This window comes from Rhodococcus rhodnii NBRC 100604 (assembly GCF_001894925.1).
GTDB classification, from domain to species: domain Bacteria; phylum Actinomycetota; class Actinomycetes; order Mycobacteriales; family Mycobacteriaceae; genus Rhodococcus_F; species Rhodococcus_F rhodnii.
In genome coordinates, this window is record NZ_BCXD01000001.1 from 1 (window position 1) to 379,261 (window position 379,261).

Consider the following 379,261-nt stretch of genomic DNA (forward strand, 5'->3'; position numbering starts at 1 on the left):
GTTAGCGAGCCATGTACTCATCAGGGCCTGTTCGGCGTAGCCGCCGGTGTCGGCCCAGCCGAACACCGCATCACCGACCTCGGCCTCGGCGCCGTCGCCCACGGCCGTGACGACGCCGGCGACCTCCGAGCCCGGGACATGGGGAAGGGCGAGCGGCATGATCTGCTCCATCGCTCCCGAGCGCAGCTTGCCGTCGACGGCGTTGACGCCCGCCACTGCGACGAGAACCCGGACCTGGCCGGGCCCGGGTTCGGGCCGCGGCAGCGCGACCGGGGCCAGCACCTCCGGACCGCCGAAGGTCGCGAACTGCACCGCTCGCATGGTCTGCGTACTCGTCCGTGTGCTCATCGTGTCTCGCTCTCTCACATTCGTGTCGTCTCGCTCCACGATGCGCTCGCAGCCTGGGCGCCGGACCTGCTCGCTCCGACGGAACCCACCTGATCGTTCGATCGGGTTCCTCCGCGTCGCCACTGCGTACCCTGAACGGGTGACGCACGGCGAGGCGACGAGCAGGGACACGCCGGATCTGCCGGCCGTGCTGTCGCGTGTGCTGAGCGCACCGCGAGCGCACACCGCCCGCGCACTCTCGCGAGAACTGCACCCGCTCGTGCCCCACACCGCTCTCGTCGTGCTCACGGGCGACTGCGCGCGAGCGCCCGTGCAGAGCGTGGGGCCGGCGTCGTGGACAGCGGGACTCACGCCGCTGGGCGCCCGCGATCTGCTCGCGTCCGGGTCGGCCGCGACGCCCGACGGACGGGAGGCGATCACGTTCCACTCCGCGGAGGGCGCCGGACTGATCCTGTTGCGCGAGAACGGTGCGCCACCGATCGCACCGCGGTCCCGTGATGCCGCCGCGCTCGTCTGGGACATCGTTGCCGTCGCCCTCGCGGATCGGGCGACCGGCGACCGCGCGGACTGGGCGAGCAGCAATCGTGAAGCGGCGTCGGCGCGTTCGGCGGCGCTCGACGGCGCGGGCGAATCACATGCGACGACGCTGACCGCGCTACTCGCGACGTTGCGCTCGACTCGGCTCGACGACGCACGCGCTCGTCGTGACGCGATCGGCCTCGCCTCGGACGCACTGCTCGCCGTTCGCCGCGGAACCGAGCTGGAGCGAGACCTCACGGGCAGTTCGGCGAAGGCTGCGTTCGCCGAACTCCGTAGTCGCGCAATCCGTCTGCTGGAACACCGCGAGATCACCCTCGACTGGCAGGAGCCGGCGGACGACGACGCATGGGGCAAGGACATCGCGCAGGTGGCGGTGACGGTCTCGCGGGCGGCGCTGGTCGCCGCCGTCGAGAACTCGCAGCCGACGCGCGTGCAACTCTCGTGGGTGACGGCATCCGGCCGGCTTCGCATCGAGGTTCGCTCCGACTCGGCCACCCCGATCGCCGCCGACGATCCCGCACTGATCCTCGTCGAGAACCTCGCGGGCGCGGTCGGCGGGGCCGTGACGGCGGCACACGACGCGATGTGGGGTGCGACGATCACCGTCGAACTGTCCACCGGACCGGGCCGCGGCGGCGCACAGGACGATCTGCTCGCCGCCCTCTCACGCCGCGAGTACGAGATCCTCGCCGCCGTCGCCGCAGGAATGAGCAACCGGCAGATCGCGGACGACCTGTCGATCAGCGAGCACACCGTGAAGTTCCACGTGCACAACGTCCTCGGCAAACTCGGCGTCGCCAATCGCGCTCACGCCGCGGCGATCGCCCACGACGCCGGTCTCAGCCGCGCTCGTCCCGGATGAGAGCCCGCCGAGCCGACGGCCCCGTACCGCGCGCTAGCTCCCCCAGACCACTGAATCCCAGATCGGCGCAAGCCAGTCCGGCATCGCGTAGAAGACATCCATGACGAAAGACGTCACCACTGCCGTGAGGACCACAACCGCAACCATCTGACGAACCTCCCATTTCGTGTCGGATATGCGTTCTGATCATCGGCCTTCGAACGAGGTCGTTACGCGCACCAACGACACCGAGTTTCTGCGGACTTGTCCTCGGGTAGAGAGCTTTCCGAGCATCTCGCCACGGCTGCGATAGCGGATCACCTTCGTACGAGCCACTTGTCCCAGCCGACGACGAGCGCGGCGACCGAATGTAGAACCGTGGCGGGATCGGATCCCGAACGGCCGCTCAGATCTCGGTGAATCTGACATCACGGTCGGTGGCGTCCGGAAATCGGAACCGCAGCAGGCGCCGCGCCTCGGCCGCCACGCGGTCGCGGTCACGCACGCGCATCCGCCCGAAGACGCCGACCGTCGCCACGGCACGCGCCTTCGTCGCGCTCTCGACATTCACGACGCCGGCTACTCTTCCGCCCACGAGGACGGTGGCGGGAACCGTCCCGTTGCGGCTCATCAGGTATCGGCGCGTCTGGGGGTCGATCAGCCGCGTGCGATCCCGGTGCGAGAGGATCAGATTGTCGAACGGCGCCAGAATCCGTACGGGCGCCGCGACGTCCTCCCCAGGCCTCGGCGCATCCGGAAGATCGAACACCTCACCACCGGACTCCGTCCGGAGCACCACCAGATCGTCGCGCATGCGCTCGAACACCTCGCGCAGCCCGGTGAGACCGCACCACGCCTGCATGTCGGCGGGACTCGCCGGGCCGAACGCCGCGAGGTAGCGCCGCACGGCGATCTCCGCGGCAGGCCGCGAGTGGACGTCGACGCCGGTCCAGTCGCGGAGTTCGCAATACGTCAGACCGCCCGGCCGACCCCACAATCCGCGCGGCGGAGTCTGCACCAGCGGCAGCGCAGCGCGAACTCCGTACAGGAGGTCCACCGGGTCGCGATCCGGGAATCGCTCGGCGAGACCGTCTTTCAACGACGACGCGGCGACGGGGCCGTCGGAGAGGAGTTCACGTGCCACGGCGGCGAGTTGCTGCTTCCCTATCCCGGCCAGTCCCGCCGCGTGCGGTCCGCTGCCTCCCGACGCCTCGGCGTCGTAGAGGGAGCCGACGAAGCCCCGGAAGAATGCTGCGTCGGCGACCGTCATCGCGAACACGGTGCCGCGCAGCGAGGCGATGCGCACGACGTCGCGTGCGGCGATCGCCTCCGACAGCGTGGCCGGATCGAACCGCCGGATCCGCGTCCACAACGCCCAGTACGGCGGTATCGGGGCTTGCGCCTGCAGTCCGGCGAGCCGCTCGACGACCTCGGCCAGCGGGGCGTCGGTACGGTCGAGCAGGAACTGCCGGGCGAGCGTGGCGCGCCCGAGCGCTCGGGTCGAGAGCTGCGCCGTCACAACCCCACGTTACGCCCTGTGTGATTGTCGAAGACCGACACCTTGGCGGGATCGAACCACAACTCGATCGGCTTCCCCTGCCGGACGGCGGATTCGGTCGACAGCCGAGCGATCAGCTGCGGCCCACCGATCGAGGACTCCGAATCCGCGGCGAGCTCTTCGAGTTCCGCCGACGACACCTCGGCGCCCTCGAGCGTGAAGTACGCGTACTTGTCCGAACCCATCGATTCGAGGACGTCGACCTCGGCCGTGAACACGGTGCCCGTACCCCGGACGGAATCGGTGAGGAGTGCGGCATCCTCGAAGTGCTCGGGACGGATACCGACGACGACCTCCTGCGCGGACTCGTTGCGCGCGATCGTCGCCCGCCGCTCCTCCGACAGCCGCATCGCTCCGAGCGCCGTGTCGATCCCGTCCGCGGTGAGCCGGCCGGGCACGAAGTTCATCGCGGGAGACCCGATGAACCCCGCGACGAAGATGTTGACGGGCCGGTCGTAGAGCTCCTGCGGTTCGCCGACCTGCTGGATGAGACCGGTCCGCATCACGACGACGCGGTCGCCGAGCGTCATCGCCTCGGTCTGATCGTGCGTCACGTACACCGTGGTGGTGCCGAGCCGCTGCTGCAGTTGTGCTATCTCCGTGCGCATCTGGACGCGGAGCTTCGCGTCGAGATTCGACAGCGGCTCGTCCATGAGGAACGCCTTCGGGCTGCGCACGATCGCACGGCCCATCGCGACGCGCTGCCGCTGACCGCCCGACAGGTTCGCGGGCTTGCGGTCGAGATAGCTGGTGACGTCGAGTATCTTCGCTGCGTCGTCCACCTTCTTGTCGATCTCGGCCTTCGACATCTTGGCGAGCGTGAGCGGGAAGGCGATGTTCTCGCGCACCGTCATGTGCGGATACAGCGCATACGACTGGAAGACCATCGCGATGTCGCGGTCCTTCGGTGCCACTTCGTTGACACGCTTGCCGTCGATCCGCAACTCCCCCGACGAGATGTCCTCGAGTCCCGCGATCATGTTGAGCGTCGTGGACTTTCCGCAACCGGACGGCCCGACGAGGATGACGAACTCGCCGTCGCCGATCGTGAGGTCGAACTCGTGCACGGCGTTGGCGCCGTCGGCGAAGACCTTGCTCACGTGATCGAGAACTATTTCGGCCATCGACTCATCCCTTCACAGCGCCGGACGTCAGACCGGCAACGATTCGACGTTGGAAGATCAGAACGAACACGATGATCGGGATCGTGATGACCATCGCGGCGGCGGCGATCGATCCCGTCGGTTCCTCGAACTGCGACGCGCCCGTGAAGTTCGAGATCGCGGCAGGTGCCGTGATCGACGCCTCCGTCGAGGTCAGCGAGATCGCGAACAGCAGATCGTTCCAGCAGAAGATGAAGGCCTGCCCCGGTGTGGCGCCGTCCATCTGGGCGGCCTTCTCGAGTTCCCACGGGATCTCGCGGAAGAACGCCGACAGCGTGTAGATCGCAAGGGGCAGCGAGAACGTGATGTACGGCAGGATCAGACCCGCCCACGTGTCGAAGAGCCCGAGCCGGCGCTCGATCTCGAACAAGGGGCTCACGAGCGAGATCTGCGGGAACATCGCGATCAGCAACGCGACACCGACCAGAATCTTCTTGCCCGGGAACGTGAGTCGCGCGATCGCTTACGCCGCCATCGTGCCGATCACGACGGCGATCGCGGTCGAGATGAGACCGATGCCGATCGAATTGCGCAGTGCGCTCGTGAACGCACCGGTGTCGAAGATCCCGCGGTAGTTGTCGAGCGTCCACGACTGCGGGATGAACCTGCCGTCCTGGATCGTTCCCGCCGGCTTGAACGACAGACTCGCGATCCACAGCACCGGAACGAGTGCATAGAGCAGGACCGCGATGTTCGCGACAGACCAGCCGACCCTCGTACTTCCCGTGACCGCCATGATCATCGTCCCTTCGGGTCGGAGCCGGGTGCCGCGGTACCGAAGATCTTGACGAACACGAACGCGATGATCGCCACGCACAGGAAGATCAACACGCTGATCGCCGAGCCGATACCGAGGTTGAACGCCTTGAACAGGTTGTTGTAACCGAGGATCGAGAGGGATCCGGTGCCGTTGGCGCCACGCGTGAGGATGTAGATGTTGTCGAAGATCCGGAACGCGTCGAGGGTGCGGAACAGCAGTGCGACGAGGATCGCGGGCTTCATGAGCGGGACGATGATCTTGATCAGCCGCGTCCAGGCGCCGGCGCCGTCCATCGCCGCCGCCTTGAGCAGATCCTCCGGCACCAGCGCGAGTCCCGCGAGCAGCAGCAGCGCCATGAACGGCGTCGTCTTCCACACCTCGGCGAGGATGATGATCGCGAGCGACGGAATCTGTTCCGTCAGCGGAGCACTGCCGTCGGGAAGCAGGTTGGCGAGATAGCCGGTGCCCGGCGTCCACGCGTAGTACCAGCTGTACGCGGCGGCGACGGTGACGATGCCGTACGGGATGAGCACCACGGTGCGGATCAGGCCGCGCCCGAACAGGGTTCGCTGCATCACGAGGGCGATCGCGAGACCGAGGACGAACTCGATCGCGACGGACACGACGGTGATGATCGCCGTGACCGTGAACGCCTGCCACCAGAACGAGTCGGTGAGCACCGACGTGTAGTTGCCGAGCCCGATGAACCGCCGCTCGTCCGGGAACCGGAGGTCGTAGCGCTGCAGGCTGAGCCAGAAGGCGTACGCGACGGGATAGGCCGTCACGGCGAGCATGATGATCGCGGCGGGCGCGACGAGCCACAGCCCGAGTCTCCGTTCGGCCTTGTCCCGTTCGGACCGGCCGCGCTCGGCCTTGCCGCCCCCGCCCGAGCGGTGCCTGGCCGGGGCGGGACGCGGCGACGACGCGGTGTCGGTCATGGGATCAGCCCCTCCGAGTTGACGGCCTTGCGCACCTGCTCGGCGAGCTCGTCGACCTCGGTCGCCGGGTCGATCCGGTCCACCGGATTGAGCGACGCCGTGATGAGCGTCGAAATGCTCTGATAGGCGGGCGATACGGGACGGACCGCGGCATTGTCGAGCGACGCGCGCACCTCGCGCCACGCGGGATACGACTCCTGGAACGCCGGATCGTCGTAGAGCGACTCGAGCGTCGGCGGCACACCGCCCGCGACGGCGTTGTTGCGCTGGTTGTCCTCGTTGCGCAGGCACGCGATGGCCTCGAACGCCAGATCCGGGTGCTGGCTCGTCTGTGCGACGGCGATGTTGAAGCCGCCGATCGTGACCTTCGCCGGCTGTCCCGGGACGACCTCCGGATAGGGGGCCGGCAGGAAGTTCTGCTCGCCGTTCACCGTGAGGACGGTGTTGCCCGTGTTCTGCGACGTCACCCGGCCCTGGTCGTCGACGAAGGGCAGCGCCCCCGCCTCGGCGTTCTCGATGATGCCGGGGAGGACGAACGGCCAGTTCACCTCGAAGGCCGAGTTGCCGGCCTCCATACCGAGCCGCACCGCCGCCTCGTCGTTGTTGTTGAGCGACGGATCGGCGCCCCGTGCCGTCGCGACGCGCTTCATGATGTCGAGGGCGCGCTCCGCTGCGTCGCCGTCGGCGAGCGTCACCGTCGTGCCGTCGTCGGCGACGACGGACCCGCCCGCACTCGCGAGCAGCGTGTTGAACCACACCATCAGACCCTCGTACTGCCGGCCCGTCGCGCCGATCCAGCTCGGACGCCCCTCGTCCGCGAGTCCCTCGGCGATGTCGATCATCTGGTCCCACGTCTGCGGCGGCTGCCCGTCCGGCATGAGATCTTTGCGATACCAGAGCAATTGGGTGTTGGTGTTCAGCGGCGCGGCGTACAGGCGGTCGTTCCACGTCGCGGATTCGAGCGGCCCGGCCAGCGTCCCGTCGGACACCTGCGCGGCGAGATCGTCCGGAAGCGGCAGGGCCCAGCCCGCTTCCGCGAACTCCGCCGTCCACACGACGTCGAGCGTCATGATGTCGAGGGTGCGGTCGTCGCCGGTGAGCCGGCGTGCGAGCTGCAACCGCTGATCGTCGGCGCCTTTGGGGAGCGTGCGCTGCTCGATGCGGTAACGCCCGTTCGCCGCCTCGGTGCAGACCTGCGCCGACTCCGCGTACTGCTCCGCGCCGTCGGCAGCGGTGTAGAAGCTGAGAACCGTTCCGCCCGAGTCGCTACCGCACGCCGTCGCGAGCGAGACCGTGAGCACGGCGGCTGCGGACGCGGCGATCCCCGCCGATCGCCGCCGTCTGCGAGTGGCCTTCTCTTCCCCGGAACCCGCTCCCCCCGAGCGCGCTCCCCCCGAGCGCGCTGTCCCCGGGCGCGCTGTCCCCGGGCGCGCTGTCCCCGGGCGATGGTGCCTCGACGCTTCGCTGCCCACGGCCGCCTCCTCGAGCGGCTCTCACGCCTCACATCGGCCTGCGTCGACCGGCGGAGTCACCTCCACCACAGGCCTCGCGAGCACCGCTGCTCGATGTCCTCGGGCCGGCGGCCTCCGGACTGTCCTGTCGTTCCGACGGGATTCGCCGCACGACTTCGTGCAAACGTGCCCGACAGGATGCAACTTATCCGACACTCCGCATTCACGAAGCGAATCGGGACAATCCGAAAGAGCGGGTCAGATCGCGAGCTTGGCGAGCATGTCGCGGGCGCGCTCGGCCGACTTCGGGTTGCAGAGCACGTCGTATCGTCCGGCGACGAGCTGCATCGAGGACGCGAAGTCGCGCGTGCCCTTCGTCGCGGCGTACGGAACCGACGTCGAGATCACGCCGAAGATGATGCCGCCGACGACACCGATCAGCAGCGGTGCGATCCACCCGCCCGTCACGATGCCGAGCAGCAGACCGATGAACACACCGAGCCACGCGCCGGAGACGACGCCGCCGCCAATGACTTTCGCCCAGTTGAGACGGCCGAGGACACGCTCGACCTGCATGAGGTTCACGCCGACGATCGTGACGTCCTGAACCGGAAACTCCTGGTCCGACAGGTAGTCGACCGCGCGCTGCGCCTCGGCGTAGGTGGGGTACGAGCCGATGGGCCACCCGGTGGGCGGCTCCGGCAATGCACCCTGGCGCGGGCCTGCACCCAATGGATTCGTCATGTCCGCTGCTCTCCTCGTGTACCGGTTCGCGTGGTCGCCGCATACTGCCGCACGCGGTTTCCGCATCGTCCCGCGCGGTCCCCGTGTACGTCCCATTGTGCCCGTTTCGCCGGGCCGACGTGCCGAGGCCCACACGGCGACGGTGCGCGCGTCGCCGGATGCGCCGCGAGACGCTCTAGCCTTTCCTCATGGCATCAGCGAACAAGGTCTACATCGCGCGGCTCGCGGGGATGGTCGTGCTCGGACCCGACGGCGAGTCGATCGGCCGGGTCCGTGATGTCGTCCTCACCGCACGCGTCGGGCGCAGTCAGCCCCGCGTGCTCGGCATGGTGGTCCAATTGCTCACGCGTAAACGCATATTCGTCCCGATTCTCCGCGTGACGGCGATCGAGCCGGCCTCCGTCACGCTCAACACCGGCAACGTCAGCCTCCGGCGCTTCGATCAGCGTTCCGGCGAAGTGCTCGCGCTCGGCGAGCTTCTCGACTCCCACGTCCGTGTCGACGACCCGGAGCTGCCCGACCTCGCGAACACCGACGTGGTCGTCGTGGATCTCGGCATCGAGCAGACCCGCACCCGCGACTGGGTCGTCACGAAGGTCGCCGTCCGGACGCCACGCGGGCGGCTCGGCCGGCGCGGCGCCGTCCACGTCGTCGACTGGCCTCATGTCCAGGGACTCACCCGCCACGACCTCGCCCGCCCCGACCAGGGCGTCGCGGCACTGCTCGACCAGTACGAGGGGATGCGCGCGGCCGACGTCGCCAACGCGATGCGCGAACTCCCCGACAAGCGCCGACGCGAACTCGCCGACGCGCTCGACGACGAACGCCTCGCGGACGTCGTGCAGGAGCTGCCCGCCGACGACCAGACGGACCTGCTGCTCGGCCTCGGTTCCGACCGCGCGGCCGACGTCCTCGAGGCGATGGACCCCGACGACGCCGCCGACGTCCTCGGCGACCTCCCGGGCAGCCAGGCCGAATCGCTGCTCCAGCTGATGGATCCGCAGGAATCCGAGCCCGTGCGCCGGCTGCTGGAGCACTCGCCCGACACCGCGGGCGGTCTCATGACGCCCGAGCCGGTCGTCCTCACCGCCGCGACGACCGTCGCCGAGGCGCTCGCCCGGGTGCGCGACCCCGATCTCACCCCCGCCCTCGCGAGCATGGTGTTCGTCGTGCGCCCGCCCACCGCGACACCGACCGGCCGCTACCTCGGATGCGTCCATCTCCAGGTGCTGCTGCGCGAGCCACCCGCCGACCTCGTAGGCGGACTCCTCGACGCCGACCTGCCGAGGCTGTACCCCGACGACTCGCTCACCGCGGTCACGCGATACTTCGCGACGTACAACCTCGTGTGCGGGCCCGTCGTGGACGAGGAGGACCATCTGCTCGGTGCCGTCACGGTCGACGACGTACTCGACCACCTGCTGCCCGAGGACTGGCGTGAAGAGGAGCCGAGCGAATGAGCGACCGAAGTGCAGCGAGCAGCAAGCGCCTCGAGACCCCGCGCTCGGGCGGCCGATTCCACATCACGTACGACGTCGAGGCCGTCGGCCGCGTCAGCGAGTCGATCGCGCGCTTCCTCGGCACCGGCCGCTATCTCGCGATCCAGACGATCATCGTCATCGTGTGGATCCTGCTCAACCTCTTCGCGGTCGGGCTGCGGTGGGATCCCTATCCCTTCATCCTGCTCAACCTCGCGTTCTCGACGCAGGCCGCGTACGCCGCGCCACTGATTCTGCTCGCGCAGAACCGGCAGGAGAACCGCGACCGCGTCTCACTCGAGGAGGACCGCAAGCGCGCGGCCCAGACGAAGGCCGACACCGAGTTCCTCGCCCGGGAACTCGCGGCGCTGCGGCTCGCGGTCGGCGAGGTCGCGACGCGCGACTACCTCCGCCGCGAACTGGACGAGATCAAGACACTCATCGCCGAACGCGACGAGGAAGCCACCTCCGACCGCCGCTGACCAGCAATTTCGCTGCGAGTATCACGCTCCGGACTCGGCTGCGGCGGTTTCGGCCCGCAGCAGCGTCACGCCTGGGTAACGTGAGTCACACGGCGAGTGAGCCGGGTCCCACGGTGCAGGTTCGACGGGGGGTGATCGAGTGCGGGTTCGCGGAGTCGTCACGGCCGCGATCCTCGCGGTGGCGACGTGCGCCGCCGCGGCCGCGTCCGGGGTCGTGGCCCCGATCGAGCCCGGTCCCGCGAGAGCCGTCGCGGAGCCCGCGCGCACCGCGTCCGCGGTGGTCCTCGTACCGGAACCGCGCACTGCGCGCAAGCAACGGCCCGCACCACCCATCGCCCCGCCCGTCGTTCCGATAGCCCCGCTTCCCGGCGGCACCGAGGTCTCGCCGCTCGGCGCCTTCCCGCTCGGCGGCACGACGCCCCTCGTCCTCGGTACGCTCGGCATCCCGGAGATCGTCCTCAACGCGTATCGCGCGGCGGAACTGCAACTGATGGCCGAACAGCCCGGCTGCGGCGTGTCGTGGAATCTGCTCGCGGGAATCGGGCGGATCGAGTCCGGCCACGCGCGCGGCGGTCGCATCGACTCGATCGGCACGACCGTCTCCCCCATCCTCGGCCCGACGCTCGACGGCACGCTCGCCGGAAACGCCGTCATCCGCGACACCGACGGTGGCGCGATCGACGGCGACCCGCACCACGATCGCGCGGTCGGTGCGATGCAGTTCATCCCGTCCACGTGGGCGAGCTGGGCGTCCGACGGCAACGCGGACGGCGTCGCCGACCCGAACAACGTCTTCGACGCCGCGCTCGCGTCGGCGCGCTACCTGTGCTCGGGCGGCGTCGACATGCGGCAGCGCGACCAGCTCCACCGCGCCGTCCTGCGCTACAACAATTCGAGTGCCTACGTCGCCGACGTGCTGCTGTGGTCGGACTCGTACGCACGCGGGACGATCGCACCGCAGGACGCCGCACCCGTCCCCGCGCCCGTCGATCCCCGAGTCTCGACGCTCGCCGCGGCGCCTGCCCCCGAGAACGGCACGGCGGCCCCGGACGAGCCCGGCCGGCCGAACGATCCGGCACGGCCGGACGATCCGGGCGCTCCGTCCGCGCCGGGCGCCCCCGAGCAACCCGTAACGCCGGCCACGCCGGATCACGGCCCGGCGCCCTTCCCGCCGCCCGGTACGACGCTCGCCCCCGGCCTCCCCGAGGTCCCGTGCCTGCTGTTCTGCGACGGCGCCGCGGCCCCCGCGCCCGTTCGCTGACCCGCCAGTCCACCCCGCCGGACGAAATCCGGCACGCCCGTACGACGCCGCGCCGCCACGCCGATAACGGACGCGACACGGCGAGACCTTCCTACGGATTCCTCCGGAAGAACAGCAGGTGAACGCCGTCCCTTCGGTAACGGATCCGCATGAGCCGCCCGATCCAGTCACGGCCAGGTAACGGAAATGTATCGGCTGATGTAGCCTCGACGCCGGCACGCAACCGATTGCCCCGTGCACCGTGGGGCAGCAGGGAGGACACGTTGGGTCGGCACAACCGCAAGTCGGGCTCGCCCGTGCGACGGAACTCGGTCGTCGCACTCGCCGGACTCGTACCACTCGGAGTCGTCGGCGCGGCAGCGACGACGGCGGCGTCCGCAGCCCACGCGGATCGCGCCGACCACGCGGACGAATCGACTCGGGCCCTGCCCGACGCGACGGCCGGCGCGAGCCCCGTCGCCTTCGACCTCACGGCCCTCGGCGCCGCGGCGTCCATCGACGTCTCGCCCGCCGTCCTCACCGAACAGGCACCGCCACCGCCGCCCGAACCCGCGCCCGTCCAGCAGACTCCCCCGATCGCGACCGACGTCTCTGCCGGCGGCATCCCGCCGATCCTGCTCGACGCGTACCAGAACGCGGAGCGGATCCTCGCCGAGACGCAGCCCGGCTGCAACATGTACTGGACGCTCATCGCCGGCATCGGCCGCGTCGAGTCGACCCATGCGAACCACGGCAAGGTCGACGAGCACGGCACCATGATCGAGCCCGTCATCGGACTCCGGCTCGACGGCTCGCTGCCCGGCAGCGCCGTCATCCACGACACCGACGGCGGCGCACTCGACGGCGATCCCCTCTACGACCGCGCCGTCGGCCCCACCCAGTTCCTGCCGCAGACCTGGCAGGCGTACGCGATGGACGGCAACGGCGACGGCGACGCCGACCCGCAGAACGTCTACGACTCCGCCGTGACCACCGGCAACTACCTGTGCGACGGCGGACTCGACATGCGCGACCCGATCCAGGCCGCCAAGGCCGTCCACCGCTACAACAACTCGGCCGCGTACGTCGCCAACGTCATGGCGTGGTCGACGGGCTACGCCACGGGAATCGTCCCGACCGAATCCAGCCTTCCCCGCATCCACTGACCTCCCCCACGAGGCCCGATGAGACGCCTGTGACATTCGATCCCTACGATTGACGGTATGGCAGTCTTCAGCGAATCCGACGTCCGCAGCGCGCTCTCGCGCGTCGAGGACCCGGAGATCCGCAAGCCCATCACCGAACTCGGGATGGTCAAGAGCGTCGAGATCGGCGACGACAGCAGCGTCGACGTCGGCATCTACCTGACGACTGCGGGTTGCCCGCTGCGGACCGAGATCACCGAGCGCGTCACCAAGGCGGTCGCGGACGTCGCCGGCGTCGGCACCGTCCGCGTCGAACTCGACGTGATGAACGACGAACAGCGCACCGAACTGCGCAAGAGCCTGCGCAGCGACTCCGCCGAGCCGGTCATCCCGTTCGCGCAGCCCGGCTCGCTCACCCGCGTCTACGCCGTCGCCTCCGGCAAGGGCGGCGTGGGCAAGTCGTCCGTCACCGTGAACCTCGCGGCGGCCCTCGCCGATCGCGGCCTCACGGTCGGCGTCCTCGACGCCGACATCTACGGCCACTCCGTTCCCCGCATGCTCGGCACCGACGCCAAGCCCACGCAGGTCGAGCGCATGATCATGCCGCCGATGGCGCACGACGTGAAGATGATCTCGATCGCGCAGTTCACGCAGGGCAACACGCCCGTCGTGTGGCGCGGCCCGATGCTGCACCGTGCGCTGCAGCAGTTCCTCGCCGACGTCTTCTGGGGCGACCTCGACGTCCTGCTGCTCGATCTCCCGCCGGGAACGGGCGACGTCGCGATCTCGGTCGCGCAGCTCATCCCGAACGCCGAGATCCTCGTCGTCACCACTCCCCAGCAGGCTGCGGCCGAGGTCGCCGAACGCGCCGGCGCGATCGCCCTGCAGACCCGGCAGCGCATCGTCGGCGTCGTCGAGAACATGTCGTGGATGGAGATGCCCGACGGCTCGCGGATGGACGTCTTCGGCTCCGGTGGCGGTCAGGCCGTCGCCGACCGACTCTCGCGCGCCGTCGGCGCCGACGTCCCGCTGCTCGGCCAGATCCCGCTCGAGCAGGCCGTCCGCGAAGGTGGCGACGCCGGAATGCCGATCGTCCTCGGCGATCCGGATGCTCCCGCCGCGAAGGCGCTGCGGGCCGTCGCCGACCGGCTCGCCGTCCGCAAGCGCGGCCTGGCCGGCATGTCGCTGGGGATCGACACCACCCGCAACTTCTAGAACACACCGCCCAACGGGCGGTATCCGGAGCATCGGCCGAGTGGCCTGCCCGGATACCGCCCGTTCGGCGTGAGAAGGACGATCAGGTGGCGTCGGTGTCGATCGGCGGACGCTCGTCGGGGCGCCGCTCTTGCGTCGCACCCGGTTCCGCGGACGTGGGCTTCGTGTCGTTCGCGTCGAACTTGCCCGTGAACAGCGAATCGTCGCCGTCGAGAAGATGCTTCGTGATCGCGGCCCGCGGCGTCATGCCCCGCAGCCGGTTGAGCTCGCTCAACGGCTTGCGGAACTCCTCGAAGTCGGAGCCCATCTCGTCCTTGAGCTGCTGGGTCGCGCCCGTCGCGTAGTCGCGGGCCTGACGGACCGCGCCCGTCACCCACCGCACCGCGCCCGGCAGTCGTTCGGGACCGAGGATCACGAGGGCAGCGATGAGTATCACCATCAACTCGCCCCAACCGACATTGCCGAACACGCCGTCAGCTTAGCGGCCGCCCCCATCGGGTTGCCACGCGAGCGTGGCGACTCACAGCGATCGCACGTGGCACGGCCCCCGTGGCGTCAGTCCGAGACCGGAGTGACGTCGAGATCCACCGTCCTCCCGTCGCGCACGATCTGCACTGGGACGCTCTCGCCGATCGCGGTCGCGTTGACGGCGACGACGAGTTCGTCCGCGCTCGCGACCGACCGGTCGCCGACCCGCACGATCACGTCACCCTCGACGATCCCTGCACGGCCCGCCGGGCCGTCGGCGCGGACGTTCGCCACCTCGGCGCCACTCGTCGCCTCGTTGACGACGGTGCGGGCGTTGAGCCCGAAATCCGGATGGTGCATCGCGCCGTCACGGATGAGGGTCTGCGCGACGGTCGTGACGTCGTCGATCGGAATCGCGAAACCGAGGCCGACCGATCCGCCGCTGTCGCTGAGCATCGCGGTGTTGATGCCGATGACGCGTCCCTCCGCGTCGACGAGCGCACCGCCGGAGTTGCCGTGGTTGATCGCCGCATCGGTCTGGATCGCGTCGATGACGGCATTCGTGTCGGTGCCCTGCCCCGACAGTCGCACCGGACGCTGCATCGCACTGACGATGCCCGCGGTGATCGTCTCGGACAGCCCGAGCGGCGACCCCACGGCCACGACGTCGTCGCCCACGCTCACGTCGGCCTCCGAACCGAGCCGTGCGACGGTGAGATTGTCGGCAGCGACGCGCAGCACCGCGAGATCGGTCTTGATGTCGCGGCCGACGATCTCGGCACGGGTCTTGCTGCCGTCCGAGAAGATGACCTGGATCGTCGCGTCGGGGCGCTCCGCAGCAGCGGAGATCACATGATTGTTGGTGACGACGTAACCGGCGCCGTCGATCACGACACCCGAACCGGTGCTCCCCTGATCGCCGAGAGCGACCTGAATCGACACGACGGACGGCAGGACGGCGTCCGCGACCCGGCCCACCTGCGTCGCGCCGAGATTCTCGCCGGCCCGCTCCTGGGCAAGGGTGACCCGCTGACTGGTCAACGCGCCACGATCGGCCGTCGCCGCGACGGCGACGAGACCGCCGGCGAGCCCGACGAGCAGCGCGAATCCGCCGAGAGCCGCGAGCGCCCGCGGCGCAACGGCACCGCCGAACAGGACCTCGCGCGCACTCAGCTTGCGGCCCGGCCGCGCATCGGGCTCGGGCGCGCGTGCCGCGGGGGCGCCGAGCGTCGCCGGAGCGTCGGGGTCACGCCACGGATCCGCCGGTGCCGCAGCCGCGGGAGCAGCCTCGGAGCCGGAGCGATCGGGATCGCGCTGCAGGGTCTCGGTGGCGTCGGCCGGCCGGCCGAACGCTTCCGCGAGGATCGGATCGGGCGGGCGCACCGCGATGTCTGGAGACGTCCGCTCGCGATCGGCTTCGTCCGAGAACGACCCCGCGACGCCGTCGGGACGGCCGAACATCTTCGCGGAGGTCGCATCGATGCGGGGCCGGTGGATCGGCCGGGGCGCGAGGCGGGGTGCGTCGGCACTCCCCGGATCGCCGGCACCACCCGGATCGCTGTCGTTCGAGTCGGTCACCCCACCGCCGTTCGAGTCGGTCACCCCACCGCCGTTCGAGTCGGTCACCCTCCGTGCGTCCCCTCTGCTCGCGTGCACGTGTGTCGCCTGTCGAGTATCCCCGATATCCCGAGCATCCCCGACACGACGAGTATCTCCGAACGTGGGGGCCGGGTGTCAGTGCCGACGACGGCGACCCCACCTGCGGGTGCGATCGGGTCGCAGGGCGCCGAGCGACAGCGGATCGTGCGGCCCGTCACCGTCGCCGTCACGCCGAGGCGGGCCGAATCCGCTGGCGGAGGCCGAGGGCGCGTCAGGACGCGTGGACGGGTCGCCGGACGGTATGCGGGAGAGTGCACCGAGCAGGGTGGGCGGCATCGTCATCTCGCCACTGCCCCGCAGCGCACGACGTGCCTGTTGCTGGGAATCGACCTCGGCCGCGCACTGCGCACACATCGCGAGATGACGGGACGCGCGCAGATACGCCGTCATGCGCAGCTCGCCGTCGACGTACGCCGCGATCGCCTCGCTCGCCAGATGCTCCGTGGAGCCGAACTCGCGAGGTACGGGCCCCAGCGTCATCGGTCCTCCTGTACGACTCGTTCCGTGCGGGTTCACTCGGGGCCGCACCGGATCCGGGCCGATCAGTGTGCGCCGACCTGGTCCGATGCGAACTTGCCGCGTGAAGCCAGATGGTCCCGGATGGCCTGCCTGCCGCGGTGGATGCGGCTGCGGACCGTCCCGAGCTTCACTCCCAGTGTGGCACCGATTTCCTCGTACGACAGGCCCTCGATGTCACAGAGCACCACCGCGGCACGGAACTCGGGGGCCAGAGAATCCAGCGCTGCCTGCAGATCCGCGTCGAGCCGGGCGTCGTGAAAAATCTGCTCCGGTCCGGGCCCGTCGCCCGGGACGCGCTCGTAGTCCTCCGGCAGCGCCTCCATGCGGATGCGGTTGCGGCGGCGGACCATGTCGAGGAAGAGATTGGTGGTGATGCGATGCAGCCAGCCCTCGAAGGTGCCCGGCTGGTAGTGCGACAACGAGCGGAACACCCGGATGAAGGTGTCCTGCGTCAGATCCTCGGCATCCTGCGCATTGCCCGACAGGCGGTAGGCGAGCCGGTACACCCGGTCGCCGTGCTCACGGACCAGTTCGTCCCACGACGGCATCGCGGAGCGCTCTCCGGTGGCGTCGAACACAGCCGTGCCGGACAGCTCGTCCGGCGACTCCGCTGCCGCGCCGGCACCGTCGTTCGCTGTGTCGGCCCCGTCGCTCGCCGTGTCGACTCCGTCGCTCACGGAGACGTCGGCACCGGCGTTCACGGGAACGTCGGTGTCGAACGGGACGGAACGTGATGTCGAAATGGGATCCTCCTACCCGAGGGTCGCTGTCCGGGGGCCGCACGGGGCGGCACGTCCTCGCAGTGGACAACAGCTCGGCGGGCTCGCTTGTTCCGTACGAGATGCGACCACTGCACGGATCACTCTCGCGTACGGCCGTGTGTGGGCCGTGTGAACAAGCTGAACCCTTCCTGAGAAAACCGGTCGCGCCTCGCGGCGTCACCGCCACCACGGGGATAGCCTCGTCCACGTGCACACAAACGCCGAACGGCTCCTCGATCACGCCGAGGCCACCGTCCGTGAAGACGACGCGCTCGCGGCAGCCCGTGACCGTGCCGTCGAGGTGGGCGCCGACCCGGTCTCGCCCGCCGTCGGCGCCGCGCTGTCCGTCTTCGCGCGGATGCTCGACGCGAAGTCCGTCGTGGAGGTCGGGACGGGCGCCGGAGTCAGCAGCATGTGGCTGCTGCGCGGCATGCGCGAGGACGGCGTCCTCACCACCATCGACGCCGAGCCCGAGCATCAGCGGACCGCCAAGCTGTCGTTCCGGACGTCGGGCATCGCGCCCGCCCGGACGCGCCTGATCAACGGCACCGCGCTCGACGTCCTGCCGCGACTGGCCGACAGCTCGTACGACCTCGTCTTCGTCGACTGCGCGCCCGTCGACCATCCGCACTACGTCGCCGAAGGGGTACGCCTGCTGCGCGCCGGTGGCCTCATCGTGTTCCACAACGCCGGCAACGGCGGCCGTGTGGCCGATCCCACACAGCGCGACCGCACGACCGTCGCGCTGCGCGAGGCCGCGAAGGCACTCGCCGCCGACGACTCGCTGCTCCAGGTGTTCGTCCCGCTCGGCGACGGCCTGCTGTGCGCGTCGAAGATCGGCGAGGCCGACTAGCGCGGCTCGAAGGATCGGCGAGGCCGACCGACCAGGGGCAGGCGTCAGATCCAGACGCCCTTGCCGATCGTGACGACGCCGCCCTTGCTCACGGCGAACCGGCCACGATCGCGTTCGAGGTCGACGCCGATGATCTCACCGTCGCCGACGACGACGTTCTTGTCGAGGATCGCCTTGCGGACGACGGCGCCCTTGCCGATCCGGACACCCGGCATCAGGACGCTGCCCTCGACGGTCGCGCCCTCCTCGACCATGACGTTCGAGCTGAGCACCGAGTTGCGGACGGTCGCCGACGACAGGATCGATCCCGCGCCGACGATGGACTCCTGCGCGAGCCCGCCCTGCACGAACTTCGCGGGCGGGAGGTTCTCCGTCTCGCCGCGAATCGGCCAGCGGCGGTTGTAGAGGTTGAACACGGGGTGCACCGAGACGAGGTCCATGTGCGCGTCGTAGAACGCGTCGATCGTGCCGACGTCGCGCCAGTAGCCGCGATCGCGATCGGTCGCGCCCGGCACGACGTTGTCCTTGAAGTCGTAGACGTGCGCGGCACCGGCCGCGACGAGCGCGGGGATGATGTCGCCGCCCATGTCGTGATCGGAATCCGAGTTCTCCGAGTCGGCACGGATCGCGTCGACCAGCACCTTGGTCGTGAAGACGTAGTTGCCCATCGACGCGAACGTCGCGTTGGGGTCGTCGGGCGTCCCGGGGGGATGCGCGGGCTTCTCGAGGAACTGCGTGATGCGACCCGACTCGTCGCTGTCGATGCAGCCGAACGCGAACGCCTCGCTGCGCGGCACCCGGATGCCGGCGACGGTGACGCCCGCGCCGGACTCGATGTGCCGCTGCACCATCTGCTCGGGGTCCATCCGGTACACGTGATCGGCACCGAAGACGACGATGTACTCGGGATCCTCGTCGTACACGAGGTTGAGCGACTGCAGGATGGCGTCGGCCGAGCCGGTGTACCAGCGCGGGCCGAGACGCTGCTGCGCGGGAACCGGGGTGATGTACTCGCCCGTGAATCCCGACAGCCGCCACGTCTGCGAGATGTGGCGGTCGAGCGAATGCGACTTGTACTGCGTCAGGACGCAGATCCGCAGGAAACCGGCGTTGACGAGATTGCTCAGCACGAAGTCGATCAGCCGGTACGCCCCACCGAAGGGAACAGCCGGCTTGGCCCGGTCCGCCGTGAGGGGGTAGAGGCGCTTTCCCTCGCCTCCGGCGAGCACGATTCCGAGCACATGCGGCTGACTTCTCACGAGAAACAACCTATCCGTCGCGGCTGGTGCGTGCAGGAAACCTCCGCGAACACGGCGCGGCGAGACGGGCTCGGATACCGTGAGTTCGTGCGGGTGGCGATGATGACTCGGGAGTATCCACCCGAGGTGTACGGCGGTGCCGGCGTACACGTGACACAGCTGGTCGAGCAGCTGCGGCGGCTCTGTACGGTCGACGTGCACTGCATGGGCGTACCGCGTGACGACGCGATCGTCGCCGACCCCGATCCGGCCCTCGCACACGCGAATGCGGCGTTGCGCACACTGTCCGCCGAGCTGCGAATGGTCGACGACGCCGCGAGCGCCGACGTCGTCCATTCGCACACGTGGTACACGGGCCTCGCTGGTCATCTCGCGGCCGAGTTGTACGACGTCCCGCACATTCTCACGGCCCATTCGCTCGAACCGCGCCGGCCGTGGAAGGCCGAGCAGTTGGGCGGCGGCTATCGCATCTCGTCGTGGTCCGAACGCAACGCCGTCGCGTACGCGGACGCCGTCGTCGCGGTGAGCGGCGGCATGCGGCTCGACGTCCTCGCCGCGTATCCGGACGTCGATCCGGCGCGGGTCCACGTCGTGCGCAACGGAATCGACACCGCGGTGTGGCACCCGGGACAACCGGCATCCGGCGGCTCCGCGGCGGCCGCCGGCGCAGATGCCGACGACGACGTCGTGGCGCGGCTGGGGGTGGATCGCTCGCGGCCGATCGCGGTCTTCGTCGGCCGGATCACGCGCCAGAAGGGCGTCGGGCATCTCGTCGCCGCCGCGCACGAGTTCGACCCCGACATCCAGCTCGTGCTGTGCGCGGGCGCCCCCGACACCCCCGAGATCGCGGCGGAGACCGAACGCGCCGTCACCGAGCTCGCAGCACACCGCAGCGGCGTGTTCTGGGTGCGCGAGATGCTGCCCACCGAGCAGGTGCGGCAACTCCTTGCCGCGGCGACGGTGTTCGTGTGCCCGTCGGTCTACGAGCCGCTCGGCATCGTCAACCTCGAAGCGATGGCATGCGAGACCGCCGTCGTCGCGTCGGACGTCGGCGGCATCCCCGAGGTCGTCGCCGACGGCGACACCGGCCGCCTCGTGCACTACGACCCGCTGGACACCGACGGCTTCGAGGCCGGCCTCGCACGGGCCGTCTCGGAGGTGTGCGCCGACCCCGCACTCGCGGCCCGGATGGGGCACGCGGGCCGGATGCGGGCGGTCGCCGAGTTCTCGTGGGCTCAGATCGCACGCGAGACGCTCGCCGTCTACACGGACGTCCTCGCTCGCCGCTGATTCCTGGTGCCGCTGATCCCTGGTGCGCCGGTGACGGCCGATCCCCGCTGGCGAGCCGCTATCGGGCGGGGCGGAACACCGAGATCGTCGCCGACGCCGTGACATCCGTCCGCTCCGCCATCCCGGCAGCGAGCGCGGTGATCTCGTCCGCGGCGAGGTGCCGAGCCGACGGCCCCATCCCGACGACGTTCGCGACGTCCCCGCGGCTCAGCGACATCGTGAACTCGACGGTCCGGTGGCCCGTGCGCTCGAACCGGCCGCGCGCGGCGTCGTCGAGCCGCGCGAGCTTGCGGTCGTCGACGTGCACGAGGCCGAGCACCGACACCAGCTCGGCCAGGTGCCGATCGGTCGGCGTCAGGACGACGAGCGTGCCGTCGCCGCGCAGCACCCGCCGGCTCTCCTCGGTGTTGCGCGGCGCGAACACGCACATCACGTGGGTGAGTGCGCCGTCACGAATCGGCAGGCGCCCCCACGCATCCGCGACGACCGCCCCGATCCGGGGATCAGCCCGCGCGATGCGTCGGGCTGCGGGCTTGGAGACGTCGAGACCGACCGCGACAGACCCAGGACCCAGTACCCGCGCGAGATAGAAACCGGTGCCGGCACCGAGCTCGGCGATCGCCCGCTCCTCGACTGCGGTCGACTGCGCGACGACCTCGGCGAGCGCGTCCGCGAACGGATCGAAGTGCCCGGCACCCAGGAACTCCTCGCGCGCGTCCAGCATCGCCGTCGAGTCGCCCTCGAACTTCAGGCCCGCACCGGCAGCGAGCGTCACGTAGCCCTGCCGTGCGATGTCGAAGCCGTGCCCGAGCTGGCACACCAGCGTGCGCTCGTCACGAACCAGATCGTGCCCGCACACGGGGCATGCCAGCAGACCGACGACCTCGTCGAGCATCGCGGATCCCTTCCCGCCGCCCGAGCGGCGATCCCCCGAAACGGCCGTGGACCCTGCCGAGTGCCGGCAGGGTCCACGCACAGGCGCGAATGTCAGGCGCTGGTGACCGACTTCAGTTCGTCGCCGAGCGCGGCCGCTTCGTCGGGTGTGAGTTCGACGACCAGACGTCCACCACCCTCGAGCGGAACCCGCATGACGATGCCTCGCCCTTCTTTGGTTGCTTCGAGGGGACCGTCCCCGGTCCGGGGCTTCATGGCCGCCATCCTCTGCTCCCTCCAGATCTGCGCCGCTGCGCGCTGCGCGTCGACCAATGGTTCCGATCCCTCGCGGGATCACAGGATCATTGTTCCCTATAACCCGCGAATCCGGGAATGCGAGGCACCTCCCGGCGTGGTGACGGGCCCGGGGGTGCGTCGCCGACGACGCTAGCGCCGTGGGTCGTTCGGCGAGAACCGGCATGCGGCGACGTGATCGTCGACCATGCCGGTCGCCTGCATGAGGGCGTACGCCGTCGTCGGGCCGACGAAGCGGAAACCGCGCCGTTTGAGTTCGCGCGCCATCGCCGTCGACTCCGGTGTCGTCGCGGGGACGTCGGCGTCCGTCCGAGGGCGCGGCGGACGGGGATCGGGTGCGAACGACCACAACAGCGAATCGAGGTCGGTACAACCGAGTTCGATGACGGCGCGCGCGTTGCCGATCGCCGCGTCGATCTTGGCACGGTTGCGCACGATCGACGCATCCGTGAGGAGTCGCTGGACGTCGTCGTCGCCGAACTCCGCGACGGCGTCGACGTCGAACCCGGCGAACGCACGCCGGAAGGACTCGCGTTTGCGGAGGATCGTCAGCCACGACAGGCCCGACTGGAACGCCTCGAGCACCAGCCGCTCGTACAGCGCGTCGCGGCCGTGGACGGGCCTGCCCCACTCGGTGTCGTGATAGTCGCGTTAGAGCGTCGTGCCGTCGCGATCGACCGCCCACGCGCAGCGGACCGGATCGGTCATGACGTCGTACCGTGGTCGTCGCCGGTGCCGCTGCCGTGCGCCTCGTGCTCGGCGAGCCGGTAGCGCAGCGCGTCGATCTCGTCGCCGAGCCTGGCGAGCGCCCAGTCGACCTCGCTCGCCTTGTAGCCGCGCACCGTCTGCTGGAACCGCAGGGCGCGCACGTCGTCTCCCGTGACGTCGACGGCCGGAAGCACCGTGGGCGTCGTCCCGGCCGGGAGCGGCGCCATCTCCTCGGACCTCCCGAAGACCGCACTCGCCACGAAGTACAGGACGGCACCGACGACGAGCATCACGAGCAGGTACAGGACGACCGTGAGCATGCGTCGATGGTGTCACGCGCGGCCGACACGCACACGCGCGAGCCCCGCACCGACAGTCGGTGCTGGGCTCGCGTACGTCACCGTCAGCGGTGGACCGTGTTCATCGGCGGCCGATCGCCGAGCGAGACCTCCGTGGTGACCGGGACGAAACTGTCGCCGTCGACGAGGAACTGCGTGAGCCCCTGCTTCGAGTCCTCGATGCCGCAGCGCCCCAGCAGCGTTCCGATGATCTGCCGGCTCATGACGCCGAGCTCGGAGAGCGGCCGGTTGCGATGCTTGCGCACACCGAGATTGACCTGCCCGATCCCGCCGAGCCCGTAGCGCTCGAAGCTGTCCAGCAGCAGCCCGATCTCGACGCCGTAACCGGGCGCGAACGGCACGGACGACAGCAGCTCGCGGGTGCCCGCGTACTCGCCCCCGAGCGGCTGGAGCACGCTCGTGAGTTCGGGACGCAGCGCCGCGAGCAACGGCCGCGCGACGAGTTCGGTGACCCGGCCGCCGCCGTGCGCCTCCTCGATCCCCGCGCCGCGCAGCGGTCTCCGGTAGTAGCCCTTCACGAGCTGGATGCCGTCCGCCGTGAGCATCGGACCGAGCAGTTTGGGCACGAACATCGGATCCGGATCGATGAGATCCGAGTCGACGAACGCGATGAGATCACCCGTGCTCGCCGCGATACCGCGCCACAGCACCTCGCCCTTGCCCGGCCGCGGCGGAAGCGACGGCACGGCCTCTTCACGGGTGAAGACCGTCGCACCCGCCCGGCGTGCGCATTCGACGGTGCGGTCCGTCGACCCCGAGTCGAGCACGATCAGCTCGTCCACGAGCCCGCCGAGCAACGGCCGGATGGTGTCGAGCACTCCCGCGACGGTGTGCTCCTCGTTCAGCGCGGGAAGCACCACCGAGACGGTGCGGCCACGCTTGGCCTTCTCGAGTCCGGCGACCGTCCACTCGGGGCGGTCCCACGTGTTGGCGTCCGTCCAGCTCACATCGGACGCGACCGGCAGATCGGTGTGCGGCGTCGCCGCTCGTGTCAGGGTCATACGAGCCCCCGGATCGTTCGGACGGGCGCTCGGCGGCCCGTGATGGCTGCCACCATGTCGACGACGCGCCGGGTCGAGGCGACCTCGTGCACGCGGAAGACGCGGGCTCCCCCTGCTGCGGCCAAAGCTGTCGCTGCCAATGTTCCCTCCAACCGCTCGTCGAGTTCCACCCCCAGAGTCTCCCCCACGAAATCCTTGTTGCTCAGGGCCATGAGCACTGGCCACCCGGTGTTTACAAGAACGTCCACTCGACGCAACAGGGCAAGGCCGTGGAAGGTGTTCTTGCCGAAATCGTGGGTCGGATCGACCAGAATCGAGTCTCTCGGGACACCCAGATCGGCTGCTCGCTCGGCGGCGGTGACGACCTCGGTGACGACGTCGGTGACGACGTCGGCGTACCGCACCCGGAACGGCCGGGTCCGCGGGACGGCCCCGCCCGTGTGCGAGCACACGATGCCCGCGCCGGTCTCGGCCGCGACGGCGACGAGGTCGGGATCGTGCCCGGCCCACGTGTCGTTGACGAGATCGGCACCCTCGGCCCGCGCGGCGCGCGCGACGTCGCTGCGCCACGTGTCGACGCTGACCACGATCTCGGGGTGCCGACTCCGGATCGCGGCGACGAACGGGACGACCCGCCGCATCTCCTCCGCGGTGTCGACCTCGACGCCCGGCCCGGCCTTGACTCCCCCGACGTCGACGATGTCCGCGCCCTCGTCGACCGCGCGCGCGACGGCGGCCATCGCGGGCCTGTCCTCGAACGTCGCCCCGCGGTCGTAGAACGAATCCGGGGTGCGGTTGACGATCGCCATCACGAGCGCGCGATCGGTCGCCACGGGGCGTCCGCACAGCGTCGAGGAGGGCTCCGGGATGCGGTGCTCGGCGCGCGGCGCTGTCATGACCCGATTCTTCCAGAGGTCGCGGCGGTGCCGGTCGACGCGCCCGCCCGGACAGCTACCGCTTGCGTCCCGCGACGTCGTCGGCGTACCCGTCGTACCACTCGCGGTACCCCTCGTCGCCGTCGCCGAGGACGCGCACCGTCTGCTGATCGTCGCCGCCGAGCTCGTACCCCTCCTTGCGGAGTTCGACCTTCTTGCTCTTGAACGTCGACGTCGCCTCGAGCGACTCGACGACGCGCACGAACAGCGGAACCGCGTAGGACGGGAGCCGGTCGCCGAGGAAGTCGGCGAGATGCTTGCCGTCGAACTCGTGGCCGTCGCGCAGGGTCACGGCGGCCATCCCGGCACGCCCGTCGGTACCCGGGATCTCGACGCCGTAGACGACGGCCTCCTCGATCGCGGGGTGTGCGCCGACGGCACCCTCGACCTCGGTCGTCGCGACGTTCTCGCCCTTCCAGCGGAAGGTGTCGCCGAGCCGGTCGACGAACGCGACGTGGAACCAGCCCTGCCGCCGCACGAGATCGCCCGTGTCGAACCAGCAGTCGCCGCCCTTGAAGGCGTCGCGGACGAGCTTGTCGTCCGTGGCCTTGCGGTCGGTGTAGCCGTCGAAGGGCGCGCGGTCGGTGACCTTGGACAGCAGCAGTCCCACCTCGCCACGGCCCACCTTGCGCAACCGGCCGTCCGAGTGCCGCTTCGGCTCACCGCTCTCGTCGTCGTACTCGACGACGGCGTGCGGCAGCGGGCAGAGCCCGGCGGTGCGGTCGATGTCGAAGGCGTTGACGAAGGCGATGTTGCACTCGCTCGCACCGTAGAACTCGGCGACGCGGTCGATCGCGAAGCGGTCGACGAACTCGTGCCAGATCTCGGCGCGCAGCCCGTTGCCCACCATCAGCCGGACCGGATTGTCGGCGTCGTCGGGGCGCTCGGGCTGATTGAGCAGGTAGCGGCACAGCTCGCCGATGTAGGTGAAGCCCGTCGCGCCGTTGCGGCGCACGTCGTCCCAGAAGCGCGACGCGGAGAACTGCCGGCCGATCGCGATCGCGGCGCCCGAGGAGAGCACCGACGACAACGTCACCGTGAGGGCGTTGTTGTGATAGAGCGGCAGCGAGCAGTAGAGGACGTCGTCACGGCGCAACCGGACACCGAGCGCGCCGAGCCCGGACATCGACTTGAGCCACCGGAAGTGCGTCATCAGGCTCGCCTTGGGCATGCCCGTCGTCCCCGATGTGAAGATGTGGAACGCGCGTTCCTTCGCCTGGATCGTCGCGGTGACCGCGGGATCGCCGGCGTCCTGCTTCGCGGCGAGGTCGTCGAGGTCGTCGAGCGAGATCGCGCCGGCCGGCTCGGACTTCAGCGATGCCGTGGCCTCGCGGCAGTCGTCGGCGACGACGACAACGCGTGCGTCGAGCAACGAGAGGCTGTGCGCGAGGACGTCGCCGCGCTGGTTGTGGTTGAGCATGCCCGCCGACGCGCCGAGCTTGACCGCCGCGAGCGCGAGCAGGAGCGTCTCGGGGCAGTTCTTCGCGAGGATCCCGACGACGTCTCCCCTGCCGACGCCGAGGTCCTCGAAGGCGTGCGCGTAGCGGTTGACGCGATCGTTCGCGTCACCGTAGGTGAGGGTGTCGCCCTCGAACACGATGAACGGGCGCTCCGGACGGGAGGCCGCGACCCGCTGGAAGATGTGCCCGATCGACTCGCGCGCAGTGGGTTTGCGCAGCAGCAGGCCGACGCCGCCGCGTGCCATCGCGGGAAGGTCTGGCGCCATCGCGGGCAGGTGGGTGACGAGATCGCCTATCCCCACAGTCCGTCGAGCGTGCGTCTGCGATTCCGACCGGTCCGAGCCCAATGTGGCACCTCCGTGGAGTATGAGTTACGACACCTTACTTCAGAGTAACTTGAATCGTAACCCAGGTGGGATGTCACAACGACGCGGGCTCGGCCCCGTCCCGCGCGCACGCCGCGAGCGCCGCCTCGACGTCCGTGACGACGACGAGCCGGTCCAGCGCACGCTGCGAGACGAACCCCACCGGCATCGCGGTGAGCCAGTCCAGCAGACCGCGATAGTGCCCCACCGGGTCGAGCAGTACGACGGGTTTCGCGTGCATTCCGAGGTACCCGGCCGTCCACGTCTCGAAGAGCTCCTCGAGCGTGCCGACGCCACCGGGCAGCGTCACGAACGCGTCCGCACGATCCTCCATGATCCGTTTGCGTTCGCGCATCGTCGGTGTCACGACGAGTTCGTCCGCGGCGACGTCGGCGACCTCGCGGTCCACGAGCGCCTCCGGGATGACGCCGACCGTGCGGCCGCCCGTCTCACGGGCACCGCGCGCGAGCGCGCCCATCATCGACACGTGCCCACCGCCCGAGACGACGGTCCAGCCGCGCTGCGCGATCGCCGTTCCGAGCGCGTGCGCCAGACCCAGGTACTGCGCGTCGACCGGGCCGGACGCGCAGTAGACGCACACCGCGAACCCGGACGCGCTCACCACGAGTCCTCCGTCCCGACGAGTTCGCTCTCGTCGATGCCCTGCTGCGAGCGCTCGACGATCGCCACGACCTCCGCGACCGAATCCGTCACGTGCAGCAGATCGACGTCGGCGGCCGAGATCATTCCGGCGGGCCCGACGGTCGACCGGATCCACTCGACGAGCCCGCCCCAGTACTCGGTGCCGAACAGCACGATCGGGAAGCGCGTGATCTTGCGCGTCTGGACGAGGGTCAGTGCCTCGAACAGTTCGTCGAGCGTCCCGAATCCGCCCGGCAGGCACACGAACGCCTGCGAGTACTTCACGAACATCGTCTTGCGCGCGAAGAAGTAGCGGAAGTTGATGCCGAGGCCGACCCACTCGTTGAGCCGCTGCTCGAACGGCAACTCGATACCGAGCCCGATCGAGTAGCCGCCCGCCTCGCTCGCCCCGCGATTCGCTGCCTCCATGACGCCGGGGCCGCCCCCGGTGATCACCGCATAGCCCGCCTCGGCGAGCCGACGGCCCAGCTCGCGGCCGTGTTCGTACTCCGGGGTGCCCGCCGCGGTGCGCGCCGATCCGAACACGCTCACCGCGCGCGGAACTCCCGCGAGCGCGCCGAAACCCTCCACGAACTCCGCCTGGATCCGCAGCACGCGCCACGGGTCCGTGTGCACCCAGTCGCTCGGGCCGCGGCTGTCGAGCAGGCGCTGGTCGGTCGTGCTCGCGTCCCGGCGGTCGCCGCGCAACTGCACGGGCCCGCGGAACCGCACTCCGGCCGGTGTCGCTGCAGCCGGGCGCGTGTCGCGCGCGTCGTCGCCGGCCCCACTGCCGCCAGGTGTTCGCATGCGACAAGGCTAGTGCGCCGAGAGGTATCCGCGGAGAACCGCCGCGACGTCGCGGATCTGCTCGACGGGGACGTGTTCGTCGCGCTTGTGCGCGAGATTCGGATCGCCGGGCCCGAAGTTCACGGCAGGGATTCCGCGTGCCGCGAATCGCGACACGTCCGTCCAGCCGTACTTGGCGCGGACGTTGCCGCCCGCGGCCGACACGAGCGACGCCGCGGCCGGGTGGGCGAGGCCGGGCATCGCGCCCGGCGACAGATCGGTGAGCTCGATCGACACCGGCAGCCCGCCCAGGACGTCGCGGACGTGCGCGATCGCGTCGTCGGTCGAGCGGTCGGGGGCGAACCGGAAGTTCACGTCCACCTCGGCCTCGTCGGGCACGACGTTGCCGGCGACCCCACCCGAGATCCGCACGGCCGACAGCCCTTCGCAATACTCGAGCCCGTCGATCTCGACGCGGCGGGGGTCGTACCGCGCCAGCCGCTCGAGCACGGCGCCGAGCCCATGGATCGCGTTGTCGCCCAGCCACGATCGCGCCGAGTGCGCACGCATCCCCGTCGTCGTGACCCGCACCCGCAGCGTCCCCTGGCACCCCGCCTCGATCATGCCGCCCGTCGGTTCGCCGAGGATCGCGACGTCGCCGTCCAGCCACTCGGGCTGCTCGCGCTCGATCCGGCCGAGTCCGTTGAACTCGGCGGCGATCTCCTCGCAGTCGTAGAACACGAGCGTCAGATCGTGCGCGGGGTTCTCGATCGTCGCGGCGAGATGCAGGAAGACGGCGTCACCCGACTTCATGTCGACGGTCCCGCACCCCCACAGCAGATCGCCGTCGCGGCGCGACGGGACGTTGTCGGCGATCGGGACGGTGTCGAGATGGCCCGCGAGCACGACGCGCGAGCCGAGCCCACGATTCGTGCGCGCCAGCACGGCGGCGCCGTTGCGCACGATCTCGAAGCCGCTCGTCTGCGTCCGCAGGGCGTCCTCGACTGCGTCCGCGATCGCCGCCTCGTCGTGGGAGACGCTCGGGATGTCGACGAGCGCCGCCGTGAGATCGACCGGGTCCGCGTGTAGATCCAGAAGGCTCATTCCCCCAGGGTATTGCCTGCCGGTGCCCGTGAGCACCGCACGTCGAACAGCCGGGGTCGTGTGCGCCGCGACCGGCGTCGCAATCCCCGCACCGACGACCCATGCGCACCCGCTAACCTGAGTCGGTGACCAACGAGAACGATGCGAGCACCGCACAGCAGAGCGCGGACACGCCGACGCGGGGCGCCGTGGGCGTCGGACTGGCGAACATCACCGACGGTGGCGTCGTCCTGGACACCTGGTACCCGTCGCCCACGCTGGGTGACGTCGAGGAATCCGGCTCGAAGGTCCTCGAAGGCGCCGACATCCCGATCGACCTCGCGCTCGCGGCCGGCCCGGACGAAGCGCGCGAGGTGACGCTCACCGTCGTCCGCACCTCGATCGCCGACCTCTCCGCGCCGCCCACCGACGCACACGACGTCTACCTGCGGCTCCATCTGCTCTCGCACCGCCTCGTCGCACCCCACGAGGTCAACCTCGACGGGCAGTTCGGTCTGCTCGCGAACGTCGTCTGGACGAACTACGGCCCGTGCGCCGTCGACACCTTCGAGAAGGTCCGGTCGCGGCTGCGCGCGAAGGGCGTCGTCACGGTCTTCGGCGTCGACAAGTTCCCCCGCATGGTCGACTACGTCGTGCCGTCGGGCGTGCGTATCGCCGACGCCGATCGCGTCCGCCTCGGTGCGCACCTCGCGTCCGGCACCACCGTCATGCACGAGGGATTCGTCAACTTCAACGCCGGAACGCTCGGCAGTTCGATGGTCGAGGGCCGCATCTCCGCGGGCGTCGTCGTCGGCGACGGCACCGACATCGGTGGCGGCGCGTCGATCATGGGCACGCTCTCGGGCGGCGGCAAGGAAGTCATCGCGATCGGCGAGCGCTGCCTGCTCGGCGCCAACGCGGGGCTCGGCATCTCGCTCGGCGACGACTGCGTCGTCGAGGCCGGCGTCTACATCACGGCGGGCACGAAGGTGACCGGCCCGGACGGCACCGTCGTCAAGGCCCGTGATCTCAGCGGCAAGTCCAATCTGCTGTTCCGTCGCAACTCCGTCTCCGGCGCGGTCGAGGTCGTGCCGTGGAAGGCCGGGGGCGTCGAGCTCAACGCTGCACTGCACGCGAACGACTGACCGCCCCCGTGAGCGACCCCTCTACTTCCGATTCAGGCGCACCCGGCACGGGAACCGCGCCCGGCAGCGACGCACTCGGCCGCGGCCTCAAGGTCCGTCATCTCACGATGATGGGCCTCGGTTCGGCGATCGGTGCCGGGCTCTTCCTCGGCACCGGCGTCGGCATCGCGACGGCCGGTCCGGCCGTCCTGCTGTCGTACGTGCTCGCCGGCCTCGCCGTCGTCTTCATCATGCGGATGCTCGGCGAGATGGGCTCGGCGTTGCCGTCGACCGGCTCGTTCGCCGAGTACGCCCGCCTCGGCGTCGGTAACTGGGCCGGCTTCGTCGTCGGCTGGCTCTACTGGTTCATGCTCGTCATGGTCCTGGGCGCCGAGATCACCGGCGCGTCCGCCATCGTCAGCAATTGGCTTCCCGACGTCCCCCAGTGGGTCGCTGCACTCGTGTTCGTCAGCTTCTTCGCGGTGGTGAACCTCGCCCGCGTCGCGAACTTCGGCGAGTTCGAATTCTGGTTCGCCGCGATCAAGGTCGCGGTCATCATCGGCTTCATCCTGCTCGGCGCCCTGCTGGTCTTCGGGCTGCTGCCGAACACCGAGCCCGTCGGGTTCACGAACCTCCTCGGCGACGGCGGCTTCATGCCGAACGGATTCGCGGGCGTCGCGGCGGGCCTGCTCGTCGTCGCGTTCGCGTTCGGCGGCATCGAGATCGTGACGATCGCGGCCGCGGAGTCGCACGATCCCCGTCGCGCGATCGCCACGGCCGTCCGCAGCGTCGTGTGGCGCATCGGCGTGTTCTACCTGGGCTCGGTCCTCATCATGGTGCTCGTGCTGCCGTGGGAGGGCGCGGACGAGGGCAACGGCCCGTTCGTCGCGGTCCTCGAACGCGCGAACCTACCGGGTGTCGCGGGCTTCATGGAGCTCGTCGTCGTCATCGCGCTGCTGTCGGCGTTCAACGCCAACATCTACGCGACGTCGCGCATGGCGTTCTCGCTGTCGCGCCGCGGCGACGGACCGAAGATCATGACGCAGCTCTCGCGCAGCGGCGTCCCGCGCAACGCGGTGCTGCTGTCGGTGTTCTTCGGGTTCGTCAGCGTCCTGCTCAACTGGTGGCTGCCCGATCAGCTGCTCGGGATTCTGCTCAACGCGGTCGGTGCCGCGCTGCTCGTGGTGTGGACGTTCATCATCGTCTCGCACATCCGGTTGCGGCCGCGCCTCGAACGCGAGGGCGCACTACGGGTGAAGATGTGGCTGTTCCCGTGGCTGAGCTACCTGACGCTCGCGATGCTCGCGGCGTTCGTCGTCCTCATGATGTTCGATACGACGGCGCGCCAGCAGCTCATCGCGACCGCGGGCCTGTGTGTTCTGCTCGGCGCGATCTACGTCGTCCGGAGGCGGCTCCGCCGCTCGTGAGTGACCTTCCCGGCCTCTGGACCGGAAACTCGCTCACGAGCGCGCAGCGCCCACCTCCACGACGAGCTTGCCGAAGTTCGTTCCCTCCAGCAGCCCGATGAAGGCCTCGGGCGCCGAGGTCAGCCCGTCGACGACGTGCTCGCGGTAACGCACCGTCCCGTCGCGAACCCACGCGCGCATCTCTGCCAGGAACTGCGGATACAGCTCGTCGACGAACTCGCGCTGGATGAATCCGCGCACCGTCAGACTCTTGACGAGGACCTGGTTGACGAAACCCGGTAGCCGATCCGGCCCCTCGGGCGCGCTCGTCGCGTTGTACTGCGCGACGAGCCCGCACACGGGGATCCGCGCGAATTCGTTGAGCAGCGGCAGCACAGCACGCAGCACCGCGCCGCCCACGTTCTCGAAGTACACGTCGATGCCGTCCGGGCACGCCTCACGAAGCTGCTCCGCGAAATCGGGTGCGCGGTGGTCGATCGCGGCGTCGAAACCGAACTCGTCGAGCAGCGCCGCCGTCTTGCGCGGCCCTCCCGCGATCCCGACGGCCCGGGCGCCGCGTGCCTTCGCGATCTGCCCGACCGTCGCGCCGACCGGCCCGGTCGCGGCCGCGACGACGAGCGTCTCGCCGGGCCGGGGCTTTCCGATCTTCTCGAGTCCCGCGTACGCCGTGAAGCCGGGCATCCCCAGCACGCCGAGTGCCGTCGAGAGCGGCGTGTCCGCGTCGAGCTTGCGGACGCCGCGCGCGTCCTCCACCGCGTACTGCTGCCACCCCGAGTACGACAGCACGTGGTCGCCGACGTCGAGCCCGGCGGCCTTCGACTCGATCACCTCGCCGACGGTGGCGCCGACCATCGTGCCGCCGACCGGAACCGGTTCGGCGTACGACGGCGCGTCGCTCATCCGGCCGCGCATGTACGGGTCGAGCGAGAGGTAGCGGATCCGGAGCAGCACCTGCCCCTCCGCAGGGCTCGGGACCGGGTCGGTCTCGAACCGGAAGTCGCCGGTGGTGGGTGCGCCGTGGGGGCGCGACGCCAGGACGATACGCGTGTTCTCGGTCATCTCCGGATCTCCCTTCGCGGGCTGCCGGTCACGACAGCTGCTTCTTCTGCACCTTCCCCATCGCGTTGCGCGGCAACGTGTCGACGTGGCGAATCTCGCGAGGACGCTTGTGGATCGACAGTTCCCGGGCCACGAACGCCTCGAGATCGTCGGACGGCTCGCCGACGACGAAGGCGACGACCCGCTGGCCGAGGTCGTCGTCGGGCAGTCCGACGACGGCGACCTCGTCGACCGCGGGGTGCGCGAGCAGGACGGCTTCGACCTCGCCCGCACCGATCCGGTACCCACCGGACTCGATCAGGTCCGTCGATGCACGCCCGACGATGCGGTGGACGCCGCCCGTGTCGATCGCCGCGACGTCGCCGGTGCGGAACCAGCCGTCGCCCGTCCACGCGGCCGCCGTGGCGTCGGGCAGATTCAGGTAGCCGTCGAAGAGCATCGGGCCGCGCACCTGGAGTTCGCCGATCGACTCGCCGTCGTGCGGCGTCGGTGTGCCGTCCTCGGCCACGATCCGCGTCGTGACGCCGTCGACGGGAAGCCCGACCCATCCGGGCCTGCGCTCGCCGTCTGCGCGGGTGCTGATGGTGAGCAGCGTTTCGCTCGTGCCGTAGCGCTCGACGGGCGCGTGACCGGTCTGCGCGCGCAGTGCGTCGAACACCGGAACGGGCAGCGCCGCGCTGCCCGAGACGAGCAGTCGCGCCGAGCTCAACGCGCGTGCGGATTCGGGGTCGGCGACGACGCGGCCCCACACCGTCGGCACCCCGAAGTACAGCGACCCTCCCGCAGCCGCGTAGGCGGCGGGAGTGGGACGGCCGGTGTGGACGAACGGGCTGCCCACGCGCAGCGCACCGAGCAGCCCGGCCACGAGCCCGTGGACGTGGAACAGCGGAAGTCCGTGCACGAGTGTGTCGTTCGGGCTCCACTGCCATGCCGGAACGAGTGCGTCGATTCCCGCCGCGATGGCGCGGCGCGACAGCACGACGCCCTTCGGCGGTCCGGTCGTGCCCGACGTGTAGAGGACGAACGCCGTGGTGTCGGGCACGGGTTCGCGGTAGGTGTGCCACGAGCGAGCATGCAGCCGGACGGGCACGACGGGCAGCCCGCCCGTGTGCTCCCCCGCGCCGCCGAGCCACCCCTGCGCGCCCGAGTCGCGAAGGATGTGGTCGCGTTCGACGGGGCCGGCATCCGGCGGGACGGGGACGACGGCGACACCCGCGATCAGCGCGCCGACGACGGCGAGGACGGTGCTCGCGGTGGGGGTCGCGAGAACGGCGACCCGCTCGGCGCCCGCGATGCGCTCGGCGACGGCGGTCGCACCACCGACGATGTCGCTGCGCGAGAGCACGTCGTCGCCGATACGGACGGCGGCGGGATGGTCGTATCCGCCGGCCACGGCAGCGGGGTTCAGCGAGGCGAGCAGCACGCCTTCCACTCTGTCACACCGTCACGGCCCGTCGCGCCGACGTGGCACGGCGCTCTCGGGCGGTGCGACGGTCGCGAGGACGGCACCGAGGACGGTGCCCGCGAGGACGGCGACGCCGTGCGCGTCGTCGGCCAGGAAGAAGCCGAGGGTCAACGCCAGGAGTGCGGCGACGGCGAGCGATTCGCGACGCGACGGTTCGGACACGAGGGCGAGTCCTGCCGCCGACGCTGCGAGCGCGAGCGTCGCCCCCGAGCTCCCGGCGCCGACCGACGGGAAGACGAACGCCGTGACGAGACCGAAGACGATCTGACCCGCTGCGAACAGCCCGATCGCGCGGGCCGCTCCCCACACCGCGACCGCGGCGGGCGCGATCAGGGCCAGCGCGACGAGGTTCGCGACCGTCCCGGCGACACCACCGTCCTGCACCACCGCCGACGTGACGATGCGCCACCACTGGCCGTCGCGGAGACGGCCGGGATCGCGTTCGAACCAGCCGAGGACCGCCGGGAAGACGAGCGCGACGAGCGACGGCACGGCGACGACGAGCCAGAGCCCCACCGCCGCAGGCGAGATCGCCGGGCGCGGCGCCCGGGCACGCGCGATCGCGAGCCCCGCGACGACGACACCGACGAACAGGATGGCACCGAGCCAACCGGTGCCGCCCGCCGTCACGAGGTCTCCACGGGGATCAGCCCCGTGGCGAGCTGGCCGACCATGTGACGGACCGCCGGTGCCCCCGGGCGCCAGACGAGGACCAGCAGCGCCTCCGTCTCCGCGTCGACGATGCGCACCGGTTCGAGCTGCCGCGACGGCGACGTGTCGAGCATGCTCTCGCTGACGACGGCGACGCCGAGTCCGCGGGCCGCGAGTTCGACGACGGTATCCGGTGCGCCGGCCTCGAACGCCACCGAACCCGCTGTCCCGACGCGCGCGAACTCACCGTCGAGCACCGCGCGCACGCCGGCTCCCGCCGGCAGCGTCACCAGCGAGCGCTCGGCGAGTTCCGCGAGCGTGATCGCGCCCCCTGCGAGTGGATCCCGCGGGACGACGCCCGCCACCAGTCGTTCACGAAGAACGACGTGCGACTGCAGACCTCTGGCGTCGAAGCCGTCCGGGACTCCTGCCAGCGCGACGTCGAGCTCGCCCCGGCGAACTCGGGCGACGAGTTCGTCGGACGGCGCTTCCACGAGGGACATGCCGACGCCGGGATACAGGTGATGGAAGACGTCCAGCCCCTCGTAGAACCCCGGCAGCTTGCAGGCGGTGACCGTTCCGACCCGCACGTGGCCGCGGACGACGGCGTTGACGTCGTCGACCGCGTCGCGGAGCCGTCCCGCTGCGGCGAGCGCGATCCGGGCGTGCTCGAGCGCGGCCCGACCGGCCTGGGTAGGGACCACGACCCGGCTCGACCTGTCGAGAAGTGTTGCGCCCAGTTCCCGTTCGAGTGCCCGGATCTGCGCGCTCACTCCCGACTGGCTGACGTGGACGCGCTCGGCCGCGCGCGTGAAGTTGGCTTCGTCCGCGACCGCGACCAGGTATTCGAGCTGTCGCAGTTCCATGCCCGCGAGTGTAGTTGCATGACTGGAAGTTCTGATTCTCATCCAAATCAGATGTTGGACTTCTGACGAGTGAGAGGCCGACAGTAGAGACGCCCACCAATGCCGACACGCCAGGAGAAGATCCGATGACCACACACGAACCTGCACGCACACCCGAGGACCTCACCCGGTTGTTCGTCGAACGCAGCAACCGCGGCGACGCAGCCGGCGTGGCCGCACTCTACGAACTCGATGCCGTCATGGCGTACCCACCCGGATCCCGAACGGTGGGCCGCGCAGCGATCGAAGAGCTCTGGGCGTCCGTGCTCGCGCATCGCCCGCACTTCGACCCCGAACCGCCGCTGCCCACGTTGCGGTGCGGCGACCTCGCGCTCACCGCGACACCGCCGCGCGACGGCGCGGGCGCCAGGGCTCAGGTCGTCCGGCGCCAGCCGGACGGCACCTGGCTACGTGTTCTCGATCAGCCCGAGTTCGTTCGTCCCACCTCCGCCGACCGGCCCGACCTCAGTTCGTGAGCCGCGCCGCGGCGGCGGCGATCCGTTCGTCGGTCGCGGTGAGGGCGATGCGGATGTGATCGTCGCCGCGGGGACCGTAGAAGTCGCCCGGCGCAGCGAGGATTCCGCGCTCGGCGAGCCATGCGAGGGTGTCGCGGCCACGTTCGCCGCGCGTCGCCCACAGGTACAGGCCCGCTTCGGAATCGGTGACGGTGAACCCGGCGGACTTCACCGCGGGAAGCAGGACGTCGCGTCGCGCTCGGTAGCGCTCGCGCTGCGCGATCTCGTGCTCGTCGTGGGTGAGCGCCGCCGTCATCGCGGCCTGGATCGGGAACGGAACCATGAGCCCCGCATGCTTGCGCACCTCGAGCAGTTCCGAGACGAGCGCCGGATCGCCCGTCACGAAGCCCGCGCGGTAGCTCGCGAGGTTCGACGTCTTCGACAGCGAGTGGATCGCGAGCAGCCCCGTGTGATCGCCGCCCGAGACGCGGTCGTCGAGGACCGACACCGGCTCGGCGTCCCACGACAGGCCCAGGTAGCACTCGTCGGAGGCGACGATCGCACCCCGCTCGCGCGCCCACTCGACGACCTTGCGCATGTGCTCGACGCCGAGCACCTTGCCGGTCGGGTTCGACGGCGAGTTGACGTACACGAGGCCCGCGTTCTCGGGGCCGAGCCGGTTGAGCCCGTCGGCGCGCTGCACCCGCGCACCCGCGAGCCGCGCCCCGACCTCGTACGTCGGGTATGCGAGTTCGGGGATGACGACGAGGTCGTCGGCGCCGAAGCCGAGCAGGCGCGGCAGCCACGCGATGAGTTCCTTGGTGCCGATCACCGGCAGTACGGCGCCGGGTCGCACCGTCAGCGAGAAGCGGCGGGCGAGCGCCTCGGCGGCGGCCTCACGCAGTTCGACGGTGCCCGCCGTCGTCGGATAACCGGGGACGGCGGCGACCGACGCGAGCGCCTCCTGGATCACCGGGGCAACGGCGTCGACGGGCGTCCCGACCGAGAGGTCCACGATGCCGTCCGGATGCGACCGTGCGCTCGCCTTGACGTCCGCGAGGGAGTCCCACGGAAAGTCGGGCAGCGAAGACGCCACCGGTACGCGTGTCATTACCACTCCTGCCGTGCTGAATTCGTGTGGTGCCCAGCCTATCGGCCCGACGGGGTCATACTCCGGCGCGGTCCCCCGTGCGGTGGCTGCGCGACCACTCGCGGGCCGATCCGGCGGCACGCCGCAGCGCGAGCCGTTCCCCGACGTAGCGTGCGGGAACACCGATCACCGGAATGTTGGAGAGCGTCCCCGTCACCGGTCCGGGCGACGGGCGCCGGTCCAGTTCGCTGCCGATCGCGCGGACGGTGCGCGCCGTCCGCCACAGGGCTGCGACGACGGCGAACGCACGTCGCCTCGGGCGCTCCTGCTCCGGCGCGGGCTCGGGTTCGCGTGACGGATCGAGCCGACGTCCGAGGACGACCTCGGCCAGCAGGTCGATCTGCTGCGACCGGTCGGTGACGCCGTACTCGCGCGCGACGGCGACGACGACGAGGACCTGATTCGCGAACCCCAGAACGTTCTGCAGCGGAAGCCGGTTGAGAAGGATGCCGAACATGCTCGGCGCCGCGACGACGATGGTGTTCAGCGCACCGAGCCGCGTGACCCACCAGCGCGCACGCCGATCGGGATCGGCGTTCTCCCACGCCGCCGTGCCGGGAACGGTGAGCGCGTCCAGCACACCGGCGGCGGCGTCGAGCACCGCCCCGAGTGCTGTGCGATCGGGGTCGGGTCCACTGAACGTCCGTGCCTTGATACCGAGCGGATCGGACGCGACGGCGTCGAGCACCGGCCCGACACCGCCTGCCGCCCTGCCGAGTACGGACGCGACGGTGCGGTCGGGCAGGGTGCTCATGCCGCGGGCTCCGACGCGTACGTGGTGCTGCGACGGCGCGCCGGCCTGCCGATGCCGTGCGCGATCGCCTCGAGTTCGGCGGGCGACTTCTCCGAGCCGTTCTCCGCGCCGGCCATCCGGGAGATGGTCTCCTCCATGAGCGTTCCTCCGAGATCGTTGGCACCGCCCTGCAACATCACCTGGGTGCCGGTCACTCCGAGTTTGACCCAACTCGTCTGGATGCTGGGAATTCGGCCGTGCAGCATGATCCGCGCGAGCGCGTGTGCCGCGCGGTTGTCGCGATTCGTCGGGCCGGGCCGCGACGCTCCCGCGAGATAGAGCGGCGCACTCTGATGCACGAACGGCAGCAGCACGAACTCGGTGAATCCACCTGTGCGGTCCTGGATGTCGCGCAGGATCCGCAGGTGACCGACCCAGTGCTTCGGGTTGTCGACGTGCCCGTACATCATCGTCGACGACGACCGGATGCCCACCTCGTGGGCCGTCGTGACGACGTCGATCCACGTCGCGGTGGGCAGCTTGCCCTTCGTCAGCACCCAGCGCACCTCGTCGTCGAGAATCTCGGCGGCGGTGCCCGGAATGGTGTCGAGCCCGGCGTCCTTGAGCTCGATCAGCCAGTCGCGCACGCTCTGCCCGCCGCGCGAGGCGCCGTTGACGATCTCCATCGGGCTGAACGCGTGCACGTGCATCGACGGCACACGGGCCTTGACGGCCCGCACCAGATCGGCGTACCCGGTGACGGGGAGCTCGGGATCGATGCCGCCCTGCATGCACACCTCGGTCGCCCCGGCGACGTGCGCCTCCCACGCGCGGTCGGCGACCTCGCTCGTCGAGAGCGTGAACGCGTCGGCGTCGCCCTTGCGCTGCGCGAACGCACAGAACCGGCAACCGGTGTAGCAGATGTTGGTGAAGTTGATGTTGCGGTTCACGACGTACGTGACGTCGTCGCCGACGGCGTCCCTGCGCAGCGAGTCCGCAAGCGCGACGACGGCCTCGAGGCCCTGGCCGTCCGCCGTCGCGAGCGCAAGGTACTCGTCGTCCGTGAGGCCGGCCGGGTCCTTCTCGGCCGACCGCAACGCCGCGAGCAGATCGGTGTCGACGCGCACCGGCGCGCTGAGTTCGAGCACCTGCTCGCGCACCGTGTCCCAGTCGCCGAACGCGCTGCCGAGGTCGGAGCGCGTCTCCGTGCGGCGTCCCTCGGTGTCGATCGCCGTCTCGAGGTCGATGCGTCCCGACGACTCCCACGACTCGTCGGGCTCCTGCCACGGCAGCCCCTCGGGCAGCACGTCGGTGCGGGCCAGCCCGGTCTCGTCGTCGGCGAGCGCGTGGACGTGGACGGCGATCCGCGGATCGATCCACGGCGAACCCGCGAGCACGTACTGCGGCTGGGCCGCAGTACGTTCGGTGAGCGCGAATCCGGCGTCGGAGCTGATCTGCGCAAGGATGTCCAGATCGGGCCAGGGCCGTTCGGGATTGACGTGATCGGGCGTCAGCGGCGAGACGCCACCCCAGTCGTCGACACCCGCGGCGAGCAGCGCGCTGCACTCGCCCTGCGACACGAGATTCGGCGGCGACTGCACGCGCACGGACGGCCCCATGAGCAGCCGGGTGACGGCGATCGCGGCGCGGAACTCCTCGAGCTCCGCGTCGGGCGCCCCGCGCATCGCGGTGTCGGGCTTCGCGAGGAAGTTCTGCACGATGACTTCCTGGATGTGCCCGAACGCCTTGTGCGACTTGCGGATCGCCATGATCGACTCCGCGCGCTCGGTGAACGACTCACCGATGCCGACGAGGATCCCCGTCGTGAACGGGATCGAGAGCCGGCCCGCGTCGGTGAGCGTGCGAAGCCGAACGGCGGGATCCTTGTCGGGACTGCCGTGATGGCACTCCCCCTTGTCGGTGAACAGCCGCGTGGCCGTCGTCTCGAGCATCATGCCCATCGACGGCGCGACCGGCTTGAGCCGCGAGAGTTCCTCCCAGGACATGACTCCCGGGTTGAGGTGCGGCAGCAGGCCGGTCTCCTCGAGCACCCGGATCGACATCGCACGGACGTAATCGAGGGTCGAGTCGTAGCCGCGCTCGTCGAGCCACTGCGCCGCCTCGGGCCACCGGTCCTCGGGACGGTCACCCAGCGTGAACAACGCCTCCTTGCAGCCGAGTTCTGCGCCGCGGCGCGCGATCTCCAGCACCTCGTCGGGTTCGAGGTACATGCCCTCGCCGGCGGCGCGGAGTTTGCCCGGCACCGAGACGAACGTGCAGTAGTGGCACCGATCCCGGCACAGCCGGGTCAGCGGGACGAACACCTTCTTCGAGTACGTCACCGTCCCGGAACGCCCGGCCGCGAGCAGGCCTGCGTCGCGGACGCGGGCCGCCGTCGAACACAGATCGTCCAGATCGTCGCCGCGCGCCTGCAACAGCAGCGCCGCTTCGGAGGCGTTGAGCGTCGCGCCGTCCCGCGCACGACGCAGCACCCGCCGCATCCCCGACGCCGTGGGCACCGGATCGGGTTGCGACGGCACGGACGGCGTCTCGCCGCGTCCGGGCATCGCGGGCGTCGGCAGTGCAGTGGGGTCGCCGGGGTGCTCGCCTGATTCGGTCACCGCTCGATCATGCGTCACACGCCCGAGCGGCCGCCACCCGGACGCGCGCTCGGCACGGCCGCCGCGCTCACTCGCGGGGATAGTCGTCGTCTCCCGGAACGTCCCGATTCTGTTCGAGGACGTCGGCCACGTTCGCCTCGGCCCCGGTCACATCGACATCGGCGGTCGCGCCGGCCACTGCGTCGGGGTCCGCACCCTCCTCGATCTCCTCGATCTCGGTCGCCTGCTCGAGAGCGTCGTCCTCGGGAACCTCGGGCGAGACGGGTCCGTCGGACAGGTCTGCGTCGTCGTACGACATCGTGGACTCCTTCCGGTTGCGGGCCTCGTCCTCACGATAGCGTTGTCGGAGCCGCCCGCGAGCGAGTCGAGCGCCTCCCGGCCTCCGCAACCCGACCTTCGCGACACAGAGAGCGAGACCATGACCCTTCCCTCGGTGAGGATGGCCGATCCACGCGAGCGGCCCAGTCCGCGAGCGCGCCTGCTGTGGTCACTCGCCGCAGCCCTGCTGTGGGTTCCGCTGCTCGTCGCCGCGATCGTGCTGTTCGTGTTCTCACCCTGGCCGACGTGGCTGCACGTCCTGCTCGTCGCCGTCGCGGCGGTCGGCTGCGCCGTCGACGTCGGTGTCGTCCCGCAGTGGCGATACCGCGTGCACCGGTGGGAGATCAGCGACACCGCCGTCTACACGCTGACCGGCTGGTTCGACCAGGAACGCCGGATCGCCCCCATCTCGCGGATCCAGACCGTCGACACCGAACGCGGCCCGCTCGAACGGCTGCTGGGGCTCGCGACGGTCACCGTGACGACGGCGTCGTCCGCGGGCGCCGTCCGCATCCCCGCCCTCGACCTCGCCGTGGCGGACGCCGTCACCGCACGCCTCACGGAGATCACGGCCGCCGCGCGCGAGGACGCGACGTGACCGGCGAGGACGAACTGCACCTCCCCGCCGAGTCGGAGTCCGCGCAGGCCCACGCCGCCGAGAGCGACCAGCCGTGGCTGCGGCTCGACCGCCGCATGCTGCTCGTCCATCCGCTCTCCGAACTGCTGCGGCTGCTTCCCGTCCTGGTGCTCTCGGTCGTCGTGGGCTCGCAGAGCGGCAACCACCTGTGGGGGCTCGTCGCCGTCGTCGTGCTCGTCGGCATCGGCATCGCGCGGTACTTCACGACGACCTACCGCATCGGCCCGGTCCACGTTCAGCTACGGCGCGGGGTGTTCAGCAAGCGCGAACTGTCGATACCCCGCAACCGGATCCGCTCCGTCGACGTCCGCGCGACGGTGCTGCACCGGCTGCTCGGCCTGTCGGTACTGACGATCGGCACCGGGCGCCGCGCCGACGACACCGACGACAACGCGACCTTCGAGCTCAACGCGCTCGCGAACGATCTCGTCGCGCCGCTGCGGTCCGCCCTGCTCGCCCGCGAGCCCGCTCCGCGCGCCGACGGGGATGCACCGCCCGCGGCGGACGGCGAAGCGCCCGTCGCGGCGCCGCCCCAGGGCGTCGAGATCGGCCACTGGCGGCCGTCGTGGGTGCGGTTCGCGCCGTTCTCCGTCGCGGGCATCGTGACGGTCGCTGCGATCGTCGGTCTCGTCTTCCAGTACGGCGTCGGCGAGCAGCTCGTGCGCTTGTCGGACCTCGGCGATCGCGCCGCGACGCTCGCACGAGCGGGAATCGCGATCTCCGTCGTACTCGCCGTCGTGGCGCTGCTCGTCGTGTCGAGCGTCCTCGCATGCGTGCTGTACCTCGTCCGATTCGGCAACCTCCGCGTCGTCGACGACGGCCGCACCATCGAGGTGTCGCACGGGCTCCTCGAGACGCGGCAGACGACGCTCGACCGGCGCCGGCTGCGGGGTGCGACGTTGCAGCTGCCGCTGCTGCTGCGTGCCGTCGGGGGCGCAGCGCTCTCGGCGATCATGACCGGCGTCAGCGCCGAGAAGCGGCAGTCGTCGATGCTGCTGCCGCAGAGCCCGCGCCGCGAGGCGCAGCGCGTCATGGTCGACGTCATCGGCGACGACCGGCAGGTCGCAGCCGTCCTGACGCCGCACGGCCCGCGCGCGGCGCGGCGACGCTTCACGCGCGCCCTCGCTCCCGGGCTGCTCGTCCTCGTCGGCGGCGCCGGATGGGGACTGTTCGTCTCGGCTCCGCCGTGGTGGGTGTGGACGGTGGCCGCGGTCCTCGTCGTCGGCGGTGCGCTGCTCGCGTGGGACCGCTATCGCGGACTCGGGCACGCCGTGCTCCCCGGCTGGCTCGTGACCCAGCACGGCTCGCTCGATCGGCGCCGCCACAGCCTCGAGGCGGCGGGGATCATCGGCTGGACGGTGCGCCAGACGTTCTTCCAGCGGCGTCTCGGGCTCGCGACGATCGTCGCCGCGACCCCGGCCGGAACCGGCCACTACGAGGTGATCGACATCCCCGTGGCCGACGCGTGGGCGCTCGTCGACGCCGTCACCCCCGGCGCCGGCGACGTGTGGGCGACGCGGCCGTGACCGGGCCGCGGGATGCGCTGAGTGCGCTCGACGCCGAGCTGATCGAGTGCCGTGCGTGCCCGCGTCTCGTCGCGTGGCGCGAGGAGGTCGGCCGGGTCAAACGTGCGGCGTTCCGCGACGAGACCTACTGGGCGAGGCCCGTCCCCGGATTCGGGCCGCACGACGCGCGGCTCGCCGTCGTCGGGCTCGCTCCCGCGGCGCACGGCGCGAACCGGACGGGCCGGATGTTCACCGGAGACCGCAGCGGCGACGTCCTCTACGCGTCGATGTACCGCGTCGGGCTCGCGAATCAGCCCACCGCCACGAGCCTCGACGACGGGCTCGCACTGCTCGGGACACGGGTGACGTCCCCCGTGCACTGCGCGCCGCCCGACAACAAGCCGACGCCCGCCGAACGCGACACGTGCCGGCACTGGCTCGCGTCCGAACTCGACCTGCTCGCGCCGACGCTGCGCGCCGTCGTCGTCCTCGGCGGGTTCGGGTGGCAGGCGCTGATGCCGGTCCTCACCGCGGCGGGCTGGATCGTGCCGCGCCCGCGTCCGCGGTTCGGGCACGGCGTCGAGGTCGTCCTGCAACCGGACGAGCGGGAACCGGACGCGGGACCGAGAGCGCCGCTTCACGTGTTCGGCTGCTACCACGTGAGCCAGCAGAACACCTTCACCGGACGCCTCACTCCCGACATGCTCGACGACGTCCTGAGGCGCGCCGCGCTCGTGAGTGACCTTCCGGCGTAGGGACCGAACAGTCGCTCACGAGCGCGGCAGCGCCACCTTCGCCAGCGCCGACAGCCGGGCCCGCTCGGGCTGAACCGTCGGGATGTCGAGGTGCGTCAGCGGTCCCGCCGTCACGGGCCCGACACACGCCGCGACGACGTCGGTGCGGAGCGCGTCGAGCATCGCATCGAGCAGACCGGCGTCCTGCGCCGTCTGCAGCAGGGACGCGGGCGCGGGCGCACTCGTGAACGTCACGGCGGACACCTGCCGGTCCACGATCGCCCGGACGAGTGCGCGCATCGGCCCCTGATCGGCGGGTGGCACCCACCGGTACACCTGGATCGGCGTCACGTCCGCGCCGCGCTCCGCGAGCGCCGCGGGAAGATCGAGCGTCGGCTCCCACCGCGTCATCGACCCGTGGACCTGGACGGCGATCCGCAACCCCACGAGGCCGCTGCTCGCGAGACCGCTGCCCTCGAGACCTTCCAGCACGCCTTCCGACGACTCGGATGCGGGTGACCACTCCTCGCGCAACCCGGCGCCGCGGACCGCCCCGGTCGCCTTGGGGCCACGGGTGACGATGCGCGTGCGCGCGAGCGCGGCGAGGAACTCGTCGTCCGTCCCCCACCCGCGCGCGGCGTCGAGCCACCCGCGGAATCCGACCCCCGTGCTGACGACGACGAGATCCGGTGGGTCGGCCACCAGCGCCGCCGTCCGAGCCCGCAGATCGGCGTCGTCCGCCAGCGGCAGGATGTGCAGCGCCGGCACCTGCCATACCCGCGCCCCGCGCCGCTCCAGCAGTGTCGTCAGCTCGTCGGCGCGGCGCTCGGCGGTCACGGCGACACACGGTCGCGTGTCGGCCGGGTCCGTGTCGGCGAAATGGAGGGCAGGCGCGTCGGTCACCACACCAGTGTGACCGACGCGCCACCCGAACCTGGCATACCGCCCGTCACGCCTTGCGCTGTGCGCTCTCGCGCGCCGGATTCTGCTGAGCGTCGGCCTTGGGGTCCTTCACCCCCGCGCTCTGCTTCTCGCGGACGCCCGACTCGATGCGATCGCCGATGTCTCCGTCGATGTTGTGCCAGTACTCGAAGGCACGCACGAGCACCGGTTCGGTCACGCCGTTGAGCAGATGACCGACGACGTTGTCCACGAGGCGCTCACGTGCGTCGTCGTCGAGCACCTCGCGCACGAGCGTGCCCGCCTGGACCCAGTCGTCGTCCTCGGCGTGCGGGACGTACGGCGAACGCACCATGTCGCCGCCCGTCGCCGACCAGTGCGCCGGGGCCCCGACCTGCGACGGATCCGCGTGCGGCCCGCCCTTCGAGTTCGGCACGTACACCGGGTCGCCCGGATTGTGGTGCCGCATGTGGCCGTCCTTCGTGTACGACCTCACGGGGACGTGCGGGCGGTTGACCGGGAGCTCCGCGTAGTTCGAGCCGATCCGGTAGCGGTGGGCGTCGGCGTACGAGAACAGCCGGCCGATGAGCATGCGATCCGGGCTCGCGCCGATGCCCGGCACGAGATTGCTCGGCTCGAACGCGGCCTGTTCGATCTCGCAGTGGTAGTCGTCCGGATTGCGGTCGAGTGTCATCGTGCCGACCTCGATGAGCGGGTAGTCCTTCTTCGACCACACCTTCGTCAGATCGAACGGGTTGAAGCGGTAGTCGTCCGCCTCCGCGAACGGCATGATCTGGACGTGGAGCGTCCACGACGGGAACTCCCCGGCGTCGATGTGCTCCCACAGGTCACGCGTGTGATAGTCGGTGTCCATCGCGGCCATCTGGTCGCCTTCGTGCTGCGTGAAGAACTGGTGTCCCTGGTTCGTCCGGAAGTGGTACTTCACCCAGAACTTCTCGCCCGATTCGTTGACCCACATGTACGTGTGGCTGGTGTAGCCGTTCATGTGGCGCCACGTGCGCGGAATCCCGCGGTCACCCATCAGCCAGGTCACCTGATGTGCCGATTCCGGGGAGAGCGTCCAGAAGTCCCACTGCATGTCGTGATCACGCAGGTTGTTGTCGGCGCGGCGCTTCTGCGAGCGGATGAAGTCCTGGAACTTCATCGGGTCACGGACGAAGAAGACCGGCGTGTTGTTGCCGACCATGTCGTAGTTGCCCTGCTCGGTGTAGAACTTGATCGCGAAGCCGCGCGGATCGCGCCACGTGTCCGGGCTCCCGCGCTCGCCTGCGACGGTCGAGAACCTGATGAGCAGTTCCGTGTTCTTGCCCGGCTGGAACAGGTCGGCCTTCGTGTAGCGGCTGACGTCCTGCGTGACCTCGAAGTGCCCGTAGGCGCCGCCCCCTTTCGCGTGCGGCTGGCGCTCGACGACACGTTCGCGATTGAACTGAGCCATCTTCTCGATCAGATAGAAGTCCTGAAGGAGAATCGGCCCCTCCGCGCCGATGGTCAGCGAGTACTCGTCCGATTCGACCGGCACTCCGGCGTCGTCGGTGGTGAAGTTCGATTCCGTCATCTACTGCTCCTCAACTGCGATCCCGGGCAGACACCGGTGACCTACCCCGGACGTCCGCTCGCGAAACAGCGACGGGCGCCGACGGAGTCAGTGCGCGGCCGCAGCGTCCGTCCCGGCGCGTGCCTCGGCCCGCCGCAGCGCGACGGACGCGAGGTAGCCCGCTGCGGGGCCGAGTCCCAGCACGAAGAGCAGCAGCGTGCGGACGTCGGCGGTGAGCAGGACGTCGCCGCCGGGCCCGCCGGCCATGCAGAGTACGAAGCCGGCCAGCCACGCCGCGAGGGGCGCGAAGGCGACACCGATGCGGTCGGTGAACTGCCGCACGCCCATCACGAGCAGGACGTTGACGACGGCGGCGGCGACGACCGACACGGGTGCCGCGACGCCGCCGAGATACGTCGGAAGGAACAGCACGGCGAACACCGCGCACAGGAAACCGTCCACGACGAGCACGGTGATCCCGAGGAGTTCGACGACACGGCGCGGTATCGCCCGTACGCCGTCCGCCGCCGTTCGCCCGGTGTCGGTCATGGCTCGATCCTCGTGCACGCGTCAATCCTGGTGCACGGGGGCGTCCGCCGCGCGGGCGGGTGGGTCCGCGCGGCGGACGTCCGCGCACTCAGCGAGGTGAGTAGCCCATCATCGTGAGCATGTCGCTCGCGAACGTCGCGAAGGAGTGAAGGCCGTCCTGATACAGCTCGGCCTGCTGCGGGAAGCTCGGCCGAAGCATGTCCACGAACGCGACGATCGCGTTCTGGAGTTCCCAGTTGTACATGGTGCTCCCATCCCCGACCCGTGACTCACGAGTGATGGAGGTCACACTAGCTGGCTCACCGCGATTCGGCGAGCCCCCCGAACAGGTCGGTTTCCCGGCCGCTCTCGTCGCGCGGGCCCGCCTCGCCCTTCGCCAGCACGAAGTGCTCGACCCGCGGGATCGGTTGCACGATCGCGTTCGAGAGCGCGAACTCGGCGCCGCTCGGTGCGACGGTGACCTGCGTCGCGTGCGCAGCGAACGCGGCACGCTTCGCGTCGATCACGTCGCTCACGTCGATCTCGGCGGTGACCTCGTCGTCGGGAACACACGGAAGCTCGCCGGGCTCCGGCATCCGCCAGCCGTCCGGCACGTCGGCGATCCGTTCCAGGCCGCACTCGACCTCGCTCGCGGCCGCGACGGTCCAGTACAGCTTCGGCACGTCCCACGGCTCGCCCGCCTCGGGGTAGCGGCCCGAGTCGGCGGCAGCAGCGACCGCCAGTGCCGTGACCTCGTGCGCGCGGACGTGGTCGGGATGCCCGTAGCCACCGTCGGCCGCATAGGTGACGACGACGTGCGGCCGCAGCTCACGAATCACCGCGACGGCCGCGGCGACGGCGTCGTCACCCGACCGCGCGAACGCACGCGGATGCGCGGCGGACGGCGTCCCGGCCATACCCGAATCACGGAAGTGCCCCGCACCCAGCAGGAATCGCGGGCCGTCCACACCGAGGGCAGCGAGCGCCGCCGTCAGTTCGCCGATGCGGTACCCGCCCAGCTGATCGGCGTGATCGGCCGCGAGCTGCGCCCAGCGCTCACCGATGACCTCGCCCTCCTCGCCGAGCGTGCACGTGAGGACGGTGACCTCGGCGCCCGCGCGCACGGCACGCGCGATCGTGCCACCGGTCGTGAGCGATTCGTCGTCCGGATGTGCGTGGACGAGGAGCATGCGGTGTCGGGTCACGTCGAGTCTCCTGTCGGACGTCCGGGTGTCAGTCGGCGCGGTTCCACACGTGCGCGTCGGCGAACAGCGTCGACGGCAGCGGCCCGGTGAGCGCGACGTCGCCCGCCGACGGCCCCGCCGCGGTGAGCGCGCCGTCCTGGACGACGGGCAGCACCGTCGCGAGTCCCCACAGCCGCGTGTCGACGTCGCGCAGCGTCGCCGTGACATCGCCCTCGCCGCGCAGTGCCGCGTCGATCGCGGGCGCGACCGTCGGATCGCACAGCCCGGTGAGGTTCGACGGCGCCTCGAGCGCCGAGCGCATCGGGTCGTTCTCGTCCGTGTCGGCGTCGCCGGCCGGCGGTGTCGGCGGTGTCGGCGCCTCCGCGGGGTCGGGCAGGCACGAGAACCGCGACGCGACGGCCGTCGCCGGATCCACGCCGGCGCGATTCCAGCCGATGACGGCGCCGATCTCCCCGGAGGTCAGCGCCTCGCCGTACAACTCCTCGGCCTCGAGCTCGACGACGGACGCCTCGACGCCCGCGCCGCGCAGCTGATCCGACGCCGTGGCGGCGACGGCACGCGCGACGTCGTCACCTTCGGGCACGCCGATCGTGAGGGCCAGCGAGTCCCCCGTGCGCTGCAACGGATCGTCGACGGGCAGCGGGCTCGGCGTCGCGGCAGGAGTGCTGGTCGTCGTGGTCTCCGGCACGGGCTCGGGCTCGGTGGGAGTGCGCGTCCACCCGGCCTCGGCGAGCGTCGCGAGCGCGGCGTCACGGCCCAGCGGCGGCGGCGCCGTCGGCGCGTACTCCGGATCGGACGGTGCGTACACGAGCGAACGGACGACCGCCGGATCGCTCCGGTCCGCCACGCGGGCGAGCAGATCGACGTCGAGCAGACCCAGCAGCGCGCGCCGCACACGGACGTCGACGAGTTCGGGCACCCGCCCGTTGAGCATGACCTCGAGCATCCGCGGTTGCGCGACACCCGCCGTCCGCACGTTCGGGATGACCCGGAGCTGCTGCGCCGTCACCTCGTCGCCACGCACGAGCGCGAGCTGCGTGTCGTTCGTCCGCATCGAGTCGGCGAGCTGCGCGGACGTCCCCGCACGCCGCATGACGACGCTGTCGGCCGCAGCAGGCGTCCCCCAGTAGCGGTCGTTGCGTTCGAGCACGATCTCGTCGCGGCCGCGGTCGAACGACTCGATGCCGAAGTACGACGCCGACACCGGAATTCCGTCGGCGAGCCCGGACTCGAAGCCGCCGGGCGAATCCTTGAGCAGGTGCGAGGGCAGCAGATCGGTGAACAGCTGCTGCCACGCGGGGTACGGATCGCGCAGCTCGACGGTGACGGTCTTGCCGCCACCCGACGACCGGACGTCCTCGATCAGCCGGTACCCGGCGGGATCGACGACGCCGGGCCTGCTGATCATCTGCTGCCACAGGTAGCGGAAGTCCTCGGCCGCGACCGGCGCGCCGTCGGACCACTGCGCATCGCCTCGCAGGACGTACGTGATGGTGAACGGGTCGGTCGAGGTCACCTGGGCCGACACGAGCAGCGCCGGATCGGGGAGCCAGTCGACGAGCTCGGGCCGATCGCCGTTCGATGCGGCCCGGAACGGGCTGGGCAGCACGAGCGACGCGACCGCCGCGTTCGCGGGCGACTGGTCCGCGAGCAGATGCGGGTTGAAGCCGTTACCGACGTCGTCGATGCCGACGACGAACGGCCTCGAGTCCGCGGGTGTCGCCGGTGCGGTCGTCGTCTCCGTCTCGGTGGACTCGACGGGCGGCGGCGGCGCCGCGGTGCACGCGGCGACCCCCAGCGCGAGGACGGCCGTCGCGGCCACACCGACGCGCCGCCGCATTCCGGCGGCGACGCGGCGCGGCACCGACACGGCGACTCGCCCGCGCACCGCTAGAGCGCAGCCTTGTCGCGCTGCTTGGCGCGCGACCGCTCGCGAGCCCGCTCGGTCGAGTTCAGGTGCACCTTGCGCACGCGGATCGCCTCCGGCGTGACCTCGACACACTCGTCGCCGGCACAGAACTCCATCGCGGCCTCGAGGCCCAGCTCGATCGGCTTCGCGAGCGTCTCCATGACGTCGGCCGTCGAGGAGCGCATGTTGGTGAGCTTCTTCTCGCGCGTGACGTTGATGTCGAGGTCCTCGGCACGCGGGTTGATGCCCACGACATGACCCTCGTACGTCTCGGCGCCGGGCTCGACGAAGAACGTGCCGCGGTCGGCGAGCTGGATCATCGCGAACGGCGTCACGGAGCCGGCGCGGTCGGACACGAGCGAGCCGGTGTGGCGGGCGCGGATCTCGCCGGCCCACGGCGCGTAGCCGTGGAAGACGGCGTTGGCGATGCCGGTGCCGCGGGTCTCGGTGAGGAAGTCGGTGCGGAAGCCGATCAGGCCACGCGACGGGACGATGAACTCCATGCGCACCCAGCCGGCGGCGTGGTTGTTCATCTGCACCATCTTGCCCTTGCGGGCGGCCAGCAGCTGTGTGATCGCGCCGAGGTGCTCCTCGGGGCTGTCGATCGTGAGCTCCTCGAAGGGCTCGTGCACCTTGCCGTCGACCTGTCGCGTGACGACCTGCGGCTTGCCGACGGTGAGCTCGAAGCCCTCGCGCCGCATCTGCTCGACGAGGATCGCGAGCGCGAGCTCGCCACGACCCTGCACCTCCCACGCGTCGGGGCGTCCGATGTCGACGACCCGCAGCGAGACGTTGCCGACGAGTTCGGAGTCGAGGCGCGTCTTGACCATGCGGGCGGTGAGCTTGTGGCCCTTGACGCGGCCGACGAGCGGCGACGTGTTGGTGCCGATCGTGATCGAGATGGCGGGCTCGTCGACCGTGATCTGCGGGAGCGCGACCGGGTTCTCGGCGTCGGCGAGCGTGTCGCCGATCATGATCTCGGGGATACCCGCGACGGCGACGATGTCGCCCGCGACGGCCGACTCGGCCGGGTGGCGCTCGACGCCCTCGGTCGCGAGCAGCTCGGTGATCTTGACGTTCTTGACGCCGTCCTCGTGCATCCACGCGACGGTCTGGCCCTTGCGGAGCTCGCCGTTGTGGATGCGGACGAGCGCGAGGCGGCCGAGGAAGTCGGACGCGTCGAGGTTCGTGACGTGTGCCTGCAGCGGCGCGGCCACGTCGCCCTTCGGCGCCGGGATGTGCTCCATGAGCACGTCGAAGAGCGCGTCGAGGTTCTCGGCGGAGGGTGCCTGGCCGTCCTCGGGCTGCTCGGTCGACGCCTTGCCCTCACGGCCCGACGCGTAGAGCACGGGCAGGTCGAGCATCGCCTCGGCGGCCTCGGCTGCGGCGTCGTCGAGGTCGGACGCGAGGTCCAGGAGCAGATCCTGGCTCTCGCTCACGACCTCGTCGATACGCGCGTCGGGACGGTCGGTCTTGTTGACGACGATGATGACGGGCAGCGACGCGGCGAGGGCCTTACGCAACACGAAGCGGGTCTGCGGGAGCGGGCCCTCGGACGCGTCGACGAGCAGCACGACGCCGTCGACCATCGACAGGCCGCGCTCGACCTCGCCACCGAAATCGGCGTGGCCGGGGGTGTCGATGACGTTGATGACGGTGACCGAGCCGTCCGCGTTGTGCCGGTGCACCGCGGTGTTCTTCGCGAGGATCGTGATGCCCTTCTCGCGCTCGAGGTCACCCGAGTCCATGACGCGGTCGACCAACTCGGCGCGTTCCGCGAACGCCCCCGACTGACGCAGCATCGCATCGACGAGGGTGGTCTTTCCGTGGTCGACGTGCGCGACGATGGCGACGTTGCGGAAACTGGGGTTGGACACGCGGAGGCTCTCCTGAACTGACGGGTGCCTCGCACCGGACCGGCGCCGGAAGACGGGCGGTCACGCGCGAGGCGTACGGGCGGCCGATCCATCGGGCGTCCCGACGAGCGCGGGAATCGCATACACGGCCTACAGCATCCTACCGGTGAGCACGGCGGTCAGGTCGGGCAGCCATGCCCGGTCGGCCGGGACGAGGTCGGCGGCGGCCAGTTCGTCGGCGCCGACCCACCGCACCGCGGCGTGGTCGAGAGCGTTCACGGTGCCGCCGCGCAGCGTGGCGCGGTACGCGCGGAGTACGAGCCCGGAGCCGAGCGGAACGTCCACGCCGATGCGCTCCCCGACGTCGGCGACGACACCCAGCTCCTCGTGGAGTTCGCGACGAAGTGCCTGCTCGGGGGTCTCCCCCGGCTCGACCTTGCCGCCCGGGAGTTCCCACAGTCCCGCGAGCTCGGGCGGCCGGGTGCGTTGCGCGAGCAGCAACCGCGAGCGGTGCACCAGTGCACCCGCGACGACCTCGCGCAGCGCGGCGGGTTCGGCGGATTCGATTGCCGGTCGGTCGCTCACCGTTCCATCATGGGGTATGCCTTCGCTGCTGTCCGACGGGGAGATCACCGCGGCGCTGGCCGGGTTGCCCCGGTGGCGCCGGGCCGGTGACGCACTCGCCCGCACCGACGAGGCGCCGTCGTTCCCCGACGCGATCGACCGCGTCCGCCGCGTGGCCGATATCGCGGAGCGGCGCGACCACCACCCCGACATCGACATCCGATGGCGGACGGTGACCTACACGCTGCGCACTCACTCGGCGGGCGGGATCACGGAGCTCGACGTCGAACTGGCTCGTTCGATCGAGCCGGAGCTGGGTCGGGAGTGACGTCGCGGCGGGCCCGTCCCGCGACGGCGAACAGCACGTAGACGGCCACGACGCCGACGACGTCGACGGCGCCGATCCACGCCAGCACGCCGGGCCGTGAGACGTCCCAGATCGAGTCCTGGAAGAACGAGAGCACCCACGGGACGCCGACGAGCGTCGTGACGAGCCAGTAGCCCGCGACGATCCTGGTCGCGACGAGGTGTGCGTACGGGCCGTGCACGAGCCACACGAGCAGCGGGATCGCCCACACCCAGTGGTGCGACCACGAGATCGGCGAGACGCACAGGCCGAACAGCTGCACCACGAGCAGCGTCCCGAGCCGATCTGCACTGCCGATACCCCGCCACGCCGCGATCGCGAGGATTCCGACCACCGCGCACGCCCCGAGCCACAGCGGACCGGACCCGACGTCCTCGCCGGCCACGCGCGACAGCGCGCCGCGCAGCGACTGGTTCCACACCGACGCGACGGGACCGATGCGGTCGGCGTCGCCGAGCAGCGTCGTGAAGTACTCGCGTGCCGCGGAGCCCACGAGCAGCCAGCTCAGTGCGACCGTCCCGGCGAACGCGACGGCCGAGAAGACCGCCGCACGCCACCGGCGCTGCGTCAGCAGATAGAGACCGGTGATGGCGGGTGTGAGCTTGATCCCCGCCGCGATGCCGACGAGCGCACCCGACAGCCACCACCGCGTCGAGAGTGCCGCGCCCACGAGGGCGAGCGCGAGGAAGACGTTGACCTGCCCGTAGTCGAGGGTCGTCCGCACCGGCTCGGTCCACATGCCGACGGCCGTCCACACCATCGCGATCGACGCGGCCCTGGGCCCGTCCGCGCCGTCGCCGAGCAGCAGCCGCTGGCTCATCCGGACGAGGACGTAGAGCCCGGCGACCGTCGCGAGCTGCCACGCGATACCGACGAGCGCGAACGGCAGCACGTGCAGCGGATAGAACACGAGCGCCGCGAACGGCGGATACGTGAACGGCAGCGGGAAGTCCGGGGTGTCCTCGGAGTACGTGAAGTCGTAGAGATCGCCGTCCCACAGCGACGCGGCACCGCCGACGTAGACGTGCAGGTCGACGAGGTTCATGCCGTTCGGCGAGAAGAGCGTCCAGGCGAGCCGCGCGAGGACGGCGACCGCGAGCAGCCACGGCGCCCACCGCAGCACCGGCCTGGCCGCGTCCGATCCGGAGCGGACGACACCCTGTTCGGACACTGTTCTGACACTCCCGGCGGCTCGGGTCGGCGACTGGTTCGGGGAAACGACCGGGACCGGCGACTGTGCAGGCCCGTGAGGGGGTGCCGGTCGCCCGTCAGACTAGCGCGCGGCCGCCGCTCGACCCCGCACGGTGCGCGGTGCGGCGGGCGCGTCGCCGGTAAACCTCAGCAGTCACATCAGTAACAGTTGCATCTCTCCTCTCATACGGCACAGGTGTATGGCGTTAAGGTCACCAGCGGAACACCCCACGGCCGTGATGCCATACACTCCGTCCGGAGTGAGCGGCACCCGCCGATGTCACGCCTGAAGAGGACCCCCGCGGAGGGAAATTCGTCTCCGCGTCGCAACACAAGGATGGGGAGACCGTGCTTCGAATCACCGGTCATCGCACCGCTCGACACACGCGCCCGCGCGCGGGCCTCGTGCGCCGCACCACGACAGCCCTCGCGATCGCCGCGGCCGCAGCTCTCGCCGCGCCTGCCCACGCGTTCGCTCAGCCGGCCCCGCCGCCGGTTCCCGAGGGCGTCCCGATCGACGCGCTCGCGTCGCTCGCTCCCGCGATCATCGGTGCCGCCGCAGGCCCCACCGACGTCGCGGGCGGCCAGAACGCGCTGCTCGATCAGGTGCGCGTCCTGCTCGAGACCCCCGGCATTCCGCCCGAGATCAAGTCGACGCTCGAGCGCGTCCTCACGTTCCTCGACGGCAGCGGTGGCGGCGGTCCCGAGATCCCGCAGGACGGACCTGCCATCGCGCAGTTCCTCTACCCCACCGTCGGCGCGGGCTGCATCGGCCCCGAGTCCGACGCCATCGGCACCGCACTCGCCGTCCCCGGCCCCGCGACGCTCCCGCCCCCCGGCCCCGGCGCCGGGCAGGCCGGATTCGTGTTCACCGCGCTCGGCACCGCACCCGCGGCCGACACGCAGGACCTCACGGTCGACTGGGTCAACATCGACACGATGGGCCGCGGCACCGTTCCACTGACGAACGAGGCCCGGATCAACCCCGAGGGCCCGGCGACGCTCTCGGCGATCGCCGACACCGGCCCGGGCCGCGTCCTCGCGGTCATCTCCGGTGGCATCACGACGCTGCCCGAGGGCGAAGCACCCATCTCCTGCGGGTTCCTGCCCGTGGTCGGGATGTTCGTCGTCGCCTGACACCCGCTCCACAGCACTGGGCCCCTGCCTCTCCGGCAGGGGCCCAGTGCGTTCTCCGGGAGGGACCCAGTGCGTTTCGAGGACACTCACCGCGGGTAGACGCGAGCATGGCCGACGAGAACTCGCTGCTGTCCATCCGCTCACGCGGATCGATCCTGTCCATCGGCTCGGTCGGATCGATCCTCTCGATCGGGTCGACGGGCTCGATCCTGTCGATCGGATCGGTCGGCTCGTTCGGTTCGCTCTTCAGCACAGCGTCGTTCGCGAGCGGGCTGTCGATGTTCTCGGCGTTGTCCTTGCGTTCGCTCTTCGCGTGGCGCGGCGTCCGGTCGATCCCGACGGACCGGCCCGAGATCACCGTCGTCGCAGCCGACGACGTCGAACACGTGCAGTCCTGACGGCTTCTCGCCGCGACGGTCGCGTACTCGGCCGTCGCCGGCCGAGCAGCCCCTCACCACTGCCCGTAGTCGGCCTTCAGGATCGAGTTGCGGTCGATGCCGATGCCGTCGACGGACTGTTCGTCGATCTCGAACTGATGCAGGTGCGCGTGGGGGTTGACGTAGCCCTCGGGCGTGCCCCAGTCGTGCTGCCAGTAGTACGTTCCCAGCCCTGCCGCGACGGCGAGGTCGATCGTCGGCGAGTTGCCGTAGACGCCGACGCGCTCGCGCCCGATCACCGACTGCCAGCCGAGCAGGTAGGGCGCGATCATCGTCGCGAACTGGACTGCGTCGGGGTTGTCGTCGATCGACGCGTAGATCGGGGCGTGTGCCGGTCCCCCGGCTTCCTCGTGCAGCTGCAACCCGCGCCGGCCGTGCTTCACCCCGGCCTCGAAACCACCCTTCCAGTCCGCGGTCTCGGCCTTGCCGTACTGGTAGCACGACACGACGGCGAGTCCCGCGGCCTGTAGCGCCTGCGCCTCGTCGGCCAGCATGGGCTTGCCGGCCATCCATTCGGCGCCGGGCCTGCGATCGGAGACGTACCGGATGGCTCCGGCGAATCCCGCCGCGGCGATCGACCCTGCCGAGGGCACCCCCGCCGAGTAGTCGATGAGCGTGCCGAGCGACTGCGCGGACGCCGTCGCGGTGGTCGCGGCGAAGCCCCCGAGTCCGGCGAGCGCCGTCCCCGCGGCGGCGTAGCGGAACAGATCGCGGCGTGACAACTGCACTGGGAACTCCCGGAACGCTGAATCGATGGTCGCCTCGGATTCCATCACAGCACACGCGCCCCGTGGGCCGCTTCCGTCACGTCGGCCACCGACTTGCATCACATCACTTGCGGGAGGACCTATTTCGGCTCGAGCGAGGTGAAGAAACCCGGCTCGATCTCGACGTCCTCGACGACCCGCGTCGTCGTGCGCACCCCGAGCCCGTGCTCCTTGAACAGCTCGCACAGCCGGTCGCCGTCGATGAGGTCGACCGGTGGTGCGCCGTCGCGCTTGGCCTCGGCGCGGGCGTCACCGGTGAACGTTCCCGTCGTGATCAGCAGTCCCTTGTCGCCGCGGCCGGACATCGCGCCACGGAAGTCGCGGACCGCCCGCGCCTCGACGCTTCCGGCGAAGCGGCGGCACTGGAAGAACACCGGAAAGCTCAGCAACGACACCTGATAGAGCCCCAGCCCTTCGACGTCGCCGTCGGCGCCTCGCGCCGTCACCGTGGCGCTCGAGAATCCGGCTTCGCGTAGCAACCGCTGGATCAGCCGCTCGAACGCGTCGGGCGACATCCGCAGGACGGTGTCGAGCAGCCGGTCCTTCCAGTCCACGTCGTTCTCTGCCTCGGCGATCTCCGCGTCGGGCTCCGACGTGTCGGGATCGTGTACATCGGTGTCGTGCACATCGGTGTCGTGCACATCGGACTCGTGCGTATCGAGTCGCGGCGCACCTGCGGCGACCGACCCGTTCGTTCCCCGCGACTGCTCGTGCGCACGTCGCGACGCCGCCCGCGCGGACTTGCGGGCGGCGTTGCGCTTGCGATTCTCGGCCGAGAACTCGGCGTGGAGCGGACGGATCCGATCCTCGGTGACCTCGCGACCCTGCTCCGTCACGCTCCACACGCCACGCCGGCTGTTGGTGAGCAGACCCATCCCCTTGAGGTAGGTGCGCGCCCACGCGAGCCGATACTCGATCTCCGTGCTGGGTCCGTCCCCGTGCAGTACGGCCTGGACCTCCGAGGAGAGCCCTTCCCGCTCGATCACCGCACTGTCGAGTTCGTCGTTCGACGCCGAACCGCCGAGCGCGATCGCCGCCTGCAGTGCCGGCCAGAGCAGGTCCACGTACTGAGGAACGTGCACAGTCATGCCCGACAGCATGCCCGAGCCGCCGCGGGCGGCTCGAACTGGCTCACTCCGACGTGACCTCGAAATCGACGCGGTTGGGGTCGACATCGGAGTCGTCGGGGTTGCCTTCGGAGCTGACGTCGAGCCGGTCCTCGGAGATGCCCTCCTCGACGAGCTTGCTCTTGACGGCCTCACCCCGCTCCTGCGCGAGATCGTCCGCCGCGCTCGAGTCCTCGTCCATCGCGTAGGCCTTGATCTCGAGCTTGTCCTCGTTGGTCTCGAGGGCGGCGGCGACCGCGGTGAGCGTCGCGTTCTGGAGCGTGCCCAGTTCGGCGCTGTTGGCATCGAACGAGACCGGGGCCGCCCCGACCGCGCTGTTGATCGCGTCCTGGACGGCGTTGCCCGCCTGCTCGGTCAGCGAGGTCACGGTGCTCTGCACCGCGTCGGTAGTGCTCTGGTCCTCGGCCGCTTCGGTCGTCGTGGTCTCCTGCGAGCCGGAATCGTCGTTCGTACACGCGGCGGCGCCGAGGGTGACGACCGCTGCGGCCGCCGCTGCAGCGGTGATGCGTCGAACGGTGGTCGTGCGCTTCATGGGAGCTCCTCACGTCGTGGCCACTGGCAGATCGCGGCACTGCCCGGCGTCGTTCGCCTGCCTGTTCTCGTCGCCTCGAACATAGCGAGGACCGCGGTGACGATGGGGTCGCTCGGGTGAGAGGGCACACGCGATGTCGGCACCCCGGACTACCGTCGCGGTCATGGCACTCGGAGTCTCCCGTCGTCGGGCGATCGCCTTCCGCGCTCGTGCGCAGCAACTCGACCGCGCGCCGGGGAGCAACGACGACTGCGCCCTGCTCGACGCCGGAGTGCAGGACACCGGACCCGACGGCGCACGGTGGGCACTGGTCGCCCGCGGCGCCGACGCGCTCGCGGCGACACCGGATGCACTCTCGCTCGCCTGGACGCTGCGCGGTGCCCCGCACGCCTACCGCACGCACGATCTTCCGGCGATCGCAGCGGCGACCGCGCCCTTCTCCGATGCCGACGCGGCCAAGCGCATCTTCGACGCGAACCGGCCGCTGAAGCAGGCCGGCATCGGGACGTGTGACGCGCTGAGGGCTGTTGCCACCGAGATGCGCGACATCGTGCGGAGCCCGACCGTCAAGGGCGAACTGTCGCGGCAGCTCACCGAGCGCATGCCCGAGCCGTATCGGCGGTACTGCAGACCGTGTGATGCCGTCCATCTGTACGAGCAGCCGTTCCGGCTCGCCGCTCTGCAGGCGGGCCTTCGCCTCCAGCCCGGCACCTCGCCCCCGGTCCTCGAGCGCATCCCGGGGATGCGTCCGCCCCTCTTCCATCACTCGGACGAGCCCGCCGACCCGCGGTTCGACGTCGTGCGCGCGACCCTTCGCTTCCACGGCCCCACCACGCCCGCGATGACCGCCCAGGTTCTCGACGCGCCGATTCGGGAGGTGAAGGAGCGGTGGCCGGACGACGCAGTGGAGGTGCGCGTCGAGGGCGAGCCGGCGTGGGTGCTGGAGCATGACGTCGACGAACTCGCGGGTGCCGAGCCGACGGACGACGTCCGATTGCTGAGTGCGTTCGACCCGCTCCTGCAGGCTCGCGATCGTGATCTGCTGCTCCCGGATCCGGCGGCCCGCGCGGCGCTGTGGCCACGCCTCGGCCGGCCGGGTGCGATCACCGTGGGCGGCGAGATCGTCGCGACGTGGCGCCCGCGGACGTCGCGCGGCTCGCTCGCCGTTCGGGTGGCACCGCTGCGTGCACTCACCGCAGGGGAGCGCGCCGAGACGCAGGACTGGGCCGAACGCCTCGCCGAGTTCCGCGGGGTGACGCCGGGCGGTGCGGAGTTCTCCGACTGACGGCGGCTACGCCAGCGACAGGTGCCAGACGGTGGCGGCCGCGAGTGCGCCGAGGCCGTTGAAGGCCCAATGGAGGCCGATGGGGGCGATGAGGCTGCCGGTGTGATGCCGCAGCCAGGTGAAGACGACGCCGGCGATCGAGGTCGCGATCACGGCGAGGCCGATCCCGGCGACCTGCCCCCAGACGCCGCCGCCGAACAGGGACAGCAGGCCGGCGTTGCCCGCGGTCAGGCCCATCGACGACGCGATGTGCCACATGCCGAACAGCAGCGAGCCCGCGACGAAGATCCCGCGGGCGCCGTACAGCCGCTGCAGCGATCCGTGCAGCGCGCCGCGGAACGCGAGTTCCTCGGGGATCACGGTCTGCAGCGGGATCACGATCATCGACGCCACGAGCGCACCGGAGATCGTGGCGTAACGGTCGGCGAGGAAGAACTGCCGCGTGAACGGCAGTGCGGCGCCGATCGCGATCACCGCGGTCACCGCCGCGACGGCGGCGAGTGCGTACAGCGTGCCCTTCTTCAGATGCCGGGGCGAGAGGCCGAGTTCCGACCACGCCATTCCGCGGCGGCGCATGAGCACGAGCAGGACCGCCGCAGCGATCGGCACGGTGGCGACGCTCGCCCACGTCGTCGTGAAGTGCGCGACGAGATTGGTGCCCACGAGGACGGCCACGACGACCGCGACGTCGACGTACGCCGTCGTTCGCGAGAATCGCGCCGTCTCGGGTGGAGCGCTTGCTGTTGCAGCAGTCATCGAGAGACGAGTCTACGGAGAATCACGGTCGGAGGATGTGAAGCGAGCCACGCGACCCTACTCACCGAGCCACGCGACCCTACTCACGGGTACGGGACCTGCGCGCATCGGAAAAACCGCCCAGTCTAGCCTGAAACGGACCCGACGAAACAGGCTTACAGGAGTACGAGATGGCGGACTTCCTCTACGAGGATCTGTTGCCGATCGGTGAGGACCCCACCGAGTACCGGCTGCTCACCACGGAGGGGGTGTCCACTGTCGAAGGACCGGACGGCCGGACCTTCCTGCAGGTCGAACCCGAGGCGCTGCGGCTGCTCACCGAGACCGCGCTGCACGACATCTCCCACTACCTGCGCACCGATCACCTGAAGCAGGTAGCCAAGATCCTCGACGATCCCGAGGCGTCGAACAACGACAAGTTCGTCGCGCTCGACCTGCTCAAGAACGCCGCGATCGCCGCGGGCGGCGTGCTGCCGATGTGCCAGGACACCGGAACGGCGATCGTGATGGGCAAGCGCGGCCAGCACGTGCTCACGCCGGGCGACGACGAGCGTTCGATCGCACGCGGCGTCTACGACGCGTTCACGCGGCTGAACCTGCGGTACTCACAGAACGCGCCGCTGACGATGTGGGACGAGAAGAACACCGGCTCGAATCTGCCCGCGCAGATCGAGCTGTACGCGGACACCGCGGCCGGCCACGAGAACGCCTACAAGTTCCTGTTCATGGCGAAGGGCGGCGGCAGCGCCAACAAGTCGTACCTGTACCAGGAGACGAAGGCGATCCTGAACCCGGACTCGATGATGCAGTTCCTCGAGGCCAAGATCCGCTCGCTCGGCACGGCCGCGTGCCCGCCGTACCACCTCGCGATCGTCGTCGGCGGCACGTCCGCGGAGTTCGCGCTCAAGACCGCGAAGTACGCGTCCGCCCACTACCTCGACGAACTGCCCACCGAGGGCGCGATCACGGGACGCGGCTTCCGTGACCACGAACTCGAGAAGCGCGTCTTCGAGCTGACCCAGGAGATCGGGATCGGCGCACAGTTCGGCGGCAAGTACTTCTGCCACGACGTCCGCGTCGTCCGGCTGCCGCGGCACGGCGCATCGCTGCCCGTCGCCATCGCGGTGTCGTGCTCGGCGGACCGTCAGGCCAAGGCGAAGATCACGCCCGAGGGCGTCTTCCTCGAGAAGCTCGAGTTCGATCCGGGCCGCTTCCTGCCCGACGTCACCGACGCGCAGCTCGACGCAGAGACCGACGGCATCTCGGGCACCGGCAAGGGTGCAGCGGTGAAGATCGACCTCACGAAGCCGATGCCCGAGATCCTCGCCGAGCTCTCGAAGCATCCCGTCAAGACGCGCCTGTCACTCACCGGTCCGCTCGTCGTCGCGCGCGACATCGCGCACGCGAAGATCAAGGAGCGGCTCGACGCCGGCGAGGAGATGCCGCAGTACCTCAAGGATCACCCCGTCTACTACGCCGGTCCTGCGAAGACGCCGGAGGGGATGCCGTCGGGCTCGTTCGGGCCGACGACGGCCGGGCGCATGGACTCGTACGTCGAGCAGTTCCAGGCCGCCGGCGGCTCGATGGTGATGCTCGCGAAGGGCAACCGCTCGAAGCAGGTGACGGACGCGTGCGACACGCACGGCGGCTTCTACCTCGGCTCGATCGGCGGGCCCGCGGCGCGCCTGGCGCAGGACTGCATCAAGAACGTCGAGATCATCGAGTACGAAGAGCTCGGCATGGAGGCGGTCTGGAAGATCGACGTCGAGGACTTCCCCGCGTTCATCGTCGTCGACGACAAGGGCAACGACTTCTTCGCGCACACCGGTGAGGTCACGCTGACGATCGGCAAGCGTCCCGGACTGTAGAGCCCGGCACGGACGACGGCGCCGCCGCTTCCTTCGAGGGAAGCGGCGGCGCCGTCGTCATGAGCGGGAGTCGGTGCCGGATCGGTGACGGGAGGTCAGTGCCAGATGACGGCGACGAGGATGTTCACGATCGCGAGGATGCCGACGGCGTGGACGAGCATCGGTGCGACGGCGACGGGCGCCGCAGTCGCAGTCGCGGCCGTCCCGCCCGAGCCGGGGGCAGGCGTCGTCGCCTTGTTCTGCTTGGCGCGCGCCACCTCGGCGAGCGCGACGACGATCAGCGAGATCAGCAGCTTCACACCGATCTTGATGTGGTTGTAGTCCTTGTCGAGCGCAGCCTCACCGAGGCCGACCAGGAACAGGCCGCTCAGGAACTGGATGCGTGCGCCCCACACGATCACCTCGGTGACTCGGGGGGTTTTCAGGACCGCGAAGTAACCGCCGACGAGGGCCGCGAGGCCGAGCATGTGGACCACGACCAGCAAGCTGTACAAAAAGGACATGGTGTCACTCTACCTGCGTCTACTACAGACTACGTAGTTCGTGTCACCCAATGGTCGTCGTGTCCACGATTCCAGCGTCCGCCGCGGCGGCGCGATACCAGTGGCCGAGGGAGGCGACCGTCTCGTGCGCATTCAGGCCGCTCGGGTTCGGGAGCAGCCAGAGCGCCGCGTTCTCGAACGGCTCGGCCGCACGTCCGAGCACCGCGTCACGCACACCGAACGCCGTGCGGTAGGCCGTGATGCCGAGAATCGCGACCACCGACGGCGAGATCCGGCGCACGGTCTCGTGCAGTTCCGCACGACCTGCCCGGAGTTCGTCCTTCGTGAGTTCGTCCGCGCGTGCCGTCGCGCGCCGCACCAGATTCGTGATCCCGATCCCCCGCTCGGTGAGGGCGCGCGCGTCGTCGTCCGACATGCCCCGGGACGCGTCGATGGGACGGTCGACGATGCCCGCGGCTGCGAGCGCCGGATAGAAGCGATTGCCGGGCCGCGCGAAGTGGGCTCCTACGGCCGCCGTCCAGAGGCCCGGATTGATGCCGACGAACAGCAACCGGCATCGTGGCCCGACGAGATCGTGAATCTCCGCGTCGCGGTAGGCCTCGAGTTCGGCGCGCGTGAATCCCATGCCGGGACCTTCTCACGCAGACGGCCTTCTCACGCACGAGAGGCCCGGACCTCGCGGGTCCGGGCCTCTCGTGCGAAGGAAACGGTCAGACGCCGAGCGAGGGCGCGAGCGTTCCGAACCAGGCTTCCTTGAGGCGGTCCTGCCAGTAGTTCCACCAGTGGATGCCGTCGGCGCTGATGTGCGTCTGGACGCGAGCACCGGCCGCCTGCGCGGCGGGAACGAACAGGCCGCTGCTGATGCCGGACGCCATCTCGAGCGGAACCATCTGTGCGAACCACACGGGGTCGAACTCGGCGCTGAGCGGGTTCACCGACGGGTCGCTGGTCGGCGAGCCGCCGCCGGCCGAGATGTAGACGCCCTTGCCGCGCAGGTTGCCGACGTTCGCGAGCGGATCGTTCGCGAGCCACCGACCGGCGGGCCACACGCCCCACATGTTGAACGGGTTGCCGCCCATCTCGGCGACGGAGAGCTGAATGCCCTGCGCGAAGCCGGGAGTCGCGGCGGTCGGGTAACCGCTGAACGACGCGACCGCGTTGTACATGTCGGGGTGCTTGGCCGCGAGGGTCAGCGCCGACGTACCGCTCATCGACAGGCCCGCGATGGCGTTGTTGACGCCGTCGCTGCCGAACTCCGCTGCCATGACGCCCGGGAGCTCGCGCGTCAGGAAGGTTTCCCACATCTGCCGGCCGAGGTGCGGGTCGTCCCGCTGCCAGTCGGTGTAGAAGGAGCCGCCGCCACCGAACGGGATCGCGACGTTGACGTGCTTGTCGGCGAAGAACACCTCGACATCGGTGTTGATGAGCCACCCGTTGTCGTTGTCGGGGGCACGCAGCCCGTCGAGCAGATAGAGGGTGGGGGCCGGCCCGCCACCCGCGGCCCGAAGAACCTTGACCGGGATGGTCTTGTTCATCGAGGGCGAGTGCACGTAGGTCAGGGTGGAGTCAGCGTGCGCGACAGCACCCGTCCCCAGCACCGTGAAGAAGCCGGTCAACAGCGTTGCGACGATTCCCAGAATCAGGGTTCGAGCGCGACGTAGCACCATTCGAGTCGTCCTTCGAGCTCCGGGCAGAGAGTTCCTGCGAGAGTTGACGGATGCTGAGAGTAACAGCGTGCCGACCGTCCGGCTTCTTCGATCTCCGAATAGTTGCCGATCCGCAATTTCGCCTCTCCCGTCACACGAGTCACCGACCCGCCGTGTGACCGGGACCACCTCGGCGGGAAAACAACTCGCGACGCCGACGCACGCTGGGATAGCGTCGTCGGGTCTCCCGGTCGACCCGATCCGGGCTTCGACGACCCCGGCCGTCTCCCCGGTGGTCCCCACCGTGTCCGAAAGGTGTCCCGTGTCCGAGTTCGACCGGCAGAATTCGAGTGCCGTCGCTGCCGAGCCCGAACCGAACGAGCACGTCTCGAACGACACCGGCACGGCGATTCCCCGTCGGCATCTGCTGCTCATCGGTGTGCTGCTCGTCGCGAGCTTCGTCGTCATCCTCAACGAGACGGTGATGAGCGTCGCGATCCCCGTGCTCCAGAACGATCTCGGGGTCGAGCCCGCCGTCGGCCAGTGGCTCACGACCGGTTTCATGCTCACGATGGCGATCGTCATCCCGACGACCGGCTTCCTGCTGAAACGCATCCGCACCCGGACGCTGTTCGTCGCTGCGATGTCGCTCTTCTCGGCGGGCACGCTCATCGCGTTTCTCGCACCGGGATTCGAGATCCTGCTGTTCGCCCGGGTCGTGCAGGCGACCGGCACGGCGATCATGCTGCCGATGCTCATGACGACGATCATGACCGTCGTCCCGCCCGCACGACGCGGCGCGATGATGGGCAACATCTCGATCGTCATCGCCGTCGCGCCGGCGCTCGGGCCCACGATGTCGGGGTTCGTGCTCGATCACTTCGGGTGGCGGTGGATCTTCGGTCTCGTCCTCCCCATCGCGCTCGGCGCGCTCGCCCTCGGTACGCGGTACGTCGTCCCGGTCGGCGAGATCTCCAAGGTCCGGATCGACCTGCTGTCGATTCCGCTCGCGATCCTCGGATTCGGCGGCCTGGTCTACGGGCTCGTCAGCATCGGCAAGGCGGCCGGCGAGAGCGCGATCCCGATGTGGCTGCCGTTCGCGATCGGCATCGCGGCGATGGTGGCGTTCGTGGCGCGGCAGCTCCGCCTCCAGCGTGAGGATCGGGCGCTGCTCGATCTCCGTGTCTTCCGCCAGGCGCAGTTCTCGATCGCCGTCGTCGCGATGCTGCTCGGCTTCGGCACGATGATGGGCACGTTCATCGTCGTCCCCTACTTCGCGCAGAGCGTTCTGGGACTCGATCCGCTCCAGACGGGCCTGATCACGCTGCCCGGCGGCCTGCTGATGGGTGCTGCGGGCCCGATCATCGGCCGCATCTACGACGCCCGCGGCCCACGTGTGCTGGTGATCCCCGGTTCGCTGCTCGTCGCGGCGGGCGTCGGAATGCTCACGACCGTCGACACGTCGACCGGTCTCGGATGGTTGCTCGCAGCGAACACGGTGCTGTGCCTGGGCCTGGCGGCGACGTTCACGCCGCTCATGACGTCGGGGCTCGGTTCGATCGAGCCGTCGCTGTATTCGCACGGCTCGGCGGTCGTCGGCACCTTCCAGCAGGTCGCGGGTGCGGCGGGTACGGCGCTGTTCATCACGATCATGACCGTCGTCGCGACCGCGCAGCCGGGTGGCCTCTCCTCCCCCGATGCCGTGGTGGACGGTGTGCGCACGGTCTTCCTGGTGGCGGGCGGCCTCGCGATCGCCCTCATCGCGGTGTGTGCGCTGGTGCGTCGCCCGGCGACGCAGTCGGTCTCCGTCCCCCTGCACTGACCCGGCTCGGTTCTGCGGTTCTGCGGTTCTGCACCCCATTTGTCGTTCTGCACCCCTATCGGCCTGCCGGTAGGGGTGCAGAACGACGACCGGGGTGCAGAATCGCCTCGCGGTTACGCTCGAAGGTATGGCAGAACGGCAGCACGATCGCGAGATCAGGCCCGTCCCCCGCTCCCTGTGGGAGCGGATGACGTGGCCGATCGCGTTCGCCGTCGTCGCGATCTCCGCATTCGTGCTCAACGGCGTCGTCCACGCGCCGCTGTGGATCTCGATCGTCGTCGCGCTCGTCGTCGGCGCCGTCTGGCTCGGGTACATGCACGCCCGCGACCTCCGCGCGATACGCCGGTCGCGTCGCGAACGGTCGTGACGTTCACTCCCCGCACGCTCTCACCCCACGTGCACCCGTGGGCGGTGGTGCGGGTCGGGTTCGGCACGACGCAGCACCTCGTGGGTCACGGCCGCGTCCTGCCCGTTGCCGAGGAACAGGAAGCGCACGAGTTCGGCCGACGGACTGCGCTCGGACCAGTCGAAGTACAGGTCGGGCTCGACGCCGGTGACGTCGCGAATCCGCAGCGCGACGGCCGCGATCGCATTGGGGACCGCCGCCGCGCGCACCCGTAGCACCCGATACCCGGCGACCTCGCACCCCGTCACGACCAGATCCGTCCCGAACTCGGAGGCGTCCACGACCGTCGCCTCGAGGAAGAGCAGCCGGTGGGAACGTGGAATGTGGCTGTGCGCCCGCTCCACCCGTTCCTTGCGCCTGTAGTCCGCCGCCGATCCGTCAGCGCGGTGCGCGACGAGGTCGACGCGCCCGCGCGCCGCGTCCTCGGTCACGAACCGCGTCGCGGTCTCGTCGAGCCCGATCGACGTGGCGCGCAACTCGAACGAACGGAACGCGCGCGACAGGAACGACACCACGACGATCGCAGCGACGAACAGCGACGCGACCTTGACGCCGTCGGGGCGCTCTACGACGTTCGCGGCCGTCGTGTAGACGAACACCACGGCGACGGCACCGAACGCGACGACCAGCCGCCGTCGGCGTTCACGGCGTGCCGACAGCGCGACGGCGACCGTCGCGGACGTGATGAGGACGAGAACACCGGTCGCGTAGGCGGCGCCCTGCGCGTCGACGCTCGCGTCGAAATACACGGTGAGCGCGATCGCGATCGCCCCGAAGATCAGGACGAGCGGCCGCACGGCGCGGGCCCACTCGGGTGCCATGCCGTACCGCGGGAGATAGCGCGGAACGAGGTTGAGCAGGCCCGCGAGCGCCGAGGCGCCCGCGAACCACAGGATCGCGATGGTCGCGGCGTCGTACGCCGTACCGAATCCCGCGCCGAGCCGCTCGTGGGCGAGATACGCGAGCGCCCGGCCGTTCGCGCTGCCGCCGGGTTCGAGCGCGTCGTCGGGGATCAGAATCGTCGTGACGAGGCTCGACGTGAGGAGAAAACCGCTCATGACGAGCGCGGCCGTCGTCAGCAGCTGCTGCGCGCCGCGGATGCGTCCCGCGGGGTCGCGTTCGGTGTCGCCCGGTGCTCCCCGGATCGAGGGCATCACCGCGACGCCCGTCTCGAAGCCCGACAGTCCGAGCGCGAGCCTCGGGAACACGAGCACCGCGGCCACGACGATGAGCAGCGGATTGCCGTGCGAGGTCGTCATCGCGTGCGACCAGTCGACGACGAGATCGGGCGCGGTCGCGATCTCGACGAGGGCGTCGACGATCACCACCGCGTTGAGCAGCAGATAGACCGGCACGATCACGAGCGCGATGCGGATGGCCTGCGTGAAACCGATGAGGAAGACGGCGACGAGGGCGAGCACGAGGAGGATCGTCAGCGGCAGCGCGGAGTCGTCGAACCTGCTCGGCGACAACGGGTTCTCGAGGATGTGGGCGCTCGCATCGGCCGTCGAGAGCGTGATCGTGATCATGAAGTCCGTCGCGGCGAAGCCGAGCAGGACGAGCACGAAGATCTTGCCGTGCCAGCGCGGCAGCAGCCGCGCGAGCATCGCGATCGACCCCTCACCGTGCGGGCTCTCACGCGCGACGCGGCGGTAGACGGGCAGTGCGCCGAGGAGGGTCAGTGCGACGAGGACGACCGTCGCGACGGGGGCGATCGCTCCGGCGGCGAGTGCCGCGATGCCCGGCTGATAGCCGAGCGTCGAGAAGTAGTCGACGCCCGTGAGGCACATGACCTTCCACCACGGATGCCGGTGCTCGTCCTTCGTGACGACGCGATGCGGCCCCAGGTGCGACGGACCTCGCTGCGACGTTCCCGCCGTCAGCCAGTCGATCACCCGCCGCCGAACCGGCATCGTCGCACCTCGTCGCCACTGCGGAACGCCTGCCGGTCCAGTGTGCGCGGTGGTGGTCGGGTCAGGCGGCCGATTCCAGCGCCTCCGCGAGGATCCGCACGAAAGCGTCGCGGATGCCCCGGTCGCCGCGGATCCGCTCGTCGACCTCGATGTGCACGAAGTCGGCGCCCACGGCCCGCGCCGCGGCTCCCTCGACGTTGGTCGTCGCGCCGAGTGCGGCGCACGCGCGGCCGTCGTACACGCAGGTCGTGAACCCGTGATCGCCGAGTACCCGGGCGAGGTGCCGCACGGTCGGCGACGGCTCGGGCGTACTGCTCGACAGGACGACCTCGCCGATGTCGTCGTGGTTTCCGCTGCCGAATCCGTGCACCTGGACGACCGTGGTCGCCGCGTCCACGAGGGCGCCGTCGACCGCGGCGAAGGCGCTGTCGGCGCGGTGCGCGGCGTCGCCTGCTCCGTCGCCGGCCGTGCGATGCGCACCGGCGACGAGCAGCGCGCGGGCCCTGGTCTGCTCGAACAGTGCCGCCGCGAGGTGTTCGCTGTGCAGGTCCGCGACGGGGTGCGGCGCCTCGACGACGAGCGGCGCGGGCGACGACTCGGGCGGCCGCACGACGTAGAGGCCGTCGCCGCGCATCGGATCGCCGCGTTCGACGAGTGCGCGGAACGACTCGCCCGAGCCACCCGACGCCGCGACGGCCACCGCCTCGTGCGACGAGACGTCGGCGCCGCCCGCCGTCAGGAGGTCGACGACGCCGGCGGCGATCTCCCGAGCGTGGGCGCGCGACGGCGGTGTGTACTCGTCGGCGCGGCCGGGTGAGGCGTCGACGACTCGGGCGACCAGTGCGTCGAGCGATTCCGGCTCCTCCGACCCGCACCCGGTGGCGCACGACAGCACGAGCGCCCCCACCGACACCGCGGCGAGGCCGCACCAGGCCGTGCGGCGTGAACTCACGAGCCGGTCACCTCCTGCCGCGACCACGTCGCCTCGTCGGCGAACGGCTCGGCCGGGCCCTCGGCGTCACCGGTCACGGCGACGGTCACCGATCGCGTCGTCTCGACGGTATCGAAACGCCTGCCCGCCGAACCCTCGGGCGCCCAGGAGACGAGCCGAACGTCGTCGACGGCGAGCCGCGGTCCGCTCACGGCGTCGCCGGGCGGGTTGAGCCGGACGAACGGCTGTGCCGCGACGGCGCCGGGCGGGACGACGGCGTCGAGCCGCACCTCCGCGCATCCGCCGCTCGTCCGGTCGCGTTCGGGCACCGCGATGTCGTCGGAGCCGATGCTGTGTCCGCTCGCGCCGTCGTACCACCGGATCTCGAGGATCGATCCGGGTGACGCCGAGCGCACGTCGGCGAGCAACGAGAGGTGCTGTCCCCGAGCGACGTCGACGCGCCCGGCGGGCGTCGCGTACACGTCCTCGGTGCTGAGCGGGCTGCGGACGAGTTCGAGCCCGTCCCCCGCGCACCCCGCCGTCGGCGTCGTGCGTGCTGCGTCGCCCAGTTCCCACAGTCCCGCCGCGTCGCCCGGCGCCGGCGCGGCGTCGTCGAAACGTCCCGAGCCCCACAGCAGGTCGGTTCCGACGCGGACACCGGGGCCCGCCGACGCCACGAACCATCCCGGCCCGAGGCGCCGCGGCTCGCCCGGGGGCACGCGGGGCGCGGCCTGACGGACAGGAGCAGGAAGAGTCGGGGCGAGTTCGGCTCCGGCACCCATCAGGCGCGCCGCGCCGTCGACGCTGCCGGCGGCGATCCGCGACGCCGAGTCCGCGAGCGCACCCGTCACGGGAACCGGCCGTCCGCCGACGAGGACGAGTGGATCCGCCGAGGCGTGCACGGCCGCACCACCGCGCACGTCGACACGTACGAGATGCGATGGCACCGACGACCACGCCGCCGCGGCGTCGAGCAGGGTCCCGGTCGACTCGGCGATCACGGTCTCGCCCACGGTGCGGAGTCCGCCGGTCACCCGCGGATGGCCACCCACGACGATCGCCGCACCCGCGTGCGCCGCGGCGTCGGCCATCCGGCGGATCGTCGGCGACTGCTCGCGCTCGCCCTGTACGCCGCCGTGGAGCACGACGACGACGGTGTCGGCGGCCTCCCGCGCATCGCGCACGGCGCGCTCGATCCGCGTCGTCGAACACTCGGCGGCTCCGGCACGATCGTCCCGCGCGACGTACGGGATCTCGTGCTGGTCGCCGTCGACCGTCGTGCAGCCGACGAAGGCGACCGAGCCCGACGGGAGCCGGACGATCGCCGGCTGCCACGCCTCGTCCGCGGTTCTGCCCGCGCCGAAGTGCGCGACGCCCGCGAGGTCGAGGGCGGCGACCGTACTGTCCACTCCGGATTCGAGCGCGTCGAAGACGTGATCGTTCGCGAGCGAGACGACGTCGACACCCGAGATGCGCAGCGCCTGAGCCGCTTCCGGAGCGGAGGCGACGACACTCGCCTTGGTGGGATGGAACGGCGCGCGGCGTGGCGGAACGGGATCGGGTGGGGCCGTCACGAGCGGGGTCTCGAGATTCACCACAGCGACGTCGGCATCCTGGAGCAACGGCGCCACGGCGGCGAGGGCGTCGGCGTGATCCCCCGCCGTGCCCGGGTCGGCCGCCCCGTCGGCGGGCGCGAACGAGACGTCACCGCCGAAGCGCAACGCGGCCGATGCATCCGCGTCCGAGGTGAGTTCGATTCTCGTCGGCTCGCCCGGCGAGACCGCCTGGGTGCGGGCAAGCCGCCCCGGAGCCTGCGCCGACGCGAGTCCGGGACGCTCCGTGGGCAGCGCGAACATCCCGTCTGCGTCGGTCCTGGCGAGATGACCGCCCACGCGGATCGTCGCGTCCGCGACCGGCGCGCCCGTTTCGTCCACGACGGTCCCGCGCATCGCGTCGTCGCCACCTGCGCCCGCGCGACCGGGCAGATACGCCGCCGCGGCCACCCCCACCCCGAGCACGACGACGGTCGCCACCGCAGGCGCGAGCCAGCCGTGACTATCTCTTCGGAACATGCTCTCGCCGTTCATGGTTCGCTCGTCCTTCGCCTGCTCGTCCGTCGTCCTGCCGGCGCGTGCCCGCCGTCACAGCAGACCCAGCGCGATCCCCGCGGCCGCGAGAAAGTTGGTGCCCGCGTACACCCCGCAGGCCGTCAGACCCGCGCCCCAGATCGTGCGTTCCCAGCCCTGCCGCTGCGCGTCGTTCGCGAGCAGCGCGGGAACCATGAGCGTCGCGACGGTCAGTCCTCGCCACGGGACGTAGTCGCCGCCCGTCGCCCACGTCACGAGAAGCTCTGCGCCCCAGGCCACCAGCGCCCCGACGAGCACCATCGTCGACAGCTTGCGTCTGCCGAAGATCAGCAGGTTCGGCATCAGCAGATGCACGACGACGAACCGCGTCACGAGCGCGACGAGAATCGCGAACAGCAGATCCGGCCAGCGTGGCCCGACCAGCGCGAGGTACGCGCCGGTGATGAAGCCACCCGAACGCAGGCCCAGCTTCGCGAACACGAGCATTCCGACGGCGACGCTCAGCGCGACGGCGAGCAGCAGGAGCTCCCGCGGGTAGCCGAGAACGCCTGCCAACTGGACGGTGTCGCTGCTGTCCGGACCCGGCGCGATCGACATCAGCGACGAGAACAGTACGAGGAACACGACGAGAATCAGTGTCGTCGCAGCGATCGCGGCGACCGTGCGCAGCGGCTTCTGCCGCGACATGTCGTGCGCGACGATGCCGGGCACGAGAAACCCGATGCCGGCGAGCGCGAACCACACCGGATCGAACCGGCCGAGAGCGCCCGCGATCATCGTGCACAGCAGGATCAGCGCGAGGCCGACGAGCATCTCCCACTCGAACTTGCGGCGGCCGTAGAGGATCATGCGGCGCGCGAGCACCACACTGACCAGGAGGTAGGTGAGGTACCCGACGCCGACCGTCACGACGATCGCCAGCGGGGCCGTGATGCTGAGGGCGAGATAAGCGGGCACGATCGCGCCGCCCGTCGTCAGCTGCACCTGCTCGTAGAAGAGCATGCTCAGCACGATGCCCATCACCAACGCGACTCGGACGACCTCCGGCGCGAAGTCATACTCGAGCATCGAGCCCGCCCGTCTCCGTCTCGTGGGCCCGCGACGCGAGCGCGGCGAAGCGGCGGTGTGCGTCGGCGCGCCGCAGCCGGGCCGCACCGGCGGGTGCCCGTCGCGGATCGCGGGAGAGGTCGAGTTCGTCGTGATGGTCGTCGCCACGCAGCTGCTCGAAGTGCTCGATGAGCAGTTCCGCCTGGTCGGTGTGGATGTTGATCATCCCGACGAGCACGCCCGTGGGACCGGAGACGAGACCCGCAACCGTGTCCAGGATCCGGTCGAGGTCGGGTTGCACCGTCTCGCCCATGTGATGGATCCGTTCGCGTGCGTAGCCGCGCGAGACCATCGTTCTGGTCACGGTGTCCTCGTACGCACCGAACGTGACGACGTGGTCGAGGTGATCCGACAGATCGTCGGGAACCATGTGCGCGAACAACTCTGCTCGCCGGCCTCGATCTCGCCGGTTGTTCAGGATGCCGATCACCGTTGCGCCGGACGGGAACTGGGCCTTCAACGTCTCGAAGGTCAGGACGACGCTCTCGCGGTCGTTGGCCGCGAACATCGGAACCCACAGCACCTGCTTGCCGCGAATGTCGTAGGAGCGCAACCGGACGACGCCGACGTCGGGCACCGACTTCCACATGCCCTCGAGGGCTGTCCGCCTGCCGACGCCGGTGAGTCGTGCGATCGCGAGCCCGATCGCGACGTTCGACTTGAACTGGAGGTAGTCGAATCCGCGCATGTCCTCGTCGGACACCGCCTCGGGATCGGCGTAGACCAGCACCGAGCCGCGTGCGCTGGGCGAGCCGTTCGCGCAGGTGCTCGCGATCCTCCGCCGTGACGACGATGCCGCCGCGCGGGATCGTCACCGACATCGAATCGGCGATCTCCTCGAGCGTCTCCCCCATCTCCTCCTGATGGTCCTCACGAACGTTGGTGATGACGGTGATGTCCGACCGCACCATGTACTCCTGCGAATACTGCTGGTAGAGCGGGCGAACCGCCATGCATTCGATGACGAGCGCCTCGACGTCCTCCCGGACGTGCTCGGCGACGACGTCGATCTGCTCGTTGATGTTCGCTGCGCCGCGGCGGAAGATCGGGGTCTCCTCGCCACTGGGCCCGATCACTCGTGCCGCACTGCCCGTCGTCTTCGCGACGGTGACGTAGCCGCCTTCGCGCAGGACGCCGGCCACGAGCCGCGTCACCGTGGACTTGCCGCGAATACCGTTGACGTGCACGCGCACGTCGAGCTGCCGCAGACGACGCTGATGCGCGCGAATCGCGATGCGCCAGTACAGCAGCAGCGCGACGCCGACCAGCGTCAGGAAGGCGAGCGCGAGGAACGACCGCGTCATGCCCGCACCTCACCGCCGAGCGCAGTCCTCGCGCGACGCAGCATCGCGGCGGCATCCTCGGTGGTCTCGCTGTTCGCGGTGTGCTCGATGTACACAGTGTGATCGGAGAGCGCGACCAGACCCGCACGAACCTCGGCGCACTCGGCGACGCCGCGCCTCGCTCCGGTGGCGCGATCGGTGAACGTGGAGCGCCGCGCCGCGTCGACGATCGGGCCCGCGACGCCCCACGCCGCCGCGAGCGACGTCTCGGGGAGGATCGCACCGAACTCGCTGTCCGCCAGGGTGAACGGGACGTCCGCGTCGCGCGACAGGCTCTCGACGAGACGTGCCACCGACCGGCACAGCGACGAACGTGCGGCGTCGTCGAGCGCCGGGTCGGTCGGGTGGACACGGACGAGGAGCAGGGCGAGGTCGCGGTGATGCCCACGCGCGCGGATGATCTCGTCGTCGAGCCGGGGAAGGGCCCACTCCTCCCCCAGCATCCCCAGCGAGCCGAACGCGGGGCCCAGCGCGTCGTCCGCCGAATCCGCGGCGCGCAGCCGGGTCCGGATTCGCGTTCCGACGACGCCGGACGTCCACCCCAGGACGACGAGGCATGCCGCGGTGGCGGCCGCGGACACGAACATCTCGCGGCCCCACTCGCTCAGGTATCGCATCGCGACGACCGCTCCCGTCGCCGCTGCGAGGCCCACGACGACGCCGGCGAAACCGTCGAACGCCGACGCGAGGGCGACGCAGGCGACCGCCGCGACGAGAACGACGACGCGCAGGCCGCCCGACTGCGCGCCGCCCAGAGTTCCGGCGAGCGCCGCGAGCGCGACGCACAGTGCGATGCCCGTGTGCAGGTCAGTCCAGCCCCACGTCACCCGGCCGGGCCGACTCATCGCGTTCACCTCGCTTCCACCGAAGCCGTGCGGCGGCGAAGGCGACCGCGAACACGCCCGTCGCGGCGAGCCCGCGCAGTGCCGGCTCCACCCACGAGACCTCATCCACCGGCGAGCATCCTGTTCACGAGAATCGACGTGCCGTGCCCACCCGTCGTCACCTGCAAGGACGGACTGATCGCGGTGACGCCGCGCGCGTCGACGCGCAGGGTCGCAGGGCCGCAGGCCGTGCCGGCCGCCGAATCGAAGTCGGCCGCGATGCGAGCCACCTCGGCGGCCGACCACGTGCAGTTCCCGCACGCGAAGGACAGTCGCGCGTAGGCGCCGTCCGGCTCGAGGCCGACCGAGACCGGACCCGAGCGCGCGTGGTCGAGCAGCGAGCTCACCGCGTGACGGACGGCGCGTTCGAGCGCGAACTGATCGCCATGCACCATCAACGCTCCGTGGGCGAGCCGGGCGAGGACGTGACGGCCCGTCACGAACTCCGCCTCCCGCAGTGCGCGGCCGACCGCGAACCGCATGTCGAAGACCCGCTCGTCGCTGCGAGGTGACGTGCGGACGGGGACTGCCGCGAGCACCGAACCGAGCCGCCGCGGCGCCGTCGCGCCGCACCGGACGAGCACGGGATCGTTGCTCGTCTCGGCGTGATCGGCAAGCGTCAGGACGGCATCCGCGAGAAGCGCCATGTCGTCGTGCGACGGCGCGGATTCGGTGAGCTCGGCCTCCGCGATGCCGTCGTCCAGTTGCGGGACGAGCAGCTCCGAGAGCTCGGCGAGCTGCAGGTAGTCGCCGTCGTCCCACGCGCGTTCTACGCGGTCGGCCACGGCGAGAGTGCCCACGACGGTCCCGTCGGCTGTGCGCAACTCGTGCTCCGCGACGGTCACGACGCCCTCGATCGCGGCGGGATGACGGGGACGCGAACCTTCGCGATCGACGGCGCCGGCGAGGACGTCGCCGCGCTCGCTCGCGATCGAGACGTAGGCGACGGGCGCGCCGAGAGTCGACGCCGCGACGCGGGCGACGCGCTCGCAGAAGGGGTCGGGTTGTGGGAGGGGGTCGGGTTCCGGGAGGGGGTCCTCAGTGGAAGTGGCCTGCGTCGACGCGGCGTCTCCCGCGCCGACGGCGCGCAGGGGAACGGTGAGGCAGGCGTCGCCCTCCTCGGGTCCGCGCCGGGTGGGTGTCGTCATGCTCTGCCCTTCGTGCAGTGGAATCGGGTGTGGGCTGCAACGAAGGTAAGCAGTCGGAGGTGAACGCGATATGGCGTCGCACGGAACCACTGTGCCGGTGGCGATCCCGAATCGGACGGCCGCCGCGTTGCCTGGCGGCGGCCCCATTCGGACCGAAACGGAGTGACAACGGCACGATTTCGGAATCCGTTGCGCCCGAACACACTGCGTCCCGAGCGGGACGATTCGGGCGGCGATTCGTCCGAATAATTCGTGGCCGTGATACTTGTCACGAGAAGATATCGGAGCATCACGACGTCGTAATACCCACTGCCCGTGCGTATTACAGGCTTGGACGAGCTCGGCTCAGGTGTCTCGAGTGCGCCGCAGCTCGCTGCCCCGGCGGCGATAACGCCACACGAACAACGCGAGCGCGATCGCCACCACGACGGCGATGATCGCACCCCACAGCGACGCGGCGCGGAAGCCGGGCGCCTCGACGTCGAAGATGCGCTGGCCCGCGTGTGCGCCGTTTCCGCCGCCGAGGACGACGGTCAGCGTGAGGAGATTCGGGACCGCGAGCGCGACGCCGAGGACGGCGAGGATCAGTGTCGGAAGGTTGCGGAGGCGCCCGTGGTACAACACGGCGAAGCCGATGAGCACGAGCGGCGCCAGCGTGCAGACCAGGCCGAGCGCCAGCCCCGTCCCGATGCCCCGGCCGAACGAGCCGTCGACGCTACGGCCGATGACACCCGCCCACCACCTCGGCAGGAACGCCGCGAGGATGAAGTACAGGATCACGGCGAGGACGACGGCGCCGAGAATCAGCCCGCCCTTGCGCATGAGTGCACGGGACCGATCACGCGCGCTCGGGTGGCGGTCCTCGCTTCCGCTCGCAGTTGCTGGCCCGTTCGGGGGTACTGCCGGATCTCCGGTCATGGATTCGACCGTGGCACACCGGCAGGGCGCCGCAGGCGGATTCCGCAGGATCGCGCAGGATCCCGGCCCTCAGCCGCCGTCCACGTCCACGTCCACGTCCACGTCCACGTCCACGTCCACGTCCACGAGACGCTGCGTGAACATCGTGGTCCCGCCGGTCGCGAACTCCCGGAGGTCCCGTCCTGCCGCCTTCATCTCGGGTGACCCGAGCGCGGCGGCGAGGTCGTCGTCGCTCCCGAACTCCATGTACGCGATCATGTGATGCGGGGGTTCGGCATTCCCGAGCGACTCGCACGGGCCCCAGGTCAGCCGCCGCAGTCCGGGAACCTTCGCCGCCAGTGGCGCTGCGTCGTGCGGTAGTACTCGTCGAACGCCGCGGGATCGTCCGGGCGCCCGTAACAGATGCACAGCTGGGCGGTCATCGCTGCGCGCCCACCAGTTGCTGATCGGCGGCCGCGGCGTCCTCGTTCTCATCGGGCTTCGCGACGAGCGTCAGGACGTCGTACTCGGCGACGGCCTCGCCCTTCTGGTTGGTGACCGTCGCGTCCCACCGCACCTCGCCGTAGTCGGCGTTCGTCCGTGGCGTGATCTGCTTCGCGGTCAGGGTGACCGTCAGTTCGTCCTCGGCGGCGACCGGCGTCAGGAAGCGCAGGCCGTCGACGCCGAAGTTCGCGAGCACCGGTCCCGGTGCGGGATTGACGAACAGTCCGGCCGCGAGCGACACGACGAGGTAGCCGTGGGCGACGATGCCGCCGAAGAGCGGATTGGCCGCGGCGGCCTCGGGGTCGGTGTGGGCGTAGAAGGTGTCGCCGGTGAACTCTGCGAAGTGATCGATGTCGGAGCGCGTGACTCGCCGAGGGCCCGCGACGATCGTGTCGCCCAGCGTCAGCTCACCCAGGTTCTTGCGGAACGGGTGCACGTCGCCTTCGGTGCGCGTCGCGCCGGGCACCCAGCGGCGTCCCACCGCGGTGAGCACATCCGGCGAACCCTGAATCGCGGTGCGCTGCATGTGATGCAGCACCCCGCGGATACCGCCGAGCTCCTCGCCGCCGCCGGCGCGCCCCGGTCCGCCGTGGACGAGGACCGGCAGCGGTGAGCCGTGCCCCGTCGATTCGCGGGCGTCGGTGCGGTCGAGCACGAGGACGCGACCGTGATACGGCGCGAGCCCGAGCACGATCTCACGGGCGATCACGGGGTCGGCCGTGACGAGCGAGGCGACGAGGCTGCCCTTGCCTCGCGCGGCGAGCTCCACGACGTCCGCGGCGTCGCGATAGCCGAGCACGGTGCTGACCGGCCCGAAGGCCTCGATGTCGTGTGGTTCGGTCGCGTCGCGGTCGTCGCAGCGCAGCAGGATCGGCGACAGGAAGGCCCCGGTCGCGGCGTCTGCGCCGACGACGTCGACCGAGTCCGGATCGCCGTACACGATCCGCGCCGTCGCGCTCAGGGCGCGCACCGACTGCCGGACCTCGTCCCGCTGATCGACGCTCGCGAGAGCGCCCATCGTGACGCCCTCGACCCTCGGATCGCCGACGACGACCTCGCTCAGCCGACGCGAGGCCGCGTCGACGACGTCGTCGACGAGATTCTCGGGCACGAACGCGCGACGGATCGCGGTGCACTTCTGACCCGCCTTGACGGTCATCTCGGTGACGAGTTGCTCGACGTACAGCTCGAACTCCTCGCTGCCCGCGGTGACGTCGGGGCCGAGGATCGAGGCGTTGAGCGAATCGGCTTCGCCGTTGAACCGGACGACGCCCGAGACGACGCCGGGGTGTGCGCGCAGCATCGCGGCGGTGTCGGCCGAGCCGGTGAACGCGACGGAGTCCTGTTCACCGAGGTGGTCGAGGACGCCCCGGGCGCTGCCGCAGAGCAATTGCACCGATCCCTCGGGCAGTAGTCCCGATTCGACGATGCGGCGGAACACGAGCTCGGTGAGGAACGCGGACGGGCTGGCCGGCTTCACGATCGACGGCACACCCGCAACGAAGGCGGGCGCGAGCTTCTCGAGAAAACCCCAGACGGGAAAATTGAACGCGTTGATCTGCACGGCGACCCCTCGTCGCGTCGTGTAGACATGCTGCCCGGCGAAGGTCCCCTTCTTGCCGAGCTTTTCGAGCGCGCCGTCGAGATACACGGTGTCGTTGGGCAATTCACGACGAGCCTTGCTCGCGTAGCTGAGCAGCGTGCCGAATCCGCCGTCGATGTCGACGCCGGAATCGCGTGCGGTCGCGCCGGTCTCGGCGGACAGTTCGTAGAACTCCTGCTTGCCGGCCATCAGGGTGAGCGCCAGCGTCTTGAGGGCCGCCGCACGCTCGTGGAACGTCATCGCGGCGAGGGCGGGGCCGCCGACCGTCCGTCCGTACTCGATCGCTCCGGCGACGTCCACCCCGGTCGACGAGATCCTCGCGATCTCCCGGCCGTCGACGGCGCCGAGCAACGGCCGTCCCTCGTCGGGCGCCGTGTGCCAGCCCCCCTGAACGTAGCTCTGCAGCATGCGACTCACGTCTCGTCTCCCGTCTTACCGTCCGTTCGGTCAGTAATTACTGTCGGGGAGTGACCCTGCGCATGTCAAGAGGGCATCGTGATGGGGACCTCGTTCGCGACACACGATCAGGAGCGACGCAGCCCCTCGAACACGATCGCCGCGACCGTTGCGGACAGTTCGTCGGCCGACGCACCCGCCCTCGGCCGGTACCACTCGACGATCGAGTTGACCATGCCGAACACGAGTCGGCCGACGAGCGCAGGATCGGCGGCGCCGGGCAGGTCACCCTCGTCCGCGGCGCTCTGCACCAGCTCGCTCACGAAGGTGTCGAACTCGCGCCGCCGCGCGAGCGCCTTGCGTTCGACCTCGGTGTTGCCCCGAACCCGAAGCAGCAGCGTCACGTACGGAAGCTCTGCGACCAGCACCTCGACGCTGCGACGGACCACATACTCGAGCCGGTCGATCGCCGGCCCCGAGGTGGCGCCCTCCTCGGTCGTCACGGCGAACAGGGCGTTGAGCGCGCGCGCGAGGGCGAGGTCGAGGAGTTCCGCTTTGCCGGAGACGTGGTGATAGATCGCCGATTTCGTGATGCCGAGCCGCTGTGCGAGCACCTCCATGCTGGTGCCGTCGTAGCCCTTGTCGTTGAAGACCTTGACGGCGACCGCCAGGAGCGAGTCGAGGTCGTACCCGGGCCTGCCGGGTCGCCCCGGCCGCCGTTCCGCGCGTGCCGATGTCATGGAGCCATCTTGAACCACGCGGCCTCGCCGCACCAGCACATCGCATCCGGTCTTGATACTGACCGAATGTTCGGTTATAAATTGAGTGTGATCCACGACAAGGATGAGCCGATGAGTGAGGTGACTCTCGCTCCGAGTGTCGGAGGCGCCACCGGCGTCTTCGAGACACTCACCTTCGACGATCTCGGCGACCGCGTCGTCGTCGCACTCGACCGGCCGGCACGACGCAACGCGATCGACGCCGCGATGATCGCCGAGTTGCACGAGGTGTGCGCGCGGATCGAGGCTGACCCGAAGCCGCTGCTGCTCACGGGCACCGGCGAGCACTTCGCCGGGGGCGCCGACATCGCAGAGCTCCGGGCCCGTACCCGAAGCGATGCGCTCGCCGGCATCAACCGCACCCTGTTCGACCGTGTGGCCCGGCTGGCGCTCCCCACCGTCGCCGCGGTGAGTGGCTGGGCGCTCGGCGGCGGTGCCGAACTCGCCTACGCCTGCGACATCCGTATCGGCACGACGACGGCGCGGTTCGGCAATCCCGAGCCTGGCCTGGGAATTCTCGCCGCTGCCGGGGCGAACTACCGCCTCCCGAGCCTCGTGGGGACGTCCGTGGCGAAGCAGATGCTGCTCGCCGGCCGAGTCCTCGACGCCGAGACCGCGCTGCAGCTCGGACTGCTGGCCGAGGTCGTCGAACCGGGCGAGCACATCGACGCCGCCCACGTCGTCGTCGACCGGATCCTTCGGTCGTCGCCGTTGGCGCTGCGCTTGACCAAGACGATCCTCGACGCTCCCGGCACCCACGCGTTCGCCGACGACATCGCACAGGCCGTGCTCTTCGAGACCGAGGACAAGCACGACCGCATGACCGCCTTCCTGGAGAAGAGAGCATGACCGACACCCAGTACCCCGCCCGCGTCGCCGTGATCGGCGGTGGACGCATGGGCGCCGGAATCGCGCAGGTGTTCGCGACCATCGGCAGCCGCATCGAGATCGCCGAATCGGGCGACCGCGAGGCCGCCACGAACCGCGTCGCGACCGGTCTGCGCCGCGCCGCCGAACGAGGCAAGCTCGAGGACGCCTCGCCCGAGGACGTGCTCGCCCGCGTCAGCACGGTCGCGTCGCCCGCCGATATCGATGCGGAGACCGACCTGGTCGTCGAAGCCGTGCCCGAGGACGCACGCCTCAAGATCGACGTCCTGACGCAGGCGGAGAAGGTCGTCGCACCGACCGCGGTGCTCGCGAGCAACACCAGTTCGTTGTCGATCGCCGAACTCGGTTCGGTTCTCGTCGACCCGAGCAGATTCCTCGGGATGCACTTCTTCAATCCGGTTCCCGTCTCCGAACTCGTCGAGATCGTCACGACGCCGGTGACGTCGAGCGACGTCGCCGATCGCGCCATCGCATGGGTTCACCTGCTCGGCAAGGTCGAGGTCGTCGTCCGCGACTCCCCCGGGTTCGCCACCAGCCGCCTCGGGGTCGCACTCGGTATCGAGGCGATCCGGATGCTCGAGGAGGGTGTCGCCGACGCCGCCTCGATCGACCGTGCGATGGAGCTCGGCTACCGGCACCCGATGGGACCGCTGCGCTCGACGGACCTCGTCGGTCTCGACGTGCGGCTGGCGATCGCCGACCATCTCGCCGCGACTCTCGGACCCCGCTTCGCACCACCACAACTGCTGCGCGACAAGGTCGCACGCGGCGAGCTCGGCCGCAAGAGCGGCCGGGGATTCCACGACTGAACGACTCCGGACTCGGGAGGAACACGATGACCACACAGCTCACCCACCCCGTGGCGGTGGAGATCACCGACGGACTGGTGACCGTGACGCTCGCACGTGCGGACGCGTCCAACGCCCTCGACGTCGCGACCAAGACCGCGCTGGCGGCCGCGATCGATCGGGTCGGCACCGACCCGGACGTCCGTGCCGTTCTGCTCGCCGCCGACGGCAGGCACTTCTGCGTGGGCCAGGATCTCGGCGAACACGTCGAGGGACTGCGCGCCGACCCGTCGACGGCGATGTCGACGGTGGGCGAGCACTACAACCCGCTGATCAGCGCCCTCGCCGCCGTGGCGGTCCCGGTCGTCGTCGCGATCCACGGCGCGTGTGTGGGCGCGGGGCTCGGACTCGCCCTCGCCGGCGACATTCGCGTCGCCGGTGAGTCGTCGACCTTCTCGACCGCCTTCACCGGCATCGGGCTCGCGAGCGACTCCGGGCTCAGCCACACCCTCGTCGGCGCCGTGGGCGCGAGCCGGGCCGCGGGCCTGATGCTGCTCGGCGACCGCTTCGGCGCCGCCGACGCCTTCGAGTGGGGCCTGGTCCACCGCGTCGTCCCGGACGACACCGTGGACGAGACCGCGCGCACCCTCGCGGAGCGCCTCGCGCACGGCCCCACCGCCGCCTACGAACAGGTGAAAGCACTCCTGGGGGCCACCACTCCCGGGCTGCCCGACGCTCTCGAACGTGAGCGCACGGCGCAGGAACTGCTCGGTGCCAGCGCCGATCACACCACCGCGGTCGAGGCGTTCCTCACCAAGGACCGTCCCACCTTCGTGGGGCATTGACCTCTCGTGGGGCATTGCTTTCGTGGGCATTGCTTTCGTGGGCATTGCTTTCGGGGGCATTGCTTTCGGGGGCATTGATCGGCCCGGCGTCCTGCTTCCGTCTTCTCCACCGAATCGAGGTCACATGACAACGGCGACACCGTCGGGCGACCCACTGGCCGCCGACGCATCCGCACTGCAACAGCATTTCGACGACACCATCGCGAGCGATCAGCGGATCGAACCTCGCGACTGGATGCCCGACGGCTACCGCAAGACGCTGATCCGGCAGATCGCGCAGCACGCGCACTCCGAGATCATCGGCATGCAGCCCGAGGGCAACTGGATCACGCGCGCGCCGTCGTTGCGCCGCAAGTCGATTCTGCTCGCCAAGGTGCAGGATGAGGCGGGACACGGCCTCTATCTGTACTCGGCCGCCGAGACTCTCGGCGCGGACCGAGCCGATCTCACGGATCAGCTGATCTCGGGGAAACAGAAGTACTCGTCCATCTTCAACTACCCGAGCCTCACGTTCGCCGACGTCGGCGTCATCGGATGGCTCGTGGACGGCGCGGCGATCTGCAATCAGGTCCCGCTGTGCCGCAGCAGCTTCGGCCCGTACGGCCGGGCCATGATCCGGGTCTGCAAGGAAGAGTCCTTCCATCAGCGGCAGGGCTACGAGCTGCTCATGTCGATGATGCGCGGCACCCAGGCACAACGAGACATGGTGCAGGAGGCCGTCGACCGCTGGTGGTGGCCCGCTCTCATGATGTTCGGGCCGCCCGACGACCGGTCACCGAACACGGAACAGTCGATGCAGTGGAAGATCAAGCGCCACACCAACGACGAACTTCGTCAGCGCTTCGTCGACATGAGCGTTCCGCAGGCGAAAGCACTCGGCGTGACGTTCCCCGACCCAGCGCTCGTGTGGAACGCCGAGCGCGGTCACCACGACTTCGACGAACCCGACTGGAGCGAGTTCATGGCGGTGATCGGGGGCAACGGTGCGTGCAATGTCGAGCGCGTCGCGAATCGCCGTGCAGCACACGAGGAGGGCGAATGGGTCCGAGCGGCCGCAGTCGCCTTCGCGAACCGGCAACGAGAGGAAGCGCAGTCGTGAACACCCCCGAGAACACCACGGAGACCGCTCCCGTGAAAGCCCAGTGGCCGCTGTACGAGGTCTTCGTCCGCGGCAAGCGGGGCCTCAACCACGTCCACGTCGGATCCCTGCACGCCCCCGACGACGACATGGCGCTGCGTCACGCGCGTGACGTCTACACGCGTCGCAACGAGGGCGTGAGCATCTGGGTGGTGCGGGCGGCGGACATCACCGCGTCGAGCCCGGCGGAGAAGGACCCCTTCTTCGCGCCGAGCGGCGACAAGGTCTACCGTCATCCGACTTTCTACGACATCCCCGACACCATTCCCCACATGTGAGGCTCTGCGATGACCGACCACGACAATCCCCACGGCGCGCTGCTGGACGAGGAAGCCCACGGGCAGTGGGCGTTCGGCACCATCTTCGACGATCCGCTCGCCGGCGTCGACACCACGGTCCCGCACGACGTCGACCTGCCGGCCCTGGCACGGTACTGCATCGCGCTCGGTGACGACGCCCTGATCTCGGCGCATCGGCTGTCCGAATGGTGCTCGCGCGCACCGGAGCTCGAAGAAGAGATGGCGCTGGCCAACATGGGGCTCGACCTGCTCGGACAGGCGCGGCTCCTGCTCGCCCGCGCGGCCGCCGCGGATCCCGGTGTCGTGCCGGCCGTCTCCGAGACGTCGCCCGCCCCGGCCGAGGACGCACTGGCGTTCTTCCGGTCCGAGACGCAGTTCCGCTGCGTCCGGCTGTGCGAACTCGACAACGGCGACTTCGCGCGGACGATCGCACGCTGCCTGGTGCTGTCGACGTGGCGGCTCGCGGTGTTCGCGGAACTGCGGACCTCCCGGGATCCCGTTCTCGCCGCTGTCGCCGCCAAGAGTGTCAAGGAGCTGACATATCACCGCGACTACGCCGCACGGTGGGTCGTGGTGCTCGGCTGCGGAACGGACGAGTCGCGTCGCCGGATGGCCGACGGCTTCCGGTTCGTGTGGCCGTTCGTCGACGAACTGTTCACGCCCACGACCGACGAGCTCGCACTCGCCGACGCCGGAGTCGGCGTCGACCCCGCCACCGTGCGTCCCGAGTTCGATTCGGTGCTGGGGCGCGTACTGCACGCGGCCGAGCTCGAGCTGTGCGAGACCGCGTCGATCGGCACCGTCGGCGGCCGCGGCGGTCGCTCCGGCATCCACACCGAATCGCTCGGACGTCTGCTCGCCGAGATGCAGTCGATCGCGCGAGCACACCCGGAGGGGACGTGGTGACGATGATCTCGCCCACCCGGACCGACGCGCGAACACTCGTCGACGCCGTCCTCGACCCCGAGATGCCGATGCTGACCCTTGCCGATCTGGGTGTCGTGCGCGACGTCGACGTCGACGACGAGGCCGTCGTCGTGACCATCACGCCCACCTACTCCGGCTGCCCCGCCCTCGCGACGATGCGCGACGACATCACGCGCGTGCTCACCGAGGGCGGCTACCGCGACGTTCGCGTAGACACGTCGCTGACACCGGCGTGGAGCAGCGACTGGATCACCGAGACGGGACTGCGCAAACTCCACGAGGCCGGCTACTCGGCGCCGGGACCCGTGCCACGCCCGTCCGCCGGCCCCGTACCGCTGACCCTGACCGTCCGTCCGCGAGCGGTGGCATGCCCCCGCTGCGGTTCGACGCAGACCCGCCTGGTCTCGGAGTTCGGGGCCACGCTCTGCAAAGCCCACTACACGTGCAGCTCGTGCCTCGAGCCGTTCGACCACGTGAAGGAGATCTGACATGACCACCGTCGAGAAGACCCGGACTCGGCAGCTGTCGCGCGAGTTCCACACGCTCACGGTCGCCGACGTCGAGCAGTTGTGCGACGACGCCGTCGCGGTCACGTTCGACGTTCCCGCGGAGCTCACCGCGGATTTCGAATTTCTCCCCGGACAGTCGCTGACACTGCGGCGCACCGTCGACGGGGTCGAGCACCGGCGGACGTACTCGATCTGCTCGCCCGTCGGCGCACCGCCTCGTGTCGGCGTCCGGCAGGTGCCAGGCGGGGTGCTGTCGACGTGGCTCGTCGAGGAACTCCGGACCGGTGACACCGTGGACGCCGCACCGCCCGGCGGCACGTTCGCAGCGGATCCCACCGCGTCGGGGGTGCATCTGCTCGTCGCCGCCGGCTCCGGCATCACGCCGATCCTGTCGATTGCGGGTTCACTTCTCGCCGAGTCGGATTCGACCGTCATCCTGCTGTACGGCAACCGCCGAACGCGATCGGTGATGTTCGCCGAGGAGATCGCAGATCTCAAGGACCGCTACGGCACTCGCTTCGAGGTGATTCACGTCCTCTCGCGCGAACCTCGCGACGTCGAACTGTTCAGCGGCCGCCTCGACGCCGACCGGCTCCGCGACATCCTCCACGCCGTCGTCCCCGTGAGCAGCATCGACGACGTGTGGCTGTGCGGACCCTTCGGGATGATCAGCGACGCGAAGAAGGTCCTCGGTGCCGCCGGCGTCGCCACGAGCGCGATCCACCACGAACTGTTCTACGTCGAGGACACGGCACCGATCCGCGACATCGTCCGTGAGCCCGGCACCGAAGGCCCTGTCAGCGAGATCACGATCGTTCTCGACGGACGCACCACCACCGATCCGCTGCCGCGCGATCAGGCGGTGCTCGACTCCGCCGAGTCGGTCCGCTCGGACCTGCCGTTCGCCTGCAAGGGAGGGGTGTGCGGCACGTGCCGCGCGAAGGTCACCGCGGGCACGGTCGACATGCTCCGCAATTTCGCACTGGAGGACGACGAGGTGGCGGACGGGTTCGTGCTCACCTGCCAGACGCTGCCCACCAGTGACGCCGTCACCATCGACTTCGACGCGTGACCCGACGCGATGCTCCCGCCGAGTCCCGGCTCTCCCGAACCCCCAGCGCCAGCCCCTGAAGCAGCACGAGGAGTAACCCCCATGACCACGGTGCAGGACCGCCCCACCATCGGGGCGATCGAACACGCGTCCCGCGACGAGATCTCCGCCCTCCAACTCGACCGGTTGCGATGGTCGCTGCAGCACGCCTACGACAACGTCCCGCACTACCGTGCGTCGTTCGACGCCGTAGGCGTGCACCCGTCGGATCTCCGCGATCTCGCCGACCTCGCGAAGTTCCCCTTCACTGCGAAAGCCGATCTGCGAGCGAACTACCCGTACGGAATGTTCGCCGTGCCACACGAGAAGATCTCACGTATCCACGCGTCGTCCGGAACGACGGGCCGACCGACCGTCGTGGGTTACACCACGCGCGACCTCGACCACTGGGCTGACCTCGTGGCCCGCAGCCTGTACGCCGCTGGGGTGCGCGCGGGCGACAAGGTCCACGTGGCCTACGGATACGGACTGTTCACCGGTGGCCTCGGCGCGCACTACGGAGCAGAACGCCTCGGCGCGACGGTGATTCCGATGTCGGGCGGCATGACCGACCGGCAGGTCCAGCTGATCGAGGACTTTCGACCCGACGCGATCATGGTCACGCCGTCCTACATGCTCACCCTCGTCGATGCGATGGTCGCGAAGGGCATCGACCCTGCGGCCACGTCGTTGCGCACCGGAGTGTTCGGTGCAGAGCCGTGGACCGAGCAGATGCGCGTGGAGATCGAGCAGCAACTCGCGATCGACGCCGTCGACATCTACGGACTCTCCGAAGTCATGGGCCCGGGTGTCGCGATGGAATGCATCGAGACGAAGGACGGACTTCACATCTGGGAGGACCACTTCTACCCCGAGATCGTCGATCCCGTGACCGGTGACGTACTTCCCGACGGAGAAGAGGGCGAACTAGTGTTCACCTCGCTCACGAAGGAGGCGTTCCCCATCGTGCGGTACCGCACGCGGGATCTGACGCGACTGCTTCCCGGAACCGCGCGCACCATGCGGCGGATGCAGAAGATCACCGGCCGCACCGACGACATGATCATTCTTCGCGGCGTCAATCTCTTCCCCACTCAGATCGAAGAGCTCATCCTCACGATTCCGGCGCTCGCGCCGCAGTTCCAGTGCGTTCTCGCTCGACCAGGACGTATGGACACACTCACGGTGCGCGTGGAAGCGCGTGGCGAGGCCACCAACGAGGACCACGCCGCCGCCGCCGCGTCGCTGCAGAAGCTCGTGAAGAACCGGATCGGCGTCACCATCGCTGTCGAGGTTCTCGAACCGACCTCGCTCGAACGCTCGATCGGAAAAGCGCGGCGCCTCATCGACAATCGGCCTACCGGCTGAGGGAATCCCGAATACGCCGATCAGGCTCCGGTTGCCCAGAAGGCGGGTGAGTCGGGTTCGGTGTCGTGGACCTTCCCGTCGGGCATGGTCCAGCGCAGCAGCCCGTCGCCGAGTTGCTGTACGGCCATGCGGCCCTGGGTTTTCCAGCGATGATGGCGTCGACACAGGCAGGCGAGGTTCGCTTCCTCCGTCCTGCCGCCCTTCTCGGGATGCTCGTGGTCGAACGGGATCGTGTGGTCGATATCGCACGACGATGCCGGGACCGGGCAGTGCGGGAAGCGGCACACCCCGTCACGCGCCCGGATCCGGTCCGCCAGCGAGTGCGGGATGCGATACCGCAACGCCGCGACGTCCGGTGCCGGCTCGACCGGATCGACCGCGCTGACGTGGATACGCTGCGTCGCCGAGTGCGCGATCGCTGCACGTACAGTCTCGGGATCGAGCGGACCCACACCCGGCAAGAACCCGACCAGCACCGAACCGTCCGAGCCGGTACCAGCAGTGAATCCACCACCGAACGATCCGTCGCTCACGACGATCTGCACCAACGGGCCACGCTTGCCCGCAGCCGGAACAGCGGTCGCACAGTCGTCGCGTCCACAGCCGCACGTGAGCCGCCCACTGCCGTCCGCGAGAGCAACCAACGCATCGGCATGACGCTGACTCATGGTTCTCTCGTCACCGGCGCACACGTCGCCGATCGCCATCTCCTTCAGCCGGTTCCAGACCGTGGCCACATCCAGTGACGGCAGCTCACCCGAGAGGAACGCCATCCCGTCGTCGCACTGCTTGACCGAGATGTACCGCTCTTCCTTCGCGCGCGCCGAGCGTTCGGCGAACCCGTCGCGGTCGTAGCGCGCCACCAAACGCCGGAGTCGCCCGCTCAAGCGTGCCGGTGGCAACCTGTCGATCGGACCCCGCGCGAACAACGCAGCCTCCACGATCCGGGCCTTCTCGTCCGACAGATTCTGCAGGAGGTGATGGATCGTGCGGACCTGCGCCAGATCCAGCTCACCCACCGAGAACGCGGTATTCGTGAGCGGCAGCCGGGTATCGAGGTCCTCGCACAGCGTGATCGCGAACCACACCCGCCCCTCGCTCATCCCCAACGCCAGCGCAACCTCGTTCGCTGCCGACTCACCAGGAATCACCGCCGGACCGTTCGCTTCCGCCGCCACGCGTGCCGCGTGGAACCCGCCGATCACACGGATCTGCCGATACTCCGCACACGCCAGCACGCGTTTGGACTCGACCAGTCCCCATGTCTCTACCAGCTCGTTTCCCGAGCCGCCCCCACCCGAATCGAACATGAGTACGACACTACAACCACCCACCGACAACGACGCTCGACCCGGATCGACGAGGTCGAGGCCTTCCGCACCACAACGAGATGCGCTACCGTTCCGTCCCGGTACATCGGGTCCGCGGCGTTCGTGCCGCGGCGTCCAGCACCCGATGCGAATCATGACCCGCGTTTCTCCGCCTTCGGAGACACTGTCCGTATCCATCGATTTCTGGGAATACGGTTGCTGCGGCACCGTTCCCGCCGTCGGCGCTCCACTGGCTGCAACTCTCACCGCCCAGCCACTCGACAGCGGGGATCCGAGAATGTCGGCACCCGGCGTCGTCGAGTGGGATGAAGACCTCGAACTCGTTCGCTTCGCGACCTGTTCGGCGCGATGGGACCCTGCCGGAGGCGACCCTCGGTCACGGTCGCTGTTCGTCGTCGCCTCGTGGCATGACAACGACGAGATTCCTGCACCGTCGATCATCGGCGAGATCACGGACCTGTACGAGAGATCCGCGCTCTACCGGCTCGACGGGCGGGAATCGCACATGCTTCCGGGAAGCCTCCGCTACCGGCGTGTCCCCACGGTGCCGCGATTCCCACGGGAACGGAGCAGCGGCAACGTTCAGCGACAGTTCACCGGCGTCGTCGCCACGCTGCGTGTCGATGCCTGCACCGAGCCGACCACCGAGGACATCGCCGCTCACCACACCCGGATCGAGCGTCGCCGGCGAACGCTGTATCTCACCGGCCCCGCATCGTCGTTCGGCGCGACGGTACCTGCGGCCGGTGGCCAGTTGTCCATCGATCTCGGCGACCCGCGCATCACCAAGCGTGGGCACCACGCGTCTGCAACCGGCGTCGTGCGGGGCACCCTCCAGCAGGTCGGAGTAGCGGTCGGGGTACCCGAGGGATACTCCACGATCAGCCGCGTCGAGGCCGGAATTCCGGCGGGCAACGTCACCGCCCCGCTTTTCGTCGTGTTGACGATCGATGCGACCGGAATCCCGGGAACCCCGCCATGAGGCGAAGCACATCCTGCGGCGGCCGTGCTCAGCCACCGAGTGGCCAGGGCTCGTACTTCACATCGGCGAAGTCCGCGACCTCCACGCGAAGCCGAGCAAGGATGTCGTCGCCGTCGACGCGCCACTTCTCGCGACTCTCGTCGCAATCCCATCCACGCTCGTGGTGAAAGTGGCGTTCCCAGAAGTTGTGCCACGATGCCATGTCGACGGTGAGAGGGGCCGAGAGACCGTAGATGTCCGGTTCGGTCGCGTAACCGGCGTCCCCCGTCGGCGTCGAGTTCTCCCACAGCGGCCAGTCGTGGCCGTAGTCGGGGAACAAGCGGATCGTGCGCCTCTTCGGCGGTATTCCGTACACAGCAGCGCCAGTGTTCCGGTATCCATCGAATAACTCTTGTTTCCAGGATAATTCGCATTACGAGACCTTGAAATCGTACCGACGACGCATATGCGAATCCGGGATCACACGGTGCCGCGGCGCCGGGCGAGGAGCAACACCCCGCAACACTGGGCAGTGGGTCACTCGATGTCGCGCCTCATCGCGACGACATCGTAGTGCCCGGCCGATTCACGCCCCGTCTCACGAAAGCCGAAGCGCCTGTACAGGCGAAGATTTCCCACGCTCCGTGAGCCCGTGAACAATTCGACTCCGCGAACGGAATCGGGAAGCACAGAATCGACCGCTTTCAGGAGCCGACTCCCCAGCCCTCGCCCCTGGAGGTCCGGCACCACCATGAGCCGCCCGAGGTCGGCGACATCGCCGCGCACATGGATTCGTGCCGACGCGACCAACCGGCCGACGACGCGAATCCCGAGAACGATCACGGCCGGATTCGCCAGGTCGGCGAGTAGTTCGTCCATCGTCTGGGTCAGCGCCGGGAGTGCGAGATCGTCGTGCAACTGCGCCTCCGCCACGAAAGCTGCGCGTTGCAGCGTCAGAATCTCACCCGCGTCGGACACTCCCAGTCGCGATATCTCCGTCATCCCCCACCTCGTGCTGCGCTCAGGCGACTCAACCTACTCTCTCGCGGCCGCCGTGTACGCCTCCATGGCTGCCCGAAAATACGCGACGAGCCCTTCTTGCTGCTCCTCGGTCAGCGACGCCACGGCCTCGCCGATCGGTCCACGAACCCGATCGAGCAACTCGGCGAGCCCGTCGGGCAGATGCCCCGTGTGCGCGACGACGGTTCGCCGCCGGTCGGTGGGGTCCACCCGACGTTCCGCGATGCCTGCGGCGACGAGGCGGTCGACCACGCGGGTCGTCGCACTGGGCGAGAGCCCGAGGTTCTCGGCGAGTTGTCCGGTGGTCAGTGGTCCGTCGAGGTCGATCATGCTGCTGGCCTGGTAATCCGACGGCCCGAGACCGCCGGCCTCTGCCGCCGCGAGGTGGAAGTGAACGACGGATGCCAGGTACGTCCGATAGGTCCGCGTCATGTCGGAGGGATTCACCGTTGACTCTTTCTGTGCATACATGCAATTATTGCATACATACAAACACCACTCACCGTAGGGACGGTACGCCAGATGACACGCGTCGAAGTATCCGCTCACGAGAACCCCACACCCGACACGGAACGCGATCGGCCACGACGACGACTGTGGATCGGCGTCGGCTCGGCAGTCGCCGCAGCAGCACTCGTGGCAGGCGCCGGTTACTGGTGGTTGATGTCGGGGTCCGCGGTCGCGGCGACGGGCGCCACCGAATGCCGCGACGTCCCCACCGACAGCACGATGAGCCCGCCCGACGAAGCAGCGGCGCGCGCCGGAATCTGCGACACCCTCGCAGGACTCGCCTCCGCGTGGGGTGAGCACGACGCCGACGCCTATGGCGCACACTTCACCGAGAACGCGACGTACACGACCTTCGCAGGGACCTACTACGACGGACGAGAGGACATCGTTCGCAGTCACGCAGCGCTGTTCGACGGGCCACTGTCCGGAACCCGCCTCGCGGACAGCTACCTGTCACTGCGGCTCCTCACCGAGGACGTCGCCGTTCTCACCACCCGCGGAGACACTTACGACGGCGACACGCCCGGCGAACTGAGCAAAGTGCAGACCTACACGATGATTCGCGACGGCGACGACTGGCAGGTCGCCGCCTTCCAGAACACGCAGCGCAAGAAGCTCATGGAGCAGGTGCAGTTCCGGTGGATGGACGAGACGGTGCCCGCCGCCGAGCGGTGATCGACGACATACACCGGAGCACAGTTCAGTCGAGCGCGATCTCCGCCTGAATCTCCCGGATCGTCGTGCCCAGGATTCCGCGGGACAGCAGTCCGACGCCGAGCGGCCCAGCGGAATCGGACCCGAGCGGCGGGAGCAGACGCAAGACCGCCCGTTCCGCTTCGGTCAGCTCCGCCAACTGCCATCGAATCTCCGCCTCGACCACTTCATGTCGGTCGGGGGCTGCCAACGAGACCGCCTTCGCCGCGTACGCAGCGGCCCCCAGCGCATGCGCGCCCATGTGCGCGACGGCGGCGGCCTGAGCCACCGCCCTCGCTGCGGCCGCGCCCGCCGGAGTGACCGCAGCACTCGCCGCCTTCACGGCGACCATCCGCTGACCGATCTCCTCGGCTGCGTTACTCCGCCCTGCGCTGTACGCACGCGTTCGTGCAACCGCATCCTCGATGGTGCTCGATGCGTCGGCATCGCCGTCGAACACCGGGAGCACTCGCTCGGCGCATGCGACGGCCCACCGCGCGAGCACACACCTGTCCGCATCGGCCAGAGTCTGGATCGAGGTCATCGCTCGATGATCGCCGATCGGCAGGCGAATGCGCAGATGCCGACGCGCAACCGACTACACGTTGAAGCGGAACTCGACGACGTCCCCGTCCTGCATGACGTAGTCTTTGCCTTCCATCCGGACCTTGCCGGCGGCCTTGGCCGCTGCCATCGATCCGGCCTCGACGAGATCGTCGAACGAGACGATCTCGGCCTTGATGAAGCCGCGCTCGAAGTCCGTGTGGATGACGCCCGCCGCCTGCGGCGCGGTGTCGCCCTTGTGGATCGTCCAGGCACGCGCTTCCTTGGGCCCCGCCGTGAGGTACGTCTGCAGGCCCAGAGTGTGGAAGCCCGTACGCGCCAGCGCATGCAGCCCCGGCTCCGTCTGGCCGATCGACTCGAGCAGTTCGAGCGCCGACTCGTCGTCGAGCTCGAGCAACTCCGCCTAGACCTTCGCGTCCAGGAAGACGGCATCCGCCGGTGCGACCGCCGCCTTCAACTCGGCCTTGCGGTCCTCGTCCGTGAGCACCGACTCGTCCGAGTTGAAGACGTACAGGAACGGCTTCGTCGTCATCAGGTTGAGCTCGCGCAGCAACGAGAAGTCGAGCGAGTCCTTCGCGCTGAACAGCGTCCGCCCCAGCACCAGCAGAATCTCGACGTCGCAAAGCTCCACGACGCCCCCATGCCCCATGCCTCCGCTTGCTCGCAGAACGCGCCACGCTACCCGCAGCGGAGTGGGCCACCTACTGCGCCCTCGGCCGCACCGGCTGCTCGGCGCCGACTTCGGCACGGGTCGAGGTCCATCGGATCGTCGAGTACTAGGCAGTCGGCTTCTGGCCACTCGGCAAGGCGCGACGGTGAGACGTTGCTGCCGGAAGAGGCTCACCGCCACTGCCGGCAAACGGGAGACATCGCGAGTAGTTGAGGCTCCGGCATTCCCCCTGAGCTACCTCGAGTTGTGCAGAGCCCCATTTGTCAAGTCCCACCGGCACTTTCATTGCCGGGGATCGTCCCGCTTCCGCATCAGCTCGAAAACGCTGGAGAAACTGTCCTTGCCGCGCCCGTTGTCCGAGCTCCGATGCAACAGGTCGCGCAGGGGCTCGTGGGTGGCCGCGGATACCCCGCTCGCCCGGCCGAGCTCGACGATCCCGTCGACGGCGGCACGGTTGAGATCGATGGTCGAGATCCCGTCCGTATAGTGCGCGGCGTCGATTTCGCGGGCCAGCTCCGGAAGGAAGGCGGCCAGGCCGTTCAGCCAGCGCGCGGCCAGCGCGGCGAAATGCTCGGGGCTCGTGCCCGTCCCGTGCAGGATCGCAAGCGAGTGCAGGAAGCCTGAAAGCGCACCGTATCCGGTGCCCAGCACCGCGAGGTCGTGGATCTCCGCCCCGCCCGGATCGGCGCCGAAGTAGTGTGCGGGCGCCATGACTTCCAACGCACTGCGGTAGCGCGTGAACGCTTCCTCCGAACCGCTGTAAAGGAAGAAGCCCTCTCGCGTGGCGACGCTGTCCGGCAGCGCCATCATGGCCCCGTCCAGATACGCGGCACCGTGCCCGGCCACCCAAGCGGCGAGGTCGCGCGCCTGGTCCGGTGTGCTATTGGCGAGGTTGACCACCGTACGACCCTGTAGGGCGGCTGTGGCCGGGACCAAGGTTTGACGTACGGCGACGTGGTCGAGCAACGGGGCGACCACCAGCGGCGCGGCGGCGACCGCCTCGGCGGCGGTGGCCGCGGGCTCGGCCCCTCGCGAGGCCAGCGCATCGGCCTTTCCCGGGCTGCGATTCCAGACGATCGTTCGGTATCCGGCGTCGATGAAGGCGGCGGCTATCGGCGTGCCCATTCGCCCTAGGCCGAGCACGGCCACACCGGGCTGCTCGGCGGACGGGCCAGCAGCCACATGGTGCAGTTGCTCAGGCATCGCGCCCGCCCTTCGCGATCGCCCCGATGACGCTGGCGATACCGCTCGCGCCGTGCCCCTCGGCCGCCGTCTGCCGCAGGAGGGAGCGGAACAGGGCGGGCACCTGCGTACCGATTCCCTGGGTATCGCTGGTGTCCGACAGGTGCTCGATCGCGGCCAGGTGGACGTCGACGGTGCCATCGTCGTCGGGGAAGACGCCCTCGTCGGCCTGCCGCGCGTGATCTGTCATCAAGGAGGTCACGAACGGCATGTGCGCGGTTGCCACTGCACCGAACTCGGCCGGGTCGACACCTGCCGACCGCACCAGCGCGAGGGAGTGGTAGAAGCCGGCCAGCGCGCCCCACGCCAGACCGAACAGCGCGGTGTCGTACACCGAGGCCAGGGCCGGATCGGCGCCCAGGTACGTGGAGTTGCCCAGGCTTCGCAGCACCGTCCGGTGGCGCTCGAAGGCGCCGCGTGAGCCGCTGAGCACGAACAGCGCCTCGGGGCGTCCGACCAGCCGGGTACCGCTCATGGCGGCACCGTCGACATAGGCCGCACCGTGCCCGGCTGCCCACGCAGCCGCAGCGGTGGCGTCGTGCGGAGTCCCCGAGGTGAGGTTCACCAGGGTCCGGCCCCGCAGTTGCCCGGCTACCGGGTCGAGTACCGTCCGCACGGTCGCATAGTCCGGCAGGCTCACCACGACCAGTGAACTGGCGGCGACAGCCTCGCCCGCGTTCGCTGCGCGGGTGGCACCCTGGGCGGCAAGCGCTTCGGCTTTCGCGGGGGAGCGGTTCCAGACCGTGGTGCTGTACCCGCCCGCCAGGAAAGCCTGGGCGAGGCGGGTGCCCATCTGCCCCAGACCGATGACCGCTGCTGCGGTCGGCTCAACGTTGATTTCGTCCGACATGTGGTGGCTCCCGATTCGCGGAACTGTCGCACCGGGGTGGTGCGTTCGATGTGCCTCGATCGTGCCCGGTACCGCTGTCGGAGCTCTGTCGGATCGTTGGCGGTCCCCGGTCGGGTACTGTCGGTTCAGCTCTATAGCCTTGCGGTCATGTACTTCTCGGTACTCGGGCCCGTCCCTGCCTGGACCGCCGACGGGCGTGAGGTCGACATCCCGGAGGCGAAAGTACGTGCCCTGCTGGGCGCGCTGCTCGCCGACGCCGGGCGAGCAGTCTCCGTGGACCGGTTGGTCGACGCCCTCTGGGGCGAGCAGCTGCCGCGGAACCCGGCCGGTGCGCTCCAGACGAAGGTGTCGCGGCTGCGGCGCGCGCTGAGGTCGGCCGAACCGGGCACGGAGGCCCTGGTGGAGTCGACGCACCACGGTTACCGGTTGCGGATCGACCCCGAGTCCCTGGATTCCCGGCGGTTCGTCGGCCTCGCGGCCGCCGCGGCGGAACAGCCCGACCTTCGTACCAGGTCCGCGTTGCTGACGGACGCGGTGGCGCTGTGGCGCGCGGAACCGTTCTCCGCGCTGGGGACCCCGCAGACGGTGCACGCTGCGGCTGAGCATCTGTCCGAACAGCGGCTCACCGTCCTGGAGATGCTCGCCGAGACCCGGCTCAACCTCGGCGAACACCACGCTGTCGCCGATGAGTTGGCTGAGGTAGTGGCCCGACATCCACTTCGGGAACGGTTGCGTGCCCTTCAGATCACGGCCCTGTACCGAGCGGGGCGCCAGTCCGATGCGCTGGCTGTCTACGACCAGGTACGCCGGCAGCTGGCCGACGATCTGGGCGTCGATCCAGGGCCTGAACTGGCCGCACTCCACCAGGCGGTCCTGGCCCACGCGCCTGCTCTGGGTGTGCCACCGGCCCGGACCGCGGCCCCCGACTGGCGGTCGGCCCGGAACACAGCTCCAAGTACCGCCCTGTCCGACCTGATCGGGCGGCGCGACGCCGTGTCAGCCGTGTGCGACCTGCTGAGCACCCACCGTCTGGTGACGCTGACAGGCCCCGGCGGCGTCGGCAAGACGCGCCTCGCGCAGGAAGCGGCACGTCAGATGGCCACCGACCTCCCCGACGGCATGCACATGGTCGGCCTCGCCGGCTCCGCAGAGGCGACCGAGCAGATCGGCGCCGCACTGGGCATCAGGGAAGAAGGTCCCGCCGGGCTCGAGGACGCCCTGCGCACCAGGCGGATGCTGCTGCTCGTGGACAACTGCGAGCACCTGATCGAGTCCGCGGCCGAGGCAGTACGCCAACTCCTGGCCGCCGCGCCGGGCCTGACGATCCTCACCACCAGCCGCGAACCGCTCGGCCTGGCCGGTGAATCCGTGTGGACTGTTCCCCCGCTGTCGCAACAGGATGCCGAGCGACTGTTCGCGGAGCGGGCGGCGTCCGCGGCCCCTGGATTCACCGCCACCGCCGCCAACGCCCCATCCGTAGCAAAGGTCTGCCGCCGCCTGGACCGCATCCCTCTCGCCCTGGAACTGGCTGCAACCCGAGTCCGTGCCCTGGGAGTCGAGGAACTCGCAGTCCGGCTCGACGATCGGTTCCGGCTGCTGTCCGGCGGCGCCCGAGGAGTGCCGCCGCGCCAACGCAGCCTCAGAGCAGTGATCGACTGGAGTTGGGAGCTGCTGAGCGAGCAGGAGCAGCACGTACTGCGCAGCCTGGCGGTCTTCACCGGCGGCTGCACCATCGAAGCGGCCGAAGCCGTATGCCCAGGCGGCCTGGCCGTCCTCGGTGCGCTGATCCGCCTGGTGGACTGCTCGATCCTGACCGCGGCGGACGGCCCCCGGTACCTCCTGCCGGAAACCGTCGCGGCCTACGCACAAGAGCGCCTCTCCGAGACGCGCGAAACACCGGCCCTCCACCTGCGCCACCACGCCCACTACGCCGAGCTTGCCGCCCGCACGGCGGCCGGGTTGCACGGTCCGGAGCAGCATCGACTGCTTGCCCTCCGGGACCCAGAGCAGGCCAATGTCCAGTCGGCCCTGGCCCGCGCCGTACACCGCAAGGACACCGACCAGGCGCTGCGGCTGGCGCTCGACTCGGCCTGGTACTGGTACCTGCGCGGCCGCCTGGGCGAAGCCCGGCGCTCGTTTGCCGACGTGCTGAGCCTGGACGAAGGCGATGCGGGCGGACTTCGCGCGCAGGCCGTCCTGTGGCATGCCGGATTCGCTCACCTCACCGGTCGGACGGCCCGCAGCCCGGCGCCCGCACCTGTCCCTGAGACCGGAAGCGGATCCGGCGACGCACGCGCGCAGTGGTTCCTGGGCCATGCCTGCCTCAAGGCAGGAGAAGACCTGCCCCGCAGCGAGGCCCTCGTCGACCGCGCGCTGGACGGCGCCCGGTCGAGCGGCGACCAGTGGGGCATCGCGGCGGCGCAGAGCAGCCGATCCGTGCACGCTCTGCTGCGCGGCGACCTGAGGGCGGCCAGGAGCCGCGCAGAGGAAGCGCACCTCATCTTCGTGGAACTCAGCGACAACTGGGGCCAGTTGCAGACCACCTACCCCCTGGCCTCGCTTGCGGCCATCGCCGGCGACTACGCGATGGCCACCCGCCTGCACCAGGAAGGGCTCCGGCTGGCACAGGATCTCGGATTCCCGGCCGAAGCCGCCGACCGGATCAGCGGCCTGGGCCGCGTCGCCCTCCTGACCCGCGACTTCGCCAAGGCCGACGAACTCCATCGCAAGGCCCGCGCCCTGGCCGCCGAGCACGGCTACTCCGCGGGCGAGGTACACGCCGAGATCGGGTTGGCCCTCGGCGCCCGCCGACAGGGCGATTTCGACGTCGCCGAGCAACTGCTCGACAAGACTCTCGCCTGGCACCGCGAGACAGCGTTCGGTCCCGGCCCCGCCCTGTTGCTCGCCGAGTTGGGTTTCCTTGCCGAACAGCGCGGCGATGCGACCGAGGCCCTCGCCCGGCATCGTCAAGGGCTCGTCGTCGCCCGCGAGAGCCAGGATCCAAGGGCCGTGGCACTCGCACAGGAGGGCCTCGCCGGCGCTCACGCCCTCGCGGGCAGACCGGAGCGGGCAGCTCGTCTGCTGGCCAGCGCCAGACGGGCCCGCGAGCGCGCCGGGGCACCCTTACCGGACGCCGAGCGCGACGATGTCGACCGGATCACGGCCCAGATCCTGGTCGCACGGCGGACGGAACGCTCCTTCGCCAAGCCGTCGGCGAAAGGCACCCGCGAGAACGACGCATGAGCGGCCGTCCGCCGTACACACCGGGGCCTGAGGCCGGCTTCTTACGACGATCCGTCCTCGAGGTGAGCCACCCAGCGTCAACCAGCCGGGGTCGCAGGCGGAAGGGCCGTCGCCATCGCCGTCTCGGCCTTGCCCTGCTTCAGGGTGGGGTGCGCACCCGATTCCCGGAGTGTGTATGCCATCGAGACCAGGATCCGATGCTGTTCAGCGACGGGCCGGTGCAGCAAGCGCCCGGACCATGGGTCAGCGGGATCCCCGATTACCGAAACCGGGGATCCGCCGAACAGTTGTAGATCACCGCCACTTCCTGTCCGCCCGTAGAAGGGCAGCAGTCAACGTCAGCCACTACACGTTGAAGCGGAACTCGACGACGTCCCCGTCCTGCATGACGTAGTCTTTGCCTTCCATCCGGACCTTGCCGGCGGCCTTGGCCGCTGCCATCGATCCGGCCTCGACGAGATCGTCGAACGAGACGATCTCGGCCTTGATGAAGCCGCGCTCGAAGTCCGTGTGGATGACGCCCGCCGCCTGCGGCGCGGTGTCGCCCTTGTGGATCGTCCAGGCACGCGCTTCCTTGGGCCCCGCCGTGAGGTACGTCTGCAGGCCCAGAGTGTGGAAGCCCGTACGCGCCAGCGCATGCAGCCCCGGCTCCGTCTGGCCGATCGACTCGAGCAGTTCGAGCGCCGACTCGTCGTCGAGCTCGAGCAACTCCGCCTCGACCTTCGCGTCCAGGAAGACGGCATCCGCCGGTGCGACCGCCGCCTTCAGCTCGGCCTTGCGGTCCTCGTCCGTGAGCACCGACTCGTCCGAGTTGAAGACGTACAGGAACGGCTTGGTCGTCATCAGGTTGAGCTCGCGCAGCAACGAGAAGTCGAGCGAGTCCTTCGCGCTGAACAGCGTCCGCCCGTCGTCGAGGACCGCCTGAGCCTTGGCGGCCTCGTCGCGCTGCGGGCCGAGCTCCTTGTTCTTCTTCGCTTCCTTCTCGAGCCGCGGAAGCGCCTTCTCCAGGGTCTGGATGTCCGCGAGGATCAGCTCGGTCTCGATGATCTGGATGTCGGCGAGCGGATCCACCTGGCCGTCGACGTGCACGACGTCGTCGTCGGCGAACACACGCACGACCTGACAGATCGCGTCGGCCTCGCGGATGTTCGCGAGGAACTTGTTGCCGAGCCCGGCGCCCTCGGACGCGCCCTTGACGATGCCGGCGATGTCGACGAACGACACCGTCGCGGGCACGAGCCGCTCGGAACCGAAGATCTTCGCGAGCTCGCCGAGCCGCGGATCGGGCAGCTCGACGACGCCGACATTGGGCTCGATCGTCGCGAACGGATAGTTCGCGGCGAGCACGTCGTTCTTGGTCAGCGCGTTGAAGAGGGTCGACTTACCGACGTTGGGCAGTCCGACGATTCCGAGAGTAAGGCTCACGGTTATCCGATTCTACGGGTCGCACGCAACGCCGTCTCCGGCCCTCGCCCCAGCCCCACCGAAAGCTCAGCCGTACCGGTAGGGCGTCGGCGAGGGCGCATCCACCGCAGCCGACACCGCCACCGCGACGATGGCGACGTAGAACACGATGAGCAGGACGAACAGCAGCGCCCACACGAGCAGCGCGATCTTGCCGAGCTTCTTGGCCCGATCGGAGGCGTACTGCGCCGCCTGATAGTTGCCTTCGAGCCACCGCGGCACGACGTCGTGGACGTGATTCCAGGCCGCGAACGCGAGCGGCCAGAAGAAGAGGGTGGCTGCAACAGCCCACCCGGCGTTGCGTGGCGGAACGCCGGGTGTCCCCGGAGTCCGCTGAATCGGCGGTTGCGTCGTGATCGCCGACTGCTCCGCCCCGTACTGCGGGTAGCAGTAACCGGCACCGTAATTCTGCATGGACGTATCACTCATGAAGCCCCCCAGATGATGCACCGGACCACTCCGGTGTCCGCGCAGAATATAGCCCGTCGCAACGACACTCGGCGAACCGACTCCTGTTCACTCCGCCCGTGCCACCGTCACCCGCCAGTCGCTGCCCGGCGCCCACGGCTCCATCGCCCATCCACCGAACCGGTGGACGACGGCGAAACCCTCGGCGGCGAGGTCGTCGTCGAACCGCTCGGGGGTGTAGCGGGCGCTGCTCGTGAAACCAGCGACGAACAGACCGCCGGCATCCAGATGCGCGCGGACCCGTCCGACGACGCGCCGCTCGCTTCCCGGCTCGAGGAACACCATGACGTTTCCGGCAGCGACGACGGCATCGAACGTGCAGCCGAGATCGAGTGTCGCGAGCTCGGCACGCCGGACGTCGAGCGACGGATCCTGCCGCGCTCGGGCCAGCAACACGTCGTCGAGATCGACCGCCGTCACCGCGTGGGAACGACGCGCCAGTTCGGACCCCACTCGGCCCGTCCCGCACCCCGCGTCGAGAACCGCCGAGTCACGCGGCAGCAACGCGTCCACGAACCGTGCCTCGCCGTGCAGGTCCTCCCCGGCGTCGGCGAGTTCGTCGAAACGTTCGACATAACGCTGCGAATCGTCCTGGGAGCGTTCGGCTTCCCATCTCGTCTGCGCCACGACTCCACCCTACGTGCGGCGTCGGACACGCCGACGAGACGGCCGCCGGCGAACTCTGTCCTTTCCCACGCGAAAGGAATACAGTGACGGGCGCCACAAGCCTCGAGAGGACATTCATGACGTCGTCGCGCTCGTCTCACCACCCCGACATCGACCTCGTTCGCACCGACCCCGACCTGCCCCCGGTCGCCGTCGACGACGACTCGCCGATGAGTCCGCTCGCCCGCATCGTGCTCGTTCTCGTGGGACTGCTCGGCGGCGTCGGCTGGTTCATGATCGCCGTGGTCCGCGGCGAGAACCCGAACTCGGTGTGGTTCGTCGTCGCTGCGGTCTGCACGTACATCGTCGCGTACCGGCTGTACTCGAAGTTCGTCGAACGCCGCATCGTCCGGCCCCGCGACGACGAGGCGACTCCCGCCGAGGAATTCGAGAACGCCAAGGACTACATGCCGACGGACCGCCGCGTCCTGTTCGGCCACCACTTCGCCGCGATCGCCGGCGCCGGCCCGCTCGTCGGACCCGTCCTCGCCGCGCAGATGGGGTATCTCCCCGGCACGCTGTGGATCATCGTCGGCGTTGTGTTCGCGGGCGCCGTTCAGGACTACCTCGTGCTGTGGCTGTCGACGAAACGTCGTGGCCGCAGCCTCGGTCAGATGGCGCGCGACGAGATCGGCACCGTCGGCGGCGTCGCGGCCATGATCGCGGTGTTCGTCATCATGATCATCCTCATCGCCGTGCTCGCGCTCGTCGTCGTCAACGCTCTCGCCGAAAGCCCGTGGGGCGTCTTCTCGATCGCCATGACCGTGCCGATCGCGATCTTCATGGGTATCTATCTGCGCTACCTGAGACCGGGACGCGTGGCGGAAGTGTCGGGTATCGGCGTCGTGCTGCTGCTCCTCGCGATCATCGCGGGCGGCTGGGTGGCCGAAACCGACTGGGGCACGGAGTGGTTCACGCTCTCCAAGACGACCATCGCCTGGTTCATCATCGGTTACGGCTTCGCCGCCTCCGTCCTGCCCGTGTGGTTGCTGCTCGCGCCCCGCGACTACCTGTCGACGTTCATGAAGATCGGCACCATCGCCCTGCTCGCCGTCGGAATCCTGGTGGCGCAGCCCGCGATCCAGATGCCCGCCGTGTCCGAATTCGCGATCGCCGGCAACGGCCCCGCCTTCGCAGGATCGCTCTTCCCGTTCCTGTTCATCACCATCGCGTGCGGTGCCCTGTCCGGCTTCCACGCCCTCATCTCGTCGGGCACCACCCCGAAACTTCTCGCGAAGCAGAAGCAGGCCCGGTTCATCGGCTACGGCGGCATGCTCACCGAGTCGTTCGTCGCGATCATGGCGCTGGTCACGGCGTGCATCATCGATCAGCACATCTACTTCGCACTCAACGCGCCGGCGACGCTGACCGGTGGAACACCGGAAACGGCAGCCGAATACGTCAACGGGCTCGGTCTCTCCGGCCCCGACATCGACCCGTCGGTGCTCAGCAACGCCGCGGCCGACGTCGGAGAGGAGTCGATCATCTCGCGGACCGGCGGCGCGCCGACGCTCGCGTTCGGCATGTCCGAGGTCCTCCACCAGTTCCTCGGCGGTGAATCGCTGAAGTCGTTCTGGTACCACTTCGCGATCATGTTCGAGGCGCTGTTCATCCTCACGACCGTCGACGCCGGAACCCGCGTCGCGCGGTTCATGCTCTCCGACACGCTCGGCAACATCCCGGGCCGCGCGCGCCGTTTCAAGGACACGTCGTGGCGGCTCGGCGCGTGGGTGTGCTCGGCGATCGTCGTCGGGCTGTGGGGCGCGATCCTGCTCATGGGCGTCACCGATCCCCTCGGCGGCATCAACACCCTCTTCCCGCTGTTCGGCATCGCCAATCAGCTGCTCGCCGCGATCGCGCTCACCGTCGTGCTCGTCGTCGTCGTGAAGAAGGGCCTCCTCAAATGGGCCTGGATTCCCGGTGTCCCGCTCGCGTGGGATCTCGTCGTGACGATGACGGCGTCGTGGCAGAAGATCTTCTCGGGCGACACCTCCGTCGGCTACTGGTCCCAGCACCGCGCCTTCGTCCGCGCCAAGGCCGAGGGGCTCGAGACGTTCGGATCGGCGCGAAGCCCCGAAGCGATCGACGCCGTCATCCGCAACACCTTCGTGCAGGGAACACTCTCGATCGTGTTCGCCGTCCTCGTGCTCGTCGTCGTCGCGGCGGGCCTGTGGATCTGCTGGCGCGCCGTCCGCGCGGGCGGCCTGCCGACGACCGAGGCCCCCACCACACCCTCGCGGATCTTCGCACCCGCCGGGCTCGTCGCGACGCCCGCCGAGCGCGCCGTCCAGAAGGAATGGGACGACCTCGTCGCGCAGGGCAGGGTGCGCGCGCCCGGAGCGGCGTCGCACGGTGAGGAGGTGAGCACGTGATCGTGCGCACGGCCCGCCGCGCGTGGTGGTGGGTCGCCGAACTCATGGGAGATCACGACTACGCGCGCTACGTCGAGTTCACCCGCCGCGACGACCCGGCCGCCGCCGTCCTGACCGAACGCGAGTACTGGCGGCAGCGTCACGACGACTCGCAGCCGCAGAGCCGCTGCTGCTGAGATCGCGCAACGCTCGGGAGGTGGCGCGCCGCGGTGTCGATCACCCCGCAGCCCCACCGTCGATCGCTACGATCGCCGGTGCGAGGTCTCGCGCACCGGGCGCGAGTGATCCGGAAGGACAGCTGTGAGCGAGAGCACTCCATCGAGCCGGCGCCGTACCAACCCGTCACGGTTGCAACGCGACCGCGGCGATCTGATCGGCGCGGGCGGAATGTGGCTCGGGAAATGGTCGATCATCGTCATCGCCGTCGCCGCGGCGGCAGCGGTCCTCGGGTGGGTCATCGGCGAACTGTGGGTCATCATCCTGCCGGTGCTGCTCGCCATCGTCGTGAGCACCGTCCTGTGGCCGCCCGCCCGCTTCCTCATGAAGCGCGGCGTCCCACCGGCCCTCGCCTCGCTCTCGACGCTGCTGCTCGCCCTCGCGGTCTTCGGTGGTGTCGTCGCATCGATCGTTCCTGCCGTCATCAATCAGGTCCCCGAGCTGATCGACAAGGCCACCGAGGGGATCGAGCAACTGCAGGACTGGGTGCAGGGACCGCCGATCAACCTGCAACAGGAGCAGATCGAGAACGCGATCGGCAACGTGGTCGACTGGATGCAGAACCAGGGATCGCAGATCGCGTCCGGCGTCTACACCGGCGTGAGCACCGTCGGCTCCAGCATCATCACGCTCGTCATGGTGGTCGTCCTCACTTTCTTCTTCGTCAAGGACGGCCAGCGCTTCCTGCCGTGGCTGCACACCATCAGCGGCAGCCGCGCCGGCCGACACGTCGAGGCCGTGTCGATCCGCATGTGGGACACGCTCGGTGGCTTCATCCGCACCCAGGCGCTCGTGAGCCTCATCGACGCCGTGTTCATCGGCGCAGGCCTGCTCATCCTCGGCGTCCCGCTCGCCCCGGTGCTCGCGATCATCACCTTCATCGGTGGCTTCATCCCGTTCGTCGGTGCCTTCGTCGCGGGTGCGCTCGCCGTGCTCGTCGCGCTCGTCGCGAACGGCTTCACGACGGCGCTCATCGTCCTCGCGATCATCATCGCGGTGCAGCAGATCGAGGGGAACGTGCTGCAGCCGGTCCTGCAGAGCCGCAGCATGAACCTCCACGCCGTCGTCGTCCTGCTCTCGGTGACCGCCGGCGGCTCGCTGTTCGGCATCATCGGCGCGTTCCTCGCCGTGCCCACCGCGGCGGTCGCGGCCGTCGTCCTGCGCTACATCAACGAACAGGTGGACGTTCGCACCTCGGACAACATGGAGACGCCACCACGCGGCGAGGAACCCGAGCCCGACCCGGATCCGGACGGGACGATCCGTGACAACGACCCGAGTTCGTCACGCGTCGAGGACTGACACCCGGCGGGATGATCGCGGGCGATCAGCCCGCGATCATCTCGAGGGTCGACCCCGCCCGCCCGTGGACGACGTGCAGCCGGTTCGGAATCCGCTGGCGCATCTCGTCGACGTGGCTGACGATCCCGACGACACGGCCGCCGTCGCGCAGTTCGTCGAGCACTGCCATCACCTGATCGAGCGTGTCGGCGTCGAGCGTGCCGAAGCCCTCGTCGATGAACAGCGTGTCGAGGACCACTCCACCCGACTCGGCGGCCACGACGTCGGCGAGGCCCAGCGCGAGCGAGAGCGACGCGACGAACGACTCGCCGCCCGAGAGCGTCTTGGCCGAGCGAACGACACCCGTGAAGTCGTCACGAATGTCGAGCCCGAGACCGCCGCGTTTCCCACGAGGTCCGGCGTCGTCGCTGTGCACGAACTCGTAGCGGCCGTTCGACATCCGGCGCAGGCGTGACGACGCCGCGACCGCGACCTCCTCGAGCCGCGCCGCGAGTACGTACGACCGCAGCGACATCCGCCTCGAGTTGCTGCCGCGGCCCGCGACGACGTCGGCGAGCGCCGCGAGTTCGTCGTGCTCGGCGCGGATCGGTTCCAGCCGCGTGAGCGCGGCCGCGAGCTTGGCCGCATAACGCTCGAGGTCGGCGACCCGCCGATCCGCATCCGACGCCGCGGCGACCGCGAGCTCGGCGTCCCGGGAGGCGGCCGCGGCGACCGCCTCGGCTGCCGCGACGTCGACCTCGATCTCCGCCGCCTCACGGACGGCGTCCTCCGCGAGCACCGCGCGCGCAGCGGCCTCGTCGGCACGCGCGCCATCGAGGATCGCAACGATCTCGTCGCGGCGATCCGCCGAACGGACGGCGGCGCCGGCTGCCTCGAGGTCGGCGAAGCCCGCCTCCGCGGCGAGCCGAGCGGCCCGCGCGGTGGCATCGACGGCGCGCTCCCCCGCGCGCACGGCGTCGTCGCGTACTTCGAGCAGATTCGCGCCCGCGACCGCGAGCGCGTCGACACGAGTCCGTCGCGCGGCCACGGTGCCGTCGTCTCCGGCCGCCCGCGTGAGCGTCTCCGCGATCCGTTCGCGCTCGGTCTCGGCCGAACCGATCCGCTCCGTGAGCGTCGCGCGCTCGGCGGTGAGCTCCGCGAGTCGCGCCGTCAGCCGCGTGTCCGCGACGTCGAGTTCGGCGACCCGCGCGAGCAGCTCGTCGAGCCGGCCCGCGCGCGTGCGCAGATCGGCGAGGGCGGCGTCGGCGGTGGCGAGGAGGTCCGCGAGTTCGCTCGGATCGCCGTCGCCACCGCGCGCCGCCAGCACGTCGAGCGCGCGGTCGAGTTCCGCGAGACGCATACGCACGGCATCGGCCTCCTCGGCCCGCGCCTTCTCGGCGTCGACGGCCGCACGCTCCTGGGCGTCGGTCACCGGATCCCCCGTGGGCTGCGCGGGCTCGGGATGCTCGCGCGCACCGCACACCCCGCACGGCTCGCCCGGCACGAGTGCGGCGGCGAGCTCGGCCGCCATTCCCGTGATCCGCCGTTCGGTGAGATCGAGCCGGTGCGCGCGCGCATCGAGGTGGCGGGCCTCGGCCCTGTGCACATCCTCGGCGACACCGGCACGCTCGGCACTGCGCGCCCGCCACTGCTCGCTCGCCGAAACCCGGTCGGCCGCCGCCTCGCGCGCGGCGCTCGCGGCGTCGAGTGTCGCGGCGGCGTTGCGCGCGTCGTCGACGTCCGCTCGGGCACGCGCGAGCCGTTCGGGCAGGCCCGCGAGCTCCGTCTCGACGGCCTCGGCCTCACGAGCGATTGCATCGAGGCGCTCGGTCCCGGCGGCGACCGTCCGTGCGAGATCGCGTGCCCTGCCCTCGTCGGCCGCGAGCGCGTCGAGCCGCACGAGCTCGTCCGTCCACGAGCGCACCGCCGCGCGCAATCGCTCGCGGTCCTCCGGCGACGGCGGCCACGCGCTCGCGCCCAGCCCCGCGGCGCCGGGCTCGCGTACGAAGCGGGCCTCGCAGTCGGCGGCGCGCCCCCGCGAGTCCTCCGCGTCACGGGAGACGCGGACACTCTCGGCGACGGCATCGGCGACGGGCTCCGCCCGGCGTGCAGCGGCGAGTTCGGCGTCGAGCGCCGCGCGCCGCTCCGCCGCCGCCTCCCAGTCGGCGAGATCGGCAGCGGCGCGATCACGGCGCGCGTGCAGTTCCGCGATCCGCTTCGCCCGCTCGTACGCCTCGCGTGCCCCCGCCGCGCGGCCCCGCGCATCCGTGAGCTCCCCGGCAGTTCGCTCGCGCACCTCGCGCGCATCCGCCAGGACCTTCTCGGCCCAGTCGCCGGGCGCGGCGTCGGCACCGGCCTCGATTCCCGACGCAGCGGCGATCCGCGCCTCGAGCAGTTCGACATCGCGCGTCGCCTCGGCGAGCGACGCCGCCGAGGCTCGTCTGCGACCGACGAACCAGTCCTCGACACGTCCGAATCTCGTCGTGTCGAACAGTCGCTCGAGCAGCACACCGCGCTCGTCGTTGTCGGCGCGGAGGAACCGCGCGAACTCACCCTGCGGCAGCAGCACGACCTGGAAGAACTGATCGGCGCTCATGCCGAGCAGCCGCGACACCTCGTCCGCGATGTCGGGGATGCGGGAGAGGTTCTCGCCGGAGCCGTCGAGCCACTCCAGCGTCGCCTTGGCGTTCTCGGTGATCGTGCCCGTGCCGCGCTTCTTGGGCCGCGTGAACTCGGGACGGCGCTCGAGGCGCACTCGCCGCCCACCCACCGTCGCCTCGAGCTGCACGCGCGGAACGGCACCGGACGGCGCGTGATCCGACAGCAGCCGCTTGCCCTCGCGCCGCGCCCCCGGGACCGTGCCGAACAGGGCGAAGGCGACGCCGTCGAGCACCGTCGTCTTTCCCGCGCCCGTACGGCCGTGCAGCAGGAACAGGCCGTCCGCGCCCAGCGTGTCGAAGTCGACGCGAACGGTGTCGCCGAACGGGCCGAACGCGTGCATTTCGAGCGAGTGCAGCCTCACGCGCCCGCCTGCGCCTGCGCGCCGGCCTCGGCCGCCTCCCGCTCCGACACCGCGGCCGCGAGTGCCGATTCGAGCAGCCGCAGCTCGCTACCGGACGGATCGCTGCGCACGTCCGTGACGAAGCTTCTCGCGATCTCGATGTCGGTGCGTCCGCGCACCTTGCGGCGGTACTCCAACTCGTCCTGTCCGCCCGGGCGCTGCCATTCGAGGTGGACGGCGTGCGGGAAGCGATCCCGTAGCCGCCGCATCGCGTCGACCGGACGCACCGGGTCGGTCAGCACCGCCGTGACGTAGTGATCGTGTGCGTACGCGAACGACGGCTCCGACACGAGCGCGTCGAGCTCGCCGACGAGTTCGGTCAGCTCCCGCACGATCGGCAGATCGACGCGCTCGACCGCACCGAGGCCGTCGGCGTCCAGATCCACGACGAACACCGCCTTGCGGTGGCTGCGCTCGCCGAACGAGTACGGCAGCGGCGAGCCGCAGTACCGCACGGCGTCCGTCACGGTCTGCGGCGAGTGCAGATGCCCGAGCGCGACGTAGTCGGCTCCCGAGAACACGCTCGCGGGAACCGTCTCGACGCCGCCGACCGAGATCGACCGTTCCGAACCGGTCGCCTCCGCACCGACGACGAACGCGTGCGCGAGCACGACCGACCGCGCGCCGCGCGCCGCGACGTCGGCGCGGACCAGGCCCATCGCGGCATCGACGATCTCGGCGTGCGAACGCGCCGAGGGGACCCCGAGCCGGGTGCGGGTGATCTCGGGCTCGAGATACGGGATCCCGTAGAAGGCCACGGGCCCGTGTGCGTCCTCGAGCACGACGGGCCGGTCGATGCCGGTGACCGTCGTGAGCAGGTGCAGACCGCCCGCCGCGGTGAACCCCGAGCCGGCGCCGAGCCGCGTGGGCGAGTCGTGATTGCCCGACGTCGCGACGATGACGGCCCCCGCGTCGCGAATCTCCTCGAACCCCCGCTGGCACACCGCGACGGCGTCCGCGCTGGGGATCGAGCGGTCGTACACGTCCCCCGGCACGACCACCACGTCCACCGCGCGCTCGCGCACGATCGCGGCGATCTCGGAGAGGACCTGCCGCTGATCGGCGAGCAGGTCGACGCCGTGGAAGGTCCGGCCGATGTGCCAGTCGGAGGTGTGCAGGATGCGCATGATGCGAACGGTAGATCACCCTCACGACACACTTCCCCGTCGGCCCGCGAGCCGCGGGCGTGTCGGAGGCGGCGGGCATCATGTGTCCCATGAGCGCACTCACGTCACTTGCTCTCGTCGTCGCGCTCGCGGTCGGCGCCGCGATCGGATGGCTCGCTCACTCCGCCCGCGCCGGGGCGGCGCTGGCCGCCGCACGCGCCGAACTCGCCGCTGCCCGCGGCAACGAGAACCTGTTGCGCGACTCGCTCGCGGCGGCGAGCGAGGACTCCGCCCGCAGGCACTCCGGTGCCTTCGGCGAGCAGATCCATCGGCTCGTCGGGCCGCTCGAGCAGGCGGTCGGCGCTCTCTCGCGCCATGTCGACGACGTCGAACGCAGCCGCATCCACGCGTACGCGGGCCTCACGGAACAGGTCGCCGGGATGCACCGCACGTCGCAGTTGCTCGAAACCCAGACGACGCGTCTCGTCACGGCGCTGCGGGCACCGCAGATCCGCGGCCGATGGGGCGAGATCCAGCTCGAGCGCGTCGTCGAACTCGCGGGAATGATGCGGCACTGCGACTTCGACACCCAGGTCACCCGCGAGAACGCGCGGCCCGACCTCGTCGTCTATCTCGCGGGCGGCAAGCAGATCGTCGTCGACGCGAAGGTCCCGCTCGCCGCGTATCTCGACGCCACCCAGGCCGAGGACCCCGCCGAGCGCGACGGCCACGTCACGCGCCACGCGCGGCAGTTGCGCACGCACGTCGATCAGCTGTCCGCGAAGTCGTACTGGGAACTGTTCGATCCCACGCCCGAGTTCGTCGTGCTGTTCGTTCCCGGCGACTCGTTCCTCGACGCCGCGCTCGGCTCCGATTCGGGGCTGCTCGAGTACGCGTTCGCCCGGAACGTGATCCTCGCGACGCCGACGACGCTCGTCGCGCTGCTGCGCACCGTCGCCCACACGTGGAAGCAGGAGGCGCTCTCCCAGGACGCCGCGACGATCCACCGGCTCGGCCGGGAACTGTATGCGCGCATCGACACCGTCTCGGGCCACCTCGACCGGCTCGGATCGCAGCTCGGCAAGGCCGTCGACTCGTTCAACACGACCGTCGCGTCGATGGAGTCACGCGTGACGGTGACGGCGCGCAAGCTCTCCGAACTCGATGTCTACGACGGCGAACCCACCGAGATCTCACGGGTCGACGCCTGGCCGCGACGAGCGACGAGCACGGCCGCCGCGCCACGCCCCGACGCCGCCGACGAAGCCGGGTGAGAGTTTCCGGATAGGGTTTTCGTGTGGCTGTGAACCAACGTGCTCGCTCGAGGGTCCCCCTCGATCACCGGTCGCTGTTTCCCGGCGTCCCCGGCCTGCCGTGGTGGGGTGTCGTCGCCGCGGCGGCGGTACCGACCGCGCTCGGTGTCGTCGTCGACGGGTTCCGAGGTGACGAACTCACCGCGACGACGTCGGTCCTCTACGTCCTCGGCTGCATCGTCGCGGCGGTATGCGCGTCGCGCCGAGCGATCTTCACGTCGATGGTCCAGCCCCCGATCCTCATGTTCGTGCTCGTTCCGCTCGGCGCGACCCTCGTGGCTCCCGAGCGATCGGTCGCGCTGCGCGATCTCGCGATCACGACCGCCTATCCGCTGGTGGACCGCTTCCCGGTGATGCTGCTCGCGACCGCCGTCGCGGCGGCGATCGGCGGAACGAGGCTGTTCCTGGCCTCGCGGAGCACCGCGGGACCGAGCCGGACACGATCGACGTCGCGGTCACGCTCCCGGACCGAGCGCACCGGCTCTCGCCGGGCGGGACGCGCAGCGACCACTCGCGGCGCCACCGAGACCACGGATCGGAGCAGACGGAGCGACCGGAGCGGGGGCACCCGCACGACGTCACGACGCTCGGCGGCAGCAGGCGACGACTCCCGGCAGCCGCGTTCGCGCCGCTCCGCACCGCGTTCCGACCGGATTGCACCGATCACCGACAAGACCCCGCCCTCGGCGTCACGCACGGAAGCGGCGGGTCGTCCGTCGGCGCCGCCCGTGCCGCCCACTGCGCCGCGCCGTCGTCCTGCGGGTCCCGGAGCCCCGGGCGCTCCCGGGGCCGGTCGGGGTGCCGCTCCGCGGCGATCCGATCCGCCGCCGCCGCCGCGCAGGCGTGAGCAGCCCGAGCCGCCCGTCGGGCGCCCCTGACCCCCGCTCGGCAGACCCGGCCGGCTCGATCAGCGGCGCGATCAGTGGCGCGATCAGTGGCGCGGGGCGCGCAGCTCTCGCGGCAGTGCGAAGACCAGCGTCTCGTTGGCCGTCGTGACCGACTGGATCTCGCTGAACTCGTGGTTCGCGAGTTCGTCGATGACGCCGCGCACGAGGATCTCGGGAACCGAGGCGCCGGACGTGATGCCGACGGTGTTCACGCCGTCGAGCCAGGCCGGATCGATCTCGGCCGCGTAGTCGACGAGGTACGACGCGCGGGCACCGGCCTGGAGGGCGACCTCGACGAGCCGGACGGAGTTCGACGAGTTGCGCGAGCCGACCACGATGACGAGATCGCACTCGGGCGCCATCGCCTTCACCGCGACCTGACGGTTCTGCGTCGCGTAGCAGATGTCGTCGCTCGGCGGATCCTGGAGCTTCGGGAACCGCTCGCGCAGGCGCGCGACGGTCGCCATCGTCTCGTCGACGCTGAGCGTCGTCTGCGACAGCCAGATGACCTTGTTCTCGTCGCGCACGGTCACGCCGTCGACGGCGTCTGGCCCGTCGACGAGCTGCACGTGATCGGGTGCCTCACCGGCGGTGCCCTCGACTTCCTCGTGCCCTTCGTGACCGATGAGCAGGATGTCGAAGTCGTCGCGCGCGAACCGCTTGGCCTCCTGATGGACCTTGGTCACGAGCGGGCACGTGGCGTCGATCGTCTGCAGGCTGCGTGCGGAGGCCTCGGCGTGCACCGCCGGGGAGACGCCGTGCGCCGAGAACACGAGAAGGGAACCTTCGGGCACCTCGTCGGTCTCGTCGACGAACACGACACCGCGCTCGGACAGCGTGTCGACGACGTGCCGGTTGTGCACGATCTCCTTGCGCACGTAGATCGGGGCTCCGTGCTTCTCGAGCGCCTTCTCGACGGTTTCGACGGCGCGGTCGACGCCGGCGCAGTATCCGCGTGGCTCGGCGAGAAGAATGCGCCTGCCACGCGCGGCGCCGGAATCGGCGGAGCGGGAGATACCGAGGTCGAGTGGAACGGCCGATGACATACCGTCAAGGGTACGGGTTCCCGGGCGGAGGACGGGTGCCGAGTCGCCGCGGCCGTGGGCGACTCGCCCGGCTCGCCGGGGTGTCCCGACTACCGAAATGCGACGGTCTCGTGCACTCTTGTCACATGATCCGGCCACCGTTCGCAGCCCGCGTCGCACTCGGACTCGCCGTCACCGCAGTGGACGAGGTCCGCCGCCTCCCCGGCGCTGCCGCCGCTCTCCCCATGACCGCCGTCAGCCAGGTGCTGCAGACCTCGATGCGTGTGCAGCAGTCGATCACGACGCTCGCGATCCGCGGCGACGAGGCGCTCGAACTCGCGGGATGCGGCCCTGGCGACGGCGAACTCGCGGTGTTCGACGACGCCGCCGATTCGTCGAACCGCGATTCACCGAACGGGCAGTCGCCGAACGGCGAGGCTCCGGACCGAGGCGACGCTCCCGCCGGACGGTTCGCCCTCTACACCGTGGCACCGGACCGTTCCGAGGCCGACGAGTCCGCGTCGTCCGGATCGGGCGGCGGCGGCGAGGTCGGCGTCCCCGAGATCGCCGAGTACCTCGACTACGCGTCGCTCACGCTCGCCCAGCTTCGAGCGCGGCTGCGCACGCTGTCGGTGGACGAACTCGCCGCGCTGCTCGAGTACGAGAACGCGACGGCCTCGCGCGCACCGTTCCAGACCATGCTCGAGAACCGCATCACCACCGCGCGCGCCAAGTGAACTCCGCTCGACCCGAATCGTCACGACCCGAACCCCTCCGCCCGGAATCCCCCGCACAGTCGACTCCCCCACCGAACTCGGCCGACCATCCGTGGCCGGTCCGGTCGGTTGCGCTCAAGGTGGCGCAGTGGATCGACCGGCTGGGCAGCATCTGGGTCGAGGGCCAGATCACGCAGATCAACGCCCGCCCCGGCACGCGGACGGCTTTTCTCGTGCTCCGTGATCCCGCCGCCGACATGTCGCTCTCGCTGACGTGCTCGCCGCGGCTGCTCGAGGAGTCGCCGGTGCCCCTCACCGAGGGCAGCCGCGTCGTCGTCTTCGGCAAGCTGTCGTTCTTCACCGGCCGCGGCACGGTGTCGCTGCGGGTCACCGAGATCCGGCCCGTCGGCGTCGGTGAACTGCTCGCCCGCATCGAACGGCTACGCGCGCTTCTCGCCGCCGAGGGCCTGTTCGATCCCCGGCTCAAGCGGCCGCTGCCGTTCCTTCCCCGGTCGGTCGGCCTCGTGACCGGTCGGGCGAGCGCGGCCGAGCGCGACGTCCTGAAGGTCGCGCAGAGCCGCTGGCCCGCGGTGCGGTTCGAGATCCGCAACACCGCGGTGCAGGGGCCGACCGCGGTGCCGCAGATCCTCACGGCGTTGCGCGAACTCGACGCGGCGGACGACGTCGACGTGATCGTGCTGGCCCGCGGCGGCGGCAGCGTCGAGGATCTGCTGCCCTTCTCGGACGAGACGCTGTGCCGGGCGATCGTGGCGTGCACGACGCCGGTCGTCAGTGCGATCGGGCACGAACCCGACAGCCCGCTCAGCGATCACGTCGCCGACGTGCGGGCGGCGACTCCGACCGACGCCGCCAAGCGGGTCGTCCCCGACGCCGCGGCCGAGCGTGCGCTCGTCGCCGACCTCACCGAGCGTGCCGCGGCGGCGCTGCGCCGCTGGGTCAGCCGCGAAGAGCGCGTCGTGGCAGGACTGCGCAGCAGGCCCGTGCTCGCGCAGCCGTGGCGCGCCCTCGACGAGCGAGCGAACGACGTCGACCGAATGCTCGCGGCGATCCGTCGCGACGTGCGGCGTGTGGTCGACGCGGACGGCACCGAACTGGCTCACCTGAGGGCACGCCTGACGACGCTGGGCCCGGCCGCTACCCTCGCCCGTGGCTATTCGGTCGTGCAGCGCGTCACCGCGGGCAGTGCTCCCGAAGTCGTACGCGAGGTCGGCGAGATGCCGCCCGGAACCCAACTGCGCGTGCGCGTCGCCGACGGCGCCGTGCGCGCGGCGGTGATCGGAAAGGACAAGTGAGATCGTGAGCGAAGCCGGCGAGAACGCCGACCGGGACGAGCCGACGCCTGTCGCCGAACTGGGCTACGAGGCGGCGCGGGACGAACTCGTCGACGTCGTGCGCATCCTCGAGCACGGTGGGCTCGACCTCGATGCGTCGCTCGCGCTCTGGGAGCGCGGCGAGGCACTGGCCACCCGCTGCGAAGAGCACCTGGCAGGCGCGCGCAAGCGGGTCGAGGACGCGATCGCGCGCACCGAGATCGAGGACGAGTAGCCGCGGTCTCGGGAGGCCCGACTCAGGGTTCGCCGACTCAGGGTTCGCCGACTCAGGGTTCGAGGATCGGTGCGTTCTCGACGGCCGTCGCGAGCGTCACGAACGACTCCTCGCCCGCGCTGCCCGAGATCAGGATCCGGCTCTGGCCGAAGTCGGCGACCCAGATCGGCTCGACGCCCTGACCGCCGTAGACCACCCATGTCCGGCCAGCGATGTCCTCGCTGCCCTCGGCGTAGCGCGGTTCACCCGCGACGAACCCGACGAGCGGGAGTTCGTCGGCCGAGCTCTGCGTGTACTGCAGGTAACGGCCACCGGCGTCGATGAATCCGACGGTCGTGGCGTCGCCACCCGCGTCGCCCGCGACGACGGCACGGCTGCCCGAGTTCGTCTGCCAGCCGTCGGGGACGACGGGTTCACGAATGGGGAAGTCGAGCGATTGCGCGTCGTACTGCAGTCCCGCACTCATGTCGAAACTCGGCACCGGACCGGCTGTCGGCCCGCCCGGGCTCAGGGTGCACTGGTTCGCGATCGCCGCGATGACGACGCAGAACGCGCCGAGCGCGAGCAGCGACCAGAGCATGTCGCGACCGCCCTGGAGGATGCGGGGTTTATCCGATGCCACGGGATCCAGTATCCAGGTGCGCGTCGGCGGGTCACCATCCGACCCAGCCCGCTGGCCCGGCCGCCATTCTGCGACAATGAGCGCACGTTCCCGTCCGTACCGCAGCAGGAGGCACACGCCCATGACGGCCAGCACCGAGCCGAGTCGCCGCGAGGCCCCGGACCGCAACCTCGCCCTCGAACTGGTGCGCGTCACCGAAGCCGGTGCACTCGCGGCCGGCCGCTGGGTCGGGCGCGGTGAAAAGGAGGGTGGCGACGGCGCTGCCGTCGATGCGATGCGTGAGCTCGTCTCGACCGTCTCGATGAACGGCATCGTCGTCATCGGCGAGGGCGAGAAGGACGAAGCGCCGATGCTCTACAACGGCGAGCACGTCGGCAACGGCGACGGCTCGGACTGCGACTTCGCCGTCGATCCCGTCGACGGTACGACCCTCATGTCCAAGGGCATGCCCAACGCGATCTCGGTGCTGGCAGTCTCCGAGCGCGGCACGATGTTCGATCCGTCCGCCGTCTTCTACATGCGCAAGATCGCCGCGGGCCCGGACGCCGCGGACGTCGTCGACATCACGGCGCCGGTCGCCGAGAACATCAAGCGCGTCGCGAAGGTCCGTCGTGCGTCGACGTCCGACGTCACGGTGTGCATCCTCGATCGTCCCCGCCACGCCGAGCTGATCCAGGAGGTCCGCGACACGGGTGCGCGCATCCGGCTGATCTCCGACGGCGACGTCGCGGGCGCCATCGCCGCGGCACGCCCCGACTCGGGCACCGACCTGCTCATCGGCACGGGCGGCACCCCCGAGGGCATCATCGCCGCGGCCGCGATGCGCTGCATGGGCGGCGTCCTGCAGGGTGTCCTCGCGCCGAAGGACGACGAGGAGCGGCAGAAGGCGATCGACGCCGGACACGACGTCGACCGCGTGCTCGGCACCGAGGATCTCGTGTCGGGCGAGAACGTCTTCTTCTGCGCGACGGGCGTCACCGACGGGGATCTGCTGAAGGGCGTGCGCTACTACGGCGGCGGCGCGTCGACGCAGTCGCTCGTGATGCGCAGCAAGTCGGGCACGGTCCGCATGATCGAGGCCTACCACCGCCTCGAGAAGCTGCGCACCTACTCCGCAGTGGACTTCGACGGCGTCGACGGCGCGGTTCCCCCGTCCTTCTGAGCGCCCCTCCCCGACGAGATCGGTCAAGCACCCCAAACCCTGCCACGACAGTGGCAGGGTTTGGGGTATGAGTGACGACACCGATCAGCAGTTCCGCATCGAACACGACACGATGGGCGAGGTCCGGGTTCCGGTGGACGCGCTGTGGAAGGCGCAGACGCAGCGTGCCGTCGAGAACTTCCCGATCAGCCATCGCGGGCTCGAGAGCCAGCAGATCCGGGCGCTCGGTCTGCTCAAGGCCGCGTGCGCACGCGTCAACCGCGACCTGGGGAAACTCGATCCCGCGAAGGCCGACGCGATCGTCGCGGCCGCCGAGGAGATCGCCGCCGGCGAGCACGACGATCAGTTCCCGATCGACGTCTTCCAGACGGGGTCGGGCACGAGCTCGAACATGAACGCCAACGAGGTGATCTCGTCGATCGCCGCGAACGCCGGCGTCTCGGTGCACCCGAACGACGACGTGAACATGTCGCAGTCGTCGAACGACACCTTTCCCACGGCGACGCACGTCGCGGCCGCCGAAGCCGCTGTCGCACATCTCATTCCCGCGCTCGACCACCTGCGGCTCGCGCTGCACGACAAGGCGCACGAGTGGCGCGAGGTCGTGAAGTCGGGACGCACGCACCTCATGGACGCGGTGCCGGTGACGCTCGGCCAGGAGTTCAGCGGGTACGCGCGGCAGATGGAAGCCGCGATGGAGCGCGTCCTCGCGACGCTGCCACGGCTCGGCGAACTGCCGATCGGCGGCACTGCGGTCGGCACGGGACTCAACGCGCCGGCGGAGTTCGGGGAGCGCGTCGTCGCCGAACTCGTGAAGTCCACCGGACTCGATTCGCTGAGCCACGCGAAGAACGCCTTCGAGGCGCAGGCGGCGCGCGACGGCCTCGTCGAAGCGTCCGGTGCGCTGCGGACGGTCGCCGTCTCGATCACCAAGATCGCCAACGACATTCGCTGGATGGGCTCGGGTCCACTCACGGGGCTCGCCGAGATCCATCTGCCCGATCTGCAGCCGGGCAGCTCGATCATGCCGGGCAAGGTCAATCCCGTTCTGCCCGAGGCGGTCACGCAGGTCGCGGCGCAGGTCGTCGGCAACGACGCCGCGATCGCATGGGCCGGAGCCGGCGGCGCCTTCGAGATCAACGTGTACATCCCGGTCATGGCACGCAACCTGCTCGAGTCGTACCGGCTTCTGACGAACGTCTCGCGACTGTTCGCCGATCGCTGCATCGCGGGCCTCGAGACCGACCACGAGCGGTTGCGCTTCCTGGCCGAGTCGTCGCCGTCGATCGTGACGCCGCTCAACTCGGTGATCGGCTACGAGAAGGCCGCCGCCGTCGCGAAGACCGCGCTGAAGGAGAAGAAGACGATCAAGCAGACCGTCATCGACATGGGCCTGCTGACCGACGACTTCACCGAAGCAGACCTCGACGAGAAGCTCGACGTCCTCGCGATGACGAACCTCGATCGCAGCAAGGATCTGTAGGGGAATCCACCGTGTGACGGCGAGCACTCACCACCGCGCGTCGCGGCGACGTAGCATTCGCGAGTCCGTTTCGTCCGATCGGAGATCGCGATGCGCCCTCACGTGCTCGACCGACTGCACCGTGGTGTCCGGGTCAGGTCGCTCATGGGACCGGTGCCGCTCGCCGATCTCGGCACCGTCCGCGACCGGCTCGCCCGCTCGGGACATCCCGGGATCGGCGTCGTCCCGACCGCCGCGCGGACGTGGGATCGCGACCCGCACGCCGTGCAGGTGCGCAGCGTCGCCGCTCCGCAGGATCCCGCGACGCTCTTGACGAGCGCTCCCACGTGCGCCCGCACGGCGCCGATCGACGTCACCGTCGCGGGAGAATGGCTGCTGACCGAACACGATCACGGGCTCGGCGAGATCGACTTCGGGCTCACGGTGCACGAGACCGTGCTCGGCGAGCCGGTTCCGGCACCACGGCGGGTACGCGCCCCGCTGACACGGGCCGCGCTGCGGACCTTCGCGACCGATCCGCGGCGCGCCGCCCGTGTCGCCGGCGACGCTCGCCGCTCCGAACCGACGCCCGACCCGTACCCGTCCGGGCTCCGCGAGGTGGGCGCCGTCGAGATCGTGCACGCCGTCCAGCCCGCATCCGTGCGGCGCGAGTTGCGCGCCTTCCGGGATCGCCACCATCCCGGCACGTCGATGTTCGCGCTGTCCGTCGTCGGTCTCCGCCGGGCGCTCGCCGAGCGGATGCCGCTCGATCCGGTCACCACCGTTCCGTTCGACGCCCGCCGCTATCTGCCCGGTCGCGCCGCGCCCGCCGGGAACTTCGCCGCGGGACTGCGTTTCGCGTTCGACGACGACCCGGATGCCGTCCACGCAGCGCTGCGGCGTGCGGCGAGCAGCGGCAGGCCCGTCGCGACACTCGCGATGACGTGCCTCGCCGCACGATCGCGGCGCATCCCCGACGCTCCCCCGTCTCGACCTGCGCGCGTGCTGCTCTCGCACGTCGGCGAGGTTCCCCGGCGCACCCCGCGCGCGTGGTCGGGCACCGATCCGCAGCATCTCGCGCCGCTGTATCTCGCACAGAGCGATCCGGCCGCACCCGGCGACCTCACCATCGTGTCGACACTCGTGGCCGGCAGCCTCCAGCTCACCGCGTCCTTCCACGGCGGGGCATTGACGACCCGCGACGTCGCGGATGCACTGTCGCGGTTCGCGAACGAGCCTGTCGCCCTGCTGGCGACCGGCGCCACGACGTCGGTGACCATCGCCGCCCCACGTCCGCTAAGGTAGGCAAGCCTTTCCTTGCCCCTCCTCGATCCGGAGCCCTCGTGACCCCGTCCCTCGACGTCGTCGTGTGCTGCTACACGACGGAGCGAGACGCGCTGCTCGTGCGCAGTATCGACTCCGCCCGCACCCAACTCGGCGACGCCGACCGGCTCGTCGTCGTCGTCGACCACAACGACACGCTCGCCTCGGACCTGCACGAACGCGGCATCGCCACCGTGGCCAACAGCGGCCCGCGCGGACTCTCGGGGGCACGCAACACCGGTCTCGAGAATGCGCGGGGCGACGTCGTGGTGTTCCTCGACGACGACGCCGCGCTGCGGCCCGGTGCCCTCGACGCCGTGCGCCGCGCCTTCGCCGACCCCGACGTCGTCGCGATCGGCGGCGCGGTCCACGCCGACTGGGAATCGTCCCGGCCCGCGTGGTTTCCGCCCGAGTTCGGCTGGGTCGTCGGGTGCGACTACCGCGGCCTGCCCGACGACGGCGCGACGATCCGCAACCCGATCGGCGCCGCGATGGCAGTGCGGCGCGACGCCCTCGTCGCCGTCGGCGGCTTCTCCAGCGAACTCGGCCGCGTCGGAACGGTGCCCGCCGGCTGCGAGGAGACGCTAATGGGCATCGAGCTGACGGCGCACGACGCGCGGACGCGGATCGTGCGCGTCACGGATTTCGCCGTCGACCACGCTGTTCCGGAATCGCGTGCGACGTGGCGCTACTTCACCTCGCGCTGCCGTCACGAAGGGCGCTCGAAGGCGATCCTGTCGTCCATCACCGGCCCCGGCGCGGGGCTGTCGTCCGAGCGCACCTACGTGACGCGCACGCTCCCGTCGGGCGTGCTGCACGCTGTGCGTGACGCGGCCCGCGCCCGGTCCGTCGCTCCCCTCGCCCGGGTCGTTGCGCTCGCGCTCGGTCTCGTCGCCACGGCGGCGGGACTGCTGACGACGCGCCGCCGCCGGGCCACCCCGTCGCGTGCCGTCACGGCGACGCCGATCCGCGCCGACGAACTCGTCTCCGTCGTCATCGCGACGGTCGGACGCGATTCGCTCGCCCACGCCGTGCACTCGGTGCTCGACCAGAAGCACCGCGAGTTCGAGCTTCTCGTCGTCGACAATCGGTGCGACGGCAACGTCGACCGCGTCGTGGGCGGCATCGACGACCCCCGGCTTCGCATCCTTCGGCAGCCCGTTCCGGGTGTGTCCGCGGCGAGAAATCTCGGCGTCGCGGCAGCGCACGGACGCATAGTCGCCTTCACCGACGACGACGCGACACCCGAGATCGACTGGCTGGACCGGATTCTGGCGACGTTCGCGGCGGACACGCACGGTCGACTCGCGGGCGTGACCGGCCGAGTCCTCGGCACCGAATCGGGCACCCGGGAACAGCGGTGGTTCGAGGACGCCGGCGTCTTCGACAAGGGCACGACGGCGACCGTGTGGGCGATGCGGGACGCGGGCGATCTCGGCGGGCTCGGCCGCTTCGGCGAGCACGGGCCGTTCTTCCCGTTCACCGCGGGCGAGTGCGGTACCGGCAACAACATGGCCTTCCGCACCGATGCGCTGCGCGAGATCGGCGGCTTCGACGAGCATCTCGGCACCGGAACCCCCGCCCACGGCGGCGAGGACCTCGACCTCTACCGCACCGCGCTGCTCGCGGGGTGGGCGATCGCCTATGCGCCGGACGCCGTCGTGCGCCACTACCACCGCGACAATCTCGCCGACCTGCGCGTCCAGAGCTACGGGTACGGGACCGGGATGGCGGCGTCGCTGACCAAGCTCGCGTTCACCGGTCCCCGGCACACGTTCGACCTGGTGCGACGGTTCCCCCGCGGACTGCACATGCTGCTGTCGCCGAACTCCACAAAGAACGAGAACGTACCCACGGACTGGCCCGTACATCTGCGGCTCCTCGAGGTGTGGGGATACCTCGTGGGCCCGGTTCTCTACGCTCGCAGCCGCGTTCGGGCCGGACGCGCCCGCACCCGCTCATGACGATCGCTCCGCCGGCTCCGGCGCCGCCCACCACCGAGCCCGCCGGGGCCGACTCGGGCCTGGGCTCGACCCGCTCGGTCGCGACGTGCGGCATCGTCGTCGCGACGACCGTCCTGCTGCTGAACCTGCTCGTGGCAGCGGACATCCACGACTGGATCCCGCTGCCCCTGCGGGCCGCGATCGTCGTGATCGGCGCGCTCGCGATGCCCGGTCTGCCCGTCACCGCCGCCCTGCGGATCCCGGGGTTCGCCCTCGCCACCTCCGTCACGATCTCGACGTCGCTCGCCGTGACGATCGTCGCGACCCAGACGGCAGTCGTGATCGAGGCGTGGTCACCGGCCGTGCTGCAGACCCTCCTCGCCGTCGCCGCGATCGCGGTGTGTGCCGTCCTGCTCGGCCGCGCGGGCAACGCGCCGCGGCCGAAGCGCGCACCGCGTCATTCCCTCCGGGTGCGTGCGGCATCCCTCGCCGCCCTCGCCGTCGCACTCGTGCTGTTCGTCGTCGCGGCCCGCACCCTCGACACCGCGGCCGCACATCGCTTCGGGATCGTCACCGAGATCGGGCCCGCCTACGTCGCCGGGCTCGTCGTCGTGGCAGGGGTCCTCGTGACGACGCTGCGCCGCACCAGGATCGATCACGTCGTCGCCACGGCGTCGGTCGCGGTACTGGTGACGTACTCGACCCTCCTCGTCGGCGTCGCGACGGGGCACACGTCCGTCCCGACGGCCTTCGTCCACCGCGGTTTCGTGTCGACGATCGCCGAGGCAGGCTTCCTGCCGTCCGGGATCGACGCGCGGTTCAGCTGGGCCGGATTCTTCGCCGCGTCGGCACATCTCGTGACGACGGGAGGCCTTCCCGACACCGAGGCGCTGATGACCTACGCGCCACTGGCGTTCGGCATGATCATGTGCGCGCCCGTCTACGCGATCGCGCTCGTCGTGACGCGGCGAGCACGCCTGGCCTGGGTCGCCGTCGTCGTGTATCAGGCGTTCAACTGGTACCAGCAGGACTATTTCGCGCCGCAGGCCGTCGCCGTCGTGTTCTACGCGACGATCGTCGCCGTCCTGCTGTGGCAGTTGCGCTCGGCTCCGCTGCCGGCCATCAGGCCCGGCTTCCGCGGCCTCGTGCTCGACGGGCCGCGCCGCACACCGGGACTCGTCCCGGGCTGGTCGTCGGGCAGGACCCTCGCGCTGGGCGCGGTTCTGCTGCTCGTCGTTCTCGCGAACACGATGAGCCACCAGATCACGCCGATCCTCACCGTCATCGCGCTCGCGGCGTTCGCGGCCTGCGGCGTGACCCGCTACCGCACACTGTGGATCGCCGCGGGGCTGATGTTCGCGGCGTGGTTCAGCTACGGCGCGACCGACTACTGGCTCGGCCACCTCCACGCGCTCTTCGCCGAGATCGGCCAGGTCGGCACCGCCGTGGGCCGCGGCGTGCAGGACCGGCTCGCCGGTGACCCCGTGTACCAGCAGATGCAGTATCTCCGCATGGGCGCGTCCGGCGTCTTCGGGCTCGTGGCGTTCGGCGGCTGGGTGGCGACGGGGGTGCGCCGGACTCGCGGCCGCGCCTGGCTCGTCGCCGGAGTGCTGTGCGCCGCACCGTTCTCGATGGTCGCGCTGCAGAGCTACGGCGGCGAGATGATCATCCGGTGCTTCGTGCTCGCGTCGCCCGTCCTCGCGCCCTTCGTCGCGCTCGCGCTCGCGTACTCCGCCCGTGCCCTGCGTCGTGCCCCGGCCGTACGGGGCTTCGCGGCGGTCCGCGGACTCGCGGCGGCGGTGGCGATCGTCGGCCTCGTCGCGACGATGCTCGTGCTCACGACGAACCGCGGCCTCAACACGGCGTTCGAGGCGTCGACGGACGAGGAGGTCACGGTGTCGGGCGCGCTCGTCGAGCGGGCCCCCGGCGACGCGACGATCATGACGTGGAGCCACGCGCCCCACACCGTCGGTCCCCGCCGCTTGCTCGAACGCGAACCCCGCGTGTGGTTCATCGACAGCTATCCGTGCCTCGACGACCTCGCGGGATGTGCCGAGGATCGCTGGCCGTCGTACATCCTCGTCACGTCGCAGGCGATCGGGATGCTCGAACTGCAGTACGGCATGAGCCGCGAGTACCTCGACGCGTCGCTCGCCGGCGTGGCCGAGATCGGTTACGTGCCGATGTACGAGAGTGCTTCGGTGCTCGTGCTGCGGCGCGCCGACGCTCCCCCGCTCGCCCTCGACGATCCCGCACCGACAGGAGCCCGATGACCGTCGCCGTCACATCGCTCGTCCTCTCCGGCGTGCTGCTGCTCGCCTCGATCGCCCTGCGCGAGCGCGAGGTTCCCGCGACGGGAGTCGTCGGACGCGGCCGCAGTGCGCATCTGCTCACCGCCGCCGTCGCCGTGTGCGTCGTCGTCGCGGCGGCCGCCACACTCGACCGGCTGATCTCGCTCGCCGGATGAGACGACCGCTCGCGACAGCAACTGCGGCCGTGCTCGGTTCGGCGCTCCTGGCGGCGTGCGCGCCGTCGTCGGCAGCACCTGATCCCGATGCCGAGAAGAGCAGCGCCGACGCCCCCGTGGTCAGCGCCGGCGGAGTCCCCGTCCCCCGCGGCGACCTGCGCGGCTGGCACCAGATCTTCACCGACGAGTTCGACCGAGCGGAACTCGGCGACAGGTGGGGTACGTACGAGGGAACGCCCGGGGGCAATCCGCATTCGTGGTGGGACCCGTCGATGGTCACGCTGTCCGACGGAGCGCTGCGCCTCGGCGCCGAGCGCGTCGACGGCCGGTGGATCACCGGCGGCGTCTCCAACTATCCCGTGACACAGCGCTACGGGCGCTGGGAGATCAGGATGCGCGCGGACCGCAGCGAGGCGATCTCGTACCACATGCTGCTGTGGCCGCAGGACGAGAACTGGCCGCCCGAAATCGATTTCGCGGAGTCGGTGAGCCCGGATCGCACCGAGACGACGGCCTTCCTGCACTGGGTGGACGAGAACGGCGAGAACGACAAGGACGACGCCGAGATCACCGGCCGCTTCGACGAGTGGCACACCATCGGTGTCGAGTGGCTGCCCGGCCTCGTCCGCTACCTGCTCGACGGCGAGGTGTGGGCGGAGGCACGCGGCGACGACATCGTGCCGGACGTCCCGATGTGGCTCGGGCTGCAGGCCGAGGCCGGTGCGTGCGAGCGGCGCCTCGACTGGGGCCTCACGCCCTGCAGCGGGTCCCCGGATCCTGCGGCACCCGTCGTCGAGATCGACTGGGTCACCGTCTACGCGCCGATCGAATCCGAACTGCGCGAGATGGAGTCCGAGGGGCTGTTCGAGCCGGCACCGGACGCCGCGCCGATCGGCTGAGCCGCCGACCGCAGCATTCGCCTGAGCGGGACGACGAGCACGACCGCCGCGAGCGCCTCGGCCACGACGTAAGACCAGCCGATCGCCCGAATCCCGTGCTCCGGCAGGAACAGTGCACTACCACCCAGCACGACGACGGCGACGAGCAGCTGCACGCCGACGGCGAGCCGGAGACGACGCGTGACACGGGCGAGTGCGTTGTAGACGAGCGCGACGATCGCGAGCGGGAACGCCCACGCGACGATGCGCAGCAGCGGCACGCCCTCCTCCTGGTAGGCGGGGTCGAGCAGGCCGAGCAGCATCGGTGCGATCCCGGCGCACCCGAGCACGCCCGCGACAGCGACGGCGCCGAGAATCGTGACGTACCGGCGGGTCTCACGGCGGATCGCCGGTGCGCGCTCGGCCTCGGGTGCCGACACCACCGACGCGACGAACGGGCCGGTCAGCATCGTCATGAGAACCAGCACCGCGGACACGAGCGACCAGCAGATCGCGAAATACGCGTTGGCCTCCGCGCCGAGGGTCGCGATCACGACGATCGGCAGGACGAGCGGCGCGATCGCGCCGACGACGTAGATGCCGTACGACGCCGCGAGAAAGCCTCGCATCTCGCGGCGCGGCGGCAACGTCACGGGCCCGTCGCGGTACTCCGTCCCCACGCGCCGCGCCACCACGACTGCGAGAACGACGGCGCACCCGGCCGCGAGAAGCAGCCACGTCCAGACCATTCCGGCGCGCGACGCCGTGAACGCGAACGCGACGAGAGCCACGAGCTTCGCGACGGAGTGGACGATGTTCTTCGTCGCCGCCCACCCGGCCTCGCGCAGGCCGACGACGGTGTGATCGAGCAGCGCGAACCCCGACAGGATCGCCACGGCGAGCGGGAACAGCGCGGCGTCGAGCGGCCCGGTGAACATCTCGTCGGCCGGCCCGACCACGACGAATCCTGCGCCGAGCACCGCCCCGCACAAGGCGCCGACCGTGAAACCGCGCGTCAGCATCGCGCGGGCACGCGCCCCCGCCTCGGGGAGGAAGCGCTCGAAAAGCGCGCCGAGCGAGAGATTTCCGAAGGCCGCGAGCATCGTCGCCGTCGTGATGACGGCCGACGCCGCACCGACCTCACGCGCGGGATAGAGCCGTGCCGCGAGCAGCCAGTACAGCAGTCCCGTGACGCCGGTGACGGCCGCGGAGACCGTCAGCGCGAGGCTGTTGCGCGAGAGGCTCTTCCCGCTCGCGGTGCGCTCAGGCACTCAGTTCGCGGATGTCCGCACGCTGCGACTGTTTACGGATGTCGCGGGTGGCGCGCCAGTGACGCCACTCCTGACCGATGGTGCGCAGCACCCGCATTCCGTCGCTGTACGCGTTGAGATTGCTGCGGCCGTGGATGCGGGGCCCCTCGAAGCTGCCCACCTCGACGATCTCGAGGCCGCTCGTCGCGAGCCGCACGTTGATGACGGTCTCGATCTCGAAGCCGTCGCCCCACTGCGCGCGGGAGTACTCCGGGGGCGCGAGTTCGAGGACCGGCACGTGCCGGCGCCAGAACGCGTTGTAGCCGTAGCAGAGGTCCGAGAAGTGGGTCCGGAACACGAGGTTGACGAGTCCGTTGAGCCCCTTGTTGCCGACGGACCGCAGCACGGTGATGTCGCTGCTGCCACCGGGAGCGACGAATCGGCTCCCCTTCGCGAGATCCGCGCCGCCCACGAGCGCCTCGACGAACCGCGGGATCTCGCCCGGATCGGTCGACCCGTCGGCGTCGATCATGACGATGATGTCGCTCGTGGCGGCGGCGAAACCGCACGCCAGCGCGTTGCCCTTGCCCCGGCGCGTCTGCGTCACGAAGGTCGCGGTGGGCCACAGCTCTCGCGCGACGGCCATCGTGTCGTCCGTGGAATTGCCGTCGACGAACACGATCTGATCGACGCCGTCGGGCATCCGCGCCGCGACGAACGGCAGGTTGCGGGCCTCGTTCATCGCCGGGATCACGACGGTGACGGTCGGGCGGTGGGGACCGTTGCCCGAGTCGACCGCCGCCGGCGGGACGACGGGGACGTCGGGAGTGGCGGTGGCGGGCGGGTCGATCGGCGATGGCGCGGTCACAGGAACTCCGTGGGCGTGATGAAGGGATACCCGGGTCGGACGCTTCGCGGCGCGCACGGTTTGTGCTGCGGCCGTGAAACGTTCGCGTTGCGACCGATTCCGGGCGAGTCGAGAGCACCGTATGAGAGTTCCGCCGGAAAAGGGGTACCCAGGGCTCTGCATATGATCACTATCACTGAGCTGAGCCTAACCTCATCGATGCGCTACAGTTCGTCGCGTTCCGAAATTCGACATCTCTCGTTCGAGGTCACACGTGCGCACCCAGGTAGCCATCGTCGGGGCCGGCCCTGCCGGTCTCGTTCTCGCGCGCATGCTCGAACTCCAGGGAATCGATTCCGTCGTCCTCGAATCGCGTTCGCGCGAGTATGTCGAGAAGCGCACGCGCGCCGGAATACTCGAACAGCCCACCGTCGACGTCGTCCACGAACTCGGTATCGGCGACCGTCTCGCGGCGGAGGGCATGGCCCACGACGGTTTCCACCTCCGCTTCGATCGCACCACCCACCGCTTCGACTTCCACTCGCTCGTCGGCGGCCACGCGACCGTGTATCCGCAGCAGAAACTCGTCGCCGATCTGATCGCGGCGCGCGTCTCGTCGGGCCTGCCGATCCTGTTCGGCGCCTTCGTCAAGGGAATCGACACCGCGACCGGACGCGTCACCTACGAACGCGACGGACACGTCCACGAGCTCGACGCCGACATCGTCGCGGGCTGCGACGGCTTCCACGGCGTCGCGCGCACCGCGATCCCCACCGCGCTGCGCCGCGATCGTTCGCGGTCGTACCCGTTCTCGTGGCTCGGGATCCTCGCGAACAGCACTCCCGTCTCCGACGAGGGCATGTACTGCGCGCACGAGAACGGACTGTCGGTGCACAGCATGCGCGGGCCTGCCGTGACGCGGCAGTACCTCCAGGTCCCCGAAGGAACCGACCTCGCCGACTGGCCGGACGACCGCATCTGGGACGAGCTCGCCGTCCGCAGCGAGTCCCACGACGGCGCGCCGCTCGACCGCGGCGAGATCGTCGACCGCTCACTCGCTCCCCTGCGATCGTTCGTGTCGGAGACCATGTCGCACGAGCGGCTGTTCCTGCTCGGCGACGCCGCCCACATCGTGCCCCCGACCGGCGCGAAGGGACTCAACCTCGCGGTGTCCGACGCCGCCGTCCTCTCGCACGCCCTGGGCCGCTGGTTCGCGACCGGTGCCCGCGACGCACTGGACGCGTACGCCGCGACGTGCCTCCCCCGGATCTGGGCGGCGCAACTGTTCTCGTGGACGCTCACGACCACCCTCCACCGCATGTCGGACGACCCGCTGGACGCCCGGCTGCGCTTCGCACGCCTGCGCCGATGGGTCGAGTCCGAAGCCGAGCGCACCGCGCTCGGCGAGGTCTACCTCGGCCTGCCGTTCCCTTCTCGATGGAGTCACCGATGGAACCACTGACGTTCCCGAGCCCGTCCGGCATGCGTCACAGCACCGGTAAGCGAATTCGATTCTCGCGCATCACCGATCCGGTGACGGGACACATGTTCATCGTGCCGATGGACCACTCCGTGACGCTCGGCCCGCTCGGGCCCGCATCCCACACGGCGTCGTTCGTGCGGCTGCTCGCCGACGCGGGCGCCGGCGCCGTCGTGCTGCACCGTGGCCGCGTTCGGCATGTCGATCCCGCCGTGTTCGCGAGTCTCGGTCTCGTCGTGCATCTCTCCGCCGGTACCGAACTGAGCCTGGATCGCGACGCGAAGGTCCTCGTCTCCGGTGTCGACGATGCGATGCGGCTCGGCGCCGACGCCGTCAGCGTCCACGTCAACGTCGGCTCGGACACCGAAGCGCGACAACTCGCCGACTTCGCCGCCGTCTCCCGCGAATGCGAGACGGTCGGGATGCCGCTGCTCGCCATGATGTACGCGCGAGGGCGGGAGCGGCCCGCACCCACGCCGTCGGGCGACATCGCCCATCTCGCGTCGATCGCGACCGACCTCGGTGCGGACATCGTCAAGGTCGACTACCCGGGTTCGCCCGAGGCCCTCGCCGCCGTCGCCGCGACCTGCCCGATCCCGCTCTGTGTCGCGGGCGGCGGTCGGCTCGCGGCCGACGACGACGTCGTCGACTTCGCGCGCACCCTCCTCGCCTCCGGCGCCGGGGGACTGTGCTTCGGCCGCAACGTCTTCGAGGCCGCCGATCCCCTCGCCGTCGCCACGGGCCTCGCCCGGCTCGTCCGCGGCGACGCCGAACCGCACGCCGTGCGACCGGCGCACCCCCAGCTCGAACTCGCGTAGAACTCACCTTCGCGATGTCCGTCTCCACAGAAAGAACATCCCCGGCCATGCCCGAGACCACCACGATCGTCACCGACCGGATCACGCCACTGACCGCCGCGGCTCCCGCGAGCCGCGAGGGCCACTTCGCGTGGCTCGACCTCCGCGGGATCGGTGCGGACGCACTCGCCCCCATCGTGCAGGCCGCGCTGCACCACCGCATCGACGGGCTGCTGTCCGACGATCCTGCCGTCTTCGAGGGCCTGCCCCCGACGGTGCGCCGCATCCTCGTCCTCGACGAGCCCGCGGTCGACGGGTTCCCGTACGACGACGTCGATCTCGTCGTCGTGAACGATCGCGCTCACCTCACGTCGCCGCACGTCGGACACACCCCGGACCGCGGCGTCCACGTCGTCGTCTCCGACGCCCCGACCCTCCAGGAGGCGTGCGAGGTCGTCCGCGAGGTGCCGTGGACGCTGCTGACCTTCACCGATCCCACCAAGATTCCGCTCGAGATCGTCATCGCCGCGGCCGAGAACAGCGGCGGGCGCACCGTCACGACGGTCACCGACGTCGAGGACGCCGGCATCGTCAAGCTCGTCCTCGAACACGGCTCCGACGGACTGCTGCTCGCACCGCGCTCGGCCGACGACGTCGTCAAGGTCGCGCGCATCGTCGAGCACGAGGCCGAGAAGCTCGAACTGTGCGAACTCGTCGTCGACGCCATCGAGCACATCGGCATCGGCGATCGCGCGTGCATCGACACGTGCTCACTGCTCGACAAGGACGAAGGCTGCCTCGTCGGCTCGTTCTCGACGGGTATGTTCCTCTCGTGCAGCGAGACCCATCCGCTGCCGTACATGCCGACCCGCCCGTTCCGATGGAACGCCGCGGCCGTCCACTCGTACGTCCTCGGGCCCGAGAACCGCACGCGCTACGTCAGCGAACTGAAGGCCGGCTTTCCGATCCTCGCCGTGCGCTCGGACGGCAGCGTCCGCGAGGTGCGCATCGGCCGAGTCAAGATCGAGAAGCGCCCCCTGCTGTCGATCAACGCGACGACGCCCGACGGCCGGTCGATCAACGTCATCACGCAGGACGACTGGCACGTGCGGCTGCTCGGCCCCGGCGGCAGCGTCAACAACGTCACCGAACTCCGCAAGGGCGACCGGCTGCTCGGCTACGTCCCCCGCGAGGCGCGGCACGTCGGGCTGCCGATCACCGAGTTCTGCGACGAGCGCTGACGTACCGGCCGCGAGCGACACGATGAGCACACCCGACGTCCTCTGGTACATCGGCACGAACGACGGTCCCGCGCCGTGGGATCCGGCGGCGCGGGACGAGCCGTCGTTCGCCGCCGTCCGCGAGCAGGCGCGCGTCCTCGACCGGCTCGGTTTCCACGGCGCCCTCACGACGGCGCGCGAGGCGATCGCGCTCGTCGGCGAGACCACCCAGCTGCGCTTCGTCGTACCCGAGTACCCCGGAGTCAAGCCGCCCGCCCTGCTCGCCGAGCAGGCGCAGGTCTTCGACCACTACTCCGGTGGGCGGCTGATCTTCAATCAGGTCAACGGCGCCGACCCGGTACTCGCGCGGTACGGGCAGTTCCACGACAAGAACACCCGGTACGAGCGTTCGGTCGAGTACTGGACCCGGGTGCGCGAGCTGTATCTCGACGAGACCGCCGCGTGGGACGGCGAGCACTTCGCGTACGGCCCCCGCTACAAGCCGGCGATCCCTGGGCCGCGGCAGCCCGGCGGCGTCCCGATCTGGGGCACGGGCGCTTCACCCGCCGGGATCGCCCACGCCGCGGCGGTCCTCGACGCCTACCTCATGTTCATGGCACCGGTACCCGACATGGACGCCGTGTTCTCCAAGGTCCGCAAGGCATGCGCCGAGACCGGCCGCGAGATGCGGTTCGGCGCGCTCGCGAGCGTCGTCGTCCGCGAGACCGACGACGAGGCGTGGGACTACTTCGAGTCGCAACTCGCCCGGACGAGCCCCGAATCGGTGCTCGCGACGGCGGACCGCAACCTCCGCAGTTTCGGGTTCGATCCGCTGGCAACGCTGACGTCGCACGACGCTCAGGTGCAGGCGCGGATCGACGCGCTGCGCAGCGGACGGCTGCCGACTCGCAGCGAACTCGAGTTCGCCCCGAACACGGCGGCAGGCCTGACGACGTGGTCCGGCGCCGAGCCGCCGTTCGACATCGCGGGCAAGGGAACCGGCAACTACTTCGTCGGCAGTGCCGAGAACGTCGCCGCCAGGATGAACGCGATGGCGGCCGAACTGGGCATCGACATCTGGATCCTGTCCGGGTGGCCGCTGATCGACGAGGCGCGCACGACGGCGTCACTGCTGCTGCCCAGGCTCACCGGGCAGTGACCGCTCCCGTCACGCGCGTGCCCGTGCCGGGCGAGTCGATCCGTGAGCGGCTCTACGAGATCGCCGCCGCCGCCCCCGATCGGATCGCGATCGTGTGCGGCGGCGAGCGGATCACGTTCGGGCGGCTCGTCGCGACGGCGACGGCCTCGGCCCGTGGTCTCGTTGCTCTGGGAACCGCGCCGGTCGCCCTCGACACGGTGTGCTCGCTCGACTGCGTCCGTGCCGTCGTCACGATCCTGATCTCGGGCCGCCCGCTCGTACTGCTCGACTCGCAGCTTCCCGAGGATCGCCGCACAGCGATCGTCGATCTGTCCGGTGCGCAGCGACTCTCGCCCGAGGCCGTCGTGGCGCTGTCCGGCCGCAAGCCACTGCGACCGCTGTCGCGCGCCGACACCGCCGTGCTTCTCTTCACCTCGGGCTCCACCGGAACCCCCAAGGCCGTGCGTCACGGACAACGCCTGTGGCTCGGGCAGGCCGTCGATTTCGCACATCACCTGGATGTCGGGCCGGAGGACCGGATCGGTTCCGCACTGCCGATCGGATTCGGCGGCGGCATGGACGTCGTCGTGATGGCCTTGCTGAACGGTGCTGCGCTGCACTGGTACGACCCGCGTGAGATCGGGCGCGACGGCATCGAGGAGTGGGTGCGGTCGAACGACCTCACGACGCTGCATGCCACTCCGTCGCTGCTGCGGTCGATCGTCGCGTCGTGGTCGGCGGAAGCGGCGCCGCGCACGCTGCGCCTCGTGACGACGTGCGGCGAGGCCGTCCACTCCGCGGACGTCGCCTCGGCACGCGCGCGTCTCGGCGACGGGTTCGCGTACTGCAATCTGTCGGGATCGTCGGAGACCGGGAACCTCGCGTTCGCGATGGTCGGCTCCGGGGCCGAGGTGCCCGAGCGGATACCCGCCGGGGTTCCGGGCGTGAACAAGGTCGTCCGCATCGACTCGCCCGATGCGTCCGGCGCGGGTGAGATCGTCGTGGAGTCCGAGTTCGTCGCCGAGGGATACGTGCTCGGCGACGGCACCCGTTTCGAGCCGGTCGACGAGCGCGTGCGCCGGTATCGCACCGGCGATCTGGGACGATTCGACGCCGACGGCAGACTCAACCTACTGGGACGCATGGACGGCGCGGTGAAGGTCCGCGGCTATCTCGTCGAGCCCTCCGAGATCGAAGCGGCGGCGCTGCGAGCACCGGGTGTGAGCGAGGCAGTCGTGATCGCGCAGCGCACGGACGCAGGTGCGGTGGTCGCGGCCTTCGTCAGCGGTCCCGGTGCACGCGAGGTCGCCGCGATCCGTCGGCACCTCGCCCTCGCCCTCCCGTCGTGGATGCTGCCGACGCACGTCGTGCCGATGACGTCGCTGCCGCGCACCGAACGCGGCAAGGTCGATCGCGCGAATCTCGTCGTGCCGGCGGAGCGGCCGCCGTTCGCTGCCGCGCGGCCGGGCGTCGAACTCGCCGCTGCGGAGGCGTGGCGGCGCGAGCTCGGAGTGGCGATCGGGCGCGACGAGGATCCGTTCGCACTCGGTGGCACGTCGCTCGGACTCGTCCGCGTGCTCGCACGGATCGAGGCCGAGACCGGGCGGGCTCTCGGTGTTCACGACGTCGTCGCGGACGCGAGCCCGGCCGGAATCGCAGGTGCAGCGGGTTCTGCTGCGCCCGAGGCGCTTCCGGCGTCGGCGACGCGACTCGGCGGCGACGCCGGCCCCGTCGTGTGGGCCTTCTGCGGTGCGGGTGCGGATCCGTCGTGCTTCGCCGATTTGGCGCGCGCATACGACGGCACGGTGTACGCGCTCGCCCAACACGGGCTGGAACGGCGCGGGGTCCCCGATTGGACGGTCGCGGCGATGGTCCGCCGCCACTTGCGGACGATGCGCGCCGTCCAGCCGCAGGGGCCGTACCGTCTCGTCGGGCATTCGCTCGGCGGGATTCTGGCGATCGAGGTCGCACGCGCGTTGCGGGCGGAGGGACACGACGTCGCGGCGCTCACGGTGCTCGACACGCTGCTGCCGCCGGGCGCACGACCCGTGGGCACGGGAACGACACCGGTGTCCGGGCCCGCGATCGCCGCTCCCCCGCTCGTGGAGCGAGTGCGGGTGCACGCCCGCGTGTACACGGCGGGAGTGATCCGGCGCGAGCACGCTCTGCAGGAGAAGGTGTTCTGGGAGCAGGGGGTTCGCGTCGGCGCTCGGTGGCGTCCGCGTCCCTTGGACGTTCCGGCCCGAGTGGTGATTGCAGCCGACAACCCCGACGATCCGCAGTGGTGGCGCCGGATACTCACCGGGCCACTCGACATCGACCGTGTCGCCGGCGACCACCACGCCGTCCTCCACGCACCCACGATTCACACCGTGGCGCGCGCTAGGGCGCGGCTGAGCGACCCGTTACCGACCGCGTTCACGCGACGACCGAACCGCGCGGCGAGGGTGGCCGTGCATCCGGTGGTTCGAAGCGGGGTCTGCCGCGTGGGACCGGGATGATGCTCCATCCGCTGTGGTGGATGTGCCGGTGATGCTTACCGCAGAGCAGCACGGTGTTGTCGAGGTCGGTCGGTCCGCCGTCCGCCCAATGCTCTATGTGGTGAGCCTCGCACCAAGCCGGTGGCGCAGTGCAATTCGGGAACGCGCATCCCCGGTCGCGGACCGTCAATGCCCGGCGCTGGGCCGGGGTGACGAGCCGCGTGGTGCGGCCCATCGACAGTGGCACACCGTTGTCGTCGACGATCACCGGCGTCACCCGTGCATCGCACGCCACCGCCCGCGCGGTCTCCGGCGAGAGTGTGCCGCCCCACGGCATCCAGGGCAACGGGATCCCGTCCAGCAGGGCCGTCACCGATACGGACGTCCGTTCGTCGCGACCGTCGGGCTGCTTCGCGAGGTCACGCTGGTGGACGATGACGGTCACATGGGGTTTCTCGGCAGCTTCGTGCCCGTTCTCGCCGGCATCGAGGTGACGTCTGCAGATCTCGACCAGCCCGTCCGCACGTCGCTGCCCGGCAGAGCGGCGATCACGGCTGCCGTCGTCGGCCGGGCGTGGCGCGGACAGCTTCGAGAGGGCGGTCGACAGGATTTCCCCGGAGAGGGCGTCGAGGTCGCCGTGGAGCACCACCCTGCCGTTGAGGGTGTTCGAAACGGTCAGCGTGTTCAGATCCTCACGCTCGCGAGTCGTCGGCCCCTCGGTGTCGACATCCAGCCGCGCCCGCAGCGTCTCGATCGCCGTCCGCACCGACTTCGTGGAGGTTTCCGGCCCCGGCGCCGCAGCAGCCAACAGTGCAGCGCGGCACGCCGCGATCACTGCCGCATGCTCGTCCGGGTCGGTCTCTGCCAAAGCCTTCACCGCTGACGGTGGTTTGTCGAAGAACGCGCACAGCATGCTCGCGTGCCGCGGCGAGATCCGTTGTTCGGCAACGGCCGCAGCGATCTCCGGCTCGGTCCGTAAACCCGTCCCCAACGCCGCCACATCCCGTGCCTCGCCGATCTCGAGCATCGTGTGCGCCGCAAGCCACGACCCGCCGTCGCGATACCCCGCTGCGGTCGCGAGACCGCGCTCGACGACTTCTCCCATCAACGTGACGCGCCGCGCCTGCAACACCTGGATATGCCGCGAGATGTCGAGCACCGCGGCCGACAGCTCGGCATCACCGAGCTGCCATGCCTGCGTCTGTGTTTCTCCCGCCCCCATGCGTCTGATCCTAGTCGAACGTCCTTGCGATGCACGCAGTGTTTTCCCAGCTGGGGATAGTTCTGGAGCTGTGGACAACTCGGTGTCGACGGCCGTGGGTCACGTGGGTTCGGTGTGCGTCACTGCCTTGTATCCGCGTGCTCCTGCACGATCGACGGCTGCGCGCACGACCGCGAACACGACGCCCTGAAGTGCCGCGGCGAGCAGTACTTCGCCGATGCTCCGCTGGAGGTCCTTGGGGTCGGGTGTGTCGGAGTTCGTGGAGACTCGCTTCCACACCTGGTTGAACACAGCCCCGGCGACGATGCCGCCGACGACGCTGGTTCCGAGCGACAGCGGCTTGTAGAGGGCCTTCGACACCGCGCTCATCGGTCGTCGTCCTCACGGCGCCGACGCCGGACTATCAGCAACACCACGAGCGCGAGAACACCCGCCGCGGCGCCGACGACGATCTGGCGGTTGTCGCGAACCGCCGTCGCGGCGGCCTGCGCCCGCTCACCGGCGGCAGCGTTGACCCGCGACGGCACGTCCAGCTTGCGGGTCAGCGCCTCGACCGTCTCGGCCAGTTCCTCACGCTGCTCGGTCACCGGTGGCGCGTCCGCTTCCGAGCTGCGCTCACCCTTGCCGGTGCTGGCGTCCCCGTTCGAAGGTGTGTCGTCTCGATGCGTCATCGGAGGTGCTCCTTCACGGTGTCGACGTCCTCACGCACGCTGCGAGCAGCATGCTCCGGCGCGGGGGGAACCGCGGATTTCGCTCGCTGTGCGCCGACCGCCGCGACGATTCCGCCGATCACGAGCAGTGCCGCCCCGACGATGAGCGCCGCCAGCCACGCGTCCACCGCGTTCGCCAGGCCGATGACGGCCGCTGCGACGAGCGCGCCCAGCCCGAAGAACACGAGCAGGGCACCCGCACCGGACACACCGACGCCGATCCCCGCCTTGGTGCCCTTCGCCTTGACCTCGTCCAGGGCGTCCCTGACCTCGGTCTTCACCAATGTCGTCGTCTGATGCTGAAGCCGTTCGAGGAGTTGTACGGTCGAGAGCTCCTCGGGTGGTCGTTCGGTCACTTTTCTCGCCTCCTCCGTGGCTGCCACAGCACATCGTCGGCCCACGTCGGGACCTCCACCAGGAGTCCTTCCCCAACCGGCGAGAACCGAAACACGCGAGGTCGGACGCACACGGACGATCGGTGCGCGTGGCCGGACCGCTAGCTGCGGAACGCCCGAGCCGACGACGCCTCGACCACCTTGCGAGCGGTGAACCGTGCCATCTCGCGGCTCGGGACGCTGCGGACCGCGACCGTCGCGGCGCGGGTCGCCGCCACGGTGCGCCGAATTCGACTGTCACCCGGTGCCCACAGGAGGTCGCCGTACTGCGGCGCCGCGAGAGGGCGGACTCCCCGCTCGCGCGCGTAGCGCTGCGCGATACGTACGTGCGTACGGCGCTGCTCGCCGGCGTAGCGCGCACTCACCTGCGCGTCGTGCACCCGATAGCGGTAGCCGGCGATCGGGAGGTTTCCGAGCCGTCCGACGGCGGCGAGGCGCGTCCACATGTCGTAGTCCTCGGCGTGCCGCGCCTCGGGATCGAATCGGATTCCACTCTCCCGCAGCGCCTCCGCTCTGAGCATCACCGACGGGCCGCAGTGGCAGCTCGCGACGGTGAGCCGGTCTCGGCACGCCGAATCCGTCACGGGCATTCGAATCCGCCCGGACTCGCGCCCGTCGGGGAGGACGAGGGTGTAGTCGGTTCCGACACACACGAGTTCGGGGTCGGCCATCATCGCCGCGAGTTGCGCCTCGATACGCCCGGGCACGAACCAGTCGTCGGCGTCCATCCGTGCGACGAACTCACCGCGTGCGAGGTCGAGACCACGGTTCAGGGTCGCGACGAGCCCGCGATTCTCCTGCCGCACGAGCCGCACACGTGGGTCACCGAAGCTCTCGACGACGGCGGCACCGTCGTCGGTCGAGCCGTCGTCGACGACGAGGATCTCGGTCTCCCCCGCGGTCGCGGACAGCACAGACCCCAGTGCTTCCTCGACGTGGGCACCTGCGTCGAACATCGGAATCAGGACGGTGACCTTCATGCGGACACCTGTCGCAGATCGCGGCGCACGATGCGCCACAACGGAACCGCGACGGCGAGTGCCACCGCCACCTCGACGGCCACGAAGGCGTAGCCGATGCCGTCGATCCCGACCCGGGGGACGGCGATCAGCGATCCGGTGATGACGCCCGTGGTGGCCACGATCTGGACGAGTACCGCCCATCGCAGCGTGCGGTGGACCCGGCACAGCACCCCGAACACGGTCCCCGGCACGGCCAGCAGCGCGACGACGGCCATGAGCCGCACGAGCGTCGCCCCGTGCTCGGCGTAGGTCGGGCCGACGATCCACAGTGCGATCGGCCCGCCGAGCGCGAGCGCGGCAGCCGCTGCGAGCGCGACGATCCCGTACATCCGCAGGAACCTGCGCAGCAGGTGGCCGAGCCGCTCGGGACTCGCGGCAGCCGCCGACACGAACGGCGCCGTGACCATCCCGGTCGCGAGCATGATCGCCGCGACCAGCGTCCACACGACGGAGAAGTAGGCCGTCTCCTCGTGCCCGGCGGAGACCACGACGACGAGCGGCAGCACGAGCGGCGTCGCGGCAGCGACGACCGTGATGCCGTAGGCGCCACCGAAGTACGAGAGCAGCGCACGCCGGTCGGGCAGGCGCGGCGGCGCGTCCCGCAGACCGCGGCCCAGCAGCGTGACGACGAGTTGAACCACGATCACCGCAGCCGCCGCCGGCACGAGCCACGCGACGATCATCGACGGTGCCCCCGCCATCGGCGTCGCGAGACCGAGTGCGAGCACCGCCACGAGTTTGGCGACGGCGTGCCAGATGTTCTTCGCCGCAGCCCATCTGCCGGCCTGCAGGCCCACGAGCAACGAGTCGGAGAGCGCGAACGCGGCGAGCACGGCGACGACGACCGGGAAGAGCAACTGACCGCGGAGCGTCTCGAACAGCCGGTCGCTCGGGCCGATCACGACGAACACCGCACCGAGCACGAGTGCGGCCGCCGTCGTGAGCACCTGGCCCTGCACGACGCGTCTGCGCCCGAGCACACCGGCCTCGGGAAGGAACCGCTCGTACATCGGCCCGAGGCTCAGGTTCGCGAGCGTCGCGAGCATGACGGCGGTGTTCACGACGGCACCCGCGCGACCGACCTCGGCATCGGGGTACAGCCGCGCGGCGACCGCCCAGAACACCAGGCCCAGCGCGCCGTTGACGAGTCCCGCGACGACGAGGGCGGCCGAGTTGAATTCGAGGCTGCGAGGATCGAGCCGGCGAGGAGAGAGGCGGCGGCGCGGTGGGACGGCTGCCGCGGGGGCGTCTCCGTTCACGAGTGTCATCGGAATCTCAGCACCGCCGAGTAGGCGGACGGCGCGACCGAGACGAGCGCTCCGAACACGGCCTCCCGGACGTGTCCCGTGCGCGCGAGGGCGGGCAGCTCGGCCCAGTCGATGCGATCCCGAACCCGCGTGATCGCCGTGCGGTAGAGGTCGCGGGGAGCCGTCGCGGCGTGATCGGCACGCATCGCGACGTGCGCGATCGACGTCAGCACCTCGCGGTAGACGAATCCCCGCAGATCGTCGGCCCACTCACCGGCGAGCCCGGCCGCCGCCACGGCGTCGGCGACGTCGGCGCCGACGGCGAACAGATCCAGCGTGCGCTCCGAGAGCGTCGTGGTGATCGACCCGGACCGCAGCAGATAGCTGTAGAGCGGGTCGTCGACGAGGGCGACCAGGCCGCTCGCGAGGGCGATGCGGAACGTCGCGGCGATGTCCTCGTAGTGCCGCCCCTCGTCCCACGGCCGCTCCCCGAGCGCGCTGCGGCGGAAGAGCTTGGTGCACGGATACGCCTTCGCCCCGCCGCGCAGCAGCAGTCGCGCGAACTCGGGGCCGGTCGTGATCGCGGCGGGATACGTCGGCTCGTCGATGCCGAGCACCGCGCCGTCCCCATCGAGACGCTGCGTCCGGCATGCGGCGAGATCGGCGCCGGAATCGCGCAGCGCCGCCGCGAGCGTCGCGACGAAGTGCGGGTCGGCGGTGTCGTCGGCGTCGAGGAACCACACGAGCTCACCGGTCGACGCGGCGAGCCCGGTGTTGCGGGCGGTGCCGGGACCGAGGTTCGTCGCATGGGTGACCGCCGTGAACGGGGCCCCGCGCGCCGAGAGAAAAGCTGTCGCCGTGCGCATCGAATCGTCGTCGCCGCGGTCGTCGACGAGGACGATCTCGTGGACGGGATGCGTCTGCGCGAGAACCGACGCGAGCGCGGCCTCGACGTACGGTTCGCACCGGTGGACCGGCACGACGACGCTGACAGTGGACACGAGTAGTGAGGGTAACCTAACCCGCATCGAAGGTGGGGGTCACGGTCACGAGCAGCCCCGCATGGTCCGATCCGGCGACGGACACCCGCTCGAACGACGACACCGCGGTGTCCCGCACGACGACGTGATCGATCCCGACCAGCGCCGGAATGCGCGAGTCCGTCGGGTACGTGGGAACGAACCCGGCCCCCGAGAGATCGGCGGCGTCCCGGTACCCGTCCGTGAGCAGCGCGCGGTAGCGCGTGTGCGACCACGTCGAGTTGAAGTCGCCGCACACGACGACAGGCGCGCCATCGGCTGCGAACCCGGTGAGCACGTCGCCGATCCGCTCCATCTCGCCGGCCCAGCGCCACGCGGGCTCGGGGAACGGCGGCAGGGGATGCAGCGCGGCGACGGCGACCTCGCGACCGTCGACGTCGAGTCGCGCGGTGACGTTCGCCATCGCGAAACCGCGTGCCACCTCGCCGTCGGTGACCGGATACCGGCTGTAGATCCCGGTGCCGCCGCCCGAGCCGTCCTCCTTGGGTGCGGTGAACCGGTACGGCAACAGGTCTCCGATGCCCGCGGCGTCGAGCCGCTCGACGGAGCCGAACGTCAGCTCCTGCACGGTGACGAGGTCGACGTCGCGCTCCGCGATCATCCGGACGAGCGCGTCCGGATCGGCCTCGCCGAGCCGAATGTTCGTCTGCAGCAGGGTCAGCGGAGCACCCGCGACGCGTCCCGCGCCCGGCTGGTCGCCGTCCGCGACGTACAGCGGGGCGTACGTCGCCACACCGACGATCGCGACGAGCGACGCCACCGCGGCGAGCACCCACGAACGCGCGGCGAGCAGCAGGAGGGCGCCCACGACGCCGACCAGGACGAGCCACGGAACGAACGACGCGATCCTGATGAGCCGGTCGCTCACCGGCCCGACGAAGTGCACGCCGACCCCGACCGCACCCACGAGCGAGGCGAGCAGCCCGAGTGCCACGACCACGTACCGAACTCTCACGCGACCCGAACCCTCACACGACGACCCCGATCTCTCACGCGACGACCATCGCGTCGTGCGCGACGACGCGCCGCAGCGACCCGAGAACCACGGCGAGGACGGCCGCCAGCGCGAGCGCGACGAGCCCGTAGACCGTGACGGCCTGCGAGGCGGGCAGCCACGATCCGAACGCACCCGCGACGAGCGCGCCGACCGACATTCCGCCGACCTCCTGCGCCGTCCACAGGCCGCTCACCCTGCCGCGGAGGTGATTCGGGGTGTGCGACTGGATGAGCGAGAACCGCAGCACCTCCTGCACGGACGAGAGCGCTCCCGCCACCACCAGTGCCGCGACCGCCGCCACGATCACGGTGGCCTGCCCGACGAGCGCCTGCACGCCGAAGGTCGCGGCGAGTGCGACGAGCAGCACGACGCCGGGACGCCGGGCTCGGCCCAGCCAGCCGCTCGTGAGCGTCGCACCGACGGCACCGACGGCACCGGCCGCGTAGAGGATTCCGACGGCGCGCGAGTCGCCGTCGAACCGTTCTGCGACGAACGCCGGGACGAGGACGAGCAGGCCGCCGCCGAGCATCGCGAGCGTGCCGGCGGCGATGACGCCGCCCACGACCCGTTCGCGCGCGAGGAAGGCGAGGACGCGCTCGACCGGCTCCGCCGCGTCGGACTCCCCGTCGCCCTGCGGCGTCCGGGGCGACAACGACGGAAGTCCGGTCAGCAGCGCGACGGTGATCGCCGTGCCGACCGCCGCGATCCAGTAGTTCCAGGCGACCGACGCCGCCGCGATGACGAGGCCACCGAGCGCGGGCGAGATCACCGCGCCGAGGCGGGCGCTCAGGACGTTGACCGCGCCCGCCCCGACGAGTTGATCCTTCGGGACCAGTTCGGGAACCACCGACATGAGCGCCGCGACACTGATCGAGCCGATCAGTCCGTTGACGACGGCGAGCACCACGATCGCGACGATCGAGGGGTCGGCGAGCATTGCGTTGACCGCGAGCCCGACGAAGGTGAAGCCGGATACCGTGCGAGCGAAGAGGATCAGCGTCCGCCGGTCGTACCGGTCGGCGAGCGCGCCGCCCAGCAGCATGCCGCCGATCGAGGCGATTCCCTCTGCGGCGGTGACGAACCCGACGAGCAGCGTCGACCCAGTGAGGTCGTACACCTGGATCGGGACGCCGACCATGAGCATCCCGATCCCGAAGATCGAGATCGTGCGTGCTGCGAAGACTCGACGGAACGGTGCGCTCTCGCGGAGTGGGCGCAGGTCGAGCAGTATCCGGCTTCCGCTCACTTCTCGAGCGCTTCGGTGACCTTGGGCATGACCTGATCGGTCGCCCATTCGAGCGAGATCGCCGACGGGAAGCCGACGGCGTTGGGCAGACCCGAGGTCCGCGCGAGCTGCACGACAGCGCCGCGCTCGACCGCGGGAATCGTGTTCCAGCCCTCGAACTTCGTGTAGTCGCCCATGTCGTCGGTGCGGGTGACGACGAAGACGACGTCGGCGTCGAGGTCACCGAGATTCTCGTAGCTCACGAGACCGCGGCCGTCCTGATCGACGGGGAGCGTCGTCGCATACGGCGCGAGCTCCATGCCGAGCGAGCTGATGAACTGGCCGATGCCACGCTCGTCCGACGCGAGGACGGCCATCTGGCCGCCGCCCATGTCGCCGATGATCGCGTTGTAGGTCTTGCCCTCGACCTGCGGGTTGTCGGCCTTCGCCTGCTCGAGCTTGTCGTGCGCTGCCGCGATGACCTCCTCGGCCTTCTCGGGCACGCCCATGACCTCGGCGACCTTGCGGGTCGAGTTCTCCCACGGCTCGCCGTTCGCCTGGGTGTCGAAGTGCACGACCGGAACCTGTGCGTTCAGCTGATCGAACGTCGCCTGATCGAGGCCCCAGAATCCGGTGGAGACGATGACGTCGGGCTCGAGCGCGGCGATCTGCTCGACGGGCGAGCCGCCCTGCTCCATCACGAGTTGCTCGGGCGTCTCGTCACCGAGTGCGTCGGCCTCCCACGGGAAGATGCCGGTGCCGCCGGTCGCTGCCTGATTCTGCGCGTCGGTCGGCATCGCGATCGGCGTGATGCCGAGCGAGAGCAGGATGTCGGCGTCCTGCGGCGAGAGCGGGAGCGCGCGCTGCGGCTGAGCCTCGATCGTCGACTCGCCGAACTTGCCCGACACCGTCAGCGGGTACGAGACCGTGCTCTCCGCTGCGGCGTCGCTGGTCGTCGTCGCCGAGCCGTTGCCGCTCCCCGTGGCGTCGTCGCTGCTGCACGCAGCGAGTCCGACGACCAGCGCCGCCGCGGCGACGGCCGCACCCACGCTGGTGCGGAACCTGCTCTGTCCAATCTTCATCGGTTTCCCTCGTTTCTCGTGATTGTTCGTTTCCACCCCGTGACGGCCCCCGCGGCGAGTACCGCGAACGATTCCGCCGTGAACAGGTCTGCCGCGTCGATCTCGAATCCCCGCTCGCGCAACGCGGTCACGACGCGCATGACCCCGATGCTGTCGATCCCGAGCGAGACGAGATCGTCGTCGATTCCGACCGGAACCCCCGCCTCACGCGAGAGCACCGTGCACAGTGTGCGCTCGGCCTCGGTCGTCGGAGCGACGATCGGGCGTTCGTGGGCGACGGGGTCCGGCAGCGCCGCACGGTCGATCTTGCCGTTCGGGAGTGTCGGGAACTCCGTGAGCATCGTGAACGACGCCGGGATCATGTAGGCGGGCAGGGTCCGGGCGAGCGCACCGCGCAGCCGCGCGCGATCGAGTTGTTCCGGCGCGGCGACGTAGGCCGCGAGCGAGCCCGCGTGGGCGAGCACGACCGCGTCCACGACGCCGTCCACCGCCCGCAGCGCGTTCTCGATCTCGCCCGGTTCGATCCGGTAGCCGCGAATCTTGAGCTGATCGTCGCCGCGGCCGCGGAACTCGAGGTGCCCGCTCGGCGTCCAGCGCACGCGATCGCCCGTCCGGTACATGCGGCCGCCACCGGGTGCCGCGACGAAACGGCCGGCGGTGCGGCCGGTCTCGCCGCGGTAACCGCGCGCGAGTCCGTCGCCCGCGAGGTACAACTCGCCGACGACGCCGATCGGCACGGGCCGGAGCAGGTCGTCGAGCACCCGCACCGTGGTGCCCGCGACCGGACGGCCGGCGACGGGCGCGTCGGCGTCGGTCACCCGCGCGACGAGCGCGTCGACCGTGCTCTCGCTCGGCCCGTACAGATTGAACGACTCGGTCTCCGGTGCGAGCATCCGCAGCCGCTCCCACAGTTGCGGCGAGATCGCCTCGCCGCCGAAGCCGAGCGTCGCGGGCCGGTGCTCACCGGGGGCGGCGAGGCCGGCATCGAGCAGCTGCCCGAGGTGCGAGGGTGTGACTTCGAGGAAGTCCCACCGCTGTTCGCGAGCGCGCGCGACGGTGCGATGCGGGTCGCGACGGAGTTCGTCGTCGACCACCGCCAGGGTGTGCCCGCCGAGCAGCCACAGCTGCGGCTGCCACGACGCGTCGAAGAAGAACGACCACGCGTGACCGACGACGAGACGATCGCGCCCCGCCCGCACCGCCGTCGGCACGTGCAGATCCTCACGGTGCGACCGGTACAGGCTCACCAGCCCGCGATGCGTCGCGACGACGGCCTTCGGCGTACCCGTCGAGCCCGACGTGTGGACGACGTACACCGGATGGTCGCGGCGCAGCGGCGCACGACGGTCGGCATCGGTGAGCGGAGCGTCGGACCGACCCCGCGATGCGGCATCGAGTCGCGCGAGCGACAGTTCCCCCGTGCCGGTGTCGGTGCCGTCGGTGAGGACGACGACGGGATCGACCGAGTCGAGGATCGTCCGGCGCCGCTCGGCGGGGGCGTCCGGATCGACGGCGACGTACGCGCCGCCCGCGGCGGCGACGGCGAGGATTGCCGTGATCGTGTCGGCGCGGCGCGGCAGCACGAGGGCCACCGTTCGCTCGGGTGCGACCCCGCGCGCGACCAGCTCGCGTGCCCAGCGGTGCACGCGCGACGCCAGTTCGGCGAAGGTGAGTCGCGCGTCGTCGGCGATCACGGCGGTCCGGTCGCCGTGGCGTACCGCCGCGGCGGCGAACAGATCCGGCAGCGTCTCGTGGTCACCGGGGACCGCGGGCCTCGTCGCGACGACGTCGAGCTCCGCCCGTTCCGCCGGGACGACGTCACCCCACCCGGCGAGCGTGTGATCGCGGCCCGCACCGGCGAACTCGCGCAGCACCTCCACGACGGCCGAGGTCAGCCGGCGGGCGGTGTCGGCGTCGAACAGGTCGGTCCGGTATTCGAGAACGCCCGCAACGGTGTCGGTTCCCGCGAACTCGACGAAGTCGAAGGACAGATCGAACTTCGCGGTCTCGGGGGCGATCGGCACGGGCGAGCCGCCGGGCATCGCGCCACCGGGCATGTCCGGGGCCGGCTGCGTGAGATACACGACCATCACCTGGAACAGCGGGTGCACGCCCGCACCGCGCCCGGGCGACGCGCACGCCGAGACGACCTGCTCGAACGGCACGTGCTGGTGCTCGAACGCCGCGAGCGCGCGCTCGCGGACCCGGCCGAGCACCTCGGCGATCGTCGGGTTCCCCGACAGGTCGGTCCGGACGACGAGCGTGTTGAGGAAGAACCCGACGAGGTCCTCGAGCGCGGGATCGGTCCGCCCGGACACGGGGGTACCGATCGGGATGTCGTCACCCGCGCCGAACCGTTGCAGCAGAACCGATACCGCGGCGGTCGTGATCATGAACATGCTGACGTCGTGCTCGGCCGCGAGCTCGCGCAGCCCGCGCACGACGTCGGCGGGAACCACGATCGGTTCGGTCGCACCGCGGTAACTCGGCCGCGCACCGCGGGGCCGGTCGAGCGGGAGCGTGATCTCGTCGGGCGAGCCGGCGAGGACGCCGCGCCAGTGCTCGAGCTGGGCCGCCGCGAACTCGGTGGGGGCGCCGGCCTCGCCGAGCAGCTCGCGCTGCCACAGCGTGTAGTCGACGTACTCGACGGCGGGCGAACCGAATCCGGGGTCCTCGCCGGCGAGCCGCGCGCCGTACGCCGCGGCGACGTCGGCGATCAGCGCACCGGTCGACCATTCGTCGATCGCGATGTGATGCACGACGAGCACGACGACGGAGGCGTTCGTTTCGTGGATCGTCGTCTCGTGGATCACCGTCGCGTGGACGGGTGCGTCGTGCCGCAGATCGAACCGGTGGCGCACCGCCGCGCGCAGCATCTCCCCGAGATCGTCTGCCGCGTCGAGAGCGACCTCGTCCACCGCGATGCCGGGCTCGTCCAGGACGACCTGCACGGGCTCGCCGTCGGGACCCGCGGGGAAGACCGTGCGCAGCGCGGTGTGACGGCGTGCGACGTCGGCGAGCGCCGCGCGCAGCACCGCTGCATCGACACCGCCGGGGACGCGCCACGAGATCGGCACGTTGTACGCACCCGCCGTGTCGCCGAGTTGATCGAGCAGCCACATCCGGCGCTGCGCGAACGACACCGGCGCGGGGCCGGTGTGCTCGCGGCGCGTGACGGGCGCGACGACGTCCGTGCCGCCTCGCGCGACCCGGTGGGCCAGCGCTGCGGGAGTCGGCGCATCGAACACGTCGCGCATCGAGAGAGTGACACCGAACTGCTCACGGACGGCGTTGACGAGCCGGACCGCCGACAGCGAATGCCCGCCAAGCGCGAAGAATCCGTCGTCCGGCCCCACGTCGTCGCGGTCGAGGACGCGGCCGAACAGTGCGCACAGTTCCGCTTCGCGCCCGGTCGCCGGTGCGCGCTGCGGCGCCTCCGCGAACTCCGGGACCGGCAGCCGTCGCCGATCGAGCTTGCCGTGCGCGCTGAGCGGGATCTCGTCCAGCGGCAGCACGATCGACGGTACGAGATGCCCCGGCACCCGCGCCGCGAGCGTTCCGCGTACGGCTTCGGGATCGGTACCGCCGGTGACGTAGCCGACGAGGACGTCGCCGTGGACCGCCGCGGCCGCGCCCGTGACGCCGGGGACGTCCGCGAGGAACGCCGCGACCTCACCGAGTTCGATGCGCATGCCGCGCAGCTTGACCTGATCGTCCACGCGGCCGCGGAAATCGAGTGATCCGGCGCTGTTCCAGCGCGCGAGATCGCCGGTGCGATAGAGCCGCTGCCCGCCGCTCCCGTACGGATCGGCGACGAACCGCTCGGCCGTGAGTCCCGGTCTGCGGAGATAGCCGTCGGCGACCTGGACACCGCCGATGTACAGCTCGCCGGTGACGCCGTGCGGAACCGGACGCAGCGCGGCGTCGAGCACGAGCAGCCGCACGCGCGCTCCCGCGACGCCGATCGGGACTGCGCGCGTGTCTCCCTGCGCGGCAACGATGTTCGATTCGAGCGTCACCTCGACGGCCGCTTCGGTCGGCCCGTACAGGTTGTCGACGCGTACCCCGGGCCACACGGCGTGAGCACGAGCCACGGTCGCGGCACCGAGCGCTTCGCCGCTGCACACGATGTGCCGCGGACCCGGCGCTCCCGCGCCCCGTCCCGGCTCCGAAGCGGCTGCGCGCAGCACCTCGTCGAGTACCGACGGAACGAAGTGCGCGTGGGTCGCGTGGGCGAGCGGGGCGAGCAGCGCACTCGGATCCCGGTGGGCGTCCGGCGCCGTGACGACGACGCTCGCGCCTTCGGTGAACGGCCAGAACAACTCCCACACCGACACGTCGAAGCTGATCGGGGTCGCGAGCAGCATCGTGTCGTCCGGCGTCAGCACGACCTCGTCGCGAACCCACGCGAGCCGGTTGGCGACGGCCGCGTGATTCACCACGACGCCCTTGGGGCGCCCCGTCGACCCGGAGGTGTAGATGACGTAGAGCGGATGTGCCGGCGAGGGTTCCGGCAGCAGCCCTACGGGCGCTGCCCCGTCCGCCAGCATCGCGCGCACATCGTCCTCGTCGACGACGAGCACCGGCGCGGCGTCCGACAACACGAACTCGACCCGCTCGGCGGGTGCCGACGTGTCGACGGGCAGGTACGCCGCGCCCGCGCGCATGATGGCGTGGACCGCGACGATCTGCTCGAACGACCGGCGTGCCGTCACCGCGACGAGATCGCCGGGACGCACACCGCGCGCGATCAGGGCATGCGCGACGCGGGCCGACGCCTCGGCGAGTGCGCGGTACGTCCACGCACTCTCGTCACAGCGGACGGCGATGCGATCGCCGTGACGCTCGGCCGCGGCAGCGAGCGACGCCGTGAGCAGCGGCGCGTGCGGCGCAGGGCCGCCGTCGCCCACGCGCAGCGCCGCGGTGCGGTCGGCGACGACCTCGAGGTCGTTCACCCGCAGCGCCGGGTCCGCCATCGCCGCGAGCACGCGGATCACGACGTCCACGACCGTCTCGATCGTCGCGGCGTCGAACAGATCCGTCGCGTACTCCGTCACGAGGGCGAGTTCGCCGGTCGCGGGATCGTCGACGTAGGTGAGGTGCAGATCGAACTTGGCCTGCGCGCTCGCGAGAGGTTGCCACTGCGTCGTCATGCCGAGGACGCCGGGCGTCTCCTGGGGACGCTGCAGGTAGCCGAGCATGACCTGGAACAGCGGATTGCGGCCGTCGACGCGCGGCGGTGCGATGCGTTCGACGATCTGCTGGAAGGGCACGTCCTGATGGCTCATCGCCGCGAGGTCGGCATCCTTGACCCGCGAGACCAGCTCGCCCAGCGTCGGATCGCCCGAGACGTCGGTACGCAGCACCACGGTCTCGACGAAGAACCCGACGAGCTCGTCGAGCGCGGTATCGGCGCGGCCGGAGACCGGGGTGCCGACGACGACGTCCGTACCCGCGCCGAGCCGCGCGAGTGCCGCGGCCGTCGCGGCGTGGAGTGCCATGAACATCGAGGCGCCGCGCGCGTCCGCGGCGGCGCGGACGTGCCGTGCGACGGCGGGGTCGACGTCCCGCCGGATCGTGTGGGCTCGCCCCGTCGTCTCGGTTCCGCGGGTGCGGTCGAGCGGCAACGGCATCTCCTCGGGGAGGTCGCGCAGCGCGGTCTCCCACCAGTCGAGCTGCCGGTCGAACTCGCCGCTGTCCAGCAGGTCCTGTTGCCACAGCGTGTAATCCGCGTACTGGACGGGCAGCGGGGTCCACGACGGCGCCTCGCCGCGGGTGCGCGCGTCGTACGCGTGCCCGAGGTCGCGCAGCAGTGGCGCGTCGGAACGCTCGTCGGTCGCGATGTGGTGCATCACGATCGCGAGGACGGTCCGGCCCTCGCCACACACGAGACCGACGCGCAGTGGCGCGACGGCCGTGAGGTCGAACTGCTCGGTGAGCAGGCCGGTGAGCCACTGCGTCTCGTCGGCGTCGTCGGGTGCGATCCGGACGTCGTGCGCGGCATCGGGATCGAGAACGACCTGCCATGCGGTCTCGCCGTCGGTGCCGACGACGGTGCGCAGGCTCTCGTGCCGGGCGAGGACGTCGCGGACCGCGGCGCCGAGCGCCGGGGCGTCGACCTCGCCGGCCAACTCGACGACGAACGGGTAGTGGTACGGCAGGCTTCCCGCGGGCGAGAGCTGCTGCAACGTCCACATGCGTTCCTGTGCCGCCGACAGCGGGACGCGCTCGGGCCGGGGACGCGGCGCGATCGCGGGCCGCGCCGACTCCGCCGAACCGAGGCGTTGCGCGAGCGCGGCGACGGTGCGGGCCTCGAAGAGATCGCGGATGGTGATCTGCACGTCGAACTCGGCGCGCACGCGGCTCACGACGCGCATCGCGATCATCGAGTGGCCGCCGAGCTCGAAGAAGTCGGCGTCCGCGCCCAGTGCGATGTCGTCGTCCAGCGCGAGCAGTTCGGTGAAGATCGCGGCGAGCGCGTGCTCGGCGGGCGTGCTCGGCGGGCGGCCGCCGGTCGCGGCACGCACCTGCGGCGCCGGCAGCGCCTTGACGTCGAGCTTGCCGTTGACGGTCGTGGGCAGCGCCGCGATCTGCTGGAGGCTGCCGGGAACCATGTAGTCGGGCAGCCGTTCCCGCAGATGCTGCGTCACAGCGGCGTCGTCGAGATCGCTGGCATTCGGCACGGCGTAGGCGGCGAGCCGCTTGGTGCCCGGGACGAGCGGATCGTCGAGCGCGACGACCGCCGCCGACCGCACGTCGGGATGCTCCTCGAGGACCGACTCGATCTCGTGGAGTTCTACGCGGTAGCCGCGGATCTTCACCTGATCGTCGATGCGGCCCAGGTAGTCGACGAGCCCGCTGCCCCGGCGCCGGCGCACGAGGTCGCCCGTCCGGTACATCCGCGTGCCCGGCTCCGCCGTGAACGGATCGGCGACGAAGCGCTCGCCCGTCAGCTCGGGCCGCGCGAGGTATCCGCGCGCGAGGCCGACACCCGCGATGTACAGCTCACCCGCGACGCCGTCCGGAACCGGACGCAGCCACGGGTCGAGGATGTGGGCGCGGGTCGCCCGGATCGGGGTACCCACGGTGGGTTCGGCGCTGTCGGCCGTGCCGCCGCCGAGTGTGTTGATGGTGTACTCGGTCGGGCCGTAGAGGTTGTAGCCGAGCGTTCCATCGGTGTCGCGCAGCCGGTTCCACACCGAGTCCGCGACGGCTTCGCCGCCCAGCAGGACGAGCGGCGGCCGGTGTCCCGTGCCGTCCTGTTCGAGCAGACCGTCGGAGAACAGCGCCGTCGCGTACGTGGGCGTGACGTTGACGACGTCGATCTCGTGCCGGTCGCAGTACTCGACGAGCGCCGCCGAGTCGCGGCGCAGATCCTCGTCGCACACGTGGACCTCGTGGCCCTCGACGAGCCACAGCAACTCTTCCCACGACATGTCGAACGCGAACGACACGGTGTGCGCGACGCGCAGCCGCCGCCCGCCTGCCGCCGCGATGACGGGATCGAAGATCGCGTCCTGATGGTTGCGCTGCATGTTCGTCAGGCCGAGGTAGGGCGTCACGACGCCCTTCGGCCGTCCCGTCGATCCCGATGTGTAGATGACGTACGCAGGGTGATCGAGGCGACCCCGCGTGCCCGGCGCGAACCGGCCGAGTTCGGCACCCGTGATCGGGGAACCCCCGGTCTCCCGGGCGCCGCTCGGGAGCAGGCAGCGCTGCGGATCTAGCCTCAGCCGGTCCCGGACGGCATCGGTCACGACGAACAGCGCCGGATCGGCGTCGCCGATCACGGTGTGCAGCCGCGCGTCGGGCTGATCGAGTTCGAGCGGAACGTAGGCCGCTCCGGTGCGCAGCACCGCGAACAGCGCGACCACCATGTCGATGCTGCGCGGAACACCGAGACACACCAGCGCTTCCGGTCCGCTGCCTGCCGCGAGGAGCCGGCGGGCGAGCGCGTCGATCCGCGCGGTGAGTTCGCCGTACGTGCACGACTGTTCGCCCGCGACGAGGGCGATGTCGTCGGGCACCACCGCAGCGCGTGCGGCGAGCATCTCGGCGACGGTCACGTCCTCGACGGCAGGAAGCGGCGTGCGCCACTGCTCGGCGGCCGCCGCGTACTCGGCGGGCGTGAGCGTCGGTGCCGCGACCACCGGATCGTCGGCCACGAGGAAGCCGAGGATCGCGACGAACCTGTCGTGCAGCGCCTGCGCCCGTTCGCGTTCGACGAGATCGGGCCGATAGTCGATCTTGACGTGCAACCGCTCGCCGGGCGAGACGACGATCGCGAGCGGGTAGTGGGTGTGGTCGAGGCTCGACTCCCCCACGATTCCGTAGCGCTGCGACTGCTGAGCCATCCGCTTCGCGTCCTTGAAGTTCTGCAACACGAACAGCGTGTCGAAGAGCTCCGAATGTCTTGCCGCCTGCTGAATCTCGCCGAGACCGAGGTACTCGACGTCGAGCCGTTCGGCGTACTCGTCCTGCATCCGGCGCAGCAGCGCCGTCGTTGTCTCGTGCGGCCGCAACGTCACCCGGATGGGGACGGTGTTGAGGAACATCCCCATGACGCGGTCGAGGCCCGTGACCTCGGTGGGTTGGCCCGCGACGGTCGACCCGAACACGACGTCGGTGCGCCCCGATTCGGCGGCGGTCAGCAGGCCCATCGCGGCGTTCATGAGGGCGTTGAGCGTGACGCCGGCGGTGCGCGCACGCGAACGCAGCCGCGTCACCGTCTCCTCGTCCACGTACGACTCGATCCGCAGCGGGACGACGGCGGCTCGACCGGCGACGGAACCCGCGAGCAGCGTCGGCTCGTCGATGCCGTCGAGCATGCGGGCCCACGTGCGTGCCGCCGCGTCCTCGTCGCGCTCGGCGAGCCACGCCAGATAGTCGGTGAACTGCGCTTCGGGTGCGGCGACCTCGTCACCCGCGTAGTGCGCGAGCAACGCGTCGACGAACAGCGCGCCCGACCAGCCGTCCCACAGGATGAACTCGCGGTCGACGACGAGCCGGTCCACCGCCGCCCCGTCGCCCTCCTCGTCGCGCAGATGGACGAGCATCATCCGCCACAGCGGCGGCCGGGTGAGATCGAAGGGCGTGCGGCGGTCCGCTTCCTCGAGTTCCGCGAGCCGCGCGTCGCGCTCGTCGCCGGGCAGCGCCGTGAGGTCGTGCTCGGTGAACGGCACGCTCACACCCGTCGCGACGAACTGGACGGGCTCGCGGACGCCGTCGGTCACGAAACCCGCACGCAGCGTGGGGTTCTCGTCGAGAACGCGCTGAGCCGCCGCGCGCAGCCTCGGCACGTCGACGCGCGAGCCGAAGTCGAGTGCGAACTGCGCGGTGTAGATGTCGGCGCGGTCGTCGAAGGACGACTGGAACAGCAGGCCGCGCTGCAGCGGAGACAGCGGCCAGATGTCCGACACCTGCGCGCCGGACTCGGCGGCGATCGCGACGACGGCGTCGACGTCGCGCTGCGGCAGCGAGGCGTGCGTGACATCGCGCGCGGCGAGCCGCCCGCGCGACTGCGCGAGTTCGCCCGCAGCCTCCTCCCAGAAGTCCGCGATGCTCGCGAGGCCCGACTCGGTCAGGCCGTGATCGCTGTGCAGCGTGACGACGGTGCTCCGCCGTCCTGGCGCGAGAGCGACGTCGAGAACGTAGGTTCCCGCGCGGTCGCCGCCGTCGCGCACGAGGATCTGCGGAACCGCGAGCGCCGCGAGGGCGGGGCCGGCCTGGACCGCGAGATGCCGAAGCACGGGCCATGTGGCGGCGTCGACCGCCCCGCGCGCGTCGGCGACGGCACCGAGCGGGTCGGACGAGGCGCGCGCGACGCGGATCGGTGCGGTCGTGCCGAGTGGACCGAGCGTGCGGGCGCTCTCGCCGCGACGGCCGCCGTTCCAGACGTCGACGAGCAACTCGCCGCCCGCGCACTCCTGATAGCGATCGAGCGCGACGAGCGTCGCGGCGAGCGCGACGTCGAGGTCGATTCCTTCGGGACAGCCGAGGTCGCCGTCCACTTCGAACGACACCGTGAGCGGAGTGCCGTGCGCAGGGGCAGAGCTCGGGACGGCCGAGTCCGTGAACTCCGCACCGGGGGCGGCGATCCGCATCCACTCGCCCAGCAGCGCCAGTACCTCCGGATCTGCTGCACGCTCGGTGATCTCGCGGGCGTACGCGGCGAGCGACCGCGGGACGGGCGGGAGGCCGATCTCGCCTCGCAGCAGCGACGTCGCGACCCCGCGGTGGACGTCGCGCACGAGCGTGTCCCACGACGGGGCGTCGAGCAGCAGCGACGAGCCGCGCAGTGCAAGCCCGCGCGCACCGCCCGCCGCCGTGTACGGCTCGGCGGTGAGCACGCGGCGCGCGAACGGATCGGGTTCGCCGCCCGCAGCGGTCACGGTGCCCCGCGGTGCGACGTCGAGCAGCCACATCCCCGGGACGGGAGCCGTGATCGCGGTACGCAGGACGTCGTGCCGATCGACCACGGCCGCGAGCACCGCGTCGACATCCGCGTCGGCCGGCACGACGAGCCGCGCGGTGCGGTCCGCGCCGGTGTGGCCGGTGTCGCGGGCACGGGCGAGCGCCGGCAGGATCGGGAGCGGGCCGGCACCGCCGTCGTCGTGAGGGAGTGGCTCGGCTTCACCGGCCCCACCGAGGACTGCACCGGCCCCACCGAGGACTCCGTCCAGGTCGAGCAGCACCTCGTCGAGGAACGCGGGGAACCCGTCCACGAGGGTGCGGGCGGTCTCGGCGTGATCGGGGTGCGCACGGAACCCGAACTCGATCGGATCGGCGCCGCGGGGCAGCACGATCGCGAACTCGAACTCGCCGACCGGGCCCCACGACAGCACGTCGGCCCGGGTCTCGTCACCGATCGCGCGGCGCGGCGTCGGATTGGGCAGGAGGTTGATCCCGATCGTGGGCGGGCGCCAGTCGGGGTGCGACTCCGCCATCGCGGCGCCGATCTCCTCGCCGCGGAAACGTCCGTGCCGCAGCGCCTTCCAGATCTTGAGCTCGACCTCGCCCGCGACGTCCGCGAGCCGATCCGTCTCGCCGACCCGCAGTCGCAGCGGGACGACGTTGGACACCATGCACGGGAAGCTCCGCAGCGCGCGATCGCCGCGTGCGGTGGTCGGCAGCGAGAAGACGACGTCGCGCATCGCGGTGGCTCGCGCGACGTACGCGCCGGTCAGCGCGACGAGCACGTGCGACAGGCGCAGCCCGTGCTCGCGGGCGTGCGCGTCGAGCAGCTCGCGACGGGCGCCGTCGACGACGACGGGAGCGAACGGCACCGCGGGCGCGGGAACGAGCGGCCCCGGCGCGGCGCTGCCGCCCGGCAGTGCCGCGAGGGACGGGACGGCCGGAAGGTCCGCGAGCTCGCCGAGCCAGTACGCGCGGTCCTCGTCGCGCCCCGTCGACGCACGGTACGACTCGTCCGCGCCGACGAAGACGGGCAGCGTCCAGCCAGGATCGAGGTCCGTGCCGTCGGGGTCGGTGTAGGCGCGGGCGATGCGCGCGACGACGAGGCTGAAGCCGTATCCGTCGTTGACGATGTGGTGGTACTTCTGGAACAGCCGCACGCGCCGATCGCCGATGCGGTGCACGCAGAAGTCGAACAGCTGGTCCTCGCCCAGATCGAAGGGGACGGCCATGCGCTCGCGCATCCACTCGTCGGACGCGGCGACGGGGTCTGCGTGATCGCGGAAGTCGAGGACGATCGGCGACCAGTCGCGGTGCGTGCGCGGCACCTGCACGAGGCGCGGCTCGCCGTCGTCGGAGTCGCGCATCGCGACGTTGACGTGCAACGTGTCGACCTGGTCGAGTACGAGCTTGCTCACGCGGCCGAGCCGCTCGGCGTCGATGTCGCCGAGCGTGTCGGTGACGATGCCGATGTTGTACAGCCGCCCCGTCGGATCGAGCTGGTGCCCGAACCAGATCCCGCGCTGCGCAGCGGTGACGGGATACTCGCACGACGGATACGTGACGACGTCGGCCACGTCCACCGTGCCACTCGCGCGCACGGCGTCGTCGGTCGAAGTCACGTCCTGCATGTCACGTCCTGTTCGCGTGTCGGGATGCCAGTTTTGGGTAGCCTAACCGAACTCCCCGGATCCGAGAGTGGGCGACTCATGCGAGCGTGCCCGCCGTCGCGGCCGCCAGGCGCTCCGCGAACGCGCGTTCCCAGGCCACGCACACCGCGTCCAGGGCCCCGTCTCCGAAACCGGCTGTATCGCCCAGCATCTCGATCGACACCGACGGGCTGTCCGAATCCGCCCATACGCGCAGTTCGAGCGGGTACCGGGACGGCGCCGGAACGACCCCGGGTGCGAGCACGCGGACCAGGGCGACGGGGTGCGGCAGTCCCGCGAGGGCCGGCGCCGTCTGCGCGTTGAGGTGACGCAGCGTCGCGTACCCGGTGTCCGCGACCGAGGCACCTCGCGTGGCCGCCGACCGCGGGACGACCACCTCGAGCGACCCGACGGTGCCCGCAACGGCGGCGCCGCGCGTGAGGACGGCGACGGGGACGTTCGTGTCTCGTCCGGTCGCGGCGAGCGCGTCCGCGAGGGCGTCCGCCGCGATGTCGCGCACCCGGGCATCATCGCCTCGTGCCGGGTCGTCGCCTCGTGCCAGGTCCGGGCCGACGGCGACGCGCGCCGTCCGGCTGCTTCGCTCCCCCGTGGCGAGACCGCCGCCACCGGCGAGGACCGCAGACCAGTGCGCGATGTCGGTGAACAGCGCCGGGTCCTGCGCGGCCGCCGTCAGCGCGTCGGCCGCCTCCCTCACCCCGGGCTCCGGCCGTGCGACGATGGGCTCGTCGCCGCGGGCGACGGCGTCGAGACCCGCCCGGAGATCGGCGGCGACGACCGCCAGCGAGGCGTCGTCGGCCGCGAACTCGTGGATCAGGACCTCGAGTTCCGCGCCGTTCCGCGTCGCGGAGAGCATCCGGCCCGCCTCCGGGTCGACCGGACCCGAGCCGAGCTCGGCCGAGGCCCCGTGCGACGGCGCGACGTCGAGCGACCAGATCACCCCAGCGGTGCGGGTCAGGGTCAGCCGCAGTGCGTCGTGCGCCTGCACGAGGGCGGTGAGCACGGCGTCGATCCCGGAATCCGTGACACCATCGGGAATCTCGACGCGAACGGAACCGGCGGCACCGAGGTCGCCGGCCTCACGGGCGGCGTGGATCGCCGGCGTGAGGGCCGCGGGCCCACCGGGATCGGCCTGCAACTCGGGCGTGCCGTCGTCGTCGCCGGCCGGTGTCTCGGGCTGCTCGAACTCGGGCCGCTCGAACTCGGCGACCGCCGCGAGCCCCGCGGCGGTACGCAACTGGAAGACGTCGCGTGCGGAGAACCGGATGCCCTCGCGGGCAGCGGAGTTGACGAGCGTCATGGACGAGATGCTGTCGCCACCGAGAACGAAGAAGTCGTCGTCCGCGGCGACGTCGCCGACGTCGAGGACACGGGCGAGCAGCGCACAGACCGCGCGTTCCTCGTCGGTCTCCGCCGCACGCCCGCCCACGGGCACGTGCGGTTCGGGCAGCGCGCCGCGATCGAGTTTGCCGTTGGGGGTCAGCGGGAACGCGTCCAGCATCGTGACCGTCGCGGGCAGCATGTACTCGGGCAGGACCGTTGCGGCGTGAGCGATCACGTCGGTGTACGCAACGTCCTCGCGGGCCACGACGTACGCGTGGACCTGCCCGCCACCGACCACCGCTACCGCGGCGTCGACGGCAGGATGCGACGCGAGCACGCCCTCGATCTCGCCGAGTTCGACCCGCAGCCCGCGCAGCTTGACCTGACCGTCGGCGCGGCCGAGGTACTCGATCCCGCCGCCCTCGCGGCGACGGACGATGTCGCCCGTCCGGTACAGCCGCTCACCGGAACCGGGCGCGAACGGGTCGGCGACGAACCGCTCGGCCGTCGTCCCGGGCTTGCCGACGTACCCGCGGGCGAGCTGGACACCACCGAGGTAGAGCTCCCCCGCTACCCCCGGCGGAACCCGCCGCAGCCACTCGTCGAGGACGTGGGTCGAGGTCGCGCGGATCGGCCACCCGATCGTCACGGGATCCGTGGCGCCGATCCGCGCGCACGTCACCTCGATTCCCGCCTCGGTCGGGCCGTAGAGATTGAACAGCTCGCCGTCGACGAGGCGATGGAAGCGGTCGCGATGCGACGCCGTGAGTGCTTCACCGCTGCACAGCACCCGGCGAATCGACGGGCGTGCGAGATCGTCGTTCGCGCGGTCGTCGTTCTCGAGGTCGTTGTTCTCGAGGTCGTCGAGGAACGCACCGAGCATCGACGGCACGAAGTGCGTCGTCGTGATCGCCCTGCGCACGAGAACCTCACGCAGATACCCCGGATCGCGGTGCCCGTCCGGCGTCGCGAGTACGAGCGTCGCGCCGGTGAGCAGGGGCCAGAAGAACTCCCACACCGAGACGTCGAAGCCGCACGGCGTCTTCTGCAGGACGCGGTCGTCGCTCGTGAGCCCGAAACGTTCCTGTCCCCAGTCGATCCGGTTGAGCACGGCGCGGTGCGGCACCGACACGCCCTTGGGGCGTCCCGTCGAGCCGGAGGTGTAGACGACGTACGCAGGGTGGTCGCCGCCCGACGGGACGGACGCGTCGCCCGACGCCACGTCCGTGTCGGGTGAACCGTCCTCACGCAGCACGATCACCGGGACGTCGACGTCGCGGGGGCCGTCGGCGAGGATCACTGCGGGCGCGGCGTCCGCGACCATGTACGCGAGCCGGTCGACGGGATAACTCTGGTCGAGCGGCAGGTACGCGGCGCCGGCCCGGTGCGTCGCGAGCAACCCGACGACGAGTGCGATCCCGCGCTGGGCCGCGACACCGACGACGCTCTCGGGCGTGATCGAGGCGGTCGCACGAATCGCCCGCGCAACGCGCTCCACGACGTCGTCGAGCTCGCGGTACGTCAGCTCGGTTCCGGTCGCGTCCTCGACGAGCGCGACCGCGTCCGGCGTCGCAGCTGCCTGTGCCGCGAACCGGTGGCCGAGCCCGTCGCCGGGGGCCGGTTCCGGTGCCGCGGGCCCGGTCTCGATCGCCGCGAGCGCGTCCCGTTCGGTGTCGAGGACGGGATCGAGCCGCGAGATCGGGGTGTGCGGGTCGGCTGCGATCGCGGTCAGGAGCGCGCGCAGGCGTTCGGCGAGTGCCGTCGCGGTCGCGTCGTCGAACAGGTCGGTCGCGTACTCGAGCCGCCCGCGGACACCGCCCGCGTCGTCGGCGCCGAGATCGAAGGTCAGATCGAACTTCGCCGTTCCCGGCTCCACGAAGAGCGGCGCGGCGTCGAGACCCGTGAGCGCGATCGGCTCGATCGGATCGCGGTACTGCACGAGCACCTGGAACAGCGGATTCCGTGCGAACGAGCGTTCGGGATCGAGCGCGTCGACGACGGCGTCGAACGGAACGTCCTGGTGCGCGAACGCATCGAGATCCTCGTCGCGCACCTGTGCCAGGACGTCGGCGAACGACGGGTCCCCCACGAGTTCGGTGCGGAGCACGACGGTGTTGACGAAGAATCCGACGAGGTCGTGCAGCGCGGCGTCGCCGCGGCCCGCGACGGGAGCACCGACGACGACGTCCCGGCCCGCACCCAGCCCGGCGAGCAGCACCGCGACCGCGGCGTGCGTCAGCATGAACATCGACGCCCCCTGCTCGGCGGCGACGGCCTCGAGACGCGTGCGCAGTGCGGCGTCGAGATGGAAGGGGGCGGCGGCACCGGCGAACGTCGGCTCCGACGGCCGGCGACGGTCACGGGGCAGCGCGATCTCGTCCGGTGCTCCCTGCAGGCGCTGCGTCCAGAACCGCAGTTGCTCGTCGCGAACGGAGTCGCCCGATCCGCCCGGCGCGGCGAGGATCTCGTCGTGCCACTGCGTGAAGTCGCGATACTGCACCGGCAGCGGGCTCGGCTCGGTGGCCCCGGCGGGACCGACGGCAGCCGAGTACGCGGCGGCGAGGTCACGCATGAGCGGCGTCGCGGACCATTCGTCGGCCGCGATGTGGTGGACGAGGACGAGCAGCACCGCCGTCCCGGAACCGCGCACGAGGACGCCACGCAGCGGTCCCTCCTCGTCGATCCGGAACACCGCGCGGGCATGGGTGCGCAGCAGATCCTCGGCCGCGGGGCAACCCGACGCGGGATCGAGGTCGCTGTCGACGATCTCGACCGGGACGCCGAGTTCGCCTGCGGGATGGACGATCTGGACAGGGCGGTCGTCGTCGCCGACCCCGAAGGTCGTGCGCAGCGGTTCGTGCCGTGCCGCGACGGCCGCGAAGGCGCTCGTGAGCGCATCGGTGTCGACGTCGCCGTTCAGGCGGACCCCGAACGCGATCGTGTACGTCGGGCTCGGCCCCCAGGTCGCGTACTGGAACCACAGCCGACGCTGCGCCGTCGACACGGGCGAGACGGGCGGCAGACCGCACGCCACCAGCGGCGCACGCTCGGTGCGCGACGGCGCGGCCGCGCGGGCCATCGCCGCGGGGGTCCGCAACTCGAACACGTCGCGCAGCGTCGGCTCCCAGCCCGTCCGCTCCTTCACCGCCGCGATCAGCCGTGCGGCGAGCAGCGAACTGCCGCCGAGCGCGAAGAAGTCGTCGTCGGGACCGACCTCCGTGCCGTCGCCGCCGGGACCGACGAGCTCTGCCAGGAGGTCGCAGTAGAGCTGCTCGTCCGCCGTCGCGGCACGACGCGGCGCCGCGGCCGGAAGCGGGAGCGCCGCGCGATCGACCTTGCCGCCGGGCAGCAGCGGGTACTCGTCGAGCACGACGATCGTCGGCACCATGTAGTCGGGCAGGAACTCTCGCGCGTGCGCGGTCAGCGCCGACGCGTCGGCGCCGGTGCCCGTGACGTAGGCGACGATGCCGTCGCCGCCCGGAAGCGCCCGTACGTCGACGAGCGCGCGGCCCACGGACGGATGCGCCGTGAGGACACCCTCGATCTCGCCTGGCTCGATCCGCAGCCCACGCAGTGCGAGCTGGCGGTCGGCGCGGGCGACGAACTCGAGCCGGCCGTCCCGCAGCCGCCGCACGAGATCGCCCGTCCGGAACACCCGCTCACCGCCGGGTGCCGCGACGAACCGGGTCGCCGTCAGACCGGGGCGCGCGAGATAGCCACGCGCCGACTGGACTCCGCCCACGTACAGCTCGCCGACGACACCGGACGCGACGGGACGCAGGCGCGCATCGCGCACGTCCGCCGAGGTGCCCGCGACCGGGGCGCCGACGAGCACGCGCGGCCCGTCCGCCTCCCACACCGTGACGTCGCCCGCCACCTCGGAGGAACCGTACGAGTCGAACACCCGTGCGCCGGCGCCACGCAGCCGCGCGACGAGGTCGGCGCCCAGTGGCTCACCCGACAGGAACCACGTGTGGATCGCGGCGACGTCGGCCGCGTACTCGCCTGCCAGCGACGCTGCGAGACTCGGTACCGCCGTGAGCATCCCGACGCCGTGATCGCGGACCAGCCGGGCGAGCGCCGCGACGTCGCGCGACTCGTCGTCGCTCGCGATCACGACGCGCGCACCCGCGACGAGGCCCGCGAGGATCTCCGTCGTACCGTCGACGAAACTCACCGAACTCTTCGCCAGCCGGACGTCCGGTCCGGGGCCCGCCGTGAGATCGCGTTGCCATGCGAGACGATTGGCGAGCGCCCCCGCCGTTCCGACGACCCCCTTCGGCGTGCCGGTCGACCCCGATGTGTAGAGGACGTACGCGGCGTCGTCGCCGCGCGCCGGGACCCGGCGGGGGGCACCCTCGCTCGGTGGTGCGCCGATCGCCTCCCGGATCACGAGCGCGGGCCGGGCGTCGTCGAGGACGTACCGCACGCGCGCGTCGGGATAGGTGGGATCGACGGGAAGGTACGCGGCGCCGACGTCGAGCACCGCGAGCAGCGCGACGACGAAGTCGACTCCCCGGTCCATGTGCAGCGCGACGACGTCGCCGCGCGTGACGCCGCGGGCCTGCAGGGTCGCGGCCGCCGCGGCGACCCGTTCGTCCAGTGCGCGGTAGGTGATCTCGGTGCCGCCGAACACGAGTGCGACGGCGTCGCCCCCGGCGATGCGGCTCTCGCGCAGGAGGTCCGCGAGCCCGAGGCCGGTCGCGGGCGGCGCGGCGGGCAGTGGGCGCTCGTCCGGTGCGAGGACGTCGATGTCGCCCACGACGCGGGGCGCGGCGGCGGCGAACTCCCGCAGCACGGCGTCCAGCCGCCCGGCGAGGGCCTCGGACCCGTCGCGGTCGAACAGATCGGCGGAGTATTCGAGGCGCACCCGCGCATCCGTGGCGGGCGGCGCGGACTCGACGAACTCGACGGTGAGGTCGAACTTCGCGGTCCCCGTGCTCCGGAAGTCGACGTCGCGCACCGGACCGGCGACGGGCGCGGTGAGCGCGCGGCGGTGCTGGACCATCACCTGGAAGAGCAGCGCCCGTGCGGCGGACCGACGGACCCCGAGCGCGTCGGCGACGTCCTCGAGACGCGCGTGCGGATGATCCGCCGCAGCGAGCGTGGCGTCCGCAGCGGACCGGACGAGCCCCTCGGGCGTCGCGTCGTCGGACACCGCGAGCCGCACCGGGCGCACGTCGACGAAGACACCGACGACGTCCTCGAGCGCGGCGTCGGGACGCTGCGCGATGGGGACACCGAGCACGATGTCGTCCCCCGCGCCGACGCGGGCGAGCAGCGCCGCGACGGCGGCCTGCGCGACCGCCGTCGTCGTCGCACCGGACCGGGATGCCAACTGCCGCAATCCCGTCACGGTCCGGGCGTCGAGGTCGAGCCACACGTCGCCGCCGCGTCCGCTCGGCGCCGGGGGCCGGGGGCGGTCGGTGGGAAGCGTGATCTCGTCGGGTGCACCGGTGAGGGCCTCGCGCCAGAAGTCGAGGTCCGCGGTGCGCTGCGGTCGCGCGCGCTCCCATGCCGCGACGTCGCCGTACTGCACCGCGAGCGGCGCGAGGTCGCGCCCCTCGTACGCGTCGGTCAGGTCACGGAGAAGGGGCTCCACCGACCATTCGTCGGCCGCGATGTGATGGACGACGACGAGCAGGACGGCACGCTCCGTGCCACGCAGCAGGCTCACCCGCCACGGTGCCGACGCGGCGAGGTCGAACGGCGTGCGCGCACGCTCGTCGATCGCTGCGGCGAACTCCTCGTCGGTGCACCCCTCTCCGGTCAGGTCGAGCACCTCGAGTTCCGGTGCGGTGTCGCCGATCCGGACGATCGGGCCGTCGGCCCCCACCGTGATCGTCGTCCGCAGCACCTCGTGCCGGTGCGCGACGGCGGCGAGCGCAGCCGTCCAGCGCTCGGTGTCGGCGGTGCCCGGTTGGAGGTCGAGAACGAGTGGGATGTTGTAGCTCGCGCGAGCGGGATCGCCCGAGGCGAGCCGGTCCTGCAGCCACAACCGTTCCTGCGCGAACGAGAGCGGCGTCGCGCCGTCGCCGCGCGGCTCGATCCGCGCCTGCGCACGGGGCGCCGCCGCGACGAGCGCCGCGAGCCCGGCGACGGTCGGGGCGTCGAACGCCTGCCGCAACGTGATCGTCGCGTCGAAGACGTGCGCGATGCGGCCGAGGATGCGGGTGAGCGCGAGCGAGGTGGCGCCGAGCGTGAAGAGGTCGGCGTCGGCAGACATCTCGGAAACGCCGGCCACGTCCAGCACGTCGGCGACGATGCGGGCGACATCGATCTCGACGGCACCCTCGGGCGCGCGCCCGGCCATCGCGGTGAACTCGGGATCGGGCAGCGCGGCCCGATCGACCTTGAGATTCGGGGTCAGCGGGAACTCGTCGAGGATCGTGATCGCCGACGGCACCGTGTATCCGGGCAGCTCACTCGCCAGTTCGGCGGTGAGGCCGGTGGTGTCGAGCGGGGCGCGCGTCGTGACGTACAGGCAGATCCGGTCGGAGCGCACCGCGGCGATGGCGCCGCGCACGGCGCCGTTCCGCGCCGCGAGGGCCTCGATCTCACCGAGTTCGACGCGGTACCCGCGTACCTTCACCTGCGCGTCGCTGCGGCCGAGATAGTCGAGGTCGCCGGACGCGGTGCGCCGCACGAGATCGCCCGTGCGATACATACGTCCGTCACCGAACAGATCCGGGACGAACCGGGTCGCGGTCTGCCCCGCACGGCCGCGATACCCTCGCGCGAGCTGCTCCCCCGTGACGTACAGCTCACCGACGACGCCGACGTCCACGGGCCGCAGCCAGCGGTCGAGAACGCGAATCCCCGTGCCCGGGTACGCATGCCCGATCGACGAGTCGTTGCGCTCGGTGGTCACCTCGGCGCTCGTGCACCACACCGTCGCCTCGGTGGGGCCGTACATGTTGACGACGGACCGCGCGCGTTCGGCCAGCCCGCGTGCCACGGCGTCGGGAAGCGCCTCACCGCCGACGACGACGTCGACACCCGACAGGTCTGCCCGGCCGTCCTCGAGGACCACTCCCCACAGCGACGGGGTCGCCTGCATCACGGTCACGTCCTCGTCGCGCACGATCCTCGCGAGCGCTCCGGGATCGCGTGCCTCGTCGTCCGCCGCGACGACGACGCAGCCACCGCGCACGAGCGGGACGATCAGTTCGAGCACCGCGATGTCGAAGGACAGCGTCGTCACGGCGAGCAGCCGCGTCCCGTCACGCAGGCCCACCGGTGCCGCGTGCGCGAACCGGGCCAGCGCGCGCCGCGACAGCGTCACACCCTTGGGGGTTCCCGTCGATCCGGAGGTGTAGATGACGTAGGCCGCCGAATCCTCGTGCGGCACACCACGGTCGTCGAGGTCGCCGGGTGCGCCCGCGATCGCACCGGCGACGGAGACGGTCCGCGTTCCCGCCGGCAACGTCAGCCCCGCGGCGGTCCCGTCGTCGGTGAACACCAGCGGCGGACGGGCGTCGGCGAGCATGTGCTCGAGCCGATGCGCCGGGAAGCCGGGATCGAGCGGGACGTACGGCGCCCCGGCCCGCAACGCGGCGAGCAGACCGACGACCATGTCCGCACCACGTGAGAGCGCGAGGGCGACGGGAACCTCGGTCCCCGCGCCTTCACGGCGCAGCCATGCGGCGAGGGTCGAGACTCGCTGCGCGAGCTCGCGATACGTCCACCGCACGTCGCCCGCGACGAGTGCGGGCGCCTCCGGCGTCGCGGCGCACTGCCGGTCGAACTCGGCCGACACGTCCGGGGCGCTGCCGTCGCTGTGGGCGGGGCCGACGACGCGGGCGATCTCGTCCGGCGCCAGGACGTCGGCGGTCCGCGGCGAGCCGCCTGCGAGGACCTCGCCGACGAGACGGGCCGCCCCCTCGGCGATCCGGCGCACGTCGTCGGCGGAGTAGCGCGCGGCATCGGCGTCGACCAGCACCTCGAGCTCGTCGCCCGACCGCTCGACCACGAACGAGACGTCGCGCACGGGGCCGCGCGCGATCGAACGGATCGGGCACGACACTCCCGCGAACGTCACCGAGTCCGCGAACGGCTTGACGTTGACCACGGGCCCGACGACACCGGCGTCACCGGCCGCGAGTTGCGCGTCCCGATGGATCCACTCGGTGCGATAGCGCGCGTGCCGCCGGATCCCCGCGAGGGCGTCGCGCACCACCGCGGCGAGCGAGTCCGGGCCGTCGGCGGCGGTCACGTCGAGGCGCAACGCGGCGACGTTCACGGCGGTCGTCACGACGGCCGCCGCGGGCGTCCCGAAGCGGTTCATGGTGGGGAACCCGAGGACGACCTCGCCTCCCGACGTCCGGCGCGACACGAAGGCGGCGAGCGCTCCGGTCACGACGTCGATCCACGAGCGTCCGGCCTCGGCGAGCGGCGCACCCGGCACCCGCGCGGACCCGGTGACGATCTGCCGGGCGAGGGCCGACGCGGCCACCGGCGGGCTCGCGGCCAGCGTCGGGGCGGCGGGCGCGCCGCGCAGAGCATCGGCCCAGAACTCGGCGTCGGCGCGTTCGTCGTCGCTGTCGCGGTACCGTTCGTCGGCCGCGTGCACCGCAGCGGCGTCGCCGAAGCGGGCTGCACGAATCTCGGCCCCGGAGACCAGGGCGCTGTGGATCTCGGCGATCCGCCGGACGAGCAGCGTGTACCCGTAGAGATCGCACACGAGGTGATGCGACCAGAGGACGAGCCGGCACGCGTCGGGGGTGAGCTCGATCCTGGCGCCGAAGAGTCGATCGCGCAGCGGATCGATCGGGGTCGTGCGCAACCGCTCGAGGCCCGCGTCCGATTCGTCCGTCGTGGTGACGACGACCTCGGGGGCGGGGAACGGCCCGCCGTCGTAGGTGATCTCGATGTCCCCGTGGCCGGGAGTGATTCGCGGCGTCAGCGTTCCGGCCTCGGTCACGCCGCGCACCACCGCGTCCGCGAGGGCGGCGGTGTCCACGTCGCGGGGAAGCTCGACGTACTCGACGGTCACGAATGTCGGGTTCTGCGGATCGAGTTGCTGGGCGAACCACAGTGCGGACTGTGCCGACGTCGACTTCACCGGACGATTCCACCTTTCTGGTGCGGGCGCGAGCTCCCGGACGTACAGTTCGGTAAGGTTTGCCTACCCTAGCAGTCTCTCCGGTCGTGATCGTGTGTCCGCTGCGGCACTTCTCGCTCCGCTAAGGTTCGAGCGCGCCATGACTCCCTCGAGGGCGACCGAGACTCCCGAAAGGCCGACCGATGCCCGTGATCACGCCCTCCCGCCGCCTGCACCTGCCCATCGTGCTGCGTGAACTCGAGGTCCTCCGGACCCGCGCGGTCACCCCGCGCATGCGCCGCATCACGCTCGGCGGGCCGCAGCTGGGGGCGTTCCGGGCGAACGGCTTCGACCTCCCTGCCTTCACGACCGAAGGCGCCGACGACTACGTCAAGGTCTTCCTCGCCGACGGGCCGCAGGCGGGCCCCGTGCTCCCCGAGCAGCACGACGGGCACCTCCACTGGCCGCGCAAGCCCGCACCGACCGCCCGCGCGTACACCGTCCGGCGTTTCGACGCCGAGCAGCGCGAGCTCGATCTCGACTTCGTGCTCCACGGGCACGGCGTCGCCGGCACGTGGGCGCGCTCCGCCGCAGTCGGCGACACCCTGCACCTCGCGGGCCCCAAGATCGCGACGCTGCCGCCCCGCGGCGCGGACTGGTGGCTGCTCGCAGGGGACGACACCGCGCTGCCCGCGATCTCGCGGTATCTCGAAGAGACACACGACGTCCCGGTGCACGCGGCGATTCTCGTGGAGAACGCCGACGAGGAGCAGCCCGATCTTCCGGGAGTCACGTGGGTGCACCGGAAGGCCGGGACCACCGCCGCCGCACTACTCGCCGAAGCCGCGGCACGCATCGCGCCCCGCTCCGGCACCGGGTGGATGTGGATCGCCGGCGAGACCGACATCGTCCGGTCGCTGCGTGCCGTCGCGAGCGACCTGGGGATCCCCCGCGATCTGCTCGACGCGTCCGGATACTGGCGTGCACCGAGCACCGGACGCACCCCGCTGGGGCGCGTCCGGACCCTGCGCGAATCCGCGCGGGAGAGCCTCGATCTCCGGCGCCGCGAACACATCGGCAAGCCCGCGCACTGAGCGGGGCCCCGGCTCCTACCGCGGCGACAGCTGGTCGGTCGCGCCCGGAACCGGTTGTGCCGGATCGTGTCCGAGCGCGACGATCCGGTTCGATTCGTCCACATGAACGACGTGCGGCTGCCACTCGCGTGCGGCGTCACCGCCCACCTGCCGGTACGACATCACGATCACGAGATCACCAGGGTGGACGAGATGCGCTGCCGCGCCGTTGATCCCGATGACACCGCTGCCGCGCTCACCCGTGATCGCATAGGTCTCGAGGCGCGCGCCGTTGGTGATGTCGACGATGTGGACCTGCTCGCCTTCGAGGATGTCGGCGGCCTCGAGCAGGTCCGCGTCGATCGTCACCGATCCGACGTAGTGCAGATCGGCCTGGGTCACGGTGGCGCGGTGGATCTTCCCGCCCATCATCGTTCGCAGCCCGTCCGTGGTGCGCAGTGCGGTCATCGTGCGGCCTCCACGGCGAGTCGGGAGTCCGCGGTCGCCTCGATCGCGGACACGAGGGCGTCGGTCGTCTCGACGCGGCCGCACCGCTTCGCGACGTACTCGAGCGCCATGACGTGCTCGTCACGCGAGAAGTCCGCCGTCGCGTCGAGTGCGAAGAACGGCGCCACATCATTCATGAAACCGTCGGCGGCACTGAGCATGCAGCCCATGTGCGCGTAGACACCGGTCACGATCAGCTGATCACGACCGAAGTGCCCGAGCAGCTGACGCAGATCGGTCCGCTGGAACGCCGAGTACCGCCACTTGGTGACCTCGATGTCACCCGGACCGGGAGCGAGTTCGTCGATGACGAGCGTCTCGTCGCCCGTCGTCAGGCCCGTGCCCCAGAAGTCCGCGAGAATGCCACGGCGCGACGGATGCTGATCCCCCGGCTGCATCGTGTAGACGACCGGAATGTGCGCCTCCCGGCACGCCTCACGCAAGCGGGCGATGTTCGCGATCGCCGGCTCGATCGGTTCGGTACCCCGCTGGTACGCGTCGACGAAGTAGCGCTGCATGTCGTGGATCAGCAGCGCCGCGCGCGACGCGTCGAGCGCCCAGTCGACGCGCGCGGACGGCACGTCCGCCGGAGTCGGCATCGGGTACGGCGCGATCGGTGGAATTGCCACGGTGGAACCCTCCTCTGGTCTGATGTGGCGGAATCGTCGGTGGCGGTTCACATGTCGAGAGTCGCGCCGCCGTCGACCCGCAGATCGTGCATCGTGACGTGACGGGCGGCGTCCGAGACGAGATAGACGGCCGCGTTCGCGATGTCCTCGGGGTCGGCGATGCGTCGCAACGGGATACCGAGCCGGAACTGCTCGGCGTCCCCCGCGACGACGCCCTCCGCGTCGGACGGATCGGACCACATGCCGCGCAGCATCGCGGTGTCGGTCGATCCGGGCGAGACGATGTTGCAGCGCACGCCGTGCCGCGCGACCTCGAGTCCCAGCGACCGGACGAACGAGGTCGCCGCCGCCTTCGACGCGCCGTAGGCGGCCATCGACGTGCGCGGGCTCGCGGCCGCGTTGGACGACACGACCACGATGGCCCCGCCGCCCGCGGCGACGAAGCGGCGTGCGGCCTCCGACGCGACGATCATCGTTCCGGTGGCGTTGACGGCGAGGCACTCGTGCCATGCCGTGTGGTCGTCGTCGAGCGCCGATCCGGTCCGCAGGACGCCCGCGGCGTGCACGAGGATCGTGGGTGTTCCCAGCTCGGCCTCGGTGCGCCCCCACGCCGCCGCGACGGCTGCGGGGTCGGTGACGTCCACCGTCAGCGCCAGTCCGCCGTCGGGCACGTCGGTGACCTCCTCGCGATCCCACACGGCGACCGTCGCGCCGTGTTTCGCCAGGAGAGCGGCGGTCGCCCTGCCGATCGCGCCCGCCGCTCCGGTGACCACGGCGATCCGCGTCTCGAGTCCGTCCATGCGGGTGAGCATAGGCTACCCTCAATGCCCGCGGGGTCGCCCCGACCCGGCAGCCGCGCCGTCCGCCGTCCGAGAGTTCGAGGAGACCGTCCGTGACCACCGACGATGCCGCCTTCACCCCGTGGCCCGAGAATCTCGCGAGCCGATACCGCGACGCGGGACTGTGGTCGGGCCGCACGCTCGGTGACGTCCTGCGGGCCACCGCCGCGGCGCGTCCTGGTCACCTCGCCGTCGTCGACGAGCGCACCGCGTGGACCTACGCGGACCTCGACGCGGCAGTCGACCGGCTCGCCGCGGGACTCGTCACGCTGGGCGTCTCACCGGGCGATCGCATCATGCTCGCGCTCCCCAATCGCGCCGAGTACGTCCAGACGTTCTTCGCGGTCTTCCGCGCGGGGGCGCTCCCCGTCTTCTGTCTCCCCGCACACCGGCGCGCCGAACTGACGGCGCTCGCCGAGGCCTCGGGTGCGATCGCCCTGATCACCGTCGACACGCACGACGGCTTCGACCACGCAGCGCTCGCCCGCGAGGTAGCGGCGGCGAGCCCCGCGATGCGCGACGTCGTGCTGTTGCCGGTGACCGGTGAACCCGTCCGGGAGGCAGTCGATTTCGCTGCTCTGGCGGACGGACCGACACCCGAGACGCTGCCCGAGGTCGCGGCCTCGTCGGTCGCGTTCCTGCAGCTGTCGGGCGGCAGCACGGGAATCCCCAAGCTCATCCCCCGCACCCACGACGACTACCTGTACTCGGTGGTGCGCAGCAACGAGATCTGCGGCGTCACGGGCGACACCGTCTACCTCGCGACGCTGCCTGCCGCACACAACTTCCCGATGAGTTCGCCGGGAATCCTCGGGACGATCGCCGCAGGCGGCACCGTCGCGCTGACACTCTCCCCCGCGCCCTCGGCCGCGTTCGCCATGATCGAGAAGGCCCGCGTCACGACGACCGGCCTCGTCCCGCCCCTCGCGCGGCTGTGGACCGAATCCGCCGAAGCCGGAACGGATGCCGACCTCTCGTCCCTCGACACCGTCCTCGTGGGCGGAGCACGCTGCCCGGACGAGCTCGCCGCCCGCATCGGCCCCGCCCTCGGCGCCCGGCTGCAGCAGGTCTTCGGCATGGCCGAGGGCCTCGTCTGCTACACGCGACTCGACGACCCCGACGAGATCACCCTGACGACCCAGGGCCGCCCGATGTCGGAACACGACGAGGTGCGTGTCGTCGACGACGACGACAACGACGTCCCCGCCGGCGCCGAGGGAAACCTGATCACCCAGGGCCCGTACACGATTCGCGGCTACTATCGCAATGCCGCCGCGAACGCGCGCTCGTTCACCGCCGACGGCTGGTACCGCACGGGCGACGTCGTCCGGCGCGATCCCGACGGCAACATCGTGGTGTGCGGGCGAGCCGTCGACCACATCAACCGTGGCGGCGAGAAGGTTTCGGCCGAGGAGCTCGAGGAGCACCTCCTCGGCCACCCGGCCGTGCGCGACGTCGTGATCGTCGGTGTGCCCGACCCGTACCTCGGCAACCGGACGTGCGCCTTCGTGCTCCCCGCCGATCCGCAGGCGCCGCCCCGCGCAGGAACCTTGCGAAAGTTCCTGCGCGAGCGCGGACTCGCGACGTGGAAGCTGCCCGACACCGTGACCGTTCTCGACACCTTCCCCGAGACCGGGGTCGGCAAGACCAGCCGCAAGGATCTGCGGACCCTGCTCACCGCCCGATGATCCCGGCGCGCTCGGTTACCGCGGCGTCGGACCGAACTCCTCGAGCATGTCGGTGACGAGTTCGGCGATCGGCGACCGCTCGCTCCGCGTGAGCGTGATGTGCGCGAAGAGCGGGTGCCCCTTGAGCTTCTCGATCACGGCACCGACGCCGTCGTGCCGCCCGACACGAAGGTTGTCGCGTTGCGCGACGTCGTGCGTCAGGACGACGCGCGAGCCCGACCCGAGCCGCGAGAGCACCGTGAGCAGCACGTTGCGTTCGAGCGACTGCGCCTCGTCGACGATCACGAACGAATCGTGCAGCGACCGGCCGCGAATATGCGTGAGCGGCAGCACTTCCAGCATTCCCCGCGCCATCACCTCGTCCATCACCTCGGGGCTCGCGAGCCCTTCGAGCGTGTCGTAGACGGCCTGCGCCCACGGCCCCATCTTCTCGCTCTCGCTGCCCGGCAGATAGCCGAGATCCTGGCCGCCGACGGCGTAGAGCGGACGGAAGACGACGACCTTGCGGTGACTGCGCCGTTCGAGGACCGCTTCGAGCCCGGCAGTGAGTGCGAGGGCCGACTTGCCGGTGCCCGCCTTCCCGCCGAGCGAGACGATGCCGACGCTCTCGTCGAGCAGCAGATCCAGCGCGACACGCTGTTCCGCACTGCGGCCGTGGAGCCCGAACGCCTCGCGCTCGCCGCGGACCAGCTGCACCCGCTTGTCCGCCGTCACCCGGCCCAGCGCACTCGACGTCTCGCCCACGAGGCGAATACCCGTGTGGCACGGCAACTCCCGTGCGTCGTCGAGGTCGACGGCGCCGTCGCGGAACAGCACGTCGATCTCGCTCGACGGCACGCACAGTTCCGTCATCCCCGTCCAGCCGGACGGCACGACGTCCTGTGCGTGGTACTCGTCCGCGGGCAGCCCGACGGCGCCGGCCTTGACCCGCAGCGGGATGTCCTTGCTGACGAGGACGACATCGCGCCCCTCCGCGGCGAGGTTGAGCGCACACGCGAGGATGCGGGAGTCGTTGGAGTCGGTGCGGAAACCGACGGGGAGCACCGTGGGATCGGTGTGATTGAGCTCGACCTGCAGCGTTCCCGTGGAGTCACCGATCGGCACCGGCCGGTCGAGCCGGCTGTGCACCTGCCGGAGGTCGTCGAGCAGCCGGAGCGATTCGCGGGCGAACCATCCGAGCTCGTGGTGGTGCCGCTTGTCCTCGAGTTCCCCCACGACCACGAGGGGCAGGATCACGTCGTGCTCGGCGAACCGGGTCACCGCCCAGGGATCGGACAGCAGGACCGACGTGTCGAGGACGTACGTGCGAACGGAGCGAGTAGCAGTCACGTGGGCTCCTAGGTTCGTGTGGCACCACACGAACTCTGTCGGCGAGGCCGGGCCGTCCCTGGTGCGGAACACCGCACGAGGGCCGGGTGCCGGCCCCCTCGCACCGATTGCTCAGTCACGATCAGGACCTCCCGCGACGAACAGCTTCCCCGCTGTCCGTCGTTCGTGACGCTACCGCCGATGTCGCGGATCGGCCGCGCGGGAGACCGGTGTGTCGGTGAACACTGCGTAACGCTCCGCCGTCGCGGAGCGTCACGCAGCCCGGCGATCTCGCTACAGCAGGCGCCAGTCCTCGAGTCCCTCGTACAGCGGGAAGTCGGCGGCGAGCGTGTCGACGCGCGCACGCAGCGACGCAGTGTCCGACGAACCGGTCAGCGCTGCCGCGATGATGTCGGCGACCTCGGTGAACTCGGCGTCGCCGAAACCACGGGTCGCGAGCGCCGCCGTGCCGATCCGCAGGCCCGACGTGACCATCGGCGGGCGCGGATCGAACGGGACCGCGTTGCGGTTGACGGTGATACCGACCTCGTGGAGCAGGTCCTCGCCCTGCTGTCCGTCGAGGTTCGAGTTGCGCAGGTCGACGAGCACGAGGTGCACGTCGGTGCCGCCAGTGAGGACGCTGATGCCCTTGCCCTCGACGTCCGACCCCGTCAGGCGCTCGGCGAGGATCTGCGCGCCCGAGATCGTGCGCTGCTGGCGATCCTTGAACTCCTCGGTGCCGGCGATCTTGAGCGACACGGCCTTCGCCGCGATCACGTGCATGAGCGGGCCGCCCTGCTGACCGGGGAACACCGCCGAGTTGAGCTTCTTCGCCCACTCCTGCTTCGCGAGGATCAGACCCGAGCGCGGGCCGCCCAGCGTCTTGTGGACGGTCGACGACACGACGTCCGCGTACGGAACGGGCGACGGGTGCAGGCCCGCGGCGACGAGGCCCGCGAAGTGCGCCATGTCGACCCACAGGTACGCGCCGACCTCGTCGGCGATCGAGCGGAACGCCGCGAAGTCCTGGTGGCGCGGGTACGCCGACCAGCCGGCGACGATGACCTTCGGCTTCTCGGCGAGTGCCGTCGCGCGCACCTCGTCCATGTCGATCCGGTGGTCCTCCTTGCTCACACCGTAGGACGCGACGTCGTAGAGCTTGCCGGAGAAGTTGAGCTTCATGCCGTGCGTGAGGTGGCCGCCGTGCGCGAGATCGAGCCCGAGCAGCTTCTCACCGGGGCTCATGAGCGCCATGAGCACCGCGGCGTTGGCCTGCGCACCCGAGTGCGGCTGGACGTTCGCGAAGTCGGCGCCGAACAGTTCCTTCGCGCGCGTACGGGCGAGGTCCTCGACGACGTCGACGTTCTCGCAGCCGCCGTAGTAGCGGCGGCCCGGGTAGCCCTCGGCGTACTTGTTGGTCAGGACGCTGCCCTGCGCCTGGAGCACTGCACGCGGAACGAAGTTCTCGGAGGCGATCATCTCGAGCGTGTCGCGCTGCCGACCGAGCTCGCCGGCCATCGCGTGCGCGAGTTCCGGGTCGAGGTCCGCGAGCGCGGCGTTGTTGAGGTCGGTACCGGGCGCAGCGGTCATGCGAGACGTCTCCAGTGCGTGAGTGTGTAGGTGAGCGGGGCCGTGCACTCCCCAGTCTACGAACCCGTCGTCACGCGGCGTCGTCGGCCCGAAGAGCACTCGGAACGAGCGGCTCGTCGAGCAGCCTGCCGAACCGCGCGATGCGCTCGTCCGTGTCCTCGGCGGCGTCGAGCCAGCCGCCGAGCAGCCGGTAGCCCTCGACGTAGGTGCTGATGTACGCGCGCCACAGCGGCGACCCGAGGAACCGCAACTGCTGGCGGGCGCGCTCGGGCGTCGCGAGCGTCCAGCGCTCGAGGAAGGCCGCGACGTCGTCGGCGGAACGATGCTCGTCGTGGAGCATGAGCGCGGCGTCCTGCCGCACCCCGAGCAGCTGCGACGACGCTGCCGACAGCGCCTCGGCGGTCTCGCCGTCGAATCGCAGCCCCAGGTCCGCGTAGATCTCCTGCGCCCAGCGGCCCCAACCCGGCCCGACGATCGCGCCGAGCGCGAGATCCGCCAGCCCCTCCGCCATGAGGCACTGCGGCGTGTTGACGACGAACAACGTCTGCTCGAGCTGCCCGGCCGCCACGAGCCCGGCCTCCTTGCGGCAGTGCTCGGTGTGATGGCCCGGATACGCCTCGTGCGCGACGAGATGCGGCAGATTCGCGCGCTGCTGCTTCAGATCCGAGTTGATCGCGACGGTGGACCGGTCGTCGCCGAGGTAGTAGTTGAACCCCGACCACGGCTTGTCCCCGACGATCTCGTAGTCGACGATCTCGCCGTCCGGCAGCGGATAGCGCTCCCGCACCAGATCGCGCAGCGCCGACGAGAACGCCGCCACACAGTCGGAAAGCCGCTCGGGCGGAATCTCGTCCGCGGCGCGATGTGCGCGCACGCGCTCCGCGAGCGTCCCCGGCCCGGGCAGCACGGCGTCCATCCGCGCGTGCGCCTCGCGGTACCTGTCCTCGTCCTCGCGGGCGATCCGCACGTCGAAATACGCCTCGACCTCGTCGACGAACCCGATGTCGTCTCCCGCGAACCGCCGCGCCGACGTCTCGAGTGCCCGCAGGTGCGCGTCGAGGAATGCCGTGCGCTGCGTCGACAGGCCCGCCGACGGGAGCTCGGCGCGCAACGTGCGTGCCGACGCGGCGAGCTCGCGCGGCTGCGGCGCGGGCGCGTTCTCGACCCGGGCGCGCAACGCGGGATCGCCCGTGTAGGCGTCGACGAAGCCCTCCTCGATCCGGTCGAAAGCAAGGCCGAGCAGCAGATATTCCCGAACGAGGTCGCCGTGGTCCATGCCGTCCGACTCTAGCGCCACGCCGTCGCGACCCCGAAGAATCCGACCCGGCGACGACTCGGTCTGTGGGACCGAGCACAATCCCGTTATGCAATCGGCTGCCTGCGGGGCCACTCCGCCCTCTGCTGCGAAGCGAGTAACGGTGTCCTGCTGCGAAGCGAGTAACGGTGTCCTGCTGCGAAGCGAGTAACGGTGTCACGGACGAGTGAACCCAGCCCCTACGTGGAGTTCGACCGCAAGCAGTGGCGGACGCTGCGGCGGTCGACGCCGCTCGTGCTCACCGAGGACGAGCTGCGCGGTCTGCGCGGACTCGGCGAGCAGATCGATCTCGAAGAGGTCGCCGAGGTCTATCTGCCGCTCGCACGGCTGATCCACCTCCAGGTGGCAGCACGCCAGCGCCTGTTCGCCGCCACCGCGACCTTCCTCGGTGAGAAGCACCCCGACCGTCAGGTGCCGTTCGTCATCGGCGTCGCGGGCTCGGTCGCCGTCGGCAAGTCGACGACGGCCCGCGTGCTGCAGGCACTGCTCGCACGGTGGGAGCACCATCCCCGCGTCGACCTCGTGACGACGGACGGATTCCTCTATCCCACGCGAGAACTCGAGCGGCGCGGCATCATGCACCGCAAGGGTTTTCCCGAGAGCTACGACCGCCGCAAACTGCTGCGCTTCGTCACCGAGGTGAAGTCGGGCGCCGCCGAGGTCGCGGCGCCGGTGTACTCGCACATCAGCTACGACATCGTGCCCGGGCAGTACCACCTCGTCCGGCAACCCGACATCCTCATCGTCGAGGGCCTCAACGTGCTGCAGACCGGACCGCGCCTGATGGTCTCGGACCTGTTCGACTTCTCGATCTACGTCGACGCGCGCATCGAGGACATCGAGCACTGGTACGTCAAACGCTTCCTGACGCTGCGCGGCACCGCGTTCGCGGACCCCAACGCGCACTTCCATCATTACGCGGCGCTGTCGGATCGCGACGCCACCGCAGCCGCGCTCGACATCTGGAACAACGTCAACCGGCCGAACCTCGTCGAGAACATCCTGCCGACACGGCCCCGCGCGACCCTCGTCCTGCGCAAGGACGCCGATCACTCCGTCGGCAGGCTGCGGCTGCGCAAGCTCTGAACGGAGTTCCGTCGCCGAGACGGCAGGAGGTCAGATGCCGAAACGGCGGTGCCGCGCAGCGAAATCGCGCAACGCGCGCAGGAAGTCGACCCGCCGGAACTCGGGCCAGTACGCCTCGGTGAACCAGATCTCCGAATAGGCGCTCTGCCACAGCAGAAAGCCGGAGAGCCGCTGCTCCCCCGACGTCCGGATCACGAGATCGGGATCGGGCTGACCCGACGTGTACAGGTGGCCGTCGATGCCGTCGACGTCGACCGACTCGACGAGATCACGCCCCGTCTTCCCGGCGGCGATCCGCTCGGTGAGCAGCGCCTGCACCGCGTCCACGATCTCCTGACGGCCGCCGTAACCGACCGCGACGTTCACGTGCGTTCCGGTGCGACCCGCCGTCGACGCCGCGGCCCCCCGCAGCCGGTCCGCGATGCCTCGCGGCAGCAGATCTGGCGTACCGACGATCTTGACGCTCCAGTTCTTGCCCGGAGCCGAGATCTCCTCGACGACGTCGGTGATGATCTCGAGCAACGCGTCGAGTTCCTCGGGCGCGCGCCGGAGATTCTCCGTCGACAGCAGGTAGATCGTCGCCATCTCGATGCCCGCGGAGTCGCACCATTCGAGGAGCTCCGCGATCTTGAGGGCACCCATCCGATGGCCGTGGGCGACGTCGGTGAAGCCGTTCTCTCGTGCCCAGCGACGGTTTCCGTCGCACATGACGGCGATGTGCCGCGGGCGGGGCTTGCCGGCGAGACTCCGGATCAGCCGACGCTCGTAGAGGCGATACAGCAGCGACCGCGGGCTGGGCACAGGGTCACGATCGCACACCGGACCCACCTCCGGTGCGACGTCGCGGCCGCGATCGGTGTTGCCGATGTCGCGCAGCAGGTTGCTCACCGAGTCATCACCACGATCGACCAGCCTACGCTGTCCGATTCGCCTCTCCCTGGGTCCACGACCGTCGCTACTCGCCGGTACGCTTCGAGCCGTAACCTACGAGACCGTAGGTTCGCAGGATTTCGTGGCCTCACGGGCCGAAGGGAGAACGCATGACCGCGTTCGGACTCGACGAGCTCCCGGTCAAACCCCGCATGCGCGGCTGGATCCACGTCTGGGCGTTCGCTCTGTCGATCGTCCTCGGCATCGTGCTCGTCTCGGTCGCCGCCACGAGCGCCGGCCCGCGCGCAGGCTGGGCGACGGCCGTCTACGCGATCACGGTGTGCGGACTGTTCGGCATCAGCGCGACCTATCACCGCATCACGTGGTCGAGCGTCCGCACCCGCACACGGATGAAGCGCGCCGATCACTCGATGATCTTCGTGTTCATCGCCGGCAGTTACACGCCGTTCGCGCTCCTTGCGCTCCCCGCCACCACGGGACGCGTCCTGCTCGCCGTCGTCTGGACCGGCGCCCTCGCGGGCGTCGCACTGAAGATGCTGTGGCCCACGGCGCCCCGCTGGGTCGGCGTGCCGCTGTACCCGCTGCTCGGGTGGGCCATCGTTCCCGTCGCACCCGAACTCGTCCGGACCGTCGGCGTCGTGCCCATGCTCCTGCTCCTCGTCGGCGGCATCCTCTACAGCGTCGGCGCCGTCCTCTACGCGACCCGCTGGCCCAATCCGTGGCCGGAGACGTTCGGCCACCACGAGTTCTTCCACGCCGGAACCGTGATCGCAGCACTGTGCCACTACGTCGCCGTGTGGATGGTGGTCCTCGGCAGCACGTGAACGAACCCGCACGTGACGGCAGCGTTCACGCTCCCGCTGCCCAGAAAGTGGGCGAGTCGGGTTCGGTGTCGTAGACGGTGCCGTCGGGCATGGTCCAGCGCAGCAGCCCGTCGCCGAGTTGCTGTACGGCCATGCGGCCCTGGGTTTTCCAGCGATGGTGGCGCCGACACAGGCAGGCGAGGTTCGCTTCCTCGGTCCTGCCGCCCTCGCTGGGGTTGGCGTGGTCGAACGGGATCGTGTGGTCGATGTCGCAGCTCGATGCCGGGACGGCGCAGTGCGGGAATCGGCACACCCCGTCACGCGCCCGGATCCGGTCCGCCAAGGAACGCGGGATGCGGTACCGCAACGCTGCGATGTCCGGGGCCGCCTCAACGGGATCGACGGCGCTCACATGGATACGTTGTGTGGCCGAGTGCGCGATCGCGCCGCGCACCGTCTCGGGATCGAGCGGACCCACACCGGGCAAGAACCCGACCAGCACCGAACCGTCCGAGCCGGTACAAGCAGTGAATCCACCACCGAACGATCCGTCGCTCACGACGATCTGCACGAGCGGCCCCCGCTTCGTTGCTGCCGGAATGGCGGTCGCGCAGTCGTCGCGTCCACACCCACACGTGAGCCGCCCGCTCCCGTCCGCAAGCGCGACGAGGGCGTCCGCATGACGCTGACTCATGGATCTTTCGTCACCGGCACACACGTCGCCGATGGCCATTTCCTTCAGCCGGTTCCAGATCGTGGCCGCATCCAGTGACGGCAGCTCGCCCGAGAGGAACGCCATCCCGTCGTCGCACTGCTTGACCGAGATGTACCGCTCCTCCTTCGCGCGCGCCGACCGCTCGGCGAACCCGTCCCGGTCGTAGCGCGCCACCAACCGCCGCAGCCGCCCGCTCAAGCGTGCCGGTGGTAGCCGGTCGATCGGCCCGCGCGCGAACAAGGCCGCTTCCACGATCCGGGCCTTCTCGTCGGAGAGGTTCTGCAGCAGGTTGTGGATCGTGCGGACCTGCGCCAGATCGAGCTCGCCCACCGAGAACGCGGTGTTCGTGAGCGGCAGCCGGGTATCGAGGTCCTCGCACAGCGCGATCGCGAACCACACCCGGCCCTCGCTCATCCCCAGTGCGAGCGACACCTCGTTCGCCGCCGACTCGCCTGGAATCCCCACCGACCCGGACGCTTCCGCCGCCACCCGCGCCGCGTGGAATCCGCCGATCGCCTGGATCTGCCGATACTCCGCACACGCGAGCACGCGTTTGGACTCGACCAGTCCCGCCACGTCTACCAGCTCGTTTCCCGAGCCGCCCCCACCCGAATCGAACATAGGTACGACACTAGCCCAAGGGGCCGACACTCCACCCGCAGCAATTCACACGGTGCGGGCCGGAGCCAGCAGCGCGGCGAGTTCGTCGACGTCGCCCACGGGCCGATCGCACACGAATCCCCGGCACACGTAGGCAGCGGCCGCCCCGTCCACGAGCGGCCGATCCTGTAGCAGCACACCCGAATCCGGTTCGCCGCCGAGCACGACCGAGCCGCCGGGTGCATCACGGCGCGCGGCGTCGAGCAGGACCGTCGACCCTTCGGTGGCGACGGCGACCTGCAGCGGGCCAGTCACCGCGGCTTCCGCGACCGCGAGCCACATGCCGGCCGACCGCGACACGCGCTCGAGCAGCAGGCTCGCACGACGCAGTGCCGCCTCGACGTGCTCCCGGTATCGGCCGGCCCGTTCGGTCTCGGCGAGCGCCGACGCCGTCAGCAGCGCTTCGGCGATGCTCGACGCACCCGACGGCGTCGCCCCGTCGACGGGATCGCGCGGCCTGGTCACGAGCGATTCGGCGTCCGCACCGGTGTCGAACCACGCTCCCGGGGCGTCGGGGTCGTGGAACAGGTCGAGCGCGTTGTCGATCAGTGCATGCGCGGCCCGTTCCCATTCCGGATCGCCGTCGGCCTGCGCGAGTGCGAGCAGTCCGGTCGCGAACGCGCCATGGTCGTCGAGTACGGCCGGCGCCGCTCCCACGACGCCGCCGAGCGAGGACCGCCGCAGCCGCCCGTCCACGACATGCAGATCGAGGACGGCACGCGCACACCGTGCTGCCGCGGTCACCCACTCCGGCTCCGCGAGCGCCGCACCCGCCTCGGCGAGCGCCGTGATCGCGAGACCGTTCCACGCGGTGACGACCTTGTCGTCGCGCGCGGGCTGCGGGCGCCGCGACCGGTACTCGAACAGTGTGGAGCGCACCCGCTCCCAGCGGGCGGCGTCGTCCGGCTCGCGCAGCAGGCGCGCCACCGACGTCCCCTTCTCGAACGACCCGGGCGACCCGACGTCGAGCACCTCCGCGGCCCACGCGCCGTCGTCCTCGCCGAGCGCGTCCACCAGATCGGCGGGCGTCCACACGTAGGTGAGTCCCTCGACGCCGTCGGTGTCGGCGTCCAGCGCCGAGGCGAACGCACCGGAATCGGTGACGAGATCACGCAGCAGGAACCGAGCGATGCCCGACGCGACCCGGCGTGCCGCGGGCGATCCGGTACGGCGGGCCACGTGCGCGTACACCCGGAGCAACTGGGCGTTGTCGTAGAGCATCTTCTCGAAGTGCGGAACGACCCACCCCGCATCGACGGCGTACCGCGCGAAGCCGCCCGCGATCACGTCGTGGATGCCACCGCGCGCCATCGCGTCACAGGTGCGCGACACGAGCGCGAGCGTCGCCTCGTCACCGGTCCGTTCGTGATGGCGCAGCAATCCTTCGAGCAGCGCCGACGGCGGGAACTTCGGGGCACCACCGAAGCCGCCGTTGTCGCGGTCCTCGTCGGCAGCCGCCGCGGCGACCGCATGCGCGAGCAGGTCCGCATCGACCGGGCGCTCACCCTCGGGAACGGGTCCGGCGCTCCGCGCGAGTTCGGTGACGACGGCGGCACCCGCGGCCTGCGCGTCGTCGCGCCGCGTCCGCCACGTGTCGGCAACGGCCTGCAGCACCTGCACGAACGACGGCATCCCGCCCCGCGGCGTGTCGGGGTAGTACGTCCCGCAGTAGAAGGGGGCACCGTCCGGGGTGAGGAAGCACGTCATGGGCCAGCCGCCCTGACCCGTCGTCGCGACGGTCGCCGTCATGTACACCGAATCGATGTCGGGCCGCTCCTCGCGGTCGACCTTGATGCACACGAAGTTCTCGTTCATCACGGCGGCGGTGCGCTCGTCCTCGAACGACTCGCGCGCCATGACGTGACACCAGTGGCACGCGGCGTACCCGACCGACAGCAGGATCGGGACGTCACGCTCGTGCGCTTCGGCGAGCGCCTCCGGTCCCCACTGCTGCCAGTGAACCGGATTGTCCGCGTGCTGACGCAGATACGGAGACCGGGCATCGGCCAATCGGTTCATGGAACCAGCGTGGCACAGACAGGACGAACCGTGCGCCGACGCGGCGGCTACGGGGCCGAGGGACGTCCCGGCGCGGCGTCGCTGTGGTCGGCGTCCTCGGTGGGCACGGCGCCCTGATCGGTGCCGTCGTCGGCCGCCTGATCCGGCTCGGGTCGCTCGGGATCGAAGCTCTCGGGGAGGCGCTTGAGGCGCTTGTTCATAGACCGGACCAGGAGGACGATCGCGACGAGCAGCACGAGTGTCAGTACGAGCCCGATCGGCGAGGCCTTGCCGAACTCCGGCCCCTCCGGACTGGTCGGCGTCGACGGGAACTGCGCGAGCAGCTCCCACGCGCGGAGGTTGGCGTCAGCGTGCAACGTCGTGCCGATCACTGGGGATAGTCCTTGCTGTCGTCGATACCGTCGTGGCCGCTGCGGACGTCCGCCGCGGCGAGATCCGGGGCTGCGATGCCCGCGAACAGGTCGTTCTCGGGGAGTGTCGCCTGCACGCGCGTGCGGGCGAGCTCGAACTCCTCGGTCGGCCACACCTTCTGCTGGACGTCGACCGACACCGCGAAGAACGACCCGTTCGGGTCGATCTGCGTCGCATGCGCACGCAGTGCGTCGTCACGTACCGGGAAGTACGCGCCGCACTCGATCTGCGTCGTCACGCGCGCCATCGTGTCGCCGTGCTCGGTCTTCCACTTCTTCAGCCATTCGGCGAGCGGGAACTCCTCGCCGCGCCGGTCGTACTCCTCCTGGAACAGGAGCATGCGCTTTCGGATGAAGCCGTGGTTGTAGTAGATCTTCGCGACCTCCCACGGCTCCCCCGCGTCCGGATACCGCTCGGGGTCGGCCGCGGCCTCGAACGCCGCCATCGAGACCTCGTGGCATCGGATGTGATCGGGATGCGGGTAGCCGCCGTTCTCGTCGTACGTCGTCATGACGTGCGGCTTGAACTCGCGGATCGCGCGCACGAGCGGCTCGACGGCGACGTCGAGCGGCACGAGCGCGAAACTGTCCTCGGGCAGCGGCGGCTTGGGGTCGCCCTCGGGAAGCCCCGAGTCGACGAAGCCGAGCCACTCGTGCTCGACACCGAGGATCCGGGCCGCCTCGGCCATCTCCTCGATCCGCAGCTCGGACATGCGCTCACGGTTGCCGGGCAGATCCATCGCGGGATTGAGGATGTCGCCGCGCTCGCCGCCGGTGAGCGTCACGACGCGCACCCGGTTGCCCTCGCGGGCGTACCGAGCCATGGTCGCCGCACCCTTGCTGGACTCGTCGTCGGGATGCGCGTGCACGGCCATCAGCCGGTATCCGCTCACGTGATGGTCACCTCGGCTTCGCTGTCGGTTCGGCGGACCGCGGGGCGGTCGCCTGTCGCTCGTCCTCTATAGTCCCACTCCGAAGAACCACGTGCAGCCGCGCCCCCGTCCGAGGCTGTACCGAGGTGGTCTCCAGACCGCACGGGGGCACGGGAGTCACGCGAGATGACAAGACCTCTCCCGGAGGGCCGGTACGCCGCCTCTCGCTCCGAGCCGACCGATCACCGCAAGGCATGGATCGCGACCGCGGTCGTCGTGATCGCCGGCCTCGTCGTCGCCTTCTACGCGTATCAGCGGTTCGGCGTGAGCGAACTCGACGCCGAGGCGAAGGCCTACGAGATCATCGACGACTCCCGCATCGACGTCACCGTGAGCCTCACCCGCGCCGAACCCGATCGCGACGTCGTGTGCATCGTCCGCGCCCGCTCGAAGGACGGTTCCGAGACCGGCAGACGCGAGATGCTCATCCCCGCCACCGGCGATCCGACCGTACTCGTGACGGCACCCGTCTACACGTCACACCCGCCCGGTATGGGCGATCTGTACGGATGCAGCTACGACATCCCCGAGTACCTCGTCGCACCCCCCGCCGCCGGATAGCAGCCTGCTGACCAGCAGCGAATCCGGCTCGGTTGTCCGGACACCGTGCTAAAATGGCATCATGCACGGTTCCGCGTGGGACCGTGTATTGCTGCATTTCGGGAGCGGTTGCGCGTCGGCCGCGTCCCGAACGGCGCCCGCCGAGCGCGGACGCGCGCAGCGTCCTTGGCACGCCCGCCGCGACACAGGTGGGTGACTGCCTGTGAACACGGGACCGACGGCGAGCGTCGTCGAGGGTCCCGGCTACGAGGGAGTGATCGAGATGACCGAGACGCAGGTGACCTGGCTCACGCAGGATTCACACGACCGACTCAAGAGCGAACTCGACCAGCTCATCGCCAATCGCCCCGTCATCGCGGCGGAGATCAACGAGCGACGCGAAGAGGGCGACCTGAAGGAGAACGGCGGCTACCACGCGGCCCGCGAAGAGCAGGGCCAGCAGGAGGCGCGCATCCGCCAGCTCCAGGAACTGCTGAACAACGCGAAGGTCGGCGAGGCTCCGACGCAGTCGGGCGTCGCGCTGCCCGGTTCGGTGGTGAAGGTCTACTACGACGGCGACGAGTCGGACACCGAAACCTTCCTGATCGCGACTCGCGAAGAAGGTGCGCGCGGCGACAAGCTCGAGGTCTATTCGCCCAGCTCGCCGCTCGGTGCCGCGCTGCTCGAGGCGAAGGTCGGCGAGACCCGCGAGTACACGCTGCCCAACGGCAACACCATGAAGGTGACGCTGCTCAGCGCGGAGCCCTACCGCGACTGACCGTGCGACACCGCCGAATGCCCTGCCGACCGGCGGGGCATTCGGCGTTTTCGAGGGCATCGGCACCCGCGGCGTCGGGACTCAGAGACGCCGGGCCTTCATGCCCTCGAACAGCGCGCCGACGCGCACGACGTCGCCCGTCGTCGGAGCATGCAGCATCTGCCCCCCACCGACGTAGATGGCGACGTGTCCCGGTCCGCCGGCACCCCAGTTGCCGAACAGCAGATCGCCCGGCTTCGCCTGGTCGAGCGGGATCTCCGTCCCCACCCGCCACTGCATCTCCGACGTCCGCGGCAGCGTCACACCGCTCGCCGCGTGCACCGCGTACGACGTCAGGCCCGAGCAGTCGAATCCACCCATCGTCGGCCCGTTGATGTTGCCGCCGCCCCACACGTACGGCAGACCCAGATACCGCATCGCCGCGTCCACGACGCCGCTCGCACCGAAGCCCGTGCCCCCGTAGAAGAACGGTGCGAGCATGCGACCGAACGATTCGCCGAACGCCTGAACCCGCTTCACGAGCGCCGTCGGATCGACCGCGGGATCCGCGACCGGCCCGGGCATCGCACCGCCGAACCGGATCTGCTCGGGTGAGGTCAGATAGGCCGCCAGCGTGAGATCGAGCGAATCACCCGTGACCGCACCCTCCCGTTTCCACGCCTCGACCTGCTGATACGTGTCGCAGAGGTAGCGGCCGCTCGCGAGCGTCGAGTCGGCGACACCGAGGATGTCCGTCCTGCCGTCACCGTCGGCGTCCTCCGCGTACCGCTCCCACACGTCCGGTGGGAGCTGCGCCGGGCCCCGCTCACCCGACGGCGAGATCGGTGCCGCGACGCCGTACCGGAAGCCGCTCACGACCGACAGCAGCGACGCGACCGTCTCGGGCCCGATCTCCGCGCACACCGATCCCGCCTGCCGGATCCACGGCGCGAACACCGCGACGGCGCCGATCGGCGCGAGCGACGGACCGGGAAACGCCGCCGACACCGGCGGCACCATCGACCCGAGCGCACCGACCACCGGGGCCGTACCCGAGACCACGACGTCTCCGGAACCGGATCCGCCTGCCGTGGGCGGCGTCGGCGCGGTGTACCGGCCCGAGCCCTGCGGTGCCGGGGTCTGGGGTGCCGGGCCGGGACCGAGTTCGGGTTCCGGGACGAAGGGGATCCCTTCGAGCCCGGGACGCTGGTCGGCAGGCAGTGGGGCGTCCGGCAGCGGGATACCGGGTAGGGGTGGCGTGTCCCCCGGCGCGCCCGGCACGGGAGCGGGAATCGGCCCCGGAGGCACCGCCTGACGCGCCGCGTCCGCACCGCGAGCGACGAGATCCTCCGCATGCCTGCGCGCGTCGTCGGGCAGGGCATCGAGCGAGGCGTCGACCTGCTGCTGGATCTGTGGGGCCGCGTGTTCGACCACCGCGATCGCATCGGCGGCGGCGCGTTCGACCGGCTCCGGAAGACCCACCCCTTGCACGAGCGCCCCCGCTGCAGTCGTGATCGCGACGACGATCGCTGCTGCATCCGCTGTCATTCACACCGCCCCTGAACGCGCACGTCTGGAACCGAACCCGGACGAACAGCCGCGCGCGAGGCGTACGGCGTGCGAACCGAGTCGCACCACCGTACGACTGTGACAGCGGTCCCCGTGCCCGAATCGCGATGTCGCCCACATCCTCGCCGGTTCCCAGACTCCTCACAGATCCGGACGGCATCGTGGACTCATGACCCCGAGCGACGACGCCACCGACAAGAGGACCCCGCCGTCACGACTCCGTGCCCTTGCGCGCGGCGCGTTCGCCGCCCTCGGCGTGACGGGTGTGATCGCCGTGGCGCCCGCCGCCGCGGCAGTAGAGCCCGCCACGGTCGAACAGAGCCCCGTCGAGGTGGTACCGGGCGCCGGTGCACCGGACGCGGTGTCGTCCGGTTGGTGACCGAGCCTCGCCGGGCCGCCGCGGAATGGACCGACTGGGGTGCACACGTGCGGATCGTCGTCACCGACCCGGATCGGCTCGACGCCGCATCGAGCATGCTGCGCGGAGTCGTCGCCGCGGCGGACGCCGCGACGAATCTCGAACGTCCCGACGCCGAGGTCCACACGCTCGGGGATGAACCGCGTTCCGTCGGGCCGCTGCTCGCGCAGTTCGTCGCCGACGCAGTCCACGTCGCCGAACGCACGGCCGGCGCCGTCGCACCCCATCCCCGATGGCGCGAGATCGTCGTCGACGGCACCACCGTCCGCGCACCGAGCGATCTCGACCTCACCGCGACCGGACGGCCGAGCACCGCGGATCTCGCCGCACGCCAGATCGCGGACCTGCTCGACTGCGGCGTCCTGATCGCGATCGGCGGCCACGTGCGCGCCGTCGGTTCCGGCGGCCGTGACGGCTGGCAGGTCCTCGTGCGCGACATGCCGGGAGAACCGAGTTCGCAGATCGCGCTGCCCGCCGGCGGTGGCGTCGCGACGGCGAGCACCCTCACCCCGCTCCACGACGATCCGGCCGCCCCGCGCCCGCAGTGGCGGACCGTCTCCGTCGTCGCACCGACATGCGTCGACGCGCACGCACTGGCGACCGCCGCGCTCCGCCGGCGCGGCGGCGCGATCGACTGGCTCGCGCAGAAGGGTGCACCGGCGCGGCTCGTCGATCAGGAGATGCGGGTGATCACCCTCGCCGGATGGCCCGGTTGACGCCCAGCGATCACGCGCGCACCTCGGCGGAGTAGCCCGACTCCGCGAGTGCCGCGAGGACCTCCCCGCGATGTTCGGCGCCGCGCGTCTCGAGGCTCAGCAGCACGTCGACCTCGTCGATACCGAGACCCCGGCCGGTCCGCGAATGCACGACGTCGCGCACGCTCGCCCCCGCATCGCGCACGACCTCGAGCACCGCGACGAGCCCGCCCGGCAGGTCCGGAATCGTCACCGTCACATCGAGATAGCGGCCGCCGGCCCGCAGACCGTGGGTGACGAGATGCGTCAGCAACAGCGGATCGACATTGCCGCCCGACAGGACCGCACACACCCGCCCGCGCACGTCGAGTTCGCCGCCGGCGAGCGCGGCGACCGCTGCCGCACCGGCAGGCTCGACGACCAGCTTCGCGCGTTCCAGACACAGCACGACGGCACGCGCGAGCGAATCCTCGCCGACCGTGACGATCTCGTCGACGTACCGCGACACCGGGCCGAACGGGACCGCACCGGGACGGCCCACCGCGATACCGTCCGCGATCGTCGACATCGCGGCGAGCGGGACGGGCTCACCGGCCTCCAGCGACCGCGGCCACGCCGCGGCCTGCTCCGCCTGCACCCCGACGATGCGGACGTCCGGACGTAGCGCGGCGACGGCGCTCGCGATCCCCGCCGCGAGACCACCACCGCCCATCGGAACGACGATCGTCCCGACGTCCGGAACCTGATCGAGGATCTCGAGCCCGACCGTCGCCTGACCCGCGACGATGTCGGGATGGTCGAACGGGTGGATCAGCGTCGCGCCCGTCTCCGCCTCGAACTCCTGCGCCGCGAGGAGGGCGTCGTCGATCGTGTCGCCGACGAGCCGCACCTCCGCGCCGTACGCCTTCGTCGCGACGATCTTCGGCAGCGACGCACCCGTCGGCATGAACACCGTCGAGGCGATGCCGAGCTCGGTCGCCGCCCACGCGACACCCTGCGCGTGATTGCCTGCGCTCGCCGCGACGACGCCGCGCGTGCGCGCCTCCGCCGGAAGATTCGCGATCCGGTAATAGGCGCCGCGAGGCTTGAACGAGCCCGTGCGCTGGAGGTTCTCGCACTTGAGGACGACATCGTGCCCGCACCGCTCCGAGAGCACCCGCGACGCGATGACGGGCGTGCGCCGCATCACCGGGTCGAGCAGGGACCGGGCCGCTTCGATCGTCTCGATCGTCACCGCATTCACGCCAGACAGCCTAGGGCCGGCCGCCGCCCGCGGCTCGGCAGCGAACCGGGGACCTGCGGAAGTCGGCCTGGCTCAGCCGAGCGCCTGCTCGATGTCTCCGAGGAGATCCGCCGCGTCCTCGATGCCGACCGACAGCCGCACGAGGTCGTCGGGAACCTCGAGCACCGAGCCCGCCGTCGACGCGTGCGTCATCGCACCCGGATGCTCGATGAGCGACTCGACGCCGCCGAGCGACTCCGCGAGCGTGAAGATCTCGGTCCGCGCGCAGAAGTCGAGCGCCGCCTGACGTCCGCCCGCGAGCCGGACCGACACCATGCCGCCGAACCGCCGCATCTGCTTCGCCGCGACCGCGTGGCCGGGGTGCGATTCGAGGCCCGGGTAGATCACCGACGTCACGGCGCTGTGCCCCGTGAGCAGATCGACGACCTTCTCCGCGTTCTCGCTGTGCCGCTCCATGCGCAGCGCGAGCGTCTTGATGCCGCGCAACGTGAGGAACGCGTCGAACGGTCCCGGCACGGCACCCGCGCCGTTCTGCAGGAACGCGAACTTCGCGTCGAGTTCCTCGTCGTCGGTGACGAGCGCGCCGCCCACGACGTCCGAGTGACCACCGATGTACTTCGTGGTCGAGTGCAGCGCGATGTCGGCGCCGAGCAGCAGCGGCTGCTGCAGGTACGGGGACGCGAAGGTGTTGTCCACGACGAGCTTCGCGTTCCCCGCGTGCGCGACCTCGGCGAGCGCCTCGATGTCGCCGATGTTCAGCAGCGGGTTGGTCGGCGTCTCGACCCACACCAGCTTCGTCTCAGGACGCAGTGCCGCCCGCACTGCGTCCACGTCGTGCACGGGGACCGGCGTGTACTCGATGCCCCACTGCGTGAAGACCTTGTCGATGAGCCGGAACGTGCCGCCGTACGCGTCGTCGGGGATGACGAGATGATCGCCGGGACGCAGGACGGCGCGCAGCGCGCAGTCGGTCGCCGCCATGCCCGAACCGAACGCACGCCCGAAGGTGCCGGATTCGAGGGCAGCGAGGTTCGCTTCGAGCGGGCGGCGCGTCGGATTTCCCGTGCGCGCGTACTCGAAGCCGTCGCGCATACCGCCGACGCCGTCCTGCGCGAACGTCGAACTCGCGTAGATCGGGACGTTGACGGCGCCGGTCTGCGGATCGGGTTCGTAGCCCGCGTGGATCGCCTTCGTGGCGAAGCCGTGGGTACCGGACTCGTCGGCCTTGCTGCGCTGCTCGCTCATACCCACCAGCCTAACGAGGTGCGCGGCGCCGTCGTGTCGTCGGGCTCACTCGCCGCGCCGGCTCGCGGGCTCACGATGCCAGGTACTCGGCGACGGCGTACGCGACGTCGAGATCGACGCCCCGGCCCCGGCTGTCGAACACGACGATGCGGTGATTCGGCGTGACCACCGCCACCGCGAACGTGTCGAGCGCGACGACACCGAGGGCGTCCGAGCGGGGATCGTCGATGACGTTCGGCGAGGTCTCCGCCAACTCCTCCACCGTCGCGACGCCGATCGGCTGCACCTGCACCGTCACCGAGAGCGCGTCCGGCGCACCCGGTTCGGTGCTCCACCGGCACAGCGGGATGCTCGGCCCCGAGACGATCGCTTCCTCGACGTCACGCCGATCCGGAAGCAGCCCGCCGACGACGACATCGAGATCACGACACCCCGTGGGCGGATCGGGACGCGCGAGCGCGGTGCCGGACACGGACTGCGCACAGCCCGCGGCGACGGCACCGGCGAGCACTGTCACGGCTGCCGCGACGGACGCGCGGCGCACTCGGGTCGGCACGAGCCGCGACCCTACTCCGCGAGCAGCTGCCCCACAGCGAGCGCGACGTCGAGCTCCGACGACACGTCCGTGCCGAAGCCCTCGTCGCCGATCGAGAACACCGTGATCTGCGCCGTCGGCGTCATGAGCGAGACACCGACGAGATCCAGTGCGACGCCCGACATCTCCTCGACGCGGGGATCGGCGATCGCGTTGCCGCCGACCCGCATCGCCTCGAGCACCTCGGGATCGTTGTGCTGCCGGTACGCCGTGACCGACACGATGTTGCCGGTAGCGCCCTGCCACATGCACTGACCACCCGCGACGATCTCCCCCGGCACTCCCGTCCAGCCCGCGACGTAGGGCGTGACCACCGGATCGAGGACGTCGCATCCGACTGCCTCGCCGACCGCCGGCAACTCGTCACCGAACGGCGGAACCAGCGGATGTCCGGGATCGACGTCGAGATACTCCTCGGGCGTCGCAAACGGGTCGGGCGGCTCGTCGAACGGGCCCGAATCGACCGCGACGTCGTGCTCGGCGATGGCAGTGCCCTCGATCGTCGAGCCGCACCCGGCCACGACGAACACCGCGCCGAGCGCCGCAGCGACCCCGGCGGCGCGCCGTGTCCGTCGGGCCGTCACGACGCGGAGCTGACGAATCCGAGAAGATCGTGGCGCGTGATGACACCGACCGGCTTGCCGTCGTCGACGACCATGAGCGCGTCGCTATCGGCGAGCGCCTTGGTCGCCGAGGCGATCGGCTCGCCGGCGCCGATGAGCGGGAACGCCGTGCTCATGCGCTTCTCGACGGAGTCGGTCAGCTGCGCACGACCCTCGAACACGGCACTGAGCAGGTCGCGTTCGGTGACGCTGCCCGCGACCTCACCGGCCATGATCGGCGGTTCGGCACCCACGACGGGCATCTGCGAGACGCCGTACTCGCGCAGGATCTCGATCGCGTCGCGCAGCGTCTCGGACGGATGCGTGTGGACCAGATCGGGCAGCTCGCCCGACTTGCCGCGCAGCACGTCGCCGACGGTCGTGTCGGTCTCGTGCCCGTCGAGCGGCGTGCGCAGGAAGCCGTACGACGCCATCCAGTCGTCGTTGAAGATCTTCGCCATGTAGCCGCGGCCACCGTCCGGAAGCAGGACGACGACAAGCGCGTCGGGGCCCTCGCGCTTGGCGACCTCGAGTGCCGCGACGACGGCCATACCGCACGAGCCGCCGACGAGCAGCCCCTCTTCTCGCGCGAGGCGGCGCGTCATCTCGAACGAGTCGGCATCGGAGACCGCGATGATCTCGTCGGCGACCGACGGGTCGTACGCGCTGGGCCAGAAGTCCTCGCCGACACCCTCGACGAGGTACGGCCGTCCCGTGCCACCCGAGTAGACCGAGCCCTCGGGATCGGCGCCGACGACCTTGACGGCGCCGTTCGAGACCTCCTTGAGGTAGCGGCCCGCGCCGGTGATGGTGCCGCCGGTGCCGACGCCCGCGACGAAGTGCGTGATCTTGCCGTCGGTGTCGCGCCAGATCTCGGGACCGGTCGTCTCGTAGTGGCTCTCGGGGCCCGCGGGGTTGGAGTACTGGTCGGGCTTCCAGCCGCCCGGCAGTTCCTTCGCGAGCCGGTCGGAGACGCTGTAGTAGCTGTCCGGGTGCTCCGGCGGAACGGCCGTCGGGCACACGACGACCTCGGCGCCGTACGCGCGGAGCACGTTGCGCTTGTCCTCACCGACCTTGTCGGGGCACACGAACACGCACTTGTAGCCGCGCTGCTGCGCGACGAGCGCGAGCCCGATGCCGGTGTTGCCGGAGGTCGGCTCGACGATCGTCCCGCCCGGCTTCAGTGCGCCCGACGCCTCGGCGGCGTCGACCATCTTCACCGCGATCCGGTCCTTCGAGCTGCCACCGGGATTGAGGTACTCGACCTTCGCCGCGACCGTGCCCAGGCCGGGGCCCGTGACCGAGTTCAGCTTGACGAGAGGAGTGTCACCCACCAGATCGACGACGTGTTCCGCGATGCGCATGGCTCCATCGTCCCAGATGCGGCCCGCGCATGCGCCTGCCGGGGCACGCCCGCTGAGCGGGTGCGCACGTGCCCCGGGGTGGGGCGACGGGATAGATTGGCCGGTGAGGCGGTGATCGGCCCCACACGCCGCGCCGTCCCCGACGCTACGAAGGAGTTTTCATGCCCGAGGCAGTCATCGTCTCTGCGGTGCGTTCCCCCATCGGCCGAGCCATGAAGGGCTCGCTGAAGGACATCCGCCCGGACGATCTCGCGACCCAGATGGTCGCCGCCGCGCTCGCGAAGGTCCCGCAGGTCGATCCCGCGGACATCGACGACATCATGATGGGCTGCGGTCAGCCCGCAGGCCAGTCGGGATTCAACATCGGACGCGTCGTCGCCGTCGAACTCGGCTACGACCATCTCCCCGGTGTGACCGTCAACCGCTACTGCTCGTCGTCGCTGCAGACGACCCGCATGGCGATGCACGCCATCCGCGCGGGCGAGGGCGACATCTACGTCTCGGCGGGTGTCGAGTCGGTGTCGAGCTTCGTGACCGGCAACGCGGACGGGCTCCCCAACACCAAGAACGCACGCTTCGCCGACGCCGAAGCGAAGACCGAGCAGCTCGCGCAGGGCGGCACGGCGTGGCAGGACCCGCGGGAGCTGGGCGAGCTCCCCGACGTCTACATCGCGATGGGCCAGACGGCCGAGAACGTCGCGTCGTACACGGGCATCAGCCGTGAGGACCAGGACCACTGGGGCGTGCGGTCGCAGAACCGGGCCGAGGAGGCCATCGCACGCGGCTTCTTCGAGCGTGAGATCACGCCCGTGACGCTGCCCGACGGCACCGTCGTCTCCACCGACGACGGCCCGCGCGCCGGCACGACCTACGAGAAGATCAGCCAGCTCAAGCCCGTCTTCCGCCCCGACGGCACGGTGACGGCGGGCAACGCGTGCCCGCTCAACGACGGTGCTGCCGCGCTCGTCATCATGTCGGACACGAAGGCGAAGGAACTCGGCCTCACGCCGCTCGCGCGCATCGTCTCGACCGCAGTGACGGGCCTGTCGCCCGAGATCATGGGCCTCGGCCCGATCGAGGCCGTGAAGAAGGCGCTGACGATCGCCGGCAAGACGATCGACGACATCGACCTCTTCGAGATCAACGAGGCGTTCGCGGTGCAGGTCCTCGGCTCGGCGCGTGCGCTGAACATCGACGAGGACAAACTCAACATCTCGGGCGGCGCGATCGCACTCGGCCACCCCTTCGGCATGACGGGTGCGCGCATCACCAACACGCTGCTCAACAACCTGCAGGAGCAGGACAAGACGTGGGGCGTCGAGACCATGTGTGTCGGCGGCGGCCAGGGCATGGCGATGGTGCTCGAGCGCCTGAGCTGACGGGTTCTGTCACCAACGCTCCCCGACTCGTGCTCACACTCCCCCACCAGGGGGAGCGTCAGTGCGATTCGGGGAGCGTTGTGCTGTCGGGCCCCGATGTGGAAAAGCGCAGTGCCGAGCCTGTGCAGAAGCGCCGAACGGGCGGTTTCCGGAACATCGGCCGAGTGGCCGTGCCGGAAACCGCCCGTTCGGACGTGCGAACTAGTCGTTCTGGAAGTAGCTGAGCAGACGCAGGATCTCGACGTACAGCCACACGAGCGTGATCGTGAGGCCGAGCGCGACGCCCCAGGCAGCCTTCTCCGGCGCCTGAGCGCGGATCAGCTGATCCGCGGCGTCGAAGTCGAGCAGGAAGCTGAACGCGGCGAGGCCGATGCAGACGAGGCTGAAGACGATCGCCAGCATTCCGCCGTCACGCAGGCCCAGGCCGCCGTCGATGAAGAACGAGGCGACGAGGTTGCCGAGCATGAGGACGACGACGCCGATGATGCCGCCGACGATCATGCGGGTGAAACGCGGCGTGACGCGGATGGCGCCCGTCTTGTAGACGACGAGCATGCCGAAGAACACACCGAACGTACCGAGAACGGCCTGTCCGATGAGCGTGCCGGCAGCGACGCCCTGGATGTTGAACGTGAACATGAACGACAACGCGCCGAGGAACAGACCCTCCGCCACCGCATACGCGAGGACGATCCCGGGGTTGTCCATCTTGCGGCCGAACGTCGCGACGAGCACCAGCACGAGGCCGACGATCGCGCCGCCGATGGCGAGCGGAGCCGCCAGGGCGTTGTTGTTCGTCACGAGGAAGAACGAGACGATCGCGCTGATCGAAAGAACACCGAGCGTGATGCCGGTCTTGGTGACGACGTCGTCGATGGTCATCGGACGACGCTCGGGCTCGGTCACGAACGGATCGGCCTGCGTGTACTGCGGCTGTCCGAACTGGGTGGCCTGCGCGGCGCCGGACGACGCAGATCCGAACGAGGCGTATCCGCCCTCCTGTTTGGGGAGGTTGCGGAACACCGGGTTGCTGGTGGTGCGCACCGTGCATGTCCCTTCTCACGACGTTGCCGGACATTCCGGCCTCATATGCTGTCAACGGTGGCCGATCGTGGGGAGTTCCCCGCAAGGAGGAATCCACGTCACAGCTGCTCCGGACATTTCGGACTGTACAGCCCTTCGCCGCACGGATGCCAGGCGAACTACCGTCGCACGGACTGCGCGACGGTGAATTTCCGGCCACGGTCGATCACTGTCGTCGGCCCGATCGCCGCGGTGAGCGCGCCCGAATAGCCCAGGTGGTTGTTGTACACCGTCCACAATTCCCCGCCCGAACGCAACACGCGGGCCGCGGCGTCGAACATGCGCTCGGCCGCTCCGGTGTGCACCGCGGCCCCGAGATGGAAGGGCGGATTGCAGACAACGAGGTCGGCGCTCGCGTCGTCGAAGGTCGACATCGCGTCGTCGCGGACGACGGTCACGGTCGCGCCCGACGCCCGCGCGGTGAGCGCCGCCGACGCTGTCGCCGCGGCCGACCGGTCGGTCGCGATCACGTCGAGGCCGGGTCGCTGCCGGGCCAGCACCGTCGCCAGGATTCCGCTGCCGCAGCCGAGGTCGATCGCGGTGCGCGCACCGGGTTTCGCGTCGCGCAGATACGGCAGCAGTGCGCGAGTGCCGATATCGAGGCCGGCACCGGCGAAGACCGCGCCGTGCGCGAACACCGTGACGTCCCAGTCGTCGAGTCGCTGCGACACCGGATACCGCGGCTCGCCGACCTGCTTCGGCGAGGACGCCGTGAGGACGCGCGACTTCTGCCTCCCCCGCGACGCGACGACGCTCGCGAACGACGTTCCGAGGACGTCGTTCATCGACGTCGACAGGTGCTTGTCGCGGCCGCCCGCGAACACGCGCACCTCCGGAGCGGCGTACCGCGCGATCGCGTCGGCGATCTCGTCGAGTTCCGCGAGCGCGCGCGGCAACTGCATCAGCACGATCGTCGCGCCGTCCAGCAATTCGGGCCCCAGCGGCAGCGACACATAGTGCTCGGTCATGCCCGCTGCCGCGGCGTTCGCAGCGAGCGCGCGCTCACCCGTGATCGGATCCTGGTGCGTGCGAATGCCGGTCGCGCCGAATCCCGCTGCCGCACCTAGGGTGAGGGCGCCGTACCGATCGCCGACGACGACGATCCGGTCGATCGGGGTCACCGCGTCGGCGGCGATGTCGAGAATCAGCCGGTCCGCGGCGTCGACGGCATGCAGATTCGGCGCCTCCACGTCGGGACGGCGACGCAGCGTTGCCAGCACGTCGGACGCCGCAGCACGATCGAACACGCCTCCAGTCTCCCCCGCGCCGCGCGCCGCCGGGGCGCCGGGGCGCGCTCGGCCTACGCTGCGCAGATGTCGATCGTCCGGGCGGTGTGGTGGGCACTCGCGATTGCCGCAGTCGCGTTCACCGCAGGGACGGCGATATCACCTGTCGGCGACGTCTCACTGTCCTGCGCCAAGACCGGCTCGATGCCGGACGATCACGGCACGACGTCGTGTACCGACTCGATCGTGCGGGCGCTCGGCGTGTGGCCGCTCGTCGGTCTCGCCGCTGTACTCACGATCCCGCCTGTGGTAGCCGCGGTGTCCCGGCGGATGTGGGTGTCGTGGGCCGCCGTCGCGATTCTGGCCGTGGCGTCTGCCGTGGGCCTGACGACGTGGGCCTCCTTCTGGGGATCACTCGTCATCGCTGCGCCGATGGCGACACTCGGAGCGATCGCCGTCGCAGCACACCGGGCGCGCACCCGACGTTCGCGGGCCGACGCGCCCGGGTGAGCCCCCACTCACTCCACCGGATCGAGCAGGTGCGGGTCGTTGTTGCGGGGCGAGTTGACGGCCGTGCTCACCTCGTACGGGGTCAGTCGCGGTTCGGGGATCGACGCCAGCATCGCCTCGACCTGCTCGCGGTCGTCGATCGTGGGGTCGAGCCAGTGCTCGACGAAGTCGGGCGGCAAGAGCACGGGTGAGCGGTCGTGGATGTGGCCGAGCGAGTCGGTCGCGTTCGTCGTGAGGATCGTCGCCGTCCACAACCACCGGTCGGGGTCGTCCTCGGCCTTGTCGGGGTCTGGCCACAGCTCGTAGAGCCCCGCCATCGCGAGGACGCCGTCGCCGTGCAGGAAGTACGGCACCTTGACGGTCTTGCCCGTCTCGGGGTCTTCGCGCTTCTCCCACTCGAAGTAGCCGTCGGCGGGCAGCACACACCTCCGTTTGAGCGCGGCACGACGGAAGGCGGGCTTCTCGGTGATCGACTCGGACCGCGCGTTGATCAGCCGATTGCCGATCTTGACGTCCTTCGCCCACGACGGCACGAGCCCCCACCGGACCGTCCGCAGTTCACGCTCGGGCTCGTCTCTGCCACGGACGTCGTCGAGGACGATGCGCACCGGCTGCGTCGGGGCGACGTTGAACGACGGCCCCGACGACTCGCCGACGGTGCGGGCGATCTCGAAGATCTCGCCCAGTTCCTTGTCTGACGTCGTGCTCGCATATCGGCCGCACATGTCGCCTCCGTTCGCGTCCCTGCCGATCGCCCGGCGGGACGTACCTACAGCGTGAGTTCCACGCGGTCACCGCGGCCGATCGCCGCCGCCACCGTCGAGAGGGTGGGCTCGACGAGGGCGGTCGTCAGCCGGGCCACCAGCGCATCCTTCACGATGCCTTCCGGATCTCCCTGGTGTCGGTGATACACCGCATCGATCTCCTGCTGCATGCTGCGCACGACCTGATCGACGATCTCGCGCTCGGCATCCGGATCCCACTCGAACCGCACCGCGACCACCCGCCTCTCGCCCACCGAACTCGAATGTCCGCGAGCGTAATCGGCACGTCCGACATCGACGCCCGGTGGCACAATCACCCCACGTGAACCGACCCTCTCGCGCCGACGCGGCTACGCACTCCCCGGGACCGAGCACCGCGACGGTCCTGGTGATGGCGGTGGCAGTCGGGCTCTGCGCGGGCGGAAACTACTTCAACCAGCCGTTGCTCGATTCCATCGCCGGCGCCCTGTCGGTCTCCCCCGCCACCGCGGCGTTCACCGTGACGGTCGCGCAGGTCTCCTACGCCCTCGGCCTGCTCCTGCTCGTCCCGCTCGGCGACCTCCTCGACCGCAGGAAACTCTCGGTCGGCCTCATGCTCGTCGCCGCTGCGGGACAGGCGATCAGTGGCGTCGCACCGAGTTTCGCGGCGCTCGTCGTCGGCACGGCCGTCGCCGGACTGTTCTCGGTCGCCGCGCAGGTGCTCGTGCCGTTCGGGTCCGCGCTCGCGCCACCGGGCAGATCCGGTGAGATCGTCGGAACGCTCATGAGCGGCCTGCTGATCGGCATCCTCGTGGCACGCTCGCTCGCGGGCCTGCTCTCCGACCTCGGCGGCTGGACGACGGTCTACCGCGTGTCCGCGGTCGCGATGACGCTCGTCGCGCTCGCGCTGTGGCGGATGCTGCCCGCCGACGACGCCGCGACGCGCCCGCGCATCGGGTACGGCACGGCCCTCTTGTCGATGGCGCCGCTCGTCGCCCGCCACCCGCGACTCGCCACCCGTGCCGCCCTCGGCGCGTGCGCGTTCGCGTCGGTCAGCACCGTCTTCGCGACGATGGCACTCCTGCTCTCCGCGCCGCCGTTCGAGTACTCCGACGCACAGATCGGGCTCGTGGGCCTGAGCGGCGTCGCGGGAGCGGTCGTCGCGACGCTGGCCGGGCGGCTGGCCGATCGCGGACTCGCCCAGTGGGCGACGGCGGGAGCCATCGCAGTGCTGTTGCTGTCGTGGCCGCTGTTCGGGCTCGGGGCGCAGGCGATCGTGTGGTTCGTCCTCGCCTTCGTCACCGTCGACACCGGACTGCAGGGCATCCACGTCAGCAACCAGAACATCGTGTTCGCGCTCGACCCGCCCGCACGCTCACGCATGAACTCGGTGTACATGACGTGCTATTTCGTCGGTGCGGCCGTCGGCTCGGCCGTCGGCACCTCGGCGTGGCGGCACGGCGGATGGACCAGCGTGTGCATCGCCGGAGCCGCGCTCGCGGGGATCACCCTTCTCGTGTGGCTCGCGGACCTGGCACTCGTCCGGCGCACACGGCGGTCGGGATAGCGGCGATCAGCGGTCGGTGAAGACCCGGCCCGCGTCGTAGCGCGCCGCTGCTGCGGGCAACTCCGCGACGCGGCCACCGGCGAGCACCGTCACGGTGCCGTTTCCCGTCCCGGGAGGCGACACCTCGTCCGCCCGGCGCACGGTCTGCGCCGCGACGGCCGACGAACTGTCGAACAGCCGGACACCGCGCGGCAACTGCGCCGCGATCTCGTCCGCGACGAGCGGATAGTGCGTGCACCCGAGCACGACGCCCTCGACGTCGTGGGGCGTGCGCGACACCGCGTCCGCGACGGCCGATCCGATCGCCGGGAGGTCGCCGCGGTCGACGGCGTCGGCGAGGCCGTGGCACGCGACCGAGGCCACCGACGTTCCGGCGGCGTACGTCTCGACGAGCCGCGCCTGATATCTGCTCGCCGTCGTGGCCGCCGTCGCCCAGATCGCGACCGACGAGCACTCCGCGGCCGCGGGCTTGATCGCGGGGACCGTACCGATCACGGGGACGTCGTCGCCGACGTGGCCGCGCACGTGATCGAGCGCCGTGACGCTCGCGGTGTTGCACGGCAACACGATCACCTCGGCGCCGCGATCGCGGCACGCGTCGACGGTCCCGAGAACACGGTCGATCACCCAGCGCGCCGGCTTGGGACCCCACGGCGCGCCGTCGGGATCGGTCGCGAGCAGCAGGTCGAGATCGGGGCGCAGCTTGCGCAGATGCGCCGCGGTGGGCAGCAGGCCCAGGCCCGAGTCGATGAGCGCGACGATCACGTGTCCAATCTATCGCGCCGCGTGCGGCAGACGCGTGCGCGGCGTCCTGCGCGGCGAGCGCACACTCGCGCTGCAACGGTCCTACTCTGAGAGCGACACGAGACACCCGAATCACCGAGGAGTGGGCGATGGGACCCGACGACACCGAAGCCGACCCGCGCCGACGCCAGATCCGGTACGCGGCGAGCGGTCCGGAGGGACTCGTCGGCGCCGAGGGACGCACCGTCATCGCCGACGCCGTCGTCGCGAAGATCGCGGGTCTCGCGGCCCGCGAGATCGACGGCGTCCACGATCTGGGTGGCGGCACCGCCCGCGCCGTCGGCGCGCTGCGCGACCGCATCCCCGGTGCCCGCGTCAATCACGCACAGGGCGTCGCGGTCGAGGTGGGCGAGAAGCAGGCCGCGATCGACATCGGCATCGTCGCCGAGTTCGGTGTCGCGCTCCACGAACTCGCGGGCGCCATCCGCCGCAACGTGATCGAGGCCGTCGAACGCATGACGGGCCTCGAAGTCACCGAGGTCGACATCACGGTGTTCGACGTCGTGCTCGAAGGCGAGGACGTCCGTACGGCCCCCGACCTCCGGATCCAGTGAGCACTCGGCCCGGCGAGCACCAGCGAGAACGGAACGGCACATGAGCAACACCTCGGTCGGTCTCATCTGCGGGCTGCTGCTGGCACTCGCGGGAATCCTCGGCGGCTTCAGCGGATTCGTGTTCGCCGTGATGCTCGGTGCGGCCGGGATGGCGATCGGGGCGCATCGCGACGGCCATCTCGATCTCGGCGCCATCCTGCGCAGCCGCGGCCGTGGCTGAGCCGGGTACCACCGTCCGCGCACGGTCACCGCGGCCGGGCGAGGACCCCGCCGATCGCGGTGCGCTCGTGATCCGCGACCGCGTCGTCGCGCACATCGTCGAGGCGGCGGCGCTGTCGGTGCCCGAGGTCGTGCGGACGGGATCGTCGCTCACCCGGCTCACCGGACGCGATCTGCCGCGCGCCGAGCTCTCCACCGGCGACGGCTCCGTCGCCGTCACCCTCTACCTCGCGGTCCGCTGGCCCGTGCGCCTCGACACCCTCGGCGCCCGCGTGCGGGCCCGCGTCGTGGACGAGGTGACGCGGCTGACGGGGCTGCGGGTCACCGACCTCAACGTCGTCGTCGCGGGCGCCGCGCCCGGGCTGGGCGAGACGCCCGTCGACGACGAGGTCCCCCGCACCGATCCGGTCCGCGCCAACACCCCGCGCGCCGTTCCCGCCGCCGTCCCCGCCGCGATCGTGACGGCGATCGGCGCGCTCGGACTCGCGTTCGTGTGCGCACGGGAGTTGCTCATCGCGCACGACCGGATCGGCGGCGCACCGTGGGTCCGCAACACCGTCGAGTGGGCGTCGCGGCTGCACTGGTCCGACTGGATCATTCCCGCGATCGTCGCCGCCGTCGCCCTCGGTCTCGTCCTGCTCGCCGCAGCACTCAAGCCGCGCCCGCGCACGCATCTCGCACTCCGTACGACACCCGGCGAGACACCCGTCGTGTGGACACGCCCACGCGATCTCGCGCGCGCGTCGAGTTCGCTGGCGCGGTCGGTCGCCGCGGTCCAGACGGCGCGGACCGCGGTCGACCGGCGCCACGTCACCGTCACGACGCACGCGACCGGCGACCCCGCCGACGTCGATGCCACGGTGCGCACCGCCGTCGCGCCCGTCATCGCACTGCTCGACGACGATCGCCGCGTCCGGATCAGGACGCGGCCGTGAGCCGCCGCGCCGCCGCGTTCAACCGGCTCGTCGTCCTGGTGCTCGCGCTCGTCCTGCTCGGCGCGGGTGCGTATGCGTTCGCGTGGTACATCGGCGTCCCCCGTATCCGCGAGTGGGTGGGCCGTTACGACCGCGAAGCAGTCGACGCCGCGGCGACGCAGAGCTGGTGGGTGTGGGCGCTCGCGGGCACGCTCGCCGCGTCGCTCGTGCTGGCGCTCGCCGTCCTCGTCGTGGACCTCACGCGGCGGCGCCCCGAGTCGGTGACGGTGGGGGACGCCGCGGACGGCAGTGCGACGCTCGATCTGCCCGCGCTCGCGGACGGACTCGCGGAGCAGTTGCGGGCCTATCCCGGGGTGCGGCGCGTCCGGGCCCACGCGATGGTCGACCGCGGGTTGCCGACCCTCGAACTGACGGTCACCGCGGACGCCGAGATCGACGTCGTGGGGTTCACGAGCACCGCCGAGGCGGTGGCGCGGGGGTCGAACGTCATGCTTCCCGGGTCTCGCGTCGCGACGCGGGTGCTGCTGCACCTCGAGCCGCCCACACCCGACGAAGGGCCCGTCCCGTCGCTGCCGGCGCATCAGGAAGCCGGGGCGGCATCGTGAACAGCACGCCGAGCCCGATGCGCTCGAACGCGCTGCGTCCCCACAGCGAGACGACGATCGCGAACGCGGCGACGAGCAGCGGGGTCACGGGGATTCGCTGCATCACGGTCGGTTCGAGCCCGGCGGCGAGCAGCAACGCGAGTGCCGTGCCGAAGGCGATCTCGTGCAGCAGGAAGACCGCGAGCGTCCGAGTCCCGAGCCGGCGGAAGGGCGCCGCGACCCGGTGCCGGGCGAGCAACGCGGCGACCGCGATGCCCGTGACGAGGCCGACGGTGCTCGTCGCGACGTGCGCGAGGGACGACTGCGCGAGCGCTCCGTCACGCACGAGCGCGAAGGCGCACGCGAACGCGAGGACGGCAGCCGCGACACGGGCGGGCGTCGCCGCCGCCGCGATGCGATGCGCGTGCCGCGCGGCGTGCACGCCGAGGAGATAGAACACCAGCAGCGTCGCCATGTTGTGCCACGTCCAGCTCCCGAAGTCCAGGTGCGGGACTGCCACGGCCGACCCGAACGCCGCGACGAGTTGCAGCACCGCCGGGATACGGACGAGTGCGCGTGCCACGAAGGCGAAGACCGCGAGCGCGTAGATGAACCACAGGCCGCTGTCGGGGATCACGAGGGCACGAATCGGCTTCCAGATGCTGCCCGGCTCGGCCGTCCCGGCCGTCGCGGGAAAGAGCGTGAAGTACGCCCAGCGCACGAACGTCCACACGACGTAGAGGTAGAGCAACGGCAGGACGCGACGACGCAGCACCTGCGCCCACGGCATCGTGAGGGTCTTCGCGAGGAACAGCCCCGACGCGAGGAAGAACAGCGGCATCCGGATCGGCTGCACGAGCGCGTTGATGTCGTTCCACAGCGGATGCGCCATGCCCCGGCCGATGAGGAAGTTCGACGCGTGCAGCAGCACGACGAGCGCGATGCACACGCCCTTCGCGACGTCCACCCATTCGTGGCGAGCAGGGCCGACGGCGTCGGAGGACGCCGAGACGGCAGGGGCGGAACGGGAACGAGAGGCAGGCACGAGCACGCGGTTTCCGGTGAGACGGGCGGCGCCTCACATCTGGGCGTCCGATTGCCCGTTCCATGGTACCGGATGATAAAGGGACGGTAATGCGCCGCGGCTAGGACGCGGGCACCGCCGGCGGGCTCGCCTCCTCGCGCGACGTCGCATCCTCGGGAACCGCAGGGACGGCGCCGGCCCGCGCGGGACGGTTCGACGCCGCGACGACGGCCGCGGCGAGCAGCACGAGGCCCACGAGGCCCTGGGCGTTGCCGATCAGTTGGCGCGTCGCCGCGTCGATCCAGCCGTTCGGCTCCTCGACGAACGCGATGTACGGCGCGATCCAGAAGACGAGCGCGGCGGACGCGAGCAGCGGACGCCACGAGCGGTACGCCGGTGCGATCGCGAGCGGGACGAGCAGGATGCACCACACCCAGTGATGGGTCACCGCGAACGGCGCGCCCAGCAGCACCGCGAGCGACACGACACCGACCGCGGCCACCTGCTCGCCGGCCCGGACGAATCGCAGTGCGGCCCACCACGCGGCTGCCACGACGACGGCGGCCGCGAGCAGCCACACCGCATCGGCGACGACGCCGTCGACACCGACGCGCGCGAGCATGCCCGTCACCGCCTGGTTGCGGACGAACTCGTGATTGCCGGCGCGGTCGGACAGGAAGAACTCGGTCGTCCAGAACCACAGCGACGCCTGCGGCAGCAGCGCGAAGCCGAGCGCGATCGTCGCCGCGAACGTGCCGACGACGCGGCCGACCGAGCGGTAGTCGCGACGCAACAGGAAGATCAGGCCGAACGCCGCGGGGGTGAGCTTGATGGCGGCCGCGAGACCGACGCCCACACCGCGCAGCCGTCGCGGCAGCACTCCGAGGCAGTCGGCCACGACGAGCGCGACGAGCACGATGTTGATCTGGCCGAACGCGAAGTTCGACCGCACCGGCTCGAGGAGCAGGGCCACACCGGCGACAGCGATCGCGACGACGGTCGCGCGCGGCACGTTCAGCGCGCGCAGCACGGTCCGGACGATCCACCAGACCAGCACGATGTTGAGCACGGTCCAGCCGACCTGCAGCACCGTCGCACCGATCGACGCGAGCGGCGCGAACAGCACGGCCGCGAACGGTGGGTAGATGAAGCGGAAACCGGAGGTGCTCGGGAAGTCCGCCGAGTACAGCGGGAGGCCCTCCCGGAACGCCCGTCCGGCGTCCTGGAACACCGACAGATCCATGAGGTACCCCGTGGCGGCGTCGTGGACGTAGGACGTCACGACGATCGCCGTCAGCACGAGCCCCGCAAGGAGGCCGATCTCGCCGGCCCGCGAGCGGACCGCTTCCACGACGCGTTGCACGCCTACCTCCCGACTTCGGTCGATCCCAGCCGTTTCCCACACACCTGTGGCACGAAAAAGCGACGAGCCGAACGCCCGCCGATACCGAAACGTTACCGCAGGATCCGTTCGCTCGCGTGAAACAGAAGAAACGCCCACCCCGAGCGGGATGGGCGTTTCTTCGGTTCGCCCGACCGGTCGCTCGGACCGGTCAGCGGATCATCACTTGATGATCTTGGTGACCTTGCCTGCACCGACGGTGCGGCCGCCCTCGCGGATGGCGAAGCGCAGGCCCTCGTCCATCGCGACCGGCTGGATCAGCTTGACGGACATCTCGGTGTTGTCGCCGGGCATGACCATCTCGGTGCCCTCGGGCAGCGTCACGACGCCCGTCACGTCCGTCGTACGGAAGTAGAACTGCGGACGGTAGTTGTTGAAGAACGGCGTGTGGCGGCCACCCTCGTCCTTCGACAGGATGTATGCCTGGCCCTCGAACTCCGTGTGGGGAGTCGTGGTGCCCGGCTTGATGACGACCTGGCCGCGCTCGACGTCCTCACGCTTGATGCCACGGATCAGGAGGCCGACGTTGTCGCCCGCCTGGCCCGAGTCGAGGAGCTTGCGGAACATCTCGATACCCGTGACCGTGGTCTTGGTCGAGGTCTCCTTGATGCCGACGATCTCGACGTCCTCGTTCACGTTGACCGCGCCACGCTCGATACGGCCGGTGACGACGGTGCCACGACCGGTGATCGTGAAGACGTCCTCGACGGGCATGAGGAACGGCTTGTCGGTCTCACGGACGGGGTCCGGGATCGACTCGTCGACGGCGTTCATGAGCTCGACGATGCTCTCGGCCCACTTCGCGTCGCCCTCGAGCGCCTTGAGCGCCGAGACCTTCACGACGGGGGCTTCCTCGTCGAAGTCCTGCGCAGCGAGGAGCTCACGGACCTCCATCTCGACGAGCTCGAGGATCTCCTCGTCGTCGACCATGTCGGCCTTGTTCAGCGCCACGAGGATGTAGGGAACGCCGACCTGACGCGCGAGCAGCACGTGCTCACGGGTCTGCGGCATCGGGCCGTCGGTGGCTGCCACGACCAGGATCGCGCCGTCCATCTGAGCCGCGCCGGTGATCATGTTCTTGATGTAGTCGGCGTGACCCGGAGCATCGACGTGAGCGTAGTGACGCTTCTCCGTCTGGTACTCGACGTGCGAGATGTTGATCGTGATACCGCGGGCCTTCTCCTCCGGAGCCTTGTCGATCGCGTCGAACGCGAAGCTCTCGTTGAGATCCGGGTACTTGTCGTGCAGCACCTTGGTGATCGCTGCGGTCAGCGTGGTCTTGCCGTGGTCGACGTGACCGATGGTGCCGATGTTCACGTGCGGCTTGGTCCGCTCGAACTTCGCCTTCGCCACTTGATTGTCCTCCTGGACTGATTGGTGCTTGCTGGATGCAGCAGTGCGGTTGTGATTACTTGTCGTGTTCGGCGCCGGGCGAGGAACTCACCCGGGTCACGAGCAGTGAGCTCTCGCTTACTCGCCCGTCGCCTTGGCGATGATTTCCTTCGAGACGTTCGCGGGAACCTCAGCGTAGGAATCGAACACCATGGAGAAGTTCGCTCGGCCCTGGGTCTTGGACCGCAGATCACCGATGTAACCGAACATCTCCGAGAGCGGAACCAGCGCCTTCACGACACGGGCACCACTGCGTTCCTCCATGGCCTGGATCTGGCCACGGCGGGAGTTGAGGTCGCCGATCACTTCACCCATGTAGTCCTCGGGTGTCGTGACCTCGACGGCCATGAGCGGCTCGAGAATGACCGGCCCCGCCTTGCGGGCGGCTTCCTTGAGCGCCTGCGAGCCGGCGATCTTGAAGGCCATCTCCGACGAGTCGACGTCGTGGTAGGCGCCGTCGAGGAGGGTCATCTTCAGGTTCACCAGCGGGTAGCCGGCGAGTACGCCGTACTGCATCGCGTCCTGCGCACCAGCGTCGACCGACGGGATGTACTCGCGGGGAACGCGGCCACCGGTGACCTTGTTCTCGAACTCGTACGTCGCACCGTCTTCGCCGACGAACGGCGCCAGACCGATGATGACCTTCGCGAACTGGCCCGAGCCACCCGTCTGCTTCTTGTGGGTGAACTCGTGCTTCTCGACGGCCTTCGTGATGGTCTCGCGGTACGCGACCTGCGGCTTGCCGACGTTGGCCTCGACCTTGAACTCGCGCTTCATGCGGTCGACGAGGATGTCGAGGTGGAGCTCGCCCATACCGCCGATGACGGTCTGGCCGGTCTCGTCGTCGAGTTCGACCGAGAAGGTCGGGTCCTCTTCGGCGAGCTTCTGGATCGCGACGCCCAGCTTCTCCTGGTCGGACTTGGTCTTGGGCTCGATCGAGACCTGGATGACCGGGTCCGGGAAGGACATCGACTCGAGGACGATCGGGTTCGCCTGATCGCACAGGGTGTCGCCGGTCGTGGTGTCCTTCAGGCCGATCATCGCGTAGATGTGGCCCGCGACGGCCTCGTCGACCGGGTTCTCCTTGTTGGCGTGCATCTGGAAGAGCTTGCCGATGCGCTCCTTCTTGCCCTTGGTCGCGTTGAGGACCTGGGCACCCGGCTCGATACGACCCGAGTAGACACGCACGAACGTGAGCTTGCCGAAGAACGGATGCGCCGCGATCTTGAAGGCGAGAGCCGAGAACGGCTCGTCCTTCGCGGGCTTGCGCCGCATCTCTTCTTCTTCGTTGCCCAGCGCGTGGCCGTGGACCTCGCCGATGTCGAGCGGGTTCGGCAGGTAGTCGATGACCGCGTCGAGCATGGGCTGCACGCCCTTGTTCTTGAACGCGGAACCACACAGCACCGGGTACAGCTCGGAAGCGACCGTCAGCTTGCGGATGGCGCCCTTGATCTCCGCGACGGTGAGTTCCTCACCCGCGAAGTACTTCTCCATGAGCGCTTCGTCGGACTCGGCGACCGTCTCGAGCAGCTGCTCGCGGTACTCGGCGGCCTTGTCGGCGAGGTCGGCCGGGATCTCCTCGATCGTCGGAGCGGCGCCGATCTCGACGGTGCCGCGCCACGTGATCGCCTTCATCTCGACGAGGTCGACGACGCCGTCGAACTCGTCCTCGGCGCCGATCGGCAGCTGCAGGACGAGCGGCTTCGCGCCGAGGCGCTCGACGATCGTGCGGACGGTGAAGTAGAAGTCCGCGCCCATCTTGTCCATCTTGTTGACGAAACAGATGCGCGGAACGTCGTACTTGGCGGCCTGCCGCCACACCTGCTCCGACTGCGGCTCGACGCCCTCTTTGCCGTCGAAGACGGCGACGGCGCCGTCGAGCACACGGAGCGAACGCTCCACCTCGACCGTGAAGTCGACGTGGCCGGGGGTGTCGATGATGTTGATCTGGTTGTTGTTCCAGAAGCAGGTCACCGCGGCGGAGGTGATGGTGATGCCGCGTTCCTTCTCCTGCTCCATCCAGTCCGTCGTCGACGCACCGTCGTGAGTCTCACCGATCTTGTAGTTGACACCGGTGTAGTACAGGATGCGCTCGGTGGTCGTGGTCTTGCCGGCATCGATGTGCGCCATGATGCCGATGTTTCGGACCTTGTTCAGGTCGGTCAGCACTTCCTGTGCCACGGAATTCTTCCCCGCTCGTTGCTCGTGTTCGGGTGGCGGCCCGGGCCGGGGTGTCCGGTGGACCAGTTCTGTCTTCTAGCGATGCCGGGTGGCCGTGAGGCCGGCCCGACCTGCGACACGCGCGGGGGCGATCGGTGCTGTTGCCGCCGATCGCCCCCGGCGCGGTGTCACCAGCGGTAGTGGGCGAACGCCTTGTTGGCTTCGGCCATCTTGTGGGTGTCCTCGCGGCGCTTGACCGCGGCACCCAGGCCGTTGCTGGCGTCGAGGATCTCGTTGGCGAGACGCTCGACCATCGTCTTCTCACGGCGCTGCCGCGAGAAGGTGACCAGCCAACGCAGCGCGAGCGTGTTGGCGCGAGCCGGCTTGACCTCGATGGGCACCTGGTAGGTGGCACCGCCGACGCGGCGGCTCTTGACCTCGAGCGACGGCTTGACGTTGTCGAGCGCGCGCTTGAGCGTCACGACCGGATCGGTGCCGGTCTTCTCGCGGGCCTCTTCGAGGGCGCGGTAGACGATGCGCTCCGCCGTCGACTTCTTGCCGTCGAGGAGGATCTTGTTGACGAGCTGCGTGACCAGCGGGGACCCGTAGACGGGATCGTTGATCAGCGGGCGCTTGGGAGCGGGACCCTTACGAGGCATCAGCTCTTCTCCTTCTTCGCGCCGTAGCGGCTACGGGCCTGCTTGCGGTTCTTGACACCCTGGGTGTCGAGCGAGCCGCGGATGATCTTGTACCGCACACCCGGGAGGTCCTTCACACGACCGCCGCGGACGAGCACCATCGAGTGCTCCTGCAGGTTGTGGCCCTCACCGGGGATGTAGGCGGTGACCTCGATCGCGCTGGTCAGGCGCACACGCGCGACCTTACGAAGCGCCGAGTTCGGCTTCTTCGGGGTGGTGGTGTACACGCGCGTGCACACGCCACGGCGCTGCGGGCTGCCCTTGAGGGCCGCGGTCTTGACCTTGGCGGCCTTGTCGCGGCGGCCCTTGCGGACCAGTTGGTTGATGGTTGGCATATACCGGCTTTCTCGTTCGGGGAGCTTCACTGCGTCGCCCCATGGGGCGGCACTTCGTCTCGGCTGTTGTGAAGTTAGGGATCCAGCAGTTGAGGCAAGGGAGCTACTGCCTCGAACCCGGTTCGGAGCACGTCGCGGGGTCGCTCGCCAGGGCGAACATCCTCGATCGTGCACCCGAGGTCGGGTGTGTCGCATACCCCCACACAGGCAGCCGGACGGCTCGCCGACACGGACGAATCCGCTCGAACGCGCGCACGGCACTACCTCGCTAGGCACACAGTTCGGTCTCGGCCATGGTCGCTCGAGTGAGCGCGAGGCCGGACACGACCCTCAACGATACCTGTCGCCGCGCCGCCCGGTCAAAATGCCCCGGTGCTGGGTAGACCCGGTACGGCCACCTCTAGTTGGCGACGTCGACGGTGAGCTCGGCGAGCCGCGTGGCGGCGGCGCACGGATCCCCGCCGCCGGACGGGTACTGCACCCACCATCCCACGACGCCCGCACTCGGCGCACCGAGCGTCGTGCCGCACGAGCCGGGATCACCGGGCCTGGTGACGACGATCGCGCGGCGTCCCTCGATCGTGGTCTGCTCGACTGCATAACCCAGGCGCCGCGCGGTCTGTTCCTCCGTGTCGAGCGAGCCGGTCTCGAACCAGTCGAACGTGATCTTGACGAGCCCGCCGGCCCCGACCGCGCTCCACCGGCAGATGGCGCCGAAGAAGTCGCGCACGATGGCGTCGGCGCCGACCGTCGCGGCGATGTCGGGATCGGCCACCACGTCGCACTCGCGCAGCAGATCGGTGAAGCCGGAGAGGTCGGCGCCGCCGCCCTCGGCCACCGGGGTGCCGGGGACCGTCGTCCCGCACCCGGACGCGACGACGCCCACGGCCGCGGCGACGGCCGCCCAGCGGCGGGTCACCCCGCTGCGCCCGATCACCGCTCCGCGCCCGGTCATCGCTCCGCCCGCGAGATCGAGGTCTCGGCCAGCTCGCGTGCGACGTCGCACGGATCGGCGGTGGGCGCGGATTCGCCGTACATGATCGACCAGTGCACGAAGTCGCCGCCGAACGCGACGCCCAGTTCGCACAGGTAGTTGCCGGCGGACGCGACGAAGCCGGGCTGCCCCGCGATCTCGATGTCCGACGCCGCGCGCCCGATCAGCTCGGAGCCGGCGCGCTCGCGTCCGATGGGGCTGCCGCGGTACCACGAGAACGTCACGCTCGGGCCGCTCGTCCCCGCGACCTCCCACTCGCAGCCGACCGAGTTGCGCGTCACCGTCGTGAAGCCCGGGACCGCGAACGCACGCGCGACCTCGTCGTCGGTCACCGCGCCGCACTCGTCGAAGAAGGGGCCGGGTTCGGCCTCACCGGACGCCGCCGCCTGCGGTGGGGCCGGTGGCGCGTCGTCGCCGCCGCACGCCGTGAGCCCGGCAGCGGCGATCACCACGATCGGTGTCGTCCACGCCCTGCTGCGCACGCGCGAGACTCTACTGCGCGCTGTCGTCTCCCGTGTGGTTCGGCGCGCCCGCGGCCGAGGTGCGGACGAGCACTGCGTCGAGATGAGCCGCCCACGCCCGCGCGATCTCGTTGCGGCGTCGCGAGTCGTCGGTCATCACGTCGGCGAGGCCGAGTCCGCGCGCGAGGTCGAGGGTCGCCTGGACGAGACGGTGCGTCGCGGTGTCGGAGTCGTCGGCGCGGAGCTGCTCGACGGCGGCGGCGTGGGTGAGCCGGCCGAACCGCTCCTCGACGGGCAGGATCCGGGCACGCAGCTCGGCGTCCGACGCCGCGGCCGTCCACACCTGGAGTGCGGCCTTGAACAGCGGGCCCGCGCACCGATCGAACAGCCGCTGGACGACGGCGTACGTGCGGTCCTCGCCCGGCGGCAGGTCGGCGCCGTCGCGGCGGGCCTCCTCGATGCGGGCGTCGAACATGTGGTCCAGCGCCGCGAAGATGAGGTCCTCGCGCGTCGGGAAGTGATGCTGGGTCGCGCCGCGTGAGACTCCCGCGCGGGCCGCGACGACGCCGACCGTCGTCGCGGCCCAGCCGAGTTCGGCGAGGGCGTCGATCGTCGCTTCGAGCAGGGCCTGACGCGTCGCTCGACTGCGATCCTGTTTCGGTTCGCGAGTGCTCGTGTGCGCCATGGACTCTCCTCGGTGACGGTCGCGCCCGTGCGGGCGCGGGCTGCGCTCGATCAGCGCGCCGCGTCCGCCCAACGCGGTGCACGCTTCTGCAGAAACGCCATCATCCCCTCTCGTGCCTCGTCGGACTCGAACAACCTCGCCGATCGTGCCGCGAGGTCGTCGGAGTGGGCGTCGAATCCGGCGAGGATCTCGCGCGTGACGAGGCGCTTGGATTCCTCGAGGCCCTGCGGCGACGCGGTGCGGAGGTCGGCCGCGACCGCCGCGACCGCCGCGGCGGGGTCGTCGGCGGCGAGCGTCACGAGGCCGATCCGCTGTGCCTCCGCGGCGTCGAACCGCTCCCCCGTGAGGAAGTACCGTGCCGCGGCGCGCGGGGTGATCCGGGGCAGCACCGTGAGCGAGATGATCGACGCCGCGAGTCCGAGCCGCGCCTCGGTGAGCGCGAAACTGCTCGACGGGCCCGCGATCGCGATGTCGCACGCCGCTACGAGGCCCATCCCGCCGGCCCGGACGTGGCCGTCGACGTGCGCGATCACCGGCTTGGGCAGTGCGACGATCGCGCGCAGCAGCCGCGCCATCTGCAGCGAGCGTTCGGTGACGTCCGCCGACGCCCGCGAGAGGTCGGCCCCCGCACAGAAGGTGCCGCCCGTGTGGGTCAGCACGACGGCGCGCACGTCGGGGTCCGCCGCGGCGTCGGCGAGGCTCTGCTCGATCCCCGTCACGAGCGGATCGGAGAGGGCGTTGCGGTTGTGCGGCGAGTCGAGCGTGACGGTCGCGATCGCGTTCGCGACGTCGTAGTGCACCCGGACGTCCGGCGCTGTGGTCATGTGCTCTCCCGTCTCGGTGGGCGGCATCAGTACGAGCGCGGCAGCCCGAGGGAGTGCTGCGCGACGTAGTTGAGGATCATCTCGCGGCTGACCGGTGCGACGCGGGCGATCCGGGCCGCGGCGAGCATCGCCGCGAGGCCGTATTCCTGGGTGAGCCCGGCGCCGCCGTGCGTCTGGATCGCCTGGTCGAGCGCCTTGATGCTGGCCTCGGCGGCGGCGTACTTCGCCATGTTCGCGGCCTCGGCCGCACCGAAGTCGTCGCCCTCGTCGTAGAGCACCGCAGCCTTGCGCATCATGAGCTCGGCGAGATCGAGCTCGATCTTCACCTGGGCCAGCGGGTGCGCGATGCCCTGGTGAGCGCCGATCGGCTCCTTCCACACCGTGCGCTCGTTCGCGAACCGCACCGCGGCGTCGAGCGCGTAGCGCCCCTGCCCCACGGCCATCGCCGCGCCGAGGATCCGCTCGGGGTTGAGGCCCGCGAAGAGCTGCATGAGGGCGGCGGCCGCTTCGCCGACGAGCGCGGTCGACGGGAGCCGGACGTCGTCGAGGAACAGCGTGAACTGATGATCGGGTTCGAGGATGTCCATGTGCATCCGCGTGCGCTCGAAGCCCGGGGTGTCGGTGGGGACGATGAACAGGGCGGGCCGGAGCTTCCCGGTGCGCGAGTCCTCGGTGCGGGCGACGACGAGGACGGCGTCGGCCTGATCGACGCCCGAGATGTAGACCTTGTTGCCGCGCACGATCCAGTCGTCGCCGTCGCGACGGGCCGTCGTGGTGATCTGGTGCGAGTTGGAGCCGGCGTCGGGCTCGGTGATGCCGAACGCCATGATCGACGTCCCGGCGGCGAGGCCGGGGAGCCACGTCCGCTTCTGGTCGTCGGTGCCGTACTTCGCGATGATCGTGCCGCAGATCGCGGGTGAGACGACGACGAGCAGCAGGCCCGCGCCGTGGGCCGCGAGCTCTTCCTGCACGAGGGCGAGTTCGTAGATGCCGGCTCCGCCGCCGCCGTACTCCTCGGGGAGGTTGACGCCGAGGAAGCCCAGTTCCGCAGCGTCCTTCCACAGTTCGGTGAGGGGTTCGCCGACGCGCGCCTTGGGCAGCACGTACTCGCGGTAGCCGTAGCGGGCGCCGAGCGCGGAGACGGCGCTGCGGAGTTCGCGGCGTTCCTCGGTCTCGATGAAGCTCGTGCGGTCGCTGCGGGTGATGTCGGGGCTGGTGACGCTCATGGACACGGACCACCTTCGGGTTCTCGTCGCGCGTGTTACTGCGATCACATTCCGATGGCAGCGTCACACTCTGCGCGAAAAAAATCAAGCATCACTGCTTGGTTTCGCTTCGCGCCCTCGACTCCCCACTTACGACGACGCTCATCCTGTTTGCGGACTCCATACCGTTCGACCGATTTGTGACCTAAGTGTTATCTGGTACGGGTGAGGTTGATGAGGTCGTGCCATACGTTCCTCGCAAGCGACGGCCGCCGCTGACCCCATCGCTACGAACGAAGCAGGTGTCAGATGGCCACATCCCCACCGCGGGTATCGCCACGTCGACACCGACACAGACATCGGCGGCACCGAGCGAGTCGTCGGCGGTCGCCCCGCAGCCGTACGCCACGACGACCCCGACCGCCGAACAGGCTGAGCAGATACCGCCGGCCACCTCGTCGGCCGCCCCGCAAGCAACTCCCCCGGACTCCATGCCGGGGGCGACCGAATCGCCGGAAGCCCTCGCGACCGGACAGAAGATCCCGTTCACCGGCCTGCCCACCGAGAACCCGAACGACCGCGTCATCCCCGGCAAGATGCGCTCGGACCGCGAAGAGATTCCCGACGGCTTCACCAAAGACGACGCCGACCGCGCCGAGATCGCCGAAGCCAACGACGCGAAACAGCGCATGGCTCGCCGCGGCACCGCCGCCGCCGACCCCGCGGACTGCCGCCGCTACTGGCCCGCCGAGCAATACCTGGTCTGCGGACAGATCCAGCATCAAGTACGACTCCCTCGGCGGCGCCCTCAGCTTCCTCGGCTTCCCCACCTCCAACGAACTCGTCAACCCCGACATCCACGGCCGCCGGCAGACATTCGTCAACGGACCCATCTACTGGTCCGCAGCCTCCGGCGCACACCCCGTCCTCAACCACTTCTTCGCCGCATGGGCACGCAACGGCTGGGAAAGCGGCGTCCTCAAGTACCCCACCACCGACGAAATCGTCAACCCCGACGGCATCGGCCGCCGCCAGGAGTTCCAAGGCGGCACCATCTACTGGCGCCTCAACGAGGCCTACTTCGTCGGCGGAGCCATCCGCGACAAATGGAACACCACCGGCGCCGAACGAGGCGGAAGCCTCCTCGGCTACCCCACTTCCGACGAAATCCGCCTCCCCGACGGCCAAGGCCGCATGAACAGATTCGAACGCGGCGTCATCTACTGGCACCCGGCGACCGGGGCTCGACCCATCGTGGGGGCTGTGCTCGATCAGTGGTCCGCAGCTGGGTACGAGCGTAGTTCGTTCGGCTACCCTAACGGTGATCCGATCAATGATGGCCGAGATCTCCGACAACAGTTCCAGAACGGCGTTATTCACACACCAGGAACTGCGATCCCGCTCGGAGGCGGGCTTTCTCTGACCTATGGAGTATCCGCACCTGGCACCCTGCAATCTGCAACTCTGCCAAACGGCATCTCCTATAGCGGTCCGGGTTTTCGCGTTGCCTTGCGAATCACACCCAGCAGATCCCTGGCCAATGTCGAGCTCTCGATTCTTGATGCTCAGGCGCCTCCGCAGCTCAAGCTCGTCTTCGGACTCCCTGCTGGCCTGAGCTTGCGGACCTCGGGACGGAGCATAGAGATCGTAGATTCAGCAGGCCGTGTCGTCGCCGACATCGGTGGCCCGATCGCAGCGGACGCTGCAAAAACCGGGCTCAGCTTGCAGACTTCCGTTGAGGGTAATCAACTAGTTTACCAGGTCGGGGTAGCTCAGTCTCGACCTTTGCCTGTAACAGTGCTCCACAACGTTGCCAGCGAGACCACCGAGGACTATAACCCGTATTACCGAATCGGCGGTTACACCAGCCTAGTTTGTGGAAACAATCCATACGATTGCGGCCGCTCTGTTCGCGCGCATTTCGACTCGCAAGAACAATCCGAGCGCCACTTTCCCCACCACCTTGGTAGCAGCGGCCCACTGTATCAAGATGACCAACTCGACGCGGATCGACACTGCCTCTGGCAGGCCATGACCACTGAAGCCTCAAATGCGGAGTTCGCTTCACTTCTTGGCGATGCACACGAGCGCGACAAGTACACTACCGACGACGCTGCGATCATGGATCAGTACAACAATATAACTGGACGCGCAGTTGGATTACGAAACGAAGGAAATGTATCAGGAATAATTTCCACGTGTAATTCGTACGCCGACTACGCACGGATCATCAATCCCGAAGATATCGGTTCCGTCGACCAGTCCAACCCGAACGCGAACGACCTCATCGCCCTGTTTGCCCCATAGCGGGCGGAAAGAGAGGAATCTCAGTGGAGAATGGCGCCGGGTGGTCCCCGGTCTACAATGAGCCAAAAGCGGGCAGCTCGACCCGTCCACCCGGCGTCGTTCTCGCGATTGTTACGTCACTGTTCACGGTAGCAATTCTGGGCGTCCACTACGACTGGTGGCCGATCCCGCACAGAAACGGCGGGGTAATAAAACTCGCAATCGTTTCTGTCTGCATTCTCGGATTTTCTGTTGTCGGGATTCTCTGGGCCTGGCGCATAGTCCGCTTCTGGAAGAGGGAACGCCGACTTTCCTGGACGATGGGGGTGGCACCGGCGGTGGTTTCGGCAGCAGTTCTTTGCGGTCTAGTTTTCCCAGCCCCCAACTTCGATACTGCGCGCGCAGATATGGAAGAGGTCGCCCAGGGCATTCAGTCCAACCCAGGTGAATCGTTAGAGAATGTAACGATTGGGGGGCTGTACTTCTCCTCAGTGTCCCTAGAGTCCGACGGGTGCGTTTACTTCGTCGACCGTGAGTGGTTTCCTATTTCCACCTACGGGTGGATGTACGGTCCCAACTGCACGCCTGATCCCAACAAATTCGGCAGACTCCGCATGCTCGGCGGCGAATGGTACGAATTCGAACGAGGAACATGATTAGTCGGCTCCCAGCACGCAAAAGGGCGGGGATTGACACCCACTATGGGAGCACCGATCCGTGCTGCCGCGCGTGAACAAGTCGGCCGAATAAGAGGACGGCAGCGAGACCAACGTCGACCGCGTCCTCGCCGATCTGCCGGTGGTCGGGCACCCGACGCGACTTCGCGTCCGGATACCCCGCTACACCTGCGCTGACGAGAGCTGCGAGGTGAGTATCTTCCGGCAGCGGATCAACCAGGTAGCAGCCCCGAAGGCCACCACCACAAGGCAGTGCGCCCGCTGGATCCTGCAGCGGTTGGCGATCGACAAGAGTCCATCGCCGCCGTCGCGAGAGCACTGGGACTGGGTGGGACACCGTCAACGCCCTCGCCGCATCCCGCGAGTTGGCGTTCGACCGCCCAGGGCACCTCGACGGTGTCCGCTCCCTCGGTGTCGACGAGCACAAGTGGAAGCACCGCCGCGGACAGGGCGACCCGGACTTCGTCACCGTCATCGTGGACCTGACTCCGGTGATCGAGGGCACCGGGCCCGCCCGGCTGCTCGACATGGTGGCGGGCCGATCGAAAGCCGCCCTGACCGGTTGGCTCGAGGCACGCGATCAGCAGTTTTGGGACCGAGTGCAGATCGTGGCGATGGATGGGTTCACCGGCTACCGGACCGCCACCGCCGAATCGCTACCGGCGGCGCGGGCGGTGATGGACCCGTTCCACGTGGTGCACCTGGCGGCGGAGAAGCTCACGATGTGTCGGCAACGGATCCAACAGGCCACCCACGGTCATCGTGGTCGTGTCGGGGATCTGTTGTACGGGATCCGCCGGATCCTGCTCACCCGCAGCGACCTGCTCACCGAGCGGCAGCGAAAGCGGCTCGAGGGAGCGTTCGCCGCGCACGTCGCGGTCGACGTCACCGCGTGGTGCCATCAGGAGCTGATCGCCGCCTACGGCAACCCCGACAAGCGGGCCGGGAAGCTGGCGATGTTCACGTGCCTCGAACGAATCAGACCCGGTCTACCGAGAGGGCTGGAGGAGCTGGCGCAGCTCGGCCGCAGCCTCTGGCGACGCCGCAGCGAGATCCTCGCGTACTTCGACGCCGGCGTCTCCAACGGGCCTGTCGAAGCGATCAACGGCCGCCTCGAACACCTACGCGGCATCGCCCTCGGGTTCCGCAACCTGACCCACTACATCTGGCGGTCGCTGATCCACTCCGGTCAGTTGCAGGATCGGATCAACGCACTCTGAATGAGGAAGAGCCCGAAATCCCCCGGACTCCGAGGAGCCATCGAGGCTCCGGTGCAACACAGAATTGTGCGACGCGGACCGGGTTTCCGACCGAGGCATTGAGACTGCATAGAAGTGACATGCCGAGAGTACGGCCGCGGTGCTCGGCAGGTTGCGACGGTCGCCGATGCAGGCTGCAATCTGTTGACCAAACAGGATCCGAACTACTGGGAAAGACTCAGACAAATGAGTAAATGTGATGTCGCAGCCTTGACTTCCTACTCAAGGGCGGCTGTTGCCGCTGGGTATCGCGGTTACTGCTGCAACTATCATTGCGTCTATCCTGATAATCGCATCCCTGGGACACTGGTGGCCATTCGAGAACAGTTGGTATTTGGCATTTGCCGCGGGAGTCGTGTTCTTTGTCGCGGCGACGGTCTCCTGGGTACTGTGTTGCGTCGTCATCACTCGCCGTCGAAAACGCTGGATGTGGTGGATGGTGGCATGGCCGCTCATCGCGACTGTCGGAGTGCTCGCAGCGTTTGCGGCGCCTCCGAGCTTCGCCGATGCCGCATCGCGATTCGAGGCAGTCGCACAAGAACTGAGAGAGCGGCCAGGCGTGGGTTCCCTGGATCGACAACGCATAGGGCTCTTCGAGGTCGCCTCCGTCGTGGAATCCCCGAATGGCGAGGTGTATTTCGCCGACGCCCGCACCACGATGCTCTCTTCCGAATCCGGCTGGGCATATTCTCCCAGTGGTCCGCCCACCGGCATCGGCCAACGATTCAGGGCGGACCACGTGGGCGGACCGTGGTATCGCTATCAGTCGAGTTTCTAGCCTGACCACCATCTCCGCGCCGTCGGACGGTTGGTCGGTGCTGCCCGACGAGAGCGGGGGTATTCGTCGAGCAACTACCACTCGCCGAGGTCGCCTCGATCCACTCCAGATGCCGGGCCTCGACGGCGTCAGCCACGGCGGCTTCGCGTGACGGCATCCCCCATCGCCCGGACCGCCTGCTCGAGGATCGGTCGCGGCGTCGCAACGTTCAGCCGCACGAACCCCCGGCCCGCCTCGCCGCAGCGGATCCCGTCGACCAGCACGACGCCCACCCGATCCGCGAAGAACTCGCCGGGCGTCGGTGCGAGAGCGAGATCGTGGCAGTCGAGCCACGCGAGATACGTCCCGTCCGGTGCCCGGTAGCGCACGTCGGGCAGGTGCTCGGCGAGCAGATCCACGAGCATCCGGCGGTTGCCGTCCAGATAGGTCAGCACGTCCCCGAGCCACGGCCCGCCGTCCCGATACGCCGCGACGTCGGCGACCGCGCCCAGCGTCGACGCGCCGTGCTCGAATCCCCCGGACGTCCGCGCCCACACCGCGGCGTCGGCATCGTTCGACAGGATCACCTGCGCGCACTTCACGCCCGGCAGGTTCCATGCCTTCGACGCCGACGTCGCCGTCACGGTGTGCGCAGCGGCGGCCTCGCTCGTCGACGCATACGGGACGTGTACGGCAGGCTCGAACACGAGCGGTGCATGGATCTCGTCGGCGAAGACGCGGCCACCGTAGTGGTCGACGACCTCGGTGATCTCGCGCATCTCGTCGCGCGTGAGGACACCGCCCGTCGGATTGTGCGGCGTGCACAGCACGAGCAGATTCGCACCCGCGGCGAAGGCCGCGGCCAACGCGTCGAGGTCGTATACCCACCGCCCGCCGTCGCCGTCGCGCACCATCGGGACCTGCACGACGTCGCGGCCCAGGGTCTGCGGCACCGTGAGAAACGGCATGTACGCCGGCGTCGGCACGATGATGGGCGATCCCGGCGTGGAGAAGTGGCGAACGGTCGCCTCGAACGCCGCCATCACGTCGGCGACGAGCCGCACCCGCTCGGGCGCGACGTGCCACCCGTGTGCCGCGGCGAGCCGCTGTGCCGTCGCCGCCGCGGTCTCGTCGCGCAGCGGCGTCGGCAGGTACCCGGTGAGTCCCTGCCGGACCGCCGCGACGAGGGCGCCCTCGATCGGCGGGGCGATCCCGAAATCCATCTCGGCGACGAATGCCCCGATGCGCCCCGGGTACTCGGACCACTTCGTTCCGCCGATGCGCCGCAGCTCGTCGACACCGATCGCGTCGAACCGTGCCGCTGTCGAGGTGGGATCGGTGTGCGTCACGGCGCGATCGTGTCAGATCCGCGGCACGAGCGTCAGGATTCGGCTGCCTCGCCGTCCTTCCCCGCCGCGCCGTCCTCCACCACCGCGAGGATCGTGCCGACCTCGACCTGCCTGCCGACCTCGACGTTCAGCTCGACCAGCACGCCCGACGCGGGCGCGACGATCGTGTGCTCCATCTTCATCGCCTCGAGCCACAGGATCGGCTGCCCCGCCGTGACGGTGTCGCCCTGCTCGGCGCCGACGCGGACGACGGAGCCCGGCATGGGTGCGACGAGCGAGCCCGGCGCGACCTCCTTCGACGGATCGACGAAGCGCGGTTCGAGACGCAGCGTGACGGGCCCGAGGGGCGAGTCGACGTACACGTCGTCGCCGTGGCGCGCGACATCGAAGGTCCGTCGCACGCCGTCGACGGTGAGCGACACGCGGTGCGCACTCGCCTCGGCGTCCGTCACCTCCGGATATCCGGGCGCACCGAGAACGCCACGCACCCAGCGGTATTCGACGCGATGCTCGCCGAATGCGCCGGTGAACGTCCGGCTCTGGAACTGCGAGACGATGTTGCGCCAGCCGCTCGGGATGCCACCTGCGACGCGGGCGCCGTCGCGGTTCGCCGCCGCAATCGCGAGTGCCGCGGCGAGCGCGGAGAGCCGCTCGGCGGCTTCGTCTGCGAGCGGCGACGCGAGCGTCGCCAGATCGTGCGTCGCGAAGAACGCCGTGTCGGTGTCGCCCGCGAGGAAGGCCTGGTGCCGCAGGACGTGCACGAGCAGATCACGATTCGTGACGACGCCGTGGATGCGGGCGTCGGCGAGGGCGCGCGCGAGGATCGTTGCGGCGCGCTCACGGGTCGGCGCGTACGAGATCACCTTCGCGAGCATCGGGTCGTAGAAGACGCCGACGACCGATCCGGCCTCGACTCCCGAGTCGAGGCGCACGCCCGCCGTCCGCGAGACGTCGAAGCGGTCACGCGCGGCGGGGACCGCGATCTCGTGGAGGGTGCCGGTCTGCGGCTGCCAGTCCTGCGCCGGATCCTCCGCGTAGAGCCGCACCTCGATCGAATGCCCCTGCGTCGCAGGGGGCTCCGCGTCGAGCCGGCCGCCCCGCGCGACCTCGAACTGGAGTGCCACGAGATCGAGACCCGTCGTGTTCTCGGTGACGGGGTGCTCGACCTGCAGGCGCGTGTTCATCTCCAGGAAGAAGAACTCGCCCGCGTCGTCGGCGAGGAACTCGACCGTGCCCGCACCCCGGTAGTCGATCGCGCGCGCCGCGAGCCGCGCGGCCTCGAAAAGCCGCTCACGCATCCCGGGGACCCGTTCGACGAGCGGTGACGGCGCCTCCTCGACGACCTTCTGGTGCCGGCGCTGGATCGAGCACTCGCGTTCACCGACCGCCCACACCGTGCCGTGCGCGTCGGCCATGATCTGGACCTCGATATGGCGGCCGGTGTCGAGATAACGCTCGCAGAACACCGTCGGGTCGCCGAACGCGGACTCGGCTTCGCGTCGCGCCGCCTCGATCTCGACGGGCAACGCCGACAACTCGCGCACGACGCGCATACCGCGGCCACCGCCGCCGGCGGACGCCTTGACGAGAACCGGCAGTTGCTCCGCCGTCACGGTCGCCGGATCGAGCTCGGCGAGAACGGGAACGCCCGCGGCGTCCATGAGCTTCTTGGACTCGACCTTCGAGCCCATCGACTCGATCGCCGCGGCGGGCGGGCCGATCCATGTCAGGCCCGCGTCCTCGACGGCGCGGGCGAACGCCGCGTTCTCCGACAGGAAGCCGTACCCCGGATGGATCGCGTCGGCGCCCGCGGTGCGGGCGGCCTCGACGATCGCATCGGCGCGCAGATAGGTCTCCGCGGGGGTGTTGCCGGGCAGGCGCACCGCGGCGTCCGCCTCGGCGACGTGTGGTGCGTCGACGTCGGCGTCGGAGTGGACGGCGACGGCGGAGATCCCCTCGCGCCGGCAGGTCGCGAAGACCCGGCGCGCGATCTCGCCGCGGTTGGCGACGAGCACCGATTCGACGGTGGCTGTGCTCACGGACATCTCACCTCTCACATTCGGAAGACACCGAAACGCTCGGTGCCTTCGACAGGGGCGGTCGCGATCGCCGACAGGCACAGCCCGAGGACCGTCCGGGTGTCGCGCGGGTCGATCACGCCGTCGTCGTAGATGCGGCCGGACAGAAACATCGGCAGCGACTCGGCCTCGATCTGGTTCTCGATCGCCGCCCGCAACGCCGCATCGGCATCCTCGTCGAAGGGCTTGCCGCGCGAGAGCGCCGACGCCTTGGACACCATCGAGACGACGCCCGCGAGCTGCGCGCCACCCATCACCGCCGACTTCGCGCTCGGCCACGAGAACAGGAAACGCGGGTCGTACGCACGCCCGCACATGCCGTAGTGCCCCGCGCCGTACGACGCACCGAGCAGGACCGACAGATGCGGGACCGTCGAATTGGACACGGCGTTGATCATCATCGCGCCGTGCTTGATGATGCCGCCCTCCTCGTACTCGCGGCCGACCATGTATCCGGTCGTGTTGTGCAGGAACAGCAGTGGCGTGTTCGAGCGGTTCGCGAGCTGGATGAACTGCGTCGCCTTCTGCGCCTCCTCGCTGAAGAGCACGCCCCGCGCGTTCGCGAGGATCCCGATCGGGTAGCCGTGCAGCTCCGCCCACCCCGTCACGAGCGACGAGCCGTAGAGCGCCTTGAACTCGTCGAAGTCGGAGTCGTCCACGATGCGGGCGATCACCTCCCGCGGATCGAACGGCACCTTGAGATCGTCGGGCACGACGCCGAGCAGATCCTCGTCCGCGTAGCGCGGCGGCAGCACGTCGGCGCGCGGCTGCGGGCCCTGCTTGCGCCAGCCGAGCCGCCGGACGATGCGCCGCCCGATGCGGATCGCGTCCTGCTCGTCCTCCGCGAAGTAGTCGGCGAGACCCGAGGTGCGCGCGTGCATCTCGGCACCGCCGAGCGACTCGTCGTCGGCGTCCTCGCCGGTCGCCATCTTCACCAGCGGCGGGCCCGCCAGGAAGACCTTGGAGCGTTCGCGCACCATGACGACGTGATCGGACATGCCGGGGATGTACGCGCCGCCCGCCGTGGAGTTGCCGAACACGAGCGAGACGGTGGGGATGCCCGCTGCCGACGCCCGCGTCAGATCGCGGAACATCCGGCCGCCGGGGATGAAGACCTCCTTCTGCGTCGGCAGGTCCGCGCCGCCCGACTCGACGAGCGAGATCACGGGAAGCCGGTTCTGCTCGGCGATCTCGTGCACACGGAACGACTTCTTCAGCGTCCACGGGTTGGACGCGCCGCCGCGCACCGTCGGATCGTTGGCGACGACGAGGCACTCGACGCCCTCCACGACACCGATTCCGGCGACGAGGCTCGCACCGACCGGGAAGTCGCTGCCCCACGCCGCGAGCGTCGCGAGTTCGAGGAACGGTGAATCCTCGTCGAGCAGCAGCTCGATGCGCTCGCGGGCGAGGAGCTTGCCGCGCTCGTGATGACGCTGCACGTACTTCTCACCGCCGCCGCCGATCGCCTTCGCGTGCTCGGCGTCGATCTCGGCGAGCTTGCCCTCCATCGCCTTCCGTGCCGCCACGAACGTTTCGGACGTCGTGTCCAGGGTGCTGTCCAGAACTGTCATACGGTCGTCCTTCTCCGAATGTCGGAATCGATCCGGTAGTCGTGCCGACTCACGGCAGGCCCGCGCGCGGGACGTCGACCCGCACGGCGAGCAGTGCTCCCTCGCGAGCGTCTCGTCGCAGGTCCTCGCTGAAATCTGGTGCGGCGCAGAGATACAGCGTTCGGCCGTCGGAGCCGCCCAGCATGCACGCGAACACGTTCGCGGGGCCGCTCTCGCCGGGGCTGATCTCCTCGAGAATCTCGCCGCCCTCGCGCACGCGAGCCACTCGCCCGCCCACGGCGTCCGCGACCCAGATCGCACCCTCGGTGTCGAGGCAGCAGCCGTCCGGCGTCAGGACGGCCTGCGGGAGCGCCTGCGCGAACACGCGGCTGGACGGGAGCGGCCCGAAACGCGCCCATTCGCGGCGCCCCGTGAGCGACCCGTCGGGCGCGACGTCGAACGCCGTCATGCGGTTGCCGACGGTCTCGCCGACGACGAGCACGCCGCCTCCGGTGAGTGCCATCCCGTTCGGGAACCACAGATCGTCGGCGACGACGGCTGCCGTGCCGTCCGGGTCGACGCGGATCAGGACGGTCGGCTCGATGTCGGCGCCACGCATGATGTCGAAACCGAAGTTGCCGACCCAGGCTCGCCCGCTCTCGTCGACGAGCATGTCGTTGAGCGGGTGCTCGGTGAACGACGTGAGATCGGCGTGCGTCACGAGGGTTCCGTCGGCTTCGCGGCGCAGGATCGAGCGGTCACGCATCGAGACGACCAGCAGGCGGCCGTCGGGTAGCCAGCCGAGCCCGGACGGCTGCTGCGGCACCTCCGCCTCGACGCGCAGATCGCTGCCGTCCTCGCGCGCCGAGAACACGCGGTACGTGTAGAAGTCGACGAACCAGATCCGGTCGTCTCGCCAGCGCGGGCACTCGAGATACGCGAATCCGTCGAGCACGGTGCGCACCTCGCGAGTCACGACGCGAATCCCAGTCGCTTGGCCGCCAGCGTCGTGAGAATCTCCGTGGTGCCGCCGCCGATGCCGAGGATCCGCATGTCGCGGTACTGCCGCTCGATCTCGCTCTCACGCATGTAACCGAGGCCGCCGAACAGCTGCACGCCCTGATTCACGACCCACTCGCCCGCCTCGACCGCCGTGTTCTTGGCGAAGCACACCTCGGCGACGAGGTCGCCGTCGCCTGCCAGGTATCGCTCGACCACCGAACGGGCGTAGACCCGTGCGACGTCGATGCGGCGCGCCATCTCGGTGACGGTGACCTGCACCGACTGCCGCGAGATCAGCGGCCGGCCGAAGGTCTCGCGCGAGCGCACCCAGTCGAGGGTGAGGTCGAGGCTGCGCTGCGCGCTCGCGTACGCCTGTACCGCGAGCCCGATGCGTTCGCTCACGAACGCCTGCGCGATCTGCGCGAACCCCGAGTTCTCGGCGCCGACGAGATTCGCCACCGGCACACGGACGTCGGTGAACGACAGTTCGGCGGTGTCGGACGCGAGCCAGCCCATCTTCTCGAGTTTGCGTGAGACCTCGAATCCCGGTGTGTCCTTTTCGATCACGAGGAGCGAGACACCCGAAGCGCCGGGGCCGCCGGTGCGGACGGCCGTGACGACGAAGTCCGCGCGGCAACCGGACGTGATGTAGGTCTTCGCTCCGTTCACGACGTACTCGTCGCCGTCGCGATCGGCCCGGGTGCGCAGATGCCCGACGTCGGACCCACCACCGGGCTCGGTGATCGCGAGCGAGCCGATCCTCTCGCCCGCGAGCGTCGGGCGTACCCAGCGGTCGATCTGGTCGGGGTCGCCCGCAGCGATCATGTGCGGCAACGCGATTCCGTGGGTGAAGAGCGATGCGAACAGTCCACCCGAGCCGCCCGTGCGATGGATCTCCTCGTTGACGATCATCGCGTCGATCAGGTCGCCGCCACTCCCGCCGACCTCCTCGGAGACGCCCGCCCCGAGCAGGCCGAGTTCGGCGGCCCGCAGGTGCAGCGACCGCGGCAACTCACCGAAGCGTTCCCACTCGTCCTGGTGCGGCAGTACGTCACGTTCGACGAACGCGCGGACCGTCTTGCGCAACGCCGTCCGCTCGTCGGTGTCCCACACACTCATGCGCGTTCCTCCTTCGTGTCGCTCACGAGGGCGACCGGGATCTCGACCACCCGCGAGCGCAGCCACTCCCCCAGACCCTTCGCCTGCGGGTCGAACCGGACCTGCTCTGCGACGCCACGCCCGAGGATTCCGTCGATCACGAAGTTCACCGCACGCAGATGCGGCAGGACGTGCCGGCGGACCGGAAGCGCGGCCGCCTCGGGCAGCAACTCACGTACGCGGTCGACGGTGAGGTCGTGGACCAGCCACGCGTACGCGTCGTCCGAGCGCACCCACACCCCGACGTTCGCGCTGCCGCCCTTGTCGCCGCTGCGGGCACCAGCGATCGTTCCGAGCGGCAGACGCCGGGTCGGCCCCGGAGAATACCGCTGTGGCAGTGCGGGATCGGGAACGTCGGCGAGCTCACGCGTCTCGCCTGCGGGCACGATGTCGACGCGCGTGCCGTCCGGCAGCACCGCGACGTGCGGGACATCGGTGCGGTCGACGTGACCGGCGACGAACACGCCGTACGGGCTCGCGCTCGCCGGCGGTGCGGTGAGCGCGAAACCGGGGTAGCTCGCGAGCGCGAGTTCGACGGGGACGGACGAGAACGCGCGCCCCACGACGTCGGCGTCCGGGTCGCGCACGACGCAGCGGAGCACGGCGCTCGCGGCCTCCTCGCTGTCCGCGTCGGGATGATCCGTGCGGGCCAGCGTCCACGCGAGGTCCTCGGGGCGCCGCGTGAGCGCCCCCTCGACCTGACGGCGAACGAGGGCCGCCTTCTCGTCGATGTCGAGGCCCGTGAGCACGAACTCGGCCTGATTGCGGAAGCCGGCGAGCGTGTTCGACCCGACCTTGAGCGTCGGGGGCGGCGCCTCACCCTTCACCCCCGAGATCGCGACGCGGTCGGGACCGTCCTGCGCGAGTTCGACGGTGTCGAGCCGCATCGTGACGTCGGGCCCCGCGTAGCGCGCGCCGGTGACCTCGTAGAGCAGCTGCGCCGTCACCGTCCCCACCGTCACGGCGCCGCCCGTGCCGGCATGCTTCGTGATGACCGACGAGCCGTCCGCGGCGACCTCCGCGATCGGGAAACCGGGGTGCGTCATGTCGGGGATCTCACGGAAGAACGAATAGTTGCCGCCTGTCGCCTGCGTGCCGCACTCGATGACGTGGCCCGCGGCGACGGCGCCCGCGAGCGCGTCGAGATCGCCCGGCCCCCAGCCGTGATGGTGAGCGGCGGGCCCTACGACGACGGACGCGTCCGTCACGCGACCCGTGACGACGACGTCGGCGCCCGCGTCGAGACACGCCGCGATCCCCCAGCCGCCGAGATACGCGTTGGCCGTGAGCGGCGGCCGCCCGTCGACGGACAGCCCCAGTTCGGCTGCGCGACCGGCGATGTCGTCGCCCTCGACGTGGGCGATCGTGGCGCCGGTTCCGAGCCGGTCGTCGAGCGCGCGGATCGCGTCGGCGAGTCCGCCGGGGTTCAGCCCGCCCGCGTTGACGACGATCCGGACGCCGCGCTCGCGGGCGATGCCGAGGCACTCCTCGAGCTGCCGCAGAAAGGTCTTGGCGTAGCCGCGGCTCGCGTCCTTCATCCGGTCGCGGCCGAGGATGAGCATCGTGAGTTCGGCCAGGTAGTCGCCGGTGAGATAGTCGAGTTCGCCGCCCGTGAGCATCTCGTGCATCGCGGCGAAGCGATCCCCGTAGAAGCCCGAGCAGTTGCCGATCCGTACCGCTCCCGGTCGTGACGACGCCGTCATCGCGATCCCTTCTCTCGGCCGGTCCCCGGTGGCCCCGCGAACGCCTGCGCGATCGACAGCCACCGCTGCGCGTCGGGCCCCTCGGCTACGACGGCGAGATCGTCGGGGTGCGCGCGCTGCGTCACGAGCAGGCAGAAGTCGACGGCAGGGCCCGTGACGCGTTGCGCCGCGTCCTCCGGGCCCCACACCCATCGCGCGCCGCCGGGCGCGTCGAGTTCGACGCGGAACGGTTCGGCGGGCGGTGTCTCGCCGTGGACGACGTACGCGAAATCGCGCGTACGGACGCCGATGTGCGCGACGCCGCGGATCCGGTCGGTCGGCTCGCGCACGACGCCGAGCCCGTCGGCGACGTCGAGTCCGTGTGCCCAGGTCTCCATGAGCCGTGCGGTCGCCATCGACGCGGGGGCCATCGGCGGCCCGAACCACGGCACCTTGTCACCGGCGGGGACGGCGGCGAGCGCGTCCGCGAGCGCGGCGCGCGCCTCGCGCCAGCGGCGCAGCAGTTCGGCGGGCGGCAGCGCCGCGTACTCGGCGGCGCCGCGATCGACGTGACCGGCGATGTCGGGGTCGGCGGCGAGCTCCGCGAGCTGGGCACCGAAGGCATCGGTGTCGGTCGCCGCGAGCAGGGCGGCGTGATCGGTCCAGACGAGGTGGCCGATCTGATGTGCGACCGTCCAGCCCGGCGCCGGAGTCGGCGTCGCCCACGCCTCGTCGGGCAGGGCCGCGACCAGCGCATCGAGCTCGTCGCTCTCGGCGCGGAGATCGCTCAGCACTGATGTGAGCTCCGTCATGCGGTCAGCATCACATCACCCGTTCAAAAAAGCAAGCATGACTGCTTGTATTTCTCGCTCACCATCGCGAGCGGCGGAAACCCCGTCGCCGGCTGCTCACCCCGGTCACGATCGCGACGCGCCCACTCGGCGAAATGTCCATACGATCTACTCTGCCCGCGACGGCGCGGCGGCACACGGAGACGACGGGGGCGAGCGGTGAACGAACAACAGCGGCCGCCCGGTCAGCTGATCCCCACCGCACAGGTGCTCACGGGTGTCGTGTCGGTGCAGTTCGGTGCGGGCTTCGCGGGCCTGTTGTTCGCCCACATCGCCCCCGTCGGCGCCGCATTCGCGCGGCTCGCGATCGCGGCAGCGATCCTCGCTGTCGTCGTCCGCCCCCGATGGTCGCGGTGGACCATGCAACAGCGACGCGGCGTCCTCGCGCTGGGCCTCGCGCTCGCGGTGATGAACGGCGCGTTCTACGAGGCGATCGCGCGGCTCCCCCTCGGCATCGCGGTGACGATCGAGTTCCTCGGCCCGCTCGCCCTCGCCGCGGCACTGACCCGGCGGGGCCGCGACGCGCTGTGGGTCGCGCTCGCGCTCGCCGGAGTCGCCGTGCTCGGGCTCACCGGCGGCCACGCCGAGGGCCACTGGGACTGGGCGGGAGTCGGTTTCGCGCTCGTCGCCGGTGCCGCGTGGGCCGGTTACATCCTGGCCGGATCGAGCGTCGCGGCGACCCTGCCCAGCTCGGACGGCCTCGCAGGCGCGAGCATCGTCGCCGCACTGCTCGTCGCACCGTTCGGGCTCGTCGCCGGTGCGGGCGATCTGCTCGATCCCACCGTCCTCGCGATCGGCACGCTGGTCGCGCTGCTGTCGTCGGTGATCCCCTATTCGCTCGAACTCCGCGCGCTCCGTGTGCTGCACAAGAAAGTCTTCGCGATCCTCATCGCGCTCGACCCCGCCGTCGCCGCGCTCGCGGGCGCCCTCGTCCTGGGGCAGCTGCTCGGCGTCGACACCCTCGTCGGCATCGCGCTCGTCGTCTGCGCCGGGATCGGATCGGTCGTCACCGGACGGCGGTGACGACCGGCCCGATCAGTGGACCGGTGCGGCCGCAGCCGGATCGCCGGCCGGACGCACCGGACGCGACCGCGGCAGGAAGAACGCCGGCACGAGGGTCGCGACGACGAGCCCGAACGCCACGATGTACGTCGACCCGAAGGCATCGGCCGCCTGCTGAAATCCCTGCGAGATCGCCTCCGGCCCGAGGCCCGCCACGATCTCCGGGTTCGACCGCGACGCGATCGCCGCCCCCGCGAGTTCCCGCGACTGGAGGTGGTTCGTGAGCAACACCGACATCAGCGCGGTGCCGATCGACGCCGAGATCTGCTGATTGATGTTCATGAGCGTCGAGCCGCGCGCGACGCTGCGATGCGTCAGCGTCTGCAACGCCGCCGTCATGATCGGCATCATTGTGCATCCCATGCCCAGGCCCATGACGAAGAGCACCGGCAGCAGGACCGAGTACGGGGTGTCCGCGCCGAGCTGCGTGAAGTACGCCATCGCACCGGCGATGACGACGACACCCGTCATCACGATCCGGCCGGGTCCGATGCGATCGACGAGCCGTCCTGCGATCGGCATCGTCACCATCGCGCCGATACCCTGCGGCGCGAGCAGCAGCCCCGCCTGCAACGTCGTCTCACCCCGCACCTGCAGGAAGTACGTGGGCAGCAGGAGCGCCGAGCCCATGAACGCGACGACGAACAGCGCGGCGGTGAGCACCGCGACGGTGAGCGAGCGATTCGCGAACAGCCGCAGATCGATCAGCGGATGTTCGGTGCGCAGCGCGTGGAACACGAAGGCGACGATGAGCAGCGCACCCACGCACGCCGGGACGAGGACGCGTGCCGACGCGATCGTCCCGGTCTCGGGGACCGACGACACCCCGAAGAGGAACAGCGCCAGACCGGGCGAGAGCAGCAGCATCCCGACGAAATCGAAGGACTCCGACGACTCGGGCGAGTCCGACGGCAACAGCACGATCGCCGCGACGAGCGCCACGACGCCGATCGGAACGTTGATGAGGAAGATCCAGTGCCACGACGCGATCTCGATGAGCCAGCCGCCGAGGATCGGACCGGCGATCGGGCCCAGCAGCATCGGGATACCGAGGACGGCCATCACCCGCCCGACCCGCTCGGGTCCGGCGGCACGCGTCATGATCGTCATGCCCAGCGGCATGAGCATGCCGCCGCCGAGCCCCTGCACGACGCGGAACGTGATGAGCGACGTGATGTCCCACGCCGTGCTGCACAGCACGGACCCGAGGACGAACAGCACCAGCGCGGCGATGTAGAGCCGCTTGGTGCCGAACCGGTCTGCGGCCCAGCCGGTCAGCGGAATCACGGTCGCGAGCGCGAGCGTATAGGCGGTCATCGTCCACGCGACGACGGCGTACGTCGCTCCGAAATCCTGCTGGAAGGTGGGCAGCGCGACGTTGACGACGGTGACGTCGAGGATCGACATGATCGCGCCCAGCACGACCACTCCGGCGATCTGCAGGACCGCGCGGTCGAGCTTGTCGCCGGACGAATCGGGCTGCGGTGATTCGGGCCGAGACGATTCGGGCGGGACGGTGTTCGGCGGCTGCGCGGACATCGGCGGGTCTCCTGGCTCGGGCGAAGTGGCGACGACGGGAGAATATGCCGCCCGTCCGACACCGACAATGCCCTCGTCGTCGCGCTACTTCAAGCCGATTATGTTCGCCCACACCAACTTTGGTGATCCGATTACTCGCGCAGGAGCACGCCTTTACCCACGATCGCGCCCGACTCGAGGTCGGCGAGCGCCCGCGCGGCGTCGGGGAGCCCGTAACGGGCCGTCACGACCGGTTCGAGCCCACCGGCCACGAGCCCCAGCAGATCGTCGTGGATCCGCCCGAACTCGCCGGGATGCGTCCGCAGATACTCGCCCCACGCGGCGCCGACGATGGAGATGTTGCGGAAGAGCACACGATTGACCTTGATCTCCGGGATCCCGCCCGCCGCGAACCCGATCACGACGAGCCTGCCGTCGGGGCGCAGCACGCGCACGGCCTCGTCGAAGACGTCGCCGCCCACCGGATCGAGCACGACGTCCGCCCCACCGAGCTCACGCACCCGCTCACCCCAGCCGTCGCCGAGCCGGACGACCTCATCCGCGCCGAGTTCGCGCAGCAGATCGTCGTGCCCCTCACGCCGCACGACCGCCACGACGCGTGCGCCGTGAGCCTTGGCGACGCCGATCGCCGCCGTCCCGACGCCCCCCGCCGCGCCGAGGACCACGACGGTCTCGCCCTCGGCCAGCCGCGCACGCCGCGACAGCGCGAACTCCACCGTCTGATAGTTGATGACGAGCGACGCCGCCTCGGCGAAGCCCAGCGAGTCCGGAATCGCCGCGACCGCGCCCGGATCGACGGCGACCCGCTCCGCGTAGCCGCCCAGCGACGCGAACGCGAGGACACGGCTGCCCGGCGTCAAGCCCGTCGACTCCGGCGCCGAGACGACGGTGCCCGCGACCTCGGCGCCCGGAACGAACGGCGGATCCGGACGGACCTGATACTTCCCGTACGTCATCAGCAGATCCGGGAAGCACACCCCGCTCGCCGCGACGTCGAGGACGACGCGATCCGTCGCCTCCGGCGCATCCGGTACATCGACATCCGGCACGTCGACGACGGCGATCGCGGACGGTCCGGCGAGACGGGACACCACTGCAGCACGCATGGCGTCACTCTAGTGGCGTGGACCACAGTGCGCCTGGCAGCGGCGCAGGCGGTGCCCTCAGCGTGCGAACAACCGCAGCTTGCGCCGCGACTTCGCGCCGATCTCGAGCATCTGCCCGATGTCGGTGAACTTCACGCGCGGCCGCCCGTTGTCGCGACCGCGGACCAGTTCCTCGCGGTCGATCGCACGCCAGCCGTCCCATCCGACGTCGGCGGCCCCGCGGCGCGCGAGGAGCGCGGCGACGTCGCGGCTCGTGCCCACGTCGCGACGCAGTGCACCGCTCTCGAAGTCCGCGAGCACCTGCGCCACCGTCTCCTTGGCGCACGCCTTGTTCGTGCCGATGACCCCGCTCGGACCACGCTTGATCCAGCCCGCCGTGTAGACGCGATCGGCGACCCGGCCGTTCTCGTTGGGGACGACACCGCGCGTGTCGTCGAACGGCACGCCCGGGACCGGGCGGCCACGGTAGCCGATCGAGCGGAGCACGAGCCCCGCTTCGATCTCGGTGTGCTCGCCCGTGGGCCGCGCTGCCACGACACCCTCGACGTCGACCAGTTCGTTGCGGACGACGCGCACCCCCTCGGCGGACTCGCTGCCCGTGACCGCGACGGGTGCGGCGAGGTACCGGAAGACGATGCGCTTCGCACCCGGGCGCGACTCGCGCGCGGCGTACTCGCGGGCGAGCTGGACCTTCATCGCGACTGCGGAATCGTAGGCCGGCGACTCGGGATCGATCAGTGCGGCGCTCACGGCATCGAGCTCGAGTTCGGCAGGGTCGATCACGACGTCGACGCCGTTCAGATCGCCCAGCGCCAGGAACTCGGGGTTCGAGTACGCGGCCTGCGCCGAGCCGCGACGCCCGAGCAGGACGACCTCGCGGATGTTGCTCCGGCGCAATGCATCGAGTGCGTGATCGGCGATGTCGGTGCGCGCGAGCTCGTCGACGTCCATCGTGAGGATCCGCGCGACATCCAGCGCGACGTTGCCGTTGCCGACGAGGACGGCTCGCTCGCCCGAGAGGTCGAACGTGCGGTCGGCGTGGTCCGGGTGACCGTTGTACCAGGCGACGAACTCCGTCGCGGCGTGCGAGCCGGGAAGGCTCTCACCGGGGATGCCGAGGTTGCGATCGGCGGACGCGCCGACCGCGTAGAGGACCGCGTGATGGGTGTCGAGCAGTTCGTCGTGCGTGATGTCCTTGCCGACCTCGACACCGAGATGCAGCGTGAAGTTGTCGCGGTCGAGCGCCCACTCGAACATCCGCGTCACTTCCTTCGTGCCGGGATGATCGGGCGCCACTCCCGCACGGACGAGGCCCCATGGCGAGGCGAGCCGCTCGTACATCTCGACCTCGATGTCGGAGCGTTCGAGCAGTTCGGTGGCGGCGTAGCACGCAGCCGGCCCGGCCCCGACGATCGCGACGCGCAGCGTGCCGAGGCCGCGCTTCGGCGGCACCTCGGGCTCGAGCGGGATCCAGTCGGTCGGCATCGGGTTGCGCCGGTAGTAGTCGGCGTTGATCTCCTTGTACCGCTCGAGCGAGCCGAAGAGCTTGTCCTCGGGGAAGATCGCGTCGACCGGGCACGCATCGACACACGCACCGCAGTCGATGCACGTCTCCGGGTCGATGTGGAGCATCTCCGTCTGCGCGAACTGCCGCTCCTCCGGGGTCGGGTGAATACAGTTCACCGGGCACGCCGACACGCAACTCGCGTCGTTGCAGCATGCTTGCGTGATCACGTACGCCATCGCGGGTCCCGCCTTTCGCGCCGGATGCCCGGCACCGAGCCTGAATGTGACACTGGGTAACACTTAACGTCCACAGTAGTGATCCGTGTCTCGCAAAACAAGCACCGCCCATCGGTGCCACAATCCACATTCATGACGAGCCCACTCCACGCCGCGCTGCCACCCGCCCCGGACGGCGCCGGATTCCCCGACGCCGAGTTCTTCGACGCCGCCTACACGATCCGCACCGGCGACGTCGACAACGCGAACCGCCTACGCCTCGACGGCATCGCCCGCTACCTCCAGGACGTCGGCAACGACAACCTCGTCGCCGTCGACGCCATCACCAGCCACCCCTACTGGATCGTCCGGCGCACCGTCGTCGACGTCGAGACCCCCAACTCGGGCACCGAGAAGCTCACCCTGCGCCGCTGGTGCTCGGGATTCTCCACCCGTTGGTCGCAGATGCGCGTCTCCATCACCGGAGACCGCGGCGCCCGCATCGAGACGTCCGGATTCTGGATCAACATCAGCGGCGAGACCGGCATGCCGACCCGCATTTCCGACGACTTCCTCGCCCGCTTCGCTCGCGCGACCGACGACAGCCGGCTCCGCTGGTCGCGATGGCTCGACGAGCCGCTCCCCGCGGCCGACGATCCCGGTGTCCGCGATCTGCCCTTCACGCTCCGCCACACCGACATCGACCCCTTCGACCACGTCAACAACGCCGTGCACTGGCAGGCCGTCGAGGAAGCGATCGCGCAGAGCGACGCGGGCCTCGTCGACGGGCCTTACCGCGCCGTCGTGGAATACCTCGCCCCCATCGCCCGCACCGACGAGATCGCACTCCGCACCCGGCACAGCGGCGACACCCTCACCGTGTGGTTCCGATCCGGCGACGCCGTCAAGGCCGTCGCACACGTGAGCGCCCGTCCCGCGCACCGGTGAGGGCCCGCCGCACCGGCCGCGAGCGTGAGACAGTGGAAGGGTGAGTGGCACAGCCGACGATCCAGCGACAGCCGACGATCCAGCGACAGCGGACGATCCAGGGACACCACACGATTCGGGAACAGCCGCCGATTCCCGGCGGCTCGCCGTCCTCGACGCCGCCGAGGAACTGTTCTCCGACCGCGGCTATCTCGGGACGTCGGTACCCGACATCACCGAATACGCCCGGGTCACCCCCGCCGAGTTCGCGGCGCACTTCGACGGCAAGGACTCGGTCCTGCTCGCCCTCGCCGAACGGCTCGACGACGACGAGTTCGACGACGAACTGATCGCGTCCCTGCGCGAGACCAGCGGGCTCGGCGATCTCGTCGATCAACTCGCGGTGTACTGGCTCGTGCAGGCACGCCATCGCGCGATCGTCGACGCGCTCCGCGAGGCGTCGCTCGTCGATCACGCTTTCGCTGCCGGAATGCGCGACTGGTGGGCGGTCCAGCTCGAGCCCTGGGCCGAGATCCTCGAAGCGCTCTCGGAATCGGGCGCCACGCTCCCCGGCACCCCCGAGTTCACCGCGTCCCTGATCTCGGAGATCGCCTCGGCGTTCGTCACGTCGTGGGAGGGCAGCGACCGCGACGGTCTCGCGATGCTGCTGCGCTTTCTCGAAACCGGCCTGCTCGGCTGACACGCACCACCACACACGACGAACCCACACACGAACGAACCCCCCGCTCGAATCGAGCGGGGGGTTCGTTCGTCTCACGCTTTACCGGTAGTCGCTACCGAAGCCGTAGTCGTCCAGCGGGACCGCAGCACCGGTGTTCTGGCCGAAGCCGTCCGGGCTGTAGTACTGGTCGTCGTAGCTCGGCACCGCGTAGGCGGCCGCACGTGCTTCCTCGGTCGGCTGCACCTGGATGTTCCGGTACCGGTTGATGCCGGTGCCGGCCGGGATCAGCTTGCCGATGATCACGTTCTCCTTCAGGCCGACGAGCTTGTCGGAGCGGCAGTTGATCGCGGCGTCCGTGAGCACGCGGGTGGTCTCCTGGAAGGAGGCCGCCGACAGCCACGAATCGGTCGCGAGCGACGCCTTCGTGATGCCCATGAGGACCGGACGACCCGCAGCGGGCTCGCCACCCTCGGACACGACGCGACGGTTCGCCGCCTCGAACTCGGCACGCTCGACCAGCGAGCCGGGCAGGAACTCCGTCGCACCCGAATCGATGATCGTGACGCGACGCAGCATCTGGCGCACGATGACCTCGATGTGCTTGTCGTGGATCGACACACCCTGGCTCCGGTACACCTCCTGCACCTCGTTGACGAGGTGGATCTGCACCTGCCGGGGGCCCATCACACGGAGCACCTCGTGCGGATCGGCAGCACCTTCCATGAGCTGCTGACCGACCTCGACGTGGTCACCGTCCGACAGCAGCCGCTCGGTCCCGTCGTCGTGCTTGAACACACGCAGACGCTGACGCTTCGAGAGCTTGTCGTAGACGACTTCCTCGCCGCCGTCGTCGGGAACGATCGTGATCTTGTAGAAGCGATCGCCCTCGTCGAGCTGGACGCGTCCCGTGACATCGGCGATGGGCGCCTTGCCCTTGGGCACACGAGCCTCGAACAGCTCCTGGACACGCGGCAGACCACCGGTGATGTCCTCACCGACGCCACCCTGGTGGAAGGTACGCATCGTCAGCTGCGTGCCGGGCTCACCGATCGACTGCGCGGCGACGATACCGACGGCCTCGCCGATGTCGACGAGCTTGCCGGTCGCCATCGAACGGCCGTAGCACGTCGCACACACACCCGTACCGGTCGCACAGGTGAGGACCGAACGGACCTTGACCTGCGCGATACCCGCTGCGAGCAGCGCGTCGATCGCCGGATCACCGAGATCGTGACCCCGCTCGACGACGACGTTGCCGTTCTCGTCGACCGCGTCCGCCGCGAGCGTGCGGGCGTAGGTCGACGTCTCGACGTGCGCGTCGCGGATGATCGAGCCGTCGGCCTGCTTCTCGCCCAGCGGAACGACGATGCCGCGTTCGGTGCCACAGTCCGTCTCGCGAACGATGACGTCCTGCGACACGTCGACGAGACGACGGGTCAGGTAACCCGAGTCCGCCGTACGCAGCGCGGTGTCGGCGAGACCCTTACGGGCGCCGTGCGTGTTGATGAAGTACTCGAGAACGGTCAGGCCCTCACGGAACGAGGACTTGATCGGCCGCGGGATGAACTCACCCTTCGGGTTCGTCACCAGACCCTTCATGCCCGACAGGTTTCGCACCTGCGTCATGTTTCCGGTCGCGCCGGACTTCGGGATCATGATGATCGGGTTGTCGTCGGGGTAGTGCGCCTCCATGGCCTTACCGACCTCGTCGGTCGCCTCCGACCAGATCTTGACGAGAGCACTGTTGCGCTCGGCGTGGTTGAGCGCGCCGCGCTGGTACTTCTTCTCGATCTGATCGGCCTGCGCCTCGTAGCGCTCCATGATCTCGGGCTTCTCCGGCGGAACCAGAACGTCCGACATCGCGACCGTGACACCCGAACGCGTGGCCCAGTAGAAGCCGGCGTCCTTGAGCTTGTCGACGGTCTGGGCGACCACGATCATCGGGTACCGCTCGGCGAGATCGTTGATGATCGTCGCCTGCCGCTTCTTCGGCATCGGCTCGTCGATGAACGGGTAGTCCGACGGGAGCAGCTCGTTGAACAGCACCCGGCCGAGCGTCGTCGTGGTCGACCACTGCTCGCCGCGGACCCAGCCCTCGGGGAACAGCTCTTCCTCGACCTCGCGCGGCGGACGCTGATCCGTCAGCCGCACCTTGATCTCCGCCTGGACCGACAGGTCGCCGAGATCGACGGCCATCTGTGCCTCGGCCGGCGAGCTGTACACGCCGAACTCCGGCTCGTCGTTCGTCGCGGCGCGGTACTCGCCGACGGCGCCGTCGACCTTGCGGGTCAGGTGGAACAGACCCGTCACCATGTCGAGACGCGGCATGGCGAGGGGGCGACCCGACGCGGGCGAGAGGATGTTGTTCGACGACAGCATCAGGATCCGCGCCTCGGCCTGAGCCTCGGCCGACAGCGGCAGGTGCACCGCCATCTGGTCACCGTCGAAGTCGGCGTTGAACGCCTCACAGACGAGCGGGTGCAGCTGGATCGCCTTGCCCTCGACGAGCTGCGGCTCGAACGCCTGGATACCCAGACGGTGCAGCGTCGGTGCACGGTTGAGCAGCACGGGGTGCTCGGCGATGACCTCTTCGAGGACGTCCCACACCTGCGGCCGCTGCCGCTCGACCATCCGCTTCGCCGACTTGATGTTCTGCGCGTGGTTCAGATCGACCAGACGCTTCATGACGAACGGCTTGAACAGCTCGAGCGCCATGAGCTTCGGCAGACCGCACTGGTGCAGTTCGAGCTGCGGGCCGACGACGATGACCGAACGGCCCGAGTAGTCGACGCGCTTGCCGAGCAGGTTCTGACGGAACCGGCCCTGCTTGCCCTTGAGCAGATCCGACAGCGACTTGAGCGGGCGGTTGCCCGGACCCGTCACCGGACGGCCACGACGGCCGTTGTCGAACAGTGCGTCCACGGACTCCTGCAGCATCCGCTTCTCGTTGTTGACGATGATCTCGGGCGCACCGAGATCGATCAGTCGCTTGAGGCGGTTGTTGCGGTTGATCACGCGGCGGTACAGGTCGTTCAGGTCCGACGTCGCGAACCGGCCACCGTCGAGCTGCACCATCGGGCGCAGCTCCGGCGGGATCACCGGGACGGCGTCGAGAACCATGCCCATCGGCGAGTTGCCGCTGGCCTGGAAGCCCGCGACGACCTTGAGCCGCTTGAGCGCACGCAGCTTCTTCTGCCCCTTGCCGCTGCGGATGATCTCGCGCAGCAGCTCTGCCTCGGCGTCGATGTCGAAGTTCTGCATGAGGACCTGGATGGCCTCGGCACCCATCGCACCCGTGAAGTACTCGCCGTAGCGGTCGACGAGCTCGCGGTAGAGCACCTCGTCCACGATCAGCTGCTTGACGGCGAGCTTCGTGAAGGTGTTCCAGATCTCCTCGAGCCGGTCGAGCTCACGCTGGGCGCGGTCGCGCAGCTGACGCATCTCGCGCTCGCCGCCGTCCTTGACCTTGCGGCGGACGTCGGACTTCGCGCCCTCCGCCTCGAGCTCCGCGAGGTCGGCTTCGAGCTTCTGCGCCCGGGCCTCGAGATCGGCGTCGCGCTGATCGGCGACGGTCTTCTTCTCGACCTCCATCTCGGCTTCGAGAGTCGAGAGCTCGTTGTGACGGAGCTCGTCGTCGACGCCGACGATGACGTACGCGGCGAAGTAGATGATCTTCTCGAGATCCTTCGGCGCGAGGTCGAGCAGGTAACCGAGCCGGCTCGGCACACCCTTGAAGTACCAGATGTGAGTGACCGGAGCGGCGAGTTCGATGTGGCCCATGCGCTCACGGCGCACCTTGGCCTTCGTCACCTCGACGCCGCAGCGCTCACAGATGATGCCCTTGAAGCGGACACGCTTGTACTTGCCGCAGTAGCACTCCCAGTCCCGGGTGGGGCCGAAGATCTTCTCGCAGAAGAGGCCGTCCTTCTCGGGCTTGAGCGTGCGGTAGTTGATGGTCTCCGGCTTCTTGACCTCGCCGTAGGACCAGTTGCGGATGTCCTCCGCACTGGCGAGACCGATTCGGAGTTCATCGAAGAAGTTGACGTCGAGCACGTAACTTCCTTTCCCCATAGGGATTGCGGATCAGCGGAGTGACCCGCCTTTCCTTGTCTGCCAAATTCACTGTGAACAACGGGTCCCGAGGGCCACGGAGGCCGTGGCCCTCGGGTACCGAATCAGTTCGCGAGATCGTCCACCGTGGCCGATTCGTTCCGGGACAGGTTGATGCCCAGGTTCGCCGCGGCCCGCTCGAGATCCTCGTCGTCGGTGTCCGCCATCGTGATGGCAGCACCGTCGCTCGAGAGCACCTCGACGTTCAGGCACAGCGACTGGAGTTCCTTGAGCAGAACCTTGAACGACTCGGGGATGCCCGGCTCGGGGATGTTCTCGCCCTTGACGATGGCCTCGTACACCTTGACGCGGCCGACGACGTCGTCGGACTTGATGGTCAGCAGTTCCTGCAGGGTGTAGGCAGCGCCGTACGCCTGCATGGCCCAACATTCCATCTCACCGAAGCGCTGACCGCCGAACTGCGCCTTACCGCCGAGCGGCTGCTGCGTGATCATCGAGTACGGACCCGTCGAACGCGCGTGGATCTTGTCGTCGACGAGGTGGTGCAGCTTGATGATGTACATGTAGCCGACCGCGACCGGGTACGGGAACGGCTCGCCCGAACGACCGTCGAACAGCGTGGCCTTGCCGTCCGGCCCGACCATCACCTCGCCGTCGCGGTTCGGGAGCGTCGAGCCGAGCAGACCCGTGAGCTCCTCCTCCTTCGCGCCGTCGAAGACCGGCGTCGCGATGTTGGAGTCGGCGGGTGCCTCGAGCATCTCCTCGGGCAGGTTCTGCGCCCAGTCGGGACGATCGCCCGTGTCCGCGACGGACACCTTCCAGCCGGCCTTGCCGATCCAGCCGAGATGCGTCTCGAGGACCTGACCGATGTTCATACGACGCGGCACGCCGTGCGTGTTCAGGATGATGTCGACCGGGGTGCCGTCGGGCAGGAACGGCATGTCCTCCTGCGGGAGGATCTTGCCGATGACGCCCTTGTTGCCGTGCCGGCCGGCGAGCTTGTCGCCGTCCTGGATCTTGCGCTTCTGCGCCACGTAGACACGCACGAGCTCGTTGACGCCCGGAGGCAGATCGTCGTCGTCCTCACGCGAGAACACGCGGACGCCGATGACCTTGCCCGACTCGCCGTGCGGAACCTTGAGCGACGTGTCGCGCACCTCGCGCGCCTTCTCGCCGAAGATCGCGCGCAGCAGGCGCTCCTCCGGGGTCAGCTCCGTCTCGCCCTTCGGCGTGACCTTGCCGACCAGCACGTCGCCGTCGCGCACCTCGGCGCCGATCCGGACGATGCCACGTTCGTCGAGATCCGCGAGGACCTCGTCCGAGACGTTCGGGATGTCGCGCGTGATCTCCTCGGCACCGAGCTTGGTGTCGCGAGCGTCGATCTCGTGCTCCTCGATGTGGATCGAGGTGAGCACGTCCTCCTCCACGAGCCGCTGGCTCAGGATGATCGCGTCCTCGTAGTTGTGACCCTCCCACGGCATGATCGCCACGAGCAGGTTCTTGCCGAGCGCCATCTCACCGTTCTCGGTGCACGGCCCGTCGGCGAGGACCTGGCCGGACTCGACGCGCTGACCCTCGTCCACGATCGGACGCTGGTTGCTGCACGTGCCCTGGTTCGAGCGCGCGAACTTGTCGAGCCGGTACGTACGGCGCGAGCCGTCGTCGGCCATCACGGTGACGTAGTCGGCGGAGACCTCTTCGATCACACCGGACTTGTCGGTGACGATGACCTCGCTCGCGTCGACCGCGGCGCGCAACTCCATGCCCGTACCCACGACCGGCGACTCGCTGCGGATCAGCGGAACCGCCTGACGCTGCATGTTCGCACCCATCAGGGCGCGGTTCGCGTCGTCGTGCTCGAGGAACGGAATCATCGCGGTCGCGACCGAGACCATCTGGCGCGGCGAGATGTCCATGTAGTCGACCTCGGACGGCCCGATGAGCTCGACCTCGCCGCCCTTACGGCGGACGAGAACGCGATCCTCGACGAAGCGGCCGTCGGCGTCGACCTTGGCGTTCGCCTGGGCCTTGACGTAGCGATCCTCTTCGTCCGCGGTCAGGTAGACGACCTCGTCGGTGACGACGCCGTCGACGACCTTGCGGTAGGGCGTCTCGATGAAGCCGAACGGGTTGACCCGCGCGTACACCGACAGCGAGCCGATCAGGCCGATGTTCGGACCCTCGGGGGTCTCGATCGGGCACATGCGGCCGTAGTGCGACGGGTGGACGTCGCGGACCTCGAGGCCCGCACGCTCACGGCTCAGACCACCGGGGCCCAGCGCCGAGAGACGGCGCTTGTGGGTCAGGCCCGACAGCGGGTTGTTCTGATCCATGAACTGCGACAGCTGCGACGTTCCGAAGAACTCCTTGATCGCAGCGACGACCGGGCGGATGTTGATCAGGGTCTGCGGCGTGATCGCCTCGACGTCCTGCGTCGTCATCCGCTCGCGCACGACGCGCTCCATCCGGGACAGACCCACGCGGATCTGGTTCTGGATGAGCTCGCCGACGGTACGCAGGCGGCGGTTGCCGAAGTGGTCGATGTCGTCGGTCTCGACGGGGACCTCGACGCCACCGGGAACCGTCATCGACGTCTCGCCCGCGTGCAGCCGCACGAGGTACTCGATCGTCGCGACGATGTCCTCTTCGGTGAGGGTCGAGGCCTCGATCGGCTGGCCCGAGTTCAGGCCGAGCTTCTTGTTGATCTTGTAGCGGCCGACGCGCGCGAGGTCGTAGCGCTTGTCCTTGAAGAACAGGTTCTCCAGGAGGGTCTGCGCGGACTCCTTCGTGGGCGGCTCACCCGGGCGCAGCTTGCGGTAGATGTCGAGCAGCGCCTCGTCGGTGCCTGCGGTGTTGTCCTTCTCGAGCGTCGCCATGAGGATCTCGGAGAAGCCGAACCGCTCGGCGATCTGCTCGGTCGTCCAGCCGAGCGCCTTGAGCAGCACGGTGACGGGCTGACGACGCTTGCGGTCGATACGCACGCCGACGGTGTCGCGCTTGTCGACGTCGAACTCGAGCCACGCACCGCGGCCCGGGATGACCTTGACGCTGTGCAGCGTCTTCTCGGTGCTCTTGTCGATCGTTTCGTCGAAGTAGACGCCGGGGCTGCGGACGAGCTGGCTGACGACGACACGCTCGGTGCCGTTGATGATGAAGGTGCCCTTGTCGGTCATCATCGGGAAATCACCCATGAAGACCGTCTGGCTCTTGATCTCGCCCGTGTTGTTGTTGATGAACTCCGCGGTGACGAACAGCGGCGCCGCGTAGGTCATGTCCTTGTCCTCGCACTCCTCGACGGAGGCCTTGACCTCGTCGAAGCGCGGATCGGAGAAGGAGAGCGACATCGAACCGGAGAAGTCCTCGATCGGGGACAGTTCCGTCAGGACGTCGTCGAGACCACCGGTGGGATTGGCGTCGCCACGAGCTGCCGCGAGCTCACGCCAGCGAGGCGTACCGACCAGCCACTCGAAGGATTCCGTTTGGAGATCGAGGAGCCCGGGGACCGGGAGCTGTTCGCTGATCTTCGCGAACGAGACCCGCTTGGGGGCTCCTGGGATTCCGGATGTCGCGGATCCGGTTGTTGCCTTGGTCTGGCTAGAGACTGCCAAGATGCGTCCTTCCAGCACCTCACGCGGGCCGCTCCCACTGGCGCGGCCGCCGCTGTATCTGCTTCGAATTCCGCTGGTCGCAACCCGAACGAAACTCGTCAGCCGAGGTGGAAACGAGAGTCGTTTCCCGAGGTCGGACGAAGGGTGAACAGGAGGCAGCCAGCGCAACCTCCAAACTTACACCAAAAGCGACCAGGAGTCCAGAAAGGCGTACAGAATACGCCACGCTCCGATCGCATGCGGCCGCTTGGCTGCAGCTCTGCCGCGAGAGATCACATCGAGGTGACCTGCATAGAGTGACGCGTCCGCGCCGTCACGTCAAGACGTAACGGACGGCGCGATCGCGATCGAGCGGGTCGGCGGCCCGGACCGGTCCCGGCTCACTGCGCGTCGGCGATGTGCGAGAGCACCCAGCCGTCGCCCGTGTTCGCCATCGTCCCCGTGACGGGGCCGCCACTGCTCTGCACCGCGATACCGTCCCGCGTCACGCTCACCGTCACGTACGCCGTGAACTCGGCGAGATCCGATTCGAGCCGCGAGAGGCCGATGTCCGTCACCGACGCGTCGGTCGCGGTCAGGGTCTGCCGGGCCGCGTCCTTCGTCGTGTCCGCCGTCTCGTCGAACTCGGCACGCATCTCGTCGCTGAGCACCGCACGCGCGGCGTCGAAATCCTCGTCGATCGTCGTGTGGTCGTACCCGTAGAGCGTCTGCAACGCGTTCGCCGCGGCCGCGGTGACCTCGGACGTCGCCCCGGCGTCCACCCACGCCCGGTTGTCGACGGCCGCACCCGGCCGGAACGCCGCGATCACCGCGAAGGCCGCCAGTGCGACCGCCACGACACCGACGATCGCCGCCGCGAACCACGGTGGCCGCCCGCCCGGCCGCGCCGGGCGCTCCGCCTCGATCGTCGGCATGGGCCGGGACGGGGACGACGCCGATGCGGGTGCCTGTGCCGGAACCTGCTGCTGCGGGGCCTGCTGCAGCGGCGCGGCAGGCTTCGGTGCCGGCTGCCCTGGGGGCTTCTGCTCCGGCTGCTCGGGGGACTTCTGCTCCGGCTCGGCAGGGCGCGGCGGCCGTGGCGGGTCCGCCGGTCGGCCGCGCGTCCCCGCGACGGGAGGGCGACGCTTCCCGGTCGGCGCGGGGCGACGCACCCTACCGGCCGGTCGCGGCGTGCCCGGACGCTTGCCGCCCGGTGCGCTGCTGTCGTCGTTGTCGGAAGTAGCCATCATCACCTGGTCTCGATCGTTCTCGTCCGCGAGCTCGTGCCGTCAGCCGCCGGGCGCAGGAGCCGGCTCGGGCTGCTGCTCACCGTCCGGCTGCTCGGGCTGGGCCTCGCCCTCCGGAGCGGGCTCGGACCCGGGAATCGGCCCCGAACCGAGGTCGACCGGCACGCCGATCGGCTCGACGGACGCCGCCTTCCACGTCCCGCCGTCCTCCTGGACGCCGAGCCGCATCGTGATCCTGCTCGCGCGGTACTGCTCCGGCCACGTCATCGTCTGCTCGATCACGACGAGTGCGGTCGCGGTCCTTCCGTCGGTGTCGAGCTCGGTGAGGGTCGAGCCGACGACCTCCGCGGTCGACGTCCCGCCCTGCTGCCGGAGCTCGTCCGTGATCCCCGCCTCCGTCGCGTCGAGGTCCCGGTTCATCTCGTCGCCCACGATCGACGACCGCATGTTCTCGAAGGACGCCTCGAAGTCGCCCGAATCGACGGTGTTGAGGTTGATCGCGGCCTGCTGAGCGCCGGCGAGCGCGTCGTCGCGGACATCGGCCGTGCCCTTGTCCACGACGAGGGCGTGGATCCAGCCGTAACCGAACCACCCGGCGGCCCCGAGCGCGACGACCGCTGCGACGATCGCCGCCACCAGAGCTGTCGTCGCCGAGCTGCCCCGCCCGCGTCGTGTGTCGTACGGCGGCTCGGACGGCCCGTTGTCGTCCGGGCCGCGATCTGCCCAGGAGGTACTACTCGTCACATCGAACACCCTACTGATCGTCTCGTTGCCGACCGTTCCCACGGGCGCCAGCGGCACCCGCGGCGTCACCGCGGCGTCACTCCCACCAGCGGCGCGAGCTGCGACGCGATGGGGTTGAGATCGAGGCGGTCGGAGTCCTGCTTCGGCGTCGAATCCCACGGCTGCGGCGTGTTCGGATCCGCGTACACAATGCGATTCGCGCTCCGGACACCTGTCACGCTTCCCTGCGGCACCTCACACGACGCCGCACTGTTGAACGGGAAGTCCTGCTGCGTGTCGTCGAAGTTCGGGTTCTCCGCGCGCATCCGGTCGAGGATCGCGTGCGTTCCCTCGTAACCGAGCGTGCACGACGGCGGCCGGTTGGTCTCGAGCACGATGCCCTGGTGGACGGTGCCGTCGCCGGGGGCGATCGTCGATGCGGCCGCCGACACACCCGGGAGGAACAGCAGCAGCGGACGCAGCGCGACGGCCTGCGGCGCGAGCTTCTCGCCGAAGGTCGCGAGATTCTGCAGGCCCACCGTGAGGCCCGGACCCGCCTGGTTCACGAAGGTGCCGACCTCGTCGCTCGCCGGCACACCGTTGTCGATCACGGCACGCAGGTCGCCGTCGCTCGACCGGAGCGTCGCGGTGACCTCGTCGAGCGACCGGCTGAACGAACGAATCGTGGACGACTGCTCCGACTGCGTCTCGAGGACGGTCCGGCTGTCGCGGATCAGGGCGAGCGTCTGCGGCAGATTCTCGACGGCGGTCTCGGTCAGCGTCGAGAGCGAATCCGCGAGCTGCCCGATGTCGTCGCCGCGCCCGTCGAGCGCCACACCGAGTTCGTGGACGACCGTCGTGAAGTCGTCGAGCGGAACCGACTTCACGAAACCGTCGATGTTGAGGAGCACCGTCTCGATCGGCACGGGCCGCTCGGAGTCGGTGATGATCGAGCCCTCTTCGAGGTACGGCCCCTGGTCGGTGTCGGGCTGCAGATCGACGTACTGCTCGCCGATCGCGGAACGGTTCGCGACGACTGCCTTCGACGACGCCGGAATGTCCGGGCCGCCGGTGTCGATCTCGAGGTTCACCGCGACGCCCGTCGACGTCAGTTCGAGCGCGCCGACACGACCGACCGACACACCGCGATAGGTCACCTCGGCGTTCGTGAACACGCCACCGGTGTCCGGCATCTCGACGCGGACGGTGTACATGCCGAAACCGACCAGCTTGTCGAGCCGCACGTACTTGGCACCGACGTAGACGACGCCGAGGACGGCGACCACGACGAACGCGATCAGCTGGATGCGGACCAGTCTCGACCTCATCGGCCACCCCCGATTCCGAACTGCTGCAGGAAGTCGTCGAAGGGGTTCGACGGCGCGGGCGCGGCGCCCGGCTCGCCCGCCGCGGGAGCGCCGGGCAGTCCGGGAAGCCCCGGAATCTCGGGGAGCTCGGGGAACTCGGGCAGGATCGGCAGCAACGACACCGTCGGCCAGCCGGCACGCGGGCCGTTGCCGTCGACGTACGGATTGTTCGGGTCGATCACCGGCTTCGGTTCACCCCATCGCGGCGGAACGTAGACGGGGTCTCCCCTGCCCACGCCGAGCCCGCTCAGCGTCTCGCCGATCTGGGTGTCGACCGTGAGCCAGAGGTTCACCGAACCGCCGAGCGCGACCTGCTCGACGCCGTCCGGGAACGGCACCGTCGGCAGGAACGGCAACGCGTTCGGCAGATCGTCGCCGGCCGCGGCGAGCGACTGCAGGATCGGCCGCAATGCGAGCAGATCGTTGATGAGATCGTCGCGCGACCTCGTCAGCACGTCGGTGCCGACCGCGCCGAGCCGGTCGAGCTGCGTGAGCAACTGCGTGAACTGCGGCCGCTGCTCCTCGAGCACACCGGTCGCGACCGGAAGCTCGTCGAGGATCGCGGCGATCTTGTCGTTCTGTTCGCGCGTGCGCGCGGAGAGGACGTCGAGACCGTCGAGGGCGCGAGTGATGTCGTCACGCTGCTGGTTCAGCCCGTCCACGAGCTGATTGGTCTGATCGAGCAGGTTCTTCACGCCCTGTTCGCGGCCGTCGAGCGCCGTACTCAGTTCGTGCACGACGGGCTGCAACTGCGCGACGCCGCCACCGTTGAGCAGCAGCGACAACGCACCGAGCACCTCTTCGATCTGCGTCGCCTCGCGGGTCGCCGACAGCGGGATGGTCGCGCCGTCCGCGAGCCTCGCGGACGCAGGGTCCTGCGGCGGCGCCGAGATCTGGATGAACTTCTCACCGAGCAGGTTCGTCTGATCGACGGTCGCGACGGCGTTCGCGGGAAGGTCCACGCTCTCGGCGAGCAGCACGTCGACCGTCGCCGTCCAGCCGTCCTCGCCGACCGCGATGCCGTCGACCCGCCCGATGGGGACACCGTCGACCTTGACGGCGGTCTGCGGCACGAGGTCGAGCACGTCTCGGAACTCGATCGTGATGTGCATCGGGTCGTCCCCGATGTCGGGGCCGCCCGGCAGCGGGATCCCGTAGATCCCTTCGGACGAACACGACGCGAGGGTCGCCGTGGCGACGGCCGCGGCGATCACAGCGACGATGCGGCGCGGAGCGCGATGGGCGTTCACTGTCCTCCTCCGCTCGAGAAGCTCTCGAATCGCGGCGACACGTTGCCCGGCACGGTGCCAGGCACGACGGTCCCCTCGATGTTCTGGCCGCTCAGGATCCCGAACGGCAGATTCGTCGTCGGCGTCCGGTAGCCCTCGGTGATCTGCGCCGCGACGCCCGCGCACTGGTCGACCAGCGGCTGGACCTGCCGGCCCAGCGCCTCGAAGTCGGGATCTCCCGGCACGAGGGCACCGAGGTCGAGGAGCTGGCAGATCGCGTCGCCCGGATCCTGCAGTTCCGGGAAGTGCACGCGGGAGGCGAGCACGCCGGCCTCGGCGTCGTACGAGTTGACGAGATTCGAGATCGCGAGCGGCAGCAACGTGAGCGCGTTGACGAGCGAATCGCGGTTGTCCGCGACGGTCTGCGTGATGGGGACGAGGCCGTCGATGTTCCGGGTCAGCATGTCGCGGTTGTCGCGCACGAACTCCGCGACGTCGGCGAGCGCGGGACCGAGCGTCGCGAGTGCCGCCTCGAGATCGGTGCGCTCGGACGACAGGAACCCCGCGACCGACTCGAGTTGCGTGTTGAACTCGCGCACCTGCTGATCGTTCGCGGCGAGCGCGCTCACGAACGTCTGCAGATTGCGGACGGTGCCGAACAGGTCGCCGCGGTAGTCGTCGAGCGTGCGGGTCGCGTTGCTCAGATCCTCGATCGTCTGCCCCAGCGCGGCGCCGTTGCCCTCGAGATTCTCCGCGCCGCTGCGCAGGAAATCCGAGAGTGCGCCGTCGGCGTTGGCGCCGTCCGGGCCGAGCGCCGACGTGAGCTGCTCGATGCTCGAGTACAGCTCGTCGACCTCGACGGGCGTCGCGGTCCGCTCACGCGGGATCGTCGCGCCGCTCGTCATCGTCGCGCCGCCGGTGTAGGCGGGAGCGAGCTGGACGTAGCGATCGGCGACCACCGAGGGCGTCACCTGCGCTGCGCGCGCATCGGCCGGGATGTCGATCCCCCGGTCGACCCGCAACTGCACCTGGACGACGTCGCCCTGCGGTTCGATGCCGGTGACGGTGCCGACCTTCACGCCGAGGATCCGGACGTCCGATCCCTCGTAGATGCCGACCGACTTGTCGAAGTAGGCCGTGATCTTCGTCGTTCCCGCGCGGGCGAACACCCACCACAACACGAACGCGATCAGCACCACGACGACCGTCGCGATCGCCGTGATCGTGATCGCACGCCGCTTGGCGGACGCCTTCTTCCGCTCGGCCGCCGCCTCGTCGTCGGCAGTGGTGTCGGGCTCGGTCTGCGACTCGCTCATGTCAGTTCACCCCCAGAGTGCGTCCCGGAGGCCGTTCGCCCGGAATCTCGGGCAGCCCCGGCGGCAGCAGGTTCACGATCACCTGATCGAACCACCGGCCGTTGCCGACGACGTTCGTGTAGAGCCGCACGAACGGTTCGTAGAGTTTCATCGCCTCGTCGATGCTGCCGAGGTTGTCGTTGAGCAGCGTCACGACCCGGTCGAGGCTGTCGAGCGCGGGCCCGATCTGCTCGCGGTTGTCGGCGACGAGCGCGGACAGTTCCTGCGAGACCCGTTGCGTGCCCGTGAGCACCTGACCGATCGCCTGCTTGCGGGCGTCGAGCTCGGCGAGCAGCAGCCCGGCATCCGAGATGAGCTTCGTGAACTCCTCGTTGCGGTCGGCGAGGATCTCCGTCGTCCGCGACGTCGCCTCGAACAGGGTGCGCAGTTCCTGATCGCGACTCGCGATCGTCTGCGACAACCGGCTCACGCCGTCGAGCGACGCACGGATGTCGTCGGGCGTGCCCGAGAAGGCCTCCGAGAGCGTTCGCATACTCGTCGCCAACTGCTCGGTGTCGATGTCGTTCACGGTGTCGGCCGCGGCCGAGAACGCCTCGACGACGTCGTACGGCGACGTCGTGCGCTCCAGCGGGATCGCGTCGTCCGGTCGCAGAGTGTCCGATCCGCGCGGGTCGAGCGCGAGGAACTTCTGTCCGAGGAGCGTCTTGATCCGGATCGACGCCGACGTCTGGTCGCCGATCCACGCTCCACTGACCCGGAACTCGACCTCGACGCGGTCACCCGCGAGTTCGACGGAGTCGACCGTGCCGACCTTGACACCCGCGACGCGCACCTCGTTGCCGGAGGTGAGGCCCGCGGCCTCCGAGAACTCCGCCTTGTACTTCGAGCCCGCACCGACGATCGGCAGCGAATCGAGCGACATCGCCGCGACGGTGAGCAGCACGATCACGAGAATTCCGATGGCTCCCGACACCGCGGGAGAACGCCGGCGGCTCACTGGCCCTGCCCCTGCAACTGGCGCATACCTTCCTGCGTGCAGCGCTGGGCCGCATTGGTGTAGATCGGCTGATTGACCGTCGGCAGCCCCGTGGGCAGATTCAGGTGGGGCGAGTTGCCCGGCCCCGCGACGATGTCGATTCCGCACAGATAGAACTGGAACCACGATCCGTAGCTCGCGGCGCGCCCGAGCGCCTCGAGCTTGACGGGGAACGTCTTCAACGTCGCGTCGAGCGCGTCCTCGTTGCGGATGAGGGTGTCCGACAGCGTCGTGAGTGCGGCGATCGAATCCGTCACCGCGGGACGCGTCGGTTCCAGAATGTCCGCGGTGGCGTTCGTCAGCCCCGCGAGCGACGACACGGCCGAGCCGATCGCGCCGCGGTCGGCCGCCAGTCCCGTCACGAGCTGCTGCGTGTTCACCAGCAGCGCGTCGAACTCGTCGCCGCGTTCGTTGACCGTCGCGAGGACGGAGTTGAGGTTGTCGATGACCTCACCGATCACGCGGTCCTTGTCGGCGACGGTGTTCGTGAGGCTCGCAGTGTTGCGAACGAGCTGGTCGATGGTCCCCGCCTCCCCCTGGAACACCTGGATGATCTGGTACGAGAGCTTGTTGACGTCGTCGGCGCTGAGTGTCTGGAACAGCGGCCGGAAGCCGTTGAAGAGCGTCGTGAGATCGACTGCGGGCCGGGTCTGCTCGTACGGGATCGCCCCGCCGGCGGAGATCCTCGTCCCCTGCGATCCGTCGCCCTGTTCGAGAGCGATGTAGCGCTGACCGACGAGATTTCGGTATCGCAGGCTCGCGATCGTGCTGCCGGGCAGCCAGTCCCGGTCCTGGACCGAGAACTGGACGCGCGCTCGGTTGTTGTCGACGATCTCGATCGTCTCGACCTGGCCGACGCGCACGCCGGCGATCCGCACCTCGTCGCCTTCGTTGAGGGACGTGACGTCCGAGAACGTCGCGTCGAACTTCGTGCCGCCTCCGCCGCCGATGTTGGCGATGGTCACGGCGAGCAGTCCGGTCGCGAGCACTGTCACGACCGCGAACACGATCAGCTTGATCAGCGGTGCTGCCAGCCCTCTCATCGGATACTCACCTCCGCTCCCCGTAGCGCGGGTGCCCCCACGGCCGTCGTCCATCCCGGCACGTCGTCCGGCTCGATTCCCCCTGCTTCGGCATAGACGACCTGCAGGGTCTCCCGCTCGATCGCCGAGCCCGCGTATGCGGCCGGCTGCACCTCGGCGCCTGCCCCGACGGGAACGACGGGCGGCGAGGGCTCGCCCCAGCCGGGAACCTGGTCCGGGACACCCGGCGGTGCCGGCAGCGCATCGAACCACGTCTCGCCCGGATTCCGCGACGGCGGCTGGTAGGAGCCGTCGTTGTACGACGATCCGCCCGGGTACTGCGGGAAGAACTCGCCCGCGAGCTTGTAGCCGTCGTAACAGGCCGGCGGCCGGTCGTCGAGAAGCCGCGGCTCGTCCTGGTTGGGCAGGTAGCGGCCCTTGGGGTTCGTGAACTGCACGTTCGCGCGCACTCCCGGGAACGGATCGTCGGGCGCGATGATGTCGCGTGCCGCCGGCGCCGTCCGTGCGAATCCACCGAGCATGCAACCGAAGGTCGGCGACGACCGCGCGAACACCTGCAGCGCCTCCCGCGAATCGGCAGCGAAACTGATGACCTGCTCACGGTTGTTCTCGAGCAGTGCCGCGGTACTCGCCGCGCTCGCTCCGCCCGACGCGTACAGCGCAGCGAGCGTTCCCTGCTTCTCGACGACGGTGTTGCCGGTCACCCGGAGATTGTCGAGCGCGTTCACGAGCTGCGGTCCGGCGTCCGAGTAGGTCTCCGAGAAGTCGGCGAGACCGCGCAGCCCGTCCTGGAGCGCCGGCAGTTCGGTGTTGACCGAACCGAAGATCTGCTCGAGCCGGTCGAGGGTGAAGCCGAACTCCTCGCCGCGACCGCTGAATCCCTGCGCGAGCGCACCGAGTGTGTTGGACAGATCCTGCGGCGGGACGGCCTGCAGGAGCGGCAGCAGTCCGTCGAGGACCTCGCTGATCTCGACTGCGTGCCCGCTGGTGTCCTGATAGAGCGTCGTGCCGTCGGTGACGGCGGGCCCCGGGTCCTCGGGAATCTCGAGGGAGACGAAGCGCTCGCCGAAGAGCGTCTTGGGCAGCAGCCGTGCCGTCGCGTTCGACGGGATCAGCGGCGCCATCGCCGGTTCGATCGCGAGTGTCGAGGTGACCTCGCCGTCCTCGGTCGTCGTCGATTCGACCGTTCCCACGATCACGCCGCGGGCCTTGACGTCGGCCTGCTGCGGCAACGCGTTGCCGACGGTGTCGGTCACGAGCCGGACGGACACGACGCGCGTGAACTGTCCCTGGAACTGACCGATCGTGACGAAGAGGAAGAGCCCGAGCACGACGAAGAACATCACGCCGAGCAGTCTGCGGCGGACCACCGCTCCACGCGTCATCCCGCGACCCTCACCGTCGTCGTGGTTCCCCAGATCGCGAGACCGAGGAAGAAGTCGAGAACTGCGACCGTGACGATCGCCGTGCGCACCGCGCGACCGACGGCGACGCCGACACCGGCCGGGCCGCCCGACGCGTGGTAGCCGTAGTAGCAGTGGATGAGGATCAGCACGAACGCGAAGACGAGCACTTTCGCGAACGAATAGAGAACGTCCTCGGGTGGCAGGAAGAGATTGAAGTAGTGGTCGTACGAGCCGGTCGACTGCCCGTTGACCGTCGTCGTGATCAGCCGTGACGACAGATACGCCGAGAGCAACCCGACGATGTACAGCGGGACGACGGCGACGAAGCCGGCGATCATGCGCGTCGTGACGAGGAACGGCAGGCTCGGCACCGCCATGACCTCGAGCGCGTCGATCTCCTCGGAGATGCGCATCGCGCCGAGCTGGGCCGTGAAGCCACAACCCACCGTCGCGGACAGCGCGAGCGCGGCGACGATCGGGGCGATCTCACGGGTGTTGACGTACGCCGAGAGGAAGCCGGTGAGGACCTGGCTGCCGAGCTGTTCGAGGGCCGCGAAGCCCTGCATGCCGACGACGACGCCCGTGAAGCCGGACATCATCACGATCACGCCGATCGTGCCGCCGATGACGGCGAGCGCGCCGCTGCCGAAGCTCACCTCGGCGAGAAGCCGCAGCACTTCCTTGCGGTAGTGGACCAGCGTGTGCGGGATCCACGCGATCGAGCGCGAGTAGAAGGACATCTGCTCGCCCGCGCGGTCGAGAACGTTGAGCGGGACCCGCCCGATCTTCCGGGCACGGATGAGGGCGCGGTCACCGCGGCCGCGTGCAATGGTCATTCCGTCACGACCCCTTCGCCGGGACGATCTGCAGGTAGACCATCGTGAGTATGAGGTTTGCGAAGAACAGCAGCAGGAAGGTGATCACGACCGACTGGTTCACGGCGTCGCCGACGCCCTTCGGTCCGCCCTTCGGATGCAGGCCCTTGTACGAGGCGACGACGCCCGCGATGACACCGAAGACCGCGGCCTTGATCTCGCCGATCCAGATGTCCGGCAGCTGTGCGAACGCCGAGAACGACTGCAGGTAGGCACCGGGATTGCCGCCCTGCAGGACGACGTTGAAGAAGTAGCCGCCCGCGATGCCGACGACGGCGACGAGGCCGTTGAGCAGGAGCGCGACGAGCACCATCGCGAGAACTCGGGGCACGACGAGCCGCTGGATGGGGTTGATACCCAGCACTTCCATCGCGTCGATCTCTTCACGAATCGTGCGCGAGCCGAGGTCGGCCGTGACGGCGGAGCCGGCCGCGCCGGCGATGAGCAACGCCGTCACGAGCGGGCTGCCCTGCTGGATGACGGCGAGCACGCTGGCGGCACCGGTGAAATTCTCGGCGCCGAGCTGGCGGATCAGCGATCCGGTCTGCAGCGACACGATGGCACCGAACGGAATGGCGACCATCGCCGTCGGGAGGATCGTCACGCTTGCGATGAACCACGCCTGCTCGATGAACTCCCGGAACTGGAACGGCCGGCGAAAAGTGTTCCGGACGACGTCGACGAACAGTTCGACGATATTGCCCGCTTGTGTCAGTGCACCGTTGATCGGTTTGAGAACCGCGACGCGGGTGTCCCCCATGTGGCCTGCCTACCCTCGCTCGTCGTTCTGATACCCGGACCCCCGTACCACCGGTATCACCTGTGTGTCGTCGTCTGCTCCTGCGTAGTTTCGGTTCTGCTGCGCGGTCGCGTACTCGATCGTGTCCGAATTGTCGTCTGCGCTCGCGTACTCATCGTAGGAGTGATCCGCGTACTGATCGGCTTCGTCGTCCAGCGAGTCGCGAATTGCCGCCTGCGCCTTCTCGGGCAGCGTGTGCAGGATCTCGCGGACGCGCTCGCGGCGCCGGCCGACGGCCTTGCGTTCGGGAGTACCGGGCGTGGCCTCCATCTGCGGGACGATGCCTTCGACGTCCTCGACGCCGCCGGGATGGTGGCCCTCCTCGACCATCGCCTTCTCGGCGGCCATCGTGGCCTCGTCCTTCTCCTCGGACATGCCGATCGGGCCGATCATCGTTCCGTTGAGGAACTGCTTGACGACGGGCTCCTCGCTCGTGAGCAGGACCTCGCGCGGACCGAACATCACCAGGTGACGGCGGAAGAGCATCCCGATGTTGTCGGGGACCGTGCGCGCGAGGTTGATGTTGTGCGAGACGATGAGGATCGTCGCGTCGATCTCGGCGTTGATGTCGATGAGGGTCTGGCTGATGTACGTGGTGCGGACCGGGTCCAGGCCGGAGTCGGGCTCGTCGACGAGGATGATCTGCGGATCGAGCACGAGAGCCCGCGCGAGGCCGGCGCGTTTGCGCATACCACCGGAGATCTCGCCGGGAAGCTTGTCCTCGGCACCGACGAGGCCGGTGATCTCGAGCTTCTCCATCACGATCTTGCGGATGTCGGATTCGCTCTTCTTCGTGTGCTCCCGCAACGGAAACGCAACGTTGTCGTAGAGGTTCATCGAACCGAAGAGCGCGCCGTCCTGGAACAAGACGCCGAAGAGCTTGCGGATCTCGTAGAGCTCCTTCGAGGAGCACTGCAGGATGTCCGTGCCGTCGATGACGATCCTGCCTCGCTCCGGCCGCAACAGGCCGATGAGCGACTTCAGGAAGACGGACTTGCCCGTACCGGAAGGTCCGAGCAGCGCGCTGACCTCACCTTTCGGGAGGGTCATCGTGACGTCCTGCCAGATCTTCTGTGTGCCGAAGGACTTGGTCAAATCCTCGACTGCGACCTCGACACCCATTTCCACCCTCCACGACCGATGCTGGCGCCTGCGCCCTGACTCTTGTGGGTTGCGTCACCTTACCGCACCGGATTGTTAACCACGACACGCATCCTACTCATGAGTAAGGAAATGAAGCAACACGGGCATACCGATCCGCCTCCCCGGTCCGCCACAACATTCCGTACCGAATGTTCTTGCCGCAACGAAGGATTCGCCATCCGGACGAACCCGACCCGGAAACGGCGAAGGCCGCCTCCCCGACGTATCGGGGAGGCGGCCTTCGTGTTGGCCGGCGCGGCAACAGAGCCGCGCGCGAGGCACGTCCTACTTGACGGTGACCTTCGCGCCGGCAGCCTCGAGCTTCTCCTTGGCGGCGTCCGCGGCGTCCTTTGCGACCTTCTCGAGGATCGGCTTCGGAGCGCCCTCGACGAGGTCCTTCGCCTCCTTCAGGCCCAGGCCCGAGACGACCTCACGGACGACCTTGATGACCTGGATCTTCTTGTCGCCGGCACCCTCGAGGATGACGTCGAACTCGTCCTGCTCCGACTCGGCCGGAGCGTCGCCGCCCGCAGCCGGGGCGTCGGCAGCGGCGACCGCGACCGGAGCAGCAGCGGTGACCTCGAAGGTCTCCTCGAATGCCTTCACGAACTCCGAGAGCTCGAGGAGGGTGAGCTCCTTGAACTGGTCGAGCAGTTCCTCGGTGCTGAGCTTCGCCATGATGGCGTCCTTCCTGTAAGTCCTGCGTCGCCGATCCGCGACACACAGGTGTGTTTCGGTTGTTGTCGAGCTATCCGATGCGGATCAGCTGTCGGCAGCCTCGGCGGGAGCCTCGGTGGCTCCGCCTTCGGCGGCCTTCTTCTCCTGCAGCGCGGCGGCAAGGCGTGCCACCTGCGAAGCGGGAGCGTTGAACAGGCCTGCGGCCTTTGCCAAGTTGCCCTTCATCGCGCCGGCGAGCTTGGCCAACAGCACCTCGCGGGACTCGAGGTCCGCGATCCGGTTGACCTGGTCCACGGACAGCGCAGCGCCGTCCATGTACCCGCCCTTGATGACGAGAGCCTTGTTCTCCTTAGCGAAGTTCTTGAGCGCCTTCGCTGCGTCGACCGGCTCGCCCTTGATGAACGTGATGGCGGTCGGACCGACGAACAGGTCGTCGAGGCCTTCGACGCCGGCTTCCGCCGCCGCACGCTTGACCAGGGCGTTCTTGGCGACGGAGTAGGTAGCACCCTCGCCGAGTGCGCGTCGCAGGGTCGTCAGGCTGCCCACCGAGAGACCGCGGTACTCCGTGATCACAGCGGCAGTCGAACCCTTGAACTGCTCGGCGATCTCCGCGACCGCGGAAACCTTCTCAGGCTTTGCCATACTTCGCCTCCTCTCGTGACAGTCGTCGTCCTACGGCGAGTCCGCCGGGACCCGGAAACGACGAACGCCCCGGCGCAGGGGCACGGGGCGTAGGGAGGCATCTCCACACGAGAAATCCTGCGGCACCGGCGGACCGGGCCTCGGGCTTCTCGACCTCGTTCTCCTGCGTGGGCCGCCGGACGAATCCGGACCTTCATTCGCCGTTCGCGGGGAACGGCGAAGACCAACGGTCTCTGGTAGAACACAATTTCGGTTGAGCTGCGGTGCACGCACCGCATACCGCGAGCAAGTCTACAGACCGGCAGCGCATGCGCCAAATCGCCCCCCGGCGGCATCGTCGGCGGAAGCGCGGCAGCACACCCGCAGATGCGCGACGGCCCGGCACGGAGTCCGTGCCGGGCCGTCTGCACTGCAGTACGTCGGAGACGTGGAAGAGATCGTCACCTGTCGCCGAGAAGGCGACTCAGGCGTCGGTCTCCAGGAGATTGCGGGTGCGGCTCGGGTCCACCGGGATGCCCGGTCCGGTGGTGGTCGAGACCGTCACCTTCTTGACGTAACGACCCTTGGCCGACGACGGCTTCGCACGCAGGATCTCGTCGAGAGCCGCGCCGTAGTTCTCCACCAGCTTCTCGGTGTCGAACGAGGCCTTGCCGATCACGAAGTGAAGGTTGGCCTGCTTGTCGACGCGGAAGTTGATCTTGCCGCCCTTGATGTCGTTGACGGCCTTCGTGACGTCCGCCGTCACGGTGCCGGTCTTCGGGTTCGGCATCAGACCACGCGGGCCGAGCACGCGGGCGATGCGGCCGACCTTCGCCATTTGGTCCGGCGTCGCGATCGCGGCGTCGAAGTCGGTCCAGCCGCCCTGGATACGCTCGATCAGGTCCTCGGACCCGACGGCGTCCGCGCCTGCGGCCTCGGCCTCGGCTGCCTTCTCGCCGACGGCGAAGACGACGACGCGAGCGGTCTTGCCCGTGCCGTGCGGCAGGTTGACGGTGCCGCGGACCATCTGGTCCGCCTTACGGGGGTCGACGCCGAGACGGATGGCGACCTCGACGGTCGCGTCCATCTTCGTCGAACCGGTCTCCTTGGCGAGCTTCGCCGCCTGAAGCGGGCTGTAGAGCGCGTCCGGATCGACCTTCTCAGCGGCGGCGCGGTACGCCTTGCTGCGCTGTGCCATGGTGTGTCCTCACTCGGACGCCGCATGTTCGGCGTCCCGGTCGGTCGTGGTGATCAGGGCCTGGCCAGCCCTCCCACGGAAAAACAGTATTGCTGGGTTCTGCTCAGGCCTTCGTGCCTCAGGCCTCGCTACAGGGAGACCTTCGTACCTCAGGCCTCGCTACAGGGAGACCTTCGTACCTCAGGCCTCGACGGTGATACCCATCGAGCGAGCGGTGCCGGCGATGATCTTCGCGGCCTGCTCGATGTCGTTCGCGTTGAGATCTTCCTGCTTGGTCTTCGCGATCTCGCGCACCTGATCCATGGTCACGGTCGCGACCTTGGTCTTGTGCGGCTCGCCCGAGCCCTTCTGCACGCCGGCGGCCTTGAGCAGCAGCTTGGCGGCGGGAGGGGTCTTGAGCTTGAAATCGAACGAGCGGTCTTCGTAGACCGTGATCTCGACGGGCACGACGTTGCCACGCTGCGACTCGGTCGCGGCGTTGTACGCCTTGCAGAACTCCATGATGTTGACGCCGTGCTGGCCCAGTGCGGGGCCGACGGGCGGTGCAGGGTTGGCCTGGCCGGCCTGGATCTGGAGCTTGATCAGCCCTGCGATCTTCTTCTTGGGGGGCATCTCGGTTCCTGATTTCGTGCTGGTTGGGTTTCTTGCGTACTGCAGTGCAAGTTTCGGGTGGGAGTGCGTGCACGCCCGGCCGGAGCGAACGTCAGATCTTGGCGACCTGGTTGAAGCCCAGTTCGACCGGTGTCTCGCGTCCGAAGATCGACACCAGGACCTTGAGCTTCTGCTGCTCCGCGTTGACCTCGCTGATGCTCGCGGGGAGCGTCGCGAACGGGCCGTCCATGACGGTGACCGATTCGCCGACCTCGAAGTCGACCTCGACGACGGGCTTCGCGGCAGCGCCGCCACCCTGCGAAGCGGCCTCGCCCGAGGACGCCGCGGCAGCGGGCTTCTTCTCGTCCTGCTGCGGGAGCAGGAACTTGATGACCTCGTCGATCGACAGCGGCGACGGGCGCGACGTGGCGCCGACGAATCCGGTGACACCGGGGGTGTTGCGGACCGCGCCCCACGACTCGTCGTTGAGTTCCATCCGCACGAGGATGTAGCCCGGCAGCACCTTGCGATTGACCTGCTTGCGCTGGCCGTTCTTGATCTCGGTGACCGACTCGGTGGGAACCTCGACCTGGAAGATGTAGTCGCCGACGTCGAGGTTCTGGACGCGAGTCTCGAGGTTGGCCTTCACCTTGTTCTCGTAACCGGCGTACGAGTGGATGACGTACCAGTTGCCGGGAGCGCGGCGCTGTGCTGCCTTGAACTCGGCGACGGGGTCGACCTCGTCCTCGGCGTCTTCGGCGTCGGGAGCCTGCTCGGCGGTGTTCTCGTCTGCGGTGTTCTCTTCGACGGCGGTCTCCTCGACCGCGACGTCGGTGGAGATGTCGGTGCTCTCAGGTGCAGCCTCGACGTCGACTGCCGCGTCGGCAGCGACACGCTCGCCGGTGGCCGGGTCGACCACGGTCTCGTTCGTGTCGTTCTCGGGGGTGCTCACTGCGGCACTCGCTTCCTCTCGTCTTCTCCGTTCACTCGGCCGCCGCGCGGCCGATGCGTCATCCGAACAGCCAGTCCACGCCCTGGACGACGGCCGTGTCGAGCAGTCCGATGAACGTCACCATGAACGCCATGAACACCAGGACGACGGTCGTGTAGGTGATCATCTGCTTGCGGTTCGGCCAGATGACCTTCCGCAGCTCGGCGATCACCTCGCGGATGAACCGACGCAGGCGCTTGAAGATGTTGCCCCGGCCAGCCTTGCCGTCGGCGGTCCGGACGCCCCCGCGGGACGTCGACGCACTGTCCACTGTGCCACGCACGGGGTTCCGGTCGCTTTCACTCGACCGAGCCGAGCGTCCGCGGCGCTTGCCGGACGGGACGGCGCCGGTGTCGTTCGAGGAGCGGCCGGACGAGGTGGCGTCCGATGCGCCGCCCTCGTCGGTGGCGTCGCCGTCGCGCTTCGCGCGATCCTCGCTCACATCGTTCCTCTCGATCGCCGGCGTTCGTCGATGCAGGGGCGACAGGACTTGAACCTGCAACCTGCGGTTTTGGAGACCGCTGCTCTGCCAGTTGAGCTACGCCCCTTCGGCCGATCCGGCACCCGCGAGCGGGGGCGTCGTCGACCACTCTGCGACCACATGACACGCGCGCCACCGGACGGTAGCGCGCGACCTGGATGCGATCCCAGAAATCCGAGTGTACTTCATGCGCGGAGGAAGAACCCAATCCGGCTGGTCAGGCCAGCTGGACCGTGGCCGTCGCGCGGCCGAAGACCTTCTTGCCCGCGGACTTCGCGACGATCGCGACGACCGCGGTCCTGCTGTCGGCGTCGACCGACTTGACCTTGCCCGTGAACTCGACCTCGGCGGCGCTGTCGGCCGGCACGAACACCGGGCTCGTGAAGCGCACGTTGTACTCGCGTACGGCACCCGGATCGCCGAGCCACGACGTCACGAAGCCGGCACCGAGACCCATCGTGAGCATGCCGTGCGCGACGACGTCGGGAAGCCCGGCGAGCTTGGCGACCTCGTCGCTCCAGTGGATCGGGTTCGGATCGCCCGAGACGCCCGCGTAGTTCACGAGGTTGCCGCGGGTCAGCGTGACCGTCCGCGGAGGAAGCTCGTCGCCCGCGGCGACACCGGAGAAATCACGACGCGACATGCATCATCACATCCTTCACAGCATGGGCGATGTTCTCGTCCACCTCACCGCCACTGCGTGCGACCAGCGTCGTCCACGTCGTCTGGACCAGCTCGCCGTTCTGGTCGGTGACGATGTTCTTGGTGACGATGATGTCGCTGCCCGCGGCCTGCCGGAACGACTCGAGGTGGACGTCGCAGACGAGGCGGTCGCCCACCTGGATCGGCTTGTGGAACTCGAGCCGCTGATCGGTCTGCATGATCTGGCTGAGGTCGTATCCCGTCACGACCTCGTCGAACAGCCTGCGCTGCGCGATGATCCCGACCAGCGAGATGAAGGTGAGCGGCGCGAGCATGCCGTCGTAGCCGAGGCCCTTCGCGGCGTCCTCGTCGTGATGCGCAGGGTGCGCGTCGAGCACCGCTCGTGCGTACTCGCGCACCTTCTCACGCCCGACCTCGTAGAAGTCCTCGACGCGGTAGTGATGGCCGACCATCGACGCCGCGTGGGCGGCGGGATCGGCGGGGACCTCGGTCGAACGCTGCTCGAGCTCGGTGCCGACGACCTCGGCGGTGTCGGACGGATCGAGCGCGGACTGCAAGGGATTCACCGGCTACCTCCACATCGGTGTCGCCGGGCGTATCGCTCGCCACGAACCCCTGGACGCGCGATGCGCCGGAACCGAGGGTTCCGGCGCATCGCGGCAGCGTCCGTGGCGGGCGTGTCGCCCGGCTCGGCCTCGAACTTCTCTCGCGAGCTCTTACTTGGACTCGCGGTGCGCGCGGTGGGTACCGCAGTTCGGGCAGAACTTCTTGATCTCCAAGCGATCGGGGTCGTTGCGCCGATTCTTCTTGGTGATGTAGTTGCGGTGCTTGCACACCTCGCATGCCAAGGTGATCTTGGGCCGAACGTCGGTCGAGGAGGCCACGGGATGCCTTTCGGTGGTTCCGTCCGGCTTCGACGCCGGGACGGGGTGTTCAGGTGATTCGGTTCTTGCTGTGTAGCGGTGACCGGGCTCGAACCGGTGACCTCACGATTATGAGTCGTGTGCTCTAACCAACTGAGCTACACCGCCTCGCTCACGGGGCGAGACTCGCATCGCGTCCCGATCACGTTCAGGCGCCCGAAGAGCGTTCAGGCGCCCGAAGAGACAAATACATCTCCGAAGAGATGTGGCACCTCAGGTCCAGCGAGCCCCCTGACGGAATCGAACCGTCGACCTTTTCCTTACCATGGAAACGCTCTGCCGACTGAGCTAAGGGGGCGTGCTTCGTGCGCGCATCACTGCGCTCCGAAGCCTTGACGAGATTACACAGTGTTCCGTCGCAGTTCCAAATTGCCTGGTCACGGCAGTTCGGTCAGTCGACGACGCTCGTCACGCCGAAGGCCCGGCACGAGAGATCGTGCCGGGCCTTCGGTGGTGGCAGGTGTAGGATTCGAACCTACGTAGGCGTAAGCCGACGGATTTACAGTCCGCTCCCATTGGCCGCTCGGGCAACCTGCCGTGCGCATTCGAGGAGTGCGATCGCTCGCCCTCGGTGCGGGATCGAGAATACAACGAACCGCCCCCCGAAACGCAAACCGGGTGGATACGGCACGTGACGACCCGATAGCGTCGACGTCGCCGGCACCACGAGGGCGCCGGCGACGTTCGTGCGATCTCGACCTTCATGCAGTTTCGACGACCCCGGGAGTGGTGACCAGTGGCTGATTCGTCCTTCGATGTGGTGAGCAAGGTGGACCGACAGGAGGTCGACAACGCTCTGCACCAGGCCGCGAAGGAACTGTCGACCCGTTACGACTTCCGCGGTACGGGTGCCTCGATCGACTGGTCGGGCGACGAGGCGATCACGCTCACCGCGGAGACCGAGGAGCGGCTCCTGGCGGCCCTCGACGTCTTCAAGGAGAAGCTGATCCGCCGCGACATCTCGCTCAAGGCGTTCGACGCCGGCGAGCCCGCGCAGTCCGGCAAGACCTACAAGCTCACCGGCTCGCTCGTCCAGGGCATCTCGAGCGAGAACGCCAAGAAGATCTCGAAGAAGATCCGCGACGAAGGCCCCAAGGGCGTCAAGCCGCAGATCCAGGGCGACGAGCTCCGCGTCACGAGCAAGAAGCGTGACGATCTGCAGGCTGTCATCGCGCTGCTCAAAGGCGAGGACTTCGGGATCGCGCTGCAGTTCGTCAACTACCGCTGACGCGGCAGGGGCGGCGGACTAGCGGTCGCCGCCCCATGCCATGCGTTCGAGGCGCTCGATGCGCTCCTTCATCGGCGGATGCGTCGAGAACAGCTTCGCGGCGCGCTCACCCGCACGGAACGGGTTCGCGATCATCGCGTGCGACTGCGCCTCGATCTTGGGGTCGGGCGGCAGGGGCGCGGCCTGCGCCCCCGCCTCGATCTTGCGGAGCGCCGAGGCGAGCCCGAGCGGGTCGCCCGTCAGCTCGGCACCCGACTGATCGGCCTGGTACTCACGAGACCGCGAGACCGCGAGCTTGACGACGGTCGCCGCGATCGGCCCCAGGAGCGACACGAGCAGCAGCGCGATCGGGTTCGCTCCCTGACCGCCACCGCGCCCGCCGAACATGTTCGCGAACATCGCGAAGTTGGCCAGACCGGAGATCACGGCGGCCATCGCACCCGCGATCGACGAGATGAGGATGTCGCGGTTGTAGACGTGACTGAGTTCGTGACCGAGGACGGCACGCAGCTCACGTTCGTTCAGCAGCGACAGGATGCCCGTGGTGCAGCACACCGCGGCGTTGCGCGGATTGCGTCCGGTCGCGAACGCGTTGGGCGCCTGCGTCGGGCTGATGTAGAGCCGCGGCATCGGCTGGTGCGCCGTCGTCGCGAGTTCGCGCACGATCCGGTACATCTCCGGCGCCTGCACCTCGGTCACGGGCTGGGCGTGCATCGACTTCAGCGCGAGCTTGTCGCTGTTGAAGTACACGTAACCGTTCATCCCGACGGCGAGCAGTACCGACACGATCAGGATCGTGCTGTTCTGGAACAGCGATCCGATGAAGACGATCAGCGCCGACATCCCGACGAGCAATCCGAAGGTCTTCATCCCGTTGGAGAAACCGTTCACAGCCACACCTCTTCCGAATCACCGGCTCTCGATGTCAACGTCCGGAGCCCCCGACCGAGTTCCCGAAACCGGTCGAAACGGTCATGCCGCGGGTCGGCGTCGCCCTGCGGAGCCGCTCAGCCGACGCGCGCGATCGTGTAGTCGACGAGGCGGGCGAGCGCGTCGTTCGCGGGGCCGGCGGGCAGCACCTCGAGCTCGGCGTGGGCACGCCGTGCGTACTCGGCGAGCGTCTGCTTCGCCTCGACCATCCCCGTCGACGCCCCGAGCAGTGCGAGCGCTTCGGCGAGCACGTCGTCGTCCGTGACCGGCCCGTCGAGCAGCGCGCGCAGGCGGTCGGCCTCGGGGCCGCTGCCGCGCAGCGCGTACAGCACCGGAAGGGTGTGGACACCCTCGCGCAGGTCGGTCCCCGGCGTCTTGCCGGACTGCTCGGCGACCGACGAGATGTCGATGATGTCGTCCGCGATCTGGAAGGCCGTCCCCACGGCGTCGCCGAGGCGCACGAGCGATTCGATCTGCTCGTCGCTCGCTCCCGAGAACGTGCCGCCGAAGCGCCCCGCCGTCGCGATGAGCGATCCGGTCTTCTCCCACACGACGCGCAGATAGTGATCGACCTCGTCGCGATCACCCGTGACGCCGACCGTCTCGCGCATCTGGCCCGTGACGAGTTCGGCGAACGTCTCGGCGATCACCCGGACCGCGTCGGGTCCGAGGGTCGAGGTGAGCCGTGACGCGTGGGCGAAGAGATAGTCGCCCGCGAGGATCGCCACACTGTTGCTCCACCGCGCGTTGACGCTCGTGGCACCGCGCCGCATCGCAGCCTCGTCCATGACGTCGTCGTGGTACAGCGTCGCGAGATGCACGAGTTCGACGACGACCGCCGACGTCCTCACGGCCTCGGCGGTGGGCTGCGGTCCGAGCTGGGCGGTCAGCAGCGTGAACAGCGGACGGAAGCGTTTGCCGCCCGCCTTCGCGAGATGCAGCGCCGCCTCCGTCAGGAAGTCCTCCCCCTGCGAGAGTTCGGCGACGAGCGCGGTCTCGACGTCGGCCATGCCGTCGCGGACGCTGCGCGCGAGCGCCGGATCGCGCAGATCGACACCCGCGACGACGGTGTCCTCGCCGCCCGCTGCCGTGTCGGTGCTCACGAGTGCACGCTCACGTTCTCGATACCCCATCCTGTCGTCACCAGCGATGTCGCCGTGTTCGGCTCGGTTGCCACGCTAGGCAACTTACTGTGTTGGCGCTCGTTGCCGGTGGCGGGGACGCGCCGCCCGCGGCCGCCCCGGCGTGATCGGCCCCACTCGGCGCCGAATGACAAGATGACCGCGTGCCGGATTCGCGTGGGAAGACGTCTGCCGACGTGCCCGTCGAGATGTCGACCGACGTTCTCGTCGTGGGCGCAGGTCCTGCGGGCGCGTCCGCCGCGGCATGGGCCGCGCGGGCGGGACGGGACGTCCTGATCGCCGACGCGCAGCAGTTCCCCCGCGACAAGACGTGCGGCGACGGGCTGACACCGCGTGCTGTCGCCGAACTCGACCGGCTCGGCCTCGGCGACTGGGTACGCACCCACACGACGAGCCGGGGACTACGGCTGATCGGGTTCGGGCACGATCACGCACTCGACTGGCCGGGCGGCTCGTTCCCCGCGATCGGCAGCGCCGTCGCGCGCACCGAACTCGACGACAGGCTGCGCCGCGCCGCGCTCGACTCCGGCGCCACCCCACTCGACGCCGCGCGCGCCGTCGACGTCGAGCGCGCGGGCGACCGGATCGTCGCTGTGCTGTTCGAGACGGTCCGCGGGCCGGTGCGCGTCGCGGCGCGGCGGGTCGTCGTCGCGGACGGTGTCCGTTCGCCGCTCGGGCGCGTGCTGGGCCGGACGTGGCATCGCGACACGGTGTACGGCGTCGCGGTGCGGGCGTACGTCGCGACGCCGCGGTCGGAGGATCCGTGGATCACCTCGCATCTCGAGCTGCGTGGCCGCGACGGCGCGCTCACCGCCGGATACGGCTGGATCTTCCCGCTCGGCGGCGGACTGGTGAACATCGGCGTGGGCAGCCTCGCGACGGCGAAGCGTCCCGCCCCCGGCGCGCTGCGCCCGCTGCTCGACACGTACGTGAACGCGCGCCGCGACGAGTGGGGTTTCGACGCCGCGCCGCACGGCGTCGCCTCGGCGCTGCTGCCGATGGGCGGCGCCGTGTCCGGTGTCGCGGGAGCGAACTGGGCACTCGTCGGCGATGCTGCCGGGTGCGTCAATCCGCTCAACGGCGAGGGCATCGACTACGGCCTCGAGGGCGGGCGGCTGCTGGCGGACGTACTGGACGAGCCGGATCTCACGTCGGTGTGGCCCGCGATCCTGCGCGCGCGCTACGGCCGGGCGTTCTCGATCGCGCGCCGCGTCGCGGGGCTCGCGACCCGTCCTGCGCTGCTGCGGGCCGCCGGTCCCACCGCGATGGCGTCGCGCGCCGCGATGGGTGCGGCCGTGCGCATGATGGGCAATCTCGTCGCCGACGACGACACCGACGCGATCGCGCGGCTGTGGCGCACCGCGGGCCGGGCGTCGCAGCGCGCCGACCGGCGGCCGCCGTTCTCCTGATCCCGTGTCGTACGGGGCTGGTCAGCCCGCGCGGACGGCGCGGTGCAGCGCCACGATCCCGCCGGTGAGGTTGCGCCACTCGACGTCGCCCCATCCGGCGTCGCGGATCCGCCGCGCGAGGCTCGCCTGGTCGGGCCATTCGCGGATCGACTCCGCGAGATAGACGTATGCGTCCGGATTGCTGCTCACGGCCTCGGCGACGCGCGGGAGCGCCTTCATGAGGTACTCCATGTAGACGGTGCGCAGCGGCCGGATAACGGGAGTCGAGAACTCGCACACGACGAGCCGGCCACCCGGCACGACGACGCGCGCGATCTCGCGGAGCGCCGCATCGGTGTCGGCGACGTTGCGCAACCCGAACGAGATGGTCGCGGCGTCGAAGGACGCGTCCGCGAACGGCAGGTGCATCGCGTCGCCCGCGACCATCGGGACGCGCCGCGCGCGGCCGGCGCTGAGCATGCCGAGCGAGAAGTCCGTCGCGACGCACCACGCGCCCGACCGGGACAGCTCGACCGTCGAGACACCGGTTCCGGCGGCGAGATCGAGGACCTTCTCCCCCGGGCGCGCACCGAGGGCGGCGCGGGTCGCCCTGCGCCAGCCGCGATCCTGCCCGAACGACAGGACGGTGTTGGTGATGTCGTAGCGTGCCGCGACGCCGTCGAACATCGACGCGACCTCGCGGGGCTTCTTCTCGAGCGTCGCGCGCCCGGCCGTGCCGTCGGCTGTCGGTTCCACGCGGGTGACGCTACCAACGCGGCGCGGCGACGGCCCGGGCACACCTCACGCCGCGAGTGCCGACGGCGGATCGGCCGGCGGATGGACCGCGCTCACGACGTCGCCCGCGACGACGGCGCGATAGTGCGCGAGCAGCGCGTCGCCCACGAGCGGCCACGAGCGGCGGCGCACGGACGCGCGGGCCGCGGCCGCGAACCTGCTGCGCACCGCGGGATCGGCGAAGGACGCCACGGCGGCGGGGAGTTCGTGCTCGAACGCGTCGACGCCCAGCAGCAGCCCCGCGCGCCCGGACGCGACGAGATCGCGCGGTCCGCCGGCGTCGGGCGCGATGACGGGGAGCCCGCTCGCGAGCGCTTCCTGCACGCTCTGGCAGAACGTCTCGTGTTCGCCGGTGTGGACGAAGACGTCGAGGCTCGCGAAGGCCGCCGCGAGGGCCGCGCCGCGCAGCTCGCCCGTGAACACCGCTGTCGGGAGGAGCCTGCGGAGCCGTTCGCGCTGCGGCCCGTCACCGACGACGACGAGCCGCACGCGCGGGTCGTGTGCGAGCGGGGCGAGCCGTTCGACGTGCTTCTCGGGCGCGAGCCTGCCCACGTAGCCGACGACGAGCCGGCCGCCGTCGTCGGGCGAGCGCGAGGCCGACCACTGCGCGTGCAGCGCGGCGTCACGGCGCCACGGGGCGAAGCGTTCGGCGTCGACGCCGCGCGGCCACAGGTGCACCCGCTCGACGTTGTGCTCCGCGAGCGAGGCCATCGCGGCCGTGGACGGAGCGAGAGTACGGTGTGCGCGCTCGTGGATGCGACGGGTCCACCACCACGCCGCGCGGCGTGCCGGTGAGAGTCCGTACGCACCCGCGAATCCCGCAACGTCGGTCTGATACACGGCGACCGCGGGAACATCGAGCCGGTTCGCCCACGCGAGCCCCCCGGCCCCGAGCACGAACGGCGATGCGACGTGCACGACATCGGGCTCGAAGGCGCGAACCTCGTCGAATCCCGCGGCGGTCGGTACACCGACCGGAAAGCGGCCGCGGGCGGGCATGCGGACGAGGGGCATGCCCACGACGGGGACGCCGTGGTGCTCTCCCGCGGCGCCGGGGGCGACGACCATGCACTCGTGGCCGCGCCCGGTCAGATGCTCGAGCACGCGTTCCACGGAGTGGGTGACGCCGTTGATCAGCGGCAGGAACGATTCGGTGACGATCGCTACACGCACACCCGCAGTGTTGCCGCCGCGAACTACGTGGGGGTGTCGGCAGTCCGTCCGCGCGGCGAACGGGTGACATCGTTTCGATCACCGCGGTTTCGATCACCGCGCCGGCCGAAGTACCACAGCACGGGTGCGGCGACGAGCCACGTCCCCGCGATGACCGACGCGACCGGAACGATCGCGACCGAGGCGTCGCGGCCGGCGACGCGGACGAGGTCGGGTTCGGAGCGCGCGTACTCGACCTCGATGCGCTGGCCCGTCGTGAGGCGCGTCGGATAGAGGACGCCGAGCTCGGGATTGTGGGTGACCCCGTCGGGGGTCACGAAGCTGACGGCCGAGCGCAGCGATCCTGCCGAGAGGACCTCGGCGGTCGCGACGCCCATGTCCGACTGGATGGTGCGGTCGTTGCGCCACGCGCCGATCACGAGCAGCACGGCGAGAACCGAGATGCCGGCGGCGACCGTGGCCGTCGTGATCCTGATCCGGCGGTACAGCACGGCCCGGTTCACAGTGCCGCCCGTACCGCGGCGTGCAGCTCGCGCAGGCTCGTGCGATCGGTCTTCACCTCGAGCACGCGGATGCCGTCGGCAGGCTCGTCGAGCGCTGCGGCGAGCTCGCTCGTGACGACCGCGCGGTGGGAGATCCGGTACGCGGCGCACAGCGCGGCGAGGTCCATGCCGTGCGGCGTCCCGAAGATCCGGTCGAAGACGCCGGAGTATTGCGGATCGCCCTGTTCGAGCAGTTCGAAGATGCCGCCGCCGTCGTCGTTGGCGACGACGATCGTGAGATCGCGCGGCCGCGGCTCGCCCGAGCCGATGAGCAGACCCGACGCGTCGTGCAGGAAGGTGAGGTCGCCGAGCAGCGCGACGGTCCGCCCACCGGGGTACGCGAGTGCTGCGCCCACCGCCGTGGACACGGTTCCGTCGATGCCCGCGACGCCGCGATTGGACAGCACACGCACGCCCGGCTTCGGGTAGCCGACGAGCGCGGCGTCGCGGACGGGATTGGAGGCGCCGAGGACGAGCTGGTCGCCGCTGCCGAGGACGTCGTGGACGATCGCGGCGACGTGCAGGCCGGTCGGTGCCGCATGGGCCGCGAGGCTCCCCCGCACCGCGTCGTCCGCCCGGCCCGAGACGGCGGCGCAGCGGTCGAGCCAGTGCCGCGACGGCTCGCCCGTCGTCACGGCGCGGGTGCCGGTCGCGCGCACGTTGCCGGAGACGTCGGGCCAGCGCGGTCCGGTCGTGAGGGCGTAGACGTCGACGCGCGGGTCGGCGAGCAACGCGGACACCTGCCGGTGAAGGGTCGGCCGCCCGGTAACGATCGCCTGCCGCGGCGTCAGCTGGGCGAGCGCGAGCGGATGCAGGCTCGTGCCGTGCAGCGGTGCGGTGGGTTCGGCGACGGTCGGCAGTCCTGCGAGTTCGGGACGCGGCGCCGAGCCGTGTCCCGACACGACGACGGTGTCGCGCGTCAGGTCGATCTCGACGGGGACGTCGAGGGTCGCGAGCGTCGTGGTCGTCCACGGCCCGCCGCCGGGGCGGCCCTGCGGGAGCGGCCCGTGGGCGACGGTGTCGGGGACGAGGGGTTCGCGCAGCGGGATGTCGAAGTGGACGGGTCCGGCGTTGCCGGAACGCGTTCCGCGTGCGGCCGCGAGGACGCGGCACACCGCCGAGCGCCACCGGCTGTTCTGTTCGTCCGCGCCCGCGGGTTCGCCCGGTGCCTCTGCGGTGGTGCGCGGTTCCTCGGCGAGGCCGAGCCCGATCGTCGCGCGCACCTGGCTGCCGAACAGCCCGAGTTGCTCGACGGTCTGGTTCGCCCCGGTCCCCAGCATCTCGTAGGGGCGGTTGGCGCTGACGACGACGAGCGGAATCCGCGCGTAGTTCGCTTCGAGGACGGCGGGACCGAGGTTGGCGACGGCTGTCCCCGACGTCATGACGACGGGGACGGGGCGCCCGCTCGCGAGCGCGAGGCCCAGTGCGAGGAAGCCGGCGGTGCGTTCGTCGATCCGCATGTGGATCCGGAGCCTGCCCGCGCGGTCGGCGGCCTCGAGCGCGAACGACAGCGGCGCGTTGCGCGAACCGGGGCACAGTACGACGTCGGTGACCCCGCCTCGCGCGAGTTCGTCGACGACCACTGTTGCCTGCGCGGTGGACGGATTCACCGCTCCAGAGTGTCAGACCCCGGCGGGGCACGCCCGAGCGACCCGCAGTGAGGTTAGGGTTGCCTACGACGATGGTTCGCCGACAGTCGAGAAGAGAGCCCGATGGCCCGCAGCAAGTACGTCAAACCGCAGTCCCGGCAGATCTCCCGCGCCCGCGTCGTGGCGAACGACCGCATCGGCCCGCACTTCGTCCGCGTCACGGTCGCCGGTCCCGAGCTGGCGACGATCGCACCGCTGGGCTACGACCAGTGGTTCCGGATGTTCTTCCCGGCCGAGGGGCAGGACCGGCTCGAGCTGCCGACCGCAACGAGCAATCTCTGGTACGCGCAGTACAAGCTCATGGGCAAGGCGACCCGGCCGCACGTGCGCAACTACACGATCCGCGAGCTCAGAACCGCGGGTACCGGACACTTCGGCAGCGACCCCGAGATCGAGATCGACTTCGCCGATCACGGCGACATCGGCCCCGCGTCGAGCTGGGCGCGCTCTGCCGCGGTCGGCGACGAGATCGCGCTGCTCGACGAGGGACTCGTCTTCAATCCCGTCGAGGGAACGCAGTGGCACCTGCTCGTGGGCGACGAGAGCGCACTGCCCGCGATCGAGGGCATCCTGCGCTCGCTACCGGGTGACGCCGTCGGGCGAGCGTTCGTGGAGATCCCGCACGACGACGACCGCCGCGATCTCCGGGAGCTGCCGAACGTTCCGGTGACGTGGACGGTACGCAGCGGCGGCGAGCCGGTGGGCGCTGCCGTGCAGCGCGCCGTCGAGGCGGCGGACCTGCCGAGCGGCCGGGCCTACACGTTCGTCGCGGGCGAGAGCGGGATGGCGACGGGGGTGCGCCGCCATCTCGTCGGCGACCGTGGCTTCGCGAAGACCGACATCTCGTTCACAGGGTTCTGGCGGGAAGGCAAGGCACAGGGCTGATCGCGGCGGGACGGCAGACACGACTCGGGCGGGACCGCAGTGCGGTCCCGCCCGAGTGGTCTGTCGGCCGGAGTGTCAGCCGGCGTACTTCTGCACGAGCGCGCCGACCCGCGGAAGTGCTTCGGCGACGTGCTTCTTCGCCGAGCCGCGCAGCGACGAGTAGACCTTCTTGACGGCCGCGCGATCGGTGCCCTCGATGCGCGAGTCGGTCACGCCGAGCAGCGAATCCGAGACGGCCTCCTGGTTCGCGACGAGGTAGTCGGCGAACGACGCGCCACCGCTCGCGGCGAACTCCTGCCAGTACGGTTCGAGCTTCTCGACGAACTCGGGCAGCAGACCCTCGATCGCGTCGGGCACGATCGACGGCCCGACCTTCTTCACCGCAGCGTAGCCACCCTTGAGCGCGAGTCCCGAGGCGCCGGACTTGTCGCCGACCTCGGCGTCGATCACGGCGTGGACGTCGGCGACGACCTGCTCGGACTTAGACTCGTCGAGCATCGATTCTTTCAGCGGTGCAACCACTTTCACGGCCTCCGTTGGGGGTTTCTGTACGATCGTGACCCGCCGGAGATTACACACTCGCTCCGCCCTCGCGCTCCGCGAGCACCGAGTGAGTGCGGCGGAGGCGGTCGCGCCACCACCGCTCGCGCGGCGACGGCTCCGTCACCGCCGCGGACGCCAGACGCGCCGGATCCGGCACGACCGTACCAGAGTGGACGATGCCCGACTCGTCCGGAGTGAGCGTCGCGACGTCGTCGTCGAACAGTCCCCCGGTCCCGAGTCCGCACGCGTACGGCAACGACGGAAGTGCGCACGCCGCTGCGACTCCCGCCGACATGCCGACCGCGGTGTCGAGTGCACTCGACACGACCACCGGCACGCCGTGCTCGGCGAGTTCCTCCGCGAGCGCGACGAGGGCGCGCATCCCGCCGAGCGGAGCGACCTTGAGCACGGCCACGTCGGCGGCGCCCGCACGCACGACGCGCATCGGATCGGCGGCCTTGCGGATGCTCTCGTCCGCCGCGATCGGGGTGTCCGGGACGCGCCTGCGCACCTCGGCGAGTTCGGCGACGCTCGCGCACGGCTGTTCGGCGTATTCGAGAGTGCCCGTGCGGGTGAGCGCACGCAGGGCCTCCACCGCCTCGTCGACGCTCCAGCCGCCGTTCGCGTCGATACGCACCTTCTCGACGCGGGCGCGCACCGCCTCGACCCGCGCGACGTCGGCGTCGAGCGTGCCGCCGGGCTCGGCAACCTTGACCTTCGCGGTGCGGGCACCGGGGAACCGCGCCAGGACGGCGTCCACCTCACCGGGATCGACCGCGGGGACGGTCGCGTTGACCTCGACGCCGTCGCGGACCGCGGGGGGTGGCCCGAGCCACGCCGCCTCGAGGCCGGCGCGCAGCCATGCCGCGGCCTCCTCGTCGTCGTACTCCACGAACGGCGCGAACTCGCCCCAGCCCGCGGGCCCGCGCAGCAGCACCGCCTCGCGCGTCGTGATGCCACGAAATCTCACCCGCATCGGCAGCGACACGACTGTCGCCGCTGCGAGCACGTCGTCCAGCGCGGGCAGCGGCATGCGGGTCATACCTGCACGGTAGCGGCACGAGCCGCGGCGACCGTGTACGCGGCCGCGCACGCCGCCTATTGTCTCCAGGTGTGACCTTCGATCCGCAGCTCTGGCGCCCCGTCCCCGGTTTCGAGAACCTCTCCGACATCACGTACCACCGCCATCTCCACTCCGGAATCGTGCGGGTCGCGTTCGATCGGCCCGAGGTACGCAACGCCTTTCGGCCGCACACCGTCGACGAGCTCTATCGCGCGCTCGATCACGCACGCACGAGTTCCGACGTGGGCGCCGTCCTGCTCACGGGCAACGGCCCGAGCCCCAAGGACGGCGGGTGGGCGTTCTGCTCGGGCGGCGATCAGCGGATCCGCGGCCGCAGCGGCTACCGCTACACCGAACGCGACAGCGGGTCGGGTGAACTCGGCGAGACCGCCGACACCGTCGACAAGGCGCGCGCCGGCCGCCTGCACATCCTCGAGGTACAGCGGCTGATCCGCTTCATGCCGAAGGTCGTCATCGCCCTCGTGAACGGCTGGGCCGCGGGCGGCGGGCACAGCCTGCACGTCGTGTGCGACCTCACGCTCGCGAGCCGCGAACACGCGCGCTTCAAGCAGACCGACGCCGACGTCGGAAGCTTCGACGGCGGTTACGGCAGCGCATACCTCGCGAAGATGGTGGGACAGAAGTTCGCGCGCGAGATCTTCTTCCTCGGCGAGACCTACACCGCCGAGCAGATGCACCACATGGGCGCGGTGAACAAGGTCGTCGATCACGCCGACCTCGAGAACGAGGGCATCGCGTGGGGCGAGAAGATCCTGGGCAAGTCGCCGCAGGCGCAGCGCATGCTCAAGTACGCGTTCAACCTCGCCGACGACGGCCTCGTCGGGCAGCAGTTGTTCGCGGGCGAGGCGACGCGGCTGGCGTACATGACCGACGAGGCCGTCGAGGGACGCGACTCGTTCCTCGAGAAGCGTTCGCCGGACTGGTCCGGACATCCCTGGTACTTCTGAGGAACGAGCGACCGGCCCACCCCGACGGAAGGTGAGAACGTGGAGATTCTCGGCAGCCGCACGATCCTGCGTCCCGCCGACTACGAGCGCACCCTCGCGTTCTACCGGGACATCCTCGGGCTCGCGATCTCGCGCGAGTATCCCGGCGGCACCGTCTTCTTCGCGGGGCAGGGGCTGATCGAGGTCGCCGCGCACGGCGGCAGCCCCCAGGGCGAGCGCGGGTCGTTCGACGGCGCGCTGTGGCTCCAGGTGCGCGATCTCACCGCGGCGCAGACCGAACTCGTTCTCACGGGGGTGCCCATCGTGCGCGGCGCCCAGCAGGAGCCGTGGGGGCTGCACGAGATGTGGATCGAGGACCCCGACGGCATTCCGATCGTGCTCGTCGAGGTCCCCGAGGACCATCCGATCCGCCGCGATCAGCGACCCACGCCCTGACCGTCGCTCGCGGCGTCGCGCTCGCCGAGCGCCGCTGCGAGCCGGTCGCCCTGCGCGCGGCTCTCGACCAGCCTGCGCAACGACCACAGCCGGATCGCCTCGGTCGTCGTCGCGGCGACGAACATCGCGGCGCCGACGACGATGAGTGCCACGAATCCCAGTGCGAGCATCTGATAGGACGCGAGGTCGCGCGGATCGGCGAGCGTGAGCGACGCGACGTAGACGACGAACGTCGCGACCGTCCCGACGATCATCGCGATCACGCCCGTGATCCGCGCGCCGCCGCGAGCCCGCCGCGGCGCCGGCGCACCCACGCTCGACGCGACGTCGGCCTCGAACCGGCCGCGCCGTCCCGAGTCGGCGGTCCCGGCGTCCGTGTGTGTGTCGCCGGTGGCGGGTCCGCCGCCGGCGGTGGCAGTGGTGGTGGTACCGGTCGTCTCGGTCGAGCTCATCGGGATCCTCCCTCGGTGGTGAGCTGATAGCTGGCGGAGAGGTCGGTCTCGACCTCGCTCGCGGGACGCACGTCGACGACGCGGCCCTGCTGCACCAGCGCCGCGCGGTCGGCGATGGGCAGGACCGCACGCGCGAACTGTTCCGCGACGAGCACGGTGACCCCCGACTGCGCGAGTGCCGCGACGACCTCGTACATCTCGCCGACGACGCGCGGCGCGAGGCCCATCGAGAGCTCGTCGAGCAGCAGGATCGCCGGGTCGGTCGCGAGCGCGCGGGAGAGGGCGAGCATCTGCTGTTCGCCACCCGACAGCGTTCCCGCGAGCTGGCCCCGCCTGCTGCCGAGCACCGGGAAACGCTCGTAGGCAACGGCTTCGATGTGCGCGAGCGTGCACCCGGATGCGGTCGCGAGCCAGAGATTCTCGCGCACCGTGAGATTCGGGAAGATCCCGCGCCCCTCGGGGATCGTGCACAGGCCCAGCCTCGCCAACGCTGCGGGATCGGCTCCCGTCACGGCGTTGCCCGCGATCCGCACCTCCCCCGCCGTCGCGGGGAGCTGACCGCTGCACACCTTCAGCAGGGTCGTCTTGCCGGCGCCGTTGGGGCCCATGAGCGCCAGGACCTCGCCGCCGTACAGCGTGAGGTCGACTCCGTGGAGCACCTCGACCGGGCCGTATCCGGCTCGCACGCCGACGAGTTCGAGCAGTGGCCGAGTCATCCTGCCTCCCTGGCGGTGTCGGGTACGTCGCCGTCCGTCGCGGCAGTACCCGGGGTGTGATCGGTGCCGATGTACGCCGCGATCACGGCGGGATCGGCGCCCACCTGCTCGGGCGGGCCGCTCGCGATGACCTTGCCGTAGTCGAGGACGTGCACGGTGCTGCACAGGCCCATGACGAGCGGCAGGTCGTGTTCGACGAGGCAGATCGCGAGGCCGCCGGCCGCGAGTTGGCGGAGCAGATCGGCGAACCGTGCCGTCTCCTCCTCGGTCTGGCCCGACGCGGGCTCGTCGAGCAACAGCACGCGCGGCCCGCTCATGAGAGCGCGGGCGACCTCCACGATCCGGGCGCGTCCCGTCGGGACGTCGGCGACGTCGTCGTCCGCGATGTCGGCGAGGCCGGTGAGCTCGAGCATCTCGTCGACGCTCGGGATCCGCCGGCCCGAGCGGCGGCCCGCGATGTCCGCGGCGACGAGCAGGTTCTGGCGCACCGTGAGCGACACGAACAGTTCGAGCCGCTGGAACGTGCGGGCCATCCCGAGCCGCGCCCGGCGATGCGGGGCGAGACGCGTGATGTCGTGCCCCGCGAGGTGCACGGTGCCCGCGGCGGGCCTGCCCGCTCCGGTGACGGTATCGAACAGCGTCGTCTTGCCCGCGCCGTTCGGCCCGATCAGGCCGGTGACCGTCCCGGCACGCACGCTGATCGAGACGTCGTCGAGCGCGACGTGCCCGCCGAACCGCACCGTTACGCCTCGGGTGTCGAGCAGTATTTCCCCGGACTGCAGATCATGAGACAACGGAAGCCCCTTCGTTCGCACTGCGATTGCGTCCACTCGGCTGCGCGTCGATACCCAGCATGCGGTCGAGGTCCTCGGGGCTCGGCACGTCGCGCGACCAGTCGTCGTGCTCGCCGTCCGGAACGCCGTCGTGCCCGCCCGTCACCATGCGGCCGACGACCGGGAGTGCGAACACGGTGACGACGGCGATCGTCGCGAACCACCAGTTGCCGAGAATGCCCGTGAGTGCGGCGACGTAGGCCGCGGCGACGACACCCGCACCGCCGAACAGGACGGCGGGAGTGGCCCGCAGATCGCGGTAGCCCTCGACGACGTCGTGGACGATCCCGGACGGATTGCGGCCCACGCCGATACCGATGAGCGCGGGACTGATCGCGGCGATGTGACCGAGTGTCGTCCACAGCCCCTCGAGTTCGGGCTGGGTGCGGGCGAGATTGCCGAACGACGCCATGATGACGACGAATCCGACGCCGGACATGAGGCCGCCGAACAGCGCGCCGCTCACGTAGCCGATCCCCGCGACGACCGTGAGCATCACGAGCGACAGGCTCACCATGATCGAGAAACTCTCGATCGAGACCGCGCCCATCGCGATGGACATGAAGACGCCACCGAGGCCGGCGATCGCGGCGGAGATCGTGAACACCGAGAGCTTGAGCCACACGAGATTCTGGCCCAGCATCGCGGCGGCCGCGGGACTGTCCTTCATCGCGACGAGCCGGCGTCCGTATCCACTGCGGCGCAACGACACCAGCGCGACCGACAGCGCCGCGAACACGAGCGTCACGACGAGCAGGAAGGTCGTCGGATCACGCAGGTCGATCGCCCCGATCCGGAGCGGCGGCACGGCGAGCGAGCCCTGCGTGAAGAACGAGAACCGGACCCCGAACAGCTCGTGCTCGGTCGTGTCGCGCAGCACCATGTTGCTGAAGAACACACCGAAGGCCATCGTCGCGAGAGCGAGATACAGCCCGCGCAGCCGCAGCGCCGGGAGCGCGACGAGACCGCCGATCAGCCCCGTCACGACGACCGCGACGACGAGACCCCACACCGTGAGCCGCGCGTCGAGTCCGGTCCCGACGATGCCGAAGTGGAACGCGACGATCGACGCGATGGCACCGAACGAGACGGGCGCGAGGTTGAGTTCACCCGCCTATCCGGTGAGCAGCGTGAGCGAGAGCGCGATGACGGCGAAGGCCATACCGATCGTGAGCGTCGTGATCGCCGACTCCACCATGAGCAACCGGATCGCCAGGACCGCGACGACGAGGACGCCTCCCCACGCGACCGCCGACCGCACCGTCGGAACGTGATAGCGCTCGCGGGTGCGGGACACCGCGCCGCGCAGACGATCCTGCGGCAGCACGATGAGGACCACGAAGAGCGCGATCATCGGCAGCGACACCCGGAGGTTGCCGGTCCACGTCCAGTCCGTCGGCATGTACGCGAGGACGTATGCACCTGCGAGACCGAGGATCATCGCACCGACGAACGTCCGGGGAATGCTTCGCAACCTGCCGAACATCGCGGCCGCGAACGCGTCGATGACCAGCAGCGTCAGCAGATTCGCCTCGAGCGTGCCGCCGCTGATCGGCGTCACGAGGATGCCCGCGAGCACCGCGAGCGTCGAGCCCAGCATCCACGACAGCGCCGCGAGCCGGTTCGGGTCGTGACCGCACAGCGTGAGCAGCGACTGGTCGTCGACGAGCCCGCGCATCGCGACGCCGGTGCGGGTGCGCACGAACAGCACCCGCAGCCCGACGGCGATCGCCGCGGCGGCGATCAGGCACGTGATCTCGTGCCAGCGCAACGTGATTCCACCGACCGAGATCGCGGCGCCGTCGAAGAACATCGGCACCGAACGGGCGCGTTCGGGATTCCAGAACCAGTGCGAGAGCGAGAGCATCCCGAGCAGCACCGCGACCGTCACGACGATGCGCGTGACCTCCGCGGTGTCGCGCAGCCCCCGCATGATCACCGAGTGCAGCACCCAGCCCATGAACGGGCCGAGCACACCGATCACGAGCAGTGCCGACAGCACGACGGGCAACTGCCAGCCGTAGGCGAGCTGCCAGAACGCGAACGCCCCGAGCATCGCCTGCGCGCCGTGCGCGAAGTTGAAGATCCCCGACGTGTTGTAGGTGACGACGAGGCCCGACGCCGAGATCGCGTAGACCGAGCCGAGGACGAGCCCGATGAACGTGAAGGTGAGAAAGGTGTCCATGCTCACGCCCTCGGTGTCAGGACGGCCGGACCGAGGAACTTCGTCGCGACGCGGTCCTCACCGAGTTCGGTGCCCCACGTCGAGGCGTCGGTGCGCACGAGATAGCGTTCGTCGCACTCGAATTGCGCGGAGTCGGACGGGTACGCCTGCGAGTAGTCCGCACCGTCCAACTGCACCATGAGCCCGCACGGTGACGGGAGGTTCGCACCCGGATCGGTCACGGCGTGCAGGCCGCCGCCGTCCCACTCGTGGATCGACGACAGCTCGTCGATCATGCACTGGCGGGTCAGGTCCGAGCCGCACGCGTCGGCGGCGGTGGCCCACAACAGGAACGAGGACGTCGCCTGCATGCCGAGCAGTGCCGTCTTGCCGTCCCGCCCCTCGACGAGCTCGACGTACTTCGCCACGGCCGGAACGGAATCGGCATTCTCGAGCGGCTGGAACTGCATGCCGGCCATCAGCCCGTCGATCAGTCCGGTGCCCGCGTTGTACTCGGCGACGGCCTCGCCGTACCAGGTCGCCTCACCGAAGAGGACGGGATCGACCCCGGCCTCGGTGACGGCCTTGAAGAAGTTGAGTTCGTTCGGCGTCGCCGACCGCGACGTCCACAGCCCGCCCGCGCCGCAGTCCTTCACCATCTGTGCGAACGGGACGTAACTGGCCTCACCCTCGTAGTTGAGCGTGACGCCGCAGTCGAGGAGATCGAAACCCGCTGCCTCCGCGACGGACCGGATCTTCTGCAGCGACGAGATGATCGTCGGCATCGTGGACCCGACGAGCGTGAAGCGGTCGGTCAGTTCGGGGTGGACCTCGGCCATCTGGAACCACATCGAACCGTTCGCGACGTCGACGGGGAACGGAACGCCCTGGAACGTCATGGGGCCGTTCGCCGCTTCGGGCGAGACGGTGAAGCCGGGGACCGCTGCGAGATTGCAGGCGATGCGCGTCTGTTCGGACGTCTGGTCGAGGGCGAAGCCGTGCCCGACCATCATGAACTGCGTCGCGCACGCGTCCTGCATGACGGAGTTGGCCTGTGTCATCGCGGCGTCGTAGTCGGTGCCGACGATCTGCCGGCCGCCGATGCCGCCCTGCGCGTTGCACCAGTCGATCATCGCGCTCATCGCGTCGCTCATCTCGCGATTGAGGCCGGGGCTCTTGGTGTAGCCGCGATCGTCGCCGTACCCGATGCGGATCTCGGTGTCCGAGACCCCCTGATCGGTGGCGCCGCTCGCGTCTCCGGGGCCGCAGGGCGACGCGAGCGTCCCGAAGCTCTCGTCGCTCGTCGCTGCCGCGGGTTCGGCGCCGCCCATCGCGTAACCGCCGGGCATCGGACCGCGTTCGGCCGTGCAGCCCGCGAGCACGAGTGCGGCGCTCAGCACGATCGCGGGTGTCCATCTGGGTCGTCTCACGGGTGCTCCTTCGGCTGGACGAGTACGCGAAAGGTAGGAGCCGGGCAGTGCCGCTCATGTCCGATTTCCCGGTCACCGAGACCGGAAGATGATCTACGTCACATCGGGCGGCGTGCCAGGGTGGTGGCATGTCCGTGCTCGAGTCGTTCCCCGTTCCCGCCGGCGACGCGGTGCGATCGCTGCTCCCGGTGCTCGCGCGCGCCCTCGACGGCGAGGGCCCCGCGCTGCTCCCCGTCCCCGCGGGCGACGAGCGCGAGATCGCCCGGCTGCACGTCGCTCTCGCGCCGGGCGAGCCGATCGACGACGACGTCGCGCTCGTCGTCGCGACGTCGGGAACCACGGGAACACCCAAGGGCGCGATGCTCTCCGCGCGAGCGCTGCGCGCGAGCGGCGACGCGACGCACGAGCGACTCGGCGGCGCCGGATCGTGGCTGCTCACTCTGCCCGCGCACCACATCGCCGGAATGCAGGTGCTGCTGCGCAGCGTGCTCGCCGCCACCGAACCCGTCGTCGTCGACGTGTCCCGCGGGTTCGATCCCGCCGCGCTCCCGGCGGCGGTCGCCGCGATGGCGGGGCCGCGCCGCTACACCTCGCTCGTGCCGACGCAGCTCGTCAAGGCGATGACGGACCCGGCGGCCGTCGCGGCGCTCGCGGAACTCGACGCCGTTCTGCTCGGCGGAGCCGCGACGCCCGCGCCGCTGCTCGCGCGCGCACGCGACGCAGGCATTCGCGTCGTCCGTACGTACGGCATGAGCGAGACGTGCGGCGGCTGCGTGTACGACGGCGTCCCCCTCGGGGGCGTGCTGGTGCGGATCGAGGGTGGGCGCGTCGTCCTGGGCGGGGCGACCGTCGCGTCGGGGTACCGGAGTCTGCCGGAGCACCCGGCGTTCGCGGAGCCCGGCTGGTTCCGCACCGACGACGCCGGCGAACTCGACGACGGCGTGCTGCGGGTGACGGGGCGGCTCGACGAGGCGATCACGACGGGCGGGCTGACGGTCGTTCCGCAGGTCGTCGAGGCGGCGATCGCCCACCATCCGCTCGTCGCCGAGTGCGCCGTCGTCGGCCTGCCGGACGAGCGGCTGGGCGAGCGGGTCGTCGTGTTCGTCGTCCCGGCCGGGGGCGAGGCGCCGACCCTCGACTCGATCCGCGACGTCGTCAGCCGCGAGCTGGGCGCCCACGCCGCACCCCGCGAGGTGCGGGTGACGGCTGCCCTCCCGATGCGCGGCCCCGGCAAGATCGACCGGAAGGCGCTCCGCGCTCGTGAGTGATCTTCCGGCGTCTGGACCGGAAACTCACGCACGAGCGGCTCCGCCGCCTAATCGGGTGCGTGGGCAGCGGCGGCCGGCATCGCTCGCCACCGGTCGAGGACGGCCGGGTCCTGCAGGTCCATCCACGCCGCGACGTCCGCGTGTGTGGCACAGACGGTTTCGGCCCTACCGCACACGTCGGCCATGAAGTCGGCGGTCGCGGGATTGAACGCGTTGCCGTTCCAGTCGTTGAAGTGGTTCGCGACGACGATCGGTGCGCGGTTGCCGTCGAACGCCTCCCGGTACATGTGCCGGTAGGTGTCGGCCACCATCTGCCGGGCCCGCGGCGCCGTCTCGGGCTGATCCTTCCCGCCGTTGAACGTGACCCAGAAGTTGTAGTCGAGCGCCGTCTGCCGCTTGCCGAACGCCGGCGAGTACACGTACGGGATTCCGAATTCCCAGATCCCGTCGATCTTCTCGGGCCACACGAGGCCCGGCTCGGGTGCGGGCATCGAGGAGTCCCACGTCATCCCGTGCGCATGGAGGGCCGGAAACAGCTGCGGCGGACTGCCTTCGAGGCACTGCGTCCGACCACCCGTGACGGCCTCGGGACCGAAGGCGAGGTCGATCGCGCCGGGCAGGCCGTTGATCTCCTTCCACGTCGTCATGAGCCGGAAGAACTCGTCGAGTTCGTGGTTCCAGTCGGCGGTCGTCCACTGGTTGCCGCTGTATCCGCTTCCGTCGCAGAAGTGCCCGACGTAGTGCGTGCCCATCTCGTGTCCCGCAAACCATGTGCGGTTGAGCTGCTCGACCTGACTCAGCACGGCTTCGCGGCTGCCGCCGAAGGCGATCGCGGATTCGCCCGGGGCGCGTCGCGGCCCCTGATAGGCCTTCCGGTTCTCGTCGGCGACGAAGTACAGGCCCGTCATGAGTGCAGTGAACCGTGCGTCCACCGCGTCGGCGACCTCGAGGAACCGGTCCCAGTTCGGGGTGAGGCCCACGCCATCGAAGGAGAAGAGGACGAACTGCGGCGGTGTCTCGTCCGGTCCGAGCCTGCGGAACTCGACGTTCGATGCGCGGCGCTCGGGCTCCACCGGCACGACGGCTTCGAGGGTCTCGACGATGTGGGCGGGCGTCGGTTCCGCGCCGGATTCCGACAGTGCGCAACCCGACAGGACGAGCGCGCACACTCCCACGAGAGCGCCGGCCACCGACCATCTCCGTGCACCGCGCATACACCCGCCCCCTCGCTCACCGACCACACGGATCACTCCGGACGAATCGGACTGTACGGTGCGCGAATGCCGCGACCGGGGAAGGTCGCGGGGCGTGTCGTGAGGAGCGATGAGCTCGTGCGCTCGGCGAGGTCCGTCCGTGCATGGACACCAGGAATGACGACGCCGAACCCCAACGGCTCACCTCACGTGACGGGGGGTGGGGGCACTCCGGGCCGACGGTACGTTCTGGTTCGAGACGGGGCGTGGCACCCGTAAGGGTCGGAACATCGACCACGACCCCCGCGTCGCGCTGAGCGTCGCTGTCCGCGAGTTCGACGTCACGCTCGAGGGCGTCGCGCAGCGCATCACCGACCCCACCGTCGCCGCGATGGCGACGCTCTGGGCAGAAGGAGGCCGCCTGCGCGTCCCGACGAGTCCGGCACGGCGCTGACCGCCGAGTTCAGCGCACAGTCGGCGGGACGTCCGCCGTGGTCGGTCTACCGCATCGAGCCGCGCAGCGCCGTCGCCCTCGAGTGCGTCGACCCGTTCGGCGCCACCCGCTTCACGTTCCGAGGCGGCTGCGCCCTCACGACAGCGCGACGACAGCGCGACGACAGCGACGACGAGCACCGTGACATCCATGACGTCCTCGCTCACGACATCCCGATCCCGCAGCCACGACACCGCCACCCCCGCCATCGAGGCCGAGAACCTCGTCAAGCTGTTCGGACGCCAGCGCGCCGTCGACGGCGTCAGCCTCTCCGTCCCGGTCGGCACCGTCTACGGCGTCCTCGGCCCCAACGGCGCCGGCAAGACGACGACGGTCCGCATGCTCGCGACGCTCCTGCGGCCCGACGGCGGTAGCGCACGCATCTTCGGGCACGACGTCGTCCGCTCCCCCACCGCGGTGCGGTCGCTCGTGGGTGTCACCGGCCAGTACGCGTCGGTCGATCAGGACCTCACGGCGACCGAGAACCTCATGATCTTCTCGCGCCTGCTCGGGCTGAGCACCGCGGCGGCGCGGCGCAGATCCCGCGACCTGCTCGAGGAGTTCGCCCTCACCGACGCCGCCGACAAGGCGCTGAAGAACTTCTCGGGCGGCATGCGCCGGCGCCTCGATCTCGCGGCGAGCCTCATCGCGACGCCACCGCTGCTGTTCCTCGACGAACCGACGACGGGCCTCGATCCGCGCACCCGCGCCCAGATGTGGGACACGATTCGCCGCCTCGTCGCCGACGGCACGACGGTGCTCCTCACGACGCAGTACCTCGACGAGGCCGATCAGCTCGCCGACCGGATCGCGGTGATCGACCGCGGCCGCGTCGTCGCCGACGGGACCGCCGACGATCTCAAGCGCTCGGTCGGCACCTCGACGCTGCGGCTCGTGCTGGTCGATCGCGCCGACGTCGACCGCGCGCGGACGCTGATCGCGGCGTCGCTGCGGGCCGACGTCGCGACGACCCCCGAGGCCGGTGCGCTCACGGCGCCGCTCACCGACCCGTCGGTCACGCCCGATCTGCTCGTCCGGCTGCGCGACGAGAACATCGTCGTCGACGAGATCGCCGTGCAGAAACCGAGTCTCGACGAGGTCTTCCTCAGCATCACCGGACACGACACCGACACCGACACCGAACGGACGAGCGCATGACGACGACACTCGAACGCACCGACCCCGCGGCCGCGACCCCGGTCGCGACCGAACGGATCGGCCTCGCGCAGACCGTCCGCAACACCCTCACGATGGCCCGCCGCGGCCTCCTGAAGATCAAGCACAATCCCGAGCAGCTGTTCGACGTCACCTTCCAGCCGATCATCTTCACGCTGATGTTCACGTACATCTTCGGCGGCGCGATCTCGGGTGACGTCGCGAGCTACCTCCCGATCATCATTCCGGGAATCCTCGTACAGACGGTGATCACGACGTCGATCGTCACCGGCACCCAGCTGCGCGAGGACATGGACAAGGGCGTCTTCGACCGGTTCAGATCCCTCCCCATCGCGCGGATCGCACCGCTGTCGGGCGCCCTGACGGCGGACGTCGTGCGGTATCTCATCGCGACGACGCTCACCGTCGTCGTCGGTCTGGTGATGGGCTGGCGGCCCGGTGGCGGTGTCGCGGGCGTCGTCGCGGCGGGCCTGCTGGTGATGGTGTGTGCGTTCGCGATCAGCTGGATCTTCGCGCTGATGGGGGTCCTGATGAGCAAAGCGTCTGCCGTGCAGGGCGTCTCGATGCTGGTCCTGTTCCCGCTGACGTTCATGTCGAACGCGTTCGTCCCGGCCGAGACGATGCCGGGCTGGATGCAGGCGTTCGTGAACGTCAATCCCGTCTCCCACCTCGTGACGGCGGTCCGCGAGCTCGCGAACAACGGACATGCGGGGGTCGACGTGGTGTGGGCGCTCGTCGGCGCCGCGGTGATCGTCGCGGTGGTCGCCCCGATCACCGTCCGCGCCTATATGCGCCGGGCCTGACGCCGGTCGGCCCGGCCCACTAGGCTCGCGTCATGGCGAAGAACTCCGAACGGTCGACACTCGTCAAGTCCGTCCTCGCGCTGCTCGCGATCGTGCAGTTGGCCCTCGCGTTCACGGCGTGGCGTGATCTGCGCTCGCGGCCCGCCGAGCAGATCAAGGGCAGCAAGACGATGTGGGCGTGGATCATCGGGATCAACTTCGTCGGCCCGCTCGCGTACCTCCGCTACGGACGGCGTCCCGGCCGGGACGCCGTCCGTAGCGCGTAGTGCCGGTCAGCGCCCTCACCCCATCGGCGGCTCGCTGCCCTCGGGATAGACGGCGTCCACCTCGACCTCGACGAGCCATCCCGGGACGGGCAGACTCGCGACCTCGAGCGCGAATCGGCTGGGCCTGGCCTCGTTCCGTTCGAGCGGAGCGGCGGGCTCACCGGTGCCCATCGGAACGAGTTCCGTCTCACCGCTGTCGAGATTCGTGTTGGCGAAGAACTGCCGGTACGCGCGGTTCCAGCCCGCGTAGTCGGCGCGGTCGGCTCCCGGCGGAGCGTCGAGGAACACTCGCATCGAGACGACGTCGCCGAGCGTGAGTCCCTGCGATTCGAGGTTGTCGCGGATCTGCCGGAGCGCCCCGATTCCCTGTGCCTCGGTGACGGTCACTCCCTCGGGAAGCTCTCCGCCCGACAGGATCTCGGTGTCGATGTAGGCCTCGGGCGTGCCCGATTCGGCCGCCGAGTTCCCCGATGCCGGGCCGAGCCCCGACGACTTGTAGAAGTACGCGTTCGGGCCGATCGTGACGCCCTCGGCGATCATGGGATTCGGCTCTCCGACCTCGAGAACCGACTTCGCCGTGGCCGCAGGCGAATCCGCCTCGGCGTCGGACGAGCACGCAGCGGTCGCGAGGACGGCCGTGCCTGCGAGCGCCGCAGCGGCGGCCTTGACTGTGCGCATACGAACGTGATTCACGGGACTCTCTCCTGATCGATGGGGGTCGGGACGCGTCACGCCGATGCGGCGACGCGCTCGTGCAGCGCCGTCACGACGTCGCGCGCCGAGGTGAACGCGCCGTGCTGCCACGCGATCGCATTGGACAGGTGATCGCCGGCGAAGTAGATGCGGTCGACGGGGTCGAGCAGCAACTCGTACTCGGGTATCGCCTCGCCGCCGTGACCGGCGGCGCCCTTCCACGACGCCCATGCGGACTCGGAGTACTTGGTACGACGCCAGCTGCCGGAGAACGACGACGCGATGTCCCGGGTGTACTTCTCGCCGTGGATCTCCGAACCCTCGGCGAGGGCCTTCGCGAGACGCTGCTTGTGCGTGAGCGATTCGAACGCACGCTGCGAGCCACCGCTGCTGTAGTAGGCGACGACGACGCCGCGATCGCCGCCGAAGTGGTCGTACGGGAACATGATCTGCGAGATGTCGCGGTTGGTGTGCGACGCACCGCCGAAGATGCGCTCGTCCTCCTCCCACCATCGCCGCGAGTACTCGATACCGAGCTTGCCCGACGAACTCGGCCGCGCGGCGCCCAGCGCCGCGATCACCTCGCCCGGAAGGTTGTGCGCCAGCCGGGGGACGAGGTTCGGCGGGATCGTGCAGATGCAGTAGTCGGCGGTGACCGAACGCTGCTCGCCGCCTCGGACGTACTCGACCGTGACACCGTCGGGCACGTTCTTCATCGACCGGACCTCGGCGCCGTACTCGATCACGTCGCCGCCGAGTTCGTCGGCGAACGCGTGATAGATGCGGTCCATGCCGCCGACCGGGGTGAACATGAGCATGGCTTGGTCGTAACCGAACTCGAAGGAGACGTTGCGGCCGATGCCGCCGCGGATGACGTCGTGCATCGAGTACGGCGTCGTGTCGCCGCCGAAGTTCAGGCCGGCTCCCGGCTCGCTCTCGTACCCGCGCCGCGAGGACCCGACGTACCGGCCGTCGCTGGACAGGTCACCGAAGTCGACCAGGAACTCCGAGAGCGCGTCCTTGTCGTCCTGCGTCAGCACGTCGTCCAGCGCGCCGCGATCGGTGGCCTTCTTGAGCAACTCCGAGATGTAGCCGTAGGTGTCGGCTTTCGCGGCGCGATAGGTGATGGACGTATCGGCGAGCGGCTGGTCGCCGCGATAGTTGACGACGGTGTTGGCGTTCTGGTTGCCGAACGCCTGGATCTCGACACCGAGTTCGCGGCAGTAGTCGAGTGTGATGTGCCCCTGCGGGATTCGGGTCGCACCGAGGTTGTAGTAGTGCCCGTCGGAGAACGTGCACGTCTGCGTCTCGCCGTTGAGGTCGGTCTCCTCCGTCCCGCCGCGTACCGACCACACTCGCCCACCCGGCCGCGATCTCGCTTCGAGCAGTGTCACGGTGTAGCCGGCCTTGCGCAGCTCGTATGCCGCGCACAGTCCGGCGGGGCCACCGCCGAGGATCACGACGGAGTGATCGCCCTGCGCGGCGCCGAGAAGATCGCTCCGGCGCGGCGGGCGGAAGGTGCGGCCACCCGTGTCGGCGGCGGCCGGCGCGAGACCCAGGGTCGACATCGCGCCGTACGCGATGCCGGCGCCTCCGGTGATCCCGAGCCCCCTCATGAACGATCTGCGTGTGACTTCCACGTCCGTCTCCATCCTTCCCTCGGCCCTTCCCCGGGCGACGGCCCCGATCCCGGAGCGGCGTCTGCGAAGAAATGATGGAGGGACGGTGCTGCGGGGATTTTGCACGCGAGCAACGAGTCGCGACGCGGCGAGCGAGAACCGGCGAGGTGACGTTCTCGGTCGCGGTACCCCGGGCGCAGCATCGACGTAACACCGAAGCAATGTTGCGGGATTACGTTGCCGCGCATGTCCGCTCTCTCCGACGCCATCGCGCGCTCGTTCTCGGTGCGCGAGCCGGACTCGGCGCCGTCACCGCTGAGCGCGCTCGGCCGGCGTCGGCTCTCGGGTGCGGAGGTGTTCGCTCAATCGGTCGCGACGACGGCCCCCGCGGCATCGATGGTGATCGTCCCGGTCACGCTCATCGCCCACGGCATGCTGCTGAGCGGACTCGTCGTCATCGTCCTCGCGACGATCCTGATCTCGTCGGTGGCACTGTGCGTCTCGCAGTTCACGCGCCGCATGATCGCGGCCGGTGGTCTCTACAGCTTCGTCGCACAGGGACTCGGCAGACGCAGCGCCCTCACGAGCGCGCTCGCGATGCTCGCGAAGTACCTCGCGAGCGCGTCGATGACGCTGTACCACGGCGGATACGCGGTCGTGACGCTGCTCGGCGCGGTCGGAATCGACGCGAGCGGGACGCTCGCACGCGTGTGCATCTACGGAACCATCGCGATCGCGTTGCTGTCGCTGCTCGTCCGGGGCGTCAAGGTGGCCGCGATCGCGATTCTCGTCGTCGAAGCGTGCTCGCTCGTGTTCATCGTCGTGCTCATGGTCTTCGCGGGCAGTTCCGGTCAGCCGCCGCAGGTCTCGCCCGCCGACACCCCCAGCATGCTCGCGATCGTCCTCGTCGTCATCTTCTCGCTCGCGGGCTTCGAGAGCGCGACCTTCGTGGGACCCGAGGCCCGGCGTCCCTACACGAGCGTCACCCGCACGGTGCTGTGGACGCCCGTCGTGTGCGGCGCGCTGTTCGTGTTCGCCGCGTGGGCCACGTGGTCGGGCCGCAGCGGAACCGTCGTCAACGCGTACCTGCACGGGACGTCGACGGGGGTCGACGGGGCGGTGGTCGTGACGCTGCAGGCGGCGCTCACCTTCTCGTGGCTCGCATCGGCGACGGCATCGGCGAACGCCGCCTCGCGCCTGCTCTACACGCTGGGCCTCGAACGCACGCTCCCGCACGCCTTCTCGCGCGTGCATCTCGCGTTCCGGACGCCGGCCACCGCACTGGCCGCATTCGTCACGGTGATCGCTGCGGCGGCGATCACGACGACGGTCGTCGGCAGGACCGTCGTCTTCGCGCAGTTGCAGCCGGTCACGCGTGCCGCCGTGATCGCGTCGTACGTCCTCGTGGCAGTCGCGTCGGTGGCCTTCGTACGCCGCATCCGCGAGCAGACGCCGGCCGTCATGGGTGCCTGCGGAGCCGGGACCACCGCGGGCGTGGGCGTCGTCGCCGCGATGCTGTGGACGAACCTCCAGACGCACACGTGGAACGTTCCGGTCGTCATCGTCGGGCTCGGGATGTCGGGGTGCGTCTGGTATCTCGTACTCCGGCGGCGGGCACCGCGGAGCCTGCTGCGGATCGGAGTGTTCGACCGGCCCGGTTCCGACGACGTGCTCCCCGGCGCGGGCCGCTACGACACCGACGCCGTCGGCGACCTCGTGCTCTCGGCCGAGCCCGGTACGGCCGGTGGGTCCGGGACGACGGGTGGGCGGGGCGGCCCGTGACGGGCCGGGACGTGACCGGGCACGAGCCGAGGGCGGTGCAGAAGGCCCTGCTCCTGCTCGAGGCCGTGGCCGAGATCGGCTCCGGGGCGACGGCGAAACAGATCGCCGCGCACACGCGTATCCCGCCCGCGACGGCGTACCGACTGCTCAACCTTCTCGTCGCGGACGGCTATCTCGTGCGCATCGCGGACCTCTCCGGCTTCGCGCTCGGACTGCGGACCCGCCAACTCGCCGGCGCCGCGGAGGACGTCGATCCCCGCGCGAACAACTCCGCGGTCCTGGGCGAGCTCCGCAGCCGTGTCCGCTACGGCATCTTCCTCGCGACGTTCGAGAACGACCGCGTGCAGTTCACCGACCGCGATCCCGATCACGAGCTCGCGGGCGAGACCGCGATCGGGCAGTATCCGCACGCGTCGGCGCTCGGCAAACTCCTGCTCGCGGGACGGCCCCACCTCGCGGTCGCCGACCTGCGCCGCGTCACGACGCACACCACCGTCGACGCACCGGCCCTACGCCGCGAACTCGACGCCGTGCGCGAGCACGGCGTCGCGTACGAGGTGGACGAGACGCGGCCCGGCCGCAGCGCCGTCGCCGTCGCCGTGTACGACGACGGGCCGCTCATCGCAGGCGGGCTCGCCGCGATCGGCCGCACCGGCCATCTCCCCGTCGCCGACGCGGCCCTCGTCGAGTTGCTGCGCGAGTACGCCCGGCGCGTCACCGTCCGCGTCGCGGCGTGATGCGAACGCACCCGATACTCGTGCCGTTCAGCCTCGTTCTGTGTGCTCAGCGCCGTTCGATGTTGGCCCAGAATCCGACGTTGTTGTAGAGGGGATCGATCAGGCTCGACGCGGTGTAGCCCGAGATCGATGCCGGCCAGCAGCCGGTCCACATCGTCTCGATCGTGAGGCTCTGACCGGGCTTCAGTTCCGGCGAGAACCGCTGCTCACCGAAGAACTCCTGCAGAGTCACGTTCGGCGCGGGGCCTGGACCGTTGTTCGTCACGGTCATCCAGCGCTTCATCGTCCACAGATCGGACCACGGCTGGCCGGGCCGCGCCCATTGGCAGTCGACGCCACCGCTGATCGCGAGATCGAACGGCGCCGGCTGTGCCTGGGCCGGTGCGGCCCCCACGACGCTCGCACCTGCGATTCCGGCGGCAGCCGCGGCCGCGACGGCGGCACGTTTGACGAAGGACTTCATGTGTCTCTCCTCTCGAGCCGTGCAAATCCGACCTACCGGTCTGATCGCACAGTAGACAGAAGTTGCTACATGTCGGTACGGAATCGGCGACCCGGCCCGCTACGACCGCCCCGTCAGCCACGCGAGTACGCGTGCGTCACGCCGCACTCGCGGTAGTGCCCGAGCGGCCGTGAGCGCGGCCTCCCACGCCTCCTCGCCGGCATGCTCGATCGCGAGGCGGTGATAGCGCTCGTGCACGAGCGACGGGAAATCCTGCCGCGCACGGTTCGCGATGCCGAGCGCCATGAGCTCGAGCGCCTCGCCGTCGCCCGTCGACGTCGTGAGTTCGGCCGACGTCGTGAGTTCGACGGCGCCGCTCACGAGGGCGAGGGCTGCGGCCACCGGACGATCGCGCAACGATCCCGACGCCGTGCGGTCGCGCAGGAAGCGGCACGCACGATCGAGCAGATCGACCGCGGACGCGGCGCGGCCGTGGACGACGTGCGCCCCGATCACGGCGGCCGCGAACAACACCCCCATCGGATCGCTGCGCTCGCTGCCGAACGACGCGTCGGCGATGAGCTCGAAGCCGCGGCGATAGCGGTCCAGCCCGGAGTCGACGAACCCGTCCGCGAGGTGCATCTCGCCGTCCACAGCACCGAGCAGTGCGCGCCACTCGGCCTCGTCCTGATCCCTGTCGCCGGACATCGACGCGTCGCGCAACAGGCGTGCCCCGTCGACATCGCCGGCGCACAGCACCGCCATCGCGTGCATCAGGTCGAGCTGCGAGGCCTGGTCGACGGCCCCGATGCGCAGCAGGTCCTCGGCGGCGAGTTCGTACTGCCGCGCCGCCTCCGCCGCAGCGCCCGACTGCGCGAGCAGCGACGCGACGACCTGCCGGGCAGTCGCCCTCGACAGGACCTGCCGGTCGTCGTCCGTGAAGTCGAGCAGTGCGTACGCGTCGCGCAACGCACCCTCGGTGTCGGCGACGTCCTCGCGAAGGTGGGAGCGGAGGAGATACGCGGCGAACCGCGAGGCCGAATCGTCGCTGCGCACCCCTCGCGACGTGAGCCGTGCCAGCTCACGCGGCCGCGTCGACACCAGCGTCGCGTTCGCGGCGAACCGCAGCGTCGGCGAAAGCCCGTCACGCTCACGCAGCATCCGGCGAAGGTCGACCCGGGCGCGTGCCAGCACACGCACGCCCGGAGCGAACGAGGCGTGCACCGCGAGCAGCAACCGTGTCGCACCGTCCATCACCGCGGGTACCTCCGCCGGATCGACGTCGCGGATCAGCTCGGTGACCTGCGGCAGCCATGCCGCAGGTTCCGAATGGACACCGCGTGCCGTCCACAGCAAGGCGAGCGGCGCGAACAGCGTCACGGCGGTGGCGGCGTCCCGCGTACGGACGGCACGCCGGAACACGACGAGCACCGTGTCGTGATCGGCGTCGAGCGCGCGGACGGCGCCGAGCTGATCGTGTCGCGCCTGCTGAGCGACCGCCACCGCGCATGCCCTGCTCCACGCCGCGAGCCGTCGGTCGACCTCGTCCAGTTCGCCTGCCGCGGCGAGCTTCTCCTCACCGAACTCGCGGACCGTCTCGAGCATCGAGTACCGCACGCCCAGCGGCGTCTCGACGACCGTGAGCAGCGACTGGTCGACGAGGTCGTCGAGCGACTGGTCGACGAGTGCACCGGCGGCGTCCGGACCGTCGTCGTCCGACTCCCATTCCGCGACGGCGCGTGCGGCATCGCGGTCGAACGACGACGGGAACCGCGCGAGCCTGCGCAGCACCGCACGCTCGCGCGGGGCGAGCAACTGCCAGCTCCAGTCGATGACGGCGTGCAGCGTGCGATGGCGCGACGGCGCGGCCCGGTCCCCCGCGCGCAGCAGCGCGAAGCGATCGCCGAGCCCGCGAGCGATCTCGGGTGCACTCATCGCGCGGATCCGCGCCGCCGCGAGTTCGATCGCGAGCGGCAGCCCGTCGAGCGCACGGCAGATCTCGCGCACGACCTCGGGATCGAGGTGCGCCGACGGCCGGACCGCACGCGCGCGGTGAACGAACAGTGCGACGGCGGGCGAGTCGTCGCCGTCCGGTGACAACGGCGCGAGGGGATGGACCACCTCGGAGTCGAGCCGCAGCGGCGCACGGCTCGTCGTGAGCACCGAGAGCCGATCCGAACTCGCGACGAGTTCCGCGACGAGGTCGGCGACCGCGTCGACGACGTGCTCGCAGTTGTCGAGGATCAGCAGCAGCGACCGGCCGCCCAGTTCGAGCGGCAGCCGCTCGCGCAGCGACTGCGCGGGGCCGAGAACCCTGGCGCCCGGCGCGATGTCGAGCTCGCTGATGCCGAGCGCCGAACCGACGGCCGACACGACGTCGTCGGCGCTGCGCAGCGGTGCGAGCTCGACGACGGCGACCTGCCGGGTCGCCGCCGCGGCCCGGCCGACCTCGTGCGCGAGCCGCGTCTTGCCCGTACCGCCCGGGCCCGCGACGGTGACGACGCGCGCCCACCCCAGCAGTTCCTCGACGACGGCGACGTCGGCGGCCCTGCCGAGCAGCGGATTCGGCGATGCGCGCAGCCCCGTGCTGCGTTTCGGCGCCGCAGGAGCGTCGGTGGTCGCGCCGGACTTCGGCACGTCGTCGCCGCGTCCGGGCGCGAACTCGCCACTGCCGGTTCCGGCCGCCAGATCGCCTCCGAGGATCGCGACGTTGAGCGCCGCGAGTGCGGGTGAGGGATCGGCACCGAACTCGTCGGCGATGCGCTCGCGATACCGCGCGAACTGCGCCAGTGCATCGCTCGGCCTGCCCGCCCCCGCGAGCGCCACCATCGCTTGCGCGAGTGCGGTCTCGTCGCCGGGCCGTGCCGCACTTCGCGTCTCCGCGAGCCGGGCTGCCTCGGCCGCCGCGGCGGGATCGCGGCGACCGAGGACGATCAGCGCCGCGATCTCGTACCGCTCCAGTTCGTCGCGCAGGGACGCCGCACGTGCCCGCACCGTGTCGGCGAGCTGCCCGTCGGACAGATCGGCGCCGGGCTCGCCGCTCCACAACGCGAGCGCACCGCGCGCAGCGGAGAGCACCTCGTGCGCATCGTGAGCGTCGCCGGGACCGCCGGGATCGCCGTCTCGCCTGCCCACGTGATCGAGCGGTCCCCAGTGCCGCCGCAACCGCGTCGCGACGTCCTGCGCGCGAGTGACGTCGACGGCGTCACGGTCGAGTGCGAGCCGATACCCGGCGGGTCCCGATTCGAGGACGCCGGGCGCGAGCACACCCCGCAGCCGGGAGACCTGGGTCTGCAGTGCACCCCTCGGCGAGCGCGGCAACTCGTCGCCCCACACGTCGTCGACGAGGCCGCGCGCGGACCGCGTCCGGCCCGGATCGAGCGCGAGCGCCGCGAGGAGCGTGCGGGCCCGCGCACCCGTGACGGCCACGAGCGCGCCGTCGCGGCGCACCCGGATCCCGCCGAGCACCGCGAGTTCGACGGACGGACCGCTCTCGGCGCGCGCCGAGAGCGCCCCCGGCGCCGAGCCCGGTGTCGACGGGGTGCGCGTCGTGTCGGATGTCATGTGCTCCTCACCGTGGTCGATCCTAGGTCGCCCGGCGTCGTTGCCGTGCTCGTCGGCGCGAGTGCGAAGATCGACGGATGGCAACTGTGGCTCAGTGGATCGAGGGCGGCCGGCCGCGCACGCTTCCGAATGCGATCGCGCCGGTCCTCGCGGGTACGGGCGCGGCCGCGTCACTGGGCGGATTCGTGTGGTGGAAGGCGGTGCTCGCGCTCGTCGTCTCGCTCGCGCTCATCATCGGGGTGAACTTCGCGAACGACTACTCCGACGGCGTCCGCGGCACCGACGACGACCGCGTCGGGCCGATGCGGCTCGTGGGATCGAAGGCCGCGTCGGCACGTTCCGTCAAGACGGCGGCGATGACGTGCTTCGCCGTCGCCGCGGTCGCGGGCGTCGTGCTCGCGGCGCTGTCGGCCTGGTGGCTGATCGTGATCGGCGCGCTGTGCATCGCCGGTGCCTGGTTCTACACGGGCGGATCCAAGCCCTACGGCTACAACGGTTTCGGCGAGATCGCCGTGTTCGTGTTCTTCGGGCTCGTCGCGGTGCTCGGCACGCAGTTCGTCCAGGCCGAGCGGATCGACTGGGCCGGGCTGGCGTGCGCGATCGCCGTCGGCTCGTTCTCGAGCGCCGTGCTCGTCTCGAACAATCTGCGCGACATCCCGACCGATGCACAGACCGGAAAGACGACGCTCGCGGTGCGGCTCGGCGACGCCCGCACCCGTGTCCTGCACGTCGCGCTCACCGCGGTCCCGTTCGTGGTGACGCTCGCCCTGATCGTGCGGACGCCGTGGGCGCTCCTGGCGCTGCTCGCCGTGCCGTTCGCGGTGCGCGCCACGGCCCCGGTGCGCGGCGGAGCCCACGGCCTCGCACTGATCCCGGCACTGCGCGATTCGGGACTCGCGATGCTCGTGTGGTCCGCCGCGACCGGGCTCGCGCTCGCGCTGGGTTAGCCCACGCGACCGCCGCTGAGCGCCCCGAGCGCCCAGTTGACGATCGAGATGATGAGCGCGGCCCACATCGCCGTCCAGAAGCCGTCGACGGTGAGGCCGTAGTCGGTGTACGAGCTGATCCACGCCGTGAGCATCAGCATCAGGGCGTTGATCACGAGGGTGAACAACCCGAGCGTGAGGATCAGCAGCGGCAGCGACAACAGCTTCACGACCGGCTTGACGAACGCGTTCACCACCGTGAAGACGAGAGCGATGAAGGCGAGCGTGAGCAGCGCGGTCTGGTTGCGTCCGTCGGGGTTCGCTATCGCGACGCCGGACACGAACGACACCGCCACCCAGATCGCGAGCGCGTTGAAGACCCACCTCAGGATGAATGTCATGATGCGACTGTGGCACACGACCGCGACGAGCGTGGATCGAGCACCGAGCGCTGTGCCGAGCCCGACATCCGCACCCTGATCCGCCCCGCCCACCACGACGACATCGAGGCGATCCGCGGCGTCGAGCGCGCGGCGGGGGCTCCCTTCCGTGCGATCGGAATGACGGCGGTCGCCGACGATCCGCCACCCACAGCGTCCGAACTCGCACCGCATCTCGCGTCGGGCACCGCGTGGGTCGTCGACGACGGCGACGGTCCCTGCGCCTACGTGCTCGCCGAGATCGTCGACGGCGGCGCGCACCTCGCCCAGGTGTCGGTGCATCCACGCTGCGCCGGCCGCCGCATCGGGGCGGCACTGACCGAGACCGTCGATCGCTGGGCCGCCGACCGAGGGCTCGGCACCCTCACGCTGACGTCGTTCGCGGAGGTGCCGTGGAACGCGCCGTACTACGCGCGACTCGGCTTCCATGTTCTCGACGACGCCGAACTCGGCACGGAGCTGCGGGAGATCGTCCGGCGCGAGGCGTACCTGGCGCCCACGTCTCCGCGCGTCGCGATGGCCCGGCCCACCGGCGGCGTGTGACCGGTCCGTGTCAGATGCCGGGCCACGCCCCGGTGCGGGCGAACTCGTCCAGGACGGCGCTCGCCGCTGCAGGATCGAGCCCTTGCGCCGTGACCCAGCCGTCGTCGTAGTACGTGTCCGAGTAGCGCTCGCCGCCGTCGCACAGCACCGTGACGACGCTGCCCGTGCGCCCCTGCGCGAGCATCTCCGCGATGACGGCGAACGCGCCCCACGCGTTCGTTCCCGTCGACGCATCGACGCGGCGGCCGAGGCGGGCGCTCACGTGACGCATCGCGGCGATCGACGCGGCGTCCGGGACACCCATCATCCGGTCGATCACCTGACCGATGAACGACGGCTCGACGCGCGGACGGCCGATCCCCTCGATCCGTGACGGCATGCCCGTCGTGTACTCGGCGTCGCCCGTCTCGTACCCGCCGAGGAACGCCGAGTTCTCGGGATCGACGACGAGCAGCCGGGTGTCGTGACGGCGGTAGCGGATGTAGCGGCCGAGCGTCGCACTCGTACCGCCGGTGCCCGCGCTCATGACGATCCACTCGGGAATCGGGTGTTCCTCGAGCCGCATCTGCGCGAAGATCGATTCGGCGATGTTGTTGTTGCCGCGCCAGTCCGTCGCACGTTCGGCGTGCGTGAACTGGTCCATGTAGTGGCCGCCGCACTCGCGCGCGAGCCGCCGCGCCTCGGGATAGATGTCGGGCGGCACGTCGACGTAGTGGCAGCGCCCACCCTGCTGCTCGATGAGCGCGATCTTCGCCGAACTCGTGCTGTGCGGGACGACGGCGACGAAGTCGAGGCCGAGCAGCCGGGCGAAGTACGCCTCGCTCACCGCGGTCGATCCGGACGACGCCTCGATGATCGTGGTGTTCTCGTCGACCCAGCCGTTGCACAGGGCGTACAGGAACAGCGACCGCGCGAGCCGGTGCTTGAGGCTGCCGGTGATGTGGGTCGACTCGTCCTTGAAGTACAGCGACACACCCCACGCGTCGGGCAACGGGTACCGCAGCAGATGCGTGTCGGCGCTGCGTTGCGCATCCGCGTCGATCAGCCGGATCGCTTCCTCGACCCAGCCGCGGGGAGCCGTCCGGTCGACGACGCGCCCGAACGGTTCGCGATCGTCCGGACGTCCCCAGCCGGTCACTTCGAGTCGCCGCGCAGTCGCGCGTGCAGTGCCTCACGATCGGCGCGGCGCTGGGCGTCGAAGCCCGCGATGGCCGCGTTGAGTCTGCGCCGCATGCCGCCGAGCACGAACATCGACACGGGCATCGCGATGAGGACGCCGAAGATCGCGGCGACCAGCAGCGGCACGGTGACGCCGACGAGCGCTCCGCCGCCGACGATGATCGCGGCCACGACGACGACGATCGCCAGGCGCGCCAGCGTGTAGAGCAGGATGTCGGCCGCGAGCCGGCCCTTCGTCACCGGCGCCGCCGCGTCGTCGGTCGCGGAGCGCGCCGAGCCGGGGGCGTCCGAATCGCCAGGGTCTGCGGGGGTGCCGGGGGCCGTACTCACACCCGTCAGGGTACTCGGTACGCGGTCGCCGACCGCGTCTGGGCAGCGCGAACACGACGAATCGGATGGTCCGTTTTGTCTATTACCTCCCCTTTACCAACATTAGAGGGGTCGAGTAACCAGGGGTCACGGTGCCACGATGACTGGCGCAACCGCACGGAGCGGGCTTCGCGAGCCGAATTGGCCGACGAGCGAGTCCCGCACCACGGACGAGCCGCGACCGCCCCTACGGTCGCTCACACACGGAGGAACACCGATGAGCGCACCTACCTACAACGCCCACAACGACGCACTGATGACACCCGGTCAGGTTGCTGCGCTGTTCCATGTGGACCCCAAGACCGTCACCCGCTGGGCACACGCGGGCCGGCTCGGATCGCTGCGCACCCCGGGCGGACACCGGCGTTTCCGCGAGTCCGAGGTCATGCAGCTGCTGCGCTCGCTGACCACCGAGGCGAACCGCCCCTGACGCCAGGCCCCGGCCTCACAGCGCGCAGGCCCCGGCCTCACAGCGCCCTCGACGCCACACCGGCGGCCGGGTCCGATCCACTCGATCGGGCCCGGCCGCCGGTGTGCGATACCCTCGAAGGGAGCGTGACGTATCACCGCGGCGCAGCGCGCGGGTGAGGAGGTGCAGGGTGATCTACGTATTGGCCCTCATCGGCTTGGTGACGGTCGTGGTGCTGTTGTGGAAGGCCTTCGGGCCGACCTCCACCACCCCGGCCCGCGTCCAGGGTCCCGACGACGACCCGGAGTTTCTGTGGCGCATGAGCCGGGAGGCGGAACGCGAACGCCGCGACGACGATCCTTCGGGCGAACGCTGATCCGTCGCGCGAACGCTGATCCGTCGCGCGAACGCTGATCCGTCGGGCGAACGCTGAGAAGAGAACGCCGACACGAAGCAGACGAACGAGGACACCCCCTGCCGAAGCAGGGGGTGTCCTCGTGTCTGCAGGTCAGTTGAGGCCGGCGTACGAGTGCAGGCCCGAGACCACCATGTTGATGATGAAGAGGTTGAAGAGCATCGCGACGAAGCCGACGATGTTGATCCACGCCGCCTTCGTGTCGCGCCAGCCCGACGTCGCGCGGGCGTGCAGGTATCCGGCGTAGACGATCCACGTGATGAACGAGACGGTCTCCTTGGGATCCCAGCCCCAGAAGCGTCCCCACGCGGCCTCGGCCCAGATCGCGCCGAGGATGACTCCGGCACCGAACAGCGGGAACGCGATGATCGTCGACTTGTAGGCGAGCCGATCGAGCGTCTGGGCGTCGGGGAGCCGCAGTGCCATGTGCGCGAGCGGGCCCGTGCCCTCCTCGCCCCGCGGGTGACGCATCCGGATCAGGTAGAGGATGCTCGCCATGCCCGAGAGCAGGAACATGCCCGAACCGATGCAGATGATCGTCACGTGGATCGGCAGCCAGAACGACTGCAGCGCCGGGACGACGGGCGCGGCGTCGGCGTAGAGCACGGTCGCCGCGAGGAACATCAGCACCAGGATCGGCACGAGGACGAACACCCACAGCGAGCGGTACGCGGGCTTGCGCAGCCACACCAGGCCGAGGGCGAGCGAAGCGGCGCAGGCCATCGCGACGAACTCGTACATGTTGCCGAGCGGGAACCGTCCCGTCCCGAGCCCGCGGAGCACGATCGACGCGACCGCGAGGACGGTACCGACGACGAGGACGGTGCGGCCCATGTTGCCGGCGCGTTCGGCGGGGCTTCTGCGCCGCGGCCCCGCCGCGACGCGTCCCGGCACGGACGGCGCGTCGGCGACCGACGAGCTTCCGGCGGAGACGAGTTCGCGTGCGGCCTCACGGTCCTGGACGGCCCACGCCTTCGACGACGCGTACTCGACGATGAGCAGCACGAAGGCGAGGACGAGGACCGCGAACGCGGATTCGAAAGCGAGGTCGCTGTAGTGCGCGAGAGTCTCGTCGATGATCATCGGGTGTTCTCCTGCCGGTTCGATCCGGTCGTGGCCGTGTGTTGTTGTGAGTCAGCCGCGCTCTCCAGGAGCCGGTCTGCCAGGCCGTCGAATTCGTCTCCCCAGCCGGCCTGATCGGTCCTGGCGAGTCCGCCGAGCTCTACTACCGTACGTCGTTCACCGTCGGCGCCCTCATCCGACGGGTGGATTCGAACCCACACGCGGCGGCGCTTGATCATGAGCGAGACGACGAGTCCCGCCATCGCGGTGATCGCGAACACCAGCACCCAGTTCTGCGCCGGGTCGTGCGAGACCTGGACGTTGACGAAGTCGACGGCGCCGTCGAACCGCACCTCGGTCCCGTCGCCGAGCGTCGTGCTCTCGCCCGGGTAGAGGTTGACGCGGTCCTGCTGCACGAGCCGGCCCTGGTTCATCAGTTCCTGGTTGAGCTGGAAGATCGACTGCGGGATGCCCGTGTCGAGGCCGGTCTCGCCCTTGTAGACGTCGATCGCGACCGCGGGATCGTTCTGCGCGGGGAAGCTCGACGACAGCAGTGTGCCGTGGAAGAACGCGGTCGGCGCGAACAATCCCTCGATCGCGATCTGACCGGCGCGGCGTTCCTCCTCGGTGTCGTACATCCCCGGTGGCGGATCGAACCGCATCGCACCGCTCGACAGGAACGTCGTGGCGTCCTCGGGCTGCCACTGGATCGTCTCGGTGCGGCTCTCGCCGTTGGGGAAGGTCACCGTGAAGGTGGGCGCGTAGCCGTGGCCCTGCAGGTAGAGGCGGTCGGATTCGACGCGGAGCGGATGGTTGACGGCGATCTCCGTCTCGCGCCACGTGTTCGACTCGATGTCGTCGCCCGCCTGGTAGCGGATGTGCGACCGGAACATCTCGGCCTGGCCGGTGTCGAGGTAGTCGGCGCTGAAGTCGTCGACGGCCACGCACAGCGGCATCATCGCCGTGCCGTCGACGAGCAGACCCGCACGGAACGAGTCGAACGTCGCGGGCGACGCCGTGCAGAAGCTGTCCTCGCCGTTCGCGACGACGATGCGGTTGCCCTCGTACCCGAACATCTGGCCGGCGCCGATCGCGACCAGCAGACCCACGAGCGAGATGTGGAACACGAGGTTGCCGACCTCGCGGAGATAGCCCTTCTCCGCCGAGACCGTGATCTCGTCGTCGTACTTCGCGCGCGGCCCGCCGACGCGGGTCTCGGTCCGCCAGCCGCGCAGGCTCGACTTCACGTGTGCGGCGTAGTCCTCCGGCGAGGCCGCGACGTCACCCTCACGGTGATGAGGCAGCCGGGCGAGATTACGGGGCGCCGCGACGGGCGGCGTGCGCAGCGACTTCGCGTGCTCGACGCAGCGCGGCAGGATGCAGCCGACGAGCGAGACGAACAGCAGGATGTAGATCGCGGTGAACCACACGCTGCCGAAGACGTCGAAGAGTTGCAGGCGGTCCATGATCGGGCCGAGAGTCGGCCGCGCCTGGATGTACTCGTCGACCTTCTGCTCGTTGAGCGAACGCTGCGGGACCAGCGCGCCGGGGATGGCGGCGAGGGCGAGCAAGAACAGCAGCACGAGCGCGGTGCGCATCGACGTGAGACTGCGCCACGTGTTGCGCGCCGCGGCGAGGGCACGTCCCCATGCCGACTGGGTCGGCACCTGCCGCGGCCCGTCGTCGCGAGCGGTGTCGGTATCGGTCGAACTCATATCGGCAGGGTCACCTCCGAGATCATGGCGTCACGGATCCAGCTGACGAAGAGATCCCACGCGCCGGTGACGAGCGCGATGCCCACGATCACCAGCATGATTCCGCCGAAGATTTGAATTGTGCGTGCGTTGCGGCGCAGCCAGCCCACACCCCGCAACGCGCGTTCCGAGCCGAGCGCGAGCAGGATGAACGGCAGCCCGAGCCCGAGGCAGTAGGCGACGATGAGCGTGACGCCGCGAGCGGCGGTCGCCCCTTCCGTTCCGGCCGAGAGCGAGATGACGGCCGCGAGCGTCGGACCGAGGCACGGCGTCCAGCCGAGCGCGAAGACACCTCCCAGCAGGGGCGCCCCGACGAGGCCCGACACGCGTTTCGGCGCCATCCGGGTGTCGCGTTGCAGCATCGGGACGAGCCCGATGAACACGAGTCCCATCAGGATCGTCACGACCCCGCCGACACGCATGAGGATCTCGCGATTGATCGCGAGCGCCGAGATGAGCCCGAACACCGAGGCCGTCGCGAGCACGAACACGACGGTGAAGCCCGCGACGAACAGCGACGCCGCGCCCGCGACGCGGTACCGTCCCGACGCCTTGCGACGACGGCCCGAATCGGGCTCCGCGGCACCGCCTCCCGCCGGAGCCGTGGCCTTGACGGCGGGCGCCTCCGCGCCGACGATGCCCGCGAGATAGGACAGATATCCCGGCACGAGCGGCACGACGCACGGTGACGCGAACGACACCAGACCTGCCAGCGCCGCCGCACCGAGCGCGAGCAGAAGCGGGCCCGTCGCCGCCGCGTCACCGAACGCGCCGCCCACACCGGACGCCGCCACCGAGATGCTCATCTATCCGTCCCGCGCTTCGTTCGCGACGCGTTCGACGACCGGCTGCAGATCCTCGGCGAGCAGTTCCTTGAGAAAGACCGCGGCGACCCGATGGTCGCGATCGAGCACGATCGTCGTCGGGACGACGCTGGACGGGTAGCCCTCGCCGAGCGCCATCAGGGTGCGCATCGGCGGGTCGTAGATCGACGGATACGTGACGTTGTAGGCGTGCATGAAGTCACGCACCTTGTCGATCTGGTTGTCGCGCACGTTGATGCCCAGGAACTGCACACCCTGGTCCTGCGTCGCCTCGTAGACCTGCTCGAGATCGTCCGCCTCGGCGCGGCACGGCGCGCACCACTGCCCCCACACGTTGAGGACGACGACCTGCCCCTCGTAGTCGGAGACCGCGAGCGTCTCGTCCTCGTCCATCACGCTCGGGCCCGAGAGCGTCCCGATCGTCCCGCGGTCGGACGGCGGGTCGAAGTAGATCTCGGTCTGCCCTCCGGGCGAGACGAAGTCGAACGTTCCGCCCGTCGCCACTGCGTCGTCGCCGGTCGCACATCCGGACGCGACCGCCGCGACGGCCGCGAGACCCGCGAGCGCACGGGCCGCCCTGCCGAACCGCACGTCAGGCTCCGGTGATTCGCGGGTCGGACGAGCCGGCGGGCTCGGAGTACACGATGTCGACGAGGGTGTCGCCGTCGTACACGAGCGACGTGAGCGACGCGAGCGCACACTGCCGCGCCCGCGGGTCGTGCCACAGATGTTCGCCCTGCAGGAACCGGCGCAGCGTCCACACCGGAAGCTGGTGGCTCACGACGACGGCCTCGTGGCCCGCCGCTGCCGCGCGCGCCGAACCGACCGCCGCGAGCATCCGGTGCGCGATCTGCAGGTACGGCTCGCCCCACGACGGCGTGAACGGGTCGCGCAGCTTCCACCAGTGCCGCGGGCGGCGCAGCGCGCCGTCGCCGACCGAGACCTTGAGTCCCTCGAACTCGTTGCCGGCCTCGATGAGGTTGTCGTCGGTGACGATCTGCAGGCCGTGCCGCTCGGCGATCGGGGTCGCCGTCTGCTGCGCACGCTGCAACGGCGACGCGGCGACGTGGACGACGTCGTGCCCGGCGAGGGTCTGCGCGACCTTGCGAGCCTGCGCCTCGCCGTGCAGCGACAACCGGAAGCCCGGCAATCGGCCGTACAGGATCCCGCGCGGATTGTGGACCTCGCCGTGACGCATGACGTGCACGATCGTGCGCTTGTGCTCGGGCGCGGCGGCAGTGTCGTTCGATGTCACTCGATCGCCTTCACTTGTCGGGGCTTGCTGTCGGTCGGTGTTTGCGGGGCCTGTCACGGCGGCGCTGCCGTCAGGGCTGCGCTGCTGCCGCGGCGCGGGCGGCGTGCGGCATGGCGTCGGCGACGACGGAGAACGCGTCGTCGTCCAGCGCCGACGAGACGAACCACGCCTCGAACGCGCTGGGCGGAGCGTAGACGCCGCGCCTGAGCAGTTCCTGAAAGAACGGCCCGTAGCGCCACGTCTGCGCGGCCTTCGCCTCGTCGTAGTTCGTGACGGGTCCGTCCGTGAAGAAGATCGTCACGAGGTTGCCCGCGTTCTGGACGCGGTGCGGCACACCTTCCGCCGTGAGCGCCTCGGACGCGAGGTGCCCGAGCGTCGCGCAGTTGCGGTCGAGCGCGGCGTACACGGAGTCGTCGGCGGCACGCAGCGTCGCGAGACCCGCAGCGACGGCGACGGGATTACCCGACAGCGTGCCCGCCTGATAGACGGGACCGGCGGGCGCGAGCCGGTTCATGACGTCGGCGCGGCCACCGAACGCGGCCGCGGGCAGGCCGCCACTCATGACCTTGCCGAAGGTGAATAGATCGGCCGCGACGGGATCGAGGCCGTACCAGCCGGCGCGGCTCACGCGGAAGCCCGTCATGACCTCGTCCATCACGAGGAGTGCGCCGTCCCGCTCGGTGATCTCGCGCAGTCCGGCGTTGAATCCGGGCAGCGGCGGCACGGCGCCCATGTTGCCCGCGGCCGCCTCGGTGATGACGCACGCGATCTCGCCGGGGTTCGCCTCGAACGCCGCCTTCACTGCGTCGAGGTCGTTGTACGGCACGACGATGGTGTCCTCGGCCTGCGCGCCGGTCACGCCGGGCGAGGTCGGCAGCCCGAACGTCGCGAGTCCGGATCCCGCGTCGGCGAGCAGCGCGTCGACGTGGCCGTGATAGCACCCGGCGAACTTGAGGATCTTGGCGCGCCCGGTGTACCCGCGGGCGAGCCGCACCGCGCTCATCGTGGCCTCGGTCCCGGAGTTGACGAGCCTGACCTCCTCGACGGGAGCGACGCGCGCGACGATCTCCTCGGCGAGCAGCACCTCACCCGGAACGGGGGCGCCGAACGACAGCCCGGACTCGGCGGCACGCACCGCGGCCTCGACGACCGCGGGGTGGGCGTGACCGAGAATCATCGGCCCCCACGAACACACCAGATCGACGTACCGGTTGCCGTCGACGTCGACGAGCGTCGAACCCGACGCCGACGCGATGAACCGGGGCGTTCCGCCGACCGATCCGAACGCTCTCACCGGCGAATTCACGCCTCCGGGAGTCACGGTTTCGGCGCGTGCGAACCACTGCGCGGAGACCTCGGTGCGGATGTCGTTGTCGCCGGGAGACTTCGTCACGCCCACCAGTGTCCCAGTTCGCCGGGATCCGCCAACGACAGGGTGTAGTTGGGTGGCCCGGATCACCGGCTTCCGCGCAGGTGGGACGCCCTCGGCACGCCCCACCGCAGACTCCGATTTCACTAGGCTGGAGTGATGGCTTCGATCGCAGACCACCTCAGGACGACCCTCGACGGCCGCTGGCGGGAGGTGCGCGAACGCGCTCGTACCGACCTCGCCGGCCACCCGGAATTCGCACCCCACCACGAGCACGATCTCGGCGAGGCACGCGCGAAGGTGCTCCGACAGATGAAGCTGCTGGCGTCGAACGGCTACGCCGCGGACGGCTTCGCGAAGGACCACGGCGGGACGGGCGACACCGGCGCAGCCGTCACGAGCATCGAGATGCTCGCCATGTCCGACCTCTCGCTCATGGTCAAGGCCGGCGTCCAGTGGGGCTTGTTCGGCGGCGCCATCGAGAACCTCGGCACGAAGCGCCATCACGAGAAGTACGTGCCCGGCACCATCGACCTCGACATCCTCGGCTGCTTCGCGATGACCGAGACCGGTCACGGCAGCGACGTGCAGGCGCTCGAGACCACCGCGACGTACGACCCCGCCACCGAGGAGTTCGTCGTCCACTCGCCGACGCCGTCGTCGCGCAAGGACTACATCGGCGGCGCCGCGCAGGACGCGCGCCTCGCCACGGTCTTCGCGCAACTCCTCACCCGCAACGCGAGCGGCGAGCTCGAGAGCAAGGGCGTCCACTGCTTCGTCGTGCCGATCCGCGACGAGGACGGCAACGACCTGCCCGGCGTCACGACGTCGGACTGCGGCTACAAGGGCGGGCTGCTCGGCGTCGACAACGGCCGCATCATGTTCGATCAGGTCCGCATCCCGCGCGAGAACCTGCTCAACCGCTACGCCGACGTCGAACCCGACGGCACCTACACCTCGGGAATCGAGAGCGACGGCAAGCGCTTCTTCACGATGCTCGGCACCCTCGTGCGCGGACGCGTCACGGTCGGCGGATCGGCGGCCGCCGCGGCCCGCGTCGCCCTGACGATCGCGACGAAGTACGCGCTGCAGCGCAGGCAGTTCGACGCCCCGAAGTCGTCGGACGAGGTCCTGATCATGGACTACCTGGTGCATCAGCGGCGGCTGCTGCCGCTCATCGCCCGCTCGTACGCGCTGCAGTTCGCCCAGAACGAGCTCGTCTCGACGTTGCATGAGCTGCAGGCACAGGGCGACGACGCCGATCCCCAGGAGCAGCGCGAACTCGAGGGCCGCGCCGCGGGTCTCAAGGCCGCGAACACCGCCCACACGACCCGCGCGATCCAGGAGGCACGCGAGGCGTGCGGCGGCGCCGGCTACCTGTCGGAGAACCGGCTCGTCGGCCTCAAGGCCGACTCGGACGTGTTCACGACCTTCGAGGGCGACAACGTCGTGCTGACGCAGCTCGTCGCGAAGGAACTGCTGACGTCCTACGCCGACGACGTGCGTGACCTGAGCCCCGTCGAGTGGGCGCGGTTCGCGCTCGACACCGTCAGCGACGTCGTGAAGAAGCGGACGGCCGCGGCACCGATCATCCAGACGCTGCTCGAACGCCGGCCCGACAACGAGGAGGAGGGCAGCCTCTTCGATCGCGGCACCCAGGTGTCGATGTTCGAGGAGCGCGAGGAGTACCTGCTCTCGACGGCCGCGCGACGCCTCCAGGGCGCGATGGACCGCGAGGACGATCCGTTCGACGCGTTCAACTTCGTCCAGGATCACGTGCTGCACGCGGCGCGCGCCCACATCGACCGCGTCGTCCTCGAGGCGTTCGTCGCCGCGATCGAGGAGTGCGCGGACGAGGAGGCATGCGGCCTGCTCGGCGAGGTGTGCGACCTCTACGCGCTCACCGTCATCGACGAGGACAAGGCATGGTTCGTCGAGCATCGGCTGATCTCGACCGAACGCGCCAAGGCGGTCGTGCGCGGCATCAACGAACGCTGCCGCACGCTCCGTCCGCACGCGGCGCTGCTCGTCGAGGGCTTCGGGATTCCCGACGCGCTGCTCGGCTCGGCGATGCTCGACGGACCGGGCACCGACGCCGTGCGGCTCACCGGCCTGCAGGGCTGAACTCGGCCCGATCGGCGGGCCGGGTGCGTGGCCGGGTGGAGACGACGGCCACGACGAACAGCGCTGCGAGCGTCGCCAGCGCGACCGACCCGCCGATCGCGGCCCCGGAGTACACCGTCGCGTCGAACGGCGGTGTGCCTTCGGCGAGCGGGGCGAGCCGCTCCGTCGACGCGGCGGTGAGCCACACGACGACGGCGGCGACCGCACACACGAGCGCGGCGAGCGCACAGGCGCTGCGGCGCAGGCCGCCCGAAGGCGACCGGCGCGGAGCGGCCGAGGAAGGGTCTGTGGCGCTCACTGCGTTCTCCTGTCGGGGCGCGATTGCAGGACGCTCACCAGTGCACCACGCAGGCCCTCGTCGTTGCGAGCCCACGCGCGCACGAGGCCGCCGCCGACGAGACGCAGCCCGATCGCGGTGCGGCGCCGCGGCACACCGGACAGCTCCCCGAGCACCCGTGCACTCTCCCAGCGCTGCGTGTCGGGCGAGTCCGGGTCCGCGGCCGGCAGGACGGCCACGATGTCCTCGATCGGCAGTTCCTCCGTTCCCTGCCGCAGCATCGTCTCGCTGAGTTCGACGCTCGCGTGCGTCCGCGCGGCCGTGACCTGCAGCGCCACGACGCCCGCGAGTACGACGGCGCTGCCCGCGAGTGCCACCCAGTGGATGGCCGACGGGCCCGTCAGCCACTCGACGACGAGGATCGCGAAGCAGAAGAGCGGTCCGTACCAGACGCTGCGCCACCGGCCGCCGGGCTCGGTGAAGAGGATCTGCGCACTCACGGCGACTCCGTGGTGGTGCCGGCGCCCGCCTCTGCCTCGCGATACCAGCGGCGCGCCGGCGGCATCGTCGCGAGGGCGACGGCCACGAGCAGCAGGATCGGGGCGAGGAGCCAGATCACGGTCGCGAATCCCACGGCGACGGCGACGAAGGCAGCGGCGGCGTACACGACCGAGATGCCGACCGCGACAGGCCGGAAGCCCCGATGCCCCGCGCGAACCGGGCCTGCGAGCGCACCGATCACGAGGCCGACGACGACAGCGACGACACCGGCGATCCGCACGGCGACGGTGAAGGCGCCGGGGTCGTCCACACCACCCGCGACGAGCTGGTCGCGGAGCGTCTCCCCCGAGGTGGTGGCACCGACGAGTCCCTGCACGACGAGAACGAGGGTGGACAGCAGCCACACGGCGTACGCGGCATCGACGATGCGCGGCCGTGGCGGCACCGACGAGCGAGGAGACGACACTGGCGAAGCGGTCAGCCGACGATCCCCGGGACGACCAGCAACAGCATCATCAGGAGCATCGTGACGGCGAGGACGCCGAACACCACGATCTCCTTGCGTGAACCGTGCCGTTGCTGGTCGATCTGCATGGAGTGCGGTCCCTTCCGAGTTCGCGCCCGAAGCTCGTCTCATGCTTCGAGCCGGTCGGCCGTTGCCGACGGTGTGCACCGAACTCGGTGACTCCGTGCCACTGAGCGGTACAACTCATGACGTGTATCACGTCTGTGACCTATGATACATCGCTTGCCGAGCGAGATACTAACGGTCTTCGTCCTTACGCGAAAGCCCCGGGAGGAAGTAGAGGTTCGACTCCTTCCGGTGCATCAGGACGATCGCGCCCACAGCAGCGACAGCCTGGAGGATCTGCACGGCGCCCATCGCGAGCCCCATGCCGTCGGCCCCGCCGGGCAGGGCTCCGCCACCGAGACCGAACAGCACCGGTATCGAGGTGAAGACCATGAGCACACCGAGCATCGTCAGGACCATCCGCGCCCAGTTGCGGTCTCGCGCCATCGAGCGAACGAACACCAGGAAGAGCGCGGTCACCGCGACGATGACGAGCCCGACGATCCCCATGCCCACACCGAACAGCGATTCCATCCGAGCGCGGTCGACGTCGACCCCCGCCTCGGCCAGCGCAGGATCGGCGAGCATCGTGTCGACGAACGACGACCGGTCGCCCGAGACGATCGCGAGCGCCGCGAAGCCCTGCAGGATCCCCAGGGCCGCGACCAGCCACCACAGCTGCCGGGCGGTGCCGACGTCGAGCGGCGGCGTGCCGTCACCGCCGCTGCCGCCGTCCTCCGGCTGCTGCTGCGGATACGACGACGGGTACTGCTCCTGCGGGGGGTACTGCTGCTGCGGGTACTGGTGCTGTGGGGGCTGTTGCGGGTACTGCGGGTGCTGCTCGCTCATACGACCAGCCTAATGTCCGATTTCCGCGGGCACGGAGGGAGCGGACCCCCAGCGACGGCTCTTTGCCGTAACCAGGACGAATGCCCCACTCGACCTCGTAGCATCGAGATCGAGCGAGCACATGCCGGAGCAGGCACCGGGATCGAGGTCGACGATGACATCTCCCTACGAACGGCCGGACGAGCGCGGACGGTACGAGCCGTACGCCGACGGCCCGCCGCCGGGTCCACAGGGCTATCCCGGGTACGGCGCCGGTCCCCCGCCCGGCCGGTACCCGCCGCAGCAGTACGGCTCGGGCCGGCCGCCCGGAGGCGGCGATCCGTGGAAATGGGTGGCGGTCGTCCTCGCCGCCGTGGTCGCGATCGGTGCGCTGGCCGCGGTGATCGGCCTCTGGCTCGTCCCGGCGCTGCGTGACGACACGACGGCCGCCTCGGGCACGACGGCCGCCCCGCCCGCATCGGCTCCTGCCGTGGCGCCGCCCCCGGCCGCACCCGTGCCCGCCGCACCGGGGCTGCCCGCCGGAGCGTCGACGTGTTCGTCGTCGTCCGCGGCGCTCGGGAGTTCCGCGGTGGGCTCGTCGGTGACGTCGTGCGAGTTCGCCGAGGCCGTGCGCGCGGCGTACGCGTCCCAGCCCGTGCGCGGACAGTCCGTGACGGTCTCGGCGACCAGCCCCGTCACCGGAACCACCTATCCGATGGCGTGCTCGGGATCCACGCTCGTGCGGTGCACGGGCGGCGACAACGCCGTCGTGTATGTCTACTGATCCGTGTATGTCCACTGATCCGTGTATGTCCACTGATCACCGGCGAGCGCAGCCCGGCCGTGGGCGCGCGGCTCTCGCCCGAGCGTGCTGCGCCGCCGTCACGTTCGTCGCGGTCGTCGCGGGATGCAGCGAGACGGGAACGCCCGTCGCCGACCCCGAGGCGCCCACCGCACCTCACGCGGCGCCGCCCGCGCCTGCGCCGCCGGCCGAGTCCGGGCCGCTGGCCGGGTTCGGGGACTTCGCCGCGAGCCTGCCCGCCGACGTCGGACTCGCGGTGACGCCGATCGGCGGTGGGCAGACCCTCGCAGGCGGGGCGTGGGCCGACGGACCCGCGTGGTCGACGATGAAGGTCGCGATCGCGATCGCCGCAGTCGATGCGGGAACGGCGCGGACGGACGATCTCGACGCCGCGATCCGGCGATCGGACAACGATGCCGCCGACCGTCTGTGGAGTTCCCTGGGCCCGCCCGACCGCGCCGCGGAGGCCACGGGTGCGGTCCTGGCCCGCGACGGCGATCCACAGACCCGGGTGAACGCCGTCGCCACGCGCCCCGGATTCAGCGCGTTCGGTCAGACGATGTGGCCGCTGACCGCGCAGTCGCAGTTCGCCTCGCACCTCGTGTGCGATCCCGCTGCGGCGCCGGTCACCGACCTCATGCGCAGCACCGACGAGAGCTGGGGGCTCGCGACGGTCCCCGGTGCGATCGCGAAATCGGGATGGGGTCCGGACGAGGACGGGCGTCAGCTGGCACGCCAGTTCGGCGCGCTCCCCACCCCCGCGGGCGGGCTGGTCGCCGTAGCGATTGCCGCACAACCGGATTCGGGAACGTTCGAGGACGCCGCGGCGACACTCACCACCATCACGCAATGGCTCGCGCCCCGGCTGCCGGCCGGGACCGGCTGCACCCCGTGACGCGGCGACCGGCCGAACGACTCGATCAGATCGAGCGCAGCACCCGCGCGGGCGCCCCCGCGGCGACGACGCGCTCGGGGACGTCGCGCGTGACGACCGATCCCGCTCCGATCACGGCGTCGTCACCGATCGTGACACCGGGACACACGATCACTCCGCCGCCGAGCCACACGTTGTCGCCGATCGTGATCGGCTGCGCCGCTTCGAATTTGTCGCGCCGCTGCTGCGGATCGAGCGGGTGCGTCGGCGTCAGCAACTGGACGTTCGGGCCGATCTGGCAGTCGGCGCCGATCCGGATGGGTGCGACGTCGAGCGCCGTGAGCCCGAAGTTCACGAACGTCCGGGGACCGATCGTGATGTGCTCGCCGTAGTCGACGTGCAGCGGCGGCCGCACGTCCACGTCCTCGCCGACGGCACCGAGCAACTCGCGCAACAGTTCTCCGGCGCCGTCGCCGCCCGAGAGTTCCGTCGCGTTGAATCGCGCTGCGAGCGTGCGCGCCCGACGCGAGAGCCGGTCGAGTTCGGGATCGTCGGCGATGTAGAGGTCGCCCGCGAGCATCCGCTCGCGGGCACTTCGCCCATCGCCGCCGGCGGTCATGCCCGCTTCGCGAACTCGGCAGCCCAGTACGTGAGGACGATGTCGGCGCCGGCGCGCCGAATACTCAGCAGCGACTCGGCGATCGCCGCGTCACGGTCGATCCAGCCGCGCTGCGCGGCCGCCGTGATCATCGCGTACTCACCCGAGATCTGGTAGGCGGCAACGGGAACCGGCGACGAGTCTGCCACCTCCCGCAGCACGTCGAGGTACGACATCGCCGGCTTGACCATCACCATGTCGGCGCCCTCGGCGAGATCGAGATCGACCTCGCGCAGCGCCTCACGCCGATTGCCCGCGTCCTGCTGATACGTCCGCCGATCGCCCTGCAGCGACGACCCCACCGCCTCGCGGAACGGGCCGTAGAACGCCGACGCGTACTTCGCGGCGTACGCGAGCTGCCCGACCTCCGTGAAACCCGCGTCGTCGAGTGCCTCGCGGATCGCACCGACCTGGCCGTCCATCATCCCGCTGGGGCCGAGCAGATGTGCCCCGGCCTCGGCCTGCGCGACCGCCATACGGCGGTACTGCGCGAGCGTCGCGTCGTTGTCGACACGACCCGCGTCGTCGACGACGCCGCAGTGCCCGTGATCGGTGAACTCGTCGAGACACGTGTCGGCCATGAGCACCGTCGCGTCGCCGACCTCGTCGGCCAGCGCGCGCAACCCGCGGTTGAGGATGCCCTGCGGGTCGACGCCGCACTCCCCGTCACCCGACTTGTCCTCGGGCTTCGGGACGCCGAACAGCATCAGGCCGCCGACACCCGCCGCCACGGCCTCGGTCGCGGCGGCGCGCAGCGAGTCCAGCGTGTGCTGGTACACGCCGGGCATCGAGGAGATCTCGCGCGGCGCGTCGATGCCGTCGGCGACGAACATCGGCAGCACCAGATGCCGTGGCTCGAGCGAGGTCTCCCGCACGAGACGGCGGACCGCCGGGGTCGTGCGCAACCGGCGCGGGCGATGCGTGGGGAACACGAACGGCACTCCCTCGGTGTCGATGATGGACGGGCTCCGGCCCTTGACGCTCGTCAGCGGCGGCGCGACTTCTTTCGCGGCGGGGGCAGTGCACCCTCGGCCCGCAACCGAGCCGCGTGCTCGGCGAGCGCCTCGACGAGCGGCCCGATCTGCGCCGTCTCCGGCTGCACGTCCACGCGCAGCCCGAACTCCACGGCCGTCTCGGCGGTCTTGGGGCCGATGCACGCGACGAGGGTCCGGGCGTGCGGCTTGCCCGCGATACCGACGAGATTGCGGACGGTGGACGACGACGTGAAGCACACGGCGTCGAAGCCACCAGTCTTGATCATCTCGCGGGTCTCGGCTGGCGGCGGCGAGGCGCGCACCGTGCGGTACGCCGTCACGTCGTCGATCTCCCAGCCGCGCTCACGCAGCCCCTCGGCGAGGGTTTCCGTAGCGATGTCCGCGCGCGGCAACAGGATTCGGTTCACCGGATCGAAGACGTCGTCGTAGGGCGCGAACTCGGCGAGCAGGCCCTCGCTCGACTGCTCCCCCGACGGGACGAGCTCGGGATTGATACCGAACGAGCGGACCTTGTCCGCCGTCGCCTGCCCGACGCACGCGATCTTCACGCCCGAGAACGCACGGGCATCGAGCCCGAACTCCTCGAACTTCTCCCACACGGCACGCACCGCGTTGGTCGAGGTGAACACGACCCACTGGTAGCGGCCGTCCACGAGGCCCTTGACGGCACGCTCCATCTGCGCGGGGCTGCGCGGCGGCTCGACGGAGATCGTCGGCACCTCGATGGGGATCGCACCGTGCGTGACGAGACGATCGCTCATCTCCCCCGCCTGGTCCTTCGTGCGCGGCACGAGCACCTTCCAGCCGTACAGCGCGCGCGACTCCCACCAGGAGAGCTTGCCGCGCTGCGACACGACCTTGCCGATGGTCACGACGAGCGGACCGACGAGTTCGGAGCCCGCGTCGTTGAGCGTCGCGAGCGTCGCCTCGACGGTGCGCTGCTGACGCGTCGTGCCGTTGACGGTGATCGCGGCCGGCGTCTGCGGTGCGAGGCCGTGCTCCACGAGCGCGCTCGCCGTCTCGGCGAGGTGCCCCGCCGTCGCGTGCAGGACGAGCGGCCCCGGTGCGGCCGCGAGCGCCGCCCAGTCGACCTCGCCGCGCACGTCGGCCTCGGTGTGATCGGAGCCGAGTGCCATGCCCGCGTAGGCGGGAACCGCCGACGCCGACGGCAGGCCCGGCAGGACCTCGAACGCCACCTGCGTGCGCGAGACCGCGGTGACCTCGGCGATCACCGAGTCCGTCGTGAGCGGATCGCCCGCCACGAGCCGCACGACGTCGTGACCGTTCTTCGCCTCGGCGACGAGCGTCTTGGCGACGTCCGCGGGCTCGCCCAGTGCGGGACGCACCTCGGCGATCGCCTCGCCGGTCTCCTCGTCGCAGCCGAGTGCGGTTCCGGCGAGCGCGACGACGGACTTGTCGACGTCCGGGTCCGTGTAGGCGAGCGATGCGTTCGCGAGCGCGTCACGAGCACGCACGGTGAGCAGCGCCGGGTCGCCGGGCCCGGATCCGACGAACAGGATCCGTCCCGGGGTGTTCTTGCGAACTCGGCTCATCGGTGATTCTCCAGTGCGGTGGGTGGCTGTGCAGGATGGTTCGGGGCGAGACGCGACGGCGAACGTTCGCCGCTGCGCGACGGCGGCCATCGTGTGGCCGCGCGCGGGGACCGGCGGTCAATCATCGGCGTCACCCCGTGCGGGATCGGGCTCGGTGCGCTCGGTCATCAGATCGCGAGCTCCCCGGTCGAGCAGATCGCGTGCGACTGCGCGCCCGAGGCCTGCCGGGTCGTCGATGGTTCCGACGACGCTCGCGCGCAGGACCTCCGAGCCGTCGACGGCGGCGGCGGCGCCGCGTACCGACAGCTCCCAGACGGTGCGGCCGTCGTCGTCGAGCGACTCCACGACCTCCGCGAGCGCGCCGACCGGGGCCGTGCACCCCGCTTCGAGTTCCGCGAGGACGGCACGCTCGGCGACCACGGCGGCGCGTGTCGCGGGATCGTCGAGTTCGGCGAGCACCGACACGAGATCGGTGTCCTCGCTACGGCATTCGACGGCGAGCGCGCCCTGCGCCGGAGCCGGCAGCATCTGCACCGGATCGAGCGCCTCGGTCACCTCGTCGAGCCTGCCGACCCGAGCGAGGCCCGCGCGGGCGACGACGACGGCGTCGAGCTCACCCGAGTGGACCTTGCCGACCCGCGTGTCGAGATTGCCCCGCAGCGGCAGGACCTCGAGGCCGAGGCCCAGTGCTCGCAGCTGCGAGGCGCGCCGCGGCGCGGACGTCCCGATCCGCGACCCCGCCGGCAGCTCGCCGAGGACGAGCCGGTCGCGGGCGACGAGCGCGTCACGCGGATCCTCGCGCGGCGGCACCGCGGCGATCGTGAAGCTCGGCTCCTGTGCCGTCGGAAGATCCTTGTACGAGTGCACCGCGACGTCCACGCGGCCGTCGGCCAGCGCCTCGCGCAGTTCGGCCGTGAAGACACCGACGCCGATCGTCTCGACGGGCGCCTGCGACTTGTCGCCCTTCGTCGTGATGATGACGAGTTCGGCGGGATGGCCGGCCTCGATCAGCGCATCGCGGACCGTCCCGGCCTGGGTCGTCGCGAGAACACTGCCACGGGTTCCGATCCGCAGCGTGCGTGTCGCAGCCCGGTCGCTCGTGGCCGCATCGGTCGTCGTCACTGCGTGTCCTCTCCGTCCGTGGTGTCGTCGAGCAGGAAGTGCCGCAGCCGCGGATCCTCTCCTGCGACGAAACGATCCGCGAGATCGATCATCTCGCCTGTCGGGTCCGATGTCTTCGCTACTGCCGCAACGGTTCCCGGTTCCAGCTCGAAGAGCTCGCGCAGCGCCTGCGCGTACGTGTCGCCGCCGGGCGAGACCGCGAGCTGCTTGACGCGCACCGTCGGCGCGTGCAGGAGCTTGTCGACGACGCGGCGCACCGTGCGCGCCACCTCGCCGCGCTGCGGATCGTCCAGGTCGGGCAGGCGGGTCTCGAGTCGCAGCAGCTCCGCTTCCACGACCTCGGCGGCGCGCTGCCGCAGCGCCGCGACGGTGGGCGTGATCTCGGCGAGCCGCTGGCCCTGCAGATACCCCGCGAGTTCCTGCGAGACGATGCCGCGTGCGGCCTTCTCGTCGGCTCCCGCCGCGTGCGCACCGGGATCGCGCTGCAGCGACTCCATGTCGAGCACCGTCACCGACGGCAGTCCCGCGACCGCGGGTTCGACGTCGCGCGGCAGACCGAGATCGCAGATCACGAGCGGATTCCCGCCGTCGACGTCGACGGCGCCGTCGCTCTGCACGGCACGCTGCGCGAGCGCGCGGTGGGCATCGGCGAGCGTGACGACGGCACCCACCGCGCCGGTACACGTGACGAGGACGTCCGCGAGCCCGACTGCCTGCGGCAACTCGTCGAGATCGACTGCGTGGGCGTCGATTCCGTTCGAGCGCGCGGTCTCCGCGAGGTTCTCCGCACGCTCACGGGTGCGGTTGACGACGACGATGCTTCCGATGCCTGCACGCGACAGGTGCGCGACGGCGAGACCGCCCATCGCACCGGCACCGAGCACGACGGCCGTGCGACCCGCGAGCGAGCCGAGGACGCCTGCGGCACGATCGAGCGCCACCGACACGACGGACGAACCGGCCGAGTCGATCCCGGTCTCGGTGTGAACACGCTTGCCGACGCGCAGCGCCTGCTGCGCGAGCTCGTGGAGGGTGCGGCCCGCGGCCTGCTGGGAGTCCGCCGCGGCATAGGCCGACCGGATCTGGCCGAGGATCTGCTGCTCGCCGACGACCATCGAGTCCAGTCCGCTCGCGACCGCGAACAGGTGCTCGGCCGCCGCCTCGCTGTACCGAACGTAGGTGTGGCGGTGCAACTCCGAGAGTTCGACTCCCGAGTGCTCCGCGAGCGCCGTCGCGACCTCGGTCAGCGCGCCGTGGAACGCGTCGACGACCGTGTAGATCTCGATGCGGTTGCACGTCGAGACGATCATCGCCTCCGAGATGTGCTCCGAGTCGAGCAGCCTGTCGGTGAGCTTCGGGCGATCGCTGTCGGCGATCGCGACGCGCTCGAGCACCGGGACCGGGGCGGTCCGGTGCGAAATCCCGACGAGAAGGACACTCACGGCGCGATCACCGATCCGTTCCGGGAGACAGGGGACGGCGACACTGCCGGCCCGGGGAACCGAACACGGGACGACGACGCAGGCGCCGTCCCGGCATCGTCGAGCGACGACGCCGTGGCGGCGCCGTCCTCGTGATGCCCGTTGCGGATGCCGTGGAAGGACAGCACCTGCAATTCCGCCGCGAGGTCGACGACCCGGAGCTCGACGCCGCCGGGAACCTCGACCTGCACGGGCGAGAAACTCATGATGCGGCGCAGCCCCGCCGCGACCAGTGCGTCGCACACGATCTGCGCGGCGCTGTCCGGGGTCGCGACGACGCCGATCGTCGCTTCGAACTCGGCGCACGACGCCGCGAGCACGTCGAGATGACGCACCGTCACCGCACCGACCGCCGTCCCCACGAGTGCGGGATCGGTGTCGAACAGCCCGACGACGGGGAACCCGCGCCCCGCGAACCCGCCGTAACCGGCGAGGGCGCGGCCGAGATTGCCGGCACCCACGATCACGACGCGGTGGCCGCGCTCGAGCCCGAGTGCCGACTCGATGCGGGCGCGCAGGCGGCGCACGTCGTAACCGACGCCGCGAACACCGTTGGGGCCGAGGAACGACAGATCCTTGCGAAGCTTCGCCGATCCCACTCCGGAGGCGTCGGCGAGTTCTCCGCTCGACACGATCGCGATACCGCTGTCGGCCATCGCTTCGAGGACCCGCAGATACGACGCGAGGCGCGTCACCGTAGCCTGGGGAATGTCCCGTTGAGTCTGATCACCGGAGGAACGATCACCCGACGCAGCGGCGACGGCGGGTGTCGTCCCGCGCGTCCGATGCTGCTGCGTCACGTGGTGGCTCCTCGTCCGAGCGGCCGTTACCACGGCCGCTACTCACGATTGTCCGGGGGATTCGTTCACACCACGGTAACCGCTTGTGAACGCCCGCACAAAGTCGTCTCGTGCCGTCGTTACCGGTCCCGACCTGCGAAGCGGCCGGAACGGGGCGACTTAGGTCGCCCTTACTTGCGGAGATCCCGACGAAGGCGCTCGACATCGACCTCCCAATAACCGTGCTCTCGGCCGTCGACTAGCACAACCGGCAGCCGGTCGCCGAATTCTGCACGTAGACCGGGTCGCGACGAGGCCTCCTCGTCCACGTCGACGATCTCGAACCGGAACGGCTCCTCCTCGCGGAGTGCGAGCAATTCGGCTTTCGCGCCCTCGCACGCACCACACCCCGCCCTAGTGAGAAGAGTCACGAGATGCTCACGGCCCTGCGGGTCCGTGACTGCCTCGTCACCTTCGCTACGGGACGCTCGATCGTCGGTCATGGCGATGTCCTCCTTCCGGCCTGATGCGGCACCGGCCCGAAACCGGACGATAGGCTATCGGCGGACTCGGGACCCGGAGGCAGCCGCCATCCGTGAGCGCCGCGAAACCGGCGCGACCGAGCGAGACGACGGAGGTGCGGGTGCCTGCACGATCACTGCCGAGCGAAGTGAGTACCGCGCTCGCCGGACTGATCCGGCCCGGCCGCCGACGCGCCGCGAATCCGCTCGGCCCCAGCGAGGCCGAGGTACGCGCGAACGTCGCGGGTGAGGCCAGCGCCGACGCCGCGTACGCGATCCACGAGGCGGAGACGCCCACCGACGTCGTCGACGTTCCGCTCGACCTCACGGCTGCGGCTTTCTTCGACGTCGACAACACGATGGTGCAGGGCGCCTCGATCGTGCACTTCGCCCGCGGGCTCGCAGCGCGCGACTACCTCAAGACCTCCGACCTGGTCGACTTCGCGTGGAAGCAGGTCAAGTTCCGGGTCACCGGCAAGGAGAACAGCGACGACGTCGCACAGGGACGAGACAAGGCGCTGTCGTTCGTCGCCGGTCGCTCGACCTCGGAGCTCGCACGTCTGGGCGAGGAGATCTTCGACGAGGTCATCGTCGACAAGATCTGGCCCGGCACCCGCGCACTCGCCCAGATGCATCTCGACGCCGGCCAGCAGGTGTGGCTCGTGACCGCGACGCCCGTCGAGCTCGCGCAGGTCATCGCGAAGCGGCTCGGACTCACCGGCGCGCTCGGGACCGTCGCCGAGAGCGAGGACGGCGTCTTCACGGGCCGCCTCGTCGGCGACATCCTGCACGGCCTCGGCAAAGCACACGCCGTGCGGGCCCTCGCGGTCCGTGAGGGGCTCAGCCTCGACCGCTGTGCCGCGTACTCCGACAGCTACAACGACGTGCCGATGCTCTCGCTCGTCGGCACGCCCGTCGCGATCAACCCCGACACGGATCTTCGTGAGCTCGCGAAGAACCGCGGCTGGGAGATCCGCGACTTCCGTACGGGCCGCAAGGCCGCGAAGATCGGCGTCCCCACCGCGCTCGCGCTCGGTGCGGTCGGCGGCGCGGTCGGCGCCGTCGTCGCACGCCGACGCGACGGCCGGTAGCCGCGAGCGTCGCCACCACCTTCACGCCACCCTCGGCGGGTGCGCGACAGGTCCGCCCGGTGGGTCGACGCCCGGTGGTGTGAAGGTCGGCCTGCCCCTCGGTGTCGAGGTGATCGTCCAGGCGCTGTGGTGAACATGGCGGTGGTGGGCGCCGCAGAGCAGCACCATGTTGTCGAGATCCGTCGGACCGCCGTCCGCCCAATGTGTGACGTGATGCGCCTCGCACCACGACGACGGGACCGGGCAGTTCGGAAACGCACACCCCCGGTCCCGGACAGTCAAGGCCCGACGCTGCGCCGGAGTCACGAGCCGTGTGGTGCGGCCCATGCTCAGCGGGACGCCGTTGTCGTCGACGACGATCGGCGTGACCTGCGCATCGCACGCCACCGCACGCGCCGTCTCCGGAGTGAGCGTGGCGCCCCACGGCGTCCACGGCAGACCGACGCCATCGAGCAACGCCGTGATCGACACGCTCCTTCGCTCGGCGGCAGTATCCGCGCGACGTTCGAGATCACGCTGATTCACCAACACCGTCACGTGCGGCTTCTCACCCGCCTCCATCCCGGCAACGCCGGAATCGAGGAACCTGCGACACACCTCGACCAACGCATCCGCCCGCCGTTTCCGCGGCGACCTGCGATCCGGTGTTCCGTCCTCGGCAGGCTGCGGCGCCGACAGCTTCGACAACGCCGTCAACAGCACCTCACCCGACAGTGCATCGAAGTTCCCGTGCACCACCACCCGGCCATGCAGCGTGTGCGACACCGATAGGTGATTGACGTTGTCGCGTTCCCGCGTCGGCGGACCATCACTTTCGGCGTCCAGCCGAATCTCGAGCCGCTCCTTGGCTCGCCGCACCGACGCCGTGGTCGTCCCCGGACCCGGCACCGCCGCCGCCAACAACGCATCGCGGCAGAACTCGACCACCTTCGAATGCTCCTCGGGATCGGCCTCCGCCAGCGCTGCCAGCAGCGACGGCGGCATCTCGAAGAAATCACAGATCAACTGCGCGTGTGTCGGCGACACCCGCTGCTCCGCAACAGCCGCAGCAACCTCCCGCTGCGAACGCAGACTCACCGCAAGGTTCACCACACGCCGCGCCTCATGAACTTCGAGCATCGTCCGCGACGCCAACCACCACCCCGCATCCCGAAACCCGTCTTCACCCGAGATGCCGCGCTCGACCACCTCACCCATGAGCGCGATACCCCGCGCCTGCAGACGGGCGATCTCCGCGTACACATCGAGCACCTCGCCACGCAGCTCGGCATCACCGAGCTGCCACGGCTCCCCGTGTGCTGTGTGTGAATCCCCCGACCCCATGCGTCAAAGCTAGTTCGAACACCCGTTCGCCACAAGACTCATTTCCGCAGTTGGGGATAACCGCGGAGCTGTGGACAACGCCCGTAACGCCACGTCGCGCCCGACCCTGTCGGACCGCCGTCACGGCCCGGAGATCCGGTCGACGCTTCGCGCCTCGATCGCCGCTCCGACATCCTCGATTCCCGTTCGCACGAGGTCGCCGTAGGCATCGTCGGCCAGGACCGGGCCGTGCCGTCGTGCGTTCTCGAGATGCTCGCGGGCCGCATCGAACGATCCGAGCCTGCGATAGCCGTCGGCGACGTCGAGATGCAGCGACGGAAGAAATCCTGCGACGTGCAGGTATGCGTCGTGCTGCCGGACGCGCTCGTCCGTGATCGTGTCGGCGGCGTCCAGCGCACGGATGTCCCACACCAGCGCCTGCGCGGGATCGGGATACAGGTCGGCGAGGTAGTGGGCGAGCGTACAGCGGTGCAGCGGGGGTCCGATCGTCGCCCAGAGGTCGAGCAACGACTCGCGCGCCGGCCCTGCCGCTCCGTCGCGGCCTGCTGTGACCGCCTCCACGATGGCCGCCACCACCGGATCCCGGGTCTGGCCGTTCGTCATCCCACCGCTCCGTCCGTCGTGTCCCCCGTGGGCATCACGTACGTCGTGAGGTCGCCGTTGTCCGCGGATCGGACCGTCACGGGCTGGTCCGGCCCTCGGAGATCGAGCAGCAGGTCCGCTGCGATCGCGGTGGCGATCGCGGGATACAGCGTCGTCATCGCGAATCGGATCGTCGTCGGCGTACCCGACACGACGGCCGTCAGCCGATCGCTGCCGGTCGCGGACTCGTTGCCGCTCACCACGATTCCCGTTTCGGTGACGTCGATCGACACCACGTCGGCCGCGTGGGCTTCGAGCGCACGCAGCAGGTCGGCCTTCGCCACCACGACACGTGTCTCCACGGGCCGCAGCGCGTCGAGCATCGCGCGATGGTCGGGAAACTGCCCGTCGACGAGCCTGCAGTACCGATCGCCCGCGCCGCGCGGCCGTATCCAGACGCCGTCGCCGATCGCCTCGATCCGAGCCGACGGTGAGTGCCGCAGATCGGTGAGAGCGGCGCGGAGGTCGTCGCCGTCGACCGTTCCCACCCAGATCGTCCCGGTGGGCGCGGCGCCCGCCAGCGTCCGGACGGACATGCGGTACCGGTCGGTGGCGATCACCTCGACACTGCCCGAGCGTGCCTCGACGAGCACGCCGCCCAGCACCGCAATCTCCGGATCGCCGGAGACGGCGGTCAGGACCTGCTCGATCGCCGACGCCAGCACCGGGCCGCTCGCCTCGGCGACGACGATCAGAGGCGTGGCGGCCGACTCGGCCCTGTCACGCAACTCGGCCCTGCCACGCAGCGCGGCTTTCTCACGCAACTCGGCCCTGATCCGGACAGCGCGCTCCCGCACGGCCGCGGCATCGTCGACCACCGCATCGACGTGCTCGTCGACGAGTCGGATCCCCTCCTCCGGGTGCGCCGCGAGCACGGACCTCACGCCGGCGAGCGGCATGCCGATCTCGCGCAGCCGTCGCAGCAGCACGGCGGACTCGAGCTGGTCCTCGCTGTAGAACCGATATCCGGACGCATCGTCGGTCTCGGCGGGCGGCAGCAGGCCGGCGTCGGCGTAGAAGCGCAGGGCGCTCGCGGTCAGCCCGCTGCGCCGCGCGAACGCTCCGATCGACATCGACGGCGGATCGGTGGGTGGAGTGCTGGGCGGTGAATCGGTCATGTCGCCACCCTCGCCCTTCGACCTACTCGAAGGTCAAGCCGCACGGGGTCGAACGGCACAGGGTCGAACGGCACGGATTCACGCAGCGAATGATCGAGCGGCGCAGCCTCACCCGAGAAACACGTTGCGACGCCGTGCGAGCAGCTTGTACAGCGTCTGCTGGATCGTCTCGCGGACGTGGTCGGTGACCTCGAACAGTTCCATCGGATCGTCCGCCGCAGCCTGGTCGTAGCCGTCGGTGACGATCGGCGTCCCGAACTCGATGTGCCACTTGGACGGCAGCGGGACGAGTCCGAGCGGACCGAAGTGCGGGAACAGCGGGGTGACCGGGAAGTACGGCAGCCCCAGCAGCCGGGCGAGGGGCGCGAGTTCGCCGATCTTCGGGTAGATCTCCTCCGACCCGACGATCGAGCACGGCACGATGGGCGTCCCCGTCCGCATCGCGGCCGACACGAATCCGCCGCGGCCGAACCGCTGCAGTTTGTACCGCTCGCTGAACGGCTTGCCGATCCCCTTGAAGCCCTCGGGAAAGACGGCGACGACCTCGCCCGCCGACAACAGCCGCTCGGCATCGGACATGCACGCGAGGGTGTGCCCCGCGCGCCGCGCGAGGTCGGCGACGACGGGCAACTCGAACGCGAAGTCCGCGGCGAGCATGCGCAGCGGCCGGTGGAGCGGATGGCGGTCGTGCACCGCGACCGATGCCATGAGCCCGTCGATCGGGACGACGCCCGCGTGATTGGACACCACGAGCGCCCCGCCCGTGTCGGGGATGTTCTCGATCCCGTGGACCTCGACGCGGAACCACTGATCGAACAGCGGCCGCAACGCGGGCAGCCAGACGTTCTCGGTGAAGTGTTCGTCGTAGCCGAACTCGTCGACCTCGTACTCCCCCGACATCCGGCACCGGACGAAGTCGGCGACGGCGACGATCGAGTCCGCCAGCGACCCTCGCACGACGTCGAGCCGGGACGGCGGCGGCGGAGCGGCGACCACCGGTGCGGCCTCGTCCTCGGGACGGATCCCCGACGGGTGACGTTCGCGGCTCGCGGCCTGTGTCCGGGCCGCGACGGAATCGGTCGAGGGACCCCGAGCACCGTGCAGCGGGATGACCTTGGCTCCTTCGCTCATGCGCCGGCTCCCTCGCTCATGCGTCCCCCTTGGCCCAGCCGCGCGGCGCGACGACGTCGAGCAGTACGCGTTCGACGCGATCGACGAGCCCGTCGGTGGGCAGCGGCGCCGCACGGGCGGCTCTGGCGAGATCGGCGAGTGCTTCCGCCGTCGTCCAGCTCGGCTCGAAGCCCAGTTCGGTGCGCATGCGGGTGGTGTCGAGGCCACAGCCGAACTGGAAGTACTCGGGCTGCTCCTGCGTGTACGAACGCATGATCGGTCCCATCGCCGAACGCCCGGCGCCGTGGAACAGTGCGCTCGGGATCGGCATCGCGATCCGCCCCAGCCGCCGGATCGCCTGCGACAGCATCACGACGCCGTCGCCCGCGATGTTGAAGGTGCCCGCCGGTCCGGTGAGGGCGGCGCGCTCGAGCGCGCCGAGGGCGTCGTGCTCGTGCAGGAGCTGGAACCGCGCGTCGCGGCCGGCGACGGTGGGAACGACGGGGGTGGTGACGTAGCGGCCGATCGTGCCGTTGAGCCGCGGTCCGACGATGGGGGCGAGCCGCAGGATCGACAGCGCGAGGTCGGGTCGCCGTCGTGCGAGTCCGCGCGCGTACCCCTCGACCTCGATGCTGTCGCGGGCGTACGCACCGGCGGGACGGCGCCGTGCGCTCATCTCCTCGGTGAACTTGGCCGGGTCCTTCGACGTCGATCCGTAGACCGCCGACGTCGACTTCAGGACGACGCGCCGCACGGACGGAGACTTCTGGCAGACGGCGAACAGCTGCATCGCGCCGATGACGTTCGCGTCCTTCATCGCCGCACGGCTCGACCCGCGCGGGACGCGCGTGAGCATCGCGGTGTGCACGACGGTGTCGACCTCGGCCTGCCGCACCACCTTGCCGACGAGCGGATTGCGGATGTCGGCGCGCACGAACTCGGCGCGGCCCATACGGCGCAGCATGTCCTTGGACGGGATGAGCGAATCGACGGCGATCACGCGCTCGATGTCCGGGTTCTGCGCGAGCCTCGTCACGAGAAAGCCGCCGAGCAGTCTGCTCGCGCCCGTCACCAGCGCCACGCGCGGAACGCTCGTGCCTTCGGCCACCCCGTCACCCCCGCCCAGTTGTCGTTCGCCACCCGCCATCCGCTCGCGACCCGTCATCGGTTCGCGACCGGTCGCCGCACTCCTGCGCAGCACGTCTCGTGTGATCCAGCCTACGGTCCCTGCGGTCACAGAGTAGAGGCGGCGGACCGAGGATACGAGTGATCGGGCCGACGCGCGCGGCGCTCGGCACCGAGAAGACACGAATGCCCGCCACCGAGACGGTGACGGGCATCGGGTACCGGCGGACTACTTACCGAGTTTCCGCCGCTGAACGCGGGTGCGGCGAAGCAGCTTGCGGTGCTTCTTCTTCGACATGCGCTTGCGTCGCTTCTTGATCACTGAACCCATAGCGGGTGTTCCTCACGTTCTTCTCTCGCATTTGTCGCGCACGCGCCGTCACGTACGCCGCGCCGTTCGGCGCAGGAGTCCCGATCCGTCATCGTACCGGTGCGATGCACCGACACGAAACCGGGCCGTCGCCGCACACCCCCGGACGGGGGTGGCGGCACGGTCCTTCGATCGGGCTTTCGGCAGCCGGACTCAACCGGCGTCGAAATACGAGGTCTCGAGATAATCGTGCACCGCTTTGGCGTGCACACGGAAGGACCTGCCCACTCTGACAGCGGGCAGCTCCCCACTGTGCACCAACCGGTACACGGTCATCTTCGAGACCCTCATGAGCGACGCGACCTCGGCCACCGTCAGAAACTGCGGACCACTCACGGTGGACCCGCCGTCCGACGATGCGCCTCGGGTCGTGTCGACCAACGGCTTCTTTCCAGACGTCATCGACCACTACCTCCGACACGTTCCGTGTCGCCGGCTTCCCCTCCGGCGATACAGACACGCACGTGCTCACCCGAGCTTACCGGGACTGGTGGGGTCACTGCGACGGGTGTGTGAAAACGATTGCGGCCGCAGCGCAGTCGTCACGAACCGGTGCGGATCACTCCGCCTTGCCGCCCAGTTCCGCCGAACGCCGGGCCGCGGCGTCGACGGCGTCGTAGAACGCCGTGCGCAGCCCGCCCGCCTCGAGTTCGCGCAGCGCGGCCGCCGTCGTGCCGCCGGGCGAGGTCACCGCGGCACGCAGCTCGGTCGCGGAATCGCCCTCGCCGAGCATCGCCGCCGAGCCGCAGAGCGTCTGGACGACGAGCTCGCGTGCCACGGGCCGGCCGAGGCCGAGCGCCACCGCGGCGTCGATCATGGCCTCGGCCACGAGGAACACGTACGCCGGACCCGAACCTGACACGGCCGTCACGGCGTCGATCTGCGACTCGGGAACGGTCGCGACGCGGCCGACGGACGAGAGAATCCCCTCGATGAGATCGAGTTGACCACTCTGAACGTGGCGACCGGGCGCGAGCACGCTCATGCCCTCACCGACGAGCATCGGGGTGTTGGGCATGACCCGGACGACGGGGAATCCGGCGGGGAGCCGCTTCTCGTAGAAGCTCGTCGGAATCCCCGCGGCCAGCGAGACGAGCAGCTGTTCGGTCGAACCGTCGAGGTCGGCCTGCGAGATCTGCGCGACCGTCGCCTCGACGTCGGCGGGCTTGACCGCGACGACGATGACGTGCGCGCCGTCCACCGCGTCGACGGTGTCGGTGACCCTGACGCCGTAGCGGTCGGCCAGCTCGCGCGCGCGCTCCTCGGCTCGTTCGCCCACGACGAGGTCCTTGACCGGATGCCGGGCAGCCAGCAGTCCCGACACGAGTGCCTCACCGATCCGGCCGCCGCCGATCACCGCAATTCTCGTCATGGGGGCCAGCATGCCACGCACCCGCCGGTGGATCGGACGGTGGCGTCAGCATCTCGGAGGCGAGGTCACGATGCGCGAGTCTGCGCAGCGCCGTGAGCACCGGCTCGTAGACCGCGGTGCCGACGACGGCGTACCGCACGGCGTCCTCGCGGCCGCGGGGCAGATGCTCGACGTCGTACTTCGCGACACCGAACGCGTGCTCGCCGTACGCCGCGAGCCGCTCCGGCGTCACCGGGATTCCGGCGGATTCCGCGCGGGCGAGCGCCTGTTCGAGTTGCGCGATCGCCGGGTAGTCCGGGTCGAACGTGAGGCCGATGACGTCGGCGGCCGCCCGGGCCCGGGGATACCGCTCGTCGACGTCGTCGGTGGGATAGGGCGGCAACTGCGCGATCGCAGTGCCGAGCGCGGCGAACAGCCCCGGCTCCGGGGAGTCCACGACGTCGAGCACGGCCTTGATCCGCGGCAGCGGAAGCCCGACACCGGCGAGGGCACGCACGAGTGCGAGCCGCCGGACGTGCTCGTCGCCGTACTCGGCGCGTGTCGCGGAGGTCGGCGCGCCCGGCATGAGCAGGCCCTCACGCAGGTAGTACTTGATCGTCGCGAGCGGCACTCCCGAACGCTCGACGAGTTCGGCCATCTTCACCGCGATGATCTCCTTTCGTTTCGGGCTTGACCCGACGAGTGGATAGTAGGACTATCCATAGATAGATAGTTCAGGTATCCAATGCTTCTCCAGTCGCACCCCCGGAGGTCGCCGTGTCCCCTGTCCTCGTCCTCGTCACGGGTGTCACCGTCCTGACCGTCGTCGACATCGCGTTCGGCGGCACGTTCCTGCTCCGTGTCCACAGCGGCGGCGTCGCTGCGAACCCGCTGCAGAAGACCTTCTTCCGCGCCGGCCACGCCCACGCGGGCGTACTGGTCACCCTCGGCCTCGTCGTCGCGGTGCTGACGACGGCGGCCGGCGTCTCCAGTGGGCCCGCGATCGCCGGGAGCGTGCTCGTGCTCGCATCCGCTATTCTCGTTCCGGCGGGATTCTTCCTGTCGGTGCTCGGCCGCGACCCGCAGTCGCCCGGCCGCTGGATGGTGTCGGTGTGGATCGGCGCCGCGTGCCTCTCCGTCGGGCTCGTCGTGTCCGCCGTGACGCTGATCCACGCCGGGATCACCGCACTGTGACGTCCGAGCCGAAAGGGCTCAGCGTCCCGTCGGGTCGGTGACGCGGAGGTGCTCGCGCGCGAAACCGAGCGCTTCGTCGAGCAGCGTCGAACGCTCGCGGCGCGTGCGCGCCGACTGCGTGTTGACCTCGATCACGGCGTGCCCCCGAAAACCCGCGTCGACGATCCGCCGGCACACCTGCGCGACATCCTGCGTGCCACGGCCCGGGATCAGATGCTCGTCGTGCGACGCACCGTCCCCGTCCGCGAGATGCAGATGCGCGAGCTGCCCGCCCATCCGGCCCGCGATGTCGAGCGGGTCGGTCCCCGCCGTCGCGGTGTGCGAGAGATCGAGCGTGTAGTGCCGGAAGCCGGTGTCGGTCGGGTCGAACGACGGGCTGAACGCCGACACCGCGGGCCCCGGTCCACCACGGCGCCGCAGCCGTTCGGCGGACTTGCCGAACAGCCCGTCCGCGCGCATCGGAAACATGTTCTCGACGGCGACGGCGACCGCGCTCCCCGACTCGAGCCGCTCGACCTGCTCGACGAAGCCCTCGGCGTACCGGCGCTGCCAGCGGAACGGCGGATGCACGACGACCGTCTCCGCGCCGAGTTCCTCCGCGACCCGGACGGACCGGTCGAGCTTCGCGACGGGATCGGAACCCCACACGCGCTGCGAGATGAGCAGGCACGGCGCGTGCACCGCGAGAACCGGCATCGAGTACGTGCGCACGAGCCGCGCCACCGCACCGGGATCCTGACTGATCGACTCGGCCCACACCATGAGCTCGATGCCGTCGTACCCGAGTTCGGCGGCGTACCGGAACGCCGCCTCCGTGTTCTCGGGATAGACCGACGCCGTCGACAGCCCGACCCGGACGGGGTCGTCCCCGCTCCCCCAGGTCACCGCGATCAGCCGGACGTCAGCATGAAGGCGAGCGGACCGAGCGTCACGACCATGCCGACGACGACCGCGATCACGAAACTCACGATGTCGTCGGTGCGGCGCAGGATGCGCACGACGGCGACGAGCCCGACGATGACCAGGACCGCGAGGACCAGCGCGACCCACGGCAGCGAGCCCCACAGCCGCTCGAAGCCTTTGAACATCAGGGCGCCCGCAGCGACGGCACCGACGCCCTGAGCCGCGAGAATCGCCCACTCCTTCACCGAGGTCGAGCCCTCGCCCTCGGGGGTGTCGCTCTCGGGCGCGTCGGCGTCGGCGTCGGTATCGGCGTCCGCGGAGTCGTCGGCCTGCCGGGTCTTCACACCCTTCGCGGTCGTTGCCGCCTTCGCTGTCGTGGCCGCCTTCGAGAACCCGCCGGTCTTCGAGGGCTTCTTCGCGGCGTCCGGCTCCGCGTCATCGCTCGATGTCGCGTCGTCGCCGAGTTCGGGCTTGTCGATGAGGTCGGTCTCGCCGTCGAGGGCCGTGGCGCGCGAGCGACGCTGTCGCATGAGGTCGGCCGCGAGCGTCGAGCCCGAGAGCAGCGGCGGCTCGCTCACCGTGCTGGTGCCCGGCTTCCCTGCCGTGGTCTCGACTGCCGCGGGCTTCGCGGCGGGCATGCTCGGGGTGGGCGGGGGCACGGGGGCCGCTGCACGCCGCGACGGCGCGGCCGGCTTCTGCTCGGTCTTCTGATCCGCCAGAGGAACGGACGCCGACGGGGCGGGCGCGGGCGTCTCGACGGGAGCGGGCTCGGGGCGACCCCGATCGAACGCGGAGACCGTGACCCACGAACCCTGGTTCGCGCGCGAGGTGGACCCGCCCGACCGCGAACGGGACGCGGGCCCGGGATTCGTCGGTGTCGGGTCCGGTGCGGCGGGGGCGGTGCCCGACGGCATCGACGGCTGGACCTGAGGCGTCGGACGGGGCGCAGCCGCGGCGGGCCTGCGGTCGGCCGGACGCGGCGCTTCCTTCGTCGCCGTCGCGGCCGCAGCGGGTGCTGCTGCCGGTGCCGGCGCGCTCCGCTCGGAACGGCTCGCGCCGGAGCGTCGTGGGCCGTCGCGGACGACTGGGATCTCCCCGGTCAGCTCCGCGACCGAGATGCCGCCGCCGCTCGCACCACGCCGGCGGCGCCCGCCGCTGCTGCTCGACCCGACCTGGCCGCCGTTGCGCTTCAGCAGCTCGGCGACCGAGATCTGCTGGCTGTCGTCGCTCATCGCCCGTTCACCGTCAATTCTCCGCCCATCTCCCTGTCCAGTTTGCGAAGGATGAGACCTTCCCGCAGGGCCCAGGGGCAGATCTGGAGTTCTTCGACTCCCAGTGCCCGCATGCCTGCTTCCGCCACGAGAGCGCCGGCGACCAGTTGTCCGGATCGGTCGGAGCTCACGCCCTCCAATTCTGCCCTGTCCGCAGCCGTCATCCTGGATATGAAAGCTATGAGTTGCCTGAGACCGCTGGCCGTGAGCGTGCGACGCGCCCTCGGACCCGCCGCCGACGGCGCTGCGCCGGTCAGTCTCGCGAGCGAACGGAACGTCTTGGACGTGCCGACGGCGAGGTCCCAGTCGCCCGCACCACGCAACTGCTTCGCCGGGTCGACGAGTTCGGCGTCGAGCCAGTCCCGCAGAACCGCGATCCGCCGCTTGCCCGGCGGGTCCTCCTCGAACCACTCGCGCGTGAGCCGTCCCGCACCCAGTGCCAGCGACAGCGCGACGTCGGGGTCCTCGTCGGCTCCGGTGCTCAGTTCGAGCGATCCGCCACCGATGTCCAGCCCGACGATCCGGCCTGCCGACCACCCGAACCAGCGCCGCACGGCGAGGAACGTCAGCCGCGCTTCGTCGACACCCGACAGCACCCGCAACGTGACGCCCGTCTCGTCGCGGACTCGGGTCAGCACCGCGTCGGAATTGCCCGCGTCGCGCACCGCGGACGTCGCGAACGCCATCACCTGCTCGCATCCCGACTTGTCGGCGATCTGCGAGAACTCGCCGACCGTGGACACGAGCCGGTTCGCGCCGGATTCCGTGAGGTCACCGTGACGATCGATGTTCTCGGCGAGCCGCAGCGTCGCCTTCGTCGAGCTCATCGGGGTCGGATGCGCACCCCAATGCGCGTCGACCACGAGCAGGTGAACGGTATTGCTGCCGACATCGAGGACCCCAAGGCGCACACAGCGAGGTTAGCCGGTCTACCGTCGGGCACTGTGAGTGCAGTCAGCGCGCGCCGCCCCGCGCCCGTCCCCGAGGTACCGCTCGATTTCCCGCGCGAATGGGTCGAGTTCCTCGATCCGGACAACGACGAACACCTGATCGCCGCCGACCTCACCTGGCTGTTGTCGCGATGGACGTGCGTATTCGGCACTCCGGCGTGTCACGGCATCCTCGAGGACCGGCCCGACGACGGCTGCTGCTCGCACGGCGCGTTCCTCTCCGACGCCGACGACCTGAAGAAGCTCGAGAAGTCCGTGAAGATGCTCACGCCCGACCTGTGGCAGTTCATGGACAAGGGAACGGGCAAGAAGGGATACCTCGAAGAGGACGAACTCGACGACGAGCCCGCGCTGCGCACCCGTCGCTACAAGGGTGCGTGCATCTTCCTCAATCGCCCGGGATTCTCGGGCGGCGTCGGCTGCGCGCTCCACACCCTCGCGCTGGAGAAGGGGATCGAACCGCTCGAACTCAAGCCGGACGTCTGCTGGCAGCTGCCCATCCGGCGCACCCAGGAATGGGTCGAGCGCGCCGACGGTACGGAGATCCTGCGGACGGCGATCACCGAGTACGACCGTCGCGGCTGGGGCGAGGGCGGCGAGGACCTGAAGTGGTACTGCTCCGGCTCACCCGAGGCACACGTCGGGACGCGACCCGTCTGGCAGTCGTACGGTCCCGAACTCGTCGAGTTGCTCGGCGCGCCCGCCTACGACGAGCTGGCGAGGCTGTGCCGCCGCCGTGAGGGACTCGGTATCGTCGCGGTGCATCCGGCGACCGAAGCGGCAGACGAGCTCCGCGCCGGCGAAGGCGCGGCACCCACCGACGGCACCAAGCACGACCTGATGCCGCCCGGCGACTGAGCGTCCGCTCTCCCGCCGGGGTCAGCCCTCGAGCTTGTAGCCGAGGCCGCGGACCGTCAGCAGATGCTTCGGCTTGCCCGGGTCCGCCTCGATCTTCGCGCGGAGCCGCTTGACGTGGACGTCGAGTGTCTTGGTGTCGCCGACGTAGTCCGATCCCCACACCCGGTCGATGAGCTGACCGCGGGTGAGGACGCGACCCGAGTTGCGCAGCAGATACTCGAGGAGGTCGAACTCCTTGAGCGGCAGCGTGATCGGCTCACCGCTCACCTGCACGACGTGGCGCTCGACGTCCATCCGCACCGGACCCGATTCGAGGATCGCCGATTCGACGGCGGCGTCGGTCTCGCTGTCCGAACCACGACGCAGAACGGCACGGATACGGGCGATCAGCTCCCGCGCGGAGTACGGCTTGGTGACGTAGTCGTCGGCACCGAGTTCGAGGCCGACGACCTTGTCGATCTCGCTGTCGCGCGCCGTGACCATGATGACGGGCACCGACGAACGCGCCCGGAGCTGCTTGCACACGTCCGTGCCGCTCATTCCCGGAAGCATGAGATCGAGCAGCACGAGATCCGCGCCGCCCCGGTCGAACAGCTCCAGTGCCGAGGGCCCGTCCGACGCGATCGACGTCTCGAAACCCTCCTTGCGAAGGAGGAAGGCCAACGGGTCGGCGAGCGACTCTTCGTCCTCGACGATCAATACGCGGGTCATCGTTTCTCCTCTGTCCGACGTGGTGGTGTCGGGCTCGTGGGCGCGGATCCGGGTTGCGTGGCAGCCTGCGCGTCGGCGGCGTTGCCGCGCGTCGTCCCGGTGGTTCGTTCGTCGTTGCGGGGGTCGTCGGCGCGCACGTCGTCGTGGCGCACGTCGTCGGGGCGGACGTCGTCGTCCTGGTCGCCGTCGCCGGTGACGTGCTGCGGCAGCTGGAGGGTGAAGGTCGAGCCCGTACCCGGGCGGCTCCACAGCTCGATCGAGCCGTTGTGGTTCGCGGCGACGTGCTTGACGATCGCGAGGCCGAGACCGGTGCCGCCGGTGGCACGCGAGCGCGCCTTGTCGACGCGGAAGAAGCGTTCGAAGACCCGCTCCTGGTCCTCCTTGGCGATGCCGACGCCGCGATCGGTCACCGAGATGCACACCGTGCCGTCGCGCAGCGTCCGGCTCACGGAGACGGGCGAGCCCTCGGGCGAGTACGCGATCGCGTTCTGCACGAGATTGGTCACGGCCGTCACGAGCAGATCGCGGTCGCCGAGGACGGACGTGCCGCTGGGCCCGTCGGTCGCGACGGTGATTCCGGACGCCTCCGCCGAGAGCCGGGTGCGCGCGAGCGCCTGCTCGACGACCTCGTCGACCGCGACCGGCCCGAGATCCGGAAGCTTCTCGGCGCCCTGCAGCCGTGACAGCGCGATGAGCTCGGTGACCATCCTGCCGAGCCGCAGCGACTCCGTGTGCAGCCGCTCACCGAAGTGGACGACGGCCTCGGGATCGTCCGCCGTCTCGAGCAGCGCCTCGGCGAGCAGCGCCATCGCGCCGACAGGCGTCTTCAGTTCGTGGCTGACGTTCGCGACGAAGTCGCGGCGCGTCGCCTCCATGCGGACTGCCTCGGAGTCGTCCTGCGCGAGCAGCATGACGAACCTGTCCTGGGCGTCGCCGAGTTTGCGGGCGCCGACGCGCACCGACACCGCGGGCCGGCCGCGAAGTGCGCGACTCGACAGGTCGATCTCGCACGGCTCGCCCGTGGCGAAGACCCGTTGCACGGCGTTCCACACGCGGTCGTCGAGCACCCGATGCCGGACGACACCGAGTTCTTCGGCGCGAGGATTGGAGAGCACGACGTCCTCGAACCGATCGACCACCGCGATGGCGACCTCGGAACGATCGACGACCTGGGCGAGCACCTCCGACGTCGTCGGGCCCTCGACCGCGCGCACCCGCCGATCGGAGCGCGACGTCAGTGCGGGCACCAGCAGCGCCCGCACGAGGTAGCCGGCAACGCCGAAGACCACGGCGAGCAGCACTGCCTGAGCGACGGTCACGCGTGAATCGTACGACCGGGGGAACCGGACGAGACGTCGGGTACGGCGGTTGCACTGCTGGTCACGGCGTGTTCGCCTGCTCGTAACCCGCAGTCCGCATACCGGTAGGGCGCCTCGTCCGGCCCGTGCCGAATCGCGTCGCTACTTCGCGCCCTGGTTGGCGACGGCGGCGGCACCCGCGGCCGCGGCCTCGGGGTCGAGGTAGGTGCCACCCGGGTTGAGCGGCTTCAGATCGTCGTCGAGGTCGTACCGCAGCGGGATGCCCGTCGGGATGTTCAGGCCCGCGATGTCGGCGTCCGAGATGCCGTCGAGGTGCTTCACGAGGGCGCGCAGCGAGTTGCCGTGCGCGGCGACGAGGACCGTCTTGCCGGCCCGCAGATCGCTCGCGATGTCGCTCTCCCAGTACGGGATGAGACGCGTCACAACGTCGAGCAGGCACTCGGTGCGCGGGACCGACTCGAGGTCGGCGTACCGGGGATCGCCGTCCTGGCTGTACTCGGTGCCCAGCTCGATCTCGGGCGGCGGGGTGTCGTAGCTGCGGCGCCACAGCATGAACTGGTCCTCGCCGTACTTGTCCTTGACCTGAGCCTTGTTACGGCCCTGCAGCGCACCGTAGTGACGCTCGTTGAGCCGCCAGTCGCGCTTGACGGGGATCCAGTGCCGGTCCGCGGCGTCGAGGGCGAGGTTCGCGGTGTTGATCGCACGGCGCAGCAGCGACGTGTACAGGATGTCCGGCAGCAGGCCGTGCTCGAGCAGCAGCTCACCCGCACGCTTGCCCTCCGCACGCCCCTTGTCGGTGAGGTGGACGTCCACCCAGCCGGTGAAGAGGTTGAGCGCATTCCATTCGCTCTCGCCGTGGCGGAGCAACACGAGGGTTCCGGTACTCATGCCCTCATCGTCCCACGTCCGCCGCCGCGTGGCGGCCGCACCACCCACTCGTACGCTGCGAAGAACCCGGAACGGCGCGTCCTCGTCGACGCCGTCGCGCACGATGTCGTCGATCATTCGCTGCAGAGTCGCCGCGAACGTCCCCGATGTCGCGGGCGCGCAGACGATCTCGTCCCGTCCGCGGACGCGGTAGCGGCCGTCGCCGGCGAAGTCGTACCAGAACACGCAGTCGCCACCGGGCGGCCGTCCGATGCGCGGTGGCCGAGCGAAGACGGTGATCTCGCCCGACCCGACGCACGGAACGGACAGCAACTCGCGCAACGGGTCGCGCTCGGCGGCCGCCGCTCCGGCACTGCGCAACGCCGAGACGAGTTCGGAGTCGCCGGCGGGACGCACACGCGGTACGCGCAGCAGGCCACGTGTGCCGGGCTCGCACACGGGAAGAGCCGCCCGCGACGGCAGCACCCACGGCACCGGGCCCGCACGTCGTCACGACGACCTCGCCGCCGATCGACTGCCCCTCCCCGGGAAGTTGGCGCGCGAGCGCCGCCGCGGGGCCGTTCACGCCCGCCGGCAGGCGCAGGTCTGCGTCGCCCTCTCCCGCGACGTCGATGCGGACCGTAGGGTCGAGCAGCGCCTGAAAGGCACGGACGAAGCTCACCTCCGCCGCCAGTTCTTCGATACGGGCACTCGCGGCCCGACGACGCGCGGTGCGGCGGCATGATCGGCGGGCTCGGCGCGGTACCGGAACGGATAGGGCAAGCGGTCGACGCCCGCGGCGTCGAGCGCGACGATGAGTTCGTTGCCGTTGTCGACGTTGACGAGGTAGCCGGGAGTCTTGTGTTCCTTGTCGTCGTCACCGCCGCCGCGAGCACCGGGAGCCGCGGCGGCTGCGCGTACCGCATCGCCCATGCCGGGCGAGGTCTGCTGCGCGGCAGGTGCATACGACGGGTCGCCCGCGGAGGGAGCCGCCTCGAGACCGATCGCCGTCCGCAGGGACGTGGGCGTGGCGGTGGGAGTTCCCGCGAACGGAACCGATCCTCCTCCGGCACCGCCGCCGCCGAAACCACCTGGGCCACCGCCGAAACCGCCGGTGCCGCCACTCGCTCCGGGCCCCGAGATCGCGGACGGCGGAGCGGGCGGGCCCGGCAGGACCGGGACCTGATCGTCGGCCTGTGCGACGACGGGCGTGTAGACGGCGGTCATGATCCGCCGGGCTTCGGCTTCCGCTTCGGCGATCTTCGCGTGGGCGTGCCCCATCGCCGTGCCGAATCCCTGCGCCTCGACCATCGCACCGGTTCCGGCCGACCAGAATCCACCGGTGTCGGGGACGTCCGGCATGAGCGCCTCCACCTGGCGCAGGCCGGTGTTCATCTCCTCGATCTTGTTGGCTGTCAACACCGTCGAGACCTGTAACTGCTCGGCGGTGTCGAGACAACGGGCCATCGACGGAGCCGCTGCTCCGGCAGACTGCCCTTCCCACCCGTCGCTCGCCGCGCGCACCGCGTCGGAGAACTGTGCGGCGGATTCCTCGAGACGCTCCGCGATCACCCGCCAGGCAGCGACGACGGCATCGACGCGCGCCGGATCCATCACCTGTACATGGCTCATGATCGTCGCGTGATCCATCGACTCGAAGCCGTGGGGCTCGGACACCACCTTCGGTGAACAGTCCGAACGGAACTCCGACGTGACACGATCACGTTCGCTGTAGAGCACGTCGCGTGACTCGTTGCCGTGCTTCCAGATTCGATCCTCGTCGCTGTCGCCCCACAAGCCGCGAAAGAAGTCCCTGACCCCCAGGCCTCCCCCTACCTCACTGCGTCATGGACGCCGAATACGACGCCAGACGACCCGCGAGCACCTCGTCCTGCTGATCGATCAACTGCCCCGCCGAGATGAACGCATCACGCATGGCCGTCACGACCTCGATGTGCTCGTGCAGACGTGCTCGGATTACGCAGAGGAACTGGGATTACTCCTCCAGTTCGCCGGAGTGATCGGGAAGGTTTCTCTGGGAACGCTTGGGATTGCACTCGGCGACAAGCTCTCGCTCGAGGGAGTGGGAGGCGAGGATGCGATCATCAGCCTGCACCATCACCAATGGGCCACATGATCTCGCAGACGGTGTCGATACTGTGCGCAGGGCGCCAGATCTGCGAATCCGGGTCGGGAATCGCCACGCTCCGCTTGTCGACGTTGTCAGCTTCGTCGCGCAAGGAGTCCAACGACCTCGTGACGGTGGTCAGGATCGTCAGCCCCTTACGCTCCCCGCGCCACGTGCAGATCTGCCACCCGGGCTGCTCGACCCCGGCAATCTCCCGTTCCATGGAAGATGGATCGAAGCCGATCCCCGCGATCACGTCGTCGGGCAATTCCTCGCACGGATCCCAGACAGCGGGCTCGTTCGTTTCCGGCGCAGCGTCCGGTTCCCCCGGCTCCGATGACCCACAACCCGCAGCAATCCCGCCACCGCAAGAATCCCGGCAACGCCCACCTTCACCCGCACGGGGCCCCTCTCGACCGCGGAAGCTTGACGCACCACACAGACCGGACGGTCTTCGGAGCCGCGTCGTCGATGCGGCCTCATCACTCGCTCGGGGAGGCTTTCAAGTCGACGGCGATGGCGTCGCACAGCGCGGCGTCGTCACAGACGAGTGCCCAGTCCATCCCGGACTCGTCGTAGGTCCGGCCTTCGAGCGCCAAGGCGAATCCGTCGCGTCCCTGCACGATGGTCGCAGCGCCGCATCGGTAGTCGACAACGCCCGGCTCCAGCGGTTGCGACACGCAGTCGGTTCCGCTGTGCCGCTGCACGATCGGCACGAACTCGGGAATCTCGTCGAACGAGCGGAGCAAGAGGGGCCGAACGTAGGGCTCACGATCTTCACCGATCGCTGCGATGCGATCGGGCAGGCCACCGACGTAGTGACGAACCCAGAGGTTGTACAGACCACCGCCCACGACGATCACGAGGCAGATCGCCGAGAAGATCAGATATCGCTTGCTCGTGTACGGGTTCTTCTTTTTCTTCTGCTCGGCGTTCTCGTACTCGCCGGTCTCGTAGTTCCAGGTCATCGCTCCCCCACCCCCGACGTCCGCCGCTGTCGACGGACCGCCGGGAGCATACCGAGACGACGATCGCCCGGCACCACACGGTGCCGGGCGATCGTGTCGGAAGCGAAAGTCAGCTCTGCGACGCGGATTCCGCGGTCCGCAAGTCCTTGCGGAGGATCTTTCCGGCAGCGGACTTCGGCACGATGTCGATGAACTCGACGCGACGCACCTTCTTGTGCGGCGAGACGCGCTCGGCGACGAACGCGATCACGTCGTCGGCGGTCAACTCCTCGGCCCCTGCCTGCTTCACGACGAACGCCTTGGGCACCTCTTCGCCGTCCTCGTCCTGGACGCCGATGACGGCAGCGTCGGCGATCTGCGGATGCGTGAGCAGCAGCGCCTCGAGCTCGGCGGGCGGCACCTGGTAGCCCTTGTACTTGATGAGTTCCTTGAGGCGGTCGACGATCGTGACGACGCCCTTGCCGTCGACGGTCGCGATGTCGCCGGTGTGCAGGTAGCCGTCCGAGTCGAGCGTGTCCGCGGTCGCCTGCTCGTTGCCGAGGTAGCCGAGCATGACGTTCGGCCCCTTGCACCACAGCTCGCCGGGCGCACTGACCTCGGTCGAACCCTCCGCGAGGTATTCGACCTCCTCACCGGTGCCGGGATCGACGAGCTTGCACTCCATGTTCGCGACCGTCGGCCCGCACGAGTCGAGCCGGGTCTCGTCGTCGTCGAACGGAATCGCGTGACTGACGGGGCTCATCTCCGACATACCGTAGCCCTGACGGACGTTGCAGCCGAGTCGCTTCGCGACGGCCATCCCGAGCTCGTGGTCGAGCGGCGCCGCACCCGAGAACACGGTGTGCACCGAGGACATGTCGTACTGATCGACGAGCGGGTGCTTCGCGAGCGCGACCGCGACGGGCGGCGCGATGAACACGTACGTGCACTTCTTCTCGGCGACGTTTCCGAGGAACTCGGGCAGATCGAACTTGGGCATCGTCACGAGCGACGCACGCTGGTAGAGCGCGGCGTCGAGCAGGACCGTCATGCCGTAGATGTGGAAGAACGGCAGCACACACAGCAACCGGTCGTCCGCCGTGATCCCCATACGCGGAACGATCTGGCACACGTTGGCGACGAGGTTGCGGTGCGAGAGCATCACGCCCTTGGGGCGCCCGGTGGTGCCCGACGAGTACGGCAGCACCGCGACGTGCGTCGCGGGATCGAACGAGACGTCGGGCGCGGAGTTGCCCTCGACGAGCAGATCGCGCAGCGAGGGGTGCCCCTCGGCGCCGTCGAGGACGACGACGAGCTCGTCCGGGATGCCGGCCTGCGCAGCAGCCGCCTTCGCCTGCGGCAGCAGCGGCGACACCGTGAACAGCGCCTTCGCGTGCGAGTCCGCGAGCTGCTTGGCGATGTCCTCGGCCGTGTAGAGGGCGTTGATCGTCGTGGCGGTCGCCCCCGAGCGGAGGATGCCGTGGAAGACGGACGCGAAGGCCGGGACGTTGGGCGAGTGCAGACCGACGACGTCGCCGACGCCGAGCCCACGCGCGGCGAGCGCACCCGCGACTCCGAGGACCTGGGCGTCGAGTTCGCCGTACGTCACGGACGCGCCGCTGCCACCGTCGATGAGGGCGGTGCGGGCGCGGTCGGCGTCGGTGAGTCCGCCGAAGAGGAAGTCGTAGAGGCTGACGTTCGGGATGTCGACATCGGGGAACGGGCTGGTGAAACTCACGGGACACTCCTCCACGTGATGCAGGCGATGGACGCCGATTACTGTGACGTACAGCAACCTATACCACGTGTGAGTCGCGTCACGAACCGGGCGCAACTCCGACGTATCGGACGTCAGTCGTCGCCGTCGACCAGATGCTCGAATGCCTTCAGATTGGCGAGCGACTCCCCGCGCGAGACCCGCCAGTCCCACTCGCGGCGGATCGACTCGGCGAAGCCGAGTTCGAGGATGGTGTTGAAGTCGCCGTCGGCGGCCTCGAGCACCTGGCCGAGGATGCGGTCGAGCTCGTCGGGCGTCACCGACTCCGCCGCGACCCGTCCGATCAGGTAGATGTCGCCGATCCGGTCCAGCGTGTATGCGACGCCGTACATCCGCCGATTGCGGCGCAGCAGGTACTTGTAGACGCCCTCGAAGTTCTCGTCGGGCTTGCGGCACACGAACGCCTCGACACGCAGGCCGTGCGCGCCGATCGTGAGCAGGGTCGACGTCTTCAACTTCTTCTCGCCCGGCAACTCGACGACGACGTGATGATCGTCGGGCCACGTGTGGGTCAGCTCGCGTTCGGTGAGCGTCCGCTCGAGGACGTCTCCGAGTTCGCCGATGTCCGCGCTCATATCCGTAGACCCCCTACTCGTCCGGTCTCACCTCGTCGGGCACGCCACACCGCACGGGGCCGGCGGGCGCGCGTGCGTTCGGGATGCTCGCGGCGATGGTCCGCGCTCGCCGCGCGATACGCCGCCAGCAGCCCGTCGGCGGTCCGTGCCCACGAGAACTGCTCGGCGTGCTCGGCCGCGGCCGCGGCCATCCTGATCCGTTCGCCGGGAGCGTCCATGAGCTTGCCGATCGCCCGCGCCCAGTCGTCGGGCCGATGCGAATCGAGCAGCATCCCGGTCTCGCCGTCACGCACCGCGACGCCGAGACCGCCGACGTCCGCCGCGACGACCGGCGTTCCGCACGCCTGCGCTTCGACGGCGACGAGCCCGAACGACTCCGAATGACTCGGCACCGCAACGAGATCCGAGGCACGGTAGACGTCGACGAGACGCTCCGGCGGCTGCGGCGGCAGGAACGTCACGTGCGGTTCGACGCCGAGCGAGCGCGCGAGGTCGATGAGCGAGTGGGGCCTGTCGAGTCCCGATCCGGACGGGCCGCCGACGACGAGCACCCGCAGCCGCGCGTCGGGGCGCTCGCGCACCATCGCGGCCGCCGCGCGCACCAGCACGTCGGGCGCCTTGAGCGGCTGGATGCGCCCGACGAAGGTGACGACGAACTCGGTGGGATCGACGCCGAGCGAGGCGCGGGCGACGTCGCGGTCGCCGGGGCGGTACCGGTCGAGATCGGCGCCGGGCGCGACGACGTCGATGCGATCGGGGCTCGCGCCGTAGAGGCCGACGAGGTGGCGTGCCTCCTCGTCGGTGTTCGCGACGAGCCGGTCCGCCTCGGCGACGACCTGCTGCTCGCCGACGATGCGCGCCGCCGGTTCGGGGGTGTCGCCCTCGGCGAGCGAGGCGTTCTTGACCGCCGCGAGGGTGTGCGCGGTGTGGACCATCGGCACGGTCCAGCGGTCGCGGGCGAGCCAGCCGACCTGGCCGGAGAGCCAGTAGTGCGAGTGGACGAGGTCGTAGTGCCCCGGTTCGTGGCGCGCTTCCTCGCGCAGCACGCCCGCGACGAACGCGCACAGCTGCGTGGGCAGGTCACGCTTGTCGAGCCCCTCGAACGGGCCCGCTACGACGTTGCGGACGGTCACGCCCGGCGCTGCCTCGACCGCGGGAAGGTCGGACGACGACGTCGCGCGCGTGAAGATCTCGACCTCGACGCCGCGCTGCGCGAGCTGTTTCGCGGTCTGCAGGACGTAGACGTTCATGCCGCCCGCGTCGCCGGTTCCCGGCTGCGCGAGCGGTGACGTGTGGACCGACACGAGCGCGACGCGACGAGGGTCCCGGCCGGGCGCCGGGTGCGGCGCGTCGAAGTCGGGTCCGTCGGTGCGCAACGGTTCGCGAGGTCTCACCCCTCCATACTGCCTCACCCCGCGACGGTGTCTCCGGCCGCCGGGGGTGGTGCCGAGCCGGCCCGATCGGCGGCGCCGAGACCGGCCGCGAACCCGCGGACCACGTCGACGAAGCGGTCGGGCTGCTCGACGAACGGCGCGTGGTCGACGCCCTCCCAGTACGACGTCGTGACGGCCGGCAGCAGCGATTCGGCGTGCCGGGCCGCGGCGATGTCGACGACGGTGTCGGATTCGCCGTGCAGGAGCAGGGTGGGCGTCGGGAGCGAGAGCAGCAGGTCGTCGTTGCTCACGGTGCGGTCGAACAGCGCACTGCGGACGCGCGGCGGCGTCTGCAGGCTCGCGCCGAACAGCGCCTGCGAGCGCGCACCGGCCGCGTCGTCCTCGATCGGCCCGGTGAGAGCGGTCCCGAAGGCGCCGAGCGCACGCACGGCCTCGCCGGGACGAGGCGACATCGCCCCGGGGATCGCGGCCCGCATCGCCGGCCCGATCCGCCCGCCCGCCTCGCCGCGGCCGATGGCGGTGATCGCGCCGACGAGCACGACGCCCGCGACCCGGCCGGATCCGTGATGCCGCAGGTGATCGCAGATCACGAGCCCGCCGTAGGACCAGCCGAGCAGGACGACGTCGGCCGCGTCCTCGGCGTCGAGGATGGCCTGGACGTCGTCCGCCCAGACCTGCGAGTCGTCGTAGCCCGATTCCGGTGCGCCGGAGTAGCCGTGGCCGCGGAGGTCGACGGCGATCACGCGGGCGTCGCGCGCGAGCCCCGCGATCACGTCGTCGCCCCAGCACCGGCTCGACTGAGCCCACCCGTGCAGCAGGACGAGGGTGCGGGGACCGTCTCCCGTCACGGAGTAGACGAGGGCGGTCCCGTCGGGCGCGGTGGTCTCACGAACAGCCATGCCGTCACCATAGTGGCGACGGCCACACCGCCGAGCGCCACGGCGAACGCGGCCGTCGTCCCGGACCGGTCGATCATCTGACCCGCGACCGCAGAGCCCAGCGAGACGCCGACGCCGATGCCCGCGACCGTCCACGTGATGCCCTCGGTGAGCGCCGAGACGGGAACCGACCGCTCGACGAGCGCCGTCGTGATGATCATCGTCGGCGAGATCGTGGCGCCCGCGGCGACGTACGCGAGTGTCAGCAGCGGAACGGTGCCGGCGAACAGCAGCGGTACGAGCAGGATCGTGACGGCGGAGACGGCGACGAACAGCTGCGTCCGCAGCGGTGCGACGAGACGCAGCGCGCCGAAGACGAGTCCCGACGCCGCGGATCCGACGGCGAAGAGCGCGAGCACGACGGTCGCCGACCCCGCCTGGCCGCGGTCGCTCGTGAAGGCGATCGCGCCGACGTCGATCGTCCCGAAGACGGCGCCGAGCGAGATCATGACGATGATCGGCACCCACATCGCGGGAAGCCGCAGCACGGTGCCCGACGCCGTCGTGCGGCCACGCGGATGCACGGGCGGTTCGGTGCGGCGCTGGACGACGAGCGCCGCCGTCCCGACGACGAGGAAGATCAGTCCCGCGAGCGGTCCCGCCTCGGGAGCGACGCTCACCGACAGTCCCACCGCCAGAACGGGACCGAAGATGAAGCACATCTCGTCGACGACCGACTCGAACGCGAACGCCGTGCGCAGTCGCTCGTCGCCGCGATACACCTCGGTCCAGCGGGCACGGACCATCGCGCCGATCGTCGGCATGAACCCGGACGGCACGGCACACACGAAAAGCACCCACGCGGGTGCGTCGAGCCGGACCCCGACGAGCATCGAGGCGATCGCGAGCGCGGCGACACCCGACGCGATCGGCAGCACGGTGAACTGCCCGTAACGGTCGACGGCGCGCGAGACGACGGGGGTGAGCGCCGCGTTCGAGAGCGCGAGCGTCGCGGCGAGTGCACCGGCCAGGCCGTATCCACCCTCGATCTGCGAGATCATCGTGACGGTCCCGATCCCGACCATCGCGATGGGCAACCGCGCCACGAACCCGGCCGCCGAGAAGGCCGCCGAACCCGGCGTACGGAAGATGTCGCGATAAGCACCGATCACCGGATGAATGATGCCCCGCGCCCCGCGGCGGCGCGAGAGCGGCCGTCGCGCGACCGAGCGAACCCGAACGCGAGCGAACTGGCAGGATGACGGAAATGAGTGTGCTGGTGTGCTTCCACGCCCATCCCGACGACGAGGTCTTCACGACCGGTGGCGTCATGCGTCTCGCCGCGAACGCCGGTCATCGGGTCGTGCTGGTGACGGCGACCGACGGCGCGAAGGGCGAGGCTCCCGAGGGCCTGCTCGCCGAGGACGAGGAACTCGCGTACCGCAGGCGGCGCGAACTCGAGGCGTCCGCCGACGTGCTCGGCGCCGATCGCGTCGTGGTGCTGCCGTACGCCGACTCCGGGATGGCGGGCACCGGCGGCGATTCCGATCCCGACGCGTTCGCGAACGCCGATCGCGCGCAGGCCGCGGCGATGCTCGCGGGAATCCTCGTCGACGAGGGCGCCGACGTCCTCACCGTCTACGACCCGCACGGCGGCTACGGGCATCCCGATCACGTCCAGGTGCACCACGTCGGCGTCATGGCGGCCGCGCTCGCCGGGACGCCCCACGTGTACGAGGCGACGCAGAACCGCGACCACGTGCGCGCGCTGACGAACCTGATGCGCGGCGCCACCGCCGACGACGTACCGGCGGACCGGATCCCCGACCTCGACAGCTTCGGGCTGCCCGATTCGGAGATCACGACCGCCGTCGACGTGCGCGGCGCGATGGATGCCAAGCGGGCCGCGATGGCGGTGCACGCGTCGCAGATCGGCGACTTCGGGCCGTTCCTCTCGTTGCCGGACGACGCACTGCTCGCGGCCTTCGGGACCGAGTGGTTCCGGCGTCGCGGCGGCCCCGCGACCGAAGGCCGCGAGACCTCGCTTCCGCTCTGACCGGTCGCCGCGCGCTCGGCGCCCGGTCAGGGGATCTGGGCGAACGCCTTGACCGGATCGGCGAACAGCACACCGAGCGAGGTGACCGCCGACGCGTGCTGCTGGACGCGGTTCCCGAACCCGCTCACCCGAATGTCCTTGCTGCCGAACCGTGATCGCTCGCCGATCGCAGCGGCGACGTGCGCGAGACCGGGCTGGTACTCGGTGAACGCCTGACCGCCCAGGATCACGCGATCCGGGTTGAGCAGCTCGCGCAACGTCGCGACGGTGCGCCCGAGCGCACGCGCCCGCGCGGTGAGCACCTCCTGCGCCGCCTCCGAACCGTTCGACGCCGCCGCGACGACGTCGGCGACCGTCACGCGGCCCGATCCGTCGACGACCCCGCGCGAGACGGCGGCGGCCACGATGGCGCGGTCGCTCACCGTCGCCTCGAGGCACCCGGTCGCGCCGCACGCGCACTGCACCGACGAGCCCGTCGGGAAGTGCGCGATCGAGCCCGGGCCGCCGGCCGGTGTGTGGACGCGGCCGTCGATCGCGAGCGAGACACCCGCCGTCTCACGCGCGTAGAAGTACATCTCGGTCTCGCCGGTGGCGTCGTGCTCGGCGCGGTCGGGAGCGAGCAGCAGCTCGGCCGCCGCCATCGCCTCGACGTGCGCGGCGACCGAGACGGGAAGCCCGAGGCCGGCACCGATGATCGGGCCGACCTGCGCGCCCGTCCAGCCGAGCCGTGCGTGATCGACGACGCCGTGCGCCTGATCGACCCGGCCGCCGATCGCGACACCCACCCACAGCGGGCGGCGACGGTGCCACCGCGCGACGAACGCCTTCGCGCTCGACGCGATGGACCGGAGCGCGTCGGCGCCGTCGGGGCCCGACTCGGGGGTGACGATCTCGATCGCGCCGAGAATCCGGCCGCGCAGGTCGCTCGCGACGACGCTCGTCGCGACGGCGCCGATGTGGATGCCGACGGTGAGGAACGTCTCGTGGTCCACGTCGAACGGGATGCGCGGCCGCCCCACGGTGCCCGACGGCGTCAGATCGGCGCGTTCACGCAGGAGGCCGAGGTCGAGCAGCGCCGAGACCTGCCGTCCGACGGTCGCGACGCTCAGGCCGGTGGCCTCGGCGGCGACGTCACGGCCGATCGGGCCGCGCGAGCGGGCGACCCGGAAGACGGCCGATGCGGGGTTGTCGCCCACTTCGAGGCGGGCGGGGACGACGATCGCTCGTTCTCGTGGCCTCGCCGCGGGACGCGTGCGGGTGGCGGAAGGGCGTGAGCGGTACGGAGAAAGGGTGGGGGCAGACACTGTCGAGTCCAATCGAGTTCGAGGCGAAGCGCTCCCCCGGCGGACACGCCGTGCTGCCGCGACCCGTGACGGGGCGGTGCGACGGTGGTGCGAGAGTGCGCGTGATCAGCGACGAGAAACGAACGGGCGACAACAGAGTTCGCGCGCCAAGGGCAGCCGCGAGCCGAGCGCGGACGTCACATACGTCACGCGCAGCTCGGTGGGTTTCGCTGCCGACATGACGACGAAACTAGCAGACGACTGTCGGTGAACGCGCCCCGACGGTTTCGATCACGCTGCGCACAACCCTGGGCGACCCCACCGGCGAGGTGTTTCCGTAGGAGGCGCGCCCAGTGCATCGGCCGCGCGCACACGCATCACCAGGGAGATCATCGTGACCGTCGCTTTCGCCCCCACCTCCGCGCCCGAATCGCACGACGCCCCGAGCGCGACGAAACTCGGCGCCCACATCGGCGCACGGATCGACGGTGTCCGCCTCGGCGGCGACCTCCCGCCCGAGACCGTCGAGTTCGTCCGGCGCGCGCTGCTCGAACACAAGGTGATCTTCTTCCGCGACCAGCACCACCTCACCGCCGACTCGCAGTACGAGTTCGCGAGCCTGCTGGGCACCCCGACGACGGCCCACCCCACGGTGCGCTCGCACGGCGCGAAGATCCTGCCGATCGACTCCGACCTCGGCAAGGCGAACAGCTGGCACACCGACGTGACGTTCGTCGACCGCATCCCCAAGGCATCGGTGCTGCGCGCCGTGACGCTCCCCGAGTACGGCGGAACGACGGTGTGGGCGTCCGGCGTCGCCGCCTACCGCGGCCTCCCCGAGCCGCTGCGCGTGCTCGCCGAACACCTGCGCGCACGCCACACCAACGTCTACGACTACGCCGCGACGAGCGCCGAACGCACCACCGACGTCGGATCGTCGGAGAGCGCCTACCGCGCGGAGTTCGAGTCGCAGTACTTCGAGACGGAGCACCCCGTCGTGCGCGTGCACCCCGAGACGGGTGAGCGGACGCTGCTGCTCGGGCACTTCGTCAAGAGCCTCGTCGGCCTGAGCAGCGAGCAGTCGAACGCGATCTTCAAGGTGCTGCAGGACCACGCGATCAAGCTCGAGTACACGACCCGGTGGACGTGGCGCGCGGGCGACGTCGCGATCTGGGACAACCGCGCGACGCAGCACTACGCCGTCGCCGACTACGACGACCAGTACCGCAGGCTCGACCGGATCACCCTGGCCGGCGACGTCCCCGTCGGCGTGGACGGGGCACCGAGCACCTCCGTGGCGGGCGACGCGAGCGAGTACTCCGTCCTCGACGTTCCACGCCCGATTTCCTGAACCGCACCCCACCGAGGACGTTCTACGATCACGCCATGAGCATCCCCAGCGCCACCCCCGTCGCCGTCGTCACCGGAGCGAGTTCGGGTATCGGCGAAGCGACCGCCCGCGTCCTCGCGGACCAGGGCTTCCACGTCGTCGCCGCGGCGCGGCGGCTCGACCGGCTCGAAACGCTCGTGAGCGAGATCGGCGGCACCGCCCTCGAACTCGACGTCACGGACGAGGACTCCGTCACCGCGCTCGCCGCCGTCCTGCCTCGCGTCGACGTCCTCGTCAACAACGCGGGCGGCGCGAAGGGACTCGCACCCGTCCTCGAGGCCGACGAGGACGACTGGCGCTGGATGTGGGAGACGAACGTCCTCGGCACCCTGCGGGTCACGAAGGCGCTGCTGCCGAAGCTGATCGACTCGGGCAACGGGCTCGTCGTCACGATCACGTCGATCGCGGCGTTCGAGACCTACGACAACGGCTCGGGGTACACGTCGGCGAAGCACGCCCAGGCAGTCCTGCACCGGACGCTGCGCGGCGAGTTGCTGGGCAAGCCCGTGCGGTTCACCGAGATCGCGCCCGGCGCCGTCGAGACCGAGTTCTCGCTCGTCCGGTTCGACGGCGACGAAGCGCGCGCCGCAGCCGTGTACGAGGGGATCACGCCGCTCGTCGCCCTCGACATCGCGGAGATCATCGGCTTCGTCGCGTCGCGCCCGTCGCACGTGAACCTCGACCAGATCGTCGTCAAGCCGCGCGATCAGGCGAGCGCCGGGCGGTTCGACAGGCGCTGACGCGCCTACAACGCGGAGAGCGACTGCCACGTGGGCCAGTCGATCGTCCAGTCGTAGACGTCCCCGTCGGCCGGCGAGAGCGCGATCGACGTCCCCGTGACCTCCACGGGATCGCCGTACATCGCCGTCCCGAAGTAGGTCTCGGCGTCGCCCAACGACAGGTTGATGCAGCCGTTGGTCACGTTGGACGCGCCCTGCACCCCGATCGTCGCCGGATTCGCGTGGATGAACTCGCCGTTGTTGGAGATCCGCACCGCCCACCGCTCGCGCACGTTCTCGTAGTACGGCGGGTTCGACATGAGGAAGTCCTCGTGCTTCTCGGTGACCATGTGGATGCCGCTGCGCGTGACGTTGCGCGCCTCGTTGCCCTCGCCGTAGCTCACCGGAACGTCCATGATCGTCTGCCCGTCGCGCACGACCTGCATGCGATGACTGGGGGCGTTCGCGATCACGATCTGGCTGCGGCCGATCGTGAAGTCGATCGTGACGTCCTCCGCCCCGTAGGCGCCGCCGCCGAGATCGACGCCGTAGAGATTCGCGTCGACGTGCACCGTCGTGCCGGGCGCCCAGTAGTTCTGCGGCCGCCAGTGCACGCGAGATCCGCCGTCGTCCGCGAGCCACGCCCAGCCGCCCGGGGTCGGCGGGTTCGTCGTCACCGTGAGGGCGCGTTCGACGGCCGCTCTGTCCTCGACGGCGTCGTCGAACTGCAGCATGATCGGCGCCGCGATGCCGACCTCCTGGCCGTCGCCGATGTTGGTGTGCGCGGACACGATCCGGTCGGGCGCGAGCGTCGCGAAGTCGCCCGTGACGGGGACCTCGAGGCCGTCCGGCCCCGATGCCGAGCCGTGCCACGTGTACGTCGAGCCGTAGCCGAGTGGCTCGGTGACGGTGAACTGCGTTCGGTCCGGCGAGAGGGTCCCGGCGACCGCGACGCCGTCGGGGTTCGTGAGCCCCACGTCGGTGAAGGTGCCGTCCGCCGCGGTGATCGAGACGGGCGCGGTCGGTGAGACGCCCGTCGCCCCGGCCCCGGGATCGGCGGTGACGGTCACGGCGGGCTCCGGTGGACCGGCGGCGCCCTCGCCCTGCGTGTCCGTCGAGCATCCGACGAGCGCCGTCGCCATCGCGACGACGAGAACGAGCGCCGCACGCGCCCGATTGGCCCGAATTGGGCGAATCACCTGGTCAAGCACCAGTTCAGGCTACTCGCAGAGCGCCGCAGCACCCCCGAATCGCGTGCCCCGAATCAGCGTGCCGGTGCGCTCGCGACCATGACGGGTTCGGGTTCGAGCAGCACCCCGAACGCGGCCTGCACGCCGTCGCGGACGACGCGCGCGAGATCGAGGACGTCCCGTGCCCGGGCGGTGCCACGGTTCGTGAGCGCGAGCGTGTGTTTCGTCGACAGCCGGGCCGGGGCGTCCTCCCCGGGATAGCCGCGCGTGAAGCCGGCACGTTCGATGAGCCACCCCGCCGACAGCTTGGTGCCGCGCTCGGCGGGGAACTGCGGCACGTCCACCGCACCCAGCGCCGACGCGATCCGTTCGAGGACGATCGCCAGCTCGCCGTCCGTCAGCACCGGATTGGTGAAGAACGAACCCGCGCTCCACGTGTCGTGATCGGCCGGATCGAGCACCATCCCCTTGCCGCGCCGGAGCCCCAGGACGGCGTCACGGACCTGCGCCGTCGGCAGCCGTTCGCCTTCGGTCGCGCCCAGCGTCCGCGTGAGTTCGCGGTACCGGACCGGCGCGCTCAGTCCGTCGCCGCGCGTCTCGAGTTCGACGTCGAGCACCAGCGCGGCGTCGGAATGCTTGAGGACGCTCGTGCGGTACCCGAGCCCCAACTGCTCGGGCGGCACCCACCGCACCTCGCCCGAACGCCGATCGAGCAGCCGGACCCGGCGCAGCATGCTCGCCACCTCGACGCCGTACGCGCCGACGTTCTGGACGGGCGTGGCACCCGCGGAACCCGGGATACCGGAGAGGCACTCGAGCCCGCCGAGCCCTTCGCCGACGGCGGCCGCGACGACGTCGTCCCACACCGCCCCCGCCTCGGCGCGCACGAACCCCGGCTGGAACTCGACGCGATCGGTTGCGACTCGCACGACGACACCCGCGAACCCCGCGTCGCCGACGAGCAGATTCGACCCACCCGCCACGACGAGCGTCGGCACTCGCGCCGAATCGAGAATCCGCAGCGTGTCGACGAGAACACTCGTCGACGTACACGTCGCACACAGCTCGGCGGGGCCGCCGACACGCAACGTCGTGAGGTCGGCCAGCGCGACGTCGTCACGGACGAGAGCGCCCGCCGATTCCAGCCGCTGCCGCAGCTGCGCGGTGGGCCCTGCATTCCGGATCGCGGGTTCGGTGGGGACGGGTTCTTCGGCCACGACACAAGACGGTAGCCTCAGCGCCTGTGAGCCGCCGCATCGAACACTCGTCGTCGCTGAAGTCCGCCGTGACACGGGTCCACGCCGCCTTCGTCGACGAGCAGTACTGGAAGGACCGGATCGCGGAGGTCGGTGGACCGCACGCGCAGCTGGGGTCCGTCGAGACGACCGGCGACCGCATCACCGTCGAGTTCACGCAGGCGATCCCCGAGGATCAGTTGCCGTCGCTCGTCACCAAGATCCGTGCGGGCGACCTCGTCATCGCACGGACCGAGACGTGGGAGCCGCTGAGCGGCGACACCGCGAAGGGCACGTTCACCGCAGGCGTCGAGGGCGCGCCCGCCCGCGTCGGCGGCACCCACACGCTCGCCGGGTCCGACGGCGAGACGACCGTCACCACCGACGGTGAGGTCGAGGTCTCGATCCCCTTCCTCGGCGGCAAGATCGAAGCCGCGATCGCCGAACAGCTCGCCGAACTGTTCCGCATCGAGTCGGAGTTCACTGCGGAGTGGCTCGCGCGCTGAGCGGAGCGCCCCTTCTCGTACCGGTCCACACCGGCCCGGTGACCGCCGCCGCCGCCACGACCCGGTAACCTCGGTCGTCATGGCTCGACGTATCGACTATTCCGCCCGCTACACGCACGCCCCCGAGGACGTGTACAAGGCGCTCTCCACCCGGGATTTCTGGGAGGCGCGCGTCGAGGAGATGCGGAACTACTCGCAGAACCACGTCGAGCACTTCGAGGTCACCGACGACGGCATCGACCTCGTTCTCCATCACATCCTCCCGCGCTCGGAATTGCCCGACGTCGCGCAGGCCGTGATGAAGAAGGACATGGTCATCACCCGCAAGGAGCGGTACACGACGTTCGACGGCGAGGCCACCGGCACGTACGAGGCGTCGATCCCCGCCGGACCGGGCAGCCTCACCGGCAGCATGCACCTGTTCGCGACGGACGCCGGCTGCACGCTGCGCACGTCGTCCGAGGCCAAGGTCTACATCCCGTTCATCGGCGGCAAGCTCGAACAGCTCATGCTCGTCAACCTCGTCGATCTGTTCCGCGCCGAAGCGGACATGACGCAGGCATGGCTCGCGGCGCACTAGCGCCCCCACCCCCGAATCGGCACACACGCAGCAGCACTCCGAGCGCACCGCTCGGTGTGATCACGCGCGGAACGACGGGCGTCAACCGGTTACGACGCAGTGACCGCTGGCTCGTCCATCACCCCCGCGTGCAGCGCGTCCTGGGCGACGCGCCCGATCCGCTCGTCGTCGATCTGGGGTACGGGGCGCGTCCGCACACGACGTTCGAACTCGCACACCGGTTGTCGGCAGTGCGCGCCGACCGGCGCGTCGTGGGCCTGGAGATCGATCCCGACCGCGTCGTCCCGGCTCGGGACGGCGTGAGTTTCGCGCGCGGCGGGTTCGAGCTCGCCGGCCTGCGGCCCGTCCTCGTGCGCGCGTTCAACGTGCTGCGTCAGTACCCGGAATCCGAGGTGCCGGCCGCGTGGTCCACGATGCAGTCGGCACTCGCTCCGGAGGGGCTCATCGTCGAGGGGACGTGCGACGAACTCGGCCGGCGCTGTGCGTGGATCCTGCTCGACGCGCACGGACCGCTCACCCTCACCCTCGCGTGGGATCCGATGGCGGTCGAACGCCCGTCGGACGTCGCCGAGCGGCTGCCGAAGGCCCTCATCCATCGCAACGTTCCGGGCGAACTGGTGCATGCGCTGCTGCGTGCCGCCGACGACGCGTGGTCGTGGGCTGCGCCCCACGGCGTGTTCGGGCCTCGCGTCCGCTGGTCGGTCGCGCTCGAGCAGCTGCGCGAGCGGGGCGTCCCCGTCGCGCCCCCACGACGGCGGCTGCGGGACTGCGTCCTCACCGTTCCGTGGGCGGCGGTCGCGCCGAACTGAGCGGCGCCGTCACGTACACGCGGCGAGAGCGTGCTCGATGCGCCGTGCGACGTCCGCCGCGCCGGTCGCGACGGCGGCCTGCAACTCGTCCGGCCGGAAACGCGCGATCGCGACGCCGTCGCCGACGACCTCGTCGAGAAGCTCCTGCGAGATGCCACCACCGGCGAGATCGAGGACGGTGCGCACCGGCGTCGTCAACCGGATCCCGCCCAGCCGCTGACACTCCTCCGGCGCCAGTGCGCGGCGGTGCAGCGCGAGCGCCGTCGTCGGTGACGGTGGGGTGAGGACCGTCGAGAGATGGATGAAGCGCGGATACAGATGTCCGAGCCCGTAGAGCTCGGCGGCACTCTGGTGGGACACGACGGCGCCGCCGCCGAACCACGCACACCACTTGGCGTACTCGTCGAGATCCGACGTCGGATGTCCCGCGAGCCGGTAGAGGTCGCGGTCGATGCGCCGCCACGTCCCGTCGAGGATCCGATCCCCCAGATCCGTCGACGCGTATCCGGCGTCGAGCGCCTGCGCCGTCGTGAAGAACCCGGCCTGGTCCGCGGCCACGCGCACGAGCGCGGCACGGGTGTCCGCATCGCCGCGCGATTCGTCGTGTGAGTCCGTCATGTCGCAATCGTAGCCGCGAACGTGTCGTGGATCACATCTTTGTCATCGACAGTGCCTGCGTCACGGCGAGTTCCGCGCCACGCGGAGCGAACCGGCCTCACAGAGTGCGCACAGAGTCGTGCTGCACAATCGTGCCGTGACCACGACCGCACCCCGGCCGCCGAAGCGGTCCCGCCGCGCCCTCGTGATCGTCCTCGTCGTCGTGGCAGCGCTCGTCCTCGCCCTCGTCGCGGGCGAGATCTACGTGCGCAAGCGCGTCGAAGCCTGCCTCGCCGACCAGTTGACGAGCGAACTCGGCTCCCCCGTCGACATCGATCTGAGCTGGAAGCCCGTCCTGCTCCAGTCGATCGACCGCCGCATCCCGTCCGTGAGCCTCCAGAGCGAGGACGGCCGGTTCGGGCCGGCGGTCGGCATGAACGTCAGCGGCACCGCCGAGGACGTCACGCTCACCGACGACCCCGAGGCACCGGGAACCATCGGCAGCACGCACGCCGAGGTCGAGTGGGGCACCGACGGCATTCTGCAGACGATCCAGCAGCAGTCGTTCGACGGTCTCGTGAGCGGGGTGAACACCGACCCGGAGGCGGGCACGCTCGCGTTCGAACTCGTCGGCGGACTCGTCGACCTCACCGTGCGTCCCACCGCCGACGGCGGCAACGTGAACGTCGAGACCGTCGGCGCTCAGGTCCTCGGACTCGGCCTGCCGACCGATCTCGTGTCGGGAGTCGTCGAGACGATCACGGCGTCACTGCAGTCGTATCCGCTCGGTCTCGAGCCGACCTCGATCGACGTCACCGACGACGCGCTCCACGTCGTTCTCGACGGCAGCGAGTACGCCCTTCCGCCGAGCCAGGGCGACGGATCGTCGTCGGGTGGGTGCAGCCTCGGGCTGTGACATCCCGGTCTCGATCGTGACAGCTCCGGTCAGGCGGGGAAACCGTCGAGCACCGCACGGCTGGACGACAACCCGAGCCGCGACGCACCCGCCGCGATCATCTCGCGTGCCGCGTCGGCGGTGCGGATGCCGCCCGACGCCTTGACGCCGAGGCGATCACCGACCGTCTCCCGCATCAGCGCGACCGCGTGGGTGCTCGCACCGCCCGCCGGGTGGAAGCCCGTCGACGTCTTCACGTAGTGCGCGCCGGCCTCCTCGGCCGCCCGGCAGCACGCCACGATCGTCGCGTCGTCCAGCACCGCGGTCTCGAGGATCACCTTCAGGCCGATGCCGTCGCCGATGCCCTCGCGCACCGTGAGGATGTCGGCGCGGACGGCGTCGACATCGCCCGCGACGGCGGAGCCGATGTCGATCACCATGTCGATCTCCTGCGCACCCTGCTCGACGGCGAGCCGGGCCTCCGCCCCCTTGACGAGCGAATGATGCTTGCCCGACGGGAAGCCGACGACCGCGGCACGCACCAGCGCGCCCGCACGGACCGGAAGCATGGACGGCGAGAGGCACACCGCGAGGACACCGAGGTCGTGCGCCTCGTCGACGAGCGCGGCGACGTCGTCGCGGGTCGCCTCGGGTTTGAGCAACGTGTGATCGATCATCGCCGCGACCCGGGCGCGCGTGAGCCCGTCCGGATCGACTGCGGCGAGACCGCTGGGCCGGCTCGTCATGAGCCGAGCATGTCACACCGGACGCCGGGGCCTCGGCCCGTCCACCTGCGGGCGCCTGACACACTGGAAACATGAGTTCGCCCACGCTCGACGACCGCCGCTTCGTGCTCTCGCTCGGCACGCCCGACCGCACCGGCATCGTCGCGGCCATCTCGACGTTCCTCGCCGACGCCGGCGCCTCGATCGTCGAGGCCGCCTATCACGCGGACACGGCGGGCGGATGGTTCTTCACACGCCAGGCGGTGAGCGCGGCGTCGCTGCCGATCGGGCTGGACGAGTTGCGACGGCGATTCGAGCCGGTCGCCGCCGAACTCGGGCCGGGCACGGAGTGGCGGCTCGAAGATTCGACGGACCGCAAGCGAGTCGTGCTGCTCGTGAGCCGCGAGGGCCACTGCCTGCACGATCTGCTCGGCCGCGCGGCGTCCGGCGACCTCCCGATGGACATCTGTGCCGTCGTCGGCAATCACCCCGACCTCGAGACGGTGACGACGCGCCACGACGTCCCCTTCCACTACGTGCCGTTCCCGAAGGATCCGGCCGAGCGGGGACCCGCGTTCGAGGAGGTGCGCCGCCTCGTCGACGTCCACGACCCGCACGCCGTCGTCCTCGCGCGGTTCATGCAGGTGCTGCCGGCCGAACTGTGCGAGCACTGGGCGGGTCGCGCGATCAACATCCATCACAGCTTCCTGCCGTCGTTCGTCGGTGCACGCCCCTACCACCAGGCGTTCTCACGCGGCGTGAAGCTGATCGGCGCCACCTGCCACTACGTGACCGCCGAACTCGACGCCGGCCCGATCATCGAGCAGGACGTGATCCGGGTCGATCACACCGACGAGGTTCCCGACATGGTGCGGCGGGGCCGCGACATCGAGAAACTCGTTCTCGCACGCGGTCTGCGCTGGCATCTCGAGGACCGCGTCCTGGTGCACGGCCGCAAGACAGTCGTCTTCGACTGACGGCTCCCTCGCGGAGCGCCGGTCGTGTCGACTGGGAGCACAGAGCCGTCGAACGGGACGGCCGCGGCGGCAGGGCCGGGGCGATCAGCGCTTGCGCAGCCGGAGGATCTCCTCGTTCACGGCGTCGGGCGCTTCGACGGTCGACATGTGCCCGACGCCGTCGAGCACGATGAGATCGTCGAGATGACGGGCCTCGTCGAGCGTGGCCGCGAGCCGGCGCGCGTGCGTCTGCGGCGTGAGCCGATCACGAGTCCCCACGACGACGCTCGTCGGCACGCTGAGATTGTGCAGCCCTTCACGGACGTCGAGTGCGCTCAGTGCGGTGCCCCAGCCGCCACGGGCCCGCGGGTGGCACGCCGTCACGATGGAGCGGCAGAACTCGACCTGCTCGCGGGTCGCGGTCGGCGAGAGCGCGACGTACTTCACGGCACGCGCGGCGAACGGGGCGGACCCGAACGGGATCGTGGAACCGATGATCGCGCGCCCGACGGGCTGCGGAATCCGGGGGAACCGCGGCGGCAGCGGGATCAGGGCCGAGTCGGCGACGAGACTGTCGGTGGCCGTGCTGGCGAGCAGGACGGCGTGGACGTAACGGTCGACCAGATCGGGATGGCGCTCGGCGAACGAGATGATCGACATTCCGCCCATGCTGTGCCCGACCAGGACGGCCTTGGACGACGGATCGACGGTCTCGGCGAGAACAGCGGCGAGGTCGTCGGCGAGCAGCTGCGGGCTCAGGACCGAGGCGCCGAGCGTGCTGCGGCCGTGGCCGCGCTGGTCGTACGCGATGACGCGGTAGTTCTCCGCGAACGCGTTGATCTGCGGGTACCAGTACTCGATCGAGCAGGTCCAGCCGTGCGAGAGGACGAGCGGTTCGGCGTCGCGCGGGCCCCAGGCTCGCACGTGCAGCCGGGCGCCGTCGGGGGTGTCGATCTCGAGGACGTCCGGCTCCGCGTCGGGGGCGTCGAACAGCCGGGCGGTGCCGACGTCGGCCGCCCGCAGGATCTCCTCGCCTTTCCGGCCGCGGGCGATCATCGCCCCGCCGAGCGCGAGCGCTCCGATTCCTGCACCGATTCCGAGCGCCCCGGCCAGGGCACGACGTTCCGTCACGTTCCTTGCTCTCCCTTGAATCATCGGCACTGCCGAACGAACCACCAGCACTGCCGACCGTCGGCCGCCGACGTCGCGTCCACGACGTCGGCGGCCACTCCGGACGATGTGCGCGGTCAGATGATGTGCGCGCGGCGCAGCAGGACGGTCGAGGGACCGCCGATGAGGCCGACTTCGTCGAGGAACTCGACGGTCTTCGCGCAACCCTCACGAATCTTGTCGTGATAGTGGCGGTTTCCGGCCGCTGCCTTCTTCGCCTCCTCGACGTCGAGGCCTGCCGCCGCGTACACCTGGTCGTTGACGAGACTCGTCACGACGAAGTACGCGGTGACACCGAGGACGAGCCGGACGCGGGCGCGATCGAACCACGACGCGTTCTCGAGCCGCCGCACGCACTCCTCGCGGGCGAACTTGATGTGCCGCGCTTCCTCGAGCACGTGGATCTTGCTGACGGTGCGCGTGATCGGCTGGACCCGCTCGTCCATCATGAAGTCGCGCTGCATCATGTCGAGGATCTCCTCGGCGAACAGCGTGCCGCCGTAGGCGAGCGACCCCGTGGCCGTCGCCTTGAACATGCGTGCGGCGTGGAGGATCCACTTCTTGGGGCGGTACGAGGGGATGCCGAAGCGCTGCGCGGAACGCGCGAACATCGTGGAGTGACGGCACTCGTCGGCGATCTCGGCGAGTGCGAACTGGACGTGCGGCGTCGCGGGATCATGCGTGTAGATGTCCCGGAGCAGCATCTGCATGAGGATCATCTCGAACCAGATCCCCGTGCCGGCGACCGACGCGGCCTCGTGCCGCGTGAGGGTCTTGCGCTGCTCGTCGGTCATGCGGTCCCACAGCTCGGTGCCGTACAGGCTCGACCACTCGGGGGTCATGCCGTGCATGTCCCAGGGAATATCCGCGTCCCAGTCGACCTCGACGAGCGGGTCGTAGGACTTGCGCGCGGACGATGCGAGCAGCCGCTCCGCCGTCTCCTGCCGGTTTCCTGCGCGGGTCAGTCGTGATTGCGGCCGGAGATCCCGGTACCGCGGGCGTTCTGCGCGATGCACGATAGCCATCTCGGTTCCCTTCCACAGGTCGACCACCACGTCGAGGTGGACCGTTTCGGAGTGTCGAGAATCACTTTAGTCGGCGGACGTCGCGTTGTCACCAGCTGTCCGCTAATTGCAGTTACAGAAAAGCCGCGTTACACACACTCACCAGCGAGGACCGCGCTGAACCTCGTCGACACGCGGCCGGACGTCGACGAGATAGACGCAGACCGCGACGATCGCGACGATGCCGAACAGGCCGATGACCGACGGCCAGACGAGGAGAAAGACGGTGGCCGCGGCGAGAATGCCGACCCACACCGGCTTGGTGAGCTTGTCGACGGCAGTGAACGCATCCTTGCGCTGACGGATCACATGGACGAGCGCGAACACCGCGCCCGCGAGTGCCACGAGGCGGATGGCCAGCAGGATGATGGAGATCAAGCCGTCGACGTGAATCACGGGCGCCATTCTACGGATGAAGACGCCGACCGCCCCGTCGACGTCGACGGGGCGGTCGGTGAAGGTGGTGCGGCCGTGTCGCCCGGGACGTCAGGCCTTCTTGGTCGGAGCCTTCTTCGCGGGCGCCTTCTTCGCGGGCGCCTTCTTCGCGGGCGTGGTGCGCGCCGTGCTCGCGGCCGGCGCCTTCTTCGCGACACGCGACTTCGCGGTGGTCGCGTTCGACGCGACCTCCTTCGACGCCTCCTCGGCCTGATCACCGAGATCGAGCACCTTCAGGGCCGCCTCGTCGCCGGCGTCCGAGATCGTGTCGCCGACGCCCTCGGCGGTGTCCGAGATGCGCCCGGCGGCACGGCCCGCGAACTTCGCGGCCTGCTCACCGATCGCACGAGTCTGCCGCGCGACGCTGCCCAGCGCCTCCTCGGTCAGCTCGACGGCGTCGCCGAAGGCCGACTCCGCGCGCTCGATGCCGTCCTCGACCGCGGGCTGCTTGCGCAGGCGCTCGACTGCACCCTCGCCACGCTCGGCGAGCGAGGCGTAGATGTCCGACGCGACCTTGAGGTACGCCTCGGCAGCCTTGCGCAGCTCCTCGGCGCTGAACCGCTCACGCAGCTCGGCGAGCTCCTCGGGCAGCTCCGACGGGAGCGCCGCGAGGCGTTCGCGCAGGCTCTCGACGTTCTCGGTCACTTCGCTCTGGATGTCGGTGAACCGCGCACGCGCCTCGTCGACACGGCCCTCGACGTCGCCCTGAGCTTCCTCGGCGCGCGTACGCACCTGCGCCACGACATCGGCCACGGCAGCCAGGACCGCGTCGCCGGCACCCACAGCGGCGTAGATCGGGGTCTTCACGTTGTACTCGGTCATCGGTTCTCCTTCGTCCTTTCGGAGCTGAGCACCCGGTCGGCGTCGGATCCGGCGCCGGGCTTCGGTTCGGCGGCATCGGGAGCGTCGTCGGACACGATGCCGGTGGTACTGGTGGTACCGGTGGTACTGCTCTCGCTGTTCGACTCGTCCGCAGTGTCGTTCTCACGCCGGAAGGAGTCGTAGATCTCGAGCAGCGCCTGCTTCTGACGATCGGTGAGGTCACCGTCCGCGAGGACGGCGTCGCGCACCGGGCTGAGCTCACGCTGTTCGAGATAGCCCGCCTGGATGTACAGGACCTCGGACGAGACGCGAAGACCTTTCGCGATCTGCCCGAGCACCTCGGCCGAGGGCTTGCGCAATCCGCGCTCGATCTGGCTGAGATACGGATTGCTCACGCCCGCCAGTTGCGCGAGTTGACGCAAGGAGACCTGTGCGGATTCTCGCTGGGAACGGATGAAACCACCGATGTCGTGGGCGGCGGTGCTCACGACCCGCGCCGCGCGATCTGCGGGAGCCTCACGCGTTGCGTCGCCTTCGTCGGTGCCGTTCGCACCGTCCGGTTCGCGGTTCACGGTTTCCTCCGTCGGTCGGACGAGAACCACGATAACGGCGAGTGCTAACTATTGCAAGCATTTTGCTAGCAGTGGGCTTGCACTGCAGGTCGGCAGGGCGTCAGTGGACGACGCCGAACATCATCGCCGAGACCGTGTAGATCGTCAGACCCGCGAGCGCGCCGACGACCGTGCCGTTGATCCGGATGAACTGCAGATCGCGGCCGACCTGGATCTCGATCTTGCGGCTCGCCTCGGCGGCGTCCCAGCGCTCGACGGTGTCGCTGATGATCGTCGTGATCTCGTCGGTGTAGTTCTCGCTGACGTAGCGGGTGCCCTTCTCGAGCCACGCGTCGACCTTGCCGCGCAGGGCGTCGTCGTCGCGCAGCCGTGCGCCGAGCAGTTCGACGTTCTCGGCGACCTTGCGCCGCAACGTGCTGGTCGGATCGTCGACCGACTCCATGATGAGGCGCTTCGCGACGCGCCACGCAGCCTCGGCGAGCCCGGTGACCTCCTTGCGGCCCATGATCTCGGTCTTGATCTTCTCGGCCTTCGCGATGGTCGCGGGATCGTTCTGCAGATCCTGCGCGAAGTCCACCAGGAACCGGTTCGCCGCCTGCCGCACCTCGTGATCGGGGTTGGACCGGACCTTCCACGTGAAGTCCACGAGTTCCTTGTGGATTCGCTCGCCGAGCAGCAGATCCACGAACTTCGGCGACCACGACGGCGAGTCCCTGCTGATGACACGGTCGATCGTGTCCTGGCTGCCGAGCGCCCACTCGTGCGCGCGCTCGGCGAGCAGATCGAGCACGGGCAGCTGACGATTCTCGCGCAGCAACTCCTCGAGGAGCTTGCCGAGCGGCGGACCCCATTCCGGCTCGGCCAGCCGGTGGACGATGGTCTGATCGATGATCGCCTGGACGTCCTCGTCGTCGATCACCTCGACGACGCCGCGCAGCACGACGGCCGTCTCGGCGGCGACGCGCTCGGCGTTGCGGGGCTGCGCCAGCCACGTCGCGAGCCGCAGCGGGACCTGCGCCCCCGCGACCTTGTTCACGACGACGTCGGCCGACAGGAAGTTGGAGCCGACGAAGCTCGACAGCGCTTGGCCGAGCTGGTCCTTCTTGCGCTTGATGATCGCCGTGTGCGGGATCGGCAGGCCGAGCGGATGCTTGAACAGGGCAGTCACGGCGAACCAGTCCGCGAGCGCACCCACCATGCCGGCCTCCGACGCCGCACGGACGTAGCCGACCCACGGGCCTGCGCCCTGGGTCTCCTGCCAGCGGCAATAGAGGTAGATCACCGTCGCGAGCACGAGGAAGCCCGTCGCGACCACCTTCATGCGGCGCAGTTCGCGTCGCTTCACGGTGTCGTCGAAGGCGCCGAGCCCGAGTTCCGTCGTCACCGGACCATTGTGCCCACGCGGGCCCGCGGGCCGGGACGAGGCGCGGCGGCGAACCATTGCTTCGGATTAAGCTCTACGAGAGCAGTGCGTGCGCCGACCGGCGTCCGGCAGCCGAACGAACGAAAGCGAGGTGCCCGTGTCCTCGGACGGAGCCACGGACGAGACCACGAGCGAGCCCTCGACGAACGGCGACACGCCACCTCCCGCGAAGCCCGACGCTCCGGCGAAGTCGGACGGCCGCAAGCGGCGGTGGCGCGAGCACAAGATCGCGCGCCGGGAAGAGCTCGTCGACGGCACGATCAGCGCGATCCGGCTGCACGGCCGCGACATCGGGATGGACGAGATCGCGTCGGAGATCGGCGTGTCCAAGACGGTCCTGTATCGATACTTCTCGGACAAGAGCGATCTCATGAACGCGACGATGATGCGGTACGTCCAGACGACGCTCGCGCCGCGCGTGTACGCCGCCGTCTCGAGCGACATGAGCGAGTTCGAGCTCACCGAGGCGACGATCAAGGCGTACGTCGAGACGGTCGCGTCCGATCCCGAGATCTATCTGTACGTGATGTCCAACGGGCAGGGCGCGGACACGAGCGTCGTCGCGGATTCGGAGCGGATGATCGCGGAGGTCCTCGCGTCGGTTCTCGGCGAGAAGCTGCGTGCGCTCGACATGGATTCGGGCGGTTCGGTGCCGTGGGCGTACGGCGTCGTGGGCTCGGTCCAGCTGGCGACGCACTGGTGGATCTCCAACCGCTCGATGTCGACCGAGGATCTGATCGCCTATCTCACGATGATGCTGTGGGGTGGGATCTCGGGAATCGCCGAGATGAAGGGCTCCCCCACGAGGTTCCGTGCGGCCGACCACTCGTTCCCGACGGGCCCGGAGACGTGACATCTATCATGTAACCGGGGGTTACAGGTACTGTCGCGGTATGAGCGACGACACGACGCCCGCCGACGCCACCGCGCCCGGCGAACCGACCTACGGCAAGCTGCGCAGCGAGGGCTTCGACCACATGGGCGAATCCGAGGGCTACCGCGGCAACGCCTCGGTCTCGGTGCCCGGCGCACCCACCGCTATCGACACGACGGTCGATCTCATGGGTTCGTTCGAGCCGATCAGCGGCCGTTTCCACTGGTACGGACGGGTCCGCGGCCTCGCCGATGCGCTCCCGGATCTCGACCTGCCCACCGGAACCGAACTGACCGTCGACACTCCCGACGCGACCGTGACCGTCGTCGTCACGGGCCGGGATCTGTGGGGCAGCCACATGGTGGACGGACGCGGTGCGCCCCCGTTCGACTGGATCTGACGACGCTCACGCGAGCGCGAGCGTCTGCTGCGCGGCGTCCGCGAGCGCGATCCCGTAGCCACGTCCGTGGCCGGCGGCGTGCACCGCGAGCGGATGCAACTGGTGCAGCGGAATCCGTGAGCGCCACCCGGCGGCGAGCGGACTCGCGCTCTCGTATGCCGCGACGATCTCGTCGAGATGCGGGCATCCGAACAGGTCGAGCATCGCGAGATCCGTCTCGCGATGCCCGCCGTGTGCCGCGGGATCGATGAGCACGACGCCGTCCCGCGTCCACAGGACGTTGCCGTTCCAGAGGTCGCCGTGCAGCCGCGCGGGCGCCGTCGTCGTGCCGTCGAACGCTCCCGACTCGACCAGGTCGCACGCCCGCTCGACGACGTCGCGCTCGCCGGTGGTGAGGTGTCCCGCGTCGACCGCCTCCCCGAGGAACGGCCGCACCCGCTCCCTGCCGTAGAAGCGTCCCCACGACGCGTCGATACCCGCTCCCATCTCGCGTTGCCCGATGTAGAGCGGGCCCGTGTAGCCGGCGGGTGGGCTCCCGTACTCGGCCGCGCCGGCATCGTGCACCCGTGCGAGCCGTCCGCCGAAGCTCCGCGCGTTCTCGCGCGACGGCCCGGTCGTCGCGACGCGATCCAGCTCGATGTGCTCGTCGTCGACGGCGAGCACCGTCGCCGTCCGCGCTCCCCCGTCCGAGAGCCACCGCAGACCGGCCGCCTCGGCCTCGAAGAACCCCGGCGGCGCGGGCGAGCGGCGCTTGACGAACGGATCGGCCATGGCGTCCGACCCTACTGCGCGTGCCGCACGACCGCGGGCAGGTTTCGGACGCGCGCTGCGGGGGAAGACACCTGTCGGTGCGTCCGTATCGCCGGCCGAGCATCGCCGCCCGCCGTCTTCGCCCGCCGGACGCTTCGTGCGTCACAGCTGCCGTTCGAACGAAAGGTCATCCGACATGCGCCCTGCGCTCGCCGACTCGAGACCGCTCTCGATCGCCATGGTGTCCCAGCAGGCGAACCCGCTGCGGCCCGTCCCCGAATCCGCGCATCAGAGCGCGCACGTCGCGGCATTGTCCGAATCGCTCGCCCGCAGCGGACACCACGTGATCGTGTACACCCGGCGTACCGATCCCGACGTGCCGGAGCGTGAACGAGCACCCGAGGGATACACCGTCGTCCACGTCCCGGTCGGGCCGTTCGAACTCCTCCCCGACGAGCGGACACTGCCGCTGATGGGCGAGTTCGGCGGGTTCCTCGAAGGCGAGTGGGATCAGGTGCGACCGGACATCGTCCACGCGCACTTCTGGATGTCGGGCATCGCGACGCAACTCGCGACCAAGATGCTGGGCATCCCGGTCGTACAGACCTTCCACACCCTCGGGGCCGTCGAGGCGCGGTCGACCGAGCGGACCTCGCGCGCACTCAACGACCGCATCCGGCTCGAGCAGCTCATCGCCCGCGGCTCGACCCGCATCCTCGCGACGTCGGCCGACGAGGTCTTCGAACTCGCCCACATGGGCATCCCGCGCCAGCGGACGACGATCGTCCCGCACGGCGTCGACGTCGACCTGTTCTCGCCGCACGGCCCGGCCGCCGAACGCGGCGAACTCCGGCGGATCCTCATGGTCGGCGACGTGGACACCGACAACGGTTTCGCGGCGGGGATCGAAGCACTCAAGCGGGTCCCCGACGCCGAACTCACGATCGCGGGCGGCGTCGACGGAGACGCCGCTTCGGCCGCGAAGAAACTCGCGTCCACCGCGCGCCGGCATCGCGTCGCCGATCGGGTGACGATGCTCGGTAGCGTCGACGACGCCGACCTGCCCGCGCTGCTGCGATCGGCGGACGTCGTCGTGTGCGCGCCGGAACACACCAGCGACGCCACGCTCGCACTGCGCGCGATGAGTTGCGGGATTCCCGTCGTCGGCACCGCCGTCGGCGCGCTGCGCGAGGTGGTGTCGGAGGGTGCGACGGGGCGGATCGTGCCCACGGGGTCGGCGCGCCGCCTCGCCGACTCGATCTCGTCGGTCCTCGACGATCCCGCCGTCGCGAAGTCGTTCGGTGCCGCAGCGCGCGAGCGGGTCGAGCAGCGCTACAGCCGGCTCGCCGTCGCGGAGGAAGCACTGCGCGCCTACTCGCGCTGTGTATCGGCGCCGCCGCGGACCCGAATGGCTCCCGTGCGGTGAAGAAAAGCGGAAAATGCTACCAGCCGGTAGGCGGAGCCGCCACGCACGATCACGATGGCGGCGCCGCGACGCTGCCAGCGTTGTGCAACCGCGACACGTTTGCAACGATTGGCCACGAAAACGACGCGATCGATGTGTTTGGATACCGCCCGAATGCGGTATTCCGAGCGAAGTGTCGACTCGCAGGACGTGTCACCGGCTTCGCCGGGCGACGCCAGTGTGCCGGACTCGGAGGTCTCATGGCTGACACCAAGACAATTCAGCCCGAACAGGATCGAGCGAATCCTGTCGTCGAGTTGCGTATCCGCGCCACACCGGACCAGCTGCCGGTTCTGCGAGCACTCGCGGCCGCCATCGCCGTGCACGAAGATTTCGATGTCGACTCGATCGCGGACATCCGGCTGGCGATGGACGAGATCTGTACCTACCTGATCACGCGGTCCACGGAGGACGCCGTCCTCGTGTGCCGTCTGCAGTACGTCGATCGGACGCTCTCGGTCGCGGTGTCCACCACGACCGTCGACGCCGAGTACCCGAACACGCGGTCCTTCGGCTGGCACGTCCTCGACGCGCTCACCGACTCGGTCGACACGCGCCAGGAGCCCGACCCCGCCGGATACCTGACGACCCTCGAGTTCACGAAGACGAACGGCACGTATTCGTGACGCAGCCTCCGGCACACCGGAGCCGGCCGCGCGGAACCGACGAGTACGACGACGTCCACGCGACGTTCGAGAAACTGGCGGCGCTGCCCCGGGCCGACCCCGAACGATCGGCGCTGCGTACCGCGATCGTGCAACGGTGCCTGCCGCTCGCCGAGCACATCGCCCGTCGGTTCGACGGACGCGGCGAGAACCACGACGATCTCGTCCAGGTGGCGCGCGTCGGGCTCGTCAACGCCGTCGACCGCTACGACGTCGAACGCGGCTCCGACTTCGTCTCGTTCGCCGTCCCCACGATCATGGGCGAGGTGCGCCGTCACTTCCGTGACACGGGCTGGGCGGTGCGCGTTCCGCGCCGGATGAAGGAGCTTCACCTGTCCATCGGACAGGCGGTGTCGGCATTGTCACAGAGCCTGGGTCACGCGCCCACCGCGAGCGAGATCGCCGACTATCTCGGCCTCGACACCGAAGAGGTCGCGCAGGGCCTCGTCGCGGGAAACGCGTACAAGACGGTGTCCGTCGAGAGCACGACGTCCGAGCGTCCCGGCGAACTGTCCGTCGTCGACACGCTCGGCGAGTACGACGCCGCGCTCGAGAACGTCGAGAACCACGAGACGCTGCGGCCGCTCCTCGAAGCACTGCCCGACCGCGAACGCGCCGTCGTCATGCTGCGGTTCTTCGGCAACATGACGCAGACCCAGATCGCCGAGCGTGTCGGCGTCTCGCAGATGCACGTCTCGCGGCTGCTCACCCGCACGCTCGCCCAGCTGCGCGATCAGCTGGGCGGAGCGTGAGGCGAGCCACTCCCCGGGTTCGGCTAGTCCTCCGAACCGGCCTTCTCCGCCCGGCGACGCAACCGGCGTGCGGCCGCGACGAGATTGCGCAGCGACGGCTCGAGCTGCCAGTAGTGGCGCGTCTTCAGACCACCGTCCGGATTCGCCCACAGCCGATCGAGCGGCACCGACTCGCTCGCCTTCGTGAGCAGTTCGTCGAGTTCGTCGATGTCCGGGATCCGGGCCGACCGGCTCTCGTAGACGCCGGGCCCGACGCCGCGCGTGAGCGCACGCTCCTCGATAGCCTGCAGGACCCAGTCGATCGACCGCGTCGCGACGATCGCGGTGACGTCGGCGTCGAGCCGTTCGATCGCGTCGACGACCGACGTCTTGCCCGAGTACGTGATGTGCGTGTGGATCTGCGTCTCGGGCTTCGCACCACCTGTCGCGAGCCGGAACGCATCGACCGCCCACTCGAGGTACTCCTGGCGGCCGTCGTCGCGTAGCGGCAGCAACTCGCGAATGGCGGGCTCGTCGACCTGGATGATCGCGATCCCGGCGGCCTCGAGGTCGGCGATCTCGTCGCGGATCGCGAGGGCGAGCTGATCGGCGGTCTCGTAGAGCGGCTGGTCCTGACGGACGAACGAGCGCGCCAGCATCGTGACGGGGCCGGTGAGCATCGCCTTGACCGGCTTGTCCGTGAGCGACTGGGCGAACCCGATCCACTCGACCGTCATCGGCTTCGGCCGCGCGACGTCGCCGAACAGGATCGGCGGCCGCGTCGCGCGCGAGCCGTACGCCTGCACCCAGCCGTTGTGGGTGAAGGCGTATCCGTCGAGCAGTTCCGCGAAGTACTGCACCATGTCGTTGCGCTCGTGCTCACCGTGCACGAGGACGTCGAGGCCGATGTCCTCCTGGAGGCGGATCGTGTCGGCGATCTCCTCCTGGATCCGCTTGTAGTAGTCGGCCCATTCGAGCCGGCCCGCACCGAGTTCGTAGCGGGCCTGCCGGATCGCGTCCGTCTGCGGGAACGAACCGAGCGTCGTCGCGGGCACGAGCGGCAGGTTCAGCCGTTCCTGCTGGGCGACGCGGCGCTCCTCGTACGGTGCGCGCACGCGATGCTCGGGGCGGATCGCGTTGACCCGCGAACGCACCGTGTGCTTGAGCTTGAAGTGCACCGAGGTCGGCTTCTTGCGCCACTTCTCCGACGGCCCCTCGGTCAGTGCCTTCGCGAGCGCGACGACCTCACCGACCTTCTGCTTCGCGAACGCGAGCCGGTCCGCGACGTCGCCGGGGAGGTCGTATTCGATGAGCACGTCGTACGGCACGTGCAGCAGCGACGTCGACGTCGAGACGACGAGGTCGGGGACGACGTCCTTCAGCTTGTTCAGGTAGGTCAGTGTGTTGTAGCGGTCGACGCGCCACACGTTGCGGCCGTCGACGACACCCGCGTAGAGGCGCTTGCGCCGCAGCCCCGGCACCTTCGCGAGTTCGTCCGGGTTGACCTTGCCCGCGACGAGGTCGAGGCCGAGTGCCTCGACGCCGGTTCCGGCGAGGATCGCGAGGGCGTCGCCGAGCCAGCCGTACTGGCCCGTCACGAGGATGCGCGGACGCAGCGGCGCCGTCGAGAGCGTGTCGTACGCACGTCGCAGTGCCTCGAGTTCCTCGGGCGCCCGGTCCTCGGTGAAGCACGGCTCGTCGAGCTGCACACACGTCGCACCGGCCTTCGCGAGCTGCGCGAAGAGCTTCTCGTATTCCGGCAGCAGGGCGTCGAGCAGGTCGAGCGGAGCGAAGCCGTCGCGCTCGCTCGTGGGGCTCACCTTCGCGAGCAGCAGCAGCGACACCGGGCCGAGGAGCACGGGCCGCAGTTCGATGTCGCGGGCCATCGCGCGATGGAACTCGTCGAGCACGTCGTCGGACCGCAACGAGAACGTCGTGTTCTCGTCCACCTCGGGCTGGCGGTAGTGGTAGTTCGTCCCGAAGTAACGGACGAGCTCGAGGGGCGGGAAGTCGGGCTTGCCGCGCGCGAGTGTGAAGTAGAAGTCGAGGTCGTCCATCTCGCCGCGCAACGGCGCGAACCGCGGCGGGACGGCGCCGAAGAGGAGCGCGTTGTCGAGGACGTGATCGTAGAACGAGAACGTGTTGCCGGGCACCTGGGAGAGGCCGGTCGCGGCGAGCTCGCTCCAGGTCTCTTCCTGCAGTTCGCGTCCGACAGCGAGGAGCTCGGCACGGGTTCCGGTGCCGTGCCAGTACGCCTCGAGTGCACGCTTGAGCTCGCGGCGAGGGCCGATACGCGGGTAGCCCAAGATGCTCGAGCCGACGGGAGTGCTCGAACCGACGGGAGTGCTCGAACCGAAGGTGCTGGTCATGGCTGTCGACCTTTCGGGGAGGACGGACCGATCATCACCCCTTGTCTCATCACCCCTTGCCCCTGTGCCGCAATGTCACATCGTGCGCATCGAGCGCAAACGATGTGACATTGCGCCGCACGGGGAGGGGGGCGGGGTGCCTACGGGCAGGCGGCTCAGCTGGCTTTCTTGGCGGTACGGCCGTTCTCGCCGTACTCGTAGAAGCCCGCACCGGACTTCTTGCCCACGAGTCCTGCCTCGACCATGCGCAGCAGCAGCGGCGGCGCCGAGTACAGCGGTTCCTTGAACTCCTCGTACATCGAGTCGGCGATCGACTTCACGGTGTCGAGGCCGACGAGGTCGGTCAGTGCGAGCGGGCCCATCGGATGCGCGAGGCCGAGCACGGTCGCCTTGTCGATGTCCTCCTTCGTCGCGAAGCCGGACTCGACCATGCGGATCGCCGAGAGCAGGTACGGCACGAGCAGTGCGTTGACGACGAATCCGGAGCGGTCGGCGGAGTGCACCACCTGCTTGCCGAGGACGTCGCTCGCGAACAGCTCGGCGCGCTCGCTCACGGCCTTGCTCGTCTTGAGGGTCGTGACGAGTTCGACGAGCGGGAGCACGGGCACCGGGTTGAAGAAGTGCATGCCGATGACGCGCTCGGGCTTGGTGGTCGCGATGCCGAGCTTCATGATCGGGATCGACGACGTGTTGGAGGCGAGCACGGCGTTCGGGTCGGTGACGACGCCGTCGAGCTCGCTGAAGATGTCGCTCTTGACCTTCTCGTCCTCGACGACGGCCTCGACGACGAGCTGACGGTCGGCGAAGTCGCCGAGGTCGGTGGTGAAGCGGAGCCGCCAGGCCGCCTGCTCACGCTCGCGCTCGGTGATCTTTCCGCTGCTGACGCCGCGATCGAGCGAGCGGAGGATGCGCGAGCGTCCTGCCGCGGAGAGTTCGCGCGTGCGCTCGTACACAAGAACGTCGACGTGTGCGCGTGCGCAGACCTCGGCGATACCGGCGCCCATCTGACCTGCGCCGATCACGCCGACGCGCTGAATCTTCTCGCTGGTCACGTCAGCTCCTCCTCAGGGAAACGTGCATCGGGGAAACGTGCATCGGGGAAACGTGCAACTACTCGTGGTCGTGCTGGTGGTACGACACGGGGGAGAGACCCGCGTGGATCTCTCCCCCGTTCGGTCCGCCCGGCCGTGGGCCGGGGGTGACGAAGAACCGTCGTTCCTAGTGGAACTGGCCTTCCTCGGTGGAGCCCTTCAGTGCAGCCGTCGAGGTGTTGGGGTCGACGGTGGTGGCGATGCTGTCGAAGTAGCCGGCGCCGACCTCACGCTGGTGCTTGACGGCGGTGAAGCCACGCTCTGCGGCAGCCTTGAACTCGCGCTCCTGCAGGTCGACGAAGGCCGTCATGCCCTCGCGGGCGTAGCCGTGCGCCAGGTCGAACATGCCGTAGTTGAGCGAATGGAAGCCGGCCAGCGTGATGAACTGGAACTTGAAGCCCATCGCGCCGAGCTCCTTCTGGAACTTCGCGATCGTCGCGTCGTCCAGGTGCGCCTTCCAGTTGAAGGACGGGGAGCAGTTGTACGCGAGCAGCTGGTCGGGGAACTCGCTGCGCACGGACTCGGCGAACTTCTTGGCGACCTCGAGGTCCGGAACGCCGGTCTCCATCCAGATGAGATCGGAGTACGGGGCGTAGGCCTTCGCACGGGCGATGCAGGGCTCGATGCCGTTCTTGACGCCGTAGAAGCCCTCGGCCGTACGGGTGCCGTCGAGGAACTCGCGGTCACGCTCGTCGACGTCCGACGTGATGAGGGTTGCGGCCTCGGCGTCGGTACGGGCGATGACGACGGTGGGGACGTCGGCGACGTCGGCCGCGAGGCGAGCCGAGGTCAGGGTGCGGATGTGCTGCTGGGTGGGGATGAGCACCTTGCCACCGAGGTGGCCGCACTTCTTCTCCGACGCGAGCTGGTCCTCCCAGTGCGAGCCGGCGACGCCGGCCGCGATCATGGCCTTCTGCAGCTCGTAGACGTTGAGGGCGCCGCCGAAGCCGGCCTCACCGTCGGCGACGATCGGGGCGAGCCAGTTGTCGACGGAGGTGTCACCCTCGACCTTGGCGATCTCGTCGGCGCGCAGGAGCGCGTTGTTGATGCGACGGACGACCTGCGGCACCGAGTTCGCCGGGTACAGCGACTGGTCCGGGTAGGTGTGGCCCGAGAGGTTCGCGTCACCGGCGACCTGCCAGCCGGAGAGGTAGATGGCCTTGAGGCCCGCGCGGACCTGCTGGACGGCCTGGTTGCCCGTGAGTGCGCCGAGCGAGTTGATGTAGTCCTCGTTGTTGACGAGGTCCCACAGGATCTCGGAGCCGCGACGCGCGAGCGTGGCCTCTTCGACGACGGTGCCCTGGAGCTTCACGACCTGATCGGCGGTGTAGTTGCGGGTGATGCCCTTCCAGCGCGGGTTGGTGTCCCAATCCTGCTGGATCTCGGCTGCGGTCCTCGGTGTGCCGGTGGTCGACATCAAGACTCCACTTCTCGTTGTATATCGGAGCGCCGGGGCGATGTGAGCAGTACGTCCGTACGACTTCGCATCGTTGCCAGGCTCCGTGTCGGTACTCGTCGAGAATGACACACCGAAAAAGGGCCGTCTAGCAGTTGCTAATGCCAACCTTCGCTAGCTTTTCGGGCACCGTTGCAAAGATTGCGAAGGTTCTGGCGTCAGTCGCGCCCGAGGTGCCGGGGCCGATATTACCGACGAGTACATGTTCACCCTGTTCACGGCCCGATACCGCCGCACGGGCCCCGGCCCCACGGGCATCGCCGCCGATACGCGACCGGACGGCCGAATGCGACGAAACGACCGAAAGTGATGTCCCTCACGCTACTGTCGGTTCACGAGCGCTCGCGCTGCGTGCCCGGCGGGCCTCGGATACGTTCCGGTCACGGGAGCGGACCCCGCCCGACCGGTGGCCGCACGGGAGACGGACGAGGAAACACGTTGCCGCTGTACGAATTCCACTGCCAGGATTGCGGGCCGATCGAGCGCCACCATCCGATGGCGACGGTGCCGGACGACGAGCCGTGCCCCGAGTGCGGCGAATCGATGCGCCGGCGCGTCGGAGCACCCGCACTCGGCCGGATCGGCTCTCCCGCGATGCGCGCACTCGACGACGCCGCCCGCAGCGCGCACGAACCTGCCGTCGTGAACTCCCTTCCGGGCTCGCCCCGCACGCGCCGCACGCCGCGATCGGCCGACCCGCGCCATCGAAAGCTCCCCCGCCCGTGAGTGCCACCCGCTGAGAGCAACCCCTCGAAGGAGCCGTCATGCCCGAACTGGTGTTCCCACTGGACTCGACCAAGAAGTTCACCGATCAGGAGATCGTCGGCCACAACCGCTGGCATCCCGACATCCCGGCGGCGGTCACCGTGAAGCCGGGCGACGAGTTCCGCGTGCACTGCCGGGAGTGGTTCGACGGCGCGATCCACAACGACGACTCCGCCGACGACATCCTGAACGCCCCGCTGAGCACCGTCCACACGCTCTCGGGTCCGTTCGCGATCGAGGGCGCGAAGCCGGGCGACCTGCTCGTCGTCGACATCCTCGACGTCGGCCCGATTCCGCAGGAGGACTCGGGTCCGCTCGCCGGTCAGGGCTGGGGCTACACCGGCATCTTCTCGCGCGGCAACGGCGGTGGATTCCTCACCGACCAGTTCCCCGACGCCTACAAGGCGATCTGGGACTTCTCCGGTCAGACCACGACGTCGCGCCACGTCCCCGGCGTGAAGTTCACCGGCATCGTGCACCCCGGCCTCATGGGCACCGCGCCGTCCGCGGAACTGCTCGCGCGCTGGAACGCCCGCGAGGGTGCGCTCATCGCGACCGATCCCGACCGCACTCCGCCGCTCGCGCTTCCCCCGCTGCCGCAGGACGCCGTCCTCGGTTCGCTCACCGGTGCCGAGTTCGACCGCGCCGCCGCCGAGGCGGCGCGGACGGCGCCGCCACGCGAGAACGGCGGCAACCAGGACATCAAGAACCTCACCAAGGGCACCCGCGTCTTCTATCCGGTGTTCGTCGACGGCGCGAACCTCTCGGTCGGCGATCTCCACTTCTCGCAGGGCGACGGCGAGATCACCTTCTGCGGCGCGATCGAGATGGGCGGGTTCATCGACCTGCGCGTCGATCTCATCAAGGGCGGGATGGAGACCTACGGCGTGAGCGAGAACGCCATCTTCATGCCCGGCAACACCGACCCCCAGTACTCCGAGTGGCTCGCGTTCTCGGGCACGTCGGTGACGCTCGACGGCGAGCAGCGCTATCTCGACTCGCATCTGTCGTACCAGCGGGCGTGCCTGCACGCGATCGACTACCTCACGAAGTTCGGCTACTCCCCCGAGCAGGCGTATCTGCTGCTGGGGTCGGCGCCGATCGAGGGCCGCCTGTCGGGTGTCGTCGACATCCCCAACTCGTGCTCGACGGTGTATCTGCCCACCGCGATCTTCGACTTCCCCGTCGCGCCGTCCGCCGACGGCCCGCACCGCATCGATCCCGGCATCGGCGCACCCAGGTCCGAGAACACCGGGGGGTGAGGTCGCCGGCCGCGGCTGCTCGATACCATGAGCGGTCACAGCGCAGTCGCGGCCGTCGACTCCGAGGGGGATCTCGTGAACCAGCCGTACCCGCAGCCCCGGTCGTTTCCGGAGCAGCAGCCCCCGCCCTCGCCGCAGCGCGGTGGCCCGCGCCGGATCGTCCTCGTGGCGCTCGTGGTCGTCGCGGTGATCGCCGCCGGGACGTGGATCGGGGTGTCCTTCGCCTCGGACCGCGACGCCGGTGTGGACTCCAGCGCGTACGAGTCCGCGTCGTCGCCCGCCGAACGGCTCGAGGCGGCGATGGACATCATGATCGACTCGGGGCCGATGCGGATCACGATCACCTCCGGGTCCGCCGCCGGTGAGGTCCAGGTCGACTACGGCTCGCGGCAGGCGCATCTCGTTCTGCCCGACGACACCTTCGGATCGTTCGAGTACCTCATGACGGGCGAGGACGTCCTGCTTCGGTTCGGCAGCGCCGCACTCGGCGCCGAGGCCGACACGTGGTACCGCGCCGCGAGCGACGATCCCGGGCCGTTCGCCGCGATGGTCAACTCGTTCGATCCGGACTACCTCAAGGCAGCGGTCACCGGCGCACGTGGCGTCGAGACGGACGGGACCGAGACGGTCGACGGCGTGACGACGACGCGCTACGTCGTCACCCCCGACAACGAGGCGCTCGTGGACGAGACGCTCGCGCAGATGGGTGACCTGGCGGTGCTCGACGACCCGTCGCTGCGTGCTCAGGTGCTGGCGTCGATGCCCACGACGATGACGTACTCGGTCGACGACGACGGCCGCATCCGGTTGCTCGAGAACGGCGGCGAGGAGCATCGGTACCACGATTTCGGGGCGCCGCTCGAGCTCCCGGACGTCGATCCCGCGACGGTGCAGGAGTTCCCCGGCTTCTGACCGGATGTGAAGGCTGTTAACAGCTGGTTGCTAACCCACCGGCACGCTTCTAGCCTGGACACATGGCCAAGACGTACGTGGGTGCGCGCCTGCGTCAGCTGCGCGCGGAACGGGGCATGAGCCAGGCTGCGCTGGCGAAGAGCCTCGAGATCTCGGCGAGCTATCTCAACCAGATCGAGCACGACGTCCGCCCGCTGACGGTGCCGGTGCTGCTGCGCATCAGCGAGGTGTTCGGCGTCGACACGTCGTTCTTCTCGTCGCAGGACGAGACGCGGCTCGTGGCGGAGATGCGCGAGCTGGCTCTCGACGAGGAGATCGGCGTCGAGTCGGACACGCAGGAGATCGCGGAGATGGTGGCCGCGCATCCACGGATCGCGAAGGCGATGGTCGGGATGTACCGCCGCTACCGCAACACGCGGTCGCAGCTCGCCGCGGCGACCGAGGAGCGGTTCAGCGACGGCAGCGGCAGCGGCGCGATCACGATGCCGCACGAGGAAGTGCGCGACTACTTCTATCAGCGGCAGAACTACATCCACGAGCTCGACGCCGCGGCCGAGGACCTCACCGCGAAGATGCGGTTCCACCGCGGCGACGTCGGCGGCGAGATCGCCAAACGCCTCGAGACGGTGCACGACGTCCAGATCGTGCGGCGCATCGATCTCGGCGAGAACGTCCTCCACCGCTACGACGCCGCGAACCGCGTCCTCGAGATCTCGCCGCGGCTCTCGCGGGGTCAGCAGATCTTCAAGTTCGCGTCCGAGCTCGCGTTGCTGGAGTTCGGCGATCTCGTCGACGAGCTCGTGGCGGAGGGGAAGTTCGCGTCCGAGGATTCGGTGAAGCTCGCCCGTCTCGGCCTGGCGAGCTACTTCGCGGCGGCGACGGTGCTGCCGTACACGCAGTTCCACGAGGTCGCCGAGGACTTCCGTTACGACATCGAGCGACTGTCGGCGTTCTACGCGGTGAGCTACGAGACGATCTGTCACCGGCTCTCGACGCTGCAACGCCCGAAGCTGCGCGGTGTGCCGTTCATGTTCGTCCGCGTCGACCGCGCGGGAAACATGTCGAAGCGGCAGTCCGCCACGGGTTTCCACTTCTCGACGAGCGGCGGCACGTGCCCGCTGTGGAAAGTGTACGAGACGTTCTCGTATCCCGGCAAGATCATGACTCAGCTCGCCCAGATGCCCGACGGCAAGCGGTATCTGTGGGTCGCGCGCACCGTCGAGCGACGCGCGCAACGCTACGGCCAGCCGGGCAAGACGTTCGCGATCGGCCTCGGATGCGAACTGCGCCATGCGCATCGGCTCGTGTACAGCGACGGCCTGGACCTCGACGACGCGAACCGCGGCACCCCGATCGGTGCGGGCTGCCGCGTGTGCGAGCGAATCAACTGTCCGCAGCGCGCCTTTCCCCCGTTGGGCAAGGACCTCGACATCAACGAACACCGTAGTTCGGTCTCGCCGTACGTCATCCGCTGACGTCCGCTCCGCGATTCTGCACCCCTACCGTCGTTCTGCACCCCTTTCGGCTGCCCGAAAGGGGTGCAGAACAGCATCAGGGGTGCAGAACGGCGGGGGCGGGTTCACACGGCCGTAATCTTCGACACGAACTTCTTACGCGGAGTCATTCCTGCGCAACAACGGTTCTCTACTCTTCGGGCCACCGAATACAGCGTTGTATACGCAGCGGCGTACATGCCGCGTCGGTCTGTGGTTTCCCTGATACGGAAAGGCTCGTTCATGCGCACCTTCTCCAAGCGCGCCCTCGCGGCACCCGCGGCGCTCGTCGCCGTCGGAATGGTCCTCTCGGCGTGCGGCTCCCGCGCCGACGGCGCCGACACCGCCGCCGCGAACGGCACCTCCTGCGTCGACACCTCCGGCGACACGATCAAGGTCGGTTCGCTCAACTCCCTGTCGGGGACGATGGCGATCTCCGAGGTCACCGTGCGCGACTCGATCGCACTCGCCGTCGAGCAGATCAACGCCGAGGGCGGCGTCCTCGGCAAGCAGATCCAGGTCGTGGGCGAGGACGGGGCGTCCGAGCCGACGGTCTTCGCGGAGAAGGCCGAGAAGCTCATCTCCGCCGACTGCGTGGCAGCAGTGTTCGGCGGCTGGACGTCGTCGAGCCGTAAGGCGATGCTGCCGATCTTCGAGGACCACAACTCGCTGCTCTACTACCCCGTGCAGTACGAGGGCCTCGAGTCGTCGCCCAACATCTTCTACTCGGGCGCGACCACCAACCAGCAGATCGTGCCCGCCCTCGACTACCTCGAGGAGCAGGGCGTGACGTCGCTGTACCTCGTCGGCAGCGACTACGTCTTCCCGCAGACGGCGAACCGCATCATCAAGGCGTACGCGGAGGCCAACGGCATCGAGATCAAGGGCGAGGACTACACGCCGCTCGGCTCCACCGACTTCTCGACGATCGTCAACAAGGTCCGCACCGCCGACGCCGACGCCGTGTTCAACACGCTCAACGGCGATTCCAACGTCGCGTTCTTCCGTGAGTACCGCAACGTGGGCCTCACCGCCGAGGAGATGCCCGTCGTCTCGGTGTCCATCGCGGAGGAAGAGGTCGGCGGTATCGGTGTGCAGAACATCGAGGGCCAGCTGACGGCGTGGAACTACTACCAGACCGTCGATTCTCCCGAGAACACCACCTTCGTCGAGGCGTACAAGGCGAAGTACGGCGAGAACAAGCCGACGTCGGATCCGATGGAGGCCGCGTACACCTCGGTGTGGCTGTGGAAGAACACCGTCGAGAAGGCCGGCTCGTTCGACGTCGAGGACGTCAAGGAGAACGCGGGCGGCGTCAGCTTCGACGCGCCGGAGGGCACCGTCACGATCGACGGTGAGAACAACCACATCACCAAGACCGCCCGCATCGGCGAGATTCGCGGCGACGGACTGATCCACACCGTGTGGGACTCCGGTGACCCGATCGAGCCCGACCCGTACCTCGAGGGCTACGACTGGGCGCAGGGCCTCGGTAGCTGATCCCCGGTGGACGACACCGACGAGCACGGTTCGCGAGAAAGGACACACATCGATGGATGTGGTGATCGCACAGCTCTTCACGGGACTGAGCATCGGCTCGATCCTGCTGCTCGCCGCCCTGGGTCTGTCGCTGACCTTCGGGCAGATGGGCGTCATCAACATGGCGCACGGCGAGTTCATCATGGCCGGCTGCTACACGGCTTTCGTTGTGCAGCAGATCATGTCGAGCGCGACAGGGTCACTGTTCGTGTCGTTGCTCGTCGGTTTCGTCGTGGGTGGCGCGATGGGCGCGCTGCTCGAGACGACTCTCGTACGGCGCATGTACCACCGACCACTGGACACCCTGCTGGTGACGTTCGGCGTCGGCCTGATACTCCAGCAGCTGGCACGCGACATCTTCGGCGCACCCGCCGTCAACGTCGTGTCCCCCGACTGGCTCGGCGGCGGTGTGGAGATCCTCGGCGCGGTCGTGCCGCGCACCCGGATCTTCATCCTCGTGCTCGCCGTGCTGTGTGTCGTCGCACTCGCCGTCGCACTCAAGGCGACGCCGATGGGACGACGGATCAGGGCCGTCGTGCAGAACCGTGATCTCGCGGAGACGAGCGGAATCTCGAGCCGCCGCACCGACATCACGACGTTCTTCATCGGCTCCGGGCTCGCCGGCGTCGCGGGCGTCGCGCTGACGCTCATCGGGTCCACGAGCCCGACGATCGGCCAGGCCTATCTCGTCGACGCCTTCCTGGTCGTCGTGATCGGCGGTCTCGGACAGCTCAAGGGCACCGTGATCGCGGCCGTCGCGCTCGGCATCCTCAACTCCTTCATCGAGTACTCGACGACCGCGTCGATCGCGAAGGTGATCGTCTTCGTGATCATCGTGATCTTCCTCCAGGCCCGGCCGCAGGGTCTGTTCGCCGTCAAGACGAGGAGCCTCGTATGACCGAGAACAGCATGACAACGGGCTTCGGAAACGTCTCCGGCCCAGGGATTCTCGGAAACTCGCGGGTCCGGGTCTGGGGCGGATTCGCACTCGCGGCGATCGTGCTCTTCGCGGTCGCTCCCGCAGTCCTCAGCGATTTCCGGCTGAGCCTGCTCGGCAAGTTCCTGTGCTTCGCGATCGTCGCGGTCGGCATCGGCCTCGCATGGGGCCGCGGCGGCATGCTCACGCTCGGGCAGGGCGTCTTCTTCGGCCTCGGCGCGTACATCATGGCGATGCATCTCAAGATCGCCGACGCAGAACTCCGCGGCGACAGCGTCCCGGACTTCATGCAGATAGCGGGAATCCGTGAACTGCCGGGCTACTGGGTGCCGTTCACCTCCCCGGTCGTGGCGATCCTCGGCATCCTGCTGCTGCCGGGCCTCGTCGCACTGCTGCTCGGCCTGGGCGTCTTCAAGCGCCGGGTCAAGGGCGCGTACTTCGCCATCCTCAGCCAGGCGCTGGCGGCGGCGTTCGCGATCCTGCTCGTCGGCCAGCAGTCGACCGGTGGATCCAACGGGCTCAACCGATTCCGGACGTTCTTCGGATTCAACCTGAACGACCCCGCCAACAAGCTGATGCTCTACTTCATCGCTGCGGGCGTCCTTCTCGCCGTCGTGGCGCTGACCCGTCAGCTGATGTACTCGCGGTACGGCGAGCTGCTCGTCGCCGTCCGCGACCAGGAGGAGCGCGTCCGCTTCCTCGGCTACGACCCCGCGAACGTCAAGCTCGTCGCGTACGTCGCGGCGGCGTTCTTCGCCGGTATCGCCGGTGCGCTGTTCGTGCCGATCGTGGGCATCATCTCGCCCGCCGACGTGGGCGTCGTCCCCTCGATCGCGTTCCTCATCGGCGTCGCGATCGGCGGCCGGGCAACGCTTCTCGGTCCCGTCCTCGGCGCGATCGGGGTCGCCTGGGCGCAGAGTGCGTTCTCCGAGACCTTCCCCTCGGGCTGGACGTACGCACAGGGCCTGCTGTTCGTGGTCGTCGTCGGGTTCTTCCCGGCCGGTATCGCGGGCGTGCTCGTCCTGCTGCGCCGGCGCCGCGCGAGCGCCGAAGGCACCCGTCCGACGCCGGACCGGCCGGAGCCGGACGACGACAGCGAGATCGACGAGCGGGCGGAGGCGACCCGATGATCCACCTTCCCGACGGCAGCGGCCGTACCCCGGCGCGCGGCGGCAATGCCGGAATGTCGAGCGAATACCTCGAAATCCGGGATCTGCGTGTGACGTTCGACGGATTCAAGGCCGTCGACGGTGTGAACATGACGCTCATGCAGGGCGATCTGCGATTTCTCATCGGCCCCAACGGCGCCGGTAAGACGACGCTGGTCGACGCGATCACGGGCCTCGTGCCCGCGACGGGTTCGGTCACCAAGTCCGGCGTGGAACTGCTCGGGATGAAGGTGCACAGGATCGCCCGGCTCGGCGTGGGCCGGACGTTCCAGACCGCGAGCGTGTTCGAGGACCTCACCGTCCTGCAGAATCTCGACATCGCGGCGGGCGCGCACCGCGGCCCGCTGACGCTGCTGCGGCGCCGCAAGGAGGTGCTGCCCGGCATCGAGGAGGCGCTCGAGATCACCGGCCTCGGCCGGCATCGCGACGCGAAGGCGGGTGTTCTCGCTCACGGCCAGAAGCAGTGGCTCGAGATCGGGATGCTCCTCGTCCAGAACTCGTCGGTCCTGCTCCTCGACGAGCCGGTCGCCGGCATGAGCAGCGAGGAGCGCGAGGAGACCGGAAACCTGTTGCGCCGCATCGGCGGTGAGCGAACGGTCGTCGTCGTCGAGCACGACATGGACTTCATGCGTGCCTTCGCGACGTCGGTCACGGTGCTGCACGCGGGCCGCGTACTGTCGGAAGGGTCCGTCGCCGAGGTCCAGGCCGATCCGAAGGTCCAGGAGGTCTACCTCGGAACGGCGGCCGCCGGCGAGCACGACATCGACTCGGCCGCGGCACCATCCGGTGAGGCCACCACGGAGGGAGATCGCTGATGCTCGAACTGTCCGACGTCCGTGCCGGATACGGCCGCAGCGAAGTTATTCACGGTGTGTCGCTCACCGTTCCGTCCGACGGCGTCGTCGCCGTGATGGGACACAACGGCGCCGGCAAGACGACGCTGCTGCGTGCCACGGTCGGCCTCGTCAAGACGAATTCCGGGACGGTGCGATTCGAGGGCGAGGACATCACGTCGCTGCGTCCGTCGGCGCGCGTCGCCCGCGGCCTCGCGTACGTCCCGCAGGGTCAGCAGTCCTTCGGCCAGCTCACCACCCAGGAGAATCTCCAGGTCGTCGCGGACGGCCGCAAGAACGGGCGTGCGCTGATCAAGGAGGTGCTCGACCTCTTCCCCGCCCTCACGAGCCTGATGAACCGCCGCGCCGGCCTGCTCTCGGGCGGCCAGCGGCAGCAGCTCGCCATCGCGCGCGCCCTCATCACGAGCCCGAAGATGCTCATCCTCGACGAACCGACCGAGGGCATCCAGCCGTCGGTGGTCGCCGAGATCGAGCGCACGATCCTCGAACTCACGCGACGCGGCGGACTCGGCGTGCTGCTGGTCGAGCAGCACATCGGCTTCGCGCTCGAATCCGCGGAACGCTACTACGTTCTCGAAGCGGGACGGGTGACGTCGACCGGATCGGGTGGCGCGGGTGCCGACGTCGACATCGACTCCGTCGTCTCCGACGTGCGCGCCGCGATGACGATCTGACCGGCCGCGCCGATCGAGTGAGCGCCGAGACGATGCCGCGACGCAGGAGCGCCGCCCCACTCGCCGAACAGGTGTACCGCGCGCTGCGCACCGACCTCATGTCGGGTCTGCTCGACCCCCGGCAACGGCTCGGCGAGGAGCGACTCGGTGAGCTCTACGGCGTCTCACGCACCCCGGTGCGCGAGGCGCTGGCGCGCCTGCTCGCCGATGGGCTGGTGCAGCGCGAGGTGGACGGGCTCTACCCGTATCGCCCGCGCGTCGAGGATCTCGCGGACCTGTACGAGTTGCGCACGACGCTCGAGGTGCGCGGGATCGACCGCGTCCTCGAGGACCCACGCCGCCGGTACGACCTCGAGCCGATCGAGGCGGAACTCGAACGGTGGGTGGCGCTCCGCCGCGACCCACCCGCCCCGGACGCCGGCTTCGTGACGGTCGACGAGCAGTTCCACGTCGCGCTGCTCGCGGCATCGGGCAATGCGGCGCTCGCGACGGCGCTCGAACAGGTCAACGTGCGGGTGCGCCCCGTCCAGATGTTCGACTACGCGACGACGCGCCGCATGCGCGAGACGATCGACGATCACATCGCGATCGGCGAGTTCCTCGTCGCGGGCGATCTCGCGGCGGCACGTGCGGCACTCGTGACACACATCGACGAGGCGCGCGACACCGTCGTCGAACGTGCCGAGCAGGCGCTGTCGCTCGCGCACATGGCGTCGCGGCTGCGCGGCTGACCGGCGGCGCGCCGCGGGGACGGGACGCGCCTGCGCCGCATAGGCTGTGCGCCACCCGATCAGGAGGTGCCCCGTGCCCGACGAGCGCCTGTCCGAAGCGCACCAGCCCCGCGTTCGTCCGGGCCGGTTCGCCGAACTCGGTCCCGTCAACTGGGTGCTGTGGCGGATCCTGTCGTTCGGTGCCGGTGTCCCGGACGCACACCTGTTCAGCACGCTCGGCCGCACGCGCGGACTGTTCCGGGGGTGGCTCCACCTGTCGGCGCGACTCATGCCGTTCGGCCGGCTCCCCCGCCTCGACACCGAACTCGTCATCCTGCGCGTCGCGCACGTGCGGTCGTGCGAGTACGAGCGGCGGCATCACGAGCGGCTCGGGCGCAGGGCGGGCGTGACCCGCGAACTCGCCCGGCGCGTCACGGACGGGCCCGACGCGCCGGGGTGGTCGGACCGTCATCGCGCGCTGCTGCACGCGACCGATGCGCTCGTGACCCGGCGGACGCTCACCGACGACGAATGGGCGGCACTCGCCGACCATCTGCCGCCGCGCGAAGCCGTCGAGTTCTGTCTACTCGTGACGCAGTACGACGGCCTCGCGACCACGATCACCGCGCTGCGGATCGCACCGGACCGAGACGAGTGAATGCGCCCCGACCAGGCGTGACAGCGGTCGTCCCCGCCCAACTCGAACCCCCGCGTCGTCCCCGCGGCATACAGTGGAGGGACACGGCGGACCCGAGCGGAAGGGACGAGATGACGGACGATCCGAACACCCGCGACCGGAACACTCGCGACGCCGAGAAGCGCTGGGACGACCCCGCCACGGCGTCCCGTGCCACGAAGTTCGGCGCGAGCTTCCTCGTCGCGGCGCTGCTGGTGCTCGTGGTCGGCGCGGTGCTCGCCGCGACGGGTTCGGACACCTGCCCCGACACGGGCAGCGCGGTGTGCCACGAGCCGGCGCGCACGATCCTCGCGATCGGTCCCACGATCGTGCTCCTCGTCGGAGCACTGTGGGCATTCGTACTGGCATACCGCACGTGGCGGGCCGGTGGCCGCTGGGCGATCTGGCAGGCCTGCGCCTGGGTACTCATGGTCTGCACACTGATGTACGCCGGACTCGCGACGGGAATCCTGCTGAGCTGACGGCGCAGGAGGCGCTGACGGGGCGCAGGTGCCGGCGGCTCAGGACGCGCGCAGTGAGGCCAGCGCGGTGTCGAACGAATCGGCGCAGGGGAACAGCCCGCGCTGGCGCACGACACGCAGCATCCGGAAGACCGCGCGGTTGGTCGCGATGACCCACGAGCGGCCGCGGTCGCGCACCGCGAGATCCACCGC

Annotated in this window: 343 protein-coding genes, 4 tRNA genes and 8 pseudogenes; 122 read left to right on the forward strand and 233 right to left on the reverse strand. The window is 70.0% G+C overall.

Annotated elements, in window-relative coordinates; translation table 11 throughout:
• The coding region (locus RR1_RS00005; protein ID WP_218017471.1) for an alcohol dehydrogenase catalytic domain-containing protein at positions 1-348 on the reverse strand (348 nt) is incomplete at its 3' end.
• Between the two features lie 139 nt (positions 349-487).
• On the opposite strand from RR1_RS00005, the gene RR1_RS00010 reads away from it, so the two are divergent.
• Positions 488-1,750, forward strand: coding sequence for a helix-turn-helix transcriptional regulator (locus tag RR1_RS00010; protein WP_010838505.1), 1,263 nt, complete (start codon positions 488-490; stop codon positions 1,748-1,750).
• Between the two features lie 385 nt (positions 1,751-2,135).
• Here RR1_RS00010 and RR1_RS00015 read toward each other — a convergent pair whose 3' ends face one another.
• The 6 genes and pseudogenes from RR1_RS00015 to RR1_RS00040 form a co-directional block, all read right to left on the reverse strand.
• Positions 2,136-3,248, reverse strand: coding sequence for a winged helix DNA-binding domain-containing protein (locus tag RR1_RS00015; RefSeq protein WP_010838507.1), 1,113 nt, complete (start codon positions 3,246-3,248; stop codon positions 2,136-2,138).
• Positions 3,245-4,411: an ABC transporter ATP-binding protein gene (locus RR1_RS00020; protein WP_010838508.1), complete on the reverse strand. Its 1,167-nt coding sequence runs from the start codon at positions 4,409-4,411 to the stop codon at positions 3,245-3,247. The genes RR1_RS00015 and RR1_RS00020 overlap by 4 nt, the downstream gene beginning before the upstream one ends.
• Before the next feature lie 4 nt (positions 4,412-4,415).
• Positions 4,416-5,186 (reverse strand): annotated as a pseudogene (locus RR1_RS00025) (carbohydrate ABC transporter permease).
• A 2-nt stretch (positions 5,187-5,188) separates the two neighbouring features.
• Entirely contained in the window at positions 5,189-6,148 is a 960-nt protein-coding gene (locus tag RR1_RS00030; RefSeq protein WP_010838511.1) for a carbohydrate ABC transporter permease, read from the reverse strand.
• Complete coding sequence (locus RR1_RS00035; protein ID WP_040773562.1) at positions 6,145-7,470, reverse strand: ABC transporter substrate-binding protein; 1,326 nt, start codon at positions 7,468-7,470, stop codon at positions 6,145-6,147. Before RR1_RS00035 ends, RR1_RS00030 begins: the two co-directional genes overlap by 4 nt.
• A 387-nt stretch (positions 7,471-7,857) precedes the next feature.
• On the reverse strand, positions 7,858-8,343 hold the full coding sequence (locus RR1_RS00040) for a YflT domain-containing protein (RefSeq protein WP_040773520.1): 486 nt from the start codon (positions 8,341-8,343) through the stop codon (positions 7,858-7,860).
• 188 nt (positions 8,344-8,531) lie between these two features.
• On the opposite strand from RR1_RS00040, the gene RR1_RS00045 reads away from it, so the two are divergent.
• The 5 genes from RR1_RS00045 to RR1_RS00065 all read left to right on the forward strand — a co-directional run bounded on the left by RR1_RS00045 (position 8,532) and on the right by RR1_RS00065 (position 13,903).
• Complete coding sequence (locus RR1_RS00045; protein WP_010838514.1) at positions 8,532-9,803, forward strand: magnesium transporter MgtE N-terminal domain-containing protein; 1,272 nt, start codon at positions 8,532-8,534, stop codon at positions 9,801-9,803.
• Positions 9,800-10,303, forward strand: a complete 504-nt coding sequence (locus RR1_RS00050; protein ID WP_010838515.1) for a DUF1003 domain-containing protein — start codon at positions 9,800-9,802, stop codon at positions 10,301-10,303. Before RR1_RS00045 ends, RR1_RS00050 begins: the two co-directional genes overlap by 4 nt.
• A gap of 139 nt (positions 10,304-10,442) precedes the next feature.
• On the forward strand, positions 10,443-11,564 hold the full coding sequence (locus tag RR1_RS00055; RefSeq protein ID WP_010838516.1) for a lytic transglycosylase domain-containing protein: 1,122 nt from the start codon (positions 10,443-10,445) through the stop codon (positions 11,562-11,564).
• A 263-nt stretch (positions 11,565-11,827) separates the two neighbouring features.
• Complete coding sequence (locus RR1_RS00060) at positions 11,828-12,709, forward strand: lytic murein transglycosylase (RefSeq protein ID WP_040773564.1); 882 nt, start codon at positions 11,828-11,830, stop codon at positions 12,707-12,709.
• Positions 12,710-12,766: 57 nt separating this feature from the next.
• The gene (locus RR1_RS00065) at positions 12,767-13,903 is read left to right on the forward strand and encodes an Mrp/NBP35 family ATP-binding protein (RefSeq protein WP_010838519.1); all 1,137 of its coding nucleotides are present in this window, start codon (positions 12,767-12,769) and stop codon (positions 13,901-13,903) included.
• Positions 13,904-13,985: 82 nt separating this feature from the next.
• Here the strand turns inward: RR1_RS00065 and tatB are convergent, their stop codons facing one another.
• The 4 genes from tatB to sigE all read right to left on the reverse strand — a co-directional run bounded on the left by tatB (position 13,986) and on the right by sigE (position 17,292).
• Positions 13,986-14,372: a Sec-independent protein translocase protein TatB gene (gene tatB, locus RR1_RS00070; protein ID WP_010838520.1), complete on the reverse strand. Its 387-nt coding sequence runs from the start codon at positions 14,370-14,372 to the stop codon at positions 13,986-13,988.
• A gap of 86 nt (positions 14,373-14,458) precedes the next feature.
• The gene (locus tag RR1_RS00075) at positions 14,459-15,949 is read right to left on the reverse strand and encodes a S1C family serine protease (RefSeq protein WP_238559011.1); all 1,491 of its coding nucleotides are present in this window, start codon (positions 15,947-15,949) and stop codon (positions 14,459-14,461) included.
• Between the two features lie 156 nt (positions 15,950-16,105).
• The gene (locus RR1_RS22695; protein WP_010838522.1) at positions 16,106-16,510 is read right to left on the reverse strand and encodes an anti-sigma factor family protein; all 405 of its coding nucleotides are present in this window, start codon (positions 16,508-16,510) and stop codon (positions 16,106-16,108) included.
• Positions 16,511-16,572: 62 nt separating this feature from the next.
• The gene (sigE, locus tag RR1_RS00085; protein ID WP_371836767.1) at positions 16,573-17,292 is read right to left on the reverse strand and encodes an RNA polymerase sigma factor SigE; all 720 of its coding nucleotides are present in this window, start codon (positions 17,290-17,292) and stop codon (positions 16,573-16,575) included.
• A gap of 226 nt (positions 17,293-17,518) precedes the next feature.
• Between sigE and RR1_RS00090 the strand changes: the two genes are divergently transcribed.
• Entirely contained in the window at positions 17,519-18,163 is a 645-nt protein-coding gene (locus tag RR1_RS00090) for an O-methyltransferase (RefSeq protein WP_010838524.1), read from the forward strand.
• 44 nt (positions 18,164-18,207) lie between these two features.
• Here the strand turns inward: RR1_RS00090 and glgC are convergent, their stop codons facing one another.
• Complete coding sequence (gene glgC / locus RR1_RS00095) at positions 18,208-19,422, reverse strand: glucose-1-phosphate adenylyltransferase (RefSeq protein WP_040773522.1); 1,215 nt, start codon at positions 19,420-19,422, stop codon at positions 18,208-18,210.
• 87 nt (positions 19,423-19,509) lie between these two features.
• Here glgC and glgA point away from each other — a divergent pair, with 87 nt between their 5' ends.
• Complete coding sequence (gene glgA, locus RR1_RS00100; RefSeq protein WP_040773572.1) at positions 19,510-20,712, forward strand: glycogen synthase; 1,203 nt, start codon at positions 19,510-19,512, stop codon at positions 20,710-20,712.
• Between the two features lie 58 nt (positions 20,713-20,770).
• On the opposite strand, the gene RR1_RS00105 is transcribed toward glgA, so the two are convergent.
• The 10 genes and pseudogenes from RR1_RS00105 to dapE all read right to left on the reverse strand — a co-directional run bounded on the left by RR1_RS00105 (position 20,771) and on the right by dapE (position 29,260).
• Positions 20,771-21,607, reverse strand: coding sequence for a putative RNA methyltransferase (locus tag RR1_RS00105; protein ID WP_010838527.1), 837 nt, complete (start codon positions 21,605-21,607; stop codon positions 20,771-20,773).
• Positions 21,608-21,699: 92 nt separating this feature from the next.
• Positions 21,700-21,870, reverse strand: a complete 171-nt coding sequence (locus RR1_RS00110) for a DUF3117 domain-containing protein (protein ID WP_010838528.1) — start codon at positions 21,868-21,870, stop codon at positions 21,700-21,702.
• A 162-nt stretch (positions 21,871-22,032) separates the two neighbouring features.
• Positions 22,033-22,608, reverse strand: a pseudogene (locus RR1_RS00115) (DNA-3-methyladenine glycosylase I).
• A complete protein-coding gene (locus RR1_RS00120) occupies positions 22,605-22,928 on the reverse strand; it encodes a DivIVA domain-containing protein (RefSeq protein WP_010838530.1) in 324 nt (107 codons plus the stop codon). The pseudogene RR1_RS00115 and the gene RR1_RS00120 overlap by 4 nt, the downstream one beginning before the upstream one ends.
• Positions 22,929-23,011: 83 nt before the next feature.
• On the reverse strand, positions 23,012-23,968 hold the full coding sequence (locus tag RR1_RS00125; RefSeq protein ID WP_010838531.1) for a glucosyl-3-phosphoglycerate synthase: 957 nt from the start codon (positions 23,966-23,968) through the stop codon (positions 23,012-23,014).
• Entirely contained in the window at positions 23,965-24,864 is a 900-nt protein-coding gene (gene folP, locus RR1_RS00130; protein WP_051111184.1) for a dihydropteroate synthase, read from the reverse strand. Before folP ends, RR1_RS00125 begins: the two co-directional genes overlap by 4 nt.
• 55 nt (positions 24,865-24,919) lie before the next feature.
• The gene (locus RR1_RS00135; protein ID WP_071990741.1) at positions 24,920-26,710 is read right to left on the reverse strand and encodes a long-chain-acyl-CoA synthetase; all 1,791 of its coding nucleotides are present in this window, start codon (positions 26,708-26,710) and stop codon (positions 24,920-24,922) included.
• A 73-nt stretch (positions 26,711-26,783) separates the two neighbouring features.
• The gene (locus RR1_RS00140) at positions 26,784-27,353 is read right to left on the reverse strand and encodes an LOG family protein (RefSeq protein WP_010838534.1); all 570 of its coding nucleotides are present in this window, start codon (positions 27,351-27,353) and stop codon (positions 26,784-26,786) included.
• On the reverse strand, positions 27,347-28,177 hold the full coding sequence (locus RR1_RS00145; RefSeq protein ID WP_040773528.1) for an LOG family protein: 831 nt from the start codon (positions 28,175-28,177) through the stop codon (positions 27,347-27,349). Before RR1_RS00145 ends, RR1_RS00140 begins: the two co-directional genes overlap by 7 nt.
• Positions 28,178-28,186: 9 nt before the next feature.
• Complete coding sequence (gene dapE / locus RR1_RS00150; RefSeq protein ID WP_010838536.1) at positions 28,187-29,260, reverse strand: succinyl-diaminopimelate desuccinylase; 1,074 nt, start codon at positions 29,258-29,260, stop codon at positions 28,187-28,189.
• Positions 29,261-29,385: 125 nt separating this feature from the next.
• On the opposite strand from dapE, the gene dapD reads away from it, so the two are divergent.
• Together dapD and RR1_RS00160 are read left to right on the forward strand one after the other, a co-directional pair.
• The gene (dapD, locus tag RR1_RS00155) at positions 29,386-30,384 is read left to right on the forward strand and encodes a 2,3,4,5-tetrahydropyridine-2,6-dicarboxylate N-succinyltransferase (protein ID WP_010838537.1); all 999 of its coding nucleotides are present in this window, start codon (positions 29,386-29,388) and stop codon (positions 30,382-30,384) included.
• A 107-nt stretch (positions 30,385-30,491) separates the two neighbouring features.
• Entirely contained in the window at positions 30,492-31,790 is a 1,299-nt protein-coding gene (locus RR1_RS00160; RefSeq protein ID WP_051111192.1) for an amino acid permease, read from the forward strand.
• Between the two features lie 33 nt (positions 31,791-31,823).
• On the opposite strand, the gene curA is transcribed toward RR1_RS00160, so the two are convergent.
• The 4 genes from curA to RR1_RS00180 are packed head-to-tail and all read right to left on the reverse strand — an operon-like array spanning position 31,824 to position 35,831.
• The gene (gene curA, locus RR1_RS00165; RefSeq protein WP_010838539.1) at positions 31,824-32,849 is read right to left on the reverse strand and encodes an NADPH-dependent curcumin/dihydrocurcumin reductase; all 1,026 of its coding nucleotides are present in this window, start codon (positions 32,847-32,849) and stop codon (positions 31,824-31,826) included.
• Positions 32,850-32,877: 28 nt separating this feature from the next.
• A complete protein-coding gene (locus RR1_RS00170; protein WP_143153639.1) occupies positions 32,878-34,272 on the reverse strand; it encodes an acyl-CoA synthetase in 1,395 nt (464 codons plus the stop codon).
• Between the two features lie 21 nt (positions 34,273-34,293).
• Positions 34,294-34,944, reverse strand: a complete 651-nt coding sequence (locus RR1_RS00175; RefSeq protein WP_010838541.1) for a rhomboid family intramembrane serine protease — start codon at positions 34,942-34,944, stop codon at positions 34,294-34,296.
• On the reverse strand, positions 34,941-35,831 hold the full coding sequence (locus tag RR1_RS00180) for a LysR family transcriptional regulator (protein ID WP_010838542.1): 891 nt from the start codon (positions 35,829-35,831) through the stop codon (positions 34,941-34,943). Before RR1_RS00180 ends, RR1_RS00175 begins: the two co-directional genes overlap by 4 nt.
• 125 nt (positions 35,832-35,956) lie before the next feature.
• Between RR1_RS00180 and RR1_RS00185 the strand changes: the two genes are divergently transcribed.
• Positions 35,957-36,346 carry a YybH family protein gene (locus RR1_RS00185; RefSeq protein WP_010838543.1) on the forward strand — a complete coding sequence of 130 codons (390 nt, stop codon included), beginning with the start codon at positions 35,957-35,959 and terminating at the stop codon, positions 36,344-36,346.
• Here the strand turns inward: RR1_RS00185 and dapC are convergent.
• The 4 genes from dapC to RR1_RS00205 form a co-directional block, all read right to left on the reverse strand.
• Positions 36,336-37,436, reverse strand: coding sequence for a succinyldiaminopimelate transaminase (gene dapC, locus RR1_RS00190; protein ID WP_010838544.1), 1,101 nt, complete (start codon positions 37,434-37,436; stop codon positions 36,336-36,338). The two genes, RR1_RS00185 and dapC, sit on opposite strands and share 11 nt — an antisense overlap.
• Positions 37,437-37,491: 55 nt before the next feature.
• On the reverse strand, positions 37,492-38,229 hold the full coding sequence (locus RR1_RS00195) for a hypothetical protein (RefSeq protein ID WP_010838545.1): 738 nt from the start codon (positions 38,227-38,229) through the stop codon (positions 37,492-37,494).
• On the reverse strand, positions 38,226-40,775 hold the full coding sequence (locus RR1_RS00200; protein WP_143153656.1) for a bifunctional FO biosynthesis protein CofGH: 2,550 nt from the start codon (positions 40,773-40,775) through the stop codon (positions 38,226-38,228). Before RR1_RS00200 ends, RR1_RS00195 begins: the two co-directional genes overlap by 4 nt.
• Positions 40,776-40,896: 121 nt before the next feature.
• Positions 40,897-41,127: an Rv3202a family protein gene (locus tag RR1_RS00205; RefSeq protein WP_010838547.1), complete on the reverse strand. Its 231-nt coding sequence runs from the start codon at positions 41,125-41,127 to the stop codon at positions 40,897-40,899.
• Between the two features lie 141 nt (positions 41,128-41,268).
• On the opposite strand from RR1_RS00205, the gene RR1_RS00210 reads away from it, so the two are divergent.
• The 3 genes from RR1_RS00210 to RR1_RS00220 are packed head-to-tail and all read left to right on the forward strand — an operon-like array spanning position 41,269 to position 44,044.
• Positions 41,269-41,745 carry a PH domain-containing protein gene (locus RR1_RS00210; protein ID WP_010838548.1) on the forward strand — a complete coding sequence of 159 codons (477 nt, stop codon included), beginning with the start codon at positions 41,269-41,271 and terminating at the stop codon, positions 41,743-41,745.
• Positions 41,742-43,310: a PH domain-containing protein gene (locus RR1_RS22700; RefSeq protein WP_010838549.1), complete on the forward strand. Its 1,569-nt coding sequence runs from the start codon at positions 41,742-41,744 to the stop codon at positions 43,308-43,310. Before RR1_RS00210 ends, RR1_RS22700 begins: the two co-directional genes overlap by 4 nt.
• The gene (locus RR1_RS00220) at positions 43,307-44,044 is read left to right on the forward strand and encodes a uracil-DNA glycosylase (RefSeq protein WP_040773592.1); all 738 of its coding nucleotides are present in this window, start codon (positions 43,307-43,309) and stop codon (positions 44,042-44,044) included. Before RR1_RS22700 ends, RR1_RS00220 begins: the two co-directional genes overlap by 4 nt.
• 15 nt (positions 44,045-44,059) lie before the next feature.
• On the opposite strand, the gene RR1_RS00225 is transcribed toward RR1_RS00220, so the two are convergent.
• The 8 genes from RR1_RS00225 to RR1_RS00255 all read right to left on the reverse strand — a co-directional run bounded on the left by RR1_RS00225 (position 44,060) and on the right by RR1_RS00255 (position 52,561).
• Complete coding sequence (locus RR1_RS00225; protein WP_051111193.1) at positions 44,060-44,926, reverse strand: uroporphyrinogen-III synthase; 867 nt, start codon at positions 44,924-44,926, stop codon at positions 44,060-44,062.
• Between the two features lie 46 nt (positions 44,927-44,972).
• Positions 44,973-46,499 (reverse strand): catalase, encoded by a 1,527-nt coding sequence (locus RR1_RS00230; RefSeq protein WP_010838552.1) that lies wholly within the window; start codon positions 46,497-46,499, stop codon positions 44,973-44,975.
• Positions 46,500-46,586: 87 nt separating this feature from the next.
• Positions 46,587-47,027, reverse strand: coding sequence for a hypothetical protein (locus RR1_RS00235; protein WP_010838553.1), 441 nt, complete (start codon positions 47,025-47,027; stop codon positions 46,587-46,589).
• Between the two features lie 88 nt (positions 47,028-47,115).
• Positions 47,116-47,271 carry a hypothetical protein gene (locus RR1_RS22210; RefSeq protein WP_010838555.1) on the reverse strand — a complete coding sequence of 52 codons (156 nt, stop codon included), beginning with the start codon at positions 47,269-47,271 and terminating at the stop codon, positions 47,116-47,118.
• A 55-nt stretch (positions 47,272-47,326) separates the two neighbouring features.
• The gene (mshB, locus tag RR1_RS00240; RefSeq protein WP_010838556.1) at positions 47,327-48,196 is read right to left on the reverse strand and encodes an N-acetyl-1-D-myo-inositol-2-amino-2-deoxy-alpha-D-glucopyranoside deacetylase; all 870 of its coding nucleotides are present in this window, start codon (positions 48,194-48,196) and stop codon (positions 47,327-47,329) included.
• A gap of 43 nt (positions 48,197-48,239) precedes the next feature.
• Complete coding sequence (locus tag RR1_RS00245; RefSeq protein ID WP_040773597.1) at positions 48,240-50,051, reverse strand: ABC transporter family substrate-binding protein; 1,812 nt, start codon at positions 50,049-50,051, stop codon at positions 48,240-48,242.
• 50 nt (positions 50,052-50,101) lie between these two features.
• On the reverse strand, positions 50,102-51,997 hold the full coding sequence (typA, locus tag RR1_RS00250) for a translational GTPase TypA (protein WP_010838558.1): 1,896 nt from the start codon (positions 51,995-51,997) through the stop codon (positions 50,102-50,104).
• Between the two features lie 129 nt (positions 51,998-52,126).
• Complete coding sequence (locus tag RR1_RS00255; RefSeq protein ID WP_143153640.1) at positions 52,127-52,561, reverse strand: (deoxy)nucleoside triphosphate pyrophosphohydrolase; 435 nt, start codon at positions 52,559-52,561, stop codon at positions 52,127-52,129.
• A 16-nt stretch (positions 52,562-52,577) separates the two neighbouring features.
• Here RR1_RS00255 and RR1_RS00260 point away from each other — a divergent pair, with 16 nt between their 5' ends.
• Positions 52,578-52,868, forward strand: a complete 291-nt coding sequence (locus RR1_RS00260; RefSeq protein WP_040773537.1) for a 4a-hydroxytetrahydrobiopterin dehydratase — start codon at positions 52,578-52,580, stop codon at positions 52,866-52,868.
• Here RR1_RS00260 and RR1_RS00265 read toward each other — a convergent pair.
• On the reverse strand, positions 52,810-54,078 hold the full coding sequence (locus tag RR1_RS00265) for a mannosyltransferase (protein WP_010838560.1): 1,269 nt from the start codon (positions 54,076-54,078) through the stop codon (positions 52,810-52,812). The genes RR1_RS00260 and RR1_RS00265 overlap by 59 nt on opposite strands.
• Before the next feature lie 368 nt (positions 54,079-54,446).
• On the opposite strand from RR1_RS00265, the gene RR1_RS00270 reads away from it, so the two are divergent.
• Both RR1_RS00270 and RR1_RS00275 read left to right on the forward strand, forming a co-directional pair.
• The gene (locus tag RR1_RS00270) at positions 54,447-55,235 is read left to right on the forward strand and encodes an Rv1157c family protein (RefSeq protein ID WP_238559007.1); all 789 of its coding nucleotides are present in this window, start codon (positions 54,447-54,449) and stop codon (positions 55,233-55,235) included.
• A gap of 107 nt (positions 55,236-55,342) precedes the next feature.
• Entirely contained in the window at positions 55,343-55,633 is a 291-nt protein-coding gene (locus tag RR1_RS00275) for a hypothetical protein (protein ID WP_010838562.1), read from the forward strand.
• 53 nt (positions 55,634-55,686) lie between these two features.
• Here RR1_RS00275 and RR1_RS00280 read toward each other — a convergent pair whose 3' ends face one another.
• The 3 genes from RR1_RS00280 to RR1_RS00290 form a co-directional block, all read right to left on the reverse strand.
• A complete protein-coding gene (locus RR1_RS00280) occupies positions 55,687-56,445 on the reverse strand; it encodes a DUF1906 domain-containing protein (protein WP_010838563.1) in 759 nt (252 codons plus the stop codon).
• Between the two features lie 74 nt (positions 56,446-56,519).
• Positions 56,520-57,539, reverse strand: a complete 1,020-nt coding sequence (locus tag RR1_RS00285) for a restriction endonuclease (protein WP_010838564.1) — start codon at positions 57,537-57,539, stop codon at positions 56,520-56,522.
• Positions 57,540-57,570: 31 nt separating this feature from the next.
• Positions 57,571-58,098 carry an OmpA family protein gene (locus tag RR1_RS00290; RefSeq protein WP_010838565.1) on the reverse strand — a complete coding sequence of 176 codons (528 nt, stop codon included), beginning with the start codon at positions 58,096-58,098 and terminating at the stop codon, positions 57,571-57,573.
• 163 nt (positions 58,099-58,261) lie between these two features.
• Between RR1_RS00290 and RR1_RS00295 the strand changes: the two genes are divergently transcribed.
• Complete coding sequence (locus tag RR1_RS00295; protein ID WP_040773608.1) at positions 58,262-59,383, forward strand: DNA glycosylase AlkZ-like family protein; 1,122 nt, start codon at positions 58,262-58,264, stop codon at positions 59,381-59,383.
• A 6-nt stretch (positions 59,384-59,389) separates the two neighbouring features.
• Here RR1_RS00295 and RR1_RS00300 read toward each other — a convergent pair whose 3' ends face one another.
• Positions 59,390-60,139, reverse strand: a complete 750-nt coding sequence (locus tag RR1_RS00300; RefSeq protein WP_010838567.1) for a CPBP family intramembrane glutamic endopeptidase — start codon at positions 60,137-60,139, stop codon at positions 59,390-59,392.
• A 170-nt stretch (positions 60,140-60,309) separates the two neighbouring features.
• On the opposite strand from RR1_RS00300, the gene RR1_RS00305 reads away from it, so the two are divergent.
• The gene (locus RR1_RS00305) at positions 60,310-62,007 is read left to right on the forward strand and encodes a fumarate hydratase (RefSeq protein ID WP_010838568.1); all 1,698 of its coding nucleotides are present in this window, start codon (positions 60,310-60,312) and stop codon (positions 62,005-62,007) included.
• A gap of 95 nt (positions 62,008-62,102) precedes the next feature.
• On the opposite strand, the gene RR1_RS00310 is transcribed toward RR1_RS00305, so the two are convergent.
• The 3 genes from RR1_RS00310 to RR1_RS00320 all read right to left on the reverse strand — a co-directional run bounded on the left by RR1_RS00310 (position 62,103) and on the right by RR1_RS00320 (position 64,177).
• A complete protein-coding gene (locus tag RR1_RS00310; RefSeq protein WP_072713588.1) occupies positions 62,103-62,510 on the reverse strand; it encodes a hypothetical protein in 408 nt (135 codons plus the stop codon).
• Positions 62,511-62,553: 43 nt separating this feature from the next.
• Positions 62,554-63,135, reverse strand: coding sequence for a mismatch-specific DNA-glycosylase (locus RR1_RS00315; protein WP_010838570.1), 582 nt, complete (start codon positions 63,133-63,135; stop codon positions 62,554-62,556).
• A gap of 85 nt (positions 63,136-63,220) precedes the next feature.
• A complete protein-coding gene (locus tag RR1_RS00320) occupies positions 63,221-64,177 on the reverse strand; it encodes an alpha/beta hydrolase (RefSeq protein ID WP_010838571.1) in 957 nt (318 codons plus the stop codon).
• A 388-nt stretch (positions 64,178-64,565) separates the two neighbouring features.
• Here RR1_RS00320 and RR1_RS00325 point away from each other — a divergent pair, with 388 nt between their 5' ends.
• On the forward strand, positions 64,566-65,978 hold the full coding sequence (locus tag RR1_RS00325) for an MDR family MFS transporter (RefSeq protein ID WP_051111194.1): 1,413 nt from the start codon (positions 64,566-64,568) through the stop codon (positions 65,976-65,978).
• A 127-nt stretch (positions 65,979-66,105) separates the two neighbouring features.
• Positions 66,106-66,345, forward strand: a complete 240-nt coding sequence (locus RR1_RS00330; protein ID WP_040773540.1) for a hypothetical protein — start codon at positions 66,106-66,108, stop codon at positions 66,343-66,345.
• Between the two features lie 20 nt (positions 66,346-66,365).
• On the opposite strand, the gene RR1_RS00335 is transcribed toward RR1_RS00330, so the two are convergent.
• The 12 genes and pseudogenes from RR1_RS00335 to RR1_RS00390 all read right to left on the reverse strand — a co-directional run bounded on the left by RR1_RS00335 (position 66,366) and on the right by RR1_RS00390 (position 79,937).
• Positions 66,366-68,297: an APC family permease gene (locus RR1_RS00335; protein ID WP_010838575.1), complete on the reverse strand. Its 1,932-nt coding sequence runs from the start codon at positions 68,295-68,297 to the stop codon at positions 66,366-66,368.
• Between the two features lie 61 nt (positions 68,298-68,358).
• A complete protein-coding gene (locus RR1_RS00340) occupies positions 68,359-69,249 on the reverse strand; it encodes a hypothetical protein (protein WP_010838576.1) in 891 nt (296 codons plus the stop codon).
• Entirely contained in the window at positions 69,246-71,315 is a 2,070-nt protein-coding gene (locus RR1_RS00345; protein WP_010838577.1) for a CapA family protein, read from the reverse strand. The genes RR1_RS00340 and RR1_RS00345 overlap by 4 nt, the downstream gene beginning before the upstream one ends.
• Before the next feature lie 54 nt (positions 71,316-71,369).
• Positions 71,370-72,383, reverse strand: a complete 1,014-nt coding sequence (locus tag RR1_RS00350) for a poly-gamma-glutamate biosynthesis protein PgsC/CapC (RefSeq protein ID WP_010838578.1) — start codon at positions 72,381-72,383, stop codon at positions 71,370-71,372.
• A complete protein-coding gene (locus RR1_RS22705) occupies positions 72,370-73,152 on the reverse strand; it encodes a hypothetical protein (protein ID WP_010838579.1) in 783 nt (260 codons plus the stop codon). The genes RR1_RS00350 and RR1_RS22705 overlap by 14 nt, the downstream gene beginning before the upstream one ends.
• Before the next feature lie 82 nt (positions 73,153-73,234).
• Positions 73,235-73,726: pseudogene (locus RR1_RS23065) on the reverse strand (Mur ligase family protein); the annotation flags it as partial.
• Positions 73,723-74,610 carry a nucleotidyl cyclase domain-containing protein gene (locus RR1_RS00365; protein ID WP_143153641.1) on the reverse strand — a complete coding sequence of 296 codons (888 nt, stop codon included), beginning with the start codon at positions 74,608-74,610 and terminating at the stop codon, positions 73,723-73,725. The gene RR1_RS00365 and the pseudogene RR1_RS23065, both read right to left, overlap by 4 nt.
• A gap of 101 nt (positions 74,611-74,711) precedes the next feature.
• On the reverse strand, positions 74,712-75,797 hold the full coding sequence (locus RR1_RS00370; protein WP_010838581.1) for a hypothetical protein: 1,086 nt from the start codon (positions 75,795-75,797) through the stop codon (positions 74,712-74,714).
• A 345-nt stretch (positions 75,798-76,142) separates the two neighbouring features.
• A complete protein-coding gene (locus RR1_RS00375) occupies positions 76,143-76,619 on the reverse strand; it encodes a hypothetical protein (protein ID WP_010838582.1) in 477 nt (158 codons plus the stop codon).
• Between the two features lie 165 nt (positions 76,620-76,784).
• The gene (locus tag RR1_RS00380) at positions 76,785-77,054 is read right to left on the reverse strand and encodes an EthD family reductase (RefSeq protein ID WP_307718143.1); all 270 of its coding nucleotides are present in this window, start codon (positions 77,052-77,054) and stop codon (positions 76,785-76,787) included.
• 79 nt (positions 77,055-77,133) lie between these two features.
• The gene (gene paaZ / locus RR1_RS00385; RefSeq protein ID WP_040773549.1) at positions 77,134-79,218 is read right to left on the reverse strand and encodes a phenylacetic acid degradation bifunctional protein PaaZ; all 2,085 of its coding nucleotides are present in this window, start codon (positions 79,216-79,218) and stop codon (positions 77,134-77,136) included.
• Between the two features lie 107 nt (positions 79,219-79,325).
• On the reverse strand, positions 79,326-79,937 hold the full coding sequence (locus RR1_RS00390; protein WP_040773552.1) for a TetR/AcrR family transcriptional regulator: 612 nt from the start codon (positions 79,935-79,937) through the stop codon (positions 79,326-79,328).
• A gap of 111 nt (positions 79,938-80,048) precedes the next feature.
• Here RR1_RS00390 and RR1_RS00395 point away from each other — a divergent pair, with 111 nt between their 5' ends.
• From RR1_RS00395 to paaK, 9 genes are all read left to right on the forward strand, one after another.
• Positions 80,049-80,825: an enoyl-CoA hydratase/isomerase family protein gene (locus RR1_RS00395; protein ID WP_051111195.1), complete on the forward strand. Its 777-nt coding sequence runs from the start codon at positions 80,049-80,051 to the stop codon at positions 80,823-80,825.
• The gene (locus tag RR1_RS00400) at positions 80,822-81,673 is read left to right on the forward strand and encodes a 3-hydroxyacyl-CoA dehydrogenase family protein (protein ID WP_010838588.1); all 852 of its coding nucleotides are present in this window, start codon (positions 80,822-80,824) and stop codon (positions 81,671-81,673) included. Before RR1_RS00395 ends, RR1_RS00400 begins: the two co-directional genes overlap by 4 nt.
• A gap of 26 nt (positions 81,674-81,699) precedes the next feature.
• The gene (locus RR1_RS00405) at positions 81,700-82,497 is read left to right on the forward strand and encodes an enoyl-CoA hydratase/isomerase family protein (protein WP_010838589.1); all 798 of its coding nucleotides are present in this window, start codon (positions 81,700-81,702) and stop codon (positions 82,495-82,497) included.
• A 124-nt stretch (positions 82,498-82,621) separates the two neighbouring features.
• Positions 82,622-83,596 carry a 1,2-phenylacetyl-CoA epoxidase subunit PaaA gene (gene paaA / locus RR1_RS00410; protein WP_010838590.1) on the forward strand — a complete coding sequence of 325 codons (975 nt, stop codon included), beginning with the start codon at positions 82,622-82,624 and terminating at the stop codon, positions 83,594-83,596.
• Positions 83,597-83,628: 32 nt separating this feature from the next.
• A complete protein-coding gene (gene paaB, locus RR1_RS00415; protein ID WP_040773615.1) occupies positions 83,629-83,913 on the forward strand; it encodes a 1,2-phenylacetyl-CoA epoxidase subunit PaaB in 285 nt (94 codons plus the stop codon).
• Between the two features lie 9 nt (positions 83,914-83,922).
• Positions 83,923-84,840 carry a 1,2-phenylacetyl-CoA epoxidase subunit PaaC gene (paaC, locus tag RR1_RS00420; protein ID WP_010838592.1) on the forward strand — a complete coding sequence of 306 codons (918 nt, stop codon included), beginning with the start codon at positions 83,923-83,925 and terminating at the stop codon, positions 84,838-84,840.
• Between the two features lie 2 nt (positions 84,841-84,842).
• A complete protein-coding gene (gene paaD / locus RR1_RS00425; protein WP_040773618.1) occupies positions 84,843-85,349 on the forward strand; it encodes a 1,2-phenylacetyl-CoA epoxidase subunit PaaD in 507 nt (168 codons plus the stop codon).
• Between the two features lies 1 nt (position 85,350).
• Positions 85,351-86,442 carry a 1,2-phenylacetyl-CoA epoxidase subunit PaaE gene (gene paaE, locus RR1_RS00430; protein ID WP_010838594.1) on the forward strand — a complete coding sequence of 364 codons (1,092 nt, stop codon included), beginning with the start codon at positions 85,351-85,353 and terminating at the stop codon, positions 86,440-86,442.
• Between the two features lie 81 nt (positions 86,443-86,523).
• On the forward strand, positions 86,524-87,828 hold the full coding sequence (gene paaK, locus RR1_RS00435) for a phenylacetate--CoA ligase PaaK (RefSeq protein WP_010838595.1): 1,305 nt from the start codon (positions 86,524-86,526) through the stop codon (positions 87,826-87,828).
• Positions 87,829-87,848: 20 nt separating this feature from the next.
• On the opposite strand, the gene RR1_RS00440 is transcribed toward paaK, so the two are convergent.
• Positions 87,849-89,138, reverse strand: a complete 1,290-nt coding sequence (locus RR1_RS00440; RefSeq protein ID WP_051111188.1) for an HNH endonuclease signature motif containing protein — start codon at positions 89,136-89,138, stop codon at positions 87,849-87,851.
• A 298-nt stretch (positions 89,139-89,436) separates the two neighbouring features.
• Here RR1_RS00440 and RR1_RS00445 point away from each other — a divergent pair, with 298 nt between their 5' ends.
• A complete protein-coding gene (locus RR1_RS00445; RefSeq protein ID WP_010838597.1) occupies positions 89,437-90,141 on the forward strand; it encodes a hypothetical protein in 705 nt (234 codons plus the stop codon).
• A 28-nt stretch (positions 90,142-90,169) separates the two neighbouring features.
• Here the strand turns inward: RR1_RS00445 and RR1_RS00450 are convergent, their stop codons facing one another.
• The 3 genes from RR1_RS00450 to RR1_RS00460 all read right to left on the reverse strand — a co-directional run bounded on the left by RR1_RS00450 (position 90,170) and on the right by RR1_RS00460 (position 91,587).
• Positions 90,170-90,460, reverse strand: coding sequence for a hypothetical protein (locus RR1_RS00450; RefSeq protein ID WP_010838598.1), 291 nt, complete (start codon positions 90,458-90,460; stop codon positions 90,170-90,172).
• A 197-nt stretch (positions 90,461-90,657) separates the two neighbouring features.
• Positions 90,658-91,122 carry a GNAT family N-acetyltransferase gene (locus RR1_RS00455; RefSeq protein ID WP_010838599.1) on the reverse strand — a complete coding sequence of 155 codons (465 nt, stop codon included), beginning with the start codon at positions 91,120-91,122 and terminating at the stop codon, positions 90,658-90,660.
• Between the two features lie 33 nt (positions 91,123-91,155).
• Entirely contained in the window at positions 91,156-91,587 is a 432-nt protein-coding gene (locus RR1_RS00460; RefSeq protein WP_169847010.1) for a MarR family winged helix-turn-helix transcriptional regulator, read from the reverse strand.
• A 75-nt stretch (positions 91,588-91,662) separates the two neighbouring features.
• On the opposite strand from RR1_RS00460, the gene RR1_RS00465 reads away from it, so the two are divergent.
• Positions 91,663-92,325, forward strand: coding sequence for an SgcJ/EcaC family oxidoreductase (locus RR1_RS00465; RefSeq protein WP_010838601.1), 663 nt, complete (start codon positions 91,663-91,665; stop codon positions 92,323-92,325).
• A gap of 25 nt (positions 92,326-92,350) precedes the next feature.
• Here the strand turns inward: RR1_RS00465 and RR1_RS00470 are convergent, their stop codons facing one another.
• From RR1_RS00470 to RR1_RS00485, 4 genes and pseudogenes are all read right to left on the reverse strand, one after another.
• Positions 92,351-92,887, reverse strand: coding sequence for a putative immunity protein (locus tag RR1_RS00470; protein WP_010838602.1), 537 nt, complete (start codon positions 92,885-92,887; stop codon positions 92,351-92,353).
• A gap of 54 nt (positions 92,888-92,941) precedes the next feature.
• Positions 92,942-93,502, reverse strand: a pseudogene (locus RR1_RS00475) (DUF933 domain-containing protein); the annotation flags it as partial.
• Between the two features lie 357 nt (positions 93,503-93,859).
• A complete protein-coding gene (locus RR1_RS00480) occupies positions 93,860-94,780 on the reverse strand; it encodes an NAD(P)-dependent oxidoreductase (RefSeq protein WP_040773560.1) in 921 nt (306 codons plus the stop codon).
• Positions 94,773-95,669: an NAD(P)-dependent oxidoreductase gene (locus RR1_RS00485; protein ID WP_010838607.1), complete on the reverse strand. Its 897-nt coding sequence runs from the start codon at positions 95,667-95,669 to the stop codon at positions 94,773-94,775. Before RR1_RS00485 ends, RR1_RS00480 begins: the two co-directional genes overlap by 8 nt.
• 147 nt (positions 95,670-95,816) lie before the next feature.
• On the opposite strand from RR1_RS00485, the gene RR1_RS00490 reads away from it, so the two are divergent.
• On the forward strand, positions 95,817-98,912 hold the full coding sequence (locus RR1_RS00490) for an AfsR/SARP family transcriptional regulator (protein ID WP_010838608.1): 3,096 nt from the start codon (positions 95,817-95,819) through the stop codon (positions 98,910-98,912).
• A 345-nt stretch (positions 98,913-99,257) separates the two neighbouring features.
• Here RR1_RS00490 and ychF read toward each other — a convergent pair whose 3' ends face one another.
• The 3 genes from ychF to RR1_RS00505 form a co-directional block, all read right to left on the reverse strand.
• Positions 99,258-100,337, reverse strand: coding sequence for a redox-regulated ATPase YchF (gene ychF / locus RR1_RS00495; protein WP_010838611.1), 1,080 nt, complete (start codon positions 100,335-100,337; stop codon positions 99,258-99,260).
• Between the two features lie 66 nt (positions 100,338-100,403).
• A complete protein-coding gene (locus RR1_RS00500; protein ID WP_010838612.1) occupies positions 100,404-100,790 on the reverse strand; it encodes a CD225/dispanin family protein in 387 nt (128 codons plus the stop codon).
• A 102-nt stretch (positions 100,791-100,892) separates the two neighbouring features.
• Entirely contained in the window at positions 100,893-101,471 is a 579-nt protein-coding gene (locus RR1_RS00505; RefSeq protein ID WP_010838613.1) for a class I SAM-dependent DNA methyltransferase, read from the reverse strand.
• 116 nt (positions 101,472-101,587) lie between these two features.
• On the opposite strand from RR1_RS00505, the gene RR1_RS00510 reads away from it, so the two are divergent.
• The 3 genes from RR1_RS00510 (at position 101,588) to RR1_RS00520 (ending at position 105,400) form a co-directional block, all read left to right on the forward strand.
• Positions 101,588-103,882 carry a carbon starvation CstA family protein gene (locus RR1_RS00510; protein WP_010838614.1) on the forward strand — a complete coding sequence of 765 codons (2,295 nt, stop codon included), beginning with the start codon at positions 101,588-101,590 and terminating at the stop codon, positions 103,880-103,882.
• Positions 103,879-104,058, forward strand: coding sequence for a CstA-like transporter-associated (seleno)protein (locus tag RR1_RS00515; RefSeq protein ID WP_010838615.1), 180 nt, complete (start codon positions 103,879-103,881; stop codon positions 104,056-104,058). The genes RR1_RS00510 and RR1_RS00515 overlap by 4 nt, the downstream gene beginning before the upstream one ends.
• 211 nt (positions 104,059-104,269) lie before the next feature.
• A complete protein-coding gene (locus RR1_RS00520) occupies positions 104,270-105,400 on the forward strand; it encodes an AI-2E family transporter (RefSeq protein ID WP_081634173.1) in 1,131 nt (376 codons plus the stop codon).
• Between the two features lie 25 nt (positions 105,401-105,425).
• On the opposite strand, the gene RR1_RS00525 is transcribed toward RR1_RS00520, so the two are convergent.
• The gene (locus RR1_RS00525; protein WP_072713589.1) at positions 105,426-108,401 is read right to left on the reverse strand and encodes an AAA family ATPase; all 2,976 of its coding nucleotides are present in this window, start codon (positions 108,399-108,401) and stop codon (positions 105,426-105,428) included.
• Positions 108,398-109,567: an exonuclease SbcCD subunit D gene (locus tag RR1_RS00530; RefSeq protein WP_010839149.1), complete on the reverse strand. Its 1,170-nt coding sequence runs from the start codon at positions 109,565-109,567 to the stop codon at positions 108,398-108,400. Before RR1_RS00530 ends, RR1_RS00525 begins: the two co-directional genes overlap by 4 nt.
• An 89-nt stretch (positions 109,568-109,656) precedes the next feature.
• On the opposite strand from RR1_RS00530, the gene RR1_RS00535 reads away from it, so the two are divergent.
• Complete coding sequence (locus RR1_RS00535; protein ID WP_051111244.1) at positions 109,657-110,820, forward strand: DNA recombination protein RmuC; 1,164 nt, start codon at positions 109,657-109,659, stop codon at positions 110,818-110,820.
• A gap of 23 nt (positions 110,821-110,843) precedes the next feature.
• Positions 110,844-111,737, forward strand: a complete 894-nt coding sequence (locus tag RR1_RS00540) for a DUF6542 domain-containing protein (RefSeq protein ID WP_143153643.1) — start codon at positions 110,844-110,846, stop codon at positions 111,735-111,737.
• Positions 111,738-111,790: 53 nt separating this feature from the next.
• Here RR1_RS00540 and RR1_RS00545 read toward each other — a convergent pair whose 3' ends face one another.
• On the reverse strand, positions 111,791-112,792 hold the full coding sequence (locus tag RR1_RS00545; protein ID WP_010839146.1) for a 4-hydroxy-3-methylbut-2-enyl diphosphate reductase: 1,002 nt from the start codon (positions 112,790-112,792) through the stop codon (positions 111,791-111,793).
• A 125-nt stretch (positions 112,793-112,917) separates the two neighbouring features.
• Here RR1_RS00545 and RR1_RS22565 point away from each other — a divergent pair, with 125 nt between their 5' ends.
• The 3 genes from RR1_RS22565 to RR1_RS00560 are packed head-to-tail and all read left to right on the forward strand — an operon-like array spanning position 112,918 to position 115,053.
• Positions 112,918-113,508, forward strand: coding sequence for a lipid droplet-associated protein (locus tag RR1_RS22565; RefSeq protein ID WP_010839145.1), 591 nt, complete (start codon positions 112,918-112,920; stop codon positions 113,506-113,508).
• Positions 113,505-114,800, forward strand: coding sequence for an exodeoxyribonuclease VII large subunit (gene xseA, locus RR1_RS00555; RefSeq protein WP_010839144.1), 1,296 nt, complete (start codon positions 113,505-113,507; stop codon positions 114,798-114,800). Before RR1_RS22565 ends, xseA begins: the two co-directional genes overlap by 4 nt.
• 4 nt (positions 114,801-114,804) lie before the next feature.
• The gene (locus RR1_RS00560) at positions 114,805-115,053 is read left to right on the forward strand and encodes an exodeoxyribonuclease VII small subunit (RefSeq protein ID WP_010839143.1); all 249 of its coding nucleotides are present in this window, start codon (positions 114,805-114,807) and stop codon (positions 115,051-115,053) included.
• 52 nt (positions 115,054-115,105) lie between these two features.
• On the opposite strand, the gene RR1_RS00565 is transcribed toward RR1_RS00560, so the two are convergent.
• Positions 115,106-115,675, reverse strand: coding sequence for a DUF4245 domain-containing protein (locus RR1_RS00565; protein WP_071990760.1), 570 nt, complete (start codon positions 115,673-115,675; stop codon positions 115,106-115,108).
• Between the two features lie 121 nt (positions 115,676-115,796).
• Between RR1_RS00565 and glpX the strand changes: the two genes are divergently transcribed.
• The 7 genes from glpX to RR1_RS00600 all read left to right on the forward strand — a co-directional run bounded on the left by glpX (position 115,797) and on the right by RR1_RS00600 (position 124,931).
• Positions 115,797-116,837 (forward strand): class II fructose-bisphosphatase, encoded by a 1,041-nt coding sequence (gene glpX / locus RR1_RS00570; RefSeq protein WP_010839141.1) that lies wholly within the window; start codon positions 115,797-115,799, stop codon positions 116,835-116,837.
• A gap of 67 nt (positions 116,838-116,904) precedes the next feature.
• Positions 116,905-118,320 carry a class II fumarate hydratase gene (locus RR1_RS00575; RefSeq protein WP_010839140.1) on the forward strand — a complete coding sequence of 472 codons (1,416 nt, stop codon included), beginning with the start codon at positions 116,905-116,907 and terminating at the stop codon, positions 118,318-118,320.
• A 90-nt stretch (positions 118,321-118,410) separates the two neighbouring features.
• Positions 118,411-119,604 (forward strand): hypothetical protein, encoded by a 1,194-nt coding sequence (locus RR1_RS22715; protein WP_238559035.1) that lies wholly within the window; start codon positions 118,411-118,413, stop codon positions 119,602-119,604.
• Positions 119,605-119,642: 38 nt separating this feature from the next.
• Positions 119,643-121,586: a glycosyltransferase family 2 protein gene (locus tag RR1_RS00585; RefSeq protein WP_010839138.1), complete on the forward strand. Its 1,944-nt coding sequence runs from the start codon at positions 119,643-119,645 to the stop codon at positions 121,584-121,586.
• On the forward strand, positions 121,583-123,838 hold the full coding sequence (locus RR1_RS00590) for a hypothetical protein (protein ID WP_010839137.1): 2,256 nt from the start codon (positions 121,583-121,585) through the stop codon (positions 123,836-123,838). Before RR1_RS00585 ends, RR1_RS00590 begins: the two co-directional genes overlap by 4 nt.
• A complete protein-coding gene (locus tag RR1_RS00595; protein ID WP_010839136.1) occupies positions 123,835-124,032 on the forward strand; it encodes a hypothetical protein in 198 nt (65 codons plus the stop codon). Before RR1_RS00590 ends, RR1_RS00595 begins: the two co-directional genes overlap by 4 nt.
• Positions 124,029-124,931: a glycoside hydrolase family 16 protein gene (locus RR1_RS00600; RefSeq protein ID WP_081634200.1), complete on the forward strand. Its 903-nt coding sequence runs from the start codon at positions 124,029-124,031 to the stop codon at positions 124,929-124,931. The genes RR1_RS00595 and RR1_RS00600 overlap by 4 nt, the downstream gene beginning before the upstream one ends.
• Here RR1_RS00600 and RR1_RS00605 read toward each other — a convergent pair.
• Together RR1_RS00605 and RR1_RS00610 are read right to left on the reverse strand one after the other, a co-directional pair.
• Complete coding sequence (locus RR1_RS00605; RefSeq protein WP_010839135.1) at positions 124,847-126,181, reverse strand: lipopolysaccharide biosynthesis protein; 1,335 nt, start codon at positions 126,179-126,181, stop codon at positions 124,847-124,849. The two genes, RR1_RS00600 and RR1_RS00605, sit on opposite strands and share 85 nt — an antisense overlap.
• Positions 126,174-127,028 (reverse strand): glycosyltransferase family 2 protein, encoded by an 855-nt coding sequence (locus RR1_RS00610; protein ID WP_010839134.1) that lies wholly within the window; start codon positions 127,026-127,028, stop codon positions 126,174-126,176. Before RR1_RS00610 ends, RR1_RS00605 begins: the two co-directional genes overlap by 8 nt.
• A gap of 253 nt (positions 127,029-127,281) precedes the next feature.
• On the opposite strand from RR1_RS00610, the gene RR1_RS00615 reads away from it, so the two are divergent.
• From RR1_RS00615 to RR1_RS00635, 5 genes are read left to right on the forward strand one after another with little or no spacing between them, the layout of a single operon-like run.
• Positions 127,282-128,469, forward strand: a complete 1,188-nt coding sequence (locus RR1_RS00615; RefSeq protein WP_010839133.1) for a 4-hydroxybenzoate 3-monooxygenase — start codon at positions 127,282-127,284, stop codon at positions 128,467-128,469.
• A complete protein-coding gene (locus RR1_RS00620; protein WP_010839132.1) occupies positions 128,457-129,305 on the forward strand; it encodes a 2-amino-3,7-dideoxy-D-threo-hept-6-ulosonate synthase in 849 nt (282 codons plus the stop codon). Before RR1_RS00615 ends, RR1_RS00620 begins: the two co-directional genes overlap by 13 nt.
• A gap of 47 nt (positions 129,306-129,352) precedes the next feature.
• Positions 129,353-130,525, forward strand: coding sequence for a 3-dehydroquinate synthase II family protein (locus RR1_RS00625; protein ID WP_010839131.1), 1,173 nt, complete (start codon positions 129,353-129,355; stop codon positions 130,523-130,525).
• Between the two features lie 22 nt (positions 130,526-130,547).
• On the forward strand, positions 130,548-131,663 hold the full coding sequence (locus tag RR1_RS00630; protein ID WP_010839130.1) for an LLM class flavin-dependent oxidoreductase: 1,116 nt from the start codon (positions 130,548-130,550) through the stop codon (positions 131,661-131,663).
• Entirely contained in the window at positions 131,660-134,143 is a 2,484-nt protein-coding gene (locus RR1_RS00635) for an AMP-binding protein (RefSeq protein ID WP_040774179.1), read from the forward strand. The genes RR1_RS00630 and RR1_RS00635 overlap by 4 nt, the downstream gene beginning before the upstream one ends.
• On the opposite strand, the gene RR1_RS00640 is transcribed toward RR1_RS00635, so the two are convergent.
• From RR1_RS00640 to RR1_RS00695, 12 genes are all read right to left on the reverse strand, one after another.
• The gene (locus tag RR1_RS00640) at positions 134,061-135,344 is read right to left on the reverse strand and encodes an HNH endonuclease signature motif containing protein (protein ID WP_051111241.1); all 1,284 of its coding nucleotides are present in this window, start codon (positions 135,342-135,344) and stop codon (positions 134,061-134,063) included. The two genes, RR1_RS00635 and RR1_RS00640, sit on opposite strands and share 83 nt — an antisense overlap.
• A gap of 99 nt (positions 135,345-135,443) precedes the next feature.
• Positions 135,444-135,713 carry a DUF4235 domain-containing protein gene (locus RR1_RS00645; protein ID WP_010839128.1) on the reverse strand — a complete coding sequence of 90 codons (270 nt, stop codon included), beginning with the start codon at positions 135,711-135,713 and terminating at the stop codon, positions 135,444-135,446.
• Positions 135,710-136,015 carry a DUF3618 domain-containing protein gene (locus RR1_RS00650; protein ID WP_010839127.1) on the reverse strand — a complete coding sequence of 102 codons (306 nt, stop codon included), beginning with the start codon at positions 136,013-136,015 and terminating at the stop codon, positions 135,710-135,712. The genes RR1_RS00645 and RR1_RS00650 overlap by 4 nt, the downstream gene beginning before the upstream one ends.
• A complete protein-coding gene (locus RR1_RS00655) occupies positions 136,012-136,410 on the reverse strand; it encodes a phage holin family protein (RefSeq protein WP_010839126.1) in 399 nt (132 codons plus the stop codon). The genes RR1_RS00650 and RR1_RS00655 overlap by 4 nt, the downstream gene beginning before the upstream one ends.
• Before the next feature lie 140 nt (positions 136,411-136,550).
• Positions 136,551-137,429, reverse strand: coding sequence for a glycosyltransferase family 2 protein (locus RR1_RS00660; protein ID WP_010839125.1), 879 nt, complete (start codon positions 137,427-137,429; stop codon positions 136,551-136,553).
• Entirely contained in the window at positions 137,426-138,739 is a 1,314-nt protein-coding gene (locus RR1_RS00665) for a lipopolysaccharide biosynthesis protein (protein ID WP_010839124.1), read from the reverse strand. Before RR1_RS00665 ends, RR1_RS00660 begins: the two co-directional genes overlap by 4 nt.
• Positions 138,736-139,719 carry a glycosyltransferase family 2 protein gene (locus RR1_RS00670; RefSeq protein WP_010839123.1) on the reverse strand — a complete coding sequence of 328 codons (984 nt, stop codon included), beginning with the start codon at positions 139,717-139,719 and terminating at the stop codon, positions 138,736-138,738. The genes RR1_RS00665 and RR1_RS00670 overlap by 4 nt, the downstream gene beginning before the upstream one ends.
• Before the next feature lie 16 nt (positions 139,720-139,735).
• Entirely contained in the window at positions 139,736-140,698 is a 963-nt protein-coding gene (locus tag RR1_RS00675) for an endonuclease/exonuclease/phosphatase family protein (protein WP_010839122.1), read from the reverse strand.
• A gap of 49 nt (positions 140,699-140,747) precedes the next feature.
• Positions 140,748-142,001: an enterobactin transporter EntS gene (entS, locus tag RR1_RS00680; RefSeq protein ID WP_010839121.1), complete on the reverse strand. Its 1,254-nt coding sequence runs from the start codon at positions 141,999-142,001 to the stop codon at positions 140,748-140,750.
• Positions 141,998-143,062: an ABC transporter substrate-binding protein gene (locus tag RR1_RS00685; RefSeq protein ID WP_040774170.1), complete on the reverse strand. Its 1,065-nt coding sequence runs from the start codon at positions 143,060-143,062 to the stop codon at positions 141,998-142,000. Before RR1_RS00685 ends, entS begins: the two co-directional genes overlap by 4 nt.
• Positions 143,059-155,106, reverse strand: a complete 12,048-nt coding sequence (locus RR1_RS00690; protein WP_010839118.1) for a non-ribosomal peptide synthetase — start codon at positions 155,104-155,106, stop codon at positions 143,059-143,061. Before RR1_RS00690 ends, RR1_RS00685 begins: the two co-directional genes overlap by 4 nt.
• A 76-nt stretch (positions 155,107-155,182) precedes the next feature.
• Positions 155,183-165,529 carry a non-ribosomal peptide synthetase gene (locus RR1_RS00695; protein WP_010839117.1) on the reverse strand — a complete coding sequence of 3,449 codons (10,347 nt, stop codon included), beginning with the start codon at positions 165,527-165,529 and terminating at the stop codon, positions 155,183-155,185.
• Between the two features lie 182 nt (positions 165,530-165,711).
• Between RR1_RS00695 and RR1_RS00700 the strand changes: the two genes are divergently transcribed.
• Entirely contained in the window at positions 165,712-166,602 is an 891-nt protein-coding gene (locus RR1_RS00700; protein WP_051111240.1) for a siderophore-interacting protein, read from the forward strand.
• Positions 166,603-166,617: 15 nt separating this feature from the next.
• Here the strand turns inward: RR1_RS00700 and panD are convergent, their stop codons facing one another.
• The 3 genes from panD to RR1_RS00715 are packed head-to-tail and all read right to left on the reverse strand — an operon-like array spanning position 166,618 to position 168,517.
• Positions 166,618-167,049: an aspartate 1-decarboxylase gene (panD, locus tag RR1_RS00705; RefSeq protein WP_010839115.1), complete on the reverse strand. Its 432-nt coding sequence runs from the start codon at positions 167,047-167,049 to the stop codon at positions 166,618-166,620.
• On the reverse strand, positions 167,046-167,717 hold the full coding sequence (locus RR1_RS00710; RefSeq protein ID WP_010839114.1) for an isochorismatase family protein: 672 nt from the start codon (positions 167,715-167,717) through the stop codon (positions 167,046-167,048). Before RR1_RS00710 ends, panD begins: the two co-directional genes overlap by 4 nt.
• A gap of 47 nt (positions 167,718-167,764) precedes the next feature.
• On the reverse strand, positions 167,765-168,517 hold the full coding sequence (locus RR1_RS00715) for an SDR family oxidoreductase (protein ID WP_238559034.1): 753 nt from the start codon (positions 168,515-168,517) through the stop codon (positions 167,765-167,767).
• 92 nt (positions 168,518-168,609) lie between these two features.
• On the opposite strand from RR1_RS00715, the gene RR1_RS00720 reads away from it, so the two are divergent.
• Positions 168,610-170,244 carry a (2,3-dihydroxybenzoyl)adenylate synthase gene (locus RR1_RS00720; protein ID WP_010839112.1) on the forward strand — a complete coding sequence of 545 codons (1,635 nt, stop codon included), beginning with the start codon at positions 168,610-168,612 and terminating at the stop codon, positions 170,242-170,244.
• A gap of 15 nt (positions 170,245-170,259) precedes the next feature.
• Here the strand turns inward: RR1_RS00720 and phoH2 are convergent, their stop codons facing one another.
• From phoH2 to RR1_RS00735, 3 genes are all read right to left on the reverse strand, one after another.
• Complete coding sequence (phoH2, locus tag RR1_RS00725) at positions 170,260-171,573, reverse strand: RNA 5'-3' helicase PhoH2 (protein ID WP_010839111.1); 1,314 nt, start codon at positions 171,571-171,573, stop codon at positions 170,260-170,262.
• Positions 171,574-171,846: 273 nt separating this feature from the next.
• The gene (gene glyA / locus RR1_RS00730; RefSeq protein ID WP_010839110.1) at positions 171,847-173,142 is read right to left on the reverse strand and encodes a serine hydroxymethyltransferase; all 1,296 of its coding nucleotides are present in this window, start codon (positions 173,140-173,142) and stop codon (positions 171,847-171,849) included.
• Positions 173,143-173,212: 70 nt separating this feature from the next.
• On the reverse strand, positions 173,213-174,418 hold the full coding sequence (locus RR1_RS00735) for a hypothetical protein (protein ID WP_010839109.1): 1,206 nt from the start codon (positions 174,416-174,418) through the stop codon (positions 173,213-173,215).
• A gap of 192 nt (positions 174,419-174,610) precedes the next feature.
• Between RR1_RS00735 and coaA the strand changes: the two genes are divergently transcribed.
• Positions 174,611-175,543, forward strand: a complete 933-nt coding sequence (gene coaA / locus RR1_RS00740; protein ID WP_040774168.1) for a type I pantothenate kinase — start codon at positions 174,611-174,613, stop codon at positions 175,541-175,543.
• A gap of 30 nt (positions 175,544-175,573) precedes the next feature.
• On the opposite strand, the gene RR1_RS00745 is transcribed toward coaA, so the two are convergent.
• Positions 175,574-176,344: an isoprenyl transferase gene (locus RR1_RS00745; RefSeq protein WP_040774230.1), complete on the reverse strand. Its 771-nt coding sequence runs from the start codon at positions 176,342-176,344 to the stop codon at positions 175,574-175,576.
• A 239-nt stretch (positions 176,345-176,583) separates the two neighbouring features.
• Here RR1_RS00745 and trhA point away from each other — a divergent pair, with 239 nt between their 5' ends.
• On the forward strand, positions 176,584-177,258 hold the full coding sequence (gene trhA, locus RR1_RS00750; protein ID WP_010839106.1) for a PAQR family membrane homeostasis protein TrhA: 675 nt from the start codon (positions 176,584-176,586) through the stop codon (positions 177,256-177,258).
• A gap of 25 nt (positions 177,259-177,283) precedes the next feature.
• Here trhA and RR1_RS00755 read toward each other — a convergent pair whose 3' ends face one another.
• From RR1_RS00755 to mca, 4 genes are read right to left on the reverse strand one after another with little or no spacing between them, the layout of a single operon-like run.
• A complete protein-coding gene (locus tag RR1_RS00755) occupies positions 177,284-178,573 on the reverse strand; it encodes an HNH endonuclease signature motif containing protein (RefSeq protein WP_010839105.1) in 1,290 nt (429 codons plus the stop codon).
• A 45-nt stretch (positions 178,574-178,618) separates the two neighbouring features.
• Positions 178,619-180,631, reverse strand: a complete 2,013-nt coding sequence (locus RR1_RS00760) for a thioredoxin domain-containing protein (RefSeq protein ID WP_010839104.1) — start codon at positions 180,629-180,631, stop codon at positions 178,619-178,621.
• Between the two features lie 47 nt (positions 180,632-180,678).
• Positions 180,679-181,002 carry a hypothetical protein gene (locus RR1_RS00765; protein WP_010839103.1) on the reverse strand — a complete coding sequence of 108 codons (324 nt, stop codon included), beginning with the start codon at positions 181,000-181,002 and terminating at the stop codon, positions 180,679-180,681.
• Complete coding sequence (gene mca / locus RR1_RS00770; protein WP_010839102.1) at positions 180,999-181,934, reverse strand: mycothiol conjugate amidase Mca; 936 nt, start codon at positions 181,932-181,934, stop codon at positions 180,999-181,001. Before mca ends, RR1_RS00765 begins: the two co-directional genes overlap by 4 nt.
• 165 nt (positions 181,935-182,099) lie before the next feature.
• Here mca and RR1_RS00775 point away from each other — a divergent pair, with 165 nt between their 5' ends.
• The gene (locus RR1_RS00775; RefSeq protein ID WP_010839101.1) at positions 182,100-182,534 is read left to right on the forward strand and encodes a DUF4307 domain-containing protein; all 435 of its coding nucleotides are present in this window, start codon (positions 182,100-182,102) and stop codon (positions 182,532-182,534) included.
• 262 nt (positions 182,535-182,796) lie between these two features.
• Complete coding sequence (greA, locus tag RR1_RS00780) at positions 182,797-183,291, forward strand: transcription elongation factor GreA (protein WP_040774222.1); 495 nt, start codon at positions 182,797-182,799, stop codon at positions 183,289-183,291.
• An 81-nt stretch (positions 183,292-183,372) separates the two neighbouring features.
• Here greA and RR1_RS00785 read toward each other — a convergent pair whose 3' ends face one another.
• The gene (locus tag RR1_RS00785) at positions 183,373-184,818 is read right to left on the reverse strand and encodes an NlpC/P60 family protein (RefSeq protein WP_010839099.1); all 1,446 of its coding nucleotides are present in this window, start codon (positions 184,816-184,818) and stop codon (positions 183,373-183,375) included.
• 190 nt (positions 184,819-185,008) lie between these two features.
• Here RR1_RS00785 and RR1_RS00790 point away from each other — a divergent pair, with 190 nt between their 5' ends.
• Together RR1_RS00790 and RR1_RS00795 are read left to right on the forward strand one after the other, a co-directional pair.
• Positions 185,009-185,218, forward strand: coding sequence for a hypothetical protein (locus RR1_RS00790; RefSeq protein ID WP_010839098.1), 210 nt, complete (start codon positions 185,009-185,011; stop codon positions 185,216-185,218).
• Positions 185,215-185,973 carry an FAD:protein FMN transferase gene (locus RR1_RS00795; protein WP_010839097.1) on the forward strand — a complete coding sequence of 253 codons (759 nt, stop codon included), beginning with the start codon at positions 185,215-185,217 and terminating at the stop codon, positions 185,971-185,973. The genes RR1_RS00790 and RR1_RS00795 overlap by 4 nt, the downstream gene beginning before the upstream one ends.
• Positions 185,974-185,983: 10 nt before the next feature.
• Here RR1_RS00795 and ilvA read toward each other — a convergent pair whose 3' ends face one another.
• The 5 genes from ilvA to RR1_RS00820 form a co-directional block, all read right to left on the reverse strand.
• Positions 185,984-187,138, reverse strand: coding sequence for a threonine ammonia-lyase (ilvA, locus tag RR1_RS00800; protein ID WP_218017472.1), 1,155 nt, complete (start codon positions 187,136-187,138; stop codon positions 185,984-185,986).
• A gap of 129 nt (positions 187,139-187,267) precedes the next feature.
• Positions 187,268-188,440, reverse strand: coding sequence for a cystathionine gamma-synthase (locus RR1_RS00805; RefSeq protein ID WP_010839095.1), 1,173 nt, complete (start codon positions 188,438-188,440; stop codon positions 187,268-187,270).
• 70 nt (positions 188,441-188,510) lie between these two features.
• The gene (locus RR1_RS00810) at positions 188,511-188,996 is read right to left on the reverse strand and encodes a hypothetical protein (protein ID WP_143153646.1); all 486 of its coding nucleotides are present in this window, start codon (positions 188,994-188,996) and stop codon (positions 188,511-188,513) included.
• An 11-nt stretch (positions 188,997-189,007) separates the two neighbouring features.
• Positions 189,008-189,619 carry a hypothetical protein gene (locus RR1_RS00815; RefSeq protein WP_040774162.1) on the reverse strand — a complete coding sequence of 204 codons (612 nt, stop codon included), beginning with the start codon at positions 189,617-189,619 and terminating at the stop codon, positions 189,008-189,010.
• The gene (locus RR1_RS00820) at positions 189,616-191,001 is read right to left on the reverse strand and encodes a cystathionine beta-synthase (RefSeq protein ID WP_010839092.1); all 1,386 of its coding nucleotides are present in this window, start codon (positions 190,999-191,001) and stop codon (positions 189,616-189,618) included. Before RR1_RS00820 ends, RR1_RS00815 begins: the two co-directional genes overlap by 4 nt.
• A gap of 161 nt (positions 191,002-191,162) precedes the next feature.
• On the opposite strand from RR1_RS00820, the gene RR1_RS00825 reads away from it, so the two are divergent.
• Positions 191,163-192,380: an acetyl-CoA C-acetyltransferase gene (locus RR1_RS00825; protein WP_040774159.1), complete on the forward strand. Its 1,218-nt coding sequence runs from the start codon at positions 191,163-191,165 to the stop codon at positions 192,378-192,380.
• 201 nt (positions 192,381-192,581) lie between these two features.
• Here RR1_RS00825 and RR1_RS00830 read toward each other — a convergent pair whose 3' ends face one another.
• Both RR1_RS00830 and RR1_RS00835 read right to left on the reverse strand, forming a co-directional pair.
• Complete coding sequence (locus RR1_RS00830) at positions 192,582-193,424, reverse strand: Bax inhibitor-1/YccA family protein (protein WP_010839089.1); 843 nt, start codon at positions 193,422-193,424, stop codon at positions 192,582-192,584.
• Positions 193,425-193,582: 158 nt separating this feature from the next.
• Positions 193,583-194,710, reverse strand: coding sequence for a class I SAM-dependent methyltransferase (locus RR1_RS00835; RefSeq protein ID WP_010839088.1), 1,128 nt, complete (start codon positions 194,708-194,710; stop codon positions 193,583-193,585).
• Positions 194,711-194,776: 66 nt separating this feature from the next.
• Here RR1_RS00835 and RR1_RS00840 point away from each other — a divergent pair, with 66 nt between their 5' ends.
• Entirely contained in the window at positions 194,777-195,199 is a 423-nt protein-coding gene (locus tag RR1_RS00840; protein WP_010839087.1) for a hypothetical protein, read from the forward strand.
• Positions 195,200-195,207: 8 nt separating this feature from the next.
• Here the strand turns inward: RR1_RS00840 and RR1_RS00845 are convergent, their stop codons facing one another.
• On the reverse strand, positions 195,208-195,924 hold the full coding sequence (locus RR1_RS00845) for an SOS response-associated peptidase (protein WP_010839086.1): 717 nt from the start codon (positions 195,922-195,924) through the stop codon (positions 195,208-195,210).
• 44 nt (positions 195,925-195,968) lie between these two features.
• A complete protein-coding gene (locus RR1_RS00850) occupies positions 195,969-196,217 on the reverse strand; it encodes a hypothetical protein (RefSeq protein WP_143153647.1) in 249 nt (82 codons plus the stop codon).
• A 137-nt stretch (positions 196,218-196,354) separates the two neighbouring features.
• Here RR1_RS00850 and RR1_RS00855 point away from each other — a divergent pair, with 137 nt between their 5' ends.
• Positions 196,355-197,509, forward strand: a complete 1,155-nt coding sequence (locus RR1_RS00855; RefSeq protein WP_040774153.1) for an MFS transporter — start codon at positions 196,355-196,357, stop codon at positions 197,507-197,509.
• A gap of 6 nt (positions 197,510-197,515) precedes the next feature.
• Here RR1_RS00855 and RR1_RS00860 read toward each other — a convergent pair whose 3' ends face one another.
• On the reverse strand, positions 197,516-198,274 hold the full coding sequence (locus tag RR1_RS00860) for a glutamate racemase (protein ID WP_010839083.1): 759 nt from the start codon (positions 198,272-198,274) through the stop codon (positions 197,516-197,518).
• A 128-nt stretch (positions 198,275-198,402) separates the two neighbouring features.
• On the opposite strand from RR1_RS00860, the gene RR1_RS00865 reads away from it, so the two are divergent.
• The 4 genes from RR1_RS00865 to RR1_RS00880 are packed head-to-tail and all read left to right on the forward strand — an operon-like array spanning position 198,403 to position 200,626.
• Entirely contained in the window at positions 198,403-198,867 is a 465-nt protein-coding gene (locus tag RR1_RS00865; RefSeq protein ID WP_010839082.1) for an Asp23/Gls24 family envelope stress response protein, read from the forward strand.
• A 40-nt stretch (positions 198,868-198,907) separates the two neighbouring features.
• Positions 198,908-199,087, forward strand: a complete 180-nt coding sequence (locus RR1_RS00870) for a hypothetical protein (RefSeq protein ID WP_010839081.1) — start codon at positions 198,908-198,910, stop codon at positions 199,085-199,087.
• Positions 199,080-200,021: an Asp23/Gls24 family envelope stress response protein gene (locus RR1_RS00875; protein WP_010839080.1), complete on the forward strand. Its 942-nt coding sequence runs from the start codon at positions 199,080-199,082 to the stop codon at positions 200,019-200,021. Before RR1_RS00870 ends, RR1_RS00875 begins: the two co-directional genes overlap by 8 nt.
• Entirely contained in the window at positions 200,018-200,626 is a 609-nt protein-coding gene (locus RR1_RS00880; protein ID WP_071990759.1) for a hypothetical protein, read from the forward strand. The genes RR1_RS00875 and RR1_RS00880 overlap by 4 nt, the downstream gene beginning before the upstream one ends.
• On the opposite strand, the gene RR1_RS00885 is transcribed toward RR1_RS00880, so the two are convergent.
• The 11 genes from RR1_RS00885 to RR1_RS00935 form a co-directional block, all read right to left on the reverse strand.
• Positions 200,508-201,650 carry an acyltransferase family protein gene (locus RR1_RS00885; RefSeq protein ID WP_169847012.1) on the reverse strand — a complete coding sequence of 381 codons (1,143 nt, stop codon included), beginning with the start codon at positions 201,648-201,650 and terminating at the stop codon, positions 200,508-200,510. The genes RR1_RS00880 and RR1_RS00885 overlap by 119 nt on opposite strands.
• A gap of 100 nt (positions 201,651-201,750) precedes the next feature.
• Positions 201,751-202,992 carry a glycosyltransferase 87 family protein gene (locus tag RR1_RS00890; protein WP_010839078.1) on the reverse strand — a complete coding sequence of 414 codons (1,242 nt, stop codon included), beginning with the start codon at positions 202,990-202,992 and terminating at the stop codon, positions 201,751-201,753.
• 201 nt (positions 202,993-203,193) lie between these two features.
• Positions 203,194-204,384, reverse strand: a complete 1,191-nt coding sequence (gene tuf / locus RR1_RS00895; protein WP_010839077.1) for an elongation factor Tu — start codon at positions 204,382-204,384, stop codon at positions 203,194-203,196.
• Between the two features lie 117 nt (positions 204,385-204,501).
• Positions 204,502-206,604 (reverse strand): elongation factor G, encoded by a 2,103-nt coding sequence (fusA, locus tag RR1_RS00900; RefSeq protein WP_010839076.1) that lies wholly within the window; start codon positions 206,602-206,604, stop codon positions 204,502-204,504.
• A 167-nt stretch (positions 206,605-206,771) separates the two neighbouring features.
• Positions 206,772-207,242, reverse strand: coding sequence for a 30S ribosomal protein S7 (gene rpsG / locus RR1_RS00905; RefSeq protein ID WP_010839074.1), 471 nt, complete (start codon positions 207,240-207,242; stop codon positions 206,772-206,774).
• Positions 207,242-207,616 carry a 30S ribosomal protein S12 gene (rpsL, locus tag RR1_RS00910; RefSeq protein ID WP_010839073.1) on the reverse strand — a complete coding sequence of 125 codons (375 nt, stop codon included), beginning with the start codon at positions 207,614-207,616 and terminating at the stop codon, positions 207,242-207,244. Before rpsL ends, rpsG begins: the two co-directional genes overlap by 1 nt.
• A 400-nt stretch (positions 207,617-208,016) precedes the next feature.
• Positions 208,017-208,571, reverse strand: a complete 555-nt coding sequence (locus tag RR1_RS00915) for a DUF3558 domain-containing protein (RefSeq protein ID WP_010839072.1) — start codon at positions 208,569-208,571, stop codon at positions 208,017-208,019.
• Positions 208,568-209,092 (reverse strand): DUF3558 domain-containing protein, encoded by a 525-nt coding sequence (locus RR1_RS00920; RefSeq protein WP_010839071.1) that lies wholly within the window; start codon positions 209,090-209,092, stop codon positions 208,568-208,570. Before RR1_RS00920 ends, RR1_RS00915 begins: the two co-directional genes overlap by 4 nt.
• 10 nt (positions 209,093-209,102) lie before the next feature.
• Complete coding sequence (locus tag RR1_RS00925) at positions 209,103-209,756, reverse strand: TetR/AcrR family transcriptional regulator (protein ID WP_051111239.1); 654 nt, start codon at positions 209,754-209,756, stop codon at positions 209,103-209,105.
• 50 nt (positions 209,757-209,806) lie between these two features.
• Positions 209,807-210,580: an enoyl-CoA hydratase family protein gene (locus tag RR1_RS00930; protein ID WP_040774202.1), complete on the reverse strand. Its 774-nt coding sequence runs from the start codon at positions 210,578-210,580 to the stop codon at positions 209,807-209,809.
• A 26-nt stretch (positions 210,581-210,606) separates the two neighbouring features.
• The gene (locus RR1_RS00935; protein ID WP_010839068.1) at positions 210,607-211,806 is read right to left on the reverse strand and encodes an acyl-CoA dehydrogenase family protein; all 1,200 of its coding nucleotides are present in this window, start codon (positions 211,804-211,806) and stop codon (positions 210,607-210,609) included.
• 288 nt (positions 211,807-212,094) lie between these two features.
• On the opposite strand from RR1_RS00935, the pseudogene RR1_RS22720 reads away from it, so the two are divergent.
• The 4 genes and pseudogenes from RR1_RS22720 to RR1_RS22570 all read left to right on the forward strand — a co-directional run.
• A pseudogene (locus RR1_RS22720) lies at positions 212,095-213,024 on the forward strand (LGFP repeat-containing protein); the annotation flags it as partial.
• 24 nt (positions 213,025-213,048) lie between these two features.
• Entirely contained in the window at positions 213,049-214,092 is a 1,044-nt protein-coding gene (locus tag RR1_RS22725) for an LGFP repeat-containing protein (RefSeq protein WP_238559036.1), read from the forward strand.
• Between the two features lie 23 nt (positions 214,093-214,115).
• Entirely contained in the window at positions 214,116-214,727 is a 612-nt protein-coding gene (locus RR1_RS21765) for a DUF1109 domain-containing protein (protein ID WP_143153648.1), read from the forward strand.
• A gap of 112 nt (positions 214,728-214,839) precedes the next feature.
• Positions 214,840-215,968: pseudogene (locus RR1_RS22570) on the forward strand (ISL3 family transposase); the annotation flags it as partial.
• A 945-nt stretch (positions 215,969-216,913) separates the two neighbouring features.
• On the opposite strand, the gene RR1_RS00965 reads toward RR1_RS22570, so the two are convergent.
• Genes RR1_RS00965 through RR1_RS00995 form a run of 7 tightly spaced genes read right to left on the reverse strand, consistent with a single transcriptional unit; the run spans position 216,914 to position 226,398 of the window.
• Complete coding sequence (locus tag RR1_RS00965) at positions 216,914-218,113, reverse strand: MalY/PatB family protein (protein ID WP_010839061.1); 1,200 nt, start codon at positions 218,111-218,113, stop codon at positions 216,914-216,916.
• A 32-nt stretch (positions 218,114-218,145) separates the two neighbouring features.
• Positions 218,146-220,158 carry an acetyl/propionyl/methylcrotonyl-CoA carboxylase subunit alpha gene (locus tag RR1_RS00970; RefSeq protein WP_010839060.1) on the reverse strand — a complete coding sequence of 671 codons (2,013 nt, stop codon included), beginning with the start codon at positions 220,156-220,158 and terminating at the stop codon, positions 218,146-218,148.
• An 8-nt stretch (positions 220,159-220,166) separates the two neighbouring features.
• Complete coding sequence (locus tag RR1_RS00975) at positions 220,167-221,765, reverse strand: acyl-CoA carboxylase subunit beta (protein ID WP_010839059.1); 1,599 nt, start codon at positions 221,763-221,765, stop codon at positions 220,167-220,169.
• 49 nt (positions 221,766-221,814) lie between these two features.
• Positions 221,815-222,720 carry an SMP-30/gluconolactonase/LRE family protein gene (locus RR1_RS00980; RefSeq protein ID WP_040774147.1) on the reverse strand — a complete coding sequence of 302 codons (906 nt, stop codon included), beginning with the start codon at positions 222,718-222,720 and terminating at the stop codon, positions 221,815-221,817.
• Positions 222,717-223,865: an acyl-CoA dehydrogenase family protein gene (locus RR1_RS00985; RefSeq protein ID WP_010839057.1), complete on the reverse strand. Its 1,149-nt coding sequence runs from the start codon at positions 223,863-223,865 to the stop codon at positions 222,717-222,719. The genes RR1_RS00980 and RR1_RS00985 overlap by 4 nt, the downstream gene beginning before the upstream one ends.
• A complete protein-coding gene (locus RR1_RS00990) occupies positions 223,862-225,607 on the reverse strand; it encodes an acyclic terpene utilization AtuA family protein (RefSeq protein WP_010839056.1) in 1,746 nt (581 codons plus the stop codon). Before RR1_RS00990 ends, RR1_RS00985 begins: the two co-directional genes overlap by 4 nt.
• On the reverse strand, positions 225,604-226,398 hold the full coding sequence (locus RR1_RS00995; RefSeq protein ID WP_040774144.1) for a TIGR03084 family metal-binding protein: 795 nt from the start codon (positions 226,396-226,398) through the stop codon (positions 225,604-225,606). Before RR1_RS00995 ends, RR1_RS00990 begins: the two co-directional genes overlap by 4 nt.
• A gap of 198 nt (positions 226,399-226,596) precedes the next feature.
• On the opposite strand from RR1_RS00995, the gene RR1_RS01000 reads away from it, so the two are divergent.
• The gene (locus tag RR1_RS01000) at positions 226,597-227,460 is read left to right on the forward strand and encodes an EamA family transporter (protein ID WP_010839054.1); all 864 of its coding nucleotides are present in this window, start codon (positions 226,597-226,599) and stop codon (positions 227,458-227,460) included.
• Between the two features lie 12 nt (positions 227,461-227,472).
• On the opposite strand, the gene RR1_RS01005 is transcribed toward RR1_RS01000, so the two are convergent.
• The 3 genes from RR1_RS01005 to RR1_RS01015 form a co-directional block, all read right to left on the reverse strand.
• Complete coding sequence (locus RR1_RS01005; protein WP_010839053.1) at positions 227,473-229,038, reverse strand: DHA2 family efflux MFS transporter permease subunit; 1,566 nt, start codon at positions 229,036-229,038, stop codon at positions 227,473-227,475.
• Positions 229,039-229,169: 131 nt separating this feature from the next.
• Complete coding sequence (locus RR1_RS01010) at positions 229,170-230,144, reverse strand: NADPH:quinone oxidoreductase family protein (RefSeq protein ID WP_010839052.1); 975 nt, start codon at positions 230,142-230,144, stop codon at positions 229,170-229,172.
• A gap of 57 nt (positions 230,145-230,201) precedes the next feature.
• Entirely contained in the window at positions 230,202-231,887 is a 1,686-nt protein-coding gene (locus RR1_RS01015) for an FAD-dependent oxidoreductase (RefSeq protein WP_072713591.1), read from the reverse strand.
• A gap of 132 nt (positions 231,888-232,019) precedes the next feature.
• Here RR1_RS01015 and RR1_RS01020 point away from each other — a divergent pair, with 132 nt between their 5' ends.
• On the forward strand, positions 232,020-232,814 hold the full coding sequence (locus RR1_RS01020; RefSeq protein WP_081634151.1) for an acyl-[acyl-carrier-protein] thioesterase: 795 nt from the start codon (positions 232,020-232,022) through the stop codon (positions 232,812-232,814).
• A gap of 40 nt (positions 232,815-232,854) precedes the next feature.
• Positions 232,855-233,493, forward strand: a complete 639-nt coding sequence (locus RR1_RS01025) for a TetR/AcrR family transcriptional regulator (protein ID WP_010838208.1) — start codon at positions 232,855-232,857, stop codon at positions 233,491-233,493.
• Between the two features lie 81 nt (positions 233,494-233,574).
• Here RR1_RS01025 and RR1_RS01030 read toward each other — a convergent pair whose 3' ends face one another.
• The 26 genes from RR1_RS01030 to RR1_RS01155 form a co-directional block, all read right to left on the reverse strand.
• Complete coding sequence (locus tag RR1_RS01030; RefSeq protein WP_040773180.1) at positions 233,575-237,528, reverse strand: DNA-directed RNA polymerase subunit beta'; 3,954 nt, start codon at positions 237,526-237,528, stop codon at positions 233,575-233,577.
• A gap of 122 nt (positions 237,529-237,650) precedes the next feature.
• On the reverse strand, positions 237,651-241,172 hold the full coding sequence (gene rpoB / locus RR1_RS01035; protein WP_010838210.1) for a DNA-directed RNA polymerase subunit beta: 3,522 nt from the start codon (positions 241,170-241,172) through the stop codon (positions 237,651-237,653).
• Positions 241,173-241,534: 362 nt separating this feature from the next.
• Positions 241,535-242,383 carry a hypothetical protein gene (locus RR1_RS21770; protein WP_143153649.1) on the reverse strand — a complete coding sequence of 283 codons (849 nt, stop codon included), beginning with the start codon at positions 242,381-242,383 and terminating at the stop codon, positions 241,535-241,537.
• 39 nt (positions 242,384-242,422) lie between these two features.
• A complete protein-coding gene (locus RR1_RS01045; RefSeq protein ID WP_371836768.1) occupies positions 242,423-243,019 on the reverse strand; it encodes a hypothetical protein in 597 nt (198 codons plus the stop codon).
• Between the two features lie 170 nt (positions 243,020-243,189).
• Positions 243,190-244,431: an MCE family protein gene (locus tag RR1_RS01050; RefSeq protein ID WP_010838214.1), complete on the reverse strand. Its 1,242-nt coding sequence runs from the start codon at positions 244,429-244,431 to the stop codon at positions 243,190-243,192.
• Positions 244,428-245,720: an MCE family protein gene (locus RR1_RS01055; RefSeq protein ID WP_010838215.1), complete on the reverse strand. Its 1,293-nt coding sequence runs from the start codon at positions 245,718-245,720 to the stop codon at positions 244,428-244,430. The genes RR1_RS01050 and RR1_RS01055 overlap by 4 nt, the downstream gene beginning before the upstream one ends.
• Complete coding sequence (locus RR1_RS01060) at positions 245,717-247,015, reverse strand: MCE family protein (RefSeq protein ID WP_010838216.1); 1,299 nt, start codon at positions 247,013-247,015, stop codon at positions 245,717-245,719. The genes RR1_RS01055 and RR1_RS01060 overlap by 4 nt, the downstream gene beginning before the upstream one ends.
• Before the next feature lies 1 nt (position 247,016).
• Positions 247,017-248,012, reverse strand: a complete 996-nt coding sequence (locus RR1_RS01065; protein WP_040773183.1) for an MCE family protein — start codon at positions 248,010-248,012, stop codon at positions 247,017-247,019.
• The gene (locus RR1_RS01070; protein WP_010838218.1) at positions 248,009-249,094 is read right to left on the reverse strand and encodes an MCE family protein; all 1,086 of its coding nucleotides are present in this window, start codon (positions 249,092-249,094) and stop codon (positions 248,009-248,011) included. The genes RR1_RS01065 and RR1_RS01070 overlap by 4 nt, the downstream gene beginning before the upstream one ends.
• A complete protein-coding gene (locus RR1_RS01075) occupies positions 249,091-250,479 on the reverse strand; it encodes an MCE family protein (RefSeq protein WP_072713592.1) in 1,389 nt (462 codons plus the stop codon). The genes RR1_RS01070 and RR1_RS01075 overlap by 4 nt, the downstream gene beginning before the upstream one ends.
• Positions 250,476-251,336: an MlaE family ABC transporter permease gene (locus tag RR1_RS01080; protein WP_010838206.1), complete on the reverse strand. Its 861-nt coding sequence runs from the start codon at positions 251,334-251,336 to the stop codon at positions 250,476-250,478. Before RR1_RS01080 ends, RR1_RS01075 begins: the two co-directional genes overlap by 4 nt.
• Positions 251,337-251,340: 4 nt before the next feature.
• Positions 251,341-252,135, reverse strand: a complete 795-nt coding sequence (locus RR1_RS01085) for an MlaE family ABC transporter permease (RefSeq protein WP_010838205.1) — start codon at positions 252,133-252,135, stop codon at positions 251,341-251,343.
• A gap of 9 nt (positions 252,136-252,144) precedes the next feature.
• A complete protein-coding gene (locus tag RR1_RS01090; RefSeq protein ID WP_040773164.1) occupies positions 252,145-253,296 on the reverse strand; it encodes an ABC transporter ATP-binding protein in 1,152 nt (383 codons plus the stop codon).
• A gap of 306 nt (positions 253,297-253,602) precedes the next feature.
• Positions 253,603-253,995, reverse strand: a complete 393-nt coding sequence (rplL, locus tag RR1_RS01095) for a 50S ribosomal protein L7/L12 (protein WP_010838203.1) — start codon at positions 253,993-253,995, stop codon at positions 253,603-253,605.
• Between the two features lie 84 nt (positions 253,996-254,079).
• Positions 254,080-254,637 carry a 50S ribosomal protein L10 gene (gene rplJ / locus RR1_RS01100; protein ID WP_010838202.1) on the reverse strand — a complete coding sequence of 186 codons (558 nt, stop codon included), beginning with the start codon at positions 254,635-254,637 and terminating at the stop codon, positions 254,080-254,082.
• 463 nt (positions 254,638-255,100) lie between these two features.
• Positions 255,101-255,814 (reverse strand): 50S ribosomal protein L1, encoded by a 714-nt coding sequence (gene rplA / locus RR1_RS01105; protein WP_010838201.1) that lies wholly within the window; start codon positions 255,812-255,814, stop codon positions 255,101-255,103.
• Positions 255,815-255,994: 180 nt separating this feature from the next.
• Positions 255,995-256,426 carry a 50S ribosomal protein L11 gene (gene rplK / locus RR1_RS01110; protein WP_010838200.1) on the reverse strand — a complete coding sequence of 144 codons (432 nt, stop codon included), beginning with the start codon at positions 256,424-256,426 and terminating at the stop codon, positions 255,995-255,997.
• 91 nt (positions 256,427-256,517) lie between these two features.
• The gene (nusG, locus tag RR1_RS01115; RefSeq protein ID WP_010838199.1) at positions 256,518-257,357 is read right to left on the reverse strand and encodes a transcription termination/antitermination protein NusG; all 840 of its coding nucleotides are present in this window, start codon (positions 257,355-257,357) and stop codon (positions 256,518-256,520) included.
• Positions 257,358-257,415: 58 nt separating this feature from the next.
• On the reverse strand, positions 257,416-257,838 hold the full coding sequence (gene secE, locus RR1_RS01120; RefSeq protein WP_010838198.1) for a preprotein translocase subunit SecE: 423 nt from the start codon (positions 257,836-257,838) through the stop codon (positions 257,416-257,418).
• A 33-nt stretch (positions 257,839-257,871) separates the two neighbouring features.
• Positions 257,872-257,944: transfer RNA gene (locus RR1_RS01125), tRNA-Trp, on the reverse strand.
• A 150-nt stretch (positions 257,945-258,094) separates the two neighbouring features.
• Positions 258,095-258,520 carry a (3R)-hydroxyacyl-ACP dehydratase subunit HadB gene (gene hadB, locus RR1_RS22730; protein ID WP_010838197.1) on the reverse strand — a complete coding sequence of 142 codons (426 nt, stop codon included), beginning with the start codon at positions 258,518-258,520 and terminating at the stop codon, positions 258,095-258,097.
• Positions 258,507-258,992 (reverse strand): (3R)-hydroxyacyl-ACP dehydratase subunit HadA, encoded by a 486-nt coding sequence (hadA, locus tag RR1_RS22735; RefSeq protein ID WP_081634150.1) that lies wholly within the window; start codon positions 258,990-258,992, stop codon positions 258,507-258,509. The genes hadB and hadA overlap by 14 nt, the downstream gene beginning before the upstream one ends.
• Positions 258,993-259,256: 264 nt before the next feature.
• A complete protein-coding gene (rpmG, locus tag RR1_RS01140; protein ID WP_010838195.1) occupies positions 259,257-259,424 on the reverse strand; it encodes a 50S ribosomal protein L33 in 168 nt (55 codons plus the stop codon).
• A 73-nt stretch (positions 259,425-259,497) separates the two neighbouring features.
• A tRNA-Met gene (locus tag RR1_RS01145) sits at positions 259,498-259,571 on the reverse strand.
• A gap of 117 nt (positions 259,572-259,688) precedes the next feature.
• Positions 259,689-259,761 (reverse strand) — tRNA-Thr (locus RR1_RS01150).
• A gap of 153 nt (positions 259,762-259,914) precedes the next feature.
• A tRNA-Tyr gene (locus RR1_RS01155) sits at positions 259,915-260,000 on the reverse strand.
• Positions 260,001-260,199: 199 nt separating this feature from the next.
• On the opposite strand from RR1_RS01155, the gene RR1_RS01160 reads away from it, so the two are divergent.
• Complete coding sequence (locus RR1_RS01160; RefSeq protein WP_010838194.1) at positions 260,200-260,691, forward strand: YajQ family cyclic di-GMP-binding protein; 492 nt, start codon at positions 260,200-260,202, stop codon at positions 260,689-260,691.
• Between the two features lie 18 nt (positions 260,692-260,709).
• Here the strand turns inward: RR1_RS01160 and htpX are convergent, their stop codons facing one another.
• Positions 260,710-261,582 (reverse strand): zinc metalloprotease HtpX, encoded by an 873-nt coding sequence (htpX, locus tag RR1_RS01165; RefSeq protein ID WP_010838193.1) that lies wholly within the window; start codon positions 261,580-261,582, stop codon positions 260,710-260,712.
• A gap of 116 nt (positions 261,583-261,698) precedes the next feature.
• Positions 261,699-262,754, reverse strand: a complete 1,056-nt coding sequence (locus RR1_RS01170) for a polyprenyl synthetase family protein (protein WP_010838192.1) — start codon at positions 262,752-262,754, stop codon at positions 261,699-261,701.
• A 197-nt stretch (positions 262,755-262,951) separates the two neighbouring features.
• Here RR1_RS01170 and RR1_RS01175 point away from each other — a divergent pair, with 197 nt between their 5' ends.
• Complete coding sequence (locus RR1_RS01175; RefSeq protein WP_051111155.1) at positions 262,952-264,172, forward strand: geranylgeranyl reductase family protein; 1,221 nt, start codon at positions 262,952-262,954, stop codon at positions 264,170-264,172.
• A 21-nt stretch (positions 264,173-264,193) separates the two neighbouring features.
• On the opposite strand, the gene RR1_RS01180 is transcribed toward RR1_RS01175, so the two are convergent.
• From RR1_RS01180 to menD, 4 genes are read right to left on the reverse strand one after another with little or no spacing between them, the layout of a single operon-like run.
• Entirely contained in the window at positions 264,194-264,907 is a 714-nt protein-coding gene (locus tag RR1_RS01180) for a demethylmenaquinone methyltransferase (protein WP_010838190.1), read from the reverse strand.
• 45 nt (positions 264,908-264,952) lie between these two features.
• On the reverse strand, positions 264,953-266,119 hold the full coding sequence (locus RR1_RS01185) for a glycosyltransferase family 4 protein (protein ID WP_010838189.1): 1,167 nt from the start codon (positions 266,117-266,119) through the stop codon (positions 264,953-264,955).
• A 23-nt stretch (positions 266,120-266,142) separates the two neighbouring features.
• Complete coding sequence (locus tag RR1_RS01190; protein ID WP_010838188.1) at positions 266,143-266,622, reverse strand: DUF3592 domain-containing protein; 480 nt, start codon at positions 266,620-266,622, stop codon at positions 266,143-266,145.
• The gene (gene menD / locus RR1_RS01195; protein WP_010838187.1) at positions 266,619-268,271 is read right to left on the reverse strand and encodes a 2-succinyl-5-enolpyruvyl-6-hydroxy-3-cyclohexene-1-carboxylic-acid synthase; all 1,653 of its coding nucleotides are present in this window, start codon (positions 268,269-268,271) and stop codon (positions 266,619-266,621) included. Before menD ends, RR1_RS01190 begins: the two co-directional genes overlap by 4 nt.
• A 102-nt stretch (positions 268,272-268,373) precedes the next feature.
• Here menD and RR1_RS01200 point away from each other — a divergent pair, with 102 nt between their 5' ends.
• Positions 268,374-269,195 (forward strand): siderophore-interacting protein, encoded by an 822-nt coding sequence (locus tag RR1_RS01200; RefSeq protein ID WP_010838186.1) that lies wholly within the window; start codon positions 268,374-268,376, stop codon positions 269,193-269,195.
• A 75-nt stretch (positions 269,196-269,270) separates the two neighbouring features.
• On the opposite strand, the gene RR1_RS01205 is transcribed toward RR1_RS01200, so the two are convergent.
• Together RR1_RS01205 and RR1_RS01210 are read right to left on the reverse strand one after the other, a co-directional pair.
• The gene (locus RR1_RS01205; RefSeq protein WP_040773159.1) at positions 269,271-269,717 is read right to left on the reverse strand and encodes a DUF6918 family protein; all 447 of its coding nucleotides are present in this window, start codon (positions 269,715-269,717) and stop codon (positions 269,271-269,273) included.
• A gap of 49 nt (positions 269,718-269,766) precedes the next feature.
• Positions 269,767-270,780 (reverse strand): o-succinylbenzoate synthase, encoded by a 1,014-nt coding sequence (locus RR1_RS01210; RefSeq protein WP_010838184.1) that lies wholly within the window; start codon positions 270,778-270,780, stop codon positions 269,767-269,769.
• A gap of 71 nt (positions 270,781-270,851) precedes the next feature.
• Between RR1_RS01210 and RR1_RS01215 the strand changes: the two genes are divergently transcribed.
• Together RR1_RS01215 and RR1_RS01220 are read left to right on the forward strand one after the other, a co-directional pair.
• Positions 270,852-271,769, forward strand: a complete 918-nt coding sequence (locus RR1_RS01215) for a 1,4-dihydroxy-2-naphthoyl-CoA synthase (protein WP_072713593.1) — start codon at positions 270,852-270,854, stop codon at positions 271,767-271,769.
• 39 nt (positions 271,770-271,808) lie between these two features.
• Positions 271,809-272,204, forward strand: coding sequence for a VOC family protein (locus tag RR1_RS01220; protein WP_010837468.1), 396 nt, complete (start codon positions 271,809-271,811; stop codon positions 272,202-272,204).
• Here RR1_RS01220 and RR1_RS01225 read toward each other — a convergent pair.
• From RR1_RS01225 to RR1_RS01245, 5 genes and pseudogenes are all read right to left on the reverse strand, one after another.
• Positions 272,186-272,656, reverse strand: coding sequence for a hypothetical protein (locus RR1_RS01225; protein WP_010837469.1), 471 nt, complete (start codon positions 272,654-272,656; stop codon positions 272,186-272,188). The genes RR1_RS01220 and RR1_RS01225 overlap by 19 nt on opposite strands.
• Positions 272,653-273,372, reverse strand: a complete 720-nt coding sequence (locus RR1_RS01230) for an ABC transporter ATP-binding protein (protein WP_010837470.1) — start codon at positions 273,370-273,372, stop codon at positions 272,653-272,655. Before RR1_RS01230 ends, RR1_RS01225 begins: the two co-directional genes overlap by 4 nt.
• Complete coding sequence (locus tag RR1_RS01235; protein ID WP_371836769.1) at positions 273,369-274,154, reverse strand: ABC transporter ATP-binding protein; 786 nt, start codon at positions 274,152-274,154, stop codon at positions 273,369-273,371. Before RR1_RS01235 ends, RR1_RS01230 begins: the two co-directional genes overlap by 4 nt.
• Position 274,155: 1 nt before the next feature.
• Positions 274,156-276,390 (reverse strand): annotated as a pseudogene (locus RR1_RS01240) (ABC transporter permease).
• Between the two features lie 2 nt (positions 276,391-276,392).
• Positions 276,393-277,718: an ABC transporter substrate-binding protein gene (locus RR1_RS01245; RefSeq protein WP_081634114.1), complete on the reverse strand. Its 1,326-nt coding sequence runs from the start codon at positions 277,716-277,718 to the stop codon at positions 276,393-276,395.
• A gap of 209 nt (positions 277,719-277,927) precedes the next feature.
• Here RR1_RS01245 and menE point away from each other — a divergent pair, with 209 nt between their 5' ends.
• Positions 277,928-279,067, forward strand: a complete 1,140-nt coding sequence (menE, locus tag RR1_RS01250; RefSeq protein WP_010837476.1) for an o-succinylbenzoate--CoA ligase — start codon at positions 277,928-277,930, stop codon at positions 279,065-279,067.
• Between the two features lie 47 nt (positions 279,068-279,114).
• On the opposite strand, the gene RR1_RS01255 is transcribed toward menE, so the two are convergent.
• Entirely contained in the window at positions 279,115-280,281 is a 1,167-nt protein-coding gene (locus RR1_RS01255; protein WP_010837477.1) for a polysaccharide deacetylase family protein, read from the reverse strand.
• Between the two features lie 199 nt (positions 280,282-280,480).
• Between RR1_RS01255 and RR1_RS22575 the strand changes: the two genes are divergently transcribed.
• The 4 genes from RR1_RS22575 (at position 280,481) to RR1_RS01275 (ending at position 282,998) form a co-directional block, all read left to right on the forward strand.
• Positions 280,481-280,714 carry a pyridoxamine 5'-phosphate oxidase family protein gene (locus RR1_RS22575; RefSeq protein WP_010837478.1) on the forward strand — a complete coding sequence of 78 codons (234 nt, stop codon included), beginning with the start codon at positions 280,481-280,483 and terminating at the stop codon, positions 280,712-280,714.
• A gap of 189 nt (positions 280,715-280,903) precedes the next feature.
• The gene (locus RR1_RS01265) at positions 280,904-281,911 is read left to right on the forward strand and encodes a daunorubicin resistance protein DrrA family ABC transporter ATP-binding protein (RefSeq protein WP_010837479.1); all 1,008 of its coding nucleotides are present in this window, start codon (positions 280,904-280,906) and stop codon (positions 281,909-281,911) included.
• Positions 281,908-282,732, forward strand: a complete 825-nt coding sequence (locus tag RR1_RS01270) for an ABC transporter permease (RefSeq protein WP_010837480.1) — start codon at positions 281,908-281,910, stop codon at positions 282,730-282,732. Before RR1_RS01265 ends, RR1_RS01270 begins: the two co-directional genes overlap by 4 nt.
• A gap of 32 nt (positions 282,733-282,764) precedes the next feature.
• A complete protein-coding gene (locus tag RR1_RS01275; RefSeq protein ID WP_010837481.1) occupies positions 282,765-282,998 on the forward strand; it encodes a hypothetical protein in 234 nt (77 codons plus the stop codon).
• Between the two features lie 15 nt (positions 282,999-283,013).
• Here the strand turns inward: RR1_RS01275 and RR1_RS01280 are convergent, their stop codons facing one another.
• Both RR1_RS01280 and RR1_RS01285 read right to left on the reverse strand, forming a co-directional pair.
• Complete coding sequence (locus tag RR1_RS01280) at positions 283,014-283,676, reverse strand: Rid family hydrolase (RefSeq protein WP_010837482.1); 663 nt, start codon at positions 283,674-283,676, stop codon at positions 283,014-283,016.
• Between the two features lie 50 nt (positions 283,677-283,726).
• Positions 283,727-285,307 carry an FAD-dependent oxidoreductase gene (locus tag RR1_RS01285; protein WP_040772543.1) on the reverse strand — a complete coding sequence of 527 codons (1,581 nt, stop codon included), beginning with the start codon at positions 285,305-285,307 and terminating at the stop codon, positions 283,727-283,729.
• 249 nt (positions 285,308-285,556) lie between these two features.
• Between RR1_RS01285 and RR1_RS21775 the strand changes: the two genes are divergently transcribed.
• Together RR1_RS21775 and RR1_RS21780 are read left to right on the forward strand one after the other, a co-directional pair.
• A complete protein-coding gene (locus tag RR1_RS21775) occupies positions 285,557-287,092 on the forward strand; it encodes an APC family permease (RefSeq protein ID WP_010837484.1) in 1,536 nt (511 codons plus the stop codon).
• Positions 287,089-287,829, forward strand: coding sequence for an IclR family transcriptional regulator (locus tag RR1_RS21780; protein ID WP_010837485.1), 741 nt, complete (start codon positions 287,089-287,091; stop codon positions 287,827-287,829). Before RR1_RS21775 ends, RR1_RS21780 begins: the two co-directional genes overlap by 4 nt.
• Positions 287,830-287,875: 46 nt before the next feature.
• Here the strand turns inward: RR1_RS21780 and RR1_RS01300 are convergent, their stop codons facing one another.
• Both RR1_RS01300 and RR1_RS01305 read right to left on the reverse strand, forming a co-directional pair.
• Positions 287,876-288,292 carry a hypothetical protein gene (locus RR1_RS01300; protein WP_010837486.1) on the reverse strand — a complete coding sequence of 139 codons (417 nt, stop codon included), beginning with the start codon at positions 288,290-288,292 and terminating at the stop codon, positions 287,876-287,878.
• Positions 288,293-288,391: 99 nt separating this feature from the next.
• Positions 288,392-291,835 (reverse strand): AfsR/SARP family transcriptional regulator, encoded by a 3,444-nt coding sequence (locus RR1_RS01305; protein ID WP_051111093.1) that lies wholly within the window; start codon positions 291,833-291,835, stop codon positions 288,392-288,394.
• 77 nt (positions 291,836-291,912) lie between these two features.
• On the opposite strand from RR1_RS01305, the gene RR1_RS01310 reads away from it, so the two are divergent.
• A complete protein-coding gene (locus RR1_RS01310) occupies positions 291,913-292,782 on the forward strand; it encodes a 1,4-dihydroxy-2-naphthoate polyprenyltransferase (protein WP_040772530.1) in 870 nt (289 codons plus the stop codon).
• On the opposite strand, the gene RR1_RS01315 is transcribed toward RR1_RS01310, so the two are convergent.
• A complete protein-coding gene (locus RR1_RS01315) occupies positions 292,779-293,162 on the reverse strand; it encodes a phage holin family protein (protein WP_010837489.1) in 384 nt (127 codons plus the stop codon). The two genes, RR1_RS01310 and RR1_RS01315, sit on opposite strands and share 4 nt — an antisense overlap.
• A gap of 9 nt (positions 293,163-293,171) precedes the next feature.
• Here RR1_RS01315 and RR1_RS01320 point away from each other — a divergent pair, with 9 nt between their 5' ends.
• Positions 293,172-293,744, forward strand: a complete 573-nt coding sequence (locus tag RR1_RS01320) for a GNAT family N-acetyltransferase (RefSeq protein ID WP_010837490.1) — start codon at positions 293,172-293,174, stop codon at positions 293,742-293,744.
• A 10-nt stretch (positions 293,745-293,754) separates the two neighbouring features.
• Here the strand turns inward: RR1_RS01320 and cds1 are convergent, their stop codons facing one another.
• Together cds1 and RR1_RS01330 are read right to left on the reverse strand one after the other, a co-directional pair.
• On the reverse strand, positions 293,755-294,882 hold the full coding sequence (gene cds1 / locus RR1_RS01325; protein ID WP_010837491.1) for an L-cysteine desulfhydrase Cds1: 1,128 nt from the start codon (positions 294,880-294,882) through the stop codon (positions 293,755-293,757).
• Positions 294,879-295,253 carry a DUF4229 domain-containing protein gene (locus tag RR1_RS01330; RefSeq protein WP_040772531.1) on the reverse strand — a complete coding sequence of 125 codons (375 nt, stop codon included), beginning with the start codon at positions 295,251-295,253 and terminating at the stop codon, positions 294,879-294,881. Before RR1_RS01330 ends, cds1 begins: the two co-directional genes overlap by 4 nt.
• A 256-nt stretch (positions 295,254-295,509) precedes the next feature.
• On the opposite strand from RR1_RS01330, the gene RR1_RS01335 reads away from it, so the two are divergent.
• Positions 295,510-295,722, forward strand: a complete 213-nt coding sequence (locus tag RR1_RS01335) for a BldC family transcriptional regulator (RefSeq protein WP_010837493.1) — start codon at positions 295,510-295,512, stop codon at positions 295,720-295,722.
• A 169-nt stretch (positions 295,723-295,891) separates the two neighbouring features.
• Entirely contained in the window at positions 295,892-296,077 is a 186-nt protein-coding gene (locus RR1_RS01340; protein ID WP_010837494.1) for a hypothetical protein, read from the forward strand.
• Between the two features lie 132 nt (positions 296,078-296,209).
• Here RR1_RS01340 and ccsB read toward each other — a convergent pair whose 3' ends face one another.
• The 6 genes from ccsB to hemL form a co-directional block, all read right to left on the reverse strand.
• On the reverse strand, positions 296,210-297,199 hold the full coding sequence (gene ccsB / locus RR1_RS01345; RefSeq protein WP_010837495.1) for a c-type cytochrome biogenesis protein CcsB: 990 nt from the start codon (positions 297,197-297,199) through the stop codon (positions 296,210-296,212).
• Positions 297,196-298,893 (reverse strand): cytochrome c biogenesis protein ResB, encoded by a 1,698-nt coding sequence (resB, locus tag RR1_RS01350; protein WP_010837496.1) that lies wholly within the window; start codon positions 298,891-298,893, stop codon positions 297,196-297,198. Before resB ends, ccsB begins: the two co-directional genes overlap by 4 nt.
• Positions 298,890-299,738, reverse strand: a complete 849-nt coding sequence (locus RR1_RS01355) for a cytochrome c biogenesis CcdA family protein (RefSeq protein WP_010837497.1) — start codon at positions 299,736-299,738, stop codon at positions 298,890-298,892. The genes resB and RR1_RS01355 overlap by 4 nt, the downstream gene beginning before the upstream one ends.
• Positions 299,739-300,347 (reverse strand): TlpA disulfide reductase family protein, encoded by a 609-nt coding sequence (locus RR1_RS01360; protein WP_010837498.1) that lies wholly within the window; start codon positions 300,345-300,347, stop codon positions 299,739-299,741. It lies immediately after the preceding gene.
• A 1-nt stretch (position 300,348) separates the two neighbouring features.
• Positions 300,349-300,954, reverse strand: coding sequence for a histidine phosphatase family protein (locus RR1_RS01365; protein ID WP_051111099.1), 606 nt, complete (start codon positions 300,952-300,954; stop codon positions 300,349-300,351).
• Positions 300,955-301,081: 127 nt separating this feature from the next.
• Positions 301,082-302,404, reverse strand: a complete 1,323-nt coding sequence (hemL, locus tag RR1_RS01370; protein ID WP_040772548.1) for a glutamate-1-semialdehyde 2,1-aminomutase — start codon at positions 302,402-302,404, stop codon at positions 301,082-301,084.
• Positions 302,405-302,539: 135 nt separating this feature from the next.
• On the opposite strand from hemL, the gene RR1_RS01375 reads away from it, so the two are divergent.
• On the forward strand, positions 302,540-304,504 hold the full coding sequence (locus RR1_RS01375; RefSeq protein ID WP_040772532.1) for an acyl-CoA dehydrogenase family protein: 1,965 nt from the start codon (positions 302,540-302,542) through the stop codon (positions 304,502-304,504).
• Here RR1_RS01375 and RR1_RS01380 read toward each other — a convergent pair.
• The 4 genes from RR1_RS01380 to RR1_RS01395 form a co-directional block, all read right to left on the reverse strand.
• The gene (locus tag RR1_RS01380; RefSeq protein WP_143153651.1) at positions 304,485-304,802 is read right to left on the reverse strand and encodes a hypothetical protein; all 318 of its coding nucleotides are present in this window, start codon (positions 304,800-304,802) and stop codon (positions 304,485-304,487) included. The genes RR1_RS01375 and RR1_RS01380 overlap by 20 nt on opposite strands.
• A complete protein-coding gene (mce1N, locus tag RR1_RS01385) occupies positions 304,799-305,281 on the reverse strand; it encodes a transport-regulating membrane protein Mce1N (protein ID WP_010837503.1) in 483 nt (160 codons plus the stop codon). Before mce1N ends, RR1_RS01380 begins: the two co-directional genes overlap by 4 nt.
• Positions 305,278-305,748, reverse strand: a complete 471-nt coding sequence (locus tag RR1_RS01390) for a hypothetical protein (protein ID WP_010837504.1) — start codon at positions 305,746-305,748, stop codon at positions 305,278-305,280. Before RR1_RS01390 ends, mce1N begins: the two co-directional genes overlap by 4 nt.
• A 297-nt stretch (positions 305,749-306,045) precedes the next feature.
• A complete protein-coding gene (locus tag RR1_RS01395; RefSeq protein ID WP_010837507.1) occupies positions 306,046-306,702 on the reverse strand; it encodes a hypothetical protein in 657 nt (218 codons plus the stop codon).
• A 154-nt stretch (positions 306,703-306,856) separates the two neighbouring features.
• Between RR1_RS01395 and RR1_RS01400 the strand changes: the two genes are divergently transcribed.
• The gene (locus RR1_RS01400; protein WP_238558953.1) at positions 306,857-307,465 is read left to right on the forward strand and encodes a serine/threonine protein kinase; all 609 of its coding nucleotides are present in this window, start codon (positions 306,857-306,859) and stop codon (positions 307,463-307,465) included.
• Between the two features lie 25 nt (positions 307,466-307,490).
• Positions 307,491-308,378, forward strand: coding sequence for a hypothetical protein (locus RR1_RS01405; RefSeq protein WP_071990717.1), 888 nt, complete (start codon positions 307,491-307,493; stop codon positions 308,376-308,378).
• A gap of 25 nt (positions 308,379-308,403) precedes the next feature.
• Here RR1_RS01405 and RR1_RS01410 read toward each other — a convergent pair whose 3' ends face one another.
• From RR1_RS01410 to RR1_RS01440, 7 genes are all read right to left on the reverse strand, one after another.
• Positions 308,404-308,976: a sugar O-acetyltransferase gene (locus tag RR1_RS01410; RefSeq protein ID WP_010837510.1), complete on the reverse strand. Its 573-nt coding sequence runs from the start codon at positions 308,974-308,976 to the stop codon at positions 308,404-308,406.
• The gene (gene hemB, locus RR1_RS01415) at positions 308,973-309,947 is read right to left on the reverse strand and encodes a porphobilinogen synthase (protein ID WP_040772552.1); all 975 of its coding nucleotides are present in this window, start codon (positions 309,945-309,947) and stop codon (positions 308,973-308,975) included. Before hemB ends, RR1_RS01410 begins: the two co-directional genes overlap by 4 nt.
• 53 nt (positions 309,948-310,000) lie before the next feature.
• Entirely contained in the window at positions 310,001-311,563 is a 1,563-nt protein-coding gene (locus tag RR1_RS01420) for a bifunctional uroporphyrinogen-III C-methyltransferase/uroporphyrinogen-III synthase (protein WP_040772533.1), read from the reverse strand.
• 117 nt (positions 311,564-311,680) lie between these two features.
• A complete protein-coding gene (hemC, locus tag RR1_RS01425; protein WP_010837513.1) occupies positions 311,681-312,685 on the reverse strand; it encodes a hydroxymethylbilane synthase in 1,005 nt (334 codons plus the stop codon).
• The gene (locus RR1_RS01430) at positions 312,682-314,127 is read right to left on the reverse strand and encodes a glutamyl-tRNA reductase (RefSeq protein WP_010837514.1); all 1,446 of its coding nucleotides are present in this window, start codon (positions 314,125-314,127) and stop codon (positions 312,682-312,684) included. Before RR1_RS01430 ends, hemC begins: the two co-directional genes overlap by 4 nt.
• Positions 314,124-314,966, reverse strand: coding sequence for a redox-sensing transcriptional repressor Rex (locus RR1_RS01435; protein ID WP_143153652.1), 843 nt, complete (start codon positions 314,964-314,966; stop codon positions 314,124-314,126). Before RR1_RS01435 ends, RR1_RS01430 begins: the two co-directional genes overlap by 4 nt.
• A gap of 170 nt (positions 314,967-315,136) precedes the next feature.
• Positions 315,137-315,448 carry a glutaredoxin family protein gene (locus tag RR1_RS01440; RefSeq protein WP_081634111.1) on the reverse strand — a complete coding sequence of 104 codons (312 nt, stop codon included), beginning with the start codon at positions 315,446-315,448 and terminating at the stop codon, positions 315,137-315,139.
• 140 nt (positions 315,449-315,588) lie between these two features.
• Between RR1_RS01440 and RR1_RS01445 the strand changes: the two genes are divergently transcribed.
• On the forward strand, positions 315,589-316,557 hold the full coding sequence (locus RR1_RS01445; protein ID WP_040772555.1) for an HAD family hydrolase: 969 nt from the start codon (positions 315,589-315,591) through the stop codon (positions 316,555-316,557).
• A gap of 21 nt (positions 316,558-316,578) precedes the next feature.
• Here the strand turns inward: RR1_RS01445 and RR1_RS01450 are convergent, their stop codons facing one another.
• The 9 genes from RR1_RS01450 to RR1_RS01490 form a co-directional block, all read right to left on the reverse strand.
• Complete coding sequence (locus RR1_RS01450; protein ID WP_010837519.1) at positions 316,579-317,880, reverse strand: HNH endonuclease signature motif containing protein; 1,302 nt, start codon at positions 317,878-317,880, stop codon at positions 316,579-316,581.
• 120 nt (positions 317,881-318,000) lie between these two features.
• The gene (locus tag RR1_RS01455) at positions 318,001-318,483 is read right to left on the reverse strand and encodes a hypothetical protein (RefSeq protein ID WP_010837520.1); all 483 of its coding nucleotides are present in this window, start codon (positions 318,481-318,483) and stop codon (positions 318,001-318,003) included.
• Positions 318,480-319,640 (reverse strand): DNA polymerase III subunit beta family protein, encoded by a 1,161-nt coding sequence (locus tag RR1_RS01460; protein WP_010837521.1) that lies wholly within the window; start codon positions 319,638-319,640, stop codon positions 318,480-318,482. The genes RR1_RS01455 and RR1_RS01460 overlap by 4 nt, the downstream gene beginning before the upstream one ends.
• Positions 319,641-319,748: 108 nt before the next feature.
• Positions 319,749-320,771, reverse strand: coding sequence for a lysophospholipid acyltransferase family protein (locus RR1_RS01465; protein WP_010837522.1), 1,023 nt, complete (start codon positions 320,769-320,771; stop codon positions 319,749-319,751).
• A 16-nt stretch (positions 320,772-320,787) separates the two neighbouring features.
• Entirely contained in the window at positions 320,788-321,897 is a 1,110-nt protein-coding gene (locus RR1_RS01470; RefSeq protein WP_051111101.1) for an NAD-dependent epimerase/dehydratase family protein, read from the reverse strand.
• Positions 321,898-322,104: 207 nt separating this feature from the next.
• On the reverse strand, positions 322,105-322,206 hold the full coding sequence (locus RR1_RS01475) for a 30S ribosomal protein bS22 (protein ID WP_003402602.1): 102 nt from the start codon (positions 322,204-322,206) through the stop codon (positions 322,105-322,107).
• A 192-nt stretch (positions 322,207-322,398) separates the two neighbouring features.
• Positions 322,399-322,647 carry a helix-turn-helix domain-containing protein gene (locus RR1_RS01480; protein ID WP_010837525.1) on the reverse strand — a complete coding sequence of 83 codons (249 nt, stop codon included), beginning with the start codon at positions 322,645-322,647 and terminating at the stop codon, positions 322,399-322,401.
• Positions 322,648-322,804: 157 nt separating this feature from the next.
• Complete coding sequence (proC, locus tag RR1_RS01485) at positions 322,805-323,617, reverse strand: pyrroline-5-carboxylate reductase (RefSeq protein WP_040772535.1); 813 nt, start codon at positions 323,615-323,617, stop codon at positions 322,805-322,807.
• Positions 323,577-324,260: a MerR family transcriptional regulator gene (locus RR1_RS01490; RefSeq protein WP_010837527.1), complete on the reverse strand. Its 684-nt coding sequence runs from the start codon at positions 324,258-324,260 to the stop codon at positions 323,577-323,579. Before RR1_RS01490 ends, proC begins: the two co-directional genes overlap by 41 nt.
• A 113-nt stretch (positions 324,261-324,373) precedes the next feature.
• Here RR1_RS01490 and RR1_RS01495 point away from each other — a divergent pair, with 113 nt between their 5' ends.
• Complete coding sequence (locus RR1_RS01495) at positions 324,374-324,790, forward strand: hypothetical protein (RefSeq protein WP_010837528.1); 417 nt, start codon at positions 324,374-324,376, stop codon at positions 324,788-324,790.
• 18 nt (positions 324,791-324,808) lie between these two features.
• On the opposite strand, the gene RR1_RS01500 is transcribed toward RR1_RS01495, so the two are convergent.
• From RR1_RS01500 to RR1_RS01510, 3 genes are read right to left on the reverse strand one after another with little or no spacing between them, the layout of a single operon-like run.
• On the reverse strand, positions 324,809-325,675 hold the full coding sequence (locus RR1_RS01500) for a sugar phosphate isomerase/epimerase family protein (protein WP_010837529.1): 867 nt from the start codon (positions 325,673-325,675) through the stop codon (positions 324,809-324,811).
• 5 nt (positions 325,676-325,680) lie between these two features.
• Positions 325,681-326,925, reverse strand: coding sequence for an Rv0497 family membrane protein (locus RR1_RS01505; RefSeq protein WP_010837530.1), 1,245 nt, complete (start codon positions 326,923-326,925; stop codon positions 325,681-325,683).
• A complete protein-coding gene (locus tag RR1_RS01510) occupies positions 326,922-327,875 on the reverse strand; it encodes a Ppx/GppA family phosphatase (protein ID WP_040772536.1) in 954 nt (317 codons plus the stop codon). Before RR1_RS01510 ends, RR1_RS01505 begins: the two co-directional genes overlap by 4 nt.
• Between RR1_RS01510 and RR1_RS01515 the strand changes: the two genes are divergently transcribed.
• Positions 327,813-328,772 (forward strand): DUF3109 family protein, encoded by a 960-nt coding sequence (locus tag RR1_RS01515; RefSeq protein WP_010837532.1) that lies wholly within the window; start codon positions 327,813-327,815, stop codon positions 328,770-328,772. The two genes, RR1_RS01510 and RR1_RS01515, sit on opposite strands and share 63 nt — an antisense overlap.
• A 21-nt stretch (positions 328,773-328,793) precedes the next feature.
• Here the strand turns inward: RR1_RS01515 and RR1_RS01520 are convergent, their stop codons facing one another.
• The 12 genes and pseudogenes from RR1_RS01520 to RR1_RS01575 all read right to left on the reverse strand — a co-directional run bounded on the left by RR1_RS01520 (position 328,794) and on the right by RR1_RS01575 (position 340,540).
• Positions 328,794-329,483: a response regulator gene (locus RR1_RS01520; protein WP_010837533.1), complete on the reverse strand. Its 690-nt coding sequence runs from the start codon at positions 329,481-329,483 to the stop codon at positions 328,794-328,796.
• Complete coding sequence (locus RR1_RS01525; RefSeq protein ID WP_010837534.1) at positions 329,480-330,802, reverse strand: sensor histidine kinase; 1,323 nt, start codon at positions 330,800-330,802, stop codon at positions 329,480-329,482. Before RR1_RS01525 ends, RR1_RS01520 begins: the two co-directional genes overlap by 4 nt.
• Positions 330,803-330,943: 141 nt before the next feature.
• Positions 330,944-331,690: a phosphoglyceromutase gene (locus tag RR1_RS22740; RefSeq protein ID WP_040772558.1), complete on the reverse strand. Its 747-nt coding sequence runs from the start codon at positions 331,688-331,690 to the stop codon at positions 330,944-330,946.
• 132 nt (positions 331,691-331,822) lie between these two features.
• Positions 331,823-332,164 (reverse strand): annotated as a pseudogene (locus tag RR1_RS22745) (ESX secretion-associated protein EspG); the annotation flags it as partial.
• Between the two features lie 183 nt (positions 332,165-332,347).
• Entirely contained in the window at positions 332,348-333,346 is a 999-nt protein-coding gene (locus RR1_RS21785) for a WXG100 family type VII secretion target (RefSeq protein ID WP_143153653.1), read from the reverse strand.
• Between the two features lie 428 nt (positions 333,347-333,774).
• Positions 333,775-334,239, reverse strand: coding sequence for a DUF3558 family protein (locus RR1_RS21555; protein ID WP_081634113.1), 465 nt, complete (start codon positions 334,237-334,239; stop codon positions 333,775-333,777).
• 40 nt (positions 334,240-334,279) lie between these two features.
• On the reverse strand, positions 334,280-334,765 hold the full coding sequence (locus RR1_RS01550; RefSeq protein ID WP_010837540.1) for a hypothetical protein: 486 nt from the start codon (positions 334,763-334,765) through the stop codon (positions 334,280-334,282).
• 109 nt (positions 334,766-334,874) lie between these two features.
• On the reverse strand, positions 334,875-336,482 hold the full coding sequence (locus tag RR1_RS01555; protein ID WP_010837541.1) for an AMP-binding protein: 1,608 nt from the start codon (positions 336,480-336,482) through the stop codon (positions 334,875-334,877).
• Positions 336,483-336,595: 113 nt separating this feature from the next.
• Positions 336,596-337,096, reverse strand: a complete 501-nt coding sequence (locus RR1_RS01560) for a type III secretion system chaperone family protein (protein ID WP_010837542.1) — start codon at positions 337,094-337,096, stop codon at positions 336,596-336,598.
• Positions 337,093-338,472 (reverse strand): D-inositol-3-phosphate glycosyltransferase, encoded by a 1,380-nt coding sequence (mshA, locus tag RR1_RS01565; RefSeq protein WP_051111096.1) that lies wholly within the window; start codon positions 338,470-338,472, stop codon positions 337,093-337,095. Before mshA ends, RR1_RS01560 begins: the two co-directional genes overlap by 4 nt.
• 32 nt (positions 338,473-338,504) lie before the next feature.
• On the reverse strand, positions 338,505-339,389 hold the full coding sequence (locus RR1_RS01570; protein ID WP_051111097.1) for an alpha/beta fold hydrolase: 885 nt from the start codon (positions 339,387-339,389) through the stop codon (positions 338,505-338,507).
• Positions 339,335-340,540, reverse strand: coding sequence for an MFS transporter (locus RR1_RS01575; RefSeq protein WP_010837545.1), 1,206 nt, complete (start codon positions 340,538-340,540; stop codon positions 339,335-339,337). Before RR1_RS01575 ends, RR1_RS01570 begins: the two co-directional genes overlap by 55 nt.
• A 95-nt stretch (positions 340,541-340,635) precedes the next feature.
• Here RR1_RS01575 and RR1_RS01580 point away from each other — a divergent pair, with 95 nt between their 5' ends.
• Positions 340,636-341,424, forward strand: coding sequence for a PIG-L family deacetylase (locus RR1_RS01580; RefSeq protein ID WP_040772538.1), 789 nt, complete (start codon positions 340,636-340,638; stop codon positions 341,422-341,424).
• Between the two features lie 26 nt (positions 341,425-341,450).
• Here the strand turns inward: RR1_RS01580 and RR1_RS01585 are convergent, their stop codons facing one another.
• Positions 341,451-342,728 carry an ROK family transcriptional regulator gene (locus tag RR1_RS01585; protein ID WP_040772539.1) on the reverse strand — a complete coding sequence of 426 codons (1,278 nt, stop codon included), beginning with the start codon at positions 342,726-342,728 and terminating at the stop codon, positions 341,451-341,453.
• 373 nt (positions 342,729-343,101) lie between these two features.
• On the opposite strand from RR1_RS01585, the gene RR1_RS01590 reads away from it, so the two are divergent.
• Together RR1_RS01590 and RR1_RS01595 are read left to right on the forward strand one after the other, a co-directional pair.
• A complete protein-coding gene (locus RR1_RS01590; protein WP_010837549.1) occupies positions 343,102-344,058 on the forward strand; it encodes a TauD/TfdA dioxygenase family protein in 957 nt (318 codons plus the stop codon).
• Between the two features lie 35 nt (positions 344,059-344,093).
• Complete coding sequence (locus RR1_RS01595; RefSeq protein ID WP_072713594.1) at positions 344,094-344,837, forward strand: SDR family NAD(P)-dependent oxidoreductase; 744 nt, start codon at positions 344,094-344,096, stop codon at positions 344,835-344,837.
• 5 nt (positions 344,838-344,842) lie between these two features.
• Here the strand turns inward: RR1_RS01595 and RR1_RS01600 are convergent, their stop codons facing one another.
• Both RR1_RS01600 and RR1_RS01605 read right to left on the reverse strand, forming a co-directional pair.
• On the reverse strand, positions 344,843-345,958 hold the full coding sequence (locus RR1_RS01600; protein ID WP_051111141.1) for a L,D-transpeptidase: 1,116 nt from the start codon (positions 345,956-345,958) through the stop codon (positions 344,843-344,845).
• A 122-nt stretch (positions 345,959-346,080) separates the two neighbouring features.
• The gene (locus RR1_RS01605) at positions 346,081-347,163 is read right to left on the reverse strand and encodes a UDP-N-acetylmuramate dehydrogenase (RefSeq protein ID WP_040772958.1); all 1,083 of its coding nucleotides are present in this window, start codon (positions 347,161-347,163) and stop codon (positions 346,081-346,083) included.
• 86 nt (positions 347,164-347,249) lie between these two features.
• Here RR1_RS01605 and RR1_RS01610 point away from each other — a divergent pair, with 86 nt between their 5' ends.
• The 3 genes from RR1_RS01610 to RR1_RS01620 all read left to right on the forward strand — a co-directional run bounded on the left by RR1_RS01610 (position 347,250) and on the right by RR1_RS01620 (position 349,136).
• Complete coding sequence (locus RR1_RS01610) at positions 347,250-347,747, forward strand: DUF2505 domain-containing protein (protein ID WP_010838005.1); 498 nt, start codon at positions 347,250-347,252, stop codon at positions 347,745-347,747.
• Between the two features lie 79 nt (positions 347,748-347,826).
• Positions 347,827-348,327, forward strand: coding sequence for a DUF2505 domain-containing protein (locus RR1_RS01615; RefSeq protein WP_010838006.1), 501 nt, complete (start codon positions 347,827-347,829; stop codon positions 348,325-348,327).
• Complete coding sequence (locus RR1_RS01620) at positions 348,309-349,136, forward strand: hypothetical protein (protein WP_051111142.1); 828 nt, start codon at positions 348,309-348,311, stop codon at positions 349,134-349,136. The genes RR1_RS01615 and RR1_RS01620 overlap by 19 nt, the downstream gene beginning before the upstream one ends.
• 9 nt (positions 349,137-349,145) lie before the next feature.
• On the opposite strand, the gene RR1_RS01625 is transcribed toward RR1_RS01620, so the two are convergent.
• The gene (locus RR1_RS01625; protein ID WP_010838008.1) at positions 349,146-349,754 is read right to left on the reverse strand and encodes a type IV toxin-antitoxin system AbiEi family antitoxin domain-containing protein; all 609 of its coding nucleotides are present in this window, start codon (positions 349,752-349,754) and stop codon (positions 349,146-349,148) included.
• Positions 349,755-349,890: 136 nt separating this feature from the next.
• Here RR1_RS01625 and RR1_RS01630 point away from each other — a divergent pair, with 136 nt between their 5' ends.
• Complete coding sequence (locus RR1_RS01630; protein ID WP_040772962.1) at positions 349,891-350,649, forward strand: LmeA family phospholipid-binding protein; 759 nt, start codon at positions 349,891-349,893, stop codon at positions 350,647-350,649.
• A 29-nt stretch (positions 350,650-350,678) separates the two neighbouring features.
• On the opposite strand, the gene deoC is transcribed toward RR1_RS01630, so the two are convergent.
• Complete coding sequence (gene deoC, locus RR1_RS01635; protein ID WP_010838010.1) at positions 350,679-351,374, reverse strand: deoxyribose-phosphate aldolase; 696 nt, start codon at positions 351,372-351,374, stop codon at positions 350,679-350,681.
• A gap of 71 nt (positions 351,375-351,445) precedes the next feature.
• Here deoC and purU point away from each other — a divergent pair, with 71 nt between their 5' ends.
• Entirely contained in the window at positions 351,446-352,330 is an 885-nt protein-coding gene (gene purU, locus RR1_RS01640; RefSeq protein WP_010838011.1) for a formyltetrahydrofolate deformylase, read from the forward strand.
• 84 nt (positions 352,331-352,414) lie between these two features.
• Here the strand turns inward: purU and RR1_RS01645 are convergent, their stop codons facing one another.
• From RR1_RS01645 to RR1_RS01670, 6 genes are all read right to left on the reverse strand, one after another.
• Complete coding sequence (locus RR1_RS01645; protein WP_051111143.1) at positions 352,415-353,464, reverse strand: alpha/beta fold hydrolase; 1,050 nt, start codon at positions 353,462-353,464, stop codon at positions 352,415-352,417.
• Positions 353,465-353,556: 92 nt separating this feature from the next.
• Positions 353,557-354,504 (reverse strand): AurF N-oxygenase family protein, encoded by a 948-nt coding sequence (locus RR1_RS01650; protein WP_040772968.1) that lies wholly within the window; start codon positions 354,502-354,504, stop codon positions 353,557-353,559.
• A 138-nt stretch (positions 354,505-354,642) separates the two neighbouring features.
• Positions 354,643-354,939, reverse strand: coding sequence for a DUF2516 family protein (locus tag RR1_RS01655; RefSeq protein WP_010838014.1), 297 nt, complete (start codon positions 354,937-354,939; stop codon positions 354,643-354,645).
• A gap of 90 nt (positions 354,940-355,029) precedes the next feature.
• Positions 355,030-355,800 carry a hypothetical protein gene (locus RR1_RS01660; protein WP_010838015.1) on the reverse strand — a complete coding sequence of 257 codons (771 nt, stop codon included), beginning with the start codon at positions 355,798-355,800 and terminating at the stop codon, positions 355,030-355,032.
• A complete protein-coding gene (locus RR1_RS21560; protein ID WP_081634141.1) occupies positions 355,797-356,372 on the reverse strand; it encodes a helix-turn-helix domain-containing protein in 576 nt (191 codons plus the stop codon). The genes RR1_RS01660 and RR1_RS21560 overlap by 4 nt, the downstream gene beginning before the upstream one ends.
• A gap of 100 nt (positions 356,373-356,472) precedes the next feature.
• Entirely contained in the window at positions 356,473-357,813 is a 1,341-nt protein-coding gene (locus tag RR1_RS01670; RefSeq protein ID WP_081634142.1) for a DUF445 domain-containing protein, read from the reverse strand.
• Positions 357,814-357,892: 79 nt separating this feature from the next.
• On the opposite strand from RR1_RS01670, the gene RR1_RS01675 reads away from it, so the two are divergent.
• Together RR1_RS01675 and RR1_RS01680 are read left to right on the forward strand one after the other, a co-directional pair.
• The gene (locus RR1_RS01675) at positions 357,893-358,648 is read left to right on the forward strand and encodes a TetR/AcrR family transcriptional regulator (RefSeq protein ID WP_010838018.1); all 756 of its coding nucleotides are present in this window, start codon (positions 357,893-357,895) and stop codon (positions 358,646-358,648) included.
• Positions 358,649-358,688: 40 nt separating this feature from the next.
• The gene (locus RR1_RS01680; RefSeq protein WP_010838019.1) at positions 358,689-359,069 is read left to right on the forward strand and encodes a DUF4873 domain-containing protein; all 381 of its coding nucleotides are present in this window, start codon (positions 358,689-358,691) and stop codon (positions 359,067-359,069) included.
• A 6-nt stretch (positions 359,070-359,075) separates the two neighbouring features.
• On the opposite strand, the gene RR1_RS01685 is transcribed toward RR1_RS01680, so the two are convergent.
• Positions 359,076-359,840 carry a fructosamine kinase family protein gene (locus RR1_RS01685; RefSeq protein ID WP_010838020.1) on the reverse strand — a complete coding sequence of 255 codons (765 nt, stop codon included), beginning with the start codon at positions 359,838-359,840 and terminating at the stop codon, positions 359,076-359,078.
• A gap of 175 nt (positions 359,841-360,015) precedes the next feature.
• Here RR1_RS01685 and RR1_RS01690 point away from each other — a divergent pair, with 175 nt between their 5' ends.
• The 3 genes from RR1_RS01690 (at position 360,016) to RR1_RS01700 (ending at position 362,701) form a co-directional block, all read left to right on the forward strand.
• Positions 360,016-361,245, forward strand: coding sequence for a glycosyltransferase (locus RR1_RS01690; protein ID WP_010838021.1), 1,230 nt, complete (start codon positions 360,016-360,018; stop codon positions 361,243-361,245).
• A gap of 239 nt (positions 361,246-361,484) precedes the next feature.
• Positions 361,485-361,910, forward strand: coding sequence for an ATP-binding protein (locus RR1_RS01695; protein WP_010838022.1), 426 nt, complete (start codon positions 361,485-361,487; stop codon positions 361,908-361,910).
• Positions 361,907-362,701, forward strand: a complete 795-nt coding sequence (locus RR1_RS01700; protein ID WP_010838023.1) for a SigB/SigF/SigG family RNA polymerase sigma factor — start codon at positions 361,907-361,909, stop codon at positions 362,699-362,701. The genes RR1_RS01695 and RR1_RS01700 overlap by 4 nt, the downstream gene beginning before the upstream one ends.
• A gap of 23 nt (positions 362,702-362,724) precedes the next feature.
• Here RR1_RS01700 and metE read toward each other — a convergent pair whose 3' ends face one another.
• From metE to aceA, 3 genes are all read right to left on the reverse strand, one after another.
• Positions 362,725-365,049, reverse strand: coding sequence for a 5-methyltetrahydropteroyltriglutamate--homocysteine S-methyltransferase (gene metE / locus RR1_RS01705; protein WP_010838024.1), 2,325 nt, complete (start codon positions 365,047-365,049; stop codon positions 362,725-362,727).
• Between the two features lie 155 nt (positions 365,050-365,204).
• Complete coding sequence (locus RR1_RS01710; RefSeq protein ID WP_010838025.1) at positions 365,205-366,101, reverse strand: 3-hydroxybutyryl-CoA dehydrogenase; 897 nt, start codon at positions 366,099-366,101, stop codon at positions 365,205-365,207.
• 166 nt (positions 366,102-366,267) lie between these two features.
• Positions 366,268-367,557 carry an isocitrate lyase gene (gene aceA, locus RR1_RS01715; RefSeq protein WP_040772956.1) on the reverse strand — a complete coding sequence of 430 codons (1,290 nt, stop codon included), beginning with the start codon at positions 367,555-367,557 and terminating at the stop codon, positions 366,268-366,270.
• 477 nt (positions 367,558-368,034) lie between these two features.
• Here aceA and RR1_RS01720 point away from each other — a divergent pair, with 477 nt between their 5' ends.
• From RR1_RS01720 to RR1_RS01775, 12 genes are all read left to right on the forward strand, one after another.
• Complete coding sequence (locus tag RR1_RS01720) at positions 368,035-368,322, forward strand: FmdB family zinc ribbon protein (protein WP_010838028.1); 288 nt, start codon at positions 368,035-368,037, stop codon at positions 368,320-368,322.
• 38 nt (positions 368,323-368,360) lie between these two features.
• Complete coding sequence (gene fmdA / locus RR1_RS01725; RefSeq protein ID WP_010838029.1) at positions 368,361-369,623, forward strand: formamidase; 1,263 nt, start codon at positions 368,361-368,363, stop codon at positions 369,621-369,623.
• A 27-nt stretch (positions 369,624-369,650) separates the two neighbouring features.
• Positions 369,651-370,535: a hypothetical protein gene (locus RR1_RS01730; RefSeq protein ID WP_010838030.1), complete on the forward strand. Its 885-nt coding sequence runs from the start codon at positions 369,651-369,653 to the stop codon at positions 370,533-370,535.
• 62 nt (positions 370,536-370,597) lie between these two features.
• Positions 370,598-372,010, forward strand: a complete 1,413-nt coding sequence (gene ramB, locus RR1_RS01735) for an acetate metabolism transcriptional regulator RamB (protein WP_010838031.1) — start codon at positions 370,598-370,600, stop codon at positions 372,008-372,010.
• A gap of 261 nt (positions 372,011-372,271) precedes the next feature.
• Complete coding sequence (gene urtA, locus RR1_RS01740) at positions 372,272-373,528, forward strand: urea ABC transporter substrate-binding protein (RefSeq protein WP_010838032.1); 1,257 nt, start codon at positions 372,272-372,274, stop codon at positions 373,526-373,528.
• A 52-nt stretch (positions 373,529-373,580) separates the two neighbouring features.
• Positions 373,581-374,465 (forward strand): urea ABC transporter permease subunit UrtB, encoded by an 885-nt coding sequence (gene urtB, locus RR1_RS01745; RefSeq protein WP_010838033.1) that lies wholly within the window; start codon positions 373,581-373,583, stop codon positions 374,463-374,465.
• An 11-nt stretch (positions 374,466-374,476) separates the two neighbouring features.
• The gene (gene urtC, locus RR1_RS01750) at positions 374,477-375,634 is read left to right on the forward strand and encodes an urea ABC transporter permease subunit UrtC (RefSeq protein WP_051111146.1); all 1,158 of its coding nucleotides are present in this window, start codon (positions 374,477-374,479) and stop codon (positions 375,632-375,634) included.
• A complete protein-coding gene (urtD, locus tag RR1_RS01755) occupies positions 375,631-376,488 on the forward strand; it encodes an urea ABC transporter ATP-binding protein UrtD (protein WP_010838035.1) in 858 nt (285 codons plus the stop codon). Before urtC ends, urtD begins: the two co-directional genes overlap by 4 nt.
• Complete coding sequence (gene urtE / locus RR1_RS01760) at positions 376,488-377,201, forward strand: urea ABC transporter ATP-binding subunit UrtE (RefSeq protein WP_010838036.1); 714 nt, start codon at positions 376,488-376,490, stop codon at positions 377,199-377,201. The genes urtD and urtE overlap by 1 nt, the downstream gene beginning before the upstream one ends.
• Positions 377,202-377,233: 32 nt before the next feature.
• Positions 377,234-377,932: a GntR family transcriptional regulator gene (locus tag RR1_RS01765; protein ID WP_040772973.1), complete on the forward strand. Its 699-nt coding sequence runs from the start codon at positions 377,234-377,236 to the stop codon at positions 377,930-377,932.
• A 73-nt stretch (positions 377,933-378,005) separates the two neighbouring features.
• A complete protein-coding gene (locus tag RR1_RS01770; protein WP_010838038.1) occupies positions 378,006-378,569 on the forward strand; it encodes a carboxymuconolactone decarboxylase family protein in 564 nt (187 codons plus the stop codon).
• A 110-nt stretch (positions 378,570-378,679) separates the two neighbouring features.
• Positions 378,680-379,069: a hypothetical protein gene (locus tag RR1_RS01775; protein WP_010838039.1), complete on the forward strand. Its 390-nt coding sequence runs from the start codon at positions 378,680-378,682 to the stop codon at positions 379,067-379,069.
• The last annotated feature ends 192 nt before the right edge of the window (positions 379,070-379,261 follow it).

Excerpts from the sequence above, each read along its gene's own strand:
- RR1_RS00315 (WP_010838570.1), bottom strand. The coding sequence starts at position 63,135 with ATGGGATTCACGCGCGCCGAACTCGAGGCCTACCGCGACGCGGAGATT.
- RR1_RS00840 (WP_010839087.1), top strand. The coding sequence starts at position 194,777 with ATGTCGATCGTCCGGGCGGTGTGGTGGGCACTCGCGATTGCCGCAGTC.
- RR1_RS00520 (WP_081634173.1), top strand. The coding sequence starts at position 104,270 with ATGTGGCTCGGGAAATGGTCGATCATCGTCATCGCCGTCGCCGCGGCG.
- RR1_RS22210 (WP_010838555.1), bottom strand. The coding sequence starts at position 47,271 with ATGTACAACTGGGAACTCCAGAACGCGATCGTCGCGTTCGTGGACATG.
- RR1_RS00020 (WP_010838508.1), bottom strand. The coding sequence starts at position 4,411 with ATGGCCGAAATAGTTCTCGATCACGTGAGCAAGGTCTTCGCCGACGGC.
- RR1_RS01230 (WP_010837470.1), bottom strand. The coding sequence starts at position 273,372 with ATGACTCGGCCACTGCTCGAACTCGTCGGCGTGCGAGCCGGATACGGC.
- RR1_RS01470 (WP_051111101.1), bottom strand. The coding sequence starts at position 321,897 with ATGGCGGGTGGCGAACGACAACTGGGCGGGGGTGACGGGGTGGCCGAA.
- RR1_RS00700 (WP_051111240.1), top strand. The coding sequence starts at position 165,712 with ATGCCCGTGATCACGCCCTCCCGCCGCCTGCACCTGCCCATCGTGCTG.
- proC (WP_040772535.1), bottom strand. The coding sequence starts at position 323,617 with ATGACGAGAATTGCGGTGATCGGCGGCGGCCGGATCGGTGAGGCACTC.
- RR1_RS00335 (WP_010838575.1), bottom strand. The coding sequence starts at position 68,297 with ATGCCGGTTCGGCGGCGGGTGATCGACTGGCTGACGGCGGGAACGTCG.
- RR1_RS22715 (WP_238559035.1), top strand. The coding sequence starts at position 118,411 with ATGCGCCCTCACGTGCTCGACCGACTGCACCGTGGTGTCCGGGTCAGG.
- RR1_RS01450 (WP_010837519.1), bottom strand. The coding sequence starts at position 317,880 with ATGGGGTCGGGGGATTCACACACAGCACACGGGGAGCCGTGGCAGCTC.
- RR1_RS00260 (WP_040773537.1), top strand. The coding sequence starts at position 52,578 with ATGCCTTCGCTGCTGTCCGACGGGGAGATCACCGCGGCGCTGGCCGGG.
- paaC (WP_010838592.1), top strand. The coding sequence starts at position 83,923 with ATGACCGACCACGACAATCCCCACGGCGCGCTGCTGGACGAGGAAGCC.
- paaE (WP_010838594.1), top strand. The coding sequence starts at position 85,351 with ATGACCACCGTCGAGAAGACCCGGACTCGGCAGCTGTCGCGCGAGTTC.
- RR1_RS01305 (WP_051111093.1), bottom strand. The coding sequence starts at position 291,835 with ATGACATCCGACACGACGCGCACCCCGTCGACACCGGGCTCGGCGCCG.
- purU (WP_010838011.1), top strand. The coding sequence starts at position 351,446 with ATGAGTTCGCCCACGCTCGACGACCGCCGCTTCGTGCTCTCGCTCGGC.
- RR1_RS01225 (WP_010837469.1), bottom strand. The coding sequence starts at position 272,656 with ATGAGCTCGACCGAGACGACCGGTACCACCACCACTGCCACCGCCGGC.
- RR1_RS01080 (WP_010838206.1), bottom strand. The coding sequence starts at position 251,336 with ATGACCATTGCACGCGGCCGCGGTGACCGCGCCCTCATCCGTGCCCGG.
- RR1_RS01085 (WP_010838205.1), bottom strand. The coding sequence starts at position 252,135 with ATGGGGGACACCCGCGTCGCGGTTCTCAAACCGATCAACGGTGCACTG.
- RR1_RS01765 (WP_040772973.1), top strand. The coding sequence starts at position 377,234 with ATGCCGCGACGCAGGAGCGCCGCCCCACTCGCCGAACAGGTGTACCGC.
- urtE (WP_010838036.1), top strand. The coding sequence starts at position 376,488 with ATGCTCGAACTGTCCGACGTCCGTGCCGGATACGGCCGCAGCGAAGTT.
- RR1_RS01475 (WP_003402602.1), bottom strand. The coding sequence starts at position 322,206 with ATGGGTTCAGTGATCAAGAAGCGACGCAAGCGCATGTCGAAGAAGAAG.
- urtA (WP_010838032.1), top strand. The coding sequence starts at position 372,272 with ATGCGCACCTTCTCCAAGCGCGCCCTCGCGGCACCCGCGGCGCTCGTC.
- RR1_RS00640 (WP_051111241.1), bottom strand. The coding sequence starts at position 135,344 with ATGGGGGCGGGAGAAACACAGACGCAGGCATGGCAGCTCGGTGATGCC.
- RR1_RS00480 (WP_040773560.1), bottom strand. The coding sequence starts at position 94,780 with ATGCCTGAGCAACTGCACCATGTGGCTGCTGGCCCGTCCGCCGAGCAG.
- mshB (WP_010838556.1), bottom strand. The coding sequence starts at position 48,196 with ATGCTCCTCGTCCACGCACATCCGGACGACGAATCGCTCACGACCGGT.
- RR1_RS00650 (WP_010839127.1), bottom strand. The coding sequence starts at position 136,015 with ATGACGCATCGAGACGACACACCTTCGAACGGGGACGCCAGCACCGGC.
- RR1_RS00545 (WP_010839146.1), bottom strand. The coding sequence starts at position 112,792 with ATGTCATCGGCCGTTCCACTCGACCTCGGTATCTCCCGCTCCGCCGAT.
- panD (WP_010839115.1), bottom strand. The coding sequence starts at position 167,049 with ATGACCGCACTGCGCACCACGGACGGGCTGCGAACGATGATGGGCGGG.
- RR1_RS01570 (WP_051111097.1), bottom strand. The coding sequence starts at position 339,389 with ATGGCTGTTCGTGAGACCACCGCGCCCGACGGGACCGCCCTCGTCTAC.
- RR1_RS01005 (WP_010839053.1), bottom strand. The coding sequence starts at position 229,038 with ATGTCCGCGCAGCCGCCGAACACCGTCCCGCCCGAATCGTCTCGGCCC.
- RR1_RS01405 (WP_071990717.1), top strand. The coding sequence starts at position 307,491 with ATGTCCACTGATCACCGGCGAGCGCAGCCCGGCCGTGGGCGCGCGGCT.
- RR1_RS00985 (WP_010839057.1), bottom strand. The coding sequence starts at position 223,865 with ATGAGTGTGTGGGACACCGACGAGCGGACGGCGTTGCGCAAGACGGTC.
- RR1_RS00805 (WP_010839095.1), bottom strand. The coding sequence starts at position 188,440 with ATGAGCGAGCAGCGCAGCAAGGCCGACGAGTCCGGTACCCACGGCTTC.
- RR1_RS00845 (WP_010839086.1), bottom strand. The coding sequence starts at position 195,924 with ATGTGCGGCCGATATGCGAGCACGACGTCAGACAAGGAACTGGGCGAG.
- RR1_RS00200 (WP_143153656.1), bottom strand. The coding sequence starts at position 40,775 with ATGCCCGGACGCGGCGAGACGCCGTCCGTGCCGTCGCAACCCGATCCG.
- paaK (WP_010838595.1), top strand. The coding sequence starts at position 86,524 with ATGACCACGGTGCAGGACCGCCCCACCATCGGGGCGATCGAACACGCG.
- RR1_RS00145 (WP_040773528.1), bottom strand. The coding sequence starts at position 28,177 with ATGCGAACACCTGGCGGCAGTGGGGCCGGCGACGACGCGCGCGACACG.
- RR1_RS01255 (WP_010837477.1), bottom strand. The coding sequence starts at position 280,281 with ATGCGCGGTGCACGGAGATGGTCGGTGGCCGGCGCTCTCGTGGGAGTG.
- RR1_RS01460 (WP_010837521.1), bottom strand. The coding sequence starts at position 319,640 with ATGACCGATTCACCGCCCAGCACTCCACCCACCGATCCGCCGTCGATG.
- ilvA (WP_218017472.1), bottom strand. The coding sequence starts at position 187,138 with ATGCGGCGCACGCCCGTCATCGCGTCGCGGGTGCTCTCGGAGCGGTGC.
- menE (WP_010837476.1), top strand. The coding sequence starts at position 277,928 with ATGTCCGTGCTCGAGTCGTTCCCCGTTCCCGCCGGCGACGCGGTGCGA.
- RR1_RS00510 (WP_010838614.1), top strand. The coding sequence starts at position 101,588 with ATGACGTCGTCGCGCTCGTCTCACCACCCCGACATCGACCTCGTTCGC.
- RR1_RS00915 (WP_010839072.1), bottom strand. The coding sequence starts at position 208,571 with ATGACCGGGCGCGGAGCGGTGATCGGGCGCAGCGGGGTGACCCGCCGC.
- RR1_RS00785 (WP_010839099.1), bottom strand. The coding sequence starts at position 184,818 with ATGACAGCGGATGCAGCAGCGATCGTCGTCGCGATCACGACTGCAGCG.
- RR1_RS00120 (WP_010838530.1), bottom strand. The coding sequence starts at position 22,928 with ATGCTCACGGTCGTCCTGTACCTGCTCGTGATGCTCGTCGTCGGTGCC.
- curA (WP_010838539.1), bottom strand. The coding sequence starts at position 32,849 with ATGACCGAGAACACGCGTATCGTCCTGGCGTCGCGCCCCCACGGCGCA.
- RR1_RS00180 (WP_010838542.1), bottom strand. The coding sequence starts at position 35,831 with ATGGAACTGCGACAGCTCGAATACCTGGTCGCGGTCGCGGACGAAGCC.
- urtB (WP_010838033.1), top strand. The coding sequence starts at position 373,581 with ATGGATGTGGTGATCGCACAGCTCTTCACGGGACTGAGCATCGGCTCG.
- RR1_RS00440 (WP_051111188.1), bottom strand. The coding sequence starts at position 89,138 with ATGTTCGATTCGGGTGGGGGCGGCTCGGGAAACGAGCTGGTAGAGACA.
- RR1_RS00820 (WP_010839092.1), bottom strand. The coding sequence starts at position 191,001 with ATGCGCATCGCGGAACACGTCGTCGATCTGGTGGGTGACACTCCTCTC.
- RR1_RS00185 (WP_010838543.1), top strand. The coding sequence starts at position 35,957 with ATGACCACACACGAACCTGCACGCACACCCGAGGACCTCACCCGGTTG.
- RR1_RS00625 (WP_010839131.1), top strand. The coding sequence starts at position 129,353 with ATGCCCGAGACCACCACGATCGTCACCGACCGGATCACGCCACTGACC.
- rpsG (WP_010839074.1), bottom strand. The coding sequence starts at position 207,242 with ATGCCTCGTAAGGGTCCCGCTCCCAAGCGCCCGCTGATCAACGATCCC.
- RR1_RS00330 (WP_040773540.1), top strand. The coding sequence starts at position 66,106 with ATGGCAGAACGGCAGCACGATCGCGAGATCAGGCCCGTCCCCCGCTCC.
- RR1_RS01285 (WP_040772543.1), bottom strand. The coding sequence starts at position 285,307 with ATGAGGGGGCTCGGGATCACCGGAGGCGCCGGCATCGCGTACGGCGCG.
- RR1_RS00755 (WP_010839105.1), bottom strand. The coding sequence starts at position 178,573 with ATGTTCGATTCGGGTGGGGGCGGCTCGGGAAACGAGCTGGTAGACGTG.
- ramB (WP_010838031.1), top strand. The coding sequence starts at position 370,598 with ATGGCCAAGACGTACGTGGGTGCGCGCCTGCGTCAGCTGCGCGCGGAA.
- RR1_RS01695 (WP_010838022.1), top strand. The coding sequence starts at position 361,485 with ATGGCTGACACCAAGACAATTCAGCCCGAACAGGATCGAGCGAATCCT.
- RR1_RS00320 (WP_010838571.1), bottom strand. The coding sequence starts at position 64,177 with ATGGTGCTACGTCGCGCTCGAACCCTGATTCTGGGAATCGTCGCAACG.
- dapE (WP_010838536.1), bottom strand. The coding sequence starts at position 29,260 with ATGAGCCTTCTGGATCTACACGCGGACCCGGTCGATCTCACGGCGGCG.
- RR1_RS00230 (WP_010838552.1), bottom strand. The coding sequence starts at position 46,499 with ATGACGGAATCGAACTTCACCACCGACGACGCCGGAGTGCCGGTCGAA.
- RR1_RS01410 (WP_010837510.1), bottom strand. The coding sequence starts at position 308,976 with ATGACCGCCGGCGGCGATGGGCGAAGTGCCCGCGAGCGGATGCTCGCG.
- RR1_RS00290 (WP_010838565.1), bottom strand. The coding sequence starts at position 58,098 with ATGAAGCGCACGACCACCGTTCGACGCATCACCGCTGCAGCGGCGGCC.
- RR1_RS00645 (WP_010839128.1), bottom strand. The coding sequence starts at position 135,713 with ATGAGCGCGGTGTCGAAGGCCCTCTACAAGCCGCTGTCGCTCGGAACC.
- RR1_RS00275 (WP_010838562.1), top strand. The coding sequence starts at position 55,343 with ATGGCCGACGAGAACTCGCTGCTGTCCATCCGCTCACGCGGATCGATC.
- RR1_RS01505 (WP_010837530.1), bottom strand. The coding sequence starts at position 326,925 with ATGAGCGACGACAGCCAGCAGATCTCGGTCGCCGAGCTGCTGAAGCGC.
- paaA (WP_010838590.1), top strand. The coding sequence starts at position 82,622 with ATGACAACGGCGACACCGTCGGGCGACCCACTGGCCGCCGACGCATCC.
- RR1_RS00235 (WP_010838553.1), bottom strand. The coding sequence starts at position 47,027 with ATGACCGACACCGGGCGAACGGCGGCGGACGGCGTACGGGCGATACCG.
- RR1_RS00280 (WP_010838563.1), bottom strand. The coding sequence starts at position 56,445 with ATGGAATCCGAGGCGACCATCGATTCAGCGTTCCGGGAGTTCCCAGTG.
- urtC (WP_051111146.1), top strand. The coding sequence starts at position 374,477 with ATGACAACGGGCTTCGGAAACGTCTCCGGCCCAGGGATTCTCGGAAAC.
- RR1_RS01420 (WP_040772533.1), bottom strand. The coding sequence starts at position 311,563 with ATGAGCCGAGTTCGCAAGAACACCCCGGGACGGATCCTGTTCGTCGGA.
- RR1_RS00500 (WP_010838612.1), bottom strand. The coding sequence starts at position 100,790 with ATGCAGAATTACGGTGCCGGTTACTGCTACCCGCAGTACGGGGCGGAG.
- RR1_RS01650 (WP_040772968.1), bottom strand. The coding sequence starts at position 354,504 with ATGGCTATCGTGCATCGCGCAGAACGCCCGCGGTACCGGGATCTCCGG.
- RR1_RS00925 (WP_051111239.1), bottom strand. The coding sequence starts at position 209,756 with ATGGCGCACACGAGCACTCGCGAACCGAAACAGGATCGCAGTCGAGCG.
- RR1_RS00685 (WP_040774170.1), bottom strand. The coding sequence starts at position 143,062 with ATGAAGATTGGACAGAGCAGGTTCCGCACCAGCGTGGGTGCGGCCGTC.
- RR1_RS00665 (WP_010839124.1), bottom strand. The coding sequence starts at position 138,739 with ATGACACTCGTGAACGGAGACGCCCCCGCGGCAGCCGTCCCACCGCGC.
- RR1_RS01075 (WP_072713592.1), bottom strand. The coding sequence starts at position 250,479 with ATGACGCGTGGAGCGGTGGTCCGCCGCAGACTGCTCGGCGTGATGTTC.
- RR1_RS01645 (WP_051111143.1), bottom strand. The coding sequence starts at position 353,464 with ATGATTCAAGGGAGAGCAAGGAACGTGACGGAACGTCGTGCCCTGGCC.
- RR1_RS00375 (WP_010838582.1), bottom strand. The coding sequence starts at position 76,619 with ATGCGCAAGGGCGGGCTGATTCTCGGCGCCGTCGTCCTCGCCGTGATC.
- RR1_RS00125 (WP_010838531.1), bottom strand. The coding sequence starts at position 23,968 with ATGACCCTGACACGAGCGGCGACGCCGCACACCGATCTGCCGGTCGCG.
- RR1_RS01685 (WP_010838020.1), bottom strand. The coding sequence starts at position 359,840 with ATGGCCGATCCGTTCGTCAAGCGCCGCTCGCCCGCGCCGCCGGGGTTC.
- RR1_RS00855 (WP_040774153.1), top strand. The coding sequence starts at position 196,355 with ATGGCGGTGGCAGTCGGGCTCTGCGCGGGCGGAAACTACTTCAACCAG.
- RR1_RS00990 (WP_010839056.1), bottom strand. The coding sequence starts at position 225,607 with ATGACGGCGTCGTCACGACCGGGAGCGGTACGGATCGGCAACTGCTCG.
- RR1_RS00445 (WP_010838597.1), top strand. The coding sequence starts at position 89,437 with ATGTCGGCACCCGGCGTCGTCGAGTGGGATGAAGACCTCGAACTCGTT.
- RR1_RS01395 (WP_010837507.1), bottom strand. The coding sequence starts at position 306,702 with ATGAGCGAGCAGCACCCGCAGTACCCGCAACAGCCCCCACAGCACCAG.
- RR1_RS01275 (WP_010837481.1), top strand. The coding sequence starts at position 282,765 with ATGGCGAAGAACTCCGAACGGTCGACACTCGTCAAGTCCGTCCTCGCG.
- RR1_RS00485 (WP_010838607.1), bottom strand. The coding sequence starts at position 95,669 with ATGTCGGACGAAATCAACGTTGAGCCGACCGCAGCAGCGGTCATCGGT.
- RR1_RS00300 (WP_010838567.1), bottom strand. The coding sequence starts at position 60,139 with ATGACTGCTGCAACAGCAAGCGCTCCACCCGAGACGGCGCGATTCTCG.
- RR1_RS01560 (WP_010837542.1), bottom strand. The coding sequence starts at position 337,096 with ATGAGCGCGGACATCGGCGAACTCGGAGACGTCCTCGAGCGGACGCTC.
- dapC (WP_010838544.1), bottom strand. The coding sequence starts at position 37,436 with ATGACACGCGTACCGGTGGCGTCTTCGCTGCCCGACTTTCCGTGGGAC.
- trhA (WP_010839106.1), top strand. The coding sequence starts at position 176,584 with ATGACCGCGTTCGGACTCGACGAGCTCCCGGTCAAACCCCGCATGCGC.
- RR1_RS01020 (WP_081634151.1), top strand. The coding sequence starts at position 232,020 with ATGACGAGCCCACTCCACGCCGCGCTGCCACCCGCCCCGGACGGCGCC.
- RR1_RS01175 (WP_051111155.1), top strand. The coding sequence starts at position 262,952 with ATGTCGACCGACGTTCTCGTCGTGGGCGCAGGTCCTGCGGGCGCGTCC.
- RR1_RS00865 (WP_010839082.1), top strand. The coding sequence starts at position 198,403 with ATGGGACCCGACGACACCGAAGCCGACCCGCGCCGACGCCAGATCCGG.
- RR1_RS01170 (WP_010838192.1), bottom strand. The coding sequence starts at position 262,754 with ATGGGGTATCGAGAACGTGAGCGTGCACTCGTGAGCACCGACACGGCA.
- RR1_RS01270 (WP_010837480.1), top strand. The coding sequence starts at position 281,908 with ATGACGACGACACTCGAACGCACCGACCCCGCGGCCGCGACCCCGGTC.
- RR1_RS00715 (WP_238559034.1), bottom strand. The coding sequence starts at position 168,517 with ATGGACGGACTCGAGACGCGGATCGCCGTGGTCACCGGAGCGGCGGGC.
- hadA (WP_081634150.1), bottom strand. The coding sequence starts at position 258,992 with ATGGTCGGCCATCACTACCGCGTCGAGGACTTCTACGAGGTCGGGCGT.
- RR1_RS00775 (WP_010839101.1), top strand. The coding sequence starts at position 182,100 with ATGACAAGACCTCTCCCGGAGGGCCGGTACGCCGCCTCTCGCTCCGAG.
- aceA (WP_040772956.1), bottom strand. The coding sequence starts at position 367,557 with ATGTCGACCACCGGCACACCGAGGACCGCAGCCGAGATCCAGCAGGAT.
- RR1_RS01660 (WP_010838015.1), bottom strand. The coding sequence starts at position 355,800 with ATGACCGAGTACAACGTGAAGACCCCGATCTACGCCGCTGTGGGTGCC.
- RR1_RS00040 (WP_040773520.1), bottom strand. The coding sequence starts at position 8,343 with ATGACGAATCCATTGGGTGCAGGCCCGCGCCAGGGTGCATTGCCGGAG.
- RR1_RS00365 (WP_143153641.1), bottom strand. The coding sequence starts at position 74,610 with ATGAGTCGGCCCGGCCGGGTGACGTGGGGCTGGACTGACCTGCACACG.
- RR1_RS01070 (WP_010838218.1), bottom strand. The coding sequence starts at position 249,094 with ATGAGAGGGCTGGCAGCACCGCTGATCAAGCTGATCGTGTTCGCGGTC.
- RR1_RS01580 (WP_040772538.1), top strand. The coding sequence starts at position 340,636 with ATGAGTGTGCTGGTGTGCTTCCACGCCCATCCCGACGACGAGGTCTTC.
- RR1_RS01465 (WP_010837522.1), bottom strand. The coding sequence starts at position 320,771 with ATGAGCGAAGGAGCCAAGGTCATCCCGCTGCACGGTGCTCGGGGTCCC.
- RR1_RS00370 (WP_010838581.1), bottom strand. The coding sequence starts at position 75,797 with ATGACGACACCCACCCGGCGCGGACCCGAGGAGGGCGACGCCTGCCTC.
- RR1_RS01690 (WP_010838021.1), top strand. The coding sequence starts at position 360,016 with ATGCGCCCTGCGCTCGCCGACTCGAGACCGCTCTCGATCGCCATGGTG.
- RR1_RS01090 (WP_040773164.1), bottom strand. The coding sequence starts at position 253,296 with ATGGGTGTCGAGGTCGCAGTCGAGGATTTGACCAAGTCCTTCGGCACA.
- RR1_RS00350 (WP_010838578.1), bottom strand. The coding sequence starts at position 72,383 with ATGCTCGAGTATGACTTCGCGCCGGAGGTCGTCCGAGTCGCGTTGGTG.
- RR1_RS00735 (WP_010839109.1), bottom strand. The coding sequence starts at position 174,418 with ATGGACCACGGCGACCTCGTTCGGGAATATCTGCTGCTCGGCCTTGCT.
- RR1_RS00490 (WP_010838608.1), top strand. The coding sequence starts at position 95,817 with ATGTACTTCTCGGTACTCGGGCCCGTCCCTGCCTGGACCGCCGACGGG.
- RR1_RS00045 (WP_010838514.1), top strand. The coding sequence starts at position 8,532 with ATGGCATCAGCGAACAAGGTCTACATCGCGCGGCTCGCGGGGATGGTC.
- RR1_RS01440 (WP_081634111.1), bottom strand. The coding sequence starts at position 315,448 with ATGACCGACGATCGAGCGTCCCGTAGCGAAGGTGACGAGGCAGTCACG.
- folP (WP_051111184.1), bottom strand. The coding sequence starts at position 24,864 with ATGACAGCGCCGCGCGCCGAGCACCGCATCCCGGAGCCCTCCTCGACG.
- RR1_RS00660 (WP_010839125.1), bottom strand. The coding sequence starts at position 137,429 with ATGAAGGTCACCGTCCTGATTCCGATGTTCGACGCAGGTGCCCACGTC.
- RR1_RS01480 (WP_010837525.1), bottom strand. The coding sequence starts at position 322,647 with ATGACGTCTGGAAAGAAGCCGTTGGTCGACACGACCCGAGGCGCATCG.
- rplL (WP_010838203.1), bottom strand. The coding sequence starts at position 253,995 with ATGGCGAAGCTCAGCACCGAGGAACTGCTCGACCAGTTCAAGGAGCTC.
- RR1_RS00760 (WP_010839104.1), bottom strand. The coding sequence starts at position 180,631 with ATGAACCGATTGGCCGATGCCCGGTCTCCGTATCTGCGTCAGCACGCG.
- RR1_RS00305 (WP_010838568.1), top strand. The coding sequence starts at position 60,310 with ATGGCGGACTTCCTCTACGAGGATCTGTTGCCGATCGGTGAGGACCCC.
- RR1_RS01680 (WP_010838019.1), top strand. The coding sequence starts at position 358,689 with ATGAGCGACGACACGACGCCCGCCGACGCCACCGCGCCCGGCGAACCG.
- RR1_RS00210 (WP_010838548.1), top strand. The coding sequence starts at position 41,269 with ATGGCCGATCCACGCGAGCGGCCCAGTCCGCGAGCGCGCCTGCTGTGG.
- RR1_RS01050 (WP_010838214.1), bottom strand. The coding sequence starts at position 244,431 with ATGAGGTCGAGACTGGTCCGCATCCAGCTGATCGCGTTCGTCGTGGTC.
- RR1_RS00600 (WP_081634200.1), top strand. The coding sequence starts at position 124,029 with ATGAGACGACCGCTCGCGACAGCAACTGCGGCCGTGCTCGGTTCGGCG.
- RR1_RS00470 (WP_010838602.1), bottom strand. The coding sequence starts at position 92,887 with ATGACCTCGATCCAGACTCTGGCCGATGCGGACAGGTGTGTGCTCGCG.
- RR1_RS00690 (WP_010839118.1), bottom strand. The coding sequence starts at position 155,106 with ATGCAGGACGTGACTTCGACCGACGACGCCGTGCGCGCGAGTGGCACG.
- RR1_RS00535 (WP_051111244.1), top strand. The coding sequence starts at position 109,657 with ATGAGCGCACTCACGTCACTTGCTCTCGTCGTCGCGCTCGCGGTCGGC.
- RR1_RS00405 (WP_010838589.1), top strand. The coding sequence starts at position 81,700 with ATGACCACACAGCTCACCCACCCCGTGGCGGTGGAGATCACCGACGGA.
- RR1_RS01625 (WP_010838008.1), bottom strand. The coding sequence starts at position 349,754 with ATGACGGACTCACACGACGAATCGCGCGGCGATGCGGACACCCGTGCC.
- RR1_RS00935 (WP_010839068.1), bottom strand. The coding sequence starts at position 211,806 with ATGAGCGTCACCAGCCCCGACATCACCCGCAGCGACCGCACGAGCTTC.
- RR1_RS00285 (WP_010838564.1), bottom strand. The coding sequence starts at position 57,539 with ATGCTGTCGGGCATGACTGTGCACGTTCCTCAGTACGTGGACCTGCTC.
- RR1_RS00930 (WP_040774202.1), bottom strand. The coding sequence starts at position 210,580 with ATGACCACAGCGCCGGACGTCCGGGTGCACTACGACGTCGCGAACGCG.
- RR1_RS01775 (WP_010838039.1), top strand. The coding sequence starts at position 378,680 with ATGACGGACGATCCGAACACCCGCGACCGGAACACTCGCGACGCCGAG.
- RR1_RS01315 (WP_010837489.1), bottom strand. The coding sequence starts at position 293,162 with ATGACATTCATCCTGAGGTGGGTCTTCAACGCGCTCGCGATCTGGGTG.
- RR1_RS00295 (WP_040773608.1), top strand. The coding sequence starts at position 58,262 with ATGGCACTCGGAGTCTCCCGTCGTCGGGCGATCGCCTTCCGCGCTCGT.
- paaD (WP_040773618.1), top strand. The coding sequence starts at position 84,843 with ATGATCTCGCCCACCCGGACCGACGCGCGAACACTCGTCGACGCCGTC.
- RR1_RS00595 (WP_010839136.1), top strand. The coding sequence starts at position 123,835 with ATGACCGTCGCCGTCACATCGCTCGTCCTCTCCGGCGTGCTGCTGCTC.
- RR1_RS00065 (WP_010838519.1), top strand. The coding sequence starts at position 12,767 with ATGGCAGTCTTCAGCGAATCCGACGTCCGCAGCGCGCTCTCGCGCGTC.
- RR1_RS00530 (WP_010839149.1), bottom strand. The coding sequence starts at position 109,567 with ATGCGCATCCTGCACACCTCCGACTGGCACATCGGCCGGACCTTCCAC.
- urtD (WP_010838035.1), top strand. The coding sequence starts at position 375,631 with ATGATCCACCTTCCCGACGGCAGCGGCCGTACCCCGGCGCGCGGCGGC.
- RR1_RS00160 (WP_051111192.1), top strand. The coding sequence starts at position 30,492 with ATGATGGGCCTCGGTTCGGCGATCGGTGCCGGGCTCTTCCTCGGCACC.
- RR1_RS01615 (WP_010838006.1), top strand. The coding sequence starts at position 347,827 with ATGGCTCGACGTATCGACTATTCCGCCCGCTACACGCACGCCCCCGAG.
- RR1_RS00400 (WP_010838588.1), top strand. The coding sequence starts at position 80,822 with ATGACCGACACCCAGTACCCCGCCCGCGTCGCCGTGATCGGCGGTGGA.
- RR1_RS01060 (WP_010838216.1), bottom strand. The coding sequence starts at position 247,015 with ATGAGCGAGTCGCAGACCGAGCCCGACACCACTGCCGACGACGAGGCG.
- RR1_RS01280 (WP_010837482.1), bottom strand. The coding sequence starts at position 283,676 with ATGCGCACAGTCAAGGCCGCCGCTGCGGCGCTCGCAGGCACGGCCGTC.
- glpX (WP_010839141.1), top strand. The coding sequence starts at position 115,797 with ATGACGGCCAGCACCGAGCCGAGTCGCCGCGAGGCCCCGGACCGCAAC.
- RR1_RS00465 (WP_010838601.1), top strand. The coding sequence starts at position 91,663 with ATGACACGCGTCGAAGTATCCGCTCACGAGAACCCCACACCCGACACG.
- RR1_RS00205 (WP_010838547.1), bottom strand. The coding sequence starts at position 41,127 with ATGTCGTACGACGACGCAGACCTGTCCGACGGACCCGTCTCGCCCGAG.
- RR1_RS00575 (WP_010839140.1), top strand. The coding sequence starts at position 116,905 with ATGAGTGACGACACCGATCAGCAGTTCCGCATCGAACACGACACGATG.
- RR1_RS00245 (WP_040773597.1), bottom strand. The coding sequence starts at position 50,051 with ATGCGGCGGCGCGTCGGTGTGGCCGCGACGGCCGTCCTCGCGCTGGGG.
- RR1_RS00970 (WP_010839060.1), bottom strand. The coding sequence starts at position 220,158 with ATGTCCGTGAGCACAGCCACCGTCGAATCGGTGCTCGTCGCCAACCGC.
- RR1_RS01210 (WP_010838184.1), bottom strand. The coding sequence starts at position 270,780 with ATGACCCGCATGCCGCTGCCCGCGCTGGACGACGTGCTCGCAGCGGCG.
- RR1_RS00790 (WP_010839098.1), top strand. The coding sequence starts at position 185,009 with ATGACCCCGAGCGACGACGCCACCGACAAGAGGACCCCGCCGTCACGA.
- RR1_RS00195 (WP_010838545.1), bottom strand. The coding sequence starts at position 38,229 with ATGAGCACCCTGCCCGACCGCACCGTCGCGTCCGTACTCGGCAGGGCG.
- RR1_RS01455 (WP_010837520.1), bottom strand. The coding sequence starts at position 318,483 with ATGACGAACGGCCAGACCCGGGATCCGGTGGTGGCGGCCATCGTGGAG.
- RR1_RS01670 (WP_081634142.1), bottom strand. The coding sequence starts at position 357,813 with ATGGTTCGCCGCCGCGCCTCGTCCCGGCCCGCGGGCCCGCGTGGGCAC.
- RR1_RS00995 (WP_040774144.1), bottom strand. The coding sequence starts at position 226,398 with ATGACGGAGCTCACATCAGTGCTGAGCGATCTCCGCGCCGAGAGCGAC.
- RR1_RS01310 (WP_040772530.1), top strand. The coding sequence starts at position 291,913 with ATGGCAACTGTGGCTCAGTGGATCGAGGGCGGCCGGCCGCGCACGCTT.
- deoC (WP_010838010.1), bottom strand. The coding sequence starts at position 351,374 with ATGACGAGCCGGCCCAGCGGTCTCGCCGCAGTCGATCCGGACGGGCTC.
- RR1_RS01245 (WP_081634114.1), bottom strand. The coding sequence starts at position 277,718 with ATGCCCGGCGGTTACGCGATGGGCGGCGCCGAACCCGCGGCAGCGACG.
- RR1_RS21770 (WP_143153649.1), bottom strand. The coding sequence starts at position 242,383 with ATGATGGCTACTTCCGACAACGACGACAGCAGCGCACCGGGCGGCAAG.
- RR1_RS01620 (WP_051111142.1), top strand. The coding sequence starts at position 348,309 with ATGGCTCGCGGCGCACTAGCGCCCCCACCCCCGAATCGGCACACACGC.
- RR1_RS00310 (WP_072713588.1), bottom strand. The coding sequence starts at position 62,510 with ATGTCCTTTTTGTACAGCTTGCTGGTCGTGGTCCACATGCTCGGCCTC.
- RR1_RS01365 (WP_051111099.1), bottom strand. The coding sequence starts at position 300,954 with ATGCGTCACGGCGAGGTCCACAATCCGCGCGGGATCCTGTACGGCCGA.
- RR1_RS00395 (WP_051111195.1), top strand. The coding sequence starts at position 80,049 with ATGAGTGAGGTGACTCTCGCTCCGAGTGTCGGAGGCGCCACCGGCGTC.
- RR1_RS01550 (WP_010837540.1), bottom strand. The coding sequence starts at position 334,765 with ATGACCTGGAACTACGAGACCGGCGAGTACGAGAACGCCGAGCAGAAG.
- RR1_RS00105 (WP_010838527.1), bottom strand. The coding sequence starts at position 21,607 with ATGCTCGACGAGGTCGTCGGTCTGCTGGCATGCCCCGTGTGCGGGCAC.
- rplJ (WP_010838202.1), bottom strand. The coding sequence starts at position 254,637 with ATGGCAAAGCCTGAGAAGGTTTCCGCGGTCGCGGAGATCGCCGAGCAG.
- glyA (WP_010839110.1), bottom strand. The coding sequence starts at position 173,142 with ATGACCGCTGCGCCCGGTACCGACCTCAACAACGCCGCGCTCGCGGAC.
- RR1_RS00975 (WP_010839059.1), bottom strand. The coding sequence starts at position 221,765 with ATGACAGTTCTGGACAGCACCCTGGACACGACGTCCGAAACGTTCGTG.
- RR1_RS01265 (WP_010837479.1), top strand. The coding sequence starts at position 280,904 with ATGACGTCCTCGCTCACGACATCCCGATCCCGCAGCCACGACACCGCC.
- RR1_RS00620 (WP_010839132.1), top strand. The coding sequence starts at position 128,457 with ATGGAACCACTGACGTTCCCGAGCCCGTCCGGCATGCGTCACAGCACC.
- RR1_RS01600 (WP_051111141.1), bottom strand. The coding sequence starts at position 345,958 with ATGGCGACGGCGCTCGTCGGATGCTCGACGGACACGCAGGGCGAGGGC.
- RR1_RS01015 (WP_072713591.1), bottom strand. The coding sequence starts at position 231,887 with ATGGCGTACGTGATCACGCAAGCATGCTGCAACGACGCGAGTTGCGTG.
- RR1_RS22565 (WP_010839145.1), top strand. The coding sequence starts at position 112,918 with ATGATCCGGCCACCGTTCGCAGCCCGCGTCGCACTCGGACTCGCCGTC.
- hadB (WP_010838197.1), bottom strand. The coding sequence starts at position 258,520 with ATGTCGCGTCGTGATTTCTCCGGTGTCGCCGCGGGCGACGAGCTTCCT.
- metE (WP_010838024.1), bottom strand. The coding sequence starts at position 365,049 with ATGACCAGCACCTTCGGTTCGAGCACTCCCGTCGGTTCGAGCACTCCC.
- RR1_RS01200 (WP_010838186.1), top strand. The coding sequence starts at position 268,374 with ATGGCCCGCAGCAAGTACGTCAAACCGCAGTCCCGGCAGATCTCCCGC.
- ccsB (WP_010837495.1), bottom strand. The coding sequence starts at position 297,199 with ATGATCATCGACGAGACTCTCGCGCACTACAGCGACCTCGCTTTCGAA.
- resB (WP_010837496.1), bottom strand. The coding sequence starts at position 298,893 with ATGAGTTCGACCGATACCGACACCGCTCGCGACGACGGGCCGCGGCAG.
- RR1_RS01375 (WP_040772532.1), top strand. The coding sequence starts at position 302,540 with ATGGCTTCGATCGCAGACCACCTCAGGACGACCCTCGACGGCCGCTGG.
- RR1_RS00825 (WP_040774159.1), top strand. The coding sequence starts at position 191,163 with ATGCCCGAGGCAGTCATCGTCTCTGCGGTGCGTTCCCCCATCGGCCGA.
- RR1_RS00455 (WP_010838599.1), bottom strand. The coding sequence starts at position 91,122 with ATGACGGAGATATCGCGACTGGGAGTGTCCGACGCGGGTGAGATTCTG.
- RR1_RS21775 (WP_010837484.1), top strand. The coding sequence starts at position 285,557 with ATGTCCGCTCTCTCCGACGCCATCGCGCGCTCGTTCTCGGTGCGCGAG.
- RR1_RS01400 (WP_238558953.1), top strand. The coding sequence starts at position 306,857 with ATGACATCTCCCTACGAACGGCCGGACGAGCGCGGACGGTACGAGCCG.
- RR1_RS22740 (WP_040772558.1), bottom strand. The coding sequence starts at position 331,690 with ATGAGTACCGGAACCCTCGTGTTGCTCCGCCACGGCGAGAGCGAATGG.
- RR1_RS00870 (WP_010839081.1), top strand. The coding sequence starts at position 198,908 with ATGAGCAACACCTCGGTCGGTCTCATCTGCGGGCTGCTGCTGGCACTC.
- RR1_RS00590 (WP_010839137.1), top strand. The coding sequence starts at position 121,583 with ATGACGATCGCTCCGCCGGCTCCGGCGCCGCCCACCACCGAGCCCGCC.
- rplK (WP_010838200.1), bottom strand. The coding sequence starts at position 256,426 with ATGCCCCCCAAGAAGAAGATCGCAGGGCTGATCAAGCTCCAGATCCAG.
- RR1_RS01355 (WP_010837497.1), bottom strand. The coding sequence starts at position 299,738 with ATGAGCATCTCGGTGGCGGCGTCCGGTGTGGGCGGCGCGTTCGGTGAC.
- rpsL (WP_010839073.1), bottom strand. The coding sequence starts at position 207,616 with ATGCCAACCATCAACCAACTGGTCCGCAAGGGCCGCCGCGACAAGGCC.
- RR1_RS22695 (WP_010838522.1), bottom strand. The coding sequence starts at position 16,510 with ATGACGCTGGGGCCCGTACCTCGCGAGTTCGGCTCCACGGAGCATCTG.
- RR1_RS00030 (WP_010838511.1), bottom strand. The coding sequence starts at position 6,148 with ATGACCGACACCGCGTCGTCGCCGCGTCCCGCCCCGGCCAGGCACCGC.
- RR1_RS01335 (WP_010837493.1), top strand. The coding sequence starts at position 295,510 with ATGAGCGCACCTACCTACAACGCCCACAACGACGCACTGATGACACCC.
- RR1_RS00630 (WP_010839130.1), top strand. The coding sequence starts at position 130,548 with ATGAGCACACCCGACGTCCTCTGGTACATCGGCACGAACGACGGTCCC.
- RR1_RS00345 (WP_010838577.1), bottom strand. The coding sequence starts at position 71,315 with ATGAACGGCGAGAGCATGTTCCGAAGAGATAGTCACGGCTGGCTCGCG.
- RR1_RS01010 (WP_010839052.1), bottom strand. The coding sequence starts at position 230,144 with ATGCGTGCTGCAGTGGTGTCCCGTCTCGCCGGACCGTCCGCGATCGCC.
- RR1_RS01515 (WP_010837532.1), top strand. The coding sequence starts at position 327,813 with ATGCGCGTCGACCACGAGCAGGTGAACGGTATTGCTGCCGACATCGAG.
- RR1_RS00110 (WP_010838528.1), bottom strand. The coding sequence starts at position 21,870 with ATGGCGGCCATGAAGCCCCGGACCGGGGACGGTCCCCTCGAAGCAACC.
- fmdA (WP_010838029.1), top strand. The coding sequence starts at position 368,361 with ATGCCCGAACTGGTGTTCCCACTGGACTCGACCAAGAAGTTCACCGAT.
- RR1_RS01520 (WP_010837533.1), bottom strand. The coding sequence starts at position 329,483 with ATGACCCGCGTATTGATCGTCGAGGACGAAGAGTCGCTCGCCGACCCG.
- RR1_RS01300 (WP_010837486.1), bottom strand. The coding sequence starts at position 288,292 with ATGAAGTCCTTCGTCAAACGTGCCGCCGTCGCGGCCGCGGCTGCCGCC.
- RR1_RS00050 (WP_010838515.1), top strand. The coding sequence starts at position 9,800 with ATGAGCGACCGAAGTGCAGCGAGCAGCAAGCGCCTCGAGACCCCGCGC.
- rplA (WP_010838201.1), bottom strand. The coding sequence starts at position 255,814 with ATGGCACAGCGCAGCAAGGCGTACCGCGCCGCCGCTGAGAAGGTCGAT.
- greA (WP_040774222.1), top strand. The coding sequence starts at position 182,797 with ATGACCGAGACGCAGGTGACCTGGCTCACGCAGGATTCACACGACCGA.
- RR1_RS01595 (WP_072713594.1), top strand. The coding sequence starts at position 344,094 with ATGAGCATCCCCAGCGCCACCCCCGTCGCCGTCGTCACCGGAGCGAGT.
- RR1_RS01730 (WP_010838030.1), top strand. The coding sequence starts at position 369,651 with ATGAGCGGTCACAGCGCAGTCGCGGCCGTCGACTCCGAGGGGGATCTC.
- RR1_RS00390 (WP_040773552.1), bottom strand. The coding sequence starts at position 79,937 with ATGACATCGGCACGCGCGGAACGGCGGCCGGGGCGACCCGGCAGGCCC.